Below are 448,219 nucleotides of genomic sequence, written 5' to 3'. Positions count from 1 at the left end.
CCAAGGCCGAGGCCAAGATGGCGGCGGTGCACGCGCTCGATCCGGCCGACGCCGCCGGCGAAGCCGAGAAGGAACGCAAGCGCGCCATCATTGCCGCCGCGATGGAACGCGCGCGCCTCAAAAAAGAACAGAACCAACAAGAATGAATCCAGCCAAACGCCAAGAAATGTTCGAGCGCTTCCGCGCCGCCAATCCCAAGCCTGAAACCGAACTTGAATATACGACGCCGTTTGAACTGCTGATCGCCGTGCTGTTGTCGGCGCAGGCGACTGACGTCGGCGTCAACAAGGCCACGCGCAAGTTGTACCCGGTGGCCAACACGCCGCAGGCCATACTGGACCTGGGTGAAGAGGAACTGAAGACCTACATCCAGACCATCGGCCTGTACAAGACCAAGGCCAAGAACGTCATCGCGACGTGCCGGATGCTGGTGGAGCTGCACGGCGGCGAAGTGCCGCGCGACCGCGAATCGCTGGAAGCCCTGCCGGGCGTGGGCCGCAAGACCGCCAACGTGGTGATGAACACGGCCTTCGGCGAACCGACGATGGCGGTGGACACGCACATCTTCCGCGTTTCCAACCGCACCGGCCTGGCGCCGGGCAAAAACGTCGACATCGTCGAACAGAAGCTGCTGAAGTTCGTGCCGAAGGAATTTTTGCAGGACGCCCACCACTGGCTGATCCTGCACGGCCGCTACACCTGCAAGGCGCGCAAGCCCGAGTGCTGGAACTGCATGCAGCAGGACTTGTGCGACTACCGCAGCAAGACCCCTGCGCCAGCCAGCGCATAACCCCGGATTTCAGACCAGCACGAGGTTGTCGCGGTGGATCAGTTCCTGGCCTTCGACGAAGCCCAGGATGGATTCGATCTCGCTCGATGGCTTGCGCATGATGCGGCGCGTTTCGGCGCTGGTGTAGTTCGACAGGCCGCGCGCCACCGGCGCGCCGTCCGTACCGATGCAGGTGATCACCGCGCCGCGCCCGAACTCGCCCTTCACTTCCACTACGCCGATCGGCAGCAGCGACTTGCCTTCCTTGCTCAGCTTCTGCACCGCGCCTGCGTCCAGCACCACTTGGCCCGCCGTGTGCAGGTGATCGGCCATCCATTGCTTGCGGGCCGTCAGGTGGCCGGTCTGCGCGACCAGCTCGGTGCCGATGGATTCGCCGCCGGCCAGACGCCCCAGCACGTTATCTTCGCGGCCATACGCGATCACCGTATGCGCGCCCGATTTGGCGGCGCGCTTGGCCGCCAGGATCTTGGTCAGCATACCGCCGCGCCCCAGGCTGCTGCCGGCGCCGCCCGCCATCGCCTCCAGCGCCAGATCGCCGGCGCGGCCCTGCTGGATCAGCACGGCAGAAGGGTCCTTGCGCGGATCGGCGCTGAACAGGCCTTGCTGGTCGGTCAGGATGATCAGCGCATCGGCCTCGATCAGGTTGGCCACCAGCGCGCCCAAGGTATCGTTGTCGCCGAACTTGATCTCGTCGGTGACCACGGTGTCGTTCTCGTTGATGATCGGCACCACGCCCAGGCGCAGCAAGGTGGTCAAGGTCGAGCGCGCGTTCAGGTAGCGTTCGCGGTCGGCCAGGTCGGCGTGCGTCAGCAGCACTTGCGCCGTGCCCAGCTGGTGCGCGCGGAAGCTGGTTTCGTAGATCTGCGCCAGGCCCATCTGGCCGACGGCGGCGCACGCCTGCAATTCGTGGATGTCGGTGGGGCGCTGCTCGAAGCCCAGGCGCAGCATGCCTTCGGCGATGGCGCCGGACGACACCAGCACCACTTCCTTGCCCAGAGCCCGCAGGCCGGCGATCTGCGCGGCCCAGCGCGCGATGGCGGCGTGGTCCAGCCCACGGCCGTCGTTGGTGACCAGCGACGAGCCGACCTTGATGATGATGCGGGTAGCTTTTTGGATGACAGAATTCATGGACACGGGCTTTACAAAAGCGTTCTCAAAACAAGCGTATGGGGTTCAATGCTGTGATTTGGCGGGCGGTTTGCCCTGCTTTGCCGCTAACGGTCGCCGGCCCTGCGGTGGCAGGACGGCGCCGAAATGGAAAGGCATAATCAGCTGATAACTGATTATGCCGGTAATGCAGAGGATTAGTCGAGGATCTTAGTCGAGGATCTTGAAACGCGGATCGTCCGGATCGATGGAGGAGATGCCGCGCGCCTCTTCCGTCATCTGGGTTTCTTCCGCGCGCTGCTCGCTGTGACGCTTCGCTTCCAGGTGCTTCTGGATGGCGTTGACCAGCTCCTGCGTGCCGTCGTGGCTCAGCGCGGAGATCTCGAACACCGGGCCCTTGAAGCCGAACTTCTTGACGAAGTCCTTGACGCGCTTGACGCGCTCTTCTTCCGGCACCATGTCGAGCTTGTTCAACACCAGCCAGCGCGGCTTGTCGACCAGCGCTTCGTCGTACTTTTTCAGTTCGTTGACCAGGGCCTTGGCTTCCTTGACCGGATCGACGTTGGTTTCAAACGGCGCCAGGTCGACGATGTGCAGCAGCAGGCCGGTGCGCTGCAAGTGGCGCAGGAACTGGTGGCCCAGGCCGGCGCCTTCGGAAGCGCCTTCGATCAAGCCGGGAATGTCGGCGATCACAAAGCTCTTCTCGTGCGACACGCGGACCACGCCCAGGTTCGGGTGCAAGGTGGTGAACGGGTAATCGGCAATTTTTGGACGCGCGTTCGATACGGCCGAAATAAAGGTCGACTTGCCGGCGTTCGGCATGCCCAGCAGGCCGACGTCGGCCAGCACCTTCAGTTCCAGACGGATGTCGCGGCGTTCGCCTTCCTTGCCTTCGGTCTTTTGACGCGGGGCGCGGTTGGTCGAGGTCTTGAAGTGGATGTTGCCCCAGCCGCCCTCGCCGCCCTTGGCCAGCAGTTCGATCTGGCCGTGTTCGGTCAGGTCGGCCAGGATCTCGCCCGACAGGTCGTCGATGATCAGCGTGCCGACCGGCATGCGCAGGTGGATGTCGTCCGCGCCCTTGCCGTAGCAATCGGCGCCGCGGCCGGATTCGCCGTCTTTACCGCGGTGGACTTTGGAGAAGCGGAAATCGACCAAGGTATTGATGTTACGGTCCGCTACGGCCCAGATCGAGCCACCCTTGCCGCCGTCGCCGCCGTCAGGGCCGCCGAACGGGCGGAATTTTTCACGGCAAAACGAGGCGCAACCATTGCCGCCGTCACCACCGATTACTTCAATTTTTGCTTCGTCGATAAACTTCATGATGTACCGCCATAAAACTAAAAAGGCCCTACCGTGGGCAGAGCCTTTCGATTGAAGGCTTGCGCCTTACAAAACGGCCCGTGCGGCGAGCGCACCGGGCCGGGTAGCGTTATTTACGCTGGAACGACGGTAACGAATTGCTTCGAACCTTCGCCCTTGACTACGAACTTGACCTTGCCGTTCACCAGAGCGAACAGGGTGTGGTCTTTGCCCATGCCAACACCTTCGCCGGCGCGCACTGGCGTGCCGCGTTGACGAATGATGATGCCACCAGCATTGATCGATTGACCGCCGTAAACCTTAACGCCGAGGCGCTTTGATTCTGAGTCACGACCATTTCGCGTTGTGCCGCCGCCTTTTTTGTGTGCCATTTAAGACTCCTTGGATACTAATTCTCGGGCAAACGGCGATTAGCCGTTGATCGATACGATTTGGATTTCGGTGTAATTTTGGCGATGGCCTTGATGCTTCTGGTAGTGCTTACGACGACGCATCTTGAAAATCTTCACTTTATCGTGACGACCGTGTGCCACAACAGTAACCAGTACCTTTGCACCCTCAACCAGAGGAGCACCAAATTTGATGCTTTCGCCTTCGCCAACGGCGAGGACCTGATCGATGGTGAGTTCGGAACCAATGTCTGCCGGTATCTGTTCTACTTTAAGTTTTTCGCCAGCGACAACTTTGTATTGTTTGCCACCGGTTTTTATGACCGCGTACATGATTTGAAACCTCATCAAATGTTTAAGAAAATTTCGTCCGATGTCCTTACAAGACCCTTGCGAGCCAGGCATGGAAACCGGGGAACCGCTGATTATACATGGGATGGGATTTCGCGTCAAAAACTATTCACAAATGCCGACGGGCGTGGTATGTCGACAATTTTACCGATGCCGCGCAGTGGCGTATAGCTTACATATTTGACAAACATGTTGCCATGAACAAGGGTCGATGCCCCTGTCTGCGGGGGCATGACGTATAATCGCGGCACCAATAGTCTACCGCACAGGTTCGCCTTGTCTGCCGCTACCCAAAACGCCACTCAAAACAATATCGCCCACACGATCGCCGCCGACATGGACGCGGTCAACACGGTGATCCGCCAGAAACTGCATTCCGAGGTCAGTCTCGTCAATCAGATTGCTGAATACATCATCAGTGCCGGCGGTAAACGCATCCGGCCGGTGCTGGTCCTGCTGGTGGCCAACGCTTACGCATATCAAGGCACGGCGCACCACGAGCTGGCCGCGGTGGTGGAGTTCATCCACACCGCCACCCTGCTGCACGACGACGTGGTCGACGAATCGTCGCTGCGCCGCGGCCGCGCCACCGCCAACGCCCTGTTCGGCAACGCCGCCTCGGTGCTGGTGGGCGACTTCCTGTACTCGCGCGCCTTCCAGATGATGGTCGGCCTGAACAATATGCGCGTGATGCAGATCCTGTCCGACGCCACCAACGTCATCGCCGAAGGCGAAGTGCTGCAGCTGCTGAACATGCACGACCCGGACGTCAGCCAGGAACGCTATCTGCAGGTGATCCGCTCCAAGACCGCCAAGCTGTTCGAGGCGGCGGCCGAGTTGGGCGCGCTGATCTCCGGCTGCAACGACGCGCAGATCGACGCGGCCGGCGAATACGGCCGCTCGCTGGGCACGGCCTTCCAGCTGATCGACGACGTGCTGGACTACGCCGGCGACGCCAATGAAATCGGCAAGAACGTCGGCGACGACCTGCGCGAAGGCAAGCCGACCCTGCCGCTGATCTACCTGATGGAAAACGGCACGCCGGAACAGCGCGAGCTGGTGCGCAGCTGCATCGAGCAGGGCGACGAGCAGCACTTCGACACCATCCTGGCGGCGATCACCACCAGCGGCGCACTGGACTACACGCGCCAGCAGGCCGTGACGGCGGCCGAACGCGCCAGCGCCGCGATCGCCGACCTGCCCGACAGCGTCTACAAGGAATCGCTGCTGCAGCTGGCCCACTTCTCGGTCCACCGCACGCACTAAACGACAACGGCGCCCCAGGCGCCGTTTTTATTTGTGGCCGCGCTTACTTGCCGGCCGTGGTGTGCTGCACGCCGCCGGCGCGCCTGAGGATTTGCTGGATGTCTTCGCGCTTTTCGAAAATCGCCTCGTCCAGCGGCGTATTGTAATCGATCTGGTTCACCGGAAAACCGCGCTGCAGCGCCAGCTCGATCACGGCGGGCGGGCTGCGGCGCACCAGTACGTGCAGCAACGGCGAGCCGGTCATGTAGGTGCAGCTTGCATCGAGCCGCCCCAGCAGCGCCAGCATGGCGGCGGTGATCTCGGCATCGTCGCCATCCCTGTAATCGCGGCCGCGGCCCTTTTCCGTGGGCGACGGCAGATCCAGCAGCTGATTGAGCTGGTAGCACATGGCTTCCGGCGTACCGCCGTCGCGCAATACAGCTGCCGCGTCCCGCAGCACCGGCGCGCGCGACGTCAGGCCGGTGCGCGCGTCGCCCGGCGCCGCACCGGTCACCGGGCCGGTGGCCGGCAGGTTCTTGATGTCACGCTCAAGCGCCCCGGCCCAGAGGTCGACCATCTTGCTCGCGTAGCAGTGCATACCGCACAGCATTTCCTTGAGCGGCGCCAGCAGATCAACCTGTATTTCGCAATAGTCCGCGCCGGACAGCCAATACTGTTTGGTCTTGCCGTCCAGGACCAGGCTGACCACCGAGCTGGCGACCTTGGGAGTGCAATGGATGGCGTCGTTCGAGGCCAGGTTGGCCGTGGTCGCCGGCCCGTTGTGCTGCGCGTATTGCCGGATCAGGCGGCGCGCGTCGTCGGGATTGACCGGGCGCACGTCGAACGACGAGTAACCGCGCTCAAGCATCAAATACGCGCGCTCGCCCTGCACGAACAGGCCGTGGCGATGCGAAGTGCTTTGCACGAATACGGCCGCATCCAGGCTATCGAGCGGCACCTGTTGCAGCAGGTAGCGCATCTGCCAGCTGCGCTTGTCGATTACCTGATACAGGTTGTAGGTGTCATTCCATCCGCTGCGGATCGGCGGCGCCTCGGCCCGCTGCGCCTTGAACGTCAAGTCCCAGCCTTCCGGCACCGGCACCGCTTGCGCGGCCGGCGTCAGGCCGGCCATGGCGGCGAGTATCGAGCAGCATAGGCGGCGCAGCGTCTTCATCGTTACAGCAGTTCCAGCACCAGCTCGGACGGACGGCACAGGCGCACGCCTTTGTCGGTCACCACGAACGGGCGGTTGATCAGGATCGGATGGGCCATCATCGCGTCCAGCAGCGCGTCGTCGGACAGCGCGGCGTCGGCCAGGCCCAGTTGGTCGTACAGGTCGCCCTTGTCGCGCATCGCGGCGCGCGCGCTCAGGCCGGCCTTGGCGATCATCGCCTTCAAGGCCTCGCGCGACGGCGGGTTCTTCACGTAGTCGACGATCTCCGGCTCGACGCCGGTGGCGCGTATCGCCTCCAGCGTCTTGCGCGAAGTGCCGCAGGAATTGTTATGGTAAATCGTAATGGTCATGAGGCTGCCTTTGCGTGAAATTCAAAGGCAGCATTATCGCTTAAAACTTCGCCGCCACGCTGACGCCGATGCTGCGCGGCGCCAGCCGGTAACCCTGCACGATGGACGCCACCTGCGGATGCTGGATCACCGTGTCGGTATCGAAGGCGTTCTTGACGAACACGCTCACGTTGTAGCGATCGAAGGACATGCCGGCGCTGAAGTCGGTGCTGTGGTAGGCCGGCCGCTGGTAGTCGGTCTGCTCGGGATTGAGCGAACCCTTGCTGGCGCCGACCCACTGCATGCCGCCCATCACATACGCGCTCTTGTCGCCGAACGCCGCGAAGTTGTAGGTGGCGTTGAAGGCGGCGTTATATTTCGGTACGCCCTGCACCTGCGCGCCGGCCACCGCGCCGACCACGCCGTTGCGCGAACCCTCGTCGTTGGACAGCTCGGCCTTGACATAGCCGGCCGACGCCGTCAGCGTCAGGCCGGGCAGCGGCTTGGCCTTGATGTCGAACTCGAAGCCCTTGCTGGTGGCGTCGCCGGCGTTGGCGTTGTAGGTGTAGGCGCAGGTCGGCAGGTAGACGCCCTGCTGGATGTTCTTCCACTTCACGTAGAACACGTCGGCGTTGACCGTGACGCGGTTGTTGAGGAAGCGCGACTTGCTGCCCACCTCGTAGCTCCACAGGCTGTCGGCCGAATACGAATCCGGGCCCTTGGTCAGGCCGTTCGCCTCCAGGTCCTGCGAGCAGGTGGTCGGCGGCACGTAGATGTTGTTGCCGCCCAGGCGGAAGCCCTTGGCCACGCTGGTGTAGACGGTGTTGGTCGGATTGACTTCCCACGTCAGCGCGTACTTCGGCGTGAAGGCCTTGGACGACGAGGCGGCGCTGCTGTTGTTGCCGGCGCCGGCCAGATAGTTGCCGTTGCGCTGGTCCAGCGTGGAGTCGGCCTTCAGGTAGCGCGCGCCGACAGTGGCGTGCACGGTCGACGTGAAGTAGTAATTGACCTCGCCGAAGATCGAGCTCTGTTTCTCGCGGAAGTGGAAGGCGCCGGCGAACGAGTTGTCGTTCGGGAACTGGCCGGGCCGCGCGTCCGGCAGCAGGTCCGGGTCGGCGATGTCGAAGCCGAAGCTCTTGAAGGTGTCGGTCACGCCGAAGATCGGATCGTTCTCGATGATGTTGGTGTGCTGGTTGGAGAAGTAGGTTCCGGCCAGCCAGGTCCATGGCGACACGCTGGCGTCGTAGGGACGCGAGGCGAGGCGGAACTCCTGCGACACCTGGCGCACCTGGTTGTTCAGGTAGACCGCCGACGGCAGGCCGGCGATCGCCGCGATCAGTTCCGGCGGCGCCTTGCCGCCATCCTCGGTCGAGGTCAGGAAGGTCGACAGCGAATAGCTGTTGTAGGCCGAGCCGTTCTGCGTGCGGTCGAACTTGCGCTCGAAGTAGCTGGTGGCCGAGGTCAGGTCCATCGCGCCCAGGTCCCAGTTGACGGTCACGCTGGGGGTCAGCAGCGTGTCCTTGGACGGTTCGCGGACCTGCTTCTGCGCCTGGTAGAAAGGCCGGTCCAGGTTGAAGGCGGCGATGTCTTTCGCGTCGACCTTCTGATAGTAGACCGACGGCGTGATCGTCACCGAACGGATCGGCTTCCACTTCAGCGCCACCCGCATTTCCTGGTCGCTGAGCTTGTTGATGTTGTTGGCCAGGACATTGCCATCGCCGTCGACCTGGTTGATGTAGCCGCCCGTGTGCTGGGCCTGCACGCCGATGCGCAGCGCCAGCTCGTCCTGTATCAGCGGGAAGTTGGCCACCATATTGGCCGCGTAGTTGCCGCTGCCGCCCCTGGTGTTGGACAGCTCGCCGTAGGTGGTGAACTCGCGCTCCTTCAGGTCCGGTTCGTTCGGCACGAACTTGATGGTGCCGCCCATCGAACTGGCGCCGTACAAGGTGGCCTGCGGCCCGCGCAGCACTTCGACGCGGTCGATGTCGAAGAACTTCGGCTCGACCGTGCCCATGGTGTAGACGTTGCCGACGGTGATGGAGACATCGCCCAGGTAGATGCCGACGGTGGCCGCGCCGGCGGTCGAGCTGATGCCGCGGATCTCGATGTTCTCGGTGCCGGGGCCGGCGCCGCCGTTGCCGCTGGCGGCGGTGAAGGAGATGTTGGGCACCACCCGGGTCAGGTCGGTGAAGTCGTTCACGTGCTCGGCCTGGAGCTGGGCGCCGGTGACGGCGGTGATGCTCATCGCCACCTTGGCCGGATCTTCCTTGCGCTTTTGCGCGGTCACCTTGACCACTTCGATCTCGTCGGACGGTTTGGCCTGCGCCCATGCCGGGCCCGCCAACACCGCCATCGCCGCAGCCACCGAGCTGCACATCATCTTTTGCCGTATCTTCATGCCAGACCTTCCCATGTCAGTGAGGGCGCCGCCCCAAAATAATGCGTATTGATATATTTAACTATATTAACCATCTTGATCTTTTTGCAAAGCAAGAAACCTGCCATTCGTGCGGCGGGCGTTGGCATTTAGTCACAAATGGGTTGATATCGGGCAAGCCACTGCCACCCGCATACAGTTGAAAAATGCGTAAAATTCTGATGTAATTATTCTGTAGTCGGGGTGTGGCTCAGCCTGGTAGAGCGCTGCGTTCGGGACGCAGAGGCCGGAGGTTCGAATCCTCTCACCCCGACCAAATTCCCGCCCTCCGTATCCCTCTCCTTGGCCGATGAACACCGGCGCCAGCATGTGTGCATTCCGCAACTGTTGTATTTAAGCCATTTTTTCAAAACCTGGGCACTGAACTGAGTTTCAGCATTGATTTCAATATAGTATCTTGCATCCCTGAACAAAATTGCAAGTTCCCGGTCCTCTGGGCTATATTCGATGACAAAACTTCACAGCCATTACGAGAGTCTCAACGTTACCCGCGACGCTCCCCCGGAGGTCATCCGCGCCGCCTATCGCTCGCTCTCTCAAAAGCATCACCCGGATAAAAATAGCGGGAACCGTCATGCCGAGCAAATGATGGCGCGCTTGAACGCCGCGTACAGCGTGTTGTCCGATGCGGATCAACGGGAACTGTACGACTTGCAGATCCTGAGCGAGCAGCGCGCCCGTGAAATGCATTTCGGCGTACACAGCAGCGTCGATCTGGGCGACCCCACCGTCGTCTATACGCCGTTTGACATGGATGAGTCGGGCCCGGCGGCCCGGCCAACACCGGCAACGCCGAAGCACAAACCCGGGAAAAGCCTGAATAGCTGGCTCCTCTTCATCCACAAGCACACGCGCAGCCACCGCGTACGCAATACCGCCGTGCTGGTCGGCTTCTTATTCGTGGCCATCACACTCATCTTATGGTTGGTCTGGAAGGACAACCAATCGATGATGCGCCTTGAACAGGCCGCCATGTATGCCCCGGTCCCGGAACCATTGGCTCCGGCCACCGGCAATGAGGCCAAAACAAAATCTTCTGGCGTCAAGGAAATCCAGGTGTCGGGGCCGTCCGGCCTGGTCGCGGACTCCGCCGAGACGCCGAAGCCTGTCGCAGCGCCGAAGGCGCCGCCGGCGCCTGCCCCCGCCAGCAAGGCGTCCGAATACGAGCGCCTGACCGCCATGTTGAAGAGCATGGGATTGGGTCTGCACAAGCTGGACGTGCCTGCCCAGGCCTCCACCGCCAAGCAGCCGCCTGTGCCGGCGAAAGCGGCCGAACCGGTCAAAACGGTCGAAGCGCCGAAGGCGAGTGCCGTACCACCGCCGCCGGCGCTGGCTGCCAAACCCGCCCCGGCGCCCGAAGCGGTCCGCGAGGCTGAGCGTCCGGTCGCGGCCGAGCCTGCTCGCAGCGAGGCCAAGCCCGTGGCGGACGCCAGCCGCGCCAGCGCGCCGCCGGCGGCCAGCACCAATACCGCCAGCGCCAGCCGCGCCGCCCCGCGCACCGCCGTCGTGGTCGATGCGCGCGCTTGCGTGCCGCCCAAATATCCGGCCAATTCCTACCTGAGCGGCGAAAGCGGCTCGGTGCTGCTGGCGCTGCTGGTGGGGAATGACGGCCGGGTGCTCGAATCGAAAGTGCAGAAGTCCAGCGGCTTCCCCGATCTCGACAAGGCCGCGCGCAAGGCGCTCGCGCAGTGCAAGTTCAAACCGGCCGGCAGCGACGGCCAGGGCGAGCCGGTCTGGGCGACCATGACCTATGTGTGGTCGCTGGACTGATACTGTCATAATGATGCCAATAATTATTGTTGGCATCTGGATGATTCATGAACTTCGGCATTTTCGCAGTGACTTTCGCCATCGGCAGCGGGCTGGGAAATGGCGCGGCGGCCTGCGAACAGGTGCGTATAGGCTATCTTGACCAGGAAAGGCCGCCGTACTGGCTGGGAAGCGGAACCGAAGTCCCCGCCAAGCCCGGCGCGTCGGCGGAACTGGTGCAGCGCTTCGCCGCCAGCACCGGATGCCAGGCGGACTTGAAACGCCTGCCGGTGATGCGCATCAAGCCAGCCCTGATCGCCGGCGAAATTGAGTTCGCCCCGATGGACTCCAGCGCCGCGGACACGGCGGGCATCGTCTTCCCGCTCGACAAAAACCATCAGCCGGACACGGCGCGCGCGCTGGCGCTGAACATCGTGGTCTTCGTCCGCAGCGCCGACCGGATACCGCCGGCCACCGATCCGGCCCGGTATTTTCAACACCGCCCGCTGGGCATCACCCTGGGATCGAGCTACAAGGCCCGCCTGCAGGGCCTGGGCCTGCAAGTCGACAGCGGCGCGGTCGATATCGCGCGCAATCTTGAAAAGCTCAAGCTCAACAGGCTCGACGGCTTCGCGGTTTCGGTCACCTCGCCGAACGACATGGACGCCTACATCGCCCAAAAGTACAAGGGCGCCATCGTCAGGCTGCCGCGGCCGATTTTTTCCGACCACATCTGGCTGGCCGCCAGCGCCGGCTACTATGCCGCCCATGCCGCCCAGGTGGAGAAAATGTGGACCTGGCTGGGCTCGGCCGGCGTGCGGGAATTTTCCGTGCTGCTCAAGGAGTATGCGGAACTGCCGCCGCCCGCATCCCGGTAAATCCGCCACGCATCGATCGGAGGGCGGGGCCCCACTCTCCGACATCATTGCAGCGGGCTTACGCCACCGTACGCGCTCGGCGGCGCGCCATCCAGCCGACCAGTCCCATGCCGCCGATCAGCATGCCGTAAGTCGATGGCTCCGGCACGGCGGTGATCCTCACGTTGTCGATCGCGACGTCGAAGTTGGTGTAGCCGTAGACATATCCGGGCTGCAAGGTCGTGAACACGACCTCATCGACACTGGCCAGCACGCTGGCGAAGGTGCGGCCGGACGGCAGCGTCGGCCCTTGCGCGTCGGGGCCGCCGTAGCCGCCCCATCCGGCAGGCAGCGCCGTCGCGTTGGTGTCACCGATAGTCACCGACAAATGCTGCCAGCCCTTGGTCGAATCGATACTGCCGAGGTTGTAGAACACGCTGGTGTACGGCAGGCCGGAAGGCGTGTTGTCGTAGTCGCGCAGCTCGACGATCACGTTGCGCGACACCTCGCGGTTGAAGAAGTAGATCTGCTGCGCGGAAATATCCAGGCCCAGGGTCACGCCCGGCAGCTTGGTGTAGTCGCCGAGGAAGGCCTGGTTGCTGCTGGTGCCCCAGGTCACGCCAAAATTCTCGATCACGGTGCGCAGCGCCGGCGCGCCATGGCCCATGCCGGTGTCGATGCCGGAACCGCCGTTGCCGTCGATGGGCTGCATGCCCCACCAGCCTTCTTCTCCCTTGGAGAAATCAACGGTCGCGGAATGCGGCACGGCCATCGCTGCACCGCCGGCCACGGACAGTAACAACGCCATCATTGCTTTATTCAAAGTCATGGTTTTTCCTTTACACACAGGTTAGAGGGATACCGCTAACACCACACCGTCCTTCCGGCCGCGCGCGGTAGCACGTTGCCAAGGTTGAAAACGCCTAAAAATTAGCGTTTTTGTAAGCCGGTGTGAGGCCGATTCTGTGAGCGGCGAACCCGTCTGTCAAAGACAACACGACACTAAATTGTAAGGAAAATGTAACCAAGTTTCTCAGTGAGCACCCGCTATTCCTGGCGGAAACTTGTAACTGGCGGTTAGCGCACGGGCGAAATGCCGCCGCTCTCCTATGAGGAAATAATTTAAACGTCAAGCAAATTTGACCGTCCGGAAAAGAACCGGCGCCGTCGCCGGCGGCAAGCACCGGCGACGGAAAATGTTTGTTTTTTGCTACACCGTCAGCGCGTTCCGATGGTGACCGGCGATCTTGAAGACGCTGACCGCTTCGGCCAGGTTCAGCGCCTGCTGCTGCATGGCTTCGGCGGCGGCGGCCGCCTGCTCCACCAGGGCGGCGTTCTGCTGGGTCACGCTGTCCATCTGGGCGATGGCGAGGTTGACCTGGTCGATGCCTTCGTTCTGCGTGCCGCTGGCGACGGCGATATCGCTGATGATGGTGCTCACGCTGCGCACGCTGGCCACCACGTCGTCCATGGTGTTGCCGGCCTGGCCGACCAGCCGGCTGCCGGTTTCGACCTTGGCGACCGAATCGCTGATCAGCTCCTTGATTTCCTTGGCCGCCGCCGCCGAACGCTGGGCCAGGTTGCGCACTTCCGACGCCACCACCGCGAAGCCGCGCCCTTGCTCGCCGGCGCGCGCCGCCTCCACCGCCGCATTGAGCGCCAGGATATTGGTCTGGAAGGCGATGCCGTCGATCACGCCGATGATGTCGACGATCTTCCTGGACGACTCGTTGATCGAGCCCATGGTGTCGATCACCTGCGCCACCGCCTCGCCGCCGCGCACCGCCACCTGCGAGGCGTTGCCGGCCAGCGTGCTGGCCTGGTTGGCGTTCTCGCCGTTTCGCTTGACGGTGGCGGTCAGCTGCCCCATCGATGCGGCGGTCTCGCTCAGCGAGCTGGCCTGTTCCTCGGTGCGCGCCGACAGGTCGAGGTTGCCGCTGGCGATTTCCTGTGAGGCGTTGGCGATCGCTTCGGTGCCGGCCCGCACCTTGCCGACGATGCCGGCCAGGCTGTCCTGCATGTGCTTGAGCGCATCCAGCAAGGTGCCGATTTCGTCCGTGCCGGAGACTTCGATCTCCGCGCTGAGATCGCCGCTGGCCACCGTTTGCGCGATGGCGATGGCGGCGTTGAGCGGCGTCGTGATGCTGCGCGCCAGCCAGGCCACGGCCAGCCCGCCGACCACCAGCGTGGTCGCCACCACGCCGAACAGCATGATGGCCGAGCGGCGCTGGGCGGTCTCGCGTTCTTCCGCCATGCCGGCCAGCAGACGGTGCGATTCGCCCTCGATGAACAACACGATGTCGTCGATTTTCTTGGTCGGCGCCCGGTCTATGCTGCGCACCGATTCATCGACTGCGCGCGCGCTGTCGGGCGAGTCCGGCTGGTAGGGCGCCAGCGCCTGCAGGAACTTGCCGCTCATCTCCTGATGCGCGTGCAGCGTGTCGTCCACCAGCGCGGTATTGACGCCTACCTTGGCCATCAATTCCTTGGCCTTGCCCAGCTCGGAATCGGTCAGCGCGGCGGACTTCTTGAACGCCGCGGTGTACTTTTCCGCCTCGGCGCCCCGCATCAGGATGTTCTTGAAGGCCTGGACCTGGTTTTGAATTCCACCTGCGCGCTACGGGTGGTATCGATGGCGTCGCTGAGGATGCTGGCGCGCTCCAGCGCGGCGGCGCTCCTGGCGTTGCCGGACGCGATGGCGCTCCAGCCGCCCACGCCGACCGCCACCAGCGCGACGAAGACAAATCCACCCAGTAAGCCCAGCCGCACCGCAATCCTGAGATTCGCCAGATTCATCGCCAGCTCCTTGATGGTTGAGCTGTCCATGATGCTCCGACGCATCTGAAATGCCAAGTTGCACTAGTTGTATGCTAGCAACGGCCTCACACCAGCTTCAGCTGGTTGACGAACCAGCGCCCGGCCGGACCGGGCGGATGGTCGCGCAGGTGGATGGCGTGCATCGAGAAGCCCGGCCCGAGCGGCGCATGCGCCTCCAGCGCGATGCGCACCAGCTTGCCGGTGCGCAGGTCTTCCTCGACCATGTGCAGCGGCATATAGCCCCAGCCCAGGCCGGCGCGCAGGAAGGCATGCTTGGCGCCGAGGTCGGCCAGCCGCCAGGTCTGCGCCGCCACCACGCCGAAGTTGCGGCCGGCCGTCAGCGTCGAGCGGTCGGTCAGCACCAGTTGCACGTGCTGCGCGGCGTCCGCCTGCGGAATATGCGCCGATGCCGCCGCCAGTGGATGACATGGCGCCACCACGCACACCGCCGTCACGCTGAGCAGGAATTCCGACGCGCAGCCGGGCGGAATTTCCGGCAGCGAGCCGATGATCGCCACCCGACAACTGCCGGCGATCAGCGGCTGCACCACCGCGCCCAGCGCCTCCACATACAGCCGCAGCGGCGTGGTGGGGAATTCCGCCTTGAACGCCTGCACCGCCGCCGTCAGCGTGGCGATCGGGAACATCACATCGACGGCCACCGCCAGCTCCGGCTCCAGCCCCTCGGCCAGCGTGCGCGCCTTGGCCTTGAACGCATCCATGCCGCCGACGGCGGCGCGCGCCTGCTCCAGCAGCGCCCTGCCCGCCTCGGTCAGCTGCGGATAGCGGCCGGTGCGCTCGAACAGCATGAAGCCCACCTGCTGCTCCAGGTTGGCCAGCGTGGTGCTGACCACCGACTGCGCCCGGCGCAGCTTGCGGCCGGCGGCCGAGAAACTTCCTTCGTCCGCTGCGGCGATAAAAGTGCGCAGCTGGTCCATCGACATGGCGTCAAGCATGTATCTACTCCTTGGATACTATCCATCCAATTATATAGGGTATTCAGATGGATAGCGCAGGCCTAAGATGCTCTTCATGCACGGCAATAAACAAGGAGCAAGCACATGAACACCACAGCAAACCGCAGCATCGCATTCCGCACCAAAGGCAACACCCGCGGTCCCATCACCCGCCTGGCGAGTCCCGGCGACGTGGGCCAGATGATCAAACCGTTCGTCTTCCTCGACCGCTTCCGCATGGAAGCCAGCCGTGGCGGCAAGATGGGCATGCATCCGCACTCGGGCATCGCCACCACCACCGTCATCATGGAAGGCGCGATGGCTTACCGCGAAACCACCGGCAGCGAAGGCGTGCTGCACACCGGCGGCGTCGAGTGGATGAGCGCAGGCAATGGCGTCTGGCACGACGGCGGTCCCGCCGAAAACGTGCCGGTGCACGGCTTCCAGCTGTGGCTGGCGTTGCCGCCGGAAGATGAAAACGGTCCGGCGCACAGCCAGTACCTGGCGGCGGACCAGGTGGCCAGCAGCGGCCCGGCGCGGGTGATCCTCGGCCGCTACGGCTACGCCGCCAGCCGCATCCAGCCGCGCGCTTCGCTGACCTACCTGCACGTGAAGCTGCGTGACGGCGAACGCTGGAGCTACCAGCCGCCGGCCGGCCACGACGTGGCCTGGGTCGCGGTGGCCGACGGTGCGCTGCACGCGGGCGACGCGGTGATCGGCCGCGAGCTGGCGGTGTTCGAGGAAGGTGGCGATGCCATCGACTTCGTCGCCGAGGGCGAGACGGAATTCGTGCTCGGCTCGGCGGTCAAACATCCGCACGAACTGGTCACAGGGTATTACTCGGTACACACCAGCGTAGCCGCGCTGGCGCAAGGCGAAACAGAAATCGAACGCATCGGCACGCAACTGCGCTCGGCAAATTTAATGTAATCCAACTCACGAAAAGGAACGATCATGAACAACGCTAACACTTCCGTTATCCCTGCAATCGGCCGCGTCCTGATGGCGACCATCTTCGTCATGAGCGGCATCGGCAAGCTGGCCGCGCCGGCCGCCACGATGGGCTATATCGCCTCGTCCGGCCTGCCGTTGCCGATGCTGGCTTTGGTGATCGCCATCGCCGTCGAACTGGGCGGCGGCCTGCTGCTGGCACTGGGTATCCAGACCCGCCTGGTGGCGGCGGGACTGGCGGCGTTTTCCATCGTCACCGGCCTGGCCTTCCACCACGCGGTGGGCGACCAGAACCAGATGATCCACCTGCTGAAGAACATCGCGATGGCGGGCGGCCTGCTGCAAGTGGTGGCCTTTGGCGCCGGCGCCTACAGCTTCGACAACCGCCGCGCCGTCAGCGGTGGACGTCAAGCGGCGTAATCAGCTCACGCGATAAACAGTTTTTGCAGATCGCCGTACGGCATGGCTTTTTCAACCAGCGGACCGGCGCTGCCGGTGGCCAGGAAGTCCCTGGCCATGTCGGCGGCGACCGCCCACAAGGCTTGCGAAATACCCGAGCCGGCGCTCAGGCGGCGTACGCCCAGCTTGTGCAGCTCGTCGGCGGACGGCACGCCCGGCCAGTCCATCACATTGACCGGCAAGCCGGCGCCGGCCACCACCGCCTTGATGTCGTCGACCTTGCAGATACCCGGCACGAACAGGCTGTCGGCGCCGGCTTCCTTGTAGAGCGCGGCGCGCTTCAGTACTTCGGCCACGCGTTCGCCTTCCGGCGCCAGGCCTTTCAGATACACGTCGGTGCGGGTGTTGATGAAGATGTCCTTGCCCGACTGCGCCGCCAGTTTCTTGATGGCGGTGATTTTCGCGGCCAGCAATTGCGGCGCGTCGTTGCCGGCTTCCAGGTTGATGCCGGCCACGCCGACCTCGATCAGGCGCAGCACGGTTTGCGCGACCGTGTCGGCGTCATCCGAATAACCGTTTTCGATATCCACCGACAACGGCACCGTCAGCACACGGGCGATGCTGGCGGCGACGCCTACCGCCACGTCGACCGGCATCTTGTTGCCATCGGCATAGCCGGCGGCAAAGCCACGCCGGCGCTGGTGGTGGCGATGGCCGGCGCGCCCAGGCTTTCAAACAATCTTGCGCTGCCGGCGTCCCAGGCGTTGGGCAGGTGCAGCAGTTTGCTTCCGTCGTGCAGTTTCTTGAAATCGCTCATGCTATCTCCGTTTTAGAAAAGGCTGGCTTGCGCCGTGGTCAGGTTGGTAAAACTGTCGTGCATCGGCAGCAGGATCGAATCGGCGATCGGCTGCAATTGCTTGGTCAGATAGTGCTCGTAGTCGATATTCGAGCGCATCACTTCGGTCGGTTCGGGGCCGCTGGTGGTCATCACGTAGCTGATCCAGCCGCCGTTCTGGTAGCGCAGCGGGCGATGCTGCGCCTGATTGTACTCGTCGGCCAAACGTGCGGCGCGCACCTGCGGCGGCACGTTGACTTTGTATTCATCCAGCCGCTGGCGCAGGCGCTTGCGGTACACCAGCAGCTCGTCGTAGTCGCCGGACATGGTCTTGCGCGCATAGTCGCGCACGAATTCCTGGTAGGGCTCGTCCTTGAAGATGCGCGTGAACAGGCCTTGCTGGAACTGCTGCGCCAGCGGCGTCCAGTCGCTGCGCGCCACTTCCAGGCCGCGATAGATGACCTCTTCTTCGCCCTTGGCGTTGATGGTCAGGCCGGCGTAGCGCTTCTTGCTGCCCGTCTCGGTGCCGCGGATGGTGGGCATGAAGAACTTCTGATAGTGCGTGTCGAACTCGATTTCGAGGTGGCATTCGAGGCCGTGTTTTTCCATCAGCATGGTGCGCCACCAGCTGTTGATCTTGCCGGCCAGGCCTTCGCCGATGGCCAGCGCCTCGCTGTTCTCGTATTCCTTTTTCAGCCAGATGAAGATGGAATCGGTGTCGCCGTAGATCACGTCGTAGCCTTCCGCCTCGACCAGCTCGCGGGTCTGCTTCATCATCTGGTGGCCGCGCAGCGTGACCGAGGAGACCAGGCGGGGATTGAAGAAACGGCATTCGGTCGCGCCCAGCACGCCGCAAAAGGAATTCATCAGCAGCTTCAGCGCTTGCGACAGCGGTTCGTTCTTGGCGCGCTTGGCGGCGTCGCGCTGCTTCCAGATTTGCGTGGTGATCTCGGGCAGGCAGTGGCGCGTGCGCGAGAACACGGTGCCGTTGACGCCCTCCACCACCGTCGACTGGTCGGCGGCGTTTTCGCCTTCGACCAGGCCGACCGGATCGACCAGGAAGGTGCGGATGATGGACGGATACAGGCTTTTGTAATCGAGCACCACGACCGAGTCGTACAGGCCGGGCTTGGAGTCCATGACGAAGCCGCCCGGCGAGGCGCCGCCGGAGACGTCGCCGACGCTCGGCGCGACATAGCCTTCGCGATGCATGCGCGGCAGGTAGTGGTGGCCGAAGGCGGCGATCGATCCGCCCAGGTGATCGGCCTGCAAGCCCGTCACCGTGGCGCGCTCGATCATGAAGGCCAGCAGATTGGCCTTGTCGAAGATGCGCGTGACCAGCTCGCAGTCCTTGAGGTTGTAGTGGGCCAGCGCCGGCTTGTCCTCGTGGAAGCGGCGTTCGATCTCGGCCATCTTGTCGTAGACGTCGCCGATATCCTTGCCCTCGCCCAGCATGGCTTGCGACACGTTCTCCAGGCTGAAGGACGGGAAGGTCCACGACGCCGCCTTCAGCGCATCGATGCCGTCGAGGACGATGCGGCCGACCACCGGCGCGAACATATAGCCCTGCTTGCCGGGATGCTCGCGCCACTCGATGGTCTTGCCCTCGCGGCCCAGCGCCAGCGGGATCTTGTGCTTGTCGGCGTTCTTTTGCAGCACCCGCAGGTCGAACTGCACCACGTTCCAGCCGATCAGCACATCGGGATCGTGGCGCGCGAACCAGGCGTTGAGTTTCTCGATCAGCTGACGCGGCGTGGCGCAGTATTCCAGGTCGAAGTCGATCGCTTGCGACGACTGCTGAGGCGCGCCCAGCATGTAGACCTGGCGCTGGCCGCAGCCTTCCAGCGCGATCGAATACAAATCCTCGAAGGCGCTGGTCTCGATATCGAGCGACACCATCTTCAGCTTGGGGCGGTACTCGGGCGCGGGCTTGAGCTTGCAGTTGTGGATGGTGGACGCGCCTTCCGCGCGGCCGCCTTCGAACTGCACGGCGGCGGTGATGAAGCGCTCCATCAGATAACGTTCGGGCGGGCGGATATCGGCCTCAAGCATCTTGATGCCGTGTTCGCGCAAGGTGCGTTCCAGCGCGGTCAGCTGCTTGTAGCGGGAGGCGTAGATGCCGACCACCGGCTCCTGCTGGAAGGTTTTCAGCTCCAGCTCGCGCAGCTCGATGCCGGACTTATCGTCGATCAGCGCCTCGATGGCCGAGCGCTGCCGGGCCTCGGCGAAAGCCACCGAAGTCTGGGCGGTCAGGCGGATCTTTTTCGGGCCGTCGTCGGTCGCCAACCAGAATTCGATCTCCGTCCCATTAGCCGCGTCTCGCCAGTGGCGAGTCAGGATAAAGCCGTGTTGGGCGGTTTGCGTCATGACAGAATTATACTGTATGCACATACAGCCCGCAAAACAATCGAGGGTCAAGTCTGACATTCGGACACGAGCTCTACCGTAGCAGGCTGCTACGGTAGAGCTCGTGTCCGAATGTCAGACTTGACCCCGGTGTTAGTACTTCACGTCCAGCTTGATGCTGAAGTAGCGGAACACGTCACGTGGCGGCACCCAGTTGTTGACCGTCAGCTGCGGCGAGGTGCCCGTCGGGCCGGAGCGGAAGGTCGGGCCGCTGGCGTTGGCGTTCGGGATGTAGAAGCGGTCGAACAGATTGTTCACCCGGAAGCTGATGCCGTAACGGTCTTTCTGGTCCTTCACGCCAAAGCCCAGGTCGGTGATGCTGTAGCCGGCGTTGAACGAGCGTGGGTCGTTGTTGATGTTGGTGTAGTACTTGTCCTGGTAACGCACGTTGACGTTGACGAAACCATTGACCGGCAACCGCGGCACAGGGAACTCGTAATTGGCGCCGATGTTCAGCTTGATCTTCGGCGTGCCCGGGAAGGTGCTGTGGTCCAGGTTCTGCACGCCGGTGGTCGATCCGGGCGCGATCGGGAAGCAACTGGTGTTCTGGCCGGCGATCGAACCGTTGGCCGCCAGCTTGGTGCCGCCGACCGCGACGTTGGTGGTGTCGGCGTAGCATGGACCGTTGGCCCACTTCTCGATCGTCGGCAGCGTGAACGCCAGCGCCGCGTTGATGGTCAGGTCCTTGGCCGCCAGCAGGTTGGCGTCGAGTTCAAAGCCGTGCGTGCGGATGCGCGGGATCGAATTGAGCTGGCTGTAGATGGTCGGGTCGTTCGGCAGCACGTAGGTCACGTTCTGCTGGTAGTTGAAGAACTCCGAGTTGTACACCGTGGCCGCCAGCGACATGCGGTTGTCGAACAGATTGGCCTTGGCGCCGATTTCCATGGTCTGGCTGGTCTCCGGGCTCACCGGGAACGCCGCCACCGCCTTCAGGCCGGACGTCACGTCGTACGCCTTGCCCTTGTATCCGGTCGCGCCCATCACGTACACCATCAACTCCGGCGTCAGCTGCTTCTGCAGGCTGACCTTGCCGGTGTAGGAACGGTCGGAATTGCCGGTGCTCTGGAACTGGTCCACGCCCACCGGACCGGGCACGAAGCTGGCGCGGTCCACCTGGTTGGTGTAGAAGTTGCGCGCGTAGTGGAAGCCGGAGATTTCCTGGTTGGCGCGCAAGCCGGCCTCCAGCGTCCAGGTCGGCGCGAACTCCCAGGAGGCCTGGCCGAACAAGGCCTTGTTGGTGTTGTAGATGTCGGTGTAGTAGTTGGTCGGGCTGGAGTTGGAGTTGGCGTTGCACACGGTCGGCGCCACGCAGTAGCCGCGGATGAAGTGGCGGTAGATCTCGTTATGCGCCAGCCACAGGCCGGCCACGTACTTGAAGCTGCCCTGGTCCGGCGAGACGTAGCGGATCTCCTGCGTCTTGGCGCGGATGTCGTAGGTGCCGAACTGGTTGTTCCCCTGCGTCAGCGCGGTCTTGCCCGCTTCGGCGATGGTCGGCACGTCGGCGAAGTCCTGGTCGCGGAAATCGTTGGCCAAATACTTGTCCACCGAAGTGATCGACATCAGCTGCGCATCGTTGGGCAAGGTGTAGGTCAGCTTGAGGCCGGTGCCGCGGTCGCTGGAGACCAGGCCGGTCGGAAAGTCGCGGCGCACGTTGCGGTTGTTCGGATCGTTGACGTCGATCCCGGCCAGCACCGTGCCTGCCGGCAGCAGCGGATTGCCGTTGAGATAAACGCCGTTGGTGCCCACCGGGGTCGACACCAGGTTACCCGCCGCGGCCGAGCCGGTGCGCAGGACGAAACCGTTGATGGCGGTCACGCCACGGGTGTTCTCCATGTAGTTGTAGTGCGGCGTCAGGTCGACCGAGAAATTATCCAGCGGCGTCCATTGCAGCTTGGCCAGGAAGGTCTTGCCGCCCGAGCCGTTGACGTCGCGGCCGTCGGTCAGGTTGTGGAAGGTGCCCGGCAGGCGCGTGTCGCTGGCGGCGATGCGCATGGCGAACTGGTCGTTGATGCGGCCGCCCATCGAGGCGTTGACGCGCCATTCGTGGTCGCTGGTCAGGTAGGTGCTGCCGCGATAGACCATCGGACCGGACAGCGGCTTGGTGACGATGTTGACCGCGCCAGCCACCGCCGATTTGCCGAACAGCGTGCTCTGCGGCCCCTTCAGCACTTCGATGCGGCTGATGTCGGCCAGGTCCTTGAAGGCCTGGAACTGGGTGGCGATGGGGATGTCGTCGATGATGACGGCCACGTCCGACTCGACGCCGATGCCGACCGAGACGGTGCCGATGCCGCGCATGAAGATGGCGTTGTTGGCGGCGGTGGTGCCGGAGCTGATGGTCAGCGACGGCATCATGTTGACCACGTCCTCGATCTCGCGGACGTTGGTGCGCTGGATTTCCTTCTCGCTCATGACCGAGATGGCCATCGGCACGCTTTCCAGTTTTTCGACGCGCTTGTTGGCGGTCACCACCACGGTTTCCAGCTGGCCGGGTTTGGCGCTCGACTGCTCCTGCGCCTGGGCGCCCATGGCAAACAGCGCCAGCGCCAGCGGCGTCATCTTGATGGTGGTCATGGTCGTTGTATGCAGATCGCGATGCTTGTAATTTTTGTTAAACACTATTGTCCCCTAATTGACAGATAAAGACTGCTCTGCGTAATCCCACTCAGTTGTACGATGTGTAGACGTTTAACAACAGCCTGGGCCACACCACCGAACTCCCGCGCCGTACCATTTCATCAGCTCAAACGGGGCGTCCCCCTATGAAATGCCTCTGGCGTCCGGCTGATGGTACCGGTACCAGTTGTACGATGACTTAGGTTAGTCCGGTGGATAGCAGATGTCAATAATTTTCAGAAAGGGGGGTGAACGGATTTGTAACCGGCGTCAGGCGCTGTCGCGTTCGATGATGGAGAAGCCGATATCGAGGATGCCATCGCTCACTTCGCGTTCCTGCGAGCGTTCGATGATGAAGCGGGCGGCGGTGCTGCCGATGCGGGCGCCGTCGATGCGCACGGTGGTCAGCGCCGGCTGCAAATCGCGCGAGAAGCTCAGATCGCCCAGGCCGACCACGGCCAGCCGCTCCGGCACGGCGATGCCCTGGGCCTGGGCTTCGGTCAGCACGCCCAGCGCCACCATGTCCGAGCTGCAGAACAGCGCGTCGATGTCGGGATGGCGCGCCAGCAGTTCGCGCAGGCCGCTGCGGCCCAGGCCGACGTTGGTCGGCGCCGGCACCACCCAGCCCGGCACCGCGCTCTCGCCCGGCGCGGCCATGCCGAGGGCGATGGCGGTATCGGAGAAGGCCTTCATGCGGCGCATCGCGCGCTGGTCGTTGGCGCTCAGCGTGGCGACGCGGCGCCTGCCGCGCGCGTGCAGGTAGCGCGCCACCGCCTCCCCCACTTTTTCATGGGAAAAGCCGATCAGCATGTCGATCGGGTCGGGCGTCAGGTCCCAGGTCTCCACCACCGGGATGCCGCTGGTGAGCAGGCGCTGGCGTCCCTGCGGCGAGCGCATGATGCCGGTCAGTATCACGCCGTCGGGACGGCGGCCGATGATGGCCTCCAGCAGTTCGTCCTCGCGCGAATCTTCGTAGCCCGACTGGCCCAGCATCAGCTGGTAGCCGGACGCCGCCAGCGACGCCGTCAGCGACTGCACCATCTCCAGGAACACGTTGCCGGAGATGGTGGGGATCACCGCCGCCACCAGCCGGCTCTTGCGCGAGGCCAGGCCGCCGGCCAGCATATTGGGCACGTAGCCGGTCTGCTCCACCGCCTCCCGCACCCGCAGCAGGATGGCGTCGGACACCGCGTTCGGCGTGTTCAGCGCGCGCGAGGCGGTGATCGGCGCCACGCCCGCCAGCTTGGCGACGTCGCGCAGCGTGGTGCCGCCGCTTTTGCGCCGGCTGCGGCGCGGCGCGGCCTGCGTCAACGGTGCTGCGTTCGAGTTGTGATCCGGGGCGTCATCCATGCGGCGATTCTAACACCGGCGTCAGTGGCTGCGCGGGGCCTTGTAGCGGGCCAGCTCCATCTTGCCGATCTGGCTGCGGTGCACTTCATCCGGACCATCGGCCAGGCGCAGCGAACGCGCACCGGCGTAGGCCGAGGCCAGGAAAGGATCGGCCATGCCGCCGCCGCCCTGCACCTGGATCGCCCAGTCGATCACCTTGCACGCCATCGCCGGCGCCGCCACCTTGATCATGGCAATCTCCTTGGCCGCCACCTTGTTGCCGACGGTGTCCATCATGTAGGCGGCGTTGAGCACCAGCAGGCGCGCCTGGTCGATCATGATGCGCGACTCGGCGATGCGTTCCAGCGTCACGCCCTGCTCCGCCACCGGCTTGCCGAAAGCGACGCGGCTCAAGCTGCGCCGGCACATCTGCTCCAGCGCGCGCTCGGCCAACCCGATCAAACGCATGCAGTGGTGGATGCGGCCCGGCCCGAGGCGGCCCTGGGCGATTTCGAAACCGCGGCCCTCGCCCAGCAGCAGGTTGGAGGCCGGCACGCGCACGTTGTCGAAGACGATTTCGGCGTGGCCGTGCGGCGCGTCGTCGAAGCCGAACACCGGCAGGTGGCGCAGCACGTTGACGCCCGGCGTATCGCGCGGCACCAGTATCATCGACTGCTGCACATGGCGGTTGGGGTTATCCGGATCGCTCTTGCCCATGAAGATGAAGACCTTGCAGCGCGGGTCGTTGCCGCCGGAGGACCACCACTTGCGGCCGTTGATCACATACTCGTCGCCGGCGCGCACGATGGAGCTGGCGATGTTGGTGGCGTCGGACGAGGCCACCTCCGGCTCGGTCATGCCGAAGCAGGAACGGATGCGGCCATCGAGCAGCGGCTCCAGCCACTCGCGCTGCTGCGCCTCGGTGCCGTAGCGGGTCAGCACTTCCATGTTGCCGGTGTCCGGCGCCGAGCAGTTGAACACTTCCGGTGCCCACACGGCGCGGCCCATGATCTCGCACAGCGGCGCGTATTCCAGGTTGGTCAGGCCGGCGCCGTGCTTGGAGTCGGGCAGGAACAGGTTCCACAAGCCCGCCGCGCGCGCCTTGAGCTTGAGCTCTTCCATCACCACGGTCGGCACCCAGGCGTCGCCGGCGGCGCGGTTGGCGTCGATCTCGGCGTGGAAGCGCGCTTCGTTCGGATAGATATGCTCGTCCATGAAGGCCGTCAGGCGGGCCTGGAGTTGCTTTACTTTCGGGCTGTAGTCGAAGTCCATGATGCTGTCCTTTATCGTTCTTTATCGGTAGGTGACGGCGCCGGGTTGTCCCAGCCATTCCAGGTGCGAGTAGTTGTTCAGGTAACTGAGCGTGAACTGGCCGGGACGTTGCAGCAGCTTGGTGACGGCGCAATTGGCCAATGCCCAACTGAGCTCCATCACCTGATAGTCCTGCAAGCCAAGCAGGTGCTGCATCAGCGTGGCGATCACGCCGCCGGAGGTGAACACGATGGTGGCCTGCTTGCTGCTGTCGGTATCGAGCCGTTCCAGCGCGCCCACGCAGCGGCGGCGGAATTCCGGCCAGGTTTCGGTGTACTCGTCGTCGTGCCAGCCACTCATCCAGCGCTGCATGGCGGCGCGGAACAGATGCTCCAGCGCGCGTTGCGGCTCTTCGTGCTGCGCCAGCATCTGCTGGAAGGCGGCGGCGTCGTCCACCTCCGGGCAGTGGCGCCGCAGCACTTCGAGGTGATCGAATTCGGCGAAGCCAGGGTCGGTGATCCAGTCGGTGTCGGCCAGCAGGGCTTTCGGCAGCTCGGCCAGGCAGGAGTCGGCGGTCTGGCGATGACGCGCCATGCCGCCCACCACCACGCGCTGGAAGGACTGGCGGCTGTTGGCATACCACTGCCCCAGCAAGCGCGCCTGCTCGTAGCCCAGCGTCGACAGCTGGTCGTAATTGGCGCTGCCGAACGAGGCCTGCCCGTGGCGCACCAGATAAATTTGTCCCATTTTCTTCCAGCTCCAGATCAAAACACGCACCAGCTTAACGTCCGGCCTATAATTCATCAAATGAATAGTTTTAATTGAGCCGAATAAATTTCATGCATATATCCAAGGTCGATCTCAACCTGTTCATCGTCTTCGAGGCGATCTACGCAGAAGGCAGCATCACCCGCGCCAGCCTGAAGATGAACCTGACCCAGCCCGCCATCAGCCACGCGCTGAACCGGCTGCGCCAGTTGTTCGACGATCCGCTGTTCGAACGCCAGGGCCATGTGATGGTGCCGACGCCGCTGGCCCGCTCCATCATCGACCCGGTGCGGCAATCGCTGCGCGGCTTTGAGGTGACGCTGAACGGCGCCGAGCGTTTCGACGCCGCCACCAGCGAACGCACCTTCTCGCTGGCGCTGCGCGACGTGCTGGAGGCGAGCGTGCTGCCGCCGTTGATGGCGCGCGTGGCCCACGATGCGCCGACGGTGGGCCTGAACACCTTGCAGGTGGGCCGGCGCGAGCTGGAAAGCGAACTGGCGGCCGGCAGCCTGGACGTCGCCATCGACATCCTGCTGCCGCTGTCGAACGACATCCGCCGCACCTTGCTGGCGACCGACCAGACGGTGGTGCTGGTGCGGCGCGATCATCCGCTGGTGAGCGGCGCGCTGGATCTGGACTCGTATCTGAAACTGGAACACATCCAGACCAGCTCACGCCGGCGCGGGCCGGGGCTGGAGGATTTTGAACTGAGCCGCATGGGGCTACAGCGGCGCGTGCGACTGCGTTGCCAGCACTACTTCGCCGCCTGCCGCGCGGTCAGCCAGACCGACCTGGCGCTGACGATGCCGGAACGGCTGGCGCGCGTGGTCAACCAACAGTTCGGCAACCAGATCCTGCCCTTCCCCTTGACGATGCCGTCGCTGGACATCTACCTGTACTGGCACGCCAACATCGACACCGATCCAGCCAGCGTGTGGCTGCGCGAGCAGGTCAAGCAGGCCATGCAGACGGCTGGTTAGCAGCCGGTGCTGGCGCCGGAGGCCAGCGTGCGAACGGCTTTGGAGATATCGGCGGCGATGCGGGTGACGGCGCGGCGGTGGCCGGCCACCAGCGCGTCGTAGCCGCCGCCGACCGCTTCGTTGGCGACGCTGCGGCAGGTCAGCACCTTGCTGCTGCCGACCAGACGCACGCTCCACACCGCATCGATCAGCGCATACTGTCCGGGCGCGGATTCAAAGCGCTGCACGTTGGTGCTGATGCGGTAGACCGGCGCACCGTCCGCCGTCGGCGTGCGGAACACATCCACCGTCCCCAGCTCGCCGGTGATCGCCAGCGACAGCGCCTGGCCGAGCTCCGACGCCGGCATCGCCGACCAGCGCTCGTGCTCCAGCAGATCGATGCGCCCTGCCTCCGTGTTGACCACCAGCTGATAGCGCGCCACCTGCTGCGGCACCGTCACCGCCGGCAGTTCGATGTAGTAGCCCGGCGGCTTGGCGGCGGGCGCCGGCACGCCCATGCCGTTACTCAGGCTGTAGAAGTGCTCGGGCGGTGCGGCGGCGCAACCGGCCAACAGCATGGTCGCCATGGCCACCATGGCCAGCGCGGTTGGCGCAGTTGTATGCTGCATCATTTAGGTTCTCCCTTGGTGTCCTGCTTGTTCGTTTTCCCGCGCAGCAGCGACTCGGGATGACGCTCCAGATAATCCGACAGCGCGTTCAGCGATTGCAGCGTTTGCGTCAGCTGCTGCAAGGCCTCGCGCAGGTCGGACTGCACCGGCGAATCCTTTTGCAGCAGCTGGTTGGCTTCGCCGAAGGTCTTGCGGGCAGCGCCCAGCGTGTCCTTCATCTCCGGCACCACCTGTGCATCGATCTGCTTGAGCAGCACATTGGCGCTCTTGAGCGTATCGCGCAGGTTGTTGCCGATCTCGCCGAACGGCACCTGATCCAGCTTGCGCGCGATGCTGGCGATCTGCGTCTGCAGCTCGTCCAGGCTGTTCGGCACCGTCGGCACCTCCAGCGGATACTGCGCCACATCCAGATTGACCTTCGGCGCGTTCGGGAAGAAGTCCAGCGCCACATACAGCTGGCCGGTCAACAGGTTCCCGGTGCGCAGCTGGCCGCGCAGGCCGCGCGCCACCATGCGCTCCAGCACCACTGGACCGGCGTTGCGATCCTGGTCGCTGGAGACGGTCTGCTGGAAGCTGCGGCCCAGGCGCGCCGGGTACATGTCCACCGTCACCGGCATGCGGAAGTTCTTCTTTACCGGATCGAACTCCACGCCGACCGAGCGCACCTCTCCCAGCACGATGCCGCGGAAGTCCACCGGCGCCCCCGGCGACAGGCCGCGCAGCGACTGGTCGAAGTACAGCACCGTGGTAATCGGCACGCCATCCGGCTCACGCAAGGCGTTGGCCTGGTCGGAGGCCAGCGGGAAGTCGGTGCCAGGCGCCGCCTGCTGGTCCGGCTTCTGGCCGTTCATGGTCTCGAACGCGATGCCGCCCACCAGCAAGGCCGCCAGCGACTGTGTGTTGACCTTGAAGCCGTTCGAATCGAGCCGCACATCGACGCCGCTGGCATGCCACCAGCGCGTGTTCTTGCCGACGTACTGGTCATACGGCGCGCTGACGAATACCTTCATTTTCACGCCGCGCCCCTTCTCGTCCAGATCGAAGCCGACCACCTGCCCGACCTGGATGCGGCGGTAGAAGATCGGCGAACCGACGTCGATGGAGCCGAGGCTCTCGCCATGCAGCGTGAACTTGCTACCCTTGTCGTCGCCGGCCACCTGCGGCGGTTTTTCCAGGCCGGTGAACTCCTCCTTGACCTCCTCCGATTTACCGGCATCGACACCAATGTAGGCGCCCGACAGCAAAGTACTCAGGCCGGAAACGCCGCTCGCGCCCACGCGCGGCCGCACCACCCAGAACCGGGTATCGGCGGCGGTGAAGCGCTTGGCTTCCTTGCTCATGTCGATCAGCACCAGCACCTTGGACAAATCGCGCGACAGCGTGATCGAGCGCACCAGGCCGATATCCACGTCCTTGTATTTGACCTTGGTCTTGCCGGGTTCCAGGCCGTCGGCGCTGCGGAAGCTCACCGTCACCGTCGGGCCCTGGTCCATCACCGACTTGACCACCAGCGCCAGGCCGATCAAGGCGGCCAGCAAGGGGATCAGCCACACCAGCGAAGGCAGCCAGCGATTGGCCTTCTCCACTCTCGGCTCGGGCAGCGGCGGCGCGCCGCTTTCGTTTTCAGGCATGGTTCTCTCCATTTGAATCGATTGGGTCCCAGATCAGGCGCGGGTCGAACTGCATCGACGCCAGCATCGTCAGCACCACCACCGCGCAAAACGCCAGCGCGCCGGGACCGGCGGTGATCACGGCCAAAGACTGGAAGCGCACCAGCGCCACCGTCAGCGTAATCACAAAAATATCGAGCATCGACCAGCGGCCGACAAACTCCACGATCCGGTACAGCATCGTGCGCTGCAAAGGGCGCCAGCGCGAGCGCCGCTGCGTCGTCAGCGCCAGCAGCGACAGCGCCGCCAGCTTCAGCACCGGCACCACGATGCTGGCGATGAAGATGATCGCCGCCAGCGCCGGCGAGCCGCTGGTCCAGAAGTAGACCACGCCGCTGATGATGGTGTCGTCCTCCTTGCCGAACAGCGAGTGCGTGTACATCACCGGCAGCAGGTTGGCGGGGATGTAGAGGATGGTGGCCGCCAGCAGGAAGGCCCAGGTGCGGCCCACGCTGTCGGGACGGCGCCGGTGCAGCACCGCGCCGCAGCGCGCACAATGCCGGTGCGCGGCCGGCTGGTCCTGCGCCACCAGGCCGCAGCTGTGGCAAGCGGCCAGGCGCATATGCGGCGTGTAGCGGAACTCCGCCTGCGCCGGACGGCGCGGCCCCGGCAGGTGTTCGCCGATATTCCACAGCATCTGCGGATCGAAAGAAGTGACGATGGCCAGCATCAGCGTCAGCGCGCCGAAAGCGAACAGGCCCGGTTGCACCACCACCTGCGCCAGGCTGGTCATCTTGACGATGGTGATCAGGATGCCGATCATCAGCACCTCGGTCATTCCCCAGCGCCGGGCGGCGCCGACGGCGCGCAGCAAGTGGTCGAAACCCGGCGGCCGCACGCCGGCGCGCAACGCCAGCGTCACGTACAGCAGCGCGCCCAGCTCCACCGCCGGCAACAGCGCCGTGAACAGGAATACAATCACAGCCACCACCTGCATCTGCTCCGTCCACAGTACGCGTATCGCGCCGAGCAAGGTGGCGCTGGACGAGTAGCCGCCCACTTCCAGTTCAACGATGGGGCAAAATTGGGCGATCAGGAAGGTGAAGATGGCGCACAAGGTGATGGCAGCCATGCGGTTGACGTCCGAATGGATGCCGCGATAGAGGATGGAACGGCAGCGCACGCAACGCGCTTTCTCGCGCGGCAGCACCGGGCGCCGCTTGTGCAGTACGCCGCAATCGTGACAGCTGATCAAATCATATCGATGCACTGGCTGGCCGTTTGTTCAATAATGGCCCTATGATACGACAATCGATACGATAATCCGCTAAAATCGCGGCCTCAAATGCATCGGCAATGAAGATGACCATGTTCCGCAGCCAGTTCAACATCCTGATCGCCGCAACGCTGGCCGTTGCGGGCTGCGCGCACGCGCAGGCGGGGAAAGAACTGGTATTCGGCACCACCCACGACGAGAACTCGCCGCTGTTCCTGTACGCCAGCGCCTACCTTCAGCAACTGTGCGCCGAGAGCAGGCAGCGCTGCACGCTGCAAAGCCTGCCGGGACGGCGTTCCGAAGCGATGCTCGCCGCCGGCAGCATCGTCGGCGAAGTAGGCCGCGTCAAGGGCTATCTCCAGAAGCATCCGGACTATGTGCGGCTGGACGAACCCTTCATCGTCTCGCGCACGCGCATCTTCACCCGTACCGACAAGGACATCACCAGTTGGGAGTCGCTGGCGAAGAAGGTCAGGACGGTCAGCTACAAACGCGGCATCTATTTGTACCAGCAACGGTTGGAGGCGCTGCAGCCGGCGATCCAGCCGCATGACGTGCAAAACGAAGCGGCCTGCCTGCAAATGGTGCTGGTGGCGCGCGACGACGCCTGCGTGTTCGACGACGGCGGCATCAGCAACGAGGCCAGGCCGCTGCTGGCCCAGGGCCATAGCAGCGCCTCGGTGGAGGATCTGCCGCTGTACATCTATCTGGGGAAGGATAACGCGGCGCTGGCGCCGGTGTTGTCCGACGCCGCCAGGCGCATGGCCGCACGCGGCCTGCCGGCGCAGCTGCACCACAAGTTCTACGAGGCCAAATAGCCTTACTTGATGCTGGTGTTGAGTTCCTGGAAGTCCGCCGTCTTGCCCAGCGAGCGCCAGGTGGCCAGCAGATTGGCCGGCGGTGCAATCAGCTTGCGGGCCGCCAGATCGAGCCAGCCGCCGGTGCTGGTCACGCGCGCGGCCAGCTTGCCGTCGGCGCGGATGATGTCGGTGCTGAGCGACCAGCGGCTGCCGTCTTCGGACAGGCCGGCCACGCCCAGCGTGACGGTGATCTCTTCCAGCAGCATGACTTCCTTGAAGTAGGCGATTTCGTCCTTCATCACCACCGGACCGATTTTCAGGCGCATGAATTCGCTCATCGGAAAGCCGTTCTCCGACAGGAACAGCATGCGCACATCGCCCGCCTTGTCCAGGAAGGCCGTGTTGCGCATATGGCTGTTGAAGTCCATATCGCCCCAGCCGGCCATCATCTTCTTTTCAAACATTTTAAGCTCCAAGGAAATCCAATAGCGTGCATGCTACCACCTTGGTCGCCTTGCGCAGGTCTTCAAGCAGCAAGCGTTCATCCGCCTTCTTGGCGTTGGACTCGGGTACCGAGCGCGGGCCGGCGCCGTACAGCACCGCCGGGATGCCCTGTTCGCCGTACAGGCGCGCGTCCGCATACAGCGGCGTGCCTTGCGCCGGGATCTTCTCGCCGATGAAGGTTTGCGCGTTCTGCTGCAGGCTCGCCACCAGCTTCTCGGTGCCCGGCTGCTCGCGCAGCGCGTGCGACAGCAGCAGGCGCTTGATTTCGACGCGGATGCCGGGCTGGCCCTCGACCGCCTTCTCGATCAGCGCACGCACCTGCGCTTCCACGACAACCGGATCTTCTTCCGGGATCATGCGGCGGTCCATCTTCAGCACGACCTTGCCCGGCACCACGTTGGTATTGGTGCCGCCGTCGATGCGGCCCACCAGCATGGTCGGCGAGTCGATGCCGGGGATTTTCGATTTGACCTTTTTCAATTCAGGCAGCTGGTCGTAGATCGCGTTCAGGATGCGGGTCGCAGCTTGCAGCGCGTCATGGCCGGTCTCCGGCATCGCGCCATGGCCGGACTTGCCATGTACGGTGATCTCCAGTTGCAGGCAGGCGTTGTGCGCGGTGACGATGTTGTAGCTGAAGCCCGCCGCGATGACGAAATCCGGCTTGGTCAGCTTCTGCTCCAGCAGCCAGCCGGGCCCCAGCAGGCCACCGAATTCCTCGTCGTACGTGAAGTGCAGTTCCAGCCCGCCCTTCAACGGCAAGCCCAGCGCCTCCAGCGCGCGCGTGGCGAAGATGTAGGTGGCGAAGTCGCACTTGGAGACGGCGGCGGCGCGGCCGTAGATGTAGCCGTTTTCCACCACGCCGCCATACGGTGGATAGGTCCAGTTGTCGCCCGGCGGCACCACGTCGCCGTGGGCGTTGAGCGCCACGGTCGGGCCGCCGGCCTGGTACGGGCGACGCACGATCAGGTTGGTGATGGTCTCCATGCCGTAGTCCTGCACCACCTGCGCCGGCACTGCGTGCTTCTCGGCGGTCCAGCCGTAGGCCTTGACCAGGTCTGCCACCATGTCCGCATGCGGCGCGTTGTTGCCGGGCGGGGTGTCGGTCGGCACGCGCAGCAGCTGCTGCAATACGCCGACTTCTTCATCGAAGTGCGCGTCGATCCATTGAGCCAGTTGTTCTTTGTTCGTCGTCATCGCTGTTCTCTCACTTGGCGCCGGACTCGAACCAGGTCGCGATCTGCGCCCGTTCGGCATCGGTCATATTGGTCAGGTTCGCAAGCGGCATGGCTTTCAGCTGCACCGATTGCTTGTAGATTTTTTCCGCGTTCTGGTGGACCTGCTCGGCGCTGTCGAGCATCACGCCGGCAGGCGCCGTCGCAAAGCCGGCCTGCGACGGATGGGCCGAGTGGCAGGCCACGCAGCGCTGGTCGATGACGGTTTTCACCTTGGCGAATTGCGCCGCAGGGTCGGCGGCAGCTGCCACCGCCACGGGACGCGGCGGCGCGATCGCCACCGCCACCCCGACCAGCAGCGCCACGCCGACGGCCGGATAGCGCCACTCCACGCGGCCCTTGTGGCGCAGGTTGAAGAAGTGACGGATGAAGACACCGGCCGCCATGATGAAGGCCAACACCAGCCAGGCGCGGTCGTTCCGGTAAGTCATCGCATAGTGGTTGCTGATCATGATGAACAGCACCGGCAGCGTGAAGTAGTTATTGTGGACGCTGCGCTGCTTGGCCTTCTGGCCGTGGACAGGATCCGGCAGGCGGCCGGCCGACATGGCCTCCACCATCTTGCGCTGGCCAGGAATAATCAGCATCAGCACATTGCCGACCATGATGGTGCCGATCAGCGCACCGACGTGGATGTAGGCGGCGCGGCCGCTCAATACATGCGTGAGGCCATACGCGGCGCCGACGATCAGCACGAACACCACCACGCCGAACCACAGGTCGCGCTGGCCCAGCGGCGAGCGGCACAGCAGGTCGTACACGGTCCAGCCGACGACCAGCGTGCCGACGCCGATGCCGATCGCCTGCCAGCTGCCGATATCGGCCACCGATTTATCGATCATCATCGCCTGGGCGTTGAAGTAGTAGGCGATGGTCAGCAGTGCGATGCCGGACAGCCAGGTGGAATAAGCTTCCCACTTAAACCAGTGCAGGTCCTTCGGCAGTTCTGCCGGCGCCACCAGGTATTTTTGCGGGTTGTAGAAACCGCCGCCGTGCACCGCCCACAGCTCGCCAGACACGCCCTTCTTCGCCAGCTCCGAGCCGGGAGCCGGCGGGCGGATCGAATTATCCAGCCAGACGAAGTAGAACGAAGCGCCGATCCAGGCGATGCCGGTGATGATGTGCAGCCAGCGCACGATCAGGTTTAGCCACTCAAGGCCGTACGGGATCAGATAGGCGTATAAATCCATGGGAGCTTTCTGGGTAAAGAGTGTGGCTAATTTACAGAAGATAAACGGAATTGATGCGGACCACATGAACATTAGAGTATATTAAACATATCCGATTCCGTATAACAGAAATACTCCCATGGCCGCCCTGCCGCAACACCTGGATCTGCACCTGATCCGCATCCTCTACCTGCTGCTGGTTGAGAAGAACGTCTCACGCGTCGCCCTCAAACTGAATCAGCCGCAGCCCTCGATCTCCGCCTCGCTGCGCAAGCTGCGCGAGCTGACGGGCGACCCATTGCTGGTGCGCGGCGCGCGCGGCATGGTGCCGACCCAGCACGGCGAAAGCCTGCTGATCCCGGCCAAGCGCATCCTCGACGAGACCGAGAACCTGTTCCTGAAAAAGTCTCCCTTCGTGCCGCAGGAAGAAGCGCGCACCTTCCACATCGCCGCGCCGGACTATCTGGACAGCCAGTTCCTGCCCAATCTGGTGGCGCTGCTGCGGCGCGGATCGCCCAACAGCCGCGTGAAGATCCACGGCCTGGGCCCCGGCGTGGACTACGTGCGCCTGCTGTCGGACGGCGACATGGACCTGGTCATCGCCAACTGGGACGAGCCGCCCGAGCACCTGCACATGTCCAAGCTGTTCGAGGACCCGATCATCGCCGTGATGCGTTCCGACTGCCCGTATGCGCTGCGCACCGGCAGCGACGACATGACGATCAACGACTACCTGTCCCTGCCCCACGTGGCGCCGACGCAGATCCTGCCCGGCTACCACGGCGTCATCGACGACTTCCTTGAGCGCCAGGGCCTGCAACGCAACGTCGCGGTGGAATCGGCCTACTTCGGCCTGATCCCGTACATGCTGACGCAGACAGACCTGGTGCTAACCACCGGCCGCCAGTTCGTGCGCTACTACGAACGCAACATGCCGCTGAAGACCTTCACGGTGCCGGTCAAGTTCCCGCCGATGCGCTTCTACCAGCTGTGGCACGAGCGCGTGCACCAGGCACCGGAGCACAAGTGGCTGCGCGAGCAGGTCGCCACGGCGGCCAAGGCGCTCGGCAAATAATAACCCTTAGCGGATACCGCATATAACTGCACGGATCAGTTGCGATTACACTAGGCTATGACCACACTTTCCGAACTAAACAGCTGCGACGCCGCCACCTTCACCGACCGCCTGCGCGGCATCTACGAGCACTCGCCGTGGATACCGGAACGGGCGGCGGTCCAGCGGCCTTTCGCCAACGCCACCGCGCTCAAGCTGGCCTTGCAGGCGGTGGTCAGTGCAGCGACGCTGGACGAGCAACTGGGCCTGATCCGCGCCCACCCCGAACTGGCGGGCAAGGCCGCGGTATCCGGCCAGCTGACGGCCGAATCCACCAACGAGCAAGCCAAGTCCGGCCTGCACCTGTGCAGCGCCGAGGAATTCGCCACGCTGCACCAGCTGAACGCGGACTACAACGTTAAATTCGGCTTCCCCTTCATCCTCGCCGTCAAAGGCCCGGACGGGCAAGGGTTGACGCGCCGCGCCATCATCGCCACCTTCACGCGCCGCCTGAAGAACCAGCGCGCCGACGAAATCGCCGAGTGCCTGCGCCAGATTAAGCGCATCGCCGAGCTGCGCCTGAACGACCTGCTGGGCGTCACGCTGGACTTCGGTCCGACCATCATGCAGTGGTGCGAAACCATCGCCGCATGGAGCGACACCGACAACAGCGCCAACGCGGACTTCGACCTGACCTGCGCCTACATGACGCCAGCACACCGCAAGACCGCCGCACAACTGGTGGACTGGATGCGCGACGCCGGCATGGATGCGCACATCGACGCCGTCGGCAACGTGGTCGGCGTCTACCGCTCGGATGCGCAGGACGCGAAGACGCTGATGACCGGTTCCCACTACGACACCGTGCGCAACGGCGGCAAGTACGACGGCCGCCTCGGCATCCTGCTGCCGATCGCCATCGTGCGCCATCTGCACCAGCGCGGCGAGAAGCTGCCCTTCCATTTCGAGATCGTCGGCTTCGCCGAAGAGGAAGGCGTGCGCTTCAAGAGCACCTTCCTGGGCAGTAACGCGGTGACGGGCCGCTTCGACCTGTCGCTGCTGGACCAGACCGACGCCGACGGCGTCACCATGCGCGACGCGCTGCTGGCCGCCGGACACGACGTGACGCGCATTCCCGCCATCGCGCGCGATCCTGCGCAACTGCTCGGCTTCGTGGAAGTCCATATCGAACAAGGCCCGGTGCTGCTGGAGCGCGACCTGGCGCTGGGCGTGGTGACGGCCATCGCCGGCAGCTCGCGCTACCTGGTCGAGCTGACCGGCCTGGCCAGCCACGCCGGCACCACGCCGATGACGATGCGCAAGGACGCGGCAGCGGCGGCGGCGGAAATCGTGCTGCTGGTGGAGCAACGCTGCGCGCAAGGCGAGTCGCTGGTCGGCACGGTCGGCCAGCTGCAGGTGCCAGGCGGTTCGGTCAACGTGATACCCGGCGCCTGCAAGCTGTCGCTGGATATCCGCGCCGCCGACGATGCGGTGCGCCTGGCTGCGGTGAAGGATGTGTTGGACGGCATCGCGGCGATCTGCGCGCGGCGCCAGGTGGAAGTGGGCATGCAGCAGATCGTGAATGCTTCGGCCGCGCCGTGCGCGCCGCGTCTGATGCAGCAATTCGGCGCCGCCATCGAACGCGCCGGCCTGCCGCGCTTCGACCTCCTTTCCGGCGCGGGTCACGACGCGATGGCGATGGCCGCCATCACCGACGTGGCCATGCTGTTCACCCGCTGCGGCAACGGCGGCATCAGCCACAACCCGCTGGAGACCATGACCGCCGACGACGCCGAACTGGCGACCGTGGTGCTGCTCGACTTCCTGCGCAGCTTCCGCCCCGCCTAGCGTTATGCCGGGCTAGCGTCCCTCGACCTGCCGGCTCAGTTCAGGCGTCCACTCGATGCGGTAGCGCTCCAGCAGCCGGCGGTATTCGCCGCTGGCGATCAGGGCGCGCAGCCCCCCGTCGAACTGGTCGCGCAACGCGGTCAGCCGGCGCCCCTTGGCGAAGGCAATGTAACTGGGCACGCTGTCTATCGCCTGCGGCAGCTTGACGATACGGCCGGCCAGCTCGGCGCCTATCAGCTTGTCAAGCGTGTAGCTGGCGGTGTACACATTGCTGGGAATCAGATCGACCCGGCCGAGTATCAGCTTGCGGAAGTTCTGCTCCAGCGTGGGCACCTCGCGGATCGCCAGTTGCGGGCGTGCCGCCTCGAAACGGGCGCCGTAGTTCACGCTCAACACGGTGCCCACCCGCAGGCCGGCCAGCGCGGTGAAGTCGCCGTCGAAGCGCGCGCTGTGGTCGTCCCTGGCGTAGAAGTAAATGATCTGTGGGATCAGCGATTCGCGGCTGAAGTCGAGAAATTGTTCGCGCTCCGGCGACTGGAAGATCGTGAAGATGCAATCGCGCTCGCCCTGCCGGATCAACGCCAGCGCCCTGCCCCAGGGCAGGATTTCGACGCTGACGGTATGGCCCAGGCGCGCCATCACCGTCGCGACGATGTCCACCGCCAGACCGTATGCAGGTCCGCCGGCGTCCTGCTGGATCAATGGGGGATAGTTGAGCGATACGCAGCGGTAGGCCCCGGCATGGGCGAAGCCGTAAGCGAAGAGCAGCGCTGCCGCCAGAAGCGACTTACCAAGCACAGAGCCTCCCGGTTGCCGCAGCGCCGACCGGCGCCGATGCCCCAGTGTATCACCATTCCCGCCGATGTCCTGCTGGCTTTCATGTGCAGCTATGCGTGAGGCATGGCCGCCGGCGCGCGCCGGCGGCGCGTCAAGGCAAACGGCAGCACGCCCGCCAGCAGCAGCGCGACGCTGCCTGGCACCGGCACCGCCGTGGCGCCCACCAGCGAGAACGAAGCATTGAAAGCGCCGGCGCCGACGATGTCCGTGCCGATGCGCAGCCAGTCCGGCGCCAGCGGCTCGTTGCGTATCCAGCTTTGCAGGTCGGGCACGAATGGACCGGTGCCGCCTGCAACCGGCTTGGCGGCGGACAGCCAGTAGAACTCCCCTCCCGTCACCGCCACCTGTGGCACGAAGAAGTAGTGATCGGCCGGCAGATCGAACGGCGAGCCGAAGTTGACGGTGATGGTCACCTCGGTGCCGCTGATCGGCCCCTCACCGTGGGTGGTCTGGTTCGGTATCGGGTTGATGCCATTGAGGACGCTGTTGGCGGCGCTGAAGGCGCCCAGCGTCGCGATCGAGAAGCTCAGCCCACCACCACCGCTATCGCGGCTGTCGAACGCCACATCGGACGGCGAATTGGTGCGCGTCGGTACCCGGCCCGATGGTGGACTGGTGGAGTCCTTGGGGAACACGCGATAGATCTCCGCCACCACCTGGCCAATGTTGGCCGCCGTGGCGCCGCCGGTCAGCAGCCCGGTGAAGCTTGCGCTGGTAATGCTGGTGTGCGAACCGAGTATGAAGTCGTCCGCCGATTCAATTTCGACCTTGCCGCCGCTGCCGGGCCGCGTGGCCGTGCCGATCAAGCCATCGGGGCCGCCGGTGCTGAAGAAGAACGGCGCGGCAGATGCCGGCAGCGCCGCCGCCATCGTGGCAAGCACTGCGCCAAGCATGCAGCCGCGCCCGATTCTGGAATGGATGTTCATGTCGCGTCTCCCTGGTCAACCGCCGGCGGGATGCCGGCCGTTGAAACGCGACGCAGGAAGTATGCCCCGACACGTAAAACCAATAAAGTCAGAGGCTTGGCGTTTCGGATATCGCCGCGACGCCTTCCATTGTCAAGAAAGCCGACAGCGGTTTCAAGGCGTACGCAACTCCTTCACCTGGGATTCGCTGACCGTGCCCGTCTGCCCGCCCCAGCTGACGCGCAGGAAATTGGTCAAGCCGGCGATTTCCTTGTCGCTTAACTTGGTCGCGAAGCCCGGCATGGCTTGCATGCTTTCCTTCTTGCCGAAGCGCTGCGCCTCGATGCCGTCCAGCGTGACGGCGATCAGGTTGTGCGGATCGGCGCTGCGCACCGTGGTGTTGCCCTTCATCGCCACCGCCACATGCGGCTTGCCGCCACCATCGTATCCATGACAACCGGCGCAGACGGCGATGTAGGTACGGCGGCCGGCATCAATCGCAGCATCCGCGGTGGCCGCAGCGGGCTTCAGTGGCTGCGGCGGCAAGGGCTTGTCACCCAGCAGATAAGCGGTCATCGCCCACATGTCGCCCGGCGTCAGATGCTGGGTGCTCAGGTGGACCACGGCGAACATCTCGCCGTAGGCCGAGCCTTGCGGCGCCACGCCGGTGCCGAGGAATGACGACAAGTCGGCGGCAGTCCATCCGGACGCTGACAGCCCGACCGGCGAGATGTCCGGCGCAGCGATGCGCGCCATCGTGCTGCCGCCCAAAGGTTTGGCTCCATCCATCTGCCCCAGCGCGCCGCGCGGCGTATGGCATTCCGCGCAGTGCCCCATCGTGTTGACCAGGTAGCGGCCGCGCAGATAGGCGGGCGACAGGCCGGCCGACGCATCGGGCAGCGAGTCCTTCAAGAACAGCATGTTCCAGAAGCGCATACCGAAGCGCATGTTGTAGGGGAACTTGAGATCGGCGGCCTTGCTGGCCACCGCCGCCGGCTTGATCTGCATGAGGTAGGCGTAAATGGCGTCGCTGTCGGCGCGGCTCATCGAGCGGTAGGAGGTGTAGGGCATGGCCGGATACAGGTGGCGGTCCGGCGCCACGCCGTCGCGCAAGGCCGCGTAGAACTCCTCGGCGGTCCATTTGCCAATGCCGTGCTCCTTGTCCGGCGTGATGTTGGTGCCGTAAAAAGTGCCGAAGTCCGATTTCAATTCCACGCCGCCGGCAAACGGCGCACCGGTGGCCGACGTGTGGCAGGCGGCGCAATCGGCCGCCTTGACCAGGTAGCGTCCGCGCGTGACGGCATCGTTGGCTGCGGCAACCGGCAGCATCGTCGCGGCCAGCGCTGCGGCGGCGAGAAGAGCAAGATGGCGGCTCATCATTTCCCCTCCTTCACCAGTCCGGGCGTATTGAGCACGACATCCTTGACCGCTTCAAAGTAGCGCACATAACCGGTGCAGCGGCAGATGTGGGCATTCAGGCTTTCGGTGATGGTCTCGTCGATCTGGTCGCGGCTGACCGGCGTGCGTTTCAAGCGCTCCAGCAGCACCGTGGCCGCGTTCACAAACCCCGGGGTGCAGTAGCCGCACTGGAAGCTGAAATGTTCGAGGAATTTTTGCTGCACCGGCGACAGCGCCACCACCTCGCCCTTGTCGTTTAACTTGGCGTGTCCCTCCACCGTGCGCACTTTTTTACCGTCGAAGAAATGCGCGCCGGTGATGCAGGAGCGGACTTCTTCGCTGGTGCCGTCGGCTTTATCCAGTATCACCACGCAGGCATGGCAAACGCCTTGGCCACAGCCCAGACGGGAGCCGGTCAGGTCGAGGTACTCGTGCAGGAAGTCGATCATCATCACGCCTTCCGGCGCCGGTATCGGGCCGACGGTCTTGCCGTTGATGGTCAGCGTAATCGGTTTGGTCGCGATGCTCATGCCAGCACCTCCTGGATATGTTCCGGCGTGACCGGCAAGTCGGTGAAGCGGTGGCCGATGGCGTGCGCGATGCCGTTGACGATGGCGCCGACCACGGGAATCATCACCACCTCGGCGATGCCCTTGGGCGTATCGGTCTCCGTCAACGGCGGCAGGATATCCGCCGTCTGCTTCCACACCGCGACATCGCGCGCGCGCGGCAGCTGGTAGCGGTTGAAGTTCCAGCTGCCGTTGCCCGGGCCATCCTCGTACAGCGGCAGGTACTCGTACAGCGCATGGCCTATGCCCATCGCCAGCCCGCCCTGCAGCTGGCTCGATACCAGCTGCGGCGACAGCATGCTGCCGCACTCCATGATGGAATGATGACTGAGCAGTTCGACCTTGCCGCTGGCTTCATGCACCGACAACTCGACCAGCGTCCCCACCGCGCTGTAGTAGGTGACGGTGGCGTTATTGCGCTGCACCGGCGGGATGAACACGCGCTTGCGGTTTAGCACGTGGTAGCCGCCGGTGGAGCTCATGCTGGTTTTCTTTCCCTGATCCGCGCCGTCACCATAGCGCAGCGACAGGCCGTCTATCGGCAGGCGCACGCCGGCGCCGTTGACATCGAACTCCGCCTCCGTCCACTGCCAGCGGTTGAACACGTGCACGGTGGCGCCGGTCACCAGTCCCAGTTCGTGTGCCTTGCTCGCCAGCTGCTCGTACGACAGCGCCTGCAGGCCGCCGGCGGACAGCTTGCCGTCGACCCAGCGCGCGTCCTCCACCCGTATCACCAGCGACGCCGCCTGGCCGCCGGCATAGCCCTCGCTCCAGATGGCCATCGCGGCCGGCCACAGACCGTGCATGAAGACCACGCGCGCCGCTTCGCGCGTGCTGTGCGTGAAGTAGTAGGCGGAATTGGTGGCGCTGGCGGGAGAACAGTAGGTCGGCGACCAGCGCGGATTGGCCGACAGCTTGTCCTGGTCGGCCTGGCTCATGATGTAGGGATCGCCGCTGCTGACCACCGGCAGGTCCTCCCATTCGGTGACGGCGGTATGCACGATGCCGGCCGGCTTGCCAAGCCACTTGGCGCAAGCCACCGCCTGCGATGTCGACATGCCGGTGCCGATCTCGGTGCCGCTGTGCGACAGCTCTATCGCGCCGTCTGCGTTGATCTGCACCTTGGCGAAGGAGCTCTCGGCGCCGGTGCCGAAGTCCTTCTGCACGCAGGCGAATCCCACGCCGTAGCGGTGGCCGGGATGCGCCGCCTCGAACGCGCGCTTGGCGCCGGCGCGGCCGGTCCACAGCGGATGCACCTTGGCCTTTTGCAGCACTTCGTCCACCCGCACCGCGCCGGCAGGAATCGCGCCCTGGGTGTTTTTCATCCCCGACCGCAGCGCATTTTTCAACCTGAAATCGATCGCGTCCAGCCCCAGCTTTTCCGCGAATTCATCGATCATCATTTCGGTTGCGGACATGCTCTGCAAGGTGCCGTAGCCGCGCGCCGACCCTGCGTCGACGGCGCGCGAGGCGATGGCGACGGCGGCGAAATCGTTCTTCGGAAAATAATAGATCGACTGCGCGGCCGTGGCCGACACCATCGCCACCGACGGCGAGAAGTTACAACGCCCGCCGCCGTTGGCTTCGAAATATCCCTGGAACGACTGCAGCATCGCGCTCTTGCGGTCGACCGCGATGCGGTACTTCATCTTGAACGCATGGCGTTTGATCGAGGACTGGAACTGCTCGTAGCGGTCGTTGGCCAGCCGCACCGGAACGCCGTTCGCGTAGAGCGCCGTCATCAGGCCGTAGAACGGAAAATTGTAGTGGTCCTTGGAGCCGTAGCCCACCGTGTAGCAAGGATGCAGGAACAACTTCTTGAGCGGGAACTTGCTCTTCTTGAGCATTTCTATCGCGCTGTCGATGACCTCCTGCGGCGACTGCGTCGGCACCACCATGTGCATTGTTTGCGCGGCGGCGTCGTACCAGCAGTTGGCGTTGTCCGGCTCCATTGCGGCCGTGTCCACCGACTGCGTGTTGTAGTCGCGCTCCAGCACCAGCCAGTCGGCCGGCGGGCGATCCAGTTCTTCCTTGATCTGGTTGGCGTAGTACATGCCCTGCTCGCCCAGCTTGCCGTGCTCTATGCCGTCCGGCCAGACCGGCTGCTGCTTGCGCATCGCGCTGGGGAACACCGGAGCGTTTTTCAGGCTGGAGAAAACGTCCATATCGGCCGACGTGGCGCCGCCCACCCGCACAAAGCGGAAGGTGCCCCACGGGTCGCGCTCCATCGGCGGCGCGGCGGCGCCGTAGCGCACCACGCCCTCCTTGAACTGCAAGGCATCCTTGGCCGCGCGGAAGCGGGCGAAGTCGTTGAAGATCAGGACCGCCACCGCATGTCCCAGATAGGCCGGCTGCTTCCCGGCCGGCAGCAGCATGTCTGCGCCATAAAAACCGGGGAAGGCGACGCCGTCGCGCACCAGATCCTCCGCCGTCACGACGCGGTCCGGCTTCAGGTCCTCCCCCAGCAGGGAGAGGTCGACGCCGTCAAACAGCGCGTCGGTACGGGTGGTGCGCAGCATCAGGGCGTGGGCTTGTTGTTGCGGCCAATGCGGCATGTCGCGCGAGCGAATGTCGCGGGCGAAGACTTTGGCGCCGGTGACCTTGGACAGCCCATCGATACGGAATTTTGCCAGTCCGGCCTTGCCGTCCCAGGCGACTGGCGTGAGGATTTTTTCCTCGAACAGGGCGGCAAGCGCCTTGCCGCCCAAGGGCGCGATGTAGACCGAAACGCCAGCGACCACGCTGGCCTTCAAGAAACCGCGGCGTGAAATGTCCCCATTCATCTTGTAACCTCCAGTGAGTCAGGTCAAGCGTTTCTTCTTTTTCGAGTAACCTAGTTGACCAGAGAGCGAGAGACGAGTCAACATCTTTCAACGGGGCGCCGCTACCGTGAATCGCCGTGCAACAGGGCCAGTTCGCGCCGGACGGCGTCGATCACAGGGGTCCAGTCGCCGGCGCTGGATTGCCTGAACAGGCGCATCGACGGATACCACGGCGTATCGCTACGTTCGGCCAGCCAGCGCCAGTCGCAGCGATAGTCGGGCAGCAGCACCCAGCACGGTTTGCCCAAGGCGCCCGCCAGATGGGCTACCGCCGTGTCCACGCTGATCACCAGATCGAGATTGGCGATGACGGCTGCGGTGTCGGCGAAGTCGCGCAGCCGCGGGCCGGCCGCGAACAGCGACATGCCATCGGGCGGATTCAACGCCTCATCCTCGCCTCGGCCTTTTTGCAGGCTGACGAAATGCACCGATCCGGAGGTGGCCAGCGACGACAACATCCCCAACGACGGTAGCGAACGATCGGCGTCGTTCTCGAAATCCGGGTTGCCCTTCCATGCCAGTCCGACGCGCAAGCCTTGCCCGGGCAGGCGGCCGGCCCAAAGCCTCACCAGTTCAGGCTCCGCAGCCAGGTAGGGAGTCGCCGCCGGCATCGCGGACAGGCTTATGCCGAGCGTGGCGGCCAGGCGCATCGGGTGGGTCCAGTAGTCCCAGTGCTCGCTGGGGACCGGATCACCCAGAGCATACACCTGATCGACGCCCCACAGCGTGGCGAACAGGCGCTTCAACGGAGCATGGCAAATCACGGCGACACGCGACGCTCCCCGCGCCTTCAGCTGCACGGCGTAGCGACAGAAGTGGATCATGTCGCCCTGCCCCGCCTCCAGCACGATGATCACCGACTTGCCATGCAACGGCTCGCCGTCCCAGCGGGGACAGGCGAAGGTATGCGCCAGCGAGTCAAACTGCCAGCGCGCCTCCAGCAGCGGCCAGCCTTCCTCAAAGCGCCCTTGCCGCAACAGCACGTAAGCCAGATTGAAGCGCGCCCGCGCGTGTTCCGGTTCCAGCGCCAGCGCTCGGCGGTAGCATTGCTCGGCCTCCTCTTCACGCTTTACGCACGCCAGCAGCACGCCCAGCTGGCTCCACGCGGACGGAGATTCCGGCGCCAGCTCCAACGCCATGCGTGCCGCCGCCTCGGATTCTTCGAAGCGCTTCGCCTTCAGCAGCAGCACACCAAGATTCTGGTAAAGCTGCGCATGGTCGGGCATCAGCGCGATGGCCTGGAGATAGTGGAATTCCGCCTCCGCCAGCGCGCCTTGCTGCTCCTTCAGATAACCGAGATTGGCGCGCGCGGCGCCGTGCATGGGTTCCAGCATCAGGGCCTGTAAAAAACAGTCCTCCGCTGCGGCGAAATCGCCGGCGGCCATGTGGTGATTTCCATCGAGGTAGGCTTGCTGCGGATCCGAATGCATCAGTCTATAGGCCTGCGATGAGTGCCAACAGCTCTGACTCCGGCAGAGGCTTGCTGAATAAATAACCTTGATAGTATTGACAGCCTTCTGCGATGACAAAGTTGAGCTGCTCCGGCGTCTCCACGCCCTCGGCCAGCACCGACATATTCAACGCCTTGCCCAGCGAGACGATGATGCGGACGATCGCAGCGCCGCTGTCTTCCTTGACTGCGCTCCAAATGAAGGAACGATCGATCTTCAGCTGGTCCAGCGGCAGCCGATGAAGATAGGAGAGCGACGAATAGCCGGTGCCGAAATCGTCCAGCGCGAAGCTGACGCCGGCGGCGCGCAGCTGCTGCATCTTCCCTACCGTTCCTTCGACATCCTTTAACAGCAGGCTTTCCGTCAGCTCCAGCCGTAGCCTGTCGGCGCGGGCGCCGGTCTGCGCCAGCACCTCCAACACGTGTTCGACGAAATCCGGCCGGTGGAATTGCGAAGCGCTGACATTGACCGCAATTTCCATCCCGGCCGTGCGTGCATCGCCGGCCCATTGCGCCAGCCGGCTGCACGCCTCGCGCATCACCCAGCGCCCCAACGGCAGGATCAGGTTCGAGTCCTCCGCCACCGGAATGAATTCGGCTGGCGGCACCAGGCCGCGCTGCGGATGATTCCAGCGCACCAGCGCCTCGGCGCCGGCCATGGTTCCGTCCATGCCCATCAGCGGCTGGTAGTACAGCACGAATTCATCATTGCCCAGTGCACGCCGCATGTCCGCTTCCAGCGCGGCCCGCGCGCTGACGCGCGCCTGCATCGCCGGATCGAAGAACGAGACGGTGTTGCGGCCCGCCGCCTTGGACTGGTACATGGCCAGGTCGGCGCGTTTCAGCACATCGTCCACGCCACTGCAGGCGCCGCTGAAAACCGTGATGCCGATGCTGGGTGTGCTGTATTGTTCCATTCCCTCGATATCGAACGGCTCGGCGAAGGCATGCACGATCTTGAGCGCCATGTCCTGCGCCGCCCGGGCAACGTCGTTCTCGGTGGTGCCCAAATCCTCCAGCAGTACAATGAACTCATCGCCGCCGAAACGGGCCACCGTATCGCATTCGCGCACTTCGGCGCTAAGACGGGCAGCGACCAGCTGCAACAGCTTGTCGCCCTTGTCGTGGCCACGCGTGTCGTTGATGGTCTTGAAATTATCCAGGTCGATGAACAGCATGGCTCCCAAGTGGCCCAGCGACAGCGCATGACCGGCGCGGTCCAGCAGCAGCTGGCGGTTGGGCAGGCCGGTGAGCTTGTCGTAAAAGGCCATGCTGTGGATCTGCGCCTCGATGGCCTTGCGCTCGCTGATGTCGCGGAAGTAGATCGTCACGCCCTCTTGCGATGGATAGGCGCGGATCTCGGTCCACAGATTGAGCGGAGCGTAATGCTCCTCGAACGCCACCAGGCTGTTGGTCTCCAGCGCCTGGTGGTAGGCCCGGTAGTACGGGCCGTCGACCGCCTCGGGGAAGACCGACCATACGTTCTTGCCCATCACCGCCAGGCGTTGCACTTGCAACAGCCGTTCCGCATTGCCGTTCATGTAGCGGATATTCCAACTACGGTCCAGCATCAGGACCGCATCGGAGATGCTTTCCAGCGTGGCCGTCAGGCAGGCTGTTTCCAGCGCCGCCGCGTGGGATAGTGGTGGTTCTTGCATGTTGAAAGCCAGGAGAGCCCTGATCCGTTCTTGTGGCCTGGGTAGGCCACCACGAGTCAGTATGCCCTCCGGCCGGGCAGCGGTCAAACGATACGGGCGCGCTCCAGCATCGCATGCAACAGAACGTTGCAGCCTGCTTCCAGGTGTTCGGACTTGGCGTCCTCGATTTCATTGTGGCTGATGCCATCCTTGCAAGGGACGAAGATCATGCCCGCAGGCGCCAGCCGCGCGGCGTAGATCGCATCGTGGCCGGCCCCGGAGACCACGTCCATTGTCGAATATCCCAGCTTGGCCGTGGCGTTGCGCACCGCGTCCACGCACTCCGGGTGGAACGGGCATGGCGGGTAGTAGGACACACGCTCGATCGAAATCTTCAAGCCGGTTTCGCTGCGGGTCTTGTCGATAAAGGCCAGCATCTCTTCGTGCATGGTGTTGAGCAGCTCATCGTTCACGTTGCGCAGGTCGATGCTGAACTTGACCTCTCCGGGTATCACGTTGCGGCTGTTCGGGAATACCTGCACCATGCCTACCGTGCCGCGTCCATACGGCGGGTAGCGGTTGGCGATGGCGACCACTTCCTGCATGATCCGGGTCGACACTTGCAGCGCGTCCTTGCGCAGGCCCATCGGCGTCGGGCCGGCGTGGGCTTCCATGCCGGTCACCACGCAGTCGTACCAGGACAGGCCCATCACCGCCGGCACCACGCCGATCACCTTGTCGGCGTCTTCCAGCACCGGACCTTGTTCGATATGGGTTTCGAAGTAGGCGCCGATCGGATGGTCGCCCGGCACCTGATCGCCCTTGTAGCCGATGCGCGCCAGTTCGTCGCCGACGGTCTTGCCTTCGGTGTCCTTGGCGGCGTAGGCTGTTTCCAGGCTGAAGGCGCCGCAGAATACGCCGGATCCCATCATCACGGGTACGAAGCGCGAACCTTCCTCGTTGGTCCAGAAGGCGACTTCGATCGGCGCCTCGGTCTTGATCTTCAAATCGTTCAGCGTGCGCACCACCTCCAGGCCTGCCAGCACGCCGTAGTTGCCGTCGAACTTACCGCCGGTCGGTTGAGTGTCGATATGGCTGCCGGTCATCACCGGCGGCAGCGCGTTGTTGGTGCCGTCGCGGCGCATGAAGACATTGCCGATCTGGTCCACCGTGACGGACATGCCAGCCTGCTTGCCCCAACCTACCACCAGGTCGCGGCCCTGTTTGTCCAGGTCCGTCAGGGCCAGGCGCTTGACGCCGCCCTTGGCGGTGGCGCCGATTTGGGCCAGTTCCATCAGCGCCGCCCACAGGCGGTCGCCATTGATGCGCATTTCACTCATTCTTCTACTCCTCTTCGATTAACGCGCCGACGTCGGCTTGAACGACGGACGGTCGATATGACGGCCCGCGCCCTCCACCGCCATCAGCACGCCGCGATGGAACACGACGTTACCGGCGGCCAGCGTGGTGCTCGGGATGCCGCGCACGGTGCGGCCTTCGAATACATTGAACCCGCCCTTGGCGAACTGCGTCAGCGACGAAATGGTACGGCTGCCTTCCGGATCCCAGACCACGATGTCGGCATCGGCGCCGACGGCGATCACGCCCTTGCGTGGATACATATTGAAAATCTGCGCGGCGTTGGTCGACGTCACCTTGACGAACTCCGACGGCGTCAGCATACCGCTGTTGACGCCAGCGTCCCACACCACGGACATGCGGTCTTCGACGCCGCCGCAGCCGTTCGGGATCTTGGTGAAGTCGTCCTTGCCGGCCGCCTTCTGCTCGGCGCAGAAGGTGCAGTGATCGGTCGCTGTGGTGTGCAGGTTGCCGCCTTGCAGACCATGCCACAGCGCGGCCTGGTGGTGCTTGCTGCGGAACGGAGGACTCATCACATGGCCCGCCGCGAAATCCAGGTCCTCGCTCTGGTACACGCTGTCGTCGATGACCAGGTGGCCGGCCAGCGCCTCGCCGTACACGCGCTGCCCGTTGGCGCGGGCGCGGGTGATGGCATCCAGCGATTCGGCACAGGAGACGTGCACGATGTACACCGGCGTGTTGAGCACATTGGCGATCGCGATGGCGCGGTTGGCCGCTTCCGCCTCCACTGCCGGTGGACGCGACAGCGGATGCGCACTCGGTCCGGTCATGCCCTTCTTCAGCAGGTCCTGCTGCAACTGATAAACCAGTTCGCCGTTCTCCGCGTGCACGGTCGGAATCGCGCCCAGCTCCAGCGAGCGGCGGAAGCTTTTCACCAGCGTTTCGTCGTCGGCCATGATGGCGTTCTTGTACGCCATGAAGTGCTTGAAGCTGTTGACGCCATGCTCGCGCACCAGGATGCCCATGTCGCGGTGCACCGTCTCGTCCCACCAGGTGATCGCCACGTGGAAGGTGTAGTCGCCGGCGGCCTTCTGCGCCCAGCCGCGCCACTGGTGGTAGGCCTCGATCAGGTTCTGCTTTGGCGCCGGGATCACGAAGTCCATGATGGTGGTGGTGCCGCCAGCCAGGCCGGCCGCCGTGCCGGTGTAGAAGTCATCCTGCGTCACGGTGCCCATGAAGGGCAGGTTCATATGGGTGTGGGTATCTATCCCGCCCGGCATGACGTACTGGCCGCTGGCGTCGATCACCTTGGCCGACGCCGGTGCATCCAGGTTATCGCCGACGGCGACGATCTTGTCGCCGTAGCAGAGCACATCGGCACGAAAAGCCCGGTCGGCATTGACGACAGTGCCGCCACGGATGATAGTTGTCATGGACATCTCCTGAATCTCTTAGGGGTGAGCTGCCCGGATCGCGGGCACCGCTTTGCCCTTCATCATAACCCCATACACCAGCGCGGAAATAGCGATTCCCACAAACCAGGCATAGGTATAGATCGTTTTAAAACCGGACGCCACATCGGGGAAGGACGCCGGGAAAGCGGCATTGAGGAAACCGGGGATATTCGGCAGAACGCCGACCACAAACGCCACCAGCGCGGCCGTGTTCCAGCCATTGCCATATGAGTACTGGCCGTCTTCGCGATACAGTTCGCCGACATTCAATTCGGTCTTGCGCACCATGTAGTAATCGACGATCAGGATGCCGGCGATAGGGCCCAGCAGCGCCGAGTAGCCGATCAGCCAGGTGAAGACATAGCCTTGCGTGGATTCGAGTATCTTCCATGGCATCATCAGGATCGCGATGCCGGCCGTGATGTAGCCACCGACCTTGTACGAGATCTGCTTCGGCGCCAGCGACGAGAAATCGTAAGCCGGACCGACCAGATTCGCCGCCAGGTTGACGGACACCGTATCGATCAACAGTATCAACAGCGCGATCAGCACTGCGGCGCCGGTCATGCGGCTGGCCAGGTCGACCGGATCCCAGATCGCCTTGCCGTACAAGACCACGGTGGCGGAGGTGACGATCACCGCCATCATTGCCAGCAAGCCCATAGGTACAGGCAGGCCGACCGACTGGCCTAGCACCTGGTCGCGCTGCGATTTGGCGAAGCGGGTGAAGTCGGGAATGTTCAACGCCAGCGTGGCCCAGAAGCCGACCATCGCCGTCAGCGAAGGCCAGAACACGGACCAGAACTGACCGGCCTTCTTGCCGCCCGCGACAAACTGCGAAGGTGCCGACAGCAAGTCGCCGAAGCCGCCGGCCTTGTTGTAGACCCAGCCAAGCAGCACAAAGCAGATCAGGATCTTCAGCGGCGCGGTATAGGTTTCCAGCTTGCGGATCGCGTCCATGCCGTGCACGATGTACCAGAACTGGATGCCCCAGAAAGCCAGGAAGCACAGCAGCTGCCCGCCGTTGATGCCCAGGCCTGCGATCTTCTCGCCGCCGATATCGCCGCCCATCATCACGCCGAGCAGCGTGTAGATCATCTGCCCGCCGAACCAGGTCTGGATGCCGTACCAGCCGCAGGCGACGATGGCGCGCATCAGCGCCGGCAAGCGCGCGCCGGCGGTGCCGAACGACGAACGGGCCAGCACCGCATACGGAATGCCGTACTTGGTGCCGGCATGGCCGATCAACAGCATCGGCAGCAAAACGATAGCGTTCGCAAGGAACACCGTCAGCACGGCCTGGTAGCCGGACATGCCGCCTTCAATCAAACTGGCGGACAGCGTGTAGGCCGGTATGCACATCACCATGCCGACCCACAGTGCGGCGAAGTGATACCAGCGCCAGGTGCGTTGCGCCGCCGTTGTCGGGGCCAGGTCTTCGTTCCAGAGTTGCGTGCTGCCAGAGAGTTCTTTGCTCACGGGGCTTTCTCCAAAGGTTGATGTATCCTTCTATCGCTGCAAGTTCCGTACCCAACCCGCACTGCGGCGCAAGGGGTCTGACCCATGGGGTCAGACCCCATCGGTGTGGGGTTGCTACGCCGTCTCCGTCACCTTGATGTTCTCCGCGCGCGGGTTGCGCGGGTCCTGCGTCCAGTTCATGTATGGCTTGCCTGTATTCTGCGGCACCATCGTGATGCAGCCTTGCACCGGGCAGGTGATTTCGCACAGGTTGCAGCCCACGCATTCTTCCTTGATCACTTCATACGTGCGCACGCCGCTGGCCGCGTCGATGAGTTGCGCGATCGACTGGTGCGACGTGTCTTCGCACGCCACGTAGCAGCGGCCGCACTTGATGCAGTCGTCCTGGTTGATCTGCGCAATCACCTGGTAGTTCATGTCCAGGTATTTCCAGTCCGTCGTATTCGGCACGGCCTTGCCGACGAATTCACTGATGCTCTTGTAGCCCTTCTCGTCCATCCAACGCGACAGGCCGTCCTTCATCTCCTCGACGATGCGGAAGCCGTGCAGCATGGCGGCGGTGCAGACCTGCACGCAGCCCGAACCCAGCGCCATGAACTCCGCCGCGTCGCGCCAGTTGCCAATGCCGCCGATGCCGGAGATCGGCAAGCCCTTGGTCTGCGGATCGCGCGCGATCTCGGCGACCATGTTCAGCGCGATCGGCTTGACGGCCGAACCGCAGTAGCCGCCGTGGGTGCTGGCGCCACCGACGATCGGGAAGGCCACCATCTGGTCCAGGTCCAGGTGGGTGATCGAGTTGATGGTATTGATCAGTGAGACCGCATCGGCGCCACCGGCCTTGGCGGCGCGCGCCGGGGCGCGCACGTCGGTGATGTTCGGTGTCAGCTTGACGATGACCGGCAGCTTGGAGTGCGTCTTGCACCAGCGTGTGACCATCTCCACATATTCTGGAACCTGGCCCACTGCCGCGCCCATGCCGCGCTCCGGCATGCCGTGCGGGCAGCCGAAGTTAAGCTCGATGCCGTCGGCACCGGTGGCTTCGACCAGCGGCAGAATATCGGCCCACAGCTTCTCTTCGCACGGCAGCATCAGCGAGACGATGATGACGCGGTCCGGCCAGTCCTTTTTCACCTGCGTGATCTCTTGCAGGTTGATTTCCAGCGAACGGTCGGTAATCAGTTCGATGTTATTGAAGCCGAGGACTTCACGGTTCTTGCCGTAGTGCGCCGAGTAGCGCGACGACACGTTGACGGCGGCGGGATCTTCGCCCAGCGTTTTCCACACCACGCCGCCCCAACCCGCCTCGAATGCGCGCACCACGTTGTAGGCCTTGTCGGTCGGCGGCGCGGAGGCTAGCCAGAACGGATTGATGGACTTGATGCCGCAGAATTCTATGCTCAGGTCAGCCATTATGCAGCCTCCTTCATACCGTTGATGTCTTGGTGAATGGCGTGTGCCGCCAGTTTTCCGTGCTGTACCGCCTGCACGGTCAGGTCCTGTCCGGGCGCCACACAGTCGCCGCCGGCGTAGATACGCGGCAGGACTGTGCGGAACTGATCATCGACGTGGATTTTGTCACCGTCGCGTTTCAGCGTTTTCGCCAGTGGATCACTGATGCTCTTTTCGTCCATGCTCTGGCCGATGGCTTTGAAGATCGCGTCGGCCGCGATCTCGAAAGTCTCACCGGTGCCAGCCAGACGGCCGTTGGTGATTGCGGTTTTCTCGAAGCGCATGCCGCGCACGCGGCCCGCTTCGTCCAGCAGCACTTGCTGCGGCTGGGCCCAGGTGCGCATGCGGACCTGGTTTTCTTTCGCAATGTGTTGTTCGTGTTCGGTGGCGCTCATCGCGTCGAAGCCGCGGCGGTACACCAGCGTGACCTCTTCCGCGCCGAGGCGTTGAATCTGCACCGCCATATCGATCGCGGTATTGCCGGCGCCGATGACGATGGCGCGCGCAGGCAGCGGCAGCTTGCTCAGGTCATCGGCCTGGCGCAGCGCGGCGATGTAGTCGACGGCGGCCAGCAGACCGGGAGCATCTTCGCCGGTCAGGCCCAGCTGCTTGCTGGCGCCCAGGCCCAGGCCGAGGAACACCGCGTCGTACTGCGCGTGCAGTTCCTTCAGCTGCACGTTGCCGCCCAGCGTCTGGCCATGCTTGATTTCGATGCCGCCGATTTGCAGCAGGAAGTCCACTTCCTTCTGCGCGAAGTTATCGGTCAGCTTGTACTTGGCGATGCCGTATTCATTCAGGCCGCCGGATTTTTCTTTCGCTTCGTAGATCACCACGTCGTTGCCCAGCATCGCAAGGCGGTGCGCGCACGACAGGCCGGCGGGGCCGGCGCCGACCACGGCGATCTTCTTGCCGGTCGATGCGGCGCGTGTGAATGGGTGCTCGGTGATCGTCATGTTGTCGATGGCGTAGCGCTGCAACAGACCGATCTTCACCGGCTGGCCTTCGGCATCGTGATTGCGCACGCAAGCGTCCTCGCACAGGATCTCGGTCGGGCAGACGCGCGCGCAGCTGCCGCCCAGGATGTTCTGCTTGAGGATGCCGACGGCCGCACCGTTGATGTTCTCGTCGTGGATATTGCGGATGAAACTGGCGACGTCGATTTCGGATGGGCAGATGCGCGTGCACGGCGCGTCGTAGCAATACAGGCAACGCGAGCTTTCGATCGCGGCCTGGCGCGCGTTCAGCGCGGGTGCCAGGTCAGTGAAGTGTTCCGCCAGTGTGGCATTGGCTTCCTTCGGCTGGGGCATGTATTTGAGAGATTCGATCATCATACGATTTCCTGGCTGAGATTTTGTTATTTACTTCATCTGAGGGAATGCAAATTCTGCGCCAGCGCTTGCGGTGTTCGGCCAGCGCTGCATCACCGCCTTGTGGCGCGTGTAGAAACGCACGCCCTCCGGGCCGTACGCGTGATGGTCGCCGAACAGGCTGCGCTTCCATCCGCCGAAACTGTTGAAGGCCATCGGCACCGGCAGCGGCACGTTCACGCCCACCATGCCGACCTGGATCTGCCGTACGAACTCGCGCGCCACGCCGCCATCGCGCGTGTAGATCGCCACGCCGTTGCCGTACTCGTTACGGTTGATCAGCTCCACCGCGCTGCCCACGTCCGGCGAGCGCAGCATGCACAGCACGGGGCCGAAAATCTCTTCCTTGTAGATCGTCATATCCGGCGTGACGTGATCGAACAAAGTACCGCCGATGAAGAAGCCGTTCTCGCGTCCCGCCACAACGTGGTTGCGTCCATCGACCACCAGTTTCGCGCCCTGCTCCACGCCTTCGCCGATCAAGCGCTCTATGCGCTGCTTGGCCGCGCTGGAAACGACAGGCCCCATTTCGGCGTCCGACGCCATACCGTCGCGCACTTTCAGTGCGGCGGTGCGCTTTGCCAGTGCGTCGACGATCTTGTCGCCCGCATCGCCAACCGCCACCACCACGGAGATCGCCATGCAGCGCTCACCGGCCGAACCGTAGGCCGCGCCCATCAGCGCATCGACGGTCATCTCCATGTCGGCATCCGGCATGACGACCATGTGGTTCTTCGCGCCGCCCAGTGCCTGCACGCGCTTGCCCGCAGCGCAGCCGCGCGAGTAGATGTATTCGGCGATCGGTGTCGAGCCGACGAAGCTCACCGCCTGCACCACCGGATGATCAAGCAGCGCATCGACTGTGACCTTGTCGCCCTGGATGACGTTGAACACGCCGTCCGGCAAACCGGCTTCCTTCAGCAGCCGCGCATGCAGCAGCGACGGCGACGGATCGCGCTCGGAAGGCTTGAGAATAAAGGTGTTCCCGCATGCGATGGCAACAGGGAACATCCACATCGGCACCATCACCGGGAAGTTGAACGGCGTGATGCCGGCCACCACGCCCAGCGCCTGGCGCATCGACCAGGCGTCGATGCCGCGCGAGATCTGGTCGGTGAATTCGCCCTTCAGCAGCTGCGGAATGCCGACCGCGAATTCCACCATCTCGATGCCGCGCGCCACTTCGCCTTGCGCATCGGCAAAGGTCTTGCCGTGTTCACGCGTCAGCATCGCTGCGAATTCGTCGGTGTGCTGCTGGCACAGTTGCAGGTATTTGAACAGAACACGGGCGCGCGTCAGCGGCGGCGTGGCGGCCCACGCCGGAAACGCTTTTTCCGCGGCGCGCACGGCGGCATCGACTTCTTCCGTCGTACCCAGGGCGACCCTGGCCACCGGTTCGCCCAGCGCGGGATTGAACACGTCCGCATAGCGGCCGCTTTGCGTATCGACTTTAACGCCGTTGATGAAATGGGTGATGGTATCCAGGTTGCTCATGATGTTCTTTCTAATTTCGGCTTCAGCCCAGCAGGCTGTCCGGGTCTACATAGGTATAGCCAAGGCCGTGCGCCACCGCTTCGTAGGTGACGTGACCGAGACAGACATTCAAACCGTTCTTCAAATGCGGATTGGCTTTCAGCGCTTTCTGCCAGCCCTTGTCGGCCAGCGCTACCGCGTGGCCGATGGTTGCGTTGTTCAGTGCGAAGGTCGACGTGCGGGCGACGGCGCCCGGCATGTTGGCCACGCAGTAGTGCACCACGCCGTCGACCACGTAGGTCGGCTTTTCGTGCGTGGTGGCGTACGAGGTTTCGAAGCAGCCGCCCTGGTCGATGGCGACGTCCACCACCACCGCGCCCGGCTTCATGCGCGCGATCATGTCCTTGGTCACCAGCTTGGGCGCCGCCGCGCCGGGCACCAGCACGCCGCCGATCACCAGGTCCGCATCGAGCACCGCTTCTTCGATCGAGTGCGCGTTCGAATACATGGTCGAGATGCGGTTGCCGTAGATCAGATCCAGCTGGCGCAGGCGGTCGATGTTCTTGTCCAAAATCGTCACGCGCGCGCCGATGCCGACCGCCATCTGCAAGGCATTGGTGCCGACCACGCCGGCGCCGATGATGGCGATATGGCCCGGAGCCACGCCCGGCACGCCACCCAGGAGAAGGCCCATGCCGCCCTTGGATTTCTCCAGGTGCGCGGCGCCTGCCTGGATCGACATGCGCCCCGCCACTTCGCTCATCGGCGCCAGCAGCGGCAAGCCGCCGTTGGCGCCGGTGATGGTTTCGTAGGCGATGCAGACCGCGCCCGATTCCACCAGCGCCTTGGTTTGCTCCGGGTCCGGCGCCAGGTGCAGGTAGGTGTACAGGATCTGGCCCTTGCGCAGCATCGCGCATTCTTCCGGCTGCGGTTCCTTCACTTTGACGATCATCTCGGCGCGGGCGAAGATTTCGGCCGCCGCTTCGATGATGGTGGCGCCGGCGCCTTCATACATCGCATCGCTCAAGCCGATGGCGACACCGGCGTTTTTTTGCACAAGTACTTGATGTCCACGCAAAACGAGTTCCTTGACGCTGGCCGGGGTAAGGCCAACGCGGGACTCCTGGTTTTTGATCTCTTTTGGGACGCCTACCAGCATGGTGTTCTCCTCGTTAGTTTAAGTTTTTAAGTACCGTCGTCAGCTTTCCAAAAAGTTCGTCGATGTGCTTCTTCTCCAGCACCAGCGGTGGAGACAGGGCGATGATGTCGCCGGTGGTGCGTATCAGGAGGCCGTCGGCAAAGGCCTGCTTGAAGGCGGCGAAGGCGCGCGCGCCCGGCTTGCCGGCGATAGGCGCCAGTTCGATGCCGGCGATCAGGCCGATGGTGCGGATGTCGATCACGTGCGGCAGGCCCTTGAGCGAATGCACCGCATCGGCCCAGTATTCGGCCATGCCGGCGGCGTGTTCGAGAATCTTCTGTTCCTTGAATACTTCCAGCGTCGCCAGCGAGGCGGCGCAGGCGACCGGGTGGCCCGAGTAGGTGTAACCGTGGAACAGCTCAATGCCGGCCGGCGCTTCCATGAAGGCGTCGTGAATGAATTTTTTGCTGAACACCGCGCCCATCGGAATCACGCCGTTGGTCAGGCCTTTGGCGGTGGTCATCATGTCCGGCTCGACGTCGAAGTAGTCGGCGGCGAATGGTGTCGTCAAACGGCCGAAGCCCGTGATGACTTCATCGAAGATCAGCAGGATGCCGTGCTTGGTGCACAGCTCGCGCAAGCGCTTCAGGTAGCCCTTCGGCGGTATCAGCACGCCGGTGGAACCAGCCACCGGTTCGACGATGACGGCGGCGATGGTCGATGCGTCATGCAGCGCGACGATGCGTTCCAGTTCGTCGGCCAGCTCGGTGCCGTATTCCGGCTCGCCACGGGTGTAGGCATTCTTCTCCAGATTGTGGGTGTGCGGCAGGTGGTCCACGCCGGGCAGCATGACGCCGTAAGGCTTGCGGTTGCCGGCGATGCCGCCCACCGAGATGCCGCCGAAACCGACGCCGTGGTAGCCGCGCTCGCGGCCGATCAATCGAGTGCGGCTCGCTTCACCGCGCGCCTTGTGATACGCCAGCGCGATCTTCAGCGCCGTATCCACCGCCTCCGAACCGGAGTTGGTGTAGAACACATGGCCGAATTTGTGGTTGGTGTACTCCATCAGCTTTTCGGCCAGGTCGAAGGCGGCCGGGTGGCCCATCTGGAAGGTCGGCGCGAAATCGAGCTGGCCCACCATCTCGCGCACGGCGGCGACGATCTTCGGCTGCGCGTGACCGCATGGCACGCACCACAGGCCGGCGGTGCCGTCCAGGATGCTGTTGCCATCGACGTCCTTGTAGTACATGCCGTTGGCCGACACCAGCAGGCGCGGATGTGCTTTGAAATCGCGGTTGTTCGTGAAGGGCATCCAGAAGGACGCCATCGATTCAGGTCTGGATTCGTTCATGCTCATCTCCTGGGATAACAGTCTGCTCGCAGTTTGCTCACAATCGTGTGGATTTTTTTGACGAACCGTAAAAAAATTTACCAGTTGGCAAAATGATGATGCAATAATAGACAGCGCAACAACTATGGCACAGATACACAAATATCAAAACTGCCCAACCGTACTGGCAACAAAAACACTACAGTTTTGCTTTACGCTTTAAGTGGAGTCAAGGATGGAGCTAGCGAATCCTGCGATCGATCAAGCCGACTGCCCGCCCGGAGCGGTGGGCTGGCCCGTGCTCGCCATAGAGCGCAGCAAGAAGGGCAGCCTGGTCGACCAGATCGTCTCGGCCATCAGCGCCATGGTGGGCCGCAGGGAGTTGCGCATAGGAACGAAAATGCCGTCGGTGCGGCAATTTGCGAAGTGTAATGGCATCAGTACCTTTACAGTTGTCGAATCCTATGACCGCCTGGTGACCTTGGGACTGTTGTCATCGCGCCGCGGTTCCGGCTATTTTGTGGCCCGCCAGGACGTCCCGGCGACGCTGCTGCCTTCGACCTTGCAAGCCACGCCGACCGCGATCGACGCCCTCACCCCCGACCTGTATTCCGGCACTTCTGACGCATTGGCCGTGGGCGCCGGCTGGCTGCCGCCCGAGTGGTATGGCGAGGACACCATCCTCGACGCCGTGCGCCACGCGATGCGCATACCGGCCAACAGGCTGCGCGGCTACGGCCATCCGCTGGGTTTCCCGTCGCTGCGCCAACAGCTATCGTCCACCTTGAGCGACGAGCTGTTCCCGGTCGAACCGGAGCAGGTGCTGCTGACCCACGGCGCCACCCACGCCTTCGACCTGATCCTGCGCACGTTGACCAAGCCTGGCGACACCGTGTTCGTCGAAGATCCCGGCTACAGCAACCTGCTGTCGCTGATACGCCACCACGGCTGCGTGCCGGTCGGCATTCCGCGCGGCGAGCATGGCCTCGATTTCGACGTGCTGGCCAAACAGGCCGCGCAGACCCAGCCCAAACTCATGTTCGTCAACACGGTGCTGCAAAACCCGCTCGGCACCTCGCTCAGCGTGGCGCAGGCGCACCGCCTGCTTGGCCTGGCCGAGCAGTTCGATTTCTGGCTGGTGGAGGACGACATCTACCGCGAACTGGCGCCGCGCGGCGAAGCCTCGCTGGCGGCGATGGACGGCTTGCGGCGCGTGATCCGCGTCGGCAGCTTCTCCAAGACCCTGTCGCCGGTGCTGCGCGTGGGTTCGATCTGCGCCTCGGCCTCGTTGATTCCCGAGCTGCTGCGGGTGAAGATGCTGGCCGGGCTGACCACCTCCGAGATCAACGAGCGCGCCGTCTACCACGCCATCACCGCGCGACCCTACAAACGCATGGTCGACAAGCTCTCCACCCAGCTGGAAGCCGGCCGCGAACGCGCCATCGACAGCCTGCGCAGCGTCGGCATGGAACCGCTGGCCAGGCCGCGCGGCGGCATGTTCGTCAGCGCCGGCTGGAGCGAGGCGCCCAGCGCCGACTGGAACGGCAAGGTCATCGCCGACCTGGCGCTCAAGTCCGGCATCCTGCTGTCGCCGTGCGATTTCTTCATGCTGCGCGCGCCGGAATCGATCTGGTTCCGCTTCAACGTAGCCTACACCGACCACCCTCAACTCCTGACCTTCCTGAGACTCACATGCCGACAGCAAAACTGAATGCCGAGCCAGCGCCGAAGATCAAACGGCGCGTTCTCAATCGCGACAAACTGGAAGCCGACATCGCCGCCGAGGCGGTGCGGGTGTTCGCCGAATGCGGCTATGAAGGCACCTCGATCGCCACCGTGGCGGAGAACGCCGGCCTGTCGAAGCAGAACCTGATGTACTACTTCCCCACCAAGCAGGCGCTGTATCAACGCGTGCTGGACGAGGTGCTCGACGAGTGGCTGGAGCGGATGGAAAACCTGGCCGCCGGCGACCAGGATCCGCGCGACGTGCTGCGCACCTACGTGCAGGCCAAGCTGAAATTTTCGCGCGAGCAGCCGTGGGCCTCGCGCGTGTATGCGATGGAGGTGATCAGCGGCGCGCAGATGTACGGCGCGCAGATCCAGAGCCGCGTGGTGCCGCTGGTGCGCAAGGATATCGAGGTGTTCGAGAAGTGGATCAGCGAGGGCAAGATTGCGCCGATCAATGCGACGCACCTGCTGTTCGCCATCTGGGCGATGACGCAGTCCTATGCGGACTTTTCGGCGCAGATGGCGCTGGTGTTGAACCGCAAGCAGCTCACCAGGAAGGACTTCGACGATGCCGAGAAGGTCATCGTCGATATGGTGCTGTCGGCGATCAGCGTGCCGCAGCCTGCTTGCGACGGCGCGCCATGAAGCCCACCAGGCCCAGGCCTGCCAGCAGCATGGCGTAGGTTTCAGGTTCCGGCACGGCGGCAATGGTGTAGCCCCGCACGTCGGTCGACTTGAAGAAGTGGTTGGCATTGATCTGCACCGACGAGCTCCACGAATCGACGATCACATTGCCGTTGATGACGCCGCTGCCGCCGTTGACGCTGGCCAGTGGCGCCAGGATGTTTGCGGTCAGGCCGGTGTGGATGCCCAGGTCGGTCGCCTGGTAGAAGTTGAACAGCACGTTGTAGTTCTCGAAGCCCTGGTAGCCGCCGTTGAAGCTGCCCTTGTCGCCGCTGACGTTCAGGATCAGCGTGGAGCCGGCGGACAGGTTGCTAAAGTTGAAGTAGGTGACTTTCAACAGCGTCTTGGCGTCGATGTCGATTACTTCCACACCCTTCTTGCTGCCGGCGATATTCAGGCCGCCCCACTGCTCGGTGGCGGTGCCGGTGGTCGACAGCTTGGACAGCGAAGTCGAAGCGGACGTCAGCTGGCCGGCCAGCGCAGCCATATTGACGGGCGCAGTGCCGGTCTTGATTTTCGAGTACACGTCGACGCTCTGGGTCAGGCTGGCCTTGCCGCCGACAAAGGTATCGCCGTTCTTGATCGAACCGCTGGTGAATTTCAGGTCGCGGCCGGCGATCAGCGAATAGCTGCCGAAAGCGTCGACATTGTTGGCGTTGACCGAGTAGTTGGCCAGCTGGACATCGCGGCCGGCCATGATGGCGCCTTCGACGTCGGCGCTGGGCGCCTTGAAATCGGTGAAGGAGAATACATTGGCGCCATGCAGCCCCAGATCGAGCACGGCAGCCTGCGCGCCACCCAGGGTAGCCATTGCAAGAACGACAGCAGAAACAGCGGTTTTCGTGACAGCGACCATGAATAGTTCCTTGATAGCAAATTAAATTACTTCAAGTATATCACGTTCCGTTGCCACGAAGCACTTTATCCTTGCTGTTTGCGGCGGCGCAGCACAGCCCCCATCAAGCCCAGGCCGGCCAGCAACATGGCATAGGTTTCCGGTTCCGGCACCGGCGTGGTCGGCACCGAACCGGTGAAACTCTGCAGGTGGATCTCGCCGAACTGGTTCAACGTCTTGGCGAACACCCCGCCTTCGACATTGGCGCCGCCGACGTTGCTGAAGCTGCCATCGGCCACCAGCACCTGGCCGCCAAAGGTGCGGCCGACGGTGACGCTGGTGTCGTGGCCGGCGAAATTCCAGATCAGCTTGCTGCCCAGCGCCTGCGCCTGGTTGAAATTGGCGTTCAGGCTCAGGTTGCTGTCGTCGGTGTTGAAGATCACCGTGGTGGCGCCGCCCAGGTTGAACGAAATGTCGGTCACCTTGCTCGAGAAAATCTTGCTGTCTTCATGCGTCAGGTCGAACACCAGCACGCCATTGACGGCGGTGCCGCTCAGCAGCACGTTGCTGTCGTTGTTGCTGTAGGCGACCGAGGTGCCGGCCGTCGCGTGCAGCGCCGACAGTTGGCTCGACAAGCCGGTCATCAGCGCGCCGAAATTGGTCGAGGTCGAAGCCGCCAGCGTGCTGTTCATCACGCCGGTCGGCGCGGCCAGCACGTTGTTGTGATTGGTGTTGACGTAGCTGCCCGCGTGGGCGCCGCCATTGAAGTTGACACTGCTGGCGGTGCCGGCCACCCAGGCGTCGCCGTTGAAGCTGGAGCCGCTCGCGGAGCCGGCCACGTACGAGGAACCATTGTTGACGTTGATGCCGTTGGCGTCGCCGCCGGTCACCAGGCCCAGCGCGTTCACATGCACGTTGCCGCTGAGCGTGCCGCCCACGGTCAGGCCGGCATAGGCCGAGGCCGGCGTATCGCCGGCGTGCTGCACGTAATCGCCGCCATTGGCGTTCAGGCCCACATAGGCGCGGCCGTCCACGTGCGAGGTCGAGGTCAGGTTGCCGCTGACGACAACGTTGAACTGTTGCAGCATCTGGTTGGCGGTCAGCGGCGCTGCGCAGGCGGTTCCAGACAGAAGGGTTGCGGCGGCTATGGCGATGCAGGTGCGAGCGATCATGGAGCGGTCCTTGGAGGAGATATTAGAAGAATAATATATATTGTATTTAGCATATCATTATTTCCTTCCGTCAGTGTTATGAAAATCACCAACAGGCGTATGAAATCCGCTAAGCTGACAGGCCATCCCCAAAAAAAGAACGCGCATGCCCAGCTTCGCCCCCTTCCAGCTGCAGACCGCCCGCCTGACCCTGCGCTTCGTCGACCACGGCGACGCCGGCGCCATGTTCCGCCTGTTCTCCGATCCCGTCGCGCTGCGCTATTGGAGCAGCGGCCCCTGGCTGCACGCGGACCAGGCCGTCGACAACATCGAACAAACCCTCAAGGGCTACCAGGACGGCAGCTCGCTGCGCCTGGCGGTGGTGCTGCCGGATGGTGAGTTGATCGGCACCGTCACGCTGTATGCCTTCGACCGCCGCAACCACCGCTGCGACATCGGCTACATGCTGGCGCGGCCGCACTGGGGCAAGCGCTATATGCAGGAAGCCTTGGTCGCGCTGATCGCCTATGGCTTCGGCCCGCTGGAACTGCATCGCATCGAAGCAGATATCCATCCCGACAATATTGCCTCGGGCCGCATCCTGGAAGGCCTGCACTTCCGGCGCGAAGGCTTGCTGCGCGAGCGCTGGTTCGTCAGCGGAGAGATCTCGGACAGCGTGATCTACGGCCTGCTGCGCAGCGACTGGGAGCGTGCAACGGTCATTACGCAGCAGCACTGATTTTCCCGCCGCTTATCCTCTGGAATAACCGGCCATCCCGCTCAAACCGCAGTTGATCGGAATCCGCAACAGCGCGCCTGAGGGCTTTGCTACAGTGATTCCATCGCAACGATTTTGATGGAGTCACAAATGAGTAAATTGAACAGCCAGGCCGTGATGGATTTGATGGAAGAAATCTTCCGCGCCTTCGCACAGACCGTGCGCTACGGCGTGCGACTGGTGCAGCGCATGTCGCCGCCCGCGCTGCTGGGCGCCGCGCTGATCCTGGCCTTCATCCTCACCATCCTGCCGCTGGCGATGGTGCTGTTCGCCTTCTTCCTGGTGCTGAAGATCGCCGTCGGCGCCTGCGTGGTCGGCGGCCGCCGCCAGCGCCGCCGCCAGGAGCAGCAGCAATGAAAAAACGAGGGCTGGCCAAGGCCGGCTACGACAACGCCAAAAGCCTGCTCGACATCATCCGCGAGATCGGCGAAACGGCCACCAGCATGTGGTGGCGTTTCTTCGACTGGCTGGCGCAGGTGGAATGGCGCAAGCTGATGATGGTGTGGCTGCTGTTGCTGCTGTTCGGCCTGACGCCGTTCGGCCTGCCCAAGCAGACCGCTGCCTTCATCGCGCTGTCGCTCGGCCTGAAGGTGCTGGCCGGCGGCAAGCGCAAGGCCGAGATCGAAGCGCGCGACGCCACCAGCCACGCCGACGAGGAAGGCATGGAGCGGCGCGTGATCGAGGCGCGCATGGCGGCCTTGCAGGCGCAGGTCGAGCCGCACTTCCTGTTCAACACGCTCGCGCTGATCGGCCAGCTGATCGAGACCGATCCGCCGCAGGCCGCGCGCATCCACCAGAATTTGATCGACTACCTGCGCGCCACTTTGCCGCAGATGCGGGCCAAAGGCAGCGGCACGCTGGGCCGGCAGATCGAGATGTCGCGCGCCTACCTGGCGATCATGCAGGCGCGCATGGGCGCGCGGCTGGCGGTGTCGGTCGACGTGCCGCCGGAAATGCTGAGCGCCACCTTCCCCGTGATGATGCTGCAGATCCTGATCGAGAACGCCATCAAGCACGGCCTGGAGCCGAAGATCGAGGGCGGCCGCATCGACATCCGCGCCAGCGTCGACGGCGCCATGCTGCAGGTGGACGTGCTGGACGACGGCATCGGTTTCAACGTCCACGCCGGCGATGGCATCGGCCTGGCCAATGTGCGCGAACGGCTGCGCATCCTGTACGGCAACCGCGCGCAGCTGGTGATCGAAGCGCCGCTGACGGGCGGCACGCGCGCCAGCGTTCGCATCCCGTATGCGCCGGATATTTTTGCCGGAGGTTCGAAATGAATATCGTCACACCGGGCGGCCAGCGCCGCGCCACCGCGCTGATCGCCGACGACGAGGAACCGATGCGCCGCCAGCTGCGCGCGCGCCTGCTGGAAGCGTGGCCGGGACTGGAGATCGTCGCCGAGGCGGCCAACGGCATCGAGGCCGTGGCGCTGGCCGGCCAGTACCAGCCAGACATCGTATTCCTCGACATCCGCATGCCCGGCCTGTCCGGCATCGAGGCGGCGCGCATGCTGTTCAACCGCTGCCACCTGGTGTTCGTGACGGCCTACGATCAATATGCGATCGAAGCCTTCGAGCAGGGTGCGCTGGATTATCTGTTGAAACCGGCCGGCGGCGAACGCCTGAAGACCACCTGCACGCGCCTGCAATCGCTGATCGGCCAGCAGCCGTCCAACATCGAGCGGCAACTGAGCCAACTGCTGTCCAGCCAGAGCAAGCCGAGCGCCAGGCCGGATTACCTGCGGTGGATCCAGGCGGTGGTCGGCAACAACCTGCGCATGATCAGCACACGCGAAGTGCTGTTCTTCCGCGCCGACGAAAAGTACACACGCGTACAGACCGCGCAGGCGGAAGTGTTGATACGCAAAACGCTGAAGGAGCTGGCGGACGAACTGGACCCGGACGAATTCTGGCGCATCCACCGCTCGACACTGGTGCGGGTCGATGCCATCGAAGAAGTCACGCGCGACTTGCGCGGACGGCAGATGGTGAAGATCCGCAACTTCGACGAACAGCTGGAAGTCAGCCGTGGTAACGCCCACTTATTCCAGCAAATGTAATCTCCGTCTGATCGTTATCAATATATACTTTCCTGCATCGTTCAGCCGCTCCAGGCCGCCGAACGGATGGGGGTAAATATTGATCGAATCTGTTCCAGACCACGACAGGGAGAAAACAATGTCCAGCATACCCAAGCAGACCCGCAGCAACGTCATTCCATGCATGCGCTACCGCGACGCGCCAGCCGCCATCGACTGGCTGTGCACCACGTTCGGCTTTGAAGCGACGCTGGTGGTGCCGAACGAAGACGGCAGCATCGCTCACGCGCAACTCAGTTTCGGCAACGGCATGATCATGCTCGGTTCGGTGTTCGACACCGAGTTCGGCCGCCTGATGAAGCAGCCTTCCGAGATCGGCCAGTTCAACACGCAGAGTTCCTACCTGGTCGTCAACGACGCCGACAAGGTGTACGACAACGTCAAGCAGGCCGGCGGCGAGATCCTGCTCGAAATCAAGGATGAGGACTACGGCGGACGCGGCTTCACCTGCCGTGATCCCGAGGGCCACATCTGGAGCATCGGCACTTACGATCCGGCGGATTAAGGAGCAGACCATGGGACGTCCAGTACATTTTGAAATCCAGGCCAGCCAACCGCAAGTGCTGATCGATTTTTACAGCGAGCTGTTCGGCTGGAATTTCAGCAAATGGGAAGGTGGCGAATACTGGCTGATCGACACAGGCGATCCGGCCCAGCGCGGCATCAACGGCGGCCTGTTGCCGCGCCAGGGTTCAGCGCCCGCGGCAATGCAGAGCGTGAACGCCTTCGTCTGCACGGTCGATGTCGAGCAGCTCGACGATATGCTGGCGAAAGTGGCGGCGCTGAAGGCGGAAGTGGTGGTGCCGAAGATGCCCATTCCCGGCATCGGCTGGCTGGCCTACGCCAAGGACCTCGACGGCAACATCTTCGGCATGCTGCAAGCCGACGCCAAGGCGGCGTAGCACATCAGGCCAGCGCGGCGATCAGGCCGTGGTCGGCGACTTGGGTGGGGCGGATGCGGATGATGTTGCGGTACAGCGGCGGCATGGCGGCGCACAGCGCTGCCAGTTCGGCTTCCGGCATGCCCGGCAGTACGTACTGGAACTGCGTTGGATTTTTCAGCGGCAGCGGGCCTTCCATCGTCGAACCGTAGGCGCCCAGGTTCATGAAGCTGATCGCGCCGCTGTCAGGTCCTTTGGCGAAGACGAAGGTGCCGTCTTTTGGATGGCCGAGATACTGGCGTATCTCTTCCTGCTGCGCCGGCGTGGCGCCGGCCATCAGCTTGTAGCGCAGTTGCGCGTAGGCGCGCGTGGTTTCCATGAAGGCGCTGCGGATGCCCGACTGCGACATCCGACCCGGCATGCACAGCAGCAGATTGCCGAACGAATCCAGCAAGGCAACGGCCTCCCCTGCCCCGCCATGTTCGCGGTCGCGCGCCATCGCTTGCAGCAGGAACGGCGCCAGGCCGGCGTCCGGCTGCTGCGGTGTGCAGCGGTAGGCCAGCGCGTCCGGATACAGCTGCCGGAGCGCGTGCACGATGGCGTGGTCGGACGCCAGCGTCATTGGGCATTTCAATTGTTGTTGCGGCAGATCGGTGTTGAACAGCTCCATCACCTCATTGGCCGTGGCCTCAAACACCAATGAGCATAAGGCCTGCGTCGGTTCGGAGATGGTTTTGCCGATGAAGAAGGACTTCGGCGCGGCGCCCGAACTCGCGCGCGTGTACAGCGAGGAGCCGAGAATGGCCGGGTAGCTGAACGTCGCTTCGGCCTGCGGCCGCAGAGATTCCGGCAGCACGCTGAAGGTGGCGCTGGCGTCGTAGTTGACGCCAGCGCTTTTGTCCGGCGCTGCCACCACCACATTGAAGCCACCAGCAAGGATCGCGCCGCTGCACATGCAGCAGGGATCGAGCGAGGTGACGATGGTGATGTCCTGCGGCTCCGGCAGCTCGCGGCCCTTGGCGCGTTCGGCGTAGTACCAGTCGATCAACTGGCGCTCGCCGTGCGCGGTCGGGTCGAAGATCAGTCCCTGCTTGATAACGTTGTTGTGCAGCGACTGCAGCACGTTGCCGTGCTGGTCGAGCATCAAACCGCCGACACCAAAGGTGCCCTGCGTTTTGGCGGCAATAGCCTCCGACGCCGCGATCGCGACGGCAGCCTGCACATCGATTGTCTTCTTGAAGGCCAAATTACTTCTTCTTCAGGTCAGCGCCGCCAAAGGCGTTCGGCAGTTGTTCGGCTGCGGTGGTTTCGTAGATGTCGCCTTTGAGGTTGGTCAGCAGCACCGGCAGCTCGTTACCGCCTAACTCCAGGATCACCTGGCGGCAAGCGCCACACGGTGCGATAGGGCCGTCAGTCTCACCGATGACGACCAACTGCGCGAAATCGCCCGGCTTGTAGCCATGCGCGAAAGCGCTGAACAAGGCGGTGCGCTCGGCGCAGTTGCACAGGCCGTAGGACGCGTTTTCCACGTTACAGCCGTGGAAAACCTTGCCGTCGTTGGTCAGCAGCGCCGCGCCGACTTTGAAGTTGGAGTACGGCGTGTAAGCCTTCAGGCGCGCGGCGGCGGCTTCGACGATCAGTTCTTGTTTGTTCATGTGCGACTCTCTTATGGACGGATCGTGCGGTAGATGACCGGGTTCGCGGCCGGCGCAGCACCCGCGATCTGGTAGGCCGCCTGGATTTCGCGGATCGCCTGCTCGGCAGCTTCCTGCGTACGGGCGTGCACCATCGCCAGCGGCTGGCCGGCTTCGATCTTGTCGCCCAGGCCAACTAGCCCGGTCAGGCCGACAGCGAAGTCGATCGGATCAGCAGCGCGGCGACGGCCGCCGCCCAGCGACACCACGGCCAGGCCGATTTCGCGGCAGTTGGCAGTCAAGGCATAACCGGAAACCAGCGCAGGCGCCGGCACGATGATAGGCGAACGCTCCAGGTACTTGTCCGGATTGTCCATCAGGTCCGCCGGGCCGCCCAGCGCCACCACCATGCGCGAGAAGCGCTCGGCGGCTTCGCCGCTGTCCAGCGACGCTTGCAGCTTGGCGCGCGCCTCTTCTTCGGTGGCGGCCAGTTTGCCCAGCACCAGCATCTCGGCGCACAGCGCCATCGTCACTTCGTGCAGGCGCGCAGGACGCGATTTGCCGCTCAGGTAATCCATCGCGCCGCGTACTTCCAGCGCGTTGCCGGCGTATGGCGCCAGCGATTCGTTCATGTCGGTCAGGATGGCCGACGTCATCATGCCGGCCCCGTTGCCGACCTTGACGATGCTGTCCGCCAGCTCCACCGATTTGTCGTAGGTCGGCATGAAGGCGCCGCTGCCTACTTTAACGTCCATCACCAGCGCGTCCAAGCCTGCCGACAGCTTCTTCGACAGGATGGAGCCGGTAATCATGGCGACCGATTCCACGGTGGCGGTCACGTCACGCACGCCATAGAAGATCTTGTCCGACGGCGCCAGCGACGCGGTCTGGCCTATGATGGCGACGCCGACTTCCTTGACTACTTTGCGGAACAGTTCATTGGTCGGCACGGTGGTGTAGCCGGGGATGGAATCGAACTTGTCCAGCGTGCCGCCGGTGTGGCCCAGGCCACGGCCGGAGATCATCGGCACGAAACCGCCGCAGGCCGCGACCATGGGGCCGAGCAGCAGCGAGACCACGTCGCCGACGCCGCCGGTCGAGTGCTTGTCGACCACCGGACCTGGCAGGTCCAGCGAGCGCCAGTCCAGCACTTCGCCGGAATCGCGCATCGCCAGTGTGAAGGCGACGCGTTCGTCCATGGTCATGTCGTTGAAGTAGACCGCCATCGCCAGCGCGGCGATCTGGCCTTCGGTGACGCGGTTCGAGGTGATGCCGCCAACGAAGAACTGGATCTCTTCGGCGCTCAGGACGCCGCCGTCGCGCTTTTTGCGAATGATCTCTTGAGGTAAGAACATGGAATTCTCCGCTTAGGTAAATTGATAACGCCGCAGCAAAGTTCGCGGCACCCGCGAACCCCGCACTGCGGCGGCGCTCGGGGTCGGACCCCGCACGGGGTCCGACCCCTTCTGTTTGGGGGTTAAACGCCGTATGGAATCCAGACGTTTTTAACTTGCGACGCGTGCGCCAGTACTGCGCGGCCGCCCGATTGCGCGGTGCTGTACCAGTCACGGCCCTTCGCGCCGCCGACCCAGGTGCGCTTGAGCGAAGCAGCCGACAGGCGCTCCACTTCCGCACAGCCTTCGGCCGAACCGTCATGACGCCATACCGCGTCGATGTCCGAGTGCGTCGCCAGCGTGCGCGCCAGTTCATCGGCCGAACCGGTGACGATGTTGACCACGCCGTCCGGCAGGTCCGACGTATCGAACACCTGATACAGATCGGTGGCCGACAGCGGATGCGCTTCCGACGGCACCACCACCACGCGGTTGCCCAGCGCGATAGCCGGCGCCACCAGCGAGATGAAGCCCAGCAGCGGCGACTCGTTCGGGCAGACGATGCCGATCACGCCGACCGGCTCGTTCAGCGCCACGGTGATGCCGTGCATAGGCGGCTGGTGCGCCAGGCCGTCGTACTTGTCGGCCCACGCTGCGTAGTAGAACAGGCGCTCGATCGAAGCCTGCACTTCTTTTTCCGCGTTCTTGGAGCCGGTCATCGCGGCGATGCGGGCTGCGAACTCCTCGCCGCGCGCGGCCAGGTTTTCCGCGATGTAGTACAGAACCTGTGCGCGGTTGTGCGACGTGGCTTTCGCCCAGCCGCCGGCCTTGTGCGCCGCTTCCACCGCGTTGCGGATGTCCTTGCGATTGCCTTCGCCGACTTCGCCGATGAAGGCGCCGTCAGCTCCGTGGATCGCGCGGCTGTAGGCGCCGTCGGGGCGGGCTTGCTTGCCGCCGATGTACAGCTTGGCGGTGCGGTCGATGGCGAACGCGCCACCCGCTGCCGAAGTTAAAGCTGAAGAACCGGTGGCTTTTGCCTTGGCCTTGGCTTCAACCACAGGCGTCGCAGGACGCGCATCTTCCGATTTGGCGGTCAGGTATTCGTACATACCTTCGCGGCCGCCTTCACGACCGAAGCCGGATTCGCGGTAGCCGCCGAAGCCGCAAGCGGCGTCGAACTGGTTGGCGGTGTTAATCCACACCACGCCGGCCTTGATCTGCGGCGCGACGTCCAGCGCCAGCGAGATGTTCTCGGTCCAGACGCAGGCGGCCAGGCCGTAGACGGTGTTGTTCGCCAGTTGCACGGCTTCCGGCGGAGTGCGGAAGCTCATCGCCACCAGCACTGGGCCGAAGATCTCGGCTTGCGCCACGGCGGCGGAAGTCGATGCGCCGGTGATCAGCGTTGGAGGGAACCACGAGCCGTTGGCAGGGATTTCGCACTTAGGCTGATAAACCTCGCAACCTTCGGCGCGGGCCGATTCCACCAGGCCGGCGATGCGCTGCTGCTGCACCGGATCGACCAGGGCGCCGATGTCCATCGACTTGTCCAGCGGCGAGCCGAGGGTCAGCTTGTCCATGCGGGCGCGCAGCTTGGCCAGGAATTTATCCTGCACCGATTCCTGCACCAGCAGACGCGAACCCGCGCAGCATACCTGGCCCTGATTGAACCAGATCGAATCAACCAGGCCTTCAACGGCGGCATCCAGGTCTGCATCGTCGAACACGATGAACGGCGACTTGCCGCCCAATTCCAGCGACAGCTTCTTGCCGCTGCCTGCGGTGGCAACGCGGATCAAGCGCCCTACTTCGGTCGAACCGGTGAAGGCCAGCTTGTCGATGCCTGGATGGTTGACGATGGCTTCGCCCACGCGGCCATCGCCGGTGACGATGTTGACCACACCGGCAGGCACGCCGGCTTGTACGCAGATCTCGGCGAACAGCATCGCGGTCAGCGAAGTGAATTCAGCCGGTTTGAAGACGATGGTGTTACCAGCAGCCATGGCCGGTGCGATTTTCCACGACAGCATCAGCAGCGGGAAATTCCAAGGCACGATCTGGCCAACCACGCCGACGGCGCGGTAGTCCGCGAATTCTTCGGCTTGCAGCTGCGCCCAGCCAGCGTGGTAGTAGAAGTGACGCGCCACCAGCGGCAGGTCGACATCGCGGGTTTCGCGGATGGTCTTGCCGTTGTCCAGCGTTTCCAGCACGGCGAACAGGCGCGCGTGCTTCTGCATCAGGCGGGCCAGCGAGTACATGACCTTGGCGCGGCCATGGCCGCCCAGCGCCTGCCAGCCCGGCTGCGCTGCGCGCGCGGCTGCCACGGCGCGATCGACGTCGCTGCCGGTGGCCTGGGTCAGGTCGGCCAGCTTGGCCGCATCAGCTGGATTGGTCGAGGCGAACAACTCGCCTGGCTCACTCCACTGGTTGTCGATGAACAGGCCAAAGGTGCGGCCGTGCTGCTCCAGCCACGCTTGCGCTTCTTTCGTGCTTTCCGGTGCTGGGCCGTATTCCATGGTGTTCAGGATCTCTTTGATGGTTGGCATAACGTGTCCGTATTCTTTATGGTTGCGCGTGGCGATGTGCGGCGGAGTAGTTGCCGGTCACATAGTGCTCAAGCTGGCGTTCGATGTCGGTCAGCAGGCTGGATGCGCCGATGCGGAACAGGTGTGGCTCCAGCCACTCGTTGCCCAGTTCTTCCTTCATCAGCGACAGGTACTGCAGCGCGGCCTTGGCCGTGCCCACGCCACCCGCCGGCTTGTAGCCGATCTTGAAGCCGGTCTGCTCGTGGTAGTCGCGGATCGCGCGCACCATCGTCAGCGATACCGGGATCGTCGCGTTGACCGGCTCCTTGCCGGTCGAGGTCTTGATGAAGTCCGCACCAGCCATCATGCAGACCCACGAAGCCTTGGCCACGTTTTCCAACGTGACCAGTTCACCGGTCGCCAGAATCGCCTTGACGTGCGCTTCGCCGCAAGCCTTGCGGTAAGCCAGCATCTCGTCGTACAGCGCTTGCCAGTTGCCCGTCAAAACGTGCTGGCGGGTGATGACGATATCGATCTCGGTCGCACCTGCGGCCACCGACAATTCGATCTCGCGAACCTTGGTTTCCATGCTGGTCAAGCCGGCCGGGAAGCCGGTCGACACGGCGGCGATAGGCAGGCGGCCTTGCAGCACCTGGGTCGCAGGCTTGATCATCTCGTGGTACACGCAGACGGCGCCGGTGGTCAGTTTGTAGTCTTGCAGACCCAGTGCCTCGACCAGGTCCGAACGCAGCGGACGCATGGCCTTCATGCACAGGCGCTCGACGCGGCCCGGCGTGTCGTCGCCGGACAACGTGGTCAGGTCGATCAGGCCGATGGCCTTGACCAGCCAGGCGGCCTGGTATTCCTTCTTCACCGTGCGGCGGTTCGCCAGACTGGCGGCGCGGCGGTCGGCGGCGCTCTTGTTGATGTGGATGTGATTGATCCAGCCCAGGTCCAGTGGGACCGCTTCGTTACGTTTGAAGGTCATAACAGGTTGCTTCCGTGAGAAAGTGGTTTGACGCCGAGGTGATGGGCCAACGTCTGGCCGATGTCGGAGAAGGTTTCGGAGATAGGCAGCTGTTGCGCCTTCACGCCCGGACCGAAGAAGATCATCGGGATATGTTCACGGGTGTGGTCGGAGCCAGGCCAGGTCGGATCGCAGCCATGGTCGGCGGTGATCACCACCAGGTCGCCCTCTTTCAGCTTGGCGATGAACTCAGGCAGGCGCGCATCCATCTCGTGCAGCGCGTTGGAGTAGCCAGTGACGTCGCGGCGGTGGCCGAAGGCCTGGTCGAAGTCGACGAAGTTCACGAACGTCAGCGACTTGTCGCCAGCTTCTTCTTCCACCTTCATCAACGCGTCGAACAGCGCCATGTTGTCCTTGCCCTTGACCATGCGCGATACGCCCTGGGTCGCGAAGATGTCGCTGATCTTGCCGAGGGCGATGACTTCGCCGCCGTCGTTCTTCACGTGGTCCAGCAGCGTAGGCGCCGGCGGTGCGACCGCGTAGTCGTGACGATTGGTGGTGCGGGTGTAGTTGCCGTCCGCGCCGGTGAACGGACGCGCGATCACGCGGCCGATGTTGTATGGCTCGACCAGCTTGAAGGCGATCTCGCAGATTTCATACAGGCGCTCCAGGCCGAACGATTCTTCGTGCGCGGCGATCTGCAGCACCGAGTCGGCGGAGGTGTAGATGATGGGCTTGCCGCTGGCGACATGCTCGTCACCGTGCTTGTTGATGATCTCCGTACCCGATGCGTGGCAGTCGCCCAGGAAGCCCGGCACGCCGGCCAGCGCCTGCAATTTGGCGGTCAACTCGGCCGGGAACGACGGCACGGTTTTCGGGAAGTAGCCCCAGTCGAATTCCACCGGCACGCCGGCGATTTCCCAGTGGCCGGACTGGGTGTCCTTGCCGGTCGAGCGTTCGCGCGCAGCGCCGTAGGCGGCGGTGAAGCCTTCGCGCTGTGCGAAGCCGGCGGCCCACTGGCCGCTGGCGGTATGGGCGGCCGCGGCCAGGCCCAGTTTTTCCATGGTCGGCAGCGACATCGGCTTGCCGCTCTTGGCGGCCCACTCGGCGATGTGGCCGAAGGTGTTGGCGCCGACGTCGTTGTACTTCGCGGCATCGGGCGTGGCGCCCAAACCAAACGAATCGAGCAAGAGGATAAATGCGCGTTTCATAATTTCGAACTCCTATAAAGCAGAAGGGGCGGACATTCGGCCGCCCCTCGGGAATCTTACGCCTGCGGCGTTTTGGCCACGTTGGCCAGGAAGCCCAGGATCACTTCAATCAGCGAGGTCGCTGCGACAGCCGCGTATTTCAGCGTCTGCTCGTGCGACAGCGGGAACGGCGACAGGCCTTCAGCCAGGTTGGTGATGGCCGATACGCCGACCACTTTCAAACCGCAGTGACGGGCCGACACCACTTCCGGCACCACCGACATGCCGACCATGTCTGCGCCCAGCGTCTTGAAGGCGCGGATTTCGGCAGGGGTCTCGAAGTTAGGACCGGCGTAGGCGATGTACACGCCGTCGTGCAGGGTGACGTTCTTCTCTTTGGCCGAGGAGTGCAGCAACGCGCGCAGGTCGGCGTCGTAGGCGTTGGCCATGCTGAAGAAGCGCGGACCGAAACGCTCGTCGTTCGGGCCCATCATCGGGGTGCCCGGCAGGTAGTTGATATGGTCGGTCAGCGCCACCAGCGAGCCGGCGTCGACTTCGGTGCGCAGCGAACCTGCGGCGTTGGTCACGAACAGCATCTCGCAGCCGAGCAGCTTCATGGTGCGCACGGCGCTGGTCATCACGCCCAGGCCGTAGCCTTCGTAGACGTGGCCGCGGCCCTTCATGCACACCACCGACACGCCCGACAGAGTGCCGATCACCAGTTCGCCGGCGTGGCCGTGCACGGTGCTGATCGGGAAGCCTGGCAGCTCGTTGAAACTGATGGTGACCGCGTCGGTCATTTGTTCCGCCAGCACGCCCAGGCCGGAACCCAGAATCATGGCGATGCGCGGCTTGAAACCCGCAGGGACACGGGCGCGAATGATGTCAGCTGCCTGGAATGGGGAATTATTAGACATGGTTATCCTCTGTTTTTCTGTTGTGGCTGGGGAAGCTGACACTATGCATCATCGTCCATATGTATGGCAAATACCATTTTTCTTCAGCATTTATACTAAAGCGATATAAATCAGGGGTATTATAAATGAAGCCAAACTTAGCCGCAGTGCGCGATTGACTTGATTTGAACAAATGTTTACCATGATGGACAAATGTTTTAGCGAGTAGCCCGTGACCGATTCCTCCAAGAAGGACCAGCTCTACCAGCTGATCCGCGCCAATCCCTTCATCTCCCAGCAGGACCTGGCCGTGGAACTGCGCCTGTCGCGCTCCGCCGTGGCCGGCCACATCGCTGGTTTGATACGCGAACGGCGCCTGCTGGGCCGCGCCTACGTGCTACCGGACAAGCGTCCGGTGATGTGCATAGGCGCCGCCAACCTGGACCGCAAGCTGCGCACCATCGCCGCCATGCAGCTGGGCACCTCCAATCCCGCCACCGCCGAGGAAGTCTACGGCGGCGTGGCCCGCAACATCGCCGAGAACCTGACGCGTCTGAACCTGCCGACCGCGCTGCTGACCGCCCTGGGCGACGACGTCGCCGGCCGCAGCCTGCAAGACCATGCGGAAGGCGCCGGCATCGACACGCGCGGCAGCCTGAAACTGCCGGAGACGCCGACCGGCACCTACACCGCCATCCTCGACGACGCCGGTGAACTGGTGGTGGCGCTGGCCGACATGGCGCTGTACGACCGCATCACGCCGGACTATCTGACCAGCCGCCAGCCGCAGCGCTCCGCCGCCGCGATGACGGTGGTCGACCTGAACCTGCCGGCCGACAGCATCGCCCTGCTGCTCGACAGCGCCCGCGCCGACAATGTGCCGCTGGTGATCGTCGCCGTATCGCAGCCGAAGATGGCGCGCCTGCCGGCCGAGCTGAAAGGCCTGCGCCTGCTGATCCTCAATCGCGGCGAGCTGGAAACCCGCGCCGGCCGCGCGCTGCCGACCGAAGCCGACGTGCGCGCCGCCTGCCGCGACGTGCAAGCCCAGGGCGCGCAGGACGTCATCGTCACCTGCGGCAGCCAGGGCGTGTTCCACACCCGCGACGGCGAGCTGGTATGGCTGGCCGCGCACCAGGTGGAGGTGGTCGACGTCACCGGCGCCGGCGACGCCTTCTCGGCCGCCGTCTGCTGGTCGCTGTACCAGGGCAGCCAGGATCTGACGCTGGCCTGCCGCCGCGGCCTGAAGGTGGCCGCGATGACGCTCGAATCCCAGGAGACCGTGTCGCCGATGCTGGCCGCCGATGTCCTCGACGAGATCCACGACTTCGACCTGTCGGCGGAATACAACCCGCCGCTCTTCCCCAACAAGGCATAAGGAATCCCACCATGCAAGCTGTCCATCACTATCTGCTGTTTTCGCCCGAAGTGGCGGCCGCCCGCGCCGCCGGCAAACCTGTCGTCGCGCTGGAATCGACCATCATCTCGCACGGCATGCCGTATCCGCAGAACGTGCAGATGGCGCGTGAAGTGGAACAGATCATCCGCGACGGCGGCGCCGTGCCGGCCACCATCGCCATCATCGGCGGCAAGATCTGCATCGGCCTGTCGGAAGAACAGCTGGAACTGCTGGGCACTTCGCCCGACGCCATGAAGGTCAGCCGCCGCGACCTGCCCTACGTGCTGGCACAATCGAAACTGGGCGCCACCACCGTGGCAGCCACCATGATCTGCGCCGAGCTGGCCGGCATCTCGGTGTTCGTCACCGGCGGCATCGGCGGCGTGCACCGCGGCGCCGAGACCAGCTTCGACATCTCGGCCGACCTGCAGGAACTGGCGCAGACCTCGGTGGCGGTGGTGTGCGCCGGCGTCAAGTCCATCCTCGACATCGGCCTGACGCTCGAATACCTGGAGACGCACGGCGTGCCGGTGGTCAGCGTGGGCCAGCGCGGCTTCCCCGCCTTCTTCACCCGCGAGAGCGGCTTCAATGCCGACTTCCAGCTCGACACGCCGGCCGAACAGGCGGCCTTCATCCACACCAAGTGGCAGCTGGGCCTCAAGGGCGGCGTGGTGGTCAGCAATCCGGTGCCGGCCGCCGAAGCGATGCCGAAGGCGGAGATCGACGCCATCACCGCGCAGGCCTTGCAGGAAGCCGATGCGCAGGACGTGACCGGCAAGAACGTCACCCCCTTCCTGCTCAGTCGCATCAAGCAGCTGACCGAGGGCCGCAGCCTGGCGACCAACATCGCACTGGTGAAGAACAACGCCCGCTGCGGCGCCGCCCTGGCCGTGGCCATGCACGCACACTGACATCGTCCCACATCGCCCAAAGAACGCCATGTCCATCGATCTGAAACAACTAAAGTACTTCCTCGCCGTCGCAGAAGAAAAGAGTTTCAGCCGCGCCGCCGAGCGCCTGCACATTTCGCAGCCGCCTTTGAGCCAGCAGATCATGAAGCTGGAAAATGAACTGGGTGTGAAGCTGTTCGCCCGCACCACCCGCACTTTCGAGCTGACGGTGGCGGGCAAGGCGCTGATGGGCGAAGCGGCCGACCTGCTGGGCAAGATGCGCATGACCATCGATACCATCCGCCAGATTGACCGCGGCGAAGTGGGCCGGCTGCGGGTGGGCATCGTCGGCTCGGCGATGTGGGGACCGATACCGAGTTTGCTGGAAGAGTTCCAGACCAAGTTCCCGCGCGTGAGCTGGACCCTGCACGAACTGGGCCCGACGCTGCAATACGACGCGCTGCGCGCCAAGCAGATCGACGTCGGTTTCTGGCGCGAGCCCAAGCTGGACGAGGATGATCTGAAAAACGACAACCTGCGCCAGGAGCTGTGCTTCCGCGAAGACGTCTGCGTGGCCATCAACGAGCATCACCCGCTGGCCAAGCAGGAAGCGATCGAGCTGACCGACATCGCCGACGAGCCGATGCTGACGCTGGCGTTGGACAAGTCGTCCTTCCCGCGTTACCTGATTCAATGCTGTGTGAAGGCCGGCTTCCAGCCGACCATATTCCAGGAGGCGTCCGAACCGCAGACGCTGCTGGCGATGGTGGGTGCGGGCCTGGGTGTGGCGCTGCTGCCGGAGACCACCAGCCGCATCGGCTGGCCGGGCGTGGTGTTCCTGCCGATTCGTACCAATCCGCCGTCGGCGAACCTGTACATCACCTACACCACACTGGACGACGCGCCGGTGGTGCGGGCTTTCCTCAACATTCTTAACCCCGTAAAGCCTGGGGTCTGACCCCTCGGGGTCAGACCCCTTCGGTTTGGGGTTAGTGGGTCACCCCGCCCGCCTCGCGCATGTCCACATCGTGGGCCAGCGTGGTGCGGATGGCGATGCGCAGGCCTTCGACCATGTCCTCCAGTTTCATGCTGGCCGAACCCGGATGCGCGGCCGCCTGCTGCGGCAAATACGGAATGTGTATGAAACCGGCCCGCATGGTCGTGCCCCACTCGTGCGCCTGATGCATCAGGCTATAGAACACGTGGTTGCACACATACGTGCCCGCCGTCTGCGACACCGACGACGGCAAGCCCGCCTCGCGCAGCGCATGGACGATGGCCTTGATCGGCAGCGTGGCAAAGTAGGCCGCCGGGCCGTTGGTGACGATGGGCTGGTCGACGATCTGCCGCTTCTGGTTGTCGGCGATAGGCGCGTCGTCGATATTGATGGCGATGCGCTCCACCGACAAATCGACCCGGCCGCCCGCCTGCCCCACCGCGATCACGATGCTGGGCTGGAGCTCTTCCACCGCCTGATGCAGCACCTTGCTGGCCTGCCCGAACACGCACGGCAACTGGCGCGAATGGACCACGAAGTCGCCTTCGTGCCAGCCCTGAAGTGTGCGCACAGCTTCCCACGAGGGGTTGATGGTCTCCTTGTTAAACGGTTCGAAACCGGTCAACAATATTATCTTTTTCATCTACGTGTACTCCGATTGCTGCGCTGTTTGTGCGCTACTCTACTCCAACTCACGTGCACGTCACATGTTCATTAGAAAATAAAGAAGTGCAATATTAGCAAGCAAGAGCGGCAATGCGGTGCCCACTTGAATCTTCACGACGGCGTTCTTGTCGGGTAGTTCCAGCAACGCGGCGGGCACGATGTTGAAGTTGGCGGCCATGGGCGTCATCAGCGTGCCGCAGTAGGCGCTGAACATGCCGATCGCCGCCATCACCGCCGGATTGGCGTGGTACACGCCGACCAGCACCGGGATGCCGACGCCGCCCGCGATCACCGGAAACGCCGCGAAGCCGTTGCCCATGATGACGGTGAACAGCGCCATGCCGATGCAGTACACCGCCACCGCCACCAGCCGCACATCGAGGTTGATGTAGGACGTGACCACGTGCGCCACCGCCTTGCCCATGCCGGCCTCGGTGAACAGCAGGCCAAGCACCGCCAGCATGTGCGGCAGCACCACCGCCCAGCCCAGGTGATCGATCAGCCGGCGCGATTCGCGCATCGCCTGCATCGGCGTGGAGCGCGTCAGCCAGCAGGCGGTGGCCACCGCGAACAGCGAGCCGCAGCCCAGGCTGACCAGCGTGGCGTTTTTCGGGTCGAGCAGCAGCAGGCCGCCCAGGTGCACCTCCTTGAGCAGGGTCGAACCGATCACCGTCGTCGCCGGGATGATCAGCGCCGGGATCAGCAGGCGATGGCCGAGCCGCTGCGCGCTGCTCTTGCGCTCCTCCTGCGTGCGCTCGCCGTAGCGGCCCAGCGCTACGCCGCCGAAGCCGGCGATCAGCGCCATCACCACCATCAGCACGCCGGCAGCCACCGGCGGCAACTGCTCGCCGGCCAGGTAGACCACAGCGTACAAGGCCCAGAACAAGGCGCTGGAATAGCGCTTGGGATTGTGCCGGTCGGTCAGCGACATGTACGCGACCAGCAGCAGCATCGCGCCCAGCACGTAGTAGAAATAATCGAGCTTGAGTATCATGCCGGCTCCTTCACCGCCAGCATGGCGCGGGCGATCTGCACGTCCAGCCGGTGCAGGCGCCACGAATGGATGATGAAGGCCGTCACCGCGGTCGGTATGCCCCACAGCGCCATGTGCAGCGGATCGACCTCCAGCCCTTCGCCGCGCAGGATGGTCTGCATCAGCAGGATGGCGCCGAAGGCCACGAACACGTCCTCGCCGAAGAACAGGCCAACGTTGTCGGTGGCGGCGGACATGGCGCGGATGCGGTGCCGCAGCTCCTCGGTCAGCGCCGGGTAGCGCACCTCGGCGGCGCCCTCCGCCATCGGCGCGATCAGCGGGCGCACCATGTTCGGATGGCCGCCGATGCTGGTCAGGCCGAAGGCGGCGCTGATCTCGCGGATCGCCAGGTAGACGATCAGCAGGCGGCCGGTGGTGGCGGACTTGATGCGGGCGATCGACGCCTGCGCATGCTCCTTCAGCCCGAAGCGCTCCAGCAGGCCGATGGCCGCCAGCGGCAGCAGCAGGATCAATGGCAGGTTGCGGGTCTTGATGAAGGCCGTGCCCAGGGTGGCGAGCAGCTTCTCGACCGGCATGGCGGCGGCGATGCCGGTGACGGCGCAGGCGGCGATCACCACCAGCACCGGATGCGCGCGCAGGGCGAAGCCCAGGATGATGACGGCCACGCCGAGCAGCGGCCACAGATTGACGACAGTGTGATTCATTCTATCTCCACGACGGTAGTATCGCCGCGCCCTACCCCGCAATGCGGCCGAAAGGGGTCGGACCCCGAGGGGTCCGACCCCGGCATCCGGGTTGCGGGGGTCGCGCTCAATCATAAAAAAATCCCCGCACATCTTACGATGCGCGGGGATTTTCAGATAGCGGTCAATTTAGAAGTTGACTTTGAAGGTGCCGCCCCAGGTGCGCGGCTCGTTCAACATACCGGTCAGGTTGTCGAAGTCGATGGCGCCGAGGATCACGCGCTTGTCGGTGATGTTGCGGCCGAACAGCGCCACTTCATACTTGCCGTTGCCCCACTTGTAACCGGTGCGTACGCCGCCTTCAACCAGCGACTTGGCCTTGTACTCAGGCGCTTCGTACAGGAAGAAGTTGTAGCTGGTACGGTAGGTCCAGTCGGTGTAGGCGTAGAACTCGCCGTTGCCGATGTCCTTGCTGTACTTCAGCGTGAAGTTCAGCTGGGTCTTCGGCGCGCGTGGCAGCGGGTTGCCGTCGATCTTGGAGGTGCCAGGGAACGGGCCGGCCGCGTTGGTCGGCGTGCAGCCGTACGGGTTCGGCGCGGTGTTCGGCAGGTTGCCGCAGTACTGCACGAACAGGTTCTTGTCCTTGATCTCGGTATCGTTGTAGCTGCCGCCCAGGGTCATGCTGAACTCGTCGCTCAGATTGGCCTGGAAGTCCACTTCAACGCCCTGACCGGTCACTTTTTCAGCGTTGATCAGCTGATTCATGTTGATCGTGCCGCTACCGGCGGTCAGCTGCTTGTCCTTGACGCGGTACTGGAACACCGAGGCGCTCAGGCGCGCGCGCTTGTCGAACAGGTCCTGCTTGATACCGGCTTCGTACGACAGCGCTTTTTCGGCGCCGGCGAACGATGGCTTGTCGCCCAAGCCGTTCAAACGGCCCTGCATCGACGGCGCGCGGTAGCCGGTGGCCACGCGGGCGAACAGATTGGTGGTCTTGTTCAGCTCATAGGTGCCGCTCATATCCCAGCTCAGGTTATGCGAGGTGTTGTCGATCTCGAACGGACCGGACATCTTCGGCGGTTCGTAGCGCACGGCCGAGAAGTCCTTCTTGTCGGTGGTGTAGCGCAGGCCGCCACGTACCTTCAGCTTGTCGCTGACGGTGTAGTTCAGCGAGCCGAAGGCCGCCCACGACTTGGCGTGCTGGAACTGCTGCGCGTACGCGGCGTTCTGCGGATTGCCAGGAGCGAAGGTGTTAAAGCTGATCGAGTCGATCTGGATGTCTTCGTTGAAGAAGAACAGGCCGCCGATCCACTGCAACGGGCCCTTGTAGTTCGACTCGGCGCGGAACTCTTGCGAGAACTGCTTGTGGTTAGGCAGCAGGTCGGCCGTTTCAACCGCGAACGGGATGTAGCCAGGACCGTACGGCGGCGCGTACGACGCGCCGTAGCCGCCGTCCACATCGGCGCGGCTGTTGAACTTCAGCGTCTCGTAGCCGGTGATCGAGTGCAGCGTGATGTCGTCCAGGTTGTACTTCAGGCGGATGTTGCCGCCCTTGGTGGTCAGCTTCTGGTAGTTGATGCCGTCGCTCGGGTAGGAGCCGTAGTCGAAGCCGTCGACCAGGTCGTTGGTGCCCTTCTTGATGATGTTGGCGCGGAACAGCGTGGCGCTGCCGTGATAGTCGCGCTCGTGGTAGTTGAACAGCGCGCTGAAGTCCTTGCTCGGCTTGACCAGCGCCTGCAGGCGGAAGGCGTTGTCGCCGTAGCCTTCGAAGTCCTGGGTGCCCTTGTTCGGGGTTGGATTGGTGTTGTGCACGCGGTCGCCGCGGTGCTGGCTGGTGCCCGAGAAGCGCAGCGCAACGGTGTCGCTGACCGGGATGTTGAACATGCCTTCGGCGGTCTTGGACGAGTAGTTGCCCACGCCCAGGGTCAGGTAGCCCTCTTGCTTGAAGACCGGCTTGGCCGAGTCGAACTTGATCACGCCGGCCGGCGAGTTGCGGCCGAACAGCGTGCCCTGCGGGCCGCGCAGCACCTCAACCTGGTCCACGTCGAACACTGGGAAGCCCTTCAGCATGGCGTTTTCCTGGACGATGTCGTCCATCACCAGGCCCACAGGCTGGGAAGCGTTCAGGTCGAAGTCGGTGTTGCCCAGGCCGCGAATGTAGAAGCGCGGGAAGGTGCGGCCGTAGTCCGATTCCACGTTGACCGACGGCGAGCGGCCGGCCAGGAAACGGATGTCGGCGGCGCCCGAGGTCAGCACGTCGAGCTTGTCGCCTTTCAGCGTGGCGATCGACATCGGCACGTCCTTGATGTTTTCCGCGCGGCGCTGCGCGGTCACGATCACGGTTTCCAGTTGGCCTTTGGTGGCGGTATCCGGGGCGTCGGCGGCTGGCTGGCCTGCTGCAACGGCGGCCGCTTCGGCGGCCATCGCCGCGTGCAGAGGGAATGCGCTTGCAACTGCCAGCGCGATCAGCGATCGCACTGCGTAACCACTACTTTTTTTGCTCATGAGTCCTGCTCCCTATTGTGTAGGCAAGGTTGAAATATCAATCCAAAATCCCGCCCTCACTGCGGATTGCAGCGGGCGATGTCTTTGTTTTTTGTTGGTAAAAATGTATCGAAACTACTATGTTTCGCATAAGAATATGCAAACTACCAACCATGCTAGCATGGAAAAAAATGACAGAAACTCACTTTCTGAGTGATTCGATTCATATCAATTTTATATAAATAGCTAAATAAAATCGAATTTGCCGTACATATCGACGCTGATGCATAGTAGTGGACGGCCTCCAAAACAGGCCGCTGAACATGGGGAAACCACCCTGCTTGCAGGTAAATTGTTGATTTCCAAGGCAAGGCCGGATGCCCTGAAAGCCCCGATCCATGCGGAAAATTATTTATCCAACAAGTAGGAAATTTTTCCAAACGGACAAAAAAGCAACAGCACAAAAATATTAAATTCGGCACTAACTGTTGCGGCAGTGCGACATGCATCCCAGCACTGTCCCCAGCACTGGTCGCCGGGACACAATCTTGGACGGAAGATGTAGATGAATAACATGCTCGAACCCAGCCGCCTGCGCGCGGTCAGCGACCTGGGACAACAAATCTGGCTCGACAACCTGAGCCGCAACCTGCTGGCCTCCGGCCAGCTGGCGGACCTGATCGCCGGCGACGGCATCCAGGGCCTGACATCCAACCCGGCCATCTTCTACCACGCCATCCAGCACGACCCCGCCTACCAGGCCGCGCTGCCGCAGCTGCGCAGCGCGCTGGCGACGCCGGAGGCGCGCTTCGAAGCGCTGGTGCTGCCGGACGTGCAGCGCGCCTGCGACCTGTTCGCGCCGCTGTACCGCGATTCCGACGGCCGCGCCGGCTTTGTCAGCTTCGAAGTGTCGCCGCGCCTGAGCCACGACGTCGAGGGCACCATCGCCGCCGCCAAGCGCCTGTGGGCCGCCATCGCCCGGCCCAATGTGATGATCAAGATCCCGGCCACGCCGGCCGGCATCGCCGCGCTGGAGGACGTGATCTACGCCGGCATCAACGTCAACATGACGCTAATCTTCACCGCCAGCCAGATCCACGCAGTGCGCGCCGCCCACCGCCGCGGCCTGGCGCGCCGCCTGCAGGACACCGCCTCGGTGCAGCGCATCGCCAGCGTCGCCAGCGTCTTCATCAGCCGCATCGACGTCGCCGTCGATGCCCTGCTGGAAAACTCGGCCGACAGCAGCGCCGTGGCCCTGCGCGGCCGCGCCGCCATGACCGCCGCCCGCATCGCCTATCACGACTGGAAGAACGACGGCGGCTTCTCGGTGTTCGCCGCCTTCGGCGCCACGCCGCAGTGGCTGCTGTGGGCCAGCACTGCCACCAAGCACCCGGACCAGCGCGACGTGCGCTACGTCGAAGGCCTGATCGGCCCGCACACCATCAACACCGTGCCCGACGCCACCCTGGCCGCCTTCCGCGACCACGGCGAGGCGGTGGCCACGCTGCTCGACACCGACATCGACGCCGACCGCGCCGTGATGGCGCAACTGGCGCGCCACGGCATCGATCTGGAAACGGTGGGCCAGCAGTTGCTGGCCGCCGGCTTGCTGCAATTTGAACAAGCTTTTGACAAACTACTGGCGCTGACGGCGTAAACGGCCCGCAAACCCCGAGGCAAACCTCTAAAAATCAGGGGTTTGCAGCGATATAGCGGCGTCAAATTACATGTTTCGTCCAATAAAAATATACAATATCGATCTTCCAGGAGCCTATTCATGAAACTTTCACAACTTAGTTTGACGGTTGCAGCACTGTTTATCGCTGCCAGCGCGTCCGCGGCCGACCCAAAACTGGGTATCGTGTATGACGCAGGCGGCAAGTTCGACAAGTCGTTCAACCAGTCCGCTTTTGAAGGCGCCTCGCGCTTCAAGAAGGAAACCAACATCAATTTCATCGAGGTGCAAGCCTCCAGCGACACCCAGGCTGAACAGGTGCTGCGCGGCCTGGCCCGCAAGAACCTGGACCTGATCGCCTCGATCGGCTTCGCCCAGCAGGCCGCCGTGCAGAAGGTCGCCAAGGAATTCCCGAAAGTCCATTTCGTGCTGATCGACGGCGTGGCGCAAGGCGCCAACGTCAACTCCATTACCTTCAAGGAAGAAGAAGGCTCCTACCTGGTGGGCGTGGCCGCGGCCATGGCTTCCAAGTCCAAGAAGCTGGGCTTCATCGGCGGCGTCGACATCCCGCTGATCCGCACCTTCGCCTGCGGCTACGCCCAGGGCGCCAAGGCGGTCAATCCGAAAATTGAAGTCAGCAACAACATGGTCGGCACCACCTCCGACTCGTGGAACAATCCGGCCAAGGGCGGCGAACTGGCGCGCTCGCAATTCGACCGCGGCGTCGACGTGGTGTTTGCCGTGGCCGGCGGTTCGGGCCTGGGCACGCTGCAAACCGCCAAGGAAAAAGGCAAGCTGGCGATCGGCGTCGACTCCAACCAGAACAGCCTGTACCCGGGCACCATCCTGACCTCCATGGTCAAGCGCGTGGACAACGCGGTCTACGAGTCCTTCATGCAAATGAAGAACGGCACCTGGAAGGCCGGAGTCACCGCCAAGGGCCTGAAGGAAGACGGCGTCGATTGGGCGCTGGACGCCAACAACCGCAAGCTGATCACGCCGGAAATCGAAAAGCGCGTCATTGGTGCCCGCAAGGACATCATCGACGGCAAAGTAAAAGTCATCGACATCCGTTCGGGCGCTGCCTGCCCGGCCTGACACCTGTTTGAACATTGAGCGCGCCGCCGGAGGATATTCCTCATGCGGCGCGTTTAACTTTTTACTTAACCGCACCGAAAACGATCCTATGCAGCCAGCAGTAGAATTTCGCGGCATCTCCAAGCATTTTGGAGCCGTCAAAGCGAACACGGACGTCAACTTCACCATCGCCAAGGGTTCGATCCACGGCCTGGTGGGCGAGAACGGCGCCGGCAAATCGACCCTGATGAGCATCCTGTACGGATACTACCGCGCCGACGGCGGGGAGATCCTGCTCGATGGCCAGGCGCGCAACATCCGCAACAGCCAGGAAGCGATCACGCTGGGCATCGGCATGGTGCACCAGCACTTCATGCTGGTCGAGAACATGACCGTGCTCGATAACGTGATGCTGGGCAGCGAAGGCGGCTTCCAGCTCAAGTCCAAGCGCGCCGCCGTCGAGGCGCAGCTGCGCGAGATCTGCACCCGCTACCGTCTCGACGTCGATCCGCTGGCCACCATCCACGATCTGTCGGTGGGCGCGCAGCAGCGCGTGGAGATCCTCAAGCAGATCTACCGCAGCGCCAACATCCTGATCCTGGACGAGCCGACCGCCGTGCTGACCGCGCAGGAGACCGAGTCGCTGTTCGAGATCCTGCGATTGTTCAAGGAACAGGGCAAGACCATCATCCTGATCACGCACAAGCTGCAGGAGATCCTCGACATCACCGACACCGTCACCGTGATGCGCGGCGGCCGCGTGATCGGCGCCGTGCCGACCGCCGGCACCACCAAGGAAGACCTGGCCAATATGATGGTCGGCCGTCCGATCGAAAACAACCTGCCGCGCAAACCGTACAATCCGGGCGCGCCGGTGCTGCACATCGAGAACCTGCAATTGCAGGACGAGCAGCAGGTCAAGCTGTTGGCCGATATCGGCTTCACGCTGCGCGCCGGCGAGATCGTCGCGATTGCCGGCGTGTCCGGCAACGGCCAGAGCGAGTTGATGGAAATCCTGTCGGGCATGCGCCTGCCGACTTCCGGCAAGCTGGACTTCCTGGGCAAGGCGCTGCCGTTCGCCGGCCGTTCCGACGCCGACGGCCTGCCGCGCACCTTCCGCGACCTGGGCATCGCCCACATCCCGGAAGACCGCCTGCGCGACGGCGTGGTGAAGGCCTTCTCGGTCATGCACAACACCATCCTCGGCTACCAGGACAAGCTGAAAAACCGCTGGGGCCTGTTCGACTTCAAGGCCATCGCCGCGCGCTGCGCGGAGCTGATGAAGAATTTCGACGTCCGCCCCAACAACCACGACCTGCGTATCGGCCTGCTCTCCGGCGGCAACCAGCAGAAGGTGGTGATCGCCCGCGAAGTGCTGGCGCAGCCGAAGCTGATGCTGGTCGGCCAGCCGACGCGCGGCGTCGACATCGGCACCATCGAAAGCATCCACACGCAGCTGCTCAAGCTGCGCGACGAAGGCGTGGCGATCCTGCTGGTCTCCGTGGAGCTGGAAGAAGTGCGCGCGCTGGCGGACCGAATTTTGGTCATGTGCGGCGGCCGCATCACCGGCGAACTGAAAATTGAAGAATTCGACACGACCCGTATCGGCTTGCTGATGGGCGGGATGCACAAATCATGAATAACCACGACCTGCCACGCTGGGCTACCGCGTTTGTAATGCCCGTCCTGAACCTGTTGTCGGCCCTGCTGGTGGCCGCGCTGGTGATCTACCTGCTGGGCGAGAGCCCGGTCGAATCGATGGGCATCCTGATCAACAGCGCCGTCATCAATCCGGAAGGCTTGAGCTACACGCTGTTCTACGCCTCGACCTTCATCTTCACCGGCCTGGCGGTTTCGATCGCCATGCAGGCCGGCCTGTTCAACATCGGCGCCGAAGGCCAGATGTACTTCGCCGGCCTGGGCCTGACCCTGGCCATGCTGACCTTCGACAGCTCGCTGCCGATGTGGGTGTTGATCCCGATCGGCATGCTGGGCGCTGCGCTGTTCGGCGCGCTGTGGGCTTTCCTGCCCGGCTACCTGCAGGCGAAGCGCGGCAGCCATGTGGTGGTGACCACCATCATGTTCAACTACATCGCCGGCGCGTTGATGAACACCGTGATCGTCAAATACCTGGTGCCGGCCGGCGAGCAAAATCCGGCCAGCCGCGCCTTCAGCGCCGCCGCCGAAATGCCGCGCCTGAACCAGTGGTTCCCGGTGCTGGGCGAAACGCCGCTCAACATCAGCTTCTTCCTGGCGATCATCGCGCTGGTGATCTACGGCGTGATGGTGTCGCGTTCCTCGTGGGGCTTCAAGCTGCGCGCCACCGGCTTGAACAAGCATGCGGCGCACTATGCGGGCGTCCGCATCAGCAAGATGATCATCACCGTGATGCTGATCTCCGGCGCGCTGGCGGGCCTGGGTTCGGTCAACTCCATCATGGGCTCGACCCACTACCTGTCGCTGAACTTCGTCGGCGGCGCGGGCTTCGTCGGCATCGCGATCGCGCTGATGGGCCGCCAGCATCCGGTCGGTATCTTCCTGTCGGCCGTGTTGTTCGGCGCGCTGATACAGGGCGGTTTCGACCTGTCGCTGGAAAAGCAGAACATCCCGCCTGAGACCTTTATCTTCATCCAGGGCTTGATCATCCTGTTCTGCGGCGCGATGGAAAACTTCTACGCCCCCGCCATTGCGGCCCTGATCAAACGGACCAAGTGAGACTGTCATGACTTTTGAAGACCTCCAAATCGGCAGCATCCTGGTGTCCACCGTGCGCAATGCGCCGGTGCTGATTTTCGCCGGCATGGCCGGCCTGTTCGCCGAACGTTCGGGCGTGATCGACATCGGCCTCGAAGGCAAGATCCTTGCGTCGGCCTTCGTCTCGGCGGCCGTCGCCTTCGCCACGCAGAACCCTTGGTACGGCGTGGCTGCGGGCATGCTGGTGTCGGTGCTGCTGGCGACGCTACAGGCCTACGTCGCGATCACGCAAAAGGGCAACCAGCTGGTGGCCGGCATCGCGATCAACATCGCCATGAGCGGCCTGACCTTCGTGGTCGCGCAATTCTTCTTCCAGCAGGGCGGACGCACGCCGGACCTGGGCCAGGCGCGCCTGTTCGACGTGGTGCTGCCGGGCAGCGCCGCCGTGGAAGGCATACCGTTCATCGGCTGGCTGTACGCGCATCTGATCGGCGGCCATTCGGTGCTGGTCTACCTGGCGTTCGCGCTGGTGCCGCTGGTGCACTGGGTGCTGTATCACACGCGCTTCGGCCTGCGTTTGCGCGCCTGCGGCGAGAACCCGCATGCGGCCGATGCGGCCGGTGTCAGCGTCGAGCGCCAGCGCTACATGGCGATGCTGATCGCCGGCATCCTGTGCTCGTTCTCGGGCGCTTACCTGGCTATCGTGCAGAGCGGCTTCTTCCTGCGCGACATGTCGGCTGGTGCAGGTTACCTGGCGTTGACGGCGATGGTGTTCGGTAACTGGCGTCCGGTGTACACCTTCCTCGGCTGCCTGATGTTCGGCTTCTTCGGCGCGGTACAGATCCAGATCGAAGGCGTGGACCTGCCGCTGGTCGGTCGCCTGCCAGGCTCACTGATCCAGATGGTGCCTTACGTGGTTACGGTGATCGTGCTGGCCGGCCTGATGGCCAAGTCGGTGGCGCCGAAAGCGCTGGGTACGCCGTTCGTGAAGTCCCGCTGATTACTTCAGCGTCCGCATAAAGGACAGCAGGTCGGCGACCTGCTGTTCATCCTTGATTCCCCAAAAACGCATGCTGGTCCCCGGCACCACATCGTGCGGCGCGCGCAGATATGCGGCCAGTGTTTTCTCGTCCCACACCAGTCCCGACTTCTTCATCGCTTCCGAGTATTTGTAGTCCTTGGTCGACGCCGCGCTCCGGCCGATGATGCCATTCAGCTGCGGCCCGAAACCGCCCTGCGCATACGGCCCGACCTGATGGCAGGAGGCGCAGCGCTTGAACAGCGCCTCGCCGACCTTGGCGTCGCCCACTGCCGCGACCTGGCCTGCCGCCAGCAGCACTACAAAAAAATAGGCTCTCATGCGGAGATGTTATCGCTTTTCAAAAACAGCGTGGCCGGCACGCCAAGCAAGCCGGCCAATTTCGCTGCCAATTCCGCGTCGATCTTGCGTTGCCCGGCTAGTACCGCATCCAGTTCGACCTGATCCAGTATCCCGTGAAAATCGTCCGCAGTCCGCGCGCCCTGCTCGATTAGAAACGCCAGCATTTCATGAGGTTCACTTTCCGGCATCGGGTAACGTTTCTTTTCATATTCACTGATCATTTCCGAAAGCAGGTCAAAGAAACTTGATAAGGGATGCGAGGGCTTTTCGTAAACAGCATCCCATATCGCATCCAACAAATTCAACGCATCTCGATGGTCTGCGTCGGTGCGCAATGGCCGCAAACCCGTTATCCGTTCGAAAGATACCCATGCAGCCTGCAGTGCAACGAGGTCGAGCTTGGCAGAACCTGGACCGGTCGGATTGTTCATGATTTAATTTGCCCCTTGAGAAACTGGCGAGTCCATTTATCGTATTCGGAATGCGTCAACACCCAGCGGATTTGCACAATGTCCGTACTATATTCAATTCTTGAAATGATTCGATATTTATTGCCACCAACATTGAATATCGTGAACGGTGCGGCATAGTCCGCGTGACGAAAAATTTGCCGAAGATGGACATAGTCAGGGAACTTGGTTCCTGACATCACCTGCCGCCAATGAGCGACAGGAGCTCGCGCATTCGGGTGCAGCAAGCAAAACTCGTCGATCAGATTGGTGGCAATCAGGCGCATACGCCACTGTATGACTGTAGCCCCTTTGCCGATTGAGCGCACACAAAGAGTGCGGTTGGGACTGCGGAAATTTGCAGCCCAGCTCGGTTCAGGATACGCATAGCAGGTGCAGCGCGGCGTATTGGAGCAGCATGATGGTCTTGCCGTCGGCGATGCGGCCGTCGGCCATCATCTGCATGGCCTCGTCCATCGCCAACTCCAGCACTTCGATGTCCTCGCCCTCTTCCTCGATGCCGCCGCCATCGCCGATGCGCGAACTCGGATCGTATTCGGCGACGAAGAAGTACAGGCGCTCCGTCACCGAGCCGGGGCTCATGAAGGCCTCGAACACCTTGCGCACCTCGCCCACGCGATAGCCGGTTTCCTCTTCCACCTCGGCCTTGATGCGGTCCTCCGGGCTGGCCTGGTCCAGCAAGCCGGCTGCGGCTTCGATCAGGAAGCCGTCATGGCCGTTGCCGTAGGTCGGGAAGCGGAACTGCCGCACCAGCACCACCGTGCGCCGCTCGCGGTTGTACAGCAGGATGGTGGCACCGTGGCCCCGGTCATAGGTCTCGCGCGTCTGGCGCTGCCAGCTGCCGTCGTTGCGGCGGTAGTCGAAGGTGGTCTTTTGCAGCAGGAACCAGTCGTCGGAAAGGGTCTCCACCTGGTGGATGCGAATACGGTCTTCGGGCATGTCGATCTCCTTGATCAAGGTTGCGTTTTTTTACGATATCATGCAATATCGTGCAATATCAAGAAAATTCATGCATATGCTGACACGCCAACGCAAAGAACTGCTGATCGCCCGCCTGAAACAGGACGGCCAGATCGTCGCCAAATCGCTCAGCGAGGAGCTGGGGCTATCGGAAGACACCATCCGCCGCGACCTGCGCGAGCTGGCCGCCGAAGGGCTGCTGCAACGCGTGCACGGCGGCGCGCTGCCGCTCGACCTTCCCCCCTCGCCGGCGATGGCCAACTTCGCCCAGCGCCAGCAGCTTTCCAGCGACGCCAAGCCCGCCATCGCGCGCGCTGCGGCGGCCATGATCGCGCCCGGCCAAGTGGTGTTCATCGACGGCGGCACCACCGCCGTCCAGCTGGCGCGCGCGCTGCCGCCGGAGCTGCGCTGCACCGTCGTCACGCACAGCCCGAGCGTGGCGGTGGAGCTGGCCGAGCATCCTTTGATCGAAGTGATTCTGATCGGCGGCCGCCTGTTCAAGCACTCCATCGTGGCAATGGGACCGTCCGCGCTGGAGGCGATTGCGCAAATCCGCACCGACATCTTCTTCATGGGCGTGTGCAGCCTGCATCCGCTGCAAGGCATCAGCACCGGCGACTACGAGGAAGCCGGCATCAAGCGCGCCATCGTGGCGGCGTCGATGAAGACCGTGGTGCTGGCGTCGCCGGAAAAACTCGACACCGCATCGCCATTCCAGATCGCGCCGCTGGAGCGCATCGGCGCGATCGTGGTGAATGCCGGCGTATCGGCGCGGCTGCTGGCGCCTTACCGCGAGCTGGGCATCGAGATGGTGCTGGCGCCCTGATCTACCTCCTGCTTCTCCATGCAGGCTGACAGCATCGCAAGGAAGTCCCTGCGCAAGGCATCGAAGCCGGTGGGGTTGGTGTCGATCAGGTAGGCGGTGGCGACGGTGCCGGTGCGCTGCTGGATCAGCGTCTCGATATTGGCGATGCCGTGGCCGTCCAATGCGTTCTTGCGCACCGTCAGGTGCTCAATGCTGCCCTGCTCCGCCATATCGAGTATCGCGGAGCCCTTGGGATTGTGCTCCACCAGGTACTGCATCTGGGCGACGATGGCAGCGCGGTCCTCGACGATGCGGCCTGGCGCCGCACGTTCGATCTTCAGGTTCACCACCGGATTGGGGCCATCCGTGTAAAGCATCAGGCGGTAGCCGTCGTCCATCGACACCTTGGCCTTGCCGTCACGGACTTCCACCATGCGCCACTTCGTCGTTGCAGGCAACCGGTCCGTGGAGTCAACGCGGAACCACGTGCCGTTGAAGCACTTCGTCAGCGGCGCCAAGGGGTCGGTGTCGCGCTGCTGCGCCGACGCCGCCGACATCAGCACCAAGGACAGCGAGGCAATAAGAAAGCGCTTCATGGGATCTCCGAACATTTATAATTTTGCAAATGTATCAGCTATTCTGCACAGAGGCCGGCGCATGCTGGCGAGTCCCTGTGGGCAGTACCAAAGCGCTCAGTTGGCGAACCTTTACCACCCCGCCGCACCGAAAAATTTGGTGCCGCGTCATCGGGCGTGGCACACTAGCCTTTTCACAGAGTACAAGCAGTATGAAGCGGAGCATAGGCTATGAATTGCGGCGAGCGTGGCGCGCGTTGTTGCTGGCGTCCTGCATGATTGCGGCCTCGTGCCAGGCAGCGACCCACCTCACCTATCCGCTCACCAGCGACGGCGTCGACAGCCGCTACGACTACGATTGGGCGGTACTGCGGGCGGCGCTGGAAAAGACCACGCCGCGCTACGGCGTATTCGAACAGCATCAATCGAGGGTGGCGATGTCGCCGCCGCGCGTGGTGCAGGAGATGTCGTCGCCGTCGGGACGCATCAACATCTTCGTGCGCGCCACTTCACCTGAACTGGAGCGCGAGTTCCTGCCGGTGCGCCTGCCCGTCGACCGCGGCCTGCTGGGCTACCGCCTGCTGCTGATACGCGGCGCCGACCAACAGCGCTTCGCCGGCGTCAAGACCGTCGCCGACCTGCGCCAGCTGCGCGCCGGTTTGGGCCAGGGCTGGGCCGATATTCCCATCTTCGAAAAAGCCGGCGTGCCGGTGGTGGAAGGCAGCAGCTACGACGGCCTGTTCGCCATGCTGGAAGCGGACCGCTTCGATTTCTATTCGCGCTCCGCCGATGAAGCGCTGCGTGAATTCCAGGAACGCAGCGCCTCGCATCCGCAGATGGCGGTGGAACAAACACTGCTGCTGCACTATCCGCTGCCGCGCTACTTCTTCCTGCGCCGCGATGCCGAGGGCAGGCTGCTGGCCAAGCGCATCGAGACCGGCATGGAGATGATGATCAAGGACGGTACGCTGAACACGCTGTTCCAGCGCTACAAGGGCGAGTTGATCAAGAACACCGCCATGCACAAGCGCCGCGTGATCTACCTGACCAATCCGAAGCTGACGCCGCAGACGCCATTGACGCGCGGCGAGCTATGGTTCAATCCCCTCACCGGCAAGTAGCAACCGTTACGGCCAGATCGCCTTGAGCACGGCGGCCAGGTTGTAGCCGCCCTGGATCAGCTGCGCCTTGGCGACGGCCGAACTGGGGACCGGATAGTCGTCCGGCACCGTCAGCGCCCACACGTTATAGACTTCGCCGGTCTTGCTGGTCTGCTGGCCGATGGCGCCGGCCGTCACGCCGGCATGCGCCAGCTTGGCCACGGCCAGCGACTGGTCGGCCCAGGCATACGGCCAGCTGATAGCATCGCCGCTGTAGACGTTCACCGCCGGTTTGCCGGCGATGGCCAGTTGCGCAAACGCCTGAGGCGAGCGCGCGCCGATGCGGCGGAAGACATAGTTGACCACCGTGGTATCCCAATACGAATGGAACGGCCGCGTGGTCTGCGGCGCGCGCGGCGGCGTGCCTGGCGCGGTGGCTTGCGCGGCCTGCGCGGCCACCTTGGTTTCCGGCGGCGCGGCCGGGATCAGCTGGGCGCTGCTGGCGCTCAACTTGATATCGTCCAGCAGCAGGTTGTTGCCGCCGCGCGCGTCGAACATATTGACCGCGTCGACCTGCGCCTGCTTCTGCGGCACCACGAAGGCGCCGTTCTTGTCCACGAAGGCCGCGCCCACGTGCAGCGGCTGTACCACATCGCCGGCCAAATGGGTCAGGATCAGCAGCGCCTGGCGCGGCGTGAAATTGTGCGGGTTGCTGATCTTGTCGCCCTTGCCCTGCAGGGTGGCGATGCACTGCTTGAGCGTCTGCACGATATCGTTGTCGGCGGTGCCGGCGTCGTGGTCGTGGTAGTGCGGGTTCTGGAACGGCACGTCGGTGTAGTGGTACTCGGCGTGCTGCGGATTGGCGGTCACGTAGGCCACCATCTCGTCGCTCTGCGGGCCGCAATACGTGCCCTTGACGCAGTCGGCCCAGATGGAGACTTTTTCCAGACTCTCGCCCGGCAGCAGCAAGGCCTTCACGCGCTGCTCGGCGTTGCTGCCCTGGATCAGCTGGTCGGCGATGGCGCCGACGGCGCGGTGGCCGTCATTGCCCCATGCGTGGGCGTTGAGAGAGATGAAGGCGCCGCTCAGCGCCACGGTCAAAACAAGCTTCTTCATTCAGGACTGCCCTTCGCCGGTTTGGCGTATTTTTTGTTGATGTCCAGCGGCTGCGCATACGGCGAGCTCCAGGTCTGTTCATGCAGCGCGGCCAGGCGCTGCGCCATCTTCTCGTTGCGCATCACCACTTCCAGGTTGCGCGACAAATCGAAGTAGCCGCCGCTCCAGTTGCTGGTGCCGACCCAGGCCACCTGGTTGTCGATCACCATGGTCTTGCTGTGGATGACGCGCGCGAACGGAATAAAGCCGCTGCTGGCGGTCGGCAGCGTGACCACACGGATCTCCACGTTGGGCAGCACGGCCAGGCTTTTCAGATAGACCAGCGGCAGCTCTTCCAGATTCCAGTTCGACACCATCAGCTTGATCTTGACGCCGCGGTTGGCGGCGGCGCGCACCGCGTTGTCGATCACGGCGTAGTAAGGACGGGTGCCTTTAGGGCCGTAGCTCAGCGGCGCGTAGTCCAGCAACTGCACCCGCACCTCGCTCTTGGCTTCGGCCAGCAGCGCCGGCAGGCCCGCCTCGGAATCGCCGACGCCGGCCGGGTTGAACTGGTTAGGACTGGACAGCAGGAAGGCGCCCTGGTGAATGTCCGGCGAGGTCGCCTTGACGTTCAGCGCCGGCGCCACCAGGCCCTGCGCGGCGATCGCCTGCGCGCGCCAGTCCTGGTTGAACACCGCCAGCACCTGGCCGACGATCTTCGCATCGGTGATGCGCAGGCCGGTCTCGTGGATATGCTCGAACGAGCGCCAGTCGAAATTCTGGCTGCCGATGTAGGCGATGGCGCCGTCGACCACCATGTACTTGGCGTGCAGGATGCCGTTGCCGGTCAGCTTGTTGAAATCGATGATGCGCAGTTCCAGGTTGGGTATCGCCTTGAGCTGCTCGATGGTGCCCTTGTCCGACAGGCCCACGCCCTTCTGGTCCAGCAGGAAGCGGATCTTGACGCCTCGCTTGCCGGCAGCGGCCAGGCGCTCCACCACTTTGTTGAAAACGCTGCCCTCATGGCCGACCACATAAAACTGGCCCAGCACGATCTCGCTCTTGGCGCCGTCGAACAACTCGCTCCAGACGGTGGCGGGGTCGCGCAGGTCGCTGCTGTGAAGCGGCGTTTCCACCGGCGCGGTCTGCACCAGTTCAAAGCCGGGTATCGAAAACTCGGCGCGCGCAGGGACGGCCGACGCCAGCAGGGCTGGCAGCAAAACGGAAAGTAAAACGCGACGCATGGTCACTCCTAGTGTTGTTGCAGGCGCTTGATGCGGCCCTGTGTTTCGCTGCGACCGGCCGGCTTGCCGAACTGCTCGCGCTGGGTCAGGTAATCGGTCAGGGCGTCGATGTCGCGGATGTTGGTCTCGGCGCGGTTGCTGCCCTGGGTGAACGCCGGGAAGGCGTCGCCGCCCTCGGCCAGGAAGTTGTTGACCACCACGCGGTAGGCAGTGCCGTTCTCGATCGGCACGCCGTTCAGCATCAAGCTGTCGGGCACCACTTTGCCGCCTTCGCCGCGGCGCGGATCCCAGGTGTAGGTGAAGCCGTCCGACACCTGCAGCAGGCCGCGCGTGATATCGCGGCCGCCGCTCCATTGCTGCTCCAGCAGTTCGCGGATCTGCGATCCGCGCAGGTTCATCACCACCAGCGAATTCGTGTACGGCAGCGCCGCTAGCAGCTGGCCGACGTTGACGCGGTTGCCGGCGCTGGTGTCGAGGTCATGCCGCAACGAGCCGTTGTTGACGAAGGCGATCTGCGCGCCATAAGGGCGGCCAGCCGCCAGCGTGGCGTCGGTGACCAGGTCGCCCAATGCCGATTCGCCGTCGTCCTGCTTCTCGCGCGGCACGCTCGGCACGGCCAGCGCCGCCACCGGACGCGCCAGCGCGCTGGCGCTGCGGTCGCGGACTTTTTTCAGGTAGGCGTCCAGCGCCGGATTGGCCGGCCAGGTACCGGGGATCATCACTTCCTGTTTGGCGCTGACATCGCGCAGCGTATTGCTGGCGGTATCGACGGTGAGGCGGATGCGCGACATCACGTGGCCGCCCATGTCGGACTGCGTCACCAGGCGGCCGTCCACGCGGCACAGGTAGCCGCGATGCGAATGGCCGCTGATGACCAGCCGGATCGCCGGATCGAGGCGCTTGACCACATCGACGATCGGTCCCTTTAAATTGCTGCATTCCTGCTGGTCGAATTTGTCGGTGGTGCGGCCGCCCTGGTGGATCAGCACGACGAACACGCCCACGCCCTGCTTGCGCAGCTCGGGCAGCTGGCGGTTGATGGCGTCCGCCTCGTCGACGAAGTCCAGGCCGGCGATGCCGGAGGCCGGCGCCTTCTCGGTGGCCTCGCGCAGCACCGCGCCGATGAAGCCGATCTTGACGCCGTGCGCCTGCTCGATCTTGTAGGCCGGCAGCAGCGGCTTCCTGGTCACCATGTCGATGACGTTGGCGGCCAGGTACTGGAACCGCGCACCGCCGTAGGGGTTGTCGAATTTACAGGCCTTGTCTGCGCGCGGCGATTTGCAGCCGCCCTGCTGCTGGCGCAGCAGCTCAACGCGTCCGGCGTCGAACTCATGGTTGCCGACCGAGCTGGCGCGCAGGCCCAGCAAGTCCATCGCGCCGATGGTGGGCTCGTCGGCCCACATCGACGAGATCGCCGGGCTGGCGCCGATCAGGTCGCCGGCGCCGACCAGCAGCAGCTCGGAATCCTGCTTGCGCCACGCTTGCAGCGCCGCACCCAACGTGTCGATGCCGCCGGCGACGACGGTGCGTTCGCCGGCACCATAGGCGCTGTCGAGCACGTATTTGCTCGCCTCGATATTGCCGTGGAAATCGTTCAGCGTGACCAGTTCAACTTGCGCCACGCCTGGCGGCAGCGGCTGGAACCAGGCGCAGGAAGACAGCAGCAGCGCCGCGCAGACAGGCAGGGCCAGCACGGGCCGCCGCGCGCGCGCCGGCAGGGAAAACTTGATCATCTAACGTTACTCCGAATTCGGCAGCCGCCCTGATGGCGGCGGCCATATGCGAACGTCGCGCGCGGCGCTCGCATATGGCCGGATCGACGAACAATCCGGCCCGAAAACGACAACAGGCCCGAAGGCCTGCCGGTCAGATCAGGTCTGGCACATACACAAGAGTGCGTGCGCCAGACCGGCATCTTAACTTAGAAGTCGACGCGCAGCGTAGCCGACACAGCGCGCGGAGCGCCCAGGTAGTAGAACACGCCCTTCGCAGTGATGCCTGGGTAGGCGGTGGCGTTGGTCACCGACTGCGACGATGGATTGCGATATTCGCGATCCAGCAGGTTCGACACGTTCAGGGTCAGCTTCGGATTCTTGAAGAACTGGCCGCTTGGGAACTGGTAGCCAGCGTCGAAGTCGACGGTGGTGTAGCCAGGAACCAGTTCGTCGTTGGCCAGGGTCGCCTGCTGGGTGCTGGTGACTTTGGCTTTCAGACGGGTGTACCAGCTGTTGGTCTCATACGAAGCCGACAGGCCGCCTTTCCACTTAGGGGTCAGTGGGAACTGGTTGCCCTTGGTTGGCAGGTAGATGCCTTTGCCCGACTGCAGGTTTTCCTGGATCTCGCTGCTGCTGTAACCCAGCGAAGCGTAGAACGACCAGCCGTTGACCGGGGTGTTACCCGCTTCAACTTCGAAGCCCTTGTTCTTCACCTTGCCGACGTTGGTCAGCGTGGAGGTCTGCGAGTTCGGGTCGAAGGCGGTTGCCTGGCGATCCTTGAAGTCGCTGAAGAAGATGGTGGCCTGGGTGGTGATGGCGGTCGTCTGGTGACGGTAGCCCATGTCCAGGTTCATCGAGGTTTCTTGACGCACGTCGCCCAGCAGGGTCGGGATATTGTTGATCAGCGACAGGTTGCCGTTGGTGGTCGAGTACACGAAGTTAGGTGGCGCCTTCATGTTCTTGGCCAGGCTGGCGAACAGCTGGTCGTCGTTGGTGATGCGGTAACGCAGGCCCAACTGCGGCAACAAGGTCGAGTAGGTCTTGTTGTAGTTGTAGGTGATGCCCGAGTTCGACGTGGTCTGGCTGTTGCCTTCGTTGGCGTAGTTGGTGAAGTCGCGCTTGACGTGCGGGGTACGCAGGCCTACGTTGACGGTCAACTTGTCGTCCATGAAGGTGGCGGTGTCCTGGATGAACGCCTGGAAGGCGGTCGAGATGCTCTTCCAGTTGCGCGATTCGTACAGCGAACCGTCAGGACGGGTCACCAGGCCATCACGCAGCCAGATGTCGGTAGGCTCGCCGTTGGCGCCGATTTTTTCCATCGGACCGGTTTGCTTGTGGCTAGCGCGCTCATACCAGAAGCCACCCAGGATCTGGTGGTTTTCCCAGTTGTGGGTCACGGAGAACGAAATACCCGGACGCTGGGTACGGGTGATCGAACCGCTGTACACCCAGACTTTGTCCAGGGTGTCGCCGTCGCCGTTCAAATCCTGGCCGACGAATTTGCCGGTGGCCGGGTTCAGGAATGCATTTTCCTGTTGCAGTTTCTGCTGCACGCCGCCGGTGCCGTAGCCGTACCAGAAGTAAGGCAGGATCTTGATGTCGGTGTTTTCGCCGATGCGGAACTTGGCGGTTGCCGAAGCAATCACGTTCTCGAACGGGTTCAGCGACAGCTTGTAGAAGGAGTCGGCGTTGTTCTGTGCCGGATCGCTCACTGCCTTGCCTGGGCTAGGCGCAGCGTGGCCGATGAAGGTGGTGCTGTAGTCGTAGTGGTAACCGTTCTTCGCCAGGTCAGCCAGGTTGAAGGTGCTGAAGTTGTTGTTGACGGCGCGGTTATACAACACGGTACCGTGGATGTAGTTGAAGCGATCCCAGTCGTAGTTGAAGCCGATGTCCATGTGCTTGCGATTGGCTTCGCCGGCGCCTTTCCACTTGTCCGACTTGGCCTGCGAGACCGAGACGAAGACCTTGGCCTTGTTGTCCCAGAAGCGGCCGGTGTCGTAGCGCATATAGGTTTTGAACATGCTCAGCGTACCCAGGGTCTGGGCGATGCGGAAGCGCTTCTGGTCTTCTGGTTCGCAGGTGGTGATACCGAAGTTACCGCCGGTGGCGCCAACTTGCGGGGAGTCGACGTCGGTCGAACCCTGGGTCACGAAGGTGGTGCAGGTGTTTTCCTGGTCGACGTATTCTTGTGGGAACACGGCGAAGTTACCCGAGTCATTCACTGGAACGCCGTTAATGGTCGCGCCGATCTGGTCGCTGTTGAAGCCGCGCAGGGTCAGACCGCCGCCGAACAGGCCGGTCGCGTCGTAGCTGTAGGTGTTCACTGCCGGCAGCAGGGCCAGGGCGTCGTAGGCATTGCCGGTAGGACGCTGTTTCGCCAGTTCCTCGGCGGTAACGGTCGAACGTGCTTTTGGCACATCTTCCTGCACCATCAGGCCCATACCGACTTTACGGCCGGTGATGGTCACGGTTTCGGTGGCTGGCTTGGCGGCAGGGGCGGCGTCGGACTGTGCGAACGCGGCACCCATGCAGACCATCTGGCAGGCCAGAGCGACCAGGCTCAGACGTAGCGTCGGATTGTGTTTAACGGCGGATTGCATTAAGGGAACTCCCAGTTTATGTAAAAAAATTTATTGTGTTCTACGATGCCTCTGGACCGGGCGGGCTTATGGCCTGCGGTCACATTCTTGACACAATGTGCCCATGACATCACAAAATTGTAACCAGTAAATATTTCATCAACATGACAAGTGGTCAGTTGATCAGAATGTCATGATCTTGCCTGACTGACATTTGCATGCAACACCCTCAAAACGCCAACAAAGTTGACAGCATTGAAGCATCTCAAACAACTATGCATCAGCAAAAAATGTGTGACAAATACGATTTACTTTAGGAATTTATACGATAGCGATATAAATGGGGCGCTGAACCGCGCAGGTTCCACTCTGTAAGCGGAGCGGCATCTTTAAGGGGAGCATTATAGTGGCCCCTGCACCACTTGAAATATTTTCACTCGGGAAATGCGCAAAACTGGTGCGCAGCAGCCTGATTTTGTCGCAATGTTGCCACACCTCGGCAAAGTATGACAAAGATGACAAGCCGCCCGGCAGGCGGCCTAAAGGGAAATTTAGATAAGTAACACTAATACTCTCGTCGCGGCAGCGCAACATCCACGGCCGCTTGGGAGCGACCGTGGGGAGATGCTCAGCGGCCCTTGGCGACCGGCGCGGCGGCGATCGCGGCTTCGAATTTGGCGAACTTGCCGTCCAATGCCTTCAATAAACGTTGTTTATCAGCATCAGCCAGGAAGGAATAGCGGATGCTGTCGTAGGACAGTTTCTTGATCTCGGCGTAGTCCGGCTTGTAGCGGGCGGCGTACAGCACGTATTCGCCGGACAGGTTGTTGCGCGACACGCCGGCGTCGTCGGTCGACAGTACGAACGGCACGCCATATTTGCGATACAGGGTGACCGGGTGGGCCTCGCCCTTGACGCCCAGGATGAACTGGTTGCTGGTCAGGTTGACCTCGACGGCGATCTGCTTGTCGTGCATTTTTTTCATGATCGCCAGCGAATCGGTCTCGTGGGCGATGTCGATGCCGTGGCCGATGCGGCTGGCGCCGGCGACGTCGATGGCTTCCTTGATGTGGAAGGTCAGGCCTTCCGGCGGCACCACGCCCAGCGCCAGCTCGCCCGCATGCAGCGCCAGTTTCACGCCCGGATGCCTGGCTTTCAGGAATTTGTACATCTGCATGTGCAGCGCATAGTCGTGCATCGAGACGTAGACGCTCTCCTGGCCGACGATGTTGACGCCGACGATCTTCGGATTCGACAGCGCCAGCTTGAAGCTCGACACCATCTGCGAAAACACCTGCGACGGCGTCAGGAAGCGCAGCGCGAACGGCTGGTAGCGCAGCGTGAAGTTGGCGTCGTCGATGCCGGCGCCGGCGGTGTCGACGTTTTGCAGGTAGGCGCTGATCCAGCCCTGGAAGGCGCCGTTGGTGTCCAGCGCGGCGGCGTAGGCGGATAGGTCGGCGTCGGTGATGCCGCCGGCAGCTGCCTTCTGGTCGAACGCGGCGTCTTGCGCCATCGGCGCGATTTCATAGATGGTCTCGATGTAGCTGAGGTTTTCCTGGATGGCGCGCTGCTTCAGGCGATGCAGGCCGTCCGCTGCATTGGTCGAGGCCACCGCGTTGAAATAGCCGAAGGTGTCGAAGAACTGGCGGTCCGGCGGCGACTGCAGCGCGCCGTGGTTGTAGAAGTCCTTGTCGGACCAGCGCTGCAACAGGTTGGCCAGCACGGTGTTATTGTTCATCACGTCCTGGCCGGACAGGCAGACGCGGTCCGCCAGCGGCTTGGCCTGCTCGGCGGTGGTGTCGGCTTTGTTGGTATCGATCTGGTAGGTGACCTTGTTGACGCAAAATCCTTCCTTGTCCACCCACTCCAGATACTGCTCCGCGTAGATCGCGCCCGAATAGTGATGGTGCAGATCGCCGCCCTTGGGCATCATGGTCAGGAACATCGTCAGCTCGGCCGTCTTCGGCTCCGGGCCCGAGACCAGCGCGGCGAACTGGCGCTTGGTGATCTCTTCGTTGCTGGCCGCTTGCGCGCCGTGCGGCAAGGCGCAGAACAGGGCGGCGGCAATGGCGGCGGCCTTCAGGCTGGCGATTTTATTTTGCATGAGTCTTCCAATGTGAATTAAGTCATTACGCGGGCATGCACCTGGCGGCCGGCCGAATAGGTCGCCGCCACCGCACGGTCGTCGCCCAGCAGGGCCAATGCGAACAGCAGCTCTTCCAGGCTCTCGCCGCGCGCGGTCCGCCGTTGCAGCAGCGGCGTGGCCTGCGGATCGAGCACAATGAAATCCGCCTCGGCGCCGACGGCGAAATTGCCGATCGTGCCTTCCAGTTGCATGCTGCGGGCGGCGCCCAGGGTGGCCAGGTAAAACATCCGCAAGGCCGACAGGTAACTGCCCTTCAGTCGCGCTACTTTATAGGCTTCATTCATCGTTTGCAACATCGAGAACGAAGTGCCGCCGCCCACGTCGGTCGCCAGCGACAGCAGCACGCCCGCCTGGTCGGCGCGTTCGAAGTCGAACAGGCCGCTGCCGAGGAACAGGTTGGAGGTGGGGCAGATGGCGGCGGCCGACTGCGTTTGCGCCATGCGGACGCGGTCCTGTTCATTGAGCCAGATGCAGTGGCCGTAGATGGCGCGCGGCCGCAGCATGCCGTAGCTGTCGTAGACGTCGATGTAGCTGCGCGATGCGGGGAACAGCTCGCGCACCCACGCACATTCGGCCTCGTTCTCGGACACGTGGGTCTGGATGTAGGTGTCGGGATAGGCGCGCGCCAGCTCGCCCGCCAATCGCAGCTGTTCTTCGGTGGAGGTGGGCGCGAAGCGCGGCGTGATCGCGTAAAGCGCCCGGCCGCGCTTGTGCCAGCGCTGGATCAGCGCCTCGGTGTCGCGGGCGCTGGATTCGGCGGTATCGCGCAGGAACTCGGGGCAGTTCCGGTCCATCATCACCTTCCCCGCCACCATGCGCAGGCCGCGCTGCTCGCTGGCGGCGAAGAAGGCGTCCACCGACTGCGGGTGCACGGTGCAGTAGACCATGGCGGTGGTGGTGCCGCAGCGTAGCAGCTCGTCGAGGAAAAAGTCGGCCACGCCGGCGGCATGAGCCGGGTCTTCGAACCGGCGCTCGGTCGGGAAGGTGTAGGTTTCCAGCCAGGGCAGCAGGCCTTCCGACGGCGAGGCGATCATGTCGGTCTGCGGATAGTGGACGTGGGTGTCGATAAAGCCGGGCATCAGCAGCTTGCCGCTGTAGTCGTGCAGCTCGGTCCCTGGCGGCAGCGTGGCGCGCAGCGCGGCGTAGTCGCCGGCCGCCTGCACCTTGCCGTCGGCGACGATCAGCAGGCCGTCTTCATGCCATTCGTGGGACTGCGCGCTGAACGCCGGATCGGCGACAAAGTGCAGCAAGCTGCCGCGGTAGGCTTGCAAGTTGTTAGGCATGGCAATGTCCTGAAGAGGAATGCTGATTCTAGCGCGATGCGACCAGGCGCATAGACACGATTAACGCGGCGTCAGTTTCGAGGGCGGCGATTTGCTGCGCTTCCCATACCGTCAACAGTTGCGCGCAGACGGAGGCGGCAATCGCGGCGGGCAGCTTGTTGGTGATGCCGGCGATGCCGATCGGGCAGACCATGGCGGCGATGCGTTCTTCCGGCAGGCCGCGCGCGGCCATGCGACGCTCGAATTGCACGCGCTTGGTTTTGGAGCCGATCAGGCCGAACCAGCCGACGTCGGCGCGGGCCAGGATCGCTTCGCTGAGGCGCTGGTCCAGCGCGTGGCTGTGGGTCATCACCAGATAGCTTGCACCGGCGGGCGCCGCGGCCACCAGCGCTTCCGGGGCGTCGGTGGCTTCGATGGTGACGTTGGCCGGTATCGACGCGGGGAACATGTCCTCGCGCTCGTCGATCCAGCTGACGGTGCACGGCAGCTCGCCCAGCATGCGGACGATGGCGGCGCCGACATGGCCCGCGCCGAACAGCAGCAGATGCGCGCGCGGAGCGAGGCAGGGATCGGCCAGCCAGCGGCGGCCGGCGGTGTCGCGCAGGATGTGGGTGCCGCGCTGGTGGTCGATGGCGGGGAACGCCGGACCGAAAGCCGCAGCGCCAGCGACGCCGGCATCGCCCGCGCCGGCGACGACCGCGCCATCGGCATCGAGCAGCAGCGAGACCGGCGTGCCGTCGATGGCGCTGATACGCCAGCTGTCTTCGCGCCAGCGCTTGCGCAGGCTGGCCATGACGTCGGCCAATGTGGCATCGATCAGTTCAAACGCAAGGTGCACCACGCCGCCGCAGCACTGGCCCAGCGTGGGACCGAGCGCGTACCGCTCCAGCCGTGCTGGCGTATGCGCGCCCTCGCCTGCCTTGGCGGCGCCGTTCAACATGCTGCGGCCGACATCGACCGCGCACATTTCCAGATGCCCGCCGCCGATGGTATCGACCTGGCCGCCAGCCGTGACCAGCATGCGGGCGCCGGGTTCGCGCGGGCCGGAGCCCTCGACGATCGCCACCGTCACCAGCACCGCCGGCTCCGTCATCGCAGTTGTCAGCCACTCGTTCATGTCGACATCCTCAGGCCGCCATTTCCACGGCAGCGACGGCGCGCAGGATCTCCTCGCTGGTCGCCGGAGCGTTCAGCGGCGGATTCACGCGGTGCCCGCCGACAGCGGAAATCGCATCGCGGATCGCGAAGAACACCGAGAACGGCAGCAGCAACGGCGGCTCGCCGACGGCCTTGGATCGGTGGATGCTGTCCTCGACGTTGCCGTTGTCGAACAGCCGCACACGGAAGTCCTCCGGGCAGTCGGACACGCCGGGGATCTTGTACGTCGACGGCGCATGCGTCATCAGCTTGCCGGCCGGGTTCCACCACAGCTGCTCGGTGGTCAGCCAGCCCATGCCCTGTATGAAGGCGCCTTCCACCTGCCCGAGATCGATGGCGGGATTGAGCGAGCGGCCGGCGTCGTACAAGGCGTCAGCGCGCAGCAGCTTCCACTCGCCGGTGAGCGTATCGACCACCACTTCGGAGACGGCTGCGCCGTAGGCATAGTACGAGAACGGATGGCCGTTCATCGTCTTCGGATCCCAGTGCAGGCCGGGCGTGGCGTAGAAGCCGTCGGACCACAGCTGCACACGCGCCAGGTAAGCCTTCTGCACCAGCTCCGCGAACGGCACCACGTGACCGTTCACATGCACGGCGTTGTTAAAGAACTGCACCGGCACACCGTCCTCGTCGCCATACAGTTTGATAGCGAAGGCGGTCAGGCGGTCGCGGATCTGCCGCGCGGCATCCTGCGCCGCCTTGCCATTCAAGTCCGCGCCGGTGGAGGCGGCCGTCGCCGAGGTGTTGGCGACCTTGCTGGTGTCGGTGGCGGTGGCGCGCACGTGGTCCAGGTCGAGGCCCAGTTCATGCGCCACCACCTGCATCACCTTGGTGTTGATGCCCTGCCCCATCTCCGTACCGCCGTGATTGACCAGCACCGAGCCGTCCACATACACATGCACCAGCGCGCCGGCCTGGTTCAGGTGCGTGACGTTGAAGGCGATGCCGAACTTCAGCGGCGTCAGCGCCAGGCCTTTCTTCAGCACCGGGCTGGCGGCGTTGTAGGCTTCGACGGCGGCGCGGCGGGCGCGGTACTCGCTGGTCTGCTCCAGCTCCGCCGTCAGCGCCTCGATCACGTTGTCGACGATCTCCTGGCCGTACGGCGTGACATTGCGCTCGGTCTTGCCGTAGAAGTTCAGGCGGCGGATATCCAGCGCGTCGCGGCCCAGATTACGGGCGATTTCGTCGACGATGTACTCGATGGCGATCGCGCCCTGCGGACCGCCGAAGCCGCGGAAGGCGGTATTCGACTGGGTGTTGGTCTTGCCGCAGCCGGCGCGGATATCCACGTCCGACAGGTAGTAGGTGTTATCGAAGTGGCAGACCGCGCGCGTGGCCACGGGGCCGGACAGATCCGCCGAGAAGCCGGAGCGCAAGGTCATGTCGACCTTGGCGGCGAGGATCTTGCCGCTGTCGTCGTAGCCGACTTCATATTCGTAGAAGAAGCAGTGGCGCTTGCCGGTGACGAGCATGTCGTCGTCGCGGTCGGCGCGCAGCTTGACCGGGCGGCGCAGCTTGGCCGCCGCGATGCTGGCCGAAGCCGCCCACAAGGCCGATTGCGATTCCTTGCCGCCGAAGCCTCCGCCCATGCGGCGGCACTCGACCAGCACCTTGTGCGAATGTACGCCCAGCGCATGCGCCACCACGTGCTGCATCTCGCTCGGATGCTGCGTCGAGCACTGCACCAGCATGCCGTGGTCTTCTTTCGGGATCGCGTAGGCGATCTGGCCTTCCAGGTAGAACTGCTCCTGGCCGCCGACAAACAACTGGCCCTTGACCACGTTGGGCGCCTGCTCGAACGCGGCCTGGTAATCGCCGCGCTTCAGATGCATCGGCGGCAGCACATACGACTGCGCGGCCTTGGCTTCCTGCGGCGTGAAGATGGCCGGCAGCTCGTCGTAGCCGATCACGGCGCGGCGCGCGGCTCGGCGCGCGTTGTCATGCGTGTCGGCGACGACGATGAAGATCGGTTGGCCGACATACATCACTTCGCCCGCGCACAGGATGGGATCGTCGTGGATGATGGGACCGCAATCGTTGGTGCCGACGATATCTTCGGCGGTGTAGACCGCCATCACACCGGGCGAATTGCGCACCGGCGCCAGGTCCATCGCGTTGATGCGCGCATGGGCCTTGGACGACAAGCCCAGCGCCGCATGCAGCGTGCCTTGCAGCTCGGGGATATCGTCGGTGTAGGTGGCCTGCCCGAGCACGTGCAGCTCGGCCGATTCGTGCGGACGGGCGACGCCGACCGCCTTCCACGCTTGCGCGGCAAGCAGCGAGGGAGCGACGGGTTGATTCATGATGGCTCCTTTCAGGCGCGGTAGGCGAAGGCGTTGACGGCATCGGCCGCCAATGGCGCGTCGGCGCGGGTTTCGAACCAGAAGCGGCGCAGCAGGTTCTGCGCCGTCTGCATGCGGTAGGTGCTGGAGGCGCGCATGTCCGACAGCGGCGCGAAGTCCTGCGCCAGCATGTCCATCGCCACGCGCAGATTGGCTTCGCTCCAGGTCAGGCCCGTCAACGCGGCTTCGGCGCGTGCGGCGCGGCGCGGCGTGGCGGCCATGCCGCCGAAGGCGATGCGGGCCTCGACGATATGATCGCCATCGAGCTTGAACGCGAACGCGGCGCAAACGGCCGAGATGTCCTGGTCGAAGCGCTTGGCCAGTTTGTAGGTGCGGAACTGCACACCCTCACGCGGCAGCGGCACGCGCACGGCGGCCACGAATTCGTCTGGCCGCATGTCTTTTTTCTGGTAGTCGAGATAGAACGCTTCCAGCGGCATCACGCGCTCGCCGGCCGGGCCGCGCAGCACCACTTCGCTGCCGACGGCTATCATCCACGGCATCGAATCGCCGATCGGCGAGCCGTTGGCGACGTTGCCGCCGAGGGTGCCGGCGTTACGGATCGGCAGCGACGCGAAGCGCTGCCACATCTCGCCCAATTGCGACGGATACAGGCGGCACAAGGCCTGGTACGCATCGTTGAGCGATACGCCGGCGCCGATGTGCAGCATGCCTTCCGACTCGCTGACGGTTTGCAGCGCGCTCACGTGGCCAAGATAAATGATGTCGCCAAGCTCGCGCATCTGCTTGGTGACCCACAGGCCGACGTCGGTGGAACCCGACAGCAGCGTGGCTTTTGGATGCGCGGCGCGCAGGGCGACCAGTTCATCCAGGGTGCGCGGTGCGTGGAAGGTCTGGCCGCGAGCGGTGTAGCTGGCGCCGGCGTTGCGCTGCAGGGCGCGCAGCTGTTCGGTCAAGGCCGCGCGGTCGAAGCCGACTTTCGGCAATTCGGTCATGCGGTGCGCGGCCTCGATGATCGGACGGTAGCCGGTGCAGCGGCACAGGTTACCGGACAGGCAGTCGTCGATCTCCTTGCGCTGCGCGGGCTGGCCGTCCTTGTCGAGGTACATGCCCCACAGGGACATGACGAAACCGGGCGTGCAGAAACCGCACTGGGAACCATGGCATTCCACCATGGCCTGCTGCACCGGATGCAGCGCGCCGTCCGGCTGCTGCAAATCCTCCACGGTGAACAGCGCCTTGCCGTCCAGCGTGGGCGCGAACTGGATGCAGGAGTTCACCGCTTTCATTTCCAGCTGGCCGGCGGCATTCAGGCTGCCGACCACCACGGTGCAGGCGCCGCAATCGCCTTCGGCGCAGCCCTCCTTGGTGCCGGTGCAATGCAGGTCCTCGCGCAGGTGCTGGAGCACGGTGCGCGTTGGTGCGGCGCCGGAGATTTCCTGGACTGCGCCACGGTAGTAAAAGCGTATCGGTTCTGACATCCTGGCCTCAAGCTGCGAATGGATGGGTTTTGCGCCAATGTTCGGCAATATCGATGCGACGGGTGATCCACACATTATCGTGCTTTTGCACGTAGTCGAGGAAGCGCGCCAACGCCGCGGCGCGCGCCGGGCGGCCGACGATGCGGCAGTGCAGACCGATCGACAGCATCTTCGGCTGATTCAGGCCGTCCGGGTCGCCCTCGGCGTACAACACGTCGAAGGCGTCCTTCAGGTAGTCGAAGAACTGCGTGCCGGAGTTGAAGCCTTGCGCGGCGGCGAAGCGCATGTCGTTGGTGTCCAGCGTGTACGGCACGATCAGCTGCGGCGCGACGGCGGCCTTGCCCTCCGCATCAGTGTAGTCGACCTTTTGCCAGAATGGCAGGTCGTCGCTGTAGTTATCGGCGTCGTAGCGGAAGCCGCCATGCTCCACCACCAGGCGCTTGGTCTGCGGCGAATCGCGGCCGGTGTACCAGCCCTGCGGCGCGCTGCCGGTCAACTCGCGAATGATCTGCACCGCTTCCTTCATGTGGGCGCGCTCGGTGGCTTCGTCCATGTTTTGATAGGAGATCCAGCGCAGGCCGTGGCAGGCGATTTCGTGGCCCAGTTCCTGGAAGGCGGATACCGCCTCCGGGTGGCGCTTGAGCGCCATCGCCACGCCGAAGATGGTCAGCGGCAGCTTGCGCTCCTCGAACATGCGCAGCAGGCGCCACAAGCCGGCGCGCGAGCCGTACTCGTAGATCGATTCCATGCTCAGGTGGCGGTTGCTGAAGGAGGCGGCGCCGATGATCTCGGACAGGAAGGTCTCCGATCCGGCATCGCCGTGCAGCACGTTGTTCTCGCCGCCCTCTTCGTAGTTCAGCACGAATTGCAGGGCGACGCGGGCGCGGTTGGGCCACTGGGCGTGAGGTGGTTTCGGGCCGTAGCCGATCAGGTCGCGTGGGTAGTTGTTGTAGGTGGTCATGGGCGCAGGCTGCTTAGTCTATGAGGAATATATCTACAATCATATATGCGTAGAACAGCATCGGTATATGATTTGTGCAATAGATACTTATTACCTACCGATATAGGACTTACCATGGGCAAGCTTAGTACACACGTTCTCGATATCACCGTCGGCAAACCAGGCGTCGGCGTCAAGGTGGCCTTGTACGCCGTCACGGCGCAGGGCCGCGAGTTGCTGAAAACCGACGTCACCAACGCCGACGGCCGTTGCGCCGTGCCGCTGCTGGAAGGCGCGACCATGAAGCCGGGGAAGTATGAGCTGGTGTTCGGCGCCGGCGCCTACTTCGCGGCCCAGGGCGTGGACCTGCCCGAGCCGCGCTTCATCGACGAGGTGACGCTGGCCTTCGGCATCGCCAGCGCCGACCAGAACTATCACGTGCCGCTGGTCGTCTCGCCGTGGGCGTATTCGACCTATCGCGGCAGCTGATCTTCCCAGCAGGATTTTAGCCGTGCCGGTGCCGCATCGGCTAAGATGCGTGCACTATGAATGGAACCAATTCGGCGCTGACTGCGTCCTTTCTGCAACAAGCCGTGGAACTGCACCAGCAGGGACGGCTTGAACCGGCGCAGGCGCTGTACCGCCAGGTGCTGGAACTCGACCCGCGCCAATTCGACGCACTGCACCTGCTGGGCGTGATCGCGCGCCAGCAGGGCGACGCGCAGGCGGCCATCGCGCTGATCTCGCAAGCGATCGAAGTCGATGGCATGCAAGCCAAGGCCCACTGCAATCTCGGCGTGGCGCTGCTCGACGCCGGCCGCGCCGACGCGGCGCTGGCCAGCCACGACCGCGCCATCGCCCTGCAAGCCGACTACGCGATGGCCTGGAGCAATCGCGGCAACGCGCTGCGCCGGCTGGGGCGGCTCGACGAAGCCCTGCTGAGCTACCAGCGCGCGCTGGCGATCCAGCCCTCCTACACCGAAGCCCATTGCAACCGCGCCATCGTGCTGCACGACCAGGGCCGCTACCTCGACGCGCTGGGCGCGGCGGAAGATGCGCTGCATATTAAAGACCGCAACGCCGAAGCGTGGTTCGCGCGCGGCAACGCGCTGAACTGCCTGCGCCTGCTGCCGGAGGCGGTGGAAAGCTTCGACCGCGCCATCCATCTGCGGCCGCAATGGGCCGAGGCTTACAACGGCCAGGGCGCGGCCTTGCAGCGGCTAGGCATCTTCGACGCGGCGCTGGACAGCTACGACCAGGCGCTGGCGCTCAAGCCGGACTACGCGCTGGCCCACTACGCGCGCGGCAACACGCTGCGCTCGATGCAGCGCAATGACGAGGCCATCGCCGCCTACCGCGCCGCGCTGGCGCATGGCGACAATCCCGAAACCATCGCCTTCGCGCTGGCCTCGCTGGGCGTGGGCGACACGCCCGCCGTGCTGCCGCCCGACTACGTGCGCTCGCTGTTCGACCAGTACGCCAACCACTTCGACCAGCATCTGGTGGAAGTGCTGGACTACCAGACGCCGTCCTATCTGGATGGACTGATCCGCCGCACCGTCGGCATCGATCAATTGGATACACTGGACCTGGGCTGCGGCACCGGCCTGTGCGGGCCATACCTGAAGGCCTACTCGCGCAGCCTGGCCGGCGTCGACCTGTCGCAGCAGATGCTGGACAAGGCGGCCGAGCGCCAGCTGTACGACAACCTCGCCCGCGCCGACCTGGTGACCTACCTCGATGGCCAGCGCGACGCCTGGGACCTGGCGGTGGCGGCCGACGTCTTCGTCTACATCGGCGACCTGGCCCCGGTCTTCGCCGGCGTGCGACGCGCGTTGCGCGGAGGCGGCCACTTCTGCTTCACGGTCGAAGCGGGCGACGGCGCCGACTTCGTGCTGCGCCCCTCGAACCGCTACGCCCACACGCAGGCCTATATCGAGCGCCTGGCCGCCGCGACCGGCTTCCAGCAGAAGTCCGCCGAAGCGCTGACCGCCCGCCAGGAAAACGGCGCCCCCACCGCCGCCCTCGCCATCATGTTGCAAAAACCCCGGGGTCAAGTCTGACATTCGGACACGTGCTCAGCCGTTGCAGCTGCGTACGGCTGGGCACGTGTCCGAATGTCAGACTTGACCCCCGGCTAAGATAGGCAAACTTGCATGTAAGCCGGGCTTGCCTTAGAATCCGTAGCTCTGTGGCCGCGTTTTGGGCCATGCCGTCTGGGCCGGTGCAGTGATCAGGCCGACCAGTTTCCCACGCAAGATTCTTTACGGTGACCCTTGGATACCGTGCCGTTTTGGGTGCAATTTCTTGCGCTCGCCCTCCTGATACTGTGCTCGGCCTTCTTCGCCATGGCCGAAACCGCGCTGATGGCGGCCAACCGCTATCGCCTGCGCCATATGGCCAAGCGCGGCAGCCGCAGCGCCATCACCACCCTGTGGCTGCTCGACCGCACCGACAAGCTGCTGTCGCTGGTGTTGATCGCCAATACGCTGATCAACGCCATGGCCACCGCGCTGGTCACCGCCATCGCCATCCAGTCCTTCGGCCATGACGACAACGTCATCACCATCTCCACCGGCGTGGTGGCCTTCCTGCTGATCGTGTTCGCCGAGATTTCGCCCAAAGTCATCGGCGCCACCTTCCCGGAACGCATCGCCCTGCCCACCAGCATGGTGCTCAAGCCGCTGATGACGCTGGCCAAGCCGGTGATCTGGTTCGTCAACCTGTTCGTCTCGCTGGTGCTCAAACTGTTCCGCATCAAGGCCGGCGCCCACGCGCACGAAGCGCGCCTGTCGCCGGAAGAGCTGCGCTCGATCGTGCTGGAAGGCGGCAACTTCATTCCGCAAAAGCACAAGAGCATCCTGCTCAACCTGTTCGACCTGGAAACCATCTCGGTAGAGGACATCATGACGCCGCGCTCGCAGATCGAGGCGCTGAACCTGGAACTGACGGTCGACGAAATCAAGCGCGAGCTGACCACCTGCTACCACAACAAGCTGCCCGTCTACGAAGGCGAGATCAACCGCATCATCGGCATCCTGCACGTGCGCAAGGCGGTGGCGCTGCTGAACCAGGAAGACGAGCTGACGGTCGAGCATTTCCGCGAACTGCTGAGCACGCCCTACTTCATCCCGCAGGACACCGGCGTCTTCACCCAGCTGCAGTACTTCCAGGAGAACAAGGAACGCCTCGGCATCATCGTCGACGAGTACGGCGAGGTGCAGGGCCTGGTCACCTTGGACGATATCATCGAGGAAATGATCGGTGAATTTACGACATCGATGCCGGGCGCGGCCCGCGCCGACAGCTTTGGCTGGACCGAGCAAGGCGAATGCCTGCTGGAAGGCGCGACCGCGCTGCGCGACATCAACAAGCGCCTCGGCCTGAACTTCCCGCTGGACGGCCCCAAGACCCTGAACGGCCTGCTGCTGGAACTGTTGCAAGAAATTCCAGACGCGCCGATCAGCATCAAAGTCGCCAACTGCATCATCGAAGTGGTGCAGGTGCACGACCAGGCCATCAAAGTCGTCAAATTGATACGCCCGTCCGGAAAGCGCGCGCACTAATCCGCGCACTCGTGCGGCAAACGCAACACTGGGGAGTACAATCGTTTCCTCGGGGCGACAAACGGCTTTACAAATATGATGCCTGAGAGCATCATTCCGTGATCCCGCCCCCACCATCCAGTAGACGCATCTATGGCAGCAGTCCTACCCAACGCCGCGCCAGGCGCCCCGATGCCGGGGCTGGCTCGGGCATTGATGCAAGCCGGGCGCCTCTCCGCAGCCCAAGCCGACATGCTGCAAAAAAAAGCCGTCGCCGACAAGCACGCCTTCATTGACGTGCTGCTGGGCAGCGGCGCCATCGACGCCCGCGCGCTGGCCATGTTCTGTTCCGAAACCTTCGCCTATCCGCTGATGGATGTGCAGGCGCTCAATATCGAGGCGCTGCCGGGCAAGATCATCGACAACAAGCTGATGCAGGCGCAGCGCGTGATCGCGCTGGCCAAGCGCGGCAACAAGATGTCGGTGGCGATTTCCGATCCGACCAATATCCAGGCGCTCGACCAGATCAAGTTCCAGACCGAGTCCACGGTCGAACCCGTCATCGTCGCCCACGACGCGCTGTTGCAACTGCTGGCGCGCCTGAACAAGGACAGCGAACAAGCCATCAGCGACCTGGGCGGCGACGAGTCCGACATCCAGTTCGCCGAGGAGGAAGCCGCGGCCGCCGACGCCGCCGCCGATGCCGGCGCCAACGACGTCGAGGACGCGCCGGTGGTGCGCTTCCTCAACAAGATGCTGATGGACGCGGTCAACATGGGCGCCTCGGACTTGCATTTCGAACCGTTCGAAAAATTCTACCGCGTGCGCTTCCGCGTCGACGGCGTGCTGATGGAGCATGCCCAGCCGCCGATCTCGATCAAGGAAAAACTGGTCTCGCGCATCAAGGTGCTGGCCAAGCTGGACATCTCTGAAAAGCGCATCCCGCAGGACGGCCGCATGCGCCTGATCGTGTCGCCGACCAAGACCATCGACCTGCGTATCTCGACGCTGCCGACCTTGTTCGGCGAAAAGACCGTGATGCGTATCCTCGACGCCACCCAGGCGCAGATGGGCATCGACGCGCTGGGCTACGACCCGGACCAGAAGGAACTGCTGCTCGACGCCATCCAGCGCCCCTACGGCATGGTGCTGGTGACCGGGCCGACCGGCTCGGGCAAGACGGTGTCGCTGTACACCTGCCTGAACGTGATCAACAAGCCGGGCATCAATATCTCGACCGCCGAAGACCCGGCCGAGATCAACCTGCCCGGCGTGAACCAGGTCAACGTCAACGACAAGGCCGGCCTGACCTTCCCGGTCGCATTGAAATCCTTCCTGCGCCAGGATCCGGACATCATCATGGTCGGCGAGATCCGCGACCTGGAAACGGCCGACATCGCCATCAAGGCGGCGCAGACCGGCCACATGGTGTTCTCCACGCTGCACACCAACGACGCGCCGTCGACGCTGACGCGGCTGATGAACATGGGCGTGGCGCCGTTCAACATCGCCTCGTCGGTGATCCTGATCACCGCGCAGCGGCTGGCGCGCCGGCTGTGCACCTGCAAGCAGCCGGTGGAGATTTCCAACGACCTGCTGCTCAAGGCCGGTTTCAAGCAGCATGAGCTGGACGGCAGCTGGAAGCCCTACGGCCCGGTCGGCTGCGAGCGCTGCAACGGCGGCGGCTACAAGGGCCGGGTCGGCATCTACCAGATCATGCCGATCTCGCCCGCCATCGAAAGCATCATCCTGGCCAACGGCAACGCGATGGAAATCGCCGCCCAGTCGGAAGCGGAAGGCGTGAAGTCGCTGCGCGGATCCGGCCTGGTGAAGGTCAAGAACGGCCTGACCAGCCTCGAAGAAGTGCTCGGCTGTACCAACGAATAGGACAACTCTCCATGGCGACATCGGGCAACGCGGGCCACCAGGTCAAGGAATCGATCTTCTCCTGGGAAGGCAAGGACAAGAGCGGCAAGACGGTGCGCGGCGAGCTGCGCGCCGGCGGCGAGGCCGTGGTCAACGTCACCCTGCGCCGCCAGGGCATCATGGTCACCAAGGTCAAGAAAAAGGCCTACCGCAGCGGCAAGAAAATCACCGACAAGGATATCTCGCTGTTCACGCGCCAGTTGGCGACGATGATGAAGGCCGGCGTGCCGCTGCTGCAATCGTTCGACATCGTCGGCAAGGGCCACTCCAATCCCTCGGTGTCCAAGCTGGTGATGGACTTGCGCGCCGATATCGAGACCGGCACCAGCCTGAACCAGGCGTTCCGCAAGTTCCCGCTGTACTTCGATCCGCTGTTCTGCAACCTGGTGGGCGCCGGCGAACAGGCCGGCATCCTGGAGGACCTGTTGACGCGGCTGGCGATCTACAAGGAAAAAACGCTGGCCATGAAGGCCAAGATCAAGTCGGCGCTGATGTATCCGGTGTCTATCCTGGCGATCGCCTTCATCGTCACGGCGGTGATCATGATCTGGGTGGTGCCGGCGTTCAAGGAAGTGTTCAAGAGCTTCGGCGCCAACCTGCCGGCGCCGACGCTGTTCGTGATGGCGCTGTCGGAATTCTTCGTGGCCTGGTGGTATCTGATTTTCGGCGGCATCTTCGGCGCCATCTACTTCTTCTTCCGAGCGTGGCAGCGCTCGCTGCAGATGCAGCGCTTCATGGACCGCCTGCTGCTGCGCCTGCCGGTGTTCGGCGACGTGATCCGCAAGGCCACCATCGCCCGCTGGACCCGCACCCTGGCCACCATGTTCGCCGCCGGTGTGCCGCTGGTGGAGTCGCTCGATTCGGTGGGCGGCGCGGCCGGCAACGCGGTCTACCTGGACGCCACCCGCAAGATCCAGAACGAGGTCAGCACCGGCACCAGCCTGACGGTGGCGATGCAGAACGCCGACGTGTTCCCGAATATGGTGACGCAGATGGTCGCCATCGGCGAAGAGTCCGGCTCGCTGGACGCCATGCTGGGCAAGGTGGCCGACTTCTACGAGGAGGAGGTGGACGAGGCCGTCGCCGCGCTGTCGAGCCTGATGGAACCGGCCATCATGGTGATCCTGGGCGTGCTGATCGGCGGCCTGGTGGTGGCCATGTACCTGCCGATCTTCAAGCTCGGTTCGGTGGTCTAGTGTCGCGCAGCGCCGCCATGCGGTTGCGCGCCTCGGCCAGCGCCTCGTCGGCCTGGTCGAGTATGGCTTCGATGGCGGCGCGCTCGCTGCAGCCTTCCGGCAGGCGATGGCTGACGCTTTGAAAGCGCAGGATCAAGCCCTGCATGTTTTGCAGCAGCGTATCCTGCACCGCCGCCGTGGCGCGTTCGCGCTCCGCCAGCCGCGCCAGCCGGCGCCGATGACGGCGCACGATGGCGAGCAGGCAGGCCAGCAGCACGCCCAAAAGCAAGAGGGTAAGCGGGAACAAAGGCGGACTCCACGATAGGTGGTGGCAGGCTCTCCACCTTGCCTGAATTCCAACTTCATTTCCATATCCCCAAGGAGGGGCTTGCGCTGGCCGGCGCGCGTTGAAAAACCGTTCCGCAATGTTGCCGTAATGCTTTAATATGAGCCACTGTACTTACCCATGCGGCCCGACCTATGCCTGAACCAACCTTGTTGTTTGCCCCCGCCGGCGAGCTCGCCATCAGCCTGATCGCCGGCCTGTTCGGCCTGCTGTTCGGCAGTTTCCTGAACGTGGTCATCCACCGCCTGCCGAAAATGATGCAGCGCGAATCGGACAACTATTGCGCCGTCGAGGCCGGCAAGGACGAGCCGCACACCACGCGCTACAACCTGATGGTGCCGCGCTCGGCCTGCCCGCACTGCCAGCACCAGATCACCGCGCTGGAAAACATCCCCGTGGTTAGCTACCTGGTCCTGCGCGGCAAATGCAGCAACTGCAAGGCGCCGATCTCGGCGCGCTACCCGGCCATCGAAACGCTGACCGGCGTGCTGTCGGCGGTGATGGTGTGGCACTTCGGCAGCGGCTGGGCCGGCCTGGCCGGCCTGCTGTTCCTGTACCTGCTGATCGCCATGACCTTCATCGACTTCGACACCCAGCTGCTGCCGGACGACCTGACCTATCCGCTGATCTGGGCCGGCCTGCTGATCAACATCAACGGCAGCTTCGCCACGCTGCACGACGCCGTCATCGGCGCGGCGGCCGGCTATCTGGCGCTGTGGTCCGTCAATTGGGCGTATAAACTGGTGCGTCACCGCGACGGCATGGGCTATGGCGACTTCAAGCTGCTGGCCGCGCTGGGCGCGTGGATGGGCTGGGCGACGCTGCCGGCCATCGTGCTGATGTCGTCGCTGGTGGGCTCGGTGGTCGGCATCGCGCTGATGGTGGTCAACCGCCGCGGCTTCGATTACCAGATCCCGTTCGGCCCTTACCTTGCAACGGCCGGCCTGATCATCTTCCTGTACCGCGATCCGATCATGGCGTTCACCCGCAACTTCTATCCCTACCTGTAAGCCGACGATGAGCACACTGCCCTTCTCCATCGGCCTGACCGGCGGCATCGGCAGCGGCAAGAGCACGGTGGCCGACATGTTCGCCGCGCGCGGCGCCAGCATCGTCGACACCGACCAGATCGCCCACAGCCTGACCGCGCCCGGCGGCGCGGCGATGCCGGCCATCGTCGCCGAGTTCGGCGCCGAATTCGCCGACGCCAACGGCGCGCTCGACCGCGCCCGCATGCGCAGCCTGGTGTTTGCCGACGCCGGCGCCAAAGCCCGCCTCGAAGCCATCCTGCACCCGCGCATCCGCGACGCCGCGCTGGCCGCAGCCGAGGCCGCCACCGGCGACTATGTGATCTTCGCCGTGCCGCTGCTGGTCGAATCGGGCACTTGGCGTGCGCGGGTTACGCGCGTACTCGCGGTAGACTGTCCGGAAGAAGTGCAAATTGCCCGCGTGATGGCGCGTAACAATCTGCCGGAAACCCAGGTCCGCGCCATCATGGCGGCGCAGGCCAGCCGGCAGCAAAGGCTGGACGCGGCGGACGACATTATCGAAAACGGCAACGGAATCGAGGCTTTGGAGCCCCAAATCGCCCGTCTTCACGATTTATATCTGGCATTTTCGAAAAGAACGGCAACAATACCTTCGCAACGTTTGTAATTTTGCTTGGCTTGCTTCAAAATCACGGGAATTAATCGCAAGTCCAACTACTGAGGGATGTTATTTTGATTGTCTACGAATATCCTTTCAACGAGCGCATCCGCACGTTGTTGCGATTAGAGGATCTGTACGAGAAATTCAAGTTCTTTGTGCATCAAGAACACCCTATGCAGCACCACGTCGCCTTGGCGACCATCTTCGACATGTTGGAGGTGGCCGGCCGCGCCGACCTGAAATCCGACCTGTTGCAAGAACTGGAACGCCAGCGCCAATCGCTGCTGGGTTACCGCATGAACCCCAATGTGCAAGCGGAAACGCTGGACGCCATCCTGGCCGAGCTGGACGGCGTGAGCAGCGCGCTGGTCGCGGCCCAGGGCAAGACCGGCCAGAACGTGCGCGACAACGAGTGGCTGATGAGCATCCGCGGCCGCACCATCATTCCCGGCGGCGCCTGCGAATTCGACCTGCCGTCCTACTACGCCTGGCAAAAGCGTCCGGCCGAGCAGCGCTTCAACGACATCGCCACCTGGTTCGCGCCGCTGGCGCCGCTGTTCGACGCGCTGGGCTTGGTGCTGCGCCTGCTGCGCGATTCCGGCGGACCGGTCAAGATGATCGCCGTCGCCGGTAGCTATCAGCAAATGTTGCAGGGCAAGGTCTACCAGATGCTGCGTTTGACGCTGGACGAATCGCTGGGCGCGATCCCGGAAATCTCGGCCAACAAGTACATGTTGTGGGTGCGTTTCACCTCGCAGGGCGGCGACCTGAAACCCAAGCCGCTGGAAGATGATGTACCATTCGAGCTCACACTCTGTAACTTCTAAAGAATTATCATGGCCACCGTAGTTGACTGCCCTACCTGCTCCGCCAAAGTGGAGTGGAAGGAAGAGAATAAATTCCGCCCGTTCTGCTCGGAACGCTGCAAACAAATCGATCTCGGCGCCTGGGCCGAGGAAAAGTACGCCATCCCCGCAGCGCCTCCCAAAGATCCGCTCGAAGAAGAGTAAGCCCTATCTCGGCTTGACAGCCTGGCCGGTGTAGAGCACCGGTCCGCCTGGCGCTGGCGAACCGCTTTGCGGCTCCAGCGTGATCTCGAATGTCGGCTCCGCGCTCAGCGGCGGCAGCTGCTCCAGCGACAGTTTCAGTTGACGGTCCTGCTCCAGCAAACCCAACGACACCGGCGCAGTCCAGCCCGGTGCGGATATCCATAGTTGCAACGCCTTGCGGTTGGCGACGATGGTGTCGTGCAGCGGCGTCAAGGTCAGTTGGCGGTCCACACTCACGGACGCGATCCAGCCCGCATTGCGGTCCTGCGGCGCCGACAGCACCGCCATCCAGGCAGGCCCTGGCGGTTCAGGACGCAGCGCCAGCAGCGCGCCCAACGCCACGCAGGCCGCCAGCGCGGCGCCGGCCAGCCCGCGCCAAACGCCCACACTATTCCACCAGCGCGCCATCACGATCCGTAGCGCACCTGGTCCAGCCACTCCAGCAGCGGAATGGTGGCCGGCAGCAGCGGCTCGACGCCGACCGCGCCTTGCCAGGCGAAGGCCTGGCCTTCCAGGCTCTGCGGCTCGCCGCTCCAGTCGCGGCTGATGAAGAAGTGCAGCCGCACATGCGCGTGTTCGTACACGTGCTCGATGCCGCACCACTCTTCGGCGCTGTTGATGGACAGGCCCAGTTCCTCGACGAATTCGCGCTTGAGCGCCTGCAGCACCGTCTCGCCCGGATCGACTTTACCGCCGGGGAATTCCCAATAGCCTTCGTACGGTTTGCCCGCCGGGCGCTGGCCCAGCAGCACGTCGCCGTTGGGCTTCATCAGGATGCCGACGGCGACATCGACCGGCTTGACCTTCACCTCCGCGCCGCTCATGCCAGCTTCCCGGCGTAGTCCTTGGCGAACTGCCAGGCCACGCGGCCCGAACGCGAACCGCGCTGCAAGGCCCAGCGCAAGGCATCGGCGCGCGAGGCTTCGATCTGCGCCTCGCTGCAACCCAGCGACGACAGCCAGTGGCCGACGATGGCCAGGTAGTCGTCCTGCTTGAACGGGTAAAAGGTCAGCCACAGGCCGAAGCGTTCGGACAGCGAGATCTTCTCTTCCACCGTCTCGCCGGGATGCAGGTCGCCATCCTCGTCGTGCTTGTAGCTCATATTGTCGGACATACGCTCCGGCATCAGGTGGCGGCGGTTGGAGGTGGCGTAGATCAGCACATTGTCCGACTGCGCCGAGATGCTGCCGTCCAGCGCCACCTTCAGCGCCTTGTAGCCGCTCTCGCCTTCCTCGAACGACAGGTCGTCGCAGAAGATGATGAAGCGCTCCGGCCGGCCGGCCACGATGTCGACGATGTCCGGCAGCTCGGCCAAGTCGGCCTTGTCGACTTCGATCAGGCGCAGGCCATCCTTGCCGAACTGGTTCAGGCAAGCCTTGATCAGCGAGGACTTGCCGGTGCCGCGCGCGCCGGTCAGCAGCACGTTGTTGGCCGGCTTGCCTTGCACGAACTGGCGGGTGTTCTGCTCGATCTGCTCTTTCTGCGGGCCGATGTGCTGCAAGTCGTCCAGCGCGATCGGCGACACGTGGGCCACCGCCTGCAGGTAACTGGCGCCGCCGCCAGTTGCGCCGCTGTTGCGTTTCCTCCAGCGGAAAGCGAAGCCCAGCTTCCAGTCCGGCTCGCGCGGCGCCTGCGGCAGCACCGCCTCCACGCGCGCCAGCAAGGCCTCGGCGCGCACCAGGAATTGTTCGAGAGGCGTCGCCATATCAGGAACGATAGTCGGCGTTGATGCTCACGTAGTCGTGCGACAGGTCGCAGGTGTAGACGGTGGCGGCAGCCGCGCCGCGCGCCAGCTTGACGCGCACCAGGATCTCGCTCTGCTTCATCACGCGCTGGCCGTCTTCTTCCTTGTAGTCCGGATTGCGGCCGCCGTTCTTGGCCACCCACACATCGTCCAGGTACAGATTGAGTTTGCTGACATCGAGGTCGTCGACGCCGGCGTAGCCAATGGCGGCCAGGATGCGGCCCAGGTTAGGGTCGGACGCGAAGAACGCGGTCTTGACCAGCGGCGAGTGGCCGATCGAGTAGGCGATCTTGCGGCACTCCTCGACGCTGGCGCCGTCTTCCACGGTGATGGTGATGAACTTGGTCGCGCCCTCGCCGTCGCGCACGATGGCCTGCGCCAGGAACAGCGACAGTTCGGTGACGGCGGCCGCCAGTTGGGCGTATTCCGGCGAGTCCACCGAGTTGACTTCCAGCGTACCGGCGCCGGTGGCGATCAGCATGAAGGAGTCGTTGGTCGAGGTGTCGCCGTCGATGGTGATGCAGTTGAACGACTTGTCGGCCACCTGCTTGACCAGCACGTCGAGCACCGGCTGCGCCACCTTGGCGTCCAGCGCCAGGTAGCCCAGCATGGTCGCCATGTTCGGCTTAATCATGCCGGCGCCCTTGCTGATGCCGCTCATGGTGACGCTGTGGCCGCCGATGGTGACGCTGCGCGAGCCGGCTTTCGGCTGCGTGTCGGTGGTCATGATGGCTTCGGCGGCGTTGTACCAGTTGTCGGCCTTCAGGCCGGCAACCGCCTGCGGCAGGCCGGCGATCACTTTGGCGGCCGGCAGCGGCTCCAGGATCACGCCGGTGGAGAACGGCAGGATCTGCGACGCGTCGCAGCCCAGCTGCGCGGCCAGCGCGGCGCAGGTTTCATTGGCCAGCGCCAGACCCAGCTCGCCGGTGCCGGCGTTGGCGTTGCCGGTGTTGATCAGCAGCGCGGCGATCGGCTTGCCGCTTTCCTTGGCGGCCGCCAGGTGGGCCTTGGCGATCTGCACCGGCGCGGCGCAGAAGCGGTTCAGCGTGAACACGCCGGACACGGTGGCGGTCGGCGCCACTTTCATCACCAGCACGTCCTTGCGGTTCGGCTTCTTGATGCCGGCTTCGGCAAAACCGATTTCGATGCCGGCTACAGGCTTCAGTGCGGAGGCGACGGGCAGAGGGGAATTGACGGCCATATGAGTGTTCTCGTGAGTGGAAAGTGGGAGCCGCTATTGTAATACCTGACGGACAAAATGGCGCATCGCATCAATGTCACTGACGGTTTGCATGATTCATCCGCAAGTTTGCTCAAAAAACACTAGAAGGATGTCATACAACACCATGAATTCATTGAAGAAATCATTATTTTCAACCTAAAAGCCACAACAAATTAGTACGTTCGTTCTAAATTAAATAAAATGATTTCATGCCGTACGGAAATTAGTTTAAGGTCTAGCCCGAGTGCCCCATCCCCGCATGTCACGAGACAAACAAGGCGACACGATCGTCCATAGCAAGAAACAACTGACAACAAATCAAAGGATACAGACCACATGAAAAAGCAACTTCTAGTAGCTGCCGTATTGACCGCCACCGCCGCCATGCAAGCACAGGCCGGCTCCCTGGGCGACGACAACCTGACCATCAGCGCCTTCGGCACGCTGGGCGTGGCCAAGAGCAATACCGACCAGGCGCAATTTGCCCGCTACAACCAGGCCGAAGGCGTGGCCGACAAGGCCAAGATCGGCCTCGACACCAACCTGGGCCTGCAAGCGACCTACCGCATCAACGACTGGCTGTCCGGCACCGCGCAGATCCTGACCCGCAAGAACACCAGCCCGACCTTCACCACCGACCTGACCTGGGCCTTCCTGAAAGCCCGCGTCAACGACGAAACGAGCGTGCGCGTCGGCCGCGTGGTGGTGCCGACCTTCCTGATCTCGGACTACCAGAACGTCGGCTACGCCAACACCATGATGCGTCCTCCGATTGAAATGTACGGCCAGGCGCCGATCGAAAACGTCGACGGCGCGGACGTCAATTTCCAGCGTGCCTTCGGCGACTTCAACTTCACCGCCCAGGCCTTCGCGGGCGTCAGCCGCGGCAAGCTGTTCGTGCCGACCGCCGCCGGCGCCGTCGCCACCTACCGCGCGCCAGCCGCCGGCGTCACCTTCATCGGCGAATACGGCCCCTTCCTGGTGCGCGTCGGCCACGCACGCGCCGACCTGAAGACCAACGACCTGGGCCCGATCAACGACCTGACCGCGAAGTTGTCCCAGTTCGGCTTCAAGCAGCTGGCCAATGACCTCGGCCTGACCGACGGCAAAAAGATCGCCTTCACCTCGCTCGGCGCCACCATGGACTGGCACAACATCGTGGTCCAGACCGAATACGCGCAGCGCCGCGCCAAGGAAGCGGTGTACATCCCCGACACCAACGCCTGGTACACCATGGTCGGCTACCGCGTCGGCAAGGTCCTGCCTTACTACGCCCACGCCGCCGTGCGCGACGCCGGCAGCTCGGTGACCCCGCCTGCGACACTGCCGAAGAACAATCCGCTGGGCGCCGCCGTGTATGGCCTGCTGCCTGCGACGGAACAATCGTCCGACCTGATCGGCGTGCGTTGGGACTTCGCCAAATCGATGGCGCTGAAAGTGCAGGTCGACCGCGCCAAGCCCAAGACCAAGGGCGGCTCGCTGATCTTCGTCAAGCCTGGCTTCAACAACAACGTCACCGTGGTCGCCGCGGCGATCGATTTCGTCTTCTAATCGGGAGTCCACAACATGAAAAAATTGATCATCGCTGCGTTGCTGTCGTCGTTCGCCGCAGCCGGCGCCTCGGCGGAAACCGTTGTCATCGTCAGCCAGAAGAACCCGGCGACCCGCATGTTCTCGGAACAGGCATCGCAATTCTTCCTCGGTAAATCCAACCTGTTCACGCCGGTCGACCAGGCCGAAGGTTCGCACATCCGCGCCGACTTCTACCAGAAGGTCGCGGAAAAAGACCCGGCGCAGGTCAAGGCCCTGTGGTCCAAGCTGGTGTTCACCGGCAAAGCCACGCCGCCGAAGGAATATCCGAACAACGCCGAGGTGAAAAAAGCAGTTGCTGCCGATCCCAAGGCGATCGGTTATATTGACAAGTCGGCAGTGGACGACACCGTCAAAGTGATCCTGACCCTGCCATAACCTCCAGGTAGCCCTGCCCCCTGCCGTCCCGCGTGGACGGCAGGGACGTGCGCTCCTGGCATCGCCACAAGGAGTGTACGTCTTGAGTCTATCGCTGCGCGCGAAATTTCTGCTGCTGAGCGCCGTCATCCAGGCGCTGGTGGTTGGCCTGCTGATCTGGAACAGCCTGCGCCTGATGAACCAAGCCGTCAGCACCAATGCCGAACGCGTCGCCCGCGAATACGCGGTCACGCTCAATCTCTCCCTCAGCCCCTACGCCACGCGCGGCCGCCTGCCCGAACTGTCCAACTACCTGACCGAAATGCTGTCCGATCCGGACGACAGTTTCGTGCGCTACCTCGTCATCCTCGACGAAAACGAAAAACCCATCATCGACGCCGGCAAGCGCAAAGGCCCGTTGCCGGACCTGCTGCGGCAAGGCGGCGGCACCAGCTTCAAAGGCGTACGCACCCTGCTCGACGGCACCATGCTGCACGCGCGCTCGCCGCTGCTGTTGCGCGACAACCGCGTCGGCTCCATCAATTTCGGCCTGTCCACCAAGGACCTGAAGCAGGCGCGCGACGAGGTGCTGCTGCAAGGCGGCGTGATCTCGCTGGTCGGGCTGGCGCTGGGCGTGGTGCTGTTCTACGCCTTCACCCACGGCATCGGGCGCCGCCTGCACGCGCTGACGGACCAGTCGCAGCAAATGGCGCTGGGCGACTACACCAAGGCGCTGCCGGTCGAGGGCGACGATGAAATCGCCGTCTTCACGCGCACGCTCAACGCCATGAGCGCGGCGCTGCGCGAGCGCATCGCACAGCTGGAACAATCGCAGCAGCGGCTGTCGGAATCGGAGGCGCGCTTCAAGACGCTGTTCGACATGGCGCCGCTGCCGCTGACGGTGTCGGACCGCGACGGCCGCATCGTCGCCGCCAACCGCGCGGTCACGCATACCTTCGGCGCCGGCGCCGCAAAACTGATCGGCAAGCGCAGCGACGAGGTGCCGTTCTGGGCCAGCACGCTGGAGCGCGACCGCATCTGGAAAATGTACCAGACCGACGGCGCGGTGCACGGCGCCATCGCCGGCGTGCTGCTGCCCGACGGCAGCGTGGGCAGCGTGGCGATCTGGTCGTCGTCGCTGACCTTGGATGGCAACGAGTCCATCATCTGGGCGCTGCTGGACCTGACCGAGGAACTCAACGCCAAGCGCGAACTAAAGGACTTGAACGTGTCGCTGGAGTCGCGCGTGCGCGAGCGCTCGGCCGCGCTGGAACGCGCCAACGCGGACCTGAGCACGGCGCTGGAGACTTTGCAGCACACCCAGGACGAACTGCTGGCGGCCGAGAAAATGGCCTCGCTCGGATCGCTGGTGGCGGGCATCGCGCACGAACTCAATACGCCGATCGGCAACAGCCTGCTGGCATCGACCGCGCTGCGCGACCGCGTGGTGGAATTTGACCTGCATGTGGCGGCCGGCGCGCTGCGGCGCTCGGAGCTGACAGCGCACCTGGAGGAGGTGCGCCTGGCCAGCCAGCTGATTTCCGGTTCGCTGCACAAGGCGGCCGAGTTGATCTCGTCGTTCAAGCAGATCGCCGTCGACCAGACCAACGACCAGCGCCGCCGCTTCGACCTGCTGTCGGCGGTGCACGACACCATGGCCACCTACATGCCGCGCCTGCGCCGCGCCGAGTGCGAGGTGGTCTTGCAGATACCGGAGCGTCTGAGCTTCGACTCCTATCCCGGCGCCTTGTACCAGGTGCTCAATAACCTCGTCAACAATGCGCTCAACCACGCCTTCGACCAGCGCAAGGGCGGCACCATCACCGTGCGCGCGGAAGCGGTGGACGACGACGTCGTCGAGCTGATGTTCAGCGACGACGGCGTCGGCATGCCGGAAGATGTGCTGCGCCGCGTGTTCGATCCCTTCTTCACCACCAAGATGGGCCAGGGCGGGACAGGACTGGGGATGAACATCGTCTACAACATCGTCACCGGCGTACTGGGTGGACGCATCACCATCGATTCCGCGCCCAATGTGGGCACGGCGGTGCGCATGCTGCTGCCGTACTCCGCGCCGCAGCGCGATCCTTCGCGCTAGCCTGCCGCGAGACGGGCGCGCGCCGCGTCCACGTGGCGCTCGCTGACGGCCACCGTATCGCCGCAGCGCAGCGCCAGCAGGTAGCTGCCGTCACCCACCACGGACATCGAGGAGAACTGCTCCGCGCCGACGATGGCGCGGCGGTGCACGCGGACGAAACGCGCCGGGTCCAGGTGTTCTTCAAGCCGGCTGAGCGGCATGCGGTACAACACGCAACGCTGCTCCAGATGCAGCTTGACGTAGTTGCCATCCGCCTCCAGCCACTGCACATCTTCAAGCCGTATGCGCTCGATGCGGCCGATCGACCGCACGCTGACCTGGTGCCAGTAGCCCGCCGCAGCGGCCGCCGGCTGGGCGGCGACGTAGGCACGCAGGGCCGGCGCGAAGCCCGCCAGCTGGCGCTGCGCCAGCATCGCCGCCGCGCGTTCCAGCGTCTGCGCCAGGCGGGCGTCGTCGAATGGCTTGAGCAGGTAGTCCAGCGCATGCACTTCGAAAGCTTCGATCGCGTAAGCGTTGTAGGCGGTGACGAACACGATCAACGGCGGCTCCGCCATCGCGCTCAAGCTGCGCGCGAGGTCGATGCCGGATTCCTTCGGCATCTGCACGTCCAGGAACACCAGGTCCACCTCCTCCCGCGCCAGCAGATCGCGGGCGGCGGCAGCGCTGGCGCAGTCGCCGGCCACCTGCCACTGCGGGTGCCGCGCCAGCGCATAACGCAAGTTGATGCGCCCCGGTTCTTCGTCATCGACCAGCAAGACACGCATCGTCGTCACTCCTTCGGGTACAAAGGCATGCGGATCGCCACTTCGAAGCGGCCGTCGCGCAAGGCGCTGTCCAGCGACGCCTCGCCGCGATAGGCCAGCTGCAAGCGCGCCCGCGTGTTGGCCAACCCCAGCCCGAGTCCCGGATTCGGCGATGCGTCCGCCGTGACGGGATTGCTGATGCGGATGTGCAGTTGCGCGCCCTCGAGGTGCAGGTGGACGCGGATATCGCTGTCCCCTTCGTGGCAGTCCAGGTCATGGCGCAAGGCGTTTTCGATCAACGGTTGCAGCAGCAGCGGCGGACATTCGCCGCCCTCGACGTCGCCGATATCCATCTGCACTTGCAAGCGCGCCCGGTAGCGCAGGCGCTGCAAGGCGAGGTAGTCGCCGACGAAAGCCAGCTCCTCGCCGACGCTGACCCAATCGCGGCCGCTGGCCGTCAGCGCGTAGCGCAGCAGATCGCTCAGGCGGTTGATGCCGTTCAGCGCCAGGTCGCCGTCGCTGGTGCGCACCAGTGCGCTGATCGCATTCAAGGCGTTGAAGATGAAATGCGGCTCCAGCTGCGCGCGCAGGGCCAGCATGCGCTGGCGTTCCAGCTCCAGGTTCAGATGCAGGTTGTCGGTCAGCGCCTGCTGCCATGCCTTGTCCCGCGCCTGGCTGCGGCGCCAGATGCAAATGGCGGTGACCGCCGTGTAGGTTCCGGTCGCCCAGGCGAATTCGAGGAACACGTCAAAACCGTGCGGCGACAGGAACAGGCGCAAGGCATGGGCCAGGTCCAGCACACCGTCGGCGCGCACCGCATCCAGCATCGCCATGTAGATCAGCTGTAGCGGCAGGAAGATGAACACCACCACCGCGTAGCACCGCGCGATGGCGCGCGCACTGGCGGTCAGCCCGGGCCAGCGCCGGAAAGCCAGGTACTGGCCGACGCTGAGCGTCATCATCAGCGCGTGGTTCAGATCCCAATTCAGCATCACGCGGCCGTAGCTGCGGCTGCCGCCTTCGCGCAGCACGTCGCTGTAGACGCTGGCCGCGCCGACCGCGCACAGCAGCCCCCACACCAGCAAATTGACCAGCAAGGTGTTGCGCACTTCGCGCCATGTGAGGGTGAATTGATCCATGACGGCGAGTATATCAGTGGCATGGGCCGCCAAAATGCGCCGCGGCGTGACATCGTCACGGCAATCCGGGCGCTCGTCACAAAGGTGGTTTGACGCGGCTGGTCCGGAGCGATACTCTGCGCCGGATTAACTTACACCCACCTCATGAAACCTCTTTTACTGCTCTGCCTTGCGGCGAGCGCGAACGCACAGGAAGCCGCCGACATACAGCGGGTTGACATCACCGGTTCCGCGGCACAGGCCCTGCGCCGCAATGACACGGCGGCCAAAATCATCGTCGGCCGCGCGGACATCGAACAATACGGCGACACCACGCTGTCCGCCCTGCTCAAGCGCCAGCCCGGCATCTCCGTGGCCGGCGGCGAGGTGCGCATGCGCGGCCTGGGCTCAGGCTACACGCAGCTGCTGATCAACGGCGAGCCGGCGCCGCAGGGCATGTCCATCGAAGCCATCTCGCCCGAACTGATAGAGCGCATCGAGATACTGCGCACCGCATCGGCCGAATACAGCGCACAGGCCATGGCGGGCAGCATCAACGTGATCCTGCGCAAAGGCAGTCGCGCGCAGCGCGATATGAAGCTGGGCATCGAGAACCTGCAAGGCGTGACCGGCCCATCCGCCACGATGCAGATCGCGGACCGCGATGGCACGCTATCGTATGGCCTGGCCGGCACGCTGAGCGATACCGGCTTCCGCAACACGCCCGCCACCACCGAGCGCGTGGAAGGACCGGCGGCGCTGCGCACCTTTGCGGAACTGAACGCATCGCACCAGACCAAACTGAATCTGGCGCCGCGCCTGAACTGGACGCTGGCAAACGGCGATACGCTGGCTTGGCAAAACCTGCTGGACCTGTACCGCACCAGCAGCCACGGGGATTCCCGTGAAACCAGCATCTACGGCGCATCGACCGCCTACCCGAACAACGACTGGCACGCACTGTCGCATACGGCCTTCCTGCGCAGCGGCGTAACGTGGACACATGCGGTCGGCGCCGACGGCAAGCTAAGCGTCAAGCTGGGTTACGACTACAACCACCGCAACACCGACTACGCCTTCCACGGGGCCAGTGCGGGCGGCACGCCGCTGTTCACGCGCGCGGTCGCGTCGAACGCCGACGACGACAGCATCACCACCAGCGGCAAATACCTGACACGCCTGCGTGAAGCACACAGTCTCGCCATCGGCTGGGACGGCGCCGACACGCGCCGCAGCGAGATGCGGCGCCAGGACGACAGCTCGGCCAGCGGCGCGGCGCTGGGCCAGCTGCTGCAAGAGTACGCGGCGCGTGTGCGCCGCATCGCCCTCTTCGCCCAGGACGAATGGGATGTCACGCCGCGCCTGCAAGTCTATCTCGGCCTGCGCTGGGAGGGGCTGGACACCCGCACCGACGGCGCCCTGCTGGCGGCGGTGCAAAACCGCTCCAGCGTTTTCAGTCCGGTGGTGCAGATGATGTGGAAGCTGCCGAACCAGGAGCGCGATCAGGTGCGGCTGGCCCTCGCCCGCACCTACAAGGCGCCGCCAACCCGCGACCTGCTGCCGCGCCGCTACACCATCAACAACGACAACGGCCCCACCAACCCGGACGTGCAGGGCAATCCCGATCTGCGGCCGGAGCTGGCGTGGGGACTGGACGCGGCATATGAATCGTACTTCGGCAAGGAAGGCTCTGTGAGCGTTTCCGCCTACGCGCGGCGCATCCGCGACGTGACGGTGCAGCGCCTGTTCGAACAAAACGGTTCGTGGGTGACGACGCCGTTCAACGGCGGCAAGGCCAAGGTGGCGGGCATCGAGTTCGACGCCAAGTTCCCGCTGCGTGCATGGCCGGTCGACGTACGCGCCAATGCGTCGCGCAACTGGTCGCGGCTGGATGCGGTGCCTGGCCCGGACAATCGCCTCAGCGCGCAAATTCCCTTCAGCGCCAACGTCGGGCTGGATTACCACCCCGCCGGCGCGTTGACGCTGGGCTTCAACGCCGGCCTGCAGACCGGCGGCATGGTCAGGATCAGCGGCAACCTGGCCAGCTACACCGGCGTAACGCGTACAGTGGACGGCTACGCGCTATGGAAGTTCGACGGCAGATCGCGCTTGCGCCTGTCGCTGCTGAACGTGCTGCATCAGGATCAACTGCTCGGCCAGTTCTACGCCGACGGCGGCTACAGCACCGCGCGCACGTCCGGCACGCCCACCCGCGCCGGCATCCGCGCAGTCTACGAGCACCAGCTTTGAACGCGAGGCGACTCAGTGACGTGTCAAGTTTTTCCCGAAAAAGTCGACCACCGACTTATTGAAGGTTTGATGAAAAGCCACGCGATCAAACCCTGCGGCGCTCGTACAAATAGCAGGGACCATGTTCGCAAATGCGACGCTGCAAGGCGCCAGGAAGTCGAAATGGCCGGCGTTGGGCACCACCTGGTAGTCCGGTGCTTGCGGAAGAGCCAACCGAACCGCTTCGGCGAAACGCGGATGCGGCAGGATGACGTCGTCCTCGGGACGCCAGAGCTGCACTGGTGTCCCGACGTTTTTCAATCCATCCGGCGAGAACGTGAACCCCAGAGCCGGGGCCACCACAACCGCGGCCTTGACGCGATGATCCTGCATAGGGCTTGAATCGGGCGGCGCGATCTCAGTCTGGCCGCTCTTCGCCATCACCTTGCAGGCAAAATCTTCCGGATGTTCGCGGCACATCGGGCCCACCTTGGAGAAATCCGCCAACCCGCCTATGCTTACCAGCGTTGTAAAGCCACCTGAAGAAAATCCGAACATCCCGATACGCGCTGGATCGATGGCGGCATGCCCGCCCCAGCTCGACAACATATGGTCGATCACACGGCTCATTTGTCTGGGGCGATCCATGATGTAGATGCTGCGACTCTGGTCGGCATAGTTGTCGCCGGCGTGGGTAACGGCAGCAACGACATAGCCCGCGTCAGCCAAGGCAATGGCTGTATCGTAGTGCTCCATGAAAGAGCCTCCGGCGCCGTGCGACATCACCACCAACGGCAATGCGCGTCCTTGCAGCGGGCCGTTGAGGGCAACCGACAACGCAGCCGGCCCCACCGACATCGACTGCGGCGTTGCCTGGCTCGGATACCAGATGCCGATCGCCAGCGGCTTGCCGTTGGCATCGGCGGCAGATCCGAACTGGAATCCTGCGGCATGCACACAAGTGCTGGCAAGTGTCATGGCCAGAGCGGTCAAAGCGGAACACACTGTCGATTTCATGGGATTTCTCTGTTCTATTGGATGATCATTATGGAACAGGGATGCTGGGGTCGACAGTCCAGTGTGTCATGAAGTAGCACTGACATTTGTCACGAGATGAAATAAAAAAACCGGAGGCTAGCTCCGGTTTTTTTGTTTATGCCAGTTTGCCGTGGCAGGCTTTGTACTTCTTGCCGCTGCCGCATGGGCATGGGTCGTTGCGTCCGACTTTCAGGCCCATCTCCATCAGCTGCTCGCCGCTCAGGCCTTGCAGCTCCGGTGGCAGGCCGCCCATCGAAGGCGCTGGCGCCAGCAGGTCTTCCGGCGCCGCGTTCGGGTTGAAGTCGGCGTGCTGGTAGCTGACGTTTTCAACGTGCGACTGCTGCATCGCCGCTTCGGCCGCATCGATCTCTTCGCGTGACTGGATACGGACCGTCATGATCAGCTTGACCACTTCGTTCTTGATCATATCGAGCATCTGGCCGAACAGTTCGAACGCCTCGCGCTTGTATTCCTGCTTGGGGTTCTTCTGTGCGTAGCCACGCAGGTGGATACCCTGGCGCAGGTGATCCAGCGCCGCCAGGTGTTCGCGCCAGTGGCTGTCCACGCTTTGCAGCATGACGTTGCGTTCGAAGCCGCCGAACGATTCCTTGCCGACGATGTCGATCTTCGACTGGTACAGCGCATCGGCCGCAGCGATCACGCGCTCCACGATGTCTTCGTCGTTCAGGTTCTGTTCTTTTTCCAGCATCGCGCGCAACGGCAGGTCGATCTGCCATTCCGCCGCCAGCGCCGCTTCCAGGCCCTTGATGTTCCACTGCTCTTCGACCGATTCCGCCGGCACGTATTCGCGTACCAGGTCGGTGAAGGCGCCGTGGCGCAGGGACTGGATCAGTTCCGAGATGTCGGTCGCTTCCAGCAGCTCGTTACGCTGCTGGTAGATCACTTTGCGCTGGTCGTTGGCGACGTCGTCGTATTCCAGCAGCTGCTTGCGGATGTCGAAGTTGCGTGCCTCGACCTTGCGCTGCGCGGACTCGATCGAACGCGAGACGATGCCCGCTTCGATAGGTTCGCCTTCCGGCATCTTCAGGCGGTCCATGATGGCGCGCACGCGGTCGCCCGCGAAGATGCGCAGCAGCTGGTCGTCCAGCGACAGGAAGAAGCGCGACATGCCAGGGTCGCCCTGACGTGCGGCGCGGCCGCGCAGCTGATTGTCGACGCGGCGCGATTCGTGACGCTCGGTGCCGACGATATGCAGGCCGCCGGCGGCAACCACCTGCTCGTGCAATGCCTGCCAGCCGTCGCGCAGTGCCTTCGATTGCGCAGCCTTGTCGGCGTCGCTCAGTTCAGCGTTGGCTTCAACGAACTGGATCTGCTTCTCGACGTTACCCCCCAGGACGATGTCGGTACCGCGACCGGCCATGTTGGTGGCGATGGTGATCGCTTTCGGGCTACCCGCCTGGGCGATGATTTCCGCTTCACGGGCGTGCTGTTTCGCGTTCAGGACGTTGTGCGGCAGGCCGCCCTTGGTCAGGATGCCCGACAGCAGTTCCGAGTTTTCGATCGAGGTGGTACCCACCAGCACCGGTTGGCCGCGGTCGTAGCATTCGCGGATTTCCAGCATCATGGCGTTGTACTTCTCGGCCGACGATTTGTAGACCTGGTCCTGACGGTCCTTGCGCTGCGAAGGACGGTTAGGCGGGATCACCACGGTTTCGAGGCCGTAGATTTCCTGGAATTCGTAGGCTTCGGTATCGGCGGTACCGGTCATGCCGGCCAGCTTCGAATACATGCGGAAGTAGTTCTGGAAGGTGATCGAGGCCAGGGTCTGGTTCTCGTTCTGGATCTTCACGCCCTCTTTCGCTTCGACAGCCTGGTGCAGGCCGTCGGACCAGCGGCGGCCCGTCATCAGACGGCCGGTGAATTCATCGACGATCACCACTTCATTGTTCTGCACCACGTAGTGCTGATCCTTGAAGTACAGCGCGTGCGCGCGCAGCGCCGCGTACAGGTGGTGCACCAGCGTGATGTTGGCCGAGTCGTACAGCGAGGCGCCTTCCGGCAGCAGACCCATCTTGGTCAGGATCGCTTCGGCTTTTTCGTGACCGGCTTCGGTCAGCAGCACCTGGTGGGCTTTTTCGTCCTTGGTGTAGTCGCCAGGGACTTCAACCTTGCCCTTGCCGTCCGGCGTTTCTTCGCCGATCTGCAAGGTCAGCAGGCGTGGCAGCTCGTTGATCTTGTAGTACAGGTCGGTGTGGTTCTCGGCCTGGCCGGAGATGATCAGCGGGGTGCGGGCTTCGTCGATCAGGATCGAGTCGACTTCATCGACGATGCCGAAGTTCAGCACGCGCTGCACGCGGTCGCGGGCTTCGAACACCATGTTGTCGCGCAGGTAGTCGAAACCGAATTCGTTGTTGGTGCCGTAGGTGATGTCGGACGCGTAGGCCGCCTGCTTGGTGGCATGCTCCATCTGCGACAGGTTGATACCGGTCGACAGACCCAGCCAGCCGTACAGCTTGGCCATGGTTTCCGCGTCGCGCTGCGCCAGGTAGTCATTGACGGTGACGATGTGCACGCCCTTGCCCGACAGCGCGTTCAGATAGGCCGGCAGGGTCGCGGTCAGGGTTTTGCCCTCGCCGGTGCCCATTTCGGCGATCTTGCCGTAGTGCAGAACCATGCCGCCGATCAGCTGCACGTCGAAGTGGCGCATCTTGAAGACGCGCTTGGACGCTTCGCGGCAGACGGCAAACGCCTCGGGCAGCAGCGCGTCGAGCGCTTCGCCATTGGCGATGCGTTCCTTGAATGCAGGCGTCTTCGCTTGCAACTCGGCGTCGGACAGTTTTTCCATCGCCGGCTCGAGCGCATTGATCTCGCGTACCGTTTTTTGGTATTGCTTGAGCAGCCGCTGGTTGCGGCTACCGAAAATCTGGGTCAGTAATGACATGCTTGAATTCTTGAAAAAACGCCGTTAAAAAAAGCTCTGTAGGGGAAAAACGCCTTACCGCACGGAGTTCGACTATGGCAAAAGACGGTGATTTTATCATGCGTCCGCGCCTACATTGGGTTATTGACCTGTTTAACAATAGCCCAAGAGTGAACAATGTCACAAAATTAAGCTATTTTAACCGGTGGTGACGTTTTTTTGCCGCTGTGATATGTTGCGTCACATGCGCTTCAACTCTTCCAACGTCTCCATCAAACGCCACACTCCCGTCGGGGCGACCGATTTCCTGCGCCGCGACGACAAAATGGCCGCCCTGCTGCCGGCCATCCAACGCATGGCCTCGCTGCAAAAAGACTGCGCGGCGGCCCTGCCGGCCATGTTCAAGTACTGCGAAATCCTGGCGTTCGAGGATGGGCAATTGATCCTGTCGCTGCCGAACGCGGCGCTGGCGGCCAAGCTCAAGCAACAGCTGCCCAAGCTGCAGGACACGCTGGCGCAGCGCGGCTGGCAGGTGCACGGCGTGAAATTGAAGGTGCTGATGACCAAGCCGGCCGAGATCAAGGAGCAGATGCGCTCGCTGTGGCTGACGGAAGCGGCCGTGACGGCCTTCGACGAGCTCGGCGATACGCTGGAGGACACCCCGCAGAACGCCACGCTGATCGCGGCGCTGAAGGCGATGGTGGCCAAGCGACGTCCCACCTGAACCCCGCACGACGATCCGCTCGGGGTCTGACCCTGCGGGGTCAGACCCCTGCCTTAGCGGGTTAAGTTAGCGCCCACTCGCGCGCCATCTGGCGCAGATACGACGGCGGCGCGACTTCATTGGTCTCGAACGAGACGATTTCATAGGCATCCGGATGCTTGAGCAGTTCCAGCAGCAGCTGGTTGTTCAGCGCGTGGCCGGACTTGTGCGCCTCGTAGCTGGCCAGCAGCGGATGGCCGACCAGGTACAGGTCGCCGATGGCGTCCAGGATCTTGTGGCGCACGAACTCGTCGTCATAGCGCAGGCCGTCCGAATTGAGGATGCGGTACTCGTCCATCACAATCGCGTTTTCCAGCGAGCCGCCGCGCGCCAGGCCTATGCCGCGCAGCATTTCCACGTCCTGCATGAAGCCGAAGGTGCGGGCGCGGGCCACGTCGTGCACGTAGGAGACGTCGCCGAAGTCCACATGGGCGCGCTGCTGGGTGCCGTCGACCGCCGGATGGTTGAATTCAATGAAAAAGTCCAGCTTGAAGCCGTTGTACGGCGTCAAACGGGCCCATTTTTCCTTGTCGCCCGTGCCTTCGCGGATTTCCACCGGTTTCAGCACGCGGATGAATTTCTTCGCGACCGGCTGCTCCTGCACGCCGGCCTGTTGCAATAAATATACGAACGACGAGGCCGAGCCATCCATGATGGGGATTTCTTCGGCGCTGACTTCGATGTACAGGTTGTCCAGGCCGAGGCCGGCGCAGGCCGACATCAGGTGCTCGACGGTCGACACGCGGGCGCCGTCCTTGACCAGCACCGAGGCCATGCGAGTGTCGCCGACCGCCATCGCGCTGGCGGGGAACTCCACCACCGGGGTCAGGTCGACGCGGCGGAACACGATGCCGGTGTCCGGCGCGGCCGGGCGCAGGGTCAGCTCGACCTTGGTGCCGGAGTGCAGTCCGACACCCGTGGTGCGGACCAGTTCTTTGATAGTGCGTTGTTTTAACATCCGACGATTATAGCGAAGTTGGGTCCGCTGCGCTGTCGGCGGAGTTTCCCATCGTCAAGGATGTTCGGCCTCGGCGTGGACCGATTCGCGCCGCACCAGGTAGATGCCGCTGGCGATGATGATGCCGGCGCCGAGCAGCGTGTAGCCGTCGGGCAGCGTGTGCCACAGCAGCCAGTCGATCGCCACGCCCCAGGCCAGCGCCGAGTATTCGAACGGCGCCACCACCGAGGCCTTGCCGGAGCTGAAGGCGCGCGTGATCGCCAGCTGGCCGAGGAAGCCGCTCAGCGCCAGCGCCAGCAGCACCCAGCCGTCCTCGGCGCGCACCGGCACCCAGTGGCTGGCCGACATCGCCAAGCCGCCGGCCGCCATCAGCAGCAGGTACCAGAACATCATCGATTCATTGCTGTCGGTGCGGGCCAGCACGCGGCTGGTGATCGCGGCCATTGCATAGCAGGCGGCCGAGCCCAGCAAGGCCAGCCCGCCCAAGGTCAGGAAGCCCGTGCCTTCGGGACGCAGCACCACCAGCACGCCGAGCAGGCCGACCACGATGGCGACCCACTGACCGGTGCCGACCTTCTCTTTCAACACGAACACCGACAGCGCCGTGATCAACGACGGCGCGATGAAGAAGATCGAATACGCCTCGGCCAGCGACAGCGCCTTGAGGCCGTAGGCGAACGAGGTCAGCATCGCGATGCCGAGCAGGCTGCGGAAGACGTGCATGCCCCAGCGCACCTGGAAGATGCCGCGGAAGGCGCCGCGATACAGCATGTAGCCGCACAGCAGCGGCAGCGAGCTGAGCGCGCGCATGGCGGTCACTTGCGTGGCGGGATAGTGGGAGGACAGCACCTTCATGGTGGTGTCCATGAACGAGAACATGGCGACCGCGGCCAGCATCGCGTAGATGCTGCGCAGGTTTTCCGAGCGGGTGGCGGTGGACAGGGGAAGCTCCTTGCGGCAGGTCCGTGCGGACCACTGGGAACGTCATCATGGCGACGTTGGGAGCCAGGACCGGGTAGTGCCCGGACGTGCCGATTATAGCAAGGGGAAATTTTCCTTGCAGAATGCTGCGCCGGCTCAGCGTATGCCGTCGGTGACGCCGTCCTTGAAAAGTCCGTAGGCTTCCGGCATGTAGATCGACTGGACCAGCCATCCGGCCTTCTGGTCGTAGATGAAGTTGGTGTCGTGGATACGCACCGGCCGGGTGAGCTGGCAGGTTTTCTCGTTGAACTCGAACTTCGCTATATATTCGCTGTCCTTGGTTTTTCTCAGGTCCTGGCGGAATTGGTTCTCGTCGTTGGCGGAGAAGGACGCGAACAGGTTCTGATAGTTGTCGCTGAAGGCCGCCCTGGTGACGCGCAAGGGCCGGTCGCCATCATATGGGGACAGCAGCAGGAAGGGGAATTTGTAGAGCCGGGCCGAGACACCCGGTTCGTCCTTCAGCGTGGCCGCGCGCCAGGTGGTCCAGGCTGCGCGCAGGCTTTCCGGGGGCGGCGTCTGACAGGCCAATGCCGAACTGGAGAAGGCGGTCAGCAATATTACGATGAGTGGTTTCATGCTTGGCATTATAAAATGCCGCCCCCACAAGCAGTTTTCGCCTCAGGTTAGCGCGGCCAAATGCGACCAACCAACTCACCGATCTCAAGGGGTTGCCCTGCCTCATGTGCCGCTCGCCTCCACTCCTCAGGCTCAGGCAGATTTTGATCCAAAGGCTCTCCTCCCCACAACACGGCGCGTACAGCAAACACGACGGGGCCAAGCTGAACTTCTGGTACAGGCAGGGCACGCAGCCTTGCAACCAGATCGCTTGCGAGATCAGGTGGCAACGCGGGGCTAACATCGAGCCATGCAGCGGATTGATTGCCTGGCCTGATGGCAAGGACCAGAAACCCGGCCGCCGGCCCGTGCGTCTGGGAAGCAAAAACATCGGTGGCAGCTGCATTAACCGAACGGATATACGACGCTAGCGAATTCGTCTGGATACGTTCATTCAGAACGGACTCAGGCTGTAGCAGAACGACTCCTCTCGTTTCGTAAGGAGTATTCGCCGACGCGATATTCGTAATAGCCAGTACAAACCACAACAATAGCAACCGCATAATCAAACTCCGTCATTTGTCTGAGCCTTTACCAAACCAATCAGGGAGGCGGCGCACGTTTCGGCTCCCAGAGTTCGAGCTTGTTCCCTTCCGGATCGAGTATCCATGCGAAGCGGCCGTTCGGGTCGTCGTCGGTGCGCTTCAGGATGACGACGCCCTTCGCTTCAAGCCGCGCGAGCAAAGCGTCCATGTCGTCGACCGCGTAGTTGATCATGAACTCGCTGGTCGATGGCGCGAAGTATTTCGTCGAGGCCGGGAACGCGCTCCAGATCAGCGCCGGCGGATGCTGGGGCGCGTCGTAGCGCAGTTTCGCGCCGCCCCACACTTCCAGCGACATGCCCAGCACATCGCGATACCAGGCCGCCAGCGCCTTCGGGTCCTTGGCCTTGAAGAACACGCCGCCTACGCCGGTGATGTGCCCCGCGGGTTCGGCGGCGGCTGCGTTGCTCTGACCAACCGTCATCAGAACTCCCATGCACAGTGCTGCTATTGTTCGCACCGTCATGGCCGCGCTCCGCTCACAGGCCAGCCGATGCGCGCAGCGCGGCGCAAGCTGGCCTTGACCACCATGCGGTGAAACGGGGCTATGAAAAATATGTAGACCCGTCCAAGCAGATTATGGCAATGGACCACCGTCGAAAGGGTCAGTTCGCGTCCGCCGTCGGCCTCCGGCCCACCGCTGCACAGGATCGATAAGCGGAAATCAAGATGCGCGTCGTCCTCCCCCACCACGACCTCGGTTGGGCTGGTGCGGTAAACCTTGAAGATGCCTAGCCGTTCAGCCTTCGCATCATGGGCCAGGGTTGCCAGCTGCCTGGCAGTCTTCAGACCAAAGCCGGCAACGATCAGATCGCGAAGATTGAGGAGTTTCCCGATCCATGCAGGCTGGTGCGCGAAGATGAACCGGGCCAGCACATCCGGATCACTGGAGGCGTCGGACGGCAGCCCGATTGCAAATGCGTCGGCCAGGTTGACCGACGAGTAGAGGTGGGTGATGCTGGACTGCGCGGGTAGCGCAACCGGTGTTGCAAAGTTGAGTTCGATCGGCACGTGAGCACTCTTGAAATCTGACGCCCGAAGGGACGTCCCCATCCTGCGTCTAAACGCCAGAATGATGCTTGAACTATAACATCAAATGCGGAACGCGTTGCGCCATGGCCGCTAACCACTCGTCATGCGATTCCTACCATTCATGCTGCTCCTGGCTTGGTTCGTCGGCCGGGGCTCGCGCAGCACATCGGTCGTCCCTAGAATACCTGGCTGATCACGCCGACACTTTTTCAATGATTGGAGACCACGATGTTGCGACACCTATCCTTGCCGTTCCTGTTGCTGATAAATAGCTGCGTCCATGCACAACCATTGGATGCAGTGACTGCCGCCATCGATGCGGGGCAGTTCAAACAGATCACCAGCGTTGTCGTGTCGCAGCACGGCAAGCTGATTTACGAGCACTACTTCGACAAGGAAGGCGCCGAGGGTTTGCGCAACACGCGCTCGGCCACCAAGACCGTTACGGGCATGCTGGTTGGCGTGGCGGTCGAGCGCAAGCTGCTGCGCGTGGAGTCGAAAGTGCTGCCCTACTTCCCGGAACTCCAGCCCCTGGCCTACCCCGATCCGCGCAAAGACAACATCACCGTCGAAGACTTCTTGACCATGAGCTCGCTGCTCGAATGCGACGACGGCAACCAGCATTCCCGCGGCAACGAGGAACGCATGTACCTGATCGAAGACTGGAGCCGCTTTACCGCCGACCTGCCGATACGGGGATTCCCCGATTGGCAGCCGCGGCCCGAAAAATCGCCCTACGGCCGCGCCTGGAGTTACTGCACGGCGGGCGTCACCATGCTGGGCCCGTTGCTTGAACGTGTGAGCGGGCAGAGCGTGCCGGACTTCGCCGCCGCCAATCTGTTCAAGCCGCTGGGCATCGACCAGGTGAAGTGGCAGTTCCAGCCCAAGGGATCGGCCATGACCGGCGGCGGCCTGCAGCTGCGCAGCGTGGACCTGGCCAAGCTCGGCCAGCTTTACCTCAACGGCGGCCGCTGGGAAGGCAAGCAAGTCATTTCATCCGAGTGGGTGCGCCGCTCCATCGCACCGCACGCAAACGCCAGTGACGGTTACGACTATGGCTACCTGTGGTGGCTGCAGAAGTTCAAGGTGGACGGCCGCGCCGTGCCAGCCTTCGGCATGTCTGGATCAGGCGGCAACAAGGTTTTCGTGCTGCCGGAACAGGATGCGGTGGTCGTCATCACGACCACCAACTTCCAGGTAGGCGGCGCCCATCCGCTGAGCGAAAAACTGTTGACCAGCTTGATCTTGCCGACCTTGCTGCGTCCTTGATCAAGTCTGCGACAGCAGCATCACCAGCTTCAAGTCGTGGCGCTTGGCCAGGTGCAGCGTTACTTGGTTGAAGTCCAGATCGCCTTGTTGCGGATGGCGGAAGCGGCGCAAGCCGCCTTCCCTGCCGACCACGTCCTGCAAATTCCACAGCTCGGCGAAGGTCGCGCTGGCGTCGGACAGTTCGGCAATCAGGCCGGCCAGCGTCTGTTCACTGGCATGGCGGCCGATGTCGGCGCGGAATTCGGCCACCAGCCGCCGGGCGCGCTCCGGCCAGTCGACGATCAGCTCGCGCGCGGCCACGCTGAGAAACATATAGCGCAGCAGGTTCGGCCTGGCATGCGATTGCGGGAGCGGCGGCAACCAGCCGGCAAACAACTGCGCCGCCTGCGGGTTCCAGGCCACCGCATCCCATTGCCGGTCGAGGATGTACGCCGGTGCGCCGATGGCCGCGACGATCGCGTCCAACGCTTCCTCCGCGCTGCCGCCGTCGTCGTCGTGATGCGGGTCCAGCCGGTCGGCCAGGCTGAACAGATAGGCGCGTTCGGCGGCTGACAGACGCAGCACTTCCGCCAGCCGCGCCAGCATCTTGCCGGATGCCTGCACTTCCCTGCCCTGCTCCAGCCACGTCAGCCAAGTCGGGCTGACGTCGCACAATTGCGCCAGCTCTTCGCGCCGCAGGCCGGGCGTGCGGCGCCGTCCGCCGCCGGGCAAGCCTACGCTGCCGGGCAGGGTGCGCTCGCGATGGGCGCGGATGAATTCACCGAGTTTGTTATGCATGGTAGTTCTTATACCAGGATAAGTACTTGTCTTGTTACAGGATAAAAACACGCCTATTCTGCCCTGACTCGCCCATTTTTGGAGAAAAACATGAAACAGCAAGCCGTCGTCGCCCAGCAGTTCGGCAATACCGCCAGCGCCTACCTGACCAGCACGGTCCATTCGCAGGGCGCCGACCTGGCCGCGCTGCGTGAGATCGCCCGCCTGCTGGGGCCGCATCCGACGGTGCTGGACCTGGGTTGCGGCGCCGGCCACGCCAGCTTCGCCGTGGCGCCGGTGGCGAAATCGGTAACGGCATTCGACCTGTCGGAGCAGATGCTGGCCGTGGTGCGCGGCGCCGCCGCCGAACGGGGGCTGGACAACGTCATCACGCAGCAGGGCAACGTGGCCAGCCTGCCGTTTGCGGACGCTTCGTTCTGCATGGTGGTCACGCGCTTCTCGGCGCATCACTGGCTGGATGTGCCGGCGGCGCTGCGCGAAGTGAAGCGGGTGTTGAAGAAAGGCGGCGTGCTGGTCGTGATCGACATCACCGCGCCGGAGAGCCCGCTGCACGACACCACCTTGCAGGCGGTCGAACTGCTGCGCGACGGTTCGCATGTGCGCGACTACCGGCCGTCCGAATGGCTGGCGATGCTGGCGGACGCCGGCTTCGCCTGCGAGCGCGCCGGCGACTGGAAGCTGGAAATGAAATTCGACGAGTGGACGGCCCGCATGCGCACGCCGGCCGAGCGCGTGACGGCGATCCGCAGCCTGTTCGCGACCGCGCCGGAGGAGACGCTGCAATACTTCGCCGTGCAGGCCGACTGCTCGTTCTCGATCGACTCGACCTTGTTCAAGGCCAAGCACGATTTCGGCGATATCTATTGACGTCCGCCTCGGCAGCGCGCTGACGAACCGGGATATACTTTAAGGACGTCCAGGGAGAATGCGATGCCGCGCGATGTGCCATCGGAACCGCGCAGCTGGCTGTTGGAACGCCGCTGCGCATTGACCCAGCGCCAGTTGGTGCTGGTGTTTGCGTCGCTGTGCGTGCCGTCGGCGCTGGTGGCGTTGGCGTTCCTGTGGCAGGGTTACTGGTATGTGCTGGTGTATGCCACGCTGGAACAGGCGGCGCTGGCGGCTTGCCTGCGCCATTGTGCGCGTCATCGCGACGACTACGACCGTATCGATATTTCTCCCGGCGTCATCGTGGTGGAGCAACGCCGGGGCCGCAAACGTAGCGAGCTTCGACTGCACCCCGGCACCACCCGCTTGCTGCCTCCACGGCGCGACAGCGATCTGATCGAACTGCGAGACCGCGGCGAGCAGATTGAAGTCGGCCGCTTCCTTGGCGCGGCCCAGCGGCGTCGACTCGCCGATGAACTGGCCGTCTGCCTGCGCGTGCAGGATTACTGATCGGCCTTCAACGCCAGCAAGGCCGCGCGCAGCATGCCGCAGATTTGCGGATCGGCGCGCATCGCCTCTTCGCTCAGGTTGGCGCCCAGCAGCGGCAGGGTGATCGACGCCGCTTCGACCACGCGGGCCGACATCACGGTGATGGTTTCACGCAGCGAAGCGTAAGCATGGGTGGCGCGCGGCGAGGCGTTCAGCAGCGCCACCGGCTTGTCGATAAAGGACTCGTTGCCGACCATCCAGTCGAGGCCGTTCTTGATGGCGCCGGTCACGCCGTGAGCATATTCAGGGCTGGCGATCACCACCGCGTCGGCCGCCAGCAAAGCTTCACGCAGCGCGGCGACCAGCGGCGGCGGTTCAATGATATCGGGATTAAACAACGGTAGCTGCCCCAGTCCTTGGTACAGCCGCACCTCAATGCCGGACGGCGCCACATCAGCCATCACGCGCAGCAGCATCGAGTTAATGGAGGCGGCCCGCAAGCTGCCGGAAATAGCTAGAACTCGCATCATCCACCCGGCAAAACAAAACGTGCTTCTAACTTGTAGAGCAAGTCAAAAGTATTCATCCATGCGACACCAAAGACGTCGCACACATTCGGAATAAGGAATTTCTTGACGACGTCGGCATGATGACGTTCGTGAGTCACCACAGTGGCGCCGGTCGCCATCGCTTTGGCTATCAGCCACGGGTCCGCGCCGGAAAGAAAGTCTTCAACCGCGCCATCCTTCATCCGATGAGCTTCTGAAGCGACAAACTCGACAACCTTGATGAAGCAGGCTTGCGTGCTCTCATCGTCAACGGCCTCGAACAACGCCGGATGGCTTCTAACCCACAAGGCAAGCTCATCGTCACCTCGCTTTAATTCGTCGCCTATCATTGAGACGCTTGCCACATCGTTGGTGTCGTATTTCTGAAGTATCCACTCCCAGTACGCCGGACAGACCGTCATGTTGTAGTAACGATTCTTAGCTTCGACAAACGTATTGGCGTCGAGCAGATACCTCATTCGTCCGTCTTTTCAGCATAAGTACGGACTTTGGCCGGCTGGACACCCAGCAGCTTTCCGGCTTCGCGCAACAGCAAGCGTCCACTCAATGCTTCCGACAAGACCGCCCGGCTGAATCGCTTGCTGTTCTTGCCCTCCGCGCTTTGGTAGAAATTCCCGCCCCCGCCCTTCTGGTCCCGATATGCCTTTAATTCCGCCAGATAGAATGCAACGTAGGCGTCGCGGGAAATGAATCCCAAATCACAGGCTCTGCGAGCGATGACAAGCTTACTGACATGGAAGCCAGCGGCCAACTCCGGCAACTGCGCTATCCAATCAACAGCATGCTTCCAGCGCTCGCGGAATAGCAACTCCGGAACCAGAAACTCGCCTGCCACGGCATTGCAGAAAGTCTCTATTTTCCGGTTGTCCGCCGGCGACACACTGGAAATCCCGCTACTTCCAATCCAGATATGCGCCAGTTCATGGATCAATGTGAACAGCCTCGCCGCCGGTGCATCCGCGAGGTTAATGAAAACGACAGGAGCGTATCTATCGCTGATGGCAAAGCCCCGGAACTCGCCGACATCCAGTTTTCGATGGGTATTCGAACCCACAATTCCGCTGCGCATGACGAGTATGCCGGCAGCGTCGGCACCGGCCACCAGCTGCCGCATATATTCATCTCCGCCTTTCTTAAGCGGAGCCTGAACGCCTAGCACCCGACGGATGTCTGCAACGACATCGTCGATCGCATCAGCGCTACTAAACCCGCCAACAAAAGGAAGCGCTTCACGCTCCTGCTCGGCCAGATAATCGAGATACCACGCTTGCTTGCGCAGCACGTCGCGTACCATATCGAGCAAATCGACACTTGGACTTTCTGGTGTATCGCTACCGACCGTTCTCAAGTCGGGAAGCGGCAACACCTCCTGCGGCGGCGCCTTCAGGAACAGGAAGCCGAAAGGAATATGAGCGCGGTCAGCCCATTGTTGCGCTTGGCGGAATGTAGGCCTGCTCTCGCCCGTTTCCCAAGCCAGCACCTTTTCCTCTTTGACGGGAATGCTTGCAGCGAGTTCAGCTTGAGTGAGTCCGGCCCTGCGGCGGGACCATGTCATCAAAGCTGGATTAATCAAGGCTTGAGTCATATTGTGAGATTAATACAAAAACGGCGCCGCGGCGCCGTTTTTTTACCGCATCCAACCAGTCCGGCGATTACGCCTGGGCCAGCAGGGTTTCAGCGTTCGATACTTCGAACTTGCCGCCCTGTTCGATGTTGAGCTGGGTCACGACGCCGTTCTCGACCAGCATCGAGTAGCGCTGCGAGCGGGTGCCCATGCCGAACTTGCTGAAGTCGGCGTCCAGGCCCAGGGCCTTGGAGTAGGCGGCGTTGCCGTCGGCCATCATGCGGACGGTGCCGGTGGCTTTCTGGTCGCGGCCCCACGCGCCCATGACGAAGGCGTCATTGACCGAGATGCACCAGATTTCGTCGACGCCCTTGGCTTTCAGGTCGGCGGCGTGCTTGACGTAGCCTGGCACGTGCTGCGCCGAGCAGGTCGGGGTGTAGGCGCCCGGCAGGCCGAAGATCGCGATCTTCTTGCCCTTGACCAGGTCTTGTACGTTGAACGTGTTCGGGCCCAGCGAGCAGCCTTCGGTTTCGGTTTCGATGAATTCGGACAGGGTGCCTTCTGGCAGGGTGTCGCCAATCTTGATGGTCATGGATGACTCCTTTTATAAATGTTGAACGTAAAAAAGCCGCGCCCAGGCGCGGCTTTCACCGGCTTAGAGCCAGCAGTATGCCTTAATCCGCCTGCTTGCGCAGGAAGGCAGGAATGTCGTAGGTTTCCATGCCATTCTTTTCCATCGCGCGCACCTGCTCGGAAGCCGATTCGCGACGCCACACGGCCGGCGCCTTCATGCCGTCGAAGGCCGGCGATGCGCCGCCGCCCATGCCGCTGGTGGCGCCCATCGAGACCGACGACGAAGCCGCGCCGCCCAGTGCAGCCGATGGCATCATCGGGCTGTTGTGGGTGCCGGTACGCAGCATTTGCTGAGGAACCAGCTGCACGTGTTTCTTGGCCTTGCCCAGACCGGTGGCGACCACGGTAACGCGGATGTCGTCGCCCATGCTGTCGTCGTAGGCGATACCCTGGGCGATCGACGCGTCCGGCGCGGCGAAGGCGCGCACGGCGGCCATGACTTCCTTGATCTCCTTACCTTTCAGGCCGCGCGAGGCGGTCACGTTGACCAGCACGCCACGGGCGCCCGACAGGTCGACGCCGTCCAGCAGCGGCGAGGCCACGGCCTGCTCGGCGGCGATGCGCGCGCGGTCGATGCCGTTGGCGGTCGCGGTGCCCATCATGGCCTTGCCCTGCTCGCCCATGATGGTCTTGACGTCGTTGAAGTCGACGTTGATGTGGCCCGGCACGTTGATGATCTCGGCGATACCGGCGACGGCGTTGTTGAGCACATCGTCGGCGTGCTGCAGCCATTCGATCAGCGATTCGTCTTCGTAGATCTCTTCCAGCTTCTCGTTCAGGATCACGATCAGCGAGTCGACGTGGGCCGACAGCTGCTCCAGGCCTTCGTCGGCGATGTCCATGCACTTCTGGCCTTCGTGCGAGAACGGCTTGGACACCACGGCCACGGTCAGCGCGCCGAGCGACTTGGCGATTTCCGCCACGATCGGTGCGGCGCCGGTGCCGGTGCCGCCGCCCATGCCGGCGGCGATGAACACCATGTGCGCGCCGCGCAGCGAGTCTTCGATGCGCTGGCGCGATTCCTCGGCCAGACGGCGGCCGACGTCAGGCTTCATGCCGGCGCCCAGGCCGGTCTCGCCGATCTGAATGACGTTGTCGGCCTTGGAGGTCGCCAGCGCCTGGGCATCGGTATTGGCGGCGATGAATTCGACGCCGGACATGCCCTTGTTGATCATGTGTTGAACTGCATTGCCACCTGCGCCGCCGACTCCGACGACCTTGATGACGGTGCCCAAAGCTGCGTTATCGACCATATCAAACTCCATGATGTGACTCCTATCAGAATGCGGTTTTCAAGCGCCAGTCCTCATATCGTTAGAAGAACTGGGGATTGAAAACTGCGGTTTTAATATAAAAAGTTTAGTGTGTTTCGTACTACAAAAGCGTTTAAAAATTCCCGAGGAACCATTCTTTCATGCGCTGCCATACTGCTTTCACCGAACCATCCTGACGCGTAACGATATGGCCACGCAGGTACTGCTTTTTCGCTTCCAACAACAGGCCAAGCACGGTCGCGTAGCGCGGGCTGCGCACCACGTCGGCCAGCTGGCCACGGTAGTCCGGCGTGCCGAGGCGCGCCGGTTTGAGGAATATGTCTTCCGCCATCTCGACCATGCCCGGCATGATCGCGGTGCCGCCGGTGAGCACGATGCCCGACGACAGCACGCCTTCGTAGCCCGACTCGCGCACCACCTGGTGCACCATGGCGAACAACTCTTCGACGCGCGGCTCGATCACGGCGGCCAGCGCCTGGCGCGACAGGTTGCGCGGACCGCGGTCGCCCAGGCCCGGCACTTCCAGCGATTCGCCCGGATCGGCCAGCACCTGCTTGGCCACGCCGTAGCGGATCTTGATCTCTTCCGCTTCCGAGGTCGGGGTGCGCAGCGCCATCGCGATATCGTTGGTGATCTGGTCGCCGGCGATCGGGATCACGGCCGTGTGGCGGATCGCGCCGTCCGAGAACACCGCGACGTCGGTGGTGCCGCCGCCGATGTCGATCAGCACCACGCCCAGTTCTTTTTCATCCGGTGTCAGCACGGCGTCGGCCGAAGCCATCGGCTGCAAAATCAGGTCGGACACTTCGAGGCCGCAACGGCGCACGCACTTGACGATGTTCTGCACCGCCGACACGGCGCCGGTGACGATGTGGACTTTGACTTCCAGGCGGATGCCGCTCATGCCGATCGGTTCGCGCACGTCTTCCTGGCTGTCGACGATGAATTCCTGCGGTACCGTGTGCAGCAGCTGCTGGTCGGTCGGAATGTTAACCGCCTTTGCCGTTTCGATGACGCGCGCTACGTCGGTGGCCGTCACTTCCTTGTCCTTGATGGCCACCATGCCGCTGGAATTGAAGCTGCGGATATGGCTGCCCGCGATGCCGGCGTAGACATTGCGGATCTTGCAGTCGGCCATCAGCTCCGCTTCTTCCAGCGCGCGCTGGATCGATTCGACGGTCGCTTCGATGTTGACCACCACGCCCTTCTTCAGGCCCTTCGATTCGTGCTGGCCCAGCCCGATCACCTCGTGGCGTCCATCGCCCATCACCTCGGCCACCACGGCCACCACTTTCGAGGTGCCGATGTCGAGGCCAACGATCAGGTTTTTAGCGTCTTTAGTCATTTATCTCTGCCTACTGTATTTTTTTCTTCACGATCGGTTTTGGCTTGGCTCCCTCGGCCGGAATCTTCAATCCCGTCGCACTCAGTGCCAGCCCATTCTGGTAACGCATATCGATGGTCTCGATGTTCTGCAAGTGCTCCACCAGCTGCGGATAAATTCCCATCAGGCGGTCCACCCTTTCCTTCAACGTGGTGCTGGTCTGTTCCCGTCCCAGCGCCACGCTCATGCCGTTATTCAGCTTCACCGTCCATGCATAGCGCCCCGACAGCGACAGCGACTCCGGCACCAGCTTGAGCGGCGCGAACCAGGTGCGCAGCTCGTCGTAACGCGACAGCACTTCCTTCTCGCTGCCTTCCGGCCCGTCGAACTCCGGCAGCACATGGTCCTCTTCCGCCTCGGCCAGGTTGGCGGTGAACGACTCGCCCTTGGTTGACAGCAGCTTGCCGTCCTCCCCCCACGTGCCCAGCGCCTCATGCTCTTCCAGCGCCACGATCAGCTGGTCAGGCCATTCGCGCCGCACCGTTGCGCGGCGCACCCAGGGCACCGATTCGAACGCCTGGCGCACCGCATCCAGATTCGTCGTGAAGAAGTTACCCTTGATGCGGCCCAACGCGTTGCTGCGCAGCGTCAGGTGATTCACATGCTTTAACTCTTCCTGCCCTATCGTCTCGATACGGATGGTGCGCAGCGTGAACATCGGCCGCTGCGCCACCCACCACACGCCTGCCGCGATGCATGCCAACAGCGTCAGGACGAAAATGCCGCTGGCGGTCGCATTCAAGGCTTTAGCGTCTTGCCACATCGTGTTACCTAACCCTTCATTTGAGGTTGAGCTAACTTCAAGCGCGCCGTGCGCAGGATTTCCACGCACAAGTCTTCATAGCTGATGCCTTCCGCGCGCGCCGCCATCGGCACCAGCGAGTGGCCGGTCATGCCGGGCGAGGTGTTCACCTCAAGCAGGAACGGTTTCTGGTCGCTCTCGCGCAGCAGGAAGTCGACCCGGCCCCAACCCTCGCAGCCGATGGCGCGGTAGGCCAGTACGGCCAGGCGCTGCATCTCCTGCGTCAGCGCTTCCGGCAGCACGGCCGGGCAGAAATACTTGGTGTCGTCGGTGAAGTACTTGTTCTGGTAATCGTAATTGCCTTGCGGGGCGACGATTTCCACCACCGGCAGCGGACGCGCGCTGGCGCCGGAACCGAGCATGGCGACGGTGAACTCGCGGCCGGTGACGAATTCCTCGGCCAGCACCGAGTCGTCCAGCGCGGCGGCGATGTCGAAGGCGGCCTTGAATTCTCCGGCGGCGCTGACCTTGGTGATGCCGATGGTCGAACCTTCGTGCGGCGGCTTGACGATCAGCGGCAGGCCCAGGTCGGCGCACACGGCGGCCAGGTCGGAGCCTGCGTTGAGTACAGCGTAGCGCGGCGTCGGCAGGCCGGCGGCCAGCCAGACGATCTTGGTGGTGATCTTGTCCATGCCCACCGAGCTGGCCATCACGCCGCTGCCGGTGTATGGGATGCCCAGCAGTTCCAGCGCGCCTTGCAGGCTGCCGTCTTCGCCGAAGCGGCCGTGCAGCGCGATGAACACGCGGTCGAATTTTTCGGCGGCCAGTTCGGCCAGCGTACGCACGCCGGTGTCGAACAGGTGGGCGTCGATGCCCTTGCTTTGCAGGGCCGCCAGCACGCCGTTGCCGGACATGATGGAAACGTCGCGCTCGGCGGAGCGGCCGCCGTACAGCACGCCGACCTTGCCGAAAGCTTTTGCGTCAACAGGAGTAAGGTGATTCACTTTCAGACCTTTGGATAGTTAGTCAGTTTGGCAGGGACGCCGCTGATCGAGCCTGCGCCCATGGTCATGACGACGTCGCCGTCGCGCACCACGCCCATGATGGTTTCCGGCATATCGCCGATCGCCTCTACAAAAATCGGTTCGGTTTTGCCGCGTGCGCGCAGCGCATGCGCCAGCGCGCGGCCGTCGGCGGCCACGATCGGCGCTTCGCCGGCGGCGTAGACTTCGGCCAGCACCAGCACGTCGACGGTGCCCAGCACTTTGACGAAATCCTCAAACAGGTCGCGCGTGCGGCTGTAGCGGTGCGGCTGGAAGGCCAGCACCAGGCGGCGACCTGGATAGGCGGCGCGCGCGGCGGCGGTGGTCACTTCCATTTCCAGCGGGTGGTGGCCGAAGTCGTCCACCAGCGTGAACGTGCCTCCGCCTGGGATGGCGACGTCGCCGTATTTGGTGAAGCGGCGGCCGACGCCGGCGAAGGCGGCCAGGCCGGCCTGGGTATCCTTGTCTTCGATGCCGATTTCACGCGCGATGGCGATGGCTGAGCAGGCGTTCTGCACGTTGTGCAGGCCGGGCTGGTTCAGCACCACGTCCAGGTCGGGATAACCTTCCTGGATCACGGTGAAGTGCATCTCGACGCCGACCGCGCGGGCGTTCACGGCGCGCACTTCGGCGTCCTCGTGGAAGCCGTAGGTGGTCACCGGCTTGGTCACCTGCGGCAGAATGGAGCGCACGTGCTGGTCGTCGATGCACAGCATGGCGCGGCCGTAGAACGGCAGGCGGTGTGTGAAGCTGACGAAGGCCTGCTTGAGCTTTTCGAAATCGTGCTCGTAGGTTTCCATGTGGTCGGCGTCGATGTTGGTGATCACTTCGATCATCGGCGTCAGGTTCAGGAACGATGCATCCGATTCGTCGGCTTCCGCCACCAGGTAGTCGCCGGTGCCCAGTTTGGCGTTGGCGCCGGCGGCGGTCAGGCGGCCGCCGATGACGAAGGTCGGATCCAGGCCACCCTGCGCCAGCACCGATGCGACCAGGCTGGTGGTGGTGGTCTTGCCGTGCGTGCCGGCGATGGCGATGCCGCGCTTCAGGCGCATCAACTCGCCCAGCATCACGGCGCGCGGAACGATCGGGATCTTGCGGCTGCGCGCAGTCACCACTTCCGGGTTGTCCTGCTGGACGGCGGTCGAAGTGACGACGGCGTCGGCGTTGCCGATGTTTTCGGCGGCGTGGCCTTGATAGACCGTGGCGCCCATGTCGGCCAGGCGCTGGGTGACGGCATTGCTGCCCAGGTCCGAGCCGGACACGGTGTAGCCGAGCGTCAGCAGCACTTCGGCGATGCCGCTCATGCCGCTGCCGCCGATGCCGACGAAGTGAATATTCTGTACTTTATGTTTCACGATTTAATTCTCATGCTAGATGTTCCAATACGGCGGCGATAGCGTCGTTCGCATCGCGTTTGCCGACGCCGCGCGCCGCCGTTGCCATGGTCAGGCAGGCGCCGCGGGTCAGCGTTTCCAACAGCGTCGCTACACTCTGCGCGCTCATTTCCGATTGCGGCATATGAATCGCCGCGTTTTGTTTCGCCATCCACTGCGCGTTGTCGCGCTGGTGGCTGGTGGTCGATGCGACCAGCGGCACCAGCACGCTGGCTACGCCGGCGGCGGTCAGTTCCGAGACGGTGATCGCGCCTGCGCGGCAGATCACCACGTCGGCGTGGCTGTAGGCGGCGGCCATGTCGTCGATGAAGTCGACCACATTGGCTTCCACGCCCGCCTGCGCATACGCGGCGCGCAGCGCATCGATATTCTTCTTGCCCGACTGGTGCGTCACCTGCGGACGCTGCGCGGCCGGGATCAGCGCCAGCGCAGCCGGTAGGTTGTCGTTCAGCGCCTTGGCACCCAGGCTGCCGCCCACCACCAGGATGCGCAACGGACCTTCGCGGCCGAAGAAGCGCAGGTCCGGCGTGGACATGTCCAGGATTTCCTTGCGCACCGGGTTGCCGGTGACGACAGCCTTGCCGGCGGCCTTGCCGAAGTTGGCCGGGAAACCGAAGCACACGCGCTCGGCAAACGGCACCAGCGTTTTATTCGACAGCAGCAGCGCGGCGTCGGCGTTGACCAGCACCAGCGGCACGCCGCGCAGGCGCGCCATCAGGCCGCCCGGCACGGTGACGTAGCCGCCCATGCCCAGCACCACGTCCGGCTTGCGGCTGCCGATATAGCCGAAGCATGCCGCGAAGGCCTTGACCATCTTCAGCGCGCCGCCCAGCGAGTGCTTCAAGCCCTTGCCGCGCATGCCGGTGAAGTCGATGCTGTCCATCGCGATGCCGTGCTTGGGCACCAGGTCCTGCTCCATGCCGGCGGTGGTGCCCAGCCAGGTCACTTCCCAGCCGCGCGCGCGCAGCGTCTGCGCAATCGCCAGGCCGGGGAAAATGTGGCCGCCGGTGCCGGCCGCCATGATCATCAATCGTTTCATAATCTGCCACCGCGCATCAGGACCCGGTTCTCGTAGTCGATCCGGAGCAGGATCGCGAGTCCGATGCAGTTAATTACCACACCCGTGCCGCCATAGCTCATCAGCGGCAAGGTCAAGCCCTTGGTCGGCAGCAGGCCAAGGTTGACACCCATATTGATAAACGTCTGCACACCGATCCAGATGCCGATGCCCTTGGCGGTGAGGCCGGCAAAGGTCTGGTCGATGGCGATGGCCTGGCGGCCGATGTCGAAGGCGCGCTTGATCAGCCAGTAGAACATGGCGATCACCACCAGCACGCCGGCCAGGCCGAGTTCTTCGCCGATCACCGCCAGCAGGAAGTCGGTATGCGCTTCCGGCAGGTAGTGCAGCTTTTCCACGCTGCCGCCCAGGCCAACGCCAAAAATCTCGCCGCGCCCGAAAGCGATCAGCGAGTGGGTCAGCTGGTAGGCCTTGTTCAAGGCATTGTCTTCTTCCCACGGATTGAGGTAGGCGAAGTAGCGCTCGCGGCGGAATTTCGACAGCGCGATGATGGAGCCGAAGATCACCACCAGCACCGCGCCGATGCCGCCGAACCAGATGGCGTTGATCCCGCCCAGGAACAGGATGCCCATGGCGATGCAGACGATCACGCCGAAAGCGCCCAGGTCGGGTTCGAGCAGCAGCAACAGGCCGACAAAGCCGACCGCCGCCGCCATCGGCAGGAAGCCCTTGGTCAGCTTGTGCATGTATTCCTGCTTGCGCACCGTGTAGTCGGCGGCGTACAGCACGGCGACCACTTTCATCAGCTCCGACGGCTGCACGTTGATGACCTTGAGCGACAGCCAGCGGCGGCCACCGTTGACCACCACGCCGAGGCCGGGGATCAGCACCATCACCAGCAATACCAGCGTGCCGATGAACAGATACGGCGCGGCCTTCTGCAGGTCGCAGATGCGGATGCGGAACACGAACAGGCCGGCCAGCAGCGAGACGACGATGAACATCGCCTGCCGTTGCAGGAAGTAGGTATTCTGCCAGCGCACGTAGTTGGCGAATTTCGGCGAATCCGGCAGCGAGATCGAGGCCGAATACACCATCACCATCCCGAGCAGCATCAACAATAGCGTGACCCAGACCAGCGGCTGGTCGTATTCCATCATCTTCGATTGCCGCGCGCGGCTGTCCATCGACGGCGGCGTCGACTTGTCAGCAAAGCGGAACGGCATCTGGAAGGCCATCAGAGCTCCTGTCCTGCATCGAGGGCGATCTCGCGCACGGTGTCGATGAACACCTGGGCGCGATGCGCGTAGTTCTTGAACATGTCCATGCTCGCGCAAGCCGGCGACAGCAGCACGGCGTCGCCGGCTTGCGCCAGTTCGCTGGCGCGCTTGACGGCTTGCGGCAGGTCGGTGCCGCAGTCTTCGATCTCATAGCCCAGGTCCGCCGAAGCTTCCAGCGCGGCGCGGATCTGCGGCGCGTCGCGGCCGATCAGCAGCACGGCGCGCACGTAGCGCGATACCGGTTCGGCCAGCGGCGTGAAGTCCTGACCCTTGCCGTCGCCGCCCATGATGACCACCAGGCGCTGGTTGGCGCCGGTGAAGGCCTTGCCCAAGCCATTCAACGCGGCCACGGTGGCGCCGACGTTGGTGCCCTTGCTGTCGTCGTAGTATTCGACCTCGTTGATGGCGCTGACCAGTTCCACGCGGTGCGGCTGGCCGCGATACTCGCGCAGTCCATGCAGCAGCGGCGCCAATGGCAGGTCGATGGCGCGGCACAGGGCCAGCGCGGCCAGCGCGTTGGCGGCGTTGTGCACGCCGCGGATTTGCAGCGCGTCGGCCGGCATCAGGTTCTTGACCATGCATTCGACCGGTGGCGGCGGTGGATCGTTTTTCTTGCGTTTCTTCGGTTCGCCCTCTTCTTCCGACGGCACGGCGGTGGCGAGCCACAGCACGCCGCGTTCGCTGTTCAGGCCCAGGTCGTCGCGCAGCGTCGGCGCATCGGTGCCGAAGGTGACGTTGGGACCGGTGGCGCTGGCCATGCGCATCACGGTGGCGTCGTCGCGGTTCAACACGCGCACCGTGTCGGCCGCGAAGATGCGGTGCTTGGCGGCGGCGTAGGACGGCATGTCGCCATGCCAGTCCAGGTGGTCCTGGGTCACGTTCAATACGGTGGCGGCGTCCGCCTCCAGCGTGAAGGTGGTTTGCAGCTGGAAGGACGACAGTTCCAATACCCATACTTCCGGCAGCGCGCTGGTACCCGACGCGGCGTCCATCACTTCGCGCAGCACGTCCAGCGCGGCGGGGCTGATGTTGCCGGCCACGCGCACGGTCTTGCCGGCGCGTTCGCACAGCTGGCCGACCAGGGTGGTGACGGTGGTCTTGCCGTTGGTGCCGGTGATGGCGATGATCTTGGGCGTGTAGCCGCGTTCATGCTCCAGCGACTCCAGCGCCTGCGCGAACAGCTCGATCTCGCCCCAGACCGGCACGCCGGCCGCTGCGGCGGCGGGCCCGATCTCGGCCAGCTCGCGATACGGCGCCAGGCCTGGGCTGACGGCGACGAAGTCCACGCCTTCCAGCAGCGAAGGATCGAATGAACCCGAAGCGAACGGGCCGGCGACGAAGTCCACGTCCGGCACGGCCGCGCGCAACGCCGGCAGGCGCTCCGGCGACTCGCGGGTATCGGCCACGCGCACGCGCGCGCCGCTGCGGGCGAGCCACAGCGCCATCGCCAGACCGGATTCACCCAGTCCCAGTACCAGTGCGTTTTTGCCTTCGTAGATCATCAGCGCAGTTTCAAAGTAGAGAGACCGATCAGCACCAGCATCATCGTGATAATCCAGAAGCGCACGACGACCTGGGTCTCTTTCCAGCCTTTTTGTTCAAAGTGGTGGTGCAATGGCGCCATCAGGAACACGCGGCGGCCGACGCCGTAGCGCTTCTTGGTGATCTTGAACCAGCCCACCTGGATAATCACCGACACCGTCTCGGCGACGAAGATGCCGCCCATGATGAACAGGACGATTTCCTGGCGCACGATGACAGCGAGGGTACCCAGCGCGCCGCCCAGCGCCAGCGCGCCGACGTCGCCCATGAACACCTGGGCCGGGTGGGTGTTAAACCACAGGAAGGCCAGGCCGGCGCCTGCCAGCGCGCCGCAGAAGATGATCAGTTCGCCCGCGCCGGGAATGTGCGGGATGAACAGGTACTTCGAATACGTGGCGTGACCGGTCAGGTAGGCGAACAGGCCGAGCGCCGAGCCGACCATAATCGTCGGCATGATCGCCAGGCCATCCAGGCCGTCGGTGAAGTTAACGGCGTTGCTGGTGCCGACGATGACACAGTAGGTCAGCGCGATGAAGCCCCACACGCCCAGCGGGTAGCTGATGGTCTTGAAGAACGGTACGATCAAGTCGGCCTTGGGCGGCAGGTCCATCGAGAAGCCCGACTGCACCCAGGCGAAGAACAGCTCGAACACCTTGCCGGCGTTGGGCGCGGACACCGAGAACGCCAGGTACAGCGCGGCGCCGATACCGACCAGCGACTGCCAGAAGTATTTTTCCGCCGAACGCATGCCCTCGGGGTCCTGGCGCACCACCTTGCGGTAGTCGTCGACCCAGCCGACCGCGCCGAAGCCCAGCGTGACGACCAGCACCGGCCAGATAAAGCGGTTCGACAGGTCGCACCACAGCAGCGTCGAGACGCCGATGGAGATCAACAGCAGCACGCCGCCCATGGTCGGGGTGCCGTGTTTTTTCAAATGGGTCTGCGGACCGTCGGTGCGCACGGCCTGGCCGTACTTCATGGCGGTCAGCTTGCGGATCACGGCCGGACCGGCCGTCAGGCCGATCAGCAGCGCCGTCGCGGTGGCGAACACCGCGCGGAAGGTGATGAAGTTGAAGACCCGGAGTGGTCCGAGGTCCTGCTGAAAATACTGTGCGAGCCAGAGCAGCATGATTAGTGACTTTCCTTGTTAGCTTGTTGCGATCCAATCAAATGCTGCACGACCCGTTCCATTTTCATGAAGCGGGAGCCCTTGATTAATACGGTTGCATCCGGCGTGACGGCTGCTTCGACAGCAGCCAGCAATTCGCCGAAGTTTTCAAAATGGCGGATGGCGGGTCCACTCATGTGGGACGCCAGCTCGCCCGTTACCAGCACCTGTTCGATGCCTTTGCTCTGCGCGTAGGCGCCGATTTCTTCGTGAAACTCGCGGCCCTGGGTGCCGACTTCGCCCATGTCGCCCAACACCAGCACGCGCGGGGCGGCGGCCTTGGACAGCACGTCGATGGCGGCGCGCACCGAGTCCGGGTTGGCGTTGTAGCTGTCGTCGATAACGACGGCGCCGTTGGCCGCGGCCTTCTTCTGCAAACGGCCGTTGACCGGCGCGAAGGTGTCGAGGCCCAATTTGATTTGTTCCAGCGCGATGCCGGCGGCGTAGGTGCAGGCCACGGCGGCCAGCGCGTTGCGCACATTGTGCTCGCCCGCCGCCAGCAGGTTGACGAAGAACTGCTCGGGTTCAGCATCGCGCTCATCCTCACCGCTTCGGATGGTGACGAACATCTCGCTGCCGAAATCTCCAGCGCGGAAGGTGCAGCTCACCTCGGCGTCCTTGGTCAGGCCGAAGCGCAGCACGCGGCGGCCGGCCGACAGTTCTTCCCAGATGGTCGTGAACTCGTCGCCATGGGGGAACACGGCCACGCCGTCGGCCGGCAGGCTGGCCAGCACGGCGCCGTTTTCGCGCGCCACCGCTTCCACGGTGTGCATGAATTCCTGGTGTTCTCGCTGGGCGTTGTTGACCATGGCGATGGTCGGCGCGGCGATGGCGCTCAGGCGGCCGATCTCGCCGGGGTGGTTCATGCCCAGTTCGACCACGGCCGACTGCTGCTTCGCTTCCATGCGGAACAGCGTCAGCGGCACGCCGATTTCGTTATTCAGGTTGCCGCGCGTGGCCAGGCGGCCGTCTTCGCCGTGGGCGGCGGCCAGGATGGCGGCGATCATTTCCTTGACGGTGGTCTTGCCGTTGCTGCCGGTGACGCCGATGACGGGCATGGCGAACTGGCGGCGCCAGTAGTTGGCGATCTGGCCCAGGGCCACCAGCGTGTCCGGCACGACGATGGCCGCGACCTTGGCCGCATCCCAGCCTTCCGGCAGTTCTTCAACAACGACTGCGGCGGCGCCCTTCTCCGCCACCTGGGCGAGGAAGTCGTGGGCGTCGAAAACCTCGCCGCGCAAGGCGACGAACAGCGAACCTGCGAAGACGTTGCGGCTGTCGGTGGAGACGCCGTTGAATACAGTTTCACCGGAGCCGATCAATTCGGCGCCGGTCACAGAAGGCAGAATCTGTGCGAGTGCTGCACGCATCAATTCGTCCTCATCATGGTTAAGCGGGCCGACAGCGCCAGTTGCGCATGGTCGGCGTCGGAGAATGGCAGTTTCTTGCCCTTGATTTCCTGGTACGGCTCGTGGCCTTTACCGGCCAGCAGGATCACGTCCGGCTTACCGGCGTGCTTGATGGCCGACAGGATGGCGGCGGCGCGGTCGTCCAGCGTCTGCACGGTCGATGCCGGGTTGTTGCGGTCCATGCCGGCGACGATCTGCTCGATGATGGTGTGCGGATCCTCGCTGCGCGGGTTGTCGCTGGTGACCAGCACGTGGTCGGCCATCTGCGCGATCTTGCCCATCTGCGGGCGCTTGCCCGGATCGCGGTCGCCGCCGCAGCCGAACACGCACCACAGCTGGCCGCCGCGATCGGTGGCCACAGGGCGCAGCGCGGCCAGGGTCTTTTCCAGCGCGTCCGGCGTGTGGGCGTAGTCGATGACGATCATCGGCGCGTCCTGGCCGCCGACCTGCTGCATGCGGCCCGGCGCCGGCAGCAGCGCTTCGACCGCTTCGATGGCGGCGCGCAGGCCCAGGCCCTTGGCCAGCATCGCGCCCATCACGCCCAGCGCGTTGCTGATGTTGAAGTTACCGACCAGGTGGGTCTTGACCAGCGCCACGCCGAGCGGGCACTCCAGGTGGAATTCGGTGCCGGCGTTGCGGCTGCTGCGGAACTGGCTGGCGCGCAGCATCAACACGCCGTCGATGTCCGGCTGCGCGGCGATATCGTGCAGCGTGTAGCCGATCAATGGGATGTCACCCGACAGCGCAGCCAGCGGCGCCTTCGCCTTCAGGTGCGCGATCAGGCGCAGGCCCATCGGGTCGTCCAGATTGACCACCGCCGTTTTCAGGCCGGGCCAGTCGAACAACTTGGTCTTGGCAGCCTCGTAGGCCTCCATGGTGCCGTGGTAGTCCAGGTGGTCGCGGGTCAGGTTGGTGAACAGCGCGACGTCGAAGTGCATGCCGGCCACGCGGCCTTGTTCCAGCCCGATCGACGACACTTCGATCGCCAGCGAGGCGGCGCCCTGCGTGCGCAGCTCGGCCAGCGTGCGCGCCAGCAGTACCGCGTCCGGCGTGGTGTAGCCGGTGACGTCGTATTCGACTTCGCCGCGCGCGCGGAACAGGCCCACGCCCAGCGTGCCGACCACCGCCGCCGGTTCGGCGCCGCGCGACAGCGCATGGCCCAGCCACACGGCGCTGGAGGTCTTGCCGTTGGTGCCGGTGACGCCGACGGTGAACATGGCCGCATCCGGCTGTTCATAGAAGGCGTGGGCGATCACGCCGGCGTGCTGCTTGAGTTTTTCGACGGTGATATATGGCACGGACCAGGCGGCGTTCCAGGTGAAGCCGGCCGGGTCGAACACCACCAGCGCGGCGCCCTGCTCGACGGCGCTGTCGATGAAGCTGCGGCCGTCGCCGGCGTCGCCGGGGTAGGCAAAAAACACATCGCCCAGCTTGATGCGGCGCGAATCCGAAGCCAGCTGCGCGGACGGCGCAAGCTTGCGGATGGCGGCGGCAATTGCCAGCGGGTCGAAGTCGGAAGTCGTCACTGGTTCTCCTGTGATGCATTATCAGGAATGATGATATGGGTAAGGGTGGAATCGGGCGTGATGTTCTTGGCGCGCAGCGCGTTGGCGGCCAGCGCGGAGAACACCGGGCCGGCGACGTCGCCGCCGACGTGCACCGGGCCGCCCGGTTCGTCGATCATGACGGCGATGATGAAGCGCGGGTTCGACATCGGCGCCATGCCGACGAAGTTGCCGATGTATTTGGTTTGCGAGTAGTGGCCGTTGATGAACTTCTGCGCGGTGCCGGTCTTGCCGCCGACGCGGTAACCCGGCACCTGGGCCTTGACGGCCGAGCCGCCCGGCTGGGTGACCATTTCCAGCATCTCGCGCATCTCGGCGGCGGTCTTGGCGCTGACCACTTTGGTGCCGTGCGGCGCTTCCGTCACTTTCTGGAACGACAGCGGGATGATGTCGCCGTCGCGGGCGTAGATCATGTAGGCGCGCGCCAGCTGGATCAGCGACACCGAGATGCCCTGGCCGAAGCTCATGTTGGCCTGCTCGATCGGACGCCAGGATTTATATGGGCGCACGCGGCCGGCCACGGCGCCGGGGAAGCCCCACTTGGGCTGCTGGCCGAAGCCGACCTTGGTGAACATCTCCCACATCTCCTGCGGCGGCATGGCCAGCGCGATCTTCGAGGTGCCGATGTTGGACGACTTCTGGATGATGGTCTGGACGTCGATCAGGTAGTGCGGGTGGGTGTCATGGATCACGTGGTCGGCGATCACCATCGAACCGGCGCCGGTATCGAACATGGTGTGCGGCGTGATGCGTTTTTCATCCAGCGCCAGGCCCACCGTGAATGGCTTGAGCGAGGAACCCGGCTCGAAGGTGTCGGTCATGACGCGGTTGCGCAGCTGCTCGCCGGTCAGCTTGGAGCGGTCGTTGGGGTTGTAGGTCGGCCAGTTGGCCAGCGCCAGCACTTCGCCGGTGTGCACGTCCAGCACCACGGCGGCGCCGGCCTTGGCGTGGAACTTCTCCACCGATTCCTTGACCTGCATGAAGGCGATGTACTGGATCTTGCTGTCGATCGACAACGTCAGGTCCTTGCCGTCGTGCGGCTCGCGCACCGACTCGATGTCCTCGACGATGTGGCCCAGGCGGTCCTTGATGACGCGGCGGCTGCCCGGCTGGCCCACCAGGGTTTTCTGCTGCGCCAGCTCCATCGATTCCTGGCCCGCGTCTTCGACGTTGGTGAAGCCCACCACGTGGGTCGTCACTTCGCCCTGCGGGTAGAAGCGCTTGTATTCCTTGCGGGTCTGGATGCCGTCGATACCGAGCTTGGTGATCTGGTCGGCCACCTCCTGCTCGACCTGGCGCTTCAGGTAGACGAAGCCGCGGTCGGAGTCGAGCTTCTTTTGCAGGTCGGCGTTGCTCATCTCGAGCAGGCGCGCCAGCTCTTTCAGTTTGGCCGGCGGCGCGTCCTGGACGTCGTCCGGGATCGCCCAGATGGCCTTGACCGGCACCGAGGAGGCCAGCACCTGGCCGTCGCGGTCGGTGATCTTGCCGCGCGTGGCCGGCAGGTCGAGCGTGCGGGCGTAGCGGATCTCGCCCTGCTTTTGCAGGAACTGGGTCGACAGGCCTTGCAGCCACAGGGCGCGCGCGGCCAGGCCGGCGAAGGCGGCGAACAATACGAACAAGACGACGCGCGAACGCCATACCGGCAAACGCACCGCCAGCACCGGGTTCTTCGAGAACGGCACGCCCTTGGAGCGTGCCACGCGCGAGGTGTTCACATTGCTGCCGCGGCTCATTTCGATCCTTCCGGCGTCAGGTACTGCGTGCGCGCCGCGGTCAGCGGCGTCATGTTCAGGTCGCGGCGGGCGATTTCCTCGATGCGGGCGTGCTTGCCCAGGGTCGACTGGTCCAGCTGCAGCTGCGCCCATTCGATGTCGAGCTGGCGCGCCTGCGACTGCGTGCGTTCCAGTTCGATGAACAGATGGCGCGCCTGGTATTGGGCGTTCACCAGCGACAGCCCGCAGGCCACCAGCAGCGCGGCCAGCACCAGGTTGATCTTGCCGCTCATGCCGCGCCCTTCGCCGAAAACGGCAGGCGGCGCGCGACGCGCATCACGGCCGAACGGGCGCGCGGGTTGGCGGCTATCTCGGCGTCGGACGGCTTGAACTTGGCCAGCAGCTTCAGCTCCGGCTGCGGCAGGTCGACCGCGCGGATCGGCAGGCGCCGGTCCGGTTGCTCGACGTTGGCCTTGGAGGCGAAGAAGCGCTTGACCATGCGGTCTTCCAGCGAGTGGAAGCTGATGATGGCGATGATGCCGCCCGGCGCCAGGCTGTTCCAGGCCTGGGTCAGACCGATCTCGAGGTCTTCAAGCTCTTTATTGATGAAAATCCGGATAGCCTGAAAGGTACGGGTGGCCGGGTCCTTGCCCTTTTCCCGAGTCTTGACCGCGCCTGCCACGATGCCGGCAAGCTGTCGTGTGCTTGAAATTGGTTCGACTGCCCGGCGAGCAACAATCGCCTTTGCAATCTGAAAAGCAAACCGTTCTTCCCCATATTCTTTGATCACCTTTTCCAGTGTCTGTTCGGTTTCTGTGGCGAGCCACTCCGCCGCCGACATGCCGCGCGTGGTGTCCATGCGCATGTCGAGCGGGCCGTCGTTGCGGAAGCTGAAGCCGCGCGCGGCGTCGTCCACCTGCGGCGACGAGATGCCCAGGTCAAGCAGGATGCCGTCGGCCTGCGCCACGCCGCGCTCGGCCAGCGCCGCGTGCATGGTGGCGAAGCTGTCGTGGACGATGGTGAAGCGCGGGTCGTCGATCTGTTCGGCGGTGGCGATCGCCTGCAGGTCTTTGTCGAAGGCGATCAGGCGCGCCTTGGCGCCCAGTTTGGACAGGATCAGGCGCGAGTGGCCGCCGCGGCCGAACGTACCGTCGACGTAGACGCCGTCGGCGCGCGCGCCGTCGATCGCCAGCGCGTCGACCGCTTCGTCTAGCAGCACCGTCCGATGCTGAAATTCCGGCACCGATGTAATTGTCATCACGGAGCCTTAGAAGGAGAAATTGGCGAGTACATCGGGGGTGCCGGCTTCGATTGCCTGCTGCTCTTTTTCCGCCATCTTGGCGGCATCCCAGATTTCAAAATGTGAACCCATGCCGGTCATCATGACTTCGCGCTCGAGGCCGACGGCGCTGCGCAGCTCGGGCGAGATCAGGATGCGGCCGGCCGTGTCCATCTCGACGTCGGTGGCGTAGCCGAGGAAGATGCGCTGCCAGGCGCGGGCCTGCATCGGCCATTGGGCGATCTGTTGACGGTGTTGTTCCCACACGGGGCGGGGAAACAGCATGACGCAGCCATCGGGATGGCGGGTCAGCGTGAGGCGGCCTTCGCACTGGATCGAGAGCGCGTCACGGTGCTTGGCGGGGATAGACATCCTGCCTTTGGCATCGAGATTGATTGCGGACGCGCCTTGAAACACGGGATTACCTTTTGACCTCAGTAGGGTTAGCGGAGCATGATCGGCGTTTTCCGGTTTTGATTTCCCCCGCCGCTAAGTCGGGTGAAATCTCCCACAAAAAGACACTTTTTCACACAGATGCCCACTTTAGAGGAAGCAAGAATAGTGGTCAAGCGCTTTCAGGCAAACGAAACAGCGATTTTAGTAATGAAATTAAGGACTTAGCGCGATTCCTTGAAGCCGGGTAGAAATAAAATAGTCAGGGAAATTAAGTACTTATGTCACAGTGTGAATGTGCTACCTCATCTATGCACATGTGTTTAAGTGCACTAAAAAGGTGAAAATGGCCGAATAAAATAATTGAATTAAATGCATATAGTTGCAAGACACCAACATTGCAGTAGTGAATAGACAAGGTCTGGGCGGGGCCGGGAATGTGTAGACGAAAGGGATTTCTTGCGGCAAGTCGCGCCGGTGGCGCAATTAAGCGGATGGGGAAACCTGGATGCGTGGTTGGACATTACCGCGGCACCGTCCAACTTGTATAGACAAATCGGTCTTGCGCCGCCAACCGGTATTATACGAAATCCGCCGGCGCAAAACAAAAAACGGCAGCCGTGCGGCTGCCGTTTTAAGTGCTTCTTAATCAAGAATTATTCGTAAGTCGCGTACACCGTCACGCCGCTGTAGCTGGTTTTAGCCTTCAGCATGATGTAGTACCAGTGGCCGGCCACCGGATTGGGCAGGTACAGGTTTTCCGCGTTGCCGGCGCTGGCCGACACCATGTCGTACGAGGCCACGGTCGGATAACGGTCCAGCGCCATGTACAGGTCGACGTCGCCGCTGCCGCCGCGGCTGTACACTTTGACGTTCTTGGCGCCGGCCGGCACCATCAGGAACAGATAGCCCTGGCTGGACGAGGCCTGGCCGGTGATGCCGCAGTTCTTGCCCAGGTAGGTCAGCGAGGAGCAGCGCGGCAGTTGTGGCTCCGGCAGCGGCGGCTGGCCGGCGGTGGTGGCGTTGTTCACCCAGTCGGCGAACTCGGCGTCGTAGCTGGTGCCGATGCGGCCCATGAAGTCCTGGTAGGTGCTGTAGGCGCCGACGCGGAAGTTGCCCAGCACGGCGTCGACGTCGGCGCGGTGCTTCTCGATCATGAAGCGGGTCGCCATGTAGCCCCAGCGATAAGCCCGGTTCACATAGTCGTTCATGCCGTAGGTGTTGCCGAAGATCTGGCTCAGGCGGTAGGTGCCGGTCTTCGCCATGTCGATCGCCACCTGGTTGTTATTCTTCAGCGACATGTATTCGGCGATGCCCTCGATCCACCACACGGTCGGCACCGAGGTGCCCATGGTGAAGTCACCCAGCATGTCGAAGCGACCGTCCAGGTAGTGGACGAACTCGTGCTCCAGGTTCCACACCTGGAAGGTCGGACGCAGCCACGAGGCTTCGTGGGCGATGAAGCGGGCTTGGTTGCCCGGCACGTCAGGTTCGCCTTCCAGGTACATGCCGCCGTTGTTGGTGTCGATGCCGTAGATGATGGAGGCGTACTTGCTGTAGTTGGTGTAGTCGTCGAACACCACCAGTTCCAGCGAGGTGTTGTTGTCGTTGGCCACCGGCGTGCGGTTGGTCTTCAACATCTCATGCACATAGCCCTCCTCCACCGCCAGCTTGTCGCAGCTGTCCTGCATCTGCGCCGGCGTCATGTCCTGGGCGCGGATGTGCAGCGTCGGGCTGCAGTCCTTGCTGTACTTGAGCACGGCGTTGGCCAGCTTGGTGACGTAGTCGCAGGTGCCGTACTCGGCGCAATTGTCGTTGTCGTAGTACTTGACGGCGGTGGCGGCCGCCAGCCACAGGTCGCTGTCGGCGCCGGTCATGCTGGAGCTCGACAGCATGGCTTGCACCATCGGCTTGATGCCGGCCTTCAGCGCCGGGTACTGCATGAAGCGGAACGCCTCGTTGGTGGCGTCGTTGAGCTGGTAGCCGTAGTAGTCGCCCAGCAGCGCCGCCTTGTTGGACGTGACGAAGGCGTTCAGCGCGGTCGCATACGACAGGTCGTTTTGCAGCAGCGGCGTGCCCTCCGGACGGAAGTGGGCGTAGAACAGCACCGTCAGCGCCGACGTGAAGCCGCCGCTGGTGCTGGCGTTGCGCAGGGCCTGCACCGCGTTCGGGTTGGCCGCGCTGTTGGTGTAGCGCTGCACCAGCGCCTTCATGCTGGGCAGGTAGAACGGTTCGTCGTGCATATTGGTGATCAGGCGCAGCGTTTCGCCGGCGGTGCTGGTGGCCGCCGCGTTGGGCACGTACAGCGCCGTGCCTTCGGCCAGCTGCTTGATCGGCGTGCGCAGCGCGCTCTTCAGCGACTGCGCCGGCTGGGCGATGGTGCCGCCTTCGGCCAGGTAGTAGCCGGCGCGCAGGTACAGCACCAGGTTGACCAGCTTCATATTGCTGGCGTTGTAGCTGGCCGCTTCCTGCGTGAGACGGCTGGCGATGGCGTTGAAGTTGGCGGCCGAGTAGACCGTCGCGCCCTGCGCCGGCGTCAGCGAGAACAGGCCGTAGGTGCATTCGTAGTCCGGCAGGTTGACCAGGTAGTCGGCCAGCGCGGCGCCGCTGTAGGTGGCCAGCTTGTTCATGTCCTTGCATTCGGGCGTGGCGCTGAGCGGCGTCAGGCTGTTGCGCTGCTGGCGCGGCAACAGGTCGTAGCGCGGCTTGGTGGTCGGCGCCAGCTGGTACTTCGACTGCTCCACCGACGGCGGCAAGCTTTGGCGCTCGTGCGGCATGGGCGCCTGCTTCAGGCGGCCGTGCTGGTCGGCGGCCGGGTTGGCGCTTTGGTCGGCATGGGCGGTAATGGTCAGGCTGGCCACGCATAGGCCGCCCAGATACAGGATGTTCCTCGATAACGACATGTCTGCCTCTTTTCTTCAAGAATAGTTATTGGTCTTTGCCGCAGGTTTTCCGCGGTAAGGAAATACTAGCTTGACAAGATTGCAGGGCATCGCGTGCACCGAAGGCGCGCGGACGGTTCGGTCTATTTAAACAGCCGGGGGTGCGGGAACGGCACAGCGCTGCCGCCGAAAAACCACAGTTTTGGAAGCCAGGACCGGGTCAGGCGCCCAATTCCTGCCACAAGGGGACGGCCGGCGCCGCCTGCGCGCGCGCGCCGTGGTGCTGGGCGCGGTACTGCACCGGCGTCATGCCGGTCAGCGCCTTGAACTGGCGGCTGAAGGCGCTGTGGTCGGAATAGCCGCAATCGTTGGCGATGTCGGCGATGCTGCGGGTCTGGTCGGCCTCGATCAGCGCCAGCGCGCCGTTGAGCCGCGACTGCAGCAGCAGCTGGCGCGGGCTGTAGTGGAACACCCGCTGGAACAGCCGTTCCACGCGCGCCAGCGGCAGGCCGGCTTCCTGCGCCAGCTGGTTCAGGCACAGGGGTTCCTTGTAGTTGTCGCGGATGTGCTGGGCGATGCTGGCGATCTGGCGGTACACCGGGTGGTGGTCGTCGGCCAGCCCGAGGTCGTGCGAGGTGCCGACCAGGCCGACGATGGCGCCGGCGTCGTTGCGCAGCGGGGTCTTGTGGGTCAGGCACCAGCCGTGGCGGCGGTTGGGATAGAGGTGCAGTTCGAGGTGCTTGCTGATGGTGTGGCCGGCCTCGATCACTTCGCGGTCCTGCGCCATGTAGTTCTGCGCCAGGTGGCGCGGATGCACTTCCAGCACGGTCTTGCCGACGATTTCCTGCTTGGTGCGCAGGCCGCAGCGGCGCACCAGCGTGCGGTTGGCGGCCAGGTAGCGGCCATCGCGGTCCTTGACGAAAAAGGCGACATCGCTCAGTTCATCGAACAGGATTTCAATCGCATTCAACTCGACGTTTTGCATCGCTGCTCCAGTTGCTTAGGTGACAAGACAAACAATATTACCTTATCCTTGCGCACACTGGAACCATGCCGTGAGAATACACACACCGGGTGTACCCGCCGTCTGCTTCTAGCAAACCTACTGAATTTTTTACTGAATCCTACTGAATTGGACTTCCCTGGGCTGCTGCTGCCTGACTCAGCAACCCGAAGCAGAAATCAGCAGATTTCAGCAAGGAGAGCAGCATGGTTGCTACAACGAGCGCGCATGCCTCCCTCCCCACTAAACTGCTACCGCGCCGCTTCCCAGCCGCGCGAGCGCTCGACCGCGCGGCCCCACTGCGCCAGCAACTCGGCGCGGCGCTCGGCCGACATGGCCGGCTCGAAGCGGCGCTCGCACGACCATTGCGCGGCGATTTCTTCCTGCGTCTCCCAGAAGCCCACCGCCAGCCCGGCCAGATAAGCCGCGCCCAGCGCCGTGGTCTCGGTCACCTTGGGCCGCACCACCGGCACGCCCAGCAGGTCGGCCTGGAACTGCATCAGCAGATCGTTGCGGGCCGCGCCGCCGTCGGCGCGCACCTCGGTCAATGGAATGGCGGCGTCCTTCTGCATGGCCGCCATCAGCTCCGCGCTTTGATAGGCGATCGCCTCCAGCGCCGCGCGGGCGATGTGGCCGCGGTTGCTGCCCCGGCTCAGGCCGACCAGCGCGCCGCGCGCATACGGATCCCAGTGCGGCGCTCCCAGGCCGACAAAGGCCGGCACCATGAACACGCCGCCGCTATCGGGCACGCTGGCGGCCAGCGCCTCGACCTCGCCGGACTGCTGGATGATGCCCAACCCGTCGCGCAGCCACTGCACCGTGGCGCCGCCCATGAACACGCTGCCCTCGAGCAGGTAATCGGTGGCGCCGTCGACCCGCCAGCCGACCGTGGTCAGCAGCCGGTTGTGCGAGGCCACCGCATGCCGCCCCAGGTGCATCAGCATGAAGCAGCCGGTGCCGTAGGTATTCTTGACCATGCCGGGCTTGTGGCAAGCCTGGCCGAAGGTGGCGGCCTGCTGGTCGCCGGCGATGCCGGCCACCGGGATCTCGGCGCCGAACAGCGCGGCCTTGGTGTGGCCCACCTCCTCGCTGGACGACACCACCTGCGGCAGCATCTCCTCGGGAATGTCGAACAGGTGCAGCAGGTCGTGATCCCAGCGCATCAGGTGTATGTTGAACAGCATGGTGCGCGAGGCGTTGCCGACGTCCGTCACATGGCGCCCGGTCAGCTTGTAGGTCAGCCAGCTGTCGATGGTGCCGAAGGCCAGCGCGCCGTGGCGCGCCCGCTCGCGCGCGCCCGGCACGTGGTCGAGCAGCCATTTGAGTTTGGTGGCGGAAAAATAGGCGTCCAGCTCCAGGCCGGTGATGGCGGTGATTTTCTTGGCCTTGCCGTCGGCGCGCAGCACTTCGCAGGTGTCGGCCGTGCGGCGGTCCTGCCAGACGATGGCCGGCGCGATCGGCTCGCCGCTCTTGCGGTCCCACACCACGGTGGTCTCGCGCTGGTTGGCGATGCCGATCGCCAGGATCTGGCTGCCGTCGACGTGGTTGTCGTGCAAAACCTTGCGCGCCACGGTGAGCTGGCTGTTCCAGATCTCGTTGGGATCGTGCTCGACCCAGCCGGGCTGCGGGAAATGCTGCGGAAATTCCTGCGCCGCGCTGCCGCAGATATGGCCCTGATGGTCGAACAGGATGGCGCGCGAGCTGGTGGTGCCTTGATCCAAGGCCAGTATGTATTTTTTCATCGGCAAAGTCCCCGGGAGCGCCGCGGCGTGCGCGTCGGTCCCGCGGCAGCCGCGAACATCGTTATTAGTTGAAGCAAGCCGATAGGCCGGATTTTGTTACGGCGCAGGCGAACCTGCGCTATGACAGCCATTCCTCTAGGCGCTGGATTACTCCAGCGCTCAAGCTTCCTACCCGCACGCTCCGCGAGCAGCATCATCGCGTGCCTATTTGGAATTGCACCAGGTGGAGGTTACCGCGTTTCACCGTAACTTAATACGCTCGTCTCTGTGGCCCTATTCCTCGCCTTATACCTTGGGCTTGCGCTTGCGGCTTTCAGCGGACGGCCGTTAACCGTCACCCCGCTCTATGGAGTCCGGACCTTCCTCCCGCCAGGCATTACGCGCTGGCCAGCGGCTGTCTGGCTTGCTTCAGCCGCTATTGTAACAGCCCGCCCCCCTAATTCTGAAATTTGGTGTCGCCATTAGAAAAGCCGGCCGCTATGCCCAGCCGTAGAATGCAGCATACCGAACTTATACCCAGACCCCGATAAGGCCAGACATGACGCAACCATCCCGCACCGGCGGCCAGATCCTGGTCGACGCCCTGAAGATCCACGGCGTCGACACCGCTTTCGGCGTACCCGGCGAAAGCTATCTGGACGTGCTCGACGCGCTGCACGACTCCGACATCCGCTTCATCATCAACCGCCAGGAAGGCGGCGCCGCCTTCATGGCCGACGCCTACGGCAAGATGACCGGCAAGCCCGGCATCTGCTTCGTCACCCGCGGCCCGGGCGCCACCAACGCCTCGATCGGCGTGCACACCGCCTTCCAGGACTCGACCCCGATGATTTTGTTCATCGGTCAGGTCGGCAACGACTTCGTCGACCGCGAAGCCTTCCAGGAGATCGACTACCGCCGCATGTACGGCCAGATGGCCAAGTGGGTGGCGCAGATCGACCGCGCCGACCGCGTGCCCGAATACATCGCCCGCGCCTTCCAGATCGCCACCAGCGGCCGTCCCGGCCCGGTGGTGCTGGCGCTGCCGGAAGACATGCTGACCGCCGTCGCGGCCGTGGCCGACACCCGCCGCTACCAGCCGGTGCAGGCCTCGCCGTCGGCCGCGCAAATCGACCAGGTGCGCGCGCTGCTGGCCGGCGCCAAGAAGCCGCTGGTGCTGCTGGGCGGCGGCGGCTGGAACGCGCAGGCCTGCGCCGACCTGCAAGCCTTCGCCGAAGCCAACCACCTGCCGGTCTCGTGCGCGTTCCGCTTCCAGGACCTGCTCGACAACGCCCACCCGAACTACGTCGGCGACGTCGGCATCGGCATCAATCCCAAGCTGGCCGCGCGCGTGCGCGAGGCCGACGTGATCCTGGCCATCGGCCCGCGCCTGGGCGAGATGACCACCGGCGGCTACGCGCTGATCGCCGCGCCGGTGCCAAGCCAGCGCCTGATCCACGTGCACGCCGACGCCGAGGAACTGGGCAGCGTCTACCAGGCTGAACTGATGATCAACAGCGGCATGCCGCAGATGACGGCGATGCTGGCGGCGATGGCGCCGGTCGACTCCAGCGCCTGGCAAGGCACGGTGGCCGAAGCCCGCGCCGAGCTGGCCGCCTGGCAGCGCCAGCCGCCGATCTTCCAGGACGGCAGCGCGCCGCTGGACCTGTGGCAGGTGGTGCAGCAGATCGACAAGATCGCCCCGCACGACACCATCATCACCAACGGCGCCGGCAACTACGCCACCTGGGCGCACCGCTTCCACAGCTACGGCGGCATGCGCACGCAGCTGGCGCCCACCAGCGGCGCCATGGGCTACAGCGTGCCGGCCGGCGTCGCCGCCAAGATCATCGATCCGGCGCGCACCGTGATCACCTTCGCCGGCGACGGCGAGTACATGATGAACGGCCAGGAGCTGGCCACCGCCGTGCAGTACCGCGCCGGCGTGGTCATCATCGTGTTCAACAACGGCATGTTCGGCACCATCCGCATGCACCAGGAGCTGCACTACCCTGGCCGCGTGTCCGGCACCCAGCTGCACAACCCGGACTTCGCCGCGCTGGCGGTGGCCTATGGCGGCCACGGCGAGGTGGTCGAAGCGACGGCGGACTTCGCGCCGGCGCTGGAACGCGCGCTGGCCTACGCCAACAGCGAGCAGCTGCCGGCCGTGATCGAGCTGCGCTACGACGGCAACCTGATCACGCCGGGCGCCACGCTGGACACCATCCGCAAGAACGCGCAGGCCGCCAAGGCCGCGAAGTAAGCACAGAAGCACAGGGGGTCAGTTCCGGCATCGTGCCACGCGTGGCACGATGCCGGAACTGACCCCCAATAAAAACCGCCGGCTCAAAGGCCGGCGGTGGTGGTCTTGCCGCCCTCGATGACCGGGGCCGGCGCTTCTTCTTCCAATTCTTTCTTCTGCCTGGGCGCCGGGCAGGCGCGGCAGGCGCCGGCCTTGCGGCCGAAGTCCGTCACCAGCGACAGCCGCATCGGCACCGCCGCGTCGCCGCAATAGCCGCCGTCCAGCACCAGCGTCTTGCCGCCGTCGGCCAGCGTGCCGCTGATGGTGCGCTCGTCCTCGTCCGGCGGTTGCACGGTGAAGTACAGCTGCTTGCCGCGCGGGTCGATGGTGACGTCGCTGGCCACCACCGGCCAGCTCAGGCCGCCGGCCGTGTATTCATACAGCACCGTATCCACTTCTGAAAACCGTTGCAGCGTGATGCGCTGCCCGCCGAACTCGCCGCTATCCATGTGAATGCACAGGTCCGAGTACACCACCATGCCGTAGCGCGGCAAGGTGCCCGCCGCGGCCGGCTTGCGCGCCAGCTTGGGCGCGGCCCACACCGCGCAGGAAGCCAGCAAAATGGCGCCGGCTAGCACGGCGCGTCGGGAGGTCGTCATGGTAACGGCTTTCAGAAATGAACAACGGCTGCACCAGGCAGCCGTTGTGGATTCTAACTGATTAGATCAGATTAGAACGAGTGACGCATGCCGATGTTGAAGGCTTTGTCGCCCGAACCAGCTTCGGTGTTGTTACCAACGGTGTAGCTAGCGCCGTTTTTGTTTTTGATCTTAGCGTAAGCAACGTAGGTGCTGGTGCGCTTCGACAGAGCGTACGAGTAGCCAACTGCCCACTGATCTGCATCGTGGTTAGCGACTTCTTTGTCGTTCTTGCGGGTGTACGAAGCCATCAGGGTGCCGTTAGGACCGATAGGAGCGGTAGCACCGATCAGAGCAACGCTGCTGTCTTTCGAAGCGGTAGGAGCGACAACGTAGCCGAATGGGTTGTTGCCGTTAGCCAGAGCCGAGCTGTTGGTGCCCTTGTCTTTGCTGTAAGCAGCGAAAGCTTTAACCACGACGAAGTCGTAGTTGGCAGCGATCAGGGTGTTGCGGCCGATGTCGGTGCTCAGCTTAGGAGCAACGGTGTCGTTGTTACGTGCATTGTAAGCAACGCGAACGTTCAGAGGACCGTTCGAGTAGCCAGCCCATGCGCCGATTTGGCGTTGTGCCGATGCGTCGCCAGCTTGCTCGCCTACCGAGTAGGACACTTCGCCCTGGAAGCCTTCGATCGATGGCGACAGGTACACGATAGCGTTGCTGTTGCGGGTGTTGTTGCCAGCCACGCCGAACAGGTTCTTGGCGGTACCAGCGTAGCCCATTGCGAACGGGTCAGCCACGTCGCGCACGGTTTCGTAGTAAGGGGTGTACTGACGGCCCAGGGTCAGCTGGCCGGCGGTGGTCGATTTCAGACCAACGTACGATTGACGGTTAGCGATCGAACCAGCAACATCGGACTCACCGGTGTCAACTTTAACGCCCGATTCCAGCACGAAGACAGCGCTCAGACCACCGCCCAGATCTTCCGTACCTTTGAAACCCAGACGGGAGGCCGAGCCTACGCCGCTGGTGACTTTGGTGGTGTTAGCAACGCCGCCGCGCTCGCTGACGATACCGGCATCGACGATACCGTAGATCGTGACGTTCGATTGTGCAAATGCTGCCGAGCTCATTGCGCCCAGGACGGACATGGCGATAAGGGATTTTTTCATTACGTGTTTCCTTCAGTTGTGTTGCTGTAAAAAGGTAAAGCTAGTATTGCGGCGTGTTCGGTGCTTATCGGCGCCTTCTGCAGCGCCGTCTATGCGTGAGGGCAAACTCCCCAGCTGCCACTATGCGGTCCCGGCTGCGGGACGCGTTCACTTAAGTTGCGGCCGATTTAATCGACGCCGGCTTTATCGCAGCGCAAAATGCGCCAGAGGCGGCACTATACTGATGCTTTGCTTGTCGATCAAGTGTAAAAGCGTTCATCTTGCCTGCCTTTACCCCCGCCCGTTTTCAAAACAACAGCATTTTACCGCATCGCAATATTTCCTGCCGAGTAAGCCAAAACTAGCCCGGTAATTCCGCCCGATGCATCCATTGCAGCATCCCGTTGTGCAGGCTGCCCGAGTGACAAATGCAAGCGCTAGGCATGCGTGACTACATCGTTGTCGGACCAAGTAAAAATAGCCACTTTGCTATTTCTGACGCCATTTTATACTGAAGCACCCCGCCGTTCGCCTCGACTCAATGGTAATAAGCTTACAACTCAGGACTTTGTTTGGCAGTTTATGTCGGCAAAATAGCCCCGCGGCCAACTTTGTTCATAGTGTTAGCCCTTTATTTGTGTAGGAAATTTTGTCAGCCGCGCAAGGTGTTGCACTGCATCAGCAATTTGTAAGAAATTGCTACGTGTTGCCAATTAGAGACAGATTGAGCGACAAGTCTTGCAAAAAACGATGGAATGTTGTGTGAATCGCGCAGCATCTGCATGAATCCCATGCATGTGGCGCGGCACCCCGCCGGGCTTGATCTGGCGCACAAAAAAGGCCCGCAGCCGCCGTCCGCCAGCGAAATGTCGCTGGCCGCAACAGATATCAGGATATTTTTCACATCGTTGCAAAATATCTTGTCCATGACAAAACAAGGGGAAAGCCCTTATTCAGTTCATTAGTTCTGTATGTCAACTGTGTGTCGTGGACAAGCACTTTTTCATAGCGAAAACCCGGCAAAACCCGATAGCGCGCACCATACTTTCGGGCGCAAATCGAATGTAAAATGCAGGTCGCGCAACCCAGGCCCGGCCTGTTCGCGCACTGTGCACCTGGACCCCGTGCCAACCCTCGCGACTGTCAAATAAATGGCGGCCGCTTATGCCTGATGACTATTAAAGTTTCCTCACAAACAGTTCCCAGCACGATCAGCGACGTCGAGCGCGACACCGGCGTCGCCAAGGAAACCCTGCGCGTGTGGGAACGGCGCTACGACTTCCCGCAGCCGCTGCGCGATCCGAACGGCGAACGGGTCTATCCGGTCGAGCAAGTCCACAAGCTGCGACTGGTCAAGCGGCTGATCGACCTGGGCTACCGCCCGGGCAAGGTGATCCAGTACACCACCCCCGAGCTGCAGGCGCTGAGCGGCCAGGCCACCGGCGGCCAGGCCGCCAGCGCCACGCCGCCGGCGCTGCAGGGCTACCTGGACCTGTGCAAGAGCCACCAGATGGAAGCGCTGCGCCGCAAGCTGTCGCAGGCGCTGCTGATGATGGGCCTGAAAAGCTTCGTGATCGAGCTGGTGGCGCCGCTGACCGCGCTCATCGGCGAAGCCTGGGCCAGCGGCGCCCTGGCCACCTTCGAAGAACACTTATATACCGAGTCGCTGACGGTGGTCATGCGCAGCGCGATCTTCGCCATGCCGCAGGCCAACGCCAGCAACCTGGGCGCGCCGCGCATCATGCTGACCACCCTGCCGCAGGAGCGCCACGGCCTGGGCCTGCTGATGGCCGAAGCGATGTGCGTGGCCGAAGGCGCGCACTGCATCTCGCTGGGCGTGCAGACGCCGCTGCCCGACATCGTCGAGGCGGCGCGCGTGCAGCGGGTCGACATCATCGCCCTGTCGTTCTCGGTCGCCATGAACCCGCGCCAGGCGCTCGACGCCCTGGCCGAACTGCATACCCGCCTGGGCGGCGGCATCGAGCTGTGGGCCGGCGGCGGCAACGCCGCCTTCAAGCGGCGCCGCCCGCCTTACGTGCGGGTCTACGCGCTGTCCGACATCAGCGTCGCCATCGCCGAATGGCGCCAGCGCAACGTCCCCGCGGCCGGCTGAAACGTTGTCATTCCGGTAGCATGGTCGGGCGGACGGGCCGCGCTCTGGTAAAATAGCCGCATTTCCCCGTGTCCGGCGCTGCCGGCCATCAGCTTGAAGCGCCCCCCAACCACATGTCCATGTTTAGTTTCTTCAAGAAAAAACCCGTCGCCCCGGAAGTGCCTGAGGTCAAAACCCCGGCACCGGCCCCCACCCCAACCGCCGCCACGCCCGCCTTTGCCGCGCCGCTGCCCGACCCGCTGCCAGAGTTGCTGCCGATCGAGGAACCGGCGCCGAAACTGTCGTGGATGTCGCGCCTGAAGGCCGGCCTGTCCAAGACCTCGAACAACCTGTCCATCCTGTTCGTCGGCGCCAAGATCGACGACGCGCTGTACGAGGAACTGGAAGCGGCGCTGCTGATGTCCGACGCCGGCGTCGACGCCACCCAGTACCTGCTCGACGCGCTCAGGCAAAAGGTCAAGGACGACAAGCTGCTCGACGCCGCCGCCGTCAAGGCCGCGCTCAAGCAGCTGCTGATCGAGCTCTTGACGCCGCTGCAACGCCCGTTCGAGCTGGGCCGCCACCAGCCGACCGTGATGATGATTTCCGGCGTCAACGGCGCCGGCAAGACCACCACCATCGGCAAGCTGGCCAAGCACATGCAGACCCACGGCCAGTCGGTACTGCTGGCCGCCGGCGACACCTTCCGCGCCGCCGCCCGCGAGCAGCTGATGGTCTGGGGCCAGCGCAACAACATCACCGTGATCTCGCAAGCGTCGGGCGACCCGGCCGCCGTCTCCTTCGACGCCGTGCAGTCCGGCAAGGCCAAGGGCCTGGACGTGGTGATGATCGACACCGCCGGCCGCCTGCCGACCCAGCTGCACCTGATGGAAGAGCTCAAGAAAGTCCAGCGCGTCATCGGCAAGGGCATGGAGGGCGCGCCGCACGAAACCTTGCTGGTGATCGACGGCAACACCGGCCAGAACGCGCTGGCCCAGGTCAAGGCCTTCGACGACGCCCTCAAGCTGACCGGCCTGGTCATCACCAAGCTCGACGGCACCGCCAAGGGCGGCGTGCTGGCCGCCATCGCCCGCGTGCGCCCGGTGCCGGTGTACTTCATCGGCATCGGCGAAAAGATCGAAGACCTGCAGCCCTTCGTCGCCGCCGAATTTGTCGAAGCCCTGCTGGGCTAACCCCACCGATAAGCCTCCATGATCGAATTTCGCAACGTCTCGAAACAATATTCCCCCGACGCGACGGCGCTGCGCGACGTCTCGTTCACGGTGGCCAAGGGCGAGCTGGTGTTCCTGGCCGGCCCCTCGGGCGCCGGCAAGTCCACCCTGCTGAAAATGATCGCCGCCGTCGAGCGCCCCAGCGCCGGCCAGGTGATCGTCAACGGCCAGGACATCGCCCGCATCAAGCCGGCCGCCGTGCCGTTTTTGCGGCGCAACCTGGGCCTGATCTTCCAGCAGCAACGGCTGCTCACCGACCGCTCCATCCTGGCCAACGTCATGCTGCCGCTGCTGGTGACGGGCGCCTCGCGCGCCCAGGCCGAGCAGCGCGCCCGCGCCGCGCTCGACAAGGTCGGCCTGCTGGAGCGCGCCCACGCCCAGCCGCTGGCCCTGTCCGGCGGCGAGCAGCAACGGGTGTCGATCGCGCGCGCCATCGTCAACCGCCCGCAAGTGATCCTGGCCGACGAACCGACCGCCAACCTGGACCGCGCCAGCGCCAACCAGGTGCTCGACGCGCTCAAGGCCTTCCATTCGGTCGGCGTCACCTGCCTGATTTCCAGCCACGACGAGCAGATGCTGGACGCGGCCGCGCGCGTCATCCATCTCAAGCAAGGTCAACTGGAGGTGCCGGCATGACGCTGTGGTTCCGACAACACCGCTACGCGCTGGCCGCGGCGCTGGTCCACCTGCGCCGCTCGCCGGGCGGCTTTTTGTTCAACATATTAGTGGTGGCGATCGCGCTGGCGCTGCCGTTCACCGGCGTCACCCTGCTCGACAACGTGCGTCCGATGTCCGAGCAGCTGTCGGTCGATCCCGAGATCAGCGTGTTCCTCAAGCTCGACACCCCGCGCGAGCAGGCCGAGGCGCTGGCCGTGGCGCTGCGCCAGACCGTCCGCGACAAGCAGGCCAAGATCATCTTCACCCCGCGCGAAAAGGCGCTCGACCAACTGAAGGACAAGAGCGGCCTGGCCGACGTGCTGTCCACGCTGGGCGACAACCCGCTGCCCGACAGCTATGTGCTCAAGCTGGACGCCTTCCGCAACGCCCAGGCCGGCGGCGACGTCGACCAGCTGGCCGAGCAGATCCGCGCCCTGCCCGGCGTCGACACGGTGCAGGTCGATTCGGCCTGGGTCAAGCGGCTGGCGGCGCTGCTCAACGTGCTGCGCCTGGCGCTGCTGCTGCTGGCGGCCACCCTGGGCACGGTGGTGATCGCGGTGATCTTCAACACCATCCGCCTGCAGGTGATGACCCAGCGCGAGGAAATCCTGGTGTCCAAGCTGATCGGCGCCACCGACAGCTTCATCCACCGTCCCTTCTATTACACCGGCGCCCTGCTGGGCCTGTGCGCCGGCGGCGTGGCGCTGGGCGCGGTGTCGCTGGCGCTGCGGCCGCTGAACATCGCGATTGCCGAATTTGCAAGATTGTACGCTTCCGAATTCCAGCTGGCGCCGCTGCCGCCGCTGGCCATGGCCGGCCTGCTGGCCCTGTCGGCCGGCCTGGGCCTGGTCGGCGCGCTGCTGTCGGTGCAGCGCCACCTGTCCCGCCTGAACTGATCCCCCGCCCTTCCGTGCGTGCGCGCACGGAAGGCTCCCTCCCCGCCGCCTAGCATTAAGTCCTGCCTAAGCTCCGGCGCGCATGCTTGATCAAAGACCACCATGATGCTGAAAAACCTCATAGCCTTTTGCTATCGAAGTAATTAATATCGGGTGATTGGCACTCAACGAAGGAGAGTGCTAATATACGTGGACTGAAGAGCAAAACAGTTCTCTACAGCATCAAGCAACATTAAGAATAAGCAATATCATCGAGCGAAGGAATGAATATGACTATGATGTCCGCACCGACTGCCTTGGTACCTGCGACCAATAGCGCCCTGGGACTCGGGTTCACTGGCAACCTGGGCAACCTGGACGCCTACATTTCGGCCGTCAATCGCCTGCCGATGCTGACGCACGACGATGAAATTTCGCTGGCCAAGCGCCTCAAGGAAAAGAACGACCTCGGCGCCGCCCAGGAACTGGTGCTGTCGCACCTGCGCCTGGTGGTGTCGATCGCCCGCGGCTACTTGGGCTACGGCCTGCCGCACGCCGACCTGATCCAGGAAGGCAATATCGGCCTGATGAAGGCGGTCAAGCGCTTCGATCCGGACCAGGGCGTGCGCCTGGTGTCGTACGCGATGCACTGGATCAAGGCCGAGATGCATGAGTACATCCTGAAAAACTGGCGTCTGGTCAAGGTGGCGACCACGAAAGCGCAGCGCAAGCTGTTCTTCAACCTGCGCAGCCACAAGACCGGCCTGGACGCGATGACGCCGACCCAGATCGACAGCCTGGCCAAGCTGCTGGACGTCAAGCGCGAAGAAGTGATCGAGATGGAAACCCGCCTGAGCGGCCGCGACATCGCGCTGGAATCGCCGAACGACGACGAAGACGACAAGTTCGCGCCGATCGCCTACCTGTCGTCGGAGGCCAGCGAGCCGACCCGCGTGCTGGAAGCCGAACAGGTGACCCGCCTGCAATCGGAAGGCCTGGAAGAAGCGCTGGGCAAGCTCGACGCCCGTTCGCGCCGCATCGTCGAAAGCCGCTGGCTGGCCAACGACGACGGCTCCGGCGCCACGCTGCACACGCTGGCGGAGGAATTCGGCGTCTCGGCCGAGCGCATCCGCCAGATCGAAGTGGCGGCGCTGAAAAAAATGAAGGGCTCGCTGGCCGCTTACGTCTGAACCCACCCCGTCTGCAGTGAGCGATACGCTTGCTGCGCCGCCTGGGGGTCGGACCCCGAACGGGGTCCGACCCCAGTTGGCAGTGCGGGGTAAAAAAAGCCGCCCGGTTCGCGCCGCGCGGCTTTTCCTGTCTTACGCTGCCAGGCTTTGCGCCAGCAGCTCGCCGACCAGCTGGTTCAGGTCGACGTCACGTTCCTTCGCCCTGGCGTGCAGCTGCTGCACCAGGTCGCCGTTCAGCTTGACCGCGAACGGCACCAGCCCCAAAGCCTGATCGCGCTTGCGCTGCTCGCGCTTGTCGACCACCTCGGCCACCTTGCCGAAGCTGGCGGCGCCAGGGGCGGACATCTGGCCCATTAATTTTTTAGCGTCGCTTTTCGCCATGCCAGTCTTTTTCATTTTGTTCAGTCAATGTGATTCAGGGCCCCTATTCTACGGCACATAGTTTGACCCAGCGCTGCAAAGCTGCGGTTCGTGCGCCGCCGGCATGATCTTTTTGCTAAGCTTGCCGTCTACTTCGAGGGAAGAGGTATTTATGAAATCTACATTGTTAAGGCAGTTGATCATCCTGCCGCTGCTGGTGGCGGTGATGGCCCTGCTGCATGCCTGCGGTTCCGCGTCCGCCGTCAACCGCGCCGCCGCCGCGCCGCAGGCGTTCTCGCAGACCTACGTGCTGACCCAGGGCGCCAGCGTGGCCATCGCGCCGGCCGCCACGCCCGGCGTCAGCGGCGCCACCGCCGGCGCGCCCAGCCTCAAGCTGGAGCGCGTCAACGACAGCCGCTGCCGCGTCGGCGCCGTCTGCGTCTGGGCCGGCTACATCAGCTACAGCTTCGCGCTGACCGCGCCCGACGGCACGACCAGCAACTTCGTGCTGTCCGACAGCATGCCGAACGCCAGCGCCAGCGTCACGCAAAACGGCCTGACCTTCACGCTGACCGGCGTCGAGCCGCAGGCGGTCCCTGCCAAAAATGAAGCCGCGCCGGATTATCGGGTAAGCTTGAGGGTGAGCAACGCACCCTCATCCTAACCCGGACCCAGCGCACCCATGACCCAGCCCCGCCGCCCCGCCCGCACCGTTCTCGTTTCCTCCATCATCCTGACGTTGATCCTGCCGCCGGCGGCCTGGGCCAAGACCCCGGTCGCCACCGGCAGCGGCGGCGCCGTCGCCACCATCAGCGAACCGGCGTCCAAGGCGGCGCTGGCCATCCTCAACCAGGGCGGCAACGCCATCGACGCCGCCGTCGCGGCGGCCGCCACGCTGGGCGTGACCGATCCATTCAGCTGCGGCATCGGCGGCGGCGGCTTCATGGTGATCTACCTGGCCAGGGACAAGCGCGTGATCACCATCGACCACCGCGAAACGGCGCCCGCCAACTTCACGCCCACCGTGTTCCAGCACGACGGCAAGATCATGGACTTCGACACCGTGGTCGCCAGCGGCATGTCGGTCGGCGTGCCCGGCACCGTGCGCGGCTGGCATGAAGCGCTGGACCGCTACGGCTCGATGTCGTTCAAGCAGGTGCTGGCGCCGGCCATCGCCGTGGCCAGCGACGGCTTCGCCGTCAACGCCAACTTCACCCACCTGGTCGAAGACAGCGAGGCCAAGTTCCGCATGTTCCCCGACACCGCCGCGCTGTACCTGAAGAACGGCAAGGCCATCCAGCCCGGCAGCACCCTGCGCAACCCGGGCCTGGCCAAGGCCTACCGCGAACTGGCGGCCGGCGGCGTCAAGGCGTTTTATGAAGGCAAGATCGGCCGCGCCGTGGTCGACGCCGTGAACCAGCCCAAGGTCGCCAGCGGCGTGCAGGTGCGCGCCGGCCAGATGACCATGGCCGACCTGGCCAACTACGAAGCGCGCCTGCGCCAGCCGGTGCACAGCACCTATCGCGGCTACGACTTGTACGGCATGCCCTTGCCGAGCAGCGGCGGCATCGCCATCGCCGAAGCGCTCAACATCCTCGAAGGCTACGACCTCAAAACCATGCCCAAGGAGAAGGCCGAACACCTGTATCTGGAGGCGAGCCGCCTGGCCTTCGCCGACCGCAACGCCTACCTGGCCGATCCCGAATTCGTCGAGGCGCCGGTGGCCGGCCTGCTGAGCAAGGACTACGCCGCGCGCCGCCGCGAGCTGATCAACCCGAACCAGGCCAGCGTGCAGGCGCCGGCCGGTGATCCGTATCCGTTCCAGAACGACATCAGCGTGCCGCTGCGCCCCAACGCCAACAAGCTGCTGGCCGAAGGCGCGCACACCACCCACCTGACCGTGTCGGACAAGGATGGCAACATCGTCTCCTACACCTACACCATCGAATCCTGGGGCGGCAGCGGCATCGTGGTGCCGGGCTACGGCTTCCTGCTGAACAACGAGATGACCGACTTCGACTTCTCCGGCCCGGCGCCCAACGTGCCGGAAGCGGGCAAGCGTCCGCGCAGCAGCATGTCGCCGACGCTGGCCTTCAAGAACGGCAAGCCGGCGTTCTCGATCGGCAGTCCGGGCGGCGCCACCATCATCACCACCGTGCTGCAAACCATCTTCAACTACGTCGACCTGGGCATGAGCATGCCGGAAGCGCTGAACGCCCCGCGCCTGTCCGAGCGCAACGGCAGCGCCACCGACGTCGAGCCGGGCTTCGCCGGCAGCGCGCAGGCCAAGGCGCTGGAGAAGACCGGCCAGCACTGGAACAAGCCGGAAGAAATCGGCGCCGCCAACGCGCTGGTGTTCAACCCCGACGGCACCATCACCGCCGTCAGCGAAGGCCACCGCCACGGCGCCGGCAGCGCGCTGGTGCAGAAGGCGGCGCACTAGGGATGGTTCAAGTCACGGCAGGGTCAAGTCCATACCCAGCATCCGGATAAGGACGAAGGTGACGAGTCCCAGGCCCAGCAGCGACAGCAAGAAGGCTGCGGCCACCTTGCCGCCCGCGCGCAGCACCGCGCGCGTCTCCTTCGCCGTCTTCCCTTGATCGTAATGCCACTTGATGGCGAAGAACATGCCCGTGCCGAGCACGAGAAACTTGAACGTAACGAAGACTACAGGGATCCATTCCATCGTTTTGAGTCTTTCCAGGCTATGACCTGACACTATCCAAGCAGGCATACTACTTAAAAGCAATTTCCATACATCGAGACAAATTGTCCCAGTTGGAAACCATGCAAGCAATTTAGCCGAAGACCGGCAGGCGGGCGTTGGGCGAACGGCGATAGGTCCAGCTCAGTGTCCGCAGCCAATCCGATTCGGACCGCCCCGCCAGTTCGGCCATCAGCGCAGCCATCGCGCCGGCGGCCAACGCACAGGCCAGCGCCTGCCCCGGGCACGCGTGGACGCCATGTCCAAAACCGAATTCACGCCCCAGCCCCCGCGGATCGCGATTGGCCGCCGCCAGCACCAGCAATATCGTTTGCCCGGCCAGCAATGGCACGCCGCCGATCTCGCAGTCGTTCGCCACGAAACGGCGCGTGTTCTGAATCGGCGGATCGAAGCGGCTGACCGCCTGCACCAGCGCGGCCGCATCCTGCGCGCCGCTGCGCTGCTCCGCCGATTGACGCGCCAGCGCCAGCACGCTGTTGCCGATCAGCCCAGCCGTGGCTTCGTAAGTTTGCGACAGCAGGCCGACCAGATTGGCCAGCAAGCCATGCGACTCGCTCCACCCCACCGCCTGCGCCTCGGCGATCACCTGCGACAGCAGACTGTCCGCCGCTGCCGTCGATGCCGCATCGCGCAGCAATTCCTTGAAGCTGTCCAGCAGCGCCAGCGCCGCCGCATGCGCGCGTTCGATCTGCGACGCATCGCTGTACGGCGACAGGCAGGCCACGAACTCGCCCATCCACGCCGCCACCGCCGGCAACTGGTGGTCCGCAAACCCCAACAGGCTGGCCATCGCCGACACCGGCACTTCGAACATCCACGAAGCCAACCCGTCGTCGCGCCACAAGCGCCGGCCGATCAGCGCCGCGCGCTGTTGCGCGGCCTGCGCGCTCACGCCGGCCAGCGCCCGCTGCAAGGCCAGCTTGGGCGCGGCATGCCGCTCGCCGTCGTTCATGCGCACCAGCGCGCCGAACACCTGCCCCGCCGCGCCGCCGGCGATGGCCGCCGGCACCGGCTCGGCCAGAGGCCGCACGCGACAATCGGGATGCTCCATCACCGCCATCACATCGGCGGCGCTGGCGGCGATCCACAGGCCCAGGCCGGCGTCGAAACGCAGCCCTTGCACCGCCGCCAATTCGTCATAGTATGGATAAGGGTCGGCATGCGTCACCGCAGCGAGCGCATGTTGGGGATAGGTAGGATTCATGTGACCAGAATGCCACCATTTTCGCCGCGATAGTTAGGCCTGCGCCGAAGTAAGCCCGCCGCTAAGCCATGTTTAAGAATCCGCCAACAAACTAAGCCACCGATACCACTCTGGGAACCGCAATGAAAAACTGGGCGCGCGCCAACAAAGGCTTCTTACTCTTCCTGATGCTGTTCGGGATCTTCCGCACCGCCGTCGCCGACTGGAATCCGATTCCGTCCGCCTCCATGCATCCCAACCTGCTGGAAGGCGACGTGGTGTTCGTCAACCGCCTGGCCTACAACGTCAAGCTGCCGCTCACCGACGTCGTCATCGGCACCACCGGCGAACCGCAGCGCGGCGACATCGTCACCTTCTCCTCGCCCAAGGACGGCACCCGCCTGATCAAGCGCCTGATCGCGCTGCCGGGCGACCGCGTCGAGATGCGCAACGAGCAGCTGATCATCAACGGCCGGCAGGCCGGCTACTCGGCGCTCGGCCACGCCACCGAATCCATCAAGGGCCTGGGCGACATCGCCGCGCTGCACGTCGGCGAAGCCATCGCCGACGCCCGCGCCCACTCCATCCAGCTGATGCCGCAAGTGCAGGCGCGGCGCGATTTCGCGCCCGTCACCGTGCCCGCCGGCCAGTACATGATGTTGGGCGATAACCGCGACAACAGCGAGGACTCGCGCTACATCGGCCTGGTGCCGCGCGCCCTGCTGATCGGCCGCGCCGAGCGCGTGCTGGCCTCGGCCGACATCACCGGCAACTGGCATCCCCGCACCGAGCGCTTCGGCATGAGCCTCTACCCGACGCCGTAAGCCCCTCCCCGCCGGCCCCCGGCAGTGCTATGATCAGTAGAAAATCTCATAACATTGTCGGGAACCATATGATCGAATTCCAGGGACTGTCCAAAATCTACGGCGGCTTCAACGCCGTCAAACCCCTGAACCTGACCGTCAGGCGCGGCGAGGTATTCGGCTTCCTCGGCCCCAACGGCGCCGGCAAGACCACCACCATCCGCATGATGATGGGCATCCTGGTGCCCAGCGCCGGCCACGTGCTGATCGACGGCCTCGATTGCCACGCCGAGCCGGCCGAAGTCAAACGGCGCGTCGGCTACCTGCCCGACACCCCCATCTTCTACGACTACCTGCGCGGCCGCGAGATCCTGCAATTCGTCGGCGAGATGCACGGCTACTCGCGCGCCGAGGCGACCGAACGCGGCGCGCGCCTGCTGGCCGAATTCGGCCTGGAAGAAGCGGCCGAAGACTACGCCGTCAACTACTCGCTGGGCATGAAAAAGCGCCTCGGCCTGGCCTGCGCGCTGATCCACGATCCGGCGGTGCTGATCCTCGATGAACCGATCAATGGCCTCGATCCGCGCGCCTCGCGCGACGTGCAGGAGCGCCTGCTGGCGGCGGCCGCGCGCGGCGTCACCATCTTCGTCTCCACCCATCTGCTGGACATGGCGGAAAAGCTGTGCGACCGCGTCGGCATCATCCACCACGGCCAGTTGGTCGCCACCGGCACGCTCGATGAAATCCGCGCCGAGGCCTCGGCCAGCGGCTCGCTGGAAGACGTGTTCCTGAAGATCACCGACGAAGCCGCAGAGGAGCAGGCGGAATGACGCAGCAGGCGGCCCAGCCGCTATCGCAGGCGCGCGCCATCTGGCTGATGACCAAAATGCGCCTGACCCGCCAGCGCAACATGGTGGCCAATAACCTGTTCCGCAAATTCAGGGGGAAGAACAAGCAGAAGAAGGCGCGCGACGGCATCGCCAAGACGAGCAGCATGTGGGTGCTGACCGTGGTGATGGTGTTGTTCATGGCCTTCTCCTTCGTCGGCCTGTCGCGCAACGTGGTGCTCAACATGGGCTGCCACCTGGTCGCCGACAGCGCCTGCCACGTGGTAGAGAAAGACGGCGAACGCCGCGACAACATGGAACTGACCGCCGACGAGCTGCATCAGGCGCCGTTCCAACCCGAGCTGGCGCACGGCCTGACGATGGTCATCACGCTGCTGTTCGGGATCGCCGTCCTGCTCCCCCTCGGCAGCAAGGAGCTGGCGCAACCAGACTGGGACATGGAATGGCTGGTCACCATGCCGGTCGAACGCTCCACGCTGTTGTGGGGACGGCTGCTGGAACGCAGCGCCGCCAACTTCAGCGGCATGTTCGCGCTGCTGCCGCCGCTCGGCATCATCGCGTGGTACTCGGGCCTGGGCTGGTTCGCACCGCTGGCCGCGTTGGCGGCGCTGCTCGTGCTGCTGCCGCTGGCCGCGTTGCTGCACACGCTGGCCGACACCGGCTTGCGCATGTGGCTTCCGGCATCGCAGCTGCGCAATCTGCAAGCGGTCACCGGCTTGTTCAGCATGCCCTTGATCTACTTCGTCATGGCGCTCGGCATGCCCGGCGCCAGCGGCTTCGTGATGGACTGGGCGCGCGCCTTCCCGGCGTGGGCCGGCTGGACGCCGCCAGGCCTGGTGCTGCAAGCGATGCAGGCGCCCGGCATGGCGCAAGCCGCGCAAGCGGTCGCCCTGCTGCTGGTGCAGACGGTGGTGCTGATATCGGCCGGCGTGGCGCTGATGCGCTACCAGCTGCGCAACGGCGTCGTCAACGCGGGCTCGCGGGAAAGCGTGCGGCGCAAACAGCCGGCCATCGGCGGGGCCGGCGCATCGGCACGCGGCGGCCTGCGCGCCTGGCTGTCCGGCGCCATGTCGCCGATCAAGCGCCGCGAGCTGCGGCTGCTGAGCCGCGACCGCAACTTCCTGGTGCAAACGCTGGTGCTGCCGGTGGTGATCGTGGTCAGCCAGATGATCTTCAACGGCAAATTGAACAGCTTCGCGGAACTGGGCCAACATCACACCACCACCGCCGCCATCGCCTTCGGCATCGGCGTCTACGTGCTGATGCTGTCGGCCTTCCAGACGCTGAACAACGAAGGCCAGGTCCTGTGGCTGCTGTACACCGTGCCGCGTTCTATCGAAAGCGTGTTGAAGGAAAAGGCCCAGCTGTGGGGAACGCTGACGATGCTCTACCCGCTGGTCGTCATCGGCATCAGCGCCTGGTACACCACGCACTTCGAATGGTCGATGCTGGTGCTGCTGCTGACGGTCTTCGCCGGCATCCCGATCTACTCGCTGATCGCCGTCTCGCTCGGCGTGTTCGCCTGCGATCCGCAGGCGGTCGATGCGCGCGCCCGCGTGCGGCCGACCTACATCTACCTCTACATGCTGCTGGCCAGCTTCTACACCTGGTCGATCTACAGCAGCGTGTGGTCGCAGAAACTGGTGGTGATGGTGCTGGTCGCGTCGATGGCGCTGGCGCTGTGGCAGAAGGCGCGCGACGCCCTGCCCTACCTGCTGGACCCGGCCGCCGCGCCGCCGCCGCGCGTCTCCACCTCGGACGGCCTGATCGCCGCCACCGCGTTCTTCATCATGCAGGGCCTGGCCACGCTGTTGCTCATGCGGGGCGCGACGACGCCCACGCTGAAAGCCGTGACCATCGCGTTCGCGGCATCCGGCCTGCTGGTCTATGTGCTGATGCGCTTCGTCTACTGGCGCAGCAAGACCACCGGCGTGCCGGCCATCCTGCGCGGCGGCGACACGGCGCTGACGCTGGGTTACGGCGCCATGGCCGCCGCCGTGGCCTGCGCCGCCGGCCTGGCCTACATGGCCGGCCTGCAGCACTCGTCGCTGTGGCCCGAGATCGCCAGGCAGATGTCCGCATCGGCCGGCCCGCGCGGCTGGCTGCTGGCATTGGCCGTGCTGGCGGCGCCGCTGTTCGAAGAATTCATCTTCCGAGGGCTGATCTACGGCGGCTTGCGCCGCTCGATGCCTGCGGCGCCGGCCATGCTGATGAGCGCAGCCATCTTCGCCGTCGTGCATCCGCCGGTCTCGATGCTGCCGGTGTTCGTGCTCGGCCTGTGCACCGCCTGGACCTATGAGCGCAGCAAGACCCTGCTCGGCCCGATGCTGGTGCATGCGGTGTACAACGCCGTCATCCTGTCCTGGCAGTTCTGGATGTAGCAATCAAAACCGCCGTGGCAGGAATTGACTGTTTTATGTCATCCTGCCACGGTCCGCGCGCCGGATAATCCCTGTCAAACCACACACAGGGCCGTCACCATGCGCAAACTGATCTACCTCTTCCTGCTGATCGGCCGACTGGCCACCGCCGGCGATATTCCAGCTTATCAGGACCGCTTCGGCCGCGCCAAGCCGCTGGTCGCCGTGGTCGGCGAAAACAGCGGCACCGAGCTGACCGATTTCGTCATCCCCTACGGCATACTTGCCCGCTCGGGCGCGGTGCAGTTAATGAGCGTCGCCACGCAAACCGGTCCGCTGTCCATGCGCCCGGCGCTGAAGCTCCAGCCCGACGCCACCACCGCCGAATTCGACCAGCGCTACCCGCAAGGCGCCGACTATGTGATCGTGCCGGCCGTCGTCAAGCCGGACGACACCACGCTGGTGGCCTGGGTCGCCGCCCAAGGCGCAAAAGGCGCCACCGTCGTCAGCATCTGCGACGGCGCGCTGATCGTCGCCAATGCGGGCCTGTTCAAGGGCAAGCGCGCCACCGCGCACTGGGCCACCGAATCCTATCGCAAGGAGCACTACCAGGACGTGCAATGGGTCAGCAATATCCGCTACGTCGCCGACGGCAAAGTCATCTCCAGCGCCGGCGTCAGCGCCGCCATGCCGACCGCTTTGGCACTGGTGGAAGCCATCGCCGGCACCGCGCGCGCCACCGAAGTGGCGCAGCAGATCGGTGTCGCCGACTGGAGCACCACCCACGACAGCGACATCTTCCGTCCACGGCTGGGCACCAACCTCACCGCTTACATCGCCGGCTACACCAATCAGTGGTTCCACTCCCGCGACGACATCGGCGTTCAGGTCACGCCGGGCATGGATGAAATCACGCTGGCCTTCACCGCCGACGCCTGGTCGCGCTCCAAGCGCAGCAAGGTCTATTCGGTCGCCGCGAGCGCCGAACCATTGCAATCGCGCTCCGGCCTGACCATCGTGCCGGATCGCGTGCAGGGCGCGGCCGATGCGCCGGAGCTGCTGCCGGCCACCGCCGCGGCGGCCATGCCCGCCCAGGCGCTCGACCGCGCGCTGGAAGGATTGGAGCAGCGCTACGGCCACCGCACCGCCCTGCTGGTCGCGCTCGAATTCGAGTATCCTTCCTACCATTGAAGCCCGCCACGCGAGTACCGTCATGCCGTCAAAGAAAACCCTGCGCGTCGTACTGCTCGCCTACGACGACATGAACCTGCTGGACCTGTGCGGCCCCTTGCAGGCGCTCACCACCGCCAGCAAGCGCCACACCGGCAAGGGTCCTGCGCTGTACGAAACCATCGTCGCCTCCGCGGACGGCGGCCTGATTACCACCAGCGCCGGCCTGCCGGTGATGACGGTCGCCATCGCCACGCTGGACGGCCTGGCCATCGACACGCTGATCGCTCCGGGCGGCTGCAAGGGACAGGAATACTACGCGCCGCCGGCGCTGGTGAACTGGATCGTGCACCGGGCGCCGCAGGTGCGCCGCCTGTGTTCCGTCTGCACCGGCGCCTTCCTGCTGGCAGCCGCCGGCCTACTGGACGGCAAGCGCGCCGCCACGCATTGGGAATGGGTGGACCGCCTGCAAAAACAGCACCCCGGCATCGCCATCGACGCCGACAAAATCTTCATCAAGGACGGTTCGGTATGGACCTCGGCCGGCGTCAGCGCCGGCATCGACCTGACGCTGGCGCTGATCGAGGAGGATTACGGCCATCACGTCGCCATCGAAACGGCGCGCCAGCTGGTGATGTTCATCAAGCGCACCGGCGGCCAGTCGCAATTCAGCGTGCCGCTGGCGGCGCAGGCGCACGAAGGCGGACGCTTCGACGACCTGCACGCCTGGGTCGCCGCCAACCTGCACGAAAACCTGACCGTGGACCGGCTGGCGGAACAAGCCGGCATGACGCCGCGCACCTTCGCCCGTACCTACGCCAGCCAATCGGGACGCACGCCGGCCAAGATGGTGGAAGCGATGCGGCTGGAAGCCGCCTGCCGCGCATTGGAGAAGACCATGCTGCCGCTGAAAACCATCGCGGCCAACACCGGCTATGTGGAAGAGCAGAACCTGCGGCGCGTGTTCCAGCGCCAGCTGGGCGTGAGCCCAAGCCAGTACCGCAGCCGGTTCTCCGGCCACGGCGCTATCGCGTTCTAGTCCGCAGCACTGCTGCGGCCTAGTCTTTGTACTGCGGTCCGGACATCAGGAAGCCGCCGCCCTGGTAGATGGTGGCCACATCATCCTTGGGCGGATAGGCGCCGGTGTCCGGGAAGTTCGCCGCAAAGCGCGTCGAGCTATCCTTGGGATTGAAGCCCAGATGCGCCGCCTTGCTGTTATCCCACCAGCTGCCCGGATTGGCCGACGCGCCAAACAATATCGTATGGCCCACGCGCGGCGTGAACAGCGATACCCGCAGCGACTCCACCAGATCGTCGTAGCTGAACCACGTCACCAGCATGCGCGGATTGACCGGCTCCGGGAACGATGAGCCGATGCGCAGGCACACCGTCTCGATACCGGCGCGGTCATAGTAGTAGCGCGACAGCGACTCGCCGAAGCATTTGCTCACGCCATACAGGCTGTCCGGCCGCATCGGGCTGTCGGCATCGATGTAGTCGGTGGTCTTGTAGTAGCCGATGGTGTGGTTGGAACTGGCGAACACCACCCGCTTGACGCCGTGCTTGTGCACCGCCTCATACAGGTTGTAGGTACCGGCGATATTGGCCGCCATGATGTTCTCGAAGGTGTTCTCGGTCGAGATGCCGCCGAAGTGCAGCACCGCGTCCACGCCTTCCAGCAGCTTGAACACGGCGGCCTTGTCGGCCAGGTCGCACTGGACGATTTCCTCGCCCTCGCGGGCTCCGCCCATGTCGCCGATATCGGACAGGCGCACCACATCGGCCCAGGGCTTGATGCGCTCGCGCAGGATTTTACCCAGGCCGCCGGCGGCGCCGGTCAGCAGCAATCGTTTGAATGGTTTGGTCATGATTCAGTCTCTTGTTATCAGGTCACCGGGGCCGGGTTGAACAGCACCAGTGCGTTATGCAGCTTCCATTTTTCCGCCCACGTGCGCCGTCCGCTGGCGACATCGAGCAGCAGCTGGAACATCTCCCAGCCGACGTCCGCGATCGTGGCCTCGCCGCTGGCGATGCTGCCGGCGTTGATGTCCATCAGGTCATGCCAGCGCGCCGCCAGCTCGTTGCGGGTGGCGACTTTTATGACCGGCACTGCGGCCAGTCCATACGGCGTGCCACGGCCGGTGGTGAAGATATGCACGTTCATGCCGGCCGCCACTTGCAGCGTGCCGCAAATGAAATCGCTGGCCGGCGTGGCGGCGTAGATCAGGCCTTTTTGCGTCAGCTTCTCGCCCGGCGACAGCACGCCGGAAATCGGGCTGCTGCCGGATTTGACGATCGAGCCCATCGCCTTTTCGACGATGTTCGACAAGCCGCCCTTCTTGTTGCCGGGCGTGGTGTTGGCGCTGCGGTCCACGCCGCCGCGCTTGAGATAATTGTCGTACCACTCCATCTCGCGGATCATGGCCTGCGCCACTTCCGGCGTGGCCGCGCGTGAGGTCAGCTGGTCGATGCCGTCGCGCACCTCGGTCACTTCGGAGAACATCACCGTGGCGCCGGCGCGCACCAGCAGGTCGGTGGCATAGCCCACGGCCGGATTGGCGGTCACGCCGGAGAAGGCGTCGCTGCCGCCGCACTGCACACCGACCACCAGCTCGGAGGCAGGCACGGTCTCGCGGCGGCGCTGGTCCAGCGCCGCCAGGTTGATCTCGGCCTGCTTCATGATCGAATCGATCATCGACATGAAGCCCACATGGGCCGCATCCTGCAAACACACCAGCGCCGGATCGGCGCCGCCGCCGTTCTGGATCGGGATCGAGCCCTTGGGGAACAGGCGCGCCGGTTGCAGCTTCTCGCAACCCAGGCTGACCACCATCGCCTGCCCGCCGAAATTCGGATTCAGGCTGATATTGCGCAGCGTGCGGATCGGCACCATCGCGCCCGGCGCATCGATCGCCACGCCGCAGCCGTAGGTGTGCTCCAGCCCCACCACGTCGTCGACGTTGGGATACTTCGGCAGCAGTTCATCCTTGATGCGCTTGACCGCGAACTCGACCACCCCCGCCACGCACTGCACGGTGGTGGTGATGGCCAGGATGTTGCGCGTGCCGACGCTGCCGTCGGGATTGCGGAAGCCTTCGAACGTGTAGCCCTCCAGCGGTTCGGCCGGCGGCGGCAGCCTGGTCGATATCGGCAGGTTGACCAGTTCGCGCGCGGGCGGCATCTCCACCTGCGGCTCGGCGACCCAGCTGCCGGCGGCGATATCGTGCGCGGCGTAGCCGATGGTGACGTTGTAGCGCCGCACCGGATCGCCCTTGGCGATGGCGCACAGCGCCACCTTGTGCCCCTGCGGCACGGCTTCCCGCAGCACCAGGCCGTCGGCGAAGACCGCGCCGGCAGGCAGGCCGCCGTCGTTGACGACGATGGCGACGTTGTCGTTGTCGTGCATGAGGATGTAGCGCGGCGTACCTGTGATCGTCGGTGTCGGCATGTGTATTCCTTGTCTTCCTGTTCCGGGCCCTGCGTCCCGGCGAACGTTGTTTTTCGCGTTGTTTTTGCGTAGTTTTGTGCGCTGCAAAAGTGGTCAGGCCACTTCAAAGCCGGCCGGACCGGCGCCGTTTGTGGCCTTGGCACCACAGGCGAAAACGGCTTGTTTGCTGGGCTACAGCCCTGTAAACTCGCCCTTCCCGCAGCTGCATGACGATTTTAGTATGACAGCTAAAAATTAATTTGGCTAGTCCACATTGCATATTTGGTCTGACCACCTTAGAATGGCCTGACCAGATGGCGATATCCAAGCCACCCTACGAATACGAGACACAGATGCTGAAAAAGACTTCCGCCCCTGCCGATGGCACCGCCCACGAACCGCGTCTGTACCGCGTGGTGGCGGACCGCATCCAGGACCTGATACGCGAAGAGAAGATCGCCGGCGGCGAGCGCCTGCCGTCGGAGCGAGACCTGGCCACCAAGTTGAGCGTCAGCCGCGCCTCGCTGCGCGAAGCGCTGATCGCGCTGGAACTAGGCGGCGTGATCGAAGTGCGCGGCGGTTCCGGCGTCTACGTCAGCGAAGTGCCGGAACCCTCGGCGGCCGACCTGCCCGAAGCCGGCCCCGGTCCGTTCGAAGTGCTGTCGGCGCGCCGCCTGATCGAATCCGAGATCGCCGCCATCGCCGCCCGCGTCGCCACCGACGGCGCCATCGACGCCATCCTCAAGGCCGTCGTCGAGATGGAGCAGAACCACCACAATTATTCGAGCAACGAGAACGCCGACCGCAACTTCCACCTGGCGATAGCGCGCGCCACCGGCAACAGCGCGCTGGTCGGATCGCTGGACTACCTGTGGGACCAGCGCGGCCGCCTGTGGCACAAGCTGAAAGAACACTTCCAGACCGAGGAACTGCGCCAGGAAACGCTGAAGGACCACCGCCGCATCCTGGAGGCGATCGCCGCCCACGATCCGGCGGCAGCGCGCAAAGCCATGCGCGCCCACCTGGAACGCGTGACCCGCACCTTCTCGCGCGGATAAGAAGTTGTAGCAAGCAGTAAGGCAGTAGCGCAGGACCGGCCTCGATGCCGGTCCGCGAACAAAGCAATAAGTTATCGACCGTCTTGCGACCTCGGCCCGTGTTCACCACGACGGCCCTCGTCTCAACGGCACGGAGTACGCGAGGTGCTCCAATCCCGTCCAGTGCTTTTCCCAGCACGGCGCATAACTTTATTCAAAAAGACGAAGGAGACACGCATGAACAAGTCCGATCACTCGGTCCAGAACCGTTCCGCCCAACCCCGCCTGCTGCTGTCGGCCATCACCGTGGCCGTGCTGACGCTGGCCAACCAGGCGGCCGCGCAACAGAGCGGAGAAGCGGCAATGACCCGCGTCGAGGTGACCGGCTCCAGCATCAAGCGCCTGGCCACCGAGGCGTCGCTGCCGGTCAGCACCGTCAAGGCGGAAGACTTCATCAAGCAAGGCATCACCACGCTGGCCGACGTCATGATGTCGCTGCCGCAGTCCGCATCGCTGGCGCCGTCCAACGCCGGTTCGGGCACCAACATCAACCTGCGCGGCCTGGGCGTGAACCGCACCCTGGTGCTGCTCAACGGCCGCCGCATGGCCAACGAGGCGATCGCCGACGGCTACGCCAACCTGGACGTGATACCGATGAGCGCACTGGCGCGCGTCGAGATCCTGCGCGACGGCGCCTCCTCGATCTACGGCTCCGACGCCATCGGCGGCGTGGTCAACTTCATCACCAAGACCTCGTTCGAAGGCTTGTCGCTGACCGGCCAGGAAGTCCAGCCGGAGAAGAACGGCGGCGGCGACGAACAACGCGCCAGCATCACCTGGGGCAAGGGCAACCTGGAACGCGACGGCTGGAGCATCTACGGCACCATCGACGCCCACCAGCGCACCCGCCTGGCCGCGCGCGACCGCGCCGACCTGAGCTCCGCCGCCCTGTTGACCAGCATCGGCCGCGCGCCGACGCTGGGCAGCGGCGGCAACGCCACGCCGGCCAACTTCACCACCTCCACCAACAAGACCGCGCAGAACCCATACGCCGCAAGCGGCTGCCTGGCGCCCTACTCGATCGTCGGCCAGAAGGGCACCTGCGTCCTCGACGCCAACGAATACGGCACCGCGCTGTACGCCAACCAGCAGGTCACGTTCTACGCCCGCGCCGCCAAAAAGCTGAGCGAAGACCACGTCGTCACCATCGACTACTCGCGCGGCGAGGAATTCATCCTCGGCACCAAGAACCCGACCAACGCGCTGGCCGTCAACGGCGTCAGCGCCACGCTGCCATCGACCAGCAAATGGTATCCAGGTAAAAGCGGCGGCGTGCCAGCGGTGGCGGGCCTGAACAACGCACCGCTGATCCTGACCTGGGCCGTGGCCGACCTGGGCCTGGCCACCACCAAGGATGTGCAGCTGAACCAGCGCCTCTCCGTCATGGATGAAGGCACGCTGGCGGGCTGGGACTACAAGGCCGGCCTGGTGGTCGGTATTTCGCAGCGCGACAACTACTATCAGTCCGGCTACGCCAAAGGCCAGGGCCTGCTCGATGGCCTCAAGAGCGGCGCGCTCAATCCATTCGGCCTGCAGGACTCCGCCGGCCAGGCCTACCTCGACACCGTCAAGGTCGACGGCGCCAAGAACCGCACCTCCAAGTCGACCTTCACCGGCATCGACCTGACCGCCAGCCGCGCGCTGATGGAACTGCCGGGCGGCTCGATGGCGCTGGCGCTGGGCGCGGACTTCCATCGCGACACCACCGAAGACACCAAGCTGCCGATCAGCGCCGAAGTCACCTACGCCAGTGCCTCGCCATCGCACGGCGAAGGCGCGCGCAATGTCGCAGCGCTGTTCGCAGAGTTGAATGTGCCGCTCACCCAAAAGCTGGAACTGAACGCCGCCGTGCGCGACGACCATTTCAGCGATTTCGGCAACACCATCAATCCGAAGATCAGCTTCCGCTACGAGGCGACCAAGCAGCTGATGTTCCGCGGCTCGGCCAACACCGGCTTCCGCGCACCGACGCTGTTCGACCGCTACGGCTACCGCCTGCCCGGCGCCACCGGCCTGACCTCGGCCAAGTGGGACGACCCGGTTCTCTGCCCAGGCGGCACGCCTGGCGTGGCCGGCACCGGCAAGCCGCTGGCTGGCTACGTCGCCTCGGCAGTCTGCAACACCACGCTGCCCAAGCAGACTGGCTCCAATGCCGATCTGGTGCCGGAGAAGTCGAAGGGCTTCACGCTGGGTACCGTGTTCGAGCCGACCAAGTCGTCGATGGTATCGATCGACTACTGGAACATCAAGATGACCAATATGCTGGCGAACTTGCCGGAGCAGGTCTACTTCCTCGATCCGGTCAAGTACGCATCGTTCTTCGTGCGTAACGCCGACGGCACCATCAACTACATCAAGAACACCACGATGAACCTGGGCGGCCAGAAGGCCGCAGGTATCGACGTATCGGGTTCGTATGCCTTCCCGCACACCTCCTACGGCGACTTCAAGGTCTCGCTCGACGGCACCTACCTGACCCAGTTCGACAACCAGCTCGATAGCGGCAGCCCTTACGTGTCGAACATCGGCCAGTTCGGCCTGGCCAGCAACGGCACCACCAGCAGCCTGCCTATCATCACCTTCCGCTGGAAGCACACGCTGAAGCTGAACTGGGCCGCCGGCAACTGGAACACCCAGCTGACCCAGAACTACAACTCCAAATACACCGACCAGAACCTGGTGGCGCAGCAGTACTGGCGTAACATCAACTCGTACAAGGTGTGGAACTGGACCACGACCTACAACGGCTTCAAGAACATCCAGGTTACCGCCGGCATCAACAACCTGTTCAACGTGAATCCGCCTGTCACCAACAGCAGCCTGTATAGCTTCGGTTATCTGAGCAGCGCCGCCAGCCCGATCGGTCGCGCCTACAACGTCCGCGCCACCTACACCTTCTGATGAGAACACAGATGCATAAAGACGAACAGAAAGGCGGTGGCCTCGGCCGCCGCCGCTTCCTGCAAGCCTTGTCGGCGGCCGGCCTGGCAGGTGGCGCCGGCCCGGCGGCGCTGGCCGCCAGCGCCAAGGCGGCCGATCCGTGGAAGGAGGCGCAAGCCATCATCGACCGCTTCAAGAAACCGCTGAAATTCCGCGACGAAGACTTCGTGGTGACGGCCTTCGGCGCCGCCACCTGCGAGACCAAACCGGTAACGGCATGGACTTCGTTCACCGAGTCGGACACGCTGCAAACCCCGGTGGCCGGCTCGCACGACTGCTACCCGGCGATCGCAGCGGCCATCGCGGCCTGCCACAAGGCCGGCGGCGGCCGCGTGGTGATCCCGGCCGGGAACTGGCTGTGCGCCGGCCCTATCGTGCTGCTGTCGAACGTGAACGTGCACCTGAAGGCCGGCGCCCACGTCTACTTCAGCAACAACCCGGCCGACTACGCCAAGTACGGCGCCTACGATTGCGGCAAGAACGGCAAGCTGTCGATCACGCGCTGGGAAGGCAACGACCTTCTGAACTACTCGTCGATGGTGTACGCGCACGGCCAGGACAACATCGCCCTGACCGGCGAGGACTGGACCAGCATCCTGGATGGCCAGGCCGGCGTCGCCTTCGACGGCGATCCGGATTGCTGGTGGTCGTGGAAGGGCCGCGAGAAACCGAATTGGGCCGGCGACATCGCCGCCGGCGCAGGCAACTACGTCAAGCACACCAAGGGCAAGACCGAAGTGCACGTCAACCCGGCCAACCCGACGTCCCTGCGCGAGATCGCCCCCCACCTGAGCGAAGCGGAAGCCCTGTTCATCCAGGGTCCGAACGACAAGTGGCGCACCGACTCCTACTACCTGCGTTCGCTGGCGGAAGCCCGCGTCCCGGTGGCCAAGCGCGTGTTCGGCATCGGCCACTACCTGCGGCCGCACATGGTGCAGTTCATCAGCTGCACCAACGTGCTGTTCGAAGGCTACCAGACCACCAACACGCCGTTCTGGCAGCACAATCCGGTCAACTGCCACGATATGCATGTGAAGAAGGTCTACGCCAACAGCATGGGCCCGAACAGCGACGGCTTCGATCCTGAATCGTGCACCAATGTGCTGATCGAAGACTGCCACTTCAACACCGGCGACGACTGCATCGCCATCGATTCGGGCAAGGGTCCGGATATCCAGTTCGGCCCCGCCAAGAACATCGTGATCCAGAACTGCAAGATGCAGAGCGGTCATGGCGCGCTCACGCTGGGCAGCATCATGTCCGGCGGGATCGAGAACATCTACGCGCAGAACCTGGTGTTCGAGAACAGCAACTGGAAAAGCGACCCGCTGAACATCGCGATCCGCCTCAAGACCAATATGAGCCGCGGCGGCTACCTGCGCAATATGCATGTGCGTAACGTGCATATCCCGAATGGCATCCGCACCACGCCGGCGTTCTATTCGACGTTGCCAGGTTCGCTGATCCCGACCAAATCGGTGGCCACGTCGGCCGGTGGCATCATCACCATCGACTGCGGCTACGATCCGGTCAACGACAACGTGCGTATCCGTCCGCCGAGCGTCAGCCATGTGCGGATCTCGAACGTCACCTGCGCCAACGTCGAAACCAAGGCAGGCAGCTACTCCTGCTACCAGGCCATCGTGATCCTGGGGCCGGTGGCGTCGGACTACAACGGTCCGGGCAAGCCGGTGGTGCTGCCGGTGTCCGACATCGAAGTCAGCGACTGCGATCTGGGCACGCCGGTCAATGCCGACAAGCCCATGTACCTTTACAACGTCAAGGGACTAAAACTGAAGAACGTCAAGATCGGCGGCAAGGCCGTCAATCAAAGCTTCTCCGCCTGAGTCCAGGCGCCGGACCGCGATGCGGCCGGCGCCTTTTTTTCGGATATCCCCATGAATTTCCTGAGTCTCTCCTTTGGCGCCGCCCTGATGCTGGCGAGCGCCGTGCCGCACGCCGCCGAACCAGCCACAAAACCAATCCGCGTCATCCTGGTCGGCGATTCGACGATGGCCAACAGCAGCGGCTACGGCGACGCGTTCTGCGCCCGCATCAACCGCGCCAACACCTGCCTCAATCTGGCCAAGGGCGGCCGCAGCTCCGGCAGCTTCCGCGCAGAAGGCCGCTGGGACGAAGTGGAAGGCTTGCTGCGCGGCGCCGCAGCCTACCGCGCCACCTATGTGCTGATCCAGTTCGGCCATAACGACCAGCCGGGCAAGCCTGGCCGCTCGACCGACCTGAAAACCGAATTCCCCGTCAACATGACGCGCTACGTGCAGGAGGTGAAGGCGCTGGGTGGCATTCCGGTGCTGGTCACGCCGCTGACGCGCCGCAGCTTCACCAACAAGGTCCTGGAAAACAATCTGCTGCCGTGGGCCGACGTGATCCGCGCCACCGCCGCCGCGCAGCACGTCGCGCTGCTGGACCTGAACGCCGACAGCTACGCAGCAGTACAGGCGATGGGCGAAGACGAAGCCGATACGCTGGCCGTGGCGCCCCGTCCCGAAAAAATCACCGAGGGCGCGCTGGCGGCCGGCATGGTGGAAGTGGCAGGCGCCGCCAAATCCGCCTTCGACCGCACCCACGTCGGCGCCAAGGGCGCGGCCTACTTCTCGCGCATGGTGATGGAAGAGATGAAACGGGCCTTGCCGGAGACGGCCGGCCAGTTCAAGCCTGAGAGCGAGCAATGACGAAACAGCTGTCCACTGCGGGCATCGCCTTTCTGCTGGCCGCTTCCGGCGTCAGCACCGCCCATGCGCAGGACATGCGCAAGGTCGCCGAGCCCGTCGCGCCGACACCCTGCGCAGTGCTGACGGCCACCGGAGACGCGCCCGGCAAGGACGACACCGACCGCATCCAGCACGCCATCGACCAATGCGCTCCAGGCGAGGCAGTGCGGTTGTCCGCTCAAAACGAGAAGCACAGCTTCGTCTCCGGCCCGCTCACGCTGCGCAGCGGCGTCAGCCTGCTGATCGATGCCGCGACCACGCTGTACGCCAGCACCAACCCCAAACTGTTCGATCGCGGCGCCGGCGCCTGCGGCACTGTCGACAAGCTAGGTAAAGGCTGCAAGCCCTTCATCACGGCTGACAAGACCAAGGGCAGCGGCATCTACGGGGAAGGCAGCATCGACGGCCAGGGCGGCCACGTGGTCGATGGCACCGGCGAATCCTGGTGGCAGCTGGCCCGCCGCGCACAGAAGGAAGACGCACGCCAGAACGTGCCGCGCCTGATCGAAGTCACCGCCTCACAGGACTTCACGCTGCACAAAGTCACGCTGCGCAATTCGCCCAACTTCCACGTTACGCTGAACAACGTGGACGGCTTCACCGCATGGGGCATGCGCATCGACACGCCTGCCACCGCGCGCAACACCGACGGCATCGATCCCATCTCGTCGCGCAATATCACCATCGCCTACAGCCATATCCGCACCGGCGACGACAACGTCGCCATCAAGGCCGGCAACAACGGACCGACGGAGAACATCTCCATCCTGCACAACCACTTCTACAGCGGTCACGGCATGTCCATCGGCAGCGAGACCAATGGCGGCGTGCGGCGCGTGCTGGTCGATGACCTGAGCATGGACGGTACCACCTCCGGCCTGCGCATCAAGAGCGACATCTCGCGCGGCGGCACAGTGGATCAGGTCAGCTACCGGAACGTCTGCCTGCGGGACGTCAAAACGCCGATAGACATCAGCACCCACTACAACCCGCGTGCGGAAGGCGCGCAGATACCGGTCTACACCAACATCGCCCTCGACGGCGTGCATGGCGTCACGCCGGGGCGCGTCATCATGCAAGGCTACGATGAGCGGCACCCGCTGCAAGCCACGCTGCGCGACGTGAGCATCGCCGGCAAGGCGGACCGGAAGATTGAATTCGCCAGTATCACCGGCGAGTTCGGCGACACGCCTGCAACCGCATGCGCAGATCGATTCAACGCCTTCCCCGCCATCACAGCGGCATCCACGCGACCGCAACTCAGCGTCGAACAATCCAGGCAATACGCTTACACCGAGGTGCTGAAATACGTCGGAACCGCCGGCAGCGAAACCATCGATCCGTGGGAGCCGCTGTCCGATCCACTGGCCAAAGGCGCGGCCTTCACACCCGACTACATCGTCGATAAATCCGCGAAGGCCGATGGGGTGAAGCTGTTCAACACCGTGCAGGAGGCCGTCAGCCGCGCGGTCGCCGACAGCAAGGCCCATCCTGCCAAACGCCTCTATCTGCTGCTCAAACCGGGCATCTATCAGGAGCTGGTCTACATCCCCGCTTCCGCCGCGCCGATCACCATGTACGGCGAAGGCAAGGATGCAAGCACCACCAAAATTACCGCTCGGCTGGACGCCGCCAACACCGGCGCCGACTACGCCAAGCAATACAACGCGCAATTCGCCAAAGCCGCTCCGGCGGTGCAGGCGATGTACGCGACCATCAAGGACCGCGCCCAGATCGGCACCTTCGGCACCGCCACCGTCTGGGTGCAGGACAACGGTTTCCAGGCCCGCAACCTGACGTTCGAAAACGCCTACAACAAAGACACCGGCAACGCCCGCGCCGAGGCGCTCCCCAACGTCAACAACATCCACCATCAGGCACTGGCGCTGCAAGTGGATGGCGCCGACAAGGCGCAGTTCGAAAACATCCGCCTGATCGGCTTCCAGGACACGCTGTACCTGAAGGCCCCGCAGGTAGCCAACACCTCGCGCAGCTTCTTCAACAAATCCTACATCGAAGGCGACGTCGATTTCATCTTCGGCGACAGCACCGCCTACTTCCACCAGACCGAGATCAAATCGTTGGGAGACCGAGGCCTGTCCTACGCCGCCGCGCCGGATACCCACGTCAAGACCAGGTACGGCTTCGTCTTCGACAACTGCCGCTTCACCCACGACGCATCGTCCAACGCCAACGCGTTCTACCTGCTGCGCCAATGGTTCCACAACTCGCGCTGCACGCCGTACGACAAAGTCGCCGTCGACGGCTACGCCTGCACCTTCGGCCCTGTCAACGGCTATCAGGCGCCAAAAGGCACCATCGCCCGGAACTCGCTGGAAGCGGTTGGCAAAATGGTCGTCATGAATTCGCGCATCGGCCCGCACATCAACCGCGCATCGCCATGGTCGGACTGGAACAAGAAAGGCACGCTGGCCTACCGCCCGGCCCAATACAACTCCGACGACCATTGGAACAACCTGATTAAAGCCGGCATCGATCCCGTCAAGGATCTCGGCTACACCGCAAAACCATCGCCGGCGGAAGTCTTCCTCGGTGAGTTCAACAACTCGGATGAATAGGATCACCGCATGACTATCAACACCCAGCGCCGCAGCCTGATGAAAGCCCTGCCGGCCGCCGCCGGCCTGTCGCTCGGCATGCCGGCGCGCGCCGCCACCGCGCCCGATCCGTGGCTGCAGGCACAGGCCATCATCGACCGCGTCTCCCGGCCGCTCACCTTCCGCAAGCAGGACTTCGTCATCACCGCCTACGGCGCGCAGACCTGCAAGATGGTCAAGGTCAAAGCCTGGATCTCGTTCGAGGAACAGGACATCGTCGATACCCCGGCCGCCGGATCGAGCGACTGCTACGCCGCCATCAAGGCCGCCATCAAAGCCTGCCACGAAGCGGGCGGCGGCCGCGTGCTGGTCCCCGCCGGGAACTGGTACTGCGCCGGCCCGATCGTGCTGCTGTCGAACGTGAACCTCCACCTGAGCGCCGGCGCGCAGATCTACTTCAGCAACAACCCGGCCGACTACGCCAAGTACGGCGACATCGATTGCGGCAAGCAGGGCAAGCTGTCGATCTCGCGCTGGCAGAGCAACGACTGCCTGAACTTCTCGTCGATGATCTACGCCTATGGCCAGGACAACATCGCCCTGACCGGCGCCGACTGGACCAGCACCCTGAACGGCCAGGGCGGCGTGCCGTTCAACGAACAGGGCGACTGCTGGTGGACCTGGAAAGGCAAACTCAAGACGCTGAACGCGGTGGCGCAAGGCTCGACGCCCAATTTCACCAAAGGGAAGATGTCGGAGAACACCGAGAACCCGTTGAACGCGGAGTCGCTGTCCACCATCGCGCCGCAACTGACCGAAGCGGAGCGCCAGCTGATACAAGGCGAAGGCGCCCGCTGGCGCGCCGACGCGCAATACCTGCCGGCGCTGTCGGAAGCGGGCGTGCCGCTGTCGCGGCGCGTGTTCGGCCTGGGCCACTTCCTGCGGCCGCCGATGATACAGCTGATCGGTTGCACCAACGTGCTGCTGGAGGGCTACCACGTCACGCACACGCCGTTCTGGCAACACCACCCTGTCCACTGCCGCAACATCGTCATCCGCAAGGTCCACTGCGAAAGCCTGGGTCCCAACAGCGACGGCTTCGATCCGGAAGCCTGCGACCATGTGCTGATCGACGGCTGCACCTTCGACACCGGCGACGACTGCATCGCCATCAAGGCCGGCAAGGATCTCGATACGCAGTATGGCCCGTCGCAGAACATCGTGATCCAGAACTGCACCATGCAGAGCGGCCACGGCGCCGTCACGCTGGGCAGCGAGATGGCGGGCGGCATCCAGAACGTCTTCGCGCAGAAGCTGGTTTTCCAGAACATCAACTGGGCCACCAATCCGCTCAACACGGCGATCCGCCTGAAGACCAACCTCAATCGCGGCGGCTACCTGCGCAACTTCCATGTGCGCGACATCTCGATACCGAACGGCGTACAGACTAGCCCTTCGTTCTACGCATCGCTGCCGGGATCGCCGATTCAATCGAAGACCGTGGCCACGGCGGCCGGCGCCATCGTCACCTTCGATTGCGACTACACACCGCTCAGCGACAACGTCCGCACGCGGCCGCCGGTGGTCAGCAACGTCCACATCTCCAACGTCAAGGTCGGCAACGTGAAGACCAAGGACGGCAAAGTGGTGTCGTGCTACCAGGCCATCGTGATCCTCGGCCCGGTGGCGTCGGACTACAACGGCCCGCTGCCGATGCCGGCCGTCGTTCCCGTCACCGACGTCACCATCACCGACTGCGACTTCGGCCTGCCCGCCAACATGGCGCAACCCTGGTACCTGTACAACGTGCAGGGCCTGACGCTGAAGAACGTCACCATCGGCGGCAAGGTCCACAACAAGACGCTGTCCGCCTGAAATTCAATCGCGTCATTACCAATTCGTAATCATTGTTTTATTGACCACGAACAGGGCAAAAAATAGAATGGGTTCATTGCAGTGAACCCAACGAGGAAGCCCATGTGCACATTGACGCAGCAACTTCATCGCGCAAGACTGGCAGCAGGCTTGCTGCTGGTCTTGTCGTCCGCCGGCCATGCATACGGTAGCGAGGCCATCGTTAAAAAACTGCCGCCAGGATGGACGCCGCTCGCCGCCTCCGCCAGTGTGCCGGACGCCAGCCTCTCGCTGTCGGGGAAATTCCAGCGGCAAGGGAACGTCGACACCGCGCTTGTGGTGCAAAACGGCCAGGACGGCAGCTACGGATTGGCCGTGGTGCCGAGCGCAGTGACTGACGGCACGGCCAGCATCATCAAGACCTTCAAGGACATCAAGGCCAATCCACCGCACCTGTCGCTGGTCCAGCCAGGCAGCTACCAGCCTGCATGCCACACCGGGAACAGCTGCGCGCCGCTCAGCATCGCCAACGAGTCGATCGGATTGTGCTTCGGCGAAGCCAGCTGCGAGATCATCTATTTTGCCGATGGCGCCTATCACGAGATTTACCTGACGGACTAGGCTGGCCCATCATCGGCGACATGGATTCGCATATACTGATGTGACTTACACGTCCGGAGTCCGCCATGCGTCCACTGTTCATGCTGCTGTTGTTGTCTTCCGCCGCCGCGCAGGCGGCACCTGCTGAAGCGCTCAAACCGATGGCCTTCCTGGCCGGGCATTGCTGGAAGGGCGACTTCCCGGAAGGTAAGCAGAGCGACGAGCATTGCTTCCAGTGGCAATACGACGGCAATGTGCTGCGCGACGTGCACACGGTGCGCACGCCGGGCAAGCCGGACTATGTCGGCGAGACGATCTACTACTACGATTCGGCGGCCAGGCAGGTGGCTTTCCTGTACGTGGAAAACGGCGGCGGCTACAGCCGCGGCACGATGACGCCAACCGCCACCGGCCTGGAATTCCCAGCCACGCAATACGTCGCCGACGGCCAGTCCCTCACCTACCGCGTCCGCTGGACGCCCTCCGGCGCCGACGCCTACGAGGCCTTCAGCGAAATGAACATCAAGGATAAATGGGTCACGCAGTTCAAGCTGGTGTTGAAGAAGCAGTAAACTACGGCGTGACGTGGAAATAGTCAATGTCGGCGTGGCCGCCATTGGTGGCGAACAGACCCATTTGCGCGCCTACCCAACGGCCCATGCGGGCGGTGAAAGGCTTGCCGATGACGGTGTAGTTGCTCTCGTCGCGGCTGTATGAGAAGGTCGTTACGCCGCCTGGCCGTATCTGCATGCGCAGCCAGACTTGCTGGCCGGTCAGCTCGGTTCCGGCCTCCTCCTGTTCGCTGCACGCGGCCTCGGTTTTGTAGCAGCTGACCAGCGCCAGCGTGGTCTTGCCGCCTTCCCGGCGTGCGCCCAGCCAGGCATAATCGGCGCCGTACATGATCAGGCCTGCCTTGCCGCCCTCGCCCAACGCACTCGCATCCATCCGCGTCGTAACGGTGAACGATTCGGCGGGCAGCTTTTGCAGCAGCAGCGACGGCGTGTCCCACAGATTGCGCCCTGCCGGTTGGCCGTACAGTCGCAGATAACCCGCGCGCGCAGACAGCGAATACCACGCCGGCTTCCAGTTCGCATTCCACTGCCATTGAAGGCCGAGCGACGCGCCATCGAATTCGTCGCCGGTGGCCGGCGCCGTGGCGGCGCGCCCCGCCACCGGCTTGCGATATTGCAGGACCGGCTGCCCAATGTCTTTGCCATCCACGTCCTCACCGATCACCGGCCAGCCATCGCGCCACCGCATCGGCTGCAAATGCACCACGCGGCCGTAGGCGCGTTTGTCCTGGAAGTGAAGGAACCAATCCTCCCCCGCCTGCGTGCGCACCCAAGCGCCTTGATGCGGACCGTTGACCGGCGTGCGTCCCTGCGTCATCACGATCCTGTCCTCGTAAGGCCCATCGATGCTGCGCGAACGGAACACCGATTGCCAGCCGAATTCCACACCGCCCGCCGGCGCGAAGACGTAGTAGTAGCCGTCATGCCGGTACAGCTTGGGCCCTTCCAGCGTGGTGTAGTTGGGCAGCCGGTTGCCGTCGATGACGGTCTTGCCCGCGTCGTCCAGCATACGGCTGGCGTCCGGCGCCATGCGGCGCAAGGTCAGCTGGTTGGAGATGCCGGCGCGGCTCTTGGCCCACGCGTGCAGCAGGTAGGCCTGGCCATCGTCGTCCCACAACGGCGCGGGGTCGATGATGCCCTTGCCGGCCAGCAGAAGGCGCGGCGCACTCCAAGGTCCGGCGAACGCCGCCGCCGTCATGACGTAGACACCGAAATCGGGATCGGGATAGAAGATCCAGAACTTGCCGTCGTGGTAGCGCAGGCACGGCGCCCACACACCCTTGCCATGCTGCGGCGATGTGAAGATATCCAACGGCACCTGCTGCGGCAAGGCGTGGCCGACCAGCGTCCAGTTCACCATGTCCGGCGACTGCAGCAGCGGCAGGCCGGGCGCGTTGTTGAAGCTGGAGGAAGTCAGGTAGTACATGTCGCCGACACGGATCGCGTCGGGATCGGAATAGTCGGCGTGCAGCACCGGGTTTTGATACTGGCCGTTGCCCAGGTCGGGCATCCACGGCGGCGCCACCGGTGCGGCGCCACATGCGGCCAGCAAGGCCGCAAACAACAAGGGCAGAAGCCTGTTCAGCATCTGCCCCGTCATTACAGTCCGAATGGCGTTTCCGCCACGCCTTGCACGCCAGGCCACAGCAGCAGCACTGCGCCGCCCCACTCCGCGTCCTCCGGCTTGCCGGAGACGATGGAGGTCACCATCAGCGTATCCAGATCCTTGCCGCCGAACGCGCACATGGAAGGCTTCAACATCGGCACGTCGATGCGGCGATCGAGCTTGCCGTCCGGCGTGAAGCGCAGCACGCAACCGCCGTCGTTACCGCAGATCCAGTAGCAGCCGTCGCTGTCGATGGCGGCGCCGTCGGGACGGCCCACATAGGTCGACATGTCCGCGAACACACGGCGGCCGGATGGTACGCCGTCGTCGATGTCGTAATCAAACGCCCACACCATGCGCCGCGCCGGATGCGAATCCGACAGGTACATGGTGCGGCCGTCCGGCGAGAACGCCAGGCCGTTCTGCGTGATCAGCTCCGACACGATCGGCGCCGAAATGCCGCGCGCCGCATCATAGCGATACAGCTCACCGACCGCGCGCGCGGCCGACATGTCCATGAACATGGTGCCGCTCCAGAAGCGCCCCTGACGGTCGCAGCGGCCGTCGTTGAAGCGCATACCCTCGCCCAGCCCGGCGGCGGGCGCCGCCAGCCTGGCCTGGACTGCGGCTTCCGCCTCGCCCAGCTCCAGGCTGAAGATGCCCGTCTCCATGCCGGCGATCAGGCCACCGCCCGCCTTGGCCGCCACACAGGCAGCCATTTCGGTGGTGGTCCAGAAGCGCGCCGCGCCGCTGGCGCCGTCCAGGCGCCAGACACGCTTGGCGGGAATATCGACCCAGTACCAGGCCGATTCCGCCGCGCTCCACGTTGGGCTTTCGCCCACCGTGCAGCGTATGTCGCTTACCCGTTCCATGCCAGGTCGCCGTTGACGACGCGCGGGATGTTTTGCGGATTGGCGTCGGCCAGCGACTCGGGCAGCAGGTACGAAGGCACATCCTGGTAGCACACCGGACGCAGGAAGCGGTCGATGGCCGAAGCGCCGACCGAGGTCGTGCGGCTGTCCGAGGTCGACGGGAACGGGCCGCCGTGCACCATCGCGTGCGACACTTCCACGCCGGTGCCGAAGCCGTTGAACAGGATGCGGCCCACTTTGCGTTCCAGCGTAGGCATCAGGCGCGCGGCCAGTTCGCGGTCGTCGGCGGTGGCGTGGACGGCTGCGGTCAGCTGGCCTTCCACGTGTTCGGCGACGGCCAGCATCTGCGCCTCATCGTCGCAGACCACCAGCAGCGAAGTCGGTCCGAAGATCTCGCCTTCCAGCGCGGTGTTGGTCAGGAAGGACTTGGCGTCCACCTGGTACAGGAAGGCTTGCGCCGCGCACGGTGCGTCCGTGCCCTGGCCGGCGGCGACCTGCTGCACGCCGTCGATGGCGGCCAGGCCGTTGACGCCGGTGACGTAGGCCTTGTGGATGCCAGGGGTCAGCATGGTGGTCGCGTTTTTCGCGCCCAAGGTGCCCGACACGGCGGCGACGAAGGCTTGCAGCTTGTCGCTCTTCAGGCCGACCAGCATGCCCGGGTTGGTGCAGAACTGGCCCGAACCCAGCGTCAGCGAATCGGCGAAGGCTTGCGGCAGCTTGGCGTTGTCCAAGGCGCCCGGCAGCAGGAACACCGGATTGATCGAGCTCATTTCAGCGTAGACCGGGATCGGCTCCTTGCGCGCGGCGGCGGTGCGCATCAGCGCCAGGCCGCCCGAGCGCGAACCGGTGAAGCCCACGGCCTTGATCGCCGGATGGCTGACCAGTTCCTGGCCGATGGTCTGGCCGGAGCCGATCAGCATCGAGAACACGCCTTCCGGCATGCCGCATTCCGCGGCGGCCTTGGCCACAGCCTTGCCGACCAGTTCAGAAGTACCCAGGTGGGCCGAGTGGGCCTTGACCACGACCGGGCAGCCGGCCGCCAGTGCCGACGCGGTATCGCCGCCGGCCACCGAGAACGCCAGCGGGAAGTTCGATGCGCCGAACACGGCGACCGGGCCCAGGCCGATCTTGCGCAGGCGCAGATCGCTGCGCGGCGGCGTGCGTTCCGGCAGCGCGCTGTCCAGCGTGGCCGACTGGAAGCGGCCGTCGCGCACGACTTTCGCGAACAAACGCAGCTGGTTGCAGGTACGGCCACGCTCACCTTCCAGGCGGGCTTGCGGCAGGCCGCTTTCCTGCATCGCGCGTTCGATCAGCGCGGGGCCGATGTCCATGATGCGGTCGGCGATGGTTTCCAGGAACTTGGCGCGCGCTTCCAGGCCGGTGGCGCGGTAGGTGTCGAAAGCCTGGTCGGCCAGTTCGCAGGCGCGTTGCAGGTCGGCGGCGCCGGCCAGGCCGAAGGCCGGTTCGATTTCCACGTTACGCGATGGATCGATCGCCTTCATCGTGCCTTCTTTACCCAGGACCGCGCTGCGGCCGATAACCATTTCACCAGCAACTTGCATAATGACTCCTCAATGTGTGAAAAGCGCGGACCAGCCGCGCTTGTTTTATATTTTTCGCCGCCGCAGGGATTACTGAGCGCCTTGCTTGCGTATCAGTTTATCCAGCATGTCGCATTCTTCCGCAGTCAGATCGGTCAGTGGCGCGCGCACCGGGCCTGCATCGTGGCCCACCAGGCGTGCACCCGCTTTAACGATACTTACTGCGTAGCCGGCCTTGCGGTTACGTATCTCCAGGTATGGCAGGAAGAACTCGTCCAGCATGCGGTTTTGTTCGGCGTGATTGTCCGACGCGACGGCATGGTAGAAGTCCATCGCCAATTTCGGCATGAAGTTGAATACCGCCGACGAGTATACCGGAGTACCCAAAGCCTTGTACGCGGCGGCGTAAACTTCGGCGGTCGGCAGGCCGCCCAGGTAGCTGAAGCGGTCGCCCATCTTGCGCCAGATCGACACCATCAGCTCGATATCGCCGACGCCGTCCTTGAAGCCGATCAGGTTAGGGCAACGATCGGCCAGCTTGGCCAGCGAGTCCGGCGTCAGGCGGCAGTTGGCGCGGTTGTAGACCACCACGCCCAGGTTGGTCGCCTTGCAGACTTCGGCCACGTGTTCGATCAGGCCGTCCTGGCTCGCTTCGGTCAGGTAGTGCGGCAGCAGCAGCAGGCCTTGCGCGCCAACGCGCTCGGCTTCCTTGGCGTAGGCCGCGGCCACGCGGGTCGGGCCGCCGACGCCGGCCAGGATAGGCACTTGGCCGGCGCAGGTGTCGACGGCGGTCTTGATGATGTCGGTGTATTCGTTGGCGGTCAGCGAGAAGAACTCGCCCGTGCCGCCGGCGGCGAACAGCGCGCTGGCGCCGTAGGGAGCCAGCCACTCCAGGCGCTCGATATAGGTCGACTTGCGGAAGTTGCCTTCAGCGTCGAAGTCGGTGACCGGGAACGACAGCAGGCCGGAGGAAAGAATTTTTTTAAGGTCATTCGGTTGCATAAGGTCTCCAATAATCGACAGCTCAGGACGGGGAATTCGACAGCTTTGTGCCATCTGTTGTATGACATCGTACAACCATCTTCGTTCGTGAGCAAGCGATTTAGCAAAATCCGCCAAATCGCCCTGCTATCGTTGCTTTTTATGCAGTCTGGCCGGCGGCGATGCCTTCTTGCGCGCGGCGCAGGCGCTCGCGGCTGTTGCTCAGGTGGGTGCGCATGGCGGCGCGGGCCGCCTCGGCGTCCTTGCGCAGGATGGCGTTGTAGATGTCGTCGTGCTCGCGGTTGAGGCGTTCCAGGTAGACGGCCGGGTCGTCGTGCGCCAGCTGCGCCGAATTGACGCGCGCGCGCGGGATGATGGCGTTGCCCAGGTCGCTGAGAATGTCGACGAAATAGCGGTTGCCGGTCGCTTGCGCGATCAGCAGGTGGAAGGCCACGTCCGATTCGACCGAACCTGGACGGCCCTGCGAATGCTGGATGCGCTTGAGCACCGCGCCCATCTCCTGCACCTGTTCTTCGGTGCGGCGGGTGGCGGCCAGCCAGGCCGCCTCGGTTTCCAGGCTGATGCGCAGCTCCAGGATGGCCAGCACATCGCCGATGGTGCGGATGGTGTCGGCCGAGATGCGCAGGTTGGCCGGCTGCGGCTCCAGCACGAAGGTGCCGATGCCGTGGCGGGTCTGCACCAGCCCCGCCGCCTGCAGGTGCGAAATCGCCTCGCGCACCACGGTGCGGCTGACGCCGTGCATCTCCATGATGACCGACTCGGTCGGCAGCTTTTCGCCCGGCTTCAGGGTGCCGGCCTGGATGCTGTTGGTGAACGCCTCGACCACGCCCTGGGCGAGGTTGCGATGCTTCTTCTTCGGCACGAGGACGGTAGGAGCGGACATGGGAGCGGCGGCGGTCTGGTTCATGGTCTTTTTACTGTTGTATGACGACTGTTAGCATACACGCTTCTGGCGTGTCGCACGATCCGCATATTGCCAGACTTTGGGCAACAATTGTGCCTTAGACACTATTTTCGGCACGATTAGTGCATATGGACTAGTGCGTTTAACAACACTCAGGCCAACAACGCGGCGCTCATGGAGGCGGCTTCGTCGGCCGATTCGAACAGGATTTGCTCCAGCGCGGCGTTGTCGTCGAAGAAACCGACCAGGCTGGCGTGTTCGCGTTCCGGCGCCAGCGGCGAGCGCACCGGGGCCAGGTGCTTGGCGATCAGCAGGGTGTCGCGCAGACCCAGCGGCGGCGGCGTCAGCGTGGCGCCGCGCAGTGAAACGATGGCCTGGCTGACCGGCTCCGGGATCGCCATCTTCTTCATGATTTCGCGGGTGATGATTTCCTGCGCCGCGCCCATCCAGTCTTCGGGGGCGTCGAGCAGGCCGGGAATGTCGTCGGCGCGCGACAACAGGTAAAAGCCCCCCGCCTCGTGCACGATGCCGGCGAACAGCGCGGTATCGGCGTCGGTACGGGTCAGCTTGCGGGCGATCACGTGGGACAGCGCGGCCACGTGGGCCGTGTGGCGCCACAGCTGTTCGGCCTGGGCGCGCAAGGCGGCGTCGCGGATGCGGCTGCCGAACTGGCGCACCACCATCGCGGCGGCCATCGTGTACAGGTTGCGGAAGCCGACGCGCTGCACCGCCGAGCGCACGCCGGTGATCGGCGTACCGCCACGGTTGAACACCACCGCATTGGCCAGCGCCACGGTGCGTGCGGCCAGCAGCGGCTCGCTCAGCACCTTGCGGATCACATCCTCGGTATCGCAATCGGGATCGGCCAACGCCAGTTGCAGCCGCAAAGCGGCATTGACGCTGGTTGGAAAAACCAGCTCACCCTTGGAGGCTTGGGCAACAATCTCGGCATAATCTTTTAGTTTTTCCATGGCAATATTATACCGTGGAAAATTGGGGTCAAGTCTGACATTCGGACACAAGCTCCGCCGTAGTGGTCGCTAGGGCGGAGCTCGTGTCCGAATGTCAGATCTGACCCCGGGGGTTACAGGTGGGTGGCGATCTGCGGCAGCAGCTCGTCGAAGGTGCGGCCCTTGCCGTTTTCGCCGATGGCGTGCATCTTCCATTCACCGTTGTGGCGATACAACTTGGCCATGATCTGCGCCGAGTGCGGGCCCTGCACGGACAGGTTGAAACGCGCCACTTCCTTGCCGCTGCTGGCGTCCAGCAGGCGGCAGTAGCCGTTTTCCACTTGCTCGAACGTCTGGCCGGTGAAGCTGTTCACCGTGAACACCAGGCTCTTGACCGTGGACGGCACGGCGTTCAGGTCGACGTTGATCTGCTCATCGTCGCCATCGCCGGCGCCGGTGCGGTTGTCGCCGGTGTGCTGGATGCTGCCATCCCTGCTCTTCAACTGGCGGAACCAGATCACGTCGACCGGCGCGCCGGACTCGTTGAACATCACGCACGAGGCGTCCAGGTCGACCGCCTCGGTCTTCGAGCCGAAACCCAGGAAACCCTTGGTCTTGATCGCGTCCCAACCCAGGCCCATGGTCACGCGGCCCAATGCGCCGCCCGATTCCTTGGCCAGAGAGATCTTCTGGCCCTTGCTTAAACTGACAGTCATGTTTGACTCCTTTGAATTACATTTCGACGATTACGTTGCAACGCCGCGCTGCGCCCAGGCCTGGAATGCCGCGCCGTTGCGCGAGCAGATCAGGATTTTTCCGTGGCCGGAAAAGCGCAGCACCATGCCTTCGCCACTGGTCTGGCTGTTGACCAGATTGCTCAGAAAGCCGCTGTTGCCGCCGGTGGTGACCGAGATTTCATAGCGCAGCGCGCTATCCCATGCCACCACATGCGAGTTATCGATAATCACATCGCGCCCCGGCGTGACGTCCAGCTGCGACATCGAGCCGAAGCCCGATACCGCAACCTGGCCGACGCCCGCGGTCTCGGTGATGAAAAAGCCGCCGCTCTGCGCGAACAGCGCATTGCCCAGGCTTTGGGTACGCACCTTCAGCTCGACGCCGGAGGTGGCGGCGACGAAGGCGCCGTCGCTCAGCATGTACTGCTGCTGGCCGACGTCGAGCACCTGCATCGCTCCGGGCAGGCGCGGCGCCAGCAAACAATCGCCCTCGCCGCGCACTGCCTCGATGTGCTGCTGGAAGAAGGACTCGCCGTTGGCGAAGCGGCGCATGATGGCCGCGCCGATGCCGCCGGTGACCTTGCCCTTCAAATCGAGCGCCGCCTCCATCATCACCATCGCATCCGACTCGCAGTAGATTTTTTCACCGTGAGCCAGCGAGACGTGCAGGAAGGGATCGATGTCGCCGGTGATCGAAAATTTAGGCATGTCTGAGTCCTTTCTATTTCAAGTTAAACGCGTACGCCGAACGACGTGGCCAGCGGACCGAGGCCGCCCTTGAAGCCCTGGCCTACGGCCTTGAACTTCCAATCGCCGCCGTTGCGATACACCTCGCCGAACACCATCGCCGATTCGGTCGAACCGTCTTCGGACAAGTCGTAGCGGGCGATCTCGCCGTTGCCGGCGCCGTTGACGCAGCGGATAAAGGCCTTCTGCACCATGCCGAAGTTCTGGCGGCGCTCTTCGCCCTCATGGATGGTGGCGCAGATGGCGATGCGCTCCACATCGGCCGGCACCTTGGTCAGGTCGATGGTGACGGTTTCGTCGTCGCCATCGCCGGCGCCGGTGCGGTTGTCGCCCGAGTGGCTCACCGATTGGTCCGACGATTTCAGGTTGTTGTAGAAGATGAAGTCGTTGTCGGCGCGGACCTTGCCGTCCACCTTCAACAGGAAGGCCGAACCGTCCAGGTCGAAGTCCTTGCCGTCGGTGCTGCGTACATCCCAACCCAGGCCGACCACGATTTTCGACAGGCCTGGTGCTTCTTTGCTCAGATTGACGTTGCCGCCTTTTTGCAGACTGATTGCCATGATGTGATGCTCCTAAAAAGAGAACCGGACTTTATTGCTTACTTCCGTACTACAGGCGGCGGACCGTGTCCGTAATTAACGGTCCGCCGAATTCTTGAATACTTTTATGCTGCGATGGCGATGGCGGCTTCCTGCTTGCGGCGATGACGCACCGAAGACCACAGCGAGGCGCCGATGAAGGCCACACCAATCAGACCGGTGAACAGTTCCGGAATGTGGAACTTCATACTCGCCAACATGATCGCGGCCAGGATACCGATCGCATAGTGCGCACCGTGCTCCAGGAAGACAAATTCGTCGAGCGTGCCCTTCTTCACCAGGTACACCGTCAGCGAGCGGACGAACATCGCACCAATCGCCAGGCCCAGCATGATGATCACGACGTCGGTGGTGATGGCGAACGCGCCGATCACGCCGTCGAAGCTGAACGAAGCATCGAGCACTTCCAGGTACAGGAAACCACCGATACCGCCCTTCTTGACCAGGTCACCGACATTGCTGCCTTCTTCTTCCTTCTCCAGCAGGTTGCTGACCGCGTCGACGCCGACGTAGATCAGGATGCCCCACAGGCCAGACACCAGCACCACCAGCTTTTGCGCTTCGCCTACCAGGCCCATAGAGCCCAGTAGGACGGCCAGCGCAATCATTACCGAGATCGAGGAGACCTTGCCCAGCGAGCCGAGTTTCTTCTCGACGTTGCCCAGCCAGTGGACTTCTTTCTCGTCATCGAACAGGAAGTTCAGGAACACCAGCAGCAGGAACATGCCGCCGAATGCCGCCACTTCCGCGTGGTGATTCGTCAGGTGCATCGAATACGTCTTAGGATCGTTCAGCGCCAGGGTCCACACATCCATGATGCCGATGTCCGCCGCCACCGCCACGATCACCAGCGGGAACAGCAAGCGCATGCCGAACACCGCGATGATGATGCCGACGCCCAGGAACAGCTTCTGCCAGTAGTCGTCCCAGGTCTTGAGCACGGAGGCGTTGACCACCGCGTTATCGAACGACAGCGACACTTCCATCGCCGCCAGGATCGCGGCGATACCCACGGCGGACAAGGCGCCGCTCCACCCGGACAATTCGTAGCCCCACCAGCCCGCTGCAGCAAGGCAGAGGAACGTGACGAGGAATGACACTTTGAAGTGTTTCATTCTTTTCTCTCATGGTTATAAATCGATGGGATGCAGTGTAGAGAACAATGGGGTTTTTAAAAATAGAAGATAATTGAAGTATTACTTCGTAAAAATAGAAGATCATGAAAACTAGCGGACTCAATTTCCGGCATCTTTACTTCTTCTGGATGGTGGCCAAGGAAGGCGGCGTGACGCGCGCGGCCGAGCGCCTGGGGCTGGCCGTACAGACCATCAGCATGCAACTCGCGTCGCTGGAACAATCGATAGGCAAGCAGCTGCTGGAGCCGCAGGGCCGCAGGCTGGTGCCGACCGAGGCGGGCAAGCTGGCGCTCACTTACTGCGAACAGATCTTCCTGCTCGGCGACCAGTTGCAGGATGCGCTGGACGAGACGGAAGCGAGCAAGATGCGGCTGACGGTCGGCATCTCCGATTCGCTGCCCAAGCTGATCGCCTACCGCCTGCTGCAAGCGACGCAGCAGCTGGAGCAGCAGGTGCGGCTGGTGTGCATGGAGAACGAATTCGAATCGCTGCTGGCCGACCTGGCGCTGGGCAAACTGGACGTGGTGCTGACCGACCGCACCGTGCGCGCCGGCGGCAGCCTGAAGGTGTTCAGTCACTTGCTGGGCGAAAGCGACATGAAGCTGTACGGCGTGCACAAGCTGGCGCGCAAATACCGGCGCAACTTCCCGCACAGCCTGCACGGCGCGCCGCTGCTGCTACCGACCCGCAACAACGCGCTGCGCGGCCGCATCGACGCCTGGCTGGTGCAGCACAAGGTGCGGCCGGACATCGTCGGCGAGTTCGAGGACAACGCCATGCTGAACACTTTCGGCCGCAACGGCCTGGGCCTGTTCTTCGCGCCGTCGGCGCTGGCGCAGGACATCGAAGAGCAGTTCGGCGCCGTGCTGGTGGGCGACGCGCCCGAGCTGCGCGAACAGTTCTACGCCATCTCCAACGCCCGCAAAATCACCCATCCGGCGATCGAAGCCATCCTGTCGGCCGTCCATAGCGGGCCCTTCGCCATCGCCGAATAGGCTAAGATGCATGTTTTGACTACCTGAGCCACCGCTCGGACCCTATGCAAAACCTTATGCTTGTCGTGCTCGCCGTGTTCCTGGTCGCGCTCAATGGATTCTTCGTGGCGGCCGAATTCGGCATCGTCACGCTGCGCAAGACGCGCGTGCGCGCCATCGCCAAGACGCAGGGACTCAAGGGCCGCATCCTCGGCAAGGTCCACGGCCAGCTGGACGCCTACCTGTCCGCCTGCCAGTTGGGCATCACGCTGGCCTCGCTGGGCCTGGGCTGGGTCGGCGAACCGGCCTTCGCCAGCCTGCTGGAGCCGCTGTTGCGCGTGGTCGGCGTCAGCTCGCCGGAGATCGTCCACGGCATCGCCTTCGTGTTCGCCTTCTGCGTGATCTCCTTCCTGCATATCGTGGTCGGCGAACTGGCGCCGAAGTCGCTGGCGATCCGCATGCCGGAAGTGATCGGCCTGTGGAGCGCGCTGCCGCTGTACGGCTTCTACTGGGCCATGTATCCGTTTATCTGGGTGCTCAACGCCAGCGCCAACATGGTGCTGAGCCTGGTGGGCCTGGCCGGCAAGGGCAGCCACGACAGCCACTATTCGATCGACGAACTCAAGCTGATCCTGCGCACCAGCCAGCCTGGCGAAAAATTCAACGAAGACGAACGCAACATCCTGGCCCATACCCTCGATTTCAGCGACCTGGCCGTGTCCGACCTGATGCGTCCGATTAACGAGGTGATCGGCCTGTACGCCAACCGTCCGCTGAACGACAACCTGCAAACCATGTTGCGCAACCGCTTCAGCCGCTACCCCTACTACGACAAGGACGGCGAGACCGTGCTGGGCGTGGTGCACCTGAAAGACCTGTTCTTCGCCCAGCAGTCCGGCAAGCCGGTGACCGACCTGGTGCCTTTCCTGCGCCCGGTGGAGACGATTTCCGCCCGCACCCCGGCGCTGGAGCAGTTCCGCCGTTTCCGCGACGGCGCGCCCCACTTCGCGCTGATCGGCGAAAAAGGCAAGCGTCCGCTGGGCTTCATCACGCTCGACAACCTGCTGGGCGCGATGGTGGGCGAAATCCATGACGAATTCCGCCTCAACGAGAACGATTGGCTCAAGCAGCCGGACGGCACACTGGTGGGCAAGGCCAGCTTGCCTATCTTCTCGCTGGAGCGCACACTGGGCATAGACATCGAAAACGAGGAACTGGGCCTGGAAGAGGTAGAATCGGTAGGCGGCCTGATCATGCTGAAACTGGGCGATATCCCGAAACAGGGCCAACGCATCAGTTTCCGCGGTTTCGACATCGTCGCCAAGAAAATGAACGGTCCGCGCATCCTGCTGGTCAAGGTCATTCCCAAGGATGACACCGAGGATAACGCCGACCTGGACTAACCCGATGGGAGGAGACGTGCTCAGTCGCCTTGTCCTGAGCTGTACCGTGAGCTGCACCCTGCTCTGCGCCGCCGGCGCCGGCATGGCGGAGCCACGCAGCGGCTGCCAGCATCTGCGCGTCGCCTTCTACGAGGATGGCGCGCTGTTCTACCACGCCGCCGGCGGCGGCTGGACCGGCATCGACAAGGACGTGGTCGACGAAGTGGCCCGCCGGCTCGGCTGCACCATCGACGCCAGCGTCGATTCCCGCGTGCGCATCTGGGCCGGCCTCGGCGGCGGCAGCATCGATATGTCGGTGTCCGCGATTCCCCTCCCTGAACGCGAGAAGATCGGCCGCTTCGTGCCGTATATGACGGGCCGCAATTTCGTCCTGCTGCACAAGGAGCTCAGCGGGCGCCTGCACAGCATGGACAGCTTCCTGGCCGATCCCCAATATAAGATTGCCGTGGTCAAGAGCTACAAGCATGGCCACGCCTACGAAGTCTGGCTGGCCAAGCTGCGCGAGCAGGGCCGTGTGTTCGAGACGGCCGACCACCTGGCGATGATGCGATTGTTCAAGCTGGGCCGCGTGGACGCGGTGATGGCAACGCCCACCACCTGGTATCCGCTGGTGAAGCAGGAACAGCTGGCCGGCACCTACAGCGTGATGGACTGGGCGCCGCGCGAGAATATGGTGTCGGGACTGGTGCTGTCGCGCCAGAACGTCGACGCCGCCACCGTGGCCCGCTTCAGCCAGGCGATCCACGCCATGCGCGAAGACGGCACGCTGCGCCGCATCTTCGAACGCCACACCGACGCCGAGCGCGCCGGGCAGATGATCAATTTCTAGACAACTTCGTCGCCGGTCCAGTTGCGCAGCAGGCCCAGCGCCACCGCCAGCAGCGTCGGGCCGATGAACAGGCCGACAAAGCCGAACGCCAGCACGCCGCCCATCACCCCCAGCAACACCAGGATGAACGGCAGGCTGCTGCCGCGGCTGATCAGCATGGGCTTGACGACATTGTCGACGCCGCTGATGATGAACATGCCCCACACCAGCATGAACACGCCCCAGCCGGTGCTGCCTTGATTGAACAGCCAGATCGCCGCGCCGCCCCAGATCAAGGGCGGGCCGACCGGAATCAGCGACAACAGGAAGGTCGCCACCGACAGCAGCGCCACGGCCGGCACGCCGGCGATCAGGAAGCCGATGGCGGCCACGCCGGCCTGCGCCAGCGCCGTGCCCAGCAAGCCGTACATGACGCCGCGCACCGTGCGGCTGACGGTGTCGGTCACGGCCGCGCTCTGTTTGCCGATCAGCTTGTTCATCAGGGAGGCCAGCGCCGCCAGCAGCGTCTGGCCGTCGCGGTACAGGAAGAAGCTGACGAACACCGCCAGGCTGACCTGGGCCACGCCGCTGCCCAGCACCATGCCGCCGCCCAGCACAAAGCGGCGCGCCGGCTCCAGCAGGTTCTTGGCGACGTTGAGCAATTCCTCGCGGCTGCCCAGCAACTTGCGCAGATAGGTGTCGGCCGCTTCGCCCACCAGCGGCAGTTCCTTCAGCCAGGCCGGCGGCGCCAAGGTGCCACCTTCGAGGCTGGCTTTGAGCTGGTCGTAGAATTGGCTGGCGTTGTCGGCCACGTTCCACGTCACCAGCGCCAGCGGCACGATGATCAGCACGGTCAGGCAGACGCTCATGATGGCGGCGGCCAGCCAGCGGCGCTGCTTGCAGCGCGCCAGCAGGCGCAGGTACAGCGGCCAGCTGGAGATGGTGATGGCGGCGGCGAACAGGATCGCGGCCAGGAACGGCCGCAGCACGGTCAGACAGCCGATCACCAGCAGGACGATGGCCGCGAGGCGGGTGTAGGGTTGGAAGCGTTGCTGCATCAAGGCTGGGCCAGCAGCAGCTTCAGGTCGTGCACGATCGGCGCGGGCCCCTGGCCGGAGCGCACCAGCAGGCGGATCTTGCCCTGCTTGTCGAACACATAGCTGGCGGCGGTGTGGTCCATCGTGTAGCTGCCCGGCGTCTTGCCCGCCACCTTGGCGTAGAACACCTTGAATTCCTTGCCGACGGCGGCGGTCTGTTCGGCGCTGCCGTACAGGCCGAGGAAGCGCTTGTCGAAGGCCGGCACGTACTCGGCCAGCAGCTGCTGGGTGTCGCGCTCGGGATCGACGGTGACGAACAGCACCTGCACCTGGTCGGCCTGCGGACCCAGCTCCTTCATCGCCGCCGACATCTCGGCCATCGTGGTCGGGCAGACGTCCGGGCACTGGGTATAGCCGAAGAACATCAGCACGACCTTGCCCTTGAAGTCGGCCAGCGTGCGCGGCTTGCCGTTGTGGTCGGTCAGCGCGAAGTCCTTGGCGTATGGCAGCCCGGTCAGGTCGGTGTTGGTGAACTCCGGGCGCGGGGCGGTGGCGCGGCGCTCGCAGGCGGCCAGTAATGCGGACAGGGCCATCAGGCCGATGACGAGCAGCTTTTTCATTGTCAGTATTTAAAGTAGTGATCCACCAGCAGCGCCAGGAACAGCAGCGACAGGTAGATGATCGACCAGGTGAAGGCCTTGCGGGCGATCAGGTCGGTGTAGTGACGGTAAATTTTCCACGCGTGGTGCAGGAACACGGCGTTCAGCGCGACGGCGCTGGCCAGGTAGATCAGGCCGCTCATATGCACCGCAAACGGCAGCAAGGTGGTGGCGGCCAGCGCGATCGAATACAGCCAGACGTGGAACTGCGTGAACTTCATGCCGTGCGTGACCGGCAGCATCGGCAGGCCGGATTTGGCGTAGTCGTCGCGGCGGTACATGGCCAGCGCCCAGAAGTGCGGCGGGGTCCAGACGAAGATGATCAGCACCAGCAGCCAGGCCTGCATCGGCACGTCGTTGGCGACGGCGGCCCAGCCCAGCGCCGGCGGCATCGCGCCGGACAGGCCGCCGATGACGATGTTCTGCGGCGTGGCCGGCTTCAAAATCATGGTGTAGATGATGGCGTAGCCGACGAAGGTGACGAAGGTCAGCCACATCGTCAGCGGGTTCACCAACGCGTACAGGATCCACATGCCGGCGCCGCCGATGACGGTGGCGAAGATCACGGTCTGGGTCACGCTGATGTCGCCCATCGCCATCGGGCGGCGGGCGGTGCGCGCCATGCGGGCGTCGATCTCGCGCTCGGCCAGGCAGTTGACGGCGAAGGCCGCGCCGGCCAGCAGCCAGATGCCGGCGGTGGCGGCCACCAGCAGGCGCCAGTCCGGCATGCCGTCGCTGGCGAGGAACATGCCGATCACGGCGCAGAAGACGGCCAGTTGCGTGACGCGGGGCTTGGTCAGCGCCCAGTATTGGGAGGCGCGGCTGGCGGGTTTGGATGTGGCGGTGTGTGTGGTCATTAGGTGCTTAGTGGTGCTTACTTTTGCCGGGCAGCGGATGCGTGCGAAGATGCTGCGCCAGAGGCTGCCTTTTTTGCAATATCGTACTGGTACTTAGCCTTGTAGTTTAACATGGTCAGTAGCAGGACCAGCAGCGCCGCGCCGGCGTTATGCAGCACCGCGATCGCCAGCGGGAAGCTGAGGTAGATGGTGGCGACGCCGGTGGCGATCTGCGCCGCCAGCGTCAGCGCCAGATAGCGGGCGGTTTTATGCAGCGCCCGGTGCTCCCAGGCGCGCCAGGCCGTGTAGCCGGCCACCAGCGCGACCAGCACGCCGAAGTTGCGGTGCACCCAGTGGATCGCCGTCAGCGCCGCGAACGGCAGGTAGTGGCCGGCGGCGGTCTTGCCCAGCTCGCGCCACAGCGTGAAGCCGTGCTCGAAGTCCATGTCCGGCACCAGCTTGCCGCCGCACAGCGGGAAATCGGTGCAGGCCAGCGTGGCGTAGTTGGTGCTGGTCCAGCCGCCCAGCGCCAGTTGCACCAGCAGCAAAATTGCCGAGGCGCCCGCCAGCAGGCGGATGTTGCGCATCGCCGGCGGCGAGGCCGTCACCGTGCGCACCGGCGCGATCAGCTGGTTCTGGCGCCCGCCATACCACGCCAGCAAGGCCAGCAGGCCCATGCCCAGCAGCAGGTGGGTGGTGACGATGACCGGTTGCAGCTTCAGGGTCACGGTCCAGGCGCCGAACGCGCCTTGCAGGCAGACGAACAGGAACAGCACGGTCGGCAGCCACGGCGCGTACTCCGCGCGCTCGCCTTTGGACTTGCGCCATTGGTACCAGGACTGCGCCATCATCGCCACGATCAGCACGCCGATCGCCATCGCCAGGTAGCGGTGGATCATCTCGATCCAGGCCTTGAACACGGTCACCGGGCCGGTCGGCAGCAGCGCTTCGGCCGCCGTGATCTGCTCGTGCGCGAGGAAGGGATTGGCGGCGCCGTAGCAGCCCGGCCAGTCCGGACAGCCGAGGCCGGAGTCGGTCAGGCGCGTGAAGGCGCCGAACACGATCAGGTCGAAGGTCAGGAACACGCAGACCCAGACCAGCTTGCGGTATTTGTTGGCGTCGGACGAGGTCCACACCAGCGACAGCGGCAACAGCGCCACCAGCAGCGCCGTCACGGCCATTTGAGCGAGAGTGGTGGAATGCATGATCAGCCTATCGCGGAAGCCTTCAGCAGCTTGCTGATGTCCTTGTGGACTTTCTTGACTTTCTCGGTGTCGCTGGAGACCGCGCCTTTGGGGAAGCGCATCATCAGGTTGCCCAGCGGGTCGATCAGGTAGACGTGGTCGGACACGCGGTCGCCGGCGCCCTGCTCCAGCGGCAGCCACTTGTCGATCACGGCGGCCGGCGCGCGCAGCATGCGGGTGCCGTCGTTGACGCGCATCAGCAGCGTGTCGAGCGGCTGGTCGTCGGTGATCATCCACACGCGCTCGATGCGCTCCATCTCCTTGCCCTGCATGGTGCGCAGCTGGCGCATGGCGAACAGCTGGTCCTGACAATCCTGCTTGCAGTCGGACGGGCCGACCTTGAGCATGATCCACTTGCCCTTGTAGTTCTCCAGCGTGGCCGGCTTGCCGTCCAGCGTGGTGCTGGCCATGGCCGGAATCGGATGCTGGCGCGGATCGATCAGCGCGCCGAAATTGGTCACGCCGCCCTTGGGCTTGATGACGTAATAGGTGAGATAAGAACCCACCAGCGGCGCCGCGCACACGGCCAGCACCAGCAACAGCTTCCAACGACCACGGCTTTGATTACTTTTGTTTTCCACGTCTGAATCCGTTCACCACAAAGAAGATAACAGCCATCGCCGACAGTGCGTACCACTGGAAGGCATAGCCCTGATGTTTTTCCACGCCCAGCGCCGGCGCCGGCCAGTCGCGCACCATCTGCGCGTCGTCGCCGGCCGGCTGGGCCGCGGCGGTTTGCTCGATCACGAACGGCTGCATGGTCAAGCCGCTATCCCTGGCCACCTGCAGCGGATCGGCGTTCTGCACGATGGCCTTGGGCGTCAGCGTCGGCGTCTTGGCCAGTTCCATCACGTGGCCGGCGTCCAGCCGCGCCATGCCTTGCAATGTCACGGTGCCGGTTGGCGTGGCGTAGGCCGGCAGCCTGGCGCGGTCGGCCGGATCGCGCGGCAGCCAGCCGCGCGCCACCAGCACATGCATGCCGGTACCCGCAATTTTAAACGGCATCAGCAGGTAAAAACCGGAGCGGCCCGCCGACGGGCGATTATCCAGGTACAGCGGCCAGTTGGCGACAAATTCGCCGGTGACCGACACGCGGCGGAACTCCACCGCCTCGGCGGCCAGCGGCGCGCCGTCCAGCTGCACAGGCGCGCTGGCGTTGCCCTGGGCCAGCTTGGCCTGCAACACGATTTTTTGCGCGGCGCGGCGCTGCTGCCAGTTGCCCAGCTGGATGCCCAGCGCGACCACCAGCACGGTCGCCACGAAGGGGATCAGTTTAAAACGGAACGCAATACCCATTACAATGGAACCTTCATCAATTCACTCTCCTGCCCGCCATGAAAATTGCTGTCGCCATCGCGTTCACCCTGATCATCGGCAGCCTGGCTTGCGCGTTCTACTTCCTGATGCGCGACAAGGGCAAGAGTAACAACACCGTGCGCGCGCTGGCGGTGCGGGTCGGCTTGTCGATCGCCCTGTTCATCGCCCTGCTGGTCGCGCACAAGCTCGGCTACATCCAGCCCACCGGCATCCGCGGCTGACCGCAACCCCCGAACCGAAGCTGGGGTCTGACCCCGTACGGGGTCAGACCCCTGTGGCCGCCTTGCGGGGTGGTGCCGGCAAAAAAACAGCCGCATCCGGGACGCTCCCGCATGCGGCTTTTTCTTCAGCGCCGCAGCAGCATCGCTGCGGCATTATAGCCTTGTTAGAGCCAGTAAACGACCACGTACAGGCCCAGCCAGACCACGTCGACAAAGTGCCAGTACCAGGCCGCGCCTTCGAAGGCGAAGTGGTTGTCGGCCGTGAAGTGGCCCTTGAGCACGCGGAACAGCACCACCGACAGCATGATCGCGCCCATCGTCACGTGGAAGCCGTGGAAACCGGTCAGCATGAAGAAGGTCGAACCGTAGATGCCCGAGGTCAGTTTCAGGTTCAGCTCGGTGTACGCGTGGTGATATTCATAAGCCTGGAAGCCCATGAAGATCGCGCCCAGCGCCACGGTGGCGAACAGCCAGAACGCGGTCTGCGCGCGATGGCCGGCGCGCAGCGCATGGTGCGAGATGGTCAAGGTCAGGCCGGAGGTCAGCAGCAGCGCGGTGTTGATGGTCGGAATTGGGAACGGACCCATGGTCTTGAATTCCTGCACCGTGCCGGCCGGGCCGACGTTGCCCCAGTGCGCGGCGAAATCAGGCCAGATGAATTTGTGGTCCAGGTCGCCCAGCCAAGGCATGGTGATCGTGCGCGCATAGAACAGCGCGCCGAAGAAGGCGCCGAAGAACATCACCTCCGAGAAGATGAACCAGGCCATCGACCAGCGATAGGAATGGTCGACGCGCTGGCCGTACTGACCGGCTTCGGATTCCTTGATGGCGTCGCCGAACCAGAAGTACAGCACCGAAATGATAGCGGCCAGACCCACGAAGTTCACGGCCGGGCCCCACGATACGTCATTGACCCAGGCGGAAGCGCCGATCATGGTGGTCAGCAGGGACATGCCTGCGAACAGCGGCCATTTGGATGGACCAGGCACGAAGTAGTACGGTGCCGAGGCGTTATGTGAACTCATCTTCATCTCCCTAAATTTATTTTGAAACTACAACCTTAACGATAGTGATCAGCAGTCCAATAAAACATGCCACGCCGATCAAGGCCGCGATGATGATGTGCACCGGGTTCAGCTTGGCCGAATCGGTGTCGAAATCGCTTTTGCGACGCAGGCCGAAGAACGACCAGAACACCGCTTTCATCGAATACATGAACGACGCTTGTTTCTTTTTCTCTTCTTCCATGCCGCCCACCTTTACTTGGATGCAGTCTTGTCCAGACCGCCCACCTCGAAGAAGGTGTACGACAAGGTGATGGTCTTCACATCCTTCGGCAGCGCCGGATCGATGAAGAACACCACCGGCATCTGCCGTGCTTCGTTCGGCTTCATGGTCTGCTGCTTGAAGCAGAAACACTCGACCTTCTTAAAATGCGGCATCGCGCTTTGCGGCGCGTAGCTCGGTATCGCCTGCGCGCTGACTTCGCGGTTCTGGGTGTTGACCACCTCATACATCACCGTCGCCAGCTCGCCCGGATGCACCGTCATGCTGCGCGTCACCGGACGGAAACGCCACGGGCCTTGCGCATTGCCGTCAAACTCGATCACCACATCGCGCGTCTTGTCGATCTGCGTGTTGGTGTCGGCTGTGACCGTGCCATCCTTCTGCGTCAGCACGTTGATGCCCAGCGCCTCGCAGATCTGACGGTAGAACGGAATCAGCGCGTACGCAAACCCGAACATCAGCACCGCCACCACGATCAGCTTGCGCAACAGCTGGCGGTCGATGCCGCGTATTTCCTTATCGTCGCTCACGTCAGCTCAGCCACATCCGCTTAACGAACACGGACAGGAAAAAGAACAGGGCAACACCGGCCAGCAGCAGGCCGGTGCGCGCGTTATTAGGCTTCTTCTGTTCGCCCATGATCATTTGAACTGCGGTGGCGTTTCGAAGGTGTGGAACGGCGCCGGCGATGGCACGGTCCATTCCAGGCCTTCAGCGCCATCCCATGGCTTGTCCGCGGCTTTCTTGCCGCCACGGATGGTCGGCAGGATCACGAAGAACAGGAAGAACACCTGCGACAGACCGAAACCGAAAGCACCGATGGTGGCGATCATGTTGAAGTCGGTGAACTGCGCCGAATAGTCGGCGTAGCGGCGCGGCATACCTGCCAGGCCCAGGAAGTGCATCGGGAAGAAGGTGATGTTGAAGGTGATCAGCGACAGCCAGAAGTGGGTCTTGCCCATCGCTTCGTTGTACATGTGGCCGGTCCACTTCGGCGACCAGTAGTAGAAGCCGGCGAACAGCGCGAACAGCGAACCCGCCACCAGCACGTAGTGGAAGTGCGCCACCACGTAGTAGGTGTCTTGCAGCTGGATGTCGATCGGGGTCACGGCCAGGATCAGGCCGGTGAAGCCGCCGATGGTGAACACGAAGATGAAGCCGACCGCGAACAGCATCGGGGTTTCGAAGGTCATCGAACCCTTCCACATGGTGGCGATCCAGTTGAACACTTTAACGCCGGTCGGCACCGCGATCAGCATGGTCGCGTACATGAAGAACAGCTGCGAGGTCACCGGCATGCCGGTGGTGAACATGTGGTGGGCCCAGACGATGAACGACAGGATCGCGATCGACGCGGTGGCGTACACCATCGACGCGTAGCCGAACAGCTGCTTGCGGGCGAAGGCCGGCAGGATCTGCGAGACGATGCCGAAGGCCGGCAGAATCATGATGTAGACCTCAGGGTGACCGAAGAACCAGAAGATGTGTTGATACATCACCGGGTCGCCGCCGCCGGCAGCGTTAAAGAACGAGGTGCCGAAGTGACGGTCGGTCAGGGTCATGGTGATCGCACCAGCCAACACAGGCATCACGGCGATCAGCAGGTAGGCGGTGATCAGCCAGGTCCAGCAGAACATCGGCATTTTCATCAGGGTCATGCCAGGAGCGCGCATGTTCAGGATGGTGACGATGATGTTGATCGAACCCATGATCGACGAGGCGCCCATCAGGTGCATCGCGAAAATCGCCATGTCCATGCCTGGGCCCATCTGGGTCGACAGCGGTGCGTACAGCGTCCAGCCGGCCGCGGTGGCGCCGCCAGGGACCAGGAACGAGGTCGCCAGCAAGATGGCCGCCGGTGGCAGCAGCCAGAACGAGAAGTTGTTCATGCGGGCGAAGGCCATGTCCGACGCGCCCACTTGCAGCGGGATCATCCAGTTGGCGAAGCCGACGAAGGCCGGCATGATGGCGCCGAACACCATCACCAGGCCGTGCATGGTGGTGAGCTGGTTGAAGAACTCAGGCTGGAAGAACTGCAGGCCCGGCTTGAACAGCTCGGTGCGGATCATCAGTGCCAGCACGCCGCCGGACAGCAGCATGATGAACGAGAACCACAGGTACAGCGTACCGATGTCTTTGTGATTGGTGGCGAACAACCAGCGCCCCAAACCATGGGGATGGTCGTGAGCGTGATCGTGATCGTGTGCGTGATCCAAGGTGCTAGTGCTCATTTGTAACGCTCCTGATTACTTACGTGCAGCCACAACTTCGGCTGGTTGAACGATGTTTTCGGCGGCCTTGTTCGACCAGCTGTTACGGGTGTAGGTGATGACAGCCGCAATATCCGTATCCGACAGTTGCTTCCATGCCGGCATTTCAGCGCTGTACTTGCCGCTCTTCTTACCGTGCAGCAGAACGTTGATCTGTTCCGCTTTCGGGCCGTCAACCACTGCCGAACCATCCAGCGGTGCGAACGTGCCCGGCACGCCCTTGCCGTTGGCCTGGTGGCAGACCACGCAGTTGGTGGCGTAGACTTTTTCGCCCTTGGTTTTCAGCTCGTCGATAGTCCAGGTCTTGCTTGGATCGTCAGCCAGCGCGGCCATTTCTTTTTTCTTGCCATCGACCCAGACCTTGTACTCTTCGTCGGTGACGACCTTGACCACGATAGGCATGAAGGCGTGTTCTTTGCCGCACAACTCGGAGCAGTAGCCGCGATAGGTGCCAGTGTGTTCAGCCTTGAACCAGGCGTCGCGCACGAAGCCCGGGATCGCATCCTGCTTGACGCCGAAAGCCGGGATCGACCACGAGTGGATCACGTCGTTGGCGGTGGTGACCATGCGGATTTTTTTGTTGACCGGAACGACGACATCGTTGTCGACTTCCATCAGGTAGTTGTCGCCGCGCTTCTCGGTCGGTTCGAAGCCTGGGGAACCCACTTGCGCACGCGGGGTCGACAGCGTGGACAGGAAGGAAATGCCTTCGCCCTCGCCTTTCAGGTAGTCGTAGCCCCACTTCCACTGCATGCCGGTCACTTTGATGGTGATGTCGGCGTTGGAGGTGTCCTTCATGCCGACCACGGTGCGGGTCGCCGGCAAGGCCATGCCGATGACGATCAGGAAGGGCACCACGGTCCAGGCGATCTCGACAGCGGTCGATTCGTGGAAGGTGGCCGGCTTGTGGCCCAGCGATTTGCGGTGCTTGAAGATGGAGTAGAACATCACGCCGAACACGGCGACGAAGATGACCAGGCAGACCAGCATCATCCAGGTATGCAGATTGTAGATTTCGGTCGCGATCTGGGTCGCTGGAGGTTGCAGATTAAGCTCGCCGGCAACGGGACCGCCGGTACCGCCGGTCGCTGCGGCGTAGGTGCCTGCCGTGCCTACCGCGCTTGCCGCCTTGTCAGCCGCCCACGCTGGGATACTTGCCGCCGTTACCGACAGCCCGAGCATCAACGATTGAAGTCGCTTCGCATGTTTCATGTTTTCCCCAACCACCCAAGAAATTAAAATATTTTTTTAACGACTCCGGATTTCGGTGAACTGAACCGGCGCCGCTCCTTAAACAACTTCAGGCCCCTTGCCAGTCTCGTCCGAAAAATTCTTCAGGACGCGACCCCGGCGGGACCTTGAGGCCTTCCGCTTCATCCCCAGATACTGCCCAGGGACAACGCAAAAGCCTGATTCTGCTTAATTCAAATGCTCGTTCGTGCTCGTTTTTGCCTGCCTATTGCTCCGCTCGCTGTTTTATAGCTGGCGACGTGACTTGCTGGCAAAATTAGTCAATGATTATATATAACAACATCGCCCCGCTCAAGAAATAATCCAAATCACAACTATGGCGTAGCCCGTGGCACCACAGTGTGCCAGCAAAGCCGCTACTGGCGCGGCTTTCGTGGTAAATCAAATCGGATGATGGCTTCGCCCTTGGAGGTCATTTTGGGCGCCGGACGGAAGGCGTGGCCGTAAATCACCTCGAAAGTCAGGCCCAGCTTGCCATCTGGACGACGGCCTTTTTCCAGCGTGGCCAGCATGCGCTGCCAGGCTTGCTTGCCCATCAAACCGCGCCGCAGCGTACTCAGCGGATTGCCGCCCAGCGCGCGCACGTCGGCCAGAAGGGCCTGCGGCGTGTCGTAGGTGACGGTAATGACTTCCATGTCCAGCACCGGTGTAGAGAAGCCAACTTCCACTAACTGGTCGCCAAAATCGTGCATATCGACGAAAGGCAGCGCGTGCTGGGCCAGGTCGGCCTCGGCAAAGGCGGCGCGCAGTTCGCGGAAAGTGTCCGGGCCGAAGCAGGAAAACATCAGCAGGCTGTTCACGCGCAGCACGCGACGCCACTCGGCGAACACGCGGTCCGGCTGCGGATGCCAGTGCAGCGCCAGATTGGACCAGACCAGGTCCACCGTGTTCGGTCCCAGCGGCAGTTCGGCGAAATCGCCGCACAGCAGGTCAACGCCGGTCTTGGCCGGCAGCAGCTTGCTCAGCAGCTGGTTCAGCGACGATTGTTTCGCCGCCGGCCCCTGCGCGGCACGCACCATGGCTTCGGCCGCATCAATACCAAGTATTTGCGCGGCAGGATAGGATTTCTGCAACAGTGCCAGATCGGCACCGGCGCCGCAGCCGGCGTCCAGCACGCGCTGCGGTGCGACCTTGATCAGTTCCAGCCGGTCGAACATGCGCGACGACACTTCGCGGCGCAGGAAATCGGACGGCGCGATGCGCTCGGGACGGTTGAACAGCGCGCGCACGCGCTCCCGGTCGATCGGGGCGCTGAGCTTCGGGGGATTTGCGGGGACTTGCATGATGTGGTTCGGTGTAGTGCGATAATGTCGGCAGTGTACATGGTTGAACGCAAACGCGTCCTGGAGCTTCGATGCTTGCCACTCCGAGAATCGGCACGATCGGCACGATCAGCGCCCTGCTTCATCGCAGCGGCTCGGCCTTGCTGCGCGGTCTGTTGCCGGCCTCGTGCGCGCTATGCGCCGCCGCCAGCGGCGAGTTGCTGTGTTCCGCCTGCGCCACCCAGTTCTTCGGCGCCGAGGCTGCCGTGGTTCGCTGTCCGCGCTGCGCCAACCCGCTGCCGGACTCGGCGCAAGGCCAGTTGTGCGGCAGCTGCCGCGTCGAGCCGCCGGCCTTCGACGTCACGCTGGTCGCCGCCGACTACGCGATGCCGCTGGACCAGCTGGTATTGCAGCTTAAATTCGGCCACCGTCTCGCGCTGGCAACACTGTTTGCCCGCCTGCTGCGCGACGCCGTGCTGCAACAGCCCGGCTTCACCCTGCCCGCCCTGCTGTGTCCGGTGCCGCTGGGCCCCCGCCGGCTGGCCGAACGCGGCTACAATCAAGCCCTGGAGATCGCGCGGCCGCTGGCGCGCAGCCTGGGCGTGGCGTTGCATCCACGGCTGGCCAGCCGCGTGCACGACACCGCGGCCCAGAGCAGCGTCGCACCGGACGAGCGGCGGCGCAACATCGCCGGCGCGTTTGCGATCCCGGACGCCGCGCTGGTGCGGGGCCGCCACATCGGCGTCGTCGACGACGTCATGACCAGCGGCCGCACGCTGAACGAACTGGCGGCAACGCTGAAGCGCCATGGCGCCGCGCGCGTGAGCAACCTGGTGTTTGCCCGCACGCCGCCACATTGAATTTGAAAGAGGAGAACCACTTTGTTTCACGTCGTACTAGTCCAACCCGAAATTCCCCCGAACACCGGCAACGTGATCCGACTGTGCGCCAACACCGGCGCGCAGCTGCACCTGATCGAGCCGCTGGGCTTCCCGCTGGAAGACTCCAAGCTCAAGCGCGCCGGCCTGGACTACCACGAATACGCGCAGATGAAAGTCCACCCGGACTGGTCGGCCTTCCTGGCCGAGGTGCAGCCGGACCCGACCCGCATGTTCGCCATGACCACGCACGGCTCGTCGCCGTTCGCCGACGCCACCTTCAAGCCGGGCGATGTGTTCGTGTTCGGCTCGGAAACGCGCGGCCTCGATCCGGCCTTCCGCGAGACCTTCCCACCGGCCCAGCGCATCCGCCTGCCGATGCGTCCCGACAACCGCAGCCTGAACCTGTCGAACACGGTGGCCGTGGTGGTGTTCGAAGCCTGGCGCCAGAACGGCTACGCCGGCGGAGCATAAGGCCATGCTGATCCGCTCCGCCCTGTTGTGCCTGATGCTGATGATCAGCGCGCACGCGGCGGAGCCGATGACCTTGTACACGGAAGACTATCCGCCCTTCAGCTGGGTCGATAAAAACAGCGGCAAGGTGGTGGGCCTGGCGGCCGACATCGTCGCCGAGCTGATGCAGCGGGCCGGCGTGCCGACCACCCAGCCCATCGTCGCGCCGTGGGCGCGGGCGATGGTGCTGACCATGAGCACCGCCAATTCCTGCCTGTACACCACGGCCCGCGTGCCCGAGCGCGAGGACAACTACCAGTGGGTCGGCCCGATCGGCCAGAACAACTGGGTGCTGTTCGCCCGGCGCGACGACCACATCAAGCTCAACAGCCTGGACGAGGCGGCCGGCTACCAGATCGGCACCTTCATCGGCGACGCCTCGGTGACCTTCCTGCGCGAGCACAAGCTGCGGGTGGCGATCGTGCCCAACGACAGGCTCAATCCGCCCAAGCTGCAAAAGCAGCGCATCAAGCTGTGGTCGGTGGGGCGGATGTCGGGCCTGTTCCTGCAACGCGAACTCGGCATCGACGACTTCGAACAGGTGCTGTCCTTTGCGCACGCCGAGATGTACCTGGCCTGCCACAAGGACATGGACAAGGCCGAGGTGGCGCGGCTCAACGACATCGTGCGCGGCATGTATCGCGACGGCACCATCCGCCGCATCTACGTGCAGTATGGCTACGAGAAGGAAATGCCGCGTTAGCTCACGAGCATGCGTAATTTCAGCTTGCACTTTCTGCGGCACGCACACCCAGGTAGCCCTTCACCGAAGCGATCACCAGCGGCACCGCGCCAAACAGGATGAATACCAGATCGCCAGGCAGGCGCAGCCATTCTATCAAGCGTGACCTCTCGCTGCCTATGTAGTCGAGGCTGCGTGCATGCCAGTACCCATTCTGAAGCACGTCCCAGACCTGCAGCACGCCGCTGGGGAACAGGCTCATGGTGACCATCATCGCCAAGCCGCCGTTGCAGCCCCAGAAGGCGACCTTGATGTATTTCTCGATGCCAGCCCAGCGCGCGTCGTCACTGGTCTGGCGCAGCACGAACACCATCAGCGCGATCGCCAGCATGCCGAACACCCCCATCATCGCGGCGTGTCCATGACTCGGCGTCAGTTGGGTGCCGACCTCGTAGTAGCTGACGATGGGCAGATTGATCAGGAAGCCGAACATGCCGGCCCCGACGAAGTTCCAGAAGCCCACCGCCATCAGGAAATAGAAGGTCCACTTGTGCGGTATGGCGATCGTCTTGCCGCTTGCATCGCGGGCGCCGCGCGTGGTGCGCACGAAGTCCCAGGCATCCAGGGTCAGCAAGGTGAGCGGCACCACCTCGAGCACCGAGAACAGCGAAGACAGCGCCATGTTGACGTTGGTTTGTCCGCTGAAATACCAATGATGGCCGGTGCCCATCAGTCCGCCGAGGAAATACAGGATGGCGTCCAGATAAATCACCCGCAGCGCGACATTGCGGCGCGAAAGGCCGAGTTGATAGAAGGTCAGCGCCACCACCGTGGTGGCGAAGAACTCGAAAAATCCTTCCACCCACAAATGGATGATCCAAAAGCGCCAGGTGTCGACCACCGTGAAATTGGTCTTGGCGCCAAAGAACAGTGCCGGCACATAAAATACCGGGATGGCCAGCGCGGCGATCAGGAACATCTGGACGATGGGCCGTACCGCCGGCTGCGCCAGCGCGCGCGGCCGCACCAAAGTCCATAGCAAGCCGAACCAGCCGAGCAGGCCAGCCACCAGCAAATACTGCCACACACGGCCGAGTTCCAGGTACTCCCAACCCTGGTTGCCAAACCAAAACCACCAGCGGCCAAGCAGTTGCGCAATGCCCAGCCATTCGCCGAGCAGGCTGCCGCCGATCACCAGCGCAAAGGCGGCGAACAATACGTGGATCGAGCCGGCCAGCCAGCGCGGCTCTTCGGCGCGCAGCGAGCGACCGAGAAACAGGGCCGCCGCGACATAGGCTGTGGCAATCCAGAAGATCGCCATCTGCAAATGCCAGGTGCGCATCAGGTTGCTCGGAAAGACGCGCTCCAACTGGAAGCCGTAGAAACTGCCGGGATCCGCGCGGTAATGGGCGACGGCGCCGCCCACCAGCGATTGCGCCAGCAACAGCAGCGCCACGACGACGAAGAATTTCACCAGCGCGTTTTGTCCCCGGCTCGATTTCCCCGGCAGCAGTTGCGGCTGCACATGATGGCCACGCGTGATCCAGCCGAGGTAGTCGAATTTCCCGAACGCTAACAGCACGGCCGCAATGCCTGCCAGTAGCACCATCAGGCTCAAGGCGCTCCACAACAGGGCGCTGGAGGTGGGCAGATTGCCGACGCTGGGATCGTACGGAAAATTATTGGTATAGGAATAGTCTGTGCCCGGACGCTCGGCCACCGACGCCCAGGCCGTCCACATGACGAAGGCGGTGAACTGACGCAACTCGGTGGCATCGGTAATCAGGTTGGCCTTGAGTCCGCCGTTGCGCGACGGCTCGCGGAAATACTCCGTCCAAAAACCGATCTGCTGGTGAAAGGTCGCTGTCTGTGGACCGGTAAAATACAAGGTCGCGGTGGCAGCATCATAGCGATTGGTTTTGAGCGCCGCCACGGTCTCGCCCTGCACCGCTGCTTGCTCTGCGCGTGACAATGCGGCAAAAAGCCGCTGGTAACGCTGCCATGCGATGACCTCGGCGGTCTGCGCGCCCATGCTATGCAAGGTCGCGGCCGAAAAGTCCGGGCCGAGATAGGCGCCATGGCCCCAAATGCTGCCATTGGCCATCAAGCCATACTTGAGAAATATGGCCTGGCCGTTGCCGATATCATCGCCGGTGAAGACGACGCCGCCTTGCGCATCCACCACCTGCGCCGGGACCGGCGGAGCGTTCTGATAGGACAGCAGAGTAATCGTGATCAATCCGGCAAAACCCAGGCCCATCACGATCAGTATCGTGCGTATCCACCAGCGAGAGAGCGGGCCATCATCTTCAGTCACCGGTAGTGCGGCTTCACTCATGATTACGCCTTCGCCCGTTATTTCCTGCGTTATGCATCAATAAGGACAGGCGCATCGTCCGCCTCCATCCGGCAGCCACCCACAATACGCCCTATGCATCACGGTTCTGTGCGTTAGCGCGCACAGGAAGTAGGAACTATGAACATGGCCTTCATCGATTAACTATCGATGGGCAGCGGTGCGGCTGCGGCCACCAGCCGCTGTTCGCGCAGTTCGCGCCAGAAGCCGGCTGGAATTTCGACCTTCAACGCCGCCATGTCTTCGGCAATGCGCTCCGGCCGGCTGGCGCCCGGGATCGCCGCGGCGACGGCGGGATTGGCCAGCGAAAACTGCAGGGCCGCAGCCTTCACCGGAATGCCGTAGCGATCCGCAATCGTCTTGATGCGCGCGACCTTGGCCACGATCTCGGGCGAGGCCTGCTGATATTCGAAGTGCGTGCCTCCAGCCAGGATGCCTGAGCTGTAGGGGCCGCCGACGACTATGTCGACCTGTCGCGCCGCAGCTGCCGGCATCAGCCGCTGCAAGGCGCGTTCATGATCAAGCAGCGTGTAGCGGCCCGCCAGCAGGAAGCCGTCCGGTTGCGCTTCGCTCAGGTCCAGCGTCAGTTCCAGCGGCTCGACGCGGTTGACGCCAAGGCCCCAGGCCTTGATCACGCCCTCCTCGCGCAAGCGGGTCAACACGCGGAAGGCGCCGGTGCGCGCGATCTCGAACTGCGCCAGCCAGCCATCGCCGTAGAAATCCTGCGCCACGTCGTGGACCCAGACGATATCCAGGTGATCGGTGCCCAGCCGCTTCAGGCTGTCTTCGATGGAACGCAGCGTGGCGTCGGCCGAGTAGTCGTTGACGATTTTGTTCGGACGGCCGAACTCGAACAGGCCGCCCTTCTCGCCCAGATCGCGCTTGCTGGTGTCCTCGGTTTCATCGAGGATCAGGCGGCCGACCTTGGTGCTCAGCACGTATTCATTGCGGGGACGCTTGGCCAGCGCCTGGCCGAGACGCATCTCGGACAGGCCCGCACCGTAGAACGGCGCCGTGTCGAAAAAGCGGATGCCCTGCTCCCAGGCCGCATCAACGGTCGCGGCCGCCTCCTGCTCGGGAATATTGCGAAACATATTGCCCAGTGGAGCAGTGCCAAAACCCAGTACCGCGTTGTGCGGCAATTTATCCTTGAGACTCATGGTGTAGTTCCTTTCAGTTGAACGATGAGGCAAGTTTAGGTTGCCTTAATCAGTCTGTCTAAGACATAATTAGTCATACTTAAGTCACGAAAGGTCTTACATGTTGGACTTGCGACAACTCCACTATTTCGTCGTGGTGGCCGAAGAAGAGCATGTGGGACGGGCGGCGGAACGGCTGCACATCTCGCAATCGCCGCTGAGCCGGCAGATCGCGCAGCTGGAAGACAAGCTGGGACTGGTGCTGTTCGAACGCTCGCAACAGCGCATACGCCTGACGGCCGACGGCAAGGTATTCCTGGCCGAAGCGCGCGCCTTCCTGACGCATGGCAACCGGCTGGAGTCGCTGGCGCGCCGCCTGGGCAAGGGCGACGAAGGCGGCTTGTGCATCGGCTACCTGGAGAACGCCGTGCATTCCGGCGTGCTGCCGGACGCGCTGCGCGAACTGCGAGTACACCGGCCAGCAGTCCACGTAGCGCTGTACAACTATCACTCGCCCGAACAGCTGGAAGGCCTGCGTCAGCGCAGCCTGGATATCGCGCTGGTCTGCGCCCCGCCGGCTGTCGACGATCCCGACCTGGATCGCATACAGGTGTTGGACGATCCGATGCTGCTGGCGGTGCCGGAAGGTCATCCGTTGGCGCGCGCGAAAAAAATCAAACCGGCCGAGCTGGCCGATCAAAAATGGATAGGCGTGGTGCACCGCGATCATCCGCTGCGGCATGACCAGTTCATCGCGGCCTGCGCCAAGGCAGGCTTTACGCCAACCATCACGATGGATGTCGCGGAACCGCAGGCGGCGTTGGGCATGGTGGCGGCTGGACTGGGACTGGCGGTCATACAGCAAAGCTTGCGCTACCAGGCGCCGCGCGGCGTGGTGCTGCATGAACTGCCATGGTTCAGCTACCGCACGCCGCTATGGCTGGCCTGGCACAAGGTCAACCTGCGGCCGTTGGTGGAGATCTTCCGTCAGACGCTGCTCGAAACCAGCCGCTTGCGCCTGGATGCGCAGATTGCCGCTGCCAGTTAGGCAGGACAGCGAACGGATCGTGGCTCCGCGTGCAACCACACCGACCACGCCACGCCGGCGATCAGCAGCACGATGGCCATCACCTCCAGCAGGCGCGGAGCCTGGTGTTGGTAGAGGTAGCCGTACAACATGCCGAACAGGATCTCGAACAGCAGCAGCTGCCCGGACAACGTCACCGGTACGCGGCGGCAGGCCATGTTCCACAGCTGGTTGCCGATCACTGAAGCGCCTGCGGCCACCAGCGTGATCAGGCCCCAGAAGCGCAACCAATCACGTGGCGGCGCGGTGGTTTGCTCCGCGCCACCGATGCAAAACATCACCAGTCCCATCGCCAACGCCACCAGGCCGCTGGCGATGCCGAACAGGCCGGACCAGTCGCCGCTGCTGAAGCGTGGGTTGCGCTTCAGGAAGCGCGTGTTGTCGACGGCGTACCAGGTCCAGCTGACCAGCGCGCCAACGGCGCACAGCATGCCTGTCGCCACGGTCGACCATGCGGTATGTCCTGGCGGGCTGGCGAATACTTCGACGTTGATGCACACCATGCCCACCGCCACCAGCGCCAGCGGCCAGGCCAGCACACGCAGCGACACCGAACCGTGATCGCGCTGGCCCAACAGCGAAATCGTCAATGGCAGCAGTCCAATAATCAGGGACGCGGCCGACACCCCGGCCAGTTGCACGCCGCACGACAGCAGCAGGTAGTAGACGACATTGCCGGCCAGGGCGTAGCGCAGCAGCACCCAATAGTCGGCGCGGGTCAGCCGCCGCAACAGGCCGCCGAGGCGCGGCGCCAGCAGCACCAGCGAGATCAACGCGTAGGCCACGTAGCGCCCGAACATCAGCTCGAACGGGGAAAAATCCGCCAGCCACTTCGGCAGCACGAACACCATGCCCCACATCGATCCAGCCGCCAGGCCGCACAACACGCCGTACCACATACCGCCTCCTGTCACTGTAGCGGTCATTGTCGGCGCGAGCCGTGGTCAGGGATTGTGTGTAGCTGTCAGGTTTTTGTCTGGTTCTGCCGTTCGCGCTTGCGGTAAGCCAGCGGCGTAACATCCATCGCGCGGCGCATCGCGTGTGTCAGCGCGCTCTGGTCGGCGTAACCGGCCTGCATCGCCAGCCGGGCGATGGGCAGATCGGTTTGCGCCAGCTGGCGGCAGGCCCAGCGCAGGCGCATATCGGTCAGCCAGGCCAGCGGCGTGGTCTGCATCTCGTCGCGGAAGGCGCGGTGCAGGCTGCTCACGCTCATGTGCGCGGCCTTGGCCATCGTTTCGGTATTCCACGGTTGGCCAGGATGGACTTCGATCTGGCCCAGCGCGGCCAACAGGCGCGAGGCGGGACGGATTTCCTGCTGCGCCAGCGTCTCGAGCAACAGCGGTAGCCAGTGGGCCAGCGTCGCCTCGCTGGCGCCGGACTGCGCGCGCAGCAGGCCGATGAAGTCGATCAGCTTGGCGGCCGGCGCACTGATGGGTGCGTACCGCCGCTCGGACAGCTTGGCGGCGGTGGCCTGCGGTACCGCCGCCAGGTCGAAATCCAGGATCAATGACTGGTTCGGCCCGGTGGCCGAAGCCTCATGCACCAAGCCCGGCTCGACAAACGCGGCGCGCTGCGGATGGACCACGGCGCCTGAACCCTTGATATCCATGATCACGCTGCCCTTGATCGGCAACACCAGCTGGGCGAAACTGTGCACGCCGGACAAGGGTTCGGCGAAGTAGCTGCGGAGATCGAGTTCGGTCGGCATGGTGGTGACAGTGTAGCAGCCTCCTCCATCAACGGAAATACAGCATGCGGGTGAAGAAGGTGTAGTCCGATTCCACCCACATCAGCAAGGCCAGCACAAGCAGGCACAGCGGTGGCGCCAGCACCACGTAGATCAGCGCCGCGCGTTCCCAGCGCAGGTGCATGAACACCGCCACGATCAGCCCGGCCTTGGCCATCATCAACAGCAGGATCAAGGTCCAGCGCAGATAGCTTTCGGCATGAAAGAAATCGACCAGGTAGGAAAACGTGCTGAGCACGAACAGCAGCAGCCAGACCTTCAGGTACAGACCGATTGGATGAGTGGCGGCTTCCATGGCGGCTCCTACCAAAGATAAAACAGCGCGAAGATGAACACCCACACCAGGTCGACAAAGTGCCAGTACAAGCCGGCGATCTCGACGATATCGTAATTGCCGCCGCGCTCGTAGTGGCCGCGCCGCACGCGGCGCGCGACGATGCTCAGGTAGATCACGCCGGCCGTCACATGCAGGCCGTGGAAGCCGGTGATCATGAAGAAGCAGGCGCCGAACTGCGCCGCGCCGTCCGGATTGATCCACGGCCGCACGCCTTCAGCGATCAGCTTGCTCCATTCGAAGGCTTGCATGCTGACAAAGGTCGCGCCCAGCGCTGCGGTCAGCAGCATCAGCGCCGCACAGCGGGCGCGCTCGCGCCGGTAAGCGTAGTTGACCGCCATCGCCATCGTGCCGCTGCTGGTGATCAGGATGAAGGTCATGATGGCGATCAGTATCAGCGGCAGCTTGGCGCCGCCTATCGTCAGCGCAAACACCTCGCTGGGATTGGGCCAGGCCGCCGTGGCCGAGATGCGCACCGACATATAGCCGGTGAGGAAGCTGCCGAAGATGAAGGTGTCGCTGAGCAGGAAGATCCACATCATCGCCTTGCCCCAAGGGACGCGGAAGGCGGCGCGGTCGCCCGACCAGTCCGCCACCATGCCTTGCCAGCCGGCCGTGTCGTTTGCTTTGCTCATGGCCCGCCTCCGCAGATTTGATTCACCAGTTCCGGCGTTACGCCGAACAGCAGGCCGAACATGGCCAGCCACAAGCCCAGCAGGAAGTGCCAGTAGCGTGCGCACAGCTGCAGGGTCACGCTGTCGCGCCCGAGGTCGCGGTGCGCCCAGGCAGCCGCCACCAGGCCGCCGATCACGTGCAGACCATGCAAGCCGGTGATCAGGTAAAAGAAGCTGTTGGCGGGATTGCCGCCCAGCGTCAGATTGGCCGCGTCCATGATCTGCCACGCCCACAGCTGCGACGCCAGGAAGGACAGCGAGCAGATGCAGGCCGCTGCGTACGCCGTCCGCAACGCCGACGCGTCACGGCCGCGCGCGGCATGCCACGTGCGTTGCCAGGCGACGCTGGCGGCAGCCAGCAATGCCGTGCTCAGCCACAGCTGCACCGGAACAAAAGGCAGCGGACGCCAATCCGGCGCCGCCATGCGCATCACGTAGGCGCTGCTGAACAGGAAGAACAACATGCCGATCACGCCCATGAATACCCACAGGCCGGTGCGCCGCCTGAGCATGTCGGCGTGATTGCTCACCAGGTAGAGGCTGGGATTCATGGCGTCTCCGGCACCGGGACGGGCCGCCGGGCCGCAACATCAGCCGGCGCCTGATCTTGCGCCACATAGTCGCTGTCGCCGTCCTGTTGGCCATACTCGTAGGCGCCGCGATACACCACCGGCGTTTGATCACCCCAGTTGCCGTGCACCGGCGGCGTCTGCGGCGTATGCCACTCCAGGCTGGCAGCGCGCCAGGGGTTGCCGCCCGCCTCTCGCCCCCGGAAAGTACTCCACCACAAGTTCAGTAAGAACAACAATTGCGAGACGCCGACAAACAAGGCAACGATGGTGATGAAGGCGTTCAGCGATTGCGCCGATTCGGGGATGAAGGCGTAGTGATCGTAAGCGTAGTAGCGCCTTGGCATGCCCAGCAAGCCCAGGTAATGCATCGGGAAGAAAATCAGGTAGGTGCCGACGAAGGTGATCCAGAAATGCACCCGCCCCAGCATCACGTCGTACATGCGTCCGCTCACCTTGGGGAACCAGTGATACAGGCCGCCAAACACCGCCAGTACCGGCGATACGCCCATCACCATGTGGAAATGGGCGACCACGAAATAGGTGTTCGACAGCGGGATATCGACGCTGACATTCCCCAGGAACAGCCCGGTCAGCCCGCCGATGACGAAGGTGCTGATGAAGCCGACGGCAAACAGCATCGGCACGGTCAGGTGTATATCGCCGCGCCACAGGGTCAGCGTCCAGTTGTAGACCTTGAGCGCGGTCGGCACCGCGATGATCAGCGTGGTGGTGGCGAAGAAGAAGCCAAAATACGGATGCATGCCGCTCACGTACATGTGGTGTGCCCACACGACAAAACTCAGACCGCCGATCACCACGATGGCCCACACCATCATCTTGTAGCCAAAGATCTGCTTGCGCGCATGCACGCTGATCAGGTCGGAAATGATGCCGAACGCCGGCAAGGCCACGATGTACACCTCCGGGTGGCCGAAGAACCAGAACAGATGCTGGAACAGCAGCGGGCTGCCGCCCTGGTGCGGCAAGTGCTGCCCCATCGACACCACGGCCGGCATGAAGAAACTGGTGCCCAGCGTTTTATCGAGCAGCATCATGACGCCGCTGACGAACAAGGCCGGGAACGCCAGCAGCGCCAGGATGGTGGCGGTGAAGATGCCCCACACCGTCAGAGGCATCCGCATCAGCGTCATGCCCTGGGTGCGCGCCTGCAGCACGGTGGTGACGTAGTTCAGCCCCCCCATCGTGGCGGCGGCGATGAACACCAGCAGCGACACCAGCATTACGATGATGCCCCACTCCGTGCCCGGTGTTCCGGGCAGTATCGCCTGCGGCGGATACAGGGTCCAGCCGGCGCCGGTCGGCCCGCCGGGCACGAAAAAGCTGCCCGCCAGGATCAGCACCGCCAACAAATAGAACCAGTAACTGAGCATGTTCAGGAAGGGAAACACCATGTCGCGCGCCCCCACCATCAGCGGGATCAGGTAATTGCCGAAGCCGCCCAGGAACAGCGCCGTCAGCAGGTACACCACCATGATCATGCCGTGCATGGTCATGAACTGGTAGTAGCGGCTGGCGTCGATGAAGGCGAACTTGCCGGGAAAGCCCAGCTGCAAGCGCATCAGGTCCGACAGCACCAGCCCCACCAGTCCGATCACCAGCGCGGTGATGGTGTACTGGATCGCGATCACTTTGTGGTCCTGGCTCCACACATAGCGGGTCCAGAAGCTGTGAGGATGCTCGCCGCCGTAGCCCATGCCCGCCTCCCTATTTGATGGTCTTGATGTAGTCGACCAGCTGCGCCACTTCGGTCGGGCTCAGCTGCTGCGCCGGCATGATGGGCTGATAGCCCTTGACGATGCGTGCGGCGGGTTTGGTGATCGATTCGCGCAGATAGGTCTCATCCACGCGCACGGCGGCGCCGTCGTTCATGGTCTCGCTCTTGCCAAACAGCCCCTTCCACGTCGGCCCCACGCCGGCGTTGCCGTCGATGCTGTGGCAGGCCGCGCAGCCGCGCGACTGCGCCAGCAGGCGCCCCTGCTTGCCCGGCTCCTCGCCGCCGGCCGCGGCCGCCGTCGTGGCGGCAAAGGTCGGCTGCGCCGCCAGCCACGCCTGATAGGCCGGCCCATCGTCCACCACGACATAGCTGCGCATATTGAAATGGCCGATGCCACACAGCTGCGCGCACATGACCTCGAACCTGCCGACCCGCGACGGCGTGAACCAGAACGACGTCACCATGCCCGGCACCATGTTCATCCGCGTGCGGAATTCCGGCACGTAGAAATCATGCAGCACATCCTGCGCGCGCAGCAGCACGCGCACCGGCCGGCCGACGGGGATATGCACCTCCTGCCCTTCGACCAGCAGATCGTCCTGCCCGCCAGGATCCGCCGGATTCACGCCATACGGATTGGCGTTGCTGATGAAACGCATGTCAGTGCTGCCCAACTTGCCGTCCCTGCCCGGCAGGCGGTAGTGCCATTGCCACTGCTGGCCCAGCACTTCGAACACCATCGCGTCGGGTGGCGGGTCGATCAGCTTGGCGTACACCGATAAGCCCGGCGCCAGCAGCGCGACGATGCCCACCGTGGTGGCGCCGACCAGCCACCACTCCAGCTTGGCGCTGCCGTGCGTGGCCGCCGCGCGCACGCCGTCCTGATGCCTGAACGTCACCACCGCATACGCCACGAACAGGTTGATGACGACGAAGGCCACGCCGGTGATGAGGAAGGTCAGCAGCAAGGCATCGTCCATCTGCTGCCAGTTGGAGGCGATGGGCGTGAGCCACCACGGACTCATATAATGAAATTCCAGGGCGCCAACTACGATCAGTATCAGTATCAATGCTAACGCCATGGCGGCTTCCCGAAAGCTAACGTGGCCTGCTCGGCCTTTCCAGCTTGAGATAAATGAAGGCTGCGGTCATCCCGAAGATGACGTGGGCAATGGCTGTCGGCCAGCCTCGCAACGCTACGAACCATGTATAGACACCGGCCATGCCATAAAAGTTCAGCCCATATAGCAGCAGGCCGAACACTGCTCCGGTCGCGAGCGCCAGGGCGAGGCTGGAATCAAGACGGAATGGTGCAATGATGGCGGCCAGCATGACGCCGAACACCACGCCCAGCGTGTAATGCACCAGCAATGCGGCGACCGTCACGCCCAGGCTGTAGCCGCTGGTTTGCAGCACGTCCCAGCTCATCACCAGCGCGGCGATCATGTGGGTGGCCAGCCAGGGATCGGCGGCGTTGGTGATGGCGGACCAGCTGAGTTCAAGCAGCATCAGCACGCCGCCCGCGCCGAAACCCGCGACCGCAGCGGCGGCCCAGTCCGGCAGGCGCGCCTGCCAACGATGTGATTGCAGATGCAGTTCCATGACGTCCTCCCGAAGAGACTTGTGGGAGATTCAGTCTAGGATTTTTTTCAGGCCCTGTCAGCCGGCGCGCGATTGGAACGGAGGGAGAAAGACAACAGCAAAGCCAGCGCGCCGGCGCCAGCCAGGCTCACGCATACGGTGCTGGCGGCCGCCAGCGCGGCCGGATTGCGCAGGCCCAGCAGGTCGGCGGCGAAGGCCAGCGACACCGTCGCGATCAGCTGAGCCGGATAGAGGAAGCGCAGTTGGCGGAATGCGCGCGCGTCGCCGCGCCGCCAGTAGCGCAGCGCGATCGCGAACGCGGGTCCCCACAACACGCCGAGGAACAGCAGCGCCGCGAACACGGCAATCAGGATGCGCATCGTATCAAGGACGCTGGGCGCGCACCTTGGTCAGCAGCTTGGTGGTCGAGCGGTCGTGCTCGAAGTCGATGGCGATCGCCTGGCCGCCGTAGGCCAGCACGGCCTTGCCTTCCGGGATGGCGTCCATCTGGTAGTCCCCGCCCTTGGCGTAGATTTCCGGCCGTGCCTGCTGCACCACTTCCAGCGCGGTGTCTTCGTCGAAGTCCACCACCAGGCTCACCGCTTCCAGCGCGGCCAGCACGGCCATGCGGTCGGCGCAGTTGTTGAGCGGACGGTCGTCGCCCTTGCCCAGGCGTTTGACGGAGGCGTCGGTATTGGCCGCCACCACCAGCGAGGCGCCCAGCGCGCGCGCCTGCGCCAGATAGGTCACGTGGCCGCGGTGCAGGATGTCGAACACGCCGTTGGTCAGCACCACCGGCTTGGGCAATGCGGCGACGCGCGCGGCCAGTTGTTCACGGGTGCAGATCTTGGTTTCAAATTGAGGCATGAGGTTTTTCTGTGTTATTTGGGTTCTTCGTCTTCCGGCTCTTCGTCGATCTGCATGCTGAGTGTATCGGCGGTGGTCGGACTGTTGTCGCCCGGCTCCTTGCGGTCGCCGCGCAGCTTGATCTGCAAGCGCAGGCCGTTGGCCGAGTCGGCGTTGCGGATCGCCTCTTCGTAGGCGATATAGCCCTTATTATAGAGTTCGTACAGCGCCTGGTCGAAAGTGCACATGCCGAGCTCGCGCGATTTGTGCATGATTTCCTTGATCGCCTGGAAGTTCCCCTTGAAGATCATCTCGGCGATGGTCGGCGTGTTGAGCAGGATCTCGATCGCGGCCTTGCGGCCCTTGCCGTCCTCGGTGCGCACCAGGCGTTGCGACACGATGGCGCGCAGGTTGGACGACAAATCCATCAGCAGCTGGTTGCGCCGCTCCTCCGGGAAGAAGTTGATGATGCGGTCCATGGTCTGGTTGGAGTTGTTCGCGTGCAGCGTGCCCAGGCACAGGTGGCCGGTCTCGGCGAACGCGATCGCGTGCTCCATAGTCTCGGTGTCGCGGATCTCGCCGATCAGGATCACGTCCGGCGCCTGGCGCAGCGTGTTCTTCAGCGCGTTGTGCCAGGACAGCGTATCGACGCCCACTTCGCGGTGCGTGATCAGGCAGCCCTTGTTCTTGTGCACGTACTCGACCGGATCCTCCACCGTGATGATGTGGCCGGCCGAATTGGCGTTGCGGTAGTCGATCATCGCCGCCAGCGTGGTCGACTTGCCGGAACCGGTGCCGCCCACCACCAGCACCAGCCCGCGCTTGGTCATGATGACCTCCTTCAGCACCTCGGGCAGGTCCAGTTTTTCGAAATTCGGGATTTCCGAGGCGATAGTCCGTATCACCATGGCCACGTTCTGCTGCTGCACGAAAACGTTGACGCGGAAACGGCACACGTCCGGCAGGGAGATCGCGAAGTTGCATTCCAGCTCGGCCTCGAACTCGCGCTTCTGCTTGTCGTTCATGATGGACAGCGCCAGCGCGCGGGTCACGCTGCCGGTCAGTTTCTGTTGGCTCAGGGGCTTCATCGCGCCCTGCGACTTCATACTCGGCGGGAAATCTGCGGAAATGAACAGATCCGAACCGCCGGTGTGGTGCATCACCTTGAGCAGCTTGTGCAGATAGGCTTGCGCTTCTTCTGGACCAAATGTGGAGGACATGCTTGCCTTTCGATGGGTGGTACCAACATACGCTGCATTATATCGACAGCATTCGCTACAATACCTTTTCTAATTATTGCATCCCAGCATCGCCTGTGTTCAAATACATTTATGACACTGACCGAACTGAAATACATCGTCGCCGTTGCAAGAGCGAAACACTTCGGACATGCGGCCGAAGCCTGTTACGTCGCGCAGCCGACGCTTTCGGTCGCCATCAAGAAACTGGAAGATGAGCTGGGCGTGGTCCTGTTTGAACGGGGCGGCGCCGAAATCTCGGTCACCCCGCTGGGCGCGCAGATCGTCGCCCAGGCCGAGCGCGTGCTGGAACAGACCGCCGCCATCAAGGAACTCGCCAAGCAGAACAAGGACCCGCTGGCCGGCCCGCTGCGCCTGGGCGTGATCTACACCATCGGCCCCTACCTGCTGCCGCCGCTGGTCAAGGGCATGATCGACAAAGTCCCGCAGATGCCGCTGATCCTGCAGGAGAACTTCACCGTACGCCTGATCGAGATGCTGCGCCAGGGCGAGCTGGACGCCGCCATCATGGCGCTGCCGCTGCCCGAGCACGGCATGGCGATGCAGGCGCTGTACGACGAGCCGTTCGTGGTGGCGATGCCGTCCCAGCACCCATGGGCCAAACGCCGCAGCATCCCCGCCGACGACCTGAAAACCGAAAACATGCTGCTGCTTGGTAACGGACACTGCTTCCGCGATCAGGTACTGGAAGTATGTCCCGAAATGGCCCGCTTCTCCGCGCCGGGCAACGGCATGCAGCGCACCTTCGAGGGCTCGTCGCTGGAAACCATCCGTCACATGGTGGCCAGCGGCATCGGCCTGACCGTGCTGCCGCGCGCCTCGGTGCCGGACATGGACACCAAGGAAGGCATGTTGCAATTCCGTCCGTTCGAAGGGCAGCAGCCGTCGCGCCGGGTGGTCATCGTGTGGCGTAAAAGCTTCACCCGCAAGGCCGCCATCGACGCCGTGTGCGAAGTGGTAGCCGCTTGCAACCTGCCGGGCATCACCACCCTCTGCGCCGACGATTAATGCAGCCACTGCGCTGGCAGCGCCAGGATTTGCGATAATCCTGATCTTTCCCTTCAAGCGGCACTATCCATGAACAAGCTGGAGCTCTATTTTCGCCTGGTCAGGCTGGACAAACCCATCGGCACGCTGCTGCTGCTGTGGCCGACGCTGTGCGCGCTGTGGCTGGCATCCAACGGCAAGCCCAGCCTGACGCTGGTGCTGATCTTCTCGCTCGGCACGCTGCTGATGCGCTCGGCCGGCTGCGCGATGAACGACTACGCCGACCAGGATATCGACAAATTCGTCAAACGCACGGCGCAGCGCCCCATCACCAGCGGCCGCATCAGCGGCAAGGAAGCGCTGGCGATTGCAGGCACGCTGGCGGTGCTGTCGTTCTGCCTGATCCTGCCGCTGAACGCACTAACCAAGCAACTGTCGGTGGCAGCCGTCATCATCGCCGGCACCTACCCTTACTTCAAGCGCTTCTTCGCAATTCCGCAGGCTTACCTGGGCATCGCGTTCGGCTTCGGCATTCCGATGGCGTTTGCGGCGATCCAGGACACGGTGCCGATGGTGGCGTGGGTGCTGTTGCTCGGTAACGTGTTCTGGGCCGTGGCCTACGACACCGAATACGCGATGGTCGACCGCGACGACGACCTGAAGATCGGCATCAAGACCTCGGCCATCACCTTCGGCCGCTACGATGTGGCGGCGGTGATGCTGTGCTACGCCGTGCACCTGGGTTTGCTGCTGGCCTGCGGCTGGCAGCTGGGGATGGGCGTGTGGTTCGCCGGCGGCGTGGCGGTGGCGGCGGGCATCGCCTGCTATCACTACACGCTGATCCGCGGCCGCGAGCGCGACGCCTGCTTCTACGCCTTCCGCCACAACAACTGGCTGGGCGCGGCGGTGTTCGCGGGCGTGGCGCTGGATTACGCGCTGCGCTAACGCGATTGAGGCAGCGCAAGGCGTCAACCCAGTCGCTGCCTACAATGGCTATCCCCCCTCCACTTCGACACCCGATGAGGTCATCATGGATCAGACTCAACAGAACGGCAAAGGCGTCGCCGACAGCCAGGCCGCCAGCTGCTGCGCGCGCAACAAGCTGATGGATGAATTGAAACACGCCATCGGCGAGGCCGAGGACTGGCTGAAGGACGCCGCCAAAGAGTTGGCGCCCAGCCCGGAAACCCGCGCCCGTTTTGAGGAAACGCTGCGCACCGCCAGGACCGACCTGCGCAAGCTGGAAGACAGCGTGATCGCCCGCAGCCGCGGCGCGGCCGAATCGGCCAACGTTTATGTGCGCGACAATCCGTGGAAGTCGGTGGGCCTGGGCGCGGCGATCGGCGTCATCGTCGGCCTGCTGGTAGCGCGGAAATAGGTCAAAATCGCGCTAAAATCTGCAGATATTTGCGAGGATCAGTCATGCAAACGAATTTCATTATCGATGACAAGTTGATGCGGCTGGCATTGCAAGTCCCTGGTGTGAAAAGCGAGAAGCAGGCGATAGAACTTGGTTTACGCACATTGGTCCGCCTTCATCACCAGGAGCAGCTTCGCCAGCAACGCGGAAAACTGAACTGGGAAGGCGATCTCGACGCCATGAGACTTGATCGTGATCCTGGTTGATTCCAGCGTATGGGTAGACTATTTCCGTCCTGGTCTGCAAACCAGGCAAACCCAGATGTTGGATCGTCTTTTGCCGAGCGATCCAATGCTCATTGGTGACCTGATCCTGACTGAGGTATTACAAGGTTTTCGCGATGATCGTGATTTCAAAACAGCCCAACAGCTGCTTTCGGCGCTGCGGATGGCTCGTCTCGGCGGGAAAAAAATATCGATTCAAGCCGCGCGAAATTATCGCAAACTGCGAGCCCAAGGAATCACACCCCGCAAAACAATAGACACTATCATTGCGACCTGGTGTATCGAGAACGGGGTTCATCTTTTGCACAACGATCGGGATTTCATTCCGTTCTCTGAACACTTAGGTTTGTTGGCGCTTTGACGCCCGCCTGTACTTTCCAACAAACACCCGCTGAGCATTGCCGCGCTCCGCCTGCTTATGCTGCATGTGGCGCTCGGTGCGCACGCTGCTCTCCGCCTCGTCTGCCAGCCGGGCCAGTTTCATAGCCAGCAACTGGGCGGCGAGCTTCTTGTTTGCATGCTGGCTCCGTTCCGATTGCACTTTTACGGACAATCCCGTCGCCATATGCGTCGCGCGAATTGCGCTGTCAGTCTTGTTGACATGCTGCCCTCCAGGCCCTGACGCACGCGTCGCCTCGTAACGGATCTCACCGTTTAGGTCTGATGGTTCCGGCGGCGTCAGCTCGGCTCCCAGCAAGAACCAGTTCTTCCGCCTGTGCTGTTTGCGGTAGGGACTATCGCAAATCCAGAGGATGCTTCCGCTCCAGCGCTGCGCCACTTCTTTTGCCGCCTGGCCTTCCATCTGCAACAAGACGGAACGCAACGTGCCGCTAATCGGTCCGTCGACCTCTTCGACAAGCGTGATGGTGATACCAATGCCAAAGTCGTTCTCGCCCAATTGCCAGACGCTTTTATGCATTTCAATGAGGTTCATCCGCATTCATCGTTGAAGTTGAAATCGCCTCGCATGTTCAGGAGGGCTTGGGATGAGGTTGAGGCCGCAGCCATAGCTCGCAAGTCAAACCGTCATTCGGGTTTACATCTTGCTCAGCGAGTAACTTATCTAATTCGACTTTTTGCTCCGCAGTTAGCTGAGGCGTCTCGTCGCGCAAGGCAACCATTACATCTGGCTCCAGCGCTGAGATCCTGGCACCATGCAGCTTGAGCAGCGACTTCGGCGCCGCCAGCAGCCAGGCCTGCGCCAGTCGCAGCTTCGCGCCGTCGGGATGCGCTTGCGGCAAGCGCACCAGCACCCAAGGATGGTCGCGGTAGTGGTCGGTGATGTAGTACGTTTCCGACTCCACCGTCAGCAGGCGCTCGCGCTCTTCCCACGTGGTGCGTATCGCCACCGACTCGCCGTCTTCCTTCAAGCACGCCATCAGCTTGCCTTTGACCTTCAGCGCCGGCGTGCCGTACGAGGTCGACTCTTCGACTAAAGGAAGCTCCAGGCCCAGCGCCTTGAATGCGGCGAAGTCCATGTCAGCCGAACGAGGTGCACCAGCCGGCGGCCGCCACCAGCTTGCCGGGGAAGATGGCGCAGCCGCCCATGTCGTTCGGGCCGTCCTCGTAGATCTGGCACTTGCCGCAGCGGTCGCCGGCTTTGAAGTCGGGGAATTTGTGCCCGTCAACCTTGGTGGCGTCAACCACATAGTTGAACTCCTTGGCCAGCGGCTCGTCTTCCTTCAGCGGCACGCGGTCCTCGGCCCGGGCCATGCAGCCCAGCGTAGCAGCGGCCAGCCCGGCGCAGGTGTGCAGAATAAATACCCGGCGATTCGTCATCTTTTTTCCTTTCCGTCGCTGCCGCGCCACATGGCCACGGCCCGGCCATGATACGCGCTTAATGTCGAAAACATACTGCTATACTCAATGTTGCCAAGCACTCTACATCTGACAAATTCTAACAAATAGAATGAGGGGACGACATGTACAAGGCCTTACGCACACTAGCTCTATGCGGTACGATCGGCGCCTTGCTGGGCGCTTGCGGCAAGTCCGAGGCGCCCGTCTCGGCCGAGCAGGCCAGCGCCGACGCGGCGTTCCAGAAGAAGCTGCAGGAGCAGCTGCTCGACGCCAAACCCGGCAGCGTGGTCGAGATCCCGGCCGGTACCTATCATCTCACTAGCGGCCTCACACTGCGCGGCAACGGCGTCACGGTACGCGGCGCCGGCATGGACAAGACCATCCTCTCGTTCAAGGGCCAGGTCACCGGGCCGGAAGGCATGCTGGTCTACGCCAGCAACTTCACCATCGAAGGCCTGACCATCGAGGACTCCAAGGGCGATGGCCTGAAGATCAACGACGGCGACAACATCACCATCCGCAAGGTCAAGGTGCAGTGGACCGGCGGCTCCAAGGTCACCAACGGCGCCTACGGCATCTACCCGGTCAAGACCCGCAACGTGCTGATCGAGGACAGCGTGGCCATCGCCGCCTCCGACGCCGGCATCTACGTCGGCCAGTCCAACGGCGTGGTGGTGCGCCGCTGCCGCGCCGAGCAGAACGTGGCCGGCATCGAAATCGAAAACACCATCAACGCCGACGTCTACGACAACGTCGCCACCAACAACACCGGCGGCATCCTGGTGTTCAACATGCCCAACCTGTCGCAGCCCGGCCATAGCACCCGCGTGTACAAGAACAAGGTCGAGAAGAACAACCTCGGCAACTTCGCCGCGCGCGGCACGGCGGTGGCCAGCGTGCCGGCCGGTTCCGGCATCGTCATCAACTCCAATTCGAAAGTGGAGATCTTCGACAACGACGTCACCGACAACCAGACTGCCAACGTCATCATCTCCAGCTACCACTCCACCGGTTACTTCACCGAGAAAGGCGTGGCCGCCGGCTACGATCCGTATCCCAAGGCGATCTACGTCTACGGCAACCGCTTCAAGGGCGGCGGCGATTCGCCCGATGGCCTGGACCTGAAAGCGCTGAAGATCGCCATGTACGGCATCAGCGGCCACCTGCCCGACGTGCTGTGGGACGGCTATGTCGACACCAAGCTGCTGGTCAAGGGCGTAATGCCGGCCGAGCAGCGCATCTGCATCCAGGACGGCGTGGAAGTGCTGAACGCCGACGGGCCGAACAAGTACAAGAACCCCAGCAAGGAAACCGCGCCGTTCCGCTGCGCGCTGGCCAAGCTGCCGCCGGTGACCATCGCCCAACTCGCCGCGCAGTCATGATGGTGAGATTCGCAGCGATCACCTGCACGCTGATGCTCGCGGCGTGCACGCAGACCCAGGCCCCGGTGAGCTTTATCACCGAAGGCAATCCGGCCAAGTTGAGCGACTGGCATCTGATGGCCGTCTCCGGCGGCCGCCTGAACCTGAACACCGGCGTGGTTCCCTACGACCTCAATACGCCGCTGTTCACCGACTACGCGCAGAAGCTGCGCACCGTCTGGATGCCGAAAGGCCAGAGCGCCGTCTACAACCCCGATACGACGTTCGAGTTCCCGGTCGGGACCATCATCAGCAAAACCTTCTACTACCCGAAGGCGGACGGTCCCGCCAAGGCGGTGCTGGCCACCTACGACACCAGCAAGACCGGCGGCGACAAGCTCGATCTGGCCAACGTGCGCCTGGTCGAAACGCGTCTGCTGGTGCGCCGCACCGACGGCTGGATCGCCCTGCCCTATGTGTGGAACGCCGAGCAGACCGAAGCCGTGCTGTCGCGCACCGGCGACCAGATACCGCTGGAAGTGGTGCATGCAGACCAGACCCGCAAGCCGCTGACCTACGTGGTGCCGAACGTGAACCAGTGCGCGTCCTGCCACGTGGCGGATGTGAAGTCGCGCCAGTTCCAGCCCATCGGCCCGAAGGTGCGGCATATGAACCGCAGCTACAGCTACGACGGCGTGACGGTCAACCAGCTCGACTACCTGGCGCGCATCGGTTACCTGAGCGGCGTGCCGGCCAATGCGGCGACGGCGGCGCCGCACAACGCCAACTGGCGCGACCAGGGCCAGACGCTGGACGAGCGCGCCCGCGCCTACCTGGACATCAACTGCGCCCACTGCCACAACGACAAGGGCGCCGCCAACACCACCGCGCTGCACCTGAACATGGGGGCGCCGGCCGATCTGCATCTGGGGCTGTGCAAGCCGCCGGTGGCGGCAGGTGCTGGCACGGGTGGTCACGGCTACGGCATCGCGCCGGGCAAGCCGGATGAATCGATCATGGTCTACCGGCTCAGCTCCGACCAGACCGGCATCATGATGCCGGAACTGGGACGCGGCTCGGTCCACAAAGAGGGCGTGGAACTGATACGCGCATGGATCGCCGCGATGAAGCAAGGCTGCGGCGGGACGTCCTGATTTAAGGAGCTACGCGTTTATCCTTGAAGAAGGCCCAGGTTTCGTCGGCATATTCAAGGTCGCCGTTTTGCTTGCCCAGTATTGCCAGCACCAGCCATGACAGGCTATGTGCGATGCTGGGCTGCACGTGGCCGGCGTTTTCCATTTTCAGGAATTCAACCTGCGTCTGCTTAGGATCGCCGCCCCAGACATAGCGCACCAGCGACGTCTTGTCGGCCGCATCGCGATGCGGCACGTTGGTGACGGTCGGCGTCGGCGGCAGCTGCGCCAGCTCGCGCCAGTACTTCACGGACTCCTCGGCGCTCAGTCCGGAGCCGCGCCCCGTCAACAGGAAGTGACCGACTTCGCCGCCGGCATAGGGCGCGATCTTGTCCTCGGTGCCATGCGCCACCAGTATCGGCACGGCGCGCTTGGGGGCCGGGCACAGATTCTTGGATGGCATCAGCATGCTCGACACGGCCACCGCCGCCAGGCGCGGCCCCAGCTCGATCGCCGCGCGATACACCATGCCGCCGCCATTGGAAGCGCCGGACAGATACACCCGCGACGGATCGGCATTGTGCTGCGCGACCGCCTGGTCGATCAAGGCCGCGATGAAACCGACGTCGTCGGTCTTGGGATTGGTGGGCGCGTCGGCACGGCAGTCGTTCCAGCCTTGCTTGTCGTCGCTGCCCTTCGAACCGTCGGGCGCGATGACCAGCACACCTTCGCGGTCTGCCACGGCCAGCCAGGCGGCGGCCGGATCGTCGATCCGCCCTTTGCCGAAAGTGAGGTTGGCGGAGGCCGCGTGGCCGTGCAGCAGGATCACCAGCGGCAGCTTGTTTGAAGCCGCCGCCACCGGCATCGCCGGCTGCGCCAGCAGATAGTGGCGCGGCCCTTCCGGCCGCTGCACCGTCTCGGAAACGATGGTCGCGGCGCCAGCCTGTAAAGCGGTGAAGGCTGCAATCAAGGGTACATACCGTGTTACCGTCATCATGCAGCCTTTCGTCTTAGTTGGAAGAACCCAGCTCGTCGCCCATTTCCTTGCCGCGCTGCTGGGCCGCTTTCATCGCCTTGACGATCGCCGCCTTCACGCCGCTGTCCTCCATGCTGGTCAGCGCCGCGTAGGTGGTGCCGCCCTTCGACGTCACCCGTTCGCGCAGCAGCGACACCGGCTCGCTCGACTGCACCGCCAGCTGCGAAGCGCCGGCAAAGGTGGCCATCGCCAGCTGCTTGCCCTGCTCCACGCTCAGTCCCATGTCCACGGCGGCCTGCTGCATCGCCTCGATGAAGTAGAACACATAGGCCGGGCCGCTGCCCGACACCGCCGTCACCGCATCGATCTGAGACTCGTCGTCCAGCCACACGGTGGGGCCGACGGCGCGCAGGATATCGTCCGCCGCCTGCTTCTGCGCAGCGGACACGCCGGCGGTCGCCGCCATGCCGGTGATGCCCATGCCGATCAGCGCCGGCGTGTTCGGCATGCAGCGCACGATGGCGCCGTAGCCGCCCAGCCAACGCGACAGGTCGACGATGCGGATGCCGGCCGCGATCGAGACGATCACCGGCTGCCTGGCCTGGTCGATCAGCGGCAGCAGCTGGGCCGCCACTTCGCGCATGCTTTGCGGTTTGACCGCCAGCACGATCACGTCCGCCGCCGAGACGGCGGCATCGGCGGCGCTGGCCGTGGTCACGCCGAACTGCTGATGCAGGCGCTCCAGCGCTTCCGCGTTGGGATCGGCCACGTGGATGTTGGCGCCGGCGGTGAGCTTGTTGGCCAGTCCCGCGATCAGGGCGGAGGCCATGTTGCCGCCGCCGATAAATGCTATTTTCATCATCAAGCCTTGTTGTAGTTTCGTGAACCAAAAATGGCGCTGCCGACGCGCACGATGGTCGCACCCTCGGCGATCGCGGCGCGCAGGTCGGCCGACATGCCCATCGACAGCGTGTCGAGCGCCAGGCCGTCGGCGCGTAGTTGCTCGTACAGCACCCGCAGCTGGGCGAACGCCGCCCGCTGCTGCGCAAAATCTTCGGCCGGCTCGGGGATCGCCATCAGGCCGCGCAAGGTCAGATTCGGCAGCGCCGCGACCTTGTGGGCCAGCTCCGCCAATTCCGCCGGGGCCACGCCGCTCTTGCTGGCTTCCCCGCTGATATTCACCTGCAAACAGATTTGCAGCGGCGCCATGCCGGCCGGCCGCTGCTCGGACAGCCGCTGCGCGATCTTCTCGCGCTCGACCGTGTGCACCCAATCGAAGTGCTCGGCGATGGGCCGGGTCTTGTTGCTCTGGATCGGGCCGATGAAATGCCATTCCAGCGCGGGCGCGCCGGCCGCCTTCAGCGCCGCGATCTTGTCCAGCGCCTCCTGCAGGTAATTCTCGCCGAAGGCGCGCTGGCCGGCCCGCACCGCCTCCAGCACCGCGTCCGGCCCGAAGGTCTTGGACACGGCCAGCAGCTGCACCGATTGCGGCGCACGGCCAACATCTTGGGCTGCGGCAACAATAGTCGAGGTGATTGCTTGCAAGTTCTGGGGGATCAGGGACATAATCATCGAGTAAAAATCGTTAGAAACAACGGTTAACGTGAAAGAAACCCGCCGGAACGGGACCTCACCAACGTCAGGCACAGGGATTATAAATGGACATCTCCGAACTTCTCGCATTCTCCGTCAAGAACAAGGCCTCGGACTTGCACCTGTCCGCCGGGCTGCCGCCGATGATACGGGTGCACGGCGACGTGCGCCGCATCAACCTGCCGCCGCTGGAGCACAAGGACGTGCACGGCATGATCTATGACATCATGAACGACGGCCAGCGCAAGGCCTACGAAGAGATGCTGGAATGCGACTTCTCGTTCGCGATTCCCGGTCTGGCGCGTTTCCGCGTCAACGCCTACAACCAGGAACGGGGCGCCTCGGCGGTGCTGCGGACGATTCCATCCAAGATCCTCAGTCTGGAAGAGCTGAACGCGCCGAAGATCTTCGCCGAGTTCGCGCTGAAGCCGCGCGGGCTGGTGCTGGTGACGGGGCCGACCGGCTCCGGCAAGTCGACCACCTTGGCGGCGATGGTCAACCACCTCAACGAGAACGAGTACGGCCACATCCTGACGATCGAAGACCCGATCGAGTTCGTGCACGAGTCGAAGAAATGCCTGATCAACCAGCGCGAAGTGGGTCCGCACACGCTGTCGTTCAACAACGCGCTGCGTTCGGCGCTGCGGGAAGATCCGGACTGCATCCTGGTCGGCGAGCTGCGCGACCTGGAGACCATCCGCCTGGCGCTGTCGGCGGCCGAGACCGGCCACCTGGTGTTCGGCACCTTGCACACCTCGTCGGCCGCCAAGACCATCGACCGTATCGTCGACGTCTTCCCCGCCGATGAAAAGGAAATGGTGCGGGCCATGCTGTCCGAGTCGCTGCAGGCGGTGATCTCGCAGACGCTGTTGAAAACCAAGGACGGCAACGGCCGCGTGGCCGCGCACGAGATCATGGTGGCGACGCCGGCGATCCGCAACCTGATCCGCGAAGCCAAGATCGCGCAGATGTACTCGGCGATCCAGACCGGCAGCAACGTCGGCATGCAGACCCTGGACCAGAACCTGACGGACCTGGTGCGCCGCAACGTCATCAGCGCCGCCGCCGCCCGCAACGCCGCCAAGACGCCGGACAACTTCCCCGGCTAAAAAACCGGGGGTCAAGTCTGACATTCGGACACGGCCTCGGCCGTAAGTGCAGCTACGGCCGAGGCCGTGTCCGAATGTCAGACTTGACCCCGAACTAAAGGAAATACCATGGAACGCGACCAGGCCTCTAAATTCATGTTCGACCTGCTGCGGCTGATGACCAGCAAGAAGGGCTCGGATCTGTTCATCACGGCCGGCTTCCCGCCCGCCATCAAGATCGACGGCAAGATGACGCCGGTGTCGTCGCAGGTGCTGACCTCGGCCCACACCATGGACCTGGCGCGCTCCATCATGAACGACAAGCAAACCGCCTCGTTCGAACTGACCAAGGAAGCCAACTTCGCCATCAGTCCCGGCGACCTGGGCCGCTTCCGGGTGTCGGCGTTTGTGCAGATGAGCTCGGTCGGCATGGTGCTGCGGACCATCACCAGCGAAATCCCCAAACTCGAAGACCTCGGCCTGCCCGACGTGCTCAAGGACGTGGTCATGTCCAAGCGCGGCCTGGTCATCATGGTCGGCGCCACCGGCTCCGGCAAGTCGACCACCCTGGCCGCCATGGTCGGCTACCGCAACGAGAACAGCTACGGCCACATCATCACCATCGAAGACCCGGTCGAATACGTCCACCCGCACAAGAACTGCATCATGACCCAGCGCGAAGTGGGGGTCGACACCGAGGACTGGGCCATCGCGCTGAAGAACACGCTGCGCCAGGCGCCGGACGTGATCCAGATCGGCGAGATCCGCGACCGCGAAACCATGGACCACGCGATCGCCTTCGCCGAGACCGGCCACCTGTGCCTGGCCACGCTGCACGCCAACAGCGCCAACCAGGCGCTCGACCGCATCATCAACTTCTTCCCCGAGGAACGCCGCCAGCAACTGCTGATGGACCTGTCGCTGAACCTGAAGGGCATGATCTCGCAGCGCCTGATCCCGCGCAAGGAATCCAAAGGCCGCGCGGTGGCGATCGAAATCATGCTGAATTCTCCGCTGATCTCAGACCTGATCTTCAAGGGCGAAGTCCACGAAATCAAGGAGCTGATGAAGAAATCGCGCGAGCTGGGCATGCAGACCTTCGACCAGTCGCTGTTCGATCTGCACGAAGCGGATATCATCACCTACGAAGACGCGCTGCGCAACGCCGACTCCGTCAACGACCTGCGGCTGGCCATCAAGCTCGAAGGCAAGGCCGCCAAGAACCGGGATCTCTCGGCCGGAACCGAACATTTAGGACTCGTCTAGAAACCATGACCACAATTTACGACATCACCGCCGACAACCTGTCCGGCGCCCCCGTCAACCTGAGCCAGTACCAAGGCCAGGTGCTGTTGATCGTCAACACCGCCAGCAAATGCGGCTTCACGCCGCAATACAAGGGCCTGGAGGAGGTGTACCAGCAGTTCAAGGACAAAGGCGTGGTGGTGCTGGGCTTCCCCTGCAACCAGTTCGGCGCGCAGGAACCGGGCCAGGCCGACGAAATCGGCGCCTTCTGCGAAAAGAACTACGGCGTCACCTTCCCGCTGTTCGCCAAGATCGATGTCAACGGCGACAACGCCCACCCGCTGTTTACTAAACTGAAAAAAGACGCCCCCGGCATCCTCGGCACCGAGGCGATCAAATGGAATTTCACCAAGTTCCTGATCCGCAAGGACGGCACGGTCTACAACCGCTACGCCCCCGCCACCAAGCCGGAAGACCTGGTGGCCGACATTACTAAACTGCTGGCGGAATAAGCACGCAAAACCGACGCTTCATAAAAAATTGTAAAAAGAGTGAAAACGTTTTCCAAAAAACGTGCCTTCGGTTAACTTTTCGGTAATAATGGCCTCTGGTCATTTCCAAGAATCGAATCCGTAGCCTATGTCGTTGTTTGGAAAACTACTGTCGCGCTGGATGCGGATGGGAATGTATTCCCGCCTGTTCGTACCCATCTTCCTCATCATCGCCATCGTGGTGGGCGTGCGATATACGCTGCTGTTTCAGTCGGAAACCGCCTACGCCGACGCCCGCTATCAGCGCGACGCGGGCGAACTGGCCGTCTATCTGCACAAGGCCCTGCTGCCCGCGCTGACCACGCCGGACCGCGCAACCCTCGACAACACCCTGTCCAGCGCCCTGCTGCTGGAGGCCGACCTGGTCTCGGCGCGGCTGGACTATGCCGGCGGCCACCTGGAGGCGCTGCGCAGCACGCCGCCGCTGGCGGACTACCCGCCATGGTTCCGCGGCCTGCGCGGGCTGGAACCGATCAACCGCACCATCCAGATCGGCAGCGCCAGCCTGGCGCTGGGCTTCGAGCCGACGCTGCCGCTGATGCAGGTGTGGCGCACGCTGCGCCAGCAGGCGGCCATCTCGCTGGTCAACATCACCATCATCTACACGCTGCTGGGCATCATCATCTTCGCCAACCAGCGCATGCTCAGGCGCGTGACCGACACCACCACCCGCTTCCAGAACGGCGACCACGGCATACGCCTGCCCATCGGCGGCACGCTGGAGGCGCGCATGCTGGCCGTCACCTTCAACAACATGGCGCAGCGCGTGCAGGCGCTGGTGCACAAGCTGCAGCAAAGCCAGAACAAGCTGAGCGAACAGCTGGCGCAGACGCTGGAAGCGCAGGCGCTGCTGCAAGTGGAGAAGGAACGCATCGAAGTCACGCTGGCCTCGATCGGCGACGCCGTCATCACCACCGATTTGAGCGGCAAGATCGCCACCGTCAACGACGTCGCCCAGCAGCTCACCGGCTGGCCGGAAGCGCGCGCGCGCGGCATGGAGCTGCACCAGGTGTTCGTGCTGGCGAATAATTTCGGCCAGCATTCGCTGCTCAAGTCGATGGCGGCGATCTACGCCGGCGGCGACGTCATCAAGGTCGGCAACCAGAGCCTGCGCAACCGCATGGGCCAGATCATCACCGTCGAATACACCGCCAACGCGATCCGTTCCGCAAAAAAAGAAGTACAAGGCTCGGTGCTGGTGTTCCGCGACGTGACCGAGCGCCGCCAGCTGATGCAGCAGATCTCCTGGCAAAGCAACCACGACATCCTGACCGGCCTGCCCAACCGCTCGGCGCTGGCCACCCGCTTCGAGCAGGAAGTCATCCGCGCGCGCGAACAGGACTACCTGCTGGCAGTGTGCCTGTTCGACCTCGATCACTTCCAGCAGGTGAACCAGACGCTGGGCCAGGACATCGGCGACGAGATCCTCAAGCAGGCCGCCAGCCGCCTGCACGACTTTGCCGGCCAGCGCCATTACGTGGCGCGCCTGGGCGGCGACGAATTCGTGCTGCTGCTGCCGGAGATGGACGGCCGCGCCGCCGTCGAGCAGGCGCTGGACCGCTTGATGGCGGCGCTGTCGCGCGACTATCTGTGCGAAGGCGAAGCGGTGGGCATGTCGGCCAGCGCCGGCGTGGCGGTCTACACCGGCAACGAGATCAGCGCCGACAGCCTGCTGCGCCACGCCGACCAGGCGCTGTACCAGGCCAAGATCACGGGCCGCAACCGCTATCACTTCTTCGACGCCGACCTGGACGAACAGGTGCGCACCCATCACAACCGCCGCACCGAAGTGCGCGCCGCCCTGCGCGACGGCGAGCTGCGGCTGTACTATCAACCGAAGCTGGACATGCGCAAGGCCCGCATCGTCGGCATGGAAGCGCTGCTGCGCTGGGAACATCCGCTGCGCGGCGTGGTCGGGCCGGGGGATTTCCTGCCCATCGTCGAGCACAGCGACGTCATCGTCGATATCGGCGAATGGGTGCTGCGCGAGGCCTTGCGCCAGCTGCAGGTCTGGCGCGCCTTCGACGCGCGCTGGGTCATCAGCGTCAACATCGCCGCCCGTCATTTCCAGCGCGCCGACTTCGTCGAGCGGCTGACCGCCATCCTGGCCGAGTTCCCGGACGTGCCGCCGCATATGCTGGAGCTGGAGATACTGGAGTCGTCGGCCTTGAGCGACATCGCCCACGTGCGCAGCATCATGCTCGATTGCCAGGCGCTGGGCATCAGCTTCGCGCTGGACGATTTCGGCACCGGTTATTCGTCGATGTCCTATCTGAAGCGGCTGCCGGCGGACATGCTGAAGATCGACCAGAGCTTCGTGCGCAACATGCTGGTGGACCGCGACGACCTGCACCTGGTGAGCGCCGTCATCGGCCTGGCCAAGTCCTTCGGCCTGGGCGTGATCGCCGAGGGCGTGGAGACCATGGAGCACGGCGCCGTGCTGATGCGCCTGGGCTGCGACCTGGTGCAGGGCTACGGCATCGCGCGGCCGATGCCGGCGGACGAGGTGCTGGCCTGGGTCGCCAGTTTCGACACGGCGGCAGTATGGCAGGCGGCCGCACAGCTGCCGCCCATCCTCAGCCTGCACGGCGAGCCGGCCGGCGGCACCGCGCAGATGCCCTTATTTGTGCAAAGCTGAATCGATCAGTTCTATCCAGTGCCTGACCGGCGTGTCCGTGCCCGATTGCAGGTGCGCGGTGCAGCCGACGTTGGCCGAGACGATGGTGGTGGCGCCGGTATCGGCCAGGTTGGCCAGCTTGCGGTCGCGCAGTTGCAGCGACAACTCCGGTTGGAGCAGCGAGTAGGTGCCAGCCGAGCCGCAGCACAGATGGCTGTCCGCGCACAGCACGACATCGACGCCGACCGCGCGCAGCACGCCTTCCACCTTGCCGCGTATCTGCTGGCCATGCTGCAGCGTGCATGGCGGATGGTAGGCCACGCGCTCGCTGATGCTGGCGCGGCGCTTCAGTTCCTCCTCGAATTCCGGCATCACTTCGCTCAGGTCGCGCGTCAGCGCCGCGATGCGCTGCGCCTTGGAGGCGTAGGCGCCGTCGTGCGCCAGCAGGTGGCCGTATTCCTTGACCGTGACGCCGCAGCCGGAAGCCGTCATCACGATGGCCTCCACCGCGCCGTCCTGCACGTGCGGCCACCAGGCGTCGACGTTGCGGCGCATGTCGTCCAGCGCCGCCTCCTGGTCGTTCAGGTGATGGCGCACCGCGCCGCAGCAGCCGGCCTTGGGCGCGACGATCAGCTGCACTCCCAGCGCATCGAGCACGCGGGCAGTGGCGGCGTTGATATTCGGCGCCATCGCCGGCTGCGCGCAGCCTTCCAGCACCAGCATCTTGCGCGCATGCTCGCGCGACGGCCACACGCCGGCGCTTTGCATCGGCGGAATCTTGTCCTGCATGGCGGGCGACAACAGCGGCCGGAATAGCTGCCCCGCGCGCAACGCCGCCGTAAAGACGGCCTTGCGCGGCAAGGCTTCCTTCAGCACCAGCCGTTTCATGCGCTCGATGAACGGCCGCTCCACGCGCTCCTCCACCACCTTGCGGCCGATGTCGATCAGGCGGCCGTACTTGACGCCGGACGGACAGGTGGTCTCGCAGTTGCGGCAGGTCAGGCAGCGGTCCAGGTGGGTCTGCGTCTTGACCGTCACCGGCGCGCCTTCCAGCACCTGCTTGATCAGGTAGATGCGGCCGCGCGGACCATCGAGCTCGTCGCCCAGCAGCTGATAGGTTGGGCAGGTGGCGGTGCAGAAGCCGCAGTGGACGCAGGCGCGCAGGATGGCGTCGGCCTCTTCGCCTTCGCGGGTGTTCTTGATGAAGTCAGCCAGGTTGGTTTGCATAGGGTTCGCTAGTGCTAGTACATGCGGCCGGGATTGAAGATCCCCGCCGGATCGAAGGACCGTTTCAGGCGTTCGTGGATCTTCGCCACGGCCGGCGCCAGCGGATGGAACACGCCGACGTTCTTGTCCGCGCCGCGGAACAGCGTCGCGTGGCCGCCAGCCGCCGCCACGGTGCGGCGTATGCCGGCCGCCTGCTCGGCATCGGTGGATTCGACCTTGAGCCAGCGCTGCGCCCCGCCCCACTCGATCATCTGCTCGCCGCGCAGGATGATGGCGCTGGCGGCGGGCGGCACCGACAGGCGCCATAAGCTGCCGCCGTCGAAATAGCCGTGCGTCTGGTCGCGCAGCGCAGTCCAGAATGCCGCGTCGTCGTCCAGCGGCGCGCCACCCAGCTTGCGTTGCGCGGCCTCCACCGCCGCCTCGGCGCCGGACAGCCGCAGCGACAGCACGCCCTGGTGCCAGCAGCTGGCCGATATCGGCAGCGGCTGGCCGGCCCATTCGTTCAGGTGGCGCAGCGCGTCGATCTCGCTCATCTCGAAGCGCAGGCTGGCCTCGCGCAGCGGCACCGGCAGCACCTTGAGCGACACCTCCAGTATCAAGCCCAGCGTGCCCAGCGAACCGGCCAGCAGGCGCGATACGTCATAGCCCGCGACGTTCTTCATCACCTGGCCGCCGAAGCGCAGCGCCTCGCCGTGGCCGTCCATCAGCACCGCGCCGAGAACGAAATCGCGCACCGCACCGGCGCTGGCGCGGCGCGGGCCGGACAAGGCGCTGGCCACCACGCCGCCGATGGTCGAAGCGGCGCCGTAGCGTGGCGGCTCGAAGGCCAGCATCTGCTGGTGCTGCGCAAGCAGCGCTTCGATCTCCGCCAGCGGCGTGCCGCAGCGCGCGGTGATGACCAATTCGGTCGGTTCGTAGGAGACGATGCCGGCGTAGGCTCGCGTGTCGAGCGCCTCGCCCTGCGGCGGTTGCCCGTACCAGTCCTTGGTGCCGCCGCCGCGCAGGCGCAGCGGCGTGCCGGCCTCGGTGGCGACGCGTATGCGCTCGCTGAACTGCGCGGCGATGTGGGAAGAGGATTCGGTCGTCATGTCGCTCCGTTTAAAAGCGCGGCAGATGGGAGAATGGCAGCATGCCGCCGCTGACGCGCATCTTGCCGAATTCGGCGCAGCGGTTCAGCGTGGGAATGGCCTTGTCGGGATTGAGCAGGCCGGCCGTGTCGAAGGCGCGCTTGACCGAGAAGAACGCGTCCAGCTCGGCCGGCGCGAACTGCGCGCACATCGAATTGATCTTCTCGATGCCGACGCCATGCTCGCCGGTGATGGTGCCGCCCACTTCCACGCACAGCGCCAGGATCTCGGCCCCGAAGGCTTCGGCGCGCTCGAATTCATCGGGGATGTTGGCGTTGAACAGGATCAGCGGATGCAGGTTGCCGTCGCCGGCATGGAACACGTTGGCGCAGCGCAGGCCGTACTTGCTCTCCATCTGCGCGATCCCTTCCAGCACCTGGCCCAGGCGCTTGCGCGGGATGGTGCCGTCCATGCAGTAGTAGTCGGGCGAGATGCGGCCCGCCGCCGGAAAGGCGTTCTTGCGGCCGGACCAGAACTTCAAGCGCTCCGCCTCCGACTGCGACACCGCGATGGCGCTGGCGCCGGCCGTGTTCAGCACCGCCGTCATGCGGGCGATTTCCTCTTCCACTTCCTCGACGGTGCCGTCGGCCTCGCACAGCAGGATGGCGGCGGCATCGGTATCGTAGCCCGCCTTGACGAACGGTTCGACCATGCGCGACGAAGTCTGGTCCATCATCTCCAGCCCGGCCGGGATGATGCCGGCCGCGATCAGCGCCGCCACCGCGTGGCAGCCCGCAGTCACCTCGTTGAACGACGCCATGATCACGCGCGCGGTGGCCGGCTTGGGCACCAGCTTGACCGTCACCTCGGTGACGATGCCCAGCATGCCCTCGGAGCCGATGAACACCGACAGCAGGTCCAGCCCCGGCGCGTCGAGCGCTTCGCTGCCCAGTTCCACCACGTCGCCGTCGATGGTCACCATGCGCACGCGCAGCACGTTGTGCACGGTCAGGCCGTATTTGAGGCAATGCACGCCGCCGGAGTTCTCGGCCACGTTGCCGCCGATGGTGCAGGCGATCTGCGACGACGGATCGGGCGCGTAGTACAGGCCATGCGGCGCGGCCGCTTCCGAGATCGCCAGGTTGCGCACGCCCGGCTGCACCACGGCAGTCCGCGAATAGGCGTCCATGCGCACGACGCGGTTCAGGCGCGCGGTCGACAGCACCACGCCGTCGGCGATCGGCATGGCGCCGCCGGACAGGCCGGTGCCGGCGCCGCGCGGCACGATGGGCACCTTCAGCTCGCGGCACACCTGCAACACGGCGACGATCTGCGCCTCGCTGTCGGGCAGCACGACGATCATCGGCAGCTGGCGATAGGCGGCCAGGCCATCGCATTCATAGGGTCGGGTATCTTCCGGCTCGGACAGGACGGCGCGCGCCGGCAGCACCTGCAGCAAGGCCGCGGCGACCTGCGCGCGGCGGGCGGCGATATCGGCCAGTACGGCCGGATCGGGAGTGGCAGTGTTCATGCGTGGACACCTGGAAGCGCGGAATCAGATGTCGATTGTAAGCACAAACGCCCGATGCTGTGGAATGTTTGACTACTTTACACAACTATCGCCTCGATGATTGCAAGCCAGGCGCCGTAATTTCCCGGCGTGCGCACGCACTTCGGCGGCAGGCAGAGGGCCGCCATGCCCCATGTAGAAGGTCCGCATGCCGGCATCGACCAATCGCTGCAAGGCCGACGCCGTCGCATGCGGATCGTCTTCAAACGGCGGCCGGATCGCATGTCCGGTGCGTACCAGGCCTCCCAGCAGCACGCCCGACGCGATCAGGTCGCCCACCAGCACCTCGCCGCCCGCCAGCTCGATCGATACCGATCCGGCGGTATGGCCGGGCGTATGGCACGCCACGCCTTCCACGCCGTACTGCGACAGCGGAACAAGCTGCCCGTCCCCCATCAGGATATCCGGCGTGAACGGCACATAGGGCTGGCGTATCAGACCGGTCCTGAGAAACAGGCGGCCGAACCAGCCGGTGCTGCAAAAAGTCATCGGCAGCAGCTGGCGGTAGTACGGCAGGTCGCCGCGATGTGCCAGCACCGGCGCGCCGGACAGCTCGCGAAGTCGCGCCGCGCTGCCCGCATGGTCGACGTGGGCGTGGGTGATCACGATCAGGCGGATATCGGCAAACGTCAGGCCGTGGCGCCTAAGCACGCGGGCGATCTTGCCCTCCGACCCGGGCAGCCCGGCATCGACCAACACACAGCCGCCGTCGCCGATGATGAGATGGCAGTTGACCATGCCGAAAGGCAGAATGGAAATGCGGACGATACGTGGGGCGGCCATCGATACAACTCCTTCAAAACAGTCTATGATCACATTCTCAAGCCAATACGCGGCCGTCACAAGTACGCACTTTTTAGTGCCTGTCGGCGATTTGTAACGAGTCTGGAAAGGAGCGCCATGACGCAACGACGGTGGCATATCGAAAACCCGGTCGACTGTCCGCTGGTGGCGGCGATCAATATCGTCGGTGGCAAATGGAAGCCGATCATCCTGCACATGCTGGGTACGCGCACCATGCGCTTTGGCGAACTGCAGCGCAGCATTCCGCCGGTCAGCCAGAAAATGCTGACGCAGCAGCTACGCGAACTGGAGGCGGACGGCATCGTCCAGCGCCGGGTGTATGACGAAAAACCGCTGCGCACCGACTATTCGCTGACCGCGCTGGGCGCCAGTCTGTGGCCCGTGCTGCACACGCTGTACGATTGGGGGCAGCAGCTGGTGGAGCACAAGGCCGCCGCGTAGTCTACAATCGCATCCTCACACTTTCATGCATCAGGGAGCACCATGGGCAATCGACTCTCCAAAATCGCCACCCGCACCGGCGACGGCGGCACCACCGGCCTCGGTGACGGCAGCCGCACCGACAAGGACAGCGTGCGCATCCACTCGATCGGCGAAGTCGACGAGCTGAACTCGCACATCGGCCTGCTGCTGTGCGAAGACATGCCGGCCGACCTGCGCGAAGAGCTGGTCACCATCCAGCACGACCTGTTCGACCTGGGCGGCGAGTTGTGCATCCCCGGCTACCAGATGATCACCGAGGCGCACGTCGAGCGGCTCGATACGCTGCTGGCCAAGTACAACGCCACCCTGCCGGCGCTGACGGAATTCATCCTGCCGGCCGGCTCGCGCGCGGCCTCGCAGGCGCACGTGTGCCGCACCGTGTGCCGCCGCGCCGAACGCGCCATCGTCACGCTGGGCAAGACCGAGACCATCCACGAGCATCCGCGCCAGTATGTGAACCGCTTGTCGGATTTGATGTTTGTGCTGTCGCGGGTGTTGAACCGCTTCGGCGGCGGCAGCGACGTGCTGTGGCAGCACGAGCGCAAGCGCGGCTGAGACGCTTACCGGTCGGACTGGAACAACAGCGCCATGCCCTTGGCCATGCTGAGGCGCGAGGCGCTGGCCGGATAGGCGCTGGACACCAGCGCCGCCTGGTCGCCGGTCGACAGCTTGCGGTAGAAGCTGACCATGTCGGCCGCCGGCCAGCCGGCGCGGTGGGCCAGCACCATGCCCAATTGGTCCGCCTCCGACTCCTGCATGCTCGATAGCTTGGACAGGCGGATCTGCACCGACAGGTCGCTTTCCAGCCGCTCCATCACCACCTCCAGCGGCACCGCCGGATAGCGGTTCAGGAATAGCGCTTCCGACAAGGTTTCGCGGTGATGCTCGGCCACCGCGTGGGCGACTTCGTGGCCTAGCAAGGTCGCCAGTTCACCGTCGCTGAGAGCCAGCTGGCGCACAAAGGCGCTGCCCACCAGGATTTTGCCGCCGGCCATGCAGATGGCGTCGACTTCGGCGTCGCTGGTGGTATGGAACTCCCACTCCCAACCGACCACTTCCGGCTTCAGCGCCACGGCGGCGCGTATCAGGCCGGCGCCGATGGTTTGCAGCCGCGCCAGCAAGATGCGGTCGTCGTCCAGGCGCCCGGCCGCTGCCAGTTCGACCACGCGGTCGATATAGTGGTCCTCCACCGTACTGGCCACTTCCTCGGCGCTAAAACTCAGCTCCTGCGCCCTGCCCGATTCCGGCACCTGCGCGCCCGCCGCCCCGCAGGCGAACAGCAAACCGGCAAACACGGAAGCAACGGCATTCATGGCGATATAAACCGAATAAACTGTTTATACCAATATAGGATGCGCCTGCACGATAGGCAAGAAAAACCGGGGGTCAAGTCTGACATTCGGACACGAGCTGTTCCGTAGTGCGTGCTACGGAACAGCTCGTGTCCGAATGTCAGACTTGACCCCCGGGTGGGTTTAGCCGTTGTTGACGACCAGGCGCGGCTCGGCGGCGGCGTGGCGTTGCTTGATCGAGGCGGTGATGCCGGCGGCGTCCAGGCCCACGCTGGCCAGCAGCTTGGCCGGGTCGCCGTGGTCGATGAACTTGTCCGGCAGGCCCAGCATCTGCAACGGCTTGACGATGCCTTCGGCGGCCATCGCTTCGGCCACGGCGGAGCCGGCGCCGCCCATGATGGAGCCCTCTTCCACCGTCACCAGGTAGTCGTGCTCGGCGGCCAGTTGCTTCACCAGTTCCACGTCCAGCGGTTTGACGAAGCGCATATTGGCGACCGTGGCGTCCAGCGCCTCGCCGGCGGCCATCGCCGGCGCCACCATCGAACCGAAGGCCAAAATGGCAATCTTCTGGCCCTTGCGCTTGATTTCGCCCTTGCCGATTTCCAGCGCGGTCAGCTCCGGCTTGATCGCCGCACCGTTGCCGGCGCCGCGTGGATAGCGGATCGCCGCCGGCCCCTTGTACTGGTAGCCGGTGGTCAGCATCTGGCGGCATTCGTTTTCGTCCGAGGCGGCCATGACCACCATGTTCGGAATGCAGCGCAGATACGCCATGTCGTAGTTGCCGGCGTGGGTGGCGCCGTCGGCGCCCACCAGGCCCGCGCGGTCCAGCGCGAACGTCACGTCCAGGTTTTGCAGCGCGACGTCGTGGATCAGCTGGTCGTAGCCGCGCTGCAGGAAGGTGGAGTAGATCGCCACTACCGGCTTCAGGCCTTCGCAGGCCAGGCCGGCGCCGAAGGTCACGGCGTGCTGCTCGGCGATGCCGACGTCGAAGTAGCGGTCAGGATATTCCTGCTCGAAGCGCACCATGCCCGAACCTTCGCGCATGGCCGGCGTGATCGCGACCAGCTTCTTGTCGGCGGCCGCCATGTCGCACAGCCAGTTGCCGAACACGTCGGTGTAGCTCATCTTGCCCGGCGCGACGGCCGGCTTGATGCCTTCGGCCGGATTGAACTTCGGCGTGCCGTGGTACAGCACCGGCTCCGCCTCGGCCAGCTTGTAGCCCTGGCCCTTCTTGGTCACCACGTGCAGGAACTGCGGGCCCTTGAGCTGCTTGATGTTCTGCAGCGTCGGCACCAGCGATTCCAGGTCGTGGCCGTCGATCGGGCCGATGTAGTTGAAGCCGAACTCCTCGAACATCGTGGCCGGCACCACCATGCCCTTGGCGTGCTCTTCCAGGCGCTTGGCCAGCTCCAGCACGGGGCCGGGCAGCACGGATTTGCCGACGTTCTTGGCGGCGGCGTAGAACTGGCCCGACATCAGGCGCGCCAGGTAGCGGTTCAGCGCGCCCACCGGCGGCGAGATCGACATGTCGTTGTCGTTCAGGATCACCAGCAGGTTCAGGTCCTCCTGCACGCCGGCGTTGTTCAGCGCTTCGAAGGCCATGCCGGCCGTCATCGAGCCGTCGCCGATCACGGCGATCGCGTGGCGGTGTTCGCCCTTGATCTTGGCCGCCTGCGCCATGCCCAGCGCCGCCGAGATCGAGGTCGACGAGTGCGCGGTGCCGAAGGTGTCGTACTCGCTTTCGTCGCGTTTCGGGAAGCCGGAAATGCCGTTCAGCTGGCGCAGCGTGTGCATGCGCTCGCGGCGGCCGGTGAGGATCTTGTGCGAATAGGTCTGGTGGCCCACGTCCCACACGATGCGGTCGTGCGGCGTGTTGAACACGTAGTGCAGCGCCACGGTCAGTTCGACCGTGCCCAGGTTGGACGACAGGTGGCCGCCGGTCTTCGAGACCGAATCGAGCAGGTAGCTGCGCAGTTCATGCGCGAGCGGCGTCAGCTGGGTGCGCGCCAGTTTGCGCACATCCGCCGGTGAGTCTATGTTTTCGAGCAATTTCATTTATGCCTTCCGCTGCACGATCAAATCCGCGAGTTCGCGTAACCGCAGAGCTTTTTCTCCAAACGGCGCGAGCGCTGCGTGCGCGTCGAGCCGCAATGTTTGCGCCAGTGCGCGCGACGGTTCCAGACCCAGGATCGAGACATAGGTCGGTTTGTTGTCGGCGGCGTCCTTGCCGGCGGTCTTGCCCAGCGTGGCCGAATCGGCCGTGGCGTCGAGTACGTCGTCCACCACCTGGAAAGCCAGGCCGATGGCGCGTGCATAGTCGTTCAGCGCCTGCAGTTCGGCCGGATCGAGATCCTTGCCGGCCAGCGCGCCCAGTACCACCGCGGCGCGCAACAGCGCGCCGGTTTTGAGCTGGTGCATCTGCTCCAGCTGTTCCAGCGTCAGGCTCAGGCCCACGCTGTCGAGATCGATTGCCTGGCCGCCGCACATGCCGGCCGAGCCGGAAGCGTGCGCCAGCAGGCGCAGCATCGCCACCTGGCGCGCCGCAGGGATGCTGTCGGCTTCGGACAGCACCAGGAAAGCCTGCGATTGCAGCGCGTCGCCGACCAGCAGCGCGGTCGCTTCATCGTAGGCCACGTGCACCGTCGGCTTGCCGCGGCGCAATTCATCGTCGTCCATGCACGGCATGTCGTCGTGCACCAGCGAGTAGGCGTGGATCATTTCCACCGCCGCCGCCGCGCGGCTCAGGATGGCAGCATCGGCGCCGAACAGGGCGCCGGCCGCGTACACCAGCAGCGGACGCACGCGCTTGCCGCCGCCCAGCAGCGCATAGCGCATCGCCGCGTGCAGCTTGGTCGGGACCGTGGTGACAGGGGGCAGGAAAGCGGATAAATCGTTTTCCGATGCCGCCTGCACGGTCTTCATCCAATCGTCGAAGGCGCCGTTCATTGTTCGGCCTCGCCGGCTTCCGCGAAAGGCTTGAGCATGTCGCCTTCCAGCACCTTGACCTGGGATTCCACTTTCTCCAACTGGGCGGCGCAGAACTTCACCAGCTCCGAGCCGCGCGCATAGGCGGCCACCGAGGCTTCCAGCGGCAGTTGGCCTGCCTCCATTTGTGCAACCAGCTGCGCCAGTTCCGCCATCGCTTCTTCAAACGAGACGGGGGCGGCGGCGGTCGCGTCGGCAGTTAATTTCTTAGACATAGTCACTCAGGTTTCAAGGCAAAAACACGTGCCAGCGCAGTGTAGCCCGTTATTTTAGAACAAACCACCTTATCAGGTGGAACTATAGCGGCCCGGCCAGCGGTGTAAACTATGGATTTTATCGCAATCATCCCTATATCCCGCATAAGCATGCGTTTATTGCAATGATACGCTGATAAATACACTGATAAACGAGCACGGCAGTCCGCTGGAACGAGGAGAAACGCGGTATAATCTCCGGTTCTGTCCGAAATACCATTTTCAACAACTTTGAATTCAGGTCTTTACGGATTCTGTCTCTCTTTGGTTTGATGTACATATTAAGGGGGGTTGGGATGTCCGATCTGGGTACCCACGCCAAGCTGGCGCGTCCAAACGCGCAACTTCCGGTTGACGTCTACTTTGACGAAGCGCTACTGCAGCGGGAAATGCAGCAATTATTCCAGGCCGGCCCGCGCTACATCGGGCACGAGCTGATGGTGCCGAATGTCGGCGACTTCGCGACCCTCGTTTCCGAAAACGAAGGGCGTATGCTGGTGCGCAACGCAAACGGACTGGAGCTGCTGTCCAACGTCTGCCGCCATCGCCAGGCGCTGATGTTCAACGGCCGCGGCAACGCCAACAACATCGTCTGCCCGCTGCACCGCTGGACCTACGACCTCAAGGGGGAGCTGATCGGCGCGCCGCACTTCCCGGAGACGCCGTGCCTGAACCTGCCGAAGACCAAGCTGCAAAGCTGGAACGGCCTGCTGTTCGAGCAGAACGGCTACAACGTCATGGAAAAGCTCAAGGATCTGTCGGTCACCAAGGACCTGGATTTCTCCGGCTATATGTTCGACCACGTCGAAGTCCAGACCTGCAACTACAACTGGAAGACTTTCATTGAAGTCTATCTGGAAGACTATCACGTCGAGCCCTTCCATCCGGGCCTGGGCGGCTTCGTCAGCTGCGACGACCTGCGCTGGGAATTCGGCCGCGACTACAGCGTGCAGACGGTCGGCGTCAACCGGGGCCTGCAGAAGTCCGGTTCCGAAATCTACAAGCGCTGGCAGGAGCAGGTGCTCAAGTTCCGCGGCGGCGAACCGCCGCCGTACGGCGCCATCTGGCTGACGCTGTATCCGAACATCATGGTCGAGTGGTATCCGCATGTGCTGATCGTCTCGACGCTGTGGCCGGACGGCCCGCAACGCACCAAGAACGTGGTCGAGTTCTACTACCCCGAGGAAATCGTGCTGTTCGAGCGCGAGTTCATCGAAGCGGAACGCGCGGCCTACTTTGAAACCTGCGTCGAGGACGACGAGATCGCCCTGCGCATGGATGCCGGCCGCAAGGTGCTGATGCAACGCGGCACCAGCGACGCCGGTCCTTACCAGTCGCCGATGGAAGACGGCATGCAGCACTTCCACGAATGGTACCGGGCCAATATCGATTTATAGGAAACCGATGCAGTCACTTTGGATGTTGTTTGCCAGTTTCATGTTCGCCGCCATGGGGGTGTGCGTGAAGCTGGCCTCGGAGCAGTTCTCCACATCCGAAATCGTCATGTACCGCGGCGTGGTCGGCGTGACCGTGCTGTTCACCATCATCAAACTTCAAGGCGGTAAATTTACCACCACCATGCCGGGCGCCCACCTGTGGCGCGGGCTGGTCGGCGTGGTGTCGCTGTGGCTGTGGTTTTACGCCATCGCCAAGCTGCCGCTGGCCACCGCCATGACCCTCAACTACATGGCGCCGATCTGGATCGCCGTGTGGCTGTTCGCGCTGGGCTGGTGGCACGCCAAGAACCAGGTCAAGTGGCCGCTGCTGGCGGCGGTCGGCATGAGCTTTGTCGGCGTCACGCTGCTGTTGCAGCCGGCCTTCCATTCCAATCAACTGACGCCGGCGCTGATCGCGCTCAGCTCCAGCGTGCTGTCGGCCATGGCCTATATGCAGGTGCGCAAGCTGGGGCTGGCCGGAGAGCCAGAGAACCGCGTGGTGTTCTACTTCTCGATCATGAATCTGTTGGCCGGCATCGCCGGCAATTTCGTGTTTGCCGGCGACCAGGGCGCGGTGTGGCATCCGATCACCAGCATGCACGGCGGCTTGCTGTTGCTGGGCATAGGCATCTGCGCCACCAGCGCGCAGATCGCCATGACGCGCGCCTATCGCCTGGGACAGACGCTGGTGGTGGCCAATCTGCAATACACCGGCATCGTGTTTTCCAGCGTGTGGGGCGTGTTGGTGTTTGGCGACGTGTTCAGCTGGCATAGCTGGGCGGGCATAGGCGTGATACTGGTGTCCGGTGTGGCCACAACGTTTTACAATACGCGTAACACCGAGCGCGGTAAGGCGATAGCCAGTACCGACCCCATAGCCAGCGAAGTCTAAGAGGCCGTTTCAACATGCCCACAGCTTCGTTACAGCTCCTCGCTGCGGGCATGTTGAAACAACCTCTAAGGAACCCCGGAATATGCACACCACTCTGATCGACGCAGCCGAACTGTCCCAGCACCTGACCGACGACAATTGGGTAATACTGGATTGCCGCCACGACCTGATGAATCCCAACGCGGGCCGCGACGGTTTTGCCATCGGCCACATCCAGAACGCGCAGTTCGCCAATATCGATACCGACCTGTCCGGCGCCAAGCAGGGTGAGGACGGCAAGTTCCGCGGCCGCCATCCGCTGCCGGAGCGCGCGGCGCTGATCGAGACCTTGCGCGGCTGGGGCATCAACGACGACACGCAGGTCGTGGCGTATGACGCGCACGGCGGCATGTTCGCGGCGCGCCTGTGGTGGCTGCTGCGCTGGGTGGGCCATCCGGCGGTGGCGGTGCTGGACGGCGGTCTGGCCGCATGGCAGTCGCAAGGCTTGGCTATGGTGACGCCGGCAGCGCCGCGCGCGCGCGGTACGATCCACGAGCAGTCATCGCTGGCGCCGACGGTATCGGTGGAGGACGTGGTGGCCAATCTGGCCACGCAGGCGCGCACTGTGGTCGATGCCCGCGCGGCCGACCGTTATCGCGGCGAGAATGAGACCATCGATCCGGTCGGCGGCCATATTCCCGGCGCCAAGAACCGCTTCTTCAAGGACAACCTGAACGCCGACGGCCGTTTCAAGGACGCCGCGCAATTGAAGGAAGAATTCACGCCGCTGTTCGCCAGCGCGCAGCAGGCGATCATGCAGTGCGGCTCGGGCGTGACGGCCTGCCACAACCTGCTGGCACTGGAAGTGGCCGGCCTCTCAGGCGCCGCGCTCTACCCCGGCTCCTGGAGCGAATGGTGCGCCGACCCGGCCCGGCCGGTGGCGACCGGCGCTTAACCTTTGCGCCTCTGGCGCGCCCAACGGGTAACCATGATTTCACCTTGATGGACACGATAGTCAATCGTATGGCCAGTCTTCGGGACAGGGAATCGACGCGTGTCGCGCCTATCGGTGGGCGTGCCAATTCCCGGCTGAGCTGCGATCACATCCAAGGCATTTTGCAATCGCTGCAAGACAAGCTCGCTTGCTAAAGCATCTTGCGCGTGAATATGAGCAATGGTCTGATCGAGCGATCTGCGTGCCGTCGATGACCAGCGTATTGCCAGCTTAGCCGGTTTTACGCTTGGGTTTGACATGGGCTTCCAGGATACGTCGAGCCTGCGCCATTACCTCTTCGTTCGGGATGGTTCGGCCCGCCGCGATATCCGCATCCGCGTCCAGATCAGCCTGTACGCTCTCCTCTACATCGTCGAATCCATACTGCCAAACTTCTGGCCAAAGGTGTTCTGCGCTAACTTGAGCCAAGGCAGCCAGCCGTTCCAGGCGAGCGCGATCGGGGGCGGAGAGAGCCGCTAACGCTTCAGCTTGCTTTTTTTGTCTGGAGTTCATCCCGCCATGATACTCCCGGCGCCGCCTGGTGCAAGCGTGCCGGGTTGAGCGGTCACAAGCCTCAGTGGCCGTGGGTCAGGAACAGCACGATGGCGACGCCGAGCGCGATCAGCAACACTTGCGGGATGGTTTCGCGCAGCGTGGCGCGGCGCTGCATCTGCGGCATCAGGTCGCTGACGGCGATGTAGATGAAGCCCGACGAGGCGAACACCAGCACATACGGAATCATGCTGCTGGCGCGCTCCAGCGTGTAATAACCCAGCAAACCGCCGGCGATCGCCAGCAGGCTGCACAGCAAATTATAGACATACGCCCGCGTGCGCGAGAAGCCGGCGTTGAGCAGCACGATGAAATCGCCGATCTCCTGCGGAATCTCGTGCGCGATGATGGCCAGCCCGGTCACCAGCCCCAGCTCCGGATTGGCCAGGAAGGCCGCCGCGATCAGGATGCCGTCGGTGAAGTTGTGCATGCCGTCGCCGACCAGGATCATCCAGCCGGCCTTGCCCGCCTCGCGCTTGTCGTGGCCATGGTGATGATGGTGGCCGTCGCCCTCGTGGTGGTGCGAATGGCGCAGGATGGCCGTCTTCTCCAGCAGGAAGAAGGCCAGCAGCCCGCCCAGCAGGGTCGCGAACAGGCTGCGCGCGCTGGCGCCCGATTCGAACGCTTCCGGCAAGGCGTGCAGCAAGGAGGTCGACAACATGATGCCCACCGACAGGCTGACCATGCGCTCCACCACCTTCGACAGCAGCGTAAACGAGAACACCGCGGCAGCCGAGATGCTGACGACGCCGGCAACCGTGGTGGCCAGTAGGATGGAGATGAGTACGGGATCGATGTTATAGCCTCTTGTAGCAGGGACCGCGCCGCTGCGCGCAGGCCGGGGGCGTCATTTTACCGCCCGGCCCGGTTTTATGCTCATCTTTGGCTAAAAACCCGGTAAAACAGGGCTTAGATCACGCCGTTTTGCTTGAACCACACCTGCAAACGGGCCCAGCCATCCTTGGCGTCGGCCTCGACGTAGCTGGCGCGGTAGTCGGCGTGGAAGGCATGGCCGGAGTTCGGATAGACGACGAAGCTCGCCTTGTTCGGTCCCTTGGCCAGCGCCGCCTTCATCGCCGCGATCGAATCCTGGCTGATGCCGGTGTCCTTCAGGCCGTACAGGCCCAGCACCGGCACCGTCAGAGATCCAGCGATATCAACTGGGTGCCTGGGAGTCACCGGAGTGCTGTCGCCCATCAGGCGGCCGTACCAGGCCACGCCGGCCTTGATGCTCGGATTGTGCGCGGCGTACATCCAGGTGATGCGGCCGCCCCAGCAGAAGCCGGTGATGCCGATCTTGTCGCCGTTGCCGCCATTGGCCTTGGCCCAGGCGACGGTCGCGTCGAGGTCGGCCATCACTTGTGCGTCCGGCGTCTTGGAGATGATGTCGCGTTGCAGCTCGGCGATCGAGGCGGCCTTTTGCGGATCGCCCTGGCGCACGAACAAGTCCGGCGCCAGCGCCAGGTAGCCCAACTTGGCGAAGCGGCGGGCGACGTCGGCGATGTGCTCGTGCACGCCGAAGATTTCCGACACCACCAGTATCACCGGCAGGTTGGTCTTGCCTTCGGGCTGGGCGCGGTACACCGGCACCTGCACGCCGGCCACCGTGAGGGTGATGGTGCCGGCGGTCAGGCCGGCGGTGTCGGTCTTGACGACGTTCTGCGCCACCACCGGCAGCGCGGCGGCGGCAAAGCCGGTGCCCAGCGCCACCTTCAGGAAGTCGCGGCGGTCGACGCCGTCCGACAGACTGGTTTTGGTCAGCAAACTCTCTGCGTCCTGCCTCAAATCATCCATGCGATTCCTCCGTAGATTGCGCTCCGAGGCTTAATGTGCCTCGTCCCAGTTTTTACCGACGCCGACTTCGGCGGTCAGCGGAACCTTCAGCTCCGCCACGCCGGCCATCAGCTTCGGCAGCATTTCCTTGACCAGCGCCAGTTCGGCGTCCGGCACTTCCAGCACCAGTTCATCATGCACCTGCATGATCATCTTGGTCTGCAGCTTATCCTTTTCCAGCCAGTCCTGCACCGCCACCATGGCCAGCTTGATCAGGTCGGCCGCCGTGCCCTGCATCGGCGCGTTGATCGCGGCGCGCTCTGCGCCCTGGCGGCGCGGGCCGTTCGGCGAATTGATCTCCGGCAGCCACAGGCGGCGGCCGAACACGGTCTCCACATAGCCGCGCGCCTTGGCCTGCAGGCGGGTGTCGTCCATGTACTGCTTGACGCCGGAGAAGCGGGCGAAATAGCGGTCGATATAGCTTTGCGCCGCGCCGCGCTCGATGCCCAGGTTGCCGGCCAGGCCGAACGCGCTCATGCCGTAGATCAGGCCGAAGTTGATGACCTTGGCGTAGCGGCGCTGCTCGCTGCTGACCTCTTCCGGCGGCACGCCGAAGATCTCGGCGGCGGTGGCGCGGTGAATGTCGACGCCCTCGGCAAACGCGCGCAGCATGTTCTCGTCTTCCGAGATGTGGGCCATGATGCGCAGTTCGATCTGCGAATAGTCGGCCGAGACGATGTGGCTGCCCGGCGGCGCGATGAAGGCTTCGCGAATGCGGCGGCCTTCCTTGGTGCGGATCGGGATGTTCTGCAAATTCGGATCGTTGGAGGCCAGTCGGCCCGTCACCGCCACCGCCTGCGCGTAGTTGGTGTGGACGCGGCCGGTGTCCTGGTTGATCCCCTTCGGCAGCTTGTCGGTGTAGGTCGACTTCAGCTTCGACAGGCTGCGGTATTCCAGCAGCACTTTCGGCAGCGGATAGTCCTCGGCCAGCTTTTGCAGCACCTCCTCGTCGGTGGACGGGGCGCCGCTCGGGGTCTTCTTCACCACCGGCAGCTTCAGCTTCTCGAAGAAGATCTCGCCGATCTGCTTCGGCGAGCCGAGGTTGAACGGTTGCTCGGCCAGTTCGTGCGCCTTCGCTTCCAGCTCGACGATGCGCGCGCCCAGCTCGGCCGACTGGGTGTTGAGCAGCTCGGCATCGATGTGCACGCCGTTGCGCTCGATCTTTTGCAGCACCACGGCGGTCGGCAGTTCGATGTTGCGGTAGATGAAGCTCAGCTTGGCGTCGTTTTCCACCTCGCCGATCATCGCAAGGTGCAGGCGCAGCGTGATGTCGGCGTCTTCCGCCGCGTACTCGGTGGCGCGGCCGATTTCCACCTTGTCGAAGGTGATCATGCTGGCGCCCTTGCCGCACACGTCCACGAACGGAATCGTCGTGTGGTTCAGGTGGCGCAGCGCCAGGCTGTCCATGTCGTGCGTGCGGTGCGATTCGAACACATACGATTCGAGCAGCGTGTCGTGCTCGATGCCTTGCAGCTTGACGCCGTGGTTGGCGAAGATGTGGCTGTCGTACTTCAGGTTCTGGCCGACCTTGAGCTTGTTCTTATCTTCCAGCCATGGCTTCAGCCTGGCCAGCACATGCTCGCGCGACAGCTGCTGCGGCACGCCGGGATATGCGTGCGCGACCGGGATGTAGCAGGCCACGCCCGGCTCCACCGACAGCGAAATGCCGACCATCTGCGCCGTCATCGGCTCCAGCGACGTGGTTTCGGTGTCGACCGCGGTGAGCTTGGCGGCGTCGATCAGGGCGATCCACTTGTCCAGTTGTGCGTCGGTGAGCACGGTTTCGTAGTTGGTGTTGAGCTTGGGCGCTTCGCCGAACATGTCCATGTTGACGGAGACGGCGCCGCCGGCCGCCGGCGCGGCGGCGGCGGCGGCGGCAGAAGCGGCGGCGGCAGCCTTGCCGGCCGCGCCGACCGGCGCCGACGGCGTGCTTCCGCCCAGCTCGCGCAACAGGGTCTTGAAGCCGTATTTGCTGAAGAAGGCCAGCAGCGTTTCCTGGTCTTCGCCGCGCGCCACCAGCGATTCGGCGATGGTCGCCATGTGGGCCGACAGGTCGCAGTCCAGCTTGACGGTGATCAGTTCGCGGCCCTTGGGCAGCCATTCCAGCGCGCTGCGCAGGTTCTCGCCCACCGCGCCGCCGATCTGCGCGGCGTTGGCGATCACGCCGTCCAGCGAGTCGTAGGCGCTCAGCCACTTGAGCGCGGTCTTCGGGCCGCACTTGGACACGCCCGGCACGTTGTCGACGGTGTCGCCGATCAGGGTCAGGTAGTCGATGATGCGGTTCGGCGGCACGCCGAACTTGGCCAGTACGCCGGCCTCGTCCATTTTCTCGTTGGTCATGGTGTTGATCAGCATGACCTTGTCGTTGACCAGCTGCGCCAGGTCCTTGTCGCCGGTGGACACCACCACGTTCATGCCGGCCTGCGCCGCCTGCACCGACAGCGTGCCGATGACGTCGTCCGCCTCCACGCCCTCGACCATCAGGATGGGCCAGCCCATGGCCTTGACCGCCTCGTGGATGGGCTCGATCTGCAGGCGCAGGTCGTCCGGCATCGAGGCGCGCGTGGCCTTGTATTCGGGATACATGTCGTCGCGGAAGGTCTTGCCCTTGGCGTCGAACACGCAGGCGATGTAGGCGGCCGGGTAGTCGGCGCGCAGGCGGCGCAACATATTGACCATGCCGTGCATGGCGCCGGTCGGATGGCCGTCGGGGCTGCGCAGGTCGGGCAGCGCGTGAAAGGCGCGATAGAGGTAACTGGAACCGTCAACTAACAGCAGGGTATTTTGCATAGACACTAGATATGGGTGAGGGCGCCGCGCAACAATGGCGGCAAGGCCACGAACGAATGCCGCATTATCGCAGGTTTTGGCGGCGCTTCCGCCACCCGCCACGGTCTTTTCAAAACAACAACATACTCGCCGGTGCCGTGGGGAAATCGGCTTTTAAAAACAGCGAAGCGTGTCTGTTTGTTACAATGGATCATACATAAAAATTTGACGGTTTTTCACAGCCGTTTTTCACCCTAAGGCGATCCATCATGACGCGCACCTCCTTTCTTGTGCCTGCCCTCCTCCTGACGCTCAGCGCCCACACGGCGTTTGCCCAGTCGACTCCGAGCCAGGCGCCGCCAAAACTGGAAAAGATCGAGGAAGTGGCCGAAGATCCGATCACCGTGACCGCCAAGCCGACGCCGGAACGCAAGATCACCGAAAAGCGCGACAACAGCGGCCAGGTGGTGGAAGCGACCGTCAAAAGCGGCCCCAGCACCTACACGCTGAAGCCGAACCGCCCGGCCGGCACCGCCTTACCCGGCGATGCGATGGGGAGCGCCAACCGCGGCCCCCAATGGACGGTGATGGAATTCGACATCGGCAAGAAAAAGAAAAAAACCACGGAAGAAGACGGCTCGACGGACACCGCCGCGCCACCCGCCGTGAAATAACGCGCGCGCCCGCCCAGCGCGGGCGTCCCCCGGCGCCCGTCCCGACGGCGGCGCCGCTCACCGAACCTCATCAAGTTTTCTCATGGCAGTGTTTACCCCGGTCAGCCTGGACGACCTTACCCAGTGGATCAAGCAATTCCCCCTCGGCCAGCCCTTGGCGCTCAAAGGCATCGCCAGCGGCATCGAGAACAGCAACTTTTTCCTGACGACGGAAGCGGGCGACTACGTCCTGACCATCTTCGAGGTGCTGACCTTCGAGCAGTTGCCGTTTTACCTCAAGCTGATGCACCACCTGGCCGATCGCGGCGTGCTGGTGCCGGCGCCGGTCGCCAACGACCAGGGCGAGCTGATTGTTGCCCTTCACGGCAAGCCGGCGGCCATCGTCACCAAGCTCGAAGGCAAGTCGCAGATGGACCCGCAGCCGGTGCATTGCGCCGCCGTCGGCGCCATGCTGGCGCGCATGCACCTGGCCGGCGTCGACTATCCGCTGCAGCAGCCCAATCTGCGCGGCCTGGACTGGTGGAACGAGACCACGCCGCAGGTGCTGCCCTTCCTCGACGAGCGCTGCGCCCACCTGCTGCGCGCCGAGATGCATTTCCAGGAAGCGTTTGCCGGCTGCGACACCTACCGCGCGCTGCAACGCGGCCCGGTGCACGCCGACCTGTTCCGCAACAACGTGATGTTTGACGGCGAACGCCTGACCGGCTTCTTCGACTTCTACTTCGCCGGCTGCGACACCTGGCTGTTCGACGTCGCCGTCACCGTCAACGACTGGTGCATCGCCCTCGACACCGGCGTGCTCGACACCGCCCGCGTGCGCGCCATGCTGGACGCCTACCACGCCGTGCGGCCGTTCACCGACGCCGAGCAGACCGCCTGGCAGCCGATGCTGCGCGCGGCGGCGCTGCGCTTCTGGCTGTCGCGCCTGTACGACTTCCACCTGCCGCGCGCAGCGGAGATGCTGACGCCGCACGATCCGACCCACTTCGAACACATCCTGCGCGAACGCATCGCCACGCCGGCGCCGGGATTGCGCGGATGAACAAGCTCCCCGCCAAGGCCGGTTGGCACTGGGTCAAGCAGGCCATGCAGCTGTTTCGCAAGCAGCCGGGCGCGCTGATGGCGCTGTTCTTCTGCTGCATGTTCCTGTCGCTGTTCTCGCTGGTGGTGCCCTTCCTCGGCTCGATCGCGCCGACCTTGCTGGCGCCGATGTTCAGCATCGCCATGCTGCAAGCGTGCGCCGACGTCGACCACGACAAGCGGGCCCTGCCGAACCTGGTGTTCAGCGGCTTCCGCAAGCCGGTGCGCAAACCCTTGCTGGGACTGGGCGTGCTGCACCTGCTGGTGATGCTGCTCGCGCTGGCGGTGCTGAGCTGGCTGGACGACGGCGTGCTGATCCAGATGGCCTCGCGCCAGATCCCGATGGACCAGGACTTGCTGGAAAACTCCCGCAGCGCGCTGTTCGTCTCGTCCGGCATCTACATGCTGGGCTGGATGCTGACCTGCCTGGCCGCGCCGCTGATCTACTGGCAAAAGATGACGCTGGCCAAGGCGCTGTTCTTCAGCGTGGTGGCGGTGTGCCGCGACATCAAGGCCTTCCTGACGGCGGCCGTGGTGCTGTTCCTGATGTTCCAGGTCGGCAGCATGCTGCCGATGCTGGTGTTCGACTCGGCGCAGCTGAAGGTGACGGCCATCTTCACCCTGTTCCTGATCATGGTGGTGCTGATGCACTGCACCCTGTACGCCTGCTACCGCCAGATCTTCGGCACGCCGGAGGCCAGCGCGCCGCCGGTCGCGCCACCCGCTCCTTAATCTTCTTTTCGCCCCATGACCACACCCCGCACGCTGGCCGCCGCCATCGAATCGAACGACAATAGTTTCAACCTGGTGCGACTGGTCGCCGCCTTGCTGGTGGTGCTGTACCACGCCGGCGTGCACCGCACCGTGGCGCCGGGGCCGGATCCGTTCAGCGCGCTGCTGCCGCCGAGCGCCGACATCGGCGCGCTGGCGGTCGACGTCTTCTTCGTCCTGAGCGGCCTGTTCATCACGCAAAGCTGGATGCGCGATCCCGACCTGCCGCGCTTCATCGCGCGCCGCGTCACGCGCCTGGTGCCGGGCCTGTTCGTCTGCCTGGCGCTGACCACTGTCGTCGCCGTGATCTTCTTCTCGGCCGAAGGCATCGCCGGCCTGGCCGATCCGGCGCCGTGGCGCTACATCTTCAACGGCGCCATGCTGCACTGGCTGGTCTACATCATCCCGCCGGCCGAGCTGGCGCTGCCCAAGGTGCTGGGCGGGGCGCCGCTGAACGGCTCGCTGTGGACGGTGTACTGGGAGGGCCGCATGTATGTGATGGTGGCGCTGATCGGCTTCGCGGCGATCCTGCCGATGCGGCGCTGGATGATGGCGATGTCGCTGATCCTGGCGCTGGCGGCGTTTCAATTCCCCACCGTGCTGGCCGGCTATGTGTGGGAAGAGCGGCTGTGGACGCTGTTCCTGAGCGGCATGCTGCTGCAAACGCTGGCCGCCGATGTGCGCTTCGGTCCGCGCCAATTCATCGCCGCCGGCGTGCTGCTGGCCTTGAATTCGACCCGCTGGCTGGCCCTGGAACACCAGGCCCTGACGGTGTTCGGCGTCAACCTGGTGTGCATCACGCTGGCGCTGTGGGTGGGCAGTTCGCAGCTGCTGCGCTGGCGCCATTTGCAGCGCCACGATTACTCCTACGCCATCTACATCTATCACTGGCCGGTGATGATCATGCTGAAAAACGTGCTGCCGCCATCCGGCATCTGGACCATGCTGGCGGCCACGCTGGCGATCGTGCTGCCGTTGTCGGTGTTCAGCTGGCATTGCGTGGAAGCGCCGGCGCTGGCCTATGTGCGCGCCGCGCTGAAGCGGCGGCGCGGGATCGCCGCCGCGTAAGCCGGGGGTCTAGCGGCCCAGGCGGTCCAGCTTGGCGATGCTGAGGTCGAGCACCTTCATGCCGTGGCTGCCGAAGTTGATCTGCGCGCGGGCGTTGTTGCCGCTGCCCTCGATGTTGACGATCACCCCCTCGCCGAACTTGCCGTGCGCGACGGACTCGCCGATGCGCCAGCCGCTGCCCGGCGATTTCTGCGCGATCTTCTGCGCGATGGCGTTGTCCGAACCGACCAGCGGCGCCTGGTCCCAGGCCGATTTCTTGTTGCCGGACCAGTGGGACTGCACCTTCGGCGACAGCCACTTCAATGATTCTTCCGGCAGCTCGTCGAAGAAGCGCGACTTCATGTTGTAGCGGGTCTGGCCGTGCAGCATGCGGGTCTGCGCGAAGCACATGTACAGGCGCTGGCGCGCGCGCGTGATCGCCACGTACATCAGACGGCGCTCCTCTTCCACACCGTCGTGCTCGCGCGAGCTGCTCTCGTGCGGGAACAGGCCCTCTTCCAGTCCGGTGATGAAGACGTTGTTGAACTCCAGCCCCTTGGCCGAGTGCACCGTCATCATCTGCACGGCTTGCTGGCCGGCGGTGGCCTGGTTGTCGCCCGCCTCCAGCGACGCGTGCGACAGGAAGGCCGACAGCGGCGACATCACGGTCGGCAGCGCGGCGTCGGCGTCGAGGATCTCGAAGCCGTCCTCGTTGACGATGGGCACGCCCGCCTGGGCCTGCGCCTGCGGGCCAAGGTGCGCCGGGGCGCCCTGGCCGAAACCTTCCTCGGACACGAACTGGGTGGCCGCGCTGACCATCTGCTCCAGGTTCTCGATGCGGTCGGCGCCTTCTTTTTCGGTCTGGTAGTGGGCCAGCAGGCCGGACGCCTCCAGCACCACGCGCACCAGTTCCGGCAGGGCCATCTGCTGCGTTTCAAAGCGCGCGCCCTCGACCAGCTTGACGAAGCCGCCCAGCGACGAACCGGCCTTGCCGGCCACATACGGCACCGCCGCGTACAACGAAATGCGGTGCTGGTCGGCGGCCGCCTGCAAGGCTTCGATCGAACGCAAGCCGATGCCGCGGGTCGGGAAGTTCACCACGCGCAGGAAGGCCGAATCGTTGTGCGGATTGTCCATCAGCTGCAGGTAGGCGATCGCGTGCTTGACCTCGGCGCGCTGGAAGTAGCGCAGGCCGCCGTACACGTGGTAGGGAATGCCGGCCGAGAACAGCGCATGCTCGATCACGCGCGACTGCGCGTTGGAGCGGTACAGCACGGCGATCTCGCTGCGGGCGGCGCCGTCGGCGATCAGGTTCTTGGTTTCCTCGATGATCCACTGCGCCTCGGCCAGGTCGGAGCTGGCTTCGTACACGCGCACCGGTTCGCCGTGGCCGGCGTCGGTGCGCAGGTTCTTGCCCAGGCGCTTGCTGTTGTTGGCGATCAGCACGTTGGCGGCGTCCAGGATGTGGCCGTGGGAGCGGTAGTTCTGCTCCAGCTTGATCAGGTTCTGCACCTTGAACTCGCGTTCGAAGGCGCTCATGTTGCCGACGTTGGCGCCGCGGAAGGCGTAAATGCTCTGGTCGTCGTCGCCGACGGCGAACAGGGCGCTGCCGCCGTCGCGCTCGCCGTGGCCGGCCAGCAGCTTGAGCCACTTGTATTGCAGGTCATTGGTATCCTGGAACTCGTCGACCAGGATGTGCTTGAAGCGCTGCTGGTAGTGCTCGCGCAGCGGCTGGTTGCGGCTGAGCAGCTCGTAGGTGCGCAGCAGCAGCTCGGCGAAATCGACCACGCCTTCGCGCTGGCACTGGTCGTCGTACAGCTGGTAGAGCTCGCACTTCTTGCGCTCGTCGGCGTTGTAGGGTTCGATCTTGTTGGCGCGCAGGCCCTGGTCCTTGGCGCCGTTGATGAAGTACATCACCTCTTTCGGCGGAAACTTCTCGTCGTCGACGTTGTTGGCCTTGATCAGGCGCTTGATGGCCGACAGCTGGTCCTGGGTATCGAGGATCTGGAAGGTCTGCGGCAGCGCGGCGTCGCGGTGATGGGTGCGCAGCAGGCGGTTGCACAGGCCGTGGAAGGTGCCGATCCACATGCCGCGCGTATTGATCGGCAACATCGCCGACAAACGCGTCATCATTTCCTTGGCGGCCTTGTTGGTGAAGGTCACCGCCAGCAGGCCGGACGGCGACACCTGGCCGGTTTGAATCAGCCAGGCGATGCGGGTCGTCAGTACGCGGGTTTTGCCGGAGCCGGCGCCCGCAAGGATCAGGGCGCTTTGTGCCGGCAGGGTCACGGCGGCGAGTTGTTCGTCGTTGAGGTTATGAAGAAGATTGTGCATGCCGTGATTATACCGGCACTGGCTGCATACACAGTACTTCCTGGTTTAGGCGGACGGCGCCGGGACGGCTTTGCCGGCCTTGATGGCGTCCTTGATCAGCTCCTTCATGGTGCGCTCGGCTTCGCGGCTGGCCTTGGCTTGCTCGCGGCCCAGCTCGCCCATGGCCTGGCCCAGCTCGGCCATCGGCTTGCCGGCTTCCGACATCTGCTTGCTCAGCGCCTTCATCGGCTCCTGCATGGCGTGGATTTTCTCCAGTTGCGGCGCCAGTTCGCGCTGGGATTGGGCGATCTGGCTTTGCAGCGGCGCCATTTCCGCCTGCAACGCGGCCTGGCGCTCGTGGAAGCGGCGCAGCTTTTCCGGGGTCGGATCGTCGCCCATTTCGCGCGCGGCCTGCTCGATGCGGCGGCCCAGCGCTTCCTGCTGGCGGCCAACCCGCTCGATCAGGCGCTGCTGGCGGTCCATGTCCAGCTGGGCCCGGCCTTCGGTATCCCGGCCCAGTTTCTCCATTTGCCGGCCCAGCGCGTCCATGACTTTGCCTTGCGCATCCATTTTCTTGCCCTGCTCATCCATCTTCGCACCGATGCGGTTGACGGCGGCCCACGCTTCGTCAGCCTTGGCGATGGCGGCCGGGTCCTGGATCAGATAGGCCTTGTCGCCGTCGCGGAACCAGATGAAGTCGCCCTTGACGGCGCGGCGCGCGTTCTCGATTTTGGGCAGGTCCTGGTGCGTGGCCGAGACCGTCATGTTGTCCTTGTTGGCGTGTACCAGCGCATAGCCGGAACGCTGGCCGTCGCGGCTGGAGAAGGTGGCGCGATCAAAATGGTAGCTTTGCGCTCCAGCCGGAGCCGCAGGCGGTGCGGGCGGCGCTGCAGGCGCTGCCGGTGCCGCCGGCGCAGCTGGGACTGCAGGCAAGGCTGCGACTGCTGGAACTGCTGGCACTGCCGGCATCGCTGGCATTGCGGGAGCCGCCGCCAGCACGCGCGGAGGCTTGGCTGGCTTCGGCGGTTTGGCCGGCGCTGCTGGCGCCGCCAGCTCGGCGACTGGAGCCGGCTCCGCAGGCTCTGCGGGCGCTGCCGGAGCGGCAGGTTCCGGCGGTGCAGGCGGTGCTACCGGCTCGGCCTGGTCAGCGTCAGCCACCTGGCTGACTTGGGCGATCTGCGCGCCGGCGGCAACGGCCGGCGGCGCGGCGTGGGCGTAGAACACCGCACCGGCAGCAAACAAACCCATCAGGGGCAAGGCCATTTTCCAGCTGACCGGTTCGACATCGGGACGCAGCAGGCGTTTAATACGAGACATGAGATTTCCTCCGTGAGCCGCGTGGGCTAGTTGTGTGGTGTCGAACTGGAACCGATCCAGTTCCGACAGGGCCTTTGCCAGCCTCTGGGGCTGGCCAAGCATGTCCACCGCGAGGTCGTCGGCGATTTGTTCCCGCTCGATCCGTATCCTGCGTGACAGGGCCCAAACACTAGGGTGATAGAACAGCACGATCTCGATCGCGCTTTGAATCAGGTTGACCAGGTAGTCGTGCCGCTTGATGTGGGCCAGCTCGTGCGCCAGCAGCGCCTCCAGCAGATCGGGCGGCATGCCGCTGACCAGCGCGGTCGGCACCAGCACGATGGGACGCCAGCAGCCGGCCGTGATCGGGCTGTCCAGCAGATCGGCCACGCCCAGCCGCACATGGCGTTCGATGTCGAAGCGGCGCGCCAGTTCGGACAGGCGCCGCTGCCAGTAATGATTGACGGTGTATTCGCCGGCGCGGGTGCGCTCGGCAACCCACTTCAGGCCCAGCGCCAGCCGCAGCGACATCAGCGCCGCGCCGGCCAGCCACAGGCCGACCACCCACGGCAGCTGGCGCCGCAGCAGCGTTTCAATCGAGGAAAAAGCGCCATCGCCCAGCAGGCCGGGCGCGGCGGCAGCGGCGGCCTGACCGGCGGCGTCCGCCATACCTGCGCCCTGCCCGGCAAACACGCGCAACAGCGCGGCGGAGCCGGCGCCGCTGTCGGCATCGGCCAGCTGGGCCAGGATGCCGGCCAGCGGCAGCGCCGCGCACAGCAACATGCCGGCACAGGCCACGGCGTAACGGGTCTGCGGACGGGCCCCGCGCAGCGCATGCATCGCCAGCGCGACAGCCCAGCCGATCAACAGGCCCTGCCAGATAAAGTGCAGCAGCGCCCAGCCGACGGCGGGCACCAGGGCGGCCAGGACGCTGCTCATGAGCGTCCTGCCTGCCGTGAAATCTTATGATTGCGTATCGCTTCCATTCCGCACTCCCCAGTTGATGGATGTAGAATAAATTATCTAGATGACGATGTCTAGAACTTTTTTTCTACATCCACCCAACCGGGTTTAGTGGGCGCGTTTGGCGCTGATGGTGACGACTGGCATCTTGACGCCGTCCACCACGACCATCTTGACCGAGCCGGCGTCGATGGCCGGCGTGGCGCGCACTTCGGCGCTGGCGTAGCCGGTGGCGCACAGGATAACTGCGCTGGCGACGAAGATGATTTCCATGTTTTTCAGTACGTTCATGATGTTTCTCCTTCAGTGGTGGGCCTTACTTCCATGACTCCACTGTAGACAAACACACCGCTGAACGCCTGCGGATTGCGACGGAATGCAAGTTGACCGGAGCCAGCTGCATTCCGCGGCGACAGACGTCAATAGATGACGACGGAACGGATCGATTCGCCGCTCTTCATCAAATCGAAGCCTTCGTTGATGCGTTCCAGCGGCAGGCGATGGGTGATCAGGTCGTCGATATTGAGCTTGCCCTCCATGTACCAGTCGACGATCTTCGGCACGTCGGTGCGGCCGCGCGCGCCGCCGAATGCGGAGCCCTTCCACACCCGCCCCGTCACCAGCTGGAACGGACGGGTGGAAATCTCCTGCCCCGCCGCCGCTACGCCGATGATGATGGACTGGCCCCAGCCCTTGTGGCAGCACTCGAGCGCCTGGCGCATGGTGGTGGTGTTGCCGATGCACTCGAAGCTGTAGTCGGCGCCGCCGTCGGTCAGCTGGATGATGGCGTCGACCACGTTCTCCACTTCCTTCGGATTGATGAAATGGGTCATGCCGAACTTGCGCGCCATCTCCTGGCGGGCCGGGTTGATGTCGACGCCGATGATCTTGTCGGCGCCCACCATCCTGGCCGCCTGGATCACGTTCAGGCCGATGCCGCCCAGGCCGAACACCACCACGTTGGCGCCCGCCTCGACCTTGGCCGTGAACAGCACCGCGCCGACGCCGGTGGTGACGCCGCAACCGATGTAGCAAACCTTGTCGAACGGCGCGTCGGAACGGATCTTGGCCAGCGCGATCTCCGGCACCACGATGTAGTTGGAGAAGGTCGACGTACCCATGTAGTGGTAGATCGGCTTGCCGTCGATGGAGAAGCGGCTGGTGGCGTCCGGCATCAGGCCGCGGCCCTGCGTCGAGCGGATCGACTGGCACAGGTTGGTCTTCTGCGACAGACAGAATTTGCACTGGCGGCATTCCGGCGTGTACAGCGGAATGACGTGGTCGTCCTTCTTGAGCGACTTGACGCCGGGGCCGACGTCGACCACCACGCCCGCGCCTTCATGGCCGAGGATGGCCGGGAAGATGCCTTCCGGATCGGCGCCGGACAGGGTGTAGTAATCGGTGTGGCAGATGCCGGTGGCCTTGATCTCGACCAGCACCTCGCCTTCGCGCGGGCCGCCCAGTTCCACTTCCTCGATCGTCAGCGGTTTGCCCGCCTGCCATGCAATAGCTGCTTTGGTTTTCATTGTTCGTCCTGTGGCTGCGTTGTTCGGGGCACCGGAACGGGGGGCCGTTCCGGTGGTCCGCCATGATAGCAAGCCGGGGACGATCTGTGGCGCGTACGACTACTGCGGCTCGACCGGCATCGCCGCACCGATGCCCAGCAGGTCGGACACGGTGCGCCACAGCTGGCGCGGCGAGGTCCACGGCTTGGGCAGGAAGGCGCCGCCGGCCGTGTGCCGCTCGGGATGGCGCGCCGAGTACACCAGCACGCGCGCGTCGCCCTGCTGCTGGTACAGCAGCGGCAGCAGGCTGGCGCCATCGCCGTCGGGCAGGTCGGGGTCGATCACCACCAGCGCGAACTGCTGGTGGTGCAGCATGTCGCGCGCATCGGCCAGGGTGGACGCATGGGTGACCCGGGTTTCCGGCACCAGCAGCGTCGACAGCACCAGCGCCGCATCGAAGTCCTTGTCGATATGCAGCACGCGGGGCGCTTCGGCGAAAATCGAAAAACCGATCGCGGCGCCGCCGTCCTGCTCGCTGAAGGGCCGATAGCTGTCCTGGGAATAATCGTTGGTCATAAGTGTCTCCGCACACAAAACTGATGGAAATGCGACGCTGGCAGCACGGGCTGGCAAGGCAACGCAAGGGTCGGCGGAGTTGGGCCGAAGGGAATTTGACGGTCGCAGGGAACAGGCGGCCGAAGCGGCGGCAGGCGCAGGTTGGAGGCCCCGCCGCACTACGAAGCGGGCAGGACAGGCCTGCCGCTCATGGACACAGTCTACATGAAGAGTACTGTAAAGCAAGAAAATACCGCAAATAAACCGCCGGCGTTTACTTTTTCAGACGCTGGTTGAACGCCACGTGCAGGCTGTTCAAGGTTTCCTCGGCGGCCAGCAACTGGTCGGCGACCTCGTTGACCTTGCGGCGGTTGGAGCGGGCGTGGTCGCGCAGCACCTCGAAGGCGGTGTTGCGGTCGGTCTGGAACTTGCACATCAACAGGCCGACGGCCAGGCTGGTCTCGCGGCCGGCGGCCAGCGCGGCGTTCAGATTGAGTTCGGTGCGGCGCAGCTGGCGGATTTCGTCGGCGCGCGCCAGGCCGGCGGCAAAGGCCGGCATCAGGTGTTTTTCGTCGACCGGCTTGACCAGGAAGCCCACCGCGCCATACGAGGCGGCCTGCTTGCCGGCGTCGGCGTCGCCGCGGCCGGACAGGAACATGAAGGGCACCGAGCTGGTGGCGTGCAATTGCTTGGCCAGCTCCAGCCCGTTCATGCCGGGCATGTGGATGTCGAGCAGGGCCAGGTCCGGTTCGCGCTGGGCGATCTGCTCCAGCGCTTGTTCGGCCGACGAGGCCTTGAGGATGTCGTAGCCGGCGTGGCCGAGCACCTCGCCCAGGAAATCGAGCAGCAGTGGGTCATCGTCGACGATCAGAATCAGACGCTTCGGGCTGGAAGGGACATTCATGTGGCGGCAACCTTAGGCTTAAGCTAACGCACCAATTATAAGGCGGAAAACCGCCCGTCATGCCAGCCTTTTATTGGTCGATTTTTTTGTCGGCATAAAGCCGCAGGAACGCGGCCACGGCGGCGGCTACGTCGTCGGCCTGGTAGACGCTGCTGATGGCCGCCACCATCGACGCGCCGCGCGCCGCCAGCGGCGCGGCGTTGTCCGGCGTCATGCCGCCGATCACCACGCTCGGCACGCGGATCACTTCGCGCGCCTGGTCGAGGATCTCCATCTTGGTAGTCACTGCGTATTTCTTCACGCGCGAAGGGTAGAAACCGCCGAACGCCACGTAGCTGGCGCCGGCCGCCTGCGCCGCCAGCGCGCGCGGCAGGTCGCCATAGCAGGAGGCGCCGATGATGGGGGCCGGCCCCAGCCGGGCGCGCACCTGCGCCACGTCGGCATCGGTGCCGCCCAAGTGGACGCCGTCGGCGCCGAGCTGCTCGCACAGCTCGACATAATCGTTGACGATGAAGGGCACGCCGTAGCGCCGGCACAACGCCAGCAGCGCGCCGGCTTGATCCAGGCGCTGCGCCGGGCCGGCTTCCTTGTGGCGGTATTGCAGCATCGCGACGCCCGGCTGCGCGCCCTGGGCGGCGGCCAGCGCCCGTTCGCTCAGCTCCAGCATCCGGCTGGTGTCGTCCCAGTTGGGGGTAACCAAATAAAGTCCTTGCATGATGTGCTCTCAGCTTTCAGATCAGGGGGAGGCGCTGCGGGATGCGCTGGCCGGCGGCCACCGTGTAGGCGCCGCGCAGCGCGCGATAGCAATACTGTTGCGCCAGTTCCAGCGCGCGTTCCATCGACATGCCCAGCGCCAGCTGGCCGGCGATGGCCGAAGCCAGCGTGCAGCCGCTGCCGTGGAATTCGCCGGCCAGGCGCGGCCAGCTCCAGTCGCGCGCGTCTTCCGGCGGCGCGCTGTCGGACAGGCGTGGCGCCGGCGTGGCGCCGGGGCCGAACCAGCGGTTGACCACTTGCTCGCCATGATCGTTGACGACATCATGGCCGCCGGTGATCAGCACATGGCGGCAGCCGCGCGCGCGCAAGGCCTGCGCCTGCGCGCGCGGATCGGCTTCGCCGGTCAGCGCCAGCGCTTCCGGGCCGTTGGGGGTGAGCACCGTCACCAGCGGCAGCAGCGGCGCCAGCGCCTGCACCGCGTCGTCGCGCGACAGCAGGTCGCCGTGGCCGCTGGCCAGCACCGGGTCCAGCACCACCGGCAGCTCCGGCTGGCGGGCACGCAGGCGGGCGATGATTTCGGCGATCGCCAGCGCGTTGGCGGCGCTGCCGGGAATGCCGATCTTCACCGCGCGCACCGTCACCTTGTCGAGCAGCGCCTGCGCCTGGCGCAGCACCATGGCGCCGTCGACCGGCTGCACGCCGTAGACGCGGTCGTTGTCCTGCACCGTCAGCGCGGTGGCCACGGTGAGCGCGTGCGCGCCCTGCCCGGCCACCGCCTGCAAGTCGGCAGCGATGCCGGCGCCGCCGGACGGATCGAGTCCGGCGAAAACCAGCACGCACGGGCGGGCCACCAGTTGTGCCATCAGCTGTGCCGTCATTTGCGAGGACAGGCGCTCGCTCATGCCAGCCGGCCCGCCATCGGCGAGGACGGCGAGGCGGCGAACTTGCGGGCGATGCGGCCGGCCAGGTAAGCCTCGCGGCCGGCCTGCACGCCCAGCTTCATGGCGCGCGCCATGCGCACCGGGTCGCGCGCGCCGGCGATGGCGGTGTTCATCAGCACGCCGTCGCAGCCCAGCTCCATGGCGATGGCGGCGTCCGACGCCGTGCCGACGCCGGCGTCGACCAGCACCGGCACCTTGGCCTGGTCGATGATCAGCGACAGGTTCCACGGGTTGAGGATGCCCATGCCGGAGCCGATCAGCGAGGCCAGCGGCATCACCGCGACGCAGCCGATTTCTTCGAGGATCCTGGCCTGGATCGGATCGTCGCTGCAGTAGACCATGACGTCGAAGCCGTCCTTGACCAGCGCCTCGGCGGCGATCAGGGTTTCCGGCATGTGCGGGAACAGCGTCTTCTCGTCGCCCAGCACTTCCAGCTTGACCAGCTTGTGGCCGTTCAGCAGTTCGCGCGCCATCTGCAGCGTGTAGACCGCGTCCTTGGCGGTGTAGCAGCCGGCCGTGTTGGGCAGGATGGTGTACTGCGACGGCGGCAGCACGTCCAGCAGGCTGGGCGCCTTCGGGTCCTGGCCGATGTTGACGCGGCGGATCGCCACGGTGATGATTTCCGCTTCGGCGGCGTCGGTCGCCTCGCGGGTCTGTTGCAGGTCCTTGTACTTGCCGCTGCCGACCAGCAGCCGCGATGTGTAGCTCTTGCCTGCGATGGTCAGCAGGTCTTGGGTTGATGCGTTCATGTCCGTCTCCTCGATATGCTTTACCCCGCACGCCTTTGCTTCGGCGCCAGCGCCCCAACTTAGGGGTCAGACCCCGTACGGGGTCTGACCCCGCCTGGCAGTGCGGGTCAAAAAATCAGCCGCCGCCGATGGCGCGCACGATGTCGACCTTGTCCTGCGGCTGCAGCTCGCGCTGCGGCCACTGCTGGCGCGGCACCACCGCGCGGTTGACCGCCAGCGCCAGCGCCTGCCCGGTCAACGACAAAGCGTCGATCAGTTCACCCAGCGTCTGGCGCGGCGGCACCTGGTGCGGGGCGCCGTTCAATTCGATGTCGATCATGCCGGCCTCACAACTTGCGATACAGTTCGGCGCCGTTCTTGATGAACTCCACCGCCTTGACCTGCATGCCCTGCTCCAGCGCCGCGCCGTCGGACACGCCGTTGGCCTTGGCGTACTCGCGCACTTCCTGGGTGATCTTCATCGAGCAGAAATGCGGGCCGCACATCGAGCAGAAGTGCGCCACCTTGGCCGAATCCTTGGGCAGGGTCTCGTCGTGGAATTCGCGCGCCTTGTCCGGGTCGAGGCCGATGTTGAACTGGTCGTCCCAGCGGAACTCGAAGCGCGCCTTGGACAGCGCGTTGTCGCGGATCTGCGCGCCCGGATGGCCCTTGGCCAAGTCGGCCGCGTGGGCGGCGATCTTGTAGGTGATGATGCCGTCCTTGACGTCGTTCTTGTCGGGCAGGCCCAGGTGCTCCTTCGGCGTCACGTAGCACAACATGGCGGTGCCGTACCAGCCGATCTGCGCGGCGCCGATGCCGGAGGTGATGTGGTCGTAGCCGGGCGCGATGTCGGTGGTCAAAGGGCCCAGCGTGTAGAACGGCGCTTCGTGGCACTGTTCCAGTTGCAGGTCCATGTTCTCTTTAATGAGCTGCATCGGCACGTGGCCGGGGCCTTCGATCATCACCTGCACGTCGTGCTTCCAGGCGATCTGGGTCAGTTCGCCCAGGGTCTTCAGCTCGCCCAGCTGGGCTTCGTCGTTGGCGTCGTAGATCGAGCCGGGACGCAGGCCGTCGCCCAGCGAGAACGAGACGTCGTAGGCCTTCATGATTTCGCAGATCTCTTCGAAGTGCGTGTACAGGAACGATTCCTTGTGGTGCGCCAGGCACCACTTGGCCATGATCGAGCCGCCGCGCGAGACGATGCCGGTCAGGCGCTTGGCCGTCATCGGCACGTAGCGCAGCAGCACGCCGGCGTGGATGGTGAAGTAGTCGACGCCCTGCTCGGCCTGCTCGATCAAGGTGTCGCGGAAGATTTCCCAGGTCAGGTCCTCGGCCTTGCCGTTGACCTTTTCCAGCGCCTGGTAGATCGGCACGGTGCCGATGGGCACCGGGCTGTTGCGGATGATCCACTCGCGCGTTTCGTGGATGTGCTTGCCGGTCGACAGGTCCATGACGTTGTCGCCGCCCCAGCGGATGGCCCAGGTCATCTTCTCGACTTCCTCGCCGATCGACGAGGTGACGGCGGAGTTGCCGATGTTGGCGTTGATCTTGACCAGGAAATTGCGGCCGATGATCATCGGCTCGATTTCCGGGTGGTTGATATTGGCCGGGATGATGGCGCGGCCGCGGGCGATTTCCTCGCGCACGAATTCCGGCGTGATGGTGGCCGGGATGCTGGCGCCGAACGACTGGCCCGGATGCTGGCGGCCCATCAGGTCGGCCAGGCGCTGGCCCATCGGGCCGGAGTTCTTCAGGTCTTCCATGTACTCCTGGCGGCGCAGGTTTTCGCGGATGGCGACGAACTCCATCTCGGGCGTGACGATGCCCTGGCGCGCGTAGTGCATCTGCGTGACGTTCTTGCCTTCACGGGCGCGGCGCGGCTTGCGGTGCAGGTTGAAGCGCAGCTCGGCCAGCGCCGGGTCGGCCAGGCGCGCCTGGCCGTATTCGGAGGTCGGGCCGTCCAGTTCCTCGGTGTCGTTGCGCTCCAGGATCCACGGCAGGCGCGGCGTCGCGGCCAGGCCGGAGCGGATGTCGATCACGGCGTCGGGATCGGTGTACGGGCCGGAGGTGTCGTAGACGTAGATAGCCGGATTGGCTTCGAAGCCGAACGAGGCCGGCGTGTCGGACTGGGTGATTTGGCGCATCGGCACGCGGATGTCCGGACGGCTGCCTTCGACGTAGACTTTGCGGGAATTCGGCAAGGGCTTGATGGCTGCCTCGTCCACCGTGGCGGTGGCGGAGAGGAATTTGGCGTTGGCGTTCATGTGGCTCCTTCGTTAGCTACAGGAGCCAGCAAAGGAGATTGGACGGTGCCGCTCACAGGGTGTGGCGGCGGTGTCCTAAGCTTCCCTTCGCTGGCATTATCCAGATCAGGTTCGGAGGGTATTTCTCACCCGCGCATCGCAATGCGCAGGACCCCTAGCGTGTGCCACCTTGCGGCAGCGGGGCGATTATACGCCGCGCCGCGCCGCGCGGACAACGTCGGCGTTAAAAAAAACCACAATACCTGGTATGGCGCCTGGCAGGACGCGGCAGGCGGGCCGATGTGTAACAAATGTAAAAGCCGCGCACTATGTTCGCCATCCAACATAGAAGTTTCCAAGAAGAACTCACAATATCCGCACAGCGACACGCATGTCGCCACAACAAGCGCCGCAGGCGCGACTATCTGGAGATCGATCATGAAACCAGCACACCCATCCATCTATCTTGCCGCCGTCGCGGCCTTCAGTCTGGCCGGCCTGAGCGCCTGCGGCGGCGGGGGCGGCGGCAGCGGCGATACCGCGCCGGCCACCACCATGGGCACGCTGTCGGTGTCGCTGACGGACGCGCCGTCGTGCGGCTTCGACGCCGTCAACGTCACCGTCAACAAGGTGCGCGTCCACCAGAGCAGCACGGCCAGCGACACCGACGCCGGCTGGACCGACATCACGCTGGCCCCGGCCCGCAAGATCAACCTGCTGAACCTGACCAACGGCACGCTGGAGGCGCTGGGTCAGACGTCGCTGAGCGCGGGCCACTACACGCAGTTGCGGTTGGTGCTCGATCCCAACACCGGCAACGGCCTGGCCAACTCCGTGCTCGTCAGCGGCGGCACCAGCGAGCAATCGCTGGATACGCCGAGCGCGGTCCAAAGCGGCATCAAGCTGGTCAACGCCTTCGACGTCGCCGCCGGCCAGCGCGTCGACCTGGTGCTGGACTTCGACGCCTGCAAATCCATCGTCACCAAGGGCAATGGCAAGTACGCGCTGAAGCCGGTGGTGAAGGTGATTCCGACCACGCTGAACGGCATCGGCGGCTTTGTCTCGACCGCGCTGCTGGGCAGCCACGTGATGGTGTCGGCGCAGCAGAACGGCGCCATCGTCAGCGCCACCACGCCCAACGCCGTCACCGGCGAGTTCGCACTGAGTCGCCTGCCGCTGGGTAACTACGACGTGGTGGTCACGGCCGACGGCAGCGCCGCCGCCGTGGTCGGCACGGTGCCGGTGACCAGCACCACGGCCACGGTCGCGATCAGCACCGCCGCCGCGCCGATCACGCTGCCGGCGGCCACCACCGGCAGCATCGGCGGCGCCGTCGCCTTGACCCCGGCCAGCAGCACCGCCACCGCCTACGTCGCCGCCAAGCAAAGCTTCGTGGCCGGGCCGACGGTCACCATCAAATACCAGGGCGCCGACCTGGCCAGCGGCAGCTACACGCTGAGCGGCCTGCCGGTCAGCGCGCCACGGTACGCGGTGTACAGCGCCACGCTGCCGCTGCAATTTGCCAGCGCCGCCACGGTGCTGCCCGGCCCCGGTAAATACCTGGTCGAGGCCTCGGCCGAGGGCTACACCACGGCCAGCCTGCCGCTGGTCGATATCTCGCTGACCAACCAGAGCAACGTCAACTTCAACCTGAAGCCGTAAGCGCCGGCTGGCTTGCCCTGCTAGCGGAAGGGCAAGCCCAGCAACCTGGCCCATTGGCGATCGCCGGGATAGCGATCGCGGTCGTCGACGCCCAGCCGTTGCGGCGCGGCGGCCGGCAGGCGGAAGGTGCCGAACAGCTGGTCCCAGATCGAGACGGTGGCGCCATAGTTGCCGGCCTCGTCCCGGTTTGCGCTGTGGTGGAAACGGTGCAGCTCGGTGCCGACCAGCAGCCGGTTGAACCACCCCGCCCTGGCGTCGACATTGAAGTGCGACACCAGGCCCTGGAAGCCGTTGAACACCGAGGCCGCGAACACGGCCGCCGGCGAGAAGCCGAACAGGATGGCGGGCAGCATCAGCAACACGCGGACGTAGGCGCTGTTGATCGGGTGTCCCACCACGTGCATGAACACATAGACTTCGCCGGGCAGGTGGTGGACCGCATGGGTCTTCCACAGCCAGCGGCCCAGCGCGCCCCGCCCTTCGTGGCTGTAGCGGTGCAGCCAGTACCAGAGGAAATCCGACAGCAGCACCGCGCACACCGCTTCGACCTGCCACGGCAGCGTGCTCCGATGCAGCGGCAGCCCGGCATGACGGCCGGCCAGCCAGGTCACGACGTAGGTGGTGGCGGCGATGGTGGCGCCGTTGACGACCAGCATCGGCAGGTCGCGCATGAAAAACGAGGCCCGGGTCATATTCCATTCGCGGCGCAGCGGCGCGATGCGCTCGAGCAGCACCATGGTCGCGATCATGCCCAGCAAATAAGCCGGATAGGCCTTGCCGAGCGGCCCGAGCCGGCCGCCGACCGAGGCGTGGATGAAGGCCAGCGTGGCGGCCAGCGCGAGCGGGTAAAACAGGTAGCGCCACCAGCGCGCGGGGACGTGGGTATCGGACATGGATTAAACTCCTGAAGTGGACAGGTGTCCATGATCGTCCCCGCTTCCCTGCCGCGACAGCGCGCAGGCCGGGGCGATGTCCGTTAGCAGACATCCACCCGCTTTATGTCCAGGAACGCCATGACCGCCAGCAAACCAGAACCGGACCGCCGCGTCCTCAAAACCAAGGCGGCGCTGCGCGACGCGATGCTGGACTTGATGGCGCCGCGCGGCTGGGACGAGATGACCATCCAGGAAATTTGCGACCGGGCCAACGTGGGTCGATCGACCTTCTACATGCACTACCAGAGCAAGGACGAGCTGCTGGCGGAAGGCATGAACGACTTGCGCGACATGATCGCGGCGCAGGCGGCGCAGGCTGGCCACGCGGACTGTCGCTTCCTGCCCGGGCTGCTGGAGCACATGGCGCAGCAGCGCGAAGTGTTCCGCGCCGCCATCGGCCGCCGTGGCGGACACGGCGTCGCGCGCCGCTTCAGGACCATGGTGTGCCAGCTGGTGGAGATCGAACTGCAACGGAGGAAGCATCCGGCAGCGGCGCATCCGTGGGTGGCCCGCTTCGTGGCCGGCGGCGTCGTCGAGGCGATGGCGTGGTGGGTGGACGCACCAGAACCGCCGTCGATCGCCACCATGCAGCGCGAGCTCGACGCGCTTGCCGAGGCATCTCTGGGCGGCAAGAACAGCATGGCCGTGACGGCCGTCGCGAGCAACGTCTAAGACTTGCAGTGGTTTGCAGGTGTTTGCTCATGCCGGATACCCCTCTGCGCCACGGCAAACTGCGCTCCCGAAAAATCGGTTCTGATAAGGTAAATCCAAGCTCTGTGCTGAGCTTGACCTACCCAATCGAGAGCAATACGATGAACACTGCGGAAAAGCTGTTTGCCGCCATGTCGGCTCATCCACAGGACTGGCCATTAAACCTGTTTATGTGCGCCAATTTGTGGCGTTTGTAAAAGGGAGCTCGCGATGAACAACCTGGATGAATATCCTTATGAAATCCGCCCGTTGACACAGGACGAAGGCGGAGGTTTTCTAATCAGTTATCCGGACTTCTCCGTCTGCATCTCCGACGGTGAGACGGTGGAGGAAGCCATTGTCAACGGACGTGACGCGTTAATCGCGACTATCACAGCTCTGCAACTCGAAAACCTGCCTGTGCCAGCCCCACATAGTGGCGCTAAAACGAACAAAATTGCCTAGCAATTCATTCTCTAATCCTTGAATGCTGGCGGGCGCTTGCTCATCCCGGACATCATGGCTTCCTGCAAATCGGCCGACATCAGCATGGCGGCGTTCCAGGTGGCGTTGTAGTTGAGGCCGTCTGCCACCGAGTGGTCGCGGGCGTAGGTGATCATTTCCTTCACGCCGCGGATCGCCAGCGGCGCCTTGGCCGCGATTTCGGCGGCGATCGCGCGCACGCCTACACGCAGCGCTTCCGGCGTGTCGTACACGCGGTTGACCAGACGGATCTCTTTCGCTTCGGCCGCGTCGACCTTGCGCGCCGTGTAGGCCAGTTCGCGCGCCATGCCGTCGCCGATCAGCCTAGGCAGGCGCTGCAGGGTGCCGACGTCGGCGGTCATGCCGATGTCGATCTCCTTGATGGTGAACCAGGCGTCGGCCGAGCAGTAGCGCATGTCGGCGCAGCAGATCAGGTCGATGCCGCCGCCGACGCAGGCGCCGTGCACGGCGGCCAGCACCGGCTTGCGGCAGCGCTCCAGGCTGGTCAGCGTGTCCTGCAGGTCGAGGATCACGCGGCGCAGGTTCTCGCGCGTGCGGCCGTCGCAGTCGTCGCGGATCTGCGGGCCCAGGCCCATCATCATCTGCAGGTCGATGCCGGCGGTGAAGGCCTTGCCCTCGCCTTCCAGGATCGCCACGCGGATCTCCGGCGTGGCGTCGATGTGCTGGAAGGCGCTGCGGATGTCGTTCCACATCGCCAGGTTCATGGCGTTCAATTTTTCCGGACGGTTCAGGCGCACGGTGGCGATATGGTCTTCAACGCTGAGGGTCACGGTTTCAAAGCTGGGCATCGGGGTCTCCTGTTATGTATCGCTCAAGAATACCCCAGGTGGGGCGGCCGCAACAAGCCGGCCGCCCCATCATCTCTATTGCTGCGGGTAGGTCACGGTCAGCGTGTAGCTCGATGCCGAGTAGCCGTTCAACAGCACGTAGGCGTTGCCGTTGGCGCTGTACGACACGCTGCAGCTCTCGGTGCTGGTCGGGCCGTCGGACTTGCAGTCGTAGCTGGCGGTGCTGGCCGGGCCGGCCTTGCGCACGTACAGGTCGGTGTCGCCGCTGCCGCTGAGCGTGGCCTTGAAGCTGCCGTTGGCCGCCACCGCATACGGACCGTAGGCGCGGGTCTGGCCCTTGGTCAGGGTGCCGGTGAAGGTCTCGGTGTGGTCGGCCGGCGGCGTCACGCCGGCGCCGTCGCTGCCCAGCTCGACCGCGTAGGCCAGCGCCATGCGCGCGAACTTGAGCGCGTGGTCGGCCTGGTTGCCGGTGTTGGCGTAGGTGTCGTTGGCGGTGTGGATGTAGGGATCGTCCTCGCCCATCGCCGCCTCGAACGGCATCGACGACCAGTAGCCGGCCGAGGTCCACGACGCATGGTCGGAGCAGGCGTAGCCGCACTTGTCGTAGCCGATCTTCAGGGTCGGCAGGTAGGTCGTGATCAGGTTGCCGACGAAGGTGTTCTGCGCGCTGTCGGTGTAGTCGGTGTACAGGTAGATGTCGTTGACCGATCCCTTGTAGTTGGTCATGTCGAGCTGCATCACGCCGACCACGTTGACGTTGTTGGCCTTGTGGTTCTGGGCGATGTCCTGCGAGCCGCGCAGGCCCACTTCCTCGGCGGCGTAGCCGATCATCTTGATGGTGCGGCGCGGCTTGTAGCCGCTGGCGATCATCACCCGCAGCACCTCGGTCATGCTGGCGATGCCGGAGGCGTCGTCGTCGGCGCCGGGCGCCTTGGTGGTCTCGCTGGTGCCGGACTGGTTGATCGAATCGAGGTGGCCGCCCAGCACCACCACTTCGTTCGGATTGTCGGTGCCGGTGATGGTCAGGATCACCGATTTCTGCGGCCAGGACGCGTGCGTGTACTGGGTCACGGCGATGTCGCTGCGGCCGGCCGCCATGGTGGTCCAGCGCTGCTTGAGCCAGTTCGACGCGTTGACGCCGTTGTTGGTGGTGTAGTAGCGGTTGGCGTAGGACGACATGTCGACGATGGTCTGGCCGATGTTACTGGCCTGCATTTGCGTCAGCATGGGATTGACCACGCTCTGCTGGTCGATCACGTAGGACGGCCGCGCCGCGGCCAGCTGCGCAGCACGGCCCTGGCCCTGGGCCTTGGCCGGCGTCAGCGCGGCGATGCCGGCCGCCTCGCTGGCGTGGAACATGAAGCCGCCGCAACGGCGCAGCTTGCGGTGCACGGCGGCCGACAACGCGAGCATCTGCTGCTCGTCGACTTCGACCAGGTGCAGTTTCTCCTGGCCGGCCGAGGCCGCGAAGCTGGCACGGCTTTCGCGCGCCAGCACCTGTGGTGCGACTTTTTGCAATTGCGCATAGGCGGCGTCGCCGACGCTGATCCAGACCTTGTCGGATTGGGCCAGCGCGGAAGCCGATGCACCGGCGAATAAGCCTGCGATCAGCACAGCAATGATGCGAGTTGTCATTTCCGTCTCCATGTCAAAAAAACATTATTAGGACAGGCAACGGTATGCTCTTCGATGGGCCGAGTCAAAAAACTTGCGTAATTCGACATCCGGACCGGAAATGTCCAGAGTTTAACAAGCCGCTAATGTGCTCGTGGCTTGCCGCGTCATCTATAATGGCTGTTTTCCCAAATTTAATCTGCCAAATCATGGAATTAGCCAAGTCTTTCGAGCCTGCCGACATTGAACAATTCTGGCGTACCGAGTGGGAACAGCGCGGTTACTACACCGCCACCATCGACGCCGGCAAACCTTCTTTCAGCACCCAGCTGCCGCCGCCGAACGTGACCGGCACCCTGCACATGGGCCATGCCTTCAACCAGACCATCATGGACGGCCTGACCCGCTACCACCGCATGCTGGGGCATAACACCGCCTGGATCCCGGGCACCGACCACGCCGGCATCGCCACCCAGATCGTGGTGGAGCGCCAGCTGGACGCGCAGAAAATCTCGCGCCACGACCTCGGCCGCGAAGAGTTCGTCAAGAAAGTCTGGGAGTGGAAAGAGAAATCCGGCTCCACCATCACCGGCCAGATGCGCCGCCTGGGCACCTCGCCGGACTGGAAACGCGAATACTTCACGATGGACGAGCCGCGTTCGAAGGTCGTCACCGACGTCTTCGTGCGCCTGCACGAGCAGGGCCTGATCTACCGCGGCAAGCGCCTGGTCAACTGGGATCCGGTGCTGGGCACCGCCGTCTCCGACCTGGAAGTGGTGTCGGAAGAGGAAGACGGTTCGATGTGGTACATCAAGTACCCGCTGGCCGATGGCAGCGGCACACTGACCGTGGCCACCACCCGTCCTGAAACCATGCTGGGCGACGTCGCCGTGGCGGTGGACCCGACCGACGAGCGCTACCTGCCGCTGGTCGGCAAGATGCTCAAGCTGCCGCTGACCGACCGCGAAATCCCGATCATCGCCGACGAATACGTCGACAAGGAATTCGGCACCGGCTGCGTCAAGATCACCCCTGCGCACGACCTGAACGACTACGCCGTCGGCCAGCGCCACAAGCTGCCGCTGCTGACCATCATGACGCTGGAAGCGAAGATCAACGACGAAGCGCCGGAAGCGTATCGCGGCATGGACCGCTTCGTGGCGCGCAAGCAGATCGTCGCCGACCTGGACGCGCAAGGCCTGCTGGAACAAGTCAAGCCGCACAAGCTGATGGTGCCGCGCGGCGATCGCACCGGCGTCATCATCGAACCGATGCTGACCGACCAGTGGTTCGTCGCCATGAGCAAGCCGGCGCCGGAAGGCACTTTCTTCCCGGGCAAATCGATCGCCGAAACCGCGCTGGACAAGGTCGCCAGCGGCGAGATCAAGTTCGTGCCGGAAAACTGGAGCACCACCTACAACCAGTGGCTCAACAACATCCAGGACTGGTGCATCTCGCGTCAGCTGTGGTGGGGCCACCAAATCCCGGCCTGGTACGACGAGGCCGGCAACATCTTCGTCGCCAAGACCGAAGCCGAAGCGATCGCGCAGGCGGCCGCCAAGGGCAGCACCGGCCCGCTGCGCCGCGACAACGACGTGCTCGACACGTGGTTCTCGTCCGCGCTGGTACCGTTCTCCACGCTGGGCTGGCCGGAAGAAACGCCTGACATCAAGGCCTTCCTGCCGTCGTCGGTGCTGGTGACCGGTTTCGACATCATCTTCTTCTGGGTGGCGCGCATGGTCATGATGACCGCGCACTTCACCGGCAAAGTACCGTTCGAGACCGTGTACGTGCACGGCCTGGTGCGCGACTCGACCGGCCAGAAGATGTCCAAGTCCAAGGGCAACACGCTGGATCCGATCGACCTGATCGACGGCATCGGCATCGATGCGCTGGTGGAGAAACGCACCACCGGCCTGATGAACCCGAAAGACGCCACCAAGATCGAAAAGGCCACCCGCAAGGAGTTCCCAGAGGGCATCGCCGCCTACGGTACCGATGCGGTGCGCTTCACGATGGCGTCCTACGCCTCGCTGGGCCGCAACATCAACTTCGACCTGGGCCGCGCCGAAGGCTATCGCAACTTCTGCAACAAGCTGTGGAACGCCACCCGCTTCGTGCTGATGAACACCGAAGACAAGGATTGCAGCGCGAGCGTGGCCGACCTGTCGAACGCCGACAAGTGGATCATCTCGCTGCTGCAAAAAGCCGAGCTGGACGTGGCCAAGGGCTTCGAAGACTACCGCTTCGACAACATCGCCTCGACCATCTACAAGTTCGTCTGGGACGAGTACTGCGACTGGTATCTGGAAGTGGCCAAGGTCCAGGTGCAAAGCGGCACCGAAGGCCAGCAACGCGCCACCCGCCACACGCTGCTGCGCGTGCTGGAAGTGGTGCTGCGCCTGGCGCATCCGATCATTCCGTTCGTCACCGAAGCGCTGTGGCAGGCTGTCGCGCCGCTGGCCGGCAAAACTGGCGATTCGATCATGATGCAGCCTTACCCGATCGCCAACACCGCCGCCATCGATGAATCGGCCGAGGCCTGGATGCAGCAGCTGAAGGCGCTGACCGATGCGACCCGCAACCTGCGCGGCGAAATGCAGCTGGCGCCGTCGCTGCGCGTGCCGCTGATCGTCGAGCCGACCAATGCGGCCGACAAGGCGGCGATGGAAGTGTTCGCACCGTACATCCAGTCGCTGGGCAAGCTGGCCGAAGTGCAGATCGTCGATGCGCTGCCGGAATCGCCGGCCGCCGTGTCCATCGTCGGCACGACCAAGCTGATGCTGAAGGTGGAGATCGACGTGAAGGCCGAGCGCGAGCGTCTGGCCAAGGAGATCGCCCGCGTTGAAGGCGAGATCAACAAGGCCAACGGCAAGCTGTCGAACGAGAGCTTCGTCGCCCGCGCGCCGGCCGAGGTGGTGGCGCAGGAGAAGGAACGCGTTGCCAACTTCTCGGCCACGCTGGACAAGATGCGCGAGCAATTCGCCAAGCTGCCAGCCGCCTGATAAGTTCAGCGCTGCAAAGCAAGAGCCGCCCGGTGCAAGCCGCGCGGCTTTTTTTTTACCCCGCACAGCAAGGTGGGGTCTGACCCCGTACGGGGTCAGACCCCTAAGCGGTATCGCTGGCGTATTGCTTACGCATGCGGGGTTGTCGGAGCTAGCGGTCGATGCGGGTCGTCATCAGAATCGAGGTGGCGGTGCGCTCCACGCCGTCGAGCGCACCGATGCGGTCGACCACGCCGTCCAGTTCTTCCACCGAGCCGGCTTCCACGCCGGCGATGAAATCGTATATCCCGTTCACCGAATGCAGCGTGCGCACATGGGCGAGCTTGCGCAAGGCGCTTTCGATGCCGGGCGTCAGCTTGGGCGTGGCCGTGATCATCACCAGCGCGCGCACCAGTCCGGCACGATAGTCGGCGCTGGTGCGCACCGTGTAGCCGATCACGACGCCGGAACGCTCCAGCCGGTCGATGCGGCTTTGCACCGTCGTGCGCGACAGCCCGAGCTTGCGCGCCAGCTCGCTCGTGGTGGCGCGCGCGTTTTCGCGCAGCAAGGCCAGCAGTTGCTGATCGATATCGTCCATATTTTTCCTTTTGCCGAGATATTCGTCATTTTGCTCAGTATATTCCCGCAGTTCGTCCGCTTGCGCAATGCAATTTGCCGAAACCGTCAGCACAATGATGCTACTGAATTCGAGGAGAGTATCGATGCGCGACGTGATCATTATCGGCGGCGGCCACAACGGCCTGGTGTGTGCCCACTACTTGGCCAAGGCGGGCTTGAAGGTGACGGTGCTGGAACAACGCACCGTGGTCGGCGGCGCAGCGGTGACCGAGGAATTCCATCCGGGCTTCCGCAACTCCGTGGCGGCGTACACCGTGTCGCTGCTCAATCCCAAGGTGATCCGCGACCTGGAGCTGGTCAAGCATGGGTTGAAGATCGTCGAACGCCCGCTGTCGAACTTCCTGCCGCTGGACGACGGCCGCTATCTTAAAATCGGCCCCGGCAAGACCGCCGAGGAAGTAGCCAAGTTTTCCCAGCGTGACGCCGACCGCCTGCAAGCTTATGGCGAACATCTGGAGGTCGCCGCCGAACTGCTGCGCGACACGGTGCTGCAAACGCCGCCCAACCTGGTCCAGGGCAACTGGCTCAGCGCCCTGCCCGAACTGATCAAGGCCGGCGGCCTGGGCAACCGCATGCGCAAGCTTCCGCTGGCCACCCAGCGCGAACTGCTCGACCTGTTCACCAAATCGGCCGGCGACTATCTGGATGGCTGGTTCGACAGCGCGCCGATCAAGGCCGCCTTCGGCTTCGACAGCATCGTCGGCAACTACGCCAGCCCGTACACGCCCGGTTCCGCCTACGTGCTGCTGCACCATGTGTTCGGCGAGGTGAACGGCAAGAAAGGCGCGTGGGGCCATGCCATCGGCGGCATGGGCGCCATCACGCAGGCGATGGCCAAGGCGGCCGAAGAGCGCGGGGTCGAGATCCGCACCGGCTGCGGCGTGCGCGAAGTGCTACTGAGTCAGGATCAAGGCCGGGGCCGCGCGGTGGGCGTCGTCACCGCGCAAGGCGAGCGGCTCGATGCGCGGGTGGTGGTGTCCAACCTGAATCCGCGCCTGCTGTACACGTCATTGGTCGATCCGGCCGCCCTGCCCGCCGACTTCCTGCGCCGCATGGAAGGCTGGCGTTGCGGCTCCGGCACCTTCCGCATGAACGTGGCGCTGTCGGAGCTGCCGGACTTCAGCTGCCTGCCCGGCAAGGCGATGGCGGAACATCATGGCAGCGGCATCATCATCGCCCCCAGCCTCGACTACATGGAGCGGGCCTACCACGACGCCCGCGCGCTGGGCTGGGCGCGCAAACCGATCGTCGAGGTGTTGATTCCGTCCACGCTGGACCCTACGCTGGCGCCGCCCGGCCAGCATGTCGCCAGCCTGTTCTGTCAGCACGTTGCGCCGCAGCTGCCCGACGGCGCCAGCTGGGACGAGCACCGCGACACCGTGGCCGACTTGATGATCGATACGGTCAACAAGTACGCGCCCAACTTCAAGCAGTCCGTGCTGGGCCGGCAGATCATGAGTCCGCTCGACCTGGAGCGCACCTTCGGCCTGGTCGGCGGCGACATCTTCCACGGCGCGCTGGGGCTGGACCAGCTGTTCTCGGCGCGGCCGATGCTGGGTCACGCCGACTATCGCGGCCCGATCGCCGGCCTGTACACCTGCGGCGCCGGCACCCACCCCGGCGGAGGCGTGACCGGCGCGCCGGGGCACAACGCGGCGCACGAGATACTGCGCGACTTCAAGCAGAAAAAATATGCCTGAAAAATAGGCCTGATATATAGCTGGCTAGTGCGCCAGCAAGGCGGCGTAACGGTCGATGTCGACGTTGCCGCCGCTGATGATCACGCCGATGCGCTGGCCTTGCAGCTGGTCCTTCATCGCCCGCGCGGCGGCGAAGCCCAGGCAGCCGGTCGGCTCCACCACCATCTTCATGCGCGCCGCGATGAAGCGCATTTCGTGGCGCAGCTGCTCGTCGCTGACGGTCAGGATATCGTCCACATCGCGCTTGATGATGGGGAAAGTCAGGTTGCCCAGGTGCTGGGTCTGCGCGCCGTCGGCGATGGTCTTGGGCGTTTCGATATGCACGATGCTGCCGCTGCGGAACGATTGCTGGCCGTCGTTGCCCGCTTCCGGCTCCACGCCGTAGATCCTGGTCGACGGCGAGATCGCGCGCGCCGCCAGCGCCGAGCCGCTCAGCAAACCGCCACCGCCCAGGCAGACGAACAGCGCGTCCAGGTGGCCCACGGTCTCCAGCAATTCCTTGGCCGCCGTGCCCTGCCCGGCGATCACGTCCGGATGGTCGTAGGGCGGGATCAGCGTCAGGCCGTGCTTGTGCGCCAGGTCGCGGCCGATCTGTTCGCGGTCTTCGGTGTAGCGGTCGTAGCTCACCACTTGCGCGCCGTAGCCGCGCGTGGCGGCAACCTTCGAGGCCGGTGCGTCCAGCGGCATGACGATGGTGGCCGGAATGCCCAGCAATTTGGCCGCCAGCGCGATCGCCTGCGCATGGTTCCCCGACGAAAACGCCACCACGCCGGCGCGGCGCTGCTCGGGCGTGAAGCGCGCCAGCGCGTTGTAGCCGCCGCGGAATTTGAACGCGCCCATGCGCTGCATGTTCTCGCATTTGAAGAACACCTCGGCGCCCAGCTCTTCATTGGCGGTGCGCGAGGTGGCCACCGGCGTATGGTGGGCGTGGCCGGCGATGCGTTCCGATGCGGCGAGCACGTCGGCGTAGGTAGGGAGTTTCAGTTCGCTCATCATGTTCCTCGTATTTCCTCGTATTTTTTCTAGTCTTACCAGGGCCAGGCGATGTTGCTGCCCGTGCCAGTTGCCAAAGCGCGCCGCTGCAGCATGCGCGCCACCGAAAGATCCTGCAGGGCGATGCCCGTCATGTCGAAGATGGTGATGGCGTCCGCCGCGATGCCGTGGCGCGCGGGCGCGTCGGCCGCCAGCAGCGCACCCAATTCCTGCACCGGGGTTTGCGGCGCCCATTGCAGCTCGCCGATGCTGAGCGCCTGCGCCAGGTCGTCGACCCAGATGTCGGCCAGCGCCAGCATGCCTTCCGGCAGTTCGCGCTTGCCGCGCGTGTCGCTGCCGACGCAGTTCAAATGGGTGCCGGAACGCACGGCCTGCGCCGAGAACAGCGCGCCGCGTCCGGTGGTGGCGGTGATGACGATGTCGCTCGCCGCCACCGCCGCGTCGGCGCTGGCGCCGGGGGCGATGTCACAGCGCTGCGCGAAGCGCGCTTCAAATTGGGGATCGCGGCGGCCGTCCGATGTCAGGTAGAACACCTGCCGCAAGCCGGGCAGCACGCGCAGCGCGTAGTCGACATGCGCCGTGCCCTGCACACCGGTGCCAAACACGCACAGCGTCGCGCTGTCCGGCCGCGCCAGCGCCAGCAAGCCCAGGGCGCCGGCGGCGGCGGTGCGGGTGGTGGTGACGGCGTTGCCGTCGATCAGGCATTGCGGCCGTCCGCTGGCCGGGTCGAACAGCATGATCGTGGCCTGGTGGCCGTCGGCGCCGTGCTGGCGGTTGCCGGGCCAGAAGCCGGCCGCCTTCATGCCCAGCAGGTCCTGCGTCATCACGCCGCCGGACTTGATGCCGAACACGCCGGCCGGCAGCGCCTCGCGCACCAGCGGGAAGATGCGGCCGTCGCCGCTGGCGTGCAGCCGGAAGGATTCGCGCACGGCGGCCAGTACCTCGTCGGGCTGCAACAGCGCGGCGGCCTGGTCGCGGTCCAGCAGCAGCAGGGTGGCGTGGTTATTGGACATCGCGGGCATCGTTGTACACCGTGGCGCGCGAGACGTTCAGGTAATTGGCGACGATATCCATGGCGCGGCGCACATCGCCCAGGCCGGATTCCTTCAGCTCGCGCATCAGCGCCTTGCGTTCCTCGGCCTTCAGCGCGCGCGGCGTGGTGGCCAGGCGCGCGGCAAACTGGTCGATGCGGGCGCGAATGGCGTCGGCGCCGGCCGGCTCCAGCGTCTCGCGCACGGCGGAATCGTTGTCGACCGCGCTGAACTGGGTCAGCAGGGTGTTCAGGCTGCGGAACACCGTCAGGTCGACGTTCATGCACAGCGCGGCGACGTACCGGCCTTCGCTGTCCTTGATGCCGATCGAGGTGCTTTTGGCGCGGCGGCCGTCGGCGAAGGTGTTGGGGTAGTTGGCGATCACCTGGGCGACGTCGGGATCGGCGGCGCGCGCCAGCCCCAGCTCGGTGGCCGGCGCGCCGATCGCGCGGCCGGACAGGTTGTTGTGGATCGCCAGGATGGCGTGCTCGGGATCGGTCAGATCGTGCAGCACCACTTCGCAGAACGGCGCCAGGGTCTTGCCCAGGCCGTCGGCGACCTGGCGCATCTGTTCGAGCAGGTTATGCTGTTCGGGTGTCTTTTTCATTTACACATATTATCTTGTTTTAGATTATTTGTGTAAAAACCACGAAAATAGTACGACCGGTCATTTTCTTGCTACACTCTTCGGACAAAAAATCACCTGGAGACTCACATGCGTACTTTGAAATTCCTGGGCCTGGCGGTTGCGGCCCTGCTGTCCATCGCCCCCGCCTTCGCCGACGACGCCTCGCCCATCGGCCTGTGGAAAAATATCGACGACGTCAGCGGCAAGCCCAAGGCGCTGATCCGCATCACCGAAAGCAACGGCGCGCTGCAGGGCAAGATCGAACAACTGTTCCGCGCACCAAGCGAAGACCAGAATCCGAAATGCGAAAAGTGCGAAGGCGCGCGCAAGGATCAACCGGTCATCGGCCTGGTGATCATGACCGGCTTGAAAAAAGACGGCGACGAATATAACGGCGGCGAGATCCTCGACCCGGACAACGGCAAGGTCTACCGCAGCAAAATGCACCTGACCGACAGCGGCAAGAAACTGAGCGTGCGCGGCTACATCGGCGTGCCGATGCTGGGCCGCTCGCAAGTGTGGGTGCGCCAGGAATAAACGCGCGCGACATTCCCGGCGCAGGTGTCACTTAAGCGCCGGTGTTAAGCGCCACTGCCCTTGCGGCGGCGCGCGACAAAACCCAGCAGGCCGAGGCCGCCCAACAGCATCGCATAGGTTTCCGGCTCCGGCACGGCCGTCACCGAGATATCGAGGCGGCCGATGGATTGCTGGTTATTGAAGTTCAGCGCGGTCCAGTCGAAGTTGGCCGGCACGTAATTGCCGTCGTCGACAAAGCTCAGGTATGGATTGCCGGTCGCGACATGCACCACGCCGTGCTCGTCTATCCCCTGGTTCGGCCCCTTCTGCCCACCGCCGATGCCGTAGGCGCCATTGGCCAGCGAGTAAGCAAAGTTGTTCTGCTCGGTGCCGGCATCGTACACATGGCCGGCGCCGCCCAGCGCCAGCGACAACTGGCCGCCCGCCGCCAGCGACGACAGGTCGATCGCCTTGGCGTTGTCATTACCAATAAAGAAATCGTTGCTGAGCACGACCATCGCGGCGTAGCTCAGGTAGCGGTTGGCGCCGTTCAGGTCGACGTTGTGCAGCGTGAACGTGCTGCTGGCGCCGGGGAAGCGCGGGCCGTTCGGCAGCGTGGTCTGGCGGCCGCCGGCGACCTGGCTGGCGAAGTTGGAGGTCAGCACGCCGGCGTTGCCGTCCTCGGCGGCGCGCTCGATCGCCACCGACGCCGCGCCGCCCACATCAAAGCTGTCGAAGCTGCCGTTATGCAGGCCCAGCCACAGCGGCGCGACGCCGACACCGCCTGCCGGCGCGGTATTGGTGAAGGTGAAGGTGACGTCGGCCGCCTGGGCGGCGCAGGCGGACAGGCCGATGCTGGCGGCCAGCACGGTCTTGGCGAGAAAGTAAGGTTTCATCTGAGGTCTTCCTTGGTTATGTGAACGGGATGCCGCGCCCATGCGCGGCTCGTGTTGGTCACATGACATCACCCCGTCCTTACAAACATTTCTTTTTTATATTTTTTGTATCCGTTGTAAGGATGCCTCAGCGTCCCCGACTAAGAGCGCTAGCGTACATACCGGTCCGGCCGGGCATGACATCGTGGACCACTTGCCTTTCGTACACAACGAAGGCTGCTAGTTGGTCCACTGTTTCAGCACAAAGGAAACATCATGAAATTCCTGCAAAGATCTACCCAGACTCTAATCTGTTCCGTCGGCCTGCTTGCCGCCGCCCTGCTGGCAGGATGCGGCGGCGGCGACCAGGGGCGCGATCCCATCCTCGGCCTGCCGGCCGCCACGCTGGTCTCGCTGGCGGTGACGCCGCAGGCGCCGAGCATCGCGCTCGGCACGACCCAGCAGTTCAGCGCCAGCGCCACCTATAGCGACGGCTCCACCCAGGCCGTCACCGCCGCCTGGAGCTCCGCCACGCCGGCCGTCGCCAGCGTCGCCGCCGGCACCGGCCTCGCCACCAGCGCCAGCGTCGGCAGTTCAGTCATCAGCGCCGCCTTCAACGGCAAGACCGCCTCGGCCACGCTGACCGTCACCCCGGCCGTGCTGCTGTCGATCGCCGTCACGCCGCAAAACCCGACCGTGCAGATTGCCGCCAGCCGCCAACTGACCGTGCTCGGCACCTATTCCGACGCCACCACCAAAGACCTGACCGGCAGCTCGACCTTCGTGTCGGCCACGCCTGCCAGCGCCACCGTCAGCAGCGGCGGCCTGGTCACCGGCGCCGGCCTCGGCAGCTCGGTGGTCACCGCCACCAGCGCCGGCAAGAGCGCGGCCACCACCGTCACCGTGCCCGGCCTGACCTTGACCAGCATCGCCGTCACGCCGCAAGCGCCGACCGTGCAGATTGCCGCCACGCGCCAGCTGGCCGTCATCGGCACCTATTCGGACTCCTCCACCCAGGACTTGACCGTCGGCGCGACCTTCAGCTCGGCCACGCCAGCCAGCGCCACCGTCAGCAGCGGCGGCCTGGTTACCGGCGCCGCATCGGGCAGTTCGGTCATCACCGTCAGCACCAACGGCAAGAGCGCGACCACCACCGTGACCGTGCCCGCCGCAACGCTGACCAGCATCACCGTCACGCCATTGACCGCCAGCGTCCTGATCGGCGGCCAGCAGCAATTCGTCGCCACCGCCACCTACTCGGATAGCAGCACCGCCTTGATCACCAACAGCGCAGCCTGGAGCTCGAACAGCCCGTTGATCGCCACCGTAGTCGCCAATGGCGTCGCCACCGGCATTACCGCCGGCAACGCCACCATCACCGCCACCGTCGGCGCAAAATCGGCCAGCGCGACGCTGACCGTGGCATCCGTCATCGTGCTGCCACCGGTTGCACTGCCGGTCCCGCTGGGCGGCGCCGCCAGCTTCGCCGTCCTGGCCGGCACCTCGCTGACCAACAACGCCGGCGGCACCACGCTGATCACCGGTAACGTCGGTTCGCCGTCGCAAACCACCGATCCGACGCTGGTGGCCGGTTTCACCAACTACAAATCCGGCGCCATCCTGGCCGGCGCCCTGGCCGACCTGCAAACCGCCATCAGCAACGCCAACGGCCGCACTTGCGACGTCAGCTTTGCCGGCGACATCGACCTCGGCGGCCAGACCTTCGCGCCGGGCGTCTACTGCTACTCGGGCGCCATCAACATCACCGGCACCCTGACGCTCAGCGGTCCCGGCGTGTACATCTTCCGCACCGCGCTGACGCTGAACTCGACCGCCAATTCGATCGTCGCCCTGAGCAACGGCGCCACCGCGGGCAATGTGAGCTGGCTGCCGGTCGGCCCCACCACGCTGGGCGCCAACAGCGTCTTCAAAGGCACCATCCTCGGTCAGTCGGCCGCGATCACGGTGGGCGACAACACCACGCTGCTCAATGGCCGCGTGCTGACCGCCGCCGCCGTCACGCTGCGCAACAACCAGATCGCCAAATAAACGCTCACCTCTCAGGGACCACATCATGACCATCACCAAAAAAATCGGAACACTGAGCGCGCTCGCCTGCGCCATGCTCGCCATGCAGGTAGCGCAAGCGGAAGAACCCTTCGTCAACCCGGACTGGGCCAACAGCGCCTGGTACCTGGGCGCGGGCGTCGGCCGCTCGCGCGCCAACATCGACCAGCAGCGTCTGACCACCAGCCTGCAAGCGAACGGCGCCAGCGTCACCGCCTTCAACACGGACGAGCGCGACACCGGCTACAAGCTGTTTGTCGGCAAGCAGCTGAACCGCTACCTGGCTGTGGAGCTGGGCTACTTCGACCTGGGTAAGTTCGGCTTCAACGCCACCACCTCCGGCAACGGCGTGCTCAACGGCGAAGCCGGCTTCCGCGGCGCCAACCTGGACCTGCTGGCGCAGCTGCCCTTGTCCGAGCGGCTGTCGCTGCTGGGCCGGGTCGGCGCCAACTACGCCAAGACCAGCACGCATTTCAGCGGCAACCGCCTGGCGGCGGTGACCGGTCCCAATCAGAGCGAGCACAAGTTCAATCCCAAGGCCGGCCTGGGCCTGGAGTACAAGCTGAGCGAAGCGCTGGCGCTGCGCGGTGAAGTGGAGCGCTACCGCGTCAACGACGCCGTCGGCAATCGCGGCAATGTCGACCTGCTGTCGGTCAGCCTGGTCTACAAGCTGGGCCGTCCGGCGCAGAGCGCGCCGGTGTACGTGCCGCCGCCGGCCGCCGAACCGGCCCCGCCGCCTGCGGTAACGCCGCAGCCGCCACCGCCGCCGCCGAAAGCGCCGCAGCCGACGTCGGAGAAGGTATCGTTCGCCGCCGAAGCGCTGTTTGATTTCGACAAGTCGGCCGTCAAGCCGGACGGCAAGGCCGCGCTGGACCAGCTGCTGGTGCAGCTGCAAGGCATGAACACCGAGGTGATGGTCACCGTCGGCCATACCGACTCGGTGGGCGCGAACGACTACAACCAGAAGCTGTCGCTGCGCCGCGCCGAAGCGGTCAAGGCCTACCTGGTGAGCAAGGGCGTGGACGCCTCGCGCATCTACACCGAGGGCAAGGGCGAGACCCAGCCGCTGGCGGACAACCGCACGGCCGAAGGCCGCGCCAAGAACCGCCGCGTGACGGTCGAAGTGGTCGGTACCCGTACCGTCACCAAGTAAGCCTGGGCGGGACGCCCCTGCTATCCACGCTGCGGCAGAGCGTGGATAATGGGGCGGTCCCCCACCCGGCTGCTTGAATGAAAATATTCCTGAATCTGGTCGGCTGCCTGGCCGTCGCGCTGGGCATCCTCGGCATTTTTTTGCCGCTGCTGCCGACCACCCCCTTCCTGCTGCTGGCCTCGGCCTGCTTCGCGCGCGGCTCGACCCGCCTGCACCACTGGCTGCAAACCAATCCCCTCTTCGGCAACTACCTGCGCGACTACGAGAACGGCAAGGGCATCCCCTTGCGCGGCAAGGTCTGGGTGCTGCTCTTCATGTGGGCGTCGCTGGCCTATTCGATGTGGCGCATGGAGCGGCTCGGGTTGCAAGTCATGTTGCTGGTCATCGGGACCTGCGTGACCATCTACCTGACCCGCTTTGTACCGACCATGCGCCTCCCCAAATAACACCTGGTTGGCCGGCATGGCGACGCATGCCCGATCACCGGGACGCGCACCATTTACTGATCCGTCACAGCGGCGCCGAAAGGCGCTTGCAGGGAATAGCAAGCCGCCCACGGTTGCGGTCAAAGCAGCACGTGGCGCACCTCGCTGAAGTACGTAAATATTTCTTGCTCGACTAGCGGCGAAATCATTTCCACCGGCCGCCTGCCGTTGGGGCACACAAGTTTCGGTGTGGTACCGAACAAACGGCAAATCAAGGGACGCTCGGCATACACCTCACATCCTCCACTGCCGAGATAGGGGCAACTCCAGGCGGCGAGCGCGGCTTCGTGCTCCGCCGCGCTCTTTACCGGCAGCCTGGCGATCTCCGCGGTCGACGTGCGTACCGGCCCACAACAATCGTGGCAGCCCGGAACGCACTCGAACGCCGGTATCCTGCTGCGGAAGAATTTGATTTTTTGACTATGTCCATCCATACCCTAGACCGTTTCAATGCAGATCGACGCTTGGCCCGGTAAGACCGTCCGCCCAGGATTTATTTTTTTTGCGGTGGCAAGCCAAGCGTATTTTTCGTACTGTATGGAATGTCATGCTGTTCCAGGTACTCGCGCATCAGTCGGCGCAGGACCTGGGAAGGCGTCAGATCCTGGGCCGCGCACAACTCCTCAAATGCTTTCTTCTTGGCAGGGTCGAGCAAAATAGTCATGCGGGCAGATTTGGTTTCCATGGGGCTATATCAAGAATGATGATGCAATTATAATTTTATTATAATTAAAGACGGTCCACTGATGAGACAAGCTTGGTGACCGATGTGGGAATTGAACTGAAAACTATGTCGCTTCTTCTTCGACTTGCTTCTTGCCGATTCTACTTTTGGTACTGTAGTCGATACCAAAACTTTCCATATAGTCCCGCATAAGCTGGCGCAATACTTGCGACGGTGTCAAATCCTGACTCGCACACAGCCGTTCGAACGCTTGTTTCTTCACCGGGTCGACCAGCACGGTCATCCGCGCCGTTTTGCTTTCCATGATCATGTCCTAAGCTGCTGAAAATAGCGACATTATAATTGAATTAGCATCTCACACGCATCGCATGCCTGATCGGTCAATATGGCATAAAGGTCGCGCCAGCATCATAATCGGCGATTGCATCAAATTCCGCGCCATTCTTGTCATGAGCGGTTTTCAGCCTGTCGACAAAGTCGCCTAACCCGAGGCCATGCCGCAGGTCAAGTTGTTCAGCACGCTTCACCAGCGTCGGGCGATGCGCCATATGGCCCATATCTTTCATTGCAAGAATGATGCGATTGATGCAACCGGACGGATCGCCCCACCACATCCTCGGTCCAAAGACTTTCCGCAATCGCTTCATCACAGGCATTAAATCATCCGTCGTACCAAATACATTCGACACAAGGACGCCATCCCCATCCAGCACCTCGCTGCAGCGCCGGTAGAAGATTTCGGTGCTGAGTTTTGGCGCCAGTCCATCCGCCACGAAACCATCATGCAAAATGACGTCGACAGTATGTTGCATGCCGAACAGATAGTCGTCGGCATCGGCATGAATGATCTGGAAGCGCTCGCTGTCCTCAGGCAGCATGAATTGCCGCCTGAGCGCAATGACATGGTGATCCAATTCCAGCACGGTGATGCGCGTGGCAGATAAATGGCGGTAGCAGAACTTGGCCAACGAGCCACCGCCCAAACCTATCATTAAAATATGACGGGGTGTCGGTTTTGTCAGCAAAAAAGCCATCATGGCGCGCGTGTAGCTCAACAACAATTCATCAGGTGCGGCTATGTACATGGCGCTTTGAATATAGCGCCCGTCGAAATGCAGCGTACGCATGCCGCCATGATCGAACGCGAAGGGCTTACCTTGGCTGCAGGCCAGCTTTTCCGCAAAACGACCGGAAAGCATTGCGTAGTCATCATCTAAATTCAACATTTGGTTCCAGTCACCACTAGAAGTTCTTCGCAGTCCACCCACAGCACGTCCTCCATCTGCCAGGCCGGGGAAGATGCGCAGAAAAACATCATCCTACACCACTTTAATGGTATGCACATTATCATGCTATGGTAATGTATGCGGACAAACCACCGCTATCAGTCGTCGAGGACAGGGCGCCGGGTTTTGATATCAATGCAGCATAAAAAGCGTTTAGATAAAAATGAAAATAACCGAGGACTGCTCCCCAGCTCCCACTGGGCAATGCAACAGGTACAGGGAAACCGAGTGCGTCTGGCAAGTCAGGCCCCTTACCGTCAGGGAGTACGGCAAGCGGATGCTCAAGACCAGTTGCGAATATCTCTGCGAAGAGCACGGATGCAAAGTCGTTGGCGCGATTGGCGCCGTTGACCGGAAAATCGAAAAACCCGCAGTATCAATTCCAGTTAACAGCGACTGTCAAAATTAATCACGCCCAGAAAATGCTATACCGACACATGCGAAAGTCCTGCTCATCGCCTTTTTTTGAGTTACAGGTAGCCGTCATTCTCAGGAGGTTTGTGGTTCGGGCTCTTTTAGTTTCACCTTCACCATATTTAATACGGAGTTTGGGATTTTATGTTGCGTCTACTCTGCTCGCCGAAAAGCTTCCACCGAGTCAGGGCTGCGTAACAATGCTTCTGGGAAAACTATCGGATTTATTTCTTCTCTCGCTCTCCGATACACCAATGCTCCACAGAGAGCGAAACTCGCTGGCGCTGATGTTCGACGCTGTTTCAATCCAGAGCGAAATGAATCTGGATGAACCGGATGATCTGGTTTTGGCCTACACCCAAGCCATGATGGGCTTTCTTTTATTTAAACGGAATCCAAATAAAATCGGCATGATAGGCCTGGGTGGCGGCTCATTGGCAAAATTTTGCTATCGCCATCTCCCCCAATCCGCGATTGCAGTCGCGGAGATTGACCGACAGGTGATCGATTTACGCGACCAGTTCTTCGTCCCGAAAGATGATGAGCGATTTAATGTGTCGTGCGTAGATGGCGCGGAATTCGTGCGGCATGCGGATGCCGAGTTTGATGTGTTGCTGGTTGACGGGTTTGATATCAACGGCCAGCCGCTCCAGTTATGTAGCCAGCAATTTTATCAGGACTGCTATAAAGCTTTGACCCCCAACGGCCTGATGGTGGTTAATCTGCTTGGCGGCGATTTGCGGCAGACAAATATCTATATCCATCGCATGCGGCACGTCTTTGGTGATGCAGTCATCACGATCAACGCGCTTGACTCTTTAAATATGATCGCCTTCGTGGCCAAAGGCGACGCGATGAATTTAGATAGAGAAATGCTGCAAGGACGGATGATGCAGTTGACGATGTTGCACCCGGTCATACTGCGCGCAACGGCTCAACGCATCCTGGCTGAGCAGAAAGCAATTAATATCCGTCGAGAAAATATTTCGGCTGAGTAGTTTCGATGGAAAATTACTGCATATCAGCAAATCAACCACGACTGGCGAGCTCGCGCTGGATCTTGCTGATGTGCCGGTCCAGGCTGTTGGCGAAGTTCTGCCGGTCGCCCTGGTTGAACGCGGCCGGGCCGCCGGTGTCGACGCCGCTGCCGCGCAGCTCGTCCATGAAGGCGCGCATGGTCAGCATCTGCGCGATGTTGTCGTTGGTGTAGAACTCGCCGCGCGGGTTGAGCGCGTAGCCGCCCTTCTTCAGCACGTCCGAAGCCAGCGGAATGTCGCCGGTGACGACTAGGTCGCCCGGCGCCAGCAGGCGCACGATTTCCTGGTCGGCCACGTCGGCGCCGGACGGCACTTGCACCGAACGGATGTGGCGCGACGGCGGCACCCGCAGCAACTGGTTGGCGACCAAGGTGACCTGCAGCGGCACGCGGTCGGCCACGCGGTAGAGGATGTCCTTGATGACCGCCGGACAGGCGTCGGCGTCGACCCAGATCTGCATCACAGGTCCCACAATTCGCCGTTGGGATTGGTGCGCGGCGGGGTGACGCCGAAGTGCTTGTAGGCGGCCGGCGTGGCGACGCGGCCGCGCGGCGTGCGTTGTAAAAAGCCTTGCTGGATCAGGTAGGGTTCCAGCACGTCTTCGATGGTATCGGCCGCTTCGCCGATGGCCGCCGCCAGGTTGCCGATGCCAACCGGGCCGCCGCCAAATTTGTACAGCACCGCTTCGAGCAGCTTGCGGTCCATGACGTCGAAGCCGACCGTGTCGACGTCGAGCATGACCAGCGCGGCGTCGGCGGTGGCCTTGGTGATGTCGCCATTGCTCTTGACTTCGGCATAGTCGCGCACCCGGCGCAGCAGGCGGTTGGCGATACGCGGCGTGCCGCGCGCGCGGCGGGCGATCTCGACCGCGCCGTCGGGGGCGATGTTGGCCTTCAACAGCGCGGCGCTGCGGGTGACGATCTTGGTCAGTTCCTCGGTATTGTAGAACTCCAGCCGGGCGACGATGCCGAAGCGGTCGCGCAGCGGGTTGGTCAGCATGCCGGCGCGGGTGGTGGCGCCGACCAAGGTGAACGGTTGCAGGTCCAGCTTGACCGAGCGCGCGGCAGGGCCCTCGCCGATCATGATGTCGATCTGGTAGTCCTCCAGCGCCGGGTACAGGATCTCCTCGACCACCGGCGACAGGCGGTGGATTTCGTCGATGAACAGGACGTCGTTGGCTTCCAGGTTGGTCAGGATGGCGGCCAGGTCGCCCGGACGTTCCAGCACCGGGCCGGAAGTCTGGCGCAGGTTGACGCCCATCTCGCGCGCGATGATGTTGGCCAGCGTGGTCTTGCCCAGGCCGGGCGGGCCGAACAGCAGCGTGTGGTCGAGCGCTTCCTTGCGGTTGCGGGCGGCGGCGATGAAGATTTCCAGCTGGTCGCGGATCTTGGACTGGCCGACATATTCATCCAGATGCTTGGGGCGCAAGGCGCGTTCGATCGCCTCCTCATTCGGCGACGACGGCGCCGCGTCGATGATGCGTTGCTCGGTGAAGCTGTCGGTCTGGATGCTCATGGTCTATCAATTACCCTTTGGAGAGCGCTTTCAGCGCCTGCTTGATGCCGTCCGAAACGCCGCTGCCGGCGGGAACGGTCTTCAGTGCCAGCAAGGCTTCCTTGTCGGAGTAGCCCAGCGCCAGCAGCGCGTTCAGGATATCAGATTGCGAGTCCGGCACGGCGTGCGCGCCGCCGGCGCCCAGGTCCGCGCCCAGCTTGCCCTTCAGTTCCAGCAGCAGTCGCTCGGCGGTCTTCTTGCCGATGCCGGGCACCTTGATCAGGCGGCCCGACTCCTGCAACGTCACCGCCTGCGCCAGGTCGGCGATCGACATGCCCGACAAAATCGACAGCGCGGTGCGCGCGCCGACGCCGGTGATCTTGATCAGCTGGCGGAACACCGCCCGTTCCTCGGCGTTGCCGAAGCCGAACAGCAGGTGCGCGTCCTCGCGGATTGCCTGGTGCGTGAACAGCACCACTTTCTCGCCCACGCCGGGCAGGTTGTAGAAAGTGCTCATCGGCACATCGACTTCGTAGCCGACGCCGCCGCAGTCAACCAGCAGTTGCGGCGGATTTTTTTCAAGCAGAATACCGGAGAGACGACCGATCATCGTGTGATTGCCTTTAAAGAGGGAGGTTTAGCCGACCAGGCGGCCGTTTTTCATGCGCAGGCCGGCCAGCGGACCGCGCGCGGCCGTGGTCGTGCCTTGGCCGGCGCCGGCGATCAGGGTCAGCGTTTCGCGGCTGTGGGCATGGCAGATGGCGACGCCCAGCGCATCGGCGGCATCGCTGCCGGGCAGGCCGGGCAGCGACAGCAGCCGCGCCACCATGTCCTGCACCTGCGCCTTGACCGCGCGCCCGGTGCCCACCACCGCCTGCTTGACCTGCGTCGGCGAATACTCGGCCACGCTCAGCTCGGCCGACACCAGCGCGCAGATGGCCGCGCCGCGCGCCTGGCCCAGCAGCAAAGTCGATTGCGGATTGACGTTGACGAACACCTGCTCGATGGCGGCGTAGTCGGGTTGGTAGGTGCGGGCCACCTCGGCCACACCGTCCAGGATCACCTTGAGGCGGGTGGGCAGATCCCCGTCGCCACTCTTGATGGTGCCGGAAGCGATATAGCGCAGCTTGGCGCCCTGCTTGTGGATGACGCCAAAGCCGGTCGTGCGCAAGCCGGGGTCGATGCCGAGAATAATCATTCCCGGATTGTAACCGGGAACATTGAATGCTGTATATAAAAACAGTGCGGCGGATCCACAGATCCGCCGCACTGCGCAAGCTACTCAGGTCTTAATGGCGGAAGTGACGGGTGCCGGTGTACAGCATGACCACGCCGCGCTCGTCGGCGGCGTCGATCACTTCCTGGTCGCGCATCGAGCCGCCCGGATGGATCACGCAGGTCGCGCCGGCGTCAACCACCACGTCCAGGCCGTCGCGGAACGGGAAGAAGGCGTCCGACGCCACGACCGAACCGGTCAGCGACAGGCCGGCGTTCTGCGCCTTGATCGAGGCGATGCGGGCCGAGTCGATACGGCTCATCTGGCCGGCGCCCACGCCCAAGGTCATGTTGTTACCGCAGAAGACGATGGCGTTGGACTTGACGTACTTGGCCACGCGCCAGGCGAACATCATGTCCTGCAACTGCTGCTGGGTAGGCTGCAGCTTGCTGACCACTTTCAGGTCGCCGATCAGCACGTTCTTCGAATCGGCCGACTGCACCAGCAGGCCGCCGCCGACGCGCTTGAAGTCCATGGCGTTGACGCCGTTGCCCAATGGGATTTCCAGCAAACGCACATTCTGCTTGGCCGACAGGATCTGCTTGGCTTCAGCGGTGAAGGTCGGCGCGATCAGCACTTCGACGAACAGCTTGGCCAGCTCGGTCGCGGCAGCGGCGTCCACTTCGACGTTGAAGGCGATGATGCCGCCGAACGCCGAGGTCGGATCGGTCTGCAGCGCGCGCTTGTACGCGTCGGCCGCATCGGCGCCCAGCGCCACGCCGCACGGATTGGCGTGCTTGACGATCACGCAGGCGGCGCTCTGGTCGAAGCTGCCCATGCTCTTCACGCATTCCCATGCGGCGTCCGCATCGGCGATGTTGTTGAACGACAGTTCCTTGCCCTGCAACTGGCGGTAGTTGGCCAGCGCGCCTTCGGTCTTGGTGACGTCGCGGTAGAACGCGGCCGACTGGTGCGGGTTTTCGCCGTAGCGCATGTCCTGCACCTTTTCAAACGCCACGTTCAGCGTCTTCGGATAGGTGTTGCGGCTGGCGTGGGCGCGGCTGGCGTCCAGGCTGGTCAGGTAGTTGGCGATGGCGCCGTCGTACTGCGCGGTGTGCGCGTAGACCTTGGTGGCCAAGGTGAAGCGGGTGTCGTAGCTGACGTAGCCTGGCGCGTTGTCGCTGGCCTTCATTTCCGCCAGCACCACGCCGTAGTCGGCCGGGTCGCAGATGACCACCACGTCCTTGTGGTTCTTGGCCGAGGAACGCAGCATCGCCGGGCCGCCGATGTCGATGTTCTCGATCGCGTCTTCCAGCGTGCAGCTGTCCTTGGCCACGGTGGCCTGGAACGGGTACAGGTTGACCACCACCATGTCGATGGTCGGAATGTCGTGCTCAGCCAGCTTGGCCATGTGCTCAGGGAAATCGCGACGGGCCAGGATGCCGCCGTGGACCTTCGGGTGCAGCGTCTTGACGCGGCCATCGAGCATCTCCGGGAAGCCGGTGTAGTCGGCCACTTCGGTCACGGCGACGCCGTTGTCCGCCAGCAGTTTGGCGGTGCCGCCGGTCGACAGGATGTTGACGCCCATGGCGGACAGCGCGCGGGCGAAGTCCAGCACGCCGGTTTTGTCGGAGACGGAGATGAGAGCTTGTTTAATCATGGCTTGAGAGGGCTAGTGGTTGAATATGAGGGGGATGACGTATTCGGTATTGCGGGTGCGGCAACAGCGGCCGTCCCCAGCCACTCATGCCGGAAAAACGCGCGCTGTTACAGCAGGCCGTGTTCTTGCAGTTTTTTGCGCAAGGTATTGCGGTTGATGCCCAGCATCTGCGCGGCATGCGACTGGTTGCCGTCGGCGCGCGTCATGACCACTTCCAGGATCGGTTTTTCCACGGTCAGCACGACCATGTCGTAGATGTTCGATGCCTGCTGCTCGCCCAGGTCGTTGAAGTAATCTTCAAGGCTCTTCTGGACTACTTCCTGGATGCTTTCTTTGCTCATTTTATATCGTTCGCTTTTAATCTGTTGACGCTGGTAAATCGCTGCGGGGCTTGTGACCCTGGCGCCTACCCTTCTGATCCGACTTTTTTAGGCTCTCTACGCCGTCTTACGCTGCTTCCAATTCTTCGGGGAGGCGGTATTGTAACCGCTCGCCGTAACTCCACTGCGATTCGAAAAATTGATCGACGGCAATCAGTTGTTCTTCGGTGGACTCCAGCAGGTTCATTTTCTGGCGGAATTCCTCGCCGCCTTGCAGGTCGCGCACATACCAGCCTATGTGTTTGCGCGCGGTGCGCACGCCCAGGTAGTCGCCGTAGAAGGCGTAGTGGGCGCGCAGGTGCTCATCCATCAGGGCGCGCACTTCGTCCACATACGGCGCCGGCAGATGGGTGCCGGTGCGCAGGTAATGGTCGATCTCGCGGAAGATCCACGGACGGCCCTGGGCGGCGCGGCCGACCATGACGGCGTCGGCGCCGGTGTAGTCGAGCACGAACCTGGCCTTTTCCGGCGTGGTGATGTCGCCGTTGGCCACCACCGGAATGGCGACCGAGCGCTTGACCGCCGCGATGGTGTCGTACTCGGCGTCGCCGGTGTAGCCGTCGGCGCGGGTGCGGCCGTGCAGGGTCAGCATGGCGATGCCGGCGTCCTCGGCGATGCGCGCGATGTTCAGCGCGTTTTTGTGGGAGCGATCCCAACCGGTGCGAAACTTCAGCGTGACGGGCACATCGACCGCGCCCACCACGGCGTCGAGGATTTGCTTGACCAGCAGCTCGTCCTGCAACAGCGCCGAACCGCACCAAGCGTTGCAGACCTTCTTGACCGGGCAACCCATGTTGATGTCGATGATCTGCGCGCCGCGCTCGACGTTGAAGCGGGCGCAATCGGCCAGGTCCTTGGGATCGGCGCCGGCGATCTGCACCGCTTTCGGCTCCATCTCGCCGGTGTGGTCGGTACGGCGCGAGCTTTTTTCGGTCGCCCACAAGCGCGGATTCGAGGCCGCCATTTCGGACACCGCATAGCCTGCTCCGAGCTGTTTGCACAGCTGGCGGAAGGGGCGATCGGTGACGCCGGCCATGGGGGCGACGAAAACGTTGTTGCGCAGTAAATGAGGGCCGATTTGCACTGGCGATACCTGAACGGGAAGAAGGAACCCTCTATTTTAACCGAAGGGGTGCTCAAATAATAAGCACTATTTTTTATGTATTCGGCAAATGTGCAGCCTTGCCGTTATGAACGGACATTTCCGTGCGTAAATTTTCAGCACGGTCGTCAGATGATATCGTCCATCGCGGCCAAGCTCAGGTGCTCGACTTCGCCCCAGCTGGTGAGCGCCAACTTACCGTCAGCCCAAGTGAAACGGTTGATGCTGGCGTTCTTGACCTGGAAATCGCGCGGGCTGTCGAGCGACATGCCGACCGCCTCGCGATAGGCGCACTCCAGCACGCCGCCGTGAGCGACGATGGCGATGGTGCGGCCGGGATGGCGCTGGGCCCACTCGCCGATGCCGTCCGTGGAACGCTGGTAGAACTGGCGGAAGCTTTCCGCCTCCCGCGCGCCGGCCGGCATCACGGCGTCGATATCGCGCGCCTGCCACAGCGCGTACTCGGCCGGGTATTGCCGCTCGATCTCGGCGTACAGCATGCCCTCGAACACGCCGTAGCAGCGTTCGCGCAGCTGGTCGTCGGTTTGCACCTCCAGGCCGTCGTACTGGTCGGCCACGGCCTGCGCCGTCTGCATCGCGCGTTGCAGGTCGCTGGAGACCAGCACCTCGACCTGCTCGGCGGCCAGCGCCTGCGCCAGCGCATGGGCCTGGCGGGCGCCCTCTTGATTCAACGGGATATCGGTGTGGCCCTGCAGGCGGCGCACAGCGTTCCAGGCGGTCTCGCCGTGGCGGATCAGCAAAATAGTGGTGTTCTTCATGCAATCTTTTTTCTGGACCGGCGCGCCTGGGCGGCCAGGGCCGGATTCAGCGTGTAGGTGCCGATCAATTGGGCTTCGTCGATGATGTGGCCGTGCAGGGCGTCGAGCAGGTCGGCGCAGCTGAAGCGCCCTTCCAGCTCCAGTCGCCGGGTATCGAGCGCATAGAGTCGGAAAATATAGTGGTGCACGCGCTCATCGTTAAACGGCGGACAGGGGCCATCATACCCGTAATAGTCGCCGGCCATGGCCGGGTCGGCCGAAAACCAGCCGCTGTAGTCGTTGACGCCCTGGCGCAGCGTCAGCCCGTCCAGCACCGCCTCCGGGCCGGGCTTGCCGTGCGCGCTCACGCCGCGCGCCAGCGCACCGTCCGCGATCGCTTGCAGGCTGACCGGGATGTCGATCAGACTCCAGTGGAAGAAGTCGCCGCGCGGCTGGCTGTCCGGCAAGGAGCAGCCGGCGCGGTTGACGTTGCTGGCGTCCTGCGGCGCGTCGCCGTCGATGCACAGCAGCGCCAGCGACTCGGTGCCGGCCGGCACGTCACGCCACGCCAGATGGGGATTGCGGTTGGCGGACAGGACTACCAGGCCGTCCGCGTCCAGCTTGCCAAAGGCGTAGTCAGCCGGAATGACGCCGCCATCGCGAAAGCTATCGCTTGAAAGTTTCATGCTCGTCTCCCAACCGCCTGTTTTATTTTGCGTTTGTTTGCAGCCAGAACGTCACCGGACCGTCGTTGGTCAAGCTGACCTTCATATCCGCGCCAAACTGGCCGGTTTCCACTACTTTATGCTTTTGGCGGGCCTGTTCAACAAAATAATTAAACAGGCGCAGACCGTCGGCCGGCGCCGCGGCCGGCGTGAACGAGGGCCGCGTGCCGGATTTGGTGTCGGCCGCCAGCGTGAACTGCGGTACCAGCAACAGGCCGCCCGCCACGTCGGTGACGCTGCGGTTCATCTTGCCGGCGTCGTCGGCGAACACGCGGTAGCCCAGCAATTTGGTCAGCAGCGCATCGGCTTCCTTTTCGGTGTCGCCGCGCTCGGCGCACACCAGCACCATCAGGCCGGCGTCGATGGCGCCGACGGTGGCGCCGTCGACCACCACGCTGGCGCCGCTGACGCGTTGCAGCAGCCCTATCATGCGGTCAGCGTGACGCGCGCGAACTTGCGCTTGCCCACTTGCAGCACGAAGGTGCCGGCCTCGATCTTCACCGTTTTGTCGCTGACCACGACGCCGTCGATGCGCACGCCGCCCTGGTCGATCATGCGGCCCGCTTCCGACACCGAGGCGCACAGGTTGGCCGATTTCAGCAGTTGCTGGATGCCGGCCGGCGCGCCCGGCAGCGTGATTTCCGCCACGTCGTCCGGAATGCCGCCCTTGGAGCGGTTGACGAAGTCGTTCAGCGCCTCTTCCGCGGCCGCCTGCGAGTGGAAACGGGCGACGATTTCCTGCGCCAGCGCCACTTTGGCGTCGCGCGGGTTGGCGCCGCCGTCGACGGTGGCCTTCAGCGCAGCCAGGTCGGCAAGCGAACGGAACGACAGCAGTTCGTAATACTTCCACATCATCACGTCGGAAATACTCATGATCTTGGCGAACATGGTGTTGGCCGGTTCGGTGATGCCGATGTAGTTGTTCTTCGACTTGGACATCTTGTCGACGCCGTCCAGACCCTCCAGCAGCGGCATGGTCAAGATGCACTGCGGTTCCTGGTCGTAGTCCTTCTGCAGCTCGCGGCCAACAAGCAAGTTAAATTTCTGGTCCGTTCCACCTAGCTCAAGGTCCGCCTTCAAAGCGACCGAATCGTAGCCTTGCATCAATGGATAGAGGAACTCATGAACGGCGATCGGAGTCCCACTCTTGAAGCGCTTGCTGAAATCGTCACGTTCCATCATGCGGGCCACGGTGTAGTGCGAGGCCAGCTTGATCAGGCCGCGCGCGCCCAGCGGATCGCACCATTCGGAGTTGTAGCGGATTTCGGTCTTGGCCGGATCCAGCACCAGCGAGGCCTGCTTGAAGTAGGTCATGGCGTTCTGCTCGACCTGCTCGCGCGTCAGCGGCGGACGGGTGGCGTTGCGGCCGGACGGATCGCCGATCATCGACGTGAAATCGCCGATCAGGAAGATCACCTGGTGCCCCAGGTCTTGCAGCTGGCGCATCTTGTTCAAAACAACGGTGTGGCCAAGGTGCAGGTCAGGTGCGGTAGGATCCAGGCCGAGCTTGATACGCAGCGGTACGCCGCTTTGTTCGGAACGTGCCAGCTTTTGAGCGAACTCGCTTTCAATCAGCAACTCGTCGACACCGCGTTTGGTGATGGCGAGGGCCTCGAGGACGCTGTCGGTCAACGGCAGTACTTTAGAGGGGGCCGGCGGTGTCGAAGAAGAGGTAGTCATAGTTTTTTTACGGTATATTTCAGAAAAAGGTAGGCAGCTTCAGGAGTTTGTTATAATCCTCGATCCATCAATCTTGCCGTACGAAAACGAACTTTAATAACAATTAGAAGAAATAAAACGTTCCTGAATAGTTCAAGCGGCAAATTTTAACTGATTGCATGAACCAAATACATAAATTCACGAGCTCACGCTTGTTCAGTCTGCTAGGTTCTACGCGCAAGGCGCGCATCATCAGCGCGTCTGCATTGTTTCTTGCAGTGTGTGCTTTTGGCGCCGCCGGCGTAGCTCCGCTCGCCCCCGACGCCTCCGACCTGCCTGTCAAATCGGTACAGGAATCGGTCGCACTGCCGGATCTCAGCTCGCAGATCTCCGCGCTGGAACAGCAATCCTCCAACGAACACTTCGTCCACGAAGAAAAAATCCGCGCCGGCGATACGCTGGCCGCGCTGCTGACCCGTCTGGGCATCGACGATGAAGCGGCCGAGAACTTTATCAAAAAAGATAAAGTCGCGAAAGGTGTGATGCAGCTCAAGACCGGCAAGCGCGTACAGGCGCAAACCGACGACGAGGGCAATCTGCAATGGCTGCGCGCCGTGGTGGTGGATGGCAAGGACAATCCGGTCAAGAACATCAAGGTCACCCGCAAGGGCGACGGCTTTGTCGCGGAAGAAGAAGCGGCCAAGCTGGAACGCCGCGTGGAAATGCATGCGCGTACCATCAGCTCGACGCTGTATGCGGCCACCGATTCGAGCGAAGACGGCTCCAAGCTGCCGGACACCATCGTCAAGCAGATCGTCGAGATGTTCTCGACCAGCATCGACTTCCGGGGCGACCTGAAGCGCGGCGACCATTTCAACGTGGTCTACGAAACGTTCTGGCAGGATGGCGAGTTTGTGCGAGCGGGCCGCATTCTGGCGGGCGAGTTCACCAACAAGGGCACGACGTATCAGTCGGTCTGGTTCGAAGATCCACAAAGCAAGCAGGGCGGCGGTTACTACAGCTTCGACGGCAAAGCCCTCAAGAAAGCCTTCCTCAAATCCCCGGTTGAATTCTCCCGTATCTCCTCAGGCTTCGCGATGCGCGTGCATCCGATTTCCGGCCAGTGGAAAGCCCACAAAGGCATCGACTTCCCGGCACCGACCGGCACCCCGATCCGCGCCTCGGGCGATGGCGTGATCGATTTCGCCGGCACCCAGAACGGCTACGGCAACTTCGTCATGATCAAGCACTGGGCCAACTACACCACGGCCTACGCCCACATGAGCCGCTTTGCGCCTGGCATCAAAAAAGGCAGCAAGGTCAGCCAGGGTGACGTGATCGGCTACGTCGGCACCACCGGCTGGTCGACCGGCGCGCACTTGCACTACGAATTCCGCGTCGGCGGTGAAGCCAAGGACCCGAGCACGATGAACGTGCAGGCCCAGGCGCCGCTGACGGCGGCCGAGATGTCGCGCTTCAAGTCCTACGCTTCCGACATGTCGCACCGCTTCGCGCTGCTGCAGCCGGGCGGCTCCGGCGGCACCCGCGTCGCGGCGAAGTAAGATTTAAATTCAGCTTCATCAAGACAGGTCGCGCCAGCGGCCTGTTTTTTTATCAGCATGCGCCGTCCAGGCCGCTTCTTCTGTGCGACAGCGTACGCCGACTCAGGCAAAATACGTTTTTGTATTTCTGGATGCAGCTATGTCTCTGTATATCGGTTTGATGTCCGGCACCAGCCTGGACGGCGTGGACGGCGCGCTGGCGCGCTTCACCGGCGACGCCATCGACACGCTGGCGGCCGCCTACGTGCCCTTCCCGCCCGCCCTGCGCGCCGACCTGATGGCCTTGCAGGCAGCCGGCCACAACGAGATCGAGCGCGAGGCGCTGGCCGCCAATCAACTGGCGCGTTTCTACGCCGAATGCGTGAAGGCGCTGCTGGACGACGTATCGCTGCAAGCGCAGGACGTCCGCGCGGTGGCGGTGCATGGGCAGACCATACGCCACCGCCCCGAACTGGGCTTTACGCGCCAGACCAATAATCCCGCCCTGCTGGCCGAGCTGTGCGGCATCGACGTGATCGCCGACTTCCGCAGCCGCGACCTCGCAGCCGGCGGCCAGGGCGCGCCGCTGGTGCCGGCTTTCCACCAGGCCTTGTTCGGCAAGGCCGGGCAGACGCGGGTGGTGGCCAATATCGGCGGCATCTCGAATATCAGCGTGCTGGCCGACGACAAGGTGACCGGTTTCGACACCGGACCTGGCAATGTGCTGATGGATGCGTGGATCGCCCGCCACCAGGGCAAGGAATTCGACCAGGACGGCGCCTGGGCGGCCAGCGGCAAGGAAATCCCCGGCCTGCTGGCGAACATGCTGGCCGAGCCGTATTTCGCGCTGGCGGCGCCCAAGAGCACCGGCCGCGACCTGTTCCACATCGATTGGCTGGACCGGCATCTGGCGGCGTACGCCGACGCCAAGCCGGAAGACGTGCAGCGCACGCTGACGCGCCTCACAGCCCTCACGCTGGCGCAGGCGATCCAGGCCTATGGTGCGGGCACGGACGCGGTCTACGTGTGCGGTGGCGGCGCCTACAACGGCGTGCTGATGGATGAGCTGGGCGCGGCGCTGGGCCGGCAGGTGACGGTGGAGTCGACGCAGGCGCTGGGCGTGGCGCCGAACCGGGTCGAGGCGATGGCTTTCGCCTGGCTGGGCTATCGTTTCACAGAGCGGCTGGCGGGCAACCTGCCGAGCGTGACGGGCGCCAACGGAGATCGAGTCTTAGGCGCACTCTACCCGCGTTAACGTCATTCCCGCGCAAGCGGGAATCCATAGTCAGCAAGCTCAGCATGGATTCCCGCTTTCGCGGGAACGACAGGCAAACAAAAACGGCGGCACAACCGGAGTTGTCCGCCGTTTATGGAGCAAGCCGGTTTATACCGAGAACGACGAGCCGCAGCCGCAGGTCGAGGTAGCGGTTGGGTTCTTGATGACGAATTGCGCGCCTTCCAGGTCGTCCTTGTAGTCGATTTCCGCGCCGACCAGGTACTGGTAGCTCATCGAATCGATCAACAGCTGGACGCCGTTCTTGACCATGGTGGTGTCGTCTTCGTTGACGATTTCGTCAAACGTGAAGCCGTACTGGAAGCCGGAGCAGCCGCCACCCTGCACGAACACGCGCAGTTTCAGGTCTGGATTGCCCTCTTCCTCGATCAGTTGGGCGACCTTTTCAGCCGCGCTATCGGTGAAGATAATAGGCGACGGGATTACATCTAGCGATTCGGCGACAGCATTCATTTCAGACTCCTACGTGAAAACATTTGATCCATTATAGACCGTTGGCGTAATTCATGCTCCAGAGACCGCCAAAAGCGGCTCGACGCCGGAGCTGTCGCGATGGGTCAATGTGCCCAACACCTGCGCGCCGCCGTGCATTTCCAATACTTTGTAACTGACATCCCCAATGATACGGGCACTCGGCTGGATTTCAAGCAAATCCGCGCTGAAAACGCAACCTTTGATCTCGCCATTGACCACCAGGTGATCGCAGCGTATCTCGCCTTCCACACGAGCGTGCTCGGCAATGACGAGATAACTGGGATGTCCTGCCTCCGCGACAACATTGCCAATGACCTCGCCGTCAATGCGCATCCCGCCGCGGAACAGCAAATTACCTTGCACGCGGGTGGCGGCGCCGATCAGGCTGTCCATATCGATCATGTGCGGCTTTCTGCAGGCGGAGTGGGCGGGAATTCCTAATCTACTATCCCCGCCCTGTGGCACTTTGATTTACGGCAGCAGCGCGATCTGGGTCAGGCCGGTGGTTTCTTCCAGGCCGAACATCAGGTTCATGCACTGTACCGCCTGGCCGGACGCACCCTTGACCAGGTTGTCCTGCACCACCAGCACGATCACGGTGTTGCCGTTGTCCGGGCGATGCAGCGCCAGGCGCAGCATGTTGGAACCGCGGGTGGAACGGGTTTCCGGATGCGAACCGAACGGCATCACGTCGACGAACGGCGAATCCTGGTACTGCGCTTCGAACAGCGCTTGCAGCTCTTCGTTGCTGACGTCCTTGGTCAGGCGGCCGTACAGGGTCGAATGCATGCCGCGGATCATCGGCACCAGGTGCGGCGTGAACACCAGGCCGACCTTGTCGGCGCTGAACTTCTGCAACTGCGCCGAGGTTTCCGGCGTGTGGCGGTGGCCGGCCACGCCGTAAGCCTTGAAGTTGTCGCTCGATTCCGAGAACAGCGTGCCGATCTCGGCCTTGCGGCCGGCGCCGGACACGCCCGACTTGCAGTCGGCGATCAGCGCACCGGCGTCGATCAGGCCGGCCTTCAGCAGCGGGTAATAGCCCAGCTGCATGGTGGTCGGGTAGCAGCCAGGATTGGCGACCAGGCGCGCGCCCTTGATGGCGTCGCGGTTCAGTTCAGCCAGGCCGTAGGCGGCCTCTTCCAGCAGTTCCGGGCAGGTGTGCTCGATCTTGTACCATTTTTCAAAGACAGCCTGGTCCTTGATGCGGAAATCCGCCGCCAGGTCGATCACCTTGACGCCGGCCGCCAGCAGCGCCGGCGCCTGCGCCATGGCGACGCCGTGCGGGGTGGCGAAGAACACCACGTCGCACTTGCTCAGGTCGGCCTTGTCGGGCGACGAGAAGGCGATGTTCACGCGGCCGCGCAGCGAAGGGAACATATCGGCAACCGGCAAGCCATCTTCCTTGCGCGACGTGATAGCCGTCAGCTGCACATCAGGGTGGACTGCCAACAGTCGCAGCAATTCCACTCCGGTATATCCGGTGCCGCCGACGATGCCAACTTTGATCATGTTCTTTCCTTGAATGAGGTAATGCGTAGAGGGGACTGCCATTTTATCAGGCATATGCGACAGACGTGTTACACCTGCCAGATAGCAAAAAAGCCGCCCGACACAGGGCCGGCGGCTTTTTTGAGGATGCGCCGCAAGCAGCGCACCACAGCGTAAAAATTAACGCTTCGAGAATTGCTTTGCGCGACGTGCTTTGCGCAGACCAACTTTTTTACGTTCAACTTCACGTGCATCGCGGGTAACGAAGCCGGCGCGTGCCAGATCGCCCTTCAGCGCTGCATCGTAGTCGATCAGGGCGCGGGTGATGCCGTGACGCACAGCACCTGCCTGGCCGGACTCGCCGCCGCCGTGAACGTTGACTTTGATGTCAAAACGCTCAACGTTGCCGGTCAGTTCCAGTGGTTGACGAATAACCATCAGGCCGGTTTCGCGGGAGAAGTACTCAGCCGCTGGCTTGCCGTTAACGATGATTTGGCCAGTGCCAACTTTGATAAACACACGAGCTACTGCACTCTTGCGACGGCCGGTGCCGTAATTGTAGTTACCGATCATGTCAGTTCCTTAGATTTCGAGTGCTTTAGGTTGCTGAGCAGCGTGCGGGTGCGAACCTTCAGCGTACACTTTCAGCTTCTTGATCATTGCGTAGCCCAGTGGGCCCTTCGGCAGCATACCTTTGACGGCTTTTTCCAGAGCACGGCCTGGGAAACGCTGTTGCATTTTCAGGAAGTTGGTCTCATAGATGCCACCTGGGTAGCCCGAGTGACGGTAGTAGGTCTTCTCGGTTGCTTTGGTGCCGGTCACGCGCAGTTTGCCTGCGTTGACGATGACGATGAAATCGCCGGTGTCGACGTGAGGAGTAAATTCTGGCTTGTGTTTGCCGCGCAGTCGGAGTGCCACTTCGCTGGCAACACGTCCGAGGACTTTGTCCGTCGCGTCAATCACGAACCAATCGCGCTGGACTTCATGGCCCTTAGCGGAAAAAGTTTTCATGTTGACTTCCTAAATAATAAAACACGCTCAAATGGTGGTTCCGCCATTGCTTCAGCGGACTCGGCCTTCTTATTTACTTTCCTGAGCGAACGGAAAGCCGACAAGTATAAGCGGGAACCACCCGCCGAGTCAAGCCGCAATGCCGGCGGAATCAGGCTCCGCGGCTCCATAGCGGAAAACATTGACCACATTGAAAGTCGTGTCGGGCACGTAGAGGCGGCCGCGGTCGGCGTAAATGAAGTACGGCATCCAGACGCCGCCGGCGTCCGGGTATTTTTTGAACACGGAAATGCCGGTCTCATAGTGCAGCGTATCGTCGCCGATGCGGAACACTTTCAGCGCGCGGTTGACCAGGTCGTTGACGATCAGGCGGTCGCCGTCGATGCAGACGCTGGCGGGCAGCATGAACTTTCCGTAGTCAACGTTGACATCATCGCAATAGCCGAGATGGCCGTAAGTCCACAGGCTGTTGCCCTCGCGGTCGAACACGCGCAGGCAGTTGTTGAACTGGTCGCAGACGAACAAGCGGTCCTGGGCGTCGATGGCGATGTCGCAGGGCGTGAAATCGTCGTCCGATTGCCAGCGGAAGTTTTTGCGGAACACCACGTAGCCGGTCGGCTGCAGCTGCCACATCGAAATGCGGTTGTTGAGCGAATCGGCGATATAGATCTCGCCCTGGCCGTTGATGGCGATGCCCTGCGGCGCCTTCAAGGTGCCGTCGCCGCCTATGCCCTCGCGGCCGAACGGCATGCCGTAGTTGATCAGGTAGCCGGCCGGATTGAACTGGTACATCGTCACCGTGCACAGATTGAAGTTGGTGACGAACACGATCGGCGTGCCGGGACAGATCTGCCCCAGCGGCGGCGTGTGCGGATAGTAGACGTCCATCGCCAGGTCGCCCGGCACGAAGAAGCCGCGCATCATGTCCTGCAACTGGTGGTAGGGATCGCTCTCGGTGTTGAAGGTCTTCATGCACCAGTTGCCGGAATCGATGTTCAGCGAAGCGTTCGCCATGCGCGCCAGCGGATCGATGCCCATGTGGGTGCGGAACTGGTCATACCAGTACTTGTAGATGCTGGTCGTGGCCTGGGCCCACTGGTCGATCCAGTTGCCGCCGGCCTGGGGCTCGCGCGGCGCCGTGCGGCGCTCGCGGTTGAAGCCGATCACCGAGGTCATGCAATTGAATTGCGAAGTCGAGCGCAGCCGGTTCTGGTCGTCGCGCCGGTGGCCGACCGACTCGATCAGCAAGGCATCCTCGTCGCCTTGGATGCGCGGGATGCGCACCTTGATCACGCTGGACGCGAACGGCTCGCTGATGAAATACACGTCCGGCTCGCCTTCCGCCGCGCAGATCTGGTACGGCCCGACGAACACCACGTCCTCCAGCGCGCCGTAGACGAAATCGGAAAAGCTGTGCACCGGCTCGAGCGTGTGGTTCCACAAAGGCAGCAGGCCGTTGACCACGCTGACCTGCCGGCCCTCCAGGTCGTACACCGTGATGGCGTTCTCGATATGCCCGGGCACGAACACGCGGTCGCCGATCACGCACACCGAACGCATCACATTGAACTTGCCGATGCCAGTGGGCTTGCCGTGCTGGTGCAGCATCACCGCGTCATGCGGCGCCTGCACGCATTCGTCGACGATGGGCCAGTCGGTGCTGATCTTCAGCACCTCGTAGTGGCCGGTGTTGGCGAGGTAGAGATTGCCTCGCGCGTCGCTGGCCAAACCCTGCGGCCACAGCAGCTCGTGTTTGACGCCGGGGCCGCCGACATGGCGGAACTGGCTGATGAATACGCCCTCCAGCGTGAACTTGACGCAGCGGCTGGCCAGGTCGTCGGCCGTGTGGAAGAACTCGTCGCAGACATACAGGTAATCGACGCCGTCGCGCTCGCGCACCACGGTGATGCCGTTCGGATCGGACAACGGCAGGTAGTGGCTGTCGCCTTCGCCGAAGGCATAGCTGAACCAGATTTCGTCTTCATCGTAGGCGAAGGCCACCACGCGGCCGTGGCCCATGTCGGTGCAGTACATCAGCTGGTGGGTGGGATGGGGGCAAACGTGAAACGGCATCAACAGGCGCGGCGCATCGGGCGTATCGTCGCCTGGGCCCTCGATCACGTGCAGCAGTTCAGACAAATCGGCGTTGAATACCAGCACGCGACTGTTGCCTGTATCGCACACCCACAGCCTGCCGAAACTATCGGCATGCACGCCGACCGGCGAATTGAGCGTGAAATCGTCGGCCAGTTGGCCGAGGGGCGTGGTGCCCGGCACGGTCAATTCGCCATAGGAACAAAGGTATTTGATGGCCTGATTCATCGCATCCTCCTTGATCTGAGTCATAAAGTATGCGATTCGTTCGAGGTTGCTGCAAGCAAAAAAACCTCATGCAAGCCAGTCCGGCCGGACTCCTTTACAATATGCGCAACGATTTTTAACGGAGAGAACGATGGAATGCAAAGTCAGCTGGAATGGCCCGTCGGGCATGAGTTTCTTGGCCACGACCGGCTCCGGCCACATGGTCAACATGGATGGCGCGCCCGAGGGCGGCGGCCACAACCTGGCGCCGCGTCCGATGGAGATGGTGTTGCTGGGCACCGGCGGCTGCACGGCGTATGACGTGGTGCTGATCCTGAAGAAGGGCCGCGCCGACATCCGCGGCTGCGAGTGCACGCTGACCGCCGAGCGCGCGGACACCGAGCCGAAAGTGTTCACCAAGATTAATTTCCACTTCACCGTGACCGGCAAGGACTTGAAGCCTGAAGCGGTGGAACGGGCGATCACGCTGTCGCACGACAAGTACTGCTCGGCGTCCATCATGCTCGGCAAGACCGCCGAGATCACCCACTCGTTCGAGATCGTCGAAGCTTAAACCGAGGCTTAAACGTAATACGCGGTGCTGGTCATGACCTTGCCCATCACCGCCATCACCGCCTGCACCGGCGCCGGCGTCTGCGAGGCGCCCAGCGCCTGCGCGGCGGCGCCGTGCTCGATCTCATCCTGCCGCATCTGCTCGACGATGGCGCGCGACTTGGCGTCCTGCGGCGGCAGCTTGTCCAGATGGCTGGCCAGGTGCGCCTCCACCTGCCGTTCCGTCTCCACCACAAAGCCCAGGCTGCGCGCATCACCCAGCACCGCCGCCACCGTGCCCAGCGCATACGCGCCGGCGTAGAACAGCGGATTGAGCACGCTGATATGCGAATTCAGTTCGGCCAGCCGCTGCGCGGTCCAGGCCAGATGGTCTTCCTCTTCCCTGCCCGCCTGCTCGAACTGCGCGCGCATTTCCTCGGTCTTGGCGAAGCGGCTCTGCGAGTTGTACAACGCCTGCGCGCACACCTCGCCCACATGGTTCACGCGCATCAGCCCGGCGCTGTGGCGGGTTTCCGCCTCGCTCATCTGGGCGTCGGCCGCGTGCAGCGCCGGCGTCGGCCGCGATGCCGAGGCGACGCCGGTAATCACGCGCAGCGCCTTGTCGGCGCCGGCGATCAATCGGTCCAGCGGGGTGTGGTGGTGTGCGGCCATAGGAAAACTCGAATTCGGACGAAAGCAATATTATAGGGGCGACAGCCTCAGTTTGCCTCGGCCGCTTCGCGCAACTGGCGCTGGCGTTCGATGTAGTCGGCCACCGGGCCGCGCACATCGATCTTGGAAATGTCCTTCGCCACGCTCAGGTTCAAGCCCAGCAGGAAGGGGATATTCTCGATGGGAACTTCCGGACAGTGCTCGGCAAACGCGCGCAGGAAGCGCTTCGATTCCACCACCGGCACCACCTTCTCGCCGCTCATGTATTGCAGGATGCTAGTGATGCTGTGGCCCTTGCCGATGCTGTGATAGATGAAGCGGTTGAAGTCGCGGTCCAGCTTGGCGAAGTCCAGCGTTTCCTTGGTCATCAGGCCCGACAGATAAAACAGGCCCAGCGCCACGCGAAAGAAGCCGGTGGACTCGCTGCGGCCGACCCCACAATGGGTCACGGCCAGAATTTTTTCCTGCAATTGAGGATTCATTTTTTGTTGTTCTCCCATATCCGACTATAGCAAGACATTTGTACGGCTAGTAGCTTGCGCGCGAGAATTTTTACATGCTACTCTTGAAATCTTTTTAACAAGGGACAGAACAATGATCGAGGTCAGGGGGCTCGCCAAGCGTTTTCGCCTGTCGTCGCGCGGCGGCAAACCGCCCCAGGCGCGCGATCCGCGCGACCACGACGGCTGGTTCCATGCGGTGCGCGATGTCAGCTTCCGCTGCGCGCCCGGCGAAGTGCTGGGCCTGCTTGGTCCCAACGGCGCCGGCAAGACCACCACCCTGCGCCTGCTGTCCACCGCGCTGAAACCCGATGCAGGCAGCATACACGCCAACGGCGTCGACCTGCTGCAGGATCCGCTGGCGGCGCGCCAGCACATCGGCTTTTTATCCGGCACCACCGGCCTGTACGGCCGCCTGACCGCGCGCGAGAACGTCGAATACTTCGGCCGCCTGCACGGCATGAGCCCGCCCTACCTGAAGCGCCGCTGCGACGAATTGTTCGAGCTGCTGCAGATGACCGAATACGGCAACAAGCGCGCCGACCAGCTGTCCACCGGCATGAAGCAGAAATGCTCGATCGCCCGCACCGTGGTGCACGAACCGCAGATCGTCATTCTCGACGAACCGACCACCGGCCTGGACGTGATGTCGGCCAAGATCCTGCTGGACTTCATCGCCAGCTACAAGGCGCTGCGCGTGCCGCTGATCTTCTCCACCCACCACCTGCACGAAGTGGAAAAGCTGTGCGACCGCGTCTGCATCATCAACCACGGCAAGACCGCCTTCCACGGCACGGTCGACGAGCTGCGCCACCTGGGCGGCAGCGCCGACCTGTACGACGCCTTCGTCGGCGTCATCAACCAGGAGCCCTGAGCCATGTGGATCATCTACCTCAAGGAGTTGCTGGAACTGGCGCGCGACCGCCGCACCTTCTTCTTCACGGTGTTCATCCCGGTGTTCGCCATGCCGCTGATCTTCACCGGCTTCGGCTACGTCTCCCAAAGCATGTTCAAGCAGGCCAGCCAGGCCGAGATGACCTACTCGATCTTCGGCAAGGACAACGCGCCCAAGCTGGCTGAACGCTTCGCCAGGGAAAAAGGCTTCCGCGAAGTGGTGCTGGCCAGCCCGGCCGACATCAAGACCGCCATCGGCGACGACCGCATCAAGTTCGCGCTGGTGATCCCGGCCGGCTTCGAAGCGAGCCTGGCCCAGCAACAGCAAGCGGTGATCGCGCTGCACTACAACAGCGCCGTCACGGTCGACCTGACGCGCAAGCGGGTGATGTCGGTGGTCGGCGGCCAGAACCGGCTGCTGCGCGAACAGGCGCTGTCCGCGCTCAACCTCAACAAGGAGCAGCTGCGCTTCGCGCTCGACCCGATCACGCTGGAAGACCACTCCACCGCCGACAAGCGCGAGCAGATGGGCGCGGTGGTCGGCGGCATGCTGCCCTACATCCTGCTGATGGTGTGCCTGATGGCGGCCATGTATCCGGCGATCGACACCGGCGCCGGCGAGAAGGAACGCGGCACGCTGGAAACCCTGCTGCTGGCGCCGGTCTCGCGCACCGCGCTGGTGATGGCCAAGTTCCTGATGCTGTTCACCGTCGGCCTGACCTCGGCGCTGCTGATGATCGGCAGCCTGGGCATGCTGCTGACTTTCTTCGGCCCCATGATAGGCGGCGACCTGGTGCAGATGGTGCGCGCCATCGGCCTGCTGGACCTGGCCATGGTGGCGCTGATGCTGGTGCCGACCGCCGCCATCTTCGCCGCCATCCTGCTGTCGATCTCGGTCTACGCCAAGAGCTACAAGGAAGCGGCCGGCCTGATCTCGCCGCTGATCATCGTCACCGTGCTGCCGACGCTGGTGGCGCTGCTGCCCGGGGTCGAGCTGAACTGGAAATGGGCGATGGTGCCGATGACCAATGTTTCGCTGGCGATGAAGGAATTGGTGAAGGGCACGATGGACTACAGCATGTTCTGGGTCATCCTGCTGTCGACCACCCTGACCGCCGGCGCCCTGCTGGCCCTGTGCCGCTGGTGGTTCAACCGCGAGCAGGTTTTGTTTAGAAATTGAACAAGTTGTCTATTCAACTAGCCCGGATTGAGGTCGCCGCGCGTCGCCGTCTGGTCGGCCTTTTCTGCACTCTGGCGCGCAGTTTGCGCCGCCCATCGCAATGGCGCCCCACATATAGAGCAAATTCAATACAATGCCATCATGTGAAAAGTGTATGGCCGTGCAGAAACGCGGCGCAGGCACCGGCAGAATCATTCAGGAGTTAGCATGGAATTACGCATCAGCAACTTGTCTAAAACCTACGGCAATGGCGTCGTAGCGCTGGACAATATCTCGCTCACCATCCCGACCGGGATGTTCGGCTTGCTCGGGCCCAACGGCGCCGGCAAGTCGACGCTGATGCGCACGCTGGCGACCTTGCAGGAATGCGATTCCGGTTCGGTGTTCCTGGACGACATCGACGTGCTGGACGAAAAAGACGAAGTGCGCCGCCTGCTGGGCTACCTGCCGCAGGACTTCGGCGTGTATCCGAAAGTGACCGCCTACGAGCTGCTCGACCATTTCGCCGTGCTCAAGGGCCTGTCCAACCGCAACCGCCGGCGCGAGGTGGTCGACGGCCTGTTGCAGCAAACCAATCTGTTCGACGTGCGCAACCAGCGCCTGGGCGGCTTCTCCGGCGGCATGCGCCAGCGCTTCGGCATCGCCCAGGCGCTGCTGGGCGATCCCAAGCTGATCATCGTCGACGAGCCGACCGCCGGCCTCGACCCGCAGGAGCGGGTGCGCTTCCACAACCTGCTGTCGGACATCGGCGAAGACAAGACCGTGATCCTGTCCACCCACATCGTCAGCGACGTGGCCGACCTGTGCGCCAACATGGCCATCATCAACAAGGGCCACCTGCTGCTGTGCGGCCCGACCCAGGAATTGATCCACGACGTCAGCGACAAGATCTGGGCCCGCTTCATCGACAAGCGCGACCTGCAATCGTTCCAGCTGCGCCACCCGGTCATCTCGTCGCGCCTGCTGTCCGGCCGCACCCTCATCCACGTCTACAGCGAGACCGATCCCGGCGACGGCTTTGAAGAAGCCATCGGCGACCTCGAAGATGTCTATTTCGCCACCATCGCCGGCCGCCACAGCGCTGCGGCCACCTGCGATTAAGGCGGCCCCATGTTTTCCATCGCCTACTTTGAAGCGCGCCAGCGCCTCAAGCTGCTGTCCACCTGGGTTTATTTCCTCGGCTTCCTGGCGCTGTCGCTGCTGTGGATGGCCGCCGCCGGCGGCGTCTTCAAGGGCGCCTCGGTCGCCTTCGGCAGCCAGCTGATCGACTCGCCGCGCTCGCTGATGTTCACCACCAGCGTGCTCGCCTCGCTGGGCGTGGTGGTCATGGCCGCCATGATGGGGCGCTCGGTGCAGCAGGATTTCGAATACGACATGCAGCACTTCTTCTTCTCGGCCCCGATCAAGAAGCATCAGTACATGTTCGGCCGCTTCCTCGGCGCCTACCTGACGCTGGCCATCATCTTCACCAGCATCGTGCTGGGCGCCTGGCTGGGCAGCTACATCCCCGGCATCGATCCGGAGCGGCTCGGCCAGCCGGGCGTGCTGGGCTATGTGATCCCCTACCTGATCGTCATCCTGCCCGACATCTTCATCTTCGGCGCCGTGTTCTTCATCCTGGCCGCGCTGACGCGGCGCATGCTGCCGGTCTACATCTCCAGCGTGGTCATGCTGATCGGCTACATCGTCGCCCCCGGCCTGGCGCGCGACCTCGACTACAAGACGCTGGCCGCGCTGATCGACCCCTTCGGCACCACCGCCGTGATCCGCCTGACCGAATACTGGCCCATCGTCGAGCGCAACAGCCGCATGTTCTGGCCGGAAGGCGTGTACCTGCTCAACCGCGTGCTGTGGTGTTCGTTCGCGCTGGCCGGCCTGCTGCTGGGCTACTGGCGCTTCCACTTCATCGCCACCATCGACAGCGGCGCCGGCAGCACCAGCCGCGGCGAAGGCGAAACGCCGCTGCACCTGTCGGCCCAGTCCACCAGCACCCAGGAAAAGCCGGACTTCCAGTCGCGCAGCCTGGCCGCGCTGCTGTTCAAGATGAGCTGGCTGAGCCTGCGCGAAACCACCAAAAACATCTACTTCCTGGTGCTGGTGCTGGCCGGCGTGCTGATGATGCTGGCCAGCGCGCTGGACATGGGATCGATGTTCGGCACCACCACCTACCCGGTCACCTACCTGGTGCTGGAATCGGTGTCCGGAACCTTCGCGCTGTTCATGTTCGTCATCACCACCTTCTACGCGGGCGAGCTGGTGTGGCGCGAGCGCGAGGCGCGCATGGCGCAGATGCTGGACGCGTTGCCGATCCCGAGCTGGCTGCCGATGCTGTCCAAGCTGATCGCGCTGATCGGCCTGCAGACCATGCTGATGGTGGTGGTGATGCTGTGCGGCATGGCGATCCAGATCGCCAAAGGCTATTTCATCCTGGAGCCGGGGCTGTATCTGTACCACCTGTTCCTGATCCAGCTGCCCGCTTATGCGCTGTCTGCGGTGCTGGCGATCGCGCTGCAAGTGCTGATCAACCAGAAATACCTGGCCTACTTCGCGATGATCGTCTACTACCTGGCCAGCATCACGCTGGGCACGGTCGGCGTCGACGACCCCATGCTGGTCTACGGCACCATGCCGAGCTTCATTTATTCCGCCATGAACGGCTACGGCCACTTCCTGGCGCGCGAGCGCTGGTTCGAGCTTTACTGGACCGGCGCCGCCCTGCTGCTGGCGGTGCTGTCGCTGCTGTTCTGGGCGCGCGGCACCAACGACGGCTGGCGCCAGCGCCTGCAGCTGGCGCGCCACGCGCTGACGGTGCCGGTGCTGAGCACGGTGGCCGCCGGTCTGCTGGTGTTCGTCGGCGCCGGCAGCGTGGTGTTCTACAACACCCACATCGTTCACTGTTTCAAATCGGCCTACCAGAAGGATGCCGAGCGCGCCGACTACGAGCGCAAGTACAAGAAATTCGCCGTGGTGCCGCAGCCGCGCATCACCGACGTCAAGCTCGACGTCGCCATCATGCCGGACCAGCGCAGCCTGGTGGTCAAGGGCCGCTATCTGCTGGAGAACAAGACCGCGCAGCCGATCACCGACGTGCTGGTCTACCAGGACAACACGACCACCCAATTCAAGGCGCGCTTCAGCCAGGACGCGCGGCCGGGCTTCCAGGATGACGAGCTCGGCTTCTACAGCTACAAGCTGGCCAAGCCGCTCGCTCCGGGCGCGCAGCTGACGATGGAATTCGACGTGGTCTACCTGCCCGGCGGCATTCTGGGCATGGGCCAGGACACGCCGGTGATCGGCAACGGCACCTTCTTCAACAACGGCGCGCTGCCGCACATCGGCTACCAGCAAGAGAGGGAGCTGAGCGACGTGCGCGACCGCAGGAAGCACAAGCTGCCGGCGCGCGAGCGCATGCTGCCGCGCGACGACCCGGGCGGCCTGGCCAACAACCTCGCCAGCAACGACGCCGACTGGATCAGCTTTGACGCCACCGTCAGCACCAGCGCCGACCAGATCGCCATCGCGCCGGGCACGCTGGTCAAGGAATGGAGCAAGCAGGGACGGCACTACTACCACTACAAGATGGACCAGCCCATCCTGAACTACTACGCCATCCAGTCGGCGCGCTACCTGGTCAAGCGCGACTGGTGGCAGGACGTGGGAATCGAGCTGTACTACCACCCCGGCCATGAGTACAACCTGGACCGCATGGACAAGGGCATCAAGGAATCGCTGGACTACTACACCCGCAACTTCGGCCCTTACCAGCACAAGCTGGTGCGCATTGTCGAGTTCCCGCGCTACGCCACCTATGCGCAGTCGCTGCCGACCACGATACCGTATTCGGAATCGATAGGCTTCATCGCCAAGGTCAACGACAAGAGTCCGAAGGACATCGACTATCCATTCTATGTGACCGCGCACGAAGTGGCGCACCAGTGGTGGGGCCACCAGCTGGTCGGCGGCAACACGCGCGGCGGCACGGTGCTGAGCGAAACGCTGGCTGAATACTCGGCGCTGATGGTGATGAAGAAGAATTTCGGCGCGGACAAGATGCGCCGCTTCCTGCACTACGACCTGGACCTGTACCTGATGGGCCGCGCGTTGGAGCGCAAGAAGGAAATGCCGCTGGCGGACAACGAAAACCAGAACTACATCCAGTACCGCAAGGGCAGCCTGGCGATGTACCAGTTGCAGGACATCCTGGGCGAAGCCAAGATCAACGCCGCGTTGAAGGAGATGCTGGCGCAGTATGGCCGCAAGGCCGGGCCGTATCCTAGCGTCACGGTGCTGGTCGACGCGCTGCGCAAGATCACGCCGCCCGAGCAGGCCTACCTGATCGACGACCTGTTCAACCACATCGTGCTGTACGAGAACCATGCGGTCTCGGCCACTGCGCGCAAGCTGGTGGACGGCAAGTATGAAGTCACGTTCGCGGTCAGCGCCGCCAAGGTGCGGGCCAACGACCAGGGCGCGGAAAAAGACACGCCGTTGAAGGACTGGATCGACATCGGCATCGACGACAAGGACGGCAACAGCCTGTACCGCGAGCGCAAGCTCATCGAGCGCAAGGACAATCTGTACACGGTGATCATCAACGGCCGTCCGGGCAAGGCCGGCATCGACCCCGACAACAAGCTCATCGACCGCAAGCCCGACGACAATATGGTCCCCGTCGAACTGCAAAGCCAATAACCCCTGGTGACCCCAATTTAAGCGGTGACTTGCAGGGTGCTGACCAGGCCGGCGTTGTAGGAATCGGCGATGACGGTGCCCGCCAGGCCGGGATTGGTCTTCAGTAATTCGGCCCAGTTGGACGAGGCCTGTTCGGACAGGCCGCCGAGTGTGCCGGCGCCGGTGTAGACGCCCGACGCCGACGGCGTCGAGGCCAGCGAGGACAGGATGGCTTGGTCCTGCGCATTTTGCGCCGAGGTCGACGTATCGACGTTGCTGCCGTCGGCAGGCACGGTGACGGACTCGGCAACAGTGCCGGCTTGCTGCAAACTATCCAGCAAGCCAGACGGGGTGTAGACCGCGGCGCCGGTCGATCCGCCCAGCGACGCCACCACGGCCGACTCCGCCGACAGATTGACGGCTTCGGACGACAACGCCCCCGCCGCCGTGCTGGAGACGACGGGCACATATGGCTGGTAAGCCGGGCTTGCACTGACGGAGTTGAGGGCGACGGTCATGATAACTTCAATATAGTTGCTGGCCCCGACGGACGCAAGCGTAAAAAAGCCGGGCGGTTTGGAGGCGCCCGGCTTGCTTGGGATTCAGCGATCAGATCTTGGCGGCGTCATGGTCGCGCTTGACCTTGTCCGCATGGCGCTCCAGCTTCTCGTCGCGGCGCGCCACTTGCTCCTGGTGCTTGTCGACGCTGCGGCGGGCGATCACTTTTTCGTCATGCTTGATGGCCTGCTTCTCCACCTTGATGTTTTGCTGCTCGGCGCGGCGCGCCTGGTCCAGCTGCTGGGCGCCGGCCAGGTCGCCCTTCTTGATGTCCGTGTGCTCGGCGCGGGCCAGCGCGTTGCGCTCGCCGCGTTCCGCTTGCAACTGCTGCTGGCCTGCCGCCACCTGGCTTTGCTTGACCGCGATCACCGCGTTGTCGCGCTGAATCTGGCGGCTGTCCTGGTGGATCTCTTTGACATCCTGGCGGATCTGGGCATTGTCGTGATGGACTTGTGCCACTGGAGCGGTCTGCGCGAAAGCTGCGGCGCTGATCATGGAAAGCACGCCGGCGATCATCAGGGATTTGGTTTTCATGATGGTGTTCCTTTTCTAGTGGTTGGCAGACCGCTGTTCATCAGCGTCTTGAGCAATTAACGCGACCACCCCGGCGGCAGACGACCACAGTTCCGTAAGAAAAGTTACGAGTTGTATCCCGCAAGCGAGGCCGCCAGTTCGCGCTGCCAGGCGCTGGCCTTGACGCGATTCCACACCAGCGCCACCTGCTCCACGCACTCGAACGCGCAATCGCTCACGTGGATGCGGCGCAACTCGGGATCGGCCAGCGCGAAATCCGGCAGGTAGGCCAGCGCCTCGCCGGATTTGACCAGCGCCAGCAGCAGTTGCAGATCGTCGGTCCAGTAGCGGATCTTGCGCGGCAGCTGGTCGTCGCGCCAGCCGTCGGATCGGGCGCCGCGCTGCACGCCGCAAAACAGCGAACGCGACGGGCAGGCGAAATCATGGGCCAGCACTTGCGCCGTGTCCGCCTCCAGCAGCGGCGCCGGCGGTAGCGACGTCACCAGCGGATGACGCTGCCCCGCCACCAGATGCAGGGTCACGCTGCCCAACGGCGTCACCTGCCATTCGTCCGACCAGTGTTCGCCGCGTCCCTCGATGACGTCGCCGGTGACGATGGCGGCGTTGATATCGCCCCGCAGCAGCGCCGCCAGCGCTTCATCCTCGAACATGGCCTGCATGCGCAAGCTCGCTTCCGGGTAGGCGCGCAAGGCCTGCGACAGCATCTGCCCGTGCCGCCACAACAGGATGGCCGGGCCGGCGATGCGGCTGTCGATGGCGGCGCGCTCGCCCATCAGGTCGGCCTTGGCCTGGTCGGCCAGCGCCAGCAAGGTCTGGGCGCGGGCCAACAGCAACTGGCCGCTGTCGTTCAGCACCAGCTGCTTGGCGCTGCGGTCGAACAACGGCTTGCCCAGGCTATCCTCCAGCCGCTTGAGCGCCTTGGACACCGCCGACGGCGTCAAATGCAACTCCAACGCGGCGGCGCCCAGCGACGGACGGCGGGCGGCACTGACGAAAACGCGCAGGTCGGAAAGATTCATGATGTCCAAACAGGATACGAATAGTGAATTTAAGTTGCTTTACTGGATACGAAGAGCATCTTACCATCTGCAGCATGACGACTCTCACCCAACAACAATGGATCTATCGCCGGCAGCCGGTCGGCCAGATCACGGCCGAGCACTACGAGCTCGTGGAACAACAACTGTCAACCGCGCTGGGCGACGGCGAGGTGCTGATCGAGGCGCGCTGGTTCAGCGTCGATCCCTACATGCGCATCGGCCAGTCCACCAAACCGACCTACGACACCGAGCCGCATCCGCTCGACACCGTCCAGCAAGGCGCCGTGGTGGCGCAGGTGCTGGCGTCGAACGCGCCCGGCTACGCCGCCGGCGACTGGGTGCAGAGCTACACCGGCTGGCAGACGCATGCGCGCGTGCACGCCAGCGGCCTGAAGCGGATCGACCCGGAGCTGGCGCCGGTCACCACCGCGCTCGGCGTGCTGGGCATGCCGGGCCGCACCGCGTGGTTCGGCCTGACGGAATCGGGCAAACCGCATGCGGGCGAGGTGGTGTTGGTGTCCGGCGCGGCCGGCGCGGTGGGATCGCTGGTGGTGCAGTTCGCCAAGCGCCACGGCGCGCGCGTGCTCGGTATTGCCGGCGGCCCGGCCAAGTGCGACTGGCTGCGCAATGTGCTGGACGCGGACTGGGCCATCGACTACAAGGCCTATGCCGACGCCGATGCGCTGGGCGCGGAGATCAAGCGGCTGACCGGCGGCGTCGACGTCTATTTCGACAACGTCGGCGGCATGGTGACCGACGCCGTCATCCCGCTGATCAACCGCCGCGCACGCATCGTCATCTGCGGCCAGATCAGCCAGTACAGCGGCGGCCTGGAGACGCCGGAACTGGGGCCGCGCCTGCTGCATCACATGCTGTACCAGCGCGCCACCATCCAGGGCATGCTGGCGCGCGACTATCTGCACCGCATGGATGAGATGACACGCATCGTCGCGCCATGGGTGAAGGCGGGCGAGATCGTGTTCGAGGAAACGGTGATCGACGGCTTCGAGCAATTGCCGGCGGCACTCAACTCGCTGTTCACCGGCGAGCATCGCGGCAAGCTGCTGGTGAAGGCATGAAGGCCGCGCTGGTCACACTGGCCTTGATCGCCGGCAGCGCCGGCGCGGCGGACGCCAGCTATGGCGAGCACGGCATGGCGCTGTTCGGCGGCAAAGAGGGGTTGTATGCATCGCACCTGCCGATGTTCCATGCGCCGCACGACTACCAGGTGATCCTGCAAGTGCACGTGGCCGATCCCGCCACCGACGCGGCGCTGCGCCGTCGCCTCGACGGCAAGACCGCGCTGTGGACCATCGCGCCGGAGAAGTTCGAGCTGTCACGCCTGGCGCCAGCGAGCGCCGCGCCGCTGCGGCAGTTCAAGGCCGACCTGGTGCTGGGTCATTTCGAGCAAGGCGGCAAGACGCAGTTCGCCGCCTCCACCGTCGTGGTCGACGAGGTGTTGATGTACCGCCAGCTATCGCCGGCGCAGAAGAGCAGCGCCAACGCCAGCTACGTGCAGATCGGCAGCGGCCAACAGCGCTACCTGGTCAAGCAGATCGACAGCCGGCCGGATTTCGATCACATCGTTTCCTACGCGGCGGCCGGCGGGGCGTCAACGGCGGCCATCATGCTGAACAAGCAAGCCTTGCAGCAGCCGGACGCGCATGCGCTGGCTGCGGCGCTGCATGTGCCCGCCAACGCAATCCGTGGTACGGTCTATTTTTACACCGACGATCTGAAGTGACATGGTTCCAGCAGAATACCAAGGCCTGTGGCGCCGCAGCGGCATCTGGCGCAGCAACGGCAGCAGCGACCTGACCACCCAAGTGTGGTGGTTCCAGGCGGCGCGCTACCACATCGACCTGCGCGTTCCCGTCGACCGCATCGGCATCAACGGCTTCGCCGGCGAGACCGTGGTGGAAGGCGAGCGCTGCACCTGGCATCCCGCCATCGCCTACCCCGCCCTCAGTAGCGAACTCGACGCCGGCTGGATGCGCTTCGACGACGCCGACCACGTCCACGAAACCGGCCTCGACAACAGCTACGAGGAAGACTGGTATCGCGAACCGAGCGGCGCCATGCACGGCGTGCGGCTGGCAGATCCACACAGCGACCAGCTGGCCTACTTACTGATCAGCGACGACTGGATGGCCTGGGCCTGCGGCAGCCCGGACGGCGCTTGCGAAATCACCGTCTATCGCCGCAAGCAGCAGCAATGGATCGCCATCGCCGCTAACCTGGCTACGGCCACGCACCCGGTCACGTTCAGCAAGGAACAGGTGCTGCAATGGCAGACCGGCGAACTGATCGAGGTCCCCATGAAACCGGGCAAGCCTTGGCGCGCCTAACGCCAACCGAGGGTCAAGTCTGACATTCGGACACGAGCTCGGCCACAAGCGGCAAACTACAGCTCAGGCCGTGTCCGAATGTCAGACTTGACCCCAGCATGAAAAACGGGACCATCGAGGTCCCGTTTTTGTTGGCGCTGCCGACGATTACTCGGCGGTCGCGGCGGCCTTTTTAGGGGCTGCTTTTTTGGCTGGCGCTTTCTTGGCCGCCGGCTTTTTGGCTGCTGCCGCCTTGGCCGGAGCCTTGGCTGCCGCAGCCTTCTTGGCCGGAGCTTTTTTCGCCGGCGCCACGTCTTCCGCCGCACCGTCCGCGCCCTCGTCCGCTACCTTGGCCGCTTTGCCTTTGGCCGGAGCCTTGGCCTTGCGCTCTTCGAACTCGAAGCTGATCTTGCCGTCCTTGCCCTTGGTCAGGAAGGCCTTGAACGGACGACGGGTGCGCTGCGAAACAAAGCCCGGCAGCAAATCGGTCTTGCCGTCGTTGAGCAGCTTGGCCATCTGCTCAGGCAAAATCTCCTGTTGCAGGATGATGCGGCCGCTGCGGAAGTCGCAAGTCTTCGGCTTGGCGACGCTGTTTTCGCACACATACGCCAGACCCATCTCGTACACGCCGCCGGCGCACTTCGGGCACGGGCCCAAGGCGGTCTGGCCGGTGAAGTCGACCGGCTCGGCATCTTCCGAATCGTCGTTCTGGCCGAAGTCGAACTCCAGCTTGAAGTTCTTGATCTCTTCGTCGCGCACGATGCGCAGGATGGCCGCGAACGGACGTCCCATCTTCGAGCGGAAACCTTGCAGCGGGCCGATGGTGCGGTCCTTCAGCAACTGCTCCACTTCCTCGATCTCGAACTGGCGGCTGCCCGGCGTTTTGCTCATCGAGAATTCGCACTTGGTGCAGGCGAAGCGGCGGTAGTTTTCCTTGACCACGCTGCCGCAGTTCGGGCACGGCGTGTGCAGGGTGTGGTAATCACCCGGGATCGTATCGTTGTCGTATTCCTTGGCGCGCTTGACGATGATCTGCGTCATCTGGGCGATTTCACGCATGAACTCCTCACGCGAGATCTTGCCCTTCTCCATTTGCGACAGCTTGTATTCCCATTCGCCGGTCAGTTCCGGCGCGGTCAGTTCGTTCACGCCCAGGCCGCGCAGCAGCGTCATCAGCTGGAACGCTTTCGCGGTCGGCATCAGTTCGCGGCCTTCGCGCAGCAGGTAGCGCTCGGTCAGCAGACCCTCGATGGTGGCGGCGCGCGTCGCTGGCGTGCCCAGGCCCTTGCCGGCCATCGCATCGCGCAGTTCGTCGTCCTCGACCAGCTTGCCGGCGCCCTCCATGGCCGACAGCAACGTCGCCTCGGTGTAGCGCGCAGGCGGCTTGGTGACCAGGCCGTTGGCGTTGACCGTGTCGGTCAGCACCTTCTCGCCCTTGGCGACCGGTACCAGGTTGCCGTTGGCGTTGCCGTCCTTGTCGTCGTCGGTCGACGCTTCCTTGCCGTAGATCGCCAGCCAGCCCGGATTGGTCATGACCTTACCTTCAGTCTTGAACTGATGGCCGGACACTTCGGTGTAGCGGGTGGTGACCTGGAACTCGGCAGGCGGGAAGAACACGGCCATGAAGCGGCGCGTGACCAGGTCGTACAGCTTCTGTTCCGGCTCGGACAGGTTCTTCGGCGCGATGGTGGTCGGAATGATCGCGAAGTGATCCGAGATCTTGGTGTTGTCGAAGATGCGCTTGTTTGGCTTGACCCACTTCTTGTCCAGGATCTGCTTGGCGAACTGGTGGTAGTTCGGGTTTTCCTTGACCACTTCCAGCGCCTGCATCACGGTCGGAATGTAATCTTCCGGCAGGTGGCGCGAATCGGTACGCGGGTAGGTCAGCACTTTGTGCTTTTCGTACAGCGCCTGCGCCAGGCCCAGCGTGTTCTTGGCCGAGAAGCCGAAGCGCGAGTTGGCTTCGCGCTGCAGACTGGTCAGGTCGAACAGCGCGGGCGCCATCGACGTGGTCGGCTTCGATTCCTCGGTGACGGCGCCCTGCTTGCCGCGCACGGCCAGCGCGATGGAGTCGGCCGCGGCCTTGCTCCACAGGCGCTCGGCGCGTTTCTCAGGGTCGGTCTCGTCCTTCTTGAACTTGGTGTCCAGCCAGCGGCCTTCGTAGACGCCGGCCGCGCAAACGAACTCGGCGCGCACTTCCCAGAAGTCGCGCGAAACGAATTTCTTGATCTTTTCTTCCCGCTCGACCACGATCGACAGCGTCGGCGTCTGCACGCGGCCCACGGTGGTCAGGTAGAAACCGCCCTCTTTCGAGTTGAACGCGGTCATCGCGCGGGTGCCGTTGATGCCGATCAGCCAGTCGGCCTCCGAGCGGCAACGGGCGGCGTCGGCCAGCGGCATCATGTCTTCATCGGTGCGCAACTGGGTGAAGCCTTCGCGGATCGCGCCGGGCGTCATCGATTGCAGCCACAGGCGCTTGACCGGTTGCTTGGCCTTGGCGTTCTGCGCGATCAAACGGAAAATCAACTCGCCTTCGCGGCCCGCGTCACATGCGTTGATGAGGGTGGTGACGTCTTTGCGCTTGATCAGCTTGTTGAGCACCTTGAGGCGCGCCTCGGTCTTGGCGATCGGGTTCAGCGCGAAGTACGGCGGGATCATCGGCAGGTGGGCGAAGCTCCATTTGCCGCGTTTGACATCGTGTTCTTCCGGTACGGCGATTTCCAGCAGGTGACCGACGGCGGAGGACAGCACGTACTCGTCGGATTCAAAGTACTCATCGTGCTTGGTAAAGCCGCCAAGCGTCTTCGCGATGTCGTTCGCGACAGAAGGCTTCTCGGCGATGATGAGGGTTTTGGTCATATTTTGTATCTCGTTTTTTAACACTTGGGATGGGTGCAGCATGCGCATCATACATGGATCGTGTCGCAGTCTGCACTTTTGCGATGCGGATGGCAAGGCCGAGGCGTCACAGTCTTGTCAAAGCGCCAATGATAAGCGCGTTGCCGGCCAGACTGCAAGCAAACCGCGCAGTACAGCGGCAATACGGCGTATTGCCTAGCCAAATCCTGGCAGAATGTTGCTTAATTCGTTACTTCAGGGGAACTGGAGGCCGCCGCGGCGGCCTATATTAGTGCAGCAGGCGGGGCGCCTGATCCTCGTCGGAACCGAACAGGTCGTCGAACATCAGCGCGTCCGGCTCCTTGCCTTGGCTCCAGAGCAACATCAGGACGATGACCTTGAGCTTGCCCAGCGACACGGGCGCCTCTTCCAGCGCCAGTGCGCGCTCGATGACGATTTCGCGCTGCAACGGCGACAGCACCTTGGCCGACTCCAGGAACTGAATGAAGCCGATCGCGGCCGGACCCAGCACATCCTGCTCTTCTTCCACGTAGAAACGGGTGCCGGTGGACGATGCGGTCAGCGTGTGCTCAACGCCGGCCATCGCGTTCAGGTCGGTCAGCCAGACCAGGGCCTCGGAAATCTCGACATCGTCAAAACCGACAGCCGACAGTTTCTTGGCCAATGCGGCCGGTTCCGGGCAGGCATCGGGACGATAATAAGTCTCGTAGAGATAAACAAGGATGTCGAACATGGCTCTACTCTATCAGTTAAAACAGATCGGACACAAGTGCCGGGCCAATCGCCTTTTCTTGCCCCATCATGCACGCAAACGCTGAAACATGCCACCTGGCAAACGCTCGACCAGGCCGGCCAGTTCCAGCGCCAACAACTGCCCCTGCAAGTCGGCGGCGGACTGGTTCAGCCGCAGCGCCAGCAGGTCGGCGCCGGCCGGATGCTCGCCCAGCGCCTCCAGCACGCGGTCGACGAAAGTATCGTCCAGCGACGGCCGCGCGCCGTGCGCGCCGGGCTCGAGCAGCTTGAGGTCGGTCAAGATGTCGGCCGCCGTCTCGACCAGCTTGGCGCCGCTCTCGCGTATCAGCGCATGGCAACCCTTGGCCAGCGTGGCGTGGATGGAACCGGGAATCGCGTACAACTCCTTGCCCTGGTCTATCGCCAACTTCGCCGTGATCAGGGAACCGGACTTGGCGGCCGCCTCCACCACCAGCACGCCGCGCGCCAGGCCGCTGATGACGCGGTTACGGCGCGGAAAGTTGTCACGCAACGGGGGCGTGCCCAGCGCGTATTCGCTGACGATGCAGCCCTCCTCGGCGATGCGGCGTGCCAGCGCGTTGTTGCGGGCCGGATAAATGCGGTCGGGGCCGGTGCCGATCACGGCGATGGTGCTGCCCGGCCCGTTCAGGCCGCCGGCGTGCGCGGCCGCGTCGATGCCCAGCGCCAGCCCGGAAACAATGGTCAGCCCGGCCTCGGACAGGGCCTGCGCCATGCGGTCGGCGTTCAGCATGCCCTGGGCGCTGGCGTTGCGCGCGCCCACCACCGCCAGCGACGGACGCCCCAGCAGTTCGGCCCGGCCCTTGAGATACAGCAGCAGCGGCGCGGCGGCGATGTTGCGCAGCGCCTCGGGATAGTCGGGATGGTCGTAGCTCAGCAGCCGGTTGCCGGGCTGCTGCTGCCAGGCCAGCGTGGCGTCGACCAGGGCCGCCAGCCGGTCCGGCGGCGCTTGCAGCAGCGCATCGGCCTGCCCGGGCTTGACCTCGTCCAGCAGGGCGGCGCGCCCGGCGCCGAAGATCGCCTCCGGCGTGACGAAACGCGCCAGCAGCCGGTGCGCGCTCCCCAGGCCGACGCCGTCCGTCATTTCCAGACGCAGCCAGCCCGCCAGCGCGGCGGCGCTGACGGGCTGGAACGTGGCGGCAGGGGTATCCGTGGCTTGCACGGCGCGGGTCACTCCGGCGACTTGGCGACGTCGCCCACTTCCACCGGCGCCGACACCTGCATGATCAAGCCGTAGGAAATATGCTTAAACACGCGGAAGATAAACAAGCTGCCCACTTCCTCATCCGGCAGCTTGACCTGCTGTTCGCGCATGCCCAGCCAGCTTTTTTCGGCCGTGGCGTCGCTGACAGTCTTCCCCGCATGGTACAGCTGCAGCACGGAGCCGATGTCGAGTCCATCAAGCTTTCCGCGATTAATGCTGACAACCTGGTTCTGCCCGGCGTGCGTGACGCCGCCGTAAATCGCCACCACCCGCGCGCCCACCTTCTGCTCGGGCGGATGCGGCACGTAGTTTTGCATCGGCATCGGCGGAATCGCGCGCAGCTGGTCGCCCTTGCCCATCTCCTCCTTGGCGCTGGCGACCAGGAAGGTGTGGACGTCGCTGCCGGCGCCGGGTTGCGCTTCGGTCTGCAATTTCAGCGTGCCGAGGTAGAACGCCTCGTAGCCGATGACGGCCTTGGTGATCGGATCTTTCAGCGGACTGCCGGGACGGAACACCTGGAATGAGCTGCCGCCCTTCAGGTCGCCACGGACATAGGCCTTGTCGTCCTTGCCGAGGAACACGTGGCCGTCCTGCGTGGCCACCACGCGCGGCGCGCCGGCCAGCTCGTCGTTTTCGATGATCAGCGGCTGGGTCAGGAAGGGTTCGATCACGCCGGCCGGGATCGACGTCACGGCATCCTTGCCCAGGCCCTCGGTGCGCAGCTGCGGCTGCAGGCGCAGGTCGGAGGCGCGGTTGCCGCCATCGTTGCTGGCGTCGATCCTGTTGCCCAGGCGCAGGCGGCCGGCGGCGCGGTCGAACCAGATGATCTGGCCCGGATAAATCCAGTGCGGATTGGCGATTTCCTCGCGGTTCATGCCCCAGACGGTAGGCCAGCACCAGGGGCGCTCAAGGAATTTACCGGAGATATCCCACAGCGTATCGCCCTTGACCACCAAGTGCTGGTCCGGCGCATCGGCGCGAAACTCGCATTTCAGTGGCTCGGCGGAAGCCGCCGTCAAGCCCGAAAAAAGAGCCGCTAATACTAAGCGGGTGCCGACTGTGCTAAAATTTTTCATTAGTAGATCCAGTAAATGCGCCATAAATTGCGCAGGCACACGATAGCAAGAAGCGCCCAATCAACGGAAAAGGCTTGCTAAATTGAATCAAATTCTGCCCATAAAACCCTGAACTAGCAAGAGAAACCGCGCAATCGCAACCCGCGCGGTTGTTGCATTTTTGATCGGGAAAATGACGGCGGCGACGCCCTCGACGCGGCGCGCGTTATCAAGGCATTCACTTAGTTTTCACTTAGTTATCAACACAGTACAGCATATGGCCATCTTAAATATTTTGCGTTACCCCGATCCGCGTCTGCATAAAGTCGCCACCCCAGTCACCGTCTTCGACGCCAAACTGGAACAACTGGTCGCCGACATGGCCGAGACCATGTACGAAGCGCCGGGCATCGGCCTGGCCGCGTCGCAGGTCGACGTGCACGAACAGCTGGTGGTGATCGACATCTCCGAAACCAAGGATGCGCTGGTCGCCTACATCAATCCGGAAATCATCTGGGCCAGCGAAGAGAAGCAGGTCTACGACGAAGGCTGCCTGTCGGTGCCGGGTATCTACGACGGCGTCGAACGCCACGCCCAGATCAAGGTGCGCGCGCTGGACGTCAAGGGCCAGCCTTTCGAAGTGGAAGCCGACGGCCTGCTGGCGGTCTGCATCCAGCACGAAATGGATCACCTGCTGGGCAAGGTCTTCGTCGAATACCTGTCGCCGCTGAAGCGCAACCGCATCAAGGCCAAGCTCGTCAAGGAAGAACGCGGCATGGCGCGCGAAGCCCAGCTGCGCGCCGCCGGCCGCCGTTTCTAAGCCACACAGGGATAGCGCATGAAAGTCATCTTCGCCGGCACGCCGGAATTCGCCGCAGTGGCGCTGCAAGCCTTGCACGAGGCGGGCTTCGAGATTCCGCTGGTGCTGACCCAGCCGGACCGCCCGGCCGGCCGCGGCATGCATCTGCAACCATCGGCCGTCAAGCAGTACGCGCTGGCGCAAGGCATCGAGGTGCTGCAGCCGCTGTCGCTGCGCACCGACAGCAAGGATCCGGTGCGCGCCGAGCAGGCGAAGGAAGCGCATGCGCGTTTGCTGTCCACGCCGTATGACGTGATGGTGGTGGCGGCCTATGGCCTGATCCTGCCGCGCGCCACGCTGGACATCAAGCCCTGCCTGAACATCCACGGCTCGCTGCTGCCGCGCTGGCGCGGCGCCGCGCCGATCCACCGCGCCATCGAGGCCGGCGACAGCGAGACCGGCATCACCATCATGGAGATGGAAGAAGGCCTGGACACCGGCCCGATGCTGCTGATCGAGCGCATCGCCATCGGCGAGCAGGACACCACCGGCATGGTGCACGACAAGCTGGCCGCGTTGGGCGGCAAGATGATAGTCGATGCGCTGCGCAAGATGCAGCACGGCCAACTGGAAGCCGTGCCGCAGCCGCAGGCGGGCGTTTGCTACGCCGCCAAGATCAGCAAGGAAGAAGCCGCGCTGGACTTCACGCAGTCGGCGCTGGAGATCAGCCGCAAGATCCGCGCCTTCAATCCCTTCCCCGGCGCGCATGGCGCGGTCAACGGCGTCAACGTCAAGCTGTGGGGCGCCGAAGTGCTGGAAGCCGACAGCAAGGCGCCGGCCGGCCAGGTGCTGGCGGCCGATGCGCAGCATGGCATCGTGGTTTCCTGCGGCAGCGGCTCGCTGCGCCTGACGGAACTGCAAAAGCCGGGCGGCAAGCGCCTGCCGGCGGCGGAGTTCATCAAAGGCTTCCCGCTCGAAGGCTTGAGCTTCGCCTGATGGCTTAGCCGGCGCGTGATTTGGCCTTGGCCTTGACCTTGGCCTTGCTGCGCGCCGCTTCCTCTCGTATCCAATCCCGCACCACGACCGCATCCGCGCTCAGCGCGCTGCGGGCGATCAGCCAGTAGGCATAATCGCTGGCCGTCGCCGGCAGCTTGCTGGCCGGCGCCAGCTTGCCCTGCTCCAGCAAGGGCCGCACCAATTCCAATCGGCCCAGCGCCACGCCCTGCCCCGCCAACGCCGCCTGCACCACCTGGTCGTACTGATTGAAGCGCAGCACGCCCTGCGGTTTTACGCGGCCCGCACCGGCTTCACGCAACCACGCCGGCCATTGCAGCCACGGGCGCGACACATCGTCAAACTCAAGCAGCACCTGCTTGCGCAGTTGCGCCGCATCCTCGATCACGGTCACCGCCAAGGCTGGATGCGCCACCGGCACCAACGCCTCGTCGAACAGGCGCAGCGCGCCTTCCGGCGCATCCTGCGGCCGGCAATAACGCAGCGACAAATCCACCTGCTCGCGCTCAAGGTCAACGAAACGGTTGCTGGCCGCCACGCGCACGTCGATCTGCGGCGCGGCCTGCTGGAAGGCATTCAAGCGAGGCAGTATCCACAAGGCGGTCACGCCGATACTGGCGCTGATGGTCACCGCCTGACGCGCATGGCCACGATCGGGCCGCAGGCTGGCGACCACTTCGCCCAATTGCTCCAGCATCGCATCGGCATGGCGGAACAGCCGCCGTCCCTCGGCCGTGAACTCGATGGAACGATGGCCGCGCACCAGCACGCGATAGCCCAACGTGGCCTCCAGCGCCTGTATCTGGCGGCTGAGCGCCGATTGCGTCACGCACATGTCCTGCGCGGCGAGCGTGATGCTCATGCGCCTGCCGACTGCGACCAGGCTGCGCAGCAAGTCCAGCGGGGGAAGATCCAAAAGACGATTAACCATTCCACGAATGTATCACGCATGCGAATTGGGAATGCGAAAGCGCCGGGAATATCGTTTGAGCGCGGCACGGCGATCGGATTCAATGGAGCTTTCAGGGAGGAAGCGATGACACACACAACCACCGCCACACTGGAGTACTTGCGGCCGACATCGGACCGGCCGTACACCTACATGTACCCTCCGCCGGACGGCCAGCCGTGGCAAAACGCCAGCTACGAGCGCGTGCCGGTGACGATACGCGACGCCCGCGCCGACACGCACCTGTCGCTCGATCGGGAAGGCTATCTGCTGCGCCACGCCCCCAGCGCCGTGCGCGATTTCACGGACAAGGAAGAAGTCGTGCGGCTCTACTACCCCGAGGTAGCCGAGCTGGCACTGGCGCTGACCGGCGCCAGCCAGGCCTTCGTGTTCGACCACCTGGTGCGCAAGCGCGCGCCCGGCTCACCGCAAGCCTTCGGTCGCATCGAAGGCCAGCGTCCCGGCGCGGCGGGCCGCGTGCATTGCGACTTCACGCCCGCATCGGCGCGGCGCCGGCTGGAGCTGGAGCTGAAGCGACAAGGCGACATCGCAGCCGTGCAGCGCTACAGCATCGTCAACCTGTGGCGCTCGATCCGCCACCCCGTGCTCGACGCACCGCTGGCCGTCTGCGACGCCCGCAGCGCCACACCCGCCGACCTGGTGGCCAGCGATATTTTTTATCCCGAGCGGAACGGCGAAATCTACCAGGCGGTGCACAATACGGATCACGCATGGTCGTACTTCCCGGCGATGACGCGCGACGAGGTACTGGTATTCAAGCAGTTCGATTCCGCACCCGGCCCGGTGGCCAGGTACACGCCGCACGCCGCCTTCGAACACGCCGACGCACCGGCCGATGCACCGCTACGCGAAAGCATAGAAATCCGCTGCCTGTTGATCTACAAGGGGAGATAAAAATGAAAATCGAATTCTGGTTCGACTTCGCCAGCAACTACAGCTACCTGAGCGTGATGCGCATCCGCCAGCTGGCGCCGGACGGCGTGGTGTGGCGGCCCTTCCTGCTCGGTCCCATCTTCAAGGACGCCGGCTGGAACAACTCGCCCTTCGTGCTGCAAAAGGACAAAGGCGCTTACGTGTGGCAGGACATGCCGCGCCAGTGCGCCAAGCACGGCCTGCCGTGGCGGCAGCCTTCCACCTTCCCGCGCAACTCGCTGCTGGCGGCGCGCATCGGCATCCTGTGCGAAGAGCAGCCGTGGATGACCGACTTCTGCGAACGCACCATGCTGGCCAACTTCGCAGAAGACCGCGACATCGGCAGCGAGCAATGCATGACGGAGATATTGTCCGCGCTGGGACAAGGCGCGCCAGCCATCCTGCACGCCGCGCAAGCGGATGAGAACAAGGCCAGGCTGCGCGAACGCACCGAGCAGGCCAAGGCCCGCCACATCTTCGGCGCCCCCACCTTCATGGTCGGCGACGCCATGTTCTGGGGGAACGACCGGCTCGACGACGCGCTGGCGATGGCGCTCAGTTCACCGCCAGGTTCTCGCAAAACGGCCGGCTGACACTCTCGTCGCGCAGGATGGCGCGCAGCGCCAGCAACTCACGATGTTGAGTCGCCAGCGCCTCCTGCTGTTCCTCGACTTCACGCAGGCGGGTTTCGGTGCGTTCCAAAATCTCAGTTTTCAGGCATTGGCCGTTTTCGCCAAACATCCCCCGGATGACGTCGAGCGAAAATCCCAGGCGCTTCGACACCTGGATCACGTGCAGCCGCTCCATTGCATAGCTGGAGTATTCGCGATAGCCAGCGGCGGTGCGTGAAATGGGCGCCAACAGGCCCTGCTCCTCATAAAACCGTATCGCCGATGGGGTCAACCCCGACTTCCGGGCCAATTCACCTATTTTCATTTTATGCCTTGACTCTCAAGTTGACTTGAAACTTATTATAGAGCGGTACTCCAGAGCTTGCTAACTGGGGGCGCATTCATGATTTCACACTGGAGTTCACAAATGACCGATGTAATTGACAAACTGAACTGGCGCTACGCCACCAAGAAGTTCGACACCGCCAAGAAGGTGTCCGACGAAAAACTGGAACGCATCCTGGAAGCGATCCGCCTGGCGCCGACCTCCAGCGGCCTGCAGCCGTTTGAAGTCTTCGTCGTCACCAACCCGGACGTCCGCGCCAAGATCCAGGCCGTGGGCTGGAACCAGGGGCAGATCAGCGAGAGCTCCCACCTGCTGGTGTTCGCGGCGTGGGACGACATCACCGCCGACCGCGTCAACATGATGTTCGACCTGACCAACGAGCAGCGCGGCTTCATCAACGAAGGCTGGGAAGCCTATCGCAAGCAGTTGCTGGGCATCGTCGCCGCGCGCGGCCAGCAGGGCAATTTCGACTCGGCCGCGCGCCAGGCGTACATCGCGCTGGGCGTGGCCATGGTGGCCGCCGCGTTTGAAGGCGTCGACGCCACGCCGATGGAAGGCTTCGATCCGGCCGCCGTCGACCAGATCCTGTCGCTGAAAGAGCGCAAGCTGCGCAGCGTGGTGATGCTGCCGATCGGCTATCGCCAGCCGGAAGGCGACTGGCTGGTCAACCTCAAGAAGGTGCGCCGTTCGCGTCCCAACTTCATTACCGAAGTCGCTTAATCGCGCAGCGACACCACACGGTCGCCCTCGCCCGGCTTGCAGCCAGCGGCGATGGGCGTCCAGCCACGATGGATGACGATACGCTCATCGTCGTGGCATAGCTCGACGCGCTCGCTGGCCGGGTAACGCTGATGCACGAACGTCTCCACCGTGGACGGCAGGCTGATACGCAGCTGCATGGCCGAGCGGTCCTCGTCCGGATGGTCGTCCAGATGCAGCAGCGGCACGAAGTGCGACGCCAGCATCAGCAAGCGCGAACCCACCTGCACCGGTTGCGGCGTGTAGCGTTCATCGCGCAGCCAGGTTTGCGCGCGTGCGCGCAGGTCGTCGCCGTCGGGCAGGTCGCCCCAGCCGGCGGCCAGCATCTCCATCACCCATTGATTGCAATTCTGGTAGCGCACGCTGAACGCGTAGGCGCTGGCGCTGTACTGGGACGCCAGCAGATGCTGCACGCGCGGCCCGTCGAGCAGCGCCGGGCGCAACGCGGCGATCGCCTCCACCGGCAGGCGCACCACGGAAACATAGCCCAGCGCCGGATCGTCGGTGCCGAGCGCGAAACCGGCCAGGCCCTGGTCGAAGATGCGGGGACGACTTTCATCGCAGGCATAGTACAGCTGGCGCGCGGACCAGGCGCCGGTCTCCGAACGCCAGGCCAGCGCCGCATGCGAGTAGCGGATATCGAAGCGCGACAAGTCCAGGCCAGAGCGGCTGACCAGCGCGACGCCATCGCCGGCACCGGCCAGTTCCTCGCGCAGCACGGCGGCAAAGCGCAGCAGGCGGTCTTGCTCGGCGGCGGACAGCGGCTCACCGCGATCGCAAAAGCGCGAAGATCCGGACGAGCCGGCGGCCTGCGCCGCCCCCGCCGCACCGAGCGCCGCGCAGGTCAACGCGACCAGCGCCAGCGCGCGGGCTGGCTTCAAAGGCTGACCGGACGCGAGGCCAGCTCGCCGTACCACTCGTCGGCCAGCACCAGGTAGAACGGCTGATGCGTATCGCCGCGGCCGAACTCGATGCCGTACACGCGGTTCTGCGCATACATCGCATCGCCGACGGCCAGCTGCTGCTTGTCGAAGGTGGTCTGCGGCAGATCCAGCACGATGCGCTGTGCCGGGTCGTTGGCCTGCATGGTGATGCGGGTGCGGTCGGCGCGCTCCGGCGTGGCGGCGATCTGGATGATGCGGTACTCGCCGTCGGCGACCTTGCGCTTGTCGCCGCTCGAGCTGTTGCTCGAACCGTTGAGCGAATCGGAAATGCTGCCGCTGGATGCGGAACCGGCACTCGACGCCGACGAGGCGAAACTTTCGGCGTTGGCATGCAACGCCAGGCCCAGCGCGCCGGCGGCGGCGATGAGGCGGAATGGCAGGGAAATAGGCATCGGATATCCTCGGTTTTTTTCAAACAGCAAGTATAGAGGTTTTCAATTGAACGCGGCCAGCAACTCGTCCGCGCCCTTCTCTATGCCGGCCTTGGACGCGTCCATCGGCCCCAGGCTGGCCGAGATATTCATCGGACTGGGATACTGTTTGGCGACATAGGCGCTCACCAGCAGGTTGGTGCTGGCGTCGTACAGCTCCACCGCATAGCTCACCGATCCGGTGAACGTGCCCTCCTTGCCGCGTATGCTCTGCACGATGTTGTACGGGCCGCCGACCAGGTCGAAGCGCGTGACCGTGCTGAGGAAGCGCGTGCTCGACTTGGCGCCGGTCAGCGTCAGTTTCAGGCGCAGCGTTTTCCAGCCTGCGTCCCTGCTGATCCGCAGGCGGTTGCGCAGTTTTGACTCGAACTCGCCCTGCATGTAAGCGGCCAGCATGTCCTTCTGCTCATCGCTCACCTCCTCGAACTGGCTGTCCTGGCCGCGATAAACCAGCACCGGATCGATGATGATGCTCGAATAGTCGCGCAGCGTCACCGCTGTCGAATAGCTGTAGGGAACGCGCCCGGACTTGTCATCCACGTTCGGACGCAGCTGGGCTGCCGACGCCAGGCCGCCATAAGCGACCGGCTGGGTGCTGGCGCAACCGGCGATGGCGCCGCACAAGGCGAGCAGGATGGGAAACTGTAATTTGATCGAGGAGTGCATGGGATGGCCTTATTTGTGAGGGAGGAAGCAACCGTTCAAGATTTCCATAACTGAACACACTAGTACAGTATTGAGTGATTAGCCCCCACTGTCAAGCGTGTTTGCGCATAAAATGTACGACGGGGTTCAGATATGGAGTGGGAATGAAGGTACGTACCGAGGCGCGCCGCCAGGCCATCATTGAGGCGGCCGACGCGCTGTTTCAGGAAGCCGGCTACGACGGCGCGTCGATGAATGAGGTGGCGAAGCGCTGGGGAGGATCGAAGGTCACGCTGTACGGCTACTTCCCGTCCAAGGAAGCGCTGTTTGTCGCGGTCGTGCAATCGTGCGCCACCGGCCACCTGGCCGATGCGACGCGGGAATTGGCGACCGCGCCGATGGGCCGCGCCGGGCTGGAATCGGCGCTGGAGCATTTCGGCGTGCGGATGCTGGGGGTGCTGGCCAACGACAAGAGCGCGCTGGCGGTCTACCGCATGGTGGTGGCCGAGGCGGGCCGCTCCGATGTCGGCCAGCTGTTCTACGACGCCGGCCCGCGCACGTCGGTGGAGACGCTGGCGGCGGTGCTGTCGGCCGCCATGGAGCGCGGCGACATCCGCCAGGCCGATCCCAAGGTCACTGCGCAGCAGTTCCTGTCGCTGCTGACGGCGGAAGTGGATGTGCGCCTGTACCAGCGCGACCCGCCGCCGCTGTCGCCGCAAGAAATCCGGCAAGTGGTGAAACGCGCCACCGACATGTTCTTCGCCGGCGCGACGCCTAGATAGCATGCAGGCTTATGACTTGCCTATGTGGCTACGCAAAAGCAAATTAATCCGCTGTTGATAGTCTGGCCCCTTACTTTTGAACCACTCATAGATATCATGGTCTAAAAGTACCGTGTCTTTTTGCGTCAGCGGCGGCCGCATCTTGGCGTCCTTGCAGAACTCGTCATCAAGCTCGGGGATGTCGCTGAAATCAATAGCCTCGTTCATATCGTTTCTCCTCAGACGGCGACGACCTTCTGGCCGAAATAATTCGAACGGTGTCGTCGCCCCGCTCTGTAAAAACAACTGTCAGCATGAGAACCCCGCTAAGTCCAATGGCGACATAACGATCCTCATCCCGTGCAGTGTCAGGGGAAAAATAGGTCAACGTGGGATGCTCAAATATGGCAGATGCATCCTCGAAGCTGACTCCGTGTTTCCTGATGTTGCGCCGATTTTTACTTTCGTCCCATTCATAGAGCATATCCGCTCCATCACAGTATAGAACGCGCCACAGCAAGGCGCTCACCGAAGTGTGCGCGTAGCCACGGGGTGTTCACTTGCGATAGATCAGCGGTAAATCTTAGATGACCTGGGCTAGATCCGAGCAAATCCGCGACTCGCGCGGCAGCACCAGGCGGTCGTGGCGCACCTGCCGGTTCCAGTCGTGGTTGGCGCGTTCCTTATCGGCGCAGTAGTAGCTGCGGTCATGGTCCAGGTGCAGGCTCACCAGGGTATGCCGCGCCCGCACGCCGCGCACGCCGATGTGGTTCAGGCGCAGGCCCATGTTCAGGTCGCCTCCGCCGTAGGCCATCTGCTCGTCGAAGCCGCCTACGGCCAGCACATCGTCGCGCCAGGCGCAGCTGTTGGAGCCGCTGAAGGCATTGCGCTGCGTGAGCAGGTCCAGCGCGCGCGCCAGCCAGCGCCTGCGGGTGAGCCGGTTGGCGCTCTTGCAAAAGCCCGGTATCGCACTCAGGTAGCGGTAGTCGAACAAGCTCTGGTCGCGCACCGCCTCCAGCAGGTCGTGCCGCAGATGGAAGGCTTCCGGGATGCTGACATGGCTGCCGCCCGACAGGAAGATCCCACGCCGCATCAGCCGTATAAAATTGGCCACGTAATCGTCGCGCGGAATACAGTCGCCGTCGGTGAACAGCAGCAGGTCGCCGCTGGCGGCCAGGATGGCGCGGTTCAGGGCGCGGTACTTGCCGAAGCCGCGCTGCTCCTGGTTCTGGTACAGCAGCGGGATGGTCCAGCCGCGCCGCCGCACCGCCTCCAGCGCGGCGCCGATGGCGGGATCGCGCCCGTCCTGCGCGATGATGACTTGATCGGGCTTGCGGGTTTGCATGGCGTAGCCGGTCAGCACGTATTCGAGCTCGCGGCCTTTGCAGTGCGCGGAAATGATGACGGAGATTTTCATACCTTATTCTCACGACACCATGTTGCAGACGAATTGCGCACTGTAGCGTCAGCGTATCGTTGTGTTTCGTAAAGCTGCGTGATGAAAAAACGGGCAAATTTGGCAGATTGTTGCTGCGCCGCGGCAGTCTGCTGAAGCAAGTTCCGTGATGCCGTATAATTTTAGACCGCCAGCAACTTCCAGCGCGCTCGTCCACGACCACAGAAAGTAACAAATGAATAACAACGTGTCCCGCCCCGTCATGTCCAAGACCGATGCCCAATTGCGCGAGATCCTGGCGCGCCGCATCATGATCCTCGACGGCGCGATGGGCACCATCATCCAGCAGTACAAGCTGGATGAAACCGCATACCGCGGCGGCCCCAACGGCCGATTCATCGATTTCGCCGCCCCGGTCGATTCCGGCGCGCGCGAGCTGTTCGTCAAGGGTAACAACGAGCTGCTGACGCTGACCCAGCCGCACGTGATCCAGGAGATCCACGAGCGCTACCTGGCCGGCGGCGCCGACCTGATCGAAACCAACACCTTCGGCGCTACCACCATCGCCCAGGACGACTATCACATGGGCCACCTGGCCTACGAGATGAACGTGCAAGCGGCCAAGCTGGCGCGCGCCGCCTGCGACAAGTACAGCAGCGCCGACAAGCCGCGCTTCGTGGCTGGCGCGCTCGGGCCGACGCCCAAGACCGCGTCGATCTCGCCGGACGTCAACGACCCCGCCGCCCGCAACATCACCTTCGACCAGCTGGTCGACGCCTACCACCAGCAGACCAAGGGCCTGATCGAAGGCGGCGTCGACGTGCTGCTGGTCGAAACCATCTTCGACACGCTGAACTGCAAGGCCGCGCTGTTCGCCATCGACAAATTCTACGAAGAGAATCCGGGCGTGCCGCGCCTGCCCCTGATGATCTCCGGCACCGTGACCGACGCCTCGGGCCGCATCCTGTCCGGCCAAACCGTGCCTGCCTTCTGGAACTCGGTGCGCCACGCCAAGCCGCTGACCATCGGCCTCAATTGCGCGCTGGGCGCGGCGCTGATGCGCCCCTACGCCGAAGAGCTGTCGCAGATCGCCGACACCTTCGTCTGCATCTACCCGAACGCCGGCCTGCCCAACCCGATGAGCGACACCGGCTTCGACGAGCTGCCGGCCGACACCTCGGCGCTGCTGAAGGAGTTCGCCGAGGCGGGCTTCATCAACATCGCCGGCGGCTGCTGCGGCACCACGCCCGACCACATCCAGGCCATCGGCGAGATCCTCGCCAAGGTCAAGCCGCGCGCCGTGCCGCACGTGCCGGTGGCGCAGCGCCTGTCCGGCCTGGAGCCGTTCACCATCGACGACGACTCGCTGTTCGTCAACGTCGGCGAGCGCACCAACGTCACCGGCTCCAAGGCCTTCGCGCGCATGATCCTCAACGAGCAGTACGACGAGGCGCTCAGCGTGGCCCGCCAGCAGGTGGAAAACGGCGCCCAGGTCATCGACATCAACATGGACGAGGCGATGCTCGATTCGCTGGCGGCCATGACGCGCTTCCTGAACCTGATCGCCTCCGAACCGGACATCTCGCGCGTGCCCATCATGATCGACTCGTCGAAATGGTCGGTGATCGAAGCGGGCCTCAAATGCGTGCAGGGCAAGTCCATCGTCAACTCGATCTCGATGAAGGAAGGCGAGGAAGAATTCATCCGCCAGGCCAAGCTGTGCCGCAGCTACGGCGCCGCCGTCATCGTCATGGCCTTCGATGAAAAAGGCCAGGCCGACACCTTCGAACGCAAGATCGAAATTTGCGAGCGCGCCTACAAGCTGCTGGTGAACACCGTCGGCTTCCCGCCGGAAGACATCATCTTCGACCCGAACATCTTCGCCATCGCCACCGGCATCGAAGAGCACAACAACTACGCGGTGGACTTCATCAACGCCACCCGCTGGATCAAGGACAACCTGCCACACGCGAAGATCTCGGGCGGCGTCTCCAACGTCTCGTTCTCGTTCCGCGGCAACGACCCGGCGCGCGAGGCAATCCACACCGTGTTCCTGTACCACGCCATCAAGGCCGGCATGACCATGGGCATCGTCAACGCCGGCATGGTCGGCGTGTACGACGACCTGCCGGCCGAGCTGCGCGAGCGCGTCGAGGACGTGGTGCTGAACCGCCGCGACGACGCCACCGAGCGCATGATCGACATCGCCGGCACCCTGAAGGCCGGCGCCGGCAAGCAGGATGCGCAGAACCTGGAATGGCGCAACGCGCCGGTCGAGAAGCGCCTGGCGCACGCGCTGGTGCACGGCATCACCCAGTTCATCACCGACGACACCGAAGAGATGCGCCAGCAGGTGTTGGCCGCCAACGGCCGTCCGATCCACGTGATCGAAGGCCCGCTGATGGATGGCATGAACATCGTCGGCGACCTGTTCGGCCAGGGCAAGATGTTCCTGCCGCAGGTGGTCAAATCGGCACGCGTGATGAAGCAGGCCGTGGCCCACCTGATCCCGTACATCGAGGAAGAGAAGAAGGCCGAGGAAGCGCGCACCGGCATCGTCGCCAAACCGAAGGGCAAGATCGTCATCGCCACCGTCAAGGGCGACGTGCACGACATCGGCAAGAACATCGTCTCGGTGGTCCTGCAATGTAATAACTTCGAAGTGGTGAACATGGGCGTGATGGTGCCCTGCTCCGAGATCCTGGCGCGCGCCAAGCTGGAAAACGCCGACATCATCGGCCTGTCCGGCCTGATCACGCCGTCGCTGGAAGAGATGGCCCACGTGGCCAAGGAAATGCAGCGCGACGAGCACTTCCGCATGCTGAAGATCCCGCTGCTGATCGGCGGCGCCACCACCAGCCGCGCCCACACGGCCGTCAAGATCGCCCACAACTACGAGGGCCCGGTGGTGTACGTGCCGGACGCTTCGCGTTCGGTGTCGGTGGCGCAGTCGCTGCTGACGCCGGAAAGCCGCCAGCAATACATCGACGACATCGAGCAGGACTACGTACGCATCCGCGAGCAGCACGCCAACAAGAAGGCGCTGCCGATGCTGTCGCTGAAGGACGCGCGCGCCAACAAGATGGTGGTGCCGTTCACCGGGGCGGCCGCGCCGGTCAAGCCGAAGTTCATCGGCCGCCGCGAGTTCAAGAACGTCGACCTGGCCACCATCGCCAAGTACATCGACTGGGGTCCGTTCTTCCAGACCTGGGACCTGGCCGGTCCCTTCCCCGCCATCCTGACCGATGAAGTGGTCGGCGAAGCGGCGACCAAGGTGTATGCAGAAGGCCAGGCGCTGCTGAAGAAGCTGATCGACGGCCGCTGGCTGACCGCCAACGGCGTCATCTCGCTGCTGCCGGCCAACACGGTCAACGACGACGACATCGAGATCTACACCGACGATACCCGCAGCACCGTGGACTTCACCTACTACGGCCTGCGCCAGCAAGGCGTCAAGCCGGTGGTGGACGGCGTGCAGCGCCCGAACCAATGCCTGGCCGACTTCATCGCTCCGAAAGAGTCGGGCATCAAGGATTACATCGGCATGTTCGCCGTCACCGCCGGCCTGGGCATCGAGAAGTACGAGCAGCGCTTCGAAGATGCGCACGACGACTACTCGTCGATCATGCTGAAGTCACTGGCCGACCGCCTGGCCGAGGCCTTCGCCGAATACCTGCACGAGCGCGTGCGGACCGACCTGTGGGGCTATGCCACCGGCGAATCGCTGAGCAACGACGACATGATCGCCGAGAAGTATGTCGGCATCCGTCCGGCGCCGGGCTATCCGGCCTGCCCGGAGCACACCGTCAAGCGCGAGATGTTCAACACCATGCAGGCCGAAGATATCGGCATGGTGCTGACCGAATCGTTTGCGATGTATCCCGGCGCGGCGGTGTCGGGCTTCTACTTCGCGCACCCGGAATCGAAGTACTTCGTGGTCGGGAAAATCGGCGAGGACCAGTTGAACGATATGGCCGCGCGCCGTCAGGTGGACAAGGCCGACATGGAGCGCTGGCTGGCCCCTAACCTGTCCTGATTCGACGCGGCGCTGGCGCCGCTCGCCGCCGGCTGCGCCAACAGCGCGGAGTCCGGCGGCAGGCTGGCCTGGAACAGTTTGTAGGCCTCGGCAGTCAGCGCCACAAAGGCGTTCTGATGGGCCAGCAGCTGGCCCGTCATCCACTCCCAGCCCTCATCGGTTTCATACAGCCATACCATGCCGTCAGGGAAGGCATCGGGTATCGCGTCGATCGGCGCCTGCACGGCGATGCGGCTTTGCGGCCCCCAGAGGAAATCCGGCGGCGGTTCGCGCCGCCAGCCGTGGCCATTCTTTTCAGCGTAGATGTGATTGTGACGGAAGGTCAGGTCCACCACTTCGCGCTCGGCGATCAGATCGTCGGCCGATTCGATCCAGCAGTGGTAGGCGCCGCCGCTGGGATTGGCGAAGGCGTCATTGTCCATCATGCGCATCAGCTCGCCGCCGCCGCAATCGACAGCGGCCAGGCCCGCCACCGGCCGGAACACCCGGCCCAGCACGATGCTGATCAGGTTGGAGCCGACGATGGCGTACACATGGCACAGCGAACAATATTGTTCGGGATAATACTGGCGGACCACCTGATTGACGCAGTGCGCGATCAGGGCCCTGACGGATTGCGCCATTCAAAAGCTCACGGAAACGGTTTGTATCCTTATGTAACGGGTTGTTTTACAGAAACTTTAGGTCAATGTTCAGTTCGCTCTGATTTGAGCCACATGTAAGCACCGATTGCGTCCACAGCCGAATGCGGCACTCCATCGTGAGCTATCGCGCCACGCGACGGCGCGACCATTCATCCGCCACATCGCCCATGTTCTTCGCGGCTCCGCTGCGCACCCAGGCCATCAGTTCGCGGTCGAACTTGAAGTCCGGTCCGCACTGGTCGGCAAGAAAGCGCCGCACGTTTTGCGTGTTCCGGTAGTCGGAATCAATTGCGGTTGCCCGTGAAATTTCTCCACCATGCCAGTCGAATTTCATCGTCCAGACCTCACTTCTGATCGCGCAGGAATTTCCAACCTGCGAGTCCGCCGAACAACGCTGCAAAGCCCAGCTGCACCGCGATCGGCGCCAGCACGCCTTGCAGCCCCAGGCCGCGCCAGGTGACGGCGTCGAAGCCGTCGACCGCCCAGCGCGTCGGCACCACCAGCGTGAGCTGCTGCATCCATTCCGGGAAGATGAAGGACGGCACCCAGGCGCCGCCCAGCATCACCATGATCAGCGTGGCGAAGGTGGCGATGCCGCGCGCCGCTTCCGGCGTCTTGCCGAAGGCGGCGATCAGCAGGCCGAAGGCCGCCGTCATCAGCGCGAAGCTGGCCGCCATGCCAAGGAAGCCGCCCACGCTGCTGATCTGCACCTTGAAGATCAGCATGGCGCAAATAAACATCGCGCACATCAGGCCCAGGGCGATGATGGCGCCGGAAATGGCCCGCCCCATCAGCACCGTGGTCAGCGATACCGGCGCCGCCAGCAGGCGGTTCCAGATGCCCATGCGGCGCGCCAGCAAGATGCCGATGCCCATGTCGATGCCCATGAACAGGATGAACTGCACGCCCATGCCGGCAAACGAGTGCGCATAGCCGTTGTACCTGGGACCGCTGCTGAGCGCCTGATCCTGCGTGGTGTATGGCATGCTCATGCCAGCCGGCGCCTCGGCCGGCGCCGGCTTGCCGCTGGCCTTGGCGGCGGCTTCCTTCTCGGCGTCGGCGGCCACGCGCTGGTCCTGGTACTTCTTCAGGCTGGTGAGGAACTCGCTCAGCTGCGCCGTCTCGGGATCCTTGGCGGCCTTGTCGCGCAGCTCGGCCAGCTGTCGTTCCGTGGTCTTGTTGCCCTTGGGGCTCATGGCGGCGGCGCTGGTCACCTGCATCACCTGCTGCGTCAGCAAGCCCTTCACCATGGCCAGCATGGTCGATTGCGACGGGTCGTAGTAGACCGGCAACTCCGGCTTGTTCTGGCCGCTGAACAGCGCGTCGGCGGCACGCTCGCCGAAGCCGGCGGGGAGCACCACCGCCACCGACAGCTTGCCGGCGCGGACTTTGGCCTGCGCCTCGGCATCGCTCAGTTCGATGATCTTGAGCGAGCTGTCGGCGTGCAGGCCGGCGGCGATTTTCTTGCCGCTGTCGGACTGGTCGAGCAGCACCAGACCGACTTCGATCTTGCCGGTCTTGGCTTCCGAGCCGCCGCCGAACAGCGAACCGAAGAAGGCCGCCAGCACCACCGGCATCAGCAGGTGCAGCATCAGCGCGCGCTTGTCGTTGAGATAGAGGATCAGGTCCTTGCGGACCAGGGCGATCAAAGCAATCATGGTGTTCCTATCAGTCGCGCAGGCTGCGGCCGGTCAGGTTGAGGAAGATGTTTTCCAGCGAAGTCTTGGCGGTGGCGAAGTGCAGCAGCGTGACGTCCTGCGCGGCCAGCCAGGCCAGCGTGGCCGCTGCGTGCGAGGCGTCGGCCAGGCCGATGTCGAGCGCGTTGCCGTCACCCTGCACGCCGGTCACGCCGGGCAGCGCCTGCACGCCGGACAGCAGCGCGGCCGTCGGTGCGGCGGCCAGCTCGGCGCGCAAGGCGGCCTGCGCCGGCAGGCGCCGGTACAGCGCGGCCGGGGTTTCGTCGGCCAGCACCTTGCCGTGGTCAATGATGACGATGTGGTCGGCCAGGCGCTCGACTTCCTCCATGTAATGGCTGGTGTAGATCAGCGAGCGGCCTTGCGCCTTCAGCGTTTCCAGCGTGTCGAAGATGGCGTTGCGGCTTTGCGGATCGACGCCGACGGTGGGCTCGTCGAGGATCAGCAGCTGCGGATCGTGCAGCAGCGCGGCGGCGATGTTGAGACGGCGCTTCATGCCGCCGGAATAAGTGGAAGGCTTGTCGTTGGCGCGGTCGACCAGGTTGACCAACGCCAGCGCCTGCTCGCAACGCAGCTTCAACAGCGCGCCCTTGAGGCCGTACAGCGCGCCGAACAGTTTGAGGTTTTCCAGCGACGACAAATCGTCATACAGCGCCAGGTCCTGCGGCACGAAGCCGATCTTGCGCTTGGCCTCGCTGGAGCCCTGCCCGATCGGCGCGCCGTCCATGACGATGCTGCCGCTGTCGGCGCTGAGCAGGCCGCAGATCATGCCGACGGTGGTGGACTTGCCGGCGCCGTTGGGGCCGATCAGGCCGACCGTCTGGCCCTGCGGCACCTGGAACGACACGCCATCGACCGCCTTGCGCGCGCCGTAGGATTTGGAAACCTGATTCACGCTGAGTAAAACCGATGCCATAAGCCATACCACCATGTGTTTTCGATAAGCGGCAAGCATAGCGGTGCGATGCCTGAATGGCAAGACAATAGCGGCGGGCGTGAACTTTTGCGTTGTTGCGCGGCCTAAGAATGAACGCCGCCATCCGGCGGCAGGTGTTGACTCGTAACCAGGGAGGCAGATATGGCAAACAATCTGGCAAACAATCCATCCGTCAAACGCTGGCAGGATCAGGTGATCCTGCTGCTGGGGCTGTGGTTCTTCATCTCACCGTGGGTGTTCGCTTATCCGATACCGTCGATCCAGGCGTGGACCGCGTTCATCTCCGGCGCGGTGGTGGCGCTGCTGGCGGCGTTCGATCTGTACAAGACCTACTTCTGGGCCGTGGTGCTCAATCTGCTGGTGGGGATCTGGGTGGCGGTGTCGCCGTGGGTGCTGAAAATCGCCGACAACCGCGAGCTGATGTGGAACTCGGTGGTGGTCGGCATCGCCGTGGCGGTGCTGGCGCTGTGGGAGATGCGCACCGATCCCGAGCTGCACAAGCACTGGCCGGGCGCGGGCCACGCAACCTGACCCCGCACAGCGCTGCGGCCGGGGTCTGACCCCGCATGGGGTCAGACCCCTTCGGTTGGGGGTTAAAGCGCGTAGCGCACCACGTTGTCGCTCCATTCGAAGGCGGCCATCTCCAGCTCCACCAGTTCGTCGGTGGACATGGCGAGGTCGCGCAGCGTGGGCACGATGTGGTCGTCCATTTCTTCGATGCGTTCGATGCATTCGGCCAGCTTGAGCAGGTCGCCGAAGAAGCCGCCCCGGTACAGCAAGGCTTCCGACACGTCCTCGTTGACCGGGATCTGCGCCAGGATCTCGGCCATCGGGATGCCGAACAGCGTGTCCATCAGCGACATGATGCCGACCGTGAAGGCGACATCGGCGGCCTGCCGCTGGCTCGGGCGCAGCTTGCCGGCCAACAGCTCCAGCAGGCGGCCGCGGGTGGTCGCCAGCATCAGCAGCGGCGTCATGCTGTGGCCGCGCTTGCTCGGCTCGGCGTACAGCATGATTTGCAGCCAGCGTTGCAGCTGGCGGCGGCCCAGTATCGTCACCGCCTGGCTCAGCGAATCGATGCGCTGGCGGGCGCCGACGGCCGGCGTGTTCACCAGCCGCAGCAGGTTCAGCGCCAGCGACACGTCGCGCTTGATGGCGCGCTCGATTTCCAGGTTGTCCGCTTCCGAGGTGACCAGGGTCATCAGCTCCATCACCGCCAGTTGCGACGGCGACAGCTTCTTGCCGCTCATGATGACCGGCTTGGCGAAATAATAGCCCTGGAAGTAATCGAAGCCCAGGTCCAGGCAATTCTTGAATTCTTCGCGGGTCTCGACCTTTTCCGCCACCAGTTTCTTCTTGTCCTGGTGGAAGCGCGGGGCCAGCTTGGTCAGCGTGGACAGCGGAATATTGCGCATGTCCATCTTGACGTATTCGGCCAACGGCAGCAGCGCGGCCACGTTGGGGCAGTCGCCGGTGACGTCGTCCAGCGCGAAGCTGAAGCCGTGCCCGGCCAGTTCCGTCATGCGCGCCAGCACCTGCGGCGTCAGCGGCATGGATGCGGCCACTTCCAGCACCACTTTTTCGCGCGGCAGGAAGGAAAAGATGTCGGTCATCAGCACATCGGCATCCACATTGACGAAACCCAGCGCGTCGCCGATGGTTTTTTCCATGCCCAACTGCGAGGCGTGGGCGATCACGGCCGCCGTGGCCGACAATTCGCTGCTGATGCGTGCCGGGCCGACCGGAGCGTTGCGGAAAAGCAACTCATAGCCGAACAGCGTCTGGTTGCGGTCCAGGATAGGCTGGCGGCCCAGATAGAATTCGCGCACGCGCAGGCTGCGCGGGCCGGTATCGTGTAGGGAAAGGTCGATCATCGCTTCTATCAGTACAAAACATGGGGCTGATATTTCGCCGTACTAATATTTTGACAGCAATACTTGCCCCTGTCTCGGATAATTTGGCTAGGCCTGAGGAACCCCGTCGATGAACAGTTTCAGCTCGCCGGCGGCGAACGCCGTCCATTGTTCGTTGGTCGTCAACGGCTGGGTGACGATGATGGCGACCCGGTCGTTGGGGGTGGTCACTTGCGAGAAATCCACGCTGACATCCTCGTCCGACAGCTTGGCGGTGTCGAACGGATACTGGCGCACCAGGTAGTACAGATTGGTCGAGCAATGGGCAAACAGCTCGCCGCCGGACGACAGCAGCATATTGAAGGTGCCGTAGCCGGCGATCTCGCGCGCCATCTCGGCCAGCGCGGCGCGCAGCTCGGCCAGCGGCGGGCGCTGCTCGCCGAAGCGGGCGCGCAGGTGCTGCAAGATGTAGCAGAACGCCTGTTCGCTGTCGGTGTTGCCGACCGGGCGGTAGGCGCCGTTGAGCACCGGCGCGAACTCCTTCAGGTCGCCATTGTGGGCGAACACCCAGTACTGGCCCCACAGCTCGCGCACGAAGGGATGGCAATTCTCCAGCGCCACCTGGCCCTGCGTGGCCTTGCGGATGTGGGCGATGACGTTGGTGGACTTGATCGGGTAGCGCTTGATCAGCTCGGCGATCGGCGACGCGATCGCGGCCTGGTGGTCGACGAAGTGGCGCACGCCGGCGCCTTCGAAAAAGGCGATGCCCCAGCCATCATGGTGGGTATCGGTCTGGCCGCCGCGCATGGCGAAGCCGGTAAAGCTGAACACAATGTCGGTCGGGACATTGCAGTTCATTCCTAGAAGTTGGCACATGGTCTGGTTCTCTGTTGTTACAGCAGAACCATACCATGCGCCGCCCGTCTTTTTTAGTGCAGCAGCACCGGATGGCTCATCAGCTCATCATAACTGCCCAAAAATTCATCGATTTCCGCCATCGTCGGTTCGCCGGCGATCAATTCATTGACGTCGCGGCGAAAATGCTGCGCCAGGATGCCGTTGATAAAGATCTCGCGCTTGCCGCCTTTGTCGACTATCTCGTAGCCGCCGAAACGCAGCGCATCCAAAGTACGGTCCGCGCCGAATTCGACAACACTGTATTGCTCGCTGTTATAGATGAGGTTCATGTTGCTTCCTTTCACAAGGGGCGTAACACTTATCGGTTGCGCCTTCAGTACCGAAATGGGGCTGAAAGCGGACGATTCAAGGCCAAATCAAGGCCGATCAGCGGGCGGGGCTTAGGCCGCGATGTCGGATTGCAATTCCAGCAATTCGCCGTAGGGCGCCTCGGACAGCCAGGAACGCAGCAGTTCGAGGTGCTCGGCGGATGCCAGGCTGATGTAGAGCCGCGCGGGTGGGCGGCGCAACACCCGATTCAATGTTACTCGCAAAATGAGATTGCCGCTGCAATGAAGACAGCCTGGGGCAATACGCAACACTTGCGGTACGGAATCTTTTGCAGGGGAAATATCGGCGGGGTCGAAGGCCAGTGCCGAACTTCCGTCCGACAGGCCTTCCAGGATGACGACGCTGGGCACACCTGGTTCCAGGTGTGCGGCGATGGCAGCTTCGCGCTCGCGGGCGCGGGAGCCAATGACCAGCCAGGTCGACACCGGCGCCCGCTGGGGGGCTGCACCGGTGGACATGGGTCCGGTCACGGGCTCAGGCGCCCTTTTTTGCGAGTTTGCCCGGCTCCACACCCAATTGCTTGAGTTTGCGGTACAAGTGGGTGCGCTCCAGCCCGGTCTTCTCGGCCACGCGCGTCATGCTGCCGCCTTCGCGGCCCAGGTGGTGCTCGAAGTACATGCGCTCGAAGGCGTCGCGCGCCTCGCGCAGCGGCAGGTCGAACGACAGGTTGAACATGTGGTTGTCGGCGCCGGCCACGGTGGCGCCGCCGCGCACGGAGATCGCCGCCGCCGGGTTGGGCTGGTTGAAACCGGCGTTTTGCGCCTCCTCGATCTGGGCCGCAGCGACCGGACGCGGCGCCAGCGCCGGCGCGCGCACCGTTTCCTGCGCGCGGGTCAGGCCTTGCTGGACCGCTTTCAGCAGCTTTTGCAGGGCGATCGGCTTTTCCAGGAAGTTCAGCGCGCCGATGCGGGTCGCCTCGACCGCCGTATCGATGGTCGCGTGACCGGACATCATAATCACCGGCATGGTCAGCAAACCGTCGCGCTGCCATTCCTTGAGCAAGGTGACGCCATCGGTATCCGGCATCCAGATATCGAGCAGCACCAGGTCGGGCGCGCCTGCGGCCCGCGCCTCACGCGCCTGCTGGGCGTTTTCCGCCAATTGTATTGCGTGTCCCTCGTCGCTCAAGATTTCCGAGAGCAACTCGCGGATACCCATTTCATCGTCCACTACCAGAATGTTTGCCATCTTCCCTTGCCTTCCTCATTTCGCCCGCTCATGGCCGGCAATGATTTTTTTAATCAGTGTTACTTAGGTATTTTGCGTCGTCGGTGCTAACTTTAACAGCAAAATCAATACCGACGCGCCACTTCTATCGACATGGTTCTGGATATCGATCCGGCCCCCATGTTCATCGATAATTTTTTTCACCATCGCCAGGCCCAGGCCGGTGCCCTTGGCCTTCGATGTGACATACGGTTCGAACGCCCGCGCCAGGATTTTCGGCGCGAATCCCGGCCCGTTGTCGGAGATCGCCAGCCGCACCGCCGTGCGCGTGGTGCCGTCCGCGCCCTGATAATGAATGGCTTCGCTGATCACGTCAATGTGCGCTTGCGGCGCGCCCTCCGGCCGCTCGGCCATCGCGTCCTGGGAATTCTGCAGCAGGTTGTGGATGACCTGGCGCAGCTGGGTCTGGTCGCCCATCACCATCGGCAGGCCGGGCGCCAGTTGCGGGTGGATGATGTCGTCGCCTTCGCCGCGCAGGTACAGGTGCAGGATCTCCTCCACCAGCGCGTTCAGGTCGAGCGGCTCCAGCACGGCCGGCGGCGTGCGCGCGTAGTCGCGGAAGTCGTCGACCATGCGCTTCATCGCCGCCACCTGGTTGACGATGGTGGCGGTGCCCTTGTTGAGCAGTTCATTGTCGGCCGGCGACAGCTTGCCTTCCAGTTTCATCTGCAGGCGCTCGGCCGACAGCTGGATCGGCGTCAGCGGATTCTTGATCTCGTGCGCCAAACGGCGCGCCACCTCGCCCCAGGCGATCGAGCGCTGCGCCGAGATGACGTCGGAAATATCGTCGAACACCACCAGGTAGCCGCTGCCGCCGCTTTCGACCGGCAGCCGCGAGCCGCGCGTGAGCAGGGTCTGGTCGTTGTCGTCCAGGCTGGCGGAGCGGCGCGGCACCTCGATCTGGCGCTGCCAGTGCATCCGCTGCAGGTTGCGCCCGGCCGCCGACTGCGCGCTCTGCGCGGCGAACGCCGCCACGATGGCGCCGCCGAATTCCTGCAAGCCTTCGATCTCGTCGAGCTTCTGGCCGATCATCGTCACGCCGGCCTGCTGCAGGATGCGCTCGACCGAGTCGTTGCAGCTGATCAGGTGGAATTCATGGTCCAGCACCATCACCCCGGCCGACATATTGGCCAGCACCGATTCCAGGTGGGCCTTGGCGTTCTGCAGCGCCGAGCGGTTGCGCTCGACGGCGCTGCGGGCATCCGACAGCTGGCGCGTCATGGTGTTGAACGACTGCGTCAGCGTGCCCAGCTCGTCCGAGGTGGCGACGATAGGCCGCGGCGACAAGTCGCCCTCGGCCACCGCGCGCGTGCCCTCAGCCAGCAGCAGCAGCGGCTGGGCCAGGTCGTTGGCGATCAGGAAGGCGCTGGCGATGGCGCCGAACACCGCCAGCAGCAAGGTCAGGGTCAGGGTCACGATGTACATCTTGCGCAGGCCGACGCGGGCAATGAAGCGCTCCTTGTAGTCCGAATAGGCGCTGCGGATGGTCTCGCCGTCGGCGGCCAGCTGCGCCGGCGCCAGCTGGATCAGCTGCAGGTAGCGCGGCGCCAGGTGGGTGCCGTTGTCCTGCACCCGGTCCGGGATCGCCATCACCACCCGCAGCCGCAGCTGGCTGGTGCTGTCGACGGTGGTGACGGGGGCGTTGATCAGGTTGCTGCGCAGCTCGCTGCCACCCTCGGGCGCGCCGTAGCTGTCGCTTTCCTTGGCCTTGGCCATCATGTCGCGGGTCGGCAGGTCGGCGCTGAGGTTGCCGCTGCGGCTGGCGCGGGCGCTGATGATCAGGCCGCCCTCGGCGTCGACGATGATGGCGTTCTGCATGCCGGGCTGGCCCTTGACCAGGCCGGCCAGCGCGGCGCGCTCGGTGCCGTACGGCTGTTCGGCCAGCTGCTGCACGGTCTTGTTGGCGATAGCCGTCAAGTCCTTGAGCGCCGTGTCCAGGCCGGCGCGGCTGAGGTTGATGCCGGACTCCAGCGCCTCCTCGACCGGCACGTTGAACCACGAGTCAATCGAATGGGAGACGAACTGCACCGACACCAGGAAGATCACCAGCCCCGGCAGCACGCCGATGGCGGCGAACAGCAGCACCAGCCGCGTCATCAGCTTGGAGCCGAACTTGCCGCTCTTGTAGCGGCCGTACAGGCGGAACAACGACACCGCCACCAGCAGCAGCAGCGCGCCGGCCACCGCCGCGTTCAGGCCCAGCAGCCAGGCGTAGTAGCGGTCGAAGAAGCCGGAGTTGTCGGAGGCCGAAGCGAGCAGGAACAGCAGGATACTGATGATGGCGCCGCCGACGACGGAAAAATACCGCAGGGCAGTGCTCACTTACTCCGCCTTGTACTGGAAGATTTTCTTGTCGGACGCCAGGCGCCATTCCGCGCTGTTGAGCGCCGTGACCTTGAGCGGCTTGGAGACGTAGTTCGGGTCCAGCCCCATGCTCAGCTTGACGTTGTAGGTCTTGCCGACCTCCAGCGCGCCGCGCGGCGCCACCACCCAGCGGTTGGGGCTGCGGATCAGGAACAGCGCGTCGTCCAGGGTCGAGAAGGTCTGGCGCACGTTGCCGTCGATGGTCACGTGGTACTGGCGCGTCAGCACGTTGTAGTACAGGCTGATGGTCTGGCGCTTGACGATGGCCTTCTCGTCGAACCAGTACCAGCGCGGCCGGGTGAACTCGATCTCGGTGGTGAAGTACAGGGTCACGCCGTACTGCAGCGTGTCCTCCATGTCGTGGGTCAGCTCGAAGCTGTACTTGGCGTTGAGGCGGTAGCCCTCGTCGCTGGCCTCGATCTGCCAGCGACGGATATCCACGCCGTCGGCGGCGCCGGCCGTCTGCGGCAGCAGGCAGGCCAGTATCAGCAGCAGTGGTCCGATCAGGAGGCGAAAAAATCGTGATGTCACGTGGGGGCCGGTGCTCAAAAGGTCCGTCGGTAGCAAATGGGCGACTAAGTCGCTAACTAAGCAGGCAAAACGGTTACGCATTTTTCTGGAATAGCGCGTAGAACAAACCATCGTGATCCTGCCCTGCGCCACCGGCGGGGAGCAACTGGCCGGGCGCATCCAACCGCACAGCCTGGTTGCGCACTGCAAACGCGGCCGCCTGGGCTTCGGATTCCTGCGGCCACAAGGAACATGTCACGAATAGCAATTTACCACCCGGCGCCAGCATCTGCCAAAGGTTGTCGAGGATTTTGGACGAAAGTGTTGCAAGTTGGAGCGTGTCGCCCTTGCGGCGCAGCCAGCGGATATCCGGGTGGCGGCGCACGATGCCGGACGCCGTGCACGGCACGTCGGCCAGGATGCGGTCGAAGGTAAGGCCGTCCCACCAGCCGGCGCTCTGGGCGTCGGCGGCGCGCAGCGTGGCCTGCTGGCCGAGCCGTTCCAGGTTCTCGCCGACCCGCGCCAGGCGCTTGGCGTCGGCGTCCAGCGCCGTCACGCTGGCGTCGGCCAGTTCCAGGATGTGGCAGGTCTTGCCGCCGGGCGCGGCGCAGGCGTCCAGCACGCGCATGCCGTCCCGCACGTCCAGCAGCGGCGCGGCCAGCTGGGCGCCGGCGTCCTGCACCGACACCAGGCCGTCGACAAAGCCGGGGATCAAGGTCACGCCGACCGGCTTGGCCAGGCGCACCGCGTACGGGCCGATCTGGGTGGCCGCCATGCCGGCCGCTGCCAGCGTGGCCAGGTATTGTTCCATCGTGGTCTTGCGGGCGTTGATGCGCAACGTGAGCGGCGGCGCGGTATTGCCGGTCGCCAGCACGCCCTGCCAATCCTGCGGCCAGGCGGCCTTGGCGGCGTCGATCCACCATTGCGGGTAGTTCCACTTGGCCACCGGCTGCAGCAGCGCGGTCTCCAGCAGCGCCTTGCGCTCGCGCAGGAAGCGGCGCAGCACGGCGTTGACCATGCCCTTGGCGCGCGCGGTGTCCGGGTGGGCGTCGGCCGCCGTCACGGTCTGGTCGACCACGGTGAATTCTTCGTAGGGCTGGACCTCGTCCGGCGCCGTCATCAGCGCCAGCGCGCAGGCCAGCAGGGCCGCCACCAGCGGTTCCGGCGCCTTCGGCGCCATCAGGCCGATCAGGCTCTCGCTCTGGCCCAGCTGGCGCATGCAGCGGTAGGCGATGTCCTGCATCGCGCCGCGCGCCTGCGGGCTGGCGTCGCCCTTGCTCCAGACCTGGGCCAGCGCCTGCGGCAGGTTGGTGCCGGTGCGGACCTGGGCCACCGCCTGCGCCGCGCCGATCAGGCTGTAGGCCAGCGAATCAGGCTTGAGGCCGGTCTGGAAGCTGGTTTGCAGCGCCGGTTTCAGTTCGCGCGCATGGCTGGCGCGCAGCTTGGGCGCTGCCGCCTTGACGGGGGACTTCAGGGAGAGCGTCGGGCGCTTGTTCATATGCTAATTCCAGGTATTGCCGGCGGGCGTGATCGCGCAGTATACAGCAGTGCATATGACAAGGCGATGAAGCTGATTGTAACGCTTGTAACGTTCGCGTCCGGCTGCGGTGACCCCGCTGCGGCAAACCAGTATAATTACCGCTGTTTGGCCGGTGCCAGAGCGCCGGCCGTTTTCGCTTTCGGATGTATTCATACACGCGGTTCAGCCGCCATTTTGCTCATGCTCGCCCAACAAAAACAAGATATCACCGCCCTGTTCCAGGCCGCCCTCGCACCTATCCTGGCCGGAACCGACGTTTCCGCCAACGTTGTGCTGGAGCGACCGCGCGACCCGTCGCACGGTGACGTGGCCTGCAACATCGCCATGCAACTGGCCAAGCAGCTCAAAATGAACCCGCGCGAACTGGCCACCAAAGTGGTCGATGCGCTGCTGGCCGATCCGGCCGGCAAAGGCCTGGTCGAATCGGCCGACATCGCCGGCCCCGGCTTCATCAACCTGCGCGTGAGCGCCGCCGCCAAGCAGGCCGTGGTCAAGGCCGTGCTGGCGCAGGGCGCCTCGTTCGGCGCAGCCACCGCCGGCGCCGGCAAGAAAGTCATCATCGAATTCGTCTCCGCCAACCCGACCGGCCCGCTGCACGTGGGCCACGGCCGCCAGGCGGCGCTGGGCGACGCGCTGTCGTCGCTGTTCGGCTCCCAGGGTTACGACGTGACCCGCGAGTTCTACTACAACGACGCCGGCGTGCAGATCCAGACGCTGGCCAACTCGGTGCAGGCGCGCCTGCGCGGCTACAAGCCGGGCGACGCCCAATGGCCTGAATCGGCCTACAACGGCGACTACATCGCCGACATCGCCGCCGACTTCCTGCTGAAGAAAACCGTGTCGGCCTCGGACGGCACGCCTGCCACCGCCTCGGGCGACATCGAAGATATCGAATCGATCCGCCACTTCGCCGTGACCTACCTGCGCAACGAGCAGGACATCGACCTGCAGGCCTTCGGCGTCAAGTTCGACAACTACTACCTCGAATCGTCGCTGTACGCGGACGGCAAGGTCGACGCCGCCGTCGACATGCTCAACAAGTCCGGCAAGACCTACGAGGAAGAAGGCGCGCTGTGGCTGCGCACCGAAGACTACGGCGACGACAAGAACCGCGTGATGCGCAAGAAGGACGGCACCTACACCTACTTCGTGCCGGACGTGGCCTACCACATCGTCAAGTTCCAGCGCGGCTTTACCCAGGCGATCAACGTCCAGGGTTCGGACCACCACGGCACCATCGCCCGCGTGCGCGCCGGCCTGCAGGCGGTCAACGTCGGCGTGCCGCAAGGCTTCCCGGACTACGTGCTGCACAAGATGGTCACCGTGATGAAGGGCGGCGAAGAGGTCAAGATCTCCAAGCGCGCCGGCTCCTACGTGACGGTGCGCGACCTGATCGAATGGTCGGGCGGCGGCGACATCGAAAAAGGCCGCGACGCGGTGCGTTTCTTCCTCATCTCGCGCAAGGCCGACACCGAATTCGTGTTCGACGTCGACGTCGCGCTGAAAACCTCGGACGAAAATCCGGTGTATTACGTGCAGTACGCCCACGCGCGCATCTGCCGCATGCTGGAACAATGGACCGGCAACGAAGCCGACCTGGCCAGCGTCGACCTGTCGCCGCTGACCGCGCCGACCGAAGCGACGCTGCTGGCCACCCTGGCCGCCTACCCGGAAACGCTGGCGCGCGCGCAAGCGGAACTGGGTCCGCACCAGATCGCGTTCTACCTGCGCGACCTGGCCGCCAACCTGCACAGCTTCTACTTCGCCGAACGCGTGCTGGTGGACGACGAGGCACTGAAGGCGGCCCGTATCGCGCTGATGGTGGCCACCCGCCAGGTGCTGCGCAACGGCCTGGCGCTGATCGGCGTCTCCGCTCCCAACAAAATGTAATTGCGAAGGACATCCCGCACAATGAATTTCCGCACCAGCCTTACCCCGCGTTCGCGCCAGCACGGCAACACCATCATCGGCATCGTCATCGGCCTGGTCATCGGCCTGGCGATCGCCGTCGTCGTCGCCCTGGTGATCAACAAGGGCTCGACGCCGTTCACCGACAAGGGGCGTGCCAGCAAGGTTGCGGAACCGACCGCGGGACAAGCCGCCGATCCGAACAAGCCTATGTACGGCAACAAGGAAGCGGTGCGCGAAGCGGCCAAGGACTTTGCCAAGGAAACGCCGAAGGCCCCGCCTCCGGCCGATCCGCTGCAAGCGGTGGTCGACAAGATCCAGGCCACGCCAGCCGCGCCAGCACCGGCGCCTGCCCCTGCTCCGGTTGAAAAACCAAAAGCCGCCGCGCCAGCCGCCCCTGCCGCCGCCAACGTTGCGCCGACGCCTGCCAAGCCGGCGCCGGCCGCCGACAGCGGCGACGACAAATTCATCTACTACCTGCAAGCGGGCGCCTTCCGCGAAGTGGCCGACGCCGAGAGCGCCCGCGCCAAGCTGGCCCTGCTGGGCTTCGAGGCCAACCTGTCCGACCGCGCCACCGACACCGGCGTGCTGCACCGCGTGCGCCTTGGCCCGTTCAACCAGGTCGAAACGATGAACAAGGTTCGTAGCAAGCTGTCCGAAAACGGCATCGACGTCGCCGTCGTGCGTAATCAAAAATAAGCAGAAATAAGCAGAAATAAGCAAAAATCAGCCAGGAGTATTCAGATGCGATTCATGAAATTCGTAGTTGGTGCGTTGATGTTAAGCGTTGCAGCCCTGTCGTCGGCCTCCCCGTCCGATCCGAAGAACGGCGTCGAATACAAGACGCTGGCGACGCCGCAGCCGGTCGATAGCGGCAAGAAGGTCGAAGTCATCGAGTTCTTCGACTACGCCTGCCCGCATTGCTTCGCTTTCGATCCGACGCTGACGGCCTGGGTCAAGAAACAGGGCGACGCCATCGTCTTCAAGCGCATGCACATCTCGCGCAGCGGCACCGACCTGCCGCAGCAGAAGCTGTTCTTCACGCTCAGCGCCATGGGCCTGCTGAACGACGCCATGCACACCAAGATCTTCACCGAGATGCACGTCAACCACAACCGCATGAACCGCGACGAGATGGCGTTCGACTTCGCCGCCAAGCAGGGCGTGGACCGCCAGAAGTTCATCGAGATCTATCGCGGCCTGGGCGTCGGCGGCAGCGTGCGCCGCGCGACCTCGATGATGGATGCCTACGGCGTCGATTCGTGGCCGATGATCGCCATCGACGGCAAATACGTCACCTCGCCGACCATGGCCAACGACGGCACCAAGGCAGCCACCACCGAAGCCGAGCTGCACGCCGAAGCCACGCAAGTGATGGACATCCTGGTCGCCAAGGCGAAAGCGGAAAAGAAATAACGATGGCAATCCAGGGCGCCGGGCCGGAGCGGGTCTTCATCACCGGCGCCTCGAGCGGCCTGGGTGCGGCCCTTGCCGCCGAATACGCGGCGCAAGGCGCCACACTGGGCCTGCTGGCCCGCCGCAGCGCGATGCTGGACCAGCTGATCGCCACCCTCCCCAACCCTGAACGCCACCGCGCCTACGCGGTCGATGTGCGCGACCACGCCGCCATCGCCGCCGCCGCGCAAGCCTTCATGGCGCACGCCGGCGGCATCGACGTGGTGATCGCCAACGCCGGCATCTCGGTCGGCACGCTGACCGAGTTCGCCGAAGACATCCCCGTATTCGAAGCCGTCATCGCCACCAACGTGGTGGCCACCGCCGCCACCTTCGCGCCGTTCATCCCGGCGATGAAAGCCCAGATGGCAACGCAAAACCGACCGGCGCGGCTGGTCGGCATCGGCAGCGTGGCCGGCATCCGCGGCCTGCCCGGCGCCGAGGCTTACAGCGCCTCCAAGGCGGCCGTGATCAGCTACTGCGAATCGCTGCGGCTGGAGATGAAGCCCTACGGCATCCGCGTCGTCACCCTCTGCCCCGGCTACATCGACACGCCGATGACGCAGGTGAATCCCTACCCGATGCCGTTCCTGATGGCGCCCGCAAAGTTCGCCGCCAAGGCCGCGCGCACCATCGCCGCCGGCAGCAGCTACAAGGTGATCCCGTGGCAGATGGGCATCGTCGCCAAGGTGCTGCGCATGCTGCCGAATCCACTGTACGACCTGGCCTTCGCCAAGGCGCCGCACAAGCCACGCAAGGTCCCGGCATGAGCATCCTCAGCACCGACACCATCCGCGCCCACTGCGCCACCAGCGCCTCGCATGTGGCGATAGAAACCGTCGATGAAACCGGCTCCACCAACGCCGACCTGCTGGCGCGCATCGACACGCTGGCCGGCCCGGTGCTGCGCATCGCCGGCAACCAGACGGCGGGACGCGGCCGCGCCGGCCGCAGCTGGCTGTCCGCGCCCGGCGCCGCGCTGATGTTCTCGCTGGCCTGGCGCTTCAAGGGACCGCTGCACAGGATGTCCGGCCTGCCGATGGCGGTCGGCGTCGCGCTGGCCGAGACCATCGCCGCGCTGGGCGTGCCGGTGCAGATCAAGTGGCCCAACGACCTGCTGCGCGACGGCAAAAAACTGGCCGGCATCCTGGTCGAAACCCAGACCTCCCGCCACGACAACGCCATCTGGGCCGTGATCGGCGTCGGCATCAACCTGCTCATGCCGGACGAGCTGGAAGCGCAGATCGGCCGCGAAGTGGCCGCCGCGCCGTGGCTGGCCAAGATGGACCGCAACCAGCTGATGGCCGCCCTGCTCAGCCGCCTGGCCGCCGTGCTGGCCGAATTCGACGACACCGGCTTCGCCCCCTTCGCCGAGCGCTGGAACCTGCTGCACGCCTGGCAGGGCCAGGAAGTCGTCATCCTCGACCAGGGCAAAGTGCTGCAGCAGGGCCGCGCCGCCGGCGTCGACGCCATCGGCCGCCTGATGCTCGACACGGAACAGGGCCGCGCCGAAGTGCTGTCCGGCGACGTCTCGCTGCGCCTGTCGTCAACTATCGCCTCTTCTATCGGACTAACATGATTCTACTGATCGACGCCGGCAACACCCGCGTCAAATGGGCATTGGCCGAACCGGGCACGGAACTGGGCGCATGGATCGCCCACGGCGCCGTCATGCACGCCGACCTGCAACAGCTGGAGCTGCACCTGAGCGAAGCGGTGGCCGACCGCGGCGTCGACCGCATCCTGATCGCCAACGTGGCCGGCGGCGCGCTGCGCGTGCAGCTGGAATACGTGCTGCAGCGGACCTTCCCGGCCATGATCCTGCCGCAGCAGGCGATCGAATGGTTTGCCTCGCTGCCGGCGCTGGCCGGCGTGACCAACGGCTACCGCAATCCGGCGCAGCTGGGCTGCGACCGCTTCGCCGCCGCCATCGCCGGCCACGCGCTGGCGGCCGGGCGCGAAGTCATCGTCGCCAACTGCGGCACCGCCACCACCATCGACGCCATCACGGCCGACGGCATGTTCCTGGGCGGGATGATCCTGCCGGGCCTGGGCCTGATGGCCAGTTCGCTGGCGCGCAACACGGCGCAGTTGCCGCAAATTGCGCAAGACGGTAAGCTGCCGGACGGATTCGCCGACAATACCGACGACGCCATCCTGAGCGGCTGCCTGGCCGCGCAGAGCGGCGCCATCGAGCACGCGTACGCGCGGCATGGCGCGGCCGAGTGCATCATCTCCGGCGGCGCGGCGCCGTATATCGCGCCGATGCTGAAGGTGCCTTACCGTATCGTCGACAATATCGTGTTAATCGGTTTGCATGCTGCCGCCGGCAGCGCCGACTAAGGTCGCAAGGGAAGCTCCGTGCTGAAATTTATTTTCTGGTCGCTGGTCGCCATCAATGCCGCGCTGTTCGCGTACGGCAAAGGGTATCTCGGCCATTTCAGCGGCAACGAGCGCGAGCCGGAGCGCCTGCTCAATCAACTCAACGCCGATAAACTGCTCATCGTCTCCGCCGACAAGGCCAACGATGCATCGGCCGCGACCGCCGCGGCGGCCAGCGCCGCCGCCAGCGCCAGGCCGGCGCCGGAAGTGCTGGCCTGCGTGGAAATCGGCAGCTTCGTGCTGGCCGACGCGCGCCGCTTCGAAGCCCAGCTGGCGCCGCTGAACCTGGGCGACCGCCAGTCGCGCCACAACCTGCCGGGCACCGAGATATCGAGCTATATCGTTTATATGCCGCCGCAGGGCAGCAAGGAAGGCGCCGACAAGAAAGCCGGCGAACTGCGCGCGCTGGGCGTGACCAACTACTTCATCATGAACGACAACTCGCCGCTGCGCTGGGGGATTTCGCTGGGCGTGTTCAAGACCGAAAGCGCGGCGCAGAACCAGCTGGCCATCCTGATGAAACAAGGCGTGCGCACCGCGCGCGTGGCGCCGCGCATGAGCGGCAGCAAGCTGCTGGCCTTCCAGTTCCGCGACGTGGATGCTGAGCTCAAGACCAAGCTGGAACAGTTCCGCGCCGGCTACCCGAACGCGGAAAGCCACGCCTGCAAATAGCGTCAGCGGCCGGGCGTATCGCGTCGCATGGCGACGACGTTTTGGGCTTGAGCATTGTAGGCATTCAAACGCCGCATAAGAAAATGGGGCAGCTCCGCTTCGGCTGCGAGCTCAAACCCAGCGACAGCATAAAAAGTGACCAGATGGGCGTACGGCAGGCAGAATGACCGCCGCCTGTCCAAATAAGGCTGGCACGCCGCCAGCAGTTGAGCGCCGATGCCCCGTCGCTGAAACGCGCACCGGATTTGCATGCCGCGCAAGACCGTCACGCCCTCCTCCGCACACAGACGCACCGCGCCAACGACCTGCCCACCTGATTTGGCCACCATGACCGTATCTGCCGGGTCAATGGCGGCACCATACGCCGCTTCGGCATACAAGTTCGCCACATCCCCAAGTTCGCTTTGGCTAGCTTCGGAAATCTCTATCAAAAAATCACCTTCCATGATCTGTATTTGCTCACGGTTTTTGCGCGCTGCCTAGACTGTTCGGGCCTTGGAAATCAATGCATACTGCCCACTCAAAAAGGAGAAATACAATGAACAAATGGCTCGTATTAGGGGTAGCAATCGTAGCAGAAACGATAGCCACATCCGCGATGAAATCGAGCGAGGGATTTACCAAACTCGTGCCCTCCATCATCGTCCTGTTGGGCTATGGCGTGGCGTTTTACTTTCTCTCGATAACACTGCGCACCATACCAGTCGGCATCGCATACGCCATCTGGTCAGGCGTCGGCATTGTACTAATCACCATCGTCGGCTGGACCGTTTTCGGACAAAAACTGGACGCCCCGGCGCTGATTGGCATGGGCCTGATCATTGCCGGCGTCGTGACAATGAACGTCTTTTCAAACGCCGGGCATTGATAAACGCCGGGGCACTACCTCATGCGCTGAAGCCGCCGTCTATCGTCAGGCTGGCGCCGGTAATATAGCCCGCTTCCGGCCCCGCCAGATAAGCGACGAAGCTGGCGATCTCCTCCACCTTGCCGTAGCGCGGCAGGGCCATCATGGCTTTCAGCGCGCCGGCGAAATCGCCGCTGTCCGGGTTCATGTCGGTATCGACAGGGCCGGGCTGCACGTTGTTGACGGTGATGCCGCGCGGACCGAGGTCGCGCGCCATGCCCTTGGTCAGGCCGACCAGCGCCGATTTGCTCATCGCGTAGGTGGCGCCGCCGCCGAACGGCATGCGCTCCGCGTTGGTGCTGCCGATGGTGATCACGCGGCCGCCTTGTCCCATATGGCGCGCCGCTTCCTGCGTCGCCACGAACACGCTACGCACATTGACGGCCAGCGTGCGGTCGAAGTCTTCCAGCGTAAAGTCTTCCAGCGGCGCGATTGCCAGCACGCCGGCGTTGTTGACCAGGATGTCGATGCGGCCATGGGCCTCGGCGGCGTTGCGGATGGCGGCTTTCAATGCAGATGCGTCGGCGCTGTCGGCTTTGACGGCTTGCGCCTTGCCGCCGGCGGCTTCGATCTCCGCCACCACTTGCGCGGCCTTGTCGGCCGAGCTGGAATACGTCAGCACGACGGTGGCGCCGTCCGCTGCCAGCCGTTTTGCGATAGCCGCGCCGATGCCGCGCGAGCCGCCCTGTATGAATGCGATTTTACCGTTGGTCATTTGAAGCTCCTGGTGAGTGATTTGGAGCCTTCAGTATCCGCCTGCAATTATGTCTCGACTAGACCATAGTTACTATATGCAGTTGATCCATTTGGTTTAAAATAAAACCCATGGAAACCATGATCAGCATTGAATGCTTCGTGCGCAGCGCTGAAGCGGGCAGCTTTTCGGAGGCGGCCCGCAGGCTGGGCCTGACGCCGGCCGCCGTCGGCAAGAACATCGCGCGGCTGGAGGCGCGGCTGGGCGTGCGCCTGTTCCAGCGCAGCACCCGCAGCCTGTCGCTGACGGAGGGCGGGCAGCAGTTCCTCGATGAAGTGGGCGGCAGCCTGTCGACGATACAGAACGCGGTCGCCAACCTGTCCAGCTCCGGAGGCCAGCCTGCCGGCGTGCTGCGGGTCAGCATGCCGGCCAATTTCGGCCGCAAGTACATCGTGCCGATGCTGGGCGATTTTTTGCAGCGCTATCCCGCCATCTCGCCCGACTGGGCGTTCGACAACCGTCCGGCGGACCTGGTCGCGCAGGGTTTCGACGCCGCGCTGGGCGGCGGCATCGACTTGTCGCCCGGCGTGGTGGCGCGCAAACTGGCGCCGGCTAACCGGGTGCTGGTGGCGTCGCCGGCCTACCTGGCCGAACATCCCGCGCCGAAGTCGCCCGCCGACCTGCATGAGCATGACGGCATCCTGATCCGCTCGCCGCAAACGGGCAGGATACGTCCGTGGGCGCTGGTCAACCGCAGCAGGCAGCAGGCACCCGTCACGCTGCGCGTGCGCATGACGATGAGCGATCCCGGCGCCGCCTGCGACGTTGCGGCGCTGGGCCTGGGTATCGCCCTGATCAACTACTCGGAAGCGCTGGCGCATCTGGATGCGGGTACGCTGGTGCGCGTGCTGCCCGGCTGGCATGTGGACGGCGGCTCCGTATCGATCTACTATTCGGCGCAGAAGCTGCTGCCGGCCAAGACGCGTGCCTTCGTGGAATTTGTCGTCGAGCGTTTTCGCGCCGAGCGGCTGGCGCAACTACTGTCGGCCGATTAGCGTCCGCACTCGTTCAAGGTCCCCGATCGGCTGAATAACGCTTTGGCGGTCGTGACCGTTCATCTGTTTTAAAGCGATTAACTTAACGTAAATCGTCGAGTCTACGCCGCGCAGGTTTTCGCGCTGAGCGCCAACTTAACCAGGAACCGCTTCATATGCGGATCTGCGCGCTCAAGCGGAACCTCATCGAACGGAAACCAGCGTACGCCCTCAAATTCGCGCTCGTCAAACTTGATGCTTTGATGCCGGCTCGCACGGACCACGTACCACAACGACACGTCTGTGTGCCCGGCGGTAAGGCCAACGGTCGTGGTCACGGTCACAAACAGGGGCGTCCCAATTGGATGAGGGGCGGCAAAGCCGAGCTCTTCTTCCAATTCACGAGCAACTGTCACGCGAGGATGCTCACCTGGTTCAACATGGCCACCAGGCGGTAGCCATAACTTAGCATTTCGGTGGTCCACCAGCAGCACATGCCCGTCATCGATGACGGCAAAATAGGACACCAGGTGCATAGGCGGCGTTGCCGGCTTCGCTACACGGCACAATTCCACACCAGAGTCCACCCATGCAAGGCAACTGGAAATATCATTGCGCTCCAGATCGTCGACAGGAGAAATGGATGAAATTTCATCGCGAATTTTCTGGCGCATGGTCTCAGATAGTCCTTGGTAATAATCGGTCCGAACGGGCAAACATTATGCAGCAAAACCAACGTTCACAGATGTGCTCGGCGCGCCCGTCCGGAGAATCTGGCAAACTATCGGTTGATCGTTCACACGCCTTTTCATATGGAACAATTCATCGTCCTGATCTTCCCTGTGTTCTTTCTGCTGATCGTGGCGGAATTTGCCTACGGATGGATAAAACAGCGCAACACCTACCGCCTCAACGACGCCTTGAGCAGCCTCAGCCAAGGCTTGATCAGCCAACTGGTGGCGGTGCTCACGCAGCTGTTTCAGATCGGCCTGTACACCTGGGTATTCAGCCAGGTTCGGCTGGTGTCGTTGGCGGATTTCTGGTCATCCTGGTACGGCTGGGTCGTCGCCGTCGTGCTGTTTGATTTCTGCGATTACTGGCTGCACCGCATGGGCCACGAATGCGCGCTGATGTGGGCGGCGCACCAGGTGCATCATCAAAGCCAGGACTTCAATTTCTCCACCGCGCTGCGCCAGGAGAGTTCCGTGATCTTCATCGGCTGGATCTTTTATCTGCCGATGGCCTTGCTGGGCGTGCAGCCCGAACAGTTCGCAGTGGCCGGCTTGATCGTGCTGCTGTACCAGTTCTGGATACATACCGAGCACATCGGCAAACTGGGCTGGTTCGACCGGGTATTTTCTTCGCCGTCCAATCACCGCGTGCATCACGCCGTCAACGATCAGTACCTGGACAAGAACTACGGCGGCATGCTGGTCATCTGGGACCGGATGTTCGGCACATTTGCCGAGGAACAGGAGCCGTGCGTGTACGGCACGCGCAGCCCGTTGAACAGCTGGGATCCCGTCTGGGCCATCGTGTCGGAATACTGGGTCTTGCTCAACTTGTCGCGGCAAGCGAAGCGCTGGTCCGACAAGGTGAAGATCTGGCTGAAGCCTCCGGGCTGGCGCCCCGCCGATCCCACCCTGCCCCTGCCGGGCAAGCCGTTCGACCTGGAAGCGGCCCGCTCAAGCTACGATCCGCCGCTGACCGCTCGCAAGCAATACGTGGCGCTGGCGCAGTTCAGCCTTTGCGCGACGGCCGCCGCCGCGTGCCTGTGGCATTCGGCGGCGCTCTCCTACGCCCGCTCCGCGTTGACGATTACAGCGGCGATGGGAGGCTTCTGGGCGCTGGGCGCATACATGCAGGGACGCTTGTCGGCCGCCTACATGTTCGCCATCGACCTGGTCGAAGTCGTGACAACGGCTGCCGTATTGTGGCCGGTCTTTTGACCGGGTCAGCGCTGGACGACGATAGGCTTGAGGTTCAACGACGAAGGCAAGCCTTGCGCCGCCTGGATCGCTTCCTGGCGGGTGGCGAACGGGCCGGTGAACAAACGGTGCACGGAACCGCCCTGCACCACTTCCAATCCGTTCAGGCCTTTGCCGGACAGCTTGTTACGCACCACTTCCGCATTCTCGGCGCGCGAGTAGGCGCCCAGTTGCAGGTAGAAGCTCCCCTTGGCGGTGGTGGCCGCCAGCGCTTCGGCGTCGGCCGGCGCGCGGTCGGTCAGCATCAGCGCTTCGGCGTCCGAGGATGACGCACCCGGCATCGCTTTCGGCGCCAGCACCAACGGCTCGCTCAACGTCGTCGATGGCGTCAGCAGCAGCGGGCCGCCGCCGCCCAAGCCGCCCGAAGACGCCTTCCGTGGTGATGTCTGCGACTGCAAGCGCGGCGACACCGTGCCCGAAACGCCGGCGCGCGTGGCCAGCATGCGGTCCACCTCATCCGGCAGGATGCGTTCGATCTGCAGTTCGTGGCTGCCCTTGCCGAGCAAGCCCAGTTTCAGCGCCGCCGTGTACGACACGTCGATGGCGCGGTTGGCGTGGAACGGCCCACGGTCGTTGATGCGCACGATGACCACCGCGCCGCTCACCAGATTGGTCAGGCGCGCGTAGGATGGAATCGGCAGCGTCGGATGCGCGGCCGTCATCTTGTACATGTCGTAGATCTCGCCGGACGAGGTGCGCTGGCCGTGGAACTTCTTGCCGTACCAGCTGCCGACGCCGATCTGCGTGAATGGCTGGTTGCCGGTGATCGGCGTGTAGGTCTTGCCGAAGACGACGTAGGGACGATTGGAGTACGGCAGCAGCGGATCGTTGCGCACGTCGGCGTCCGGCACGTCGGCCAGGTTCGATGGCGGCGCATCGCCGGGACCGTCGTCCTGGTAGTAGCCGCCGCGGCCCGAATTGGCCGGCGGCAGCGCCGGCAGGCTGGTATCCGGCTTGCCGCTGGACGGCGCCTTGATGACCGGGCCGGAGGTGCGGGGCGTCTTGGGCAGGGTGGTGGTATCGCTCACTGTCGGCGCAGTGCCGCAGCCGACCAGCGCCAGCAAGGCCAGCCCGGTGCAGACTTTCAAAATACGGCTACGGTTCATGCGCATCACTTCTTCCTTACGGTTTTTTCTGCACCGGCGGCACTGGCTGCGTCGGCGCGCGCGCTGCGAATTCTGCCGCAGCGGCTTGTTCTTCCAGCGTCTGCCCTTCGACCGGCAACACCGTCTCGGCATCTTCCTTCGGCACCTTGGTGGTGTCCTTCCCAGCCGGGCGTTTGCCCAGCAGGTAGTAGTCCAGCGCCTTGCGGGCGATAGGCGCCGCTTCGGCGCCGCCCTTGCCGGCGTTTTCCACCACCAGCGCCAGCACGATGCGCGGCTTGTCGGCCGGCGCAAAAGCCGTGAACAGCGCATTATCGCGCAGACGCTCGGCCAACCTTGCGGCGTTGTACTTCTCGCCCGAGCGGATGGTGATCACCTGCGCGGTGCCGGTCTTGCCGCCCACCGTGTAGCCGGCGCCGGCAAAGGCGCGTACGCCGGTGCCGCCCGCCTCGGTGGTCACACCGACCATCGCACCCTTGATAAAGTCGATATTCTCCTGCTTGAGCGGAATCCGGTAACTCTCCTTGGGCACCGTCAGCGTGCGGGCGCGCGTCTTGCTGTCCTCGACGATCTTGACCAGGTGCGGTTTCATCACCACGCCGTTGTTGGCCAGATTGGCCACCGCGTGCGCGATCTGCAAAGGGGTGTAGGCGTTGTAACCCGAACCATTGCTGACCGAGATGGTATCACCACCCACCCACTTGCCCGCCGCACCCTTGAAGCGCTTGCGCTTCCATTCCTGCGACGGCAGCACCCCGGTCTTTTCGTTTTCCAGGTCGATGCCGGTCTGCTGGCCGAAGCCGAACGGCTTCATGAAATCGCTGATGGCGTCGATGCCCATGTCGTGGCCCAGCGCGTAGTAGTAGGTGTTGCAGGAGACGACGATGGACTTGTGCATGTCCACCGAACCGTGGCCGCCGACCACGTCGTCGTTGAATTTATGGCCGCCCAGGTAGTAGAAACCAGGATCGTAGGTCACCTGGCCGGGCGTGCGCTTGCCCAGCTCCAGCGCGGCCAGCGCCATGAAAGGCTTGAAGGTGGAACCCGGCGCGTAGGTGCCGGACAGCGGACGGTTCACCATCGGCCGGTCCAGCGAGGTATTGAGCTCGTTCCAGCTTTGCGCGTCGATGCCGTCGACGAACAGGTTGGGATCGTAGCCGGGCCGCGACACATAGGCCAGGATGTCGCCGGTCGACGGCTCGATCGCCACCAGCGCGCCGCGCCGCTCGCCGAAGGCTTCCTCCACCACTTTTTGCAGCTCGATGTCGATCGACAGGATCAGGTTACTGCCCGCCACCGCCGGCGTGCGTGACAAAGTGCGGATGGCGCGGCCGCCGGCCGACACCTCCACTTCCTCGTAGCCGGTGGCGCCGTGCAGCTGCTTCTCGTAGCTTTTCTCCAGGCCTTCCTTGCCGATATGGTCGGTGCCCTTGTAGTTGGCGGCATCGTCGGTGTCTTCGATGGCCTTGGCCTCGGCGCGGCTGACGCGGCCGATGAAGCCGATCACGTGCGACGCTGTCTCGCCCAGCGGATACTGGCGGAACAGGCGCGCCTGCACCTCCACGCCGGGAAAGCGGAAACGCTGCGCCGAAAAGCGCGCCACTTCCTCGTCGCTCAAACGTGTGCGCAGCGGCACGCTCTCGAAGCCCCGCGATTCCTCCAGCAGCTTCTTGAAGCGCTTGCGGTCCTTGATCTCGATTTCGATCAGCTTGGACAGCTCGTCGATGGTCTCGTCCAGCGTCATGACCAGCTTGGACGGCGTGATCTCCAGCGTGAAGGCCGAGTAGTTGCGCGCCAGGACCACGCCGTTGCGATCCAAAATCAGGCCGCGATTGGGCACGATAGGGACGATGGCGATGCGGTTCTCCTCCGCCTTGACGGCGAAGTCGTTGTACTTGACCACCTGCAGCCAGATGAAGCGCGCCAGCAGCAGGCCGAAACAGATGAACACCATCGCGCCCAGTACCGTGACGCGGGCGCGGAACTGCTGGAGCTCGCGCTCCGTATCCTTAATCTCCATCATGCGGCCGCTCCCCAGGCGCGCGTGGAGGCGCCGCCGCGCACGCCGCGGCTGTGGTGCTGGATGCTCATCAGGATGCCGGCGCCCAGGCCCAGCGTCATCAAGGCGGTGCCGCCGTAGCTCATGAACGGCAACGGCACGCCGACCACCGGCACGATGCCGCTGACCATGCCCATGTTGACGAAGGCGTAGGTAAAGTAAATCATGGTGATGGAGCCCGCCAGCAGGCGCGTAAAGAAGGTGGAAGCGTTGACCGCGATGTTCAGGCCGCGCACGATCAGCAGCAGGTACAGCACCAGCAGCACCAGGTTGCCGGCCAAGCCGAACTCCTCGGAGAACACGGCGAAGATAAAGTCGGTGGTGCGTTCGGGGATGAATTCCAGGTGGGCCTGGGTGCCGTGGGTCCAGCCCTTGCCGGACATGCCGCCCGAGCCGATGGCGATCATCGACTGGATGATGTGGAAGCCCTTGCCCAGCGGGTCATGATAAGGATCGATCAGCGTCAACACGCGGTCACGCTGGTAGTCGTGCATGACTGTCCACAGCACCGGCAGGCCGGCGCAGGCGGTCGCGCCCAGCGCCGCAATCGCCTTCCACGACAGGCCGCCGAGGAAGATCACGCAGGCGCCGGCCGCCACCACCAGCATCGCCGTGCCCAGGTCGGGCTGGCGCGCGATCAGGCCGACGGGGATCGCCAGCAGCAGCGCCGCGATCAGGTAGGAGTGCCAGCGCAACAGCCCCTGCTGCCGCTGGAAGAACCAGGCCATCATCAGCGGCATGGCGATCTTCATGAATTCGGACGGCTGCACCTGCACGCCGTAGGTGAGCCAGCGGCGCGAGCCGCCCTTGATGGTGCCGACCAGCGCCACCGCCACCAGCAGCGCCACGCCCAACGCGTAGGCAGGAACGGCGACGCGCATCATCATCTGCGGCGGCGTGTTCGCCGCCACCCACATCACCAGGAAGGCCATGCAGATATTGCGCAGCTGGTCCGTCACCTTGCCGGGAATCGCGATGCCGGCCGAGTACAGCGTGACCAGCCCCACCGACAGCAGCATCAGCATGATGATGGCCAGCTGCGCGTCGAACACCGTGAAGTAAGGCCGTACGCGCTGCCACAGCGGACGGCCGTCTTGCACGCGCATCAGGTCTGCACCAGTTTGCGGTGGCGCTGGATGCTCATCAGGATGCCGGCGCCCAGGCCCAGCGTCAGCAGCGCGGTGCCGCCGTAGCTCATGAACGGCAGCGGCACGCCGACCACCGGCAGGATGCCGCTGACCATGCCCATGTTGACGAAGGCGTAGGTGAAGTAAATCATCGTGACCGCGCCGGCCAGCAAACGGGTGAAGAAGTTGGGCGCGTTCCCGGCGATCATCAGGCCGCGGCCGATCAACAGCAGGTACAGGAACATCAGCACCAGGTTGCCGGTCAGGCCGAACTCCTCGGAGAACACGGCGAAGATAAAGTCGGTGGTGCGTTCCGGGATGAACTCCAGGTGGGCCTGGGTGCCGTGGGTCCAGCCCTTGCCGGTCATGCCGCCCGAACCCACCGCGATGGTGGACTGGATGATGTGGAAGCCCTTGCCCAGCGGGTCGGAGGTCGGATCGATCAGCGTCATCACGCGCTCGCGCTGGTAGTCGTGCATCACCGACCAGATCACCGGCAGGCTGGCGGCGGCGGCGACGAACAGCGCGATCAGCGCCTTCCACGCCAGGCCGGCCAGGAAGATCACGCAGAAGCCGGCGGCCACCACCAGCAAGGCGGTGCCCAGGTCCGGCTGCTTGACGATCAGGCCCACCGGAATCGCCAGCAGCACGGCGGCGATCGCATAGTCCTGCCAGCGCAGATGGCCGACACGCTGCTGGAAGAACCACGCCAGCATCAGCGGCATGGCGATCTTCATGAACTCGGACGGCTGGATGTCGATGCCCACATGCAGCCAGCGCCGCGCACCCAGCTTGATGGTGCCGAACAACGCCACGCCGATCAGCAGCGCCACCGCGATCACATACGCCGGCACCGCGATCCGCATCATCATCTGCGGCGATACGTTGGCGACGAACCACATCACGATGAAGGCCAGGCAGATGTTACGCAGCTGGTCTTCGACCTTGCCGGGAATGCCGATGCCGGCCGAATACAGCGTGACCAGGCCGACCGACAGCAGCGCGCAGATGATCAGCATCAGCGGGATGTCGAAAACGGTGAAGTACGGGCGAAGGCGGCGCCACAGGGAACGCCTTTCGTTGATGCGCATGCGGGTCCTTTATTCCTTGTTGCCGGGGGTTTCAGCGCCCGGCTTCTTGTCGTCGCTGACGCCCTGTTCGGCCTGGACGTCCTGCACGGAGCGCAGCTCGGCGTCCTCCTTCGGCACGCGGGTGGTTTCTTTTTCGTTCGGGCGCTTGCCCAGCAGGTAGTAGTCCAGCGCCTTGCGCACGATGGGCGCGGCCACGCCGGCGCCGAAGCCGCCGTTCTCCACCACCACCGCGATGGCGATGCGCGGCTTGTCGGCCGGGGCGAAGGCGGTGTAGAGCGCGTTGTCGCGCAGGCGCTCGGCGATAAGGTTGGCGTTGTATTTCTCGTTCTTCTTGATCGCCACCAGCTGCGCGGTGCCGGTCTTGCCGCCCGAGGTGTAGCCGGCGCCGGCGAAGGCGCGCGCCGCCGTGCCGCCGGTGGTCACGCCCACCATGGCGTTCTTGATGATGTCGATATGCTCCTGCTTGAGCGGAATGCGGTAGCTTTCCTTGGGCACCGTCAGCTTGCGCGCGCGCGTGACGCTGTCCTCGATGATCTTCACCAGGTGCGGCTTCATGACAATGCCGTTGTTGGCCAGGTTCGATACAGCGTGCGCCATCTGCAACGGCGTGTAGGTGTTGAAGCCGTTGCCGATGGCGATGGAAATGGTGTCGCCGCCCACCCACTTCTGCGCCGCGGGATTCTTCTTGAAGCGGTTGCGCTTCCATTCCTTGGACGGCAGCACGCCCTGCTTCTCGTGTTCCAGGTCGATGCCGGTCAGCTGTCCGAAGCCGAAAGGCTTCATGAAATCGCTGATGGCGTCGATGCCCATCTCGTTGCCGAGCATGTAGTAGTAGGTGTCGCAGGATTCGACGATGGACTTGTACATGTCGACCGTGCCGTGGCCGCCCGGCTTATCGTCGCGGAACTTGTGGCCGCCCAGCGTGAACGAACCCGGATCGAAGATGGTCTGGCCCGGCGTGCGCTTGCCCAGCTCCAGCGCGGCCAGCGCCATGAAGGGCTTGAAGGTGGAACCCGGCGGATAGGTGCCCGACAGCGGACGGTTCACCATCGGCTTGTCCAGCGAGGTATTGAGTTCGTTCCAGCTTTGCGAGTCGATGCCGTCGACGAACAGGTTGGGGTCGTAGCCCGGGCGCGAGACGTAGGCCAGGATGTCGCCGGTCTCCGGCTCGATGGCGACCAGCGCGCCGCGCCATTCGCCGAAGGCTTCCTCGATCACCTTTTGCAGCTCGATGTCGATCGACAGGATCAAATTGCTGCCAGGCGTGGCGGCCGTGCGCGACAAGGTGCGGATGGCGCGGCCGCCGGCCGACTTCTCCACCTCCTCGTAGCCGGTGATGCCGTGCAGCTGCCTCTCGTAGCTTTTCTCCAGGCCTTCCTTGCCGATATGGTCGGTGCCGTTGTAGTTGGCGGCGTCCTCGGTGTCGGCGATGGCCTTGGCCTCGGTGGTGTTGATGCGGCCGATGTAGCCGATCACGTGCGAGGCGATCTCGCCCAGCGGATACTGGCGGAACAGGCGCGCCTGCACCTCCACGCCGGGGAAGCGGAAGCGCTGCGCCGAAAAGCGCGCCACCTCCTCGTCGCTCAGGCGGGTGCGCAGCGGCACGCTCTCGAAGCCCTTGGATTCCTCCAGCAGCTTCTTGAAGCGCTTGCGGTCCTTGGTCTCCACCGTGATCAGCTTGGACAGCTCGTCGATGGTTTCGTCCAGCGTGGCGCTCAGCTTGGACGGCGTGATCTCCAGCGTGAAGGCCGAGTAGTTGCGCGCCAGGACCACGCCGTTGCGGTCCAGGATCAGGCCGCGATTGGGCTCGATCGGGACGATGGCGATGCGGTTCTCTTCGGCCTGGGCGACGTAGTCGTTATGTTTGTAGACCTGCAGCCAGATGAAGCGCGCCAGCAGCGAGGCGAAACAGAAGAACACCAGCGCGCCCAGCACCGTCAGGCGCAGGCGAAACTGGTGCAGCTCTCGTTGGTTGTCCTTGAGTTCAGTCATGGTGCTCAGTCACGGTGCTCAGTCACTTCTCGACCGGGGCGTCAGATCGGGCGGGTGTGGTCGCGGTCCACCGCGCGGCGCTGCGGCGCCAGCAGCAGCCAGGTCGCCAGCGGCCACAGGGCCACGGCGATCACGCTTTCGACAAAGTAGAACCAGCCGGGGAATTTGCCGGACACGAAGAAGCGCACCACCAGCTGCACCGACTGCGCCATCAGCAGCAGCGGGAACACGTGCATGGCCTGCGTCAGCAGCGGGAACCACAGTACCCGGCGATGCAGCATGATCGCGAAGTAGGACAGCAGCGTGTAGGCCAGCGCGTTCTCGCCCAGCAGCGTGGAGTCATGCACGTCCATCAGCAGGCCGAGGAAAAAGGCGGTGCCGATGCCGACCTTGCGCGGCTGGTGCACGCCCCAGAACACCAGCACCAGCGCCACGAAGTCCGGCACGCCGATGAAGTTCCCCCAGGGGAGCAGGTTCAGTAGAAACGCGCAAAACAGGCTGAAGGCGATGAACAGCGGGCTGACCGGCAGCAGAATATAATGGGGACGGTTCATCGTGCCGGTTCCTTCGGTGGGGCGGCCGGCGGAGCGGCCTGCTCTGCCGCCGGCGTGGCGGCAGCGGGTTTGACGGCGGCATTGGTTGGGGCATTGGCAGCCGGAGCGGCGGCCGGCGCAGGCTTGGGCGCGGGCGGCGGCATCACCGGCATCAGGCCGGGCGGACCGGCCGGCGCAGGCGCGGGTGCGGTGCCGGCCGGCGCCGGATCGATGCCCTCTTTCGGCGCCTCCTTGATCGGCGCCATCTTGTTGTTGTGCTTCTTGAGCGCGCGCAGCTCTTCATCCGGCGGACGCGGAGGCATCTCCGGCGCCGACATCAAGATCAGCAGCTGCGTATTGTTGGCGATGCCGGCCAGCGGCTGGCACACCACGCCGCCGAAGGAACCGGCCGCGCTGTTTTCCACCTGGCTCACACGCGCCACCGCCAGGCCGGCCGGGTAGACCCCGTCCAGGCCCGAGGTGACGACGATGTCGCCGACCTGGATGTCCGCGTTGGGCGCCGTGAAGCGCAGCTCCAGGGCGCCGGACTTGCCGCGTCCATAAGCCACGCTGCGCAAGCCGTTGCGCAGCAGCTGCACGGGTATCGCCTGCTCCTTGTCGGTCAGCAGCGTCACTTCGGACGTAAAGGGGAACACGCGGGTGACCTGGCCGACCACGCCCTGGTTGTCGATCACCGGCAGGCCGAGCGCCACGCCTTGCTGGGTGCCGCGGTCGAGGATCACCTTGCGGCTGTTGACGTCGCGCGCGTCGTACAGGATCTCGGCCAGCATCGACTTCACCGGCAGGTGTTCGCGCGCGTCCATCAGGCGGCGCAGCTGGCCGTTTTCAGCGGTCTGGAGCTGGGCTTGTTGCAGCACCAGCGCGCCGGCGATCTGCTGGCGTTTGAGCTCGCGCACCTGCTTTTCCAGCGACGACAAGGTGGAGAAATAATCGCCGACGCCGTAGATGGCGTCGCGCGGCAGCAAGGCTGCCATTTGCAGCGGATACAGCACGGTGGCCGCCGCTTTGCGCACGGTGGTCAAGGTGTGCATGCGTGAATCGACCAGCAGCAGTGCGATCGATATGCACGCGAATACCGTCATCTTGACGCGGGCGGAGGCGCCTTGCTTGAAAAGTGGCGGAGGACTGTATTCCATGACTTCCAATAATCCGGCGCTCGCGCGCCAACGAGACTGTCAACTCATCCCAATGCATCGGGGCCGCTGTTTCGCGGCCCCGTCTTGTCAGATCATTCGTAGGAGAAGATCGAGCCCAGCTGGTCCATCCGCTCCAGCGCCATGCCCGAGCCGCGCACCACGCAGGTCAGCGGATCTTCCGCCACCAGCACCGGCAGGCCGGTTTCCTCCATCAGCAGGCGATCCAGGTCGCGCAGCAGCGCGCCGCCGCCGGTCAGCATCATGCCTTTTTCCGCGATGTCGGCGCCCAGCTCCGGCGGCGTCTGTTCCAGCGCGTTCTTCACGGCCGAAACGATGTTGTTCAGCGGGTCGGTCAGCGCTTCCAGGATCTCGTTGGACGAAATCGTGAACGAGCGCGGGATGCCTTCGGACAGGTTGCGGCCCTTGACTTCCATTTCCTTCACTTCCGAACCCGGGAAGGCCGAACCGATGGCCTTCTTGATCGCTTCCGCGGTCTGTTCGCCGATCAGCATGCCGTAGTTGCGGCGGATGTAGTTGACGATGGCTTCGTCGAACTTGTCGCCGCCCACGCGCACCGAACCTTTGTAGACCATGCCGCCCAGCGAGATGATGCCCACCTCGGTGGTGCCGCCGCCGATGTCGACCACCATCGAGCCGGTGGCGTCGGACACCGGCAGGCCGGCGCCGATCGCCGCAGCCATCGGTTCTTCGATCAGGTAGACCTGCGAAGCGCCGGCGCCCAGCGCCGATTCGCGGATCGCGCGGCGCTCAACCTGGGTCGAGCCGCACGGCACGCAGATGATGATGCGCGGCGAAGGACGGAAGAATTTGGAGTCGTGCACCATGCGGATGAACTGCTTGAGCATCTGTTCGGTGACGGTGAAGTCGGCGATCACGCCGTCTTTCATCGGGCGGATCGCCTCGATGTTGCCTGGGACCTTGCCCAGCATCTGTTTTGCTTCTTTACCAACTGCCTGGATCGTCTTCTTGCCGTTAGGGCCGCCCTCCTGGCGGATCGCGACGACCGATGGCTCGTCCAGGACGATGCCCTGGCCGCGAACGTAGATCAGAGTGTTGGCCGTGCCCAAGTCGATGGCCAGATCGGTGGAAATATACCTGCGTAAAAAACCAAACATGTGTGTCCTGTGGCGCTACTGGTGTGCGCGTAAGCCGTTAGAAAGAAATCCTGTGGTGACGCGGCGGCTGCAATGATTCAGCGCCGGCAACGCATCAACCCGCCATTCTACCTTATAATTTGAATGCGATTTGCCGAAAATCCCGCCAAAAGTGTATCGGTTGAGTCCGTGAGTTAAGCGGCAATCCTTTGCTTTTGCCAGCGAAAAGGCAGAATTTCCAGTTTTTTATCAATGTAACAATTAAACCTTGCGCGGCCCGTCCGCGCCATTCGCCATGTCCCTGACCCTATCCGACGTAACACGCATTGCCAAACTGGCACAACTTGAGATGAGCGAGCAGCAGACCGCTACGGCGCTGGGCCAATTGAATGGCATTTTCGCGTTGGCCGAGCAGATGCAGGCGGTCGATACCGACGGCGTCGCTCCGCTGAGCCACCCGCTGGCGGCGCACATGAATAACATCGCCCTGCGCCTGCGCGAAGACGTTGCCACCGAGGCCAATCGCCGCGAAGACTACCAGGCCGTCGCGCCCAAGACCCAGGACGGGCTGTACCTGGTGCCTAAGGTGATCGAGTAACACCGTCGTTCCCGCGCAGGCGGGAACCCATGCTGAGCCGATCTGGCCAGCGTTCTATGGGTCCCCGCCTACGCGGGGACGACGCCGCAACGAATCTGAATTGAAACGCCATGCACACCAAAACCATTAAAGAGTTGTCCGCGCTGCTGCAAAGCAAAGCCATCACCGCCACCGAACTGGCGACGCATTTCCTCGACCGTATCGAAAAGAGCGACCTGAACGCCTTCCTGCACGTGGACCGCGCGCTGACCCTGGCGCAAGCGGCCGAAGCGGACGCCCGCATCGCCGCCGGCACCGCCACCCCGCTGACCGGCGTGCCGATCGCCCACAAGGACATCTTCGTCACCCGCGACTGGCGCTCGACCGCCGGCTCGAAAATGCTGGCCAACTACGTCAGTCCGTTCGACGCCACCGTGGTCGAGAAGTTCCGCGCGGCCGGCATGGTCACCCTGGGCAAATTGAACTGCGACGAATTCGCGATGGGCTCGGCCAATGAAAACTCGGCCTTCGGTCCGGTGAAAAACCCGTGGGACAAGAACGCCGTGCCTGGCGGCTCCTCGGGCGGTTCCGCCGCCGCCGTGGCCGCGCGCCTGGCGCCGGCCGTCACCGGCACCGACACCGGCGGCTCGATCCGCCAGCCGGCCGCGTTCTGCGGCATCACCGGCATCAAGCCGACCTACGGCCGCGTATCGCGCTTCGGCATGATCGCCTTCGCCTCGTCGCTGGACCAGGGCGGCCCGATGGCGCAAACCGCCGAGGACTGCGCGCTGCTGCTCAACGCCATGGCCGGTTTCGACGAACGCGACTCGACCTCGCTGACACCTGAAATGGGCGGCATCGACGAAGACTTTACCCGCGAACTGGGCCAGCCGCTGGCAGGCCTGCGCATCGGCGTGCCGAAGGAATACTTCGGTGCAGGCCTGGCCAAGGACGTGGAAGACGCCGTGCGCGCAGCGCTGGCCAAGTACGTCGAAATGGGCGCGACCCTGGTCGACATCTCGCTGCCGAACACCGCGCTGTCGATCCCGGCCTACTACATGATCGCGCCGGCCGAAGCCTCGTCCAACCTGTCCCGCTTCGACGGCGTGCGCTACGGCCACCGCGCGTCGGAGTACAAGGACCTGTCGGACATGTACCGCAAGACCCGCGCCGAAGGCTTCGGCGACGAAGTCAAGCGCCGCATCATGGTCGGCACCTATGTGCTGTGCCACGGCTACTACGACGCCTACTACCTGAAGGCGCAAAAGATCCGCCGCCTGATCGCGCAGGATTTCGAAGCGGTGCTGAACGGCCCGAACGCCGTCTGCGACGTCATCATGGGACCGGTCGCGCCGACCGTCGCCTGGGACCTGGGCGACAAGTCCGACGATCCGGTGGCCGCCTACCTGGCCGACATCTACACGCTGTCCACCAGCCTGGCCGGCTTGCCAGGCATGTCAATCCCGGTCGGCTTCGGCGCCAAGAACCGCCCGGTGGGATTGCAGATCATCGGCAAGCATTTCGGCGAAGCGAAACTGCTGAACGTCGCCCACCAGTACCAGCTGGCGACCGACTGGCACACCCGCGCACCTGCCGGCATCTAACTTAAAAAATACAGCGAGAATCATATGGAATGGGAAGTCGTCATCGGTCTTGAGAACCACGTGCAGCTCACGACCGAATCTAAAATTTTCAGCGGATCGCCGATCAAGTTCGGTGCTGAAGCCAACACGCAAGCGAGCCCCGTGGACCTGGCGCTGCCTGGCGTGCTGCCGGTGATGAACAAGCAGGCGGTGGACCGCGCGATTCGCTTCGGCCTGGCGGTCGGCGCGAAGATCGCGCCGGCATCCATCTTCGCCCGCAAAAACTACTTCTATCCCGACCTGCCCAAGGGCTACCAGATCAGCCAGTTCGAAGACCCAGTGGTCATCGGCGGCTCGCTGACGTTCGGCTACGAGAAGGATGGCGAATTCGTCACCAAGACCGTCAACCTGACGCGCGCCCACCTGGAAGAAGACGCCGGCAAATCGCTGCACGAAGACTACGCCGGCATGAGCGGCATCGACTTGAACCGCGCCGGCACGCCGCTGCTGGAAATCGTCTCCGAGCCGGAAATCCGCAGCGCCGCCGAAGCGGTGGCCTACGCCAAGGCGCTGCACTCGCTGGTGATGTGGTTGGGCGTCTGCGACGGCAACATGCAGGAAGGCTCGTTCCGCTGCGACGTCAACGTCTCCGTGCGTCGTAAAGGCGATGAGAAACTCGGCACCCGCTGCGAGATCAAGAACCTGAACTCGTTCCGTTTCATCGAAGAAGCCGTGCACGTCGAAGTGCGCCGCCAAATCGAGTTGATCGAAGACGGCGGCAAAGTGGTGCAAGCCACCCGCCTGTACGATCCGGACCGCAAGGAAACCCGCGAAATGCGCAGCAAGGAAGACGCGCAGGATTACCGTTACTTCCCTGACCCGGACCTGCCGCCGCTGGTCATCTCCGACGAGTGGATCGCCAAGGTGAAGGCATCGATGCCGGAGCTGCCGGCCGCCATGCGCGCGCGCTTCGTCAGCGAATACGCGCTGCCGGAATATGACTCGCTGGTGCTGACCGCGTCGAAAGCGATGGCGACCTACTTCGTCGCCGTGGTGGACAAAGCCGGCAAGGAAAACGCCAAGGCCGCAGCCAACTGGCTGATGGGCGACGTGTCGTCGACCTTGAACCGCGAAGGCGTGGACCTGGATCAATCGCCGGTATCGGCGGTGCAACTGGCCGCCATGCTGAAGCGCATCGCCGACGGCACCATCTCCAACAAGGCCGCGAAAGAAGTCTTCGCCGGCATGTGGGAAGCCAAATCCACGGACGAGAACCTGGTGGACACCATCATCGAAGCCAAGGGCCTGAAGCAGATCTCCGACACCGGTGCGCTGGAAGCGATCGTCAACGACGTCATCGCCGCCAACGAGAAATCGGTGGAGCAGTACCGCGCAGGCAAGGAAGCGGCGCTCAACTCGCTGATCGGCCAGGCGATGAAAGCCTCGCGCGGCAAGGCCAACCCGGCGCAACTGACCGAGCTGCTGAAGGCCAAGCTGGCTGGGTAATACCGTCGACAATAGGTTTGCAAACGCCTCACAGTTAGCTAACTTGTGGGGCGTTTTTTATTGGCGTCCGAATATGCTAGACTTTCTATAAAGGAGGCGGCAATGGATACCCGGTATATCAAGAGCGATCCAGAAATCATGAGCGGCATTCCTTGCTTTCAAGGGACGCGAGTTCCTGTGCAAAACCTTTTCGATTATCTGGTAGGGCCGTCCTCGCTGGATGATTTCCTGGCGGACTTCCCTTCCGTTTCCCGAGAAATGGCGGTGGCTGTCATAGAGGCAGCAAAGGGCCGACTGCTCGATCATGCGCGTGCTGCTTGACGAATCGGTCCCTGCCGGACTGCGACGGCACCTGCCCAATCACACGGCTTCCACTGTGACCGAATGCGGCTGGAGCGGCACGAAAAATGGAGCACTACTTTCAAAGGCGGCCTTACATTTCGATGTGTTCATCACGGTCGACAAGAATATCCAGCATCAGCAAAATTTAAGTCGCCTGCCGATAGCGGTCGTAGTCTTGGATGCGCCTTCGAACAGTCTGACTGCGCTGTTGCCGCTCGTTCCCGGCCTCATCCAGGCGCTTACTTGCCTGACACCTTACGCGATCATCCAGATCAACTGACCGCAGCACGGAAGTCTTGGCGATGAAAAATGGTCGCTGTGATAAAGCGCGAGTATTCGCGGATCGCAAACTGCTATCCTGTTTAACCTTTACGACTAAAGAATCAATGCAATGACCGATACGAGAATACGCCTGGCCGTTCCTGAAGATGCAGCGGCGATCGCCGCGATGGCCGTTGCGCTGACCGAGGAAATCTCCCAGCGCCTGGGCGTGAAGACCTTCAACCTGGACCCGCAAAAAACCGCCAGCTTGTGCCACGCCCTGCTGCGCGAGGAAAAATACCTCGCGCTGATCGCGATTGCGGAGGGCGAGGCGATCGGCTTCGTCGGCATCTCCGAAGGCCGCGCACTGTACGCGGAAGGCGCGCTGGCGACCATGCAGGAATTCTTCGTCGCCCCGCCGTTCCGCGCCAACGGCGTCGGCGGCCTGCTGCTGAACGCCGCCGCCGAACTGGCGCGCAAGCGGCGCTGGAACCGGCTGGAAGTGTGCACCCCGCCGCTGCCGGAATTCGACCGCAGCCTGGCGTTCTACGAGCGTCATGGCTTTGAAATTACCGGCGGCCGCAAGCTCAAACGCCTCTTCACGGAAGCCCCATGAAAAAACTGATTGCCCTGCTGGCCCTGACGCTGTCCGCGCTGGCCCAAGCCACCACGATCGACTGGCCGTTGAGCTACGAGGGCAAGTCGAGCAATGCCTTCATCTGGGACAAGCGCGCCAAGCCGCTGATCGAGACTCGCCTTCCCGGCAAATTTTCCAGGGAGGTGCTGTCGGGCCTGGGCGGCCCGCCGGAGCCGGTGTTTGTGGTCGATAAACGCTACGTCAGCATATCGGCCTGCGAGGCGCACGCCTGTCCGTTCAAGGGCTTCTTCTGGATCGACACCCAGACCGGCCAGGGCCTGGGCGGGAACATCATCGACGGCGAACTGCGTCTCGGCTCCAACAGCCTGTCCGCACTGCAGATTCCCGCGCCGGCACGCCGCGCGCTGATCGACTGGATGAGCGCCAACGACGTTACGCCCGTCAGCGTTGAATTCATCGACCGCAGCGGCGCCAGCACCAGCATGGACGCCGCGCAATTCAAGTCCACGGCACGCTTCGAGCCGGCAGCCGACGGTCCGTCCTACGATTGCAAGGCAGCCGCCACGAAGGTCGAAAAAACCATCTGCGCCGACCCGGCGTTGGCCAGGCAGGATCTGGCGCTGGCCAAGCAGGTCAAGGAACTGCGCCAAGGCTACGACACCATCGGCGACCGCGACCAGCTGCGCGACTTCCAGCGCAAATGGCTGAAAGAGCGCGATGCCACCTGCGCGCCCGCCGCCGACATCGCGGTCTGCCTGAGCAAGCAATACCAGACCCAAAACGACCGGCTGAGGAATTGGACACCGGGGCGCTGAAATCACCACTTAACTGGCACAGAGCAAATCCCGATCCATGCTTTTACGCACACTCAAAGCCTCACTTCTTCTACTTCTGATCGCCGGGCAGCACTTCAGCGACGCCTCCGAGCCAAGCCCGTTACTTACCGATTACACCCACACGGCATGGACCGAACTGGATGGCGCACCGACGAGCGTGACGAAGTTCGCTCAAGGCCCCGACGGCTGGCTATGGATCGCCACGCCTACCGGCCTGTATCGCTTCGACGGCGTGCGTTTCGAGCGCACCGACAAGGTCTACGGCCAGCCGCTTGAATCGAGCAACATCATGGCACTGACCACCACGCCCGACGGCGCGGTCTGGATAGGCTATCGCGTCGGCGGCGTGTCCGTGTTCAGGAAGAATGGCGCGCACATCTATGTGGAGCCGGATGGCCTGCATCCCGTCGGCGTCATGCATATCGAAGCGGCGCCCGATGGCGCGATCTGGGCGGCGATGCGTGACGGCGTGGCGGTGCTGCCGGCCGGCGGCAGCCGGTTCCAATATTTGGGGCCCGACGTGGGATTGCCAGCCCTGGGCGTGTTCCAGATTCTGTTCACCCGCGATGGCACGACCTGGATCGGCACCAACTCGGGCGCCTACTTTCGCAGCCCCGGCGCAACCCGCTTCACCCAGGCATGGCCGCGCACTGCGCTGGTCTGGCTATGCGAGGCGCCGGACGGCACGTTATGGGGCAACGATTTCAAAAACGGCTACTACCGGGTGCGCTCAACGCAGCCTTCCGCCGGCGAGCCGGGCAAGCCGGAGCTCGAGGGCTATGGCATGCACTTCGATCGCCGGGGAACGATGTGGATGATGCATATCGACGGCCTGGAGCGCAAAGTAGATCCTGCCGGACCCAGCCTGCCTGAGCAACGATTGTCCAAGGAAAACGGCCTCAGCGGCCCGCTGCTCAGCACAAGGTTCCAGGACCGGGAAGGCAATCTTTGGATCGGCACATCGCGAGGCATAGACCGGCTGCGCCCGAATCGTCTGAGAACCATGCCCGTGGACAAGCAACTGGAGTATCCGGCGCTGGTCGCCGGGCCGAGCGGCGATGTCTGGGTGGGAGACTATGCCAGCGATCTCTGGAAGTACGGTCCCGCCGGGCGCATCAGCCGCGAACTGGTGGGGCCGCTCACCGCCAGTTACACGGCGCCGGACGGCACCTTGTGGCTGGGTGGCACGGAAGCCCTGCAGCGGCGCGGCCGCGATGGCGCCGTGACTGCGATCCCCTATCCGGCCAAACTGAAAGGATTGCGCGTCCACGCCCTGCAGCAGGATCGCGACGGCGCCTTGTGGGCTTCGTTTTCCTCCGGCAAAGGCGTGTACAAGCTCGTCGACGGCGCGTGGACCAAGTCAGGCGGATTGCACGGCCTCTCCGATCTGCTGACCACGTCCATGGCCCGCGACGGCCAGGGAAATTTATGGATGGCGCATCTGCGCAGCCAGATCACCGTGATCAACGGCGGCGCGGTCAGCACGCTGGGTTCGAAGGATGGCCTGCAACTGGGGACGATCATGCAAGTGCACTTCGATGGCCAGGCGATGTGGGCGGGTGGAGAAAATGGCGTCGCCCTCTATCGCGCAGGCCGCTTCGTCGCCTTGCACGGCGAGCGCAACGAGAGTTTTCGCGGCGTATCCGGCATCGTCAGGCTGCCAAATGGCGATCTGTGGCTGCATGGCGCGGATGGCCTGTATCGCGTCGCCGCCGCCGATGTGAACGCATGGCTGAAAAACCAACAGGCCGCCGTGCCATTCGAACGCTTCGACGCGCAGGATGGCATGCAGGGCCATGCGCCGCAATTGCGGCCGGTGCCGTCGCTGCTGCGCTCACGCGACGGCGTGCTGTGGTACGCGACAACGGGCTCGGTCGGCACCATCGATCCGGCCAACATCCTGCGCAATCCGCTGGCGCCGCCGGTGGAAGTGGTCAGCGTGCTCGCCGACGGCGTGCGCCGCGCCCTCCCTTCCGGACCTGAACTCGGCCTGCCTGCTGGCACAAAGAACCTGCAAATCGACTTCACGGCCCTGAGCCTGTCGATTCCCGAGCGCGTGCGTGTGCGCTACCGGCTGGTCGGCCTGGATCACGCGTGGCAGGAACCGGTGGGCCGCCGGCAAGCCTATTACACCAATCTGGCGCCGGGCAAATATCGCTTTGAAGTCACGGCGTCCAACGAGGACGGTTTTTGGAACGCCCAAGGCGCGGTGCTGGAGATGGAGATTCCGCCGACCTTCCTGCAAAGCGGCTGGTTCAAACTGTTATTGGCGGCGCTGGGGTTATTGCTGTTGTACTCCGCCTACGCGCTGCGGATACGCTACCTGACGCGGCGGATGCAGGAACGGCTGAATGAGCGCCTGGCGGAGCGCACACGCATCGCGCGCGCGTTGCACGACACCCTGCTGCAAAGCATGCAGGCATTGTTAATGACCTTCGACGGGCATAGCCGGAGTCTGAAGGAAGGCACCAAGGAGCGCTCGCACCTGGACCAGACGCTCAACCTGGCGGAACAACTGCTGGTGGAAGGAAGGGATCAGGTGATGGATCTGAGGGCTTCGGCCTCGCCGGATGCGCTGGAACTGACCTTGGAACAATTCGGCAAAGGACTGGCCGAGCATCGCTCGCATGTGTTTGAGATGAAGGTCCAAGGCACGCCGAGACAATTGCGCCCGGCGGTACACGAAGAGATCTACGCCATCGCGCGCGAAGCGCTGTTCAACGCCTCACGCTACGCGGACGCCGGCCGGATCGCGCTTGAACTGGAGTACGGCGCCGCCGCCTTCGTCCTGCGAATTCGCGACAACGGCCGGGGCTTGGATGATGCTGTCGCCGCCGCGGGCCATCGGCCCGGCCACTGGGGCCTGGTGGGGATGCGCGAGCGCGCCGACAACATCGGTGCGCGCCTGGAGATCGACAGCACACCGGGTGCTGGCACCACAGTCACCGCAACGGTTCCCGGCAGGACGGCCTACTGAACCGGCCTGCCGCGGGATCAGCGATAAGCCAGCAAGTCCAGCACCGCGCTGCCATTTTCACCGACCAGTTGCAACGCGGCCGGCGCCGTGTCGGTCGATGCCAGCGCCAGGCCTTTGTAGCTGCCTTCGGCGGAGCTGCCGCAACCGCTGGCGGTCAACGTCAGCGCCGCCGCGCCGCCGTAGGTGGCGGTGAAGTCCACCTTGCCGGACAGTTTGCAGTCGCTGCTGCCCGCGCTGATAGCGCCGTCGGAAGCCACCGTGAACAGCGCAGGCTTGCCGCCGACGAGCACCTGGTAGCTGCCGGCCGTGTTGGCGGGGGTTAGCGCGTTCAGCACCACCGCCTGGGTGCGGTCGTAGGCCAGCGTCACCATGCCGCTGCTGGCCACCGGCACACGGCGGCCTTTGCTGCCATCCACCACATGCACCACCGTGGCGGCGCCGTCGCCATCGGCCGACAACAGCACGTAGCCTTTGCCGTCCTTGTTGATATAGATGCTGGCGCCGGACACCGTATCGCCATTGGCATAACCTTGCAGCGCGCCCTCTCCCAGCACCGGCACGCTGCTGGTCGGCGGCGGCTCGTTGTTGGTCGAGCCATTGCAGCCCGCCAGGCCCGCAACCACGGCCAGCAAGGCCGCCTTCATCGAATTGTTCATTGCGCGATCCCGTTCAACTTGATCTTCATCGCGTCCTCAAAGGCACGGCGGGCTTGCGGCACGCCTTCGACCGGAGAAATCGTCACCGCCGTTTTCGTGACAATCACATTGTCTTCCGACGTTGCGGCGGCATCCTTGGGCAGCGTTACGCCGCTCGGCAGCACGGTGCCGCCGGTGGCCAGGCTGATGCCCGGCACAGGGAAGTTGACGCCGGAAGCCACGGCCAGCGGGCTGTCCGACAGCTTCTCGTAGAACGCCGGCAGGTAGCTGCTGGCCTTGCCGATGCGGGTGAAGCGGTACGGCAGCGCCGCGCCGGCGCCGGCGCCGAAGTCCGGCACGTTGACGTTCAGGCCCACGCCGTCCGGCATCAACAGACCGCCGGCCTTGGCCTTGTTGGCGATCAGCGTATCCACCAGCTTGACGACGATGCCGGCCACTTCATACACGCGATGCGACGCCGGCAGCGCGGCGCTCCAGGTGACCTGGGTGGTGGTGGCGTCGCTGACGGCCATTGCCGGCAAGCCGCGGTTGATCATGTAGATCAGGTTATTGAACGTGCCGCTGCTGGCGTTGATCGCGCCGGTGTTATTGCCTTCATTGGGACCGGAGATCACCAGGTCGGGCGCACCGCCCCACTTCTTCCTGGCCAGTACGTCGATGCCGTACAGGCAGGCCGCAACCGGCGTGCCGTTGACATAGGAGACATCGGCATCGCTGGTGTCGACGCCGACACCGGGAGCGCCGGCGGCCAGGCCAAGCGCCAGCGCGCCGCGTTCCTTGCCGGTCAGCGCGCCGATCGGGGTCAGAAAGGCGATGTAGCCGCCACGGCCCGATTGATTGTCGATAGGCGCCGCCACCGCCACGCTATGCCCAGCGGCGATCAGCTTCGACTTCAGCGCGCGCAGGTTGGCGGCGGTGATGCCGTCGTCATTGCAAAGCAGGATGTTCAGCGCGGAAGCCGGCGCGGCAGGCAAGGCAAAGACGCCGCACAAGGCGATAGCGCGCGCGGCGCTGTTGAAGCGGGAGGATGGCATGGCACTTCCTGTCGAATGAATAAGAACGCGGAAGTGTATTGATGCCGTGTTACGACAACGTGACATGAGTTCCCTCCACGCCGATACCAACTATAACGGCGGAGGCAAGCCTGGCAAACCTCGCATCAGACGCCAGGGTAGTTCCAGCAACGCGAATTCACTTGGGCAAGCTCATGCGTGAGCCCGCGCCACTTTTTTCTCCCACCTGCGCCAGATCAAGAAATGTCCAATCGTACGCCGAGTCCCAAAGCGTAGACTTTACTCGTCAGGGCTGATGGCCTTCTGCCCTCAATCCGCCGTCTCCTCCAGAGGGAAAGACGAAAAAATGAAAAAACTATCTATTCTCATCATCGCCGTCGCATGCAGCACCGCATCTGCACAAGACTGCGAAAGCATCATTGTCTTCGCCAAGAAATCCACGCTCACTGTGGCGGACAGCGGCGCATTCGATCAGGAGGCGGCGAACTTCTGCAATGCTTATAGCAGGGGTGTCAGCTCGACTTCGGACACAAATTTTGGTGCAAGTTACAAATTTTTATCCGCCTCTTTCGGCCAGGATAACGCTTCGACCGAAACAATTGCCAGCAAAGTATGCTCCGCCTCCAACCGCTCCCAGGCCAACCAGTACGCCTATCGTCAATACGTTGATGAGATTGCTCCAGGAGCATTCAATGCTTACCAAGCGTGTGTGAACGCAAAAGACAGTCTGCAATTCAAAGTCGATATCGCATCACTGCTACCGGAAGAATTCAGCATTTCGGCGCATTTCAGGCCAGGAGTTCCAAGAGCCACCGCACAATTGAAGCATACCGAATCCCAAGGTATCAGTTGTCAGTGGGACGGCACCTCCAGAAATGGCATTGTGCTCACCGGCGGTGAATCCACGTCACTGCACTGCCGCAGAAAGGACCGCACTCAGCAGGGTTATGTAAAAGTCATCAACTCGGCCGGACCGGAAGCGTTGACCATCCCCTGGAAGCGATATGACAAAGATGGAAATGCCATCGACACAATCGCCGCCTTATCGGCCAATCTAGCTGCACTCAAGTCGACCGTCCTGGCGCTGGAGGCAAATTCCGCGAAAAATCAGACGCAAACAGCCAACAACACCAACGGCATTGCCGAACTCTTCAAAGGTACACAATTGATAATGCAACCAACTAACCAGTGCCCTCCCGGATGGGTGTTCGTGACCAATCTATTTCTGGGTGTAGATCCTACCACCACAGTGGCCGTGGGAAATGCAGGCATCCAGCCCGGCGGCGGTGGACCTGGCCTAGCAATGGTTGGCCCCTGGCCTGGATATCATCCGGGGTTGTGCAAACGAACTTGAGAAAATCTTCCGCTCATTCCGATGGCTTTACGCCTACCCACTGACCGCGCGCCAGGCGCAGGTGCTGCTTTATCTGCATCTGGCCCTCACCCTTCATGATGTGGGCGATCATCGGGAACACCTGCTGCGCGGCCGGCTCGTGCATCCACGGCGCGGCGGCGAACTTGTAGGTGTAGCTGGCCGTTCCGGTCACGGCATCCCACGCGACCACTTTCGCCAGACTCAGTTTGCCGACGCAGAAATCGCCGGTGCGCGCGATCTTCTCGCCGGTCGGCGCGACAGTGCTGGTGTCGCGCTTCAGGTAGAATTTCTTTCCCGCCTCGGTCAGGCTGTAACGCTGCACCGGCACCTCCCGCTCGACGCCTTCGGCATTGCGGCGCACGACCGTTCCGCTTACCGCCTCCGCCAACCCGAGCTGCGCCAGCACCGGCAGCTGCACCGCATCGCGGCTGCCCGCCTCGGCATCGCCCGCAGCTACGTCGATGGGCCAGTCGAACTTGCCGACGCAAACGTCGCCTTGCTGCGCCAGGTATTTGACCAGGCCCGCCGCCAGCGCCTTGTTGCTGGGCTGCGGCGCGGCGTGCGCGGCGTGCGTGAAAGCAGCTGCTGCAACGATCAGAATCATCTTCATTTTTTTACCACCAGGTCGTTATCGGTCAGCGTGTTGAGGAAGGCTTCCAGGTCCTGCATTTCCTGCTCGGTCATCGGCGGCTCGCTGCCGCGCTTGCGGCCATCGAGCGGCATCTGCCGATCCAGGTTGGCGCGGTAGCGCTTGGGCAGGTCGTTATACTTTTGCACCTCGCCTTTGACGGTCGGATACCAGCGCTCAGGATTGGTGTCGCGCGTGTTGTAGAAGCGGATCACGTCCTTCAGCGTTTTCAACGCACCGTTGTGGAAGAAGGCCGAGCGCGTGGCGACGTTGCGCAGCGTCGGCGTCTTGAACATGCCGCAGTACTTGCCGCTGGCCGGACGCGGATGGTCGGGACGGTCGCAGATGCCCAGGTCGAAATAAGCGCCCTTCGTATTGGCCGGGATGTCCTTGTTGCGGGGGACGCCTATCGCCGCGTAGGTAAAGTCGGTGAACAGCTTGACGCTGCCGTTCAGGCCCGCGCCGTTGTAGTGGCACGCAAAGCAGTTGCCCTTGTTTGGATCGCTGTAGACGGCGAAGCCACGCATCTCCTGCGCCGTCAGGTCGCCGCCGATCTTGTTGCTGGAGTACAGATCGTACTTGCTGCTGTAGGGGTGGAAGCTGTTGTCCTCCAGCTGGTACGCCTGCAGCGCCTCCAGCGCGTGCTGGAAAGCCGTCTTGTCGTTCCTGAACACGTCCTGACCATACGCCTGGCGGAACTGCTCCGCGTAGGCCGAGGCGCGCAGCTTGCGCACCACGTCGGCAGCGTTCTTGTTCGCCATTTCATGCTTCGCCAGCAGCGGTATGCGCGCCTGCTCGGCCAGCGTGGCGGCGCGGCCGTCTTGCGTGTGCCCGCCGCCGGGTCCCGGCGTGCTGATGCCGTCCGGGTTGTCCAACATATCCTCATACGGCGGCGTGTATTCCTGATAGCGCAGCGACGGCGTCGCGCGCACACCGGCCGTGGTCAGCCTGGCGCCGCCCAGCTGCACCGCCAGCTTGTTCGGCGGCGCATGGGCGCTCGCCGGGTCATGGCAGGTGGCGCAGGACATCTTACCGGAGCCCGACAGGGTTTGATCGAAAAACATCTGCTTGCCGATGTCGGCGGCGGCGCTCAACGGCGCCACCGCCGGCGCAGCGACGGCTTGCGCCGCCGCCACGCTGAGCACAAATATCAGTGCCAGTCTCATTTACTTGAGCGCCCAGCCGTTACGCTGATCGCCGTCCGGGCCGACCTGCTTGATGGTTGGGTAGCCGTTCTTCTGCACGTAGCCGGCCGGGATCACATACGAGTGATTCATCGGACGCACCGCATCGAAGTGCGCATCGGCGCTGCCTGCGTATTCCGGCAGGTTCAGGATGTTCGATACGATGAACTTCTGGCTGTACTTGGAGCGGTTCATGTACGACCAGTCATCCGCAGGATCGGCCAGCTGGAACATGTCCTGCAAGGTGCGCACCAGCGAGATGTGGCTGTAGGCGTCGCTGTCGACCACGCCCTTCGGCGCGCCCGGCTGGTTGTTCAATACGCCGAAGATGCTGGTGCCGTGGCCCTTGTTGCCCTGCTTGTAGTTGGTGATCGTTTCCACAGACACGCTGCCGTCCGCGTTGCGCACCAACGGACCGAGTGCCGCCGGCGTGCCGCTGGTGTTCCAGCCGCAGCAGGAATTGAAGCCGCTGGTGGCCGTGCCTTCGTCGAACATCATGACGATGGCGACGCGCTTTTGCGGGTTGTTCCACAGCGGCGAAGCCTGGATCTTCTTGATCAGGTAATCCGTGTACTTATCGCCGCGATAGATCAGCGGATTGCCGGAGCAGTCGCTGGCCGCCTTGGTGGTGCTGCTGCCAGGCAGGGTACCAACCAGCGTCACGCCGTGCATGTCGTCGCACTGGTCCGGTTCCAGGATGTTGATCTGGCCGACGTCGCCGCTTTGCAGGTCGTCGCCGAACTGGTCGGCATTCCAGCCGGTCGGCGCGATCGCCGCCAGCGCAGCATCCCATTGGCCGCCGCCCAGCGTGCGGTTATTTTGCAGGAACTCCGGCGAGCTGCGCACGTTCTGGAAGAACACGCTGCCATTGTGCTTGGCCGCGTACAGCGCGCCGGCCAGGCGTACTTGCAGGCCCGGCGTGCCGATGGCGCCAACCGGCTCGCCGGCCGTGTACAGATTGTCGGGTGCGACGATGGCGGCGTTTGCGGTGCCGTCTTTGCGCCAGTCGGCGCCTGGATTTTTTGACTCGCTGTAGACGCGCCAGCTCATGCCCTTGCTGGTCAAGGCGTTGAACAGATTAGGCTTGCCCTTGATATTGTGGTTGGTGGCGTTGGTGCAGGCATTCACGCCTGGCGGCAGCGGCAGGTCTTCAATCGCGTTGGCGGCGGCGGTGCCGTTCGGGTAGCAGTTGAAGGCGCTGTCGTCGGTGATGCCGAAGTCGTCGCCCGATGCGAAGGCCAGGCGATTTGGTTCGCTGGGATTGCCGGTGGCGTAGTAGCTGGTGAACTGATTGCCGGCGTTGAGGTAGGCATTGATGCGCGGCGCGTAGACCGAGTTCTTGATCGACGAAGTGGCCTTGTTTTCCAGGACGATCATGAACACGTGATCGTAGCGGGGAATGCCTTCCAGGTTCATCGCGGCCTGCTGCGCTTCCTTCATCGTGATCGCAGGGCCAGTGGCGCCAGGGTCCGTAGCCAGTGCGGCTGGCGATACGTCATGGCGATCCACCATCTTGGCGGCGAAGGCGAAACGGTTGCTGAGGATGACGGACTCCTTCAGCAGGTCGGCGCCGGCGGCGGTCATGTCGGCCAGCACGGCGTCGGACGAAACGTTCAGGCGCGTGGCCAGGTTGTTCTTGGCCGATTCAAAACTGATATGGTCCTCTTCCATCATGCGCACCGCTTCGGTGGTCAGCGGCGAGATCGCGACCTTGGCCGGCACCAGTGGGTTGACCAGCGCCGCCGTTACCTGGTCGGCGGCGGCGCGCAGCACCATGCGCTGGGTGACGGCGTGGCCGCCGTTGATCGAGGAGGTCGACACTTCGGCCACCAGTGCGCCGGGCGTGCGGGTGGCCAGCAGGAAGCTGCCGTCGGCCTTGCTCAGGGTGCTGGCTTCGCCGGCGTCGCAGACGCCGTTGTCGTTGGCGTCGATGCATACTTTGACCGACTGGAACACCGAGGCGACGGTGCTGGAGGCGGCGCTGGCGCTCGGCGAGTTGGCGATGACCGGCGGCGTGAACCAGGTGCCGGAAACGACGCCGCGCACAGTGACAGGCGCGGTGGCGGCTTGGGCTGGCATCGACAGTGCCAGCACGGCGCCGGCGACGGCGCTCGAAATCAGGGTAGTTTTTAGCATGTGTATGCTCTCGTCAGTGGGATGGCGGCATCAAGCCTGGCGACGGCGGCGGGCGGCGGCGCCCATCAGACCCAGGCCGGCGATCAGCATGGCGGCGCTGGCCGGCTCCGGCACCGGCGCGGCGACCAGCGACCAGCTGGCGTTCCGGGTCGGCTGGTCGAACGCCAGGTCGGTGCAGTTGCCGTTGCAATTGAGCGCATAGGCCTGGTTGCCGATCAGCGCATCGCTGCTGGTGACGTAGTAGAAGTAGTTGTTGACGTTGGCGAAGTCGGTCTGCGGATTCGCATCGGCGAAGATGAAGTTGTTCTTGCCGGCGTTGGTGGAAACGACGGCGCCCGCTGCGCTGTTCCAGTCATGGGTGGCGGCATCCCACGACGCGCCGACCAGGGAACCGGTGAAATCGGTGCCGAGGAAGTTGACGTGTACATTGGTGACGTTCTCCACCAGGTCGCCGTTCAGATGGCCAGACAGCGAACCGGTGATGGCGGAGCCGTCGCCGAAGGCGTAGGAGAAGGTGAAATTTTCAGCGTGCGCGGATGCGAACGCCGCCAGCAGGATGGCTGCGAAGCAGATTTTTTTCATAGTGGCTACCCGGTGTGAACAACGAAGGAAGAAGCGTGGCGCTTCTGTTTGGAGCAATCGCCGGTATGATGTATTTCTTTTATGACGCCACCGTGACATGCAGACAACGTTCGGTGTCAGATTTGTCACGCAATGTATCAAGCCGCCCGCAGTCCTGGGCTCACTCGAGTAGCGCGGCGATCGCCAGCGGCGTGCTGCTGGTGACGATCTGTCCCGCCTCCGGCAGCGCCGCGAAGCGATAAGCGAATACCCTGAACGTGGCGACGACATCGCCCGTGAAGGCCGGCCCCTCTTTCGCGGCCAGCATGGTGACGGCGCCGCCGGCAGCATGAAACTGCACCTGCGAACTGTCGTTCTTCGGATACGAGAACTGCACGCCAGCGCAGCTTTTACCGGCGGCCTCGCCGGAATAGCGCAGGTAGGCCAGCAATTGATCGCAGGCGGTGCGCAGATCGGCGGCCGCGTAGACGCCATCCGGCCGCGTCACAATCGACACCCAGGCGCCGGACTTGAGCAGCCCCGCCTTGCGGTTCATCGTCAGCTCCGCGTTGTCGTCATACGCCGCTTTGGAAAACGGGAACACGGCGCGCCCCAGCGCATCGAGCGGCAACGCCAAATGCGTGGCCTTGCTGTTGAGTGTCAGCCGCAAGCCGTCCATGGACACGCTCTTGTCGCGCGGGCGGATCCGGAAATGATTCTGCAAAAACTGTTTGGGCTTGCCATATTTCTCGAACCAGATCATCTGGCGATAGGCGTCCCGATACTCGACCCAGTCGGAGTCCTCCTGCGCGCTGGCGAATGCCGGCAGCAGGGCAAGACAGAGCAGGAGGAGTTTGAACATGCCGTTTAAAACCGGTAAGCCAGTCCGCTGGACCAGGTGATGAAATTGCGGCGATCGACGAACGGCGCGCCGGCCGGCCCGCTGCCCAGCCGCGTACCCGTCACCGAACTGTTGACCAGCCACTTGCTGCTCAGGGCCCAGTTCCAGTTGACGCCCGCGCTCACCGCCATCACGCCGGCGGAAGGACGGTAGTCGCGCACGCCGCCGGTGGCGGTGCTCACTTCGTACAGCTCACGCATCACCGGATCGCTGGCCAGCGAAACGCCGGTCGACAACGTCACTGTGTTGTGCGGCGCCGGCGAAGGCAAGGTTTTCTGCATCCCGACATGGCCACGGAAACCACGCGCGCTGGTGTCGTAAATCAGGTTCGACGTCACGCGCGCCCCGTCGCCCAGGTAGTAGTTAAAGAAGCCGCCGGCATCCAGCGTGCCCCTGACCGGATGCGTGCCGCGCAAGCGCCAGTCGTCGCCCGGATTGCGCGAATTGCTGTCAGTGATCAGCGGCCCATATTCCACGCCCGCCGTTTCAGACAGGTGCATGCCAACCACCCCATTGGCCGATGCGAATATGCCGTTGCTCCACTGGACCTGGAATAGCGGCCGCAGTATCATCGGGCGCTTCTCGCCGTCCGCCGCCGCCGTCCTGGTGGTGAAGGCCACCCCCGCATACATGTCCTTGCTCCCATCGGGCATCATCAACTCGGTGGTGTTTTCGGCCAGCGCCGGACCGCACGCGGCCAGCATCAAAAATAACGGGGATAGCTTACTCATGTACTCCTTCTGTTTTATTTAGAAACCGAAACGCACGCCCAGGGCGAGACGATCCGTTTTGGCGGTAAAGCCCTCGTGTCCCAGTTTTCCGGTGTGTTCAAATTCCAGCTGCAGCGCCACGTCCTTGCTGACCAGGTAGGAAGCGCCCACGCTGAGGTACAAGCCGGTCTTGTGCACCGACTCGCCCGGCGGCGCATTTTTCCCGCTGATATCCAACTTCATGCGGCCCTGCCCGAGACCTGCCTTACCGAACAAAGCCCAGTTGTCGCTCAGCTGCCATGTGCCCCGCGCCGCCAGGTAGGCCGTGCTGACCTTGGTCTTGAGCTGGTAGCCGGGGTTCAGATCGAAGGCGGTCGAACCGCCGTCGGTGCGATAGCCGGCTTCCAGCGCCCACACCGGCGACAGATCATAGCCCGCAAACACGCCCAGCGGCGTCGCCCTCTTGACCGCGCCGTGCTCCGTCGTCACGCCGTTCTCGATAAAATTAACGTGGCCGTCGGTTCGGCCGCTGACATTGGCGCCGACATACACACCTTCGGCATGCGCCAGCGAGCTTGCGGCGAGGACGATCAGGGCGCTGCATACGATTTTTTTCATGTTCGGATTCCAGGTTGAAGTAGGAGCCTCCAATGTTAGGCACCCTTCGCCGCGAAATCCGCCTCGGTCTGTCCTTGAATTGTCCTCAATTTGTAGGCGGCATTTGTATAAAAAGTGTACGAATGTGTACCCGATTGTCGAAAATGCCACTTGCGCGCCGCGCTCCACTACAATAGCCCCGAAATGGAGGTGCGATGCAGCGTGTAATGCTGGTGGAAGACGATGCGCGGCTCGCCGCGCTGGTCAAGGAATACCTGGACGAATACGATTACGCCGTCGACGTGGTGACACGTGGCGACCGCGCGCTCGACCACTTCCGCGATACCCAGCCGGACCTGGTGATACTCGACCTGACCCTGCCCGGCGTCGACGGCCTGGTGGTGTGCCGCCAGCTGCGCCAGCTGAGCGCCGTGCCGATCCTGATACTGACTGCGCGCGAAGACAGCTTCGACGAGGTCTCCGGCCTCGAACAAGGCGCCGACGACTACGTCAACAAACCGGTGCAGCCGCGCGTGCTGCTGGCGCGACTGCGCGCGCTGCAACGGCGTGGCAGCGGCGCCGCCAACAACGACATCGTCATCGGCCAGCTGCGCATCTCGCGCGAGAACCGCGCCGTCTACTGGCGCGGCGAGGAAGTGGCGATGAACAGCGCGGAGTTCAAGCTGTTCGTGATCCTGGCCGACGCCTCGGGCAAGGTCATGTCGCGCAACGACATCCTGGTCAAGATGCGCGGCATCGAATTCGATGGCCTCGATCGCAGCATCGACAACTGCATCTCGCGCCTGCGCCGCAAGTTCGGCGACGGCGGCGCGGAACGCATCAAAACCGTCTGGGGCGAAGGCTATCTGTTCAGCCCCTCGGCCTGGGAATGAATCGTCTCTTCTGGCGCTTTGCACTACTGGTGATGCTGGCCATCACGCTGGCGACCTGCGCGATCTACTTCACCTTCAGCCGCCTGTTCGGCGATCCGCTGGAGGAGATCGCGCGCCGCCAGGCGGCCGGCCAGATCTTCCTGCTGGAGCAGTACATCGACAAGGCCCCCAGCGACGAGTGGCTGCCGCGCCTGAACAAGGTGCGCGAAGTATCCGAAGCCACGCTGGAACTGCAACCGCTGCCAACGGCGCTGGCGGCGCTGCCCTCCTCCAAACGCGAGCAGCTGCTGCAAGGCGCGGTGGTCATCGACGTCGGCGGCAAGGCGTTCTACCGCCGCGTCGACACCACCGGCGCGCGCTACGTCGGCAGCAACGACGACGTGATCCACGCGCAACGCCTGCCGATCGACATCGGCCTGGCGCTGGGCATGGAAGCCATCCGCTTCGGCGTGATCGCGCTGTTCCTGCTGGTGCCGATAGGCTGGTGGACGCGCCGGCACTGGCGCGGTTTGCTGGCGCTGTCGAAGGTGGCTGACGATTTCGGCCAGGGCAATCTGGCGGCGCGGGCCGAGGTGCGCTCGGCATCGAGCATAGCGCCGCTGGCTGGCCGCATCAACGACATGGCCGAGCGTATCGGCCTGCTGATGGAAGCGCACAAGAACCTGCTGCGTTCCGTATCGCACGAGCTGCGCACGCCGATCGCGCGGCTGGAGTTCGGCCTGGAGCTGCTGCGCGAGCGCCACGCGGCCGAAGACCCGTCGCTGCAAAAACGCATCATGGCGATGGAGACCGATGTCGACGAATTGAAAACCCTGGTCAACGAACTGCTTGGCCTGACGCAGCTCGACCAGGCGCAGCCCATGCCGCGCCAGCCGTTCGCGCTGGCGCCGTTGTTGCAAGGTTGCGCCCCCCCGCAGCAGTCGGCGCCGGGGCAACGGTTCAGCACCAGCATTGCCGGCGATTTGGGGGAACTGCACGGCGACGCCCGCCTGCTGGCGCGCGCCATCAACAACCTGCTGGGTAACGCCGCCAAGTACGCGGCCACACGCATCGTGCTGTCGGCCGAACGCGATGGCGCCGCCGTGCGCATCACGGTGGAAGACGACGGCCCCGGCATCCCGCCTGAAGCGCGTGAGCGCGTGTTCGAACCATTCTACCGGCTGGCCCGCGAACAGGACTACGCCGCCAGCGGCTACGGCCTGGGTCTCGCCATCACCGCCAAAGCCGTTCAACTGCACGGCGGCGCCATCGCCATCGACGATTCGCCGCTGGGCGGCGCCCGCATCACCATCACTTTGTAGACAGCTCTGTCTATGCAAAGCAACACGCTGTGGCCGCGCCAAAAATTGAAGTATACATTTTTGTCTAGACAGACTAATCTACAAATACTTTAGCAAGCCGACAAGAGACACGCCATGAGCATACCCAAACCGACCGCCGCCGAACTCGATCTGCTGCAAGCCCTGTGGCCACTCGGCTCGGCCACCGCCAAGCAGGTGCACGAGGCCATGCTGGAAGAGAAGCCGGACCTGGCCTACGGCACCGTGCTGCGCCTGATGCAGATCATGCACACCAAGGGCATCCTGATCCGCGACGAAAGCCAGCGCTCGCACATCTACGCGCCGGCGCAGGCGCAGGACGCGCTGCAAACCAATCTGCTGAAGGACCTGATGCAAAAGGCGTTCGCCGGCTCGGCCAAGGCGCTGGTGCTGGCGGCGCTGCGCTCCGGCATCTCGAAGAAAGAGCGCGACGAGATCGAGAAAATCCTCAAGGATGAAAAGAAATGAGCGCCTTCATTTTCGCGCTCGGCCTGACGCTGATGCACTTCCTGTGGCAAGGCCTGCTGCTGGGCTGCGCCACCGCCATCGCCCTGGCGCTGCTGCGCAATAGCCGCGCCGAATACCGCTACCTGGTGGCCTGCTCGGCGCTGCTCGCCTGCCTGTGCTGGCCGGCGGCCGAGCTGTATCAACGCCTGAACGGCCACGCCGACACCTCCGTCATGATCGGCGCTGGCGTGCTGCGCCTGGCCACTCAGAATATCGTCGGCAGCGAACCTTTCGATCTGCGCGACTCGCTGCGCAGCATCGTCAGCCTTTGGGCACTATGCGCCATTGTGCTGTCGCTGCGCATGGTCCTCGGCCTGCTGTGGATAGACCGCGCCGCCAAACAGTGCGATTGCAACCACCGCCAGGACCAGTTGCGCTGGGAGGCCAGCCTGGCCCGTCTGGCGACGCGCTTCGGCGTCGACCGCAACGTGCGGCTGCGCATCGTCGACACCATCGCCAGCCCGCTCACCGCCGGCTGGTGGCGCCCGGTGGTGCTGCTACCGGCCGCGCTGGTGGCGGGCATGCCGCCCGACCTGCTGGAAGCGCTGCTGGCGCACGAAATGGCGCACATCAAACGTCACGATTACCTGATTAACCTGCTGCAGAACGTCATCGAAACGCTGCTGTTCTACCACCCTGCCGTCTGGTGGATCTCGAACCGCATCCGCACCGAGCGCGAACTGATGGCGGACCATTTCGCAGCAAGGCAGCTCGGCGAACCGCGGCGTCTGGCCCTTGCACTTTCGGAGCTGGAGCGTCTCCAGTTCTCAACTCACCACCTGGCCCAAGCGGCCAATGGAGGAAATTTGATGGACCGTATTCAACGTTTGTGCCGCCCTGCACCGCGGGCCTTGAACTGGAAAGCCGCCGTGCCGATGCTCGGACTGGCGCTGGCCTGCATGTCGATCTACGCGGAGGCGGTGGCCGCCGACAAGGCCGCAGCCAAGACGGTGCACGCCCTGGCCGACTTCAACACCTGCGACAAGCCGAAATGGCCGGAAGGCGCCGCTGCGCGGCACGAAACCGGTACCGTGACGCTGAAGTTCCTGGTCGGCGCCGACGGCAAGTTCAAGAAATCGCAGGTGCAGAAATCCAGCGGCCACCCGGACCTGGACGAAGCGGCCCGCGCCGGCATTGAGAAGTGCGGCTTCAAGCCCGCCCTCAGCGCCGGCAAGCCCGTGGAATCGTGGATGCAGATGCAGTACGTCTGGGTGCTGGAGTAAGCTCAGTGGGCAGGGCTTAGCGCCATCCATCCCAGGATGTCGGCGAAGATCTGCTCGCGATTGAGCTCATTGAAATTCTCGTGGTAGTTCTGCGGATGCCGCTGGTAAGTCAACAGCGCCGGCGGCACCGATTTCAGCATCTTCTCCGCCGCGTCGGCGTCGGCCAGCTTGTCGTCGCCGGCCACCACGGCGAACAGCCGGTGCTTCCAGGCCGGCATGCGCGGCGCCAGCCCTTGCTGCGCATGGGTCAGCGCGTTGCCGAAGCGGACCGTGATTTCGGTGGCGCGGATGCCGTCGCGTTCATCGTCGTGATGGCGGGCGGTGATGGCGGCATCGTGGGTCAGCATGTCGGTCAGCGGCGCCAGCGGCACCTTCATGCGCGGCGCCAGCGCGCCCAGCACGCCGGCCAGCGCCAGCAGCACCGGCGACACCTTGATCGCGTTCACATAATACGGCGACGACAGGATGAAGCCCTTGATGGCGGCGTCGCCGGCGAAGTGGCCCAGGCCCAGGTGGGTGGCGATCAGCGCGCCCATCGAATGGCCCATCACGTACACCGGCAAGCCCGGATACTGCTGCTTGACCCACTGCAGGAAGGCCACGCTGTCGTCCAGGAAGACGCCGAAGCCGGGAATGTCGACCCGGCGCGCATCCTGGTGGCCGCACAAGTCGTAGGCCACGGTGGCGATGCCGTGCTGGCGGAAGTACAGCGCCGGCGTAACGTAATCGCCGGCGTGCGCCATGCCGCCGTGGATGGCCAGGATCACCGCGCGCGGCGCGGCAGGCTCCCAGATGTGGACGCGGCGCTCGGCCTGCGGACCGGCGCGGAAGCTGGCCAGGCGGTCTTCCGAGAACCGCATCAAGCCGTGATGCTCAGGTTGATGCCCATATCGACCAGCAGCTTCAGGTCGGCCAGCGTGAAGTCCAGGCTGGGGGTCGCTTCGCCGCGTTCGGTGGTGAAGGAGATGCGCAGCTCGGCCGCGACATCGGAGCGCTCAAAGTGGATGCCGCGCGCCTGGCACTCGGCCAGGTAGTGACGGATCTGCTTGAGCAGCTGGTCCGGGTTCAGGTCGGCGCCGACGGCCACGTAGAAGCCCGAATCCAGGCGCACCCGGCCGTCGGGCTTGACGTCGCCCTTTTCCCAGTCGCTGTCCGGCTCGGTCGGCAATCCGTCGCGGATGTCGAACAGGCCGTCGTCGTCGCCGTGCACCTTCAGTGTTGCGATGTTCATGGGTTTGCCCCTTGTCTCCGGTATACCGAATAAGGTTACATCAAAGAAATTTCAAAGTCTAGCAATATGGCTAGTTAGGCAATGCCGTAGCGGGTACGGTAGGCGGCCACGGCGTCCTTGTATTGCAACAGCTGCGGATCGGCGCCGGCGCCGTTCAGGTAGCTGAACAGGTCGTCCAGGTTGCCGATCGAAATGACCGGGATGTTGTAGGCCTTGGCCACTTCCTGCACCGCCGAGCTGGGCGACAGCTGGTCGTCCTTGCCCGAGCGTTCCATGCGGTCCAGCGCGATCAGCACGGCGCAGGGTTCGGCGCCGGCGGCACGTATCATGTCCACCGATTCGCGCACCGAGGTGCCGGCCGAGATCACGTCGTCGATGATGACGACCTTGCCTTGCAGCTTGGCGCCGACGATGGTGCCGCCCTCGCCGTGGTCCTTGGCTTCCTTGCGGTTGAAGGCGAACGAGGTGTTGCGGCCCTTGCCGGCCAGCGCCACCGCCGTGGCCGAGGCCAGCGTGATGCCCTTGTAGGCGGGGCCGAACAGCATGTCGAACTCGACGCCGGAGTCCAGCAGCGTCTGCGCGTAGAACTGGGCCAGCTGGGCCAGCGTGGCGCCGTCATGGAACAGGCCGGCGTTGAAGAAGTACGGCGACTGGCGCCCGGCCTTGGTGGTGAAGTCGCCGAAGCGCAACACACCGGTCTTGACCGAAAATTCGATAAATTGCTGGCGCAGGGGGTTCAGTGGGTTCGTCATACTGCCTCATTTCTGTAAAGTGCCTGTATTTTAACGCTACACTAGCGCATTCCAAAATTTACGCATCGAATCGACCATGCCAAAAATCATCTCTGCCAATCTGAACGGCATCCGTTCCGCCTCGACCAAGGGCTTTTTCAAGTGGATGGCCACGCAGGACGCCGATTTCGTCTGTGTCCAGGAATTGAAGGCGCAAGCGCCGGACATGACGCCGGAATTCCTCAACCCGGGCGGCTACCACGGCCACTTCCACTATGCCGAGAAAAAAGGCTATTCCGGCACCGGCGTCTACAGCAAGATCGAGCCGGACCGCGTGGTGATCGGCTTCGGCTCGCCGGAGTTCGACGCCGAGGGCCGCTACGTGCGTTGCGATTTCGGCAACCTGACGGTGATTTCCGTGTACTGCCCGTCCGGCTCGTCCGGACCGGAGCGCCAGGAAGCCAAGTTCCGCTTCATGGACCTGTTCCTGCCGCACCTGCAAGCCTTGCACGCCGAAGGCCGCGAAGTGGTCATCTGCGGCGACTGGAACATCGCGCATAAAGAGATCGACCTGAAGAACTGGAAGGGCAACAAGAAGAATTCCGGCTTCCTGCCGGAAGAGCGCGAATGGATGACGCGCATCTTCGACGAAGTGGGCTACGTCGACGTGCACCGCGGCCTCGACCCGCGCGAAGAGCAATACACGTGGTGGAGCAACCGCGGCCAGGCCTACGCGAAGAACGTCGGCTGGCGCATCGACTACCACGTCGCCACCCCGGGCATCGCGGCCAAGGCCACCACGGTAGCGATCTACAAGGAAGAAAAGTTCTCCGACCATGCGCCGTTGACCATCACCTACGCCTAACCAACTGGGGTTAACCAACTGGGGTCAGATCTGACATTCGGACACGAGCTCTGCCTTACCCTGTTTTACGGCAGAGCTCGTGTCCGAATGTCAGATCTGACCCCACCGTTTTAAAGGCTGCGGCGGCTGCGGAATTCGCGCCGCTCGCCGCTCAGCGGGTCGGTGAAGGCGATGCGGCGCGCCAGCAGTTTCAACGGCTGCGAGACGTCGTCCTGCTTGCACGGCAGCGCCACCGGGTAGAAGGCGTCGTTGATGATGGGGATGCCCAGCGACGCCAAGTGCACGCGCAGCTGGTGCTTGCGGCCGGTGTGCGGATGCAGCCGGTACAAGGTGCAGTCGGCGCGGTGCTCGATGACGTCGATCAGCGTTTCCGAATTCGGCTCGCCCGGCTCCTCCTTCATGATGAAGAATTTGTCGCCGTCGACCATGCGGCTGCGATAAGTGAAGGGGAAGTCGCGGCCATTCAGGCGCGGCGCCAGCGCTTCGTACTCTTTCTCGATCACCCGCTTCTGGAACATCGACTGGTAAGCGCCCCGGCTTTCCTGCCGGCGCGAGAAGATCACCACGCCGGCCGTCTCGCGGTCCAGCCGGTGGATCGGCGTCAAATCCTGCTCGCCCAGCTTTTTCTTCAAGCGCACCAGCAGCGTCTCGTGCAGGAAGCGGCCGGTCGGTATCATCGGCAGGAAGTGCGGCTTGTCGACCACCACCAGATGCTCGTCCATGAACAGCACCTCTTCCTCGAACGGAATCGGCGTCTCGGCGTCCAGCTCGCGATAGTAGAAGATGCGCATGCCGCGCTGGTAGGCGCTGTGCGGCGCCAGCTCGTTGCCGTCGCCGTCCACCACCTCGCGGCGCGCCATGCGGTCGCGCCACGACGCTTCCGTCACGTCGGGATAGCGCGCGACCAGGAAGGTCAGCAGGTCCGGCCACTGCCCTTCCGGCAGCCACAGATAGCTGGGCGCGACACCGTCGCGCATCGGCAGCGGAGCGCGCGACATTATGAACGCGGCAGCGCCAGCGAGTGATACGGCGGCAGCGCGTTGGGATCCAGCCCCTTGACGCGCGCGTACACCGGCAGCACCAGGTGCATATTCTTGTTCATGTCCTCGATGCGCTTGCTGCCGCTCGGGTGGGTCGACAGGAAGGGCAATGGCTGGTTCTTGTTCACCGCGCTCATCTTTTGCCACAGCGCGATGCCGGCGCGCGGATCGTAGCCGGCGCGCGCAGCCAGGTCCAGGCCGACCAGGTCGGCCTCGCTCTCGTCGCCGCGCGAGAAGCTCAGCGCGGCGCCCTGCGCCACCATGCCTGCCGCCGCGTCGCCCAGGCGCGGGTCGACGCCGAAGTAGGCCGAGCCGAGCGCGCCGGCGATGCGGGCGCCGACCGAGGTGATGGTGTTCTTGCCGGCCTGCTCGCGCGCGTGCTCGCGCAGCGCATGGGCGATCTCGTGGCCCATGACCATCGCCACTTCGTCGTCGGTCAGGTTCAGCTTGGTCAGGATGCCGTTGTAGAAGGCGATGCGCCCCCCCGGCATGCAGAAGGCATTCACGGTCGGCGAGTTGAGCAGGTTGACTTCCCACTTCCAGTTGGCCGAGTCCGGATTCCAGCGCGCGGTGAACGGGATCAGCCGCTTGGCGATGGCGCGCAGCCGTATCAGCTGCGGATTGCGCTCGGTGGCGACGGCGTCCTTCTGGTGCGCCTGGGCCAGCATCTGGTCGTACTGCAGCTTGGATTGCTGGTCGAACTGGCGGGCGTCGCCGCCCAGGCCGCGCAGGCGCGACATGCTGGTGACGGGGATGCCGTCGTCCTGGCCGCCGGCGGCTACGGGCGCGACGGCGCCGGCGCAGCAGACCAGCGCCAGCAAGGCGGCGTTTAATTTAAGCTTTTTCATTCCTGGTATTCCATGGGGCGATTTTAGGCAGCATCATCATGGCAGGAAACGCCAGGATGAAGCACACAATAAAGAACCAGAACCAGCCGGTTTCCGCCACTATATACCCGACCGAGGAATTGATGAATGTGCGCGGCACCGCGGCCAGGCTGGAAAACAAGGCGTACTGGGTGGCCGTGTAGCGCGGATCGGTGGCGCGCGACATGAAGGCCACCAGCGCCGCCGCGCCCAGCCCCAGGCTGGCAAAGGCTTCGAAGCCGAAGACGGCGCTCAGCAACAGCGGATCGGGGCCGGTCTTGGCCAGCCAGGCGAAGCCCAGGATGGCGATCGCCTGCAACACGCCGAACACCCACAAGGCGCGGTTGATGCCCAGCTTGATCATCCAGATGCCGCCGACGGCGCCGCCGGCCAGCGCCGCCCACCAGCCGGTGGCGTTGGCCGCCAGGCCGATCTGCTTGGTGGTGAAGCCGATATCGAGGAAGAACTTGGTCGACAGCGCGGTGGCCATGCTGTCGCCGATTTTGTAGAGCAGCACGAAGCCGATGATCAGCAAGGCCTGGTTCCAGCCGTCGCGCTGCACGAACTCGCGGAACGGCAGCACCACCGCCTCCTGCAGGTTCTTCGGCGGTGCGCCATACACGGCGGGCTCCTTGGCCAGCAAGGTGCAAACGAAGCCCGGCAGCATGAAGGCGGCGACGATCCAGAACACGGCCTGCCACGACATGCTGTCCGCCAGCACCAGCCCCAGCGCGCTCGGGATCAGGCTGGCGGCCTTGTAGGCGTTGACGATGATGGCCGCGCCCAGGCCCTGCTCGTTCTCGGCCAGGATCTCGCGGCGGTAGGCGTCGATCACCACGTCCTGGCTGGCCGACAGGAAGGCGATCAGGAACACGCAGCCGGCGATCAGCGTCAGCTCCAGCTTCGGATCCAGCATGCCGAGGCCGCCGATCACCAGGAACAGCGACAGCTGCGTCAGCGCCATCCAGCCGCGCCGCCGGCCCAGCGAGCCGATGGCGTAGCGGTCCATCAGCGGCGCCCACAGGAACTTGAAGGTGTACGGGAAGGTCACCAGCGCGAACAGACCCAGCGCCTTGACGTCCAGCCCGGACTTGGCCAGCCACGCCTGCATCAGGTAGATCAGCGTGTATAGCGGCAGCCCGGAGCTGAAGCCCAGGAACAGGATGGAGACGGTGCGGCCGTTCAGATAGGTGCGCCAGCCGGGCGCGCTCGATGGCTGTTCCTGGATCGTCATCAGTGGCTGACCTTTTTACGCAGGCGGAACACGGCAAGGTCGCCGCGCAGGTTGGGCAGGAACGAGACGCGTCGGCCTTCGGCCAGCGCCACGCATTCGATCACTTCCAGCCCGCACTCTTCGGCCAGGTCGCGGAAATCGGTGATGGTGGCGCAGCGCATATTGGGCGTGTCGTACCACTCGTACGGCAGCGATTCCGACACCGGCATGCGGCCCTTCAGCAAGGCCACGCGGTGCGGCCAGTAGGCGAAGTTGGGGAACGATACGATCGCCTCCTTGCCGACGCGGACGATGTCGCGCAACAGCGGCTCCACATGCTTCATCATTTGCAGCGACGACAGGCACAGCACCGTGTCGAAGCTGTTGTCGCCGAACAGGGCCAGGCCCTTCTCCATGTCCTGCTGGATCACGCGCACGCCGCGCTTGGTGCTGTCCAGCACCTTGTCGTCGGCGATCTCGATGCCGTAGCCGCTGCACTGCTTGTCGCTTTGCAGATAGTCCATCATCACGCCGTCGCCACAGCCGACGTCGAGCACGTGTGCATTCTTCGGTACCCAGTGGGCGATGAAGGCCAGGTCCGGCCGGGCGCTGCTTAAATCGTTGAAGTTCATGCTGCCGCTTTCTGGTTAATGTCGTTCCACACCTGATCGTAGTAGGCGCGCACCAGGTTCATGTAGCGCGGGTCTTCCAGCAGGAAGGCATCGTGGCCGTGCGGCGCGTCGATTTCCGCGTAGGTGACCTGGCGGCGGTTGCAGATCAGCGCCTTGACGATCTCCTGGCTGCGCTCCGGCGAGAAACGCCAGTCGGTGGTGAACGAGGCCAGGAAGAACTTGGCCTTGGTGCCGGCCAAGGTCTTGGCCAGGTCGCCGCCGTGCGCGCGCGCCGGGTCGAAGTAATCAAGCGCCTTGGTGATCAGCAGGTAGGTGTTGGCGTCGAAGTATTCGCTGAACTTGTCGCCCTGGTAGCGCAGGTAGGATTCGATTTCGAAATCGACGCCGAAGCCGAACTTGTAGTCGCCCGCCTCGGCAGCGTCCCTGAGTTTGCGGCCAAATTTCTCGGCCATGTCGTCGTCGGACAGATAGGTGATGTGGCCGACCATGCGCGCCACGCGCAGGCCGTTCTTGGGCACCACGCCGTGTTCGTAGAAGTCGCCGCCGCGATAATCAGGGTCGGACAGGATGGCCTGGCGGGCGACGTCGTTGAAGGCGATGTTCTGCGCCGACAGCTTGGCGGTGGAGGCGATCACCACGCAGTGGCGCAGACGGTCCGGGTACATGATGGACCAGGCCAACGCCTGCATGCCGCCCAGCGAACCGCCCATGACGGCGGCAAACTGCGTGATGCCCAGTTGATCGGCCAGGCGCGCCTGGGCGTGCACCCAGTCCTCCACCGTCACCACCGGGAAAGCAGCGCCATATGGCTTGCCGGTGGCGGGATTGATGTGCATGGGCCCGGTCGAGCCGAAGCAGGAGCCGAGGTTGTTGATGCCGATGACGAAGAAGTGGTCGGTGTCGAGCGGCTTGCCGGGACCGACCATATTGTCCCACCAGCCCTGGCTTTTCGGCTTGCCTTCATATTCGCCGGCCACGTGGTGCGAGGCGTTGAGCGCATGGCAGACCAGCACCGCGTTGGATTTGTCGGCATTCAGGGTGCCGTAGGTTTCATACATCAACATGTAGTCGTGCAGCGATGCGCCGCTTTGCAGCGGCAGCGGCTGCGCAAAATGCATGGTTTGCGGAGTAACGTATCCTAAGGATGGCATGTGGTTTAATTTTTATAGGGGTCGGCCCCGCGGGCCATCTATCAAGGTGGGACCGCGAGGATGGGTCCCACCACTTACTACATCAACTGCAATTGTTCGACCGCGTCTGCAATTACACTTGGTTCCATCGAGCGCATGATCTTGCGGGTTTGCGGCGTGATGCGCGCAAGGTCGCTGTTCAGGATTTCCTGCTTGACCGACAGCAGCTGCGCCGGGTGCATGGAGAATTCGCGCAAGCCCATGCCCAGCAGCAGGCGCGTGAGCTTGATGTCGCCCGCCATTTCGCCGCACACGGCCACGTCGATCCCGGCTTTATGCCCGGCCGCAATCGTCATCGAGATCAATTGCAGCACAGCCGGATGCAGCGGATTGTAAAGGTGTGCGACCTCATAATCAACCCGGTCGATCGCCAGCGTGTACTGGATCAGGTCGTTGGTGCCGATCGACAGGAAGTCCATGCGCTTGACGAACATCGGCAGCGCCAGCGCGGCGGCCGGGATTTCGATCATGGCGCCGACGTCGACATTGTCGTCGAACTTGATGTTCTGTTCGCGCAGCTCGGCCTTGGCCTGGGCGATCATGGCCAGCGACTGGTCGATCTCGAAGGCGTGCGCCAGCATCGGGATCAGGATGCGCACCTTGCCGAACGCCGACGCGCGCAGGATGGCGCGCAGCTGGGTCAGGAAGATCTGCGGCTCGGCCAGGCAGTAGCGGATCGCCCGCAGGCCCAGCGCCGGATTGAGCGCGGTGTGCTCGGTCTGGTCGAGCGGCTTGTCGGCGCCGATGTCGAGCGTGCGGATGGTGACCGGCCGGCCCTTCATCGCCACCACCGCCTTCTTGTACTGTTCGAACTGCTCGTCCTCGGACGGGATCCTGCTGTTGCGGCCCATGAACAGGAACTCGGAGCGGAACAGGCCGACGCCGTTGGCGCCCGCCTCCATCGCCGAGGCGCAATCGTCCGGCAGCTCGATGTTCGCCATCAGCATGATCTCGACGCCGTCCTTGGTGATGGCGGGCGTCTTCTTCAGCTTGTTGAGTTTCTTGCGCGCGCGGGTGGCGGCGCCCTGGCGTTCACGGTACTGCTCCAGCACCAGCGCGCTCGGGTTGGCGATCACCACGCCGGCGTCGCCGTCGATGATCAGCCAGTCGTCCTGTTCGATCAGGGTCGAGGCGCCGGACATGCCGACCGCCGCCGGGATGTCCAGGCTGCGGGCGACGATGGCCGTGTGCGAGTTCTGGCCGCCGACGTCGGTGACGAAGCCGATGAAGGAACGGTCGCGGAACTGCAGCATGTCGGCCGGCGAAATGTCGTGGGCGACGATGATCATCTGCGCCTGGAAGCCGTCCTCGCCGGTGGTGGCGGGCAGGATCTGGGCGGTGCCCATCAACACCTTCAGCACGCGCTCGGCGACCTGCTGGATGTCGGCCTTGCGCTCGCGCAGGTAGGGGTCTTCGATTTCGTCGAACTGCGCCGACAGCTCGTCGATCTGGGTCAGCAGCGCCCATTCGGCGTTGTAGTGGCGGGTGCGGATGATGTCCAGCGGCGCTTCGGAGATCATCGGATCGGACAGGATCAGCGCGTGGACGTCGATGAAGGCGCCCAGTTCGGTCGGCGCATCCTTCGGCAATTCGTTCCACAGCGTCTGCAGTTCCCTGTGCACCTGCACCAGCGCCTGCTGCAGGCGCGACACTTCGGCCTCCAGGTGCTCTTCCGCCACCAGGTAGTGCTTGACGTCCAGCGCCGCCGGCGCCAGCTTGTGGGCGCGGCCGATGGCGATGCCGCGCGACACCGAGATGCCATGCAGCGTGAAGGAAGCCATGGCCGGGCCGGTGGGGGTGCGGGGACGGCTGCGTTCCGCAGGCATTACTCGCCTTCGCCGAACTTGTCGTTGACCAGCGCCGTCAGCGCGGCGATGCAATCGCCCTCATCGGCGCCGTCGGCTTCCAGCGTGACTTTGGCGCCCTTGCCGGCGGCCAGCATCATCACGCCCATGATGGACTTGGCGTTGATGCGGCGCGCGTTGCGGGTCAGCCAGACGTCGCTTTGAAATTTTGCTGCCAGTTGGGTGAATTTGGCGGAGGCACGCGCATGCAAACCAAGCTTGTTGATAATCTCAAGTTCTTGTTGAATCATTTTTCTTTTGTCTCAATCAGAAATGCGCACTGCAAAAAATATTCCGGAGTCAGGATTGCCCGACCCGGATTCGGTTATCGACGCGCACTGCCCCACTTTGCGCGCCGGCCAGGGCCATTTCCACCACCACGTCCAGCGCGTCGCGGCGGTAGGTGATGGCGCGCAGCAGCATCGGCAAACTGATGCCTGCTATCACCTCCACCCGGCCGGCGTCCGCCAGGCGGTTACAGCAATTGGCGGGCGTGCCGCCTTTGACGTCGGTGATGACCAGCACCCCGTCGCCGTCGTCGAGACGCTTGATCGCCGCCGCCGCCAGTGCCTGGACTTCGCCGAGGTCCTGGTCGGCGATCACGTCGATCGCCTCCAGCCGCTCGGTGGGACCACGAAACACATGGGCGCAAGCGGCAATGAAGGCCTGTCCCAGTGGTGCGTGCGTCATAAGCAGTATGCCAACCATATTCTTAAACCGCCAGTGAGCGCGGACGTTTTTTGACGTCCGACGCAAGTTAATTGTTAGTTATTTGCCCTGCACGGCCGCTTCGACGGCGTCGACGAACATCGCCGCCACCTGGAAGCCCGTTTGCTGGGTGATTTCCTGGAAGCAGGTTGGACTGGTGACGTTTACTTCCGTTAAGCAATCGCCAATAACATCTAATCCTACCAGCAACAGGCCACGGGCGGCCAGTATCGGGCCCAGGGTATTGGCAATTTCATAATCGCGCTCGGTCAGCGGCTGGGCCACGCCGACGCCGCCGGCCGCCAGGTTGCCGCGCACTTCGCCGTTCTGCGGGATGCGCGCCAGCGAGAACGGCACCGGCTTGCCGGCGATGACCAGGATGCGCTTGTCGCCCTTGAGGATTTCGGGAATATAACGCTGCACCATGATGGTGCGGGCGCCGTTGTCGGTCAGCGTTTCGATGATGGAGCCCAGGTTCATGCCGTCGGCCGCGACGCGGAACACGCCGGCGCCGCCCATGCCGTCCAGCGGCTTGAGGATGATGTCGCAGTGGTGCTTGTGGAAGGCGCGGATGCGCGCTTCGTCGGCCGTCACCAATGTCGGCGAGGTGAACTCGTTGAACTGGGCGATGGACAGCTTTTCATTGTGGTCGCGGATCGCCGACGGCTTGTTGAACACCTTGGCGCCCTGCTTTTCGGCCAGCTCCAGCAGGTAGGTGCCGTAGATGTACTCCATGTCGAACGGAGGATCCTTGCGCTGGATGATGGCGTCGAAGTCGCCCAGCTTGGTTTCGTGGGCGGGCGCCGCGCGATACCAGTCGTGGCTGTCGCCGGTGATGGTGATCGCGGCCGCGTTGGCGTAGACCACGCCGCAGTCCAGCGCCATGTCTTTTTGCTCGAAGGCGTAGACGGTGTGGCCGCGCTGGGCCGCTTCCACCATCATGGCGTAGGTCGAATCCTTGTAGGTTTTGAAGCTGGCCAAGGGATCGGCGAGGAAAGCTATTTTCATGGGCGCATCCATTCTGGGTAATGCCTGATTTTAGCCGAGTTTCGCCTGCGGCACCGGGGAGCGGACCAGTCCGCTCCCCGTGGGCTTAGTAGACTTCGGGGTTGGGATCGGTGCGTTCCATTTCCAGCGACGCCGCCAGCAAGGCCAGCCGCGCCACCACGCCGTAGACGTAGAAACGGTTGGGCGCCGCCGTGCCCGGCTTGGCCTTCAGGTCCGGCACCGCGTGCTGCTGGGCGAACGCCAGCGGCACGTACTGCGAACCGGGCGCGTTGAGGTTCTGGTCGATGCCCTTTTCCGCGTGCACGCGGTAGAAACCGCCCACCACATAGCGGTCGATCATGTAGACCACCGGCTCGGCCACCGCGTCCTTGATGCTTTCGAAGGTCGGCACGCCTTCCTGGATGATGAAGTCGGTCACTTCCCTGCCATCCTTGATGACGATCATCTTGTCGCGCTGGGCCTGGCTCAAGTCCTTGATTTCACTGGAATCCTTGATCGTCAGGATGCTGGTGCCGTAGGTACCGGCGTCCGGCTTGACGATCACGAACGGTTTCTGGTCCTTGATGCCGTATTCCTTGTACTTCTTCTTGATCTTGGACAGCAGCGCGTCGATATTGGCGGCCAGGCAGTCGTAGCCCTCGCCGGTGCGGAAATTGACGGCGTCGCACTTGGCATGGAAGGGGTTGAGCATCCACGGATCGACGCCGATCAGCTTGCCGAACTTCTTGACCACCTCGTCGTAGGCGTTCATGTGGTTGCTCTTCCGGCGCACGGCCCAGCCGGCGTGCAGCGGTGGCAGCAGGCTTTGCTCGTGGATGTTCTGCAAAATGTCAGGAATGCCGGCCGACAGGTCGTTGTTCAGCAAGATCGTGCACGGGTCGAAATCCTTCAGGCCCAGGCGGCGGCCGTTGGCCGAACGCACCAGCGGCTCGACCACCAGCATATTGCCGTCAGGCAGGGCCAGCGGGGTCGGCTGGGTGATGTCCGGCGACAGCGAACCCAGGCGCACGTGCAATCCGGTCTGGCGGAAGATCTGCATCAGCCGCGCGACGTTCTGCCAGTAAGTCGGATGGCGCTGGGTCACTTCCGGGATCAACAGCAGGTTGCGGGCGTCCGGGCAATATTTGTCGATGGCGGCCATGGCGGCCTGCACCGACAGCGGCAGCATTTCCGTCGCCAGATGGTTGAAACCGCCGGGGAACAGATTGGTGTCGACCGGCGCCAGCTTGTAGCCGGCATTGCGCATATCGACCGAGCAATAGAACGGCGGCGTATGTTCCTGCCACTCCAGGCGGAACCAGCGCTCAATGGCCGGCGTTGCCGCCAGGATCTTTTCTTCGAGGTCGAGCAGCGGTCCGGTCAGGGCCGTGACAAGATGGGGAACCATGATTACTTCCTTAAATGATGCGGGAGGACGACCCTCCAGGCACGCAGAACATCAGATATTACCGTGCAGATACCCCAAATCGGGGCGAAAACCCTATTTTAAAGGCGGGAAATAAAAAAAGCGCCTCTTTTGGAGGCGCTTTTCGGTGAGCCCGCCGTGGCGGACTCCTGCAACATTATCAATTACGCATGGTAGGCCGACTCGCCATGGCTGGTGATGTCCAGGCCTTCGCGCTCCTCTTCTTCCGGCACGCGCAGACCGATGACGACGTCGACCAGTTTGTAGGCGATCAGCGAGACCACGGCAGACCAGAGCACGGTGGTGCCGATGGCGGTGCCCTGGATCGTTACCTGGCTGACGATCGAGTATGGATCAGCCGACATCTTGTTGGTGACGTAGTCGAAGATGCCCTGGCCGCCCAGCGATGGCGAAGCGAACACGCCAGTCAGCAGCGCGCCCAGGATACCGCCGACGCCGTGCACGCCGAACACGTCCAGCGAATCGTCGGCGCCCAGCAGGCGTTTCAGGCCGTTCACGCCCCACAGGCAGATGACACCGGCCAGCAGGCCCATGATCAGCGCGCCCATCGGACCGACGTAGCCGCAAGCCGGGGTGATGGCCACCAGGCCGGCAACGGCGCCCGAAGCGGCACCCAGCATCGAAGGCTTGCCTTTGACGATCCACTCGCCCAACAGCCAGGACATGGTGGCGGCGGCGGTAGCCAGCAGCGTGTTGACGAAGGCCAGCGCGGCGACGTCGCCCGCTTCCAGTGCCGAACCGGCATTGAAACCGAACCAGCCGACCCACAGCAGCGAAGCGCCGATCATGGTCATGGTCAGCGAGTGCGGCGCCATGGATTCGCGGCCGTAGCCGACGCGTTTGCCCATCATGTAAGCGCCCACCAGGCCGGCAACAGCGGCGTTGATGTGCACCACGGTGCCGCCGGCGAAGTCCAGCGCGCCTTTTTGCCACAGGAAGCCGGCCTTGGCGGTTTCGGTCGCCAGCGTCGCGGCATCCTTGATCGCGTCAGGACCGGTCCAGAACCAGACCATGTGGGCGACTGGCAGGTAAGCGAAGGTGAACCACAGCACGACGAAGGCCAGCACGGCGGTGAATTTGGCGCGTTCGGCGAAGGAACCGACGATCAGGCCGCAGGTGATGGCGGCGAAGGTCGCCTGGAACACCACGTACACGAACTCCGGAATGACCACGCCTTTGCTGAAGGTGGCGGCGGTGGAGAAGGTGGCCTTGGCCGGATCCCAGATACCGTTCAGGAACAGGCGGTCGAATTTGCCGATGAAGGCGTTGCCTTCGGTGAAGGCCAGCGAGTAGCCGTACACGCACCACAGCACGATGATCAGCGCGAAGATGGTGAACACTTGCAGCAGGATGGACAGCATGTTCTTGGAACGGACCAGGCCGCCGTAGAACAGCGCCAGGCCGGGAATCGACATCATGATGACCAGGATGGTCGACACCATCATCCAGGCGGTGTCGCCTTTATTCGGTACGGGCGCGGCGGCCGGGGCGGCCGGGGCGGCTTCCGCAGGCGCTGCGGCGGCTGGTGCAGCGGCTGGCGCGGCGGCAGCAGGCGCGGCAACCGGAGCCGCTTCAGGCGCCGACGCGGCCGGTGCAGCAGCGGAGGCGACCGGGGCCGAAGCGGCCGGTTTGGCATCCTCGGCGTGCACCGGCGCGGACAGCGCGAACAGGATGGAGACCCCAGCCAGCAACGTTGTTATAGTTTTTTTCATCAAGCTTCCCCTTAAAGAGCTTCGTTGCCGGTTTCGCCGGTACGAATGCGTATGACTTGTTCCAGGTTGTACACGAAGATTTTGCCGTCGCCGATTTTGCCGGTGCGGGCAGCGCCTTCGATCGCTTCTATCGCTTGCTCGACGATGGAATCGTCCACCGCCGCTTCGATCTTGGTCTTGGGCAGGAAGTCCACCACGTACTCCGCACCGCGGTACAGCTCGGTATGGCCTTTCTGGCGACCGAAGCCTTTGACCTCGGTCACGGTGATGCCTTGCACGTTGATCGCCGACAGGGCCTCGCGGACCTCGTCGAGCTTGAACGGCTTGATAATGGCGGTAATCATTTTCATGCTGGCCTCGCTTAGAAGGTTTTGGAAATGGTCAGGACAGCCCCGGTTTTGGCCAGGTTCTTCCCATCCGGTCCGACGTAGGCTTTCGTGTCGGCATAGACCGCCGCCAATGCCACCGTCACTACGCCGAAATCTTTGGTCACGCCCAGCTTGTAATCGGTGTAGCTGGAGGCGCCGTTGTGTTTTACGTTCTGGTGGCCGGCGTGCACGTTCAGTACATAGCCGTCGGTCAGTTCGAAGTTGCCGGAAGCGTCGAGGTAGCCGCTGTTCTTGCTGTCTGCGAAACCGAACAGGTTGGTCGTCGATTGCGAGTATTTCAACGTGACCGGGCCGTAGCCGATCTGGCCGTACAATTCGAAGGTGTTGGCGCTAGGGTGCAGGCCGTTCGACGGGTAGAAGTAGTACAGGCCGCCGACGTCATAGCTCACATCCTTGACGATCTCGCCGCGTTTGCCTGCGTACAGGTCCCATTCGACATCGCCATCGCCGCCCGCGTCCTTGGTCCACTTGATGGTGGACAGCCAGGTGCCGGCATAGAAGCCGGTCGGGTTGTTGGTGTAGTCCGCGCCGCCCTGCAGGGCAGGTTTCAGACGGGTTTGCGATACGCCGCGGTAACGGTAGTCGCTGACAATGGCCGCGTTGAAGCTGACTTCATTGTCCGGTTTCGCTTCCGCCGCGGGTGCCGCGTCTTCGGCGCGCGCCATGCCGGCGCTCATGGAGGCGAATGCTAAGGTCAACGCTGCGATCAGGGTAAAGTTCTTGCTCAAGCTTTTCATCGTTGTTTTCCTTGTGTAGTTGAACTTATTTAGCAGTTGCGGTTTAAAATCCTGTTTATGACGAAGCGGTGTATGCGTTCATAGCTTCTGTAGCAGAATGCGTGCCAGCTAATGTTGTCGAGGTGATAGCTGCCGTATCAACTAGGGCAACGGGACGGCATTTGAAAGAATGTGAGAATGGGATGGCTGCGGCGGTGATTTTGCCGAATTTCGCACCACATTAAGGCTGGAGTGCACTGCAATGGTGCAATGCATTGCTGGCGAGATCAAGGAATATTATGGATATGAACACTTTTTTTAACGACTTGCAAAGCAAGATCAATCAGGCCATCGAAAACTCACCAGCAAAGGACATTGAGAAGAACGTCAAGTCGATGATGACCCAGGGTTTTGCCAAGCTGGACCTGGTGACGCGCGAGGAATTCGATGTCCAGGCGCAAGTCCTGGCCAAGACCCGCGCCAAGCTGGAGGCGCTGGAAGCGCGTCTGGCGGAGCTGGAAGCCAAAGCCGGTCAATAAAGCAGGTCCGCGCCGCGCCCGTTTGGGCTAGCGCAAAGCACCACAGCGGGCCTGGGCTACGCTGGCGGCTGGTATCCCCACTGGTCGTCCGCTAACCCATGAGCCTAGCCGTACTCAAAAGCCGCGCCCTGGCGGGCATGGAGGCGCAAGAGGTCAGCGTCGAAGTGCATCTGGCCAACGGCTTGCCGGCGTTCACCATCGTCGGCCTGGCCGACACCGAGGTCAAGGAAGCCAAGGACCGCGTCCGCGCCGCCATCCAGAACGGCGGCTTCGAATTTCCCGCGCAACGCATCACCGTCAACCTCGCCCCCGCTGATTTGCCGAAAGAGTCGGGCAGGTTTGACTTGCCGATCGCGCTGGGCATCCTGGCCGCCTCCAAGCAAATCCCCTCCTCCCGCCTGCATCAATACGAGTTCGCCGGCGAGCTGTCGCTGTCCGGCGAGTTGCGGCCGATACGCGGCGCGCTGGCGATGTCGCTGGCCACACGCCGCGACGGCGGCACGCTGGCCTTCATCCTGCCGCTGGCCAATGCCGACGAGGCGGCGCTGGTGGGCAACGCCGCCATCTACCCGGCGCAATCGCTGTTGCAGGTATGCAGCCATTTCGCGGCCAGGTCGGTCGACTCCATGCTGTCGCGCCACGAGTCGACGCCGCTGGTGGCGCCGCTGGAGTATCCCGACTTTTCCGACGTCAAGGGACAGGTGTTCGCCAAGCGGGCGCTGGAGGTGGCGGCCGCTGGCAACCACTCGATTTTGCTGGTCGGTCCGCCAGGCGCCGGCAAGACCATGCTGGCGGCGCGCTTCGCCGGCTTGCTGCCGGAGATGAGCGACGAGGAGGCATTGGAAGCGGCCGCCGTGCAATCGCTGACGGGCAGCTTCCGCATCGAGCACTGGAAGCGCCGCCCCTTCCGCTCGCCGCACCATACGTCGTCCGGCGTGGCCTTGGTCGGCGGCGGCAACGTGCCGAGGCCGGGCGAGATTTCGCTGGCGCATCGGGGCGTGCTTTTCCTTGATGAGTTGCCCGAGTTCGCGCGCAGCGTACTGGACGTGCTGCGCGAGCCGATGGAATCGGGCCGCATCACCATCTCGCGCGCCGCCCGGCAGGCAGACTTCCCGGCGCATTTCCAATTGATCGCCGCGATGAATCCCTGCCCTTGCGGCTACCTCGGGCACCCCAGCGGCGTCTGCCACTGTTCGCCTGACCTGATCCAGCGCTATCAGGGCCGCGTCTCCGGCCCGCTGCTGGACCGCATCGACATCCAGATGGAAGTGGCGGCGGTCGATCCCGATATCCTGGCGGCGGATGCCGACGGCGAATCGTCGCGCACGATCGCCGCCCGCGTGCAGGCCGCCACCGACATCCAGCTGCAACGCCAGGGCAAACGCAACCAATACCTGAGCACGCGCGAGATCGACCAGTATTGCAGGCCCGACCGGCCCGGCAAAGCGCTGCTGAAACAGAGCATGCAACACTTCCAATGGTCCGGCCGCGCCTACCACCGCATCCTGCGCGTGGCCCGCACCATCGCCGACCTGGCCGGCAGCGAGCGCATCCTCCTGGCGCACGTCAGCGAAGCCGTCCAGTACCGGCAGGCGCTGCGCAAGATCTGAGCCCAATTCCAACGCAAGGAACGGAGTTCGCGCTCCATGGCGTTTCGATATCGTAGGCCCTGGAGAACTTGAAAGCACTCCACCTCCCAACCCGATCATTTAAGGAATCCATCATGTCTACAGCCGAAACCAATAAAGCCATCGTCGGTCGCTGGTTCACCGAATTCTGGGGCGACAACTACAACCCGGCCGTCGTCGACGACCTGGCATCGCCCGACATGCTGCTGCAATATTCGCTGCACGAACCACGTCGCGGCCGCGAAGACATCAAAGCCTTCATGGGCGACTTCCGCGCCGCCTTCCCCGACCTGTCGTTCGCCGGCGCGGCCGATCTGATCGCGGAAGGCGACTACGTGGTCGGCCGCTGGATAGGCGGCGGCACCCACACCGGCCCCGCCTTCGACGACTTCCTGATCGGCGCGCTGCCGGCCGAAACCGGCAGGAAAATGCGCTTCACCGGCACCACGGTGCTGCGCCTCAAGGACGGCAAGATCGTCGAAGAACTGGGCCTGGACGATGGCGTCACGGCGTTGCAGCAACTGGGCCTGATCCGCAAGGCTTGATCGCCCGGGCCAGCGGCGGCGGATGCCGACAAGCGTCCGCCGCCGCCCGTTCTAAATTCTGCCGATCCCGGCGCTAAGCGTCACCTCTTCGCTAGCCTTGCTGCTATATTGCTCGATGCCCCACAACCTGCCGGGAAATCGATGACACGCCTGCCCCTCTACCTTGCCGCCAGCGCGCTGCTGGCCGGCTGCGCCACCAGCCAGCTGCCGCTGACCGACTTCACCGCCAACTCCGGCAGCCCGCGCGCGCCGGAACAACTGGCCGTGACGTTTGAAAAAGCCGACCTGGCGCTGCGCGTCGATCCCGCCACCCGCAGCATCAGCGGCGATGCCGCGCTGACCTTCCTGGCCGGCGCGCCGCTGACCCGCATCGCGGTCGAGCTGGACCGCAACCTGCCTATCGATTTTGCCAGCGCGGACGGCGTGCAGCTGGCGCCGTCGGCGATCAGCAACCCGGACGGCCGCCTCTACCTGACCCTGCCGACGCCGCTGGCCGCCGGTGCCCGCACCACCGTGCGCATCCGCTACCACGGCGTGCCGCACGTGGCCTCGCACGCGCCATGGGACGGCGCCTTCATGTGGAGCAAGACCGAAGACGGCCAGCCGTGGATTTCCACCACCGTCGAAGGCGAAGGCTGCGACCTGTTCTGGCCTTGCATCGACCACCCGCAAGGCAAGCCGAAATTGATCGACCTGCACATCAGCGTGCCGTCGCCGCTGGTGGTGGCCGGCAACGGCGTCGCGCTCGGCATGGACGAGAAGGACGGCTGGCGCACCTACCACTGGCGCGCGAAGAATCCCAGCACCTACGGCGTCGCACTCAACATCGGCCCCTACGAGGTGCTGTCCGGCGAATACGACAGCCGCTACGGCAACAAGATCCCGCTGCGCATGTGGTACCTGAAGGGCCATGACAAGCAGGCCCAGGGCCTGTTCGCCGAATTCGCGCCGATGCTCGATTTCTTTGAGGCCCGCATCGGCCCCTATCCGTTCGGCGACGAGAAGATGGGCGTGGTTGAAACCCCGCACCTGGGCATGGAGCACCAGACCATCAACGCCTACGGCAATGGCTACGCCAAGTCGCCGTTCGGCTACGACTGGCTGCTGCACCACGAGCTGTCGCACGAATGGTTCGGCAACCAGATGACCAACGCCGACTGGGACGATATGTGGTTGCACGAAGGCTTCGGCAGTTACATGCAGCCGCTGTACCTGGAGCACCTGCGCGGCGAAAGGGAGTTTCAGGCCGAGCTGTTCAACCAGCGCAAGTCGCTGCTCAACAAGGTGCCGGTGGTCAGCGGAAAATCGAAGCGCATCGAAGATGTCTACCAAGACGCGCGCGGCGGCCCCGGCAACGACATCTACACCAAAGGTTCGCTGATCCTGCACGCGCTGCGCAAGCTGATCGGCGACGACGCCTTCTTCCGCGCCACCCGCCGCATGGTCTACGGCACCGAGACGCCCAAGCCGGGCAACTTCACGCCGCGCTACAGCAGCACCACGGAATTCATCGCCATCGCCAACCAGGCCAGCGGCCGCGACCTGGGCTGGTTCTTCGACGCCTACCTGTACCACGCGGCGCTGCCGGAGCTGGTCGAGGAGCGCAGCGGCAATCAGCTCAAGCTGAGCTGGAAGCTGAAGGACGGCGGCGCCTTCCCGATGCCGCTCGAAGTGCGCGTCAACGGCCGCATCGAAACACTGGCCATGGCCGACGGCAAAGGCGAACTGACGCTGCCGCCGCAAGCGCTTTACACCATCGATCCCAACTCCCGCGTGTTGCGCCAGCAAGTCCATATCGACGACTGGAAACGCCAGGAAGATAACCACAAAAAGAAAGCCAAATCCTGATGAAAAACATCTCCGTGGCGCTGCTGCTGGCCGCCGCCCTGTCCGCCTGCAGTCCGCAATACGATTGGCGCGACTACCGCAGCAATGACGCCCCCTACGCGGTGCTCTTCCCCGGCAAACCGGCCAGCCAGACCCGCAGCATCGAGCTCGATACCCTGTCGGTAAACATGACAATGACGGCGGCCGAAGTGGGCGGCGTGATCTTCGCCGTCGGCAGCGCCCAGCTGCCGGACGCGGCCCAGGGCCCGGCCGCGATCGAAGCCATGAAGACCGCGCTGGTCAACAATATCGGCGCCACCGTCACCAGCAGCAAATCCTCCGCCGACGGCAAGCAGGCCACGCTCGACGTCGAGGCCAAGGGCAGCAGGAATGGCGAAGCGATGCGCCTGATCGGCCACTTCATCGCCCGCGACAAGCGGATTTACCAGGTGATCGTCATGGGCCGCGACAAGCACATCGTGCAGGACCAGGTCGACACTTACCTGAGCTCCTTCAAACTGAACTGAAACCGGGGCCCAGGCTTAGAAAATGCTTAATCCGATAATCCGATGTGCGCTAGCGCTCATACAGACGGGGTCGCCTCTTGTATAGTGATCCCCAAGGCCTAATGTCTAGGCTACGGCGGACCGCTCGGGCAAGAAACGGTGCGCCGTGCTATCGTTCCAATTACAAGATTAAGAAAGCACGCCATGTTAATTTCCTTCAAATCGAAGTCCAGTCCAGAAGTGTTGATGTACCAGGAACATGCCCAGCGCATCCTGGATTTGCTGCACAAAAATCCTACGCGCGGCGTCATCACCGCGGAGGAAGCGGCGCAGGCGCTGTCCTTGCTGGAAGGTGAAGTTGCCGCAAGCAAATTACACCCGGAAACGGACATCGAGCACGACGTCCACACCCATGAGCAGGAAGATGGCGAGACGACGGAACACGCGGTGATGCAACGGGTCGGTTTTGCCGCCCGCGCCTTCCCGCTGCTGGAAATGCTGCGCTCGGCCAAGCAGGAAAACGAAAGCATCATCTGGGGCGTCTGAGCCCCGCCCGCTAGTCGCCCAATAGCGTCGCCTTGAGCGGCAGATCCAGCGTAAAACGCGTGCCCACGTCGAGCGCGCTGTCGACCCGGATGCTGCCGTCCAGCAGTGAGGTGACGATGTTATAGGTGATGCTCAGGCCCAGGCCGTTGCCGCCCTGACCCAGCTTGGTGGTGAAGAAAGGGTCGAAGATGCGCGCCTGGTGTTCCAGCTGGATGCCCTTGCCGTCATCCTGGAACACGATGCGCACCTGATCCGGTCCCAGCCGTACCGCCCACAGCTTGATGACGCCGCCGCTGCGCCCCTCGAACGCATGCAGCAGCGCGTTGTTGATCAGGTTGATGATGACTTGGCCGTACGGTCCGGGGAAGCTGTCCATCTGTATATCGTCCGGCATTTCCAGTTCCACCTGATGGCCGGCCTTGCGGATCTGGTTCTTCATCGTCGTCACGATTTCCTGGCTGGCCTGGTGCAAATTGAAATGGCGCCGCTTGGCGCTGGCCTGGTCCACCGCCACCTGCTTGAAACTGTTCACCAATTCCGCCGCGTTGCGCAGGCTGCGCATCAGCAGCAGCGACGCCTCGCGCGAGGCCTCGATGAAGCTGGTCAGGTCGGAACGGCGCAAGGTGTTCTGCGTCTGGCGCAGGTCGATCTCGGCCGTCTTGTCTTCCAGCGTGCTGGCGATCACCAGGCTGTTGCCGATCGGCGTGTTCAGCTCGTGCGCGACGCCCGCCACCAGCGCCCCCAGTGCCGCCAGTTTCTCGCGTTCCACCAATTGCTGCTGCGTGTCCTGCAGCTTGCGGTAGGAATCCGCGTTGGCGAACGCCACCGCCACGTAAGAGGCCAGCGTGGTCAGCATGTCGAGATCGATGCGCTGGTAGGCATTGGCGCGGTAGCTGTGCACCGTGATCACGCCGCGCACCTGGCCGGCCACCGAAATCGGCACATAGATCAGCGAACGCGGCTCGGTTGGCAGCGAGCCGTCCTCCAGCGTGCCCATGTCGTCGGCGCCGGAGACCAGTTCCAGGTGGTCGATGTAGCGCCGGTACTCGTGCTCGAGGTCGTTGATGAACACTTCCTGCGCATGCGTGATGCACCACACCGCCAGCTGGTTGGGCTCGCGCATGCTGCGGGTGTAGGGCGCATAGCGCTTGCCCTTCTCCATCGCGAACGGATATTCGATCACTTCCTCCTTGGGCCGGTAGATGCCGATGCCGAACACGCTGGCGTCCATCAGCGCATGCACCTGCTGGTACAGCATCGACATGATGGCTTCGCTATCCAGGTTGGCGGTGATGCGGCGGCCGATATCGGACAGCAGCGAAATGTTCCGGTGCGCCAGCTCCACGCTTTCCTTCTGGTGTTCCACCTCGCGCTTCTGGCGTTCGATCGATTCCTTCTGCTGCACCAGCTCGCGCGTGCGGTTGCCCACTTCCGCCTCCAGCGCGTGCTTCTGGTTCAGCAGCATGCGGATGCGGATGCGGAACAGCAGGTAGACGCCCCCCAGCGCCAGGCTCAGCATCAGCAGGCGGAACCACCAGGTCTTCCACAGCGGCGGCGCGATGATCACCTCCATCGCCACCGGCTCGCTGCTCCACACCCCGTCCTTGTTGGCGGCCTTGACGCGGAACACGTAGCGGCCGGCGTCGAGATTGGTGTAGGTGGCGAAGCGTTTGCCGGCGTCGGCCGTCACCCATTGCGGATCGAAGCCTTCCAGCTGGTAGGCGAAGCGGTTGCGTTGCGGGTCGGCGTAATGCAGGCCGGCGAACTCGAACGAGAAGACGGCGTCGCGGTAGCCCAGCCTGAGCGTCCTGGCTTCGTAGATCGGCCCCTTCTCCAGCACGTCGCTGCGCGCCTGGCCGGTCAGGATGGACTGGTTGAAAATGGAGAAATCGGTGATCGACACCGGCGGCGCATGGGGGTTGTCGTGGATGCGCGACGGCTGGAACGCCGTCACGCCGGACAGGCCGCCAAAGAACAGCGTGCCGTCGGCCGCCTTGTAGCCGGAGCCGATGAAGTAGGAGCCGTCGATCAGGCCGTCGCGCGAGGTGTACTCCTTGAACACGCCGGTGTCGGGATTGAGCATCGCCAGGCCGGACGTGCTGCTGATCCACAAGCGGCCGTGGTCATCGCCGAGGATGGCGCCGACCGGGTCCGGCGCGCGGCCGCTGTTGGTCGGGTAGAAGCGGAAATGCAGCTCGCCGTCGGCGCCCTGCTCGGCGCGGCACAAGCCGGCCGCCGTGCCTATCCACAGGCGGCCCTTGCCGTCTTCGTAGGTGTAGTGCACGCGCTTGTGGCTGAGGCTGTCCGCCTTGCCGGGCTCGTGGCGGTAATGGCGGAAGCTGCCGTTGGCGCGGTCGAAACGGTCGAGACCATTTTCCGTGCCCACCCACAACACGCCGTGGCTGTCCTCCATCAACGAATAGATGCGGCCGTCCAAGCTGTTCGGGTCGGCGGCGTCGTGGCGCCAGGTGCTGACTGCGCCGGTTTGCGGATCGATGCGGTGCAGGCCGGCGCGCGACGCCACCCAGATGACGCCGCCACGATCGACCACGATGCGCTGGATCGTCGCCGCCGCCGGATCAGCATCCAGCACGACCCGCGTGAACGGGCCGCCGGCCGCATCGCGCCAGGCCAGGCCGGTGGTGCTGCCGACCCACAGCCGGCCGCGCCGGTCGGTCTGCAGCGCCTGGATCTGCTCGCCCGGCAGGCTGGCCGGATCGCGCTCGTTATGGTGCCAGACCTCGGTCTCGCCCTTGGCGGCGTCGAGCAGGGTCAGGCCGTTGCCGGTGCCCAGCCAGTACTTGTTGGGCCCGGCGCCGGTGATCACCCGCACCTTGTTGTTGCTGATGCTGGGCATCACGCCGGGGTATTCGGTGTAGCGCTCGAAGCCGCCGCTGGTCAGGTCCACCCAGTCCAGGCCGGTGTACCAGTTGCCCACCCATAGCGTGCCGGTGCGGTCCTGGTACAGCGCGCTGATCTGGTTGTCGCCGACGCCGTGGCGGTCCTGGCTGTTGTGGCGGTAGGTGTAGAAGTGCCGCGTGACCGGATCGCGCCGTTTCAAGCCGTCGCTATAGCTGCCCGCCCACAGCACGCCGTCGCTGTCGTGCAGCAGCGCGGTGATGCGCTGCTCGTGCAAATCATCGACCGGCGCCAGCGGCACGCGCTCGGCGCCGTCGCTGGCCAGGCGCCATGCCTGCAAACCCTGCGTGGTGCCGGCCCACAACACGCCGTCGGCGCCGATCGACAGCGACAGAATATTGCTGGACGGCGCGGCGCCATCGCGCGCAGACCAGTGCTTGAACTTGTGGCCGCCGACCTGCAACATTTCCAGGCCGCTGGCCGTGCCCACCCACAGGTTGCCGAACGGGTCGCGGGCCAGCGGACCGATGCGGTCGTCGCCCAGGCTGTCGGCATCGGCGGCCGCGTGGCGCAGCGTCTGCACCTTGCCGCTGGCGGTGTCCAGATGCTGCAAGCCTTCGCTGGTGGACAGCCACAGCCCCTGCGCGCCGTCGCCGACGATGCTCAGGACGGTCAGGCCGCTCTTGCTGAGCTGGTGGGCGAAGGACTGGGTGGCGGGATCGTAGCGGTCCAACCCGCCCTTGCTGCCGATCCAGATGGTGCCGTTGCCGTCTTCGTACAGCGCATGGATGTAGTTGTCGAGCAGACTGCGGGGATTGGCCGGATCGTTCTTGAAGGCGGTGGTGCGGTAGCCGTCGTGGCGGTTCAGGCCGGCCTGCGTGCCCAGCCACATGTAGCCGTGGCGGTCCTGCAATACCGCAGTGACCGATTCCTGGGTCAGTCCCTGTTCGATGCCGAGGTGCTCGAACCGCAGGCTGAGCGGCGCCGCGCGCGCAATAGGCGTCAGCGCCAGCAAGAGCAGGCCACATAAAAGGATGGAACGTGTTGCGTAACCTGGCATAGGGCTGCGTCTCCTGGATGCAAGCCATTCTAATGCACAAAGGTAAAAAACCCCACCAATTCGCTGGCGGGGTTGGTACATGCTCACACTCTGTAAAGGTAGCTTCATGCTGACCGTCGCGTAGCGTCAACGTGCACCCGGCGGATTTGTCCGCGGCGGTTGGCGAAGCTCACGGCGCGTCAGCGGAGCCGGGGTTAAGCTTCAGCGATCACACCAACCAGCGGGAGGCGTATGAATCTTCGTCTTGCAATCCTTGCACTATCCGACAAATACGGTCTGTCAGAAGACGACGGCGAGCGGCTCCGGCAACTGGCCGGCCTCGACGCCCCGCCATCCACCCTCGCAGACCGCCTGCCCTTCGGTACGGCCATACTCGGCGCCGCTCTTGGCGGGCTGGGCGTCCTGTTCTGGATCGCCGCCAACTGGGCGTCGTTGCCGCAGTGGGGGCGTTTTGCCTTGCTGGAGGCAGCGCTGGTCTGCATGCTGCTCGGGGCATGGTATCGGCCAGGCGCCAGGGTGGCCCTGTCGCTGCTGGGCTTCCTGATCTGCGGTGGCCTGTTCGCCTGTTTCGGGCAGACCTATCAGACCGGCGCCGACCCGTGGCAACTCTTCGCACTATGGGCGGCGCTCACATTGCCGTTGTGCCTGGGGGTGCGCCACGATGTCTTGTGGACCGCGTGGACTATCGTCGCGCTCACCGCTGCGTTGCTGCTGTCCCAGGTTCAAGTGGACAATTGGTGGGATCGTCAGAACTCACTACTGCTGAGCAGCCTGGGCTCGTGGATTCCCGCTCTCGCGCTGGCGTTCGCCTATCGTTTTATCCCCACGCGTATCACCGGCACGGGACTGTGGCCAATGCGGCTCTGCCTGATCTACGCGACCATCGGCTTGGGGGGAACCGCTTTCCTGAGTTTGTTTGTCAATGACAGCCACGGCGTGTATCCGTTGACGCTGCTCACCATCGCCGCCCTGGCTTATGCCTTCAGTTTACCGGGCATGTTCGATGTCTTCGTTGTCAGCGCGCTGGGCCTGGGCGCCAATGTCATCGTCGTCAGCGGACTCGCGAAGCTACTTCTGGGACAGGGGAATAGCGACTTGATCACTGCGATGGTCTTCATTGGCGGGACGGCCGCAGCAATGCTGGCGGCGACCGTCAAGCTTATCGCCCACCTCGCGCACCGGAGCGCGGAGGAACTTCCATCATGAACAACACACGACTGCAGGAGCTGATTCAGTCAGCCAGCGGGCGCGGCATTTTGCCCAAGGACGCCACGCTCTCCGATTCAAGCCGGGCCTGGCCCATCGTGCTGATGACCGCCGTCGGCGCTTGGCTAGCCGCCATTCCCTTGTTTATCCTGATGTTCCTGATATTTAAGGAAGCGCTGTTTGACGGCGCAGGATGCTACATTCTGGGCCTGTTGCTGGTCGCTGGCGCACTGGTGATTTTGCACAAGGCTGGGCTGCCCATCTTTGTAGAGCATTTGAGTTTGCCGGCGCTGCTGGTCGGCGGCGCCCTGATCGGCTACGGCGCCTACCGCGACATGACTCATGCGCTCGCCGGAACGCTGGTCACGGTGATCAGCTTGGTCATCGCATGGCTGACGCCGCAAAACTGGTTGAGGGCCTTGCTCGGCGCACTCGCCTGCGCTGTATTCGTCGTCACGGTATCGGATGCCAGTGACTACGCCCCCTTGTGGCCAAGTTGGAATGGCATTCACTACGGATTGCTGGCTTGGTTACTGGCGCTGGCCTTCTCCGATGCACAGCGCGTCTCCAGCAACCAGGCGGCGATGATGATCGGCGTGGAATCCATCGCCACCGGCTGGATACTCTGGGTCCTGTTTGCCATTACCCAGATCTCCGGCCCGACCTTCCTCGGCGGAGCGTTGGCAGGCGGCTGGTACCCGTACGGACTCGTGTCAGCGGTATTCAATCATCCAAACCAGAAGATGCTTTCCGTCCTGATGGTGCTCGCGGCTGCCGCATGGCTGGCGTACCGCTGGCCAGTCTTGCGCGCGCCGCGTTATCTGGTGGCAGCAGCGATGCTAGCGGCACTGGCATGGCTGGTACAAACCCTCGGAGCAACGCTGCTCGTGCTAACTATCTGCGCTGGCAGCAGTCGTTGGCGACTGGCCGTTGCCAGCGCCGTCGCGGCGGCTTGGGTCATCGGCACTTTTTATTACCAATTGAATGTGTCGCTGGCGACCAAGGCGGTCATCATGACTGCAATGGGAGCCACGTTTGGCCTGATCGCGTGGCTCGCGTGGCGGGGCAGGCCTGGCAGCTCGGCGACTTCGGTGCCAGCGACGGCCGGCAAGGGAAGCCGATGGCAACAGGCCGGTATCGCGGCGTCGCTGCTGGCCACGCTTGTTGTCGCCAACACAGCGATCTGGCAAAAAGAAGAGTTGATTCGCACAGGTCGTCCGGTCTTTCTCGAAATGGCGCCGGTCGATCCTCGTTCTCTCGTGCAGGGAGATTATATGGCGTTGAATTTCAAGATGCCCATGTTCGGCGAAACCATTACCTCAAGGAAGGGACGCATCCAGGTCATCGCCAAGATCGACGGGCGCGGCATCGCGGTCATCCAGGGAGTAAAGGACCGGCAGACGCTGGCCTCTGATGAAATTTCGATCGAGTTGAAAACTACACAGAGCGGCCTGCGGCCAGCCAGCGATGCGTGGTATTTCAAAGAGGGGGAGGCGGATCACTGGTCCAAAGCCAAATACGGCGAGTTCAGGATCGACAGGCAAGGACATGCTCTGCTAGTCGGGCTGCGCGGCCCCGATCTTGAAAAACTATAGACGAAAAAAAGCCCCGACCAAATCATTGGAAGGGGCTTTTTAGAATAACTAGCCTGACGATAACCTACTTTCACACTGGTTGCAGCACTATCATCGGCGCAGAGTTGTTTCACGGTCCTGTTCGGGATGGGAAGGGGTGGGACCAACTTGCTATGGTCATCAGGCATTGACTTGTACGAGCGACGCTTTCAGCGGCGCTCCGAATCTGGAGAAGTAAGTAAATGGGGGTAATGAAGTTGTATCAACGAACGTTCCAACGTACTTCTCATTCACCATAACCTGCTAAGGTTATAGGGACAAGCCGTACGGGCAATTAGTATCAGTTAGCTTAATGCATTACTGCACTTCCACACCTGACCTATCAACGTCCTGGTCTCG

427 protein-coding genes, 1 tRNA gene, 2 rRNA genes, 1 other RNA gene, 1 pseudogene and 1 riboswitch (1 of these 433 cut by a window edge) are annotated in these 448,219 nt (G+C 63.8%); of the genes and pseudogenes, 157 read left to right on the top strand and 275 right to left on the bottom strand.

Annotation, left to right across the window (positions count from 1 at the left end; all coding sequences use genetic code 11):
• A protein-coding gene (gene rsxB / locus RUGAMON1_RS05950; RefSeq protein WP_445229629.1) for an electron transport complex subunit RsxB crosses the window boundary here: on the top strand, positions 1–146 show its 3' portion. The gene continues 565 nt to the left of window position 1, outside the view; 146 of the gene's 711 nt are visible here — the last part of the coding sequence; its start codon lies off the left edge, out of view; it ends in the stop codon at positions 144–146.
• Positions 143–790, top strand: coding sequence for an endonuclease III (gene nth, locus RUGAMON1_RS05945; protein ID WP_445229628.1), 648 nt, complete (start codon positions 143–145; stop codon positions 788–790). The genes rsxB and nth overlap by 4 nt, the downstream gene beginning before the upstream one ends.
• Before the next feature lie 9 nt (positions 791–799).
• Here the strand turns inward: nth and proB are convergent, their stop codons facing one another.
• From proB to rplU, 4 genes are all read right to left on the bottom strand, one after another.
• Complete coding sequence (gene proB / locus RUGAMON1_RS05940) at positions 800–1,918, bottom strand: glutamate 5-kinase (RefSeq protein WP_445229627.1); 1,119 nt, start codon at positions 1,916–1,918, stop codon at positions 800–802.
• Positions 1,919–2,107: 189 nt separating this feature from the next.
• Complete coding sequence (obgE, locus tag RUGAMON1_RS05935; protein WP_445229626.1) at positions 2,108–3,217, bottom strand: GTPase ObgE; 1,110 nt, start codon at positions 3,215–3,217, stop codon at positions 2,108–2,110.
• A 113-nt stretch (positions 3,218–3,330) separates the two neighbouring features.
• Positions 3,331–3,588 carry a 50S ribosomal protein L27 gene (gene rpmA / locus RUGAMON1_RS05930; RefSeq protein WP_116993343.1) on the bottom strand — a complete coding sequence of 86 codons (258 nt, stop codon included), beginning with the start codon at positions 3,586–3,588 and terminating at the stop codon, positions 3,331–3,333.
• A 39-nt stretch (positions 3,589–3,627) separates the two neighbouring features.
• Positions 3,628–3,939: a 50S ribosomal protein L21 gene (rplU, locus tag RUGAMON1_RS05925; RefSeq protein ID WP_008445658.1), complete on the bottom strand. Its 312-nt coding sequence runs from the start codon at positions 3,937–3,939 to the stop codon at positions 3,628–3,630.
• Between the two features lie 294 nt (positions 3,940–4,233).
• On the opposite strand from rplU, the gene ispB reads away from it, so the two are divergent.
• Positions 4,234–5,223, top strand: coding sequence for an octaprenyl diphosphate synthase (gene ispB, locus RUGAMON1_RS05920; RefSeq protein ID WP_445229625.1), 990 nt, complete (start codon positions 4,234–4,236; stop codon positions 5,221–5,223).
• Positions 5,224–5,266: 43 nt separating this feature from the next.
• Here ispB and RUGAMON1_RS05915 read toward each other — a convergent pair whose 3' ends face one another.
• From RUGAMON1_RS05915 to RUGAMON1_RS05905, 3 genes are read right to left on the bottom strand one after another with little or no spacing between them, the layout of a single operon-like run.
• The gene (locus tag RUGAMON1_RS05915) at positions 5,267–6,376 is read right to left on the bottom strand and encodes an ankyrin repeat domain-containing protein (protein WP_445229624.1); all 1,110 of its coding nucleotides are present in this window, start codon (positions 6,374–6,376) and stop codon (positions 5,267–5,269) included.
• Between the two features lie 2 nt (positions 6,377–6,378).
• Positions 6,379–6,726: an arsenate reductase (glutaredoxin) gene (arsC, locus tag RUGAMON1_RS05910; protein ID WP_445229623.1), complete on the bottom strand. Its 348-nt coding sequence runs from the start codon at positions 6,724–6,726 to the stop codon at positions 6,379–6,381.
• Positions 6,727–6,766: 40 nt separating this feature from the next.
• Positions 6,767–9,103 (bottom strand): TonB-dependent receptor, encoded by a 2,337-nt coding sequence (locus RUGAMON1_RS05905; protein ID WP_445229622.1) that lies wholly within the window; start codon positions 9,101–9,103, stop codon positions 6,767–6,769.
• Between the two features lie 218 nt (positions 9,104–9,321).
• Between RUGAMON1_RS05905 and RUGAMON1_RS05900 the strand changes: the two genes are divergently transcribed.
• The 3 genes from RUGAMON1_RS05900 to RUGAMON1_RS05890 all read left to right on the top strand — a co-directional run bounded on the left by RUGAMON1_RS05900 (position 9,322) and on the right by RUGAMON1_RS05890 (position 11,769).
• Positions 9,322–9,398, top strand: a tRNA-Pro gene (locus RUGAMON1_RS05900).
• A 191-nt stretch (positions 9,399–9,589) separates the two neighbouring features.
• Positions 9,590–10,912, top strand: a complete 1,323-nt coding sequence (locus RUGAMON1_RS05895; protein WP_445229621.1) for a TonB family protein — start codon at positions 9,590–9,592, stop codon at positions 10,910–10,912.
• Positions 10,913–10,959: 47 nt separating this feature from the next.
• Positions 10,960–11,769: a transporter substrate-binding domain-containing protein gene (locus tag RUGAMON1_RS05890; protein ID WP_445229620.1), complete on the top strand. Its 810-nt coding sequence runs from the start codon at positions 10,960–10,962 to the stop codon at positions 11,767–11,769.
• Positions 11,770–11,827: 58 nt separating this feature from the next.
• Here the strand turns inward: RUGAMON1_RS05890 and RUGAMON1_RS05885 are convergent, their stop codons facing one another.
• From RUGAMON1_RS05885 to RUGAMON1_RS05870, 4 genes are all read right to left on the bottom strand, one after another.
• Positions 11,828–12,577, bottom strand: coding sequence for a PEP-CTERM sorting domain-containing protein (locus tag RUGAMON1_RS05885; protein WP_445229619.1), 750 nt, complete (start codon positions 12,575–12,577; stop codon positions 11,828–11,830).
• A gap of 381 nt (positions 12,578–12,958) precedes the next feature.
• Complete coding sequence (locus tag RUGAMON1_RS05880; protein ID WP_445229618.1) at positions 12,959–14,317, bottom strand: methyl-accepting chemotaxis protein; 1,359 nt, start codon at positions 14,315–14,317, stop codon at positions 12,959–12,961.
• Positions 14,317–14,574, bottom strand: a complete 258-nt coding sequence (locus RUGAMON1_RS05875) for a hypothetical protein (protein ID WP_445229617.1) — start codon at positions 14,572–14,574, stop codon at positions 14,317–14,319. The genes RUGAMON1_RS05880 and RUGAMON1_RS05875 overlap by 1 nt, the downstream gene beginning before the upstream one ends.
• 56 nt (positions 14,575–14,630) lie before the next feature.
• The gene (locus RUGAMON1_RS05870) at positions 14,631–15,521 is read right to left on the bottom strand and encodes a LysR family transcriptional regulator (RefSeq protein WP_445229616.1); all 891 of its coding nucleotides are present in this window, start codon (positions 15,519–15,521) and stop codon (positions 14,631–14,633) included.
• Between the two features lie 105 nt (positions 15,522–15,626).
• Here RUGAMON1_RS05870 and RUGAMON1_RS05865 point away from each other — a divergent pair, with 105 nt between their 5' ends.
• The gene (locus RUGAMON1_RS05865) at positions 15,627–16,451 is read left to right on the top strand and encodes a pirin family protein (RefSeq protein ID WP_445229615.1); all 825 of its coding nucleotides are present in this window, start codon (positions 15,627–15,629) and stop codon (positions 16,449–16,451) included.
• Positions 16,452–16,475: 24 nt separating this feature from the next.
• Positions 16,476–16,892 carry a DoxX family protein gene (locus RUGAMON1_RS05860; RefSeq protein WP_445229614.1) on the top strand — a complete coding sequence of 139 codons (417 nt, stop codon included), beginning with the start codon at positions 16,476–16,478 and terminating at the stop codon, positions 16,890–16,892.
• A 5-nt stretch (positions 16,893–16,897) separates the two neighbouring features.
• Here RUGAMON1_RS05860 and RUGAMON1_RS05855 read toward each other — a convergent pair.
• The 6 genes and pseudogenes from RUGAMON1_RS05855 to RUGAMON1_RS05830 all read right to left on the bottom strand — a co-directional run bounded on the left by RUGAMON1_RS05855 (position 16,898) and on the right by RUGAMON1_RS05830 (position 26,055).
• Positions 16,898–17,688 (bottom strand): annotated as a pseudogene (locus RUGAMON1_RS05855) (isocitrate lyase/PEP mutase family protein).
• Positions 17,689–17,700: 12 nt separating this feature from the next.
• Positions 17,701–20,073: a DNA polymerase II gene (locus tag RUGAMON1_RS05850; protein WP_445229613.1), complete on the bottom strand. Its 2,373-nt coding sequence runs from the start codon at positions 20,071–20,073 to the stop codon at positions 17,701–17,703.
• Between the two features lie 132 nt (positions 20,074–20,205).
• Positions 20,206–22,686: a TonB-dependent receptor gene (locus RUGAMON1_RS05845; RefSeq protein WP_445229612.1), complete on the bottom strand. Its 2,481-nt coding sequence runs from the start codon at positions 22,684–22,686 to the stop codon at positions 20,206–20,208.
• A 312-nt stretch (positions 22,687–22,998) separates the two neighbouring features.
• A complete protein-coding gene (locus tag RUGAMON1_RS05840; protein WP_445229611.1) occupies positions 22,999–24,078 on the bottom strand; it encodes a LacI family DNA-binding transcriptional regulator in 1,080 nt (359 codons plus the stop codon).
• Positions 24,079–24,099: 21 nt separating this feature from the next.
• The gene (locus RUGAMON1_RS05835; RefSeq protein WP_445229610.1) at positions 24,100–25,329 is read right to left on the bottom strand and encodes an acyl-CoA dehydrogenase family protein; all 1,230 of its coding nucleotides are present in this window, start codon (positions 25,327–25,329) and stop codon (positions 24,100–24,102) included.
• A gap of 21 nt (positions 25,330–25,350) precedes the next feature.
• The gene (locus tag RUGAMON1_RS05830) at positions 25,351–26,055 is read right to left on the bottom strand and encodes a histidine phosphatase family protein (protein WP_445229609.1); all 705 of its coding nucleotides are present in this window, start codon (positions 26,053–26,055) and stop codon (positions 25,351–25,353) included.
• A gap of 92 nt (positions 26,056–26,147) precedes the next feature.
• On the opposite strand from RUGAMON1_RS05830, the gene RUGAMON1_RS05825 reads away from it, so the two are divergent.
• Positions 26,148–27,056: a LysR family transcriptional regulator gene (locus RUGAMON1_RS05825; RefSeq protein ID WP_445229608.1), complete on the top strand. Its 909-nt coding sequence runs from the start codon at positions 26,148–26,150 to the stop codon at positions 27,054–27,056.
• Here RUGAMON1_RS05825 and RUGAMON1_RS05820 read toward each other — a convergent pair.
• From RUGAMON1_RS05820 to RUGAMON1_RS05810, 3 genes are read right to left on the bottom strand one after another with little or no spacing between them, the layout of a single operon-like run.
• Positions 27,053–27,667 carry a PqiC family protein gene (locus tag RUGAMON1_RS05820; protein WP_445229607.1) on the bottom strand — a complete coding sequence of 205 codons (615 nt, stop codon included), beginning with the start codon at positions 27,665–27,667 and terminating at the stop codon, positions 27,053–27,055. The two genes, RUGAMON1_RS05825 and RUGAMON1_RS05820, sit on opposite strands and share 4 nt — an antisense overlap.
• Complete coding sequence (locus tag RUGAMON1_RS05815; protein WP_445229606.1) at positions 27,664–29,295, bottom strand: PqiB family protein; 1,632 nt, start codon at positions 29,293–29,295, stop codon at positions 27,664–27,666. Before RUGAMON1_RS05815 ends, RUGAMON1_RS05820 begins: the two co-directional genes overlap by 4 nt.
• On the bottom strand, positions 29,288–30,544 hold the full coding sequence (locus tag RUGAMON1_RS05810; protein ID WP_445229605.1) for a paraquat-inducible protein A: 1,257 nt from the start codon (positions 30,542–30,544) through the stop codon (positions 29,288–29,290). Before RUGAMON1_RS05810 ends, RUGAMON1_RS05815 begins: the two co-directional genes overlap by 8 nt.
• Positions 30,545–30,630: 86 nt before the next feature.
• Between RUGAMON1_RS05810 and RUGAMON1_RS05805 the strand changes: the two genes are divergently transcribed.
• Positions 30,631–31,368, top strand: coding sequence for a transporter substrate-binding domain-containing protein (locus tag RUGAMON1_RS05805; protein WP_445229604.1), 738 nt, complete (start codon positions 30,631–30,633; stop codon positions 31,366–31,368).
• Between the two features lie 2 nt (positions 31,369–31,370).
• Here the strand turns inward: RUGAMON1_RS05805 and RUGAMON1_RS05800 are convergent, their stop codons facing one another.
• Genes RUGAMON1_RS05800 through RUGAMON1_RS05790 form a run of 3 tightly spaced genes read right to left on the bottom strand, consistent with a single transcriptional unit; the run spans position 31,371 to position 34,276 of the window.
• Positions 31,371–31,814: a thioesterase family protein gene (locus tag RUGAMON1_RS05800; RefSeq protein WP_445229603.1), complete on the bottom strand. Its 444-nt coding sequence runs from the start codon at positions 31,812–31,814 to the stop codon at positions 31,371–31,373.
• 1 nt (position 31,815) lies between these two features.
• Positions 31,816–33,048 (bottom strand): M20/M25/M40 family metallo-hydrolase, encoded by a 1,233-nt coding sequence (locus RUGAMON1_RS05795; RefSeq protein WP_445229602.1) that lies wholly within the window; start codon positions 33,046–33,048, stop codon positions 31,816–31,818.
• Between the two features lie 10 nt (positions 33,049–33,058).
• Positions 33,059–34,276: a urate hydroxylase PuuD gene (locus RUGAMON1_RS05790; protein WP_445229601.1), complete on the bottom strand. Its 1,218-nt coding sequence runs from the start codon at positions 34,274–34,276 to the stop codon at positions 33,059–33,061.
• Between the two features lie 118 nt (positions 34,277–34,394).
• Here RUGAMON1_RS05790 and RUGAMON1_RS05785 point away from each other — a divergent pair, with 118 nt between their 5' ends.
• The gene (locus tag RUGAMON1_RS05785) at positions 34,395–35,330 is read left to right on the top strand and encodes a LysR substrate-binding domain-containing protein (protein WP_217942973.1); all 936 of its coding nucleotides are present in this window, start codon (positions 34,395–34,397) and stop codon (positions 35,328–35,330) included.
• Positions 35,331–35,387: 57 nt separating this feature from the next.
• Positions 35,388–37,157, top strand: coding sequence for an allantoate amidohydrolase (locus tag RUGAMON1_RS05780; protein WP_445229600.1), 1,770 nt, complete (start codon positions 35,388–35,390; stop codon positions 37,155–37,157).
• 12 nt (positions 37,158–37,169) lie between these two features.
• Here the strand turns inward: RUGAMON1_RS05780 and RUGAMON1_RS05775 are convergent, their stop codons facing one another.
• The 15 genes from RUGAMON1_RS05775 to aptA form a co-directional block, all read right to left on the bottom strand.
• Positions 37,170–37,955, bottom strand: a complete 786-nt coding sequence (locus RUGAMON1_RS05775; protein WP_445229599.1) for a substrate-binding periplasmic protein — start codon at positions 37,953–37,955, stop codon at positions 37,170–37,172.
• A gap of 89 nt (positions 37,956–38,044) precedes the next feature.
• Entirely contained in the window at positions 38,045–38,920 is an 876-nt protein-coding gene (locus tag RUGAMON1_RS05770; protein WP_445229598.1) for a PEP-CTERM sorting domain-containing protein, read from the bottom strand.
• A gap of 153 nt (positions 38,921–39,073) precedes the next feature.
• Entirely contained in the window at positions 39,074–40,279 is a 1,206-nt protein-coding gene (locus tag RUGAMON1_RS05765) for a c-type cytochrome (RefSeq protein ID WP_445229597.1), read from the bottom strand.
• Complete coding sequence (locus tag RUGAMON1_RS05760) at positions 40,276–40,827, bottom strand: (2Fe-2S)-binding protein (RefSeq protein ID WP_445229596.1); 552 nt, start codon at positions 40,825–40,827, stop codon at positions 40,276–40,278. Before RUGAMON1_RS05760 ends, RUGAMON1_RS05765 begins: the two co-directional genes overlap by 4 nt.
• Positions 40,824–43,649 (bottom strand): xanthine dehydrogenase family protein molybdopterin-binding subunit, encoded by a 2,826-nt coding sequence (locus RUGAMON1_RS05755; protein WP_445229595.1) that lies wholly within the window; start codon positions 43,647–43,649, stop codon positions 40,824–40,826. Before RUGAMON1_RS05755 ends, RUGAMON1_RS05760 begins: the two co-directional genes overlap by 4 nt.
• 101 nt (positions 43,650–43,750) lie before the next feature.
• Positions 43,751–45,118 (bottom strand): tetratricopeptide repeat protein, encoded by a 1,368-nt coding sequence (locus RUGAMON1_RS05750; protein WP_445229594.1) that lies wholly within the window; start codon positions 45,116–45,118, stop codon positions 43,751–43,753.
• 4 nt (positions 45,119–45,122) lie between these two features.
• Positions 45,123–46,796 (bottom strand): putative bifunctional diguanylate cyclase/phosphodiesterase, encoded by a 1,674-nt coding sequence (locus RUGAMON1_RS05745; RefSeq protein ID WP_445229593.1) that lies wholly within the window; start codon positions 46,794–46,796, stop codon positions 45,123–45,125.
• 83 nt (positions 46,797–46,879) lie between these two features.
• On the bottom strand, positions 46,880–48,115 hold the full coding sequence (locus RUGAMON1_RS05740; RefSeq protein WP_445229592.1) for a Zn-dependent hydrolase: 1,236 nt from the start codon (positions 48,113–48,115) through the stop codon (positions 46,880–46,882).
• 18 nt (positions 48,116–48,133) lie between these two features.
• Complete coding sequence (gene hydA / locus RUGAMON1_RS05735; protein WP_445229591.1) at positions 48,134–49,528, bottom strand: dihydropyrimidinase; 1,395 nt, start codon at positions 49,526–49,528, stop codon at positions 48,134–48,136.
• 18 nt (positions 49,529–49,546) lie between these two features.
• A complete protein-coding gene (locus RUGAMON1_RS05730; RefSeq protein WP_445229590.1) occupies positions 49,547–51,028 on the bottom strand; it encodes an NCS1 family nucleobase:cation symporter-1 in 1,482 nt (493 codons plus the stop codon).
• Positions 51,029–51,142: 114 nt separating this feature from the next.
• Entirely contained in the window at positions 51,143–52,438 is a 1,296-nt protein-coding gene (gene preA, locus RUGAMON1_RS05725) for an NAD-dependent dihydropyrimidine dehydrogenase subunit PreA (RefSeq protein WP_445229589.1), read from the bottom strand.
• Positions 52,438–53,808, bottom strand: a complete 1,371-nt coding sequence (locus tag RUGAMON1_RS05720; protein ID WP_445229588.1) for an NAD(P)-dependent oxidoreductase — start codon at positions 53,806–53,808, stop codon at positions 52,438–52,440. Before RUGAMON1_RS05720 ends, preA begins: the two co-directional genes overlap by 1 nt.
• Positions 53,809–53,835: 27 nt before the next feature.
• Complete coding sequence (locus RUGAMON1_RS05715; protein ID WP_445229587.1) at positions 53,836–55,338, bottom strand: CoA-acylating methylmalonate-semialdehyde dehydrogenase; 1,503 nt, start codon at positions 55,336–55,338, stop codon at positions 53,836–53,838.
• A 22-nt stretch (positions 55,339–55,360) separates the two neighbouring features.
• Positions 55,361–56,476, bottom strand: a complete 1,116-nt coding sequence (gene ald, locus RUGAMON1_RS05710; protein WP_445229586.1) for an alanine dehydrogenase — start codon at positions 56,474–56,476, stop codon at positions 55,361–55,363.
• A 13-nt stretch (positions 56,477–56,489) separates the two neighbouring features.
• Positions 56,490–57,806 carry an omega-aminotransferase AptA gene (aptA, locus tag RUGAMON1_RS05705; RefSeq protein WP_445229585.1) on the bottom strand — a complete coding sequence of 439 codons (1,317 nt, stop codon included), beginning with the start codon at positions 57,804–57,806 and terminating at the stop codon, positions 56,490–56,492.
• Between the two features lie 214 nt (positions 57,807–58,020).
• Here aptA and RUGAMON1_RS05700 point away from each other — a divergent pair, with 214 nt between their 5' ends.
• A complete protein-coding gene (locus RUGAMON1_RS05700; protein ID WP_445229584.1) occupies positions 58,021–59,496 on the top strand; it encodes an aminotransferase-like domain-containing protein in 1,476 nt (491 codons plus the stop codon).
• Complete coding sequence (locus RUGAMON1_RS05695) at positions 59,478–60,158, top strand: TetR family transcriptional regulator C-terminal domain-containing protein (protein WP_445229583.1); 681 nt, start codon at positions 59,478–59,480, stop codon at positions 60,156–60,158. The genes RUGAMON1_RS05700 and RUGAMON1_RS05695 overlap by 19 nt, the downstream gene beginning before the upstream one ends.
• Here RUGAMON1_RS05695 and RUGAMON1_RS05690 read toward each other — a convergent pair.
• Both RUGAMON1_RS05690 and RUGAMON1_RS05685 read right to left on the bottom strand, forming a co-directional pair.
• Positions 60,121–61,008 (bottom strand): choice-of-anchor A family protein, encoded by an 888-nt coding sequence (locus tag RUGAMON1_RS05690; protein WP_445229582.1) that lies wholly within the window; start codon positions 61,006–61,008, stop codon positions 60,121–60,123. The two genes, RUGAMON1_RS05695 and RUGAMON1_RS05690, sit on opposite strands and share 38 nt — an antisense overlap.
• Before the next feature lie 110 nt (positions 61,009–61,118).
• The gene (locus RUGAMON1_RS05685; RefSeq protein ID WP_445229581.1) at positions 61,119–62,204 is read right to left on the bottom strand and encodes an FxDxF family PEP-CTERM protein; all 1,086 of its coding nucleotides are present in this window, start codon (positions 62,202–62,204) and stop codon (positions 61,119–61,121) included.
• A 145-nt stretch (positions 62,205–62,349) separates the two neighbouring features.
• Here RUGAMON1_RS05685 and RUGAMON1_RS05680 point away from each other — a divergent pair, with 145 nt between their 5' ends.
• The 6 genes from RUGAMON1_RS05680 to RUGAMON1_RS05655 all read left to right on the top strand — a co-directional run bounded on the left by RUGAMON1_RS05680 (position 62,350) and on the right by RUGAMON1_RS05655 (position 65,967).
• Positions 62,350–62,922 carry a GNAT family N-acetyltransferase gene (locus RUGAMON1_RS05680; RefSeq protein WP_445229580.1) on the top strand — a complete coding sequence of 191 codons (573 nt, stop codon included), beginning with the start codon at positions 62,350–62,352 and terminating at the stop codon, positions 62,920–62,922.
• A gap of 129 nt (positions 62,923–63,051) precedes the next feature.
• Positions 63,052–63,318, top strand: coding sequence for a hypothetical protein (locus RUGAMON1_RS05675; RefSeq protein WP_070267270.1), 267 nt, complete (start codon positions 63,052–63,054; stop codon positions 63,316–63,318).
• Positions 63,315–64,244, top strand: a complete 930-nt coding sequence (locus tag RUGAMON1_RS05670; RefSeq protein WP_445229579.1) for a sensor histidine kinase — start codon at positions 63,315–63,317, stop codon at positions 64,242–64,244. Before RUGAMON1_RS05675 ends, RUGAMON1_RS05670 begins: the two co-directional genes overlap by 4 nt.
• Positions 64,241–65,026 (top strand): LytR/AlgR family response regulator transcription factor, encoded by a 786-nt coding sequence (locus RUGAMON1_RS05665; protein WP_445229578.1) that lies wholly within the window; start codon positions 64,241–64,243, stop codon positions 65,024–65,026. Before RUGAMON1_RS05670 ends, RUGAMON1_RS05665 begins: the two co-directional genes overlap by 4 nt.
• A 118-nt stretch (positions 65,027–65,144) precedes the next feature.
• A complete protein-coding gene (locus RUGAMON1_RS05660; protein ID WP_445229577.1) occupies positions 65,145–65,570 on the top strand; it encodes a VOC family protein in 426 nt (141 codons plus the stop codon).
• A 10-nt stretch (positions 65,571–65,580) separates the two neighbouring features.
• Complete coding sequence (locus RUGAMON1_RS05655; protein WP_445229576.1) at positions 65,581–65,967, top strand: VOC family protein; 387 nt, start codon at positions 65,581–65,583, stop codon at positions 65,965–65,967.
• Between the two features lie 4 nt (positions 65,968–65,971).
• Here RUGAMON1_RS05655 and RUGAMON1_RS05650 read toward each other — a convergent pair whose 3' ends face one another.
• From RUGAMON1_RS05650 to xapA, 7 genes are all read right to left on the bottom strand, one after another.
• Positions 65,972–67,192: a nucleoside deaminase gene (locus tag RUGAMON1_RS05650; protein ID WP_445229575.1), complete on the bottom strand. Its 1,221-nt coding sequence runs from the start codon at positions 67,190–67,192 to the stop codon at positions 65,972–65,974.
• A 1-nt stretch (position 67,193) separates the two neighbouring features.
• Positions 67,194–67,601, bottom strand: a complete 408-nt coding sequence (locus RUGAMON1_RS05645) for a cytidine deaminase (RefSeq protein WP_445229574.1) — start codon at positions 67,599–67,601, stop codon at positions 67,194–67,196.
• 11 nt (positions 67,602–67,612) lie between these two features.
• Positions 67,613–68,935, bottom strand: a complete 1,323-nt coding sequence (gene deoA / locus RUGAMON1_RS05640; RefSeq protein ID WP_445229573.1) for a thymidine phosphorylase — start codon at positions 68,933–68,935, stop codon at positions 67,613–67,615.
• Positions 68,936–69,057: 122 nt separating this feature from the next.
• On the bottom strand, positions 69,058–71,457 hold the full coding sequence (locus RUGAMON1_RS05635; protein WP_445229572.1) for an aldehyde dehydrogenase family protein: 2,400 nt from the start codon (positions 71,455–71,457) through the stop codon (positions 69,058–69,060).
• Between the two features lie 16 nt (positions 71,458–71,473).
• The gene (deoC, locus tag RUGAMON1_RS05630) at positions 71,474–72,424 is read right to left on the bottom strand and encodes a deoxyribose-phosphate aldolase (protein ID WP_116992524.1); all 951 of its coding nucleotides are present in this window, start codon (positions 72,422–72,424) and stop codon (positions 71,474–71,476) included.
• A complete protein-coding gene (locus tag RUGAMON1_RS05625) occupies positions 72,421–73,614 on the bottom strand; it encodes a phosphopentomutase (RefSeq protein ID WP_445229571.1) in 1,194 nt (397 codons plus the stop codon). Before RUGAMON1_RS05625 ends, deoC begins: the two co-directional genes overlap by 4 nt.
• Before the next feature lie 56 nt (positions 73,615–73,670).
• Complete coding sequence (xapA, locus tag RUGAMON1_RS05620) at positions 73,671–74,510, bottom strand: xanthosine phosphorylase (protein ID WP_332851404.1); 840 nt, start codon at positions 74,508–74,510, stop codon at positions 73,671–73,673.
• A gap of 211 nt (positions 74,511–74,721) precedes the next feature.
• Between xapA and RUGAMON1_RS05615 the strand changes: the two genes are divergently transcribed.
• From RUGAMON1_RS05615 to RUGAMON1_RS05605, 3 genes are read left to right on the top strand one after another with little or no spacing between them, the layout of a single operon-like run.
• Positions 74,722–75,864 carry a carbohydrate kinase gene (locus RUGAMON1_RS05615; RefSeq protein ID WP_445229570.1) on the top strand — a complete coding sequence of 381 codons (1,143 nt, stop codon included), beginning with the start codon at positions 74,722–74,724 and terminating at the stop codon, positions 75,862–75,864.
• Positions 75,865–75,875: 11 nt separating this feature from the next.
• Complete coding sequence (locus RUGAMON1_RS05610; protein WP_445229569.1) at positions 75,876–76,796, top strand: pseudouridine-5'-phosphate glycosidase; 921 nt, start codon at positions 75,876–75,878, stop codon at positions 76,794–76,796.
• Between the two features lie 28 nt (positions 76,797–76,824).
• Complete coding sequence (locus RUGAMON1_RS05605) at positions 76,825–77,733, top strand: LysR family transcriptional regulator (RefSeq protein ID WP_445229568.1); 909 nt, start codon at positions 76,825–76,827, stop codon at positions 77,731–77,733.
• Between the two features lie 31 nt (positions 77,734–77,764).
• On the opposite strand, the gene pcp is transcribed toward RUGAMON1_RS05605, so the two are convergent.
• The 4 genes from pcp to RUGAMON1_RS05585 all read right to left on the bottom strand — a co-directional run bounded on the left by pcp (position 77,765) and on the right by RUGAMON1_RS05585 (position 82,620).
• Positions 77,765–78,415: a pyroglutamyl-peptidase I gene (gene pcp / locus RUGAMON1_RS05600; protein ID WP_116992518.1), complete on the bottom strand. Its 651-nt coding sequence runs from the start codon at positions 78,413–78,415 to the stop codon at positions 77,765–77,767.
• A gap of 60 nt (positions 78,416–78,475) precedes the next feature.
• The gene (locus RUGAMON1_RS05595; RefSeq protein ID WP_445229567.1) at positions 78,476–79,432 is read right to left on the bottom strand and encodes a DUF979 domain-containing protein; all 957 of its coding nucleotides are present in this window, start codon (positions 79,430–79,432) and stop codon (positions 78,476–78,478) included.
• Complete coding sequence (locus tag RUGAMON1_RS05590; protein ID WP_445229566.1) at positions 79,429–80,136, bottom strand: DUF969 domain-containing protein; 708 nt, start codon at positions 80,134–80,136, stop codon at positions 79,429–79,431. The genes RUGAMON1_RS05595 and RUGAMON1_RS05590 overlap by 4 nt, the downstream gene beginning before the upstream one ends.
• 168 nt (positions 80,137–80,304) lie before the next feature.
• Positions 80,305–82,620, bottom strand: a complete 2,316-nt coding sequence (locus RUGAMON1_RS05585; protein ID WP_445229565.1) for a TonB-dependent receptor — start codon at positions 82,618–82,620, stop codon at positions 80,305–80,307.
• A gap of 544 nt (positions 82,621–83,164) precedes the next feature.
• Here RUGAMON1_RS05585 and tal point away from each other — a divergent pair.
• The 5 genes from tal to RUGAMON1_RS05560 all read left to right on the top strand — a co-directional run bounded on the left by tal (position 83,165) and on the right by RUGAMON1_RS05560 (position 89,045).
• Positions 83,165–84,256, top strand: coding sequence for a transaldolase (tal, locus tag RUGAMON1_RS05580; protein WP_445229564.1), 1,092 nt, complete (start codon positions 83,165–83,167; stop codon positions 84,254–84,256).
• A gap of 120 nt (positions 84,257–84,376) precedes the next feature.
• Positions 84,377–85,372, top strand: coding sequence for a BMP family lipoprotein (locus RUGAMON1_RS05575; RefSeq protein WP_445229563.1), 996 nt, complete (start codon positions 84,377–84,379; stop codon positions 85,370–85,372).
• 88 nt (positions 85,373–85,460) lie between these two features.
• Positions 85,461–86,990 carry an ABC transporter ATP-binding protein gene (locus RUGAMON1_RS05570; protein ID WP_445229562.1) on the top strand — a complete coding sequence of 510 codons (1,530 nt, stop codon included), beginning with the start codon at positions 85,461–85,463 and terminating at the stop codon, positions 86,988–86,990.
• The gene (locus tag RUGAMON1_RS05565) at positions 86,987–88,066 is read left to right on the top strand and encodes an ABC transporter permease (RefSeq protein ID WP_445229561.1); all 1,080 of its coding nucleotides are present in this window, start codon (positions 86,987–86,989) and stop codon (positions 88,064–88,066) included. Before RUGAMON1_RS05570 ends, RUGAMON1_RS05565 begins: the two co-directional genes overlap by 4 nt.
• 7 nt (positions 88,067–88,073) lie before the next feature.
• Positions 88,074–89,045: an ABC transporter permease gene (locus RUGAMON1_RS05560; RefSeq protein WP_116992510.1), complete on the top strand. Its 972-nt coding sequence runs from the start codon at positions 88,074–88,076 to the stop codon at positions 89,043–89,045.
• On the opposite strand, the gene RUGAMON1_RS05555 is transcribed toward RUGAMON1_RS05560, so the two are convergent.
• The 4 genes from RUGAMON1_RS05555 to RUGAMON1_RS05540 form a co-directional block, all read right to left on the bottom strand.
• A complete protein-coding gene (locus RUGAMON1_RS05555) occupies positions 89,046–89,405 on the bottom strand; it encodes a c-type cytochrome (RefSeq protein WP_445229560.1) in 360 nt (119 codons plus the stop codon).
• Entirely contained in the window at positions 89,402–89,857 is a 456-nt protein-coding gene (locus RUGAMON1_RS05550; protein ID WP_445229559.1) for a helix-turn-helix domain-containing protein, read from the bottom strand. Before RUGAMON1_RS05550 ends, RUGAMON1_RS05555 begins: the two co-directional genes overlap by 4 nt.
• Positions 89,854–90,162: a type II toxin-antitoxin system HigB family toxin gene (locus tag RUGAMON1_RS05545; RefSeq protein WP_445229558.1), complete on the bottom strand. Its 309-nt coding sequence runs from the start codon at positions 90,160–90,162 to the stop codon at positions 89,854–89,856. The genes RUGAMON1_RS05550 and RUGAMON1_RS05545 overlap by 4 nt, the downstream gene beginning before the upstream one ends.
• A gap of 88 nt (positions 90,163–90,250) precedes the next feature.
• Positions 90,251–90,835 carry an NUDIX domain-containing protein gene (locus RUGAMON1_RS05540; protein ID WP_445229557.1) on the bottom strand — a complete coding sequence of 195 codons (585 nt, stop codon included), beginning with the start codon at positions 90,833–90,835 and terminating at the stop codon, positions 90,251–90,253.
• A gap of 76 nt (positions 90,836–90,911) precedes the next feature.
• On the opposite strand from RUGAMON1_RS05540, the gene RUGAMON1_RS05535 reads away from it, so the two are divergent.
• Positions 90,912–91,682: a DeoR/GlpR family DNA-binding transcription regulator gene (locus RUGAMON1_RS05535; protein WP_445229882.1), complete on the top strand. Its 771-nt coding sequence runs from the start codon at positions 90,912–90,914 to the stop codon at positions 91,680–91,682.
• Here the strand turns inward: RUGAMON1_RS05535 and RUGAMON1_RS05530 are convergent.
• Positions 91,643–92,257: a hypothetical protein gene (locus RUGAMON1_RS05530; protein ID WP_445229556.1), complete on the bottom strand. Its 615-nt coding sequence runs from the start codon at positions 92,255–92,257 to the stop codon at positions 91,643–91,645. The genes RUGAMON1_RS05535 and RUGAMON1_RS05530 overlap by 40 nt on opposite strands.
• 254 nt (positions 92,258–92,511) lie before the next feature.
• Here RUGAMON1_RS05530 and RUGAMON1_RS05525 point away from each other — a divergent pair, with 254 nt between their 5' ends.
• Positions 92,512–93,357 carry a transporter substrate-binding domain-containing protein gene (locus RUGAMON1_RS05525; protein WP_445229555.1) on the top strand — a complete coding sequence of 282 codons (846 nt, stop codon included), beginning with the start codon at positions 92,512–92,514 and terminating at the stop codon, positions 93,355–93,357.
• A 6-nt stretch (positions 93,358–93,363) separates the two neighbouring features.
• On the opposite strand, the gene RUGAMON1_RS05520 is transcribed toward RUGAMON1_RS05525, so the two are convergent.
• The 10 genes from RUGAMON1_RS05520 to puuE all read right to left on the bottom strand — a co-directional run bounded on the left by RUGAMON1_RS05520 (position 93,364) and on the right by puuE (position 109,301).
• Positions 93,364–94,452 carry a S1/P1 nuclease gene (locus tag RUGAMON1_RS05520; protein ID WP_445229554.1) on the bottom strand — a complete coding sequence of 363 codons (1,089 nt, stop codon included), beginning with the start codon at positions 94,450–94,452 and terminating at the stop codon, positions 93,364–93,366.
• Positions 94,449–95,675, bottom strand: coding sequence for a phospholipase D-like domain-containing protein (locus RUGAMON1_RS05515; protein ID WP_445229553.1), 1,227 nt, complete (start codon positions 95,673–95,675; stop codon positions 94,449–94,451). The genes RUGAMON1_RS05520 and RUGAMON1_RS05515 overlap by 4 nt, the downstream gene beginning before the upstream one ends.
• Positions 95,676–95,683: 8 nt before the next feature.
• A complete protein-coding gene (locus RUGAMON1_RS05510; protein ID WP_445229552.1) occupies positions 95,684–97,408 on the bottom strand; it encodes a bifunctional metallophosphatase/5'-nucleotidase in 1,725 nt (574 codons plus the stop codon).
• Between the two features lie 188 nt (positions 97,409–97,596).
• Positions 97,597–99,990: a TonB-dependent receptor gene (locus RUGAMON1_RS05505; protein WP_445229551.1), complete on the bottom strand. Its 2,394-nt coding sequence runs from the start codon at positions 99,988–99,990 to the stop codon at positions 97,597–97,599.
• Positions 99,991–100,597: 607 nt separating this feature from the next.
• A complete protein-coding gene (locus RUGAMON1_RS05500) occupies positions 100,598–102,073 on the bottom strand; it encodes an adenosine deaminase family protein (protein ID WP_445229550.1) in 1,476 nt (491 codons plus the stop codon).
• Between the two features lie 17 nt (positions 102,074–102,090).
• A complete protein-coding gene (guaD, locus tag RUGAMON1_RS05495; protein WP_445229549.1) occupies positions 102,091–103,398 on the bottom strand; it encodes a guanine deaminase in 1,308 nt (435 codons plus the stop codon).
• Positions 103,399–103,426: 28 nt separating this feature from the next.
• On the bottom strand, positions 103,427–104,515 hold the full coding sequence (xdhC, locus tag RUGAMON1_RS05490; RefSeq protein ID WP_445229548.1) for a xanthine dehydrogenase accessory protein XdhC: 1,089 nt from the start codon (positions 104,513–104,515) through the stop codon (positions 103,427–103,429).
• 10 nt (positions 104,516–104,525) lie between these two features.
• Positions 104,526–106,859, bottom strand: coding sequence for a xanthine dehydrogenase molybdopterin binding subunit (gene xdhB, locus RUGAMON1_RS05485; protein ID WP_445229547.1), 2,334 nt, complete (start codon positions 106,857–106,859; stop codon positions 104,526–104,528).
• 11 nt (positions 106,860–106,870) lie between these two features.
• Positions 106,871–108,340 (bottom strand): xanthine dehydrogenase small subunit, encoded by a 1,470-nt coding sequence (xdhA, locus tag RUGAMON1_RS05480; RefSeq protein WP_445229546.1) that lies wholly within the window; start codon positions 108,338–108,340, stop codon positions 106,871–106,873.
• A gap of 7 nt (positions 108,341–108,347) precedes the next feature.
• Positions 108,348–109,301 carry an allantoinase PuuE gene (gene puuE / locus RUGAMON1_RS05475; protein WP_116992493.1) on the bottom strand — a complete coding sequence of 318 codons (954 nt, stop codon included), beginning with the start codon at positions 109,299–109,301 and terminating at the stop codon, positions 108,348–108,350.
• A 114-nt stretch (positions 109,302–109,415) separates the two neighbouring features.
• On the opposite strand from puuE, the gene uraH reads away from it, so the two are divergent.
• From uraH to RUGAMON1_RS05450, 5 genes are all read left to right on the top strand, one after another.
• Positions 109,416–109,769: a hydroxyisourate hydrolase gene (uraH, locus tag RUGAMON1_RS05470; RefSeq protein ID WP_332851375.1), complete on the top strand. Its 354-nt coding sequence runs from the start codon at positions 109,416–109,418 to the stop codon at positions 109,767–109,769.
• A gap of 56 nt (positions 109,770–109,825) precedes the next feature.
• On the top strand, positions 109,826–111,343 hold the full coding sequence (locus RUGAMON1_RS05465; protein ID WP_445229545.1) for a tetratricopeptide repeat protein: 1,518 nt from the start codon (positions 109,826–109,828) through the stop codon (positions 111,341–111,343).
• A 213-nt stretch (positions 111,344–111,556) separates the two neighbouring features.
• On the top strand, positions 111,557–112,846 hold the full coding sequence (locus RUGAMON1_RS05460; RefSeq protein ID WP_445229544.1) for an HlyC/CorC family transporter: 1,290 nt from the start codon (positions 111,557–111,559) through the stop codon (positions 112,844–112,846).
• A gap of 132 nt (positions 112,847–112,978) precedes the next feature.
• Complete coding sequence (gene pilB, locus RUGAMON1_RS05455; RefSeq protein WP_445229543.1) at positions 112,979–114,712, top strand: type IV-A pilus assembly ATPase PilB; 1,734 nt, start codon at positions 112,979–112,981, stop codon at positions 114,710–114,712.
• Between the two features lie 11 nt (positions 114,713–114,723).
• The gene (locus RUGAMON1_RS05450) at positions 114,724–115,947 is read left to right on the top strand and encodes a type II secretion system F family protein (RefSeq protein ID WP_445229542.1); all 1,224 of its coding nucleotides are present in this window, start codon (positions 114,724–114,726) and stop codon (positions 115,945–115,947) included.
• Here RUGAMON1_RS05450 and RUGAMON1_RS05445 read toward each other — a convergent pair.
• The gene (locus RUGAMON1_RS05445; protein WP_445229541.1) at positions 115,925–116,233 is read right to left on the bottom strand and encodes a hypothetical protein; all 309 of its coding nucleotides are present in this window, start codon (positions 116,231–116,233) and stop codon (positions 115,925–115,927) included. The two genes, RUGAMON1_RS05450 and RUGAMON1_RS05445, sit on opposite strands and share 23 nt — an antisense overlap.
• 173 nt (positions 116,234–116,406) lie before the next feature.
• Between RUGAMON1_RS05445 and RUGAMON1_RS05440 the strand changes: the two genes are divergently transcribed.
• The 4 genes from RUGAMON1_RS05440 to yacG all read left to right on the top strand — a co-directional run bounded on the left by RUGAMON1_RS05440 (position 116,407) and on the right by yacG (position 118,932).
• Entirely contained in the window at positions 116,407–117,282 is an 876-nt protein-coding gene (locus RUGAMON1_RS05440) for a prepilin peptidase (protein ID WP_445229540.1), read from the top strand.
• A gap of 7 nt (positions 117,283–117,289) precedes the next feature.
• The gene (gene coaE, locus RUGAMON1_RS05435) at positions 117,290–117,928 is read left to right on the top strand and encodes a dephospho-CoA kinase (protein ID WP_445229539.1); all 639 of its coding nucleotides are present in this window, start codon (positions 117,290–117,292) and stop codon (positions 117,926–117,928) included.
• Positions 117,929–117,993: 65 nt separating this feature from the next.
• Positions 117,994–118,749, top strand: a complete 756-nt coding sequence (gene zapD, locus RUGAMON1_RS05430) for a cell division protein ZapD (protein WP_008445477.1) — start codon at positions 117,994–117,996, stop codon at positions 118,747–118,749.
• 9 nt (positions 118,750–118,758) lie between these two features.
• Positions 118,759–118,932, top strand: a complete 174-nt coding sequence (yacG, locus tag RUGAMON1_RS05425; protein ID WP_116992484.1) for a DNA gyrase inhibitor YacG — start codon at positions 118,759–118,761, stop codon at positions 118,930–118,932.
• Between the two features lie 3 nt (positions 118,933–118,935).
• Here the strand turns inward: yacG and RUGAMON1_RS05420 are convergent, their stop codons facing one another.
• The 4 genes from RUGAMON1_RS05420 to argJ are packed head-to-tail and all read right to left on the bottom strand — an operon-like array spanning position 118,936 to position 121,916.
• On the bottom strand, positions 118,936–119,358 hold the full coding sequence (locus RUGAMON1_RS05420; RefSeq protein ID WP_445229538.1) for an anti-sigma factor domain-containing protein: 423 nt from the start codon (positions 119,356–119,358) through the stop codon (positions 118,936–118,938).
• A 20-nt stretch (positions 119,359–119,378) separates the two neighbouring features.
• Positions 119,379–119,795 (bottom strand): NUDIX domain-containing protein, encoded by a 417-nt coding sequence (locus RUGAMON1_RS05415; protein WP_445229537.1) that lies wholly within the window; start codon positions 119,793–119,795, stop codon positions 119,379–119,381.
• Positions 119,792–120,676 (bottom strand): ATP-binding protein, encoded by an 885-nt coding sequence (locus RUGAMON1_RS05410; protein ID WP_445229536.1) that lies wholly within the window; start codon positions 120,674–120,676, stop codon positions 119,792–119,794. The genes RUGAMON1_RS05415 and RUGAMON1_RS05410 overlap by 4 nt, the downstream gene beginning before the upstream one ends.
• A gap of 1 nt (position 120,677) precedes the next feature.
• Positions 120,678–121,916 carry a bifunctional glutamate N-acetyltransferase/amino-acid acetyltransferase ArgJ gene (gene argJ / locus RUGAMON1_RS05405; protein WP_445229535.1) on the bottom strand — a complete coding sequence of 413 codons (1,239 nt, stop codon included), beginning with the start codon at positions 121,914–121,916 and terminating at the stop codon, positions 120,678–120,680.
• Positions 121,917–122,273: 357 nt separating this feature from the next.
• On the opposite strand from argJ, the gene RUGAMON1_RS05400 reads away from it, so the two are divergent.
• From RUGAMON1_RS05400 to RUGAMON1_RS05390, 3 genes are all read left to right on the top strand, one after another.
• Positions 122,274–123,488, top strand: a complete 1,215-nt coding sequence (locus RUGAMON1_RS05400; RefSeq protein ID WP_445229534.1) for a porin — start codon at positions 122,274–122,276, stop codon at positions 123,486–123,488.
• A 15-nt stretch (positions 123,489–123,503) separates the two neighbouring features.
• A complete protein-coding gene (locus RUGAMON1_RS05395) occupies positions 123,504–123,905 on the top strand; it encodes a type 2 periplasmic-binding domain-containing protein (protein WP_332851360.1) in 402 nt (133 codons plus the stop codon).
• A gap of 73 nt (positions 123,906–123,978) precedes the next feature.
• Positions 123,979–125,982 (top strand): sensor histidine kinase, encoded by a 2,004-nt coding sequence (locus tag RUGAMON1_RS05390; RefSeq protein ID WP_445229533.1) that lies wholly within the window; start codon positions 123,979–123,981, stop codon positions 125,980–125,982.
• Here RUGAMON1_RS05390 and RUGAMON1_RS05385 read toward each other — a convergent pair.
• Together RUGAMON1_RS05385 and RUGAMON1_RS05380 are read right to left on the bottom strand one after the other, a co-directional pair.
• Positions 125,979–126,746 carry a LytR/AlgR family response regulator transcription factor gene (locus RUGAMON1_RS05385; RefSeq protein WP_445229532.1) on the bottom strand — a complete coding sequence of 256 codons (768 nt, stop codon included), beginning with the start codon at positions 126,744–126,746 and terminating at the stop codon, positions 125,979–125,981. The genes RUGAMON1_RS05390 and RUGAMON1_RS05385 overlap by 4 nt on opposite strands.
• Positions 126,747–126,751: 5 nt before the next feature.
• Positions 126,752–127,864, bottom strand: coding sequence for a sensor histidine kinase (locus RUGAMON1_RS05380; RefSeq protein WP_445229531.1), 1,113 nt, complete (start codon positions 127,862–127,864; stop codon positions 126,752–126,754).
• A gap of 144 nt (positions 127,865–128,008) precedes the next feature.
• On the opposite strand from RUGAMON1_RS05380, the gene RUGAMON1_RS05375 reads away from it, so the two are divergent.
• Positions 128,009–130,093 (top strand): TonB-dependent receptor plug domain-containing protein, encoded by a 2,085-nt coding sequence (locus tag RUGAMON1_RS05375; protein ID WP_445229530.1) that lies wholly within the window; start codon positions 128,009–128,011, stop codon positions 130,091–130,093.
• Positions 130,094–130,105: 12 nt separating this feature from the next.
• Here the strand turns inward: RUGAMON1_RS05375 and RUGAMON1_RS05370 are convergent, their stop codons facing one another.
• Positions 130,106–131,089, bottom strand: a complete 984-nt coding sequence (locus tag RUGAMON1_RS05370) for an alpha/beta hydrolase family protein (RefSeq protein ID WP_445229529.1) — start codon at positions 131,087–131,089, stop codon at positions 130,106–130,108.
• A gap of 136 nt (positions 131,090–131,225) precedes the next feature.
• Positions 131,226–134,012 carry a preprotein translocase subunit SecA gene (secA, locus tag RUGAMON1_RS05365; protein WP_445229528.1) on the bottom strand — a complete coding sequence of 929 codons (2,787 nt, stop codon included), beginning with the start codon at positions 134,010–134,012 and terminating at the stop codon, positions 131,226–131,228.
• A 223-nt stretch (positions 134,013–134,235) separates the two neighbouring features.
• On the opposite strand from secA, the gene RUGAMON1_RS05360 reads away from it, so the two are divergent.
• Positions 134,236–134,715: a DciA family protein gene (locus RUGAMON1_RS05360; protein ID WP_445229527.1), complete on the top strand. Its 480-nt coding sequence runs from the start codon at positions 134,236–134,238 to the stop codon at positions 134,713–134,715.
• Positions 134,716–134,776: 61 nt separating this feature from the next.
• Here RUGAMON1_RS05360 and lpxC read toward each other — a convergent pair whose 3' ends face one another.
• The 5 genes from lpxC to RUGAMON1_RS05335 all read right to left on the bottom strand — a co-directional run bounded on the left by lpxC (position 134,777) and on the right by RUGAMON1_RS05335 (position 138,861).
• Positions 134,777–135,712, bottom strand: coding sequence for a UDP-3-O-acyl-N-acetylglucosamine deacetylase (gene lpxC / locus RUGAMON1_RS05355; RefSeq protein WP_116992470.1), 936 nt, complete (start codon positions 135,710–135,712; stop codon positions 134,777–134,779).
• A 54-nt stretch (positions 135,713–135,766) separates the two neighbouring features.
• On the bottom strand, positions 135,767–136,609 hold the full coding sequence (locus tag RUGAMON1_RS05350) for a DMT family transporter (protein ID WP_445229526.1): 843 nt from the start codon (positions 136,607–136,609) through the stop codon (positions 135,767–135,769).
• A 180-nt stretch (positions 136,610–136,789) separates the two neighbouring features.
• Positions 136,790–137,269, bottom strand: coding sequence for a hypothetical protein (locus RUGAMON1_RS05345; protein WP_445229525.1), 480 nt, complete (start codon positions 137,267–137,269; stop codon positions 136,790–136,792).
• Between the two features lie 582 nt (positions 137,270–137,851).
• Positions 137,852–138,274, bottom strand: a complete 423-nt coding sequence (locus RUGAMON1_RS05340) for a VOC family protein (RefSeq protein WP_445229524.1) — start codon at positions 138,272–138,274, stop codon at positions 137,852–137,854.
• A 38-nt stretch (positions 138,275–138,312) separates the two neighbouring features.
• Positions 138,313–138,861 carry a DUF2867 domain-containing protein gene (locus RUGAMON1_RS05335; RefSeq protein WP_445229523.1) on the bottom strand — a complete coding sequence of 183 codons (549 nt, stop codon included), beginning with the start codon at positions 138,859–138,861 and terminating at the stop codon, positions 138,313–138,315.
• Between the two features lie 321 nt (positions 138,862–139,182).
• On the opposite strand from RUGAMON1_RS05335, the gene RUGAMON1_RS05330 reads away from it, so the two are divergent.
• Positions 139,183–140,151 carry a serine hydrolase domain-containing protein gene (locus RUGAMON1_RS05330; protein ID WP_445229881.1) on the top strand — a complete coding sequence of 323 codons (969 nt, stop codon included), beginning with the start codon at positions 139,183–139,185 and terminating at the stop codon, positions 140,149–140,151.
• Here the strand turns inward: RUGAMON1_RS05330 and RUGAMON1_RS05325 are convergent, their stop codons facing one another.
• Positions 140,152–140,928, bottom strand: coding sequence for a helix-turn-helix transcriptional regulator (locus RUGAMON1_RS05325; RefSeq protein WP_445229522.1), 777 nt, complete (start codon positions 140,926–140,928; stop codon positions 140,152–140,154).
• Between the two features lie 90 nt (positions 140,929–141,018).
• Here RUGAMON1_RS05325 and RUGAMON1_RS05320 point away from each other — a divergent pair, with 90 nt between their 5' ends.
• Both RUGAMON1_RS05320 and RUGAMON1_RS05315 read left to right on the top strand, forming a co-directional pair.
• Positions 141,019–141,795 (top strand): class I SAM-dependent methyltransferase, encoded by a 777-nt coding sequence (locus tag RUGAMON1_RS05320; protein ID WP_445229521.1) that lies wholly within the window; start codon positions 141,019–141,021, stop codon positions 141,793–141,795.
• 63 nt (positions 141,796–141,858) lie between these two features.
• Positions 141,859–142,323, top strand: coding sequence for a DUF2244 domain-containing protein (locus tag RUGAMON1_RS05315; RefSeq protein WP_445229520.1), 465 nt, complete (start codon positions 141,859–141,861; stop codon positions 142,321–142,323).
• Here RUGAMON1_RS05315 and RUGAMON1_RS05310 read toward each other — a convergent pair.
• The 23 genes from RUGAMON1_RS05310 to rnpB form a co-directional block, all read right to left on the bottom strand.
• Positions 142,317–142,832, bottom strand: a complete 516-nt coding sequence (locus RUGAMON1_RS05310) for an NADPH-dependent FMN reductase (protein ID WP_445229519.1) — start codon at positions 142,830–142,832, stop codon at positions 142,317–142,319. The two genes, RUGAMON1_RS05315 and RUGAMON1_RS05310, sit on opposite strands and share 7 nt — an antisense overlap.
• A complete protein-coding gene (locus RUGAMON1_RS05305) occupies positions 142,829–143,329 on the bottom strand; it encodes a DUF4411 family protein (protein WP_445229518.1) in 501 nt (166 codons plus the stop codon). Before RUGAMON1_RS05305 ends, RUGAMON1_RS05310 begins: the two co-directional genes overlap by 4 nt.
• The gene (locus RUGAMON1_RS05300; RefSeq protein ID WP_445229517.1) at positions 143,326–144,456 is read right to left on the bottom strand and encodes an ImmA/IrrE family metallo-endopeptidase; all 1,131 of its coding nucleotides are present in this window, start codon (positions 144,454–144,456) and stop codon (positions 143,326–143,328) included. Before RUGAMON1_RS05300 ends, RUGAMON1_RS05305 begins: the two co-directional genes overlap by 4 nt.
• Before the next feature lie 67 nt (positions 144,457–144,523).
• On the bottom strand, positions 144,524–145,027 hold the full coding sequence (locus tag RUGAMON1_RS05295) for a peroxiredoxin (protein ID WP_117013038.1): 504 nt from the start codon (positions 145,025–145,027) through the stop codon (positions 144,524–144,526).
• Positions 145,028–145,109: 82 nt separating this feature from the next.
• On the bottom strand, positions 145,110–146,333 hold the full coding sequence (ftsZ, locus tag RUGAMON1_RS05290; protein WP_445229516.1) for a cell division protein FtsZ: 1,224 nt from the start codon (positions 146,331–146,333) through the stop codon (positions 145,110–145,112).
• A 121-nt stretch (positions 146,334–146,454) separates the two neighbouring features.
• Positions 146,455–147,687, bottom strand: coding sequence for a cell division protein FtsA (gene ftsA / locus RUGAMON1_RS05285; RefSeq protein WP_020705070.1), 1,233 nt, complete (start codon positions 147,685–147,687; stop codon positions 146,455–146,457).
• 10 nt (positions 147,688–147,697) lie between these two features.
• Positions 147,698–148,489, bottom strand: a complete 792-nt coding sequence (locus RUGAMON1_RS05280) for a cell division protein FtsQ/DivIB (protein ID WP_445229515.1) — start codon at positions 148,487–148,489, stop codon at positions 147,698–147,700.
• Positions 148,490–148,497: 8 nt separating this feature from the next.
• Positions 148,498–149,472 carry a D-alanine--D-alanine ligase gene (locus RUGAMON1_RS05275; protein WP_445229514.1) on the bottom strand — a complete coding sequence of 325 codons (975 nt, stop codon included), beginning with the start codon at positions 149,470–149,472 and terminating at the stop codon, positions 148,498–148,500.
• 2 nt (positions 149,473–149,474) lie between these two features.
• Positions 149,475–150,866, bottom strand: a complete 1,392-nt coding sequence (gene murC / locus RUGAMON1_RS05270; RefSeq protein WP_445229513.1) for a UDP-N-acetylmuramate--L-alanine ligase — start codon at positions 150,864–150,866, stop codon at positions 149,475–149,477.
• Positions 150,867–150,876: 10 nt separating this feature from the next.
• Positions 150,877–151,944 (bottom strand): undecaprenyldiphospho-muramoylpentapeptide beta-N-acetylglucosaminyltransferase, encoded by a 1,068-nt coding sequence (murG, locus tag RUGAMON1_RS05265; protein WP_445229512.1) that lies wholly within the window; start codon positions 151,942–151,944, stop codon positions 150,877–150,879.
• A complete protein-coding gene (gene ftsW / locus RUGAMON1_RS05260) occupies positions 151,941–153,161 on the bottom strand; it encodes a putative lipid II flippase FtsW (protein ID WP_445229511.1) in 1,221 nt (406 codons plus the stop codon). Before ftsW ends, murG begins: the two co-directional genes overlap by 4 nt.
• A complete protein-coding gene (gene murD, locus RUGAMON1_RS05255; RefSeq protein ID WP_445229510.1) occupies positions 153,161–154,705 on the bottom strand; it encodes a UDP-N-acetylmuramoyl-L-alanine--D-glutamate ligase in 1,545 nt (514 codons plus the stop codon). The genes ftsW and murD overlap by 1 nt, the downstream gene beginning before the upstream one ends.
• The gene (mraY, locus tag RUGAMON1_RS05250; protein WP_445229509.1) at positions 154,705–155,874 is read right to left on the bottom strand and encodes a phospho-N-acetylmuramoyl-pentapeptide-transferase; all 1,170 of its coding nucleotides are present in this window, start codon (positions 155,872–155,874) and stop codon (positions 154,705–154,707) included. Before mraY ends, murD begins: the two co-directional genes overlap by 1 nt.
• A gap of 2 nt (positions 155,875–155,876) precedes the next feature.
• Positions 155,877–157,283, bottom strand: coding sequence for a UDP-N-acetylmuramoyl-tripeptide--D-alanyl-D-alanine ligase (locus RUGAMON1_RS05245; RefSeq protein ID WP_445229508.1), 1,407 nt, complete (start codon positions 157,281–157,283; stop codon positions 155,877–155,879).
• Positions 157,283–158,848: a UDP-N-acetylmuramoyl-L-alanyl-D-glutamate--2,6-diaminopimelate ligase gene (locus RUGAMON1_RS05240; RefSeq protein ID WP_445229507.1), complete on the bottom strand. Its 1,566-nt coding sequence runs from the start codon at positions 158,846–158,848 to the stop codon at positions 157,283–157,285. Before RUGAMON1_RS05240 ends, RUGAMON1_RS05245 begins: the two co-directional genes overlap by 1 nt.
• Positions 158,845–160,620, bottom strand: coding sequence for a peptidoglycan D,D-transpeptidase FtsI family protein (locus tag RUGAMON1_RS05235; RefSeq protein ID WP_445229506.1), 1,776 nt, complete (start codon positions 160,618–160,620; stop codon positions 158,845–158,847). Before RUGAMON1_RS05235 ends, RUGAMON1_RS05240 begins: the two co-directional genes overlap by 4 nt.
• Positions 160,617–160,892, bottom strand: a complete 276-nt coding sequence (gene ftsL / locus RUGAMON1_RS05230) for a cell division protein FtsL (RefSeq protein ID WP_020705059.1) — start codon at positions 160,890–160,892, stop codon at positions 160,617–160,619. The genes RUGAMON1_RS05235 and ftsL overlap by 4 nt, the downstream gene beginning before the upstream one ends.
• The gene (gene rsmH, locus RUGAMON1_RS05225; RefSeq protein WP_445229505.1) at positions 160,889–161,857 is read right to left on the bottom strand and encodes a 16S rRNA (cytosine(1402)-N(4))-methyltransferase RsmH; all 969 of its coding nucleotides are present in this window, start codon (positions 161,855–161,857) and stop codon (positions 160,889–160,891) included. The genes ftsL and rsmH overlap by 4 nt, the downstream gene beginning before the upstream one ends.
• A 9-nt stretch (positions 161,858–161,866) precedes the next feature.
• Positions 161,867–162,295, bottom strand: a complete 429-nt coding sequence (mraZ, locus tag RUGAMON1_RS05220; protein ID WP_445229504.1) for a division/cell wall cluster transcriptional repressor MraZ — start codon at positions 162,293–162,295, stop codon at positions 161,867–161,869.
• A gap of 632 nt (positions 162,296–162,927) precedes the next feature.
• A complete protein-coding gene (locus tag RUGAMON1_RS05215; RefSeq protein ID WP_445229503.1) occupies positions 162,928–165,174 on the bottom strand; it encodes a M9 family metallopeptidase in 2,247 nt (748 codons plus the stop codon).
• 199 nt (positions 165,175–165,373) lie between these two features.
• Positions 165,374–166,138, bottom strand: a complete 765-nt coding sequence (locus RUGAMON1_RS05210) for a PAS domain-containing protein (RefSeq protein ID WP_445229502.1) — start codon at positions 166,136–166,138, stop codon at positions 165,374–165,376.
• Positions 166,139–166,407: 269 nt separating this feature from the next.
• Positions 166,408–167,898 carry a glycerol kinase GlpK gene (gene glpK / locus RUGAMON1_RS05205; protein ID WP_445229501.1) on the bottom strand — a complete coding sequence of 497 codons (1,491 nt, stop codon included), beginning with the start codon at positions 167,896–167,898 and terminating at the stop codon, positions 166,408–166,410.
• A gap of 66 nt (positions 167,899–167,964) precedes the next feature.
• Positions 167,965–168,308: RNase P RNA component class A (rnpB, locus tag RUGAMON1_RS05200), an RNA gene on the bottom strand.
• Positions 168,309–168,436: 128 nt separating this feature from the next.
• On the opposite strand from rnpB, the gene RUGAMON1_RS05195 reads away from it, so the two are divergent.
• Entirely contained in the window at positions 168,437–170,140 is a 1,704-nt protein-coding gene (locus tag RUGAMON1_RS05195) for a thiamine pyrophosphate-binding protein (protein ID WP_445229500.1), read from the top strand.
• 83 nt (positions 170,141–170,223) lie between these two features.
• On the opposite strand, the gene RUGAMON1_RS05190 is transcribed toward RUGAMON1_RS05195, so the two are convergent.
• From RUGAMON1_RS05190 to RUGAMON1_RS05180, 3 genes are all read right to left on the bottom strand, one after another.
• Positions 170,224–170,778 carry a hypothetical protein gene (locus tag RUGAMON1_RS05190; protein ID WP_445229499.1) on the bottom strand — a complete coding sequence of 185 codons (555 nt, stop codon included), beginning with the start codon at positions 170,776–170,778 and terminating at the stop codon, positions 170,224–170,226.
• A 71-nt stretch (positions 170,779–170,849) separates the two neighbouring features.
• A complete protein-coding gene (locus RUGAMON1_RS05185; RefSeq protein ID WP_445229498.1) occupies positions 170,850–171,926 on the bottom strand; it encodes a porin in 1,077 nt (358 codons plus the stop codon).
• A gap of 631 nt (positions 171,927–172,557) precedes the next feature.
• A complete protein-coding gene (locus tag RUGAMON1_RS05180) occupies positions 172,558–172,833 on the bottom strand; it encodes a hypothetical protein (protein WP_445229497.1) in 276 nt (91 codons plus the stop codon).
• Positions 172,834–173,076: 243 nt separating this feature from the next.
• On the opposite strand from RUGAMON1_RS05180, the gene RUGAMON1_RS05175 reads away from it, so the two are divergent.
• The 5 genes from RUGAMON1_RS05175 (at position 173,077) to rpoH (ending at position 177,951) form a co-directional block, all read left to right on the top strand.
• Positions 173,077–174,018 (top strand): MerR family transcriptional regulator, encoded by a 942-nt coding sequence (locus tag RUGAMON1_RS05175; RefSeq protein WP_445229496.1) that lies wholly within the window; start codon positions 173,077–173,079, stop codon positions 174,016–174,018.
• 119 nt (positions 174,019–174,137) lie between these two features.
• Positions 174,138–175,190 carry a signal recognition particle-docking protein FtsY gene (gene ftsY / locus RUGAMON1_RS05170; protein ID WP_445229880.1) on the top strand — a complete coding sequence of 351 codons (1,053 nt, stop codon included), beginning with the start codon at positions 174,138–174,140 and terminating at the stop codon, positions 175,188–175,190.
• An 18-nt stretch (positions 175,191–175,208) separates the two neighbouring features.
• Entirely contained in the window at positions 175,209–175,865 is a 657-nt protein-coding gene (locus tag RUGAMON1_RS05165) for a cell division ATP-binding protein FtsE (protein WP_445229495.1), read from the top strand.
• The gene (gene ftsX, locus RUGAMON1_RS05160; RefSeq protein ID WP_445229494.1) at positions 175,862–176,782 is read left to right on the top strand and encodes a permease-like cell division protein FtsX; all 921 of its coding nucleotides are present in this window, start codon (positions 175,862–175,864) and stop codon (positions 176,780–176,782) included. The genes RUGAMON1_RS05165 and ftsX overlap by 4 nt, the downstream gene beginning before the upstream one ends.
• A 269-nt stretch (positions 176,783–177,051) precedes the next feature.
• Positions 177,052–177,951: an RNA polymerase sigma factor RpoH gene (gene rpoH / locus RUGAMON1_RS05155; RefSeq protein ID WP_445229493.1), complete on the top strand. Its 900-nt coding sequence runs from the start codon at positions 177,052–177,054 to the stop codon at positions 177,949–177,951.
• Between the two features lie 132 nt (positions 177,952–178,083).
• Here the strand turns inward: rpoH and RUGAMON1_RS05150 are convergent, their stop codons facing one another.
• Complete coding sequence (locus RUGAMON1_RS05150) at positions 178,084–178,347, bottom strand: hypothetical protein (protein ID WP_445229492.1); 264 nt, start codon at positions 178,345–178,347, stop codon at positions 178,084–178,086.
• A gap of 136 nt (positions 178,348–178,483) precedes the next feature.
• Here RUGAMON1_RS05150 and RUGAMON1_RS05145 point away from each other — a divergent pair, with 136 nt between their 5' ends.
• Both RUGAMON1_RS05145 and ggt read left to right on the top strand, forming a co-directional pair.
• Positions 178,484–178,975, top strand: coding sequence for a hypothetical protein (locus RUGAMON1_RS05145; protein ID WP_445229491.1), 492 nt, complete (start codon positions 178,484–178,486; stop codon positions 178,973–178,975).
• A gap of 18 nt (positions 178,976–178,993) precedes the next feature.
• On the top strand, positions 178,994–180,754 hold the full coding sequence (ggt, locus tag RUGAMON1_RS05140; RefSeq protein WP_445229490.1) for a gamma-glutamyltransferase: 1,761 nt from the start codon (positions 178,994–178,996) through the stop codon (positions 180,752–180,754).
• A gap of 12 nt (positions 180,755–180,766) precedes the next feature.
• On the opposite strand, the gene RUGAMON1_RS05135 is transcribed toward ggt, so the two are convergent.
• Positions 180,767–180,997 carry a hypothetical protein gene (locus RUGAMON1_RS05135; RefSeq protein WP_445229489.1) on the bottom strand — a complete coding sequence of 77 codons (231 nt, stop codon included), beginning with the start codon at positions 180,995–180,997 and terminating at the stop codon, positions 180,767–180,769.
• A 112-nt stretch (positions 180,998–181,109) separates the two neighbouring features.
• Entirely contained in the window at positions 181,110–182,240 is a 1,131-nt protein-coding gene (locus tag RUGAMON1_RS05130) for a cytochrome P450 family protein (RefSeq protein WP_445229488.1), read from the bottom strand.
• Positions 182,241–182,362: 122 nt separating this feature from the next.
• Here RUGAMON1_RS05130 and lepB point away from each other — a divergent pair, with 122 nt between their 5' ends.
• The 5 genes from lepB (at position 182,363) to RUGAMON1_RS05105 (ending at position 188,439) form a co-directional block, all read left to right on the top strand.
• Positions 182,363–183,043 carry a signal peptidase I gene (lepB, locus tag RUGAMON1_RS05125; protein WP_445229487.1) on the top strand — a complete coding sequence of 227 codons (681 nt, stop codon included), beginning with the start codon at positions 182,363–182,365 and terminating at the stop codon, positions 183,041–183,043.
• A 68-nt stretch (positions 183,044–183,111) separates the two neighbouring features.
• On the top strand, positions 183,112–183,852 hold the full coding sequence (locus RUGAMON1_RS05120; protein ID WP_445229486.1) for an ABC transporter ATP-binding protein: 741 nt from the start codon (positions 183,112–183,114) through the stop codon (positions 183,850–183,852).
• Positions 183,849–186,251 (top strand): CPBP family intramembrane glutamic endopeptidase, encoded by a 2,403-nt coding sequence (locus tag RUGAMON1_RS05115; protein WP_445229485.1) that lies wholly within the window; start codon positions 183,849–183,851, stop codon positions 186,249–186,251. The genes RUGAMON1_RS05120 and RUGAMON1_RS05115 overlap by 4 nt, the downstream gene beginning before the upstream one ends.
• A gap of 99 nt (positions 186,252–186,350) precedes the next feature.
• Positions 186,351–187,421: a DJ-1/PfpI family protein gene (locus tag RUGAMON1_RS05110; protein WP_445229484.1), complete on the top strand. Its 1,071-nt coding sequence runs from the start codon at positions 186,351–186,353 to the stop codon at positions 187,419–187,421.
• A 22-nt stretch (positions 187,422–187,443) separates the two neighbouring features.
• On the top strand, positions 187,444–188,439 hold the full coding sequence (locus RUGAMON1_RS05105; RefSeq protein ID WP_445229483.1) for a GlxA family transcriptional regulator: 996 nt from the start codon (positions 187,444–187,446) through the stop codon (positions 188,437–188,439).
• A 19-nt stretch (positions 188,440–188,458) separates the two neighbouring features.
• Here the strand turns inward: RUGAMON1_RS05105 and RUGAMON1_RS05100 are convergent, their stop codons facing one another.
• Both RUGAMON1_RS05100 and garD read right to left on the bottom strand, forming a co-directional pair.
• Positions 188,459–189,268: an NAD-dependent epimerase/dehydratase family protein gene (locus RUGAMON1_RS05100; protein WP_445229482.1), complete on the bottom strand. Its 810-nt coding sequence runs from the start codon at positions 189,266–189,268 to the stop codon at positions 188,459–188,461.
• Between the two features lie 17 nt (positions 189,269–189,285).
• Entirely contained in the window at positions 189,286–190,848 is a 1,563-nt protein-coding gene (gene garD / locus RUGAMON1_RS05095; protein ID WP_445229481.1) for a galactarate dehydratase, read from the bottom strand.
• 293 nt (positions 190,849–191,141) lie between these two features.
• On the opposite strand from garD, the gene RUGAMON1_RS05090 reads away from it, so the two are divergent.
• The 8 genes from RUGAMON1_RS05090 (at position 191,142) to RUGAMON1_RS05055 (ending at position 203,180) form a co-directional block, all read left to right on the top strand.
• Positions 191,142–191,885: a FadR/GntR family transcriptional regulator gene (locus RUGAMON1_RS05090; RefSeq protein ID WP_445229480.1), complete on the top strand. Its 744-nt coding sequence runs from the start codon at positions 191,142–191,144 to the stop codon at positions 191,883–191,885.
• A gap of 216 nt (positions 191,886–192,101) precedes the next feature.
• Positions 192,102–194,825 (top strand): TonB-dependent receptor plug domain-containing protein, encoded by a 2,724-nt coding sequence (locus RUGAMON1_RS05085; protein ID WP_445229479.1) that lies wholly within the window; start codon positions 192,102–192,104, stop codon positions 194,823–194,825.
• Positions 194,826–194,836: 11 nt separating this feature from the next.
• Entirely contained in the window at positions 194,837–196,711 is a 1,875-nt protein-coding gene (locus RUGAMON1_RS05080; RefSeq protein WP_445229478.1) for a glycoside hydrolase family 28 protein, read from the top strand.
• 51 nt (positions 196,712–196,762) lie between these two features.
• On the top strand, positions 196,763–197,557 hold the full coding sequence (locus tag RUGAMON1_RS05075) for a rhamnogalacturonan acetylesterase (protein WP_445229477.1): 795 nt from the start codon (positions 196,763–196,765) through the stop codon (positions 197,555–197,557).
• Positions 197,554–200,175: a pectinesterase family protein gene (locus RUGAMON1_RS05070; RefSeq protein ID WP_445229476.1), complete on the top strand. Its 2,622-nt coding sequence runs from the start codon at positions 197,554–197,556 to the stop codon at positions 200,173–200,175. Before RUGAMON1_RS05075 ends, RUGAMON1_RS05070 begins: the two co-directional genes overlap by 4 nt.
• A gap of 9 nt (positions 200,176–200,184) precedes the next feature.
• Complete coding sequence (locus RUGAMON1_RS05065; RefSeq protein WP_445229475.1) at positions 200,185–202,029, top strand: glycoside hydrolase family 28 protein; 1,845 nt, start codon at positions 200,185–200,187, stop codon at positions 202,027–202,029.
• A 102-nt stretch (positions 202,030–202,131) separates the two neighbouring features.
• Complete coding sequence (locus tag RUGAMON1_RS05060) at positions 202,132–202,629, top strand: hypothetical protein (RefSeq protein ID WP_445229474.1); 498 nt, start codon at positions 202,132–202,134, stop codon at positions 202,627–202,629.
• Positions 202,630–202,694: 65 nt separating this feature from the next.
• On the top strand, positions 202,695–203,180 hold the full coding sequence (locus RUGAMON1_RS05055) for a hypothetical protein (protein ID WP_445229473.1): 486 nt from the start codon (positions 202,695–202,697) through the stop codon (positions 203,178–203,180).
• A 1-nt stretch (position 203,181) separates the two neighbouring features.
• On the opposite strand, the gene RUGAMON1_RS05050 is transcribed toward RUGAMON1_RS05055, so the two are convergent.
• The 10 genes from RUGAMON1_RS05050 to RUGAMON1_RS05005 all read right to left on the bottom strand — a co-directional run bounded on the left by RUGAMON1_RS05050 (position 203,182) and on the right by RUGAMON1_RS05005 (position 213,253).
• Positions 203,182–204,768, bottom strand: coding sequence for a glycoside hydrolase family 43 protein (locus tag RUGAMON1_RS05050; protein WP_445229472.1), 1,587 nt, complete (start codon positions 204,766–204,768; stop codon positions 203,182–203,184).
• An 11-nt stretch (positions 204,769–204,779) separates the two neighbouring features.
• Positions 204,780–205,658 (bottom strand): SMP-30/gluconolactonase/LRE family protein, encoded by an 879-nt coding sequence (locus RUGAMON1_RS05045; RefSeq protein ID WP_445229471.1) that lies wholly within the window; start codon positions 205,656–205,658, stop codon positions 204,780–204,782.
• The gene (locus tag RUGAMON1_RS05040; protein ID WP_445229470.1) at positions 205,646–207,220 is read right to left on the bottom strand and encodes an aldehyde dehydrogenase (NADP(+)); all 1,575 of its coding nucleotides are present in this window, start codon (positions 207,218–207,220) and stop codon (positions 205,646–205,648) included. The genes RUGAMON1_RS05045 and RUGAMON1_RS05040 overlap by 13 nt, the downstream gene beginning before the upstream one ends.
• A 69-nt stretch (positions 207,221–207,289) precedes the next feature.
• Positions 207,290–208,201: a 5-dehydro-4-deoxyglucarate dehydratase gene (gene kdgD / locus RUGAMON1_RS05035; RefSeq protein WP_117012989.1), complete on the bottom strand. Its 912-nt coding sequence runs from the start codon at positions 208,199–208,201 to the stop codon at positions 207,290–207,292.
• A 139-nt stretch (positions 208,202–208,340) separates the two neighbouring features.
• Positions 208,341–209,108 (bottom strand): FadR/GntR family transcriptional regulator, encoded by a 768-nt coding sequence (locus RUGAMON1_RS05030; protein ID WP_332851296.1) that lies wholly within the window; start codon positions 209,106–209,108, stop codon positions 208,341–208,343.
• Positions 209,109–209,257: 149 nt separating this feature from the next.
• On the bottom strand, positions 209,258–210,076 hold the full coding sequence (locus tag RUGAMON1_RS05025; protein ID WP_445229469.1) for an HDOD domain-containing protein: 819 nt from the start codon (positions 210,074–210,076) through the stop codon (positions 209,258–209,260).
• 113 nt (positions 210,077–210,189) lie between these two features.
• A complete protein-coding gene (locus tag RUGAMON1_RS05020) occupies positions 210,190–210,771 on the bottom strand; it encodes a TerD family protein (protein ID WP_445229468.1) in 582 nt (193 codons plus the stop codon).
• A 30-nt stretch (positions 210,772–210,801) separates the two neighbouring features.
• On the bottom strand, positions 210,802–211,500 hold the full coding sequence (locus tag RUGAMON1_RS05015; protein WP_445229467.1) for a TIGR00266 family protein: 699 nt from the start codon (positions 211,498–211,500) through the stop codon (positions 210,802–210,804).
• 23 nt (positions 211,501–211,523) lie between these two features.
• Complete coding sequence (locus tag RUGAMON1_RS05010) at positions 211,524–212,099, bottom strand: TerD family protein (RefSeq protein ID WP_445229466.1); 576 nt, start codon at positions 212,097–212,099, stop codon at positions 211,524–211,526.
• Positions 212,100–212,203: 104 nt separating this feature from the next.
• A complete protein-coding gene (locus RUGAMON1_RS05005) occupies positions 212,204–213,253 on the bottom strand; it encodes a DUF475 domain-containing protein (RefSeq protein ID WP_445229465.1) in 1,050 nt (349 codons plus the stop codon).
• Between the two features lie 104 nt (positions 213,254–213,357).
• Here RUGAMON1_RS05005 and nhaR point away from each other — a divergent pair, with 104 nt between their 5' ends.
• From nhaR to RUGAMON1_RS04990, 3 genes are read left to right on the top strand one after another with little or no spacing between them, the layout of a single operon-like run.
• Positions 213,358–214,269 (top strand): transcriptional activator NhaR, encoded by a 912-nt coding sequence (gene nhaR / locus RUGAMON1_RS05000; protein WP_445229464.1) that lies wholly within the window; start codon positions 213,358–213,360, stop codon positions 214,267–214,269.
• 44 nt (positions 214,270–214,313) lie between these two features.
• Positions 214,314–215,651 (top strand): hemolysin family protein, encoded by a 1,338-nt coding sequence (locus RUGAMON1_RS04995; RefSeq protein WP_445229463.1) that lies wholly within the window; start codon positions 214,314–214,316, stop codon positions 215,649–215,651.
• 46 nt (positions 215,652–215,697) lie between these two features.
• Entirely contained in the window at positions 215,698–216,480 is a 783-nt protein-coding gene (locus RUGAMON1_RS04990) for a substrate-binding periplasmic protein (protein WP_445229462.1), read from the top strand.
• Here RUGAMON1_RS04990 and RUGAMON1_RS04985 read toward each other — a convergent pair.
• Genes RUGAMON1_RS04985 through RUGAMON1_RS04960 form a run of 6 tightly spaced genes read right to left on the bottom strand, consistent with a single transcriptional unit; the run spans position 216,477 to position 221,531 of the window.
• Entirely contained in the window at positions 216,477–217,517 is a 1,041-nt protein-coding gene (locus tag RUGAMON1_RS04985; protein WP_445229461.1) for an AI-2E family transporter, read from the bottom strand. The two genes, RUGAMON1_RS04990 and RUGAMON1_RS04985, sit on opposite strands and share 4 nt — an antisense overlap.
• Positions 217,517–218,116 carry an SCO family protein gene (locus RUGAMON1_RS04980; protein ID WP_445229460.1) on the bottom strand — a complete coding sequence of 200 codons (600 nt, stop codon included), beginning with the start codon at positions 218,114–218,116 and terminating at the stop codon, positions 217,517–217,519. Before RUGAMON1_RS04980 ends, RUGAMON1_RS04985 begins: the two co-directional genes overlap by 1 nt.
• Before the next feature lie 2 nt (positions 218,117–218,118).
• Positions 218,119–219,012 carry a heme o synthase gene (gene cyoE / locus RUGAMON1_RS04975; RefSeq protein ID WP_445229459.1) on the bottom strand — a complete coding sequence of 298 codons (894 nt, stop codon included), beginning with the start codon at positions 219,010–219,012 and terminating at the stop codon, positions 218,119–218,121.
• A 17-nt stretch (positions 219,013–219,029) separates the two neighbouring features.
• A complete protein-coding gene (locus RUGAMON1_RS04970; protein ID WP_445229458.1) occupies positions 219,030–220,196 on the bottom strand; it encodes a COX15/CtaA family protein in 1,167 nt (388 codons plus the stop codon).
• 2 nt (positions 220,197–220,198) lie between these two features.
• Positions 220,199–220,816, bottom strand: a complete 618-nt coding sequence (locus RUGAMON1_RS04965) for an SCO family protein (protein WP_445229457.1) — start codon at positions 220,814–220,816, stop codon at positions 220,199–220,201.
• Positions 220,800–221,531, bottom strand: a complete 732-nt coding sequence (locus RUGAMON1_RS04960; protein WP_445229456.1) for an SURF1 family protein — start codon at positions 221,529–221,531, stop codon at positions 220,800–220,802. Before RUGAMON1_RS04960 ends, RUGAMON1_RS04965 begins: the two co-directional genes overlap by 17 nt.
• Positions 221,532–221,569: 38 nt before the next feature.
• Here RUGAMON1_RS04960 and RUGAMON1_RS04955 point away from each other — a divergent pair, with 38 nt between their 5' ends.
• The gene (locus RUGAMON1_RS04955) at positions 221,570–221,773 is read left to right on the top strand and encodes a twin transmembrane helix small protein (protein WP_445229455.1); all 204 of its coding nucleotides are present in this window, start codon (positions 221,570–221,572) and stop codon (positions 221,771–221,773) included.
• A gap of 164 nt (positions 221,774–221,937) precedes the next feature.
• On the opposite strand, the gene RUGAMON1_RS04950 is transcribed toward RUGAMON1_RS04955, so the two are convergent.
• The 7 genes from RUGAMON1_RS04950 to RUGAMON1_RS04920 all read right to left on the bottom strand — a co-directional run bounded on the left by RUGAMON1_RS04950 (position 221,938) and on the right by RUGAMON1_RS04920 (position 227,864).
• Positions 221,938–222,798, bottom strand: a complete 861-nt coding sequence (locus tag RUGAMON1_RS04950) for a cytochrome c oxidase subunit 3 (protein WP_445229454.1) — start codon at positions 222,796–222,798, stop codon at positions 221,938–221,940.
• Positions 222,799–222,814: 16 nt separating this feature from the next.
• Positions 222,815–223,021, bottom strand: coding sequence for a DUF2970 domain-containing protein (locus tag RUGAMON1_RS04945; RefSeq protein ID WP_445229453.1), 207 nt, complete (start codon positions 223,019–223,021; stop codon positions 222,815–222,817).
• Between the two features lie 11 nt (positions 223,022–223,032).
• A complete protein-coding gene (locus tag RUGAMON1_RS04940; RefSeq protein ID WP_445229452.1) occupies positions 223,033–223,590 on the bottom strand; it encodes a cytochrome c oxidase assembly protein in 558 nt (185 codons plus the stop codon).
• A 1-nt stretch (position 223,591) separates the two neighbouring features.
• A complete protein-coding gene (locus RUGAMON1_RS04935) occupies positions 223,592–223,705 on the bottom strand; it encodes a cytochrome oxidase small assembly protein (protein WP_020704999.1) in 114 nt (37 codons plus the stop codon).
• Entirely contained in the window at positions 223,702–225,291 is a 1,590-nt protein-coding gene (gene ctaD, locus RUGAMON1_RS04930; protein WP_445229451.1) for a cytochrome c oxidase subunit I, read from the bottom strand. Before ctaD (RUGAMON1_RS04930) ends, RUGAMON1_RS04935 begins: the two co-directional genes overlap by 4 nt.
• Before the next feature lie 15 nt (positions 225,292–225,306).
• The gene (coxB, locus tag RUGAMON1_RS04925; RefSeq protein WP_445229450.1) at positions 225,307–226,542 is read right to left on the bottom strand and encodes a cytochrome c oxidase subunit II; all 1,236 of its coding nucleotides are present in this window, start codon (positions 226,540–226,542) and stop codon (positions 225,307–225,309) included.
• 395 nt (positions 226,543–226,937) lie between these two features.
• Positions 226,938–227,864, bottom strand: coding sequence for a methyltransferase domain-containing protein (locus tag RUGAMON1_RS04920; protein ID WP_445229449.1), 927 nt, complete (start codon positions 227,862–227,864; stop codon positions 226,938–226,940).
• A 71-nt stretch (positions 227,865–227,935) separates the two neighbouring features.
• On the opposite strand from RUGAMON1_RS04920, the gene RUGAMON1_RS04915 reads away from it, so the two are divergent.
• Genes RUGAMON1_RS04915 through RUGAMON1_RS04905 form a run of 3 tightly spaced genes read left to right on the top strand, consistent with a single transcriptional unit; the run spans position 227,936 to position 229,937 of the window.
• Positions 227,936–228,703 (top strand): ComF family protein, encoded by a 768-nt coding sequence (locus tag RUGAMON1_RS04915; RefSeq protein WP_445229448.1) that lies wholly within the window; start codon positions 227,936–227,938, stop codon positions 228,701–228,703.
• Between the two features lie 21 nt (positions 228,704–228,724).
• Positions 228,725–229,195 (top strand): tRNA (uridine(34)/cytosine(34)/5-carboxymethylaminomethyluridine(34)-2'-O)-methyltransferase TrmL, encoded by a 471-nt coding sequence (trmL, locus tag RUGAMON1_RS04910; RefSeq protein WP_445229447.1) that lies wholly within the window; start codon positions 228,725–228,727, stop codon positions 229,193–229,195.
• 4 nt (positions 229,196–229,199) lie between these two features.
• Complete coding sequence (locus tag RUGAMON1_RS04905) at positions 229,200–229,937, top strand: substrate-binding periplasmic protein (protein WP_445229446.1); 738 nt, start codon at positions 229,200–229,202, stop codon at positions 229,935–229,937.
• Positions 229,938–229,956: 19 nt separating this feature from the next.
• Here RUGAMON1_RS04905 and RUGAMON1_RS04900 read toward each other — a convergent pair whose 3' ends face one another.
• Both RUGAMON1_RS04900 and RUGAMON1_RS04895 read right to left on the bottom strand, forming a co-directional pair.
• Complete coding sequence (locus tag RUGAMON1_RS04900) at positions 229,957–232,254, bottom strand: nitric-oxide reductase large subunit (protein ID WP_445229445.1); 2,298 nt, start codon at positions 232,252–232,254, stop codon at positions 229,957–229,959.
• 158 nt (positions 232,255–232,412) lie between these two features.
• A complete protein-coding gene (locus tag RUGAMON1_RS04895; RefSeq protein WP_445229444.1) occupies positions 232,413–233,432 on the bottom strand; it encodes an aldo/keto reductase in 1,020 nt (339 codons plus the stop codon).
• Positions 233,433–233,532: 100 nt separating this feature from the next.
• Here RUGAMON1_RS04895 and RUGAMON1_RS04890 point away from each other — a divergent pair, with 100 nt between their 5' ends.
• Positions 233,533–234,459: a LysR family transcriptional regulator gene (locus tag RUGAMON1_RS04890; protein WP_445229443.1), complete on the top strand. Its 927-nt coding sequence runs from the start codon at positions 233,533–233,535 to the stop codon at positions 234,457–234,459.
• Here RUGAMON1_RS04890 and RUGAMON1_RS04885 read toward each other — a convergent pair.
• From RUGAMON1_RS04885 to RUGAMON1_RS04835, 11 genes are all read right to left on the bottom strand, one after another.
• Complete coding sequence (locus RUGAMON1_RS04885) at positions 234,456–235,397, bottom strand: DMT family transporter (RefSeq protein ID WP_445229442.1); 942 nt, start codon at positions 235,395–235,397, stop codon at positions 234,456–234,458. The genes RUGAMON1_RS04890 and RUGAMON1_RS04885 overlap by 4 nt on opposite strands.
• Before the next feature lie 65 nt (positions 235,398–235,462).
• A complete protein-coding gene (locus RUGAMON1_RS04880; protein WP_445229441.1) occupies positions 235,463–236,206 on the bottom strand; it encodes a helix-turn-helix domain-containing protein in 744 nt (247 codons plus the stop codon).
• Positions 236,207–236,234: 28 nt separating this feature from the next.
• Positions 236,235–236,540: a cytochrome C oxidase subunit IV family protein gene (locus RUGAMON1_RS04875; RefSeq protein WP_445229440.1), complete on the bottom strand. Its 306-nt coding sequence runs from the start codon at positions 236,538–236,540 to the stop codon at positions 236,235–236,237.
• Between the two features lie 8 nt (positions 236,541–236,548).
• Positions 236,549–237,214 carry a heme-copper oxidase subunit III family protein gene (locus RUGAMON1_RS04870; protein ID WP_445229439.1) on the bottom strand — a complete coding sequence of 222 codons (666 nt, stop codon included), beginning with the start codon at positions 237,212–237,214 and terminating at the stop codon, positions 236,549–236,551.
• Positions 237,211–237,804, bottom strand: coding sequence for a cytochrome c oxidase subunit 3 (locus RUGAMON1_RS04865; RefSeq protein ID WP_445229438.1), 594 nt, complete (start codon positions 237,802–237,804; stop codon positions 237,211–237,213). The genes RUGAMON1_RS04870 and RUGAMON1_RS04865 overlap by 4 nt, the downstream gene beginning before the upstream one ends.
• Positions 237,801–239,540 carry a cytochrome c oxidase subunit I gene (gene ctaD / locus RUGAMON1_RS04860; protein WP_445229437.1) on the bottom strand — a complete coding sequence of 580 codons (1,740 nt, stop codon included), beginning with the start codon at positions 239,538–239,540 and terminating at the stop codon, positions 237,801–237,803. The genes RUGAMON1_RS04865 and ctaD (RUGAMON1_RS04860) overlap by 4 nt, the downstream gene beginning before the upstream one ends.
• A 10-nt stretch (positions 239,541–239,550) precedes the next feature.
• Positions 239,551–240,642, bottom strand: coding sequence for a cytochrome c oxidase subunit II (locus tag RUGAMON1_RS04855; RefSeq protein WP_445229436.1), 1,092 nt, complete (start codon positions 240,640–240,642; stop codon positions 239,551–239,553).
• Positions 240,643–240,658: 16 nt separating this feature from the next.
• Positions 240,659–241,162, bottom strand: coding sequence for a hypothetical protein (locus RUGAMON1_RS04850; RefSeq protein ID WP_445229435.1), 504 nt, complete (start codon positions 241,160–241,162; stop codon positions 240,659–240,661).
• Positions 241,163–241,209: 47 nt separating this feature from the next.
• Positions 241,210–241,521: a hypothetical protein gene (locus RUGAMON1_RS04845; RefSeq protein ID WP_445229434.1), complete on the bottom strand. Its 312-nt coding sequence runs from the start codon at positions 241,519–241,521 to the stop codon at positions 241,210–241,212.
• Positions 241,522–241,525: 4 nt separating this feature from the next.
• Positions 241,526–242,008: a D-glycero-beta-D-manno-heptose 1-phosphate adenylyltransferase gene (gene rfaE2 / locus RUGAMON1_RS04840; RefSeq protein ID WP_217943142.1), complete on the bottom strand. Its 483-nt coding sequence runs from the start codon at positions 242,006–242,008 to the stop codon at positions 241,526–241,528.
• Positions 242,009–242,022: 14 nt separating this feature from the next.
• Positions 242,023–243,207 (bottom strand): PilT/PilU family type 4a pilus ATPase, encoded by a 1,185-nt coding sequence (locus RUGAMON1_RS04835; protein ID WP_445229433.1) that lies wholly within the window; start codon positions 243,205–243,207, stop codon positions 242,023–242,025.
• A gap of 111 nt (positions 243,208–243,318) precedes the next feature.
• Here RUGAMON1_RS04835 and RUGAMON1_RS04830 point away from each other — a divergent pair, with 111 nt between their 5' ends.
• The 5 genes from RUGAMON1_RS04830 (at position 243,319) to vapC (ending at position 246,238) form a co-directional block, all read left to right on the top strand.
• The gene (locus RUGAMON1_RS04830; protein WP_445229432.1) at positions 243,319–244,254 is read left to right on the top strand and encodes a hydrogen peroxide-inducible genes activator; all 936 of its coding nucleotides are present in this window, start codon (positions 243,319–243,321) and stop codon (positions 244,252–244,254) included.
• A 69-nt stretch (positions 244,255–244,323) separates the two neighbouring features.
• On the top strand, positions 244,324–245,178 hold the full coding sequence (gene ubiA / locus RUGAMON1_RS04825) for a 4-hydroxybenzoate octaprenyltransferase (RefSeq protein WP_445229431.1): 855 nt from the start codon (positions 244,324–244,326) through the stop codon (positions 245,176–245,178).
• Positions 245,179–245,263: 85 nt separating this feature from the next.
• Positions 245,264–245,611, top strand: coding sequence for an ElaB/YgaM/YqjD family protein (locus RUGAMON1_RS04820; RefSeq protein WP_445229430.1), 348 nt, complete (start codon positions 245,264–245,266; stop codon positions 245,609–245,611).
• Between the two features lie 44 nt (positions 245,612–245,655).
• Positions 245,656–245,859, top strand: a complete 204-nt coding sequence (locus tag RUGAMON1_RS04815) for a type II toxin-antitoxin system VapB family antitoxin (protein ID WP_445229429.1) — start codon at positions 245,656–245,658, stop codon at positions 245,857–245,859.
• Complete coding sequence (vapC, locus tag RUGAMON1_RS04810) at positions 245,846–246,238, top strand: type II toxin-antitoxin system VapC family toxin (RefSeq protein WP_445229428.1); 393 nt, start codon at positions 245,846–245,848, stop codon at positions 246,236–246,238. Before RUGAMON1_RS04815 ends, vapC begins: the two co-directional genes overlap by 14 nt.
• Here vapC and prfH read toward each other — a convergent pair.
• Genes prfH through RUGAMON1_RS04795 form a run of 3 tightly spaced genes read right to left on the bottom strand, consistent with a single transcriptional unit; the run spans position 246,218 to position 247,656 of the window.
• Positions 246,218–246,796 carry a peptide chain release factor H gene (gene prfH, locus RUGAMON1_RS04805; protein WP_445229879.1) on the bottom strand — a complete coding sequence of 193 codons (579 nt, stop codon included), beginning with the start codon at positions 246,794–246,796 and terminating at the stop codon, positions 246,218–246,220. The genes vapC and prfH overlap by 21 nt on opposite strands.
• Positions 246,797–246,848: 52 nt before the next feature.
• Complete coding sequence (locus RUGAMON1_RS04800) at positions 246,849–247,355, bottom strand: MmcQ/YjbR family DNA-binding protein (RefSeq protein WP_445229427.1); 507 nt, start codon at positions 247,353–247,355, stop codon at positions 246,849–246,851.
• A gap of 1 nt (position 247,356) precedes the next feature.
• The gene (locus RUGAMON1_RS04795; RefSeq protein WP_445229426.1) at positions 247,357–247,656 is read right to left on the bottom strand and encodes a high-potential iron-sulfur protein; all 300 of its coding nucleotides are present in this window, start codon (positions 247,654–247,656) and stop codon (positions 247,357–247,359) included.
• A 143-nt stretch (positions 247,657–247,799) separates the two neighbouring features.
• On the opposite strand from RUGAMON1_RS04795, the gene RUGAMON1_RS04790 reads away from it, so the two are divergent.
• On the top strand, positions 247,800–249,059 hold the full coding sequence (locus RUGAMON1_RS04790; protein ID WP_445229425.1) for a parallel beta-helix domain-containing protein: 1,260 nt from the start codon (positions 247,800–247,802) through the stop codon (positions 249,057–249,059).
• On the top strand, positions 249,056–250,192 hold the full coding sequence (locus RUGAMON1_RS04785) for an SO2930 family diheme c-type cytochrome (RefSeq protein WP_445229424.1): 1,137 nt from the start codon (positions 249,056–249,058) through the stop codon (positions 250,190–250,192). Before RUGAMON1_RS04790 ends, RUGAMON1_RS04785 begins: the two co-directional genes overlap by 4 nt.
• 1 nt (position 250,193) lies before the next feature.
• Here RUGAMON1_RS04785 and RUGAMON1_RS04780 read toward each other — a convergent pair whose 3' ends face one another.
• The 3 genes from RUGAMON1_RS04780 to RUGAMON1_RS04770 are packed head-to-tail and all read right to left on the bottom strand — an operon-like array spanning position 250,194 to position 252,713.
• Positions 250,194–251,168, bottom strand: coding sequence for a CE1 family esterase (locus tag RUGAMON1_RS04780; protein WP_445229423.1), 975 nt, complete (start codon positions 251,166–251,168; stop codon positions 250,194–250,196).
• A gap of 13 nt (positions 251,169–251,181) precedes the next feature.
• On the bottom strand, positions 251,182–252,006 hold the full coding sequence (gene proC, locus RUGAMON1_RS04775; RefSeq protein ID WP_445229878.1) for a pyrroline-5-carboxylate reductase: 825 nt from the start codon (positions 252,004–252,006) through the stop codon (positions 251,182–251,184).
• Positions 252,007–252,008: 2 nt separating this feature from the next.
• Complete coding sequence (locus RUGAMON1_RS04770; protein WP_445229422.1) at positions 252,009–252,713, bottom strand: YggS family pyridoxal phosphate-dependent enzyme; 705 nt, start codon at positions 252,711–252,713, stop codon at positions 252,009–252,011.
• A 92-nt stretch (positions 252,714–252,805) separates the two neighbouring features.
• Between RUGAMON1_RS04770 and RUGAMON1_RS04765 the strand changes: the two genes are divergently transcribed.
• The 4 genes from RUGAMON1_RS04765 (at position 252,806) to RUGAMON1_RS04750 (ending at position 258,262) form a co-directional block, all read left to right on the top strand.
• Positions 252,806–253,849, top strand: coding sequence for a type IV pilus twitching motility protein PilT (locus RUGAMON1_RS04765; RefSeq protein WP_445229421.1), 1,044 nt, complete (start codon positions 252,806–252,808; stop codon positions 253,847–253,849).
• A 108-nt stretch (positions 253,850–253,957) separates the two neighbouring features.
• A complete protein-coding gene (locus tag RUGAMON1_RS04760; RefSeq protein WP_116992370.1) occupies positions 253,958–255,094 on the top strand; it encodes a PilT/PilU family type 4a pilus ATPase in 1,137 nt (378 codons plus the stop codon).
• Positions 255,095–255,099: 5 nt separating this feature from the next.
• On the top strand, positions 255,100–255,585 hold the full coding sequence (locus RUGAMON1_RS04755; protein WP_445229420.1) for a glutathione peroxidase: 486 nt from the start codon (positions 255,100–255,102) through the stop codon (positions 255,583–255,585).
• Positions 255,586–255,751: 166 nt separating this feature from the next.
• Positions 255,752–258,262, top strand: a complete 2,511-nt coding sequence (locus RUGAMON1_RS04750; protein ID WP_445229419.1) for an EAL domain-containing protein — start codon at positions 255,752–255,754, stop codon at positions 258,260–258,262.
• On the opposite strand, the gene glcF is transcribed toward RUGAMON1_RS04750, so the two are convergent.
• From glcF to RUGAMON1_RS04730, 4 genes are all read right to left on the bottom strand, one after another.
• Positions 258,245–259,468: a glycolate oxidase subunit GlcF gene (gene glcF, locus RUGAMON1_RS04745; RefSeq protein ID WP_445229418.1), complete on the bottom strand. Its 1,224-nt coding sequence runs from the start codon at positions 259,466–259,468 to the stop codon at positions 258,245–258,247. The genes RUGAMON1_RS04750 and glcF overlap by 18 nt on opposite strands.
• A 14-nt stretch (positions 259,469–259,482) precedes the next feature.
• A complete protein-coding gene (glcE, locus tag RUGAMON1_RS04740; RefSeq protein ID WP_445229417.1) occupies positions 259,483–260,556 on the bottom strand; it encodes a glycolate oxidase subunit GlcE in 1,074 nt (357 codons plus the stop codon).
• Positions 260,557–260,566: 10 nt separating this feature from the next.
• Positions 260,567–262,066, bottom strand: a complete 1,500-nt coding sequence (locus tag RUGAMON1_RS04735; RefSeq protein WP_445229416.1) for an FAD-linked oxidase C-terminal domain-containing protein — start codon at positions 262,064–262,066, stop codon at positions 260,567–260,569.
• A 72-nt stretch (positions 262,067–262,138) separates the two neighbouring features.
• Positions 262,139–262,888: an MBL fold metallo-hydrolase gene (locus RUGAMON1_RS04730; RefSeq protein WP_445229415.1), complete on the bottom strand. Its 750-nt coding sequence runs from the start codon at positions 262,886–262,888 to the stop codon at positions 262,139–262,141.
• A gap of 117 nt (positions 262,889–263,005) precedes the next feature.
• Between RUGAMON1_RS04730 and RUGAMON1_RS04725 the strand changes: the two genes are divergently transcribed.
• Positions 263,006–263,350, top strand: a complete 345-nt coding sequence (locus tag RUGAMON1_RS04725; RefSeq protein ID WP_445229414.1) for a winged helix-turn-helix transcriptional regulator — start codon at positions 263,006–263,008, stop codon at positions 263,348–263,350.
• Positions 263,351–263,392: 42 nt separating this feature from the next.
• Positions 263,393–263,947 carry a cob(I)yrinic acid a,c-diamide adenosyltransferase gene (locus tag RUGAMON1_RS04720; protein ID WP_020704961.1) on the top strand — a complete coding sequence of 185 codons (555 nt, stop codon included), beginning with the start codon at positions 263,393–263,395 and terminating at the stop codon, positions 263,945–263,947.
• 5 nt (positions 263,948–263,952) lie between these two features.
• On the opposite strand, the gene RUGAMON1_RS04715 is transcribed toward RUGAMON1_RS04720, so the two are convergent.
• From RUGAMON1_RS04715 to RUGAMON1_RS04700, 4 genes are all read right to left on the bottom strand, one after another.
• Positions 263,953–264,705 (bottom strand): M48 family metalloprotease, encoded by a 753-nt coding sequence (locus RUGAMON1_RS04715; protein WP_445229413.1) that lies wholly within the window; start codon positions 264,703–264,705, stop codon positions 263,953–263,955.
• A gap of 162 nt (positions 264,706–264,867) precedes the next feature.
• Positions 264,868–266,739, bottom strand: coding sequence for a 1-deoxy-D-xylulose-5-phosphate synthase (gene dxs, locus RUGAMON1_RS04710; protein WP_445229412.1), 1,872 nt, complete (start codon positions 266,737–266,739; stop codon positions 264,868–264,870).
• Positions 266,740–267,630 carry a polyprenyl synthetase family protein gene (locus RUGAMON1_RS04705; RefSeq protein ID WP_445229411.1) on the bottom strand — a complete coding sequence of 297 codons (891 nt, stop codon included), beginning with the start codon at positions 267,628–267,630 and terminating at the stop codon, positions 266,740–266,742.
• Positions 267,627–267,884 carry an exodeoxyribonuclease VII small subunit gene (locus tag RUGAMON1_RS04700; RefSeq protein ID WP_116992359.1) on the bottom strand — a complete coding sequence of 86 codons (258 nt, stop codon included), beginning with the start codon at positions 267,882–267,884 and terminating at the stop codon, positions 267,627–267,629. Before RUGAMON1_RS04700 ends, RUGAMON1_RS04705 begins: the two co-directional genes overlap by 4 nt.
• Before the next feature lie 335 nt (positions 267,885–268,219).
• Here RUGAMON1_RS04700 and RUGAMON1_RS04695 point away from each other — a divergent pair, with 335 nt between their 5' ends.
• The 3 genes from RUGAMON1_RS04695 to RUGAMON1_RS04685 all read left to right on the top strand — a co-directional run bounded on the left by RUGAMON1_RS04695 (position 268,220) and on the right by RUGAMON1_RS04685 (position 271,185).
• A complete protein-coding gene (locus tag RUGAMON1_RS04695; RefSeq protein WP_445229410.1) occupies positions 268,220–269,320 on the top strand; it encodes an aromatic ring-hydroxylating oxygenase subunit alpha in 1,101 nt (366 codons plus the stop codon).
• Positions 269,321–269,327: 7 nt separating this feature from the next.
• The gene (locus tag RUGAMON1_RS04690; RefSeq protein WP_445229409.1) at positions 269,328–270,251 is read left to right on the top strand and encodes a DMT family transporter; all 924 of its coding nucleotides are present in this window, start codon (positions 269,328–269,330) and stop codon (positions 270,249–270,251) included.
• An 82-nt stretch (positions 270,252–270,333) separates the two neighbouring features.
• The gene (locus RUGAMON1_RS04685) at positions 270,334–271,185 is read left to right on the top strand and encodes a sulfurtransferase (RefSeq protein WP_445229408.1); all 852 of its coding nucleotides are present in this window, start codon (positions 270,334–270,336) and stop codon (positions 271,183–271,185) included.
• Here the strand turns inward: RUGAMON1_RS04685 and RUGAMON1_RS04680 are convergent.
• The 5 genes from RUGAMON1_RS04680 to polA all read right to left on the bottom strand — a co-directional run bounded on the left by RUGAMON1_RS04680 (position 271,182) and on the right by polA (position 276,399).
• Complete coding sequence (locus RUGAMON1_RS04680) at positions 271,182–271,484, bottom strand: type II toxin-antitoxin system RelE/ParE family toxin (RefSeq protein WP_445229407.1); 303 nt, start codon at positions 271,482–271,484, stop codon at positions 271,182–271,184. The two genes, RUGAMON1_RS04685 and RUGAMON1_RS04680, sit on opposite strands and share 4 nt — an antisense overlap.
• Positions 271,456–271,737: a hypothetical protein gene (locus RUGAMON1_RS04675; protein ID WP_445229406.1), complete on the bottom strand. Its 282-nt coding sequence runs from the start codon at positions 271,735–271,737 to the stop codon at positions 271,456–271,458. Before RUGAMON1_RS04675 ends, RUGAMON1_RS04680 begins: the two co-directional genes overlap by 29 nt.
• A gap of 61 nt (positions 271,738–271,798) precedes the next feature.
• On the bottom strand, positions 271,799–272,500 hold the full coding sequence (locus RUGAMON1_RS04670; protein WP_445229405.1) for a ZIP family metal transporter: 702 nt from the start codon (positions 272,498–272,500) through the stop codon (positions 271,799–271,801).
• Between the two features lie 185 nt (positions 272,501–272,685).
• Positions 272,686–273,570, bottom strand: a complete 885-nt coding sequence (locus RUGAMON1_RS04665; protein WP_445229404.1) for a dienelactone hydrolase family protein — start codon at positions 273,568–273,570, stop codon at positions 272,686–272,688.
• Between the two features lie 30 nt (positions 273,571–273,600).
• Positions 273,601–276,399, bottom strand: coding sequence for a DNA polymerase I (gene polA, locus RUGAMON1_RS04660; RefSeq protein WP_445229403.1), 2,799 nt, complete (start codon positions 276,397–276,399; stop codon positions 273,601–273,603).
• A gap of 248 nt (positions 276,400–276,647) precedes the next feature.
• On the opposite strand from polA, the gene RUGAMON1_RS04655 reads away from it, so the two are divergent.
• From RUGAMON1_RS04655 to RUGAMON1_RS04640, 4 genes are all read left to right on the top strand, one after another.
• Positions 276,648–277,052 (top strand): hypothetical protein, encoded by a 405-nt coding sequence (locus tag RUGAMON1_RS04655; protein ID WP_445229402.1) that lies wholly within the window; start codon positions 276,648–276,650, stop codon positions 277,050–277,052.
• Positions 277,053–277,134: 82 nt separating this feature from the next.
• Positions 277,135–278,094, top strand: a complete 960-nt coding sequence (locus RUGAMON1_RS04650; RefSeq protein WP_445229401.1) for a homoserine kinase — start codon at positions 277,135–277,137, stop codon at positions 278,092–278,094.
• A complete protein-coding gene (locus RUGAMON1_RS04645) occupies positions 278,091–278,864 on the top strand; it encodes a BPSS1780 family membrane protein (RefSeq protein ID WP_445229400.1) in 774 nt (257 codons plus the stop codon). The genes RUGAMON1_RS04650 and RUGAMON1_RS04645 overlap by 4 nt, the downstream gene beginning before the upstream one ends.
• Before the next feature lie 15 nt (positions 278,865–278,879).
• The gene (locus tag RUGAMON1_RS04640; RefSeq protein ID WP_445229399.1) at positions 278,880–279,971 is read left to right on the top strand and encodes an acyltransferase family protein; all 1,092 of its coding nucleotides are present in this window, start codon (positions 278,880–278,882) and stop codon (positions 279,969–279,971) included.
• 9 nt (positions 279,972–279,980) lie between these two features.
• Here RUGAMON1_RS04640 and RUGAMON1_RS04635 read toward each other — a convergent pair whose 3' ends face one another.
• From RUGAMON1_RS04635 to thiC, 11 genes are all read right to left on the bottom strand, one after another.
• Complete coding sequence (locus RUGAMON1_RS04635) at positions 279,981–282,284, bottom strand: UvrD-helicase domain-containing protein (protein WP_445229398.1); 2,304 nt, start codon at positions 282,282–282,284, stop codon at positions 279,981–279,983.
• A 45-nt stretch (positions 282,285–282,329) separates the two neighbouring features.
• Positions 282,330–284,498, bottom strand: coding sequence for a M56 family metallopeptidase (locus tag RUGAMON1_RS04630; RefSeq protein WP_445229397.1), 2,169 nt, complete (start codon positions 284,496–284,498; stop codon positions 282,330–282,332).
• A 132-nt stretch (positions 284,499–284,630) separates the two neighbouring features.
• Positions 284,631–284,813, bottom strand: a complete 183-nt coding sequence (locus RUGAMON1_RS04625) for a hypothetical protein (RefSeq protein WP_445229396.1) — start codon at positions 284,811–284,813, stop codon at positions 284,631–284,633.
• Positions 284,814–284,941: 128 nt separating this feature from the next.
• Positions 284,942–286,048: an S-(hydroxymethyl)glutathione dehydrogenase/class III alcohol dehydrogenase gene (locus RUGAMON1_RS04620; protein ID WP_445229395.1), complete on the bottom strand. Its 1,107-nt coding sequence runs from the start codon at positions 286,046–286,048 to the stop codon at positions 284,942–284,944.
• Positions 286,049–286,147: 99 nt separating this feature from the next.
• A complete protein-coding gene (locus RUGAMON1_RS04615) occupies positions 286,148–286,603 on the bottom strand; it encodes a response regulator (RefSeq protein WP_445229394.1) in 456 nt (151 codons plus the stop codon).
• Between the two features lie 253 nt (positions 286,604–286,856).
• Complete coding sequence (locus RUGAMON1_RS04610) at positions 286,857–287,486, bottom strand: ANTAR domain-containing response regulator (protein ID WP_217945042.1); 630 nt, start codon at positions 287,484–287,486, stop codon at positions 286,857–286,859.
• A 70-nt stretch (positions 287,487–287,556) separates the two neighbouring features.
• Positions 287,557–288,201 (bottom strand): thiamine phosphate synthase, encoded by a 645-nt coding sequence (gene thiE / locus RUGAMON1_RS04605; RefSeq protein WP_445229393.1) that lies wholly within the window; start codon positions 288,199–288,201, stop codon positions 287,557–287,559.
• A gap of 16 nt (positions 288,202–288,217) precedes the next feature.
• Positions 288,218–289,102: a bifunctional hydroxymethylpyrimidine kinase/phosphomethylpyrimidine kinase gene (gene thiD, locus RUGAMON1_RS04600; protein WP_445229392.1), complete on the bottom strand. Its 885-nt coding sequence runs from the start codon at positions 289,100–289,102 to the stop codon at positions 288,218–288,220.
• Positions 289,099–289,890: a thiazole synthase gene (locus RUGAMON1_RS04595; RefSeq protein WP_445229391.1), complete on the bottom strand. Its 792-nt coding sequence runs from the start codon at positions 289,888–289,890 to the stop codon at positions 289,099–289,101. The genes thiD and RUGAMON1_RS04595 overlap by 4 nt, the downstream gene beginning before the upstream one ends.
• 115 nt (positions 289,891–290,005) lie before the next feature.
• Positions 290,006–290,209 (bottom strand): sulfur carrier protein ThiS, encoded by a 204-nt coding sequence (gene thiS / locus RUGAMON1_RS04590; RefSeq protein ID WP_445229390.1) that lies wholly within the window; start codon positions 290,207–290,209, stop codon positions 290,006–290,008.
• 7 nt (positions 290,210–290,216) lie between these two features.
• Positions 290,217–292,133 carry a phosphomethylpyrimidine synthase ThiC gene (gene thiC / locus RUGAMON1_RS04585; protein ID WP_445229389.1) on the bottom strand — a complete coding sequence of 639 codons (1,917 nt, stop codon included), beginning with the start codon at positions 292,131–292,133 and terminating at the stop codon, positions 290,217–290,219.
• Between the two features lie 65 nt (positions 292,134–292,198).
• Positions 292,199–292,299, bottom strand: a riboswitch (TPP riboswitch).
• 251 nt (positions 292,300–292,550) lie between these two features.
• Here thiC and RUGAMON1_RS04580 point away from each other — a divergent pair.
• Complete coding sequence (locus tag RUGAMON1_RS04580; RefSeq protein WP_445229388.1) at positions 292,551–293,774, top strand: DUF4382 domain-containing protein; 1,224 nt, start codon at positions 292,551–292,553, stop codon at positions 293,772–293,774.
• A 20-nt stretch (positions 293,775–293,794) separates the two neighbouring features.
• Here the strand turns inward: RUGAMON1_RS04580 and RUGAMON1_RS04575 are convergent, their stop codons facing one another.
• Positions 293,795–294,667, bottom strand: coding sequence for a sterol desaturase family protein (locus tag RUGAMON1_RS04575; RefSeq protein WP_445229387.1), 873 nt, complete (start codon positions 294,665–294,667; stop codon positions 293,795–293,797).
• 120 nt (positions 294,668–294,787) lie between these two features.
• Between RUGAMON1_RS04575 and RUGAMON1_RS04570 the strand changes: the two genes are divergently transcribed.
• The 3 genes from RUGAMON1_RS04570 to RUGAMON1_RS04560 are packed head-to-tail and all read left to right on the top strand — an operon-like array spanning position 294,788 to position 295,864.
• Positions 294,788–295,381 carry a TetR/AcrR family transcriptional regulator gene (locus tag RUGAMON1_RS04570; protein WP_445229386.1) on the top strand — a complete coding sequence of 198 codons (594 nt, stop codon included), beginning with the start codon at positions 294,788–294,790 and terminating at the stop codon, positions 295,379–295,381.
• Between the two features lie 29 nt (positions 295,382–295,410).
• Entirely contained in the window at positions 295,411–295,617 is a 207-nt protein-coding gene (locus RUGAMON1_RS04565) for a hypothetical protein (protein WP_445229385.1), read from the top strand.
• Positions 295,618–295,630: 13 nt separating this feature from the next.
• Positions 295,631–295,864 (top strand): type II toxin-antitoxin system HicB family antitoxin, encoded by a 234-nt coding sequence (locus RUGAMON1_RS04560; protein ID WP_445229384.1) that lies wholly within the window; start codon positions 295,631–295,633, stop codon positions 295,862–295,864.
• Between the two features lie 11 nt (positions 295,865–295,875).
• Here RUGAMON1_RS04560 and RUGAMON1_RS04555 read toward each other — a convergent pair whose 3' ends face one another.
• Positions 295,876–296,691 carry a crotonase/enoyl-CoA hydratase family protein gene (locus tag RUGAMON1_RS04555; RefSeq protein WP_445229383.1) on the bottom strand — a complete coding sequence of 272 codons (816 nt, stop codon included), beginning with the start codon at positions 296,689–296,691 and terminating at the stop codon, positions 295,876–295,878.
• 75 nt (positions 296,692–296,766) lie between these two features.
• A complete protein-coding gene (locus tag RUGAMON1_RS04550; RefSeq protein WP_445229382.1) occupies positions 296,767–298,326 on the bottom strand; it encodes a M20/M25/M40 family metallo-hydrolase in 1,560 nt (519 codons plus the stop codon).
• Positions 298,327–298,514: 188 nt separating this feature from the next.
• On the opposite strand from RUGAMON1_RS04550, the gene RUGAMON1_RS04545 reads away from it, so the two are divergent.
• Positions 298,515–301,310, top strand: a complete 2,796-nt coding sequence (locus RUGAMON1_RS04545; protein WP_445229381.1) for a valine--tRNA ligase — start codon at positions 298,515–298,517, stop codon at positions 301,308–301,310.
• A 151-nt stretch (positions 301,311–301,461) separates the two neighbouring features.
• Here RUGAMON1_RS04545 and RUGAMON1_RS04540 read toward each other — a convergent pair whose 3' ends face one another.
• On the bottom strand, positions 301,462–301,887 hold the full coding sequence (locus RUGAMON1_RS04540; RefSeq protein WP_445229380.1) for an Lrp/AsnC family transcriptional regulator: 426 nt from the start codon (positions 301,885–301,887) through the stop codon (positions 301,462–301,464).
• 124 nt (positions 301,888–302,011) lie between these two features.
• Here RUGAMON1_RS04540 and RUGAMON1_RS04535 point away from each other — a divergent pair, with 124 nt between their 5' ends.
• A complete protein-coding gene (locus RUGAMON1_RS04535) occupies positions 302,012–303,628 on the top strand; it encodes a phytoene desaturase family protein (RefSeq protein ID WP_445229379.1) in 1,617 nt (538 codons plus the stop codon).
• Positions 303,629–303,652: 24 nt separating this feature from the next.
• Here RUGAMON1_RS04535 and RUGAMON1_RS04530 read toward each other — a convergent pair whose 3' ends face one another.
• From RUGAMON1_RS04530 to RUGAMON1_RS04520, 3 genes are read right to left on the bottom strand one after another with little or no spacing between them, the layout of a single operon-like run.
• Positions 303,653–304,621, bottom strand: a complete 969-nt coding sequence (locus RUGAMON1_RS04530) for a threo-3-hydroxy-L-aspartate ammonia-lyase (protein ID WP_445229877.1) — start codon at positions 304,619–304,621, stop codon at positions 303,653–303,655.
• Positions 304,622–304,656: 35 nt separating this feature from the next.
• Positions 304,657–305,643: an ornithine cyclodeaminase family protein gene (locus RUGAMON1_RS04525; RefSeq protein WP_510167295.1), complete on the bottom strand. Its 987-nt coding sequence runs from the start codon at positions 305,641–305,643 to the stop codon at positions 304,657–304,659.
• Positions 305,624–306,259 (bottom strand): helix-turn-helix transcriptional regulator, encoded by a 636-nt coding sequence (locus tag RUGAMON1_RS04520; protein WP_445229377.1) that lies wholly within the window; start codon positions 306,257–306,259, stop codon positions 305,624–305,626. The genes RUGAMON1_RS04525 and RUGAMON1_RS04520 overlap by 20 nt, the downstream gene beginning before the upstream one ends.
• 108 nt (positions 306,260–306,367) lie before the next feature.
• Between RUGAMON1_RS04520 and RUGAMON1_RS04515 the strand changes: the two genes are divergently transcribed.
• Positions 306,368–306,817, top strand: coding sequence for a DUF2147 domain-containing protein (locus RUGAMON1_RS04515; RefSeq protein ID WP_445229376.1), 450 nt, complete (start codon positions 306,368–306,370; stop codon positions 306,815–306,817).
• A gap of 44 nt (positions 306,818–306,861) precedes the next feature.
• Here the strand turns inward: RUGAMON1_RS04515 and RUGAMON1_RS04510 are convergent, their stop codons facing one another.
• Positions 306,862–307,692 carry an FxDxF family PEP-CTERM protein gene (locus RUGAMON1_RS04510; protein WP_445229375.1) on the bottom strand — a complete coding sequence of 277 codons (831 nt, stop codon included), beginning with the start codon at positions 307,690–307,692 and terminating at the stop codon, positions 306,862–306,864.
• 255 nt (positions 307,693–307,947) lie between these two features.
• On the opposite strand from RUGAMON1_RS04510, the gene RUGAMON1_RS04505 reads away from it, so the two are divergent.
• From RUGAMON1_RS04505 to RUGAMON1_RS04495, 3 genes are all read left to right on the top strand, one after another.
• Positions 307,948–309,720 carry an Ig-like domain-containing protein gene (locus RUGAMON1_RS04505; protein WP_445229374.1) on the top strand — a complete coding sequence of 591 codons (1,773 nt, stop codon included), beginning with the start codon at positions 307,948–307,950 and terminating at the stop codon, positions 309,718–309,720.
• A gap of 25 nt (positions 309,721–309,745) precedes the next feature.
• Complete coding sequence (locus RUGAMON1_RS04500) at positions 309,746–310,891, top strand: OmpA family protein (protein ID WP_445229373.1); 1,146 nt, start codon at positions 309,746–309,748, stop codon at positions 310,889–310,891.
• 77 nt (positions 310,892–310,968) lie between these two features.
• Positions 310,969–311,337: a YbaN family protein gene (locus tag RUGAMON1_RS04495; protein WP_445229372.1), complete on the top strand. Its 369-nt coding sequence runs from the start codon at positions 310,969–310,971 to the stop codon at positions 311,335–311,337.
• 119 nt (positions 311,338–311,456) lie between these two features.
• On the opposite strand, the gene RUGAMON1_RS04490 is transcribed toward RUGAMON1_RS04495, so the two are convergent.
• The 4 genes from RUGAMON1_RS04490 to RUGAMON1_RS04475 all read right to left on the bottom strand — a co-directional run bounded on the left by RUGAMON1_RS04490 (position 311,457) and on the right by RUGAMON1_RS04475 (position 313,287).
• Entirely contained in the window at positions 311,457–311,810 is a 354-nt protein-coding gene (locus tag RUGAMON1_RS04490) for a YkgJ family cysteine cluster protein (RefSeq protein WP_445229371.1), read from the bottom strand.
• A gap of 59 nt (positions 311,811–311,869) precedes the next feature.
• Positions 311,870–312,061 carry a ribbon-helix-helix protein gene (locus RUGAMON1_RS04485; protein WP_445229370.1) on the bottom strand — a complete coding sequence of 64 codons (192 nt, stop codon included), beginning with the start codon at positions 312,059–312,061 and terminating at the stop codon, positions 311,870–311,872.
• 103 nt (positions 312,062–312,164) lie between these two features.
• Complete coding sequence (locus RUGAMON1_RS04480) at positions 312,165–312,365, bottom strand: ribbon-helix-helix protein (RefSeq protein ID WP_445229369.1); 201 nt, start codon at positions 312,363–312,365, stop codon at positions 312,165–312,167.
• A 76-nt stretch (positions 312,366–312,441) separates the two neighbouring features.
• The gene (locus RUGAMON1_RS04475) at positions 312,442–313,287 is read right to left on the bottom strand and encodes a spermine/spermidine synthase domain-containing protein (protein ID WP_445229368.1); all 846 of its coding nucleotides are present in this window, start codon (positions 313,285–313,287) and stop codon (positions 312,442–312,444) included.
• 761 nt (positions 313,288–314,048) lie between these two features.
• Between RUGAMON1_RS04475 and RUGAMON1_RS04470 the strand changes: the two genes are divergently transcribed.
• Positions 314,049–314,759: a fused MFS/spermidine synthase gene (locus tag RUGAMON1_RS04470; protein WP_445229367.1), complete on the top strand. Its 711-nt coding sequence runs from the start codon at positions 314,049–314,051 to the stop codon at positions 314,757–314,759.
• A 31-nt stretch (positions 314,760–314,790) separates the two neighbouring features.
• Here the strand turns inward: RUGAMON1_RS04470 and RUGAMON1_RS04465 are convergent, their stop codons facing one another.
• The 11 genes from RUGAMON1_RS04465 to tyrS form a co-directional block, all read right to left on the bottom strand.
• On the bottom strand, positions 314,791–315,258 hold the full coding sequence (locus RUGAMON1_RS04465) for a YaiI/YqxD family protein (RefSeq protein ID WP_445229366.1): 468 nt from the start codon (positions 315,256–315,258) through the stop codon (positions 314,791–314,793).
• Positions 315,258–316,313, bottom strand: coding sequence for a Holliday junction branch migration DNA helicase RuvB (gene ruvB, locus RUGAMON1_RS04460; RefSeq protein WP_116992322.1), 1,056 nt, complete (start codon positions 316,311–316,313; stop codon positions 315,258–315,260). The genes RUGAMON1_RS04465 and ruvB overlap by 1 nt, the downstream gene beginning before the upstream one ends.
• Before the next feature lie 10 nt (positions 316,314–316,323).
• Positions 316,324–316,902, bottom strand: a complete 579-nt coding sequence (ruvA, locus tag RUGAMON1_RS04455; RefSeq protein ID WP_116992320.1) for a Holliday junction branch migration protein RuvA — start codon at positions 316,900–316,902, stop codon at positions 316,324–316,326.
• Positions 316,903–316,929: 27 nt separating this feature from the next.
• Positions 316,930–317,490: a crossover junction endodeoxyribonuclease RuvC gene (gene ruvC / locus RUGAMON1_RS04450; RefSeq protein ID WP_445229365.1), complete on the bottom strand. Its 561-nt coding sequence runs from the start codon at positions 317,488–317,490 to the stop codon at positions 316,930–316,932.
• A 91-nt stretch (positions 317,491–317,581) separates the two neighbouring features.
• Positions 317,582–319,168 carry a bifunctional phosphoribosylaminoimidazolecarboxamide formyltransferase/IMP cyclohydrolase gene (gene purH / locus RUGAMON1_RS04445; protein WP_445229364.1) on the bottom strand — a complete coding sequence of 529 codons (1,587 nt, stop codon included), beginning with the start codon at positions 319,166–319,168 and terminating at the stop codon, positions 317,582–317,584.
• Positions 319,169–319,275: 107 nt separating this feature from the next.
• Positions 319,276–319,509, bottom strand: coding sequence for a helix-turn-helix domain-containing protein (locus RUGAMON1_RS04440; RefSeq protein WP_008445162.1), 234 nt, complete (start codon positions 319,507–319,509; stop codon positions 319,276–319,278).
• A gap of 106 nt (positions 319,510–319,615) precedes the next feature.
• The gene (gene dusB, locus RUGAMON1_RS04435) at positions 319,616–320,632 is read right to left on the bottom strand and encodes a tRNA dihydrouridine synthase DusB (RefSeq protein ID WP_445229363.1); all 1,017 of its coding nucleotides are present in this window, start codon (positions 320,630–320,632) and stop codon (positions 319,616–319,618) included.
• Positions 320,633–320,778: 146 nt separating this feature from the next.
• Entirely contained in the window at positions 320,779–321,429 is a 651-nt protein-coding gene (locus tag RUGAMON1_RS04430; RefSeq protein ID WP_445229362.1) for a histidine phosphatase family protein, read from the bottom strand.
• Positions 321,426–322,094 (bottom strand): YbhB/YbcL family Raf kinase inhibitor-like protein, encoded by a 669-nt coding sequence (locus RUGAMON1_RS04425; protein WP_445229361.1) that lies wholly within the window; start codon positions 322,092–322,094, stop codon positions 321,426–321,428. The genes RUGAMON1_RS04430 and RUGAMON1_RS04425 overlap by 4 nt, the downstream gene beginning before the upstream one ends.
• Positions 322,095–322,116: 22 nt before the next feature.
• Complete coding sequence (dtd, locus tag RUGAMON1_RS04420; RefSeq protein WP_445229360.1) at positions 322,117–322,563, bottom strand: D-aminoacyl-tRNA deacylase; 447 nt, start codon at positions 322,561–322,563, stop codon at positions 322,117–322,119.
• Positions 322,560–323,813 (bottom strand): tyrosine--tRNA ligase, encoded by a 1,254-nt coding sequence (tyrS, locus tag RUGAMON1_RS04415; protein WP_445229359.1) that lies wholly within the window; start codon positions 323,811–323,813, stop codon positions 322,560–322,562. The genes dtd and tyrS overlap by 4 nt, the downstream gene beginning before the upstream one ends.
• Before the next feature lie 158 nt (positions 323,814–323,971).
• Between tyrS and RUGAMON1_RS04410 the strand changes: the two genes are divergently transcribed.
• Both RUGAMON1_RS04410 and RUGAMON1_RS04405 read left to right on the top strand, forming a co-directional pair.
• Positions 323,972–325,354 carry a M23 family metallopeptidase gene (locus tag RUGAMON1_RS04410; RefSeq protein ID WP_445229358.1) on the top strand — a complete coding sequence of 461 codons (1,383 nt, stop codon included), beginning with the start codon at positions 323,972–323,974 and terminating at the stop codon, positions 325,352–325,354.
• A 139-nt stretch (positions 325,355–325,493) separates the two neighbouring features.
• Positions 325,494–326,588: an anhydro-N-acetylmuramic acid kinase gene (locus RUGAMON1_RS04405; protein ID WP_445229357.1), complete on the top strand. Its 1,095-nt coding sequence runs from the start codon at positions 325,494–325,496 to the stop codon at positions 326,586–326,588.
• 129 nt (positions 326,589–326,717) lie between these two features.
• On the opposite strand, the gene erpA is transcribed toward RUGAMON1_RS04405, so the two are convergent.
• From erpA to RUGAMON1_RS04375, 6 genes are all read right to left on the bottom strand, one after another.
• Positions 326,718–327,080 (bottom strand): iron-sulfur cluster insertion protein ErpA, encoded by a 363-nt coding sequence (gene erpA / locus RUGAMON1_RS04400; protein ID WP_008445143.1) that lies wholly within the window; start codon positions 327,078–327,080, stop codon positions 326,718–326,720.
• Between the two features lie 51 nt (positions 327,081–327,131).
• Entirely contained in the window at positions 327,132–327,503 is a 372-nt protein-coding gene (locus RUGAMON1_RS04395; RefSeq protein WP_445229356.1) for a bactofilin family protein, read from the bottom strand.
• A 69-nt stretch (positions 327,504–327,572) separates the two neighbouring features.
• Positions 327,573–328,610 (bottom strand): N-acetyl-gamma-glutamyl-phosphate reductase, encoded by a 1,038-nt coding sequence (argC, locus tag RUGAMON1_RS04390; RefSeq protein ID WP_445229355.1) that lies wholly within the window; start codon positions 328,608–328,610, stop codon positions 327,573–327,575.
• 159 nt (positions 328,611–328,769) lie between these two features.
• Positions 328,770–329,162, bottom strand: coding sequence for a 30S ribosomal protein S9 (gene rpsI, locus RUGAMON1_RS04385; RefSeq protein ID WP_008445137.1), 393 nt, complete (start codon positions 329,160–329,162; stop codon positions 328,770–328,772).
• Positions 329,163–329,171: 9 nt separating this feature from the next.
• Positions 329,172–329,600, bottom strand: a complete 429-nt coding sequence (gene rplM / locus RUGAMON1_RS04380; RefSeq protein ID WP_008445136.1) for a 50S ribosomal protein L13 — start codon at positions 329,598–329,600, stop codon at positions 329,172–329,174.
• 129 nt (positions 329,601–329,729) lie between these two features.
• Positions 329,730–331,922 carry an NHL repeat-containing protein gene (locus RUGAMON1_RS04375; RefSeq protein WP_445229354.1) on the bottom strand — a complete coding sequence of 731 codons (2,193 nt, stop codon included), beginning with the start codon at positions 331,920–331,922 and terminating at the stop codon, positions 329,730–329,732.
• A gap of 130 nt (positions 331,923–332,052) precedes the next feature.
• Between RUGAMON1_RS04375 and RUGAMON1_RS04370 the strand changes: the two genes are divergently transcribed.
• Positions 332,053–332,475, top strand: a complete 423-nt coding sequence (locus RUGAMON1_RS04370; protein WP_332854532.1) for an OsmC family protein — start codon at positions 332,053–332,055, stop codon at positions 332,473–332,475.
• A gap of 8 nt (positions 332,476–332,483) precedes the next feature.
• On the opposite strand, the gene coq7 is transcribed toward RUGAMON1_RS04370, so the two are convergent.
• Positions 332,484–333,125 (bottom strand): 2-polyprenyl-3-methyl-6-methoxy-1,4-benzoquinone monooxygenase, encoded by a 642-nt coding sequence (gene coq7 / locus RUGAMON1_RS04365; RefSeq protein WP_445229353.1) that lies wholly within the window; start codon positions 333,123–333,125, stop codon positions 332,484–332,486.
• Positions 333,126–333,172: 47 nt separating this feature from the next.
• On the bottom strand, positions 333,173–333,607 hold the full coding sequence (locus RUGAMON1_RS04360; RefSeq protein WP_445229352.1) for a hypothetical protein: 435 nt from the start codon (positions 333,605–333,607) through the stop codon (positions 333,173–333,175).
• A gap of 112 nt (positions 333,608–333,719) precedes the next feature.
• Between RUGAMON1_RS04360 and RUGAMON1_RS04355 the strand changes: the two genes are divergently transcribed.
• The 4 genes from RUGAMON1_RS04355 to RUGAMON1_RS04340 all read left to right on the top strand — a co-directional run bounded on the left by RUGAMON1_RS04355 (position 333,720) and on the right by RUGAMON1_RS04340 (position 340,391).
• Positions 333,720–334,499, top strand: coding sequence for an ABC transporter ATP-binding protein (locus RUGAMON1_RS04355; protein WP_445229351.1), 780 nt, complete (start codon positions 333,720–333,722; stop codon positions 334,497–334,499).
• Between the two features lie 3 nt (positions 334,500–334,502).
• The gene (locus tag RUGAMON1_RS04350; RefSeq protein ID WP_445229350.1) at positions 334,503–335,699 is read left to right on the top strand and encodes an ABC transporter permease; all 1,197 of its coding nucleotides are present in this window, start codon (positions 334,503–334,505) and stop codon (positions 335,697–335,699) included.
• A 207-nt stretch (positions 335,700–335,906) separates the two neighbouring features.
• Positions 335,907–336,800, top strand: a complete 894-nt coding sequence (locus RUGAMON1_RS04345; protein WP_445229349.1) for an ABC transporter ATP-binding protein — start codon at positions 335,907–335,909, stop codon at positions 336,798–336,800.
• 9 nt (positions 336,801–336,809) lie between these two features.
• Positions 336,810–340,391 carry an ABC transporter permease/M1 family aminopeptidase gene (locus tag RUGAMON1_RS04340; RefSeq protein WP_445229348.1) on the top strand — a complete coding sequence of 1,194 codons (3,582 nt, stop codon included), beginning with the start codon at positions 336,810–336,812 and terminating at the stop codon, positions 340,389–340,391.
• A 17-nt stretch (positions 340,392–340,408) separates the two neighbouring features.
• On the opposite strand, the gene RUGAMON1_RS04335 is transcribed toward RUGAMON1_RS04340, so the two are convergent.
• From RUGAMON1_RS04335 to RUGAMON1_RS04325, 3 genes are all read right to left on the bottom strand, one after another.
• Entirely contained in the window at positions 340,409–340,888 is a 480-nt protein-coding gene (locus tag RUGAMON1_RS04335) for a hypothetical protein (RefSeq protein WP_445229347.1), read from the bottom strand.
• A 91-nt stretch (positions 340,889–340,979) separates the two neighbouring features.
• Positions 340,980–341,462 carry a hypothetical protein gene (locus tag RUGAMON1_RS04330; protein WP_445229346.1) on the bottom strand — a complete coding sequence of 161 codons (483 nt, stop codon included), beginning with the start codon at positions 341,460–341,462 and terminating at the stop codon, positions 340,980–340,982.
• A gap of 104 nt (positions 341,463–341,566) precedes the next feature.
• Complete coding sequence (locus tag RUGAMON1_RS04325; protein ID WP_445229345.1) at positions 341,567–342,481, bottom strand: LysR family transcriptional regulator; 915 nt, start codon at positions 342,479–342,481, stop codon at positions 341,567–341,569.
• Between the two features lie 74 nt (positions 342,482–342,555).
• On the opposite strand from RUGAMON1_RS04325, the gene RUGAMON1_RS04320 reads away from it, so the two are divergent.
• The 3 genes from RUGAMON1_RS04320 to RUGAMON1_RS04310 are packed head-to-tail and all read left to right on the top strand — an operon-like array spanning position 342,556 to position 344,850.
• Complete coding sequence (locus RUGAMON1_RS04320) at positions 342,556–343,581, top strand: NADP-dependent oxidoreductase (RefSeq protein WP_445229344.1); 1,026 nt, start codon at positions 342,556–342,558, stop codon at positions 343,579–343,581.
• The gene (locus tag RUGAMON1_RS04315) at positions 343,578–344,246 is read left to right on the top strand and encodes a hypothetical protein (protein WP_445229343.1); all 669 of its coding nucleotides are present in this window, start codon (positions 343,578–343,580) and stop codon (positions 344,244–344,246) included. Before RUGAMON1_RS04320 ends, RUGAMON1_RS04315 begins: the two co-directional genes overlap by 4 nt.
• A gap of 1 nt (position 344,247) precedes the next feature.
• Positions 344,248–344,850, top strand: coding sequence for a hypothetical protein (locus RUGAMON1_RS04310; protein WP_445229342.1), 603 nt, complete (start codon positions 344,248–344,250; stop codon positions 344,848–344,850).
• A 147-nt stretch (positions 344,851–344,997) separates the two neighbouring features.
• Here the strand turns inward: RUGAMON1_RS04310 and RUGAMON1_RS04305 are convergent, their stop codons facing one another.
• The 4 genes from RUGAMON1_RS04305 to RUGAMON1_RS04290 all read right to left on the bottom strand — a co-directional run bounded on the left by RUGAMON1_RS04305 (position 344,998) and on the right by RUGAMON1_RS04290 (position 350,739).
• On the bottom strand, positions 344,998–347,688 hold the full coding sequence (locus RUGAMON1_RS04305; protein ID WP_445229341.1) for a DNA topoisomerase III: 2,691 nt from the start codon (positions 347,686–347,688) through the stop codon (positions 344,998–345,000).
• Between the two features lie 268 nt (positions 347,689–347,956).
• Positions 347,957–348,421: a Smg family protein gene (locus RUGAMON1_RS04300; protein ID WP_332854478.1), complete on the bottom strand. Its 465-nt coding sequence runs from the start codon at positions 348,419–348,421 to the stop codon at positions 347,957–347,959.
• Between the two features lie 66 nt (positions 348,422–348,487).
• Entirely contained in the window at positions 348,488–349,621 is a 1,134-nt protein-coding gene (gene dprA, locus RUGAMON1_RS04295) for a DNA-processing protein DprA (RefSeq protein WP_445229340.1), read from the bottom strand.
• An 8-nt stretch (positions 349,622–349,629) separates the two neighbouring features.
• Positions 349,630–350,739: a LysM peptidoglycan-binding domain-containing protein gene (locus tag RUGAMON1_RS04290; RefSeq protein WP_445229339.1), complete on the bottom strand. Its 1,110-nt coding sequence runs from the start codon at positions 350,737–350,739 to the stop codon at positions 349,630–349,632.
• Positions 350,740–350,995: 256 nt separating this feature from the next.
• Between RUGAMON1_RS04290 and def the strand changes: the two genes are divergently transcribed.
• Both def and fmt read left to right on the top strand, forming a co-directional pair.
• The gene (gene def / locus RUGAMON1_RS04285; protein WP_116992290.1) at positions 350,996–351,538 is read left to right on the top strand and encodes a peptide deformylase; all 543 of its coding nucleotides are present in this window, start codon (positions 350,996–350,998) and stop codon (positions 351,536–351,538) included.
• A gap of 18 nt (positions 351,539–351,556) precedes the next feature.
• Positions 351,557–352,513, top strand: a complete 957-nt coding sequence (gene fmt, locus RUGAMON1_RS04280; RefSeq protein WP_445229338.1) for a methionyl-tRNA formyltransferase — start codon at positions 351,557–351,559, stop codon at positions 352,511–352,513.
• 4 nt (positions 352,514–352,517) lie between these two features.
• Here fmt and RUGAMON1_RS04275 read toward each other — a convergent pair whose 3' ends face one another.
• The gene (locus RUGAMON1_RS04275) at positions 352,518–353,462 is read right to left on the bottom strand and encodes a LysR substrate-binding domain-containing protein (RefSeq protein WP_445229337.1); all 945 of its coding nucleotides are present in this window, start codon (positions 353,460–353,462) and stop codon (positions 352,518–352,520) included.
• Positions 353,463–353,567: 105 nt separating this feature from the next.
• Here RUGAMON1_RS04275 and RUGAMON1_RS04270 point away from each other — a divergent pair, with 105 nt between their 5' ends.
• The gene (locus tag RUGAMON1_RS04270; RefSeq protein ID WP_445229336.1) at positions 353,568–354,395 is read left to right on the top strand and encodes a CmcJ/NvfI family oxidoreductase; all 828 of its coding nucleotides are present in this window, start codon (positions 353,568–353,570) and stop codon (positions 354,393–354,395) included.
• Between the two features lie 2 nt (positions 354,396–354,397).
• Complete coding sequence (locus RUGAMON1_RS04265) at positions 354,398–355,006, top strand: 2-hydroxychromene-2-carboxylate isomerase (protein ID WP_445229335.1); 609 nt, start codon at positions 354,398–354,400, stop codon at positions 355,004–355,006.
• Here RUGAMON1_RS04265 and RUGAMON1_RS04260 read toward each other — a convergent pair.
• Complete coding sequence (locus RUGAMON1_RS04260; RefSeq protein ID WP_445229334.1) at positions 354,969–355,349, bottom strand: MerR family transcriptional regulator; 381 nt, start codon at positions 355,347–355,349, stop codon at positions 354,969–354,971. The two genes, RUGAMON1_RS04265 and RUGAMON1_RS04260, sit on opposite strands and share 38 nt — an antisense overlap.
• Positions 355,350–355,451: 102 nt before the next feature.
• On the opposite strand from RUGAMON1_RS04260, the gene RUGAMON1_RS04255 reads away from it, so the two are divergent.
• Positions 355,452–356,090, top strand: a complete 639-nt coding sequence (locus tag RUGAMON1_RS04255) for an NAD(P)H-dependent oxidoreductase (RefSeq protein WP_445229333.1) — start codon at positions 355,452–355,454, stop codon at positions 356,088–356,090.
• On the opposite strand, the gene RUGAMON1_RS04250 is transcribed toward RUGAMON1_RS04255, so the two are convergent.
• From RUGAMON1_RS04250 to RUGAMON1_RS04240, 3 genes are read right to left on the bottom strand one after another with little or no spacing between them, the layout of a single operon-like run.
• On the bottom strand, positions 356,087–357,010 hold the full coding sequence (locus RUGAMON1_RS04250; RefSeq protein WP_445229332.1) for a DUF2145 domain-containing protein: 924 nt from the start codon (positions 357,008–357,010) through the stop codon (positions 356,087–356,089). The two genes, RUGAMON1_RS04255 and RUGAMON1_RS04250, sit on opposite strands and share 4 nt — an antisense overlap.
• Positions 357,007–357,465 (bottom strand): hypothetical protein, encoded by a 459-nt coding sequence (locus tag RUGAMON1_RS04245; RefSeq protein ID WP_445229331.1) that lies wholly within the window; start codon positions 357,463–357,465, stop codon positions 357,007–357,009. The genes RUGAMON1_RS04250 and RUGAMON1_RS04245 overlap by 4 nt, the downstream gene beginning before the upstream one ends.
• A 42-nt stretch (positions 357,466–357,507) precedes the next feature.
• A complete protein-coding gene (locus tag RUGAMON1_RS04240) occupies positions 357,508–358,170 on the bottom strand; it encodes a DUF3313 domain-containing protein (protein ID WP_445229330.1) in 663 nt (220 codons plus the stop codon).
• Positions 358,171–358,313: 143 nt separating this feature from the next.
• Here RUGAMON1_RS04240 and RUGAMON1_RS04235 point away from each other — a divergent pair, with 143 nt between their 5' ends.
• On the top strand, positions 358,314–358,931 hold the full coding sequence (locus tag RUGAMON1_RS04235) for a TetR/AcrR family transcriptional regulator C-terminal domain-containing protein (protein WP_445229329.1): 618 nt from the start codon (positions 358,314–358,316) through the stop codon (positions 358,929–358,931).
• A gap of 9 nt (positions 358,932–358,940) precedes the next feature.
• Here RUGAMON1_RS04235 and RUGAMON1_RS04230 read toward each other — a convergent pair whose 3' ends face one another.
• The 3 genes from RUGAMON1_RS04230 to RUGAMON1_RS04220 all read right to left on the bottom strand — a co-directional run bounded on the left by RUGAMON1_RS04230 (position 358,941) and on the right by RUGAMON1_RS04220 (position 360,327).
• A complete protein-coding gene (locus RUGAMON1_RS04230; protein WP_445229328.1) occupies positions 358,941–359,138 on the bottom strand; it encodes a BrnA antitoxin family protein in 198 nt (65 codons plus the stop codon).
• Positions 359,122–359,394 carry a BrnT family toxin gene (locus tag RUGAMON1_RS04225; RefSeq protein ID WP_445229327.1) on the bottom strand — a complete coding sequence of 91 codons (273 nt, stop codon included), beginning with the start codon at positions 359,392–359,394 and terminating at the stop codon, positions 359,122–359,124. Before RUGAMON1_RS04225 ends, RUGAMON1_RS04230 begins: the two co-directional genes overlap by 17 nt.
• A 99-nt stretch (positions 359,395–359,493) precedes the next feature.
• On the bottom strand, positions 359,494–360,327 hold the full coding sequence (locus tag RUGAMON1_RS04220) for a glycosyltransferase (RefSeq protein ID WP_445229326.1): 834 nt from the start codon (positions 360,325–360,327) through the stop codon (positions 359,494–359,496).
• A gap of 241 nt (positions 360,328–360,568) precedes the next feature.
• On the opposite strand from RUGAMON1_RS04220, the gene metH reads away from it, so the two are divergent.
• Entirely contained in the window at positions 360,569–364,342 is a 3,774-nt protein-coding gene (gene metH, locus RUGAMON1_RS04215; protein ID WP_445229876.1) for a methionine synthase, read from the top strand.
• Here metH and RUGAMON1_RS04210 read toward each other — a convergent pair.
• The 4 genes from RUGAMON1_RS04210 to RUGAMON1_RS04195 all read right to left on the bottom strand — a co-directional run bounded on the left by RUGAMON1_RS04210 (position 364,291) and on the right by RUGAMON1_RS04195 (position 367,596).
• Positions 364,291–364,965 carry a hypothetical protein gene (locus RUGAMON1_RS04210; RefSeq protein ID WP_445229325.1) on the bottom strand — a complete coding sequence of 225 codons (675 nt, stop codon included), beginning with the start codon at positions 364,963–364,965 and terminating at the stop codon, positions 364,291–364,293. The two genes, metH and RUGAMON1_RS04210, sit on opposite strands and share 52 nt — an antisense overlap.
• Positions 364,966–365,107: 142 nt before the next feature.
• Entirely contained in the window at positions 365,108–365,320 is a 213-nt protein-coding gene (locus RUGAMON1_RS04205; RefSeq protein ID WP_445229324.1) for a DUF6434 domain-containing protein, read from the bottom strand.
• A gap of 10 nt (positions 365,321–365,330) precedes the next feature.
• Positions 365,331–366,644, bottom strand: a complete 1,314-nt coding sequence (locus tag RUGAMON1_RS04200; protein WP_445229323.1) for an ABC transporter permease — start codon at positions 366,642–366,644, stop codon at positions 365,331–365,333.
• A 10-nt stretch (positions 366,645–366,654) separates the two neighbouring features.
• A complete protein-coding gene (locus tag RUGAMON1_RS04195) occupies positions 366,655–367,596 on the bottom strand; it encodes an ABC transporter ATP-binding protein (RefSeq protein WP_445229322.1) in 942 nt (313 codons plus the stop codon).
• A 162-nt stretch (positions 367,597–367,758) separates the two neighbouring features.
• Between RUGAMON1_RS04195 and RUGAMON1_RS04190 the strand changes: the two genes are divergently transcribed.
• Positions 367,759–368,148: an SPW repeat protein gene (locus RUGAMON1_RS04190; protein WP_445229321.1), complete on the top strand. Its 390-nt coding sequence runs from the start codon at positions 367,759–367,761 to the stop codon at positions 368,146–368,148.
• A gap of 62 nt (positions 368,149–368,210) precedes the next feature.
• Here the strand turns inward: RUGAMON1_RS04190 and RUGAMON1_RS04185 are convergent, their stop codons facing one another.
• From RUGAMON1_RS04185 to rsmB, 8 genes are all read right to left on the bottom strand, one after another.
• Positions 368,211–369,491 (bottom strand): EAL and HDOD domain-containing protein, encoded by a 1,281-nt coding sequence (locus RUGAMON1_RS04185; protein ID WP_445229320.1) that lies wholly within the window; start codon positions 369,489–369,491, stop codon positions 368,211–368,213.
• A gap of 87 nt (positions 369,492–369,578) precedes the next feature.
• Positions 369,579–370,346: a class II glutamine amidotransferase gene (locus RUGAMON1_RS04180; RefSeq protein WP_445229319.1), complete on the bottom strand. Its 768-nt coding sequence runs from the start codon at positions 370,344–370,346 to the stop codon at positions 369,579–369,581.
• A 53-nt stretch (positions 370,347–370,399) separates the two neighbouring features.
• On the bottom strand, positions 370,400–370,657 hold the full coding sequence (locus RUGAMON1_RS04175; protein ID WP_008445042.1) for a BTH_I0359 family protein: 258 nt from the start codon (positions 370,655–370,657) through the stop codon (positions 370,400–370,402).
• A gap of 111 nt (positions 370,658–370,768) precedes the next feature.
• Complete coding sequence (locus RUGAMON1_RS04170) at positions 370,769–371,176, bottom strand: GTPase (protein WP_445229318.1); 408 nt, start codon at positions 371,174–371,176, stop codon at positions 370,769–370,771.
• 16 nt (positions 371,177–371,192) lie between these two features.
• Positions 371,193–371,906, bottom strand: a complete 714-nt coding sequence (locus tag RUGAMON1_RS04165; RefSeq protein ID WP_445229317.1) for a response regulator — start codon at positions 371,904–371,906, stop codon at positions 371,193–371,195.
• Positions 371,907–371,969: 63 nt separating this feature from the next.
• Positions 371,970–374,267 carry a sensor histidine kinase gene (locus RUGAMON1_RS04160; protein ID WP_445229316.1) on the bottom strand — a complete coding sequence of 766 codons (2,298 nt, stop codon included), beginning with the start codon at positions 374,265–374,267 and terminating at the stop codon, positions 371,970–371,972.
• Entirely contained in the window at positions 374,268–374,921 is a 654-nt protein-coding gene (locus tag RUGAMON1_RS04155; RefSeq protein ID WP_445229315.1) for a DUF4390 domain-containing protein, read from the bottom strand.
• Positions 374,914–376,317 carry a 16S rRNA (cytosine(967)-C(5))-methyltransferase RsmB gene (rsmB, locus tag RUGAMON1_RS04150; protein ID WP_445229314.1) on the bottom strand — a complete coding sequence of 468 codons (1,404 nt, stop codon included), beginning with the start codon at positions 376,315–376,317 and terminating at the stop codon, positions 374,914–374,916. The genes RUGAMON1_RS04155 and rsmB overlap by 8 nt, the downstream gene beginning before the upstream one ends.
• A gap of 222 nt (positions 376,318–376,539) precedes the next feature.
• Here rsmB and argS point away from each other — a divergent pair, with 222 nt between their 5' ends.
• Genes argS through RUGAMON1_RS04115 form a run of 7 tightly spaced genes read left to right on the top strand, consistent with a single transcriptional unit; the run spans position 376,540 to position 382,776 of the window.
• Positions 376,540–378,249 carry an arginine--tRNA ligase gene (argS, locus tag RUGAMON1_RS04145; protein WP_445229313.1) on the top strand — a complete coding sequence of 570 codons (1,710 nt, stop codon included), beginning with the start codon at positions 376,540–376,542 and terminating at the stop codon, positions 378,247–378,249.
• A 21-nt stretch (positions 378,250–378,270) separates the two neighbouring features.
• Entirely contained in the window at positions 378,271–378,966 is a 696-nt protein-coding gene (locus tag RUGAMON1_RS04140; protein ID WP_445229312.1) for an SPOR domain-containing protein, read from the top strand.
• Between the two features lie 45 nt (positions 378,967–379,011).
• A complete protein-coding gene (locus RUGAMON1_RS04135) occupies positions 379,012–379,683 on the top strand; it encodes a thiol:disulfide interchange protein DsbA/DsbL (RefSeq protein WP_445229311.1) in 672 nt (223 codons plus the stop codon).
• Positions 379,684–379,685: 2 nt separating this feature from the next.
• Complete coding sequence (locus RUGAMON1_RS04130; RefSeq protein WP_445229310.1) at positions 379,686–380,492, top strand: SDR family oxidoreductase; 807 nt, start codon at positions 379,686–379,688, stop codon at positions 380,490–380,492.
• Positions 380,489–381,301 (top strand): biotin--[acetyl-CoA-carboxylase] ligase, encoded by an 813-nt coding sequence (locus RUGAMON1_RS04125; RefSeq protein ID WP_445229309.1) that lies wholly within the window; start codon positions 380,489–380,491, stop codon positions 381,299–381,301. The genes RUGAMON1_RS04130 and RUGAMON1_RS04125 overlap by 4 nt, the downstream gene beginning before the upstream one ends.
• Positions 381,298–382,065, top strand: coding sequence for a type III pantothenate kinase (locus RUGAMON1_RS04120; protein WP_445229308.1), 768 nt, complete (start codon positions 381,298–381,300; stop codon positions 382,063–382,065). Before RUGAMON1_RS04125 ends, RUGAMON1_RS04120 begins: the two co-directional genes overlap by 4 nt.
• A gap of 18 nt (positions 382,066–382,083) precedes the next feature.
• Positions 382,084–382,776, top strand: coding sequence for an SPOR domain-containing protein (locus tag RUGAMON1_RS04115; RefSeq protein ID WP_445229307.1), 693 nt, complete (start codon positions 382,084–382,086; stop codon positions 382,774–382,776).
• A 2-nt stretch (positions 382,777–382,778) separates the two neighbouring features.
• On the opposite strand, the gene RUGAMON1_RS04110 is transcribed toward RUGAMON1_RS04115, so the two are convergent.
• On the bottom strand, positions 382,779–383,222 hold the full coding sequence (locus RUGAMON1_RS04110; protein ID WP_445229306.1) for a GNAT family N-acetyltransferase: 444 nt from the start codon (positions 383,220–383,222) through the stop codon (positions 382,779–382,781).
• Between the two features lie 92 nt (positions 383,223–383,314).
• On the opposite strand from RUGAMON1_RS04110, the gene RUGAMON1_RS04105 reads away from it, so the two are divergent.
• Positions 383,315–383,644: a DMT family transporter gene (locus RUGAMON1_RS04105; protein WP_445229305.1), complete on the top strand. Its 330-nt coding sequence runs from the start codon at positions 383,315–383,317 to the stop codon at positions 383,642–383,644.
• Between the two features lie 19 nt (positions 383,645–383,663).
• On the opposite strand, the gene RUGAMON1_RS04100 is transcribed toward RUGAMON1_RS04105, so the two are convergent.
• Positions 383,664–384,398: a 3-oxoacyl-ACP reductase family protein gene (locus tag RUGAMON1_RS04100; protein ID WP_445229304.1), complete on the bottom strand. Its 735-nt coding sequence runs from the start codon at positions 384,396–384,398 to the stop codon at positions 383,664–383,666.
• Positions 384,399–384,508: 110 nt separating this feature from the next.
• Here RUGAMON1_RS04100 and RUGAMON1_RS04095 point away from each other — a divergent pair, with 110 nt between their 5' ends.
• Positions 384,509–385,432 carry a LysR family transcriptional regulator gene (locus RUGAMON1_RS04095; RefSeq protein ID WP_445229303.1) on the top strand — a complete coding sequence of 308 codons (924 nt, stop codon included), beginning with the start codon at positions 384,509–384,511 and terminating at the stop codon, positions 385,430–385,432.
• Positions 385,433–385,533: 101 nt separating this feature from the next.
• Here RUGAMON1_RS04095 and RUGAMON1_RS04090 read toward each other — a convergent pair whose 3' ends face one another.
• A complete protein-coding gene (locus RUGAMON1_RS04090) occupies positions 385,534–386,085 on the bottom strand; it encodes an NUDIX hydrolase (RefSeq protein WP_445229302.1) in 552 nt (183 codons plus the stop codon).
• A gap of 138 nt (positions 386,086–386,223) precedes the next feature.
• Between RUGAMON1_RS04090 and RUGAMON1_RS04085 the strand changes: the two genes are divergently transcribed.
• Entirely contained in the window at positions 386,224–387,360 is a 1,137-nt protein-coding gene (locus RUGAMON1_RS04085; RefSeq protein WP_445229301.1) for a sterol desaturase family protein, read from the top strand.
• 5 nt (positions 387,361–387,365) lie between these two features.
• On the opposite strand, the gene RUGAMON1_RS04080 is transcribed toward RUGAMON1_RS04085, so the two are convergent.
• The 8 genes from RUGAMON1_RS04080 to RUGAMON1_RS04045 all read right to left on the bottom strand — a co-directional run bounded on the left by RUGAMON1_RS04080 (position 387,366) and on the right by RUGAMON1_RS04045 (position 397,597).
• Positions 387,366–388,511, bottom strand: a complete 1,146-nt coding sequence (locus RUGAMON1_RS04080) for a septal ring lytic transglycosylase RlpA family protein (RefSeq protein ID WP_445229300.1) — start codon at positions 388,509–388,511, stop codon at positions 387,366–387,368.
• A 10-nt stretch (positions 388,512–388,521) separates the two neighbouring features.
• Positions 388,522–390,525 (bottom strand): penicillin-binding protein 2, encoded by a 2,004-nt coding sequence (mrdA, locus tag RUGAMON1_RS04075; RefSeq protein ID WP_445229299.1) that lies wholly within the window; start codon positions 390,523–390,525, stop codon positions 388,522–388,524.
• The gene (gene rodA / locus RUGAMON1_RS04070; protein WP_445229298.1) at positions 390,522–391,667 is read right to left on the bottom strand and encodes a rod shape-determining protein RodA; all 1,146 of its coding nucleotides are present in this window, start codon (positions 391,665–391,667) and stop codon (positions 390,522–390,524) included. Before rodA (RUGAMON1_RS04070) ends, mrdA (RUGAMON1_RS04075) begins: the two co-directional genes overlap by 4 nt.
• Positions 391,667–392,779 carry a rod shape-determining protein RodA gene (gene rodA / locus RUGAMON1_RS04065; protein WP_445229297.1) on the bottom strand — a complete coding sequence of 371 codons (1,113 nt, stop codon included), beginning with the start codon at positions 392,777–392,779 and terminating at the stop codon, positions 391,667–391,669. The genes rodA (RUGAMON1_RS04070) and rodA (RUGAMON1_RS04065) overlap by 1 nt, the downstream gene beginning before the upstream one ends.
• Before the next feature lie 9 nt (positions 392,780–392,788).
• Positions 392,789–394,771: a penicillin-binding protein 2 gene (gene mrdA / locus RUGAMON1_RS04060; protein ID WP_445229296.1), complete on the bottom strand. Its 1,983-nt coding sequence runs from the start codon at positions 394,769–394,771 to the stop codon at positions 392,789–392,791.
• Between the two features lie 41 nt (positions 394,772–394,812).
• On the bottom strand, positions 394,813–395,325 hold the full coding sequence (gene mreD / locus RUGAMON1_RS04055) for a rod shape-determining protein MreD (RefSeq protein ID WP_116992251.1): 513 nt from the start codon (positions 395,323–395,325) through the stop codon (positions 394,813–394,815).
• The gene (gene mreC / locus RUGAMON1_RS04050) at positions 395,322–396,461 is read right to left on the bottom strand and encodes a rod shape-determining protein MreC (protein ID WP_445229295.1); all 1,140 of its coding nucleotides are present in this window, start codon (positions 396,459–396,461) and stop codon (positions 395,322–395,324) included. Before mreC ends, mreD begins: the two co-directional genes overlap by 4 nt.
• 92 nt (positions 396,462–396,553) lie before the next feature.
• A complete protein-coding gene (locus tag RUGAMON1_RS04045; RefSeq protein WP_008445008.1) occupies positions 396,554–397,597 on the bottom strand; it encodes a rod shape-determining protein in 1,044 nt (347 codons plus the stop codon).
• 274 nt (positions 397,598–397,871) lie between these two features.
• Between RUGAMON1_RS04045 and gatC the strand changes: the two genes are divergently transcribed.
• The 8 genes from gatC (at position 397,872) to RUGAMON1_RS04005 (ending at position 406,256) form a co-directional block, all read left to right on the top strand.
• Positions 397,872–398,174, top strand: coding sequence for an Asp-tRNA(Asn)/Glu-tRNA(Gln) amidotransferase subunit GatC (gene gatC, locus RUGAMON1_RS04040; RefSeq protein WP_116992534.1), 303 nt, complete (start codon positions 397,872–397,874; stop codon positions 398,172–398,174).
• A 110-nt stretch (positions 398,175–398,284) separates the two neighbouring features.
• On the top strand, positions 398,285–399,757 hold the full coding sequence (gene gatA / locus RUGAMON1_RS04035) for an Asp-tRNA(Asn)/Glu-tRNA(Gln) amidotransferase subunit GatA (RefSeq protein WP_445229294.1): 1,473 nt from the start codon (positions 398,285–398,287) through the stop codon (positions 399,755–399,757).
• A gap of 24 nt (positions 399,758–399,781) precedes the next feature.
• Positions 399,782–401,242, top strand: a complete 1,461-nt coding sequence (gatB, locus tag RUGAMON1_RS04030) for an Asp-tRNA(Asn)/Glu-tRNA(Gln) amidotransferase subunit GatB (RefSeq protein WP_445229293.1) — start codon at positions 399,782–399,784, stop codon at positions 401,240–401,242.
• 102 nt (positions 401,243–401,344) lie between these two features.
• Entirely contained in the window at positions 401,345–401,563 is a 219-nt protein-coding gene (locus RUGAMON1_RS04025) for a DUF433 domain-containing protein (RefSeq protein ID WP_445229292.1), read from the top strand.
• Complete coding sequence (locus tag RUGAMON1_RS04020; protein WP_445229291.1) at positions 401,547–401,864, top strand: hypothetical protein; 318 nt, start codon at positions 401,547–401,549, stop codon at positions 401,862–401,864. Before RUGAMON1_RS04025 ends, RUGAMON1_RS04020 begins: the two co-directional genes overlap by 17 nt.
• 111 nt (positions 401,865–401,975) lie before the next feature.
• The gene (locus RUGAMON1_RS04015; protein ID WP_445229290.1) at positions 401,976–402,461 is read left to right on the top strand and encodes a GNAT family N-acetyltransferase; all 486 of its coding nucleotides are present in this window, start codon (positions 401,976–401,978) and stop codon (positions 402,459–402,461) included.
• Positions 402,458–403,258 carry a lysozyme inhibitor LprI family protein gene (locus RUGAMON1_RS04010; RefSeq protein ID WP_445229289.1) on the top strand — a complete coding sequence of 267 codons (801 nt, stop codon included), beginning with the start codon at positions 402,458–402,460 and terminating at the stop codon, positions 403,256–403,258. Before RUGAMON1_RS04015 ends, RUGAMON1_RS04010 begins: the two co-directional genes overlap by 4 nt.
• 37 nt (positions 403,259–403,295) lie before the next feature.
• Positions 403,296–406,256, top strand: a complete 2,961-nt coding sequence (locus tag RUGAMON1_RS04005) for a sensor histidine kinase (RefSeq protein WP_445229288.1) — start codon at positions 403,296–403,298, stop codon at positions 406,254–406,256.
• A gap of 17 nt (positions 406,257–406,273) precedes the next feature.
• Here RUGAMON1_RS04005 and RUGAMON1_RS04000 read toward each other — a convergent pair whose 3' ends face one another.
• Positions 406,274–406,912: a hypothetical protein gene (locus RUGAMON1_RS04000; RefSeq protein ID WP_445229287.1), complete on the bottom strand. Its 639-nt coding sequence runs from the start codon at positions 406,910–406,912 to the stop codon at positions 406,274–406,276.
• Entirely contained in the window at positions 406,909–407,946 is a 1,038-nt protein-coding gene (locus RUGAMON1_RS03995; protein WP_445229286.1) for a 5'/3'-nucleotidase SurE, read from the bottom strand. Before RUGAMON1_RS03995 ends, RUGAMON1_RS04000 begins: the two co-directional genes overlap by 4 nt.
• A gap of 325 nt (positions 407,947–408,271) precedes the next feature.
• On the opposite strand from RUGAMON1_RS03995, the gene RUGAMON1_RS03990 reads away from it, so the two are divergent.
• Positions 408,272–409,279 carry a hypothetical protein gene (locus RUGAMON1_RS03990; RefSeq protein WP_445229285.1) on the top strand — a complete coding sequence of 336 codons (1,008 nt, stop codon included), beginning with the start codon at positions 408,272–408,274 and terminating at the stop codon, positions 409,277–409,279.
• A gap of 13 nt (positions 409,280–409,292) precedes the next feature.
• Here the strand turns inward: RUGAMON1_RS03990 and RUGAMON1_RS03985 are convergent, their stop codons facing one another.
• The 7 genes from RUGAMON1_RS03985 to RUGAMON1_RS03955 all read right to left on the bottom strand — a co-directional run bounded on the left by RUGAMON1_RS03985 (position 409,293) and on the right by RUGAMON1_RS03955 (position 416,038).
• On the bottom strand, positions 409,293–409,910 hold the full coding sequence (locus RUGAMON1_RS03985) for an SEN1982 family lipoprotein (RefSeq protein WP_445229284.1): 618 nt from the start codon (positions 409,908–409,910) through the stop codon (positions 409,293–409,295).
• Complete coding sequence (locus tag RUGAMON1_RS03980) at positions 409,907–411,094, bottom strand: cytochrome-c peroxidase (RefSeq protein WP_445229283.1); 1,188 nt, start codon at positions 411,092–411,094, stop codon at positions 409,907–409,909. The genes RUGAMON1_RS03985 and RUGAMON1_RS03980 overlap by 4 nt, the downstream gene beginning before the upstream one ends.
• Positions 411,095–413,248: an alkaline phosphatase family protein gene (locus tag RUGAMON1_RS03975; RefSeq protein WP_445229282.1), complete on the bottom strand. Its 2,154-nt coding sequence runs from the start codon at positions 413,246–413,248 to the stop codon at positions 411,095–411,097.
• A gap of 30 nt (positions 413,249–413,278) precedes the next feature.
• On the bottom strand, positions 413,279–413,830 hold the full coding sequence (locus RUGAMON1_RS03970) for a PEPxxWA-CTERM sorting domain-containing protein (protein ID WP_445229281.1): 552 nt from the start codon (positions 413,828–413,830) through the stop codon (positions 413,279–413,281).
• A 160-nt stretch (positions 413,831–413,990) separates the two neighbouring features.
• A complete protein-coding gene (locus RUGAMON1_RS03965) occupies positions 413,991–414,671 on the bottom strand; it encodes a hypothetical protein (RefSeq protein WP_445229280.1) in 681 nt (226 codons plus the stop codon).
• Between the two features lie 5 nt (positions 414,672–414,676).
• Complete coding sequence (locus RUGAMON1_RS03960; protein WP_445229279.1) at positions 414,677–415,441, bottom strand: MipA/OmpV family protein; 765 nt, start codon at positions 415,439–415,441, stop codon at positions 414,677–414,679.
• Between the two features lie 18 nt (positions 415,442–415,459).
• A complete protein-coding gene (locus tag RUGAMON1_RS03955) occupies positions 415,460–416,038 on the bottom strand; it encodes a porin family protein (protein ID WP_445229278.1) in 579 nt (192 codons plus the stop codon).
• 194 nt (positions 416,039–416,232) lie between these two features.
• Between RUGAMON1_RS03955 and RUGAMON1_RS03950 the strand changes: the two genes are divergently transcribed.
• The 4 genes from RUGAMON1_RS03950 to RUGAMON1_RS03935 all read left to right on the top strand — a co-directional run bounded on the left by RUGAMON1_RS03950 (position 416,233) and on the right by RUGAMON1_RS03935 (position 419,959).
• Entirely contained in the window at positions 416,233–416,910 is a 678-nt protein-coding gene (locus RUGAMON1_RS03950; protein WP_116992235.1) for a response regulator, read from the top strand.
• Complete coding sequence (locus RUGAMON1_RS03945; RefSeq protein WP_445229277.1) at positions 416,907–418,211, top strand: ATP-binding protein; 1,305 nt, start codon at positions 416,907–416,909, stop codon at positions 418,209–418,211. The genes RUGAMON1_RS03950 and RUGAMON1_RS03945 overlap by 4 nt, the downstream gene beginning before the upstream one ends.
• A 114-nt stretch (positions 418,212–418,325) precedes the next feature.
• Positions 418,326–418,697: a BlaI/MecI/CopY family transcriptional regulator gene (locus RUGAMON1_RS03940; protein ID WP_445229276.1), complete on the top strand. Its 372-nt coding sequence runs from the start codon at positions 418,326–418,328 to the stop codon at positions 418,695–418,697.
• The gene (locus RUGAMON1_RS03935) at positions 418,694–419,959 is read left to right on the top strand and encodes a TonB family protein (RefSeq protein WP_445229275.1); all 1,266 of its coding nucleotides are present in this window, start codon (positions 418,694–418,696) and stop codon (positions 419,957–419,959) included. Before RUGAMON1_RS03940 ends, RUGAMON1_RS03935 begins: the two co-directional genes overlap by 4 nt.
• A 2-nt stretch (positions 419,960–419,961) precedes the next feature.
• Here RUGAMON1_RS03935 and RUGAMON1_RS03930 read toward each other — a convergent pair whose 3' ends face one another.
• From RUGAMON1_RS03930 to pyrE, 3 genes are all read right to left on the bottom strand, one after another.
• Entirely contained in the window at positions 419,962–420,819 is an 858-nt protein-coding gene (locus tag RUGAMON1_RS03930; protein ID WP_445229875.1) for an alpha/beta fold hydrolase, read from the bottom strand.
• On the bottom strand, positions 420,819–421,190 hold the full coding sequence (locus tag RUGAMON1_RS03925; RefSeq protein ID WP_445229274.1) for a hypothetical protein: 372 nt from the start codon (positions 421,188–421,190) through the stop codon (positions 420,819–420,821). The genes RUGAMON1_RS03930 and RUGAMON1_RS03925 overlap by 1 nt, the downstream gene beginning before the upstream one ends.
• A gap of 74 nt (positions 421,191–421,264) precedes the next feature.
• Positions 421,265–421,942, bottom strand: a complete 678-nt coding sequence (gene pyrE / locus RUGAMON1_RS03920) for an orotate phosphoribosyltransferase (RefSeq protein ID WP_020704822.1) — start codon at positions 421,940–421,942, stop codon at positions 421,265–421,267.
• Between the two features lie 76 nt (positions 421,943–422,018).
• Here pyrE and RUGAMON1_RS03915 point away from each other — a divergent pair, with 76 nt between their 5' ends.
• Positions 422,019–422,786 carry an exodeoxyribonuclease III gene (locus tag RUGAMON1_RS03915; RefSeq protein ID WP_445229273.1) on the top strand — a complete coding sequence of 256 codons (768 nt, stop codon included), beginning with the start codon at positions 422,019–422,021 and terminating at the stop codon, positions 422,784–422,786.
• Positions 422,787–422,896: 110 nt separating this feature from the next.
• On the opposite strand, the gene RUGAMON1_RS03910 is transcribed toward RUGAMON1_RS03915, so the two are convergent.
• From RUGAMON1_RS03910 to RUGAMON1_RS03850, 13 genes are all read right to left on the bottom strand, one after another.
• On the bottom strand, positions 422,897–423,784 hold the full coding sequence (locus RUGAMON1_RS03910) for a pseudouridine synthase (RefSeq protein WP_445229272.1): 888 nt from the start codon (positions 423,782–423,784) through the stop codon (positions 422,897–422,899).
• Positions 423,784–424,674 carry a M48 family metallopeptidase gene (locus RUGAMON1_RS03905; RefSeq protein WP_445229271.1) on the bottom strand — a complete coding sequence of 297 codons (891 nt, stop codon included), beginning with the start codon at positions 424,672–424,674 and terminating at the stop codon, positions 423,784–423,786. The genes RUGAMON1_RS03910 and RUGAMON1_RS03905 overlap by 1 nt, the downstream gene beginning before the upstream one ends.
• Positions 424,661–425,926 (bottom strand): AmpG family muropeptide MFS transporter, encoded by a 1,266-nt coding sequence (locus tag RUGAMON1_RS03900; RefSeq protein WP_445229270.1) that lies wholly within the window; start codon positions 425,924–425,926, stop codon positions 424,661–424,663. The genes RUGAMON1_RS03905 and RUGAMON1_RS03900 overlap by 14 nt, the downstream gene beginning before the upstream one ends.
• Complete coding sequence (gene metW / locus RUGAMON1_RS03895) at positions 425,926–426,537, bottom strand: methionine biosynthesis protein MetW (RefSeq protein WP_445229269.1); 612 nt, start codon at positions 426,535–426,537, stop codon at positions 425,926–425,928. The genes RUGAMON1_RS03900 and metW overlap by 1 nt, the downstream gene beginning before the upstream one ends.
• Positions 426,534–427,688, bottom strand: coding sequence for a homoserine O-succinyltransferase MetX (gene metX, locus RUGAMON1_RS03890; protein ID WP_445229268.1), 1,155 nt, complete (start codon positions 427,686–427,688; stop codon positions 426,534–426,536). Before metX ends, metW begins: the two co-directional genes overlap by 4 nt.
• 77 nt (positions 427,689–427,765) lie before the next feature.
• On the bottom strand, positions 427,766–429,508 hold the full coding sequence (ptsP, locus tag RUGAMON1_RS03885) for a phosphoenolpyruvate--protein phosphotransferase (RefSeq protein WP_445229874.1): 1,743 nt from the start codon (positions 429,506–429,508) through the stop codon (positions 427,766–427,768).
• A 44-nt stretch (positions 429,509–429,552) separates the two neighbouring features.
• Positions 429,553–429,822, bottom strand: coding sequence for an HPr family phosphocarrier protein (locus RUGAMON1_RS03880; RefSeq protein ID WP_008444930.1), 270 nt, complete (start codon positions 429,820–429,822; stop codon positions 429,553–429,555).
• Positions 429,823–429,871: 49 nt separating this feature from the next.
• Positions 429,872–430,279: a PTS sugar transporter subunit IIA gene (locus RUGAMON1_RS03875; protein WP_332854407.1), complete on the bottom strand. Its 408-nt coding sequence runs from the start codon at positions 430,277–430,279 to the stop codon at positions 429,872–429,874.
• Between the two features lie 60 nt (positions 430,280–430,339).
• Positions 430,340–431,287, bottom strand: a complete 948-nt coding sequence (gene gshB, locus RUGAMON1_RS03870; protein WP_445229267.1) for a glutathione synthase — start codon at positions 431,285–431,287, stop codon at positions 430,340–430,342.
• Positions 431,288–431,372: 85 nt separating this feature from the next.
• On the bottom strand, positions 431,373–432,674 hold the full coding sequence (gene gshA / locus RUGAMON1_RS03865; protein WP_445229266.1) for a glutamate--cysteine ligase: 1,302 nt from the start codon (positions 432,672–432,674) through the stop codon (positions 431,373–431,375).
• A gap of 182 nt (positions 432,675–432,856) precedes the next feature.
• Positions 432,857–434,425 carry an ammonium transporter gene (locus RUGAMON1_RS03860; RefSeq protein ID WP_445229265.1) on the bottom strand — a complete coding sequence of 523 codons (1,569 nt, stop codon included), beginning with the start codon at positions 434,423–434,425 and terminating at the stop codon, positions 432,857–432,859.
• A gap of 11 nt (positions 434,426–434,436) precedes the next feature.
• The gene (locus RUGAMON1_RS03855) at positions 434,437–434,775 is read right to left on the bottom strand and encodes a P-II family nitrogen regulator (RefSeq protein ID WP_008444920.1); all 339 of its coding nucleotides are present in this window, start codon (positions 434,773–434,775) and stop codon (positions 434,437–434,439) included.
• Between the two features lie 11 nt (positions 434,776–434,786).
• On the bottom strand, positions 434,787–435,551 hold the full coding sequence (locus RUGAMON1_RS03850) for a TorF family putative porin (RefSeq protein ID WP_445229264.1): 765 nt from the start codon (positions 435,549–435,551) through the stop codon (positions 434,787–434,789).
• 278 nt (positions 435,552–435,829) lie between these two features.
• Here RUGAMON1_RS03850 and RUGAMON1_RS03845 point away from each other — a divergent pair, with 278 nt between their 5' ends.
• From RUGAMON1_RS03845 to RUGAMON1_RS03820, 6 genes are all read left to right on the top strand, one after another.
• Positions 435,830–436,069, top strand: a complete 240-nt coding sequence (locus RUGAMON1_RS03845) for an accessory factor UbiK family protein (RefSeq protein ID WP_008444917.1) — start codon at positions 435,830–435,832, stop codon at positions 436,067–436,069.
• Between the two features lie 98 nt (positions 436,070–436,167).
• Positions 436,168–437,679 carry a YifB family Mg chelatase-like AAA ATPase gene (locus RUGAMON1_RS03840; RefSeq protein ID WP_445229263.1) on the top strand — a complete coding sequence of 504 codons (1,512 nt, stop codon included), beginning with the start codon at positions 436,168–436,170 and terminating at the stop codon, positions 437,677–437,679.
• 113 nt (positions 437,680–437,792) lie between these two features.
• A complete protein-coding gene (locus RUGAMON1_RS03835; RefSeq protein WP_152805566.1) occupies positions 437,793–438,242 on the top strand; it encodes an ester cyclase in 450 nt (149 codons plus the stop codon).
• A gap of 141 nt (positions 438,243–438,383) precedes the next feature.
• Positions 438,384–440,090, top strand: a complete 1,707-nt coding sequence (locus tag RUGAMON1_RS03830; protein WP_445229262.1) for a M1 family metallopeptidase — start codon at positions 438,384–438,386, stop codon at positions 440,088–440,090.
• Positions 440,090–440,596, top strand: a complete 507-nt coding sequence (locus RUGAMON1_RS03825) for a hypothetical protein (protein WP_445229261.1) — start codon at positions 440,090–440,092, stop codon at positions 440,594–440,596. Before RUGAMON1_RS03830 ends, RUGAMON1_RS03825 begins: the two co-directional genes overlap by 1 nt.
• A gap of 183 nt (positions 440,597–440,779) precedes the next feature.
• Positions 440,780–441,121: a DUF1840 domain-containing protein gene (locus RUGAMON1_RS03820; protein WP_445229260.1), complete on the top strand. Its 342-nt coding sequence runs from the start codon at positions 440,780–440,782 to the stop codon at positions 441,119–441,121.
• 10 nt (positions 441,122–441,131) lie between these two features.
• Here RUGAMON1_RS03820 and RUGAMON1_RS03815 read toward each other — a convergent pair whose 3' ends face one another.
• Positions 441,132–445,040 carry a sensor histidine kinase gene (locus RUGAMON1_RS03815; RefSeq protein WP_445229259.1) on the bottom strand — a complete coding sequence of 1,303 codons (3,909 nt, stop codon included), beginning with the start codon at positions 445,038–445,040 and terminating at the stop codon, positions 441,132–441,134.
• 231 nt (positions 445,041–445,271) lie between these two features.
• Between RUGAMON1_RS03815 and RUGAMON1_RS03810 the strand changes: the two genes are divergently transcribed.
• Positions 445,272–446,246 (top strand): DUF2157 domain-containing protein, encoded by a 975-nt coding sequence (locus tag RUGAMON1_RS03810; protein ID WP_445229258.1) that lies wholly within the window; start codon positions 445,272–445,274, stop codon positions 446,244–446,246.
• Complete coding sequence (locus RUGAMON1_RS03805) at positions 446,243–447,841, top strand: GDYXXLXY domain-containing protein (protein WP_445229257.1); 1,599 nt, start codon at positions 446,243–446,245, stop codon at positions 447,839–447,841. Before RUGAMON1_RS03810 ends, RUGAMON1_RS03805 begins: the two co-directional genes overlap by 4 nt.
• Before the next feature lie 51 nt (positions 447,842–447,892).
• Here the strand turns inward: RUGAMON1_RS03805 and rrf are convergent.
• Together rrf and RUGAMON1_RS03795 are read right to left on the bottom strand one after the other, a co-directional pair.
• Positions 447,893–448,005, bottom strand: a 5S ribosomal RNA gene (rrf, locus tag RUGAMON1_RS03800).
• A gap of 128 nt (positions 448,006–448,133) precedes the next feature.
• Positions 448,134–448,219 (bottom strand): 23S ribosomal RNA (locus RUGAMON1_RS03795); the annotation flags it as partial.

It is taken from the genome of Duganella rhizosphaerae, assembly GCF_040364205.1.
GTDB lineage: Bacteria > Pseudomonadota > Gammaproteobacteria > Burkholderiales > Burkholderiaceae_D > Rugamonas > Rugamonas rhizosphaerae.
Note: the sequence above shows the minus strand (reverse complement) of the source record. Positions and strands in the feature narration are given on the sequence as shown.

Bases quoted from the DNA above. Each gene is read 5' to 3' on its own strand.
- RUGAMON1_RS05115 (WP_445229485.1), top strand. From the start codon at position 183,849: ATGACGCAGCAGGCGGCCCAGCCGCTATCGCAGGCGCGCGCCATCTGG.
- RUGAMON1_RS05500 (WP_445229550.1), bottom strand. From the start codon at position 102,073: ATGCAAAATAAAATCGCCAGCCTGAAGGCCGCCGCCATTGCCGCCGCC.
- metW (WP_445229269.1), bottom strand. From the start codon at position 426,537: ATGAACTTCAACGATTTAAGCAGCGCCCGGCCGGACCTGGCCTTCATC.
- RUGAMON1_RS04945 (WP_445229453.1), bottom strand. From the start codon at position 223,021: ATGGAAGAAGAGAAAAAGAAACAAGCGTCGTTCATGTATTCGATGAAA.
- RUGAMON1_RS05385 (WP_445229532.1), bottom strand. From the start codon at position 126,746: ATGCGTGTCTTGCTGGTCGATGACGAAGAACCGGGGCGCATCAACTTG.
- RUGAMON1_RS05760 (WP_445229596.1), bottom strand. From the start codon at position 40,827: ATGAGCATCGCGACCAAACCGATTACGCTGACCATCAACGGCAAGACC.
- tal (WP_445229564.1), top strand. From the start codon at position 83,165: ATGAATAACATGCTCGAACCCAGCCGCCTGCGCGCGGTCAGCGACCTG.
- RUGAMON1_RS05245 (WP_445229508.1), bottom strand. From the start codon at position 157,283: ATGCGTGCAGCACTCGCACAGATTCTGCCTTCTGTGACCGGCGCCGAA.
- tyrS (WP_445229359.1), bottom strand. From the start codon at position 323,813: ATGACTACCTCTTCTTCGACACCGCCGGCCCCCTCTAAAGTACTGCCG.
- RUGAMON1_RS04620 (WP_445229395.1), bottom strand. From the start codon at position 286,048: ATGAAAACCAAAGCAGCTATTGCATGGCAGGCGGGCAAACCGCTGACG.
- mraY (WP_445229509.1), bottom strand. From the start codon at position 155,874: ATGCTGCTCTGGCTCGCACAGTATTTTCAGCAGGACCTCGGACCACTC.
- ald (WP_445229586.1), bottom strand. From the start codon at position 56,476: ATGCTGGTAGGCGTCCCAAAAGAGATCAAAAACCAGGAGTCCCGCGTT.
- RUGAMON1_RS04230 (WP_445229328.1), bottom strand. From the start codon at position 359,138: ATGAACGAGGCTATTGATTTCAGCGACATCCCCGAGCTTGATGACGAG.
- RUGAMON1_RS05530 (WP_445229556.1), bottom strand. From the start codon at position 92,257: ATGAAGCGCTTTCTTATTGCCTCGCTGTCCTTGGTGCTGATGTCGGCG.
- ggt (WP_445229490.1), top strand. From the start codon at position 178,994: ATGACCCAGCCCCGCCGCCCCGCCCGCACCGTTCTCGTTTCCTCCATC.
- RUGAMON1_RS05145 (WP_445229491.1), top strand. From the start codon at position 178,484: ATGAAATCTACATTGTTAAGGCAGTTGATCATCCTGCCGCTGCTGGTG.
- secA (WP_445229528.1), bottom strand. From the start codon at position 134,012: ATGTCATTACTGACCCAGATTTTCGGTAGCCGCAACCAGCGGCTGCTC.
- RUGAMON1_RS05695 (WP_445229583.1), top strand. From the start codon at position 59,478: ATGCCGACAGCAAAACTGAATGCCGAGCCAGCGCCGAAGATCAAACGG.
- RUGAMON1_RS04525 (WP_510167295.1), bottom strand. From the start codon at position 305,643: ATGCCCGCGATGTCCAATAACCACGCCACCCTGCTGCTGCTGGACCGC.
- RUGAMON1_RS03985 (WP_445229284.1), bottom strand. From the start codon at position 409,910: ATGAAGATGATTCTGATCGTTGCAGCAGCTGCTTTCACGCACGCCGCG.
- RUGAMON1_RS05020 (WP_445229468.1), bottom strand. From the start codon at position 210,771: ATGACTGTCAGTTTAAGCAAGGGCCAGAAGATCTCTCTGGCCAAGGAA.
- RUGAMON1_RS04815 (WP_445229429.1), top strand. From the start codon at position 245,656: ATGCAAACGAATTTCATTATCGATGACAAGTTGATGCGGCTGGCATTG.
- RUGAMON1_RS05310 (WP_445229519.1), bottom strand. From the start codon at position 142,832: ATGATGCGAGTTCTAGCTATTTCCGGCAGCTTGCGGGCCGCCTCCATT.
- RUGAMON1_RS05605 (WP_445229568.1), top strand. From the start codon at position 76,825: ATGTCCATCGATCTGAAACAACTAAAGTACTTCCTCGCCGTCGCAGAA.
- RUGAMON1_RS03955 (WP_445229278.1), bottom strand. From the start codon at position 416,038: ATGAAAAAAATCGTATGCAGCGCCCTGATCGTCCTCGCCGCAAGCTCG.
- RUGAMON1_RS05595 (WP_445229567.1), bottom strand. From the start codon at position 79,432: ATGATACTCAAGCTCGATTATTTCTACTACGTGCTGGGCGCGATGCTG.
- RUGAMON1_RS05055 (WP_445229473.1), top strand. From the start codon at position 202,695: ATGCGTCCACTGTTCATGCTGCTGTTGTTGTCTTCCGCCGCCGCGCAG.
- RUGAMON1_RS03945 (WP_445229277.1), top strand. From the start codon at position 416,907: ATGAATCGTCTCTTCTGGCGCTTTGCACTACTGGTGATGCTGGCCATC.
- dxs (WP_445229412.1), bottom strand. From the start codon at position 266,739: ATGAAATTGCTCGAAAACATAGACTCACCGGCGGATGTGCGCAAACTG.
- RUGAMON1_RS04885 (WP_445229442.1), bottom strand. From the start codon at position 235,397: ATGTGGTACGGCGTGTTGTGCGGCCTGGCGGCTGGATCGATGTGGGGC.
- RUGAMON1_RS04045 (WP_008445008.1), bottom strand. From the start codon at position 397,597: ATGTTTGGTTTTTTACGCAGGTATATTTCCACCGATCTGGCCATCGAC.
- rodA (WP_445229298.1), bottom strand. From the start codon at position 391,667: ATGCGCGTGCAAGACGGCCGTCCGCTGTGGCAGCGCGTACGGCCTTAC.
- RUGAMON1_RS04345 (WP_445229349.1), top strand. From the start codon at position 335,907: ATGGAATTACGCATCAGCAACTTGTCTAAAACCTACGGCAATGGCGTC.
- RUGAMON1_RS05415 (WP_445229537.1), bottom strand. From the start codon at position 119,795: ATGAGCGGCGCGGAGGTGAAGGTCAAGCCGGTCGATGTCGCCGTCGGC.
- RUGAMON1_RS04240 (WP_445229330.1), bottom strand. From the start codon at position 358,170: ATGCACTCCTCGATCAAATTACAGTTTCCCATCCTGCTCGCCTTGTGC.
- RUGAMON1_RS05070 (WP_445229476.1), top strand. From the start codon at position 197,554: ATGACGAAACAGCTGTCCACTGCGGGCATCGCCTTTCTGCTGGCCGCT.
- RUGAMON1_RS05065 (WP_445229475.1), top strand. From the start codon at position 200,185: ATGACTATCAACACCCAGCGCCGCAGCCTGATGAAAGCCCTGCCGGCC.
- RUGAMON1_RS04375 (WP_445229354.1), bottom strand. From the start codon at position 331,922: ATGAATCAGGCCATCAAATACCTTTGTTCCTATGGCGAATTGACCGTG.
- proC (WP_445229878.1), bottom strand. From the start codon at position 252,006: ATGAAAATAGCATTTATCGGCGGCGGCAACATGGCCTCCGCCCTGATC.
- gshA (WP_445229266.1), bottom strand. From the start codon at position 432,674: ATGGTTCCCCATCTTGTCACGGCCCTGACCGGACCGCTGCTCGACCTC.
- RUGAMON1_RS04350 (WP_445229350.1), top strand. From the start codon at position 334,503: ATGTGGATCATCTACCTCAAGGAGTTGCTGGAACTGGCGCGCGACCGC.
- RUGAMON1_RS04430 (WP_445229362.1), bottom strand. From the start codon at position 321,429: ATGAAGAACACCACTATTTTGCTGATCCGCCACGGCGAGACCGCCTGG.
- RUGAMON1_RS04530 (WP_445229877.1), bottom strand. From the start codon at position 304,621: ATGAGCGAACTGAAACTCCCTACCTACGCCGACGTGCTCGCCGCATCG.
- RUGAMON1_RS05090 (WP_445229480.1), top strand. From the start codon at position 191,142: ATGGCGATATCCAAGCCACCCTACGAATACGAGACACAGATGCTGAAA.
- RUGAMON1_RS05370 (WP_445229529.1), bottom strand. From the start codon at position 131,089: ATGAAATCGACAGTGTGTTCCGCTTTGACCGCTCTGGCCATGACACTT.
- RUGAMON1_RS05805 (WP_445229604.1), top strand. From the start codon at position 30,631: ATGAAGATGACCATGTTCCGCAGCCAGTTCAACATCCTGATCGCCGCA.
- RUGAMON1_RS05440 (WP_445229540.1), top strand. From the start codon at position 116,407: ATGCCTGAACCAACCTTGTTGTTTGCCCCCGCCGGCGAGCTCGCCATC.
- RUGAMON1_RS04830 (WP_445229432.1), top strand. From the start codon at position 243,319: ATGACACTGACCGAACTGAAATACATCGTCGCCGTTGCAAGAGCGAAA.
- guaD (WP_445229549.1), bottom strand. From the start codon at position 103,398: ATGCCTAACAACTTGCAAGCCTACCGCGGCAGCTTGCTGCACTTTGTC.
- RUGAMON1_RS04510 (WP_445229375.1), bottom strand. From the start codon at position 307,692: ATGAAACCTTACTTTCTCGCCAAGACCGTGCTGGCCGCCAGCATCGGC.
- RUGAMON1_RS05165 (WP_445229495.1), top strand. From the start codon at position 175,209: ATGATCGAATTTCGCAACGTCTCGAAACAATATTCCCCCGACGCGACG.
- RUGAMON1_RS04850 (WP_445229435.1), bottom strand. From the start codon at position 241,162: ATGGAACTGCATCTGCAATCACATCGTTGGCAGGCGCGCCTGCCGGAC.
- RUGAMON1_RS04120 (WP_445229308.1), top strand. From the start codon at position 381,298: ATGATTCTACTGATCGACGCCGGCAACACCCGCGTCAAATGGGCATTG.
- glcE (WP_445229417.1), bottom strand. From the start codon at position 260,556: ATGACGACCGAATCCTCTTCCCACATCGCCGCGCAGTTCAGCGAGCGC.
- RUGAMON1_RS04105 (WP_445229305.1), top strand. From the start codon at position 383,315: ATGAACAAATGGCTCGTATTAGGGGTAGCAATCGTAGCAGAAACGATA.
- RUGAMON1_RS04495 (WP_445229372.1), top strand. From the start codon at position 310,969: ATGAAAATATTCCTGAATCTGGTCGGCTGCCTGGCCGTCGCGCTGGGC.
- ubiA (WP_445229431.1), top strand. From the start codon at position 244,324: ATGAACAAGCTGGAGCTCTATTTTCGCCTGGTCAGGCTGGACAAACCC.
- RUGAMON1_RS05570 (WP_445229562.1), top strand. From the start codon at position 85,461: ATGCAGCCAGCAGTAGAATTTCGCGGCATCTCCAAGCATTTTGGAGCC.
- RUGAMON1_RS04655 (WP_445229402.1), top strand. From the start codon at position 276,648: ATGACGCGCACCTCCTTTCTTGTGCCTGCCCTCCTCCTGACGCTCAGC.
- RUGAMON1_RS04305 (WP_445229341.1), bottom strand. From the start codon at position 347,688: ATGACCAAAACCCTCATCATCGCCGAGAAGCCTTCTGTCGCGAACGAC.
- RUGAMON1_RS04325 (WP_445229345.1), bottom strand. From the start codon at position 342,481: ATGAATCTTTCCGACCTGCGCGTTTTCGTCAGTGCCGCCCGCCGTCCG.
- RUGAMON1_RS04235 (WP_445229329.1), top strand. From the start codon at position 358,314: ATGAAGGTACGTACCGAGGCGCGCCGCCAGGCCATCATTGAGGCGGCC.
- RUGAMON1_RS03880 (WP_008444930.1), bottom strand. From the start codon at position 429,822: ATGATTCAACAAGAACTTGAGATTATCAACAAGCTTGGTTTGCATGCG.
- RUGAMON1_RS05345 (WP_445229525.1), bottom strand. From the start codon at position 137,269: ATGAAACCACTCATCGTAATATTGCTGACCGCCTTCTCCAGTTCGGCA.
- RUGAMON1_RS04565 (WP_445229385.1), top strand. From the start codon at position 295,411: ATGCCGGATACCCCTCTGCGCCACGGCAAACTGCGCTCCCGAAAAATC.
- RUGAMON1_RS04725 (WP_445229414.1), top strand. From the start codon at position 263,006: ATGACGCAACGACGGTGGCATATCGAAAACCCGGTCGACTGTCCGCTG.
- RUGAMON1_RS04090 (WP_445229302.1), bottom strand. From the start codon at position 386,085: ATGCGCCAGAAAATTCGCGATGAAATTTCATCCATTTCTCCTGTCGAC.
- RUGAMON1_RS05300 (WP_445229517.1), bottom strand. From the start codon at position 144,456: ATGACTCAAGCCTTGATTAATCCAGCTTTGATGACATGGTCCCGCCGC.
- RUGAMON1_RS03815 (WP_445229259.1), bottom strand. From the start codon at position 445,040: ATGCCAGGTTACGCAACACGTTCCATCCTTTTATGTGGCCTGCTCTTG.
- RUGAMON1_RS04535 (WP_445229379.1), top strand. From the start codon at position 302,012: ATGCGCGACGTGATCATTATCGGCGGCGGCCACAACGGCCTGGTGTGT.
- RUGAMON1_RS05560 (WP_116992510.1), top strand. From the start codon at position 88,074: ATGACTTTTGAAGACCTCCAAATCGGCAGCATCCTGGTGTCCACCGTG.
- rplU (WP_008445658.1), bottom strand. From the start codon at position 3,939: ATGTACGCGGTCATAAAAACCGGTGGCAAACAATACAAAGTTGTCGCT.
- RUGAMON1_RS05520 (WP_445229554.1), bottom strand. From the start codon at position 94,452: ATGAAGAAGCTTGTTTTGACCGTGGCGCTGAGCGGCGCCTTCATCTCT.
- RUGAMON1_RS04595 (WP_445229391.1), bottom strand. From the start codon at position 289,890: ATGAACGCATCAACCCAAGACCTGCTGACCATCGCAGGCAAGAGCTAC.
- RUGAMON1_RS04785 (WP_445229424.1), top strand. From the start codon at position 249,056: ATGATGGTGAGATTCGCAGCGATCACCTGCACGCTGATGCTCGCGGCG.
- RUGAMON1_RS05105 (WP_445229483.1), top strand. From the start codon at position 187,444: ATGCCGTCAAAGAAAACCCTGCGCGTCGTACTGCTCGCCTACGACGAC.
- RUGAMON1_RS04580 (WP_445229388.1), top strand. From the start codon at position 292,551: ATGAAACCAGCACACCCATCCATCTATCTTGCCGCCGTCGCGGCCTTC.
- cyoE (WP_445229459.1), bottom strand. From the start codon at position 219,012: ATGACCACACACACCGCCACATCCAAACCCGCCAGCCGCGCCTCCCAA.
- RUGAMON1_RS04755 (WP_445229420.1), top strand. From the start codon at position 255,100: ATGACCACAATTTACGACATCACCGCCGACAACCTGTCCGGCGCCCCC.
- RUGAMON1_RS04820 (WP_445229430.1), top strand. From the start codon at position 245,264: ATGGATCAGACTCAACAGAACGGCAAAGGCGTCGCCGACAGCCAGGCC.
- RUGAMON1_RS04865 (WP_445229438.1), bottom strand. From the start codon at position 237,804: ATGAATCCCAGCCTCTACCTGGTGAGCAATCACGCCGACATGCTCAGG.
- dtd (WP_445229360.1), bottom strand. From the start codon at position 322,563: ATGATAGGGCTGCTGCAACGCGTCAGCGGCGCCAGCGTGGTGGTCGAC.
- RUGAMON1_RS05875 (WP_445229617.1), bottom strand. From the start codon at position 14,574: ATGGACAGCTCAACCATCAAGGAGCTGGCGATGAATCTGGCGAATCTC.
- RUGAMON1_RS05785 (WP_217942973.1), top strand. From the start codon at position 34,395: ATGGCCGCCCTGCCGCAACACCTGGATCTGCACCTGATCCGCATCCTC.
- RUGAMON1_RS04505 (WP_445229374.1), top strand. From the start codon at position 307,948: ATGAAATTCCTGCAAAGATCTACCCAGACTCTAATCTGTTCCGTCGGC.
- lepB (WP_445229487.1), top strand. From the start codon at position 182,363: ATGAAAAACTGGGCGCGCGCCAACAAAGGCTTCTTACTCTTCCTGATG.
- RUGAMON1_RS05465 (WP_445229545.1), top strand. From the start codon at position 109,826: ATGAATGGAACCAATTCGGCGCTGACTGCGTCCTTTCTGCAACAAGCC.
- argS (WP_445229313.1), top strand. From the start codon at position 376,540: ATGCTCGCCCAACAAAAACAAGATATCACCGCCCTGTTCCAGGCCGCC.
- RUGAMON1_RS05380 (WP_445229531.1), bottom strand. From the start codon at position 127,864: ATGGATCAATTCACCCTCACATGGCGCGAAGTGCGCAACACCTTGCTG.
- RUGAMON1_RS04920 (WP_445229449.1), bottom strand. From the start codon at position 227,864: ATGCAAGTCCCCGCAAATCCCCCGAAGCTCAGCGCCCCGATCGACCGG.
- RUGAMON1_RS03845 (WP_008444917.1), top strand. From the start codon at position 435,830: ATGGATATGAACACTTTTTTTAACGACTTGCAAAGCAAGATCAATCAG.
- RUGAMON1_RS04795 (WP_445229426.1), bottom strand. From the start codon at position 247,656: ATGACGAATCGCCGGGTATTTATTCTGCACACCTGCGCCGGGCTGGCC.
- RUGAMON1_RS05670 (WP_445229579.1), top strand. From the start codon at position 63,315: ATGAAAAAACGAGGGCTGGCCAAGGCCGGCTACGACAACGCCAAAAGC.
- gatC (WP_116992534.1), top strand. From the start codon at position 397,872: ATGTCCCTGACCCTATCCGACGTAACACGCATTGCCAAACTGGCACAA.
- RUGAMON1_RS03875 (WP_332854407.1), bottom strand. From the start codon at position 430,279: ATGGTTGGCATACTGCTTATGACGCACGCACCACTGGGACAGGCCTTC.
- RUGAMON1_RS04110 (WP_445229306.1), bottom strand. From the start codon at position 383,222: ATGGAAGGTGATTTTTTGATAGAGATTTCCGAAGCTAGCCAAAGCGAA.
- ftsY (WP_445229880.1), top strand. From the start codon at position 174,138: ATGTTTAGTTTCTTCAAGAAAAAACCCGTCGCCCCGGAAGTGCCTGAG.
- RUGAMON1_RS04545 (WP_445229381.1), top strand. From the start codon at position 298,515: ATGGAATTAGCCAAGTCTTTCGAGCCTGCCGACATTGAACAATTCTGG.
- RUGAMON1_RS05100 (WP_445229482.1), bottom strand. From the start codon at position 189,268: ATGACCAAACCATTCAAACGATTGCTGCTGACCGGCGCCGCCGGCGGC.
- gatB (WP_445229293.1), top strand. From the start codon at position 399,782: ATGGAATGGGAAGTCGTCATCGGTCTTGAGAACCACGTGCAGCTCACG.
- RUGAMON1_RS05555 (WP_445229560.1), bottom strand. From the start codon at position 89,405: ATGAGAGCCTATTTTTTTGTAGTGCTGCTGGCGGCAGGCCAGGTCGCG.
- RUGAMON1_RS05320 (WP_445229521.1), top strand. From the start codon at position 141,019: ATGAAACAGCAAGCCGTCGTCGCCCAGCAGTTCGGCAATACCGCCAGC.
- RUGAMON1_RS04550 (WP_445229382.1), bottom strand. From the start codon at position 298,326: ATGACAACTCGCATCATTGCTGTGCTGATCGCAGGCTTATTCGCCGGT.
- RUGAMON1_RS04955 (WP_445229455.1), top strand. From the start codon at position 221,570: ATGAAAATTGCTGTCGCCATCGCGTTCACCCTGATCATCGGCAGCCTG.
- ctaD (WP_445229451.1), bottom strand. From the start codon at position 225,291: ATGAGCACTAGCACCTTGGATCACGCACACGATCACGATCACGCTCAC.
- RUGAMON1_RS04900 (WP_445229445.1), bottom strand. From the start codon at position 232,254: ATGAGTGAAGCCGCACTACCGGTGACTGAAGATGATGGCCCGCTCTCT.
- ftsA (WP_020705070.1), bottom strand. From the start codon at position 147,687: ATGACTAAAGACGCTAAAAACCTGATCGTTGGCCTCGACATCGGCACC.
- ctaD (WP_445229437.1), bottom strand. From the start codon at position 239,540: ATGGGCTACGGCGGCGAGCATCCTCACAGCTTCTGGACCCGCTATGTG.
- RUGAMON1_RS05665 (WP_445229578.1), top strand. From the start codon at position 64,241: ATGAATATCGTCACACCGGGCGGCCAGCGCCGCGCCACCGCGCTGATC.
- RUGAMON1_RS05210 (WP_445229502.1), bottom strand. From the start codon at position 166,138: ATGCAAAACGTCGAGTTGAATGCGATTGAAATCCTGTTCGATGAACTG.
- RUGAMON1_RS04025 (WP_445229292.1), top strand. From the start codon at position 401,345: ATGGATACCCGGTATATCAAGAGCGATCCAGAAATCATGAGCGGCATT.
- preA (WP_445229589.1), bottom strand. From the start codon at position 52,438: ATGGCTGACCTGAGCATAGAATTCTGCGGCATCAAGTCCATCAATCCG.
- RUGAMON1_RS04360 (WP_445229352.1), bottom strand. From the start codon at position 333,607: ATGAATCCTCAATTGCAGGAAAAAATTCTGGCCGTGACCCATTGTGGG.
- RUGAMON1_RS05135 (WP_445229489.1), bottom strand. From the start codon at position 180,997: ATGGAATGGATCCCTGTAGTCTTCGTTACGTTCAAGTTTCTCGTGCTC.
- thiE (WP_445229393.1), bottom strand. From the start codon at position 288,201: ATGCAAGGACTTTATTTGGTTACCCCCAACTGGGACGACACCAGCCGG.
- RUGAMON1_RS05660 (WP_445229577.1), top strand. From the start codon at position 65,145: ATGTCCAGCATACCCAAGCAGACCCGCAGCAACGTCATTCCATGCATG.
- RUGAMON1_RS05180 (WP_445229497.1), bottom strand. From the start codon at position 172,833: ATGGACAAGATATTTTGCAACGATGTGAAAAATATCCTGATATCTGTT.
- RUGAMON1_RS03850 (WP_445229264.1), bottom strand. From the start codon at position 435,551: ATGAAAAGCTTGAGCAAGAACTTTACCCTGATCGCAGCGTTGACCTTA.
- RUGAMON1_RS04200 (WP_445229323.1), bottom strand. From the start codon at position 366,644: ATGATTGCTTTGATCGCCCTGGTCCGCAAGGACCTGATCCTCTATCTC.
- RUGAMON1_RS04685 (WP_445229408.1), top strand. From the start codon at position 270,334: ATGCACACCACTCTGATCGACGCAGCCGAACTGTCCCAGCACCTGACC.
- RUGAMON1_RS03805 (WP_445229257.1), top strand. From the start codon at position 446,243: ATGAACAACACACGACTGCAGGAGCTGATTCAGTCAGCCAGCGGGCGC.
- RUGAMON1_RS03975 (WP_445229282.1), bottom strand. From the start codon at position 413,248: ATGCTAAAAACTACCCTGATTTCGAGCGCCGTCGCCGGCGCCGTGCTG.
- RUGAMON1_RS04205 (WP_445229324.1), bottom strand. From the start codon at position 365,320: ATGAAATTCGACTGGCATGGTGGAGAAATTTCACGGGCAACCGCAATT.
- RUGAMON1_RS05690 (WP_445229582.1), bottom strand. From the start codon at position 61,008: ATGGCTACCCTGGGTGGCGCGCAGGCTGCCGTGCTCGATCTGGGGCTG.
- RUGAMON1_RS04300 (WP_332854478.1), bottom strand. From the start codon at position 348,421: ATGTTCGACATCCTTGTTTATCTCTACGAGACTTATTATCGTCCCGAT.
- RUGAMON1_RS05040 (WP_445229470.1), bottom strand. From the start codon at position 207,220: ATGCAAGTTGCTGGTGAAATGGTTATCGGCCGCAGCGCGGTCCTGGGT.
- RUGAMON1_RS04680 (WP_445229407.1), bottom strand. From the start codon at position 271,484: ATGTCAAACCCAAGCGTAAAACCGGCTAAGCTGGCAATACGCTGGTCA.
- coxB (WP_445229450.1), bottom strand. From the start codon at position 226,542: ATGAAACATGCGAAGCGACTTCAATCGTTGATGCTCGGGCTGTCGGTA.
- RUGAMON1_RS04835 (WP_445229433.1), bottom strand. From the start codon at position 243,207: ATGTCCTCCACATTTGGTCCAGAAGAAGCGCAAGCCTATCTGCACAAG.
- RUGAMON1_RS04020 (WP_445229291.1), top strand. From the start codon at position 401,547: ATGCGCGTGCTGCTTGACGAATCGGTCCCTGCCGGACTGCGACGGCAC.
- RUGAMON1_RS04890 (WP_445229443.1), top strand. From the start codon at position 233,533: ATGTTGGACTTGCGACAACTCCACTATTTCGTCGTGGTGGCCGAAGAA.
- nhaR (WP_445229464.1), top strand. From the start codon at position 213,358: ATGAAAACTAGCGGACTCAATTTCCGGCATCTTTACTTCTTCTGGATG.
- RUGAMON1_RS05720 (WP_445229588.1), bottom strand. From the start codon at position 53,808: ATGATGATCGAATCTCTCAAATACATGCCCCAGCCGAAGGAAGCCAAT.
- RUGAMON1_RS04000 (WP_445229287.1), bottom strand. From the start codon at position 406,912: ATGAACAATTCGATGAAGGCGGCCTTGCTGGCCGTGGTTGCGGGCCTG.
- RUGAMON1_RS04995 (WP_445229463.1), top strand. From the start codon at position 214,314: ATGCAAAACCTTATGCTTGTCGTGCTCGCCGTGTTCCTGGTCGCGCTC.
- RUGAMON1_RS04570 (WP_445229386.1), top strand. From the start codon at position 294,788: ATGACCGCCAGCAAACCAGAACCGGACCGCCGCGTCCTCAAAACCAAG.
- RUGAMON1_RS05680 (WP_445229580.1), top strand. From the start codon at position 62,350: ATGCCCAGCTTCGCCCCCTTCCAGCTGCAGACCGCCCGCCTGACCCTG.
- RUGAMON1_RS05050 (WP_445229472.1), bottom strand. From the start codon at position 204,768: ATGCTGAACAGGCTTCTGCCCTTGTTGTTTGCGGCCTTGCTGGCCGCA.
- thiD (WP_445229392.1), bottom strand. From the start codon at position 289,102: ATGAGCGAGCGCCTGTCCTCGCAAATGACGGCACAGCTGATGGCACAA.
- RUGAMON1_RS04275 (WP_445229337.1), bottom strand. From the start codon at position 353,462: ATGGTTAATCGTCTTTTGGATCTTCCCCCGCTGGACTTGCTGCGCAGC.
- RUGAMON1_RS04800 (WP_445229427.1), bottom strand. From the start codon at position 247,355: ATGGACTTCGCCGCATTCAAGGCGCTGGGCCTGGAGCTTCCTTTAGTC.
- RUGAMON1_RS04290 (WP_445229339.1), bottom strand. From the start codon at position 350,739: ATGAAAAATTTTAGCACAGTCGGCACCCGCTTAGTATTAGCGGCTCTT.
- RUGAMON1_RS03810 (WP_445229258.1), top strand. From the start codon at position 445,272: ATGAATCTTCGTCTTGCAATCCTTGCACTATCCGACAAATACGGTCTG.
- RUGAMON1_RS05635 (WP_445229572.1), bottom strand. From the start codon at position 71,457: ATGCCAACCATCAAAGAGATCCTGAACACCATGGAATACGGCCCAGCA.
- RUGAMON1_RS04690 (WP_445229409.1), top strand. From the start codon at position 269,328: ATGCAGTCACTTTGGATGTTGTTTGCCAGTTTCATGTTCGCCGCCATG.
- RUGAMON1_RS05015 (WP_445229467.1), bottom strand. From the start codon at position 211,500: ATGCCTAAATTTTCGATCACCGGCGACATCGATCCCTTCCTGCACGTC.
- RUGAMON1_RS05450 (WP_445229542.1), top strand. From the start codon at position 114,724: ATGGCGACATCGGGCAACGCGGGCCACCAGGTCAAGGAATCGATCTTC.
- deoC (WP_116992524.1), bottom strand. From the start codon at position 72,424: ATGACCTTCAAACGTAACGAAGCGGTCCCACTGGACCTGGGCTGGATC.
- RUGAMON1_RS05790 (WP_445229601.1), bottom strand. From the start codon at position 34,276: ATGGATTTATACGCCTATCTGATCCCGTACGGCCTTGAGTGGCTAAAC.
- RUGAMON1_RS05185 (WP_445229498.1), bottom strand. From the start codon at position 171,926: ATGAAAAAATCCCTTATCGCCATGTCCGTCCTGGGCGCAATGAGCTCG.
- RUGAMON1_RS04515 (WP_445229376.1), top strand. From the start codon at position 306,368: ATGCGTACTTTGAAATTCCTGGGCCTGGCGGTTGCGGCCCTGCTGTCC.
- RUGAMON1_RS04645 (WP_445229400.1), top strand. From the start codon at position 278,091: ATGAACAAGCTCCCCGCCAAGGCCGGTTGGCACTGGGTCAAGCAGGCC.
- RUGAMON1_RS04100 (WP_445229304.1), bottom strand. From the start codon at position 384,398: ATGACCAACGGTAAAATCGCATTCATACAGGGCGGCTCGCGCGGCATC.
- RUGAMON1_RS04185 (WP_445229320.1), bottom strand. From the start codon at position 369,491: ATGATCGACCTTTCCCTACACGATACCGGCCCGCGCAGCCTGCGCGTG.
- RUGAMON1_RS05565 (WP_445229561.1), top strand. From the start codon at position 86,987: ATGAATAACCACGACCTGCCACGCTGGGCTACCGCGTTTGTAATGCCC.
- garD (WP_445229481.1), bottom strand. From the start codon at position 190,848: ATGCCGACACCGACGATCACAGGTACGCCGCGCTACATCCTCATGCAC.
- RUGAMON1_RS04310 (WP_445229342.1), top strand. From the start codon at position 344,248: ATGGTTCCAGCAGAATACCAAGGCCTGTGGCGCCGCAGCGGCATCTGG.
- RUGAMON1_RS03995 (WP_445229286.1), bottom strand. From the start codon at position 407,946: ATGCCATCCTCCCGCTTCAACAGCGCCGCGCGCGCTATCGCCTTGTGC.
- arsC (WP_445229623.1), bottom strand. From the start codon at position 6,726: ATGACCATTACGATTTACCATAACAATTCCTGCGGCACTTCGCGCAAG.
- RUGAMON1_RS05195 (WP_445229500.1), top strand. From the start codon at position 168,437: ATGACGCAACCATCCCGCACCGGCGGCCAGATCCTGGTCGACGCCCTG.
- RUGAMON1_RS04270 (WP_445229336.1), top strand. From the start codon at position 353,568: ATGACACACACAACCACCGCCACACTGGAGTACTTGCGGCCGACATCG.
- RUGAMON1_RS05770 (WP_445229598.1), bottom strand. From the start codon at position 38,920: ATGAACATCCATTCCAGAATCGGGCGCGGCTGCATGCTTGGCGCAGTG.
- coq7 (WP_445229353.1), bottom strand. From the start codon at position 333,125: ATGGCCGCACACCACCACACCCCGCTGGACCGATTGATCGCCGGCGCC.
- RUGAMON1_RS03935 (WP_445229275.1), top strand. From the start codon at position 418,694: ATGAGCGCCTTCATTTTCGCGCTCGGCCTGACGCTGATGCACTTCCTG.
- RUGAMON1_RS04405 (WP_445229357.1), top strand. From the start codon at position 325,494: ATGTCTCTGTATATCGGTTTGATGTCCGGCACCAGCCTGGACGGCGTG.
- RUGAMON1_RS04520 (WP_445229377.1), bottom strand. From the start codon at position 306,259: ATGAAAAAGACACCCGAACAGCATAACCTGCTCGAACAGATGCGCCAG.
- argC (WP_445229355.1), bottom strand. From the start codon at position 328,610: ATGATCAAAGTTGGCATCGTCGGCGGCACCGGATATACCGGAGTGGAA.
- RUGAMON1_RS05610 (WP_445229569.1), top strand. From the start codon at position 75,876: ATGCAAGCTGTCCATCACTATCTGCTGTTTTCGCCCGAAGTGGCGGCC.
- coaE (WP_445229539.1), top strand. From the start codon at position 117,290: ATGAGCACACTGCCCTTCTCCATCGGCCTGACCGGCGGCATCGGCAGC.
- RUGAMON1_RS04845 (WP_445229434.1), bottom strand. From the start codon at position 241,521: ATGCGCATCCTGATTGCCGTGTTCGCGGCGCTGCTGTTCCTCGGCGTG.
- RUGAMON1_RS05645 (WP_445229574.1), bottom strand. From the start codon at position 67,601: ATGAACAAACAAGAACTGATCGTCGAAGCCGCCGCCGCGCGCCTGAAG.
- RUGAMON1_RS05315 (WP_445229520.1), top strand. From the start codon at position 141,859: ATGCCGCGCGATGTGCCATCGGAACCGCGCAGCTGGCTGTTGGAACGC.
- RUGAMON1_RS04475 (WP_445229368.1), bottom strand. From the start codon at position 313,287: ATGTTGAATTTAGATGATGACTACGCAATGCTTTCCGGTCGTTTTGCG.
- RUGAMON1_RS05400 (WP_445229534.1), top strand. From the start codon at position 122,274: ATGAAAAAGCAACTTCTAGTAGCTGCCGTATTGACCGCCACCGCCGCC.
- RUGAMON1_RS04370 (WP_332854532.1), top strand. From the start codon at position 332,053: ATGGAATGCAAAGTCAGCTGGAATGGCCCGTCGGGCATGAGTTTCTTG.
- RUGAMON1_RS04015 (WP_445229290.1), top strand. From the start codon at position 401,976: ATGACCGATACGAGAATACGCCTGGCCGTTCCTGAAGATGCAGCGGCG.
- puuE (WP_116992493.1), bottom strand. From the start codon at position 109,301: ATGACCACCTACAACAACTACCCACGCGACCTGATCGGCTACGGCCCG.
- RUGAMON1_RS03970 (WP_445229281.1), bottom strand. From the start codon at position 413,830: ATGAAAAAAATCTGCTTCGCAGCCATCCTGCTGGCGGCGTTCGCATCC.
- ftsX (WP_445229494.1), top strand. From the start codon at position 175,862: ATGACGCTGTGGTTCCGACAACACCGCTACGCGCTGGCCGCGGCGCTG.
- RUGAMON1_RS03990 (WP_445229285.1), top strand. From the start codon at position 408,272: ATGAAAAAACTATCTATTCTCATCATCGCCGTCGCATGCAGCACCGCA.
- RUGAMON1_RS04425 (WP_445229361.1), bottom strand. From the start codon at position 322,094: ATGAAACTTTCAAGCGATAGCTTTCGCGATGGCGGCGTCATTCCGGCT.
- purH (WP_445229364.1), bottom strand. From the start codon at position 319,168: ATGATTAAACAAGCTCTCATCTCCGTCTCCGACAAAACCGGCGTGCTG.
- RUGAMON1_RS04780 (WP_445229423.1), bottom strand. From the start codon at position 251,168: ATGATGACGGTAACACGGTATGTACCCTTGATTGCAGCCTTCACCGCT.
- RUGAMON1_RS04555 (WP_445229383.1), bottom strand. From the start codon at position 296,691: ATGCCCAGCTTTGAAACCGTGACCCTCAGCGTTGAAGACCATATCGCC.
- RUGAMON1_RS05840 (WP_445229611.1), bottom strand. From the start codon at position 24,078: ATGGATGACGCCCCGGATCACAACTCGAACGCAGCACCGTTGACGCAG.
- metH (WP_445229876.1), top strand. From the start codon at position 360,569: ATGTCCAAGACCGATGCCCAATTGCGCGAGATCCTGGCGCGCCGCATC.
- RUGAMON1_RS04720 (WP_020704961.1), top strand. From the start codon at position 263,393: ATGGGCAATCGACTCTCCAAAATCGCCACCCGCACCGGCGACGGCGGC.
- RUGAMON1_RS04130 (WP_445229310.1), top strand. From the start codon at position 379,686: ATGGCAATCCAGGGCGCCGGGCCGGAGCGGGTCTTCATCACCGGCGCC.
- RUGAMON1_RS03905 (WP_445229271.1), bottom strand. From the start codon at position 424,674: ATGAAAAAGCTTAAATTAAACGCCGCCTTGCTGGCGCTGGTCTGCTGC.
- RUGAMON1_RS03910 (WP_445229272.1), bottom strand. From the start codon at position 423,784: ATGTCGCGCGCTCCGCTGCCGATGCGCGACGGTGTCGCGCCCAGCTAT.
- RUGAMON1_RS03915 (WP_445229273.1), top strand. From the start codon at position 422,019: ATGCCAAAAATCATCTCTGCCAATCTGAACGGCATCCGTTCCGCCTCG.
- RUGAMON1_RS04985 (WP_445229461.1), bottom strand. From the start codon at position 217,517: ATGCAGCAACGCTTCCAACCCTACACCCGCCTCGCGGCCATCGTCCTG.
- pyrE (WP_020704822.1), bottom strand. From the start codon at position 421,942: ATGACGAACCCACTGAACCCCCTGCGCCAGCAATTTATCGAATTTTCG.
- RUGAMON1_RS03965 (WP_445229280.1), bottom strand. From the start codon at position 414,671: ATGTTCAAACTCCTCCTGCTCTGTCTTGCCCTGCTGCCGGCATTCGCC.
- RUGAMON1_RS05815 (WP_445229606.1), bottom strand. From the start codon at position 29,295: ATGCCTGAAAACGAAAGCGGCGCGCCGCCGCTGCCCGAGCCGAGAGTG.
- metX (WP_445229268.1), bottom strand. From the start codon at position 427,688: ATGCCATCCTTAGGATACGTTACTCCGCAAACCATGCATTTTGCGCAG.
- RUGAMON1_RS05325 (WP_445229522.1), bottom strand. From the start codon at position 140,928: ATGCATAACAAACTCGGTGAATTCATCCGCGCCCATCGCGAGCGCACC.
- RUGAMON1_RS05745 (WP_445229593.1), bottom strand. From the start codon at position 46,796: ATGCAAGAACCACCACTATCCCACGCGGCGGCGCTGGAAACAGCCTGC.
- aptA (WP_445229585.1), bottom strand. From the start codon at position 57,806: ATGAACGAATCCAGACCTGAATCGATGGCGTCCTTCTGGATGCCCTTC.
- thiS (WP_445229390.1), bottom strand. From the start codon at position 290,209: ATGATCGACATCGAATTGAACGGCGCCCCGCACCAGGTGCCGCCGCGC.
- yacG (WP_116992484.1), top strand. From the start codon at position 118,759: ATGGCCACCGTAGTTGACTGCCCTACCTGCTCCGCCAAAGTGGAGTGG.
- RUGAMON1_RS04135 (WP_445229311.1), top strand. From the start codon at position 379,012: ATGCGATTCATGAAATTCGTAGTTGGTGCGTTGATGTTAAGCGTTGCA.
- RUGAMON1_RS04980 (WP_445229460.1), bottom strand. From the start codon at position 218,116: ATGAAAAAGCTGCTCGTCATCGGCCTGATGGCCCTGTCCGCATTACTG.
- RUGAMON1_RS04895 (WP_445229444.1), bottom strand. From the start codon at position 233,432: ATGAGTCTCAAGGATAAATTGCCGCACAACGCGGTACTGGGTTTTGGC.
- RUGAMON1_RS04335 (WP_445229347.1), bottom strand. From the start codon at position 340,888: ATGACCGTCGCCCTCAACTCCGTCAGTGCAAGCCCGGCTTACCAGCCA.
- RUGAMON1_RS05820 (WP_445229607.1), bottom strand. From the start codon at position 27,667: ATGATGCAGCATACAACTGCGCCAACCGCGCTGGCCATGGTGGCCATG.
- RUGAMON1_RS04610 (WP_217945042.1), bottom strand. From the start codon at position 287,486: ATGAATGTCCCTTCCAGCCCGAAGCGTCTGATTCTGATCGTCGACGAT.
- RUGAMON1_RS05685 (WP_445229581.1), bottom strand. From the start codon at position 62,204: ATGATCGCTCGCACCTGCATCGCCATAGCCGCCGCAACCCTTCTGTCT.
- RUGAMON1_RS05825 (WP_445229608.1), top strand. From the start codon at position 26,148: ATGCATATATCCAAGGTCGATCTCAACCTGTTCATCGTCTTCGAGGCG.
- RUGAMON1_RS05765 (WP_445229597.1), bottom strand. From the start codon at position 40,279: ATGATGAGCCGCCATCTTGCTCTTCTCGCCGCCGCAGCGCTGGCCGCG.
- murD (WP_445229510.1), bottom strand. From the start codon at position 154,705: ATGATCTACGAAGGCAAAAACGCACTGGTACTGGGACTGGGTGAATCC.
- RUGAMON1_RS04170 (WP_445229318.1), bottom strand. From the start codon at position 371,176: ATGTCCACCGGTGCAGCCCCCCAGCGGGCGCCGGTGTCGACCTGGCTG.
- RUGAMON1_RS04355 (WP_445229351.1), top strand. From the start codon at position 333,720: ATGATCGAGGTCAGGGGGCTCGCCAAGCGTTTTCGCCTGTCGTCGCGC.
- RUGAMON1_RS05010 (WP_445229466.1), bottom strand. From the start codon at position 212,099: ATGGCAATCAGTCTGCAAAAAGGCGGCAACGTCAATCTGAGCAAAGAA.
- RUGAMON1_RS04560 (WP_445229384.1), top strand. From the start codon at position 295,631: ATGAACAACCTGGATGAATATCCTTATGAAATCCGCCCGTTGACACAG.
- mrdA (WP_445229299.1), bottom strand. From the start codon at position 390,525: ATGATGGAGATTAAGGATACGGAGCGCGAGCTCCAGCAGTTCCGCGCC.
- RUGAMON1_RS05715 (WP_445229587.1), bottom strand. From the start codon at position 55,338: ATGAGCAACCTGGATACCATCACCCATTTCATCAACGGCGTTAAAGTC.
- RUGAMON1_RS04540 (WP_445229380.1), bottom strand. From the start codon at position 301,887: ATGGACGATATCGATCAGCAACTGCTGGCCTTGCTGCGCGAAAACGCG.
- RUGAMON1_RS04210 (WP_445229325.1), bottom strand. From the start codon at position 364,965: ATGGCGCAATCCGTCAGGGCCCTGATCGCGCACTGCGTCAATCAGGTG.
- RUGAMON1_RS05505 (WP_445229551.1), bottom strand. From the start codon at position 99,990: ATGCAATCCGCCGTTAAACACAATCCGACGCTACGTCTGAGCCTGGTC.
- RUGAMON1_RS04175 (WP_008445042.1), bottom strand. From the start codon at position 370,657: ATGAACCTCATCTATAACAGCGAGCAATACAGTGTTGTCGAATTCGGC.
- RUGAMON1_RS04625 (WP_445229396.1), bottom strand. From the start codon at position 284,813: ATGAACGTACTGAAAAACATGGAAATCATCTTCGTCGCCAGCGCAGTT.
- RUGAMON1_RS05215 (WP_445229503.1), bottom strand. From the start codon at position 165,174: ATGTCGTTATCGAGGAACATCCTGTATCTGGGCGGCCTATGCGTGGCC.
- RUGAMON1_RS04855 (WP_445229436.1), bottom strand. From the start codon at position 240,642: ATGGCGTTAGCATTGATACTGATACTGATCGTAGTTGGCGCCCTGGAA.
- RUGAMON1_RS04010 (WP_445229289.1), top strand. From the start codon at position 402,458: ATGAAAAAACTGATTGCCCTGCTGGCCCTGACGCTGTCCGCGCTGGCC.
- RUGAMON1_RS05905 (WP_445229622.1), bottom strand. From the start codon at position 9,103: ATGAAGATACGGCAAAAGATGATGTGCAGCTCGGTGGCTGCGGCGATG.
- RUGAMON1_RS05700 (WP_445229584.1), top strand. From the start codon at position 58,021: ATGGAGCTAGCGAATCCTGCGATCGATCAAGCCGACTGCCCGCCCGGA.
- rfaE2 (WP_217943142.1), bottom strand. From the start codon at position 242,008: ATGCCTCAATTTGAAACCAAGATCTGCACCCGTGAACAACTGGCCGCG.
- RUGAMON1_RS04770 (WP_445229422.1), bottom strand. From the start codon at position 252,713: ATGTCCCTGATCCCCCAGAACTTGCAAGCAATCACCTCGACTATTGTT.
- RUGAMON1_RS05340 (WP_445229524.1), bottom strand. From the start codon at position 138,274: ATGACGGTTGGTCAGAGCAACGCAGCCGCCGCCGAACCCGCGGGGCAC.
- thiC (WP_445229389.1), bottom strand. From the start codon at position 292,133: ATGAACGCCAACGCCAAATTCCTCTCCGCCACCGCCACGGTGGACGAG.
- nth (WP_445229628.1), top strand. From the start codon at position 143: ATGAATCCAGCCAAACGCCAAGAAATGTTCGAGCGCTTCCGCGCCGCC.
- ruvB (WP_116992322.1), bottom strand. From the start codon at position 316,313: ATGAGCATCCAGACCGACAGCTTCACCGAGCAACGCATCATCGACGCG.
- RUGAMON1_RS03980 (WP_445229283.1), bottom strand. From the start codon at position 411,094: ATGAGACTGGCACTGATATTTGTGCTCAGCGTGGCGGCGGCGCAAGCC.
- RUGAMON1_RS03940 (WP_445229276.1), top strand. From the start codon at position 418,326: ATGAGCATACCCAAACCGACCGCCGCCGAACTCGATCTGCTGCAAGCC.
- RUGAMON1_RS04730 (WP_445229415.1), bottom strand. From the start codon at position 262,888: ATGGCCGCCCCACGTATCGTCCGCATTTCCATTCTGCCTTTCGGCATG.
- RUGAMON1_RS04700 (WP_116992359.1), bottom strand. From the start codon at position 267,884: ATGTCTAAGAAATTAACTGCCGACGCGACCGCCGCCGCCCCCGTCTCG.
- RUGAMON1_RS05800 (WP_445229603.1), bottom strand. From the start codon at position 31,814: ATGTTTGAAAAGAAGATGATGGCCGGCTGGGGCGATATGGACTTCAAC.
- proB (WP_445229627.1), bottom strand. From the start codon at position 1,918: ATGAATTCTGTCATCCAAAAAGCTACCCGCATCATCATCAAGGTCGGC.
- RUGAMON1_RS05085 (WP_445229479.1), top strand. From the start codon at position 192,102: ATGAACAAGTCCGATCACTCGGTCCAGAACCGTTCCGCCCAACCCCGC.
- RUGAMON1_RS03960 (WP_445229279.1), bottom strand. From the start codon at position 415,441: ATGAGTAAGCTATCCCCGTTATTTTTGATGCTGGCCGCGTGCGGTCCG.
- mreD (WP_116992251.1), bottom strand. From the start codon at position 395,325: ATGAACCGTCCCCATTATATTCTGCTGCCGGTCAGCCCGCTGTTCATC.
- RUGAMON1_RS05375 (WP_445229530.1), top strand. From the start codon at position 128,009: ATGAAACCTCTTTTACTGCTCTGCCTTGCGGCGAGCGCGAACGCACAG.
- RUGAMON1_RS05305 (WP_445229518.1), bottom strand. From the start codon at position 143,329: ATGAGGTATCTGCTCGACGCCAATACGTTTGTCGAAGCTAAGAATCGT.
- RUGAMON1_RS03855 (WP_008444920.1), bottom strand. From the start codon at position 434,775: ATGAAAATGATTACCGCCATTATCAAGCCGTTCAAGCTCGACGAGGTC.
- RUGAMON1_RS04950 (WP_445229454.1), bottom strand. From the start codon at position 222,798: ATGAGTTCACATAACGCCTCGGCACCGTACTACTTCGTGCCTGGTCCA.
- RUGAMON1_RS04165 (WP_445229317.1), bottom strand. From the start codon at position 371,906: ATGGCAAACATTCTGGTAGTGGACGATGAAATGGGTATCCGCGAGTTG.
- def (WP_116992290.1), top strand. From the start codon at position 350,996: ATGGCCATCTTAAATATTTTGCGTTACCCCGATCCGCGTCTGCATAAA.
- RUGAMON1_RS05350 (WP_445229526.1), bottom strand. From the start codon at position 136,609: ATGCTGGCCGCGGTCGCCATGTTCTCGTTCATGGACACCACCATGAAG.
- RUGAMON1_RS04225 (WP_445229327.1), bottom strand. From the start codon at position 359,394: ATGCTCTATGAATGGGACGAAAGTAAAAATCGGCGCAACATCAGGAAA.
- RUGAMON1_RS05515 (WP_445229553.1), bottom strand. From the start codon at position 95,675: ATGCGTCGCGTTTTACTTTCCGTTTTGCTGCCAGCCCTGCTGGCGTCG.
- RUGAMON1_RS04220 (WP_445229326.1), bottom strand. From the start codon at position 360,327: ATGAAAATCTCCGTCATCATTTCCGCGCACTGCAAAGGCCGCGAGCTC.
- ftsZ (WP_445229516.1), bottom strand. From the start codon at position 146,333: ATGGAGTTTGATATGGTCGATAACGCAGCTTTGGGCACCGTCATCAAG.
- RUGAMON1_RS05025 (WP_445229469.1), bottom strand. From the start codon at position 210,076: ATGGAAAAACTAAAAGATTATGCCGAGATTGTTGCCCAAGCCTCCAAG.
- RUGAMON1_RS03860 (WP_445229265.1), bottom strand. From the start codon at position 434,425: ATGAAAAAAACTATAACAACGTTGCTGGCTGGGGTCTCCATCCTGTTC.
- RUGAMON1_RS04765 (WP_445229421.1), top strand. From the start codon at position 252,806: ATGGACATCTCCGAACTTCTCGCATTCTCCGTCAAGAACAAGGCCTCG.
- RUGAMON1_RS03825 (WP_445229261.1), top strand. From the start codon at position 440,090: ATGAAAAACATCTCCGTGGCGCTGCTGCTGGCCGCCGCCCTGTCCGCC.
- RUGAMON1_RS04155 (WP_445229315.1), bottom strand. From the start codon at position 374,921: ATGCGTAACCGTTTTGCCTGCTTAGTTAGCGACTTAGTCGCCCATTTG.
- RUGAMON1_RS04970 (WP_445229458.1), bottom strand. From the start codon at position 220,196: ATGCATTCCACCACTCTCGCTCAAATGGCCGTGACGGCGCTGCTGGTG.
- RUGAMON1_RS05860 (WP_445229614.1), top strand. From the start codon at position 16,476: ATGAACAACGCTAACACTTCCGTTATCCCTGCAATCGGCCGCGTCCTG.
- ftsW (WP_445229511.1), bottom strand. From the start codon at position 153,161: ATGGCCTTCCAGATGCCGTTCCGCTTTGCTGACAAGTCGACGCCGCCG.
- erpA (WP_008445143.1), bottom strand. From the start codon at position 327,080: ATGAATGCTGTCGCCGAATCGCTAGATGTAATCCCGTCGCCTATTATC.
- RUGAMON1_RS05780 (WP_445229600.1), top strand. From the start codon at position 35,388: ATGACCACACTTTCCGAACTAAACAGCTGCGACGCCGCCACCTTCACC.
- RUGAMON1_RS04790 (WP_445229425.1), top strand. From the start codon at position 247,800: ATGTACAAGGCCTTACGCACACTAGCTCTATGCGGTACGATCGGCGCC.
- xdhC (WP_445229548.1), bottom strand. From the start codon at position 104,515: ATGAACGAGTGGCTGACAACTGCGATGACGGAGCCGGCGGTGCTGGTG.
- RUGAMON1_RS03830 (WP_445229262.1), top strand. From the start codon at position 438,384: ATGACACGCCTGCCCCTCTACCTTGCCGCCAGCGCGCTGCTGGCCGGC.
- RUGAMON1_RS04915 (WP_445229448.1), top strand. From the start codon at position 227,936: ATGCTTGCCACTCCGAGAATCGGCACGATCGGCACGATCAGCGCCCTG.
- RUGAMON1_RS05120 (WP_445229486.1), top strand. From the start codon at position 183,112: ATGATCGAATTCCAGGGACTGTCCAAAATCTACGGCGGCTTCAACGCC.
- ftsL (WP_020705059.1), bottom strand. From the start codon at position 160,892: ATGAGCGGCAAGATCAACCTGGTGCTGGCCGCGCTGCTGGTGGCCTGC.
- RUGAMON1_RS04750 (WP_445229419.1), top strand. From the start codon at position 255,752: ATGGGAATGTATTCCCGCCTGTTCGTACCCATCTTCCTCATCATCGCC.
- RUGAMON1_RS04575 (WP_445229387.1), bottom strand. From the start codon at position 294,667: ATGTCCGATACCCACGTCCCCGCGCGCTGGTGGCGCTACCTGTTTTAC.
- RUGAMON1_RS04005 (WP_445229288.1), top strand. From the start codon at position 403,296: ATGCTTTTACGCACACTCAAAGCCTCACTTCTTCTACTTCTGATCGCC.
- RUGAMON1_RS04095 (WP_445229303.1), top strand. From the start codon at position 384,509: ATGGAAACCATGATCAGCATTGAATGCTTCGTGCGCAGCGCTGAAGCG.
- RUGAMON1_RS04960 (WP_445229456.1), bottom strand. From the start codon at position 221,531: ATGGGTATTGCGTTCCGTTTTAAACTGATCCCCTTCGTGGCGACCGTG.
- murG (WP_445229512.1), bottom strand. From the start codon at position 151,944: ATGAAACGATTGATGATCATGGCGGCCGGCACCGGCGGCCACATTTTC.
- rsmB (WP_445229314.1), bottom strand. From the start codon at position 376,317: ATGAACAAGCGCCCGACGCTCTCCCTGAAGTCCCCCGTCAAGGCGGCA.
- RUGAMON1_RS05590 (WP_445229566.1), bottom strand. From the start codon at position 80,136: ATGAATCACACTGTCGTCAATCTGTGGCCGCTGCTCGGCGTGGCCGTC.
- RUGAMON1_RS04485 (WP_445229370.1), bottom strand. From the start codon at position 312,061: ATGGAAACCAAATCTGCCCGCATGACTATTTTGCTCGACCCTGCCAAG.
- RUGAMON1_RS05865 (WP_445229615.1), top strand. From the start codon at position 15,627: ATGAACACCACAGCAAACCGCAGCATCGCATTCCGCACCAAAGGCAAC.
- RUGAMON1_RS05150 (WP_445229492.1), bottom strand. From the start codon at position 178,347: ATGAAAAAGACTGGCATGGCGAAAAGCGACGCTAAAAAATTAATGGGC.
- RUGAMON1_RS05740 (WP_445229592.1), bottom strand. From the start codon at position 48,115: ATGAGTGAAATGCGCATCAATGGCGACCGCCTGTGGGCGGCGCTGATG.
- RUGAMON1_RS04410 (WP_445229358.1), top strand. From the start codon at position 323,972: ATGAACCAAATACATAAATTCACGAGCTCACGCTTGTTCAGTCTGCTA.
- RUGAMON1_RS04665 (WP_445229404.1), bottom strand. From the start codon at position 273,570: ATGGATGATTTGAGGCAGGACGCAGAGAGTTTGCTGACCAAAACCAGT.
- RUGAMON1_RS05030 (WP_332851296.1), bottom strand. From the start codon at position 209,108: ATGAACCAGACCGCCGCCGCTCCCATGTCCGCTCCTACCGTCCTCGTG.
- RUGAMON1_RS05510 (WP_445229552.1), bottom strand. From the start codon at position 97,408: ATGATCAAGTTTTCCCTGCCGGCGCGCGCGCGGCGGCCCGTGCTGGCC.
- RUGAMON1_RS05280 (WP_445229515.1), bottom strand. From the start codon at position 148,489: ATGTGGCAAGACGCTAAAGCCTTGAATGCGACCGCCAGCGGCATTTTC.
- RUGAMON1_RS05795 (WP_445229602.1), bottom strand. From the start codon at position 33,048: ATGACGACGAACAAAGAACAACTGGCTCAATGGATCGACGCGCACTTC.
- RUGAMON1_RS05540 (WP_445229557.1), bottom strand. From the start codon at position 90,835: ATGCCCGAAGACCGTATTCGCATCCACCAGGTGGAGACCCTTTCCGAC.
- RUGAMON1_RS05655 (WP_445229576.1), top strand. From the start codon at position 65,581: ATGGGACGTCCAGTACATTTTGAAATCCAGGCCAGCCAACCGCAAGTG.
- pilB (WP_445229543.1), top strand. From the start codon at position 112,979: ATGGCAGCAGTCCTACCCAACGCCGCGCCAGGCGCCCCGATGCCGGGG.
- RUGAMON1_RS05880 (WP_445229618.1), bottom strand. From the start codon at position 14,317: ATGCGGGGCGCCGAGGCGGAAAAGTACACCGCGGCGTTCAAGAAGTCC.
- RUGAMON1_RS05755 (WP_445229595.1), bottom strand. From the start codon at position 43,649: ATGAATGGGGACATTTCACGCCGCGGTTTCTTGAAGGCCAGCGTGGTC.
- RUGAMON1_RS05885 (WP_445229619.1), bottom strand. From the start codon at position 12,577: ATGACTTTGAATAAAGCAATGATGGCGTTGTTACTGTCCGTGGCCGGC.
- RUGAMON1_RS04265 (WP_445229335.1), top strand. From the start codon at position 354,398: ATGAAAATCGAATTCTGGTTCGACTTCGCCAGCAACTACAGCTACCTG.
- RUGAMON1_RS03930 (WP_445229875.1), bottom strand. From the start codon at position 420,819: ATGCGGTTCTCGGAAGACCGCCTGGCCAGCTTCCGCGCCGGTCCGCAG.
- RUGAMON1_RS05535 (WP_445229882.1), top strand. From the start codon at position 90,912: ATGCTGACACGCCAACGCAAAGAACTGCTGATCGCCCGCCTGAAACAG.
- rpsI (WP_008445137.1), bottom strand. From the start codon at position 329,162: ATGATCGGTAACTACAATTACGGCACCGGCCGTCGCAAGAGTGCAGTA.
- RUGAMON1_RS04630 (WP_445229397.1), bottom strand. From the start codon at position 284,498: ATGAGCAGCGTCCTGGCCGCCCTGGTGCCCGCCGTCGGCTGGGCGCTG.
- RUGAMON1_RS04140 (WP_445229312.1), top strand. From the start codon at position 378,271: ATGAATTTCCGCACCAGCCTTACCCCGCGTTCGCGCCAGCACGGCAAC.
- RUGAMON1_RS04635 (WP_445229398.1), bottom strand. From the start codon at position 282,284: ATGCACAATCTTCTTCATAACCTCAACGACGAACAACTCGCCGCCGTG.
- RUGAMON1_RS05005 (WP_445229465.1), bottom strand. From the start codon at position 213,253: ATGAAACACTTCAAAGTGTCATTCCTCGTCACGTTCCTCTGCCTTGCT.
- RUGAMON1_RS05130 (WP_445229488.1), bottom strand. From the start codon at position 182,240: ATGAATCCTACCTATCCCCAACATGCGCTCGCTGCGGTGACGCATGCC.
- RUGAMON1_RS05830 (WP_445229609.1), bottom strand. From the start codon at position 26,055: ATGGGACAAATTTATCTGGTGCGCCACGGGCAGGCCTCGTTCGGCAGC.
- RUGAMON1_RS04085 (WP_445229301.1), top strand. From the start codon at position 386,224: ATGGAACAATTCATCGTCCTGATCTTCCCTGTGTTCTTTCTGCTGATC.
- RUGAMON1_RS04340 (WP_445229348.1), top strand. From the start codon at position 336,810: ATGTTTTCCATCGCCTACTTTGAAGCGCGCCAGCGCCTCAAGCTGCTG.
- RUGAMON1_RS04330 (WP_445229346.1), bottom strand. From the start codon at position 341,462: ATGAAAACCAAATCCCTGATGATCGCCGGCGTGCTTTCCATGATCAGC.
- ptsP (WP_445229874.1), bottom strand. From the start codon at position 429,508: ATGGCTTCCTTCACGCTGCATGGCATCTCGGTGTCGCGCGGCATCGCC.
- RUGAMON1_RS05080 (WP_445229478.1), top strand. From the start codon at position 194,837: ATGCATAAAGACGAACAGAAAGGCGGTGGCCTCGGCCGCCGCCGCTTC.
- rpoH (WP_445229493.1), top strand. From the start codon at position 177,052: ATGACTATGATGTCCGCACCGACTGCCTTGGTACCTGCGACCAATAGC.
- RUGAMON1_RS05110 (WP_445229484.1), top strand. From the start codon at position 186,351: ATGCGCAAACTGATCTACCTCTTCCTGCTGATCGGCCGACTGGCCACC.
- RUGAMON1_RS03840 (WP_445229263.1), top strand. From the start codon at position 436,168: ATGAGCCTAGCCGTACTCAAAAGCCGCGCCCTGGCGGGCATGGAGGCG.
- RUGAMON1_RS04125 (WP_445229309.1), top strand. From the start codon at position 380,489: ATGAGCATCCTCAGCACCGACACCATCCGCGCCCACTGCGCCACCAGC.
- RUGAMON1_RS04905 (WP_445229446.1), top strand. From the start codon at position 229,200: ATGCTGATCCGCTCCGCCCTGTTGTGCCTGATGCTGATGATCAGCGCG.
- RUGAMON1_RS04080 (WP_445229300.1), bottom strand. From the start codon at position 388,511: ATGCGCATGAACCGTAGCCGTATTTTGAAAGTCTGCACCGGGCTGGCC.
- RUGAMON1_RS04440 (WP_008445162.1), bottom strand. From the start codon at position 319,509: ATGAGCAAAGAAAGCATCCAGGAAGTAGTCCAGAAGAGCCTTGAAGAT.
- RUGAMON1_RS05675 (WP_070267270.1), top strand. From the start codon at position 63,052: ATGAGTAAATTGAACAGCCAGGCCGTGATGGATTTGATGGAAGAAATC.
- RUGAMON1_RS05410 (WP_445229536.1), bottom strand. From the start codon at position 120,676: ATGGCGACGCCTCTCGAACAATTCCTGGTGCGCGCCGAGGCCTTGCTG.
- RUGAMON1_RS05545 (WP_445229558.1), bottom strand. From the start codon at position 90,162: ATGCGCCTGATTGCCACCAATCTGATCGACGAGTTTTGCTTGCTGCAC.
- xdhB (WP_445229547.1), bottom strand. From the start codon at position 106,859: ATGAATCAACCCGTCGCTCCCTCGCTGCTTGCCGCGCAAGCGTGGAAG.
- RUGAMON1_RS05295 (WP_117013038.1), bottom strand. From the start codon at position 145,027: ATGACCATCAAGATTGGCGACACCCTGCCAGAAGGCACCCTGTCCGAA.
- RUGAMON1_RS04190 (WP_445229321.1), top strand. From the start codon at position 367,759: ATGGCAAACAATCTGGCAAACAATCCATCCGTCAAACGCTGGCAGGAT.
- deoA (WP_445229573.1), bottom strand. From the start codon at position 68,935: ATGTTCTTACCTCAAGAGATCATTCGCAAAAAGCGCGACGGCGGCGTC.
- RUGAMON1_RS05060 (WP_445229474.1), top strand. From the start codon at position 202,132: ATGTGCACATTGACGCAGCAACTTCATCGCGCAAGACTGGCAGCAGGC.
- RUGAMON1_RS05585 (WP_445229565.1), bottom strand. From the start codon at position 82,620: ATGAGCAAAAAAAGTAGTGGTTACGCAGTGCGATCGCTGATCGCGCTG.
- RUGAMON1_RS04870 (WP_445229439.1), bottom strand. From the start codon at position 237,214: ATGAGCAAAGCAAACGACACGGCCGGCTGGCAAGGCATGGTGGCGGAC.
- RUGAMON1_RS05890 (WP_445229620.1), top strand. From the start codon at position 10,960: ATGAACTTCGGCATTTTCGCAGTGACTTTCGCCATCGGCAGCGGGCTG.
- rodA (WP_445229297.1), bottom strand. From the start codon at position 392,779: ATGCGCATCAACGAAAGGCGTTCCCTGTGGCGCCGCCTTCGCCCGTAC.
- RUGAMON1_RS04935 (WP_020704999.1), bottom strand. From the start codon at position 223,705: ATGATCATGGGCGAACAGAAGAAGCCTAATAACGCGCGCACCGGCCTG.
- obgE (WP_445229626.1), bottom strand. From the start codon at position 3,217: ATGAAGTTTATCGACGAAGCAAAAATTGAAGTAATCGGTGGTGACGGC.
- RUGAMON1_RS04260 (WP_445229334.1), bottom strand. From the start codon at position 355,349: ATGAAAATAGGTGAATTGGCCCGGAAGTCGGGGTTGACCCCATCGGCG.
- RUGAMON1_RS05550 (WP_445229559.1), bottom strand. From the start codon at position 89,857: ATGAACAATCCGACCGGTCCAGGTTCTGCCAAGCTCGACCTCGTTGCA.
- glpK (WP_445229501.1), bottom strand. From the start codon at position 167,898: ATGAAAAAATACATACTGGCCTTGGATCAAGGCACCACCAGCTCGCGC.
- RUGAMON1_RS04255 (WP_445229333.1), top strand. From the start codon at position 355,452: ATGACCGATGTAATTGACAAACTGAACTGGCGCTACGCCACCAAGAAG.
- RUGAMON1_RS05395 (WP_332851360.1), top strand. From the start codon at position 123,504: ATGAAAAAATTGATCATCGCTGCGTTGCTGTCGTCGTTCGCCGCAGCC.
- mrdA (WP_445229296.1), bottom strand. From the start codon at position 394,771: ATGACTGAACTCAAGGACAACCAACGAGAGCTGCACCAGTTTCGCCTG.
- RUGAMON1_RS04245 (WP_445229331.1), bottom strand. From the start codon at position 357,465: ATGCCTATTTCCCTGCCATTCCGCCTCATCGCCGCCGCCGGCGCGCTG.
- RUGAMON1_RS05190 (WP_445229499.1), bottom strand. From the start codon at position 170,778: ATGACGACCTCCCGACGCGCCGTGCTAGCCGGCGCCATTTTGCTGGCT.
- RUGAMON1_RS03835 (WP_152805566.1), top strand. From the start codon at position 437,793: ATGTCTACAGCCGAAACCAATAAAGCCATCGTCGGTCGCTGGTTCACC.
- RUGAMON1_RS05750 (WP_445229594.1), bottom strand. From the start codon at position 45,118: ATGCATTCGGATCCGCAGCAAGCCTACCTCGATGGAAATCACCACATG.
- RUGAMON1_RS04490 (WP_445229371.1), bottom strand. From the start codon at position 311,810: ATGGATGGACATAGTCAAAAAATCAAATTCTTCCGCAGCAGGATACCG.
- ruvA (WP_116992320.1), bottom strand. From the start codon at position 316,902: ATGATCGGTCGTCTCTCCGGTATTCTGCTTGAAAAAAATCCGCCGCAA.
- RUGAMON1_RS05625 (WP_445229571.1), bottom strand. From the start codon at position 73,614: ATGAAACGCGCATTTATCCTCTTGCTCGATTCGTTTGGTTTGGGCGCC.
- RUGAMON1_RS03900 (WP_445229270.1), bottom strand. From the start codon at position 425,926: ATGACGATCCAGGAACAGCCATCGAGCGCGCCCGGCTGGCGCACCTAT.
- glcF (WP_445229418.1), bottom strand. From the start codon at position 259,468: ATGCAAACCAACCTGGCTGACTTCATCAAGAACACCCGCGAAGGCGAA.
- RUGAMON1_RS03950 (WP_116992235.1), top strand. From the start codon at position 416,233: ATGCAGCGTGTAATGCTGGTGGAAGACGATGCGCGGCTCGCCGCGCTG.
- RUGAMON1_RS04195 (WP_445229322.1), bottom strand. From the start codon at position 367,596: ATGGCATCGGTTTTACTCAGCGTGAATCAGGTTTCCAAATCCTACGGC.
- RUGAMON1_RS04395 (WP_445229356.1), bottom strand. From the start codon at position 327,503: ATGATCGATATGGACAGCCTGATCGGCGCCGCCACCCGCGTGCAAGGT.
- RUGAMON1_RS04650 (WP_445229401.1), top strand. From the start codon at position 277,135: ATGGCAGTGTTTACCCCGGTCAGCCTGGACGACCTTACCCAGTGGATC.
- RUGAMON1_RS04695 (WP_445229410.1), top strand. From the start codon at position 268,220: ATGTCCGATCTGGGTACCCACGCCAAGCTGGCGCGTCCAAACGCGCAA.
- uraH (WP_332851375.1), top strand. From the start codon at position 109,416: ATGGGCAAGCTTAGTACACACGTTCTCGATATCACCGTCGGCAAACCA.
- RUGAMON1_RS03925 (WP_445229274.1), bottom strand. From the start codon at position 421,190: ATGAACATCGCAACACTGAAGGTGCACGGCGACGACGACGGCCTGTTC.
- RUGAMON1_RS04640 (WP_445229399.1), top strand. From the start codon at position 278,880: ATGACCACACCCCGCACGCTGGCCGCCGCCATCGAATCGAACGACAAT.
- polA (WP_445229403.1), bottom strand. From the start codon at position 276,399: ATGCAAAATACCCTGCTGTTAGTTGACGGTTCCAGTTACCTCTATCGC.
- rpmA (WP_116993343.1), bottom strand. From the start codon at position 3,588: ATGGCACACAAAAAAGGCGGCGGCACAACGCGAAATGGTCGTGACTCA.
- RUGAMON1_RS03820 (WP_445229260.1), top strand. From the start codon at position 440,780: ATGTTAATTTCCTTCAAATCGAAGTCCAGTCCAGAAGTGTTGATGTAC.
- ruvC (WP_445229365.1), bottom strand. From the start codon at position 317,490: ATGATTATTCTCGGCATCGACCCCGGCTTGCGCACGACCGGCTTTGGC.
- RUGAMON1_RS04880 (WP_445229441.1), bottom strand. From the start codon at position 236,206: ATGCCGACCGAACTCGATCTCCGCAGCTACTTCGCCGAACCCTTGTCC.
- RUGAMON1_RS04675 (WP_445229406.1), bottom strand. From the start codon at position 271,737: ATGAACTCCAGACAAAAAAAGCAAGCTGAAGCGTTAGCGGCTCTCTCC.
- RUGAMON1_RS04875 (WP_445229440.1), bottom strand. From the start codon at position 236,540: ATGGAAGCCGCCACTCATCCAATCGGTCTGTACCTGAAGGTCTGGCTG.
- hydA (WP_445229591.1), bottom strand. From the start codon at position 49,528: ATGACAACTATCATCCGTGGCGGCACTGTCGTCAATGCCGACCGGGCT.
- mreC (WP_445229295.1), bottom strand. From the start codon at position 396,461: ATGGAATACAGTCCTCCGCCACTTTTCAAGCAAGGCGCCTCCGCCCGC.
- RUGAMON1_RS04470 (WP_445229367.1), top strand. From the start codon at position 314,049: ATGTTCGACGCTGTTTCAATCCAGAGCGAAATGAATCTGGATGAACCG.
- RUGAMON1_RS04760 (WP_116992370.1), top strand. From the start codon at position 253,958: ATGGAACGCGACCAGGCCTCTAAATTCATGTTCGACCTGCTGCGGCTG.
- gshB (WP_445229267.1), bottom strand. From the start codon at position 431,287: ATGAAAATAGCTTTCCTCGCCGATCCCTTGGCCAGCTTCAAAACCTAC.
- RUGAMON1_RS05850 (WP_445229613.1), bottom strand. From the start codon at position 20,073: ATGACGCAAACCGCCCAACACGGCTTTATCCTGACTCGCCACTGGCGA.
- RUGAMON1_RS04315 (WP_445229343.1), top strand. From the start codon at position 343,578: ATGAAGGCCGCGCTGGTCACACTGGCCTTGATCGCCGGCAGCGCCGGC.
- RUGAMON1_RS04180 (WP_445229319.1), bottom strand. From the start codon at position 370,346: ATGTGCCAACTTCTAGGAATGAACTGCAATGTCCCGACCGACATTGTG.
- RUGAMON1_RS05895 (WP_445229621.1), top strand. From the start codon at position 9,590: ATGACAAAACTTCACAGCCATTACGAGAGTCTCAACGTTACCCGCGAC.
- RUGAMON1_RS04735 (WP_445229416.1), bottom strand. From the start codon at position 262,066: ATGAACACTGCCACTCCCGATCCGGCCGTACTGGCCGATATCGCCGCC.
- RUGAMON1_RS05360 (WP_445229527.1), top strand. From the start codon at position 134,236: ATGCGCTTCAACTCTTCCAACGTCTCCATCAAACGCCACACTCCCGTC.
- RUGAMON1_RS05870 (WP_445229616.1), bottom strand. From the start codon at position 15,521: ATGCTTGACGCCATGTCGATGGACCAGCTGCGCACTTTTATCGCCGCA.
- RUGAMON1_RS05835 (WP_445229610.1), bottom strand. From the start codon at position 25,329: ATGGACTTCGACTACAGCCCGAAAGTAAAGCAACTCCAGGCCCGCCTG.
- argJ (WP_445229535.1), bottom strand. From the start codon at position 121,916: ATGGCCGTCAATTCCCCTCTGCCCGTCGCCTCCGCACTGAAGCCTGTA.
- RUGAMON1_RS04715 (WP_445229413.1), bottom strand. From the start codon at position 264,705: ATGAATGCCGTTGCTTCCGTGTTTGCCGGTTTGCTGTTCGCCTGCGGG.
- xdhA (WP_445229546.1), bottom strand. From the start codon at position 108,340: ATGTCAGAACCGATACGCTTTTACTACCGTGGCGCAGTCCAGGAAATC.
- rplM (WP_008445136.1), bottom strand. From the start codon at position 329,600: ATGAAAACTTTTTCCGCTAAGGGCCATGAAGTCCAGCGCGATTGGTTC.
- RUGAMON1_RS04465 (WP_445229366.1), bottom strand. From the start codon at position 315,258: ATGCAGATCTGGGTCGACGCCGACGCCTGTCCGGCGGTCATCAAGGAC.
- RUGAMON1_RS05175 (WP_445229496.1), top strand. From the start codon at position 173,077: ATGACTATTAAAGTTTCCTCACAAACAGTTCCCAGCACGATCAGCGAC.
- lpxC (WP_116992470.1), bottom strand. From the start codon at position 135,712: ATGTTAAAACAACGCACTATCAAAGAACTGGTCCGCACCACGGGTGTC.
- RUGAMON1_RS05575 (WP_445229563.1), top strand. From the start codon at position 84,377: ATGAAACTTTCACAACTTAGTTTGACGGTTGCAGCACTGTTTATCGCT.
- RUGAMON1_RS04320 (WP_445229344.1), top strand. From the start codon at position 342,556: ATGACGACTCTCACCCAACAACAATGGATCTATCGCCGGCAGCCGGTC.
- RUGAMON1_RS05845 (WP_445229612.1), bottom strand. From the start codon at position 22,686: ATGACCACCATCAAGATGACGCCGCTGGCGCTGGCGCTGTTTGCCATG.
- RUGAMON1_RS05525 (WP_445229555.1), top strand. From the start codon at position 92,512: ATGATTGCGGCCTCGTGCCAGGCAGCGACCCACCTCACCTATCCGCTC.
- RUGAMON1_RS04615 (WP_445229394.1), bottom strand. From the start codon at position 286,603: ATGACCAACGATTATTCCCAGGACAGCTATCGGCCCTTCAGCGAGCAG.
- RUGAMON1_RS05235 (WP_445229506.1), bottom strand. From the start codon at position 160,620: ATGAGCCGCGGCAGCAATGTGAACACCTCGCGCGTGGCACGCTCCAAG.
- RUGAMON1_RS05045 (WP_445229471.1), bottom strand. From the start codon at position 205,658: ATGGAACGGGTAAGCGACATACGCTGCACGGTGGGCGAAAGCCCAACG.
- RUGAMON1_RS05075 (WP_445229477.1), top strand. From the start codon at position 196,763: ATGAATTTCCTGAGTCTCTCCTTTGGCGCCGCCCTGATGCTGGCGAGC.
- prfH (WP_445229879.1), bottom strand. From the start codon at position 246,796: ATGCATAAAAGCGTCTGGCAATTGGGCGAGAACGACTTTGGCATTGGT.
- RUGAMON1_RS04705 (WP_445229411.1), bottom strand. From the start codon at position 267,630: ATGAACGGCGCCTTCGACGATTGGATGAAGACCGTGCAGGCGGCATCG.
- RUGAMON1_RS04480 (WP_445229369.1), bottom strand. From the start codon at position 312,365: ATGGAAAGCAAAACGGCGCGGATGACCGTGCTGGTCGACCCGGTGAAG.
- fmt (WP_445229338.1), top strand. From the start codon at position 351,557: ATGAAAGTCATCTTCGCCGGCACGCCGGAATTCGCCGCAGTGGCGCTG.
- RUGAMON1_RS05915 (WP_445229624.1), bottom strand. From the start codon at position 6,376: ATGAAGACGCTGCGCCGCCTATGCTGCTCGATACTCGCCGCCATGGCC.
- kdgD (WP_117012989.1), bottom strand. From the start codon at position 208,201: ATGCAACCGAATGACCTTAAAAAAATTCTTTCCTCCGGCCTGCTGTCG.
- gatA (WP_445229294.1), top strand. From the start codon at position 398,285: ATGCACACCAAAACCATTAAAGAGTTGTCCGCGCTGCTGCAAAGCAAA.
- RUGAMON1_RS04500 (WP_445229373.1), top strand. From the start codon at position 309,746: ATGACCATCACCAAAAAAATCGGAACACTGAGCGCGCTCGCCTGCGCC.
- xapA (WP_332851404.1), bottom strand. From the start codon at position 74,510: ATGTCTAATAATTCCCCATTCCAGGCAGCTGACATCATTCGCGCCCGT.
- pcp (WP_116992518.1), bottom strand. From the start codon at position 78,415: ATGAAAAAGATAATATTGTTGACCGGTTTCGAACCGTTTAACAAGGAG.
- rsmH (WP_445229505.1), bottom strand. From the start codon at position 161,857: ATGACAATTACATCGGTGCCGGAATTTCAGCATCGGACGGTGCTGCTA.